The following is a 461373-nucleotide window of genomic DNA, read 5'->3' as shown; positions in this document are numbered from 1 at the left end:
CATGAATGGAGCGCCGAACAAACCGAGAACGTGGAAGAAGAACTTGTTGTGCTTGATGCAAATGGGAATCGTTTGGCAGAAGGTGACAGTGTAACAGTCATCAAAGATTTAAAAGTCAAAGGTGCTTCTGGTGCAATTAAGCAAGGAACAAAAGTCAAAAATATTCGTTTAGTTGAAGGCGACCACAATATTGATTGCAAAGTTGATGGCTTTGGTCCAATGAAGTTGAAATCTGAGTTCGTTAAGAAAAACTAAAAGCTTCAAAGTCTCTTCACATTTTTTTCTCTCTTCTCATGGTAGAATAAAGAAAATGAAAAGGAGTGAGCTTAAATGTACGGGATCTATAATCTACTTGATCCAACGTTTATCTTGGTCATCATCGGGTTAGCCATTTCAGGTATTGCTTCGGCATATGTCAATAGCACATTCAAGAAATATGATAAAATCCGTAGCAAAAATAATGTGACAGGAACACAAGCTGCCCAATATATTTTGAGCAGTCAAAACATCCAAAACGTAGGTGTCCAACCAATCGCTGGGAATCTAACAGATAATTATAATTCTGGAAATAAAATGCTAAGCTTATCACAAGCAACAGCGCAATCGACTTCAGTTGCTGCAATTGGTGTGGCAGCCCATGAATGCGGACACGCAGTCCAAGATGCTGTTGGTTATGCACCGTTAAAAATTCGTGCAGCATTGGTTCCAGTAGCTAATTTTGGCTCTGCAATTTCGTTGCCATTGATTATGGTCGGCGTTTTGTTTAGTTGGAATTACACGTTGATTAATATCGGGATTTTTGCTTTTTCATTGGCGTTGTTATTCCAATTAGTGACACTGCCAGTTGAATTCAATGCGTCAAGACGTGCGTTACAGATATTAAGTGAGGGCGGTTTGTTGACTGAAGATGAAGTGCCAATGGCGCGTCACGTCTTGTTTGCTGCAGCATTAACTTATGTCGCAGCAGCACTAGCAACTTTCCTACAATTACTCCGCTTGATTTTGTTGTTTGGCGGAAACAACCGTCGAGACTAAAGGATAAACAGCAAAGCAATAAGTAAGAATAAAAAGAAGCACCGGCTTTTGTCAGTTGATAAATGCCGGTGCTTCTTTTTGGTGATTGTTTGGCGCAGGTAACAAGTTTTGCGTCGTGTTGATCTGTGTTTTTTTGTCATAGAGTGTTTGGATAAGTAAGACAAGTTTTTGCCAACTGACTTCTTCATTTGTTAGATTCCAATAAAAAGAAGGGATGGCTTGTTGTGCTGCTTCAAACCAATCAGTAACGATCAAGTCCGCTTTTTCTGGTGAAAAGGTAAGAAGAACCGTTTCGTGATTGAATAACTTTTCCAAACGATTTTTCAGATGATAATTGCCAGTTAAGGTCTTCGTCATTTTTAAATGAATCAACAGTTGTGTATCTGTTTCAGAACGAATCAATTGATAGATCAGTGAACCCAAATAGTGAGCGACGTGAACTGAACGCAACTTGGCTGGGCAAAGAGCGTTGATCTCTGTGAGAATTAATTGCACTTGCGAGTCATCTGCCGACACCGTTTCTGTTACAGTGGGGAAATAGAGCGTATGAAATTCAATGATTGATTCCCCTAACAATGAAACAAAAGTGAACGCAAGCGTGATGAAGTAGTGATAGAAGGCAATTTTTTCAGTTGTATCAATGGTTGGAAAATGCTTGGCTAATTGAACAGTTAGTTTTTGTGTGAATTGACAAAAAACATGATCTGTTTGCATAAAACACTTACCAATGGTCAATTTCTGTTGGACGTGGACCCAACTTGGGAAGAAACAAAGAATCATAAAATTGAGCACAAACACTTCGTTCTCCGTATGTTTTTCGGGTAGCTCCACAGGCATGTTTTGTTTAAACGAACCGGTTAAATCACAGGTGTGAAAGAGTAGCTTCAGTAATTGCTGAATATCATTTTCGAGTGGTTCTAAGAAAGAAGCCTGCTTGATTCGAAGTTTAAACACCGCATAGAGTAAATAAATATTTTTTTGCTCTGTCTCGGAATGAAAGGGAAGCTGGAATGCATCTGACAGAGTAATTTCCTGCTTCACTGTTGCTAAATCAATTGTTGTAAATGGCCATTCAGGTCCTTGAAAGGCATCCGATAGAAATATGTATATATAGATTCGAATCAATAATTCATCTCCAGATAAGGTATAACAATTATTGGAAGAAATAATTTGTAGATTGAATTTTTTTAAATCCTTATTGATTCGCGTAGTTAATTTTTCTAAGTAAGAAGAAGAAATATATAATTTTTGGGTCAACTCTTCCTTGGCAACTGAAGCGTCAGGGCTGTCCATCAAAAGTAATAAGTAATTAAAACGCTGGGATTCGCGTAAAAAGATTAACTTCAAGTAATAGAATACCTGCATTTTTGTTTTTTCATAGTGTTCATTGATCTGAATCTCTCCTTTATGAGTCGAATAAATAAAAGAGTGAAATTCAAGTAACTGACTAATCGCTTGGTTAAGTTTTCGTATCAAGTCTTTCACCGTCCGTTTGGGAATCACGAGTTTATTTGAAAGATCTTGTAAGGAACAAGTATCGCTTTGGATAATCTCATACAGAACAAGTAGTTCCTTTTTTTTTGCATCAACTAACATTTCGAAACTCCTTTCCTCCTAAATATGTACAGGATAGGTCATAAAGTGTGAGTGGTAAGTGTTTTCATACTATGTTATTCTCACAGGGTATTAGACCTTTATAATATAACTTGTTATTTTAAAGTTATTATTTAGTTGTTTATTCTATTGTTTATGTCCAAGCGCGTTTTGTCAAGTTAGAAAAAAGTAATGAAATTTCTTTTAGACATACAAAATATAACAGTATAGCTAAGCTTGAGATGAATAATCCATTGGCTATGTGCGACCAAATCATTCCTAGTCACAGGTCTATTACGCAGGATATCAGCTACTATTTTATCGGATGATTGCTGTTATATTTATCATAAGAAATCATAACTTTTTCTATACGCTTTCCCCCTACATAAAGTTACGCAGGATATTGGCAAAGAATCGTTAGAGAAAAATATTACTGTGAATCATAAAATCAAATGAAGAGGGTGAAAGAAATGGGTAGAGTAACCAATTTTAGTAAAGAATATTTACTATTTAAAAGTATGGTCTATGCAGAAGAGTTTGGGTTGCATTCGATTACTGCTAGAAAATTAGCAGCTTATTGTGGCTGTTCGACATATCCGATTTATGCACATTTTGATTCCATTGGTGTGTTAAAAGAAACAATTATTGATGAAATCAAAAAGAGCTTTGAAAAATATTTAGACACGTATCAAATGACGGACTTTTTTAGTATCGTCCACTTATTGAAAGAATTTTTTGCAGTGAACGAAAGCGTTCGTGGAATCGTCTTCCAGTCTGATCTAGACTTAGCAGCTTTATTCAAGCTAAGTTTTAAGACTCATCTAAATGAACATACTAGAGTTAGTGAAGTTTATCTAGTTGAACTTTTGTGGCTGAATATTTTGGGGAGTTTAAATTCTGACGAAAATTCTCGTGAGTTTTATGAAACAATGACAGCAATCTGGAGTAAGTTGGCCGAACTAGATGAGGACTTACCAGAAGTTCTAACTGATATTCGCTTAGTTGCAGCTAAGTAATGGTGCTTCATGAGTCGAGTGAAATAGTTCGTTTATTTTTTTGTCTATGCTATGATAGAAGTAGATAAAAAGGAGCTGAAGACTTATGAAAACATCAACAAAAGTAACAATCGGTTTAGGTATCATGGCTGCTGCTGGTGTAGCAACTACAGCAGTTGTGTCAGGTAAAGTGGTGGAAAAAATTCGTCATATGTCTAATCGTTGCAAAGTCAAAAAATTTGTTAATGATAAGTTTGACGGAAATGAAAAGCTATTAGGATTAGTCGATGACTTATCGGATAGTGATTTGGACTCTTTGATGGGTGTTTTAGAAAAAATCAAAAAAGGCCGCAAGAAAATCTCTGTTTATGGTGACACGCTAAAAGATTCAACGGATGATTTGCGTGAGCGTTTGATGACTTTAGTTGATAAAATTATGTAATTTTTTGTGTTAAAAAAGCACAGCAAAAAAAGTGAGTGTTGGACTAGTCAGGCTAGTCGCAACGCTCACTTTTTTTAATTATTTTTTTTGGTAGGAGACATTTGGATGATTAGAAGATAACAAAAAAGAAGATCATTTGCTTGCTTTAAATTAAAGCCAGTTGCTTCCTGAAACTTTTCTATCCGATATTTCAACGTGTTACGATGAAGAAAAAGAGTTTTGGCAGCGGAGCTGATATTGCCCAAATGATTCCACAACGCTAAGATGATTTCTTCCATATCCATTTCTTCAAGCAAGAGCTGATAATTTTGGATAAGTAAATTCTCTTTGATCCCCTCTGTTGTAAAGTAGTGCAGGGCAACATCTTGTAGAGAAAACACAGCTTGACTGTTTTGTGGGGAGCGTTTTTCTGTAAGAAAAATTTTTCGTTCTTCAGCAAACAATGTTCCAAAATCTTGCGAAGGTGCATGAAAAGCGCCGACAAAAACATTTGTTGTAATTTCAAAGTCAATATCTAATGATTGAAAAATACCATTTAGTTCTGAAACTGGAAGAAAATTTTTCCCTTTAGGCTCAATCAGTAGTGCATCTTGTTGGCTATAGAAAAAGAAATCTGCAGGTTCATAAAACATCGCTAGTAACGTTTCTTGCCATTCCTTTTGCAAAAAGTCATCCTTTGCTGATACATGTAACTGGATGATTCGATAGGAACGATCCAATGTTAATGATTGTTGTTCGAATAAATAATGGTACCAAGGATGGTTTTTTGGATTGGTAGCCATTGGGAATAACGCTTTCAAAAGACTGATTTCAGATGGAGCTAACGATTTTTTTTCAAACCAAAGAAAGGCGTCACCAGTAGCTAAAGAAAGAATCGATGGTGATGCGGAAGGAAATTCTTTAAGTTGAGCATTTGGATATAATTCTAGTAATTGTGCTTGATTCATGTGCTTCACCTCACCGCTATTTTACCATAAAAAAACCTCATCAAAAGGACAAGCTAGTTACAAGTTTTTTTTTATATGGTAAAGTTATGCTGAAGAAAAATAATCGAGAAAAAAGTGAGGGAATTTGTTGAACGAAGAACAGTTATCGCAACAAGAAAAAGAAAAATGGATGCGCCTCGCTCTTGAAGAAGCTAAAAAAGCAGAACGGTTAGCTGAGGTCCCAATTGGTGCAGTGGTGATTTTAGATAATCAAGTAATTGGTAGGGGGCATAATCTACGAGAAACAACGCAAGATGCCACAACCCATGCAGAGATGCTTGCAATTAAAGAAGCTTGTGCAGCTGTTGGTAGCTGGCGTTTAGAAGAAGCACAGTTATTTGTAACACTAGAGCCTTGTCCAATGTGCAGTGGTGCGATGATTTTGTCACGTGTCAAAGAAGTTTATTTTGGTGCTTATGATCCAAAAGGTGGAACTGCTGGAACGTTGATGAATTTATTGACGGATGAACGCTTCAATCATCAAGCCACCGTTGAAGGGGGTATTTTGGAAGAGGAATGTGGAGGAATTTTGGCAACATTCTTCCGTCAGTTGCGTACGAAAAAAAAGAAATCGAAAAAAAGCTAGTCAGAATGGAAAAAATGCGGTATACTATTTCTTGCCGAAAGGCTAGGACAATGGTGGGCTTATGAAGCGTGTCAGATCCGGAAGGAAGCAGCACTAAGTAGGCTCCGCCATGTGTCTGAATATAAAAAATAGCTGATTGATGAACAGGAATGCTATACCTGTTTTTTTTTGCCCAAAAAATAAGTGAACCAACTAAATATTAGGAATGAATGTGTGCCAATAGCTTCTTTTGAAGTCAAAGGCACGCTTTTTTTGTCAACAAGACCAGCCTCAATAGAAAAAATGAGGCTGGCAAGGTTGGAGGTAAAGAATGAAAAAAATGAATGTTTTGGGAATGACTTAATAATAACTAGGTTAGCTTAAAGAAACCATAAATGATTTTTTTATTCTATTTTTTTGAAGTAAATAATACTCAGGATCATTATTGGAAGGAAAAAATAGCTCTGTGGTATGATGGTCGAGAAGAGAGGCGAGAAGATGGAAAAAATAATGTTATTACACACAAATGATCTCCATTCACATCTGGAAAACTGGCCCAGAATCAGACGCTTTTTAGAGCAACGAAAACGTGAAAGTGAAAAGAAAGTACAGACAACGACTGTTACAGTGGACCTAGGAGATTTCGTTGACCGTTGGCATCCCTTATCGGAAGCAACGAATGGTCAAGCCAATGTCTTACTGATGAATGAAATTGGTTACGATGCCGCAACGATTGGAAACAATGAAGGTGTTGGAAATTCAAAACATGATTTGAATCATCTATATGATGAAGCTAATTTTGATGTTTTATTAGCAAATTTATTTGACAAAAAAACATTGCAGCCACCAGCATGGGCGAAGCCATACAAGATTATCGAAACGAAGCAGCAGACAAAAATCGGTTTGCTGGCATTTACGGCACCTTTTCCTTTAACGTATAGTCCAAACGGTTGGGATATCCGAAATCCGTATGATATATTACCGGAAATGGTGGAAGAATTACGTCCGAAAGTCGATGTGTTAGTGTTGATGAGCCATCTGGGTATTCAAGATGATATCCAAATTGCAAAAGAATTACCAGCAATAGATGTTATCTTAGGTTCACATACACATCATCTATTTCCTAATGGCGAAGTGATCAACGGGGTTCAATTAGCCGCAGCTGGTCGTTATGGTCAGTATGTAGGAGAAGTTCAATTGACGTTAGATGAGAATAAAAAAATTGTGAAATATTCTGCACAAGCAATTCCCACTGAGTCATTGACAGTCTTTGCAGAAGATGCGCAAGAAATCGCTAGTTATTTGGCAGAAGGGCACGCACTTTTAAAAGCTAAAAAGGTCGCTGACCTACCATTTCCACTAACAATGGATGTTTTTGGTGAAGAACCCTTTATTCAACTAGCATTAGAAGCAATCAAAGAACGTGGCAAGACGAAGGCGGCAATTTTGAATAGTGGCTTGTTTTTGACGGATATCCCCGTCGGAATTATCGACCAAGATGAGCTTCACACTGCGTTACCACATCCAATGCACTTATTGAATGTAACCGTTAAAGGAGCAGATTTGATTCGATTAATTTTGGAAATGGAAAAAAATCGCAACTTCTTACGTAACTTTCCTATGAATGGGATGGGATTTCGAGGGAAAATATTTGGACAAATCGTTTACAATGGTATTACCTACGATGAAGTAAATCATCAAGTACTCTTTCAAAATCAACCAATCAATGAGAAAGAAAGATATTCGTTTACGACGGTTGACCATTTCATGTTTGTACCGTTTTTCCCGACGATTGAGATTGCCGGCGAAAATGAATTTCTGTTCCCAGAGTTTATTCGTAGTGTTGTGGGTGATTACTTGAAAGCTCACTACCCAATCAAATAAAAACAAGGTATAATGACTAGGAATAGGTGGTGAAAGTATGTCTGCAAAACCAAAAGAAAAGAAACAACAGCTAGTTGCAAACAAAGAAACGAAAGAAACAACCCTAGCAACAGCTGAAAGTGAAGCAACAAATCTTGTCACAGATGAACTAACGACTGCTTTAGAAGAAATCGTTGAAGAAAAGCCTAAAGCAGAAAAAATCAAAGGGGAACTTGTGACACCTTTAGATGATAGTAATTTTTTAGTTGGTGATCGACAATTTCGTCTAGTAGCCAATCACCGTGAAGGGTTTGACGCACAAAAACTTGGCGAGCGGTACAGTGATGTGTTGTCTCGTTATGATTATATCGTTGGGGACTGGGGCTATGAACAGCTTCGCCTGAAAGGATTTTTCCGTGCAGACAATCGACGTGCCCATCCGGATCAGCGGATTGATTCATTAGAAGATTATCTTTATGAATACTGCAATTTTGGTTGTGCTTATTTTGTTATCGAGCGCATTGGCGGGGGAGACAAAAAGGAAAAGCCAGCACAACGTCGCAAAAAGAAAAAAAATTACAATCAGACAGCGTACATTGATGAAAAGAAAGGTCCAGTGTCTTCTAGTCATAAGAAACCTGTCATTAAAAAACGTAAGGAGACGCCCAAAAAAGCGACTGCTGCTAAAGAATCAGTAGAGCAGCCAGCAAATGAAAAAGCGAACTTTACGATAAGAAAAAGAAAAGAGTCGTGAGCATGAGTTATAAAGGATATTTGATTGATTTAGACGGAACGATTTATCGTGGAACAGAAGCGATTCCTGCAGGGAAACGTTTTGTCGAAGAATTACAACAACGTGAGTTACCCTTTTTATTCGTTACTAATAATACGACGAAGAGCCCTGCTACAGTTGCAAAACGCTTGGCAGATGAATTCGATATTCATGTCGCAGCAGAAACAGTTTATACGGCAAGTTTAGCGACGATTGATTTTATGCAAACAGATGGAAAAGGTAAAAAAGTTTTTGTTATTGGGGAGTCAGGATTAATTGACCTGATTTTGGAAGCTGGATTTGAATGGGAAGAAGAAAACCCAGATTACGTTGTTGTTGGATTAGATAATTATTTAACCTACGAAAAAGTGGTGGCAGCAACGCTTGCAATTCAAAAAGGGGCAACGTTCATTGGAACAAACCCAGACAAGAATATTCCTACTGAACGCGGGTTGCTACCAGGTGCAGGTTCAGTGGTTTCCTTCGTTGAAACAGCTACTCAAACAACTCCAATCTATATTGGTAAGCCAGAAGCAATCATCATGGATAAGGCAGTAGAAATCTTAGGACTTCAAAAAGAGGAAGTAATCATGGTTGGTGATAACTATGAAACAGATATTCAAGCCGGTATCCAAAACGGAATTGACACGTTGCTCGTTCTATCCGGGTTTACCAAGGCAGAAGATGTACCTCATTTACCAGTCCCAGCTACATTTGTCAAAAATTCATTAGATGAGTGGCAGTTCTAAATGGGTAAGCGTAAGGGACAATGGCTTGAGTATTTGGGGTTGACTAGCTTATTTCTGACCTTGATTAGTCTAGCGATTGCCTTGACTATCAATTTTCGACCGCTCTATGTATTTGATATTGATTATTTGCATATTTTGCGGTACACGTCTCTGGATCAGCAAACGTTGCTTCAGAATTTTGATGAATTGATGAAATACTTGAATAATCCGTTTCAATCTGTACTGAGTTTGCCAGATTTTCCTGTTTCGGCCAGTGGCGCACACCATTTTCGTGAAGTTCGTGTTCTTTTTTTCATTGATTATGCTGTGTTATTAGTCACGTTGATACCAAGTAGCTTATTTGTTTATTCGTTATGGAAAAATAAACGTTTCTGGCGATTAATACGTCCGTTTCAGTTTGGGATGCTTGCGCCAGTGGTTATTGGATTTTTTATGCTAATCGGTTTTGATCGATTCTTCATTGTTTTTCACGAAACATTTTTCAACAATGACGATTGGTTATTCGATCCTCGAACTGATCCAATTATCAATGTGTTACCGGAAGAATTTTTTATGCATAGTTTTGTTCTCTTTTTTGTTTTACTTGAACTCTTTTTCGCTATTTTCCTGTTCCTTGGAAAGCATGAGTTAAGAAAGAAAAGATAACTTTTTCAACAAGAAACGCTCTCAAAGATAAACCAAATCTGGCTTATTTTTTGAGGGTGTTTCTTTTACTTTTAGTGGAGAAAAAGGAGGTGTGACAAAAGCCTTGTCACACCTCCTTCAGTAATCAATCAAATTTTCACAAAAATATGAGAAGTCATTTTCGAAAACGGCTTCTCATATTTCTTGGAGTTAATCATTTCTGTCACAGTACCATTCTGTTGGTGACAGCCAATATTGCACTGCTCACTTGTTACCGATTCATTTTATTGTGTCAAACGACTGCGTTTTTCAGGTTCAGCATGGGCTAAACGACTTGCTGCAGATGCGGCAATCGCACCAACGATATCATCTAAAAAAGTATGGACATGATCGCCATCATGTCGGTTCAATTGTTTTAAAATCCCTGGTTTCACTTTGTCAATGTAGCCGTAGTTGGTAAATCCAATCGTTCCGTAAACATTAACAATAGATAAGGCGAGGATTTCATCAATTCCATACAAGCCTTCATCGTCTTCGATAATATGTTGTAAAGGTTCCATTAACTGTTTTTGTTCAGCTAAAATATCTAACTGGATTCCCGTGATGATTGCATTATGGACTTCTCGTTTTGTTAGAACCGAGTCAACGCTTTCTGCGCAATCCGCTAAAGTTAAATCAGTAATATAATCTTTTTGTAAAAACATAACTAATTCTGCAATATCTTCAATTGTTACACCGCGTTCAAGTAAAAGAGCACGTGCTTTTTCTTCTAATGTTTCCTTTTTAATAACCATGGTATTCCTCCTTCAAATAGTCTATATATTCATGTTAGCTTAATCAAGTAAAAAAGCAAGAAGGATACCTTTGCATCTGAGGTTTATTACAAGTGGATGCTAGTCATCTTTCAGGACGAAGTCGTTTATCATACAAGCTGGTACTGTGTCCAGGTTGTGCCCGTTCTTTGGGATTGATGTAATGTAGTGCATTGTTAACCGCAGTGGGTGCTTCACCAAATCCTGTAGCAATCAATTTCACTTTGCCATCATAGGAACAAATATCGCCTGCAGCGTAAATTCCAGGAATCGAGGTCGACATATCGGAGTTTACCATGATTGATTGGCGAGAACTTTCCAGCCCCCACGAAGCAATCTGACCTAAATTAGAAGTAAACCCATAATTGATAATCAAAGAATCAATGCTTAAATCAATCGTTTCATCGCTTTTTACCTTTTTTAAACGAAGGTCGGTTAACTGGTTTGATTCCCCAGCTAAATCTTCAATCAAATAAGGTGTCAATAAATGAACAGATGAATTTTTTAATTGAGCAACACTGTGTTCATGGCCACGAAATTCGCTTCGACGATGGATTAGATAGACTTCGCTAGCAATTGGCTCAAGCATCAATGCCCAATCAATCGCAGAATCGCCACCACCAGCAATTGCTACTTTTTTGCCAGCGTATTTCATTAAATCATTGACATAATAATCTAAACCGTTGTTCTCAAAGGCGTCGGCACCTTCGATAGTTAATTTTCTTGGCTGAAAAGAGCCATTTCCGAGTGCTAAAATCACCGCTTTTGAATAATGGATACCTTTGTTTGTAATGATTTCGATCACATCTTCTTCGCGTGTAATGGAAAGAACTTCTTCTTCTAAATGAAATGTATGATTAAAAGTCGTCAATTGCTTTTCAAGATTGCCGACCAATTCGTTTGCTTTAATTGCAGGATACCCTGGGATATCGTAAATATATTTTTCTGGATACAAGGTTGCTAACTGACCACCAAGTTGGGGTAAACTGTCAATGATCTTTGTTTTTGCTTGTCGCATTCCTGCATAAAATGCGGCAAACATACCCACGGGTCCAGCACCGATAATGGTAATATCATAAATGTCCATAAAAACTCCTCCTCCAGACACACTATAGCAGAATTTAACTGAGAATGCTTCTCAAATAAATTAATTTTACTTGGAGTTTAAACTTTCTTTTTAGTAATCTGATCTAGTTTTTTGAATAGACATTCGGTATTATGTTATTATTTGGTAGTAAGAAAACATTAGGAGGAACCAAACATGGCATTTCCACAATTAGATTTAGCAAATGAAAAAGGCCCAAAAGCAACAATCAAAACAAATCGCGGAGACATCACAGTTCAATTATTTCCTGAATTAGCACCTAAAACTGTTCAAAATTTTATTGAATTAGCTAAAAAAGGGTACTACGATGGTGTCATTTTCCACCGTGTCATTCCTGATTTCATGATCCAAGGTGGCGACCCAACTGGAACAGGTATGGGAGGAGAAAGCATCTACGGTGAAAGCTTTGAAGATGAATTTAGCCGTGAATTATTTAACCTACGTGGTGCATTATCAATGGCGAATGCTGGTCCAAATACTAACGGAAGCCAATTCTTTATCGTAAATAATGAAAATGTTCCTGCTAATATGCTTGGACAACTTGAAGGTGCCGGTTTCCCCGCAGAAGTTATCGAAGCTTACAAGGGTGGAGGTACACCTTGGCTAGATTTCCGTCACACAGTTTTTGGTCATGTTGTTGAAGGAATGACTGTTGTTGATGAAATTGCAAATGTACAACGTGGACCACAAGACCGACCAGTCCATGATGTAGTAATCGAAACAATTGAGATTGCAGAATAACTATTAGAAAATGTACTGATAATGTAAAAGAGATTGTGGTCCAAAGCGTTGAACTTCAAGTAATAAGTAAAAATTTTTAAAAATTGTTCTTCAAATTTTGGCGAAGTTTCAGCTTACTGCAGCAGAAGTTGCTTTGAGAACATCTTTTATTCGTATAAAAGGGACTGTGACAAATTTTTTGTCACAGTCCCTTTTTGCTTTTTTATAAAAAATTAAATAGAAAATTACTTTTCAAAAGAGTGTTTGATTCGTTGTAATCCTTCTAATAAAGTCGCTTTAGGGCAGGCAACATTCAAACGCATATGACAATGTCCAGCTGGGCCAAAAGAAATTCCTGGGTTCAAGACAACTTTTCCTTTTTTAATGAAACAGTCTTGCAATTCTTGATCATTTGTTTCGTAAGCGGAAAAATCTAACCACATTAGGTAAGTCCCTTCAGGCTTCATAACACGAACATCTGGCATTTCTTCTTGAAAAAAGGAACAAACAAGTGAAACATTTTCTTCTAAATAAGGAAGCAACTCTGAAAGCCAAGTTTCACCAGTTTCGTAAGCTGCCTGTGTACCAATTAAGCCAAATGTATTGATTTCTTGTTGCTGATTAGTTAAGAGACGTTGTGTAAAAGCTGCTTTAAGTTTTTTATTTTTGATAAAAACCATCGAATGTTTAATTGCAGCTAAATTAAATGTTTTTGTGGCAGAAGTAAATGCGATCATTTGATCATGAAGTTTCGGATTGATTGTCAACATTGATGTGAACTGATTGCCAAACAGCATAAGGTCCTGATGAATTTCATCACTGAATATGAAAACCTGATAGTTTAAACACAGGTCTGCTAACTGAGTTAATTCAGCTTTTGACCACACACGACCGCCAGGATTATGAGGGTTACATAAAATGAGGGCTTTGATATTGTGTTGTTGTATCTTTTGTTCCATATCTGCAAAGTCCATCTCGAAATGATTGTTTTTTTCTATTAAAGAACTGCGAACCAACTTTCGCTGATTGTTTTCTACTATAGAAGAAAAAGGTGGATAAACAGGATCATGAATCATAATTGAATCGCCTATTTCAGTAAATGTTTGGATACCTACAGCTAGACTGGACAAAACACCACTTGAAAAGACAATCTCTTCTTTTTTTATGGTGACTTGATGCTGTTCCTTTTCCCATTGAATAATAGAGTTATATAATTCATTGGAAATCGTTGAGTAACCAAACAAACCGTTTTGAACATAGCTGCTTAAAGCCTGAGTGACACCTTTGGGAGAAAGAAAATCCATATCTGCTACCCAAAGCGGTAATAAATCAGATGCATGATATGTTTCAGTAATACCATCCCATTTTACGCTATGCGTATTTTTTCTCGTTATTTGTTGATCGAATTCTACCATTTCAAAGCCTCCGATTTCACTTGTTTATTTTCAAAACTTCTTTTTTTAAATCATATACAGTATAATGAAAGATGCGAAGAGAGGGAAGTAAATGACTTATAAAATTGGACAAATAATTGAAGGAAAAGTAACTGGAATACAACCTTATGGTGCGTTTGTTTCTCTTGACGAGGAAACGCAGGGATTAATCCATGTTTCAGAAGTACAATCAGGTTATACAAAAAATATTCATGCATTGCTAACAATTGGACAACCAATCAGAGTACAAATTATTGATATTGATGAGTACTCTCAAAAAATCAGTTTATCTTTAAGGACTTTGGAGAGCAACAGTCCAGTAGTTGCACACCGTAGAAAAAGGTATTTTACAAACAAAAATAGAAAAATTGGTTTTAAAACAATCGAAGAACAACTACCCATCTGGATCAAAGAAGCATTGACTGAATTGGAGAAAAAATAAAACAAGAAATAAAAAGTGTATTTTTTCTGAAAATATGCTAAAATTTTTTTGTAAGCCATAGAACAAGAACAAGTTGATCGAGGTGGAGATTTTGGCAAACAAAAGAGTCGCTGGTACAATTATGTTGCATTTGGAGGATGGATCAAAGAGATTTCTGGTTCATTCAATTGATGATACGCTAGAATTCGCGTTAGCAGATCTTTCTGAAGGAAAGACTGGTCTAGCCAATATGCTTAATTTTTTAAAGGAAATCGTTCATATTGATGTGAGTCAAATCAACTTAATGGAGTTGACCAACACCCATATCGGACATGAAAATGTTCCGTTGTTTGTTTTTGAAACAGAGCAGAAGAATCAGGATGGTGAGCTGGCAGAAGGCTATCTTTGGGAAGAATCAGGGCAGATGCGAGCTGTTCTTGGGACTTACGAAGTAGAGGGTGTTCCTCTTTTCTAATCAGAAAATACAAAAATAAAAAGAAGATTGAAAAAAATTCAATCTTCTTTTTTTTGCCGTTTTAAACAAAAAAACAAGTAGAATGTTCCGGTTTATAATGCTTTTATAGCCATTTTAAAGCTTAACCAGAGACTTTGTTCGTAAAACACGAAAATTAGGAAGAAAAACAGTCTGAGTACTGTTTGAAAAAGGTCGAGAATTCAGTTGACCAATCAAAAAAAGAATGATAAATTAGACAACGTTGAAGCGAAAGTAACATTCATGAAACTTTCGTAAATAACATGAAAAATAGTTGTTGACATGTGAATTATCACATGATAAGATAACTAAGTCGTTTAAAAAGGGCTGCTTATGAAGCTTGATTTCATCAAGAAAAAATTCAAAAAAGTTCTTGACAAATAACAAACGATGCGATATGATAAATGAGTTGCTGAAAGATTTCTCAAACGAAATCAAAAAAACTTTTTTAAAAAAGAGTTGACATTCAAACGTCACTCTGATATGATATAAAAGTTGCTACGGCAATTCAAGTAGACCTTTGAAAACTGAACAAAGTAAGACAAACCAAATGTGTAGGGCGTCTTGATTCAATTCAAGACAACAAACATTTTTAAACAGCAAGCAATATGCTAGCAAACAAATTGAGCTTAACAATCGAAAGATTGTTCTAACTTTTATTATGAGAGTTTGATCCTGGCTCAGGACGAACGCTGGCGGCGTGCCTAATACATGCAAGTCGTACGCTTTTTCTTTCACCGGAGCTTGCTCCACCGAAAGAAAAGGAGTGGCGAACGGGTGAGTAACACGTGGGTAACCTGCCCATCAGAAGGGGATAACACTTGGAAACAGGTGCTAATACCGTATAACAATCGAAACCGCATGGTTTTGATTTGAAAGGCGCTTTCGGGTGTCGCTGATGGATGGACCCGCGGTGCATTAGCTAGTTGGTGAGGTAACGGCTCACCAAGGCCACGATGCATAGCCGACCTGAGAGGGTGATCGGCCACATTGGGACTGAGACACGGCCCAAACTCCTACGGGAGGCAGCAGTAGGGAATCTTCGGCAATGGACGAAAGTCTGACCGAGCAACGCCGCGTGAGTGAAGAAGGTTTTCGGATCGTAAAACTCTGTTGTTAGAGAAGAACAAGGATGAGAGTAACTGTTCATCCCTTGACGGTATCTAACCAGAAAGCCACGGCTAACTACGTGCCAGCAGCCGCGGTAATACGTAGGTGGCAAGCGTTGTCCGGATTTATTGGGCGTAAAGCGAGCGCAGGCGGTTTCTTAAGTCTGATGTGAAAGCCCCCGGCTCAACCGGGGAGGGTCATTGGAAACTGGGAGACTTGAGTGCAGAAGAGGAGAGTGGAATTCCATGTGTAGCGGTGAAATGCGTAGATATATGGAGGAACACCAGTGGCGAAGGCGACTCTCTGGTCTGCAACTGACGCTGAGGCTCGAAAGCGTGGGGAGCAAACAGGATTAGATACCCTGGTAGTCCACGCCGTAAACGATGAGTGCTAAGTGTTGGAGGGTTTCCGCCCTTCAGTGCTGCAGCTAACGCATTAAGCACTCCGCCTGGGGAGTACGACCGCAAGGTTGAAACTCAAAGGAATTGACGGGGGCCCGCACAAGCGGTGGAGCATGTGGTTTAATTCGAAGCAACGCGAAGAACCTTACCAGGTCTTGACATCCTTTGACCACTCTAGAGATAGAGCTTCCCCTTCGGGGGCAAAGTGACAGGTGGTGCATGGTTGTCGTCAGCTCGTGTCGTGAGATGTTGGGTTAAGTCCCGCAACGAGCGCAACCCTTATTGTTAGTTGCCATCATTTAGTTGGGCACTCTAGCAAGACTGCCGGTGACAAACCGGAGGAAGGTGGGGATGACGTCAAATCATCATGCCCCTTATGACCTGGGCTACACACGTGCTACAATGGGAAGTACAACGAGTCGCGAAGTCGCGAGGCTAAGCTAATCTCTTAAAGCTTCTCTCAGTTCGGATTGTAGGCTGCAACTCGCCTACATGAAGCCGGAATCGCTAGTAATCGCGGATCAGCACGCCGCGGTGAATACGTTCCCGGGCCTTGTACACACCGCCCGTCACACCACGAAAGTTTGTAACACCCGAAGTCGGTGAGGTAACCTTTTTGGAGCCAGCCGCCTAAGGTGGGATAGATGATTGGGGTGAAGTCGTAACAAGGTAGCCGTATCGGAAGGTGCGGCTGGATCACCTCCTTTCTAAGGAATATTACGGAGACTACACACGTTTGTCATCATTACTTTGTTCAGTTTTGAGAGGTTTACTCTCAAAACACTTTGTTCATTGAAAACTGGATATTTGAAGTAAGATCAAAACAAACCGAGAACACCGCGTTGAATGAGTTTTTTAATAAGTTCAATTGCTTATTTTTCTTGACTAGTTTCTATCGCTAGAAATGATGTCAAAACCCAACCGTAAGGTTGATAAGGTTAAGTGAATAAGGGCGCACGGTGGATGCCTTGGCACTAGGAGCCGATGAAGGACGGGACTAACACCGATATGCTTTGGGGAGCTGTACGTAAGCTATGATCCAGAGATTTCCGAATGGGGGAACCCAGCATCTTTTATAGGATGTTACAAATATGTGAATACATAGCATATTTGAGGTAGACGCAGAGAACTGAAACATCTAAGTACCTGCAGGAAGAGAAAGAAAATTCGATTCCCCGAGTAGCGGCGAGCGAAACGGGAAAAGCCCAAACCAACAAGCTTGCTTGTTGGGGTTGTAGGACTCCAATATGGTAGTTTTTTCAGATAATCGAATGACTTGGAAAAGTCAGTCAAAGAGGGTAAAAACCCCGTAGATGAAATTTGGAAGACACCTAGGAGGATCCTGAGTACGGCGGAACACGAGGAATTCCGTCGGAATCCGGGAGGACCATCTCCCAAGGCTAAATACTCCCTAGTGACCGATAGTGAACCAGTACCGTGAGGGAAAGGTGAAAAGCACCCCGGAAGGGGAGTGAAATAGAACCTGAAACCGTGTGCCTACAACAAGTCAAAGCCCGTTAATGGGTGATGGCGTGCCTTTTGTAGAATGAACCGGCGAGTTACGATTGCATGCGAGGTTAAGTCGAAGAGACGGAGCCGTAGCGAAAGCGAGTCTGAATAGGGCGTTTGAGTATGTAGTCGTAGACCCGAAACCATGTGATCTACCCATGTCCAGGTTGAAGGTGCGGTAAAACGCACTGGAGGACCGAACCCACGTACGTTGAAAAGTGCGGGGATGAGGTGTGGGTAGCGGAGAAATTCCAAACGAACTTGGAGATAGCTGGTTCTCTCCGAAATAGCTTTAGGGCTAGCCTCGGAATTGAGAATGATGGAGGTAGAGCACTGTTTGGACTAGGGGCCCATCTCGGGTTACCGAATTCAGATAAACTCCGAATGCCATTCATTCATATCCGGGAGTCAGACTGTGAGTGATAAGATCCATAGTCGAAAGGGAAACAGCCCAGACCACCAGCTAAGGTCCCAAAATATATGTTAAGTGGAAAAGGATGTGGGGTTGCACAGACAACTAGGATGTTGGCTCAGAAGCAGCCACCATTTAAAGAGTGCGTAATAGCTCACTAGTCGAGTGACCCTGCGCCGAAAATGTACCGGGGCTAAACATATTACCGAAGCTGTGGATAACACCTATGGTGTTATGGTAGGAGAGCGTTCTAAGGGCGTTGAAGGTAGATCGTGAGGACTGCTGGAGCGCTTAGAAGTGAGAATGCCGGTATGAGTAGCGAAAGACAGGTGAGAATCCTGTCCACCGAATGACTAAGGTTTCCTGGGGAAGGCTCGTCCGCCCAGGGTTAGTCGGGACCTAAGCCGAGGCCGAAAGGCGTAGGCGATGGATAACAGGTTGATATTCCTGTACCCGTTGTTTTTGTTTGAGCAATGGAGGGACGCAGGAGGCTAAGGAATGCAGACGATTGGAAATGTCTGTCCAAGCAGTAAGTCTTAGGTTGAGTCAAATGCTTAATCTTTTAAGGACAAGCTGTGATGGGGAGGGAAATAATAGTACCGAAGTTCCTGATGTCACACTGCCAAGAAAAGCTTCTAGTGAGAAAACAACGGCCCGTACCGCAAACCGACACAGGTAGTCGAGGAGAGAATCCTAAGGTGAGCGAGAGAACTCTCGTTAAGGAACTCGGCAAAATGACCCCGTAACTTCGGGAGAAGGGGTGCTGATCGTCAGATCAGCCGCAGTGAATAGGCCCAAGCGACTGTTTATCAAAAACACAGGTCTCTGCAAAATCGTAAGATGAAGTATAGGGGCTGACGCCTGCCCGGTGCTGGAAGGTTAAGAGGAGTGCTTAGCGTAAGCGAAGGTACGAATTGAAGCCCCAGTAAACGGCGGCCGTAACTATAACGGTCCTAAGGTAGCGAAATTCCTTGTCGGGTAAGTTCCGACCCGCACGAAAGGCGTAACGATTTGGGCACTGTCTCAACGAGAGACTCGGTGAAATTTTAGTACCTGTGAAGATGCAGGTTACCCGCGACAGGACGGAAAGACCCCATGGAGCTTTACTGTAGTTTGATATTGAGTGTCTGTACCGCATGTACAGGATAGGTAGGAGCCGTAGAAATCGGAACGCTAGTTTCGATGGAGGCGCTGGTGGGATACTACCCCTGCGTTATGGCCACTCTAACCCGCACCACTAATCGTGGTGGGAGACAGTGTCAGATGGGCAGTTTGACTGGGGCGGTCGCCTCCTAAAAGGTAACGGAGGCGCCCAAAGGTTCCCTCAGAATGGTTGGAAATCATTCGAAGAGTGTAAAGGCAGAAGGGAGCTTGACTGCGAGACCAACAAGTCGAGCAGGGACGAAAGTCGGGCTTAGTGATCCGGTGGTTCCGCATGGAAGGGCCATCGCTCAACGGATAAAAGCTACCCTGGGGATAACAGGCTTATCTCCCCCAAGAGTCCACATCGACGGGGAGGTTTGGCACCTCGATGTCGGCTCGTCGCATCCTGGGGCTGTAGTCGGTCCCAAGGGTTGGGCTGTTCGCCCATTAAAGCGGCACGCGAGCTGGGTTCAGAACGTCGTGAGACAGTTCGGTCCCTATCCGTCGCGGGCGTTGGAAATTTGAGAGGAGCTGTCCTTAGTACGAGAGGACCGGGATGGACTTACCGCTGGTGTACCAGTTGTTCTGCCAAGGGCATTGCTGGGTAGCTATGTAGGGAAGGGATAAACGCTGAAAGCATCTAAGTGTGAAGCCCACCTCAAGATGAGATTTCCCATTTCTTTAAGAAAGTAAGATCCCTGAGAGATGATCAGGTAGATAGGTCAGAAGTGGAAGTACAGTGATGTATGGAGCGGACTGATACTAATCGATCGAGGACTTAACCAAGAATGGTAAAAGAAAAAAACTCGGTAGAGTTGAGATTACTTCAAATCCAGTTTTGAGTGAGCAAAAGCAAACTCAATAAGATAACACCACAGTGTGGTGGCGATAGCGAGAAGGATACACCTGTAACCATGCCGAACACAGAAGTTAAGCTTCTTAGCGCCGATTGTAGTGAGGGGTTGCCCCTTGTGAGAGTAGGACGTCGCCACGCTGGTATTATTCCGGCATAGCTCAGTTGGTAGTAGCGCATGACTGTTAATCATGATGTCGTAGGTTCGAGTCCTACTGCCGGAGTACTAAAAAGAAGGAAGAAATCTTAACGATTTCTTCCTTCTTTTTTTGTTGTGTCAGTCGATGAGGCAAGTGTCTCGCTATATTTATTAATATGTGTTAGCATTTTTTTGGAAGAATAAAGGAGGTTTTAAATAATGTATTTAAAAATTTCTACTGAAGCACAAGAACGATTACAAAAATATTTAGATGAAGAAGCAACTGTAATTCTTGATCTAGATGATGGCGTAGGTGTGTATTCTAAAATGGGTGTCTGCTCATTAGACACTAGCTTTCGTCTATTGATTTTAGACAAAACACAAAAAAGAGAAGACTATCAATTAGTTTTGGATAGTGATGTCGGCGAGCTTTATGTGAAAGACTACTCCAAAATGTACATGGATGAAGCGATGACTTTGTCACTTGATACACGACTAGGTGTATTCCAATTATCGAGTCCTAGTGGTATGTTAGACAGCCATGTTCAATTAGTGGATCTTCGCCCTAACAAAATTGTCTAATGCAACTCTTCAATTAAATAAGAAAAACGCTCTAATGTATAAATTTTTGATACATTAGAGCGTTTTTTTAGTTAAACAAACCACTGTCAATAAGAATATAGATTCCTAAGCCAATAAAGATGACTGGTATAATAAATACTTGATGCCGATGAAGTTCCTCCTGTATAAAGGAAAGATTGGCTAATTTGAAACTGAAATAACACCAGATAGCAATCATAATTATAAATATAAGAACAGTTATAATTAAATCAATGACAGAATACCTACTAAATAGGGGGACGTAAATTCCAATATTATTTGAGCCATTGCCAAGAGTTAAAAGAGTAACATTTAAAAAATGTGGTCGTAAGCCACTTGTTAATAGAGTTTCATCTGTGAGATCTGCTTTGTTAGCTGAGGAGTCTTTCTCGATCGAAACAGTTCTTTTTTTATTTTTCACAAAATCAAGCCAAGACTTAATTCCTAGAAAAATTGGAATGATGCCTAGCAAACCTAAATACTCCGTTTGAATTCGATTCAAACTGTGAGATGCCAAAATACTAAATAGAACTAAGAGCCCTACTCCTAAATATTGTCCAAGAACAATATCTTTTTTTGATAAATTTTTTCCAACTTGAGAAAATAAAATGGTTAATATAAAAATGTCATCAATGTTGGTGCTGATAAAAGAAATCAAACTAGTAGTAAGTGTTGTAAGCATTGAAATCCCTCCTCACATTTAAGGATAAATAAAATAATCTTATACTTAATTATAACGTTTTATTTAGTTAGTGTGTTAGTGAGAGAGTGGTCACTATAAAATCAGACGATGGTTTAATCGTTGCAAGAAGTTTTGAGTGAGGAGAGTTAAAAAAAAAAGAACAGTTCCAGGCTAAAAATTTAGTCACGAGTGTTGTACACCTTATTTTAGTTAAATAAGTCTAAGCAGTTCTTGAATCCTAATTCAATGAGCATTGGTTAAGAGAGCTGGAAAATAAATAATCAAAAAAAGACATCAGAATGGGTGTTTTTATAACACATTCTGACGCCTTTAAGGAAGCCACTTGACAGCTTTAGTAGCTATAACCACATAATAAAAACACACTTTTTATAGTATGTTTAAATTATACAAGAACAATATTTTTCATAGCTAAATTTTTTATTTCGTGGAATTTTTGTGGAAGTCATTACATAATATCTTTTAAAAATAATTGTATTTTTTGTTTATTTTTATCGTGATTTTCTTTTGTACTTGAAGCATATTGATATGATTGAGAAATATCTTTGTGCCCAATTTGCGATTGAATATAGATAGGGTCAGTTTCAGCAAGTATCATAGCATCAATTCTAGCATGTCTAAATGAGTGGGTAGAAATGCGATTTATTTTTGCTAATTCGCAAGTTTCCTTGATGTACTTATTAACAGCAGAATTACTTACAGGCCATCCGTCTTTGTAGTTACAAAAAATAATATTGTGCGGATTTTTGAGCTTTCCGCTTATCATATCTAAATTTTGCTGTTTTCTATACCTTTTCAGTTCGGTAAATAATGAATTTGGAGCATCAACACTTCTTATCCCAGCTTCAGATTTTGTAGATCCAAATCGTTTGATTCCTGCATCGTATTTAAAAGCTCTATTAATTTGAATAGTTTCGTCTTCTGGAATTAAATCTTCCCACTTTAACGCAGCAACTTCCTGATAACGGCATCCTGTGTACAGTTGAGTAAGAACAAAAAACTTACTTGGCGAATCATTTCTTTTTAGTAATGTTTCTCTAAATTTCTTTGTGTCCTCGTAGCTTATTGTTTTTTCAGATTTACGTTCAGGTTTTTGACCTACTATTTTAATATTCTTAGTAGGGTTAGAATGTATGTACTGCATATCTAACGCTTCTAAGAACATTGATTTTACGATATTATGCCGATTGCTAACAGTTTCCACAGACAAGCCTCTTTTATTCACAGTATTGGGAGTTCCTAACCAGTTTATCCACTTCTGATACTTTAATTTATCCACACCTCTGAGCGTTTGATTTTCCCCGAAAAAATCAAGTAAGTTTTGCCTTACTAAAGCAATTTTTTGCATTCTGCCTGCGGACACTTTTCCCTTTTTAAATGTATCTACCCACTGATCGTAGAAATCAAGTAACTTTATTTTTTTTACTACTTCGCCACGAGCAATTTTACCCAAGAAATCTATTTCCTTTTCTTTGACAGCTTTTTTAGTTTCCGCAGTCAAAGATTTTTCTTTCCATTCATTAGTGATGGGATCTTGATATCGTGTTCTTAGTCGCCATTTGCCATTTGTTAATTTTTTTGGAGTAGCCATTTATAAATCAGACCTTTCGTATTAGATATTTAATAATAAGAAAATAGAAGTTAACGTTGTTTAAATAAATAAATTAAATAGTAAAAAACGTATTTCCTACCATTTAATACGAACCTATGTTCTTTTTTTGTTTAAAAAGAAAAGCCCGGAGGCTAAACTATAAATCCAATAAACTTTTTTTCTTCATTTCAAATTCTTCTTGAGTGATTATTTCTAAATCAAGAAGTTCTTTATACTTTTTGATTTCGTCAGTAGCAGAAAAGTTTACTTTACTAGAAACTGAACCTTTATAGTCTTTTAATAGTTCAGTTGATTTTTCATAAACCTTTATACTGTCTTGTACTGTTTTTTTACTAAAAGCTCTAATAATCACAGAGTTTGGATCTTCAGATGCTTGACGTGTAGTTCCAATCAAACCAACTTTTTGATTTCGAGCAGTTTCGATATTTGTAATAAACTGAATGTAGCCGTTAGCCATCATAGTAGCCTTCTTAAATTCAATAGATTTAATATCACTGAAAAATATTTCTCTATCACCTTTGATTCCTTGAGTTACAAATCCCATAGCAGTTTTCCTAGATATTACAACTTTATCTGAAAAAACTTTTACTATCCCGTTCAGCCCTTTTACACTCGCAATAATTTCATTATCCATCAAATTTCACCCCGTGATTACATATATTTAAATTAAAAATCTATAAGCCGAAGTAGGAAGACCATATAGACGAGTTAAATCTTCAATTTTTCTCGGATACATTTGTGTATCTTCTTTATATAAATCAGCTATAAGATTAGCAGCAAAACAATTTGCTTCGCTTTCAGACTTGCTTCTTGAATTTCTTGTTGAGACATAATAGCTAGAGATTTCTTTGTGAAATAGGGCATGTCCAAGTTCGTGAGCACAAATATAAAATCTTTCCTGTGATTCTTTTAGCGATTCATTCAAAAGAATCACAGGATAGCCCAATAAATCTTGAAATTGACCTTTAGGATTTTCTAAAAAAGGGACATATTTAATTTCAATTCCCATTTTTTCTGAAATTCCAAATGGATCAGCAGTACCATATTCTTTTTTTAGATTTCCAACTAAATTGATGATATCCATTTCCATGAAATCACTTCTCTTTATCTCTTTTTCTAAATTCCCAGAACAAGCCCGTCATAACATCTTTAACACGTTGCTTTTCTTCAGGAGTAAGCGTTTCTCCGCCATATGCCATATTGACATTTGATTCTAGAAGTTTATCAAGCTCAACTAAATCATCTTCATTTGCCCAATCAGGTGTTTGATTTCTTCCTAATAAATAGTCAGTAGTTACACCGAATAAATCAGCTAACTTATTTAGTGCATCTGAATTGGGCTCTGCACGACCGACTTCCCAGCTACCAATAGTTTGTTGAGATACATTCATTTTTTTTGCAAGCTCAGATTGAGTTAAGCCATGTTGATTTCTAAGTTCTTTTATTTTCAGGTTAAGCATTTAAAGCCCTCCTCTTAAATAGAATTATATACTACAAACTGTAGTAGCAACAACGAATAATAGTTAATACTAAAAAAAGTAGTAAAAAATATTGACTTACTACTTTTTGTGGTATATTATTACTACATAAGGTAGTAAAAGAGAGGTGAGCAAATTGAATAATTTATTAAACGATATTCGTACTTCGCAAAAAGTTTCTCAAGAAAAATTAGCATTACTTCTAAATGTATCTCAAAAAACTGTTAGTTCATGGGAAATTGGCAGAACTACTCCGAAACCAGCGCAAATGCAACACTTAGAAGACATTTTCAAAGTACCAAAAGAAAAAATTTTTTTTGCAGCTTTTAACTACAAAAATGAGTTAAAACATAATGAGGAGATGGTCAAATGACACGCCAAGAAAAAATAAACATCGTTTTAGATGCAAGACCTCGAATGATCCATATCATCAAATGTGCGAATGACGATCAACTTGATCGTTTAGTTGAAGAAGTCAACAAAGACCTTCAATGTGAATTAGACAAAGCTCAATTCGCTTGATTCTAATTAAATTATAGCGATAAATCTTTCGTATTGAAATTACGTTGAGTAAGAAATGAGGGTGTAAAAAATGCTAAAACAATCAGTAATTATTGATGAATCGTTAACAGAGGTTATCAATAAGAACGGTGAAACAAAAAAGGAAATAGCGAGAAATATAAACGTTTCTCAACAGTCGATGAGTGACTGGACTTCAAAAAATGGAGCTAAACCCGTCACGTTGGAAAATGCACAAGTATTATCTGATTACTTTAGAGATTCAGATTTTACATTACAAATTATTCATGAGTTTTTTGGATTGTTCAAATCAATCGATAGCAACGTTTATCGAAGAGATCCGTCATCATTAGATAAATTGCAAATGATTGAATCTGATGAACGTATGCAAAAGAAAAAAGACGTTGAAAAGATTCTACTAAAGCAAGTCAATTACTTAACTAACGATGATAGACAACAAATAATTTCATATGCTTTTGAGTTTTTAGATGAAATTATGGTTGATGTCACTTTGATAAGTGCCTTGTGTGAAATTTTAGGAATTGACATTAGGAAATTAAGTGAAGAAAGGCTTTCATACTGGGTGCAACAAGGATACATGAAAGGATGATGTTCAATATGACTAAATCAGAAGAGCAAATGAAGCAAGTAGCCCGTAGGCTATCCAAAAACTTGTATTTGTTAATGGGGCAGAACAAGAGAATAAAAATAACTGAACTTTCTAAGAAGAGTGGGGTTTCAGTGGGAACCATCAGCAGAATAAAAAATGATTGGGAAGGTGAAGAAACACCAAAAATGGAAACAGTCGTCAAACTAGCTACTGCTTTGGAGATTGATCCAGTTGAACTAATCAAATGAAATGAGGTGAGATTATGAAAAAAGACTTTCGTATGAACGTAAAAGGTGCGTTGTTTCTAATGCTTGTTGAATTAGTTCTAGCAATCATCAATCCGAAATTTGCAGGATTTGTGTTTATGGAATTGTTAGTTCTTTACTTGATATTTCAAGCGTTCAAAGAAGAAAAACGATTTACAAGTCAACAAAAAAAGCCAACCAGCGACGGCCATCGCTAATCGGCAACTAAATAAAACATCTAAGGAGATTTTATCATATGAACGAAAAAATTGAAAATTTAATTGCGGAATTACAAAACGAATGTAAAAAAAATAGTGCAGGGGTTGTTTTAAGCTTTGTTGATTTAGAACATGGAAATAGCGCACTTATGCTTGCTGGCGCTATGTCACTACAATCAATAGCAGTAATGATGTTGAATGACGAATTCAAAGAAGCTATGAAAACAAACGATTGTGATTGCGCTATTTGTCGAGCAACGAAGGAGATGATGTTTCATGAATAATTTTGAACAAGCTTTAGACCAATATCTAACTGATCCCAACTGGGGCAAACCTTATCTTGATGAGGAGGAAGAAACAGATGAAGACTAGTGAAGAAACAGATGAAATTTATAAAGGTCTCTATTTGTTGAAAGGTAAATTGAAACAGCCTAAATTCGATGCCTCAGTCAAGTATTCAACAAAAAAAGGTGAAAATATGAACTTTGAGTACGCAACTCTCAAAGCTATTGAGCAGGCAATAAGAACTGCATCTCAAGAGGCTGAAAGTGGTATCGACTTTGGTCAAGATGTAACTACAAGTGATAATCGTGTTGATATAACTACATGTGTCTATCATTCAAGTGGTCAATATATTATTTATGGACCACTAGGGTTTCCGTGCAACACAAACAACCCTCAAGCCTTAGGAAGTGTCATTACTTATGCAAAAAGATATTCGTTAGCAAGCTCTTTTGGGATTGTTGCTGATGGAGATGACGACGCAGCAATTGGAGCTGATGAGAATGAAAACATTAAGAGTGAAGATAATCTCCAGTCTGATTTTAAACAGACTTTCGATGAATACGTTAATCAAATAGCTAGCTTAACGAATCTTACAGAAGATTCTGTTATAGCGACAACTCTAAAAAGTAATGGATTTACTGATTTTAAACAAATTGAAAAAAACTCTTACTCAAAAATTATTGGTTTTCTTAAACATCATGCGATGAAAGAAGAACAAAAACATCGAGAATCTATGAAAAATAAATTGTCTTGGGAGGACCTATAGATGACAACAGAATTATCAACAGAGCTACTGTTTGACGTAGCTTACACACCAAGCACGATTAGTATCGTGAACGAGGATCAATTATCTGTATTGATTGATGCGACAGTCAAAAAATATGACAACTTAATTTTCAAAGAATCAGATATTAAAGATGCAAAAAAAGCCCGTACAGAGCTAAACAATATTTTCACGTTGATTGATGATAAACGCAAAGAAGTAAAAAAAGAATTTAATGAACCATTAAAAAACTTTGAAGAAAAAATCAAAGAGTACAGTCAAGAAATCAAACAAGTATCAAGTAAAATTGATTCTCAAATCAAAGATTTTGAAAATAAGGAAAAAGAAAGTCGTAGAGAGATTGTTTTGGCTGAACTAACAGAGCAAGCAAATAATTACGGATTGGATCCATTAGAAATTTCATTAAATCCAAAATGGCTTAACGCAACAAACTTTACTACAAAAAATAATCTTACTAAAAAAGTTGAACAAGAAATTTTAGCAACTTGTATCGAACTGAAACAGAAAAAAGATGCAGTCGAACAAAATAAGAAATTAGTCGAAAGCTATGCTAAAGCGAATAAATTAGAACCTCGAGCGTGGATGACGTTAGTTGATGAAGGACTAACTGCGCCAGCAATATTCAAAAAAATTGATGCAACAGCTAAAGAAATACTTCAACAAGAACAAGAAGAGTTGAAAAATGCTGAGGTTGAAATTAAACAGGCAGTTGAACCAAAAACAGCAGTCGAAGTTCAAAAAGAATTGCATGAGAATATAAGCGAAAAGTCACTAGATGAACAGTTGTATTCATTCACTTTGAAAATTGAAGGAACAGCAAAACAAATTTCAATCATCAAAAAAACAATTGAAGATTTACATGTCGGCTACACAGTCGAAATGGAAGAATGAGATTTTTAGCAAAAGTTCTTGAAGTGAAAAATAACTGGTTACGAATACAATCAACAAAATTACTCAATCGTGATTTTTTAAATTTATTGTCAGACGGTCAAGAGCTTTATGTAGAAGTGAAAGTACATGACAATCGCAAGATGTCTTCAAAACAAAATGCACTTTCACATGCATTGATACGAGATATTGCAAGATATAGCGATGATGACCCACAGCAAACCGAAACATGGATGAAATACTATTACAAAGGCAAAACAGGAGAAATATTTTCTCATAGCTTAGCAACAAAACAGGAGGCAAATGAATGGATTCATTTCTTAATTGATTTTGTTTTAGAATCAAATGTTGAGCTACCTGGAGACTATATCTATCTACTGGAAGATAACTACTGGTTTTACTCATGTTTGAAACATCGAAAATGTTGTATTTGCGGAAAACATGCAGATATTGCCCACTTTCAATCAGTGGGCTCAGGTAAGAACAGAAATAAAACAGATCACCGCTTATTGTTGTTGATGGCACTATGTCGTGAACATCATCAACTACAGCATCAGCAAGGTGTGAACTATTTTGTGAAAACTAATCGAATTATACCAGTTCGGTTGGAAGAAGAAGACATTTTAAAACTCAAATTGACTTCTAAGAAGGCGTTAGACGAGTTTAAGCAGAACGAAGTGATAGAAGGTCATTTCAACTTAGAAATAGCATGATTTTTTAGGAGATGATGACGTGGCAAGACCTACAAAAGACGGTCTTGATTATTTTCCTCTCGATGTTCACATCTTTGAAGATGAAAAAATAGAAGCAATTGCTGGCGAATTTGGTATCAAAGGTGAGCTTGCAGTAATCAAACTGTTATGTGCGGTATATGAAAAAGGATACTTCGCTGTATGGGATGAGCTGACAAAAGCAAAACTTTTGAAACGAATACCAGGCGCCAGCAAGGAATTGCTTGACCAAGTTGTAAACCGCTTAGTTACGTGGGGATTCTTTAATGAAGACCTGTTTAACTCGGCTAAGGTATTAACTAGTCAATCAATCCAAGCCACCTATTTTGAAGCAACAAAAAGACGAAAATCACCAAAACCGACTAAGTACGTGATTATTGCTAACAATAACTCACAAGATAAGACAGTTAATGTTAACAATAACTCACAAAGTAAAGTAAATAAAACTAAAGTAAATCAAAGTAAATCAAATACTACTGAAAAAGAACAGTATTCAATCAGGATATATTCGTATCTGGAACAGAATGGTTTCGGTAGTCCTTACGGAAATACAATGGGTCAAAATATTGATTTTTGGTTCAAAGACCTTGAAGAAGCTGGTCTAACTACTGAACAAGCAGATGCTTGGCTGATTCATGGTGTAAATACTGCTATTGAAAGTAACATTCGCCAATGGAAGTATTTGGACGGCATATTAAAAAATCGTTTTAACCTTAAATTATTTAGCAAGTCAGCTATCGACGGTGCAGAGGAAAAGCGAAAGAACAAGCAACCCGCTGGTTATCAAAAAAATGTAAGGCGTGAAGAGCTTCCTGATTGGGTTGATAAGCCACAAGAAGACGAAAAGCTTGATCCGCAAAAACAAGCAGAAATTGAAGCTAGATTTGCAGAATATAGAGCTAAGAGGGCAGGTGTGACAGTTGAATAAGATAGATGTCCCACCTAAAAAGAGACCTCGGTACTCATTGAGTGATGAAACCATAGCTAAGCTTGAATGGCTTTACGAACAAGAAAAGAAAAAGTCTGGCAAACGTATTTATCAGTCAGACACGCTAACAAAAATTATTGATGATGCTTACACGGTGAAAAAAGCATTTAGAAATTGAGGTGTTTATTTTGTCAACAGTCACAAGACAAGAAAAGAAAAAAGCAAGAATGAAGTTGCTCCTTTTAATGGATAGTGATCCAAAGTGGGACAGAAAGCCAGAAAAACGTAAATTAAGAAACCAATTGATGTCGATTATTGACGGTAGCTTTGTACCAAGCGACAAAATTATTTTCAGCCCAGAAGAGCGAGCAGAGGAATATCTAAACAATCATCCAGAACTTGAAAATGAAGTTGTCGAAGCAATTAAAAACAACATGACGAAAAAACAAATAAAAGAATATCTTTCTTGCACTGATGTAATTATCAATGCAGTTAGACGTAGAAATGGTTTAGAAGAACATCGTTCTTCACATTTTAACGAAGACGAAAAGACTATTAAAAAGGTTTATCAAGAACAAGGGATTTCTGGTTTGAAAACTTGTTACGGAATTAGCACAACAACTGCTTACAAGTGGATAAACAAGTACAAGTTGCCTAAAAAAACTGACGAAAGAATCTATCGAGTTGTTTTTCCTGATGGCAGTTTAAAAGACTTTAGTAGCCAATCGGCGTTAGCGATGTTCGTAGGACTATCTAAGTCAACCGTTAAACAAAAAATAAAAGACAAAACTAGCGATAGCGAAGGTCGCAGATATGAGAAGGTAAATAAATGATGGAATATATTTCAATTTACGGTGAAACAATCAAAGGCAAAATAGTTAGCGAACTAGAAAATACAGTAGTCGTTGAAGATAAAAGAGGCGTTCGATACCTCGTTCATAAAAAGAGCATTGATCCAAAACGTAAGAAGCCGAACTTTGACTTGTTGGCTACTCAAAGTTTTGGCAAGTGTCCAGAAAATAAAGTTCAAAAAATCGGGTATTACTAGGAGGAACACGATGAATAAACAAGAATTGATTTATGGATTAACGATTTTAATTCAAAAAAATATTTAAATTAGGAGGCCGACAAATGATAAAATATTTGTTTTTATCTTTATTTCTTAATTTTATTTTTCAAGCGATAATCTTAAGAATATACAGCAAAAGTTTAGCTGATGAACTAAAGAAACACGACGAAATAATTGATAGAAAATTACTATTTTTGAAATACTATATTGACAAAATCACGCCCTAAATTTGTAAGATCAACTCTTCCTTTTTGTATTATTGGTTCTTGAAACATTATTCCCCCAACTTCTCGAGGTGGCATATTTCTCAGATTGGAAATAAACTCAGTATTTTCGAAAGAAGTATACATTGCCTCATGGTAGTCGCTTCCTAAAGATAGTTCTTGATCAATTTTTAACAAGCCAAACATCTCTAGGGTATCTAAAACAGTGCGGGAGTTAGTGTCAAAGCCCTCTACGGAGAGAACAGTATTTTTAAGAATCGGTAAACTTCTATAACCATTTACTTCATGTAAAGTTGCTTGGACTAAAGGCATAGCACCATGACTGTCATTGATTTTTTTTAGAAACAGTGCATCAGCGTTGGTTAAGTTAGATAAGATATGAGAAAAAGAAGGAAGAACTTTATTATTTTTTCTATCGTCAAGCGTAGAAACTAGTAAATTAGAGAATAATTCTCTCATGAGTTCTTCGTCTAATTGATATCGTGAGTCTTCAAGAGATTTAAAAGCTAATCCAACTTTTGAATCATCTCTATTTTCTTCAGGGATTGATTCAGTTTTTTCGTAGATTTTTTTTTGAAAATCCAAAAGGTCCTTTTCTTTTACTATGTTGTATCTTCTAAGTCCATCTAATGAGAAATGGAAGAAAGCATCAACTACAGTCTGTAAAGCATTTCCAGTAGATTTTGTAGCAGGATTTACTAAATTTTCTACAGTGCTTTGTGGTATAGGAATCTTTGTAAAATCGTTGTCAGTAATTTTGAACACCTCTTTAATTTGTCGGTTACTCACTAACGATTAAATTATATCAAAACAATAAATATTATGTTTAAGCAATTTCAATAATTTCTGAAAAGGAGGAATCAAAATGAACAACAAACACCGCAGAGTTGCGAGACTGAAAAAGCAATCGATATGGTGAATCAGTATTCGGACAAATAAAAAAAGGTAGCTGACCACTCGCTACCTAACAGAATATTGAAGAATGGAGTTGCCCGTTTTCCGTCAGGCAACTCCGCTTGTATATGGTATAACGAACATTCCAATTCGCTATTCGATGATTTTATCATGAAAGAGGTAAATGAAAAAAGCACTAAGCTTTCGCTCAGCACTTAATGTTATCTAGTCAATGACATTATAGCACAAAAAAGGAGCGATTTGACTTGATGCAGTTACTACGAGAGGTAGATTTCAGACAGACAAGATGCAATGCGAGAGATGTACTTAAAAACTTTAGACGTTTAGAAAGACTGGCTGGTCGCTCTTTGGTAGATGTTAAATCACCAATAATTACAGATATGCCGAAAAGTGGAAGTTATAGTAACAAAGCAGAGGACGCAGTTATTCAATTAGTAGATATAGAGAATGAACGCGACGCAATACTAACTGGACTTATGTCATTAAGCTTAAATAGTCGTCAAATACTGTACTGGAGCTACTGTGCGACTGATACTTATTCGAATTACAAAATTAGTCGTGAAATTGGTTATTCAGAAAGAAGTGTTCAACGTATGAAATCAGAAGCATTGATTGAATTTGCTGAGGCATACAAACATGGATCACTAATTGTATACCTGTGAATTTTGGCGGTTTTTTGGCGGAAACGTGGCGGTTTTGGTTCGTTTTACGGTGATATTATGATAGTGTCGAGAGATTGGTGATAGGTCTTCGACAAAATAAAATGTAAGGGAGGAAGTCTCCCTCATCGTTAAAGCTTCCATTTATTAAGCATTGATGCTTACTTGTATAAAAAAAGGAAGATCAGTAATTAACTGATCTTCCTTTTTTTTATCACAGATAAAATCAGCATAGTATAATAAATACCTTGCAATATTTTAACCATGATTGATAGTAGAACTAACATAATTAACTCCTACTAAATTGTCCTAGAACATTATACCATCTATCAATGATAGATGTCCATCTTATTTATGTGGCGGAATGTTTAACACTCATCTATGTATTAGATACAACTTACAAGGTTCGATTCCTTGTCAGCGACTTTATATTTTGCAACCTTCATAAATGATGGTCACAATTTATTAGGTGCATTTCCATTGCAATCGAGGCTGTGGTAGGGAGGAGAAGCGCGACGTCGGGCTTGTGTAGATTGCTAGTACATATGAGATCGCTCTTTGAGTGGTCTTTTTATTTTGTTTGAAAGGAGGATTGAACTCATGAAAGAATATACTACTAAAGATTTTGAGGAAATGAAGCAATTAAAAAATGACTTCGAAGAGGTTGGTCAAGGTCAAGCATTTACAATTGGAACTATTCAACGTAGATTGCGTTGTGGAAAGGAACGAGCTAACGCTCTTTACAATGACTTGATTTCAGATAGAGAGAAGGCCACGCGATGAGGAGTTACTGGTATGTATCACTATCAAACAAATATCCTCATCCAAATCACGATGATCCAATTCGTGATGTGCAATCAGTTCAAATCAAAAAGAAATACTCAGTCATCGAAATGACAAGAGAAGCTACTCCTTTCGAGCTAGATAGCTGTCGACTGGTTTATTGTGGGCACGGCTATTTCAACGAACAGAATATACAGGCTAACTTATCCAGGTATGTGTGATTTTTGTGGGTTTTCTTAACGAATCAATCATGGTCCTTAACACATGTTCTTCCCTGAGGAGGTAATATGTTAACAACAAAAGAATAAGGGAGAATGATAACAATGAACGCATTACAATTAGCCGAAAAAATTAAAAACAATGACGAATGGAGAAAAGCATATAATCGAATTATTAATGCGAAAACTCATGAAAGAAAAATGAAGGCATATGCAAATTTTGAAAAGAAATTTGGTATTAACTTAAATGATTCCATTGGCATTTACGTAAAAGGATTTTTATAAAAAGTCTCTTATAAGAGGCTTTTTATTTTGGAGGAAAATATGGAAATTATAAAAATGAAACTGCAAGACCTGAAACCTGCAGACTACAATCCACGAGTTGAGCTTGTTCCAGAAATGGAAGAGTATCAAAAACTAAAAAAGTCAATTCTTGAATTTGGTTTTGTGGATCCGCCGATTTTCAATAAGCAAACTGGAAATTTGGTTGGTGGGCATCAACGTGTAGCTGTGGCAAAAGATTTGGAATTGTTTGATGAAATAGAAGTGTCTGTTGTTGATTTACCATTAGAGAAAGAAAAATCTCTTAACATTGCCTTGAATAAGATTTCTGGTCAGTGGGATGAAGACAAACTCGCTATTTTATTAAAAGATCTAGATGATGATTCATTAGATTTATCTGGTTTTGCAGAAGATGAGATTCAAGATGTTATTGATCAATACGATATGAAGCTAGATATGGAAACTGAATCTGTTGATGATGATTTTGAGATTGAACTTCCTGAAAAACCTAAAGCAAAACTGGGAGATATTTATCAGCTGGGTCATCATCGATTGATGTGTGGTGATAGTACAGATGCCATCCAAATAGAAAGACTTATGGATGGAGAAAAGGCAGATATGCTAATCACTGATCCGCCGTATAACGTAAACTATGAAGGAAAAACAGAAGATGCATTAACTATACAAAACGATAACAAAACTTCTATTGAATTCTATGAGTTTCTAAAAAGTGCTTTTGATGCAGTGGCTAGCAATTTATCTAAAGGCGCATCTTTTTATGTATGGTATGCATCATCCGAGGTCGTGAATTTTGTTACAGCATTAGTTGATTCAGGTTTTTTAGTTAAACAAGAACTCATATGGTGTAAAAATGCTTTTGTGCTTGGTAGACAAGACTATCATTGGCAGCATGAACCATGTTTATATGGATGGAAGTCTGACGGAAGTCACAAGTGGCGTGGAGATAGAAAACAAACAACCATTTTAGAGTTTGATAAGCCGTTAGCCAACAAAGATCATCCAACAATGAAGCCAGTACCTCTATTTGATTATCAGATTAAGAATAGTTCTAAAAAGGGCGATAAAGTCTTAGACGCGTTTGGTGGAAGTGGTACAACTATGATTGCATGTGAACAAAACGAACGTCATGCGTATTTAATGGAGTTAGATCCTCGATATGTAGATGTCATTATTCGTAGATGGGAAGAATTTACAGGTGAACAAGCAATAAAACTAAACTGAAATAAAAGAAGCCGAGTGCGCTAACACTCGACTACTCAACGAGAACCAAAAGCCCTCGAAGACACAGAAGCTAGCACGCGTGCGTTTCAGACAGTTCTGTGTCTTTTAGCATCATATCAGATGTAGAGGTGCTTGCACAATGGAAAATGAAAACTTTGATTTAGACTATGAGATTAAAAAGGCTGTAGAGAAGGCAGAATCGATTGACGAATACAAAAAGATTATTCGTGTTGCCTTAGGAAAGTGGCTTAAAAATCTACAATCAGGTGAAATCAAGTTAGATAAAGTTTCCGATTTAAAAATATTGATTGAAGCTGACCTTATGTTGAAAGATATTGAGAAGTAAAAAATATTAGAGTATCTTTAATTTAACAACAAAAATAAAGGAAGTGTTTGTTAATGGGATACTTGGATTTAAAAGAAATGCTGACTGATGCTAAAAATATTGCTACAGGAGCGAATGATCTTCAATTAAAATCTATTTTATTAGATATTCAAGGTGCAGTTTATGACTTGCAAGAAGAAAATAGGAATTTAAGAAATAAAATTCATGAGTTAGAGAGTAATGAAATTTTAGACGCTGAACTGGAGTACAGGAATGGGGTATATACCAAAGGAAAAGATGTGTTTTGTTCAGTCTGTTGGGATAGAGATAAAAGATTATCTAGAGTTCGAAAAGTAAAAAAATCAGAAAAAGGAAATACTGCATATTCTTGCGATGTTTGTAAGCAATGGAGATTTTCAGATATTAAATGGGAATAAGAAAGTAGTTGAAAAAATAGCTTACTAAATGTTTGCATCTTGTAAAAATTAGAAAACAAAACTCAACCTAAAAAGATTGTGAGGTGGTGTGTATTGAATGGCAAGACAACGTGATCCAAGACGTGACGAAGCCAAGAAAATTTGGTTAGACTCGAATGGTGAAAAGAAATTAAAAGAAATTGCATCTGAACTCAATGTTTCAGATTCACAGGTTAGAAAATGGAAATCAGTTGATAAATGGAGTGCTGAATTGAAAGGTAATGTTACCAATGCAAAAGGTAACGTTACTAATCAAGGTGGCGCTCCATTTGGTAATCAGAATGCAAAAGGTAATAAGGGTAATAGTCGTGCATCTCCTCCGAAGAGAAACAAGAACGCACTCAAAACAGGTGAATATGAAACGATATTTGCTGATGTTTTATCAGATGAGGAGCGGATGATTTACTACAGTTTTGAAGACGACCCGCTTTATATCTTATCTGAAGAAGTTCGTCTATTAAAGATAAGGCAACTTAGAATGATGCAACGTATTAAAAAAGCTGAATCTGGTCTAAATGAAGAAGAGATTGAACGACTACAGCAATTGCGAAAGATTAAAACGCCAGTAGATGTAAATGGGAAAATGCTTGAAGTCAAAAGAGAAGTGATGCAAGATGTTCAAATTACTAGAAAGACTCATCGAAAGATAGATGATATTTTAGCCATCGAAGCTGGTTTAACTAGAATAAGCGCACAGTTAACTCGAGCAATTAAACAAATGACTGAATTAAATGTACAAAGCAAACGAGCAGACTTGATGACAGCGCAAATGGAAAAACTCAATGCTGAAATTCGAGAGCTGAATGGTGGCGATGATGTACCGGAATCAACGGTCATCGTTGATGATATTCCATTAGTCGAAAGTGAGGTTGATTCAAATGGCGATGATGGCCAAGAAGAAACAAACTCAAATTAAGCTAACTGGGATGATTAACCCACATTTTTATAAAGTTTGGCATACAAAGTGTCCTTATGTTTTGATGAAGGGCGGGCGTGGCTCTTTTAAGTCATCGGTTATTAGCTTGAAATTGGCTACTGAAATGAAGAAACACACACAAGCTAAGCATAAAGTGAATGTAGTATGTATGATGAGTCAACACAAGTACTTGCGTGATGCTGTTTATGAGCAGATAAAATGGGCTCTTTCTATGTTGGGTATATCTAAAGAATATAGATTTCGTACATCTCCACTGCGAATTATCCATAAAAAAACGAGTTCTGCTTTTTACTTCTATGGCGTTGACGACCCTTTAAAACTTAAGTCTAATGCAATCGGTGATGTTATCTCGTTGTGGTATGAAGAAGCTGCTAACTTTGAAAGTGCAGAAGTATTCGATCAAACGAACGCCACTTTCATTCGTCAACGTTCACATTGGGTGGATCAAGTGCAAGTCTACTATTCATGGAACCCGCCTAAAAATCCATATGATTGGGTAAACGAATGGGTAGAGAAATGTATGAGGTTAGATGACCATTTAGTGGACCACTCAACTTATTTAGATGATGAGCTTGGCTTTACTGATCCGCAACAATTAAAGCTCATTCAAACTTATCGTGAAAATGACGAAGATTATTATAAGTGGCTGTATCTAGGTGAAGTAATTGGGTTAGGTACGCTCATCTATAATATGGATCACTTCCATCCGATTGATGAGTTGCCAAACGATGACTATATTACACAAATAAGTTTCTCTATTGATAGTGGTCACCAGATTTCTGCTACTACATGCGGTTGCTACGCTATTACGAGGAAAGGCAATGTAATTCTATTAGACACTTATTACTATTCGCCAGAAGGAAAAGTGAATAAGAAAGCACCAGACGAACTAGCAAAAGACTTACATGAATTTATTGAGAAGTGCCAAACAAAATATAATAAATTCGCTTATAAGATTACAATTGACTCGGCTGAAGGAGCTTTAAAAAATCAATACTATAAAGATTACGGTACAGCTTTTCATGCAGTAGCTAAAGCAAAAAAAGTGGATATGATTGACTACGTTCAAAACTTACTGGCTCAAGGTAGGTTTTTTTATTTGGACACAAAGGCTAATCAAATCTTTATCAAAGAACATCGAGATTATCGATGGGACGAAGATACATTACAATCGGATGATCCTAAAGTTATTAAAATAGCTGATCACACATGTGACCAGTTCCAATATTTTGTGAAAGACAATCTCGGTGACTTGGGTCTGAAATGGTAGGTGAGAAAATGGGAGTGTTACAACGAATTAAAAACTTTTTTAGGAAAGGAGTGAAACGTGCAGGTATGCAAATTAACGGTAGAGAACTTGGAAAGATTACAGATCATCCTAAAATCGGAATTGATCCAAAGGAGTATGAGCGAATAGCAGAAGACTTTCGTTATTATGCTGCTGACTTTCCGCAAGTCAAATATATTGACTCTTACGGTGAACGTATGAACCGCCAATTCAATTCTTTGAATGTTGCTAAAACAGCTTCAAGGAGATTAGCAAGTATTATTTTTAATGAGAAATGTAAAGTAACGCTTAACACACCAGACACAAAGACAGAAAACACTATCAATTTAGATGAAGCAAATGCCTTCTTAGAAAAAACGCTATACGCGAATAACTTCTATAACTTATTTGAACTGAACCTTGAAAAAGGTATTGCGGCAGGTGGTTTTGCTATGCGTCCATATGTCGATAATGATGAAATTAAAATTTCATGGATTCGTGCAGATCAGTTTTATCCACTGCGATCAAACACAAATGAAGTTAGTGAATGTGCAATAGCAACACGTTCAATTCAATCAGAGGGCAATATAAACTATTATTACACATTGCTTGAATTTCACGAGTGGGTGAACGGTAATTACGTTATCACGAATGAACTATATAAATCAGAATTAGAAAGTTCAGTGGGAAAACAAGTACCACTCGAAACGATTTATCCTGATTTAGCAGAAACGGTAACGTTGGAAGGACTCAAACGCCCACTTTTTGTTTATTTCCGCACGCCTGGAGCAAATAACAAATCGCTAGAAAGCCCGCTTGGATTGGGTATTGTCGATAATGCTAGAGAAGTATTAGACACAATCAATTCTACTCACGATCAATTCACATGGGAAATTGACATGGGACAACGTCGAGTAGTAGTTCCTGCAGAATTCTTAAAAACAGATGAAGCACATCCTCCGATGTTCGATAGTGGACAGAACGTTTTCGTTGGTATGTACGGCGCTGAACGTGTAGGTGTACAAGACATTACAACGGCTATTCGTACTGTTCAATATAAAGATGCTATTAGCCATTTCATTAAAGAGTTTGAGGTTCAAGTGGGATTGTCAGTTGGTTCCATGAACTATGCTGATGATGGACTAAAAACAGCCACTGAAATTGTTTCTAATAATTCAATGACGTATCAAACTCGTTCAAGCTATTTGACGATGGTGGAAAAAGCTATCAATGAACTGATTCACTCTATTTTTGAATTGGCAGGATACAAAGAATTCTTTAGTATGCAAATGCCACTCATTGAATTAGAATACGAAAGTTATGTTGTTAACGTGAGTTTTGAAGATGGCGTTTTTGTCAATCAAGATAAACAGCAAGAAGATGACTTGAAAGCGGTGGTTGCTGGTGTCATGCCGAAAAAACAATTTTTAATTAGAAATTATAATCTGACTGAGGAAGAATTAGAGGAGTGGTTAAGTGATTTAACCAACGAAATGCCATCACAAGAGGCAGGAACTAACGACAGGCGTAACCAAGACGCCATGTTTGATGTAGGTGATTAGAGTGATTACTCCAGAAAAAATGCAAAAACAAGCTGATGCGATAACGAACGTTTACTCGTTATTAGAGGACAAAATCTTTAATTTAATCATTAAGACATTGCTTAAACGCGATATCAGTAAAGTTGATAAGAAAAATGTGATGCTTTGGCAAATTGAACAGCTTAATTTAATGGGTGTGTTGAATGATAAAGTCATTAAGTTGCTAGCACTTTATACAAAGTCATCGCAAAATCAAATTAAGAAATTGATTGTTGATAATGGAATTCAAATTGTGAATGAAATAGATAAAGAATTAGAACGTATGCTTAAAAAAAGTGTACCTGTCACGAAAGAAATAAATGAAATTCTTGATTCATTTCTAAATCAAACGTTTCTAGATTTGAACAATAATGTGAATCAAACGTTAATCACTTCAAATTATAGTCAAAATTCAACGATGAGAGCTTATCAAGCAATCATTAAGCAATCGACCCTAGAAACCCTAACTGGTCTAAAAACGCATGAACAGGCTGTAAGAGATAACGTGTATAAAATGGTCGATGAAGGACTTAAATCTGGTTTTAAAGACAAAGCTGGACGTGAGTGGTCGATGGAAGCTTATTCACGTACTGTAATTGAAAGCACTACACATCGAACATTTAACGATTTACGTTTAAAGCGAATGAAAGATTTCGATTGTGTCACTGCTTTAATGAGTAGTCATTCATCAGCAAGAAAAGCGTGCGCAGGGATACAAGGAGACTGGGTTCTTACAGTGCCAAAATCAAAGGCACCAAGAGAATTTCACCATATACCTTCAATCTACGATCACGGATATGGTGAGCCATGGGGAACACAAGGTACTAATTGTTCTCATATTCTTTACCCTGGAATACCAGGAGTAAATACAAATAACCAGCCTCAATATGATCCCAAAGAAGTACAAAAAAATGCTGAAATCAAACAAAAACAACGGAAATTAGAGCGTGATATTCGTTACCAGAAGAAACGCTTAGCATCTGCAAAAGCATTGAATGATGAAGTGGTGCAAAAGAAGTGCAAAGATATGATTCGCTATAAGCAAAGTCAAATAAGAGAACTGGTCAAAGAACATGACTTTTTAACTCGTGATTATAGCAGAGAACAAGTTTATTTAAGTTGAAAGGGCTGATACGTCATGAAAAAGTTGATTATCAAAAAGAAAAGTACAGCTCGAGGAGATAAGATGCACGTTGGAAACTATGACATTTTAGTTGATGGCGAGCCAATAGATGCTAGACATCTTAAAAATATCAGAATCGAGGGTGTAGCTGGTGAATATCCAACTGTAGTGCTTGAATATGCGCCTAGGCAATTAGAAATTGATGGGTTAGTAGTAAATATTTCTAAAGAGGAGGCTAAATAAGTGGAATTTAAAGAAGCAAAAAGAAGAAAAGAGCGTGGGCAAACAAATGAAGAGTTTCTGAAATGGGTAATTGCTGAAGCAAAGGACTTTGAACAAATATCAATTACAGTGCAGTTTCCTTCTGGTTTGATTGAAACTTATTTTAGCCAAGAAGGTAGTTTGCCACTTGTAGGAATGCTAGAAGTTGGAAAGCAACAAATATTAAATGATATGAACAACTAGAATTTATCGCCCTGAACACGGCGTTAAAAGGTTTATTTTTTATACTCTCGTGGTCGTTGCCACGTTAAATATTCGAAGGAGGAAACAAAATGAAACGTGAACAACTGAAAGAATTAGGGTTAACTGATGAACAGATTGGTTCTGTTATGGCTCTACATGGGACAACTGTTAATGAATTGAATAGTAATGTTGCAACTGCAGAGCAACAAGCAAATCAATACAAAGAGCAGTTAGATGCGAATCAATCTGAACTTGATGCTTTGAAAAAGTCGGCAAAAGGGAATGAAGAACTTACCACTCAACTGTCTGAACTTCAAGAAAAGTACAATCAGGCTAAATCTGATTCAGAAACCAAAATTGCAGAAATCAAAAAAACTTCTGCTGTTGAATTGGCTTTAACCCAAGCAGGCGCTCGAAATATTAAAGCTGCAAAAGCTTTGTTAGATAACGAAAAATTAGAGCTATCAGATGAAGGAATCAAAGGACTTGAAGAACAACTAACAGCACTCAAAGAAAGTGATGCTTATTTGTTTGAGCAGGACACATCTACTCCGCCACCAGCTGACAAAAAGGCGACTTTTGACGGTAACGCTTCTGGTACTGCTACACCTAGCCAAGACGACGCAACTGCACAAATGATTGCTGCAATGACGAACGATATTCCAAAATAAAGAAAGAGGGAAAATACACATGGAAACATTAAACAAAATGATTTTACCAATGAAGCTACAAATGTTCGCTGATAATGCTACTTTGAATTATGCAGAAGCATATCAACAAGGACTGCAAAAACGTTATTCAGAAAATGGGATTCTATATTCTCAAAAACTATGGAATTCTCCATCGAATGGTTTATTGAAATGGGTAGGAGCGAAAACCGTTAAAGTTCCTAAATTACTAATCAAAGGTGGACGTAAAGACCGCACACGTCGTTCCATCACAACTGCAGGAGCAAATTATGAAAACCAGTGGGAAACTTACGAATTGAAAAATGAACGTTACTGGGATACTTTGGTTGATCCATTAGATGTTGACGAAACGAATTTTGTTACTTCAATTGCTAATATTACTAAAACATACAATGATACAGAGAAAATTCCTGAAAAAGATAAACAAATGTTCTCGTCTCTTTATACTTTGAAAAAAGCAAAAGACGGTGGAAAAGGAATTACTGAACTTGAATTGACTACTGAAAATATCTTGACACAATTTGATGAAATGATGACAGCGATGGATGAAGCAGCAGTTCCAGCTGTAGGACGTTCATTATACGTTACACCGACTGTTAAAAAAATCTTGAAAAACGCTCAAGGGTTGCAACGTACTTTATCTGTTCAAAATAATAACGGTGTGATTGATCGTGCGGTAAATCGTTTAGATGAAGTAACGATTGAACCAGCCGTTCCATCAGCATACATGAAAACTCTTTATGATTTCACTGTAGGTGCAGTTGAAGACCCAACAGCTCAAACTATCCAAATGATGCTAATTCACATTCCATGCATGTGCGCACCAGAAAAATATTCATTCGCTGGTTTAGATAAACCTTCTGCTTCCACTTCGGGTAACTATTTATACTATGAACAATCATATGACGATGTAATTTTGTTTGAAACCAAAACAGATGGCATTTCGTTTGTTGTAACTCCTGCACAAACAAGCGGTGGAGGTGAATAAAAATGAAGGCAAAAAAAGGGAATCGAGTGATTGCTGTAGATGACACTGACAAAGATTTTTATAAAGCTCAAGGTTATGACATTGTCGAATTAGACGAATCTCAAACAGCTTATAAAGTTGTCGAATCAGCAACTGGCGGAAAAACATATACTGTTAAACAGTACAATGCATTGTTAGCTGAAAACGAAAAATTGAAGCAACGCATTGCAGAACTAGAGAACAGTAACGAACCAAATCGTGACGAGTTAAAACAAAAGTTAACAGAATTGGGTGTAGAGTTTGCGAATAACACTTCAACTCAAAAACTAACTGAATTGCTAAAAAATGCTGAAACAAAAGGAGAAGTTGAGTAACCTCTCCTTTTTGTTGTGAGGTGCTTAAATGAGCTATTTAACATTCGAAGAATACAAAAAACTTCGTTTCAATAAAATTCAAGATAAAAATAAGTTCGATGAACTTGAACCATACGCTGAACAGCATATTGATCGTTTAACATCTGACTATTACCTAATAAATAAATTAGAACTCGATACAAACAGCTATCGAGTTCTGAAATTTAAAACGGCAATGGCCATTCAAACGGAATACCTTTATTCAATTGGTGGTAAAACTTCTCTACAAGAGTTATTGAGCAGTTCACCGTCAAGTGTTAGTATTGGTCGGATGCGTGTTGAATCAGGAAACTCTAATTCTGCCACTTATGGTAGGACTTTGGTTTCATCTGAGGCATATGACGAATTGCTTCGGACAGGTCTTTTATACAGAGGAGTTGATTATAAATGATTCCACAGATGCCAAAAGAATTCTGTAATCAGTCAATTATTCTTCGTTTAAAAAAAGGAAGCGATAAATGGCAAAAACCGATTTTTGAAGATGACATTACTATCGAAAATATGATCTTCCAACCTCAAACGGTATATAGTGGTTCGAATAATAATAGGAAAGTGGTAGCAAATGCTATCGCTTTTTTATTTTCTAATGTTTCAAGTCCTATGCCTGAAATTTCAAAGGAGCATGTGGGTTCTGAGATTATTTTTGAGGGCAAAACTTATTCTTTAGTGACTATCGTAGATAATCGGAATCCATTTAGTAATGAAGTTTACTCATACGAGTTGGAGGTGCTGTGATGCTTCATGTAAAAATTGATAAAAATGGAGTAGAACGAAAGCTTTCGGTCGTTAATTTAGAAAAAGCTTCTTACTTTATGACTAACCAAGCGCACGCAGATATGAATCTATACGTGCCAAAAAAGGAAGGTCACTTAAGACGTGATTCTTATACTCGTGATAATCATATTATTTTCACGGCTCCATATGCTAAAACGCAGTTTCGAGGGCTAATTGTTACTAAAACAGGTCGATTAGTTCGTATCAAACGATACACAACTCCTGGAACAGGTAGACGTTGGGATTTACGTGCTAAGTCAAAACATATCAATGACTGGCGAAAGGCGTTCATTAAAGGGGGGCAACTATAGTGGATCTCTTAGAACGATTAGCCGATTCTATTGATTCTGTTAAAGGAATGCCGATGCCATGTTCAATTGGTTTCTTAAACGGTGAAGATACCTTGTGTGTTTATACACTTCCAGGAAGCCGAACAACAGAAGAATACTTTGACGGAACTAGAGAACGTGAAATGCTTTATGAAATTGGGTTTAATACGAAAGACCAAGAAAAAGCGAATAGGGCTCTGTGGCTAATATCAAATTATTTAGAAAAACTGACTTCGATTCAATCGGAAAATGATAGTTTTGAATTTATTGGAATTGAAATAAGCGATACTCCTTTCGTAAGTGAACAGGACAGCGAAGGGTTATCAACATACTTACTAGATGTAAAAATCATGATTCATCAATTTTAGGAGGAATTTACTAATGAAAAATATTTTACCAATGGACCTACAAACATTTGCTGACCCAGCTCCAAGCAAAGAGTTTTTACTAAACTTTAAAAATAAAGTAGAAATTGACGTAGCTGGCAATAAATCACTAGATGCAATCGAAAGTGCAGATTTTGCTTTACTTGCAGCAGGAATTAGCAATATCACACCTGCAGCAGCCGATACAACTGATGCTACTCCGTATTACGACGGAGAAGGATTTACTGAATCGGAAGTAACAGGTAAAAATATTACGTTTGCCATTTCTGGTCATCGAGTTTTCGGGGATAAAGCACAAGATTTTGTTGCAAAACATTTCTTGTCAATTGGTGATGAACTTCGCACACTCGCTCGTTGGACTGACGCGAAAGGAAATAAAGTTCAAGCAGTTGTCACTATGACGTCTATCGTGCCATTTGGTGGTGCTGCTAATGCTAAACAAACATTTAGTTTCACTCTTGCATTTAATGGAAAGCCGGTCTTAGAAGAAGCGGGGGAGTAATTAGCCCTACAAGCGTAACGCTGAACAAAACAACGTTATCGCTCGCTGTTGGGGCAAATGAGACGCTAGTAGCGACTATTCTACCTACAAACACAACAAATAAAAATGTGGCTTGGTCAGCTGTTGATTCTACCATTGCCACAGTTGATACAAAAGGTAAAGTAGTTGCTGTTAAAGCTGGTACAACAAAAATTACAGTAAAAACGGTAGATGGAAATAAAAACGCAGAATGTGCACTAACTGTCACCGCACTATAAAACTATTTTAGAGCAGATGAGCGATTGGCTTGTCTGCTCTTATATTTCAGGAGGAAAACATGGCTATTAACAATGTAATTGACTTAGATGCCAAATTATCGCTAACAAAATCTGTGAGAATTGCAGGAAAAGTATATGAAGTTCAAATTTCAGATGAAATTGACAAAGTCTTAACTGATTTAACGACTTTTGATATTCCAGACCAATTAAAAAATATGACTTCAAAACTTGAAAAAATGGATGAAAATGACAGTGAAACTAAAGAATTCAAAGAATTTACTCAATCCGAAATGGATGAATTAAAAAATAAAGCCGTAACTACGCTAGATGTGATTCTTGGAAATGGTGAAGGTAATCGCGTTTATAATTTTTACAACAAAAGCACAAAAGCCCTTTTCACAATCATCGGATTGCTTGAAAAAGAATTGGGAGAAGTTGTTTCTGAGCGTAGTAAAACAGCAAAAAAACATTACAAAAATAATCGTAAGAAGTGATTAGATGTTTGATCTAACGAGAAAACCAGAAACAACAGTGATTATTTCAGGTAATGAATATCAAATTGATTTGTCTTTTGACACAGTTATTCGATTCTATGAACTAATAGACGATAAAAATTTGGAATCTATAGAAAAAATAATTCTTGGCTTCAAATTGTTTTATATCGATTCGAAAAAAGCAGAAGATACATTCACTTTTGAAGAAATGCAACAAGCTATTAACGACATAGTTGACTATATTCAATCGAATCCGTATGGAAGCGTTGGAAGTGAAGGAGAAACGACTGGTCAGGATTCAAATATGAATTACTCGTACTCACAAGATGCTGGAGCTATTTACTCTTCGTTTATGGCAGATTACAAAATCGATTTGTTAAATGAGCAAGGTTCAATGCATTATCTAACTTTCAAAGCATTGATGTCTGGTTTAAGCGAAGATACTCAATTTCAACGGATATTAGCGATTCGGTCAAGAAGTATCGCTGGTTTAGAAGGGGAAGAGTTAAATAGCTTATTAGAACTGAAAAATTATTATGCTCTTGAGTCTGAAAAAACAGTTAACAGTCTTGATGACCAGTTGGGCGATATGTTTTCTATGTTAGCAGCACAAGCCAAATCATAAGGAGGTGAGTGTTTGAGCGCAGATGCAACAATTAATATTGACGTGATGCTGTCAAATTTACCTAAATTTAAAACAGACGTTAATTTCGTGGATGATGTATTAACAAAATTGGGAATGAACACAGGTTCAAAAATTGACGATTCATTTAAAGCTGAGACCGCAAAAGTTACAACAATTGCCAAATCAACAAAAAAAGATGTCGATCAAACTTTTGATAAACCAGTTAAGTTCACAATCAAGGCTGATAATTCGGATGCTGAAAAAGACGTCAAAGAAACAAAGGCTTTTTTAAAAGGCATACCGAAAAGCAAAATAACTGAATTAAAGGCGGACAATGACGGGGCATCACTGAAAATAAAAGCTACAAAAGAGGGTATAAGCAAGATACCTAACAAAAAAGAAACAGTACTTAACGCAGATGCTTCACAAGCAAAAAACGAAACAAAAGAGCTCGGTGATACTGCTGAAAAAACCGAATCTAAGTTTATCAGCTTGAAAGATAAATTATCAATTGGTGCGATTGCTGGTGCTTCTTCACAAGCGTTGCAGATTTTAACAGGTAGTTTTTCAGATTTGATCGGTGAAACTACTCAATCATCTGACGCAATGGATAAATTCAAATCTACGATGCAATTTGCTGGCTTTACAGAAAAAGAAACAAAAGAAGCTGCTAAATTTGTAAAAAAATATGCAGATGACACAGTATATGAATTGTCCGATATCTCGAATACTACTGCCCAGTTAGGAGCGAATGGAATTGCAAATTATCAAGAGCTAACAGAAGCAGCAGGAAATTTGAACGCTGTGGCAGGTGGTAATGCTGAAACATTTAAATCAGTAGCAATGATGCTTACGCAAACGGCTGGTGCAGGTAAACTAACTACAGAAAACTGGAATCAAATGGCTGATGCCATTCCCGGTGCATCAGGTAAAATGCAAGAAGCGATGAAAAACAACGGTGCTTTCACAGGGAACTTTCGTGACGCGATGGAAGAAGGTCAAATATCAGCTGAAGAATTTAGTAAAGCGATTGTTGACTTAGGTATGACTGATGTAGCTGAAGAAGCTGCAAAGTCTACTAAGACTTTTGAGGGCGCAATGGGTAACCTCCAAGCGAATATCGTTACTAAAATGAACGAGATTGTTGATGGCATCGGTAAAGATAAACTTACAGATATCATCAGCTTCATATCAGACAATACTACTAAATTATTTGATTCTATTTTGAAAGGCATAGATTATTTAAACGATAATCAGGATAAATTATCGAGTATCTTTGATAATTTGAAAAAGATTTCTAAAATATTTTTTGGTGCTGCGTGGGACACGGTTCTTGATATTATTGAAAAACTCACTGGCAATTTTAGTTTACTTTCAAAAGAAACTGGCAAAACGAAAGACCCATTACAACGATTTGATGATGTCTTAAGTGCGTTGTCAAAACACGAAAAAGGAATAGCTCTTTTAGGAAAAGCATTAACTACCTTATTTATTGCCAACAAAATTGTTGGTGTGGTTACAGCTTTTGGGAAACTGCTTGATATATTTGGTGGAACGGCGTTACTTGCTAGTCCAATTTTTCTTATACCTGCAGCAATTGCAGGAATTGGATTTGCGTTTTATAAAGCATATAAAACAAGCAAGCCATTTCGCGAGTTCATAGATGGAATTGTTGATGCAGTAAAAAACTTTGTAGAGGTATCTTTGAAGAAAATAAAATCATTTTTTAAAAATGTATCAGAAGGATTTGTTGAATTTAAAGAGTCGGTTACAGAGAAAGTTACTAGCATCAAAAAAAGTATCAAAAAGGTTTTTAATTCCATTATCGATTTCTTCAAAGAAGACTGGAAAGAAGTATTAACATTCATTCTAAATCCAATTGCAGGTACAGTTGCTCTATTGTACAAACACAATAAGAAGTTTAAAAAGTGGGTAGATGATTTACTTGATACTATCAAAGATGGATTGAAAGCTTTTAAAAAGAAAGTTCTTGATCCACCATACGATGCAATTACAGATTTGATTGATAAAATAGCTAAAACTTTTTCAAAATGGATGGGCAAAATAGAAAAAGCCCTAGAAAAAGCGGGGAAGAAACTTGGGAAAGCTGCAGAGGTAATTTTTTGGCTTATCTATGGTCCAATACGACTAGTCGGCAGAAAAATAAAAAAAGGGTTCGATGAAGTTGTTGAATGGGTAGAAGACAAACTTGAAAAAGCAGGAAAAATAGTTGGGAAGGTTGTCGATAAAATCTCTTCAACAATAAAAAAAATATTTAATTCTTTATCAAAATCAGTAAAAAAATCAATGGAATTATTTACTGAATATGTTATTGAGCCTGTGGATTCAGTTCGAAAAAAAGTCGTTAAAACAATTAGTAACTTAGTAGATAAAGTAGTCGATTTCTTTGTTGATTTAGTCAATATTACAAAGCACAAATGGAGAGAAATAAAATCCTCGATGGAAAAACCGGTTGACGATGCTAAAGAAAATGTCTCTAAAACCATCAGCAAATTAAAAGAAAAAATAGCTGAAATTTTTGACCGTATCAAATCAACAACTAAAAGCGCATGGAATACAATTAAGCGCTACACAGTGGAACCAATAGAGGACGCCTACAAAAAAGTAGTTAAAAAAGTAGGAGAGATTTATTCTGGTGTGACAAAATATTGGAATGATTTAAAGGACAAAACAAAAGAAAAATTCGATGAAATTGTTGACTATGTTAAAAAAGTCCCTGGTCGTATCGGCAAAGCTTTTAAAGATGGAAAAGAAGCAATCGGCGATGGTGTTAAAGCCGCAGCACAATACATGATAGATATTTTGAAAAAAGGTGTGAATGGTGTAATTGGTGGTATCAACTGGGTTTTAGAAAAAGTTGATGCACCAGATTCAGTTCGAATTGACGAATGGAAACCTAAGGATGTTGCAAAATTTGCTACAGGTGGTATTCACCAAGGTGGGTTGATGCTTGTTAACGATGGCGAAGGAGAGGAATTGGTTCGACATCCTGATGGAAGAATGGAAATTCCAAAAGGGAAAAATGTTTTGATGCATGCGGAAGCTGGTACTCAAGTATTGAATCATAGCCAAACAAAATCGTTTGCTGAAGCTTTTGGTATTCCAATGTACTCAAAAGGGAACGTAAGCAATCTAGGTGATTTCTTCAAGTCTGCGTGGAATGGAATAAAAGACATTGGTTCTGATATTTTAGATGCAGTTCAACATCCAGTGGAGTTTGTTAAAAAAGCTATTTCGGAACATGTGAATTTTGATGCTACTCATCCAGTATTTGATATTGCAACAGGTGGTGTCAAGAAAGTAACGAATGGCGTTATGGATTGGATCAAAGATAAAATAGCAAGTTTTGGCTCTATTGGTGGAAGTTTTGATGGAGCAATGGCTGATAATGTTTATAAATATTTAGTCGATATTGCAAATCAGACCGTAAGCAAATTTGGTATGAGTGGAATAACTTCGGGTTACCGACCAGGAGACCCTTACTACCATGGAAAACACCAAGCGATTGATATTGCTTATCCTGCTGGAATGAATGGTTCAAGCAAGTATTTTGACCCTGCAAACTGGGTGTTTGAACACTTTGCTGATAAGGTTGGCTATGTTATTACACAAGGGAAAGTTCGAGATAGAACAGGCCAATCAGGACAACCAGCCACAGGTGAATGGGAACCTTGGCCAGATAACGATCACTATGACCATTTACACATTACAGGTAAGCTTGGCTCAGGTGATATTTATAAAGCAGGCGAAGGTGGCGGAAAAGGTTCGCCTACAGGCTCTGGCGTTGCAAGGTGGACTAGCCAATTAAAAGAAGCCTTGCGAATGAACGGATTGCCAACTAATGCTTCGTATATCAATGCTTGGTTAAGGCAAATTGAAACTGAGTCGGGTGGTAATGAACGAGCCGTTCAAGGTGGGTACACCGATATTAACTCCATAAGTGGTGATCTAGCCAAGGGACTTTTACAAACTATTACAGCAACGTTCAATGCATTTAAATTTCCTGGTCACGGAAATATTTTCAATGGCTTTGATAATATGTTAGCTGCAATCAACTATGCTAAAACTCGATACGGATCATCTATGCTTTCGGTAATTGGTAACGGACACGGTTATTCAAATGGGGGAGAAGTATTTGGTCCAGAGTTAGCTATGTTTGGTGAAGACCCTGCTTATCCATATGAAATAAACATCAATCCTGCAAAACCAAGTGCAGACATGCTGATTCAAAAAGCGATTGTTGCAAGAGAAAGATACAAACCAGCTGTACAAGCGAATCAAGCAGTTTATTCAAATCAACATTCAAATGGCGGAAATGAGCACAAAACGTTGAGTAAAAAAGATATTGAAACAATCGTTCAAGCATTAAATGAAAGACCAGTGCGCGTCGAAAGTATTCTTGATGGTGAAAAAGTCAGCAAGAATTTCGATGAACGAGGTGGTAGTGAATTAACCAAAAAAATGTACATGGGAGGTGGGTTAAGTTTTGGAAAATAAAACACTCGTCTATTTACAATTTAGCGATGGATTATATAATCTTTTAGAAAACTATCAAATAAAAATTATCGATATCAAAGTGGGAATGCCAGTTCCTAAAAATGAATTTACCTCTTCATCTGGATCAAGAGGACAAAGATTGTCAACACACTCTTTTGATGCTTTTCCACTCACATTTGACTTCGATTTTTTTGCTAAAACATTAGATGATTTAATACTTGTTGAAACGGAATTGAGAGAATTGTTTTTTCGTGAGACCGAATATTATTTTATTTATTCGAAAGAGCCTGGAAAGAAATTTCTAGTCACCGTTGATAGCATTACCTCATCAAAAAAAGCATTCTACATGGGAAATTTTTCTATTTCATTTAATGTATATAAAGGTTGTTCAGAGTCGTTGAGCTCTACGTTATCCAACTTTGATTTGAGCGATGAATGGCAATTTTCTCAAGGACTATTAGCTGATGATTACAAATATCAGCATGATACGAGTCGATTTGACATTTTTAATGGAGGCAGTTTTGAAGTCAATCCGAGAGAGAGCTATTTACAAATAAAAATTGAAGGTGAATCTGAAGGGAATTTGACAGTTTTCAATCGAACCACAGGTGATAGATTCGTCTATTATCCTAGTCTATCTACCGATTTAGGCCAGACTTTGATTATTGAGGGAATCTATCCAAAATTAAACGGAGTTAATTGTGGAATTGATACGAATCATGGGCTGATTAACTTAGCTGAAGGGATAAATGAGATTGAAATTCAGAATATTACTCGTGTACGCTCGTCTTGGGATTTCAATTTCTTGTATAAGTAGGTGAGTCCATGAATGATATTTTAATCAGAAATTATGAAGAGACAAAAGAAGAAATCCTTATCGACTTTGATAAGGATTCTTTTGTTTCTAATTGGCAACAAAATGAAGCTTGGGAAGTTTCTTTTACAGTGCCGAAAACTTTGAGGAATAAGGCAACATTTGAGCTGATTGAATTTGAAAGTTATGTCATATTTGAAGGTGAAATGTACTCAATCAAGCAACTACGAAGATATGCAGTTGGTCAACAACTATTTAAAGCTGTGACAGCTACGCACATTTATTACACTATTCAAGATGGAAGACAATACAATGTTATTACAGGCACAAAATCAATTAGTGAGTTACTAACTCATATTTTTAAGGCAGGTAGCAGGGGATTTAGTTGGGAAGTTATCGATCCAAATAATGTGTTTCTAAAGAAAGAGCAGGAGAATTTTGGGAATGATAATTATTTGAATCTAATCAATCAAATATTAGCAGATTATGGTGCTGTTGTTATCCCTAACAACAAGCATCTTGTTTTTTATCCGTCATCAGAATTTGGTCAAGTTACTGAAGAACAAATTCGTTATAAATACAATACGGATGATGTTTCATTTGATATCGATACGTATGCTTTGAAGACTCAAATTCGTGGCTCAGGCAAGAAAAAAGAAGATGATACTTACTATTTCCCACCAGTCACTTATACAAGTCCTGTTTCAAACCAATTTGGGATTCGGATTCAAGATCCTGTTGAAGATGAACGTTATACCATTCAAGGCAACATGCTTGAATATTTAAAGCAATCAATTCATGACTATCCAGATATTTCGGGTTCAGTAAGTTTAAACTGGGCAATCTCTTTGGAAAAAGGAGATAAGGTTTCGTTTATTTACGAACCTTTAAATATCAATACATTAATTCAAGTGGTGGGTATTACAAAATATCCTGCGTTGCCTAATAAACCACCCGAGATCGTATTAAGTAATACGAAAAAAACAATGACTGCTATTCTGGCTAATTTAACTAGGAAAGGACTGATGTGATTTGGGACTATTAAAATTAGTCAAAAATAGAATTTCTAGCGAATGGAAAGAAATTTTTAATCAAAATGTTGATTATTTGAATGGCTTAGAAACGAAGGTTGACTCGCAAAACGAAGCAACTAATAGTCGAATAGACAACTTAGTGTTAAACGCTGGGGGAGATTCACCTAACGAAGTGGTGGACGCACGAGTCAACAGCAGAGGTGAAAAATTTGCTACATTACAAGGAAGACTGACTTACCATGAAGACTTAGCAGACCAAAAAATAGCTGACACTGAAAAAGAATTAGAGAGTCAGAAAGAGCAAATTGGTCAGTTAAACGAAGTAATCGCAGGCTTGTACGCAGGAAGCGGCTCAAACGTGGATATTTATGTTTCTACAAAAAACGGAAATGATAAAACTGGTGATGGAACTGAACAAAAACCATTTAAAACAATTCAAATTGCTATAAATCAAATACCACTAATTAACACATCAACGTCAACGATTTGGATTGACGATGGGGTATATTTAGAAGATGTATTTGTTCGAGGAATCAGCGCAGGAAAAATAATTATTCGAACGATACAAAGTCCAAGTACACTCGATGTGACAAAATCAGATATGCCTGTGAAAGTCAGATCTGTATCTTTCTTCTACTGTTCTGGTTATTTTCAAGCTCAAGGATTAGAACTTGTAGATCAAGCTAATGCGCCTATTTATGAAGGACGTAAGTACAGTTTTTGTTGCGAGCAGGGAGGGTATCTAGCTTTATACAAAGTTAGAGTAGCTGAAAATACTAAAAGCATGAGCGACCATACTGCAAGCTATGTTGGCGGTATGTCAAAAATGCATATATATGATTCATATTTTGCAAATCAAAATCAAATCAACGTTTCTCGATTGTTCGGTGAAACGAGAGCTTCAAGTACTGTCACTGGAGCTTCAAATAATATTGCGTTTGAGGCTGATAACGGAACCGTTCGCGACGGGACAACGTCAACGTTATCTGCAACAACAAAACATAAAGCAAGCGCTCAGGGATTGATCATTGCGAAAGGAACGGTGTTGAGCTGATGGTTTATAAATTGAATGAGTCTTTAATCAAAATTCAAGCAGAAGCAATCAATCCAATTCAGACAAATGTCGTTTTTTGGTCGCACGACAGAAGCACAGCAAAACTTCGCTTTAAGTTGATGAAGGACGGCGTTGCTCAAAGTTTGCCTGAGGGAACAATCGTTCCAATTCGATTGAAATTTCGTTCAGATACTGCTGAGGGCGGTTATGGAAGTCATGACTATTTAGCTACGATTGAAGATCGAGTAAACGGGATTGTGTCTATCGTGATTAAAGATAATCTGCTCGGATATGTTGGAAAAATCGAAGGTAGTATTTATGTGGAATTTCCTAACGATCAGTCATTAGATACGGCAGGTCGTTTTATTTTTGATATCAAGCGAAGTCCAATCGACGTAACAACGCAAGAAGTAGATGATTACTATTTTGAAGGATTTGAAGAAGTGATTGATCGTTTAGAAGCGATTAAAGCAGAAATGGATGCACTTGATTATAAATCATTTCAGAAACATAAATTAACTGTTGATGATGGAAGAGCGATGCGTTTAGCTGACTTAAATCCTCGTCCAACCACCATCGATGATTTGACGCGACCAGGCTTTTACTATATTACAAGTGCAGAATCAAATACCTTTATTCCTGCGGATCACTATATCCGACAAACTGGTATGGCTGGATCTGGTTGGATAACAATCTATCCTGGTGACACAGGTGGAGGAGTGGTTCAAGAATGGTATCGAAATACGGCAAATGCGGTCGTTAATACTCGACACTTATATCGTAAACAAGAATCAGTTTCTCCTGTTACGTGGAACCCTTGGTCAGAATATGCGCAGACAAACAGCACGATGCTATCGAGTAGCTATTATCAAGGTGCAGCACATCGAATTGCTGAAGCAACCACTACCGGAAAACAAGCAACTAGTTATCTTGAATTAAGCGAGAACACAGGAATTTATTATTTAACCACAAACGAAAGTAAAGCAATGTCTGATTTTACTCAATTACCGCCAGAATTTATTTATGGTGTTTTTGTAGAAAATATACCAAATGCAACAATTAACAATTTTTTACAACGAATTACCAGTAATGTTACTGATGGAGTATCACAACCACCGGTGACTTATTGGCGTGTCATTCAGAAAAAGGCTGATGGCTACACACCAACTAAATGGCGTAAAGTTGTTTCGCAAGACGATGCACAAATGCATAAACTGACAGGTGATGACGGCGCCGTCGTTCGTTTGAGTAGTTTAAGCCCTAAGCCAAAAAGTTACGAAGAATTCGCGCGTCTTTACACTGGTTGGTACTATTTATCGACAGCAGATAGTCAAACGATGGAAGACTATAGTCAGTTACCTCCAACATTGCAAAATGTCGGTGTTTTTATGCTGATTGGTGCAGGTATAGATGTAAATAATGCGACGCAAACATTAATTGCTAATACGACAGCTCAAACGATGGTTTATAGAATTGTTAGAAACGGTTCAGTACTTCCTTGGAAAACTGCAATGAATGATTCTAATACAGTTAATACTACAGAACCTCAGTCGGTTGGAGGCGTTAAAAATTTCTTAGAAGCACCAACGATCAAGGGGGTATCTATTCTTGCTGACAACGAACTACCTTTTGAAGCGTGGTATGTTCAAGCTGTCTCAATTAAAAAAATAGCTGACAAAGGTCGATTGCCTGTGGGAAAGGAAGCGACAACTGCTGGCAAGCAATATGGAAGAAAAATGAAAAGTAATCCTTTGAAATGGAATTCTGATCAAACGAAAGCGGAAGTTTTAAGAGATTGTAAGTTGTTTGTCGATGGAGTTGCAGTACTTGAGCTAGGAGGTTCGGCTGGGAAATGGGCGTACATTGATGTTTGGAACAATGAGGAGCAAACTCAATACATTGGCACAGGATATGGCGTGGGCGCAGCCACTGAGGGAACTCTTTGGTACAGACATAATGTTGCTTTTTCAAGATACATGGAAATCAAAGCAGGAACACAGATTTCTCTTGGTTTATCAATGGAAAGCGGTAAAGAATTAATCTCAGGACAAATTATTCATTTCCACGTCATGGAAATTATTTAGTGATAAGGGGGAAATAAGATGATAAGGGTTTGGCAATATGGTCGGACAGGTGGTAAAGAGTACGAAGTAGCAGACGATTTTCCAATCCAGGTGCCGTTTACGGATGTGCCACCACTTGAAGAAATCGAATTAGAAGATCAGTTTTTTATTCCATCAGAAGGGCGATGGAAAGAAATTATCAACGGATTGGATAAAGAGAAATTAGACAACTTAACAGCTCTTTATCCTGTGCTACAAAAAGAAAATGAAGAATTAAAAGAAAAAGCGGATAGTTTAAGTCAATTAAACGCGAAACTTATGCTAAATGATCTTGCAATCAAACAAGAGAATGCGGAACTTAAAGCAAAATCAGAAAGTCTAGCTCAAATCAATTCAAAAACAATGCTTGCTTCATTACAAAATAGCAAAGACATTGAGTTAATTAAGCAACAATTAAATCCGACCGAAGGAGGCGAGTAATATGTTTAGTTTTGATGATGTCAAGATGATGTATGATTGGGGCTGTTTTACAGATGAACAAGTACAAGAATTTGTTCCAACCTGCATTACTGAAGAAGAAGCGGAACAAATTATTAGCAAATAAAATGTAAGGGACGTGCTCAATTGAGTACGTCTTTTTCTTATGGGAGTTGGTGAGTAGGTGAAAGATGAAGCAGTACAAGATGTTGTCGAACGTTTGGTTCGTATTGAAACTAAACTTGACAACTACGAGGCTCTAAGAGAAAAAGCAGACAGTGCAAAAGATCAAGCTGAAAAAGCTTATTCTATTGCTTTGAACAATGCTGATGATATTAGAGAAATGAAGGCTAATAACAAGTGGTCATGGGGCTACATGATAGGTCTCGGTATCACTATTATTGGCTATTTTTTAACAAAATTATAGGAGGATAGTTTTATGATTTTACCAGACAAATATTACAACGTAATCAAGTGGGGCGTGCTGACGGTATTACCTGCAGCCTCTGTTTTAGTCGCAACATTGGGGAAAGCGTATGGCTGGCAAGGAGCCGACATGGCAGTTTTAACCATTAATGCGATTGCTACTTTCTTAGGTGTTGTTACTGGTGTTTCTGCATACAATTCGAATAAATAGGAGGTACTACATGAAAAAGAAATTTTTGTTTGGAGCTGTTACAGCTCTTTTTTTATTACCTGTAAACGCATTTGCTTACTCAATTAATAATGAGTTCAGTTTGTCAGCAAACGAAGGTAGTTCACAACTAGCAAACAATCGGTATATTTTGCTTCATGAAACGGCCAACGAAACTGCAACAGGTCGAAATGAAGCACAATATATGAAACGTTCTTGGTACAATGCTTACACAGCTTATATTGTGGGCGATGGTGGTATTGTTTACCAAGTTGGACAACCTGGTTATGTTCAATATGGAGCTGGTTCATATGCCAATGCAAATAGTCCAGTGCAAATCGAGTTGCAACATACTCACGACAAAAACACATTTGAAAAAAACTACAAGGCATATGTTGAACTAGCAAGAGATTCTGCTAAAAAATATGGAATTCCACTAACGTTGGATACACCTTATAATCAATCTGGAATTAAGTCTCATTTATGGGTAACTCAAAATATTTGGGGAGATCACAGTGATCCATACGGCTATCTTTCTGAGATGGGTGTCTCAAAAACTAAGCTAGCAAACGACCTTGTTCATGGATTTAGTTCAGAAAATGACAATCCTACAACATCACCTGCAGAACCAGTCATTGACCCAACAAGGGCGGGTGCAGGTAATAGCACGCTAACAGATGGAACAAACCATGCTCACATTGACCAGTTCGGTGAAATCGAAAATGCTAACTTGCATGTTGCAGGCTGGCACGTAGCTAATTACAAATACGAGTACATTTTTATTATGGACTACAACACAGGTAAAGAACTATCTCGTGTAAAAGCGAATGGCGTTTCACGTCCAGACGTAAACTCATCATATGGCACAAACGGAAACGTTGGCTATCATATTTCATTCAATATGCGTAGATTCCCAAATAAAAAAGTCTATGTTATGATGCGTGCAACCAACGATTCAAAAGGAAATACGCAAGGTGGAGCACAAGATTTTCACGATTCTCGCTGGTATTTGAATATTCCTAAACGATAAAAATAGCCCCTTATTGAGGGGCAGTACATACTAAAGTATAAAGTATAAAATTTAAAGTTTTATTTTGGGATAGCTTTCATTTATTGATATAAGTTGTTACAATTTATAATGATAAAATTTTTTTTGAAAGGAGTATTGCATCATGGTCGGAACAGTAATATCTTTTTTAAATATGAAAGGTGGCGTCGGTAAAACAGCTTTATGTAAAGAGATAGGTTATGCATTAGCAAAAAATGAGAAAAAAGTTTTATTTGTAGATATTGATCCACAATCGAACCTTACACAATCCATTTTTACTAAATGTAATTATATGACTGATGACTTATACAAGAATTTACCTGAAGCAGAAAAAAATAGAGACTCTAGAAAAAGAAAAAATAAGATAAAAAGAACTAGTAAATCAATAGGCAAGCTATTTGGAAATAATCCTACTAGGCCAACTTTAGATGATGTGATTTTAAAAATGGATGATTTTGATATTATTCCAGGCGAACTATCGACAATTTTTTTAGAGCGAGCTCTTGGAGGAGCAGCACAGGAAAATGCTTTAGATAACTTTTTTTTGGAGAATGCCATTACAAATCAGTATGACTATGTTTTTATAGATTGCCCTCCAACTTACTCTTTTTATACCACGGCAGCTCTAAATGCAAGCGACTATTATGTTGTTCCTGTTGGATTGGATGCTTATTCAGTTTTAGGGATTTCCTTACTTGAAGAGGTTGTTAAGAAAATTAAGGAAACGGATAAAAGAAAATTTCAATCTAAAACACTTGAGAATTTAGGAGTAATTTTCAACCCGTTTAACTTTTTTTCAGAGGAAGAAAACAGTAATATAATAAATTCTATTAAAAGCAATGATTCATTATCAAATTTTAATCTTTACTTTTTTAATGAAAAGTTTGAGTATAACCCTACTTTAAAGAAGAAGCCAAATTATTTTATTTTAGATAACCTTCACAAAAAAAGTATATCTAATTTAAATACTTTGGTTTCTGAATTTGAATATAGAGTTCATCAAATGAAAGGTGAGGAAAAATGATTCCAGAAAAATTACTAAAAAACGAGGTATTAAAATTAGATTCTCGTTTAGCCATTGATAAACAAAAATTGTTGCTATATGGAATTACTACAGCAATTATTCTTTCAAAAGAGATATTTCCAAACAATAAAGACATTCGGAATTTTACAGACTTTATTCATCTAACAATGTTAAAAGATTATTTATATAAAAGTAGAACAGCGCTATTAGCTAGAATGTGTAGAGAACTAGAAAAAATGACTGATGAACAAATAAAAAATACAACAGTACGAATTAGAGAATATTTTGATGTTAACGAAAAAAAATCTTTAAAAAATAGTTCTATGAATGACATGATAAACAGATTTGGTCGGAAATCTTAAATATGTCCAATAATAAACTTCATGTTGATTCTTATAAAAAATATATTTGTGATAATTTTCCTAATTCGTCAATAATAAAAAAATTTGATGATCAACATTTTTATGAATGTTATTATTCTACACAAAAAGTGATTCAGCATTGTGAATTATGTTTAGATTATTTGTCTGATGAGTATGAAAAAAAATTTCTTATAGAAATTAAAAATTCATTTTTTGAATTATTATATATTTTTGCACTACATGACGAATACATTACCTCTGCCATATTAAGAGGGATTTCTGAAGCAGTACTCAGGTTAATGGTTTATCATTGTTATAAAAAGAAATTAACCTATGAAATGGTGAAAGGCTTTTCGTATACAACTATAAAAGAATACTTTTGTAATGATGAAAGCAAAAAATTACTCAGCTTTCAACCTGCAGCGGGAATATATTTCGATATTTTTAAGATTAGGTCCACCAAGATTCATGACCCTATGAATTCAATTCAAAACAATCAGTATTTAAATGAATTTATGGAAACTTCTGCAGAAGATTATATTAAACATATGTCTAAAGATATGAAAAAAATATGGAAGTTTCATCTAGAGAAACTAACTTTATTTTTTGATCTAAATTCTAAGAATATATCCCTTCCCAATAAAATATGGATTGATAAAAATTTAAATGATAGGGAAAAAATTTTTTTACAATAATTAATTACTATCTTTATCATTAAGCGATATATTCACACTATAAAAACTCCTTTTACCAAGTAATATTAATTGCAGCGAAACACGTATTATATATGTATCCGGAGAAAAAAATATATATATATGAATAACGGTACAGTAAAATGGTTTAACTCAGATAAAGGTTTTAGATTTATCACTGGTGAAGATGGAAATGACGTATTTGCACACTTCTCAGCTATCCAAGGCGATGGATTCAAAACATTAGATGAAGGTCAAGCTGTTTCTTATGATATTGAAGAAGGACAACGTGGTCCTCAAGCAGTAAATATCGTAAAATAATATTGAACTTTAACCACCTCAATCGAGGTGGTTTTTATATAATGGCTCATAACCGTCCGGTCGTAGGTTCGAGTCCTACAGGGTACATAAAAGCCCTCAACCAATCAATTTTGGCTGAGGGCCTTTTTTATTTTTCTCCAACGTCGTATTCACCTTTGCGATAAGCAGCTAAATTATTAACTGTCCCCACAGAAACAGCCAATTTCTCGGCAACTTCTTGTGTCGTATAACCACTAGATAGCAACTCATTGATCTTAATGCTTTGTGGAGTAGAGTAGACACCTTCAGTTATCAAAATTTTTCGCACTTTCTGTCGTGACATATTATGATGAATAGCTGTTTCTCGGATAGAGCTACTATTCAAGTAAGTGCGAACAATATCGTCCGCATTTACCTGAACAGTTTTTTTGTATTTTTCTTCTAATTTATTTCTGTATTTACGAGCAGACTCTAAAGTTGTAAATCCTCTCTTTTGATAGTGTTTGCGATTGACGACTAAGTCTACTCGATATTTTTTTACTTCGTTTTGAAAGTAAGAGGTAATACCTGCAAATTCAGTTTTCATTTTGCAATCTCCTCAATCGGCATTTACATAGTAAACATAAACTTCTTTATCCATAAAATTAACAGTATATACGTCTAGTGTGTCGTTTAGTTTAAGGTCATCTGAAGAAATAATTACTTTTACGCGAGAATGCTTATGCCCAAAATCGTCTGATAATACTTCTACAGTTTCACCATTCATAATTTTTTTTGGATCAAATTCTTCTAAATCGCCGTGTCCAAAATCTTTTTCTGCGTAGTCGTTTTCGATAAACGTTTTTAATGATTCGTATTCTTCCATGACAAGTTCCTCTTTTCTATTTTTAAGTAATTGTTCCATTTCATTGATATCTTCCTTGTTAGTAATTTTCAAAAATCCACGTGCAGCAGATCGCTTTCTAATATAGTTCATTTGTTCTTTATTTTTTTCTTGCCATTTACGACTGGCTTTAATCTGTGCATCTGAAGTCTTTTTTTCTGTCATGCTGTTCACTCCTCAAAATAAGTTAGCTAACTTAACTACGATTGAAATAATCAAAATTATCATCACAATAATTAAAAATCCATTTAATAATTTTCTTTTCATTTAAATCAATCCTTTCATATATGATATAATAAAAGGGAAGGGAGGGCTTTTCAGCCCTTAACCCTACTTGAGTAGCTTGTTCAGCAAATCTATTAACTTATCAATCAGAGAAAGCACTGCGATTGCTAATCCGATTTTAGTTGTAAGTTGTTTTTGCTGTTCAAGCTTTTTTTCTTCCCTCTTATCTTTCCGACTCAATCGTTTATCACCTCCTTGACTATATATTTATTATATATCGGATATAGATATAGGTCAACACTTTTACATAATAAAAAGCAAAAAAACCTTACTTTTTAGTAAGGTTTTTTGTTTGGATAAATGCTCTTTTCAAATTCGACAACGATTTTTGGTTTGCTATTTAGCTTATATTTTTTTACGACAAATTGTTTTCTACTATTATAATATCCAAAAATAGTGATATTCATTTTTTCTTCGACATCGGCTAAGAAGTTCAAACTGTGATTAGCAATTAAGCAATTAACATCATTCAAACTAAAGCGGACGAGTGGGGTAGAACTGTATTGTACGATTTTAATTTTATCAATTGCTCCGTAAAGTCGTTCCATAGCAATCACTCCTTGTCTGGTTTGATGAAAGAATAACCCACGTAGTCATAGCGTTGGTGTTTTTTTCGAACGTCGGGGACATCTGTTTTCACATGAAATAAAAAATAAACTGACTTGCGATTTCTACTCTTGGATGCGGAAATCTTAATGTAATTTTTTTGACTATAATATAAATTGATTAGTAATCTATCTTCGATAGCTTCAAATATGATTTCAGTATTCCAAAACCTATACAAGTCGTTAACGAATTTGTGCGACGGATCATAATTGAACCACAAATAGAACCCATCGATTTCTAGCATAGTATCACCTCAAAAAACATTATACGAACAAATGTTCTTTTTGTAAACTTATAAAAGATATTAGACTAGTTTATACTTAACTACTATAAGAAGCGAATATTTTAAAATAAAAATGATTTTGTGGTATTTTCGTGGAATAAAATAAAAAAACAGCACAGATACGCTGTTTTAACAACGTATTGCGCTATTTAAGGAAGCCACTTGACGGGCTCGAACCGTCGACCCCCACCTTACCATGGTGGTGCTCTACCAGCTGAGCTAAAGCGGCATGAATATTTTTACAACTAATAGAATAGCGAAAATATTGAAATTTGTCAATCCTATTTATAGTGAAAAGTGAACATAATGGATTGGAAATAAGTGAGTTAGAGAATTATTTTGTATGGTATTTTATGAATGAGAAAGTAGTTTACCGCATTTGAAAATAACGGAAAGAGCAATGACCTTTTTCTAGCAAAAAAACCTTAAAAAAAACAAAAAAAGTATTGCACGTGATGGAATAAATTGCTATTATATTTATGTACTTGATTCCGGCATAGCTCAGTTGGTAGTAGCGCATGACTGTTAATCATGATGTCGTAGGTTCGAGTCCTACTGCCGGAGTAAGAATAAAAACACAACTTTTTGGAGTTGTGTTTTTTTGTTTTCCATTTGAATAGTTGTTCTCCTTGGGAAAGTCTATTTAGCAGATTGAAATTAGTAGAGTAGAAGAGTAGAATGATGGTTGTATCATGGATTTGGAAAGGATGATTGGATGTCAGCTATTACACCTGAGATGACAAAAAAATTTGAGGAACAATTTTTAGAAAACAATAAACAACAGGCGCTACAGCGTACCGTTGTGAAAAACGGAATTTCTGCATCAGCAGAGAATATTTCTGCTCATGTTGCAAATACACCCGTATTTTCAATTGATTTAGCAACAGGGAATGTCGCAAATCAAAAACAATCTGGACGCTGCTGGATGTTTGCAGCATTGAATACGTTCCGTCATAAAATGCTTACTCAATTTCAATTAAAAGATTTTGAATTATCACAGAATTATACTTTTTTCTGGGATAAGTATGAAAAAGCAAATTATTTCTATGAAAATGTTATTGCAACTGGTAAAGAGGATTTAACAAGCCGTAAAGTAGCCTTCTTGTTAGCAACACCACAACAAGATGGTGGCCAATGGGATATGATTGTTTCTTTATTCCAAAAATATGGAGTAGTTCCTAAATCTGTTATGCCAGAAAGTGCAAATAGTTCTAATTCTCGCGACTTAAATAATTATTTAAACAAAATTTTACGTAAAGATGCAGTTACTTTGCGCAAAATGGTTGCTGAAGGATTACCTGAAGCAGAAATTCAAGCTAAAAAAGAAGGAATGCTTAAAGAAGTGTATCAATTTTTGGCTATTTCATTAGGCACACCACCAGAATCTTTTGATTTTGAATACCGTGATGAAGACAAAAATTACCATATCGATCAAAATCTAACACCAAAAACGTTTTACGATAAGTATGTTGGTGTGAATTTGGACGACTATGTTAGCATCATTAATGCGCCAACTGAAGACAAGCCTTTTGATCGCTCATATACAGTTGAAATGTTAGGCAATGTCGTTGGTGGAAAAGAAGTTAAATATCTAAATGTTGATATGGAAACATTTAAAAAATTAGCGATTGCACAATTGGAACAAGGAGAATCTGTTTGGTTTGGCTGCGATGTAGGTCAATCTTCAACTAGAGATAGTGGAATCATGGCGCTAGACGCGTATGATATGAATGATTTATTCGATGTTGATTTTACAATGACTAAAGCTGAACGTTTAGATTTTGGTGAAAGCTTGATGACCCATGCAATGGTCTTAACGGGCGTTGATCTAGTGGACGATCAATCAACTAAATGGAAAGTTGAAAATAGTTGGGGAGAAAAAGTTGGAACAAAAGGTTTCTTTGTAATGAGTGATGAATGGATGGATGAGTATACTTATCAAATCGTTGTTCGAAAAGACTTATTAACTGAAGAACAACTTGCGGCATTTAACGCAGAACCAATTGTTTTAGCACCTTGGGATCCAATGGGCGCTTTAGCTTAATCGAAATAGTATGGGCTGTATGGCCTAAATAGTTGATTATTCGAAAGAAATCCAGTTTAGACAAATCATTGACTTGATTTGCTCTGAACTGGTTTTTTTAGTTTTGTTCTTCAATCGAGGAACAATGTTTTTTTAATCAGCTATGCTATAATTTTTAATAACAGAAAGGTTAAATAAGTGCTGTGGGTAATTGAGAAATGAAAGGGCTGAGTTATTTACATTAGGGGGGGAATAAGATGGAAATTCAATCGGTGCTAAAAGAATTAAATCTGACTGGTAAAGTTGTACCAGTTGTTGGTGGGGATGTCAATCAGGCATATCGAATCGAAGACCAAACGAGAACTTATTTTTTAAAGATTCACCCAAAAGTCAAACGTCGTTTTTTTGAAGTCGAAGTGAATGGTTTGAAAGAATTGTCACCTTATGTCAGAGTTCCTGAAACCTATTTATTAGGCGAAACAATCGAAGGAGCTTACTTGCTAATGGAATGGATTGAGCCTGGAAGTGGGGATCAAGCAGACTTAGGACGTGCCTTGGCAACAGTACATCAAGCAACGGCACCACAATTTGGTTTTTATGAAGATAATTATTTAGGTATTTTGGAACAAACGAATACTTTTGAAGAAAATTGGTGGACCTTTTTCTTTAAGAATCGACTAGAAAAGCAACTCATGATTGCAGAAGCGAATAATCATTGGAATCACTGGCGACAAGAAAAATTTTTTCGATTCAAAGAAGCTTTTTTACGAGATGTCGGGAAACAAAAGATTATCCCGAGCCTCTTGCATGGTGACCTGTGGAGTGGTAATGTTTTCTTTGACCAACAAGGACATCCAGTGTTGATTGACCCAGCTGTTTCATATGGTAATCGCGAGCAAGATATAGCCATGAGTCAGTTATTTGGCGGTTTTCGCCCTGAATTTTTAGTAGGCTATCAAGAACTAAATCCGCTGGATAAAGGCTGGGAAGAACGTTTACCTGTCTATCAGTTATATTATTTACTTGCTCACTTGAATATGTTTGGCGAAAGTTATGGTGCGCAAGTTGATCAATTATTAGCTAGGAAGTAAGAGGAGGATAATTTTTTGGCAAAGAAATATTCCAGAAAACATGAAGTAGCATATTACGAATGTGATATTAATCAAACGATGACTTTTCCAGCAATGCTAGGAATCGTGATTAAAACATCAGAGGATCAAAGTGATTCGCTGGGGAGAAGTAGTGACTTTATCAAAAATTTTGGGTTAACATGGGTGATAACTAATTATTCGATGGAAATTACACGACTTCCACGAGTGGGTGAAATCGTCAATGTGACAACCCAAGCAATGGAGTATAATAAATATTTTTGCTATCGAAACTTCTGGATTCATGATGAAGCAGGAAATGAATTAGTAAAGATTGATTCTGTGTTTGTTTTGATGGACTTTGTGAATCGAAAAATGAGTAGTGTGAATGAAGAAATCATCGCACCTTTTGAAAGTGAAAAAATCAAAAAAATTAAAAGACAACCTAAAATCGAGAAAATTGAAGCAGGTTTTATGTTGCCTTATCGCGTTCGATTTTATGACATTGATAGCAATCAGCATGTGAATAATGCAATGTATTTTAACTGGATGATTGATGTTTTGGGCCGTGAGTTCTTAACAACGCATGTACCAAAAAGTGTCGTGATTCGCTTTGATAAAGAGGTTGAGTATGGTCACGAAATCGAAAGTCATTTTGAACAAATTCCTGTGGAAAATGGTGTTAAAACTAGACATGAAATTCGAATGCAGGATCAAATTTACTGTGAAGCGAATATCATGTGGGAGCATAAATAATTAAAGAGAGGCTGGAATAGCTGTACATTTGGTACATTCCAACCTCTTTTTGTTTTGATTTCTTTAGTTATGAATAAATGTAACTAGTTCTTTCGCAGAAAGACCATAGTTGAGCGCAATTAACAATTTTAGTCGTGCTTTTTGACTATTGATGCTATCGCAGAAAATCACACCCATGTCTTCCAGTTCTTTACCGCCACCAGAATAATCATAGACTGGTTCAGCAATTCCATTAAAGCATCTTGAAACAAGAACTATTGGAATTTTTTGAATAAGTAGTTTTTTTAATGCAGCAAGTGTTTGTGGTGGAAGATTTCCTGCACCGAGGGCTTCAATAACTAAGCCATCTACTTTAGTGTGAGCTAGTGCTTCAATCAATTCTCCGTGCATTCCTGCATAGGCTTTTACAATTGGAATGACACCATCCACTGTTGCAATATCTAAGTGACGAGTAGGCAAGAGTTCTTGCATAAAAAGAATTCGATTTTTAGTAACTAAACCAATGGGACCTAAAGTTGGTGTTCGGAAAGTAGCTACGTTTGTGGTGTGTGTTTTCGTTACGTAACGTGCGGAATGAATCTCATCATTCATCACAATCAGGACACCTTTATCTTTTGCTTCAGCACAACTAGCTACTCGAATCGCACTTTCAAAATTATATAAGCCGTCACTACCAAGTTCATTACTAGAGCGCATCGCCCCTGTTAAGACAATCGGAAGTTGCTCGCCAATCGTTGTATCTAAAAAGAAAGCTGTTTCTTCTAATGTATCTGTACCATGTGTAATAACGACACCTGATACGCCAGCTTTGATCGCTTCTTGAATTCGATTCTTCAAAATCAGCATATGATTTGGCATGATATGTGGGGAGGGAAGATTAAAGATATCTTCAACTAATAGCTCCACATTTTCGGGAATTTGGATTTCTGCATCCATTAATGGATTGGCAACATCTGGACTGACGCCACCGGTTAAAACATTTTCTTTCATGGCGATTGTTCCGCCAGTGTGTAGTACAAGAATTTTTTTCATTCGACGACTTCCTTACCAATAATTTTGCATAGAGTTTCATGCTTATTGTATACTATATAAAAGAGTTTTGCTATCTATGAAAACAAGTGAGATTTGGTTGATTCTGTTGATAAAAAGACAAATAAAAGTCTATGCTTATGGAAGTATTTAGATAACTCAGCTTATTTTCCACTATCTTAGCGGAGAATGCAGTTGAGTTTTTCATTTTTAGAAAGCTCTTTGCTAAAACAAATTAGGAGGGAAGTAGATGATTCGTGTAGGTCTGACCTCATTTAAAGAACATGATAAATTAACCGGTAAAAAAAATAATACCTTGTTTGAATATGGCGCATTTTTACCGCTTGTTGAATTAGATACCGCTTATTATGGAATTCCCAGGAAAACATCTGTTGAAAAATGGATTCAAGAAGTTCCTGATTCTTTTCGTTTTGTTGTGAAAGCCTATCAAGGTATTAGTGGTCAGGGAAATTGGCAAGACTATTATCAGTCTGAGGAAGAAATGATTGATAAGTTTTTAGATGTGATGAAGCCGATGAGTGATGCTGGTAAGTTATTTTGCTTTTTGATTCAATTTCCTGCTTCGTTTAAATGTACAAAAGAAAGTGTCGCATATTTACGCAAATTACATGCTTGGTTTAAGGGCTTACCTGTCGCAATTGAATTACGTGACTATTCTTGGTACAGCGAAAACTATTTAGAAAGAACACATGATTTTATGCGTCGTGCGCAGTTTTCATTAGCAATTATTGATGAGCCGCAATTATTGAATGCAACGGTTCCTCGAGATTTGTTTATCACGAATGAGGCCTTCACTTTATTTCGTTTTCACGGTCGAAATGTGCAAGGCTGGCAAGCAAATGATGCAGATTGGCGCAAGAAACGAACACTTTACCGTTATTCGGAAGAAGAACTAGAAGAATTAGCGCAAGAAATCATCGCTTTACAAGACGAAACGCAAGAAATCGGAATTATTTTCAATAATAATTCTGGCGGAGATGCTGCTGAAAATGCGTTGGCATTACAACGTATTTTGGGGCTTAAGCCAGAGGGACTGAATCCAACCCAGATTGACTTATTCTAAGAAGGAGTCGGAGACATATGATTAAAGCAATCTTTTTTGATATCGATGGCACACTGGTTAATAGTCATTCAAAAGTGCTTGCGTCAACAAAAAAAGCAATCCAGGAAGCCCAAAAACAAGGAATCTTATGTGGGGTAGCTACAGGGCGAAGTCCTATACGATTAGAGGAAATGTTAGACGGGCTAGATCTTGATATGTATGTGGTCTACAATGGTCAACTTGTTTTTACAGCAGAAGAGACACTGGTTAGTCAGCCTTTTACACCAGCTGTTTTACAAAAAATCGTTGTATTTTCAGATGAAAATCATCGACAAATTTTATTTGGCGGAAGAGATCGTTTAGAAGGATCGTCTACAATGCTTCTTGCCCAGTCAACAAATATCAAACGTTTAGTTGCGTTATTACCAAAAAAATTTCCGGTCCGTTTATTAAAAAAAATGTTGCAACTTTTTAGTCCACACCGACAAAAAGAAAGGTATGAAACTTTGCCCATTCTGAAAGAGCCAGTTTATCAATGTATTTTGTTGAGCGCAGAGTCGGAACAACAAAAATTAAGTAAAACTTTCCCAGAGTGTACGTTTCAACGTTCGAATACCTATACCGTTGACATGATTCCTAAAGGGGGGTCCAAATTGTTAGGAATTCAGGCATTTGCCAAAGCAAAAGGCATTGAAATGTCCGAAATCATGGCGTTTGGCGATCATTTTAATGATGTAGAGATGTTGAAAGGTGTTGGTATTGGTGTCGCGATGGAAAATGGGCAGCCGAGCGTAAAAGCAGCCGCAGATTATATCACGAAAACAAACGACCAAGCCGGGATATTTGCAGCATTTCAACACTTTGGAATCGGAACATCAAAATAAACCAATTAAGGATTAATGGAAGGGAATAAACAAGATGTCAGACAAGACGCCTTTTGAGCAAGTGGAAGAATTTCATGCAGTATTTGATCCAAGAAAACCAGAGCAGCCCACTGCATTTTCAGAAAAAGAAGCGATTTATCGTGCTGGATTCAAAGCAGAAGAATTAGTCGAGCTGATTGCTGCAACGACTAATGGGCAAAAAGATCAGCTTCATCAGGCTGTCCAACAACTTCATGAAGCAATCGATCAAGCAGAACAAAAGATGCTAACCAAAGAACACTGGGGGCAACAGCCACTCGTTGAACAAGTTGATGCACTAACAGATATCTTGTACTTTACTTACGGATCATTTTCACTTTTAGGCGTTGATCCAACGAACATTTTTGATATTGTGCATCAAGCAAATATGGGAAAACTCTTTCCAGATCAACAACCACATTATCATCCTGTGACCAATAAAGTATTGAAACCTGAAAATTGGGAAAAAGACTACGCGCCTGAGCCACGAATTAAACAAGAAATTGCGAATCAAATTGCTCAAGCACAACAAAAAATCACAGAAAAAGAGTAATTGCTCCTTGATTAAATTCAAGTCTGAATGTAAATTAAATAACCAAAATTTCGTTATGTTTTGCTTAGATAAAAATGAAAGATTTTTTTCTAAGTTAGTGAATGCTCGAAAAGAGTGTGCTATAATCTAAGATAGATGTCTTTTTACACGAAAGATTACTATTGGTTTTTATGCGTGAAAGAATGTTATTTCGTGCGTAAAGAGATGCACATTGAAAACGGAGGAACCTTAAATGGGAAGTAATGTTATCATCGGAATCGTCACTGCAATTATTATTGTAGCCATCGTCGTTTTTCTGGTTGGTTATTTGCTAAAGAAAAAAAATCAAGACCGGTTGAATGCTTTGGAAAAACGCAAGGAAGAATTATTCGACTTGCCTGTGATAGAAGAAGTTGATGATGTAAAAAAGATGCATCTGGTTGGGCAAAGCCAAAATACTTTTCGTGAATGGAGTCAAAAATGGAACGACATATCTACCTCTTCATTTGCTGAGTTAGAAAGCCAAATTTTTGAAGTTGAGAACCTCAATGAAAGTTTTCGATTTTTAAAAGGCAAGAAAGCTGTCCTAGTTGCTGAAGCTACTATGGATAAAATGGAAAAAGAAGTTACTGAGATCCGTGATGGTTTAAAAGAATTGCGCGAAACAGAAGAACGTAACTCTTTAGCTGTCCAACAAGCTTTGGATGTCTATGAAGAATTGAAGAAAAAAGTCAATGAGGACGAAAACGAGTACGGTCCGGCAATCGCTGAGTTACGCAAACAAATTAAGACGATTGAAGATGAATTTACTAAATTTGTAACGTTAAATACCTCAGGTGATCCTGTCGAAGCCCGTGAAGTTTTGGATAATGCTGAAAAGCGTACGTATGAAGTTGAAGCTTGGATGAAAAAAGTACCACCTTTATTCGAAGACTTGAATACAACTTTCCCAGAACAAATCGAAGAGATCAACGACACTTATACAAAGCTTTTGAAGGAAGAATATGTTTTCCCAGAGGAAGATTTTGCGAACGATATTGAGCGTGTGAACAAACGAATTGAAAGTTCACTTGCGAATCTCGAAAAAACAGAAGTTGAAACGGTTGAAATCGAAAATCGTGAAACAGCTGATTTGATCGATTCGTTATACGATGTATTAGAAAGAGAAATGGAAGCCAAAGCATATGTGATGAAAAATCAAGCAACGATTGACGAGTATATCACACATGCAACAAAAAACAATCGTCAATTACTGATTGAATTGGATCATACTTCTCAAAGCTATGCACTAAATCATAACGAGATTGGTCGAGTACGTGGTTTCCAATCTGAAGTGGAAGAAATCGAGCGCCAAAATACACAGATGACACCACAAATTGAGAAACATGAGATTCCTTATTCTGAAGTACGGACTTTTTACAAGAATGTCTTCAAAGTCTTGGAAGATATCGAAACTCAGCAAATTGAAATCGATGACTCATTACATGAATTACGAAAAGGTGAAAAGATTGCGCAAGAAAAAATCGATGTGTTTGAATTTAAATTGCGTAGTCTAAAACGTTTTGTTGAAAAACAACGTTTGCCAGGCTTACCAAAAGACTATCTAGAGTTCTTCTACGTAGCAACTGACCGAATTGAAGAATTAAGTGTTGTTTTGAATAAAATCAGAATCAACATGGAAGAAGTCAATCGCTTAGTTGATCTTTGCGAAGAAGATTTGGAACTACTGGATAAGAAAACGCATGACTTAGTAGATGCTGCTGCATTGACTGAACAAATGTTGCAATATGCAAATCGTTATCGTCATACTCATGCAGAAATCAAAGAAGCAATTGATAAAAGTTTTTATTTATTTAATAAAGAAAATCAATATCAAGAAGCTTTGGATGAAATCGGCACAGCATTAGAACGTGTGGAACCAGGTGCATTTAAGCGAATTGAAGATTTTTACTTCAATAATCCTGACTTAGTTTAGTTAGCCAACGCTTAGTTTGCATAATCAACAATAAATAAAGAAAAGAAAGTGGGAAACTGATCCTACTTTCTTTTTTTGTCTGTTTAATGGAAGAAAGTAAGCTGTGGAAAATTTTTTTGGAGAGGTAGTGTTTTGTCAGTTGTTTGCTATCTTTTCGGAGCTGAACGTTTTGCGCCACAACCTTTTTCACGGTGTTCCCAAAGTAGCTTCTTCGGTAATAAGTCCTCTTTTCTTAAAAATATGGAAAGCTATTTTTAGAAAAGCTTTCTTATTGCTTGAAGCTAAGCACTTTGCGCCACAACCTCTTTCACGGTGTTCCCAAAACAACTCCTCCACATAGCTTTCAGTCATCTCAAAATATGAAAAACTATTTTGAATGCCTGCTCGCTATCTTTTCGGAGCTGAACGTTTTGCGCCACAACCTTATTTACGGTGTTCCCAAAGTAGCTTCTTCGGTAATAAGTCCTCTTTTCTTAAAAATATGGAAAGCTATTTTTAGAAAAGCTTTCTTATTGCTTGAAGCTAAGTACTTTGCGCCACAACCTTTTTCACGGTGTTCCCAAAACAACTCCTCCACATAGCTTTCAGTCATCTCAAAATATGAAAAACTATTTTGAATGCCTGCTCGCTATCTTTTCGGAGCTGAACGTTTTGCGCCACAACCTTATTTACGGTGTTCCCAAAGTAGCTTCTTCGGTAATAAGTCCTCTTTTCTTAAAAATATGGAAAACTATTTTTAGAAAAGCTTCCTTATTACTTGAAGCTAAGCACTTTGCGCCACAACCTTATTTACGGTGTTCCCAAAGTAGCTTCTTCGGTAATAAGTCCTCTTTTCTTAAAAATATGGAAAACTATTTTTAGAAAAGCTTCCTTATTACTTGAAGCTAAGCACTTTGCGCCACAACCTTTTGCAAAAAAAGAATTCTTGAAAGCATATAGGACAACCGTTATAATAGAAAAGAATTTCAAAAAAGAGGGGTTTCTTATGATATATTTTGACAATAGCGCGACAACCCCAATTTTTCCGCAAAGTTTAGATGCCTATGTGAAGACAAGTCAGCGGATTATTGGGAATCCATCAAGTTTACATGACTTGGGTAACCAAGCCAATCGTTTATTACAACAGGCAAGAAAGCAGATTGCTGAGCTTATTGGCGCAACTCCAGAAGAAATTTATTTTACCTCTGGTGGAACAGAAGGAGACAATTGGGTTCTAAAAGGCACAATGATCGAGAAACGTGAATATGGCAATCATTTGATTATTTCTGGAATCGAACATCCCGCAGTGAGTGAAACCGCCGAACAACTGAAAGAATTAGGAATGGAAGTTAGTATTGCGCCTGTGGATAAAAATGGTTTCGTGATTGTAGAAGAGCTTAAAAAACTAGTTCGCAAAGAAACCGTGCTGATTTCAATCATGGGTGTCAACAATGAAGTTGGATCCATTCAACCAATTCAAGAAATCAGTGAATTTTTAACAGACTATCCAAAAATTCACTTTCATGTTGATGCCGTACAAGCAATTGGAAAAGTTTCATTTGACCAATGGTTAACCGAACGTGTTGATTTTGCGACATTTTCTGCGCACAAATTTCATGGACCTCGTGGAATTGGTTTTATTTATTGGAAAAAAGGTCGTCGCTTAGCACCTTTACTAACTGGTGGAGGACAAGAAAACAATCAACGAAGCGGGACGGAGAATGTTCCTGCAGTCGTCGCAATGGCAAAAGCATTACGACTTTCTTTAGATACGAAAGCACGAAAACCTGAGCATACACAAAATCTTAAAACGGCATTAATCGGTGCGCTGAAAACGTATGACAAGGTGACGATTTTTTCTGAAGGAGAAAAGTATGCACCACATATTTTATGTTTTTCATTAAAAGGAATTCGTGGTGAAGTACTCGTACATGCGTTGGAAGAAAAACAAATCTTTATTTCAACAACGAGTGCTTGCTCTTCTCGTAAACACATGGCTAGTAGTACATTACATGCGATGCATGTTCCTCATGATTTGGCGACATCTGCTGTCCGAATTAGTTTGGATGAAAGCAATTCAATGGCTGAAGTAGAACAGTTTATGATTATTTTTAAACAACTTTATCAAAAGTTCTCAGCTATTAATTAAATGAAGGAGTGTTCCTGTGAAATATAGTGAAATTATGGTTCGCTACGGTGAACTATCAACAAAAGGGAAAAATCGCAAAACGTTTATTATGCAGTTGGCACAAAATGTGCGTCAAGCGTTAAAAGACTTCCCAGAAATCAAAATTCATGCAGATCGTGATCGCATGCATCTATTGTTAAATGGTGCAGATGGTCATTTGGTTATACCAAAACTTGCAAAAATTTTTGGTATTCAAAATTTTTCACCAAGTATTCGTGTAGAAAAAGATGTTCAAGTCTTAAAAGATAGTGTTCAAGCAATCATGAAAGAAATTTATACAGGTGAGCAAACATTTAAAATTGTTGCGAAACGTAGCGATCACGATTTTGAATTAACCAGTAATGAATTGAACCAAACACTGGGAAACGCTGTATTCGATATTTTCCCAGAAATCAACGTTCAAATGAAAAAACCAGATATTCCATTACGTGTGGAAATTCGTCGGGATGGCGCCTACCTGTCTTATGAAACAATCAAAGGTGCGGGGGGACTACCTGTCGGAACAAGTGGTAAAGGGATGTTAATGTTATCTGGCGGGATCGACTCACCTGTTGCGGGCTATTTTGCGATGAAACGTGGTGTCGAAATTGAAGCTGTTCATTTTGCTAGCCCACCTTATACAAGTGAGCAAGCCTTACAAAAGGCAAAAGACTTAACTGCTAAGTTAGCACCCTATGTGGGAACAATTCAGTTTATTGAAGTACCGTTTACAGAAATTCAAGAAGAAATTAAAAAATCAGTCCCACAAGGATACTGGATGACGATTACTCGTCGAATGATGTTACGATTAACGGATGAAATCCGTCGCATTCGCAATGGGTTGGTTATCTTAAATGGTGAATCATTAGGCCAAGTAGCTTCTCAAACATTGCAAAGTATGGTTGCAATCAATGAAGTAACAAATACACCAATTATTCGTCCTGTGGCAACAATGGACAAACTAGAAATTATCGAAGTTGCTGAAAAAATTGATACATTTGAGTTATCCATTCAGCCATTCGAGGACTGCTGTACTATATTTGCGCCGCCACAACCAAAAACGCGTCCAAACTTGGATAAAGTTCATCAGTATGAAGAGCGTTTAGCGATTGATGAAATGATTGAGCGTGCGCTGGCAGGGTTGAAAATCGAGGGTATTCGTGTGGAAGCTGTTCAGGAGCAAGAAGAGGAATTTGCTGATTTGTTGTAAAAGGTTGTGGCGCAAAATGTTCAGCTCCGAAAAGATAGCGAGCAGGCATTCAAAATAGTTTTTCATATTTTGAGATGACTGAAAGCTATGTGGAGGAGTTGTTTTGGGAACACCGTGAAAAAGGTTGTGGCGCAAAGTGCTTAGCTTCAAGTAATAAGAAAGATTTTCTAAAAATAGCTTTCCATATTTTTAAGAAAAGAGGACTTATTACCGAAGAAGCTACTTTGGGAACACCGTAAATAAGGTTGTGGCGCAAAACTTCCAGCTCCCAAAAATAATGAATAACTGACAAAAATAGTTTTTATATTTTTGAACAGTTATGAGTAATTTCGAGGGGTTACTTCGAAATCAAATAATAACAAGCAGGTATTTTTTTAAAAATAGCAAAGAACTAGATGATTAATGGATTGACTAACTAGAAAGCAAAGGATGATTTTTATTGTCCTTTGCTTTTTTCATTGGGATGAAAGCTTGTTCCAACGATTCAAACATGATACACTAAATATGTGAAAATATGAACAAGGAGCTTTGAACATGCGAGAGTTGAAAAAATCTGAAACGTTACCAAAAGCAACAGCAAAACGTTTACCGTTATACTTACGTTACTTAAAGATGTTGGATGATTCAGGAATTGTTCGCATCAAATCAAAAGAATTTAGTGAGATTACGCAAGTACCGCCTGCAACGATTCGAAGAGATTTTTCACATCTTGGCGAGTTGGGAAGAAGTGGTTATGGGTATGATGTTCCTTTCCTAATCGAAGTTTTTAATAGTATTTTAAATACCCGTGAAGAAAAAAGAATCGCGTTAGTTGGTTATGGAAATTTAGGAAAAGCTTTACGACATAATAACTTTCGTCGGAATGATAACTTAAATATCGTTTGTGTGTTTGACAATGATCCTGAACTAATTGGCCGAGAAATAGATGGCTTAACGATTTATCCAATCGAACGTTTTGCCGAAGTCTCAAAAGAAATGCAAGTCAGCGTAGCGATTACCACTGTGCCAAGCAAATACTCACAGTCAGCTATTGATGAAATTGTCAAAAGTGAAGTTACAGCTATCTTAAATTTTGCACCTGACCGGGTCGTTGTGCCGGAGCATATCAATATTCAGTACATTGACTTAACAACAGAACTGCAAACCCTGATTTATTTTGACGAAAATTATTCAACTGTTTTCTCTTAAATGTTAGCTAATAATAAAGTCTAGTTGACACATAAAAAAAAGGAATGTAGAATGAATCATGACGTTGAACAAGAGGAGTAACTAGTGATTTATTTTTAGAGAGAGAGCGAATAGCTGAAACGTTCTTAATAATAGCTGGTGAAGGTAGCTTGGAAGTCTTTGTCTTGAATCTCATTATGCTATTCAATGAGGGAGTAGAGATAAACGAGTCGTGATCGTTAACTCACTTGAGAGGTAGTAGCAAAACTTGCTAGTACAAATTAGGTGGTACCGCGTAAATTATACGTCCTAAAATACGAAAGTATTTTAGGACTTTTTTTATTTTAAAGGAGGAAACAGGATGACGGAAGAAAAAAACTTATCAACAAAATACAATCCGCAAGAAGTTGAAGCTGGTCGCTATCAAAACTGGTTAGATCAAGATTTATTCAAACCAAGTGGCGACAAGAAAGCGAAGCCTTATTCGATTGTTATTCCACCACCAAATGTAACAGGTAAATTACATTTGGGTCATGCTTGGGATACAACATTACAAGATATGTTGATTCGCCAAAAGAGAATGCAAGGTTTCGATACATTATGGTTACCAGGAATGGACCATGCAGGAATTGCAACGCAAGCAAAAGTAGAAGAAAAGCTTCGTGAGCAAGGAATCTCTCGTTATGATTTAGGGCGTGAAAAATTTATCGATCAAGTTTGGGATTGGAAGGAAGAATATGCTAGCCATATCCGGGAACAATGGGCAACAATGGGATTGTCTTTAGACTATAGTCGTGAACGTTTCACTTTGGATGATGGTTTGTCAGAAGCTGTCCGTAAAGTTTTCGTGACGTTATATGAAAAAGAGTTGATCTATCGTGGTGAGTACATTATCAACTGGGATCCACAAGCTAGAACGGCGTTATCTGATATTGAAGTAATCCACAAAGACATCGAAGGCGCATTTTACCATATGAGCTATGAACTAGCTGATGGCTCTGGTGTCGTTGAGATTGCAACAACGCGTCCGGAAACAATGCTTGGGGATACAGCAGTAGCCGTTCATCCCGATGACGAACGTTACCAAGAGTTGATTGGCAAAACAGTTATCTTACCATTAGTTAACAAAGAAATTCCGGTTGTTGCGGATACGTACGTTGATATGGAATTTGGAACAGGTGTTGTTAAAATTACACCAGCACATGATCCGAATGACTTTGAGGTTGGTAATCGTCATGATTTACCTCGTGTCAATGTAATGAATGAAGATGGCACAATGAACGAGTTAGCTGGAAAATATGCTGGTATGGATCGTTTTGAAGCAAGAAAAGCGGTTGTCAATGACTTAAAAGAAATTGGGCGTTTAATCAAAATCGAGACGATGACGCATAGTGTCGGTCACTCTGAACGTACAGGAGTTGTTGTTGAACCTCGCTTATCAACACAATGGTTTGTTAAAATGCAACCACTTGCTCAAAAAGCAATTGAAAACCAAGAAACAGATAATGCCGTAGAGTTTTTCCCACCACGTTTTGACCAGACGTTCTTACGTTGGATGGACAATGTGCATGACTGGGTTATCTCTCGTCAGTTATGGTGGGGACATCAAATTCCTGCTTGGTATCACAAAGAAACTGGCGAAATGTATGTTGGAATGGAAGCACCTGCAGATAGCGAAAACTGGGTACAAGATCCTGATGTTTTAGATACATGGTTCAGCTCTGCTTTATGGCCGTTTTCAACAATGGGCTGGCCCGATACAGAGAGTGAAGACTATCAACGTTATTTCCCAACAAGCACATTGGTGACTGGCTACGATATTATTTTCTTCTGGGTTAGCCGAATGATTTTCCAAAGTTTAGAGTTTACTGGGGAACGACCATTTAATAACGTCTTAATCCATGGATTGATTCGTGCAGAAGATGGTCGCAAGATGAGTAAATCACTGGGCAACGGAATTGATCCAATGGAAGTCATTGAAAAATATGGTGCTGATGCACTTCGTTGGTTCTTATCAAATGGTTCTGCGCCAGGACAAGATATGCGTTTCAGTTATGAAAAAATGGATGCTGCTTGGAACTTTATCAATAAAATTTGGAATGCTTCACGTTTTGTTATCATGAATGTGGAAGGCATGACAATTAACGACATTGATCTAACTGGTGAAAAATCAGTTGCTGATCGTTGGATTTTGACACGTCTAAATGAAACAGTTGCTAAAGTAACAGATTTATTTGACCACTTTGAATTTGGTGAAGCAGGTCGTCAATTGTACAACTTTATCTGGGATGACTTTTGTGATTGGTATATCGAAATGAGTAAAGAAGTTCTTTACGGGGATGATACTGATTCAAAACAAACAACACGTAGTATCTTAGTCCACACGTTAGATCAAATCTTGCGTCTGTTGCATCCAATCATGCCATTTGTAACGGAAGAAATTTGGCAACATATCCCACATGAAGGTACTTCATTGGTTGTTGCTAACTATCCTGTTGTTCGTCCTGAATTTGATGACGAAACAGCTTCAAAAGGAATGGAAGTTCTAAAAGAGTTGATTCGTGCAGTACGTAATATTCGTTCAGAAGTGAATACACCGTTATCAAAACCAATCACTCTATTGATTAAGACGACGGATCCCAAAATTGATCAATTCTTGGTTGAGAATACCAATTATATTGAACGTTTCTGTAATCCGGAAGAATTAGTTATTTCAAGTGAGATTACTGCACCAGATTTAGCAATGTCTGCTGTCCTAACAGGGGCTGAAATTTTCTTACCATTGGCTGGATTGATCAATATTGAAGAAGAAATCAAACGTCTTGAAAAAGAATTAGCTAAATGGACAGGTGAAGTGAAACGAGTTCAAGGAAAACTTGGTAATGAACGTTTTGTATCCAATGCGCCTGATGATGTTGTTGAGGCAGAACGTGCAAAAGAAAAAGATTATTTAGAAAAACAAGCCGCTGTTAAAGATCGTATTGAAAGTTTGCGTACGATTGGCTAAACAGTGAAAAAAGAACTACTTTCAACAAAATAATGCTTACAACTAAAGAAATTTAAGCATAAAGGGGAGGCCAGAATTTTTTGGTCTTCTCTTTTTTTGAAATGAAGACTAAGAAATTTTTTGTCTTTTTCTCAGAAGAAGACAAAATAAAAAAAGTGGAAAGCTGATTTTGAATGATTTTTCGGTTTTCTTTAAGCGGAACACTTCTTTCAGCCGTTCTTTTTGCTATAATGAAAGAGAAATGGGGGCATTGTTGATGACAATTGAAGAAGCAATTGCTTGGATCCATAGCCGATTACCTTTTGGCTCACGTCCAGGTTTAGATCGCGTGAATGCATTACTGGAAGTCGTTGATCACCCAGAAAAAAAAGTCAAAACGATTCATATTGCTGGGACCAATGGCAAGGGTTCAACTGTGACATATCTACGTTGTTTGTTAGAAGAAGCAGGGTTAACAGTAGGAACCTTTACCTCTCCTTACATTGAAACATTTAATGAACGAATTTCAATCAATGGGAAAGGAATTCCTGATGAAGAATTGATTCAATTAGTGGAAAAGTACCAGCCACTGGTTGAACATCTTGATAAATTTGAAGTAGTTGCTGGAATTACGGAGTTTGAAACTTTAACTGCAATGGCATTTGATTATTTTTTAGAAAAACAGGTCGATATCGCAATTATTGAAGTTGGCTTAGGTGGCTTATTGGACTCAACGAATGTTGCCCAGCCAATGCTGACAGCCATCACAACGATTGGGCTGGATCATACGGAGGTTCTTGGAAAAACACTAGAAGAAATTGCAGCACAAAAAGCGGGAATCATTAAGCAAGGTATACCCGTTGTGACAGGGAAAATTGAACCAAATGCATTAGCCGTGATTAATGAGACAGCTAAAAATAAAAATGCGAAACATTATTTATTTGGTGAAGAGTATCGAGTCATCTATCAACATCCAGCAAAAAATTGGGGTGAAGTTTTTGACTTTTATAATGAATCCGGAAAAATGGTCGGTCTAAGTACAAGTATGTTGGGCCAACATCAGGTAGAAAATGCAGGCGTTGCTATTGAATTGTATGCACTTTATTGCCAAATGGAAAAATTTCCGTTTCGCGAAAAAGAAGTCAAAAATGGCTTGAAACAAGCACACTGGCCTGGCAGAATGGAACGTTTAAGTGAAGAACCATTAGTTATTTTAGATGGTGCACATAACACCCATGCGATGAAGCGATTGGTTCAAAATATGAAAAAAGAATTTTCTGGTTATCGAATCAATATTTTGTTTTCGGCATTGACTACCAAAAATGTAAATAGTATGTTGCAACAATTACAAGATATTCCTAACGCCCATATTTATCTCACTACCTTTGAGTATCCAAAAGCAATTGAACTGGATCAAGTAGCAAATTTAGCCAATCAAAAAGTGTCAATCGTTTCACTTTGGCAATTTGGATTAGCGGAAATTTTAGAAAAAATGACAGACGAAGATGTATTACTGGTAACAGGTTCTCTTTACTTTATTTCAGAAGTTCGTAAACTATTAGTTGAATTAGGAGGAAATGATGAAGGTTAATGCAGTGATTTTTGACATGGATGGCTTATTGTTTGATACAGAAATGGTTTATTATGAAGCAACTCAGATGGTAGCCGATCAAATGGGTTTTCCGTACGATAAAGAATTTTATTTGCGCTTTCTCGGTGTTTCTGATGAAGAAGTCTGGGCAAATTATCATGAGATTTTTGCTGAGTATGGCCGAGAAACCGTTCAGCGATTTATTGACGAGTCTTTCCAGGAAACGCTTACTCGTTTTGCTTCCGGAAATGTTCAACTAAAGCCTGGTGTGATGGAACTACTAGATTTCTTGGAGGAACAAGATATTCCTAAAGTGGTGGCTTCTAGCAATCAACGAAAAGTGATCGAACTCTTATTAGAAAAAAATAATTTATTGACTCGTTTTGATATGATCGTTTCTGCTGAAAATGTAAAACGTGCCAAACCAGATCCAGAAATCTTTTTATTAGCGCAACAAAAGTTAGGAACAACTAAAGAAAATACCTTAATTTTAGAAGATTCACAAAATGGGATTTTAGCAGCAGAAGCAGCAGAAATACCTGTTATTATGGTACCAGATTTATTGGAGCCATCTGCTGAACTTGCAGATAAAACAGTTGCTGTGGTCTCTTCATTACATGAAATTCCAACATTTATTTGATAAAAAACACCTCTTTTTTCGTAAGTTATAGTGAACGGAATAGGAGGTTTTTTTATGGGGAAACGATTGATGAAAGAAGTACCGACGACATCACTTCCAAGAGAGCGAATGGAATCTTATGGTGTAGAGGCTTTGTCTGATCAAGAATTGCTAGCGATTTTACTACGTACAGGACAACACCCATATAATGTAATGGATATTGCAGGTGAGGTCTTGAAAAAATTTGCTAATTTAACTGCATTACGACAAGCTTCATTAACTGAGTTGCGGGAAATTCGTGGAATCGGTCGAGTCAAAGCATTAGAAATTTGTGCGTTGATTGAGTTAGGTCAACGCATTCAAGTGGAAGCCCGACCAGCAAGTGCACTGATACGCTCAAGCTATGACCTTGCGCAACAGCTGATTATGGAGATGCGTGATTTTCAACAAGAACATTTAGTATGTATTTATTTGGATACCCAGAATCAACTCATTTTGAAGAAAACGTTGTTTATTGGTTCTTTAAATCAGTCGATTGCTCATCCACGAGAAATTTTTCATTTCGCTGTGAGAGTTTCTGCAGCAAAAATCATCTTGGCGCATAATCATCCATCTGGTAATGTTCTCCCATCCAAACAAGATCTACATTTTACTAAACGGGTGAGAGAGTGTGGCGAGTTGATGGGAATCGAAGTATTAGATCATTTGATTATTGGTACGAAGCAATATTTGAGCTTAAGAGAAGAGGGATTACTGGAAGAGGAGTAAGTGACATTCTTGCAAAAAAAACTGAGCAAGTGTACAATTATAGTGTAATTTTGTTTGGGAATAGAAGTTAGACATTTGTTCACCTCTATCGTACACGAGCAATGTTACAAACAAATAAGTGCTCTTATGCACGAGGAGGCTATTATATAATGGAACATGGAACAGTTAAATGGTTTAATGCTGAAAAAGGATTTGGCTTCATTTCACGTGAAGACGGAAGCGACGTATTCGTTCACTTCTCAGCAATTCAAGGCGACGGATTCAAAACATTAGAAGAAGGCCAAGCTGTAACTTTTGATGTAGAAGATTCAGATCGTGGACCACAAGCTACAAACGTTGAGAAAGCTTAATTCACTCAATATTCAAAAGGCGGTAACTACAATTCATGTGGTTACTGTCTTTTTTTAGGTGAATATGTGGGAATAAGAGAAAAAACAAGTTACTTTTTTAGACAAAGAAAAACACCGCTACTTTCTTCATTATTAAAATGAAGGGAATAGAAGTGTTTTTTCGTTTATTCTCACTTATTTTGTGGGAGTAAGTTGCTAGTTATTCGCCCATATCGGGAGTCATAATCATTGGTAAAATCATTGGATGTCTTTCTGTTCGATCAAATAAGAAAGGTTGTAATGCACTAGTCATTGCTTCTTTTAATTTATGTTCTGAGCAATCAGGTGCGTTCAAACATTCTCGTAAGGCGTGGAATAAAATTCGCTGTGCCTCGTTGATCATTTCACCAGATTCACGCATATAAACAAAGCCGCGTGATAAGATATCTGGTCCAGCCAAGATTTCTTTTTTCTTGATGTCAACTGTAGCGACAGCTAACACAAGTCCTTCTTGAGATAAGGTGTGGCGATCACGCAAGACAACATTACCGATGTCACCAATTCCGCTACCATCAATATAGACATCGCCAGAAATAAAGTGACCGGCTGGTCGAGCAGAGTCCGCAGTTAATGCTAAGACATCCCCGTTTTCCATAATAAAGCAGTTTTCAGCAGGAACACCTACATCTTGTGCTAAGGAAGCATGGATTTTTAACATTCGAAATTCACCGTGAACGGGAATGAAATATTTTGGTTTCATTAAACGCAACATCAATTTTTGTTCTTCTTGGCCACCATGACCAGAAGTATGGATGTTGTTGATTTTTCCGTGAATAACTTCAGCACCAGCTTCAGATAACAAATTAATCAAGTGATTAACACTTGTTGTATTTCCTGGAATTGGTGAGCTTGAAAAAATCACAGTATCATCTGGTTGGATTTGAATTTGACGGTGAGTTCCATTAGCGATACGACTAAGAGCTGCCATTGGTTCACCTTGAGAACCAGTACATAAAATCATTGTTTCATTTGCAGGCAAACGATTAATCTCATGAGCATCGACAAATGTACCATCAGGAACATTGATGTAGCCTAGACGTTGTCCATTAACGATTGCATTTTCCATGCTTCGACCAAAGACTGCAATTTTTCGACCCGTTGCGACTGCTGCATCTGCGGCTTGCTGTAAACGGAAGATGTTTGAAGCAAAGCTGGCAAAAATAATGCGTCCTTCGATTTTTTCAAAGATTTTTAAAATGGATAAGCCAATGGTTTTTTCTGACTTTGTAAAGGTTGGAATTTCAGCGTTCGTACTATCGGATAGTAAACATAGAACACCTTCTTCTCCGATACGTGCCATTTTGTGTAAGTTAGCTGGTTCGCCAACGGGTGTGAAATCAAATTTGAAGTCACCTGTTGCAACGATGTTTCCAGATGGCGTTTTAACTACAACACCTAAAGCATCTGGAATACTATGAGTTGTACGGAAAAAGCTAACTGATGTTTTTCTAAAACGAATAATCGTATCTTCATTGATTTCGTGAAGCTCAGCATCACGAAGCAAGCCATGTTCATCCAATTTATTTGTAATCAAGGCTAATGCAAGAGGTCCAGCATAAATAGGAATGTTTGCTTGTTTCAAAAGATAAGGAATACCGCCGATATGATCTTCATGGCCATGAGTGATCACAAGAGCTTTCACCTTGTGCAAGTTTTGAACGATGTAGCTGTAGTCAGGAATCACATAGTCAATTCCAAGTAAATCATCTTCTGGGAATTTAATTCCAGCATCAATGATGATAATTTCATCTTGAAATTGTACCCCATACGTGTTTTTCCCAATTTCACCTAATCCACCAATTGCAAAGACACCTGTCTCATTATTTTTGATGGAAAGTTTCATCTTAAAACTCCACTAAAGTAAATTGAACGTTCTCTTTTTCGTATTCTAGGTGATTTCCTTCTAGAAGTTGAACGAACTCGATATTGTATGGGGTATTTTCTTCAACGCGTTGACGTGCTTCGACATCATCTTTCGCGTCAATGTAAAGCACTTGTGTTTCTTCCCGTTTAGGGTTACGGATTTTTGATTCTTGATAGTAAACTTTGTAAATCATTTATTTTGTCTCCTTTATCTGCATACGCAGGAATTTAGCTAGTTGATTTTTTAGACAACACAAAACGAGTGGGCAAGCCACCTGAATTTTGATATGCTTTGACTCAAATTAATTATTTGAATCAAAGAGACAAGCCTCGCTTTGCTTGTTCTGTTCGGAATTTTCTTCAACCGTACCTTTGTATAAAAAATTATACAATAATTACTTGTTATTCTAGCACAAATTGGGGAATAAGTATAGAAATCAACAGCAGAGTCCTAAAAAATCTTGAGGATTTATTTCCAGTAATTTTTTGAACGTGAAGTGTTCTAATAAGGTTTTTAGTGTGCTATCATGGGATTTAATGGCAAAAAAATGAAATTTTTAAAAGGGAGATGAGAAAGTGAAGTTAATGTGGCACTACACAATGAGGTACAAGAAATTCTTACTTTTGAATTTTATTTGTGTATTTGGTTTTATCCTCATTGAATTAGGTTTACCAACGATTTTGGCACGAATGATTGACTTTGGGATATTACAAGATGATTTTGATTACGTCAAACAACAAGGGATTGTCATGATTGTAATCACCGTTATCGGAATTATTTTAAATATTCTTTTAGGCTATTTTGGTTCAAGAATCACGACGAATATTGTTGCAGATATTCGTGATGATTTATTTGAAAAAATTCAAAGTTATTCGCATCAAGAGTATGAAAATTTAGGTGTTTCTTCTCTGATTACGCGTACGACGAATGATGCGTATCAGATTATGTTGTTTTTACAAAACATTTTGCGAATTGGTTTTATGACACCGATGATGTTTGCAGTCAGTCTATATATGGTTGTTCGGACAAGTGCGATATTAGGGTTGTATGTAGTCGGCGCACTCCCTTTCTTATTACTCGCAGTGATAGCGATTGCGAAAGTTTCTGAACCATTATCCAAAAAGCAACAAAAGAATTTAGATAAAATCAACAGTATACTAAGAGAAAATTTATCTGGTCTGCGTGTTATCCGCGCTTTTGTGAATGAAAAATTCGAAGAAAAACGTTTTGGCGAAGTCAATGAAAATTATGCATCAAGCTCAAAAAGTTTATTTCGTTTGATGGCAGTAGCACAACCAGGTTTTTACTTCCTGTTTAATATTGTAATGGTCTTGATTATTTGGAGCGGGACACTACAAATTGATGCTGGGTCACTAAAAGTAGGGGACTTGATTGCATTTATCGAATATATTTTCCACGCGCTCTTCTCGTTCATGCTTTTTGCAAGTGTCTTTATGATGTATCCACGGGCAGCTGTTTCTGCTTCGCGTATCCAAGAAGCTTTAGATGCTCAACCTGAGATTTCAGAAAATCCTGAAGGTGTTTCGGAAACGAAAACGAAAGGATTTGTTGAATTTAAGAATGTAACATTTGCTTACCCTGGTCATGCACAAGAACCAGTCATTCGTAATGTAAGTTTTACCGCTTCACCAGGTGAGACGGTTGCATTTATCGGAAGTACGGGGAGTGGCAAGTCAACCTTGATCCAGCTGATCCCGCGATTTTATGACGTGAGTGAAGGCGAAGTTCTGATTGACGGGGTAGATGTGCGAGACTATCGTTTAAGCACTTTACGTGACAAGATTGGTTTTATTCCGCAAAAAGCCTTGTTGTTTACTGGAACAATCGCAGAAAATCTCCGTTACGGAAAAGAAGATGCGACAGATGAAGAAATGAAAGAAGCAGCAGATATTGCACAAGCCACTGACTTTATTTCTCGTAAACCAGATGGATTCAATGAACATCTTTCAGAGGGAGGCGCAAACTTTTCTGGTGGACAAAAGCAACGGTTAGCCATTGCCCGCGCAATTATCCGCCGACCAGAAATTTACATTTTTGACGATAGTTTCTCTGCTTTGGATTACCAAACAGACGCGAAACTTCGTGCTCGCTTGAAGAAAGAAACAACGGAATCCACTGTTTTGATTGTGGCGCAACGTGTCGGAACGATTATGCACGCAGATAAAATTGTTGTGTTGAACGAAGGGGAAGTTGTTGGAATGGGTACGCACCGTGAATTACTGGAAAATTGCCCAATCTATTACGATATTGCTGCCTCTCAACTATCGAAGGAGGAATTAGCATGAAACAAACATTTTCTTCTTTAAAAAGACTGGCACATTATATTAATCCTTATAAAGCAACATTTATGCTAGTTCTTTTATTTACGGTCTTAACGGTTGCGTTCAATGCGGCTCTTCCTTATGTAACGGGGCTACCAACAACGGAAATCAGCCGAAATTTAGCAAACAATGAACCAATCAACTTTTCTTATATTATTCAATGTCTGATTTGGATCACGATTGTCGGGATCGGTTACTGTGTTTCGCAATTGTTATCAGGTGTGCTGATGACGAATGTGGTGCAAAGTGCGATGCAAGATTTACGTCGTGATATTGAAGAAAAGATCAATCGTTTGCCCGTATCTTATTTTGATAAAAACCAACAAGGTAATATTTTATCTCGGGTAACCAATGATGTGGATGCTGTGAGTGGTGCATTACAGCAAGCTTTTATCGGAATTGTCAATGCTGTACTTGCGATTGCAATGGCTGCAGTGATGATGTTTTATATCCAACCAATCATGGCACTTATCTCAATGATCATGATTCCAGCTTCCATTTGGATTTCTAAAAAAATCGTGAATGTTTCGCAAAAAGATTTCCAAAACATGCAAAATTCACTTGGTGATTTGAACGGATATGTCCAAGAAAATATGACAGGATTTACTGTTTTAAAAGTTTATGGACGTGAAAAACAAACATTAGATGGTTTTAAAGCTGTCAATCATCAACTAAAATACTTTGGGTTTAAAGCGGCCTTTATTTCTGGTTTAATGATGCCATTAGTTCAATTGACTGCTTATGCAACGTATATTGGTATGGCTGTTATGGGAAGTTTTTATGTTATTACTGGTGTAATCGTTGTGGGGCAACTTCAAGCGTTTATTCAATACATTTGGCAAATCAGTCAACCAATGGGGAATATCACTCAACTTTCTTCTGTATTGCAAAGTGCTTCTGCAGCAACAAAACGCGTATTCGAAATTCTTGATGAGCCAGAAGAACCATTAAATGAAGTTGATGCGATTTTACCTGAGGTTGTTGAAGGTGCAGTCAAGTTTGAACATGTTGACTTTGCATACGATCCAAGTAAGCCGTTGATTCAAGACTTGAATTTTGAAGTCAAAGCAGGACAGATGGTTGCTGTAGTTGGACCAACTGGTGCAGGGAAAACGACCTTGATTAATTTATTGATGCGCTTTTATGATGTGAATAGCGGTGCGATCAAAATTGACGGTATTGACACAAAATCCTTGAGTCGAAGTGATGTCCGTTCATTATTTGGAATGGTGTTGCAAGATGCTTGGTTATATGAAGGAACCATTGCGGATAATATTCGCTTTGGGAAATTAGATGCTACTGATTATGAAGTCGTTGATGCAGCGAAAACAGCGAATGTCGATCACTTTATTCGTACAATGCCAGACGGTTATGAAATGGAAATCAATGCTGAAGGTGACAATGTTTCTCTTGGACAGAAGCAGTTATTAACAATTGCCCGTGCTGTGATTTCTGATCCTAAGATTTTGATTTTGGATGAGGCAACAAGTTCAGTTGACACACGTCTTGAAGCTTTGATTCAAAAGGCAATGGATCGTGTCATGAAAGGGCGCACGAGCTTTGTGATTGCGCACCGATTGTCGACGATTCGTGATGCGGATTTGATTTTAGTAATGGATCAAGGATCAATTATCGAAAAAGGAACACATGAAAGTTTGCTTGCGCAAGGTGGTTTTTATGAGAAACTTTATAACAGCCAATTTGCAGAAGAAGTCGAGTAGTAGTGTTAACTTGTTAAATGAGACATTATTTTTCGATGCGAAATTTTTGTTTTTCCAAAAACTTGGTGATACAGTTAAAGTATCAAGAAGAAACGGAGATGGAAATAATGGAACAATTCCTAAACAAACAAATTGCTGAAGCAAAAAAAGAAATCGACCGTTTGACAACACGCCGAGAAGAAGAACTAGGCAATTCAATCAATTTTATCGAAAACGAAGTACAAATTGAACGTTTATTAGCACAAGTTGAAGCTTATGAAGCTGTTTTAGAACAACTATAAGATTCAAACGAAGTTTAAGGTTGTAACATGAAGTCGGTGGACTTTTGTTGCAACCTTTTTTCGTCTAGTTTTTCTAGTATTCACTGAAAAGTATTGCTATACTTTGAACAAATAACGAGTGAAGGAGGGGGACAAATGGAGAAACTCTTTATTGCACCAAATGCAACAGTAGTCGGTGATGTTACTTTAGCAAAGGATGTAACGATTTGGTATCAAGCCGTTTTGCGAGGAGATAGTAACTGGATTAAGGTAGGACAAGGAACCAATATTCAAGATGGAACAATCATCCATGTGGATCATGATGCGCCGACAGAAATTGCAGAAAATGTTACTGTTGGTCATCAATGTATGCTCCATGGGTGTAAAATAGAAAAAGGTGCGTTGATTGGAATGGGTTCAACAATTCTAAACCATGCTCAAATCGGAGAGAATAGTTTGATTGGGGCAGGATCTTTGGTAACCGAGGGCAAAGTGATTCCACCAAATGTTTTGGCATTTGGACGACCAGCTAGAGTGATCCGTCCGTTAACGGAGGAAGAAATTCAAAAAAATCAAGCAAATATCCAACACTATATTGAGTTAGGGCAAGAATATTTAGCAGGCAAATATTAAATGAAAAGGTTGTGGTTCCAAGCGGTCAGCTTCGAAAAAATAAAGAGCAACTGACAAAAATAGCTGTTCATGTTTTTAGACAGTTATGAATTATATTGAGGAGTTGCTTGGGGAACACCGTGGATAAAGTTGTGGTGCAAAATGCTGAGCTCTGACAATCTAGCGAGCAGGGATTAAAAATAGCATTTTATATTTTGAAGTAAATGCAAGCTATCAAGTTATATTGAGGAGTTGTTTTCGGAACACTGTTTATTCGTAAAAAAAGTTTGAGGCAAAATATCCTAAATAGAAAAACCGCCTAAAGTTCGTTTCCAAAAACGAACTTTAGGCGGTTTTAAAATTGAAAAAGGTGTTACGGAAGACTTGGTTTTCTAGTTTTGTCCCAGTCTTTTTATGCTTATTTTAAAGCAGAATTGTTTTCCATTACTTCGTCGATCAAGCCATAATCTTTTGCTTGTTGAGCAGTCATATAGTTGTCACGATCAGTATCTTTTTCGATGACTTCAAGTGGTTGACCTGTGCGTTCAGCCAAGATTTTATTTAAGCGTTCACGGGTTTGTAAAATATGGCGAGCAGCGATTTCAATCTCAGTTGCTTGGCCTTGCGCGCCACCAAGTGGTTGGTGAATCATGATTTCTGCGTTTGGTAAAGCAAAACGTTTCCCTTTTGTACCAGCAGTTAGTAAGAAGCTACCCATTGAAGCAGCCATCCCCATAACGATTGTTTGAACATCTGCTTTGACAAAGTTCATTGTGTCATAAATAGCCATACCTGCTGTCACAGATCCACCTGGAGAGTTGATGTAAAGATAAATATCTTTTTCAGAGTCTTGTGCATCAAGGAAAAGCAATTGTGCAATGATTGAATTTGCAAGATCATCTGTTACTTGGCCACTCAACATGATGATGCGGTCTTTTAATAGGCGAGAATAAATATCGTAGGCTCTTTCACCACGAGATGATTGTTCGATAACTGTAGGAATTAAATTCATTCTAAATTTCCTCCTTAAAATTCTTTCAAAGTTAGTGTAACATAAAGTATTCTTAATACCTAAGAAGAAGTATACCTTTTTGGTCAACAAAGGTCAAATGAAAAAACTTCGATAAATTAATCGAAGAAAGTCATCTTTATGTTATGATAAAAAGAGAATAGAAACAAGGGGGAGCAGTAGATTTGGAAGTGGGAATCATAGGATTTATTGGCGTTCTTTTGGGTGCGTTGGTTGTCTATCTTGGCATGGCAATCCAGATGCGTCATTTAGAAAATAAAGAAACACGTCGACGTGAACTAGAACTAAAGGTCAAAGAAATTGAAACGTTGAATCAATTGAATAAGAAGGTTAATGAGATTTTGCAAAAACGTTCGACTTTAATGGAAGAGTACGTCAGCTTTGATGCATTTGATGACTGTTACATCACGATTGATGACTTTGCTTATTTGCAATCATATGCGACACAAAACAATTTTTATTTACCTAATTACATTTTAGATGAATTATTCAAAACAATCGCTCATCGAAAAGTAATTCTTTCACCTGATGAAACGATGAAAGTAGGCGGGTACGCGTACAAAGGTGGTCGTGTCATTTTAGAAAACTTTAGCGATAATTTGACTGAGATGATTAACGAGAAAAAATTGCAATTAAAAAATCTGACGAAACAACCAATTGGCTTCTTTTCAAAAGACGACGTGTGGAGCTAACTAGCAAATCAACTAGCAATAGAACCGTGACGAGAGTCAGGGTTCTTTTTTGTTTTTGCGCAATGAATGTTTTTTAGTAACAAATTTACTCGTGAGCTTTTAAAGTAAGAAATCCAAAAAATGCGTAGCTATCTAAAAACAGGGAAAGTTCTTTGAACTGCTTATGTACTTGTTCAACTAGCTCAGTGCTTGAGCTGAAACTTCTTCCATATGTTACAATAGTACTCGATTGGAGTGAATGAATATGGTACAGATTTACGCACATCGTGGAAGTAGCGGAACACATCCTGAAAATACTTTGCCAGCATTTGCTGAAGCAGTTCGTGTTGGTTCAGATGGAATCGAGTTAGACGTTCATCTTAGTGCAGATGGCCAAATAGTTGTGATGCATGATGAGGAAGTCGATCGGACAACGAATGGTAAAGGATTGCTTCGCGAAAAAACGTTGGAAGAAATCAAAAAGTTGAACGCCGGTAGTTGGTTTAGCAAAGATTTTTCTGCGGCAAAAGTGCCAACGTTAAAAGAGGTACTGAACCTTTTGCTCCAAAAAAATTATCGCGGTGTATTAATGATTGAATTAAAGACAGACAAGTATGAGTATCCTCAAATCGAGGAAAAAGTGTCTGCTTTGTTGCAACAGTCTTGGCCGTTTGAACATGGGTATTGCAGTTTTAACCTGGCTTCTTTGGAGCGCATGGCGAAACTAGAACCCGATGTTCAATTAGATGTTTTGACAGGGACTTCAAAAAATAAAATCATGTATGCAAAGGAAAACAAATTTATCGAAGGCGTTCATCCTAAGAAAACTTGGTTGCAAGAACAGCCCGAACAATTAGGAATCTTTGACAAGCCTATTCGACCGTGGACAATCAATACAGAAGAAGAAATCAATTGGTGCTATGGACTTGGAGTGACAGGAATCATTACCGATTATCCAGAGAGAGCCATTCGCCTGAAACAATTTATGAAAAAGTAGGATGTTTATGGAAAAAGTATTAGTAATTGTTGGCCCAACGGCTGTTGGTAAAACAGCTTTGAGCATTGAATTAGCAAAAAAATTTAATGGAGAAATTATTAGCGGTGATTCTTTGCAAGTGTACCGAAAACTAGACATTGGAACAGCCAAGGTCACCTCAGAAGAAATGGCGGGCGTGCCACATCATTTAATTGATGTGATTGAGCCGACACAACGCTACTCAGCTGCTGATTTTCAGCGGTCTGCTAGACAATTGATTGCTGAAATCACGGCTCGAGGTCATTTGCCAATTATTGCAGGTGGTACGGGGTTATATATTCAGTCTTTACTTTATGATTATCAATTAGGCGCTGCAGACAAACAGCAAGAGGAAACAAAAATAGTTCGCCAAAAATACGAAGCATTTGCTGACGAGTATGGAAACGAAGCTTTATGGACGATGCTTAAGGAAAAAGATCCAGAAGCAGCAGAAAAAATCCATTGGAACAATCAACGAAAAGTTGTCCGGGCACTGGAAGTTTTAGAAATGACAGGCTTCAGTATTACTGCTCCCAAAGAACAGCCAAAACAATTCTATGATTATTACATGATTGGTTTGGATACGAACCGAGAAAAGCTTTACGAGCGAATCAATTTACGCGTGGATTTGATGCTAAAAGCTGGTTTGGAAGAGGAGGCACGTTTTGTTTATCAATTAGGTGACACACAAGCGAGTCAAGGAATTGGTTATAAAGAATTTTTCCCTTATTTTAATGGACAGAATTCTTTAGAAGAAGTCGCAGAACAAATCAAACAGAATTCCAGACGTTATGCAAAACGACAACTCACTTGGTTTAGAAATCGACTAACTGCCCAGTGGTTTGATTTGGTGGAGCAACCCGAAAAACAGCAAGTAATTGAAACGAAAATTCAAAAATGGCTGGAGGAATCACAATGATTGAAGAGAAAGAAAAAGTGGTGATCGTCGGGGTCGAAACGGAAAAAAATCAATCTTATTTTGCAGAATCAATGAAAGAATTGATTCAATTAACGAAAACCGCGGCGGGAGAAGTGGTTTTTTCGCTTACACAAAAAAGACCACAAGTTGATCGCCAAACATTGATTGGTAAAGGTAAATTAGAAGAATTAATCCAGCAAGCAACTGCTTATGAAGCTGATTTGATTATTTTTAACCACGAGCTAACGCCACGACAAAGCCAAATCATTTCGGATGCCGTAGGATTGCCGGTGATCGACCGAGTACAATTGATTTTAGATATTTTTGCGATGCGTGCGCGTTCAAGAGAAGGTAAATTGCAAGTTGAGTTGGCACAACTTGAATATTTGTTGCCGCGATTGGTGGGACAAGGGAAGACTTTATCTCGTTTAGGCGGGGGAATTGGGACAAGAGGACCTGGGGAAACAAAACTGGAAACGGATCGTCGGCATATTCGCAACAAAATCTATGCAGTCAAACGTGAACTGAAAGAAGTTGAGGCACATCGTGAGCGCAATCGACAACAACGAAAAAACAATGAGATTTTTCAAATTGGTCTAATTGGTTACACGAATGCTGGTAAATCAACGATTTTAAATCTGTTGACCCAAGCAGATACGTATTCAAAAGATCAGTTATTTGCAACACTTGATCCATTGACAAAAAAATGGCATTTTCCTGAAGGGTTTGAAGTAACGATGACGGATACTGTTGGTTTTATTCAAGATTTGCCAACACAACTGATTGATGCGTTCCATTCAACGTTAGAAGAAAGCCAAAACATGGATTTACTTCTACATGTCGTAGATGCTAGCGCGCCTGAACGAATTTTACAGGAACAAACGGTTTTGAAATTAATGGATGAACTTGAAATGAAAGATGTACCAATCTTGACTGTTTATAATAAAGCAGACCAAGTCAATCGTGGAGCTTTCACACCAACTTTATTTCCTAATCGTTTAATTTCAGCCAAAAGTGAATCGGGAAAACAAGAATTAACACGAGCAATCAAGCGAGAAATCATGGAACTACTAACCCCCTATACGCTTTTCTTACCAAGTGAGGCAGGGCAACAGTTAAGTGAAATCAAGCGGCAAACCTTGGTGTTAAGTGAGGAATTTATCGAAGAAAAGAATAGCTATGAAGTCAGAGGCTTTGCTAAAAGTACTTCGAAATGGATAAGGAGAATGACAGATGAGTTGGACAGCTGAGTTAGCGCCTGAACTAGTTGAAAAAATAGATGAAGTGGATCAAAAGATTGCTAAGCGATTAGCGGAGGTTCGAGAAGTAGCATTGACGAATCAAGCAAAAGTATTAACAGCGTTTCGAGAGCAACAAGTATCAGAAACTCACTTTTTACCATCAACTGGTTATGGAAATGACGATTTAGGGCGTGACGTTCTGGAAGCTGTGTATGCTCAAGTTTTCGGGGCGGAAGCTGCACTTGTTCGTCCACAAATTGTTTCGGGGACACATGCAATTGCGACAGCCCTTTTTGGTGTATTGCGCCCTGGGGATGATTTGCTTTATATTACAGGAACTCCATATGATACTTTATTAGAAGTCATCGGTGTTGCCGGAAACGGGATTGGTTCGTTTAAAGAGTACGGGATTGGCTACGATCATGTTGACTTGCAAACAAATGGAAAAGTAGACTTTGAACAAGTTAAAAAGAAGATGACAAGCAAAACAAAAGTGGTTGCGATTCAACGTTCACGAGGTTATGCTACACGTCCATCCTTTACGATTGAAAAAATAAAAGAAATGTGTACATTTGTGCATGAAATTGATCCAAATGTGGTCATTTTCGTTGATAATTGTTATGGAGAATTTGCTGAACTAATGGAACCCACTCAAATTGGTGCGGATCTCATTGCTGGGTCATTAATCAAGAATCCTGGTGGTGGAATTGCGAAAACGGGTGGTTACATTGCTGGAAAGAAAGAGTTTGTTGAGCGTGCGGCTTATCGTTTGACTACACCAGGCGTTGGTGCAGAAGGGGGCGCAATGTTAGGGAATGTTTATGATATGCTGCAAGGATTTTTCCTAGCGCCACATGTAGTTAGTCAAGCGATTCAAGGTGCAGTATTTACGGCAGCTTTATTAGAGAGTTATCAACTACGTTCGACACCACGTTGGGATGAGCCACGAACGGATTTGATTCAATTAGTTGAAATGGAAAATGCGGAAGCGATGGTCACGTTTTGCCAAGCAATCCAAAAGTTTTCACCAATTGATTCATTTGTTGCGCCGATTCCTTCTTATATGGCTGGATATGAAGATGATATTATTATGGCAGCAGGTACTTTTGTCCAAGGTGCGAGTATTGAACTAAGTGCAGACGGTCCTTTGAGAGAGCCCTATGCTCTTTATATTCAAGGTGGCTTGACCTTTGAACATGTAAAAATTGCGGTTTCTCACGCATTGAATGCTGTTTACCATCAATAAATAATCAATCTATCTATGAGCTTTTTCTAGCAAAGAAAGAGCTCATTTTTTTGTACGGAAAAATTTTTTATCTTTCATGTTAGAAAACCTAACATGAATCGTTGACAATTAAAAAATAAATTGGTACACTTTTCTCAACTTAGAAAACGAAAGGGGACATCTGATGGGAGAAAAGGAATTACGACGCTCAATGTCAGTTTTTCCAATTGGTACAGTTATGAAGTTGACTGATCTAACTGCGAGACAGATTCGTTATTATGAGGAGCAAGAGCTTGTTCATCCTGAACGTAGCGAAGGAAATCGTCGTATGTATTCGTTGAATGATATTGATACATTGTTGGAAATCAAAGATTATCTTTCGGATGGTCTGAATATGGCAGGAATCAAACGTGTCTATGAAATGGCGCAGGCGAAGAAAAAAGAAGCCAAGAAAAAACGACCATTGACCGATCATGATGTCCGTCAAATCTTTCGTGATGAAATGTTATCACAAGGTGGGCTAAGTAAAACTGGGCACTATCAGTCGCAAGGAATGCAACATCAATTCTATGACTGAATAAAATAAAAAAATAAAAATGAAAGAGAAAGAGGGATACCATGGTAAAGAAACAAATAACTGGCGAAGAAATCAAACGAATTATTGAGGAAGAAAACGTACGTTTTTTACGTTTAATGTTCACAGATATTTTAGGAACAATCAAAAATGTTGAAGTTCCAGTAAGTCAAATTGACAAGGTTTTAGAAAATAAAATGATGTTTGATGGTTCTTCAATCGAAGGATTTGTTCGAATTGAAGAAAGCGATATGTATTTGTATCCAGATCTTTCAACTTGGATGATTTTCCCATGGGAGAGTGCGCATGGAAAAGTTGCACGTTTAATTTGTGATATTTACAACCCAAATGGAACACCGTTTGCTGGCGACCCTCGTGGAAACTTAAAACGTGCGTTGTCAGACATGAGAGAACTTGGTTTTACCTCTTTCAACTTAGGCCCAGAACCTGAATTCTTCTTATTTAAACTTGATGAGGATGGCGGAATTACTACGACATTAAATGACAAGGGCGGTTACTTTGATTTTGCCCCAACAGATTTAGGGGAAAATTGTCGTCGTGATATCGTTTTAGAATTGGAGAGTTTAGGATTTGAAGTCGAAGCTTCTCACCATGAAGTTGCGCCAGGACAACATGAAATTGATTTTAAATATGCAGATGTAGTAGATGCTTGTGATAACATTCAAACGTTCAAGTTGGTTGTCAAAACAATTGCTAGAAAACATGGCCTACATGCAACCTTTATGCCAAAACCATTATATGGAATCAATGGATCAGGAATGCATTGTAATATGTCCTTGTTCAATGAAGACGGCAACGCTTTTTATGATAAAGATGGCGAATTAGAATTAAGTCAAACCGCTTATCATTTCTTAGGTGGGTTGTTGCATCATGCGCGTGCTTACACAGCTGTTTGCAATCCAACAGTGAACTCATACAAACGTTTAGTTCCTGGATATGAAGCACCTGTTTACGTTGCATGGAGTGGGCATAATCGTTCACCATTAGTTCGAGTTCCTGAATCACGTGGCGTATCCACTCGTTTAGAATTACGTTCAGTTGATCCATCTGCAAATCCTTACTTGGCAATGGCCGTATTATTGCAAGCTGGTTTAGATGGTATCCGTCGTGAATTAACACCGCCAGATGCGGTTGACCGTAATATTTATGTGATGAATGAAGAAGAACGTGAAGCAGCGCAAATTCAAGATTTACCTTCAACGATTCACAACGCAATTAAAGAATTGCGTAAAGATGAAGTGATGATCGATGCACTAGGTCAACACATCTTCTCAAACTTTGTTGAAGCGAAACGTTTGGAATGGGCAGCTTTCCGTCAAACAGTTTCTGAGTGGGAAAGAGAACAATATTTAGAACTTTATTAAGTCAAAAAAGTAGTAAACACAGAGGCAATCTTTTGTCTCTGTGTTTTTTTCATCCATTATGTTTTGTTTCCCACAGGTTTATTTTCCCATGATATAATAAGAAAAAACAATTGTTGAAGTACTCTAACTGAAGTTTTGCTATGGACGAGTAGTGCGATTACGAAATCTTGAATTTTTTTGCGAGGTTTTAGAGCTATGTTGTTTAGAATGCTTCCAAAACTACGTATATCAATATGTAACAATGAACGATGTTTTAGAGCTATGTTGTTTAGAATGCTTCCAAAACAAAAATGAAAGAGGTACTAAAATGATTATTGTTTTAGAGCTATGTTGTTTAGAATGCTTCCAAAACGTGTTCCGGCTGGGAACGTCACCTGTGAACGTTTTAGAGCTATGTTGTTTAGAATGCTTCCAAAACGTAGTATTCAAAAGCTCTTTCCCAATTTTCGTTTTAGAGCTATGTTGTTTAGAATGCTTCCAAAACAGATGTTGTATTAGATAATTGTATGGGTAGGTTTTAGAGCTACGTTGTTTAGAATACTTCCAACACCAACAAATTTTTTTGAAATCGCAATCATCAAATTGATGTCTTGACTTTCAATTCTGGAGCTTGTATTATACTCCTTGGGCACCCTTTTAAAGGGTCAGAAGTTTACAGAAATTTCAGCTCCCTATTCTTGTTAGAAGAATAGGGAGCTTTCTTTATTTTTTCTGGGACTTTTCCTGCAGATAAAACAAGAAGGAGTTTTTGAATTTATGACAAAATACATTTTTGTAACTGGCGGCGTTGTATCTTCGATTGGTAAAGGGATCGTAGCAGCTTCATTGGGTCGCTTGTTGAAAAATCGTGGCCTAAAGGTAACTATCCAAAAATTTGATCCGTATATCAATGTTGACCCAGGAACAATGAGTCCTTATCAACATGGAGAAGTATTTGTAACAGATGATGGTGCGGAAACAGACTTAGACTTAGGACACTATGAACGTTTTATCGACATCAATTTGAACAAATACTCCAATGTTACCACAGGAAAAATCTATTCTGAAGTATTGCGTAAAGAACGTAAAGGGGAATACTTAGGAGCAACTGTCCAAGTGATTCCACATATCACAAATGAAATCAAAGAAAAGATCATGCGTGCCGCAAAATTAACAGACTCTGATGTCATCATCACCGAAGTTGGCGGAACAGTGGGTGATATCGAATCATTACCATTCTTGGAGGCTTTGCGTCAAATGAAAGCTGATGTTGGTGCAGATAACGTAATGTACGTGCATACAACATTGATTCCTTATTTAAAAGCTGCTGGTGAAATGAAAACAAAACCAACACAACACAGTGTGAAAGAATTACGTGGCTTGGGAATCCAACCAAATATTTTAGTCGTTCGTACGGAACAACCTGTTTCACAAAACGTAAAAAATAAATTAGCACAATTTTGTGACGTTGAACCAGAAGCCGTGATTGAATCACCGGATGTGGATACATTATATTCCATTCCATTATTGCTACAAAAACAAGGGATGGACCGAATTGTTTGCGAACACTTGAAACTTGAAACACCAGAAGCAGACATGACGGAATGGAAAGAATTAGAAGAACGTGTCTTGAACTTGAAGAAAAAAGTCCGTATTGCTTTAGTTGGTAAATATGTTGAGTTACCTGATGCTTATATCTCAGTAGTAGAAGCTTTGAAACATTCAGGCTTTGCTTATGATGCAGATATTGAATTGGATTGGGTCAAAGCACAAGAATTAACGGAAGAAAATGTCGCAGAACGTTTGAAAGATGCTGACGGAATTTTGGTTCCTGGTGGATTTGGTGATCGAGGCGTTGAAGGTAAAATTGAAGCAATTCGTTTTGCCAGAGAAAATGATATTCCATTTTTAGGTATTTGTTTAGGTATGCAAATGGCTTGTGTTGAATTTGCACGCAATGTAGTGGGTCTTCCTGACGCAGCTTCAGCTGAAACAAATCCTGATGCTCAAAATAATATTATTGATTTGATGGCTGACCAAGAAAATGTTGAAAACCTTGGTGGCACACTTCGTTTGGGCTTATATCCATGTAAAATCAAAAAAGGAACGAAAACAGCAACAGCATACGAAGAGGCAGATGTCGTTCAAGAACGTCACCGTCATCGTTATGAATTCAACAACCAATACCGTGAAATGTTTGAAGAACAAGGATTGGTTTTCTCTGGTGTTTCACCAGACAATCGCTTGGTTGAAATCGTTGAAATTCCTGAAAAGAAATTCTTTGTTGGTTGTCAATTCCATCCAGAGTTGATTTCACGACCAAATCGTCCACAAAAATTAATCAAAGCATTTGTTGGTGCTTCGCTAGCAGATCGCGAAGCAAAATAAGAAATAGGTCAAACAGAGTAGTTTTCATAAACTGCTCTGTTTTTTTGCGGGAAGAGTCAAAAGCAGGAATTAAGTGAAATAAATGCGGGTTTATGAAAAAAGAATGATTTTTTCTATTTGTTTTTTTGTTATTAAATGAGAAGAAGAAACATAATAAAACAGTATTTTTATCTAATTGTGGTTCGTTATTGTGTTTCTTTTTTACAAAAAACTTGTTGAAAATTTTCATTTTCAATGATTTTAGTAGAAAAGTACCACAATGTTTGGTAAAATAAGGTCGTTGGTTAAGAATTGTCTTAACAAATTTAGTTTTTACAAAACTTAGGAGGAATTTTATTATGCCAGTAGTATCAGGAGCTGAATTTTTAAAAGCTGCTCGTAAAGGCGGTTACGCTGTCGGCGGATTCAACACAAACAACTTAGAATGGACTCAAGCTATTCTTGAAGCAGCTGAAGCTAAAAAAGCACCAGTACTTATCCAAACTTCAATGGGTGCAGCTAAATACATGGGTGGTTACAAAGTATGTAAAGATTTAATCACTGATTTAGTTGAAGCAATGAACATCACTGTTCCAGTTGCTATCCACTTAGACCATGGTGACTACGATGCAGCTTTAGAATGTATCGAAATCGGCTATACTTCAGTTATGTTCGATGGTTCTCATTTACCATTCGAAGAAAACTTGAAATTAGCTAAAGACGTTGTTGAAAGAGCTCACGCTAAAGGAATCTCTGTAGAATGTGAAGTTGGTTCAATCGGCGGAGAAGAAGACGGAATCATCGGTAACGGCGAATTAGCTGACATTGAAGAATGTAAACAAATGGTTGCTACAGGTATCGACTACTTAGCATGTGGTATCGGTAACATCCACGGTCAATACCCAGAAAACTGGAACGGATTAGCATTTGATCACTTACAAGCAATTGCTGATGCTGTAGGTCCAGACATGCCTTTAGTATTACACGGCGGATCAGGTATTCCTCAAGACCAAATCGAAAAAGCTATCTCAATGGGTATTTCAAAAGTTAATGTTAATACTGAATTCCAATTATCATTTGCTGCTGCTACTCGTGAATACATCGAAGCTGGTAAAGACCGCGAAGGTAAAGGATTTGACCCTCGTAAATTATTAGCACCAGGTAAAGCTGCAATCGTTAAAGATGCAGAATCTCATATTGACTGGTTCGGTTCAGCAAACAAAGCTTAATTTGCTTCCTTTGTTGACTGATGAAAAGGGTGGGACAAAACGGATTCGTTTTGTCTCACTTTTTTTGTTTACTAAAGATTTTCGTTTCTCTAAATTAAAAAAGAAGAGGTTGCTGACATGCACAACATGGAAGATGACGAGTTAATCTTAATTGAAGCCTCATTGATTTAATGGCGAAATAAAACGAGGCTTACATAAACATTTTTGTTCCTTTGTTCCTGAATTGTTTAACAAAAAATCTGAAAAATCTTATCGTGAACTATTTAAAAAATTATTCCTTACTTGATTTGCTAGCTATTATGAGTTATTTTGTTCTAGAATAAGCTTTGTAACCGTTTTTTCGCTACTTGAAAAAATAGAAATAAGTGAGAAAATTTGAATTTAGTTGCAACTAGGGGGAGAACAAATGAGTTTTTTTGGTAATATTGATTTTAATGCTTTGTCTGATACCGACCAAGCAATTTATCATTATATGAGTAGCAATGTGGATAAAGTTCCGTATATGCGCGTACGAGACATTGCACAAGAATCGCATACCTCGGCATCTTCCGTGATGCGTTTGATTCGTAAGCTAGGTTATGAAAGTTATACTGAATTTCGCAGTCAGTTTAGTACGAGTGTGGTAGAAGGAGAAGATTTTAACGCGGCTTTGACAATTTTGAGTCGGGATAGTTTTCGTAAAGATATTGAAAGTAAATTAAATCAAGTTGTGGAGAAAATCCAATATTGTGAGAATATCGTCTTTTTTGGTATGGGAGCATCAGGGGCGATTTGTGAGTATGCGGCACGTCGTTTTGCTTTGATGGGGTACAATAGTTATCCATTAATTGATCCGACTTATCCAATTAAATCGAAACTGCAAAATACGAGTGACAATGTGCTAGTGACCTTATCCGTTTCAGGAATGACAAATGAGGTGGTCGAAGTAGTGAATGGTTTCCGAAATCAAGACGATTGTTTGACGATTGCCATTACTTCAGATATCAATTCGACCTTGAGTCGAATGTCTGATTATGTGCTAGACTATCATGTGGATGTTCGCCGAGTAAAAAAACATGAAGATTTAACAAGTCAGATACCTTGTATTTTTTTGATTGAACAACTCGCGGATCGACTTCAACAACGCGACTAAAAAGATTATTACTTTTAGGTACATGGCGTTTTGGAAAACACTATTTTGGTACAGAATGTACCATGATGGTGTTTTTTTCTATTTACTGGATTTCATGCCAGAGTTTTGTACAGGCATTGAGTAAGTCAGATTTCCTAACTATACTAAGGGCATTAACTAATTGAGGTGACCAATAATGGCAAATAAATTTCCAAAAGATTTTTTATGGGGTGGCGCAGTAGCAGCTCATCAAATTGAAGGTGCTTGGAATGCTGACGGCAAAGGAATCAGTATTGCTGACGTAATGACAGCTGGTGCAAATGGGGTTGCACGAGAAATTACGAAAGGTGTGATCCCTGGTAAAAATTATCCCAACCATGAAGCAATCGACTTCTATCATCGTTACAAAGAAGATATTGCTTTGTTTAAAGAATTAGGCTTAAACGTGTTTCGAACATCAATCAACTGGGCAAGAATTTTTCCGAATGGAGATGAGGAAGAGCCAAATGAAGCAGGTTTGCAATTCTATGATAATTTATTTGATGAATTATTGAGAAATGGGATTGAACCGGTGATTACTTTATCACATTTTGAAATTCCTTATCATTTACATGAAGCATACGGTGGATTCAAAAACAAAAAGTTGATTGATTTCTTCGTTCATTACGCTGAAACAGTCATGACACGCTATCAGAAAAAAGTGAAATATTGGATGACCTTTAACGAAATCAATAATCAGGCAGACGGACAACATGAGCTACACACTTGGACCAATTCTGCCATGCTTTTTCAGGCGGGTGAAAATAAAGAAGAATTGACTTTTCAAGCAGGTTTAAATGAGTTGATTGCCAGTGCAAAAGTCGTTCGACTAGGACATAAAATCAATCCTGAGTTTCAAATTGGTTGCATGATGGCGTACGTACCAGTTTATCCATATTCTTGTAATCCAGAAGATTTAATGGCATCCGTCAAAGTAATGGATCGTCGCTTCTTTTATTCTGATATTCATGCTCGTGGTGTTATTCCTACTTATGCCAAAAAATATTGGGAAGAAAAAGGGTATCAAATCGAAATTACCGAAGACGAAACACAAGCTTTGAAAGAAGGAACAGTTGATTATATTGGTTTCAGTTATTATATGTCTGGTGCAGTAACGACTTTACCAGAGATTTCAGGGGAAAACATCACTGATTTTCCAGGTGCAAAAGTCGTTCGAAATCCTTATGTTCAAGCAAGTGATTGGGGTTGGCAAATTGATCCAGTCGGGTTGCGTTATACCTTGAATGTTGTCTATGAACGTTATAATCTACCTCTTTTTATTGTTGAAAATGGCTTTGGTGCCTACGACCGATTAGAAGATGGGCAAGTCCATGATACCTATCGGATTGACTATTTGCAAAAACACATTGAGCAAATGAATCTGGCTGTACATGTTGATGGTGTTGATTTGCTGGGCTATACACCTTGGGGGATCATTGATTTAGTTAGCTTTGGTTCCGGTGAAATGGAAAAACGCTACGGCATGATTTATGTTGATAAAGATAATGAAGGCAAGGGAAGTTTGGTTCGTTTGAAAAAAGATTCCTTTGCTTGGTATCAAAAATTGATTCAAGAAAATCAATAGCCTAAAGGAGCACATCATGGAAATTCGTGAACTAAAAAAAGTAATGGACAAGTTAAGTCTAGCTGAAAAAATTGGGCAATTAGCTCAAGTAACGCCTAATTTTTTTGGAAATCAAGGAGAAATTACTGGCCCAATGTCAGAGTGGTCAATGGGGATGGATCAGCTTTATCAAGTAGGATCTGTTTTAGGTACCCACCGAGGAACGGAAGTCAGAAAAATTCAAGAAGATTATTTAGCGCACAGTCAACATCAGATTCCTTTAATGTTTATGGCAGATGTTATTCATGGTTATGAAACGATTTTTCCGATTCCATTAGCGCTAGCTAGTAGTTTTGATCCTGAATTGATTGAAAAAGTAGCAAAGGCATCTGCCGCAGAAGCTGCCAGTGAGGGTATTCAAGTAACTTTTTCTCCGATGGCAGACTATGTCAAAGATCCTCGTTGGGGACGCGTATTAGAAAGTAATGGTGAAGACCCTAGACTTTCTCGCGCATTAACAGAAGCGTATGTCAAAGGCTATCAAGGAACAAATTTAGCAACAGAATCACATCGTGTAGCGGCTTGTGTGAAGCACTTTGTTGGTTACGGAGCTGCCGAGGGTGGTCGTGATTATAATACGGTAGATTTTTCTGATGTTGAGTTGTACCAAAACTATCTGCCTGCTTTTGAAGGAGCAATTGCGAATGGCGTAAAAATGGTTATGACGTCATTCAATAGTTTACATGGGGTACCAGTAACGGGAAATCGAAAGCTGATTAAAGGCATTTTGCGAGATGAATTGGGTTTTGACGGTGCCGTAATTTCAGATTGGGCAGCAATTGCTGAGTTGATGAATCACCGCGTAGCTGAAAACCCACGTGAAGCAGCAAAAAAAGCCTTCGAGGCAACCGTTGATATCGATATGATGACAGATTGCTATTTAAATGAGCTTGCAGAAATGATTGAAACAAAAGAGCAATTAAAAAAATTAGATGAAGCAGTTTGGCGTATCTTGACTTTGAAGAATGAGTTAGGCTTATTTGAAAATCCGTATCGTGGGCTGGACGTGACGGTTGATTTATCTGAACTCCAAGAATTAAGTTATCAAGCAGCTCTTAATTCTGCTGTACTTTTGAAAAATAATGCTGTTCTACCTTTAGAATCAACAGAAAAAATTTTATTGATCGGTACGAAAGCAACAACACAAGACGTACTTGGAGCATGGTCATGGATTGGCGATTCGAAAAAAGCCATTTCACTTGCTAGTGGGCTAAAACAGCAATTTTCTGAAGTCCAGCTTATTTCAGTGACTGACCAACTTGACAAAAAAGCAATTGAGCAAGCAATCCAAGTCGCTGATAAAGTTATCATCGCAGTTGGGGAGAAAAGCGAAGAAGCGGGCGAAGCTGCAAGTCGCGCAGAATTAAAATTAAAAGCGATCGAACTCGAATTGATTGATTTATTAGCGACAGATGAGATTGAAAAGATTTTAGTGACCTTTAGTGGACGGCCATTAGTTCTGACAGATGTCGTTGAGAAAGTAGATGCTATTGTTTCTGCTTGGTTTTTAGGTAGCCAAACAGGAGATGCTTTAGCGATGCTTTTGAGTGGTGCAGAAAATTTTACGGCACACTTACCGATGAGTTTTCCTCGTAGTGTTGGGCAACTGCCTTATTCTTATCAAGAGATGTCGACTGGACGGCCACAAACAAAAGAAAACTATCATGAAAAATATATTTCACGCTATATGGATGAAGAAAATCATCCATTGTACTGTTTCGGTCATGGATTGTCTTATAGCGAGTTTCAATATAAAAATTTTTCCCTCTCAAGTGATACGCTAACGAAAGAGGAAGAGTTGACAGTGAGTTTTGAAGTGAGGAATAACTCCAAGATTAAAGGGTGGGCGTTACCACAACTTTATTTCCAAGATGAGGTTACCAAAGTTATTCGACCAAAAATCGAACTTTTGAAGTGGACAAAAGTTGAACTAGCTGCAGGCGAAACAAAGAAAGTCGAGTTTGTAGTTTCGCCAGCTGAATTGGCCTATAGTCATATAGATTTAAAAAAGACGATTGAATCGGGCGGATTTCGTTTATTTTTAGGGGAAAGTGTAGCGAATATTGTGGCAGAAAGCCGATTTCTCCTAACATAATTTTCTTAGTGGTACAGCTTGTGCCACTATGACTTTTTTTTCAAAAGTGGGAAACGAAAACCATTAAGAGGACAAGTTATTGTTTTTGAAAACGTTTTTATTTATGATGTGAATGTAAAAAAGAATTCTTTACTTATTTAAGAAAAATAAAAACGTTTTTATTTGGAGGGAGTTATGAAAGAACGAATAACTATTCGTGAAGTTGCTCAAGAAGCGAATGTCTCAATTGCTACTGTTTCAAAAGCATTGAATAATGTTGATGTGGTAACACCAAAAACAAAAGAAAAAGTCCTGACTGCGGCTAAAAAACTGCATTATACACCGAATTTATTTGGTAAAAATCTAAAAGCAAAACACACCAATATGATTGGCTTTTATACGCATACGATTATCGGTCCTTACTTTAGTACCCTGATCGAAGCAATCGTGAAGGAAGCAGAACAGCATCACTATGGTGTGAACGTAATTATTTCTTCTGATAGAAAGGTGCTAAGCTCGCATCTATTAGGAAATATGGTTGATGGGTTTATCGGATTTGAAGATCTGATTGATGATGAAGCACTAGGTACGATTCAGTCAGAAGGAATCAAAGCTGTTTTTATGGATCGAGAAATTGAGGATCAAAGTATCAGTAGTGTGGTCTTTTCTTCTCGAAAGGCTGGAAAATTAGCGACACAGTATTTAATTGAAAAAGGACATCAAAAAATTGGGTTTTTACCCGGACATCCAGGTGTCTATGATAGTGATGAACGTTATTTAGGCTTTGAAGAGACTATGAAGGAAGCTGGATTGACAATTAACGAACAGTGGATTATCCCAGGATTATTTGAAGAAAAAGCTAGTTTTAACAATATGACACAGTACTTAAACATGCAAGAAAAGAACAGCTGGCCTACAGCGTGGATTGCTGGAAATGATTTAAGTGCAATCGGCGTTATCAAAGCAATCGAAGGGTTAGCAATGTCGGTACCAGAAGATTTTAGTGTGGTTGGGTTTGATGATATTGAATTACTTCGTTATTTCAAACCAAAGATATCGACGATTCGGAATCCGATTCGTGAGCAGGGACGTCAAGCAGTTATTGAGCTATTGCATTTGATTGATAATCAAAAAACTGGTGAGAATAAAAGTTTAGACTGCCAGTTGATTGCGGGAGAAACAGCGAAAGAGTTGCGTAACAAACACGAAAGTTAGCGTAATAGATTTAAAAGGAAAAACAACGAGGAGGAAGATCAGTTGGAAGCAAAAGTAAAACCAACACTAAACGTTCGTATCAAGAAGTGGTTTCGAAATTTTGGTCGCCAGTGGCAATTACAATCGATGGCGATTCCAGGTATTGTCTACATGATTATATTCAGCTTTATTCCCATCTATGGCTTAGTGATTGCTTTTAAAAATTATACAGTGATTGATACGATTGAAAGTGCACAATGGGTGGGACTGGAAAACTTTAAAATTATTATGGAAGATAAATATTTCTGGCAATCAGTGGTCAATACGTTAGGAATTAGTGGCTTAAAACTAGCTTTTGGTTTTGTCCTACCGATTATTATTGCGGTGATGATTTATGAATTAAGAGACAGCGTCTTTAAACGGACGATCCAAACGATTTCTTACTTACCACACTTCCTTTCTTGGATTATACTCGGTGGGATGTTGATTACTTGGTTTTCTTCTAACGGAATGATTAATGAACTTTTGAATTTCATTGGTATCCAAGCGAAGCAAAACCATATGTTGGATGCAGGAAAATATTGGTGGATTGCTTCTTTATCTGATGTGTGGAAAGAAGCCGGGTGGGGAACGATTTTGTACCTTGCGACGATGTCACGAATTGATCCCACGTATTATGAAGCAGCAAAAATGGATGGTGCCACTCGAATGCGTCAAATTTGGAGTATCACGATCCCGATGATTCGAAATATTATTTCTTTAAACTTGATCCTTAGTGTAAGCGGTTTATTTAATTCGAATTTAGATCAGACATTGGTTTTAATGAACTCACAAAATCAACCCAAGGCAGAAGTAATCAATTCATATGTTTATCGAGTTGGTTTAATGCAGGGAGATTTTTCTTACGCCACGGCTGTTGGATTAGGTATTTCAATCATTTCAGTTATCTTACTGGTTGCAACGAATATCGTAACTAAGAAATTAAACGATAATCAGTCCGTTTTATAAGAAAGGAGTAAAGACGATGGAAAAAAGAAAATTATCTTTATCAAAACCCAAGAGTAATGTTGTACAAGACAAAGACAGTAAGATCTTTAATTTTGTCAATGTCTTGCTCTTGCTAGTTTTCACAATCATGATTATCGTACCTGTTTGGAATATTGTTGCTTCCTCTTTTGCTTCAAGTGATGCTTTGGCAAAAGGAGATTTTGTCTTTTGGCCTTCGGAAATCTCGATGGATAACTATCGCAAAGTGCTTGGCGATTCCTCTATGTGGCAGGCATTGATTATCTCGATTGGAAAAACGGTTCTTGGTGTGTTAGCACATACGGCTTTTTGTGCAATTATGGCCTATGCTTTGTCTAAGCGCAATTTAAAAGGCCGCAATCTTTACTCGACAATGGGAATTATTACGATGTTTTTCTCAGGGGGAATGATCCCAACCTATTTATTAATCAAATCGTTAGGCCTGTTGAATACTTTTTGGGTTTATATTATCCCAGCGTTGTTGTCATACTATGATGTTATTATTTTAATGAATTTTTTCCGTGATGTACCGACTTCACTAGAAGAGTCAGCAAAAATTGATGGCGCAAGCGATTGGGGCGTTTTCTTAAAAATTTTTGTGCCATTATCAAAGCCAGCACTTGCAACAATTGCCCTCTTTCACGGTGTCTGGCAATGGAATGATTTCATGACAGCAAAACTGTATGTTACGGATAAAGCACTCTATCCATTACAAATGAAACTTTATGAAATCATTACACAATCTCAGGCAGCCTCACAGCAAGGATTGAATGCTGCTGTTGAAATCAGTACTACATCTAAAGGAGTACAGTTGGCAACGATCGTTGTTACGACCGTTCCAATTTTAATCATTTATCCATTGCTACAAAAACATTTTATCTCAGGCATGATGCTTGGGGCAGTCAAAGAATAGGAGGAATAATCAATGTTTGGAGTCTCAAAGAAAAAGGTCGTAGGTATGTTGGCATTAACGAGTACGGTGTTACTAGCTTTAGGTGCTTGTGGTAGCGGCAAAGAGGAAGCATCAGCAGATAAAACAGTAGAACTTCCCTCAATTGAAGATCGCTATACACCAGAGAAAGATACACCTGCTTGGAAGTTAGATAAAAAAGAAGAGGCAACGAAATTAACTTGGTATGTCAATGCCGACTGGTGGAATACTGAATTTGGGAAAGATATGGTGACAAAAAAAGTAAAAGAAGACTTGAATATTGATATTAAATTCATCACAGGTGATGACACAAAATTAAATACTTATTTTGCTGGTGGTGACATGCCAGATATCGTGACTGTCTTTGATTCAAATTCACAAGTAGCTAGAAAAGCCAACTCTTGGGCGCTTCCATTACAAGATCTAGCTGAAAAGTATGATCCATATTTCAATCAAGTGGCACGTCAAGAAACATTAAACTGGTACAAACTCTCAGATGGAAAATCTTATGGCTATCCAGATTATTCAAATGTTCAAGCAGATTTTGACAGTGGTGATATTTTTGCCCGTGATGCGTTCATTATTCGAAAAGATGTCTATGAAGCAATTGGCAAACCAGATTTCACTACACCAGATGGTTTTGTTGCTGGAATGAAGAAAATCAAAGAACAGTTTCCTGAATTGATTCCGTTTGGATTTAATGACTTTGCCAAAGATGGTTCATCCAATGGTTCAATGGATAGTGTGGTTCAAGATATGCTGGGTGTTCCTTATACAGATGGTGATGATTACTACGATCGTAATTTAGACGAAGATTATATCAAATGGGTCAAAGCATTCCGCCAAGTCCATGAAGATGGAAATATCTCGGATGACACGTTTACTGATGATGGTGATAAATTCAAAGAAAAATTACAAACTGGAAAATATGGCGCTGTAATGATTGGTTCATTTGTTAACCAAGGTATCCCGCTGCAAACATTTAAAGCTGCTAATCCTGATTCTGAATACATTGCAGTTGATGGAATTCAAAGCACCAAAGGAAATGATCCAACGTTAACACAGGCAGGTATCTCTGGTTGGATGATCAACTATATTGGTAAAAATTGTCAAGATCCTGCAAAAGCAATCCAATTATTTACTTATTTGCTAAGTGATGAAGGCGAAATGTTAACGAACTTTGGGATTGAAGGCGAAACTTATACCAAAGATGGTGATAAAGTACAATGGACAGATGAAGCAAGAAAAATTCAACAAGAAGATCCAGAAAAGTGGCAATTGGAGTATCGAATGGGTGAATTTATCCAGTTTGGTCATGACCGTTTTAAAGCAATGAACGATGATTCCTACGTTGATGCAGTTAAACAAATGCAACAATGGGGAGAAGGCAAACTAACTTCTCAATTCTTAACGGAAAATATTGGACCAGATGCTGGAAGTCAAGAAGCGCGTGCCTTAAGTGCCATCCAAACAAACTGGAGTACAACATTGGTTGGTATGTTACGTGCCAAAGATGAAAAAGAACTAGATGATTTATTAGCTAAGTACAAAACGTTCCAAGAAGAAAACAAAATCGATGATGTGAATAAAGTTCGTAATGAGAAAATTCAAGAGAATAAAGAAAAATTAGCGATGTAATCTTTAAAAATAAAAAAGAAGTCTTAAATAAAAAAGAGCTTCTCAAAAATGTACGCATCAATTTTCGAGAAGCTCGACTTCTTTTTGAAAAAGGAGTCTGTGAACACCTACGAAATAAACAGAGTTCGTTCAAATAAGCTAGCTGAATGACGGCTAAAAATGTTCAAAGAATCAAAATAAGTGCCATAGTTTTGAATTGAGGCGAAATGACTGAACTACCTTGTGACGAAAAGTTAAAACGCGAGCAACGAAACATTTCTAATCTGTGACCATCTTTTTGATTTGTATGAACAGGATTATTCAGGAGGGAAAAAAATGCAAAAAATTTTTAGTACAGAAGGTAAAATCTACGAAGGAATGCAACGAATTTATCAAGTGCTATTATTGACGATTATTTTTATACTTTCCTGTTTACCAGTACTCACAATTGGTGCGGCGATGGCTAGTGCTTATGGGACTGCTTATAAAATGGTCGATCATAGAGAAGGTGTCTTGTATAAAGAATATGTTCATCAGTTTAAACAAAATTTTGTTCTGGCAACGAAAATGTGGTTGCTGATTTTGGGTGTGAGTAGTGGTGTTTTTTTTCTGTTGCCTTTCATTCAACCGTTATTGATTGGAAATAAAATTGCCTATTATTTAGTAATGTTATTTGTCACATTACTTGTTTTGATGGGATTATATCTGTTTCCGTTAATTGCTCGTTTTGAAAATAATTTAACAGGAACATTGGTCAATGCTTGCATCTTATCACTAAAACATTTACCAAGTAGTATCCTGTTGTTTTTTATAACAATTGGTGGAGGGATAATGCTGCCTCTTTATTTGCCAAGTTTATTATTTGCATGGCTCTTTTTAGGAATCGGCACGATCATTTTTATCAAAGCAAAGTTATTGTTGGGCGTTTTTCATTCGTACGAGAATTTAGAAGAGGGAAGTTGATCATATGTATGTAGGATTTGATATTGGTGGAACGACTGTCAAATATGGTGTTCTAGATGAAGTTGGGAATATTTTAGAAAAATCTGCAATTCCAACAAATTATCAGTTGGCAGACTTTTTGGTTGAGCTAGATACAATCGTGAAAGATGCTCAAAAACGATATGAAAAAATTGAGGGGATTGGTATTAGTGCGCCAGGTATTATCCAAGAAGATGGATACATGCTTACTGCTGGTGCAATTAGACCTTTTTATGGAGCCAATATCAAAATAGAACTGGAACGACTAACTGGCTTGCCTGTTTCTATCGAAAATGATGCGAATGCCGCAGCGATTGCAGAACATTGGATTGGGAATGCACAAGGGCTAGAAAATTATTTATGCATTGTTTTAGGAACAGGTATTGGCGGAGGAATCGTGCTCAATGGGGAAGTTTTTCGAGGCGCTCATGGGATGGCTGGCGAATTTGGGTGGAGTATCATTGATCACTTACCAGCAGAAGGCGATATCGAAGAAGTTTCGTGGAACAAACGAGCAGCAACCGTTGGCGGTCTCTGTTATCAATATAATTTGAGCCAAAAAAAATTAGATGCAGCTGCACCAATGATTTTAGATGCTCGAGAAATTTTTCAAAGAGAGGCAGAAGGAGAAGTGCTGGCAATCAATATAGTAGAACAATTTTTAACAGATCTATCTGTGGGAATGTTGAATCTGATTAGTTTTTTTGATCCAGAACTGATTTTATTTGGTGGAGGAATCAGTTCCAACGAGGAATTTAATCAACGATTTCAAAAACGTTTGGAAGAAGTGATGAATCGTCACGAATCAATTCATTATCTTAAAAACAAAACGATTGCTGCTGTTCGCCCAGCTAAATTGCAAAATGATGCAGGCATGATTGGTGCTGTTTATCAAATTCATCGTCAAGTGACAAAGTGAATAAAGCACTTGATTATTCAAAGAATGTTTGAGAAAAAATAGTTCAAATTACTAAATAGAAAGTAGGCTGGAAAATTATTTTTCAGTCTCTTTTTTTTGTAAAAAAGTGGTCGAAAGGGACAATAAAAAGTTGTTTATGTGTAGATATGATCCCAAGCTTTTGAAAAATGACAGTCTATGGTAAAATTAGCGAGTATGAATAAATTAAGAATAGGTGGATTTTATGAAGAAAATCGTTATCAATGGTGGCCGTTCACTAACAGGTGAAGTAACGATTAGTGGGGCAAAAAATAGTGCTGTGGCATTGATTCCGGCGGCTATTTTAGCAAATTCCCCAGTGATTTTAGAAGGTGTCCCTGATATTCAGGATGTCCATTCATTAATTGAAATTTTAGAAATTATGGGTGCAAAGATTACTTTTTCAAATAACGTATTAGAAATTGATCCAACAGAAATCGTATCTGTGCCAATGCCAAATGGGAAAATCAATAGTTTACGTGCATCGTACTATTTTATGGGAACATTATTAGGAAAATTTGGTGAAGCTGTAGTTGGCTTGCCTGGTGGCTGTTATTTAGGTCCGCGACCAATTGATTTACATGTTAAAGGATTCGAGGCACTAGGCGCACAAGTTACAAATGAACATGGCGCAATGTATTTGCGAACTGAAAATGGCCAAATGCAAGGAAATCGAATTTTTATGGATGTTGTTTCTGTAGGTGCGACAATCAATGTCATGCTTGCGGCAGTAAAAGCAAAAGGCCAAACAATCATTGAAAACGCGGCTCGTGAGCCAGAAATTATTGACGTTGCAACATTATTGAACAACATGGGTGCAAACGTTCGTGGTGCAGGTACGGACATTATCCGTATCGACGGTGTTGATGAATTACATGGTTGTCGTCATTTCATGATTCCTGACCGAATTGAAGCGGGAACGTACTTAGCTCTTGCAGCAGCTGCAGGAGATGGAATAAAAGTAAAAAATGTTATTTATGAGCATCTTGAAAGCTTCATTGCTAAATTACAAGAAATTGGTGTCAAAATGAAAATCAGTGAGGACGAGATTGAAGTCTATCCGGCGACGGAGTTGAAAGCTGTGAATGTGATGACTTATCCATATCCAGGTTTTGCGACAGATTTGCAACAACCATTGACGCCATTATTGTTAATGACATCTGGCACCGCAGAAATCATTGATACGGTCTATGCCAAGCGTGTCAATCATGTACCTGAGCTAGCGCGAATGGGTGCAGACATTTCAGTTGAAGGAAACATGATTATTATAAATGGTCCAAGTAAGTTACATGGGGCAGAAGTTGTGGCATCTGATCTTCGTGCAGGAGCTTGTTTAGTTATTGCTGGGTTGCTAGCAGAAGGAACGACGACAATTTATAATGTCGAATATATTTTACGTGGCTATGATCATATTATTGAAAAGTTGACTGCTTTAGGTGCATCAATTGAAATGATTGAGGAAGTGGAGGCCGAATGAGCGATTATTTGACAATGGCGGAGCTGGAAAATAAAACGTTAAAAGAAATTTACAGTTACGCAAAGGATTTTAAAATTCCTTATTACAGTAAAATGAATAAAAAAGAACTCGCACTCTCTGTCATTCGTGCACAAGCAGAAAAACAAGGATTCTATTATATGGAAGGAATTTTAGATATCGTAGGACAAGATGGGTATGGATTTTTACGTCCAATTAATTATGGTCCCAGTGTAGAAGACATCTATATTTCTGCTTCACAAATTCGCCGTTTTGGTTTGAGAAATGGGGATAAAGTTGCCGGGAAAGCCCGCCCACCGAAAGAATCAGAACGTTATTATGGCTTGATGCATGTTGAAAGTGTCAATGGAAAAGACCCAGAAGAAGCGAAAGAGCGCCCTCATTTTCCAGCACTAACACCTCTTTATCCACAAGAACAGTTAACGTTAGAAACGACTACTAATCGATTATCCACACGAATGATTGACATTTTTTCTCCTGTTGGTTTTGGTCAACGTGGATTAATCGTTGCTCCACCTAAAGCAGGGAAAACAACGGTTTTAAAAGAAATTGCAAATGGTATCACTGAGAATTATCCTGATGTTGAATTGATTGTTTTATTAATTGATGAACGACCAGAAGAAGTGACCGATTTGGAGCGTAGCGTAAAAGGTGATGTGGTGTCTTCAACGTTTGATTTACAACCACAGAATCATACGCGTGTCGCGGAATTAGTTTTAGAACGTGCAATGCGTTTGGTTGAAGATAAGCGAGATGTTGTCATTTTAATGGACAGTATCACGCGACTTGCCAGAGCCTATAACTTAGTTGTTCCGCCAAGTGGTAGAACTTTAAGTGGAGGGATTGATCCAGCTGCGTTGTACAAACCAAAGAAATTTTTTGGAGCGGCACGTAATATCGAAGAAGGCGGGAGCTTAACGATTCTAGCAACTGCTTTAGTCGATACGGGTAGTCGAATGGACGATGTCATTTACGAAGAGTTCAAAGGAACGGGAAATCTTGAACTCCAATTGTCACGTGAATTGGCAGAAAGAAGAATTTTCCCAGCAATCGACATCAAAAAATCAGGAACTCGTAAAGAAGAGTTATTGATTCCAAGTGCGCAATTAGAAGAAATTTGGAAGCTACGGAAAAATATGATTGGTGATTCTTTGGAATACACTGAGCAATTGATTCGTTTCTTACGAAAAACGAAGAACAATCAACAATTTTTTGCGGAGTTTCAAGATGTTTCCTTTGGTAAGAAAAATCAAATGAGAAATCAAAAAAGATAATTGCAACCTTGAATGAAACATGATAAGATGTTACTGTTGTAAATCGACAAATCAACTCTGGTTCAGCAAATGAAGCAGGGCAAAGGAGCGAAAAAACTATGAAAGCAAACATTCATCCAGATTACCATCCAGTAGTATTCATGGATTCAACAACTGGTTTCAAATTCTTGTCAGGTTCAACAAAATCTTCACAAGAAACAGTTGAATGGGAAGACGGTAATACATACCCAGTAATCCGTGTCGAAGTAACTTCTGACTCACATCCATTCTACACTGGACGTCAAAAATTCACACAAGCAGACGGACGTGTGGACCGTTTCAACAAAAAATACGGTCTCAAAGATCAAAACGCTGCAGAATAATCAAATTATTGTTTATGCAATATTTGGCAGGCCTCATCTTCGGATGGGGTCTGTTTTTTTTTGCAGGTTTTTTATACTTGGTTCTCGACATAGCCGAATTAGTTCATTGAAAACAAAGAAAAAATCGCACATAATAAATTAGTTTGAATCTATATTTTGTATTCACATTTCTATAGTTTGTTCATGTACTTATCTCAAAGTAAGCGCTATCATTTTACTGGGATAAAAAAACTATAGGAGGAATCATGGATGAAGTGTTGGTTTAAAAGTGGAGTAGGGCTGTTGTTGGCAATTGGTGTAGTTGGTGTCTCAGGATGTGGCGTCAAAAATCAAGCAGAGTCAAATTCGATTGACTATCAAGAAACGGAAGAAGCAAAAGTTGATCGAGGGATGGCTAATCAGCCAGAATCTTCTTATTGGTTTCCAGAAGAGTTATTGCAATGGGACTTTTCAAAAGACGAAGATGCAAAATACAATGTTAGTGCTGTACCATTGGCACAACGGGTAGATAAAACAAAGTTGATTCCTTCAAATAAAACACAAAATACAGAGATGAAAGTAGTAGCTTTATCCATTATGAACAGTAGTACCAGCGGCAATGCACCACGAGGTGTGAACACTTTTGATGCCAATGTTTTTTCTAACTGGCAATATATCGATCAATTAGTTTACTGGGGGGGTTCATCTGGTGAAGGAATTATTGTTCCACCAAGTCCGGATGTGATTGATGCGGCTCATAAAAATGGTGTGCCAGTGTTAGGAACTGTGTTCTTTCCACAAACTGCGCATGGTGGAAAAATCGAATGGCTAGATACTTTCTTAGAAAAAGATGCTAATGGGACATTTCCTTTAGTCGACAAGCTGATTGAAGTTGCGCAAAGTTACGGGTTTGATGGCTGGTTCATTAACCAAGAAACAGATACAGTTGTGACTAGCTTTGATGAAGCTAAAGAAAACAAAAATGCTCAAATAGCAGATAAAGCTGATGGATTGAACAAAGAACATGCCGATTTAATGCAAGAATTTATCAAAGAATTTAAAGGGAAACAAGCTGATTTAGATATCATGTGGTATGATTCGATGACATCTGAAGGAAAAATGGATTGGCAAAATGCTTTGACCGATCAAAACCAAGCTTATTTAGTAGATGCAGACATGAATCCAGTAGCGGATAGCATGTTTTTGAATTTTTGGTGGAATACGGAGCAATTAGCAAGCAAGGAACTTTTGAAAGCATCTAAGAAAAAAGCAAATGAATTAGGCATTGATCCTTATGATTTATTTGCAGGAATCGATGTTCAAGAAAAAGGTTACGCTACCCCAGTTGATTGGGAGTTATTTGTGGATGATAAAGGTGTCCCTTATACTTCTTTGGGATTATACGTTCCTAGTTGGACGTACAGTTCTGCTAGTGATCCAGATGATTTTCAAAATCGAGAAGAACGTTTTTGGGTCAATGACAAGGGAGATCCAACTCAAAATATCGCCTTAAAAGGGCAAGATTGGCCGGGAGTTTCGACGTATGCGCTGGAGCAAACAGCAATCACTTCTTTGCCTTTTGTAACGAATTTCAATACAGGAAATGGGTATAATTATTTTATCAAAGGCCAAAAGGTATCAAGTCTAGATTGGAATAACCGAAGCATGCAAGATATCATGCCGACTTACCGTTGGATAATGGAGCATGAAAATAACAATGATTTATCAATTAGAATGGATTATGCAGATGCTTTCAATGGAGGTAATTCATTATTGTTTAGAGGAAATATGACAAAAAATGCGGTTAGCCAAGTGAAGCTTTATCGAATGGAAACAACGCTAACAAAAGATTCAGAGATAACTACAACCGCTAAAGCATCAGATGCTACCAAGCTGGAGATTGTCTTGACGTTTGAAGACGGAAGTACAGAAACAGTTGCATCAAGTCAAAAAGTAACAAATGATTGGACAACCTTGAAGTATTCATTAGAAAAATTTGCAGGAAAAACAGTCACATCACTTTCTTATAAAATAACTTCAGAAAAAACAAATGACACTTATGAATTACATTTAGGACAGCTAGCAATGACGGACTCACCTGCTACAGAAAAAATGGCTGTTGCAAATGCTGAAGTGGAAGATGTTGTTTTTGATGAAGAAGAAAGTAATTATGCAGGGATTCGCTTGACATGGGATAGTAAAGACAGTGAAGCAGAACATTATGAAATTTATCGAATAAATAAAGATAATACTCGTTCTTTCCTAGGTGCAACACCTGCGACGACACATTACATCAATGGACTGGAAAGACAAAAGAACGTGCAACAGACAAAATTGGAAATTGTTCCCGTTGATACTCTTGGAAATCGAGGCATGGCATCAGATCCAATCTCTTTTGAATGGCCAGATAATACATTACCAAAAGCAAGTTTTACGGCTTCTAAAACATTGGCGGCTCCCGGGGAACAAATTAGTTTCACAAATACATCTTCTTCCAATACGGACAAAGTAACTTGGGAATTTGAAGGTGGCGATATTGAAACAAGTACCGAAAATAAGCCTGTCGTTACTTATGATAAAGAGGGTGTGTATAAAGTAAAACTGACCGCAGAAAATGAAGAAGGAAAAACACCGATTGAGATGGAAGGTTTGATTACAATCAGTCAAAAAGTCCCTGCCGAATTGGTGTTGCTATCTTTAAATGCGAAAACAGAAGCCTCTTCGTTTACAAATGATTCGGAAGCGCCTGAATTTGCAGTTGATGGGAAACTTGAAACAAAATGGTGTGCAACGGGAACACCTCCCCATGAAATCATTGTCGATTTGGGTAATAGCCAAACAGTCAGTGAAGTTCGATTCGCACATGCAGAGGCTGGTGGCGAAAATGCAGATATGAATACAAAGGCTTATACAATCGAAGTAAGCCAAGATGGAAAAGAGTACAAGAAAGTTTCACGAACAATCAATAATACGGAAAAAAATAGCACCAATACCTTTGCCGTGGAACAAGCACGATATGTGAAAGTAAGTGTGGATAAACCTACACAAGGTTCAGACACAGCAGTGCGAATGTATGAACTGGGTGTTTATGGAATGAAAGATTTATTGAAATAAAAAATTGACAAGAAGATAGGTCAGCCCTATTGCAAAAAAGGAAACAAGTGAATAAAAATTTAGGAGCTGTGACAAAACTCGTGTCACAGCTCTTTCTTTTTCCTTTAATTAGACTTTTTTGTTAATCATCAAAAAAGTCTATCCTTTTTCGGATAATCCAGACAAAAAGTTGGCAGTTTGCCAGTTAAAAGGTACACTTAGAAATAGCGATTATCAAAAGAGTTGCTGACAATCATTAAGAGAAAAAAGGACGTGGTCTGAAATGAAAAAATATCGTGGAGCAATTGTTATCTCGGTAATCATTACCTTGTTACCACTTGTGGCAAGTGCCATTTTTTGGGAAGAAATTCCGAATCAAGTTGCGACACATTTTGATTTGAATTGGCAAGCGAATGGCTGGAGCTCAAAGGGATTTGCGTTGATTGGCTTACCATTTCTTCTGGCAGGCTTACAATTATTGGTTGCCTTTTTCGTGTTAAATGATCCAAAGCAAAAAGTGACAAAACGTTGGATTATCTACAGCGTTTTAGGAATCATTCCGCTGATTGCACTTTTTGTTCAAGCATTGACCATCAGTTATGCTTTAGGCAATCAGGCAACATGGTTGATGAAAATTAGTCCCGCTGCATTTATCGGAATCATCTTTATTGTTTCAGGAGTGATTCTGACCGCTGTTCCGCAAAATTATACAGTGGGTATTCGTTTACCTTGGACGTTGAGCAGTGAACAGAATTGGCTACAAACAAATAGACTGGGTGCCAAAACATTTATTGCAGGCGGTATTTTGATGTTACTCGCAAGTTTTGTTTCATGGGAATTTTTAATGATGCCAATTATCGTGATTGTTATTTTGATTCCAACGATTTATTCATTTTGGCTGCATCGAAAAGGAATTTGATAAAGTGAAAACTAGTAAAAATAGCAGAAAATAGGATGAAAATGAACTATTTTAGGAGATGAAGAAGGATGCATATTGAACATTTAGCTGTTTGGACGAAAGATTTGGAAAAAATGAGAACGTTTTACGAAAAATATTTTCAGGCAACAAGTAGTGAACGCTATCGTAATCCAAAAACACAATTTCAATCTTACTTTTTAAGTTTTGGTTCAGGGAGTCGCTTAGAATTGACAACGAAACCACATCTAGCAAATCGAGTCACAGATCATTTAGGCTATGCACACTTAGCGATGGCGGTAGGGACGAAAGAAGAAGTTGATCGTTTTGCTGATCGATTTGTCCAAGATGGCTATCCTTTACTGAGCGGACCGCGAACGACAGGTGATGGTTATTATGAGGCAGTAATCCAAGATCCAGAAGGAAACTTGATTGAATTAACGACAGATGCGATCGACTAATCAAAGATAAAAAAGGTGGTTAAAGCGAATGGCAAGAGATTTTGATTACGAGCAAATGCTAGCTGGTGAACTTTATAAGGCATCAGGTATTTTTCCAGAAAATCGCTCGATTAATGGACAAAAGCTAGCACAGAAAATCAATCAATTACCAATTGATGAAACGAAAAAAATTGTGGCACTGGAAAAAGAACTTTTTGGTAAAACGGGTGAACATATTTATGTCAATCCACCTCTTCATGTCGATTATGGTCGTCATGTGGAGATTGGCGAAAATTTTTATGCAAATATGGATTGCATCTTTCTAGACGTGAATAAAATAAAAATTGGGGATAATGTCATGGTGGGGCCAAGAGTCAGTTTCTTTACCGCAGGTCACCCAACAGATGCAGAAATCCGCATAACAGATTTAGAATTTGGCTTACCGATTACTGTTGGAAATAATGTTTGGATTGGTGGAAACAGTGTTCTACTACCTGGAATAACGGTTGGAAACAATTCGATTATTGCGGCGGGGTCAGTTGTTACAAAAGACGTACCTGATCATACGATTGTTGGCGGAAACCCAGCAAAAGTGATTCGTAAAGTCAATCAAGCTGATAAAGAAAAATGGCAAAAGCAAATGAAAAAATATCACTTGCGTAAGGAAGAACATCTCAATAAAATGAGTGAGTAAAATAGACAGTAAACCAACTAGACAAAAAACGAGACGAGGAAATGTTCTTTCCTAATCTCGTTTTTTTACTTTATTTAATTGAGCAGTGAGGACACTGGCACATTCTCAAAAATATTTTTCTGCCCCAATCCACATTCTTTTCTCAAACAGATATGAACGATTTTTTAGAAGCTGGATACTTCTTCTACCACTTTCTTTTTCCGTTTGTTTATGAAATAAAGGAAGGTACAAATCAATGGAATGATTCCAGAAACAATGTATAATCCTCTGAATGAAGTGAACGATTTCAAGGTTCCCATAATATAAGGACCAACGCCTAATCCTAAATCTAATCCGATGAAGTAAGTAGATAACGCAATACTGATTCGATGTTCACGAACGATTTTCAAACAAACTGCTTGTCCGTTAGACATAAAGGTTCCATAACCAAGTCCAACTAAGGCTCCTGAAACCAGTAACATGAAACTATTGGTTGTTGCACTAAGTAAAAACAAGCCAGCAGTTAAGAAAAGATAACTAGGATACATAACGTATTGTTCACCTTTTGTATCAAAAATTCGACCCGTCAATGGGCGAGTAAAAGTGATTACCAACGCGTAAACAACAAAGAAAAAAGAACCAGCGCTAACTAAATGAATCACTTGCGTATAAGAAGATAAGAAGGACAGAACACTTGAATAAGATAAGCCCATCAAAAAAGCGATTCCTGTAATAAATAAGGCTTTTTTCTCAATAAAACTATCAACTGTCCATGAAGTCAATTGTTCTTTTTGTTCAGCTGACAAAACAATGTTTTTGACAGGGAAGAACAGACAAGCGATAGTGACTAAGAAAACTAAGACAATCGTGAACCAAATGATGAAATGGAAATCAGTCATGTTTAACAAGATCATTCCTAAAAATGGTCCAATTGCAGCGGCTAAGCTAGTACTCAAACCATAATAATTGATTCCTTCACCTTTTTTATTCATTGGAATATATGCCGTCACGATTGCATTTGTTGCAGTTGAAACTGTTCCATAACCAAAACCATTTAAAAAGCGAACAAGGTAAAGAATTCCGATGGAAGGCATGTAAAGATAAGCGATGGTAGTCAATAGATAAAAAATTGCACCACCTTGTAACGTAATTTTTCGGCCAATCAATTCAAGTTGTTTCCCCATCAATAAACGAGCAAGCAAAGTACCAATAATATAAATGCCAGAAGCAAATCCTGCTTGACTTAAGCTAGCGTGTAAGCTGTCTTGGGCGATAACTGCGATGATGACCATTAATAAGTAATAAACGAGATAAACAATAAAGTTAATAAGTGTGATACCAATAAAATGTTTGTTGAATAATTTGTCTTCCATTTGTTTTGCTAATTCCCCTTAATGTACATATGAATATGCTTTTAGTTTTTCAATTTGAACTTCAACATCGTGATAATTTGATGGATAACGATCGACAAGTTGTTGGATAAATAGATCACGTGTTTCCATAAACAATTGTAAGAATTCTTGACACTCTTCATCTGGCGTTTCTTCAACAGATTTAATCAACTCAATTGAGTTTTGATAAGCATCATTTAGGAAAACTAATGATGCTTTCATATCAAATCTTGTGCGGTACGCTGTTTCTAATCGGTTAATAATAGTGTTCATCCAAAATTGCATTTTTTTGACCTCGATTCAGTAATTTTTTTTACATACGGAGTATAGCGAAGAAAAAAAATGAAGAAAATGAACTTGGTTATACAAAAAGGTACTTAACAAATGTTACTATCATTAGTAAAATACCTATGAACTTTAAAAATCTTGGAAATCTTGTATTATTTTTTTAGATAAATGTTTGGATGGGGGAGCATGATTGGATAATCGAGCACTAGCAGAATATGTAACAAGTAAAAATATTCCAATTATACGAAAGGGGTATCACAAGTATTTAACATTTGAAGGAGTCGAGGATTGTTACACTTACATCTTGAAAGAGGGAATCGTTAAAGCAAGCGTGATCTCAAACGACGGAAGAGAATTCAATCTAAGATATGTCAATGACTTAGAAGTGGTATCACTAATTAAAGATGAATACTCACAATTTATTGATTCACCTTATAATATTCGGGTGGAATCAGAATATGCGGAGTTTTATCGTGTCAATCGGGTGAAGTTCTGGGAGGACATCAATAATAATCCTGATTTGCAGCATCATGTAAAAGAATTTTACCGTTTTCGCTTATTAAGCGTCATGAAAAAAATGCAACAGATGCTATTAAATGGAAAATTGGGCGCAGTTTGTACGCAGTTGTATGAATTGTATGACATGTTTGGTGTGCGAACACCTGAAGGGTTGCTGATTGATTTTCCAATTACGAATGAAGAAATTGCTAAGTTTTGTGGTATTTCGACGGCAAGTAGTGTCAGTCGAATTTTGAAGCAACTAAAAGATAAGGGGATTATTACAGTTCAGGATCACCATTTGATCATTACGAATATGGAGCTGTTGGAAGATAATATTATTTTTTAAAAAAGGTTGTGGCGCAAAACGTTCAGCTCCGAACAGATAGCGAGCAGTCACTCAAAACAGTATCTCATGTTTTGAAGTGAATGAAAGCTATATGGAGGAGTTGTTTTGGGAACACCGAGAGAAAGGTTGTGGCGCCAAGCGTTCAGCTTCAAGCAATAAGGAATTTTTCTAAAAATAGCTACTCATGTTTTTATGAAAAAAAGACTTATTGCCGAAGAAGCTGCTTGGGGAACACCGAGAAAAAGGTTGTGGCGCCAAGCGTTCAGCTTCAAGCAATAAGGAATTTTTCTAAAAATAGCTACTCATGTTTTTATGAAAAAAAGACTTATTGCCGAAGAAGCTGCTTGGGGAACACCGAGAAAAAGGTTGTGGCGCCAAGCGTTCAGCTTCAAGCAATAAGGAATTTTTCTAAAAATAGCTACTCATGTTTTTATGAAAAAAAGACTTATTGCCGAAGAAGCTGCTTGGGGAACACCGAGAAAAAAGATTGAAGCACAAAACGTCTAGCTCTAACACGTTAGCAAGTAAGCAAGCACAACAGTTTGATCAATAGCAAAAGAGGGGAAGACAATACTGTCTTCCCCTCTTTTTAACGGATGTTAGTAACATAATTATTTAAACGACTTAGGATTTGCTTTCAACAACAGTTGTTGAAACTAATTCTTCAGTCTCAGTTTTTTCTTGTTCTAAGGCATGCTCTTTTGCTAATTCATTTTTGTCATAAATTTTAACAAATGGATAGTACATTACGACTGACAGAACAATCAACAGACAGTTTAAAACTGCTGCGCGCCAGTCGCCTCCAGTAGCTAAATACGCACCAATTGGTCCAGGTAGAGTCCAAGGAGCAGTGATTGTAACGGCACTGACAAAACCTAGTCTAGTTGCGAACCAAGCAATAGTTGCGCAAGCCATCGGAGTTAAAATGAAGGGAATAATCAATGTTGGGTTTAAAACAATTGGGACACCAAAAATAACTGGTTCATTGATATTGAAAATGGATGGTGTAATAATTGCTTTTCCTAGTTTTGAAGCGTATTTTGATTTGGCAGTGAAGGCTAGTAAGATAGCAAGGCCGATTGTACAACCAGATCCGCCAATCCAGATAAACCATTGATAAAAAGGCTCAGCTGCAATATTTGGTAAAGTTTCACCAGCAGCAGCAGCTGTAGTATTAGCTTCTAAGATTTGTAACCATAGTGGACGCGCCAGTGATCCAATAATTGAAACGCCGTGAATCCCAAATGCCCAGAAGAAAGTAATCATGAAAATCAGTAGCAATACACTTGGCAGCGTATCAGTTGCACTGATTAAAGGACTAACAATTTTTGAAACAGCTGAATGCCAGTCAAAACCAATATAATAGCTAATAGTAGAGATAACTAGAATGACGATTAACGTTGGTGTTAATGATTCAAAAGAACGAGCAACTGCAGGTGGTACTTGGTCGGGCATAGTGATTTTGAATTTTGATTTATCTGTTAAGCGATAGACTTCAACTGCAAAAATTGATGTGATGATGCCGACAAACATTCCTCCACCACCAAGGTTCGCCATTGGTAAGACAAAACCAGAAGTTCCAGCAGCATCAGCAGCTTCTAAAGGAATATTTACAGGTACAAAAGTCAACAGAAAAGCAATTGTAGACAGAATGCCGCCGGAAACAACATCTAAGTTGTACGTTTTTGAAAGGCTAGCCCCAATTCCGAATGTTGCATAAAGGGACATAATGTACATGGTCATACGATAAGGTAACAAGATTGTTGCGGCGTTAGAAGACAAAAACTGATAAATGCCCCATGATTGTGGTAGTGGTGGAAAGGCAATAATCAAAAAGAACGAACCAACAATAATTAACGGTAGCGTTGCAATGATTCCGTCACGAATCGCTCGTAAGTGTCGTTGATTGGCTATTTTTGCCATTGGTCCAGCTAAATGTAACTCAATAAAATTAGTGAAAGCTGTTAACATAGTTTACACTCCTTTAAATAAAATCAATTAAAAAATAATTCCTTGATAGATCCAAATGTACGCTAAAATTTCTAAAATAATCAGTGAGATGCCAAAAGTAATAAAAAAGCCCTTACAAAATCCTCTTTTTGTTTGGATGAAATATGGATTCACCGCTAAAACTGTCGCTAAGCTAATGGGTAAGAAAAGCATAACGCCAAGATTGATACTCCAGTTTGCCAAGTAAAATAAATAAGGAATAAAAATACCACCAAAAATGCAAGCAAGTAAAAGTAATCCAGCTGTTTTCACACCAAAGTGAATATGCAATGTTTCATTTGTTTCTCTTTGCATAAAATTACCTCCTTTCAACAATTAATTAAACGCTTACAAAAGATAACAATAAAAAAGAGCGCCTAGAGATCTCTTCTTTTTTAGTATACAGTTAAGAAATTAAAAATCAATATATTTTTTATTTTTTTGTAATTTTGTTTCTTAGTAGAATTGAAATTTCTTTATTTTTTTATATGTTTGAAAACGCATTTCTTAGATGGTATGATAAAGGCAATTAAGAAGGAGGAGGACAATGACAAAAATTTTATGGGGCGGGGCAACTGCTGCCAGTCAATATGAAGGCGGTTACACAAAGAGAGGGATAGACACACAAGACTGTCGACCTTATTTAGAAAAAACATCGAATGCGACAGTGGCTACACGATTGCTAACTAAAAAGACTGTTGAACAAGCGATGGAAGAAAATCAATTTTTTTATCCGTTCAGAAAAGGATCTAGCGGAGAGGAACGAACGGCTGAAGACTTAACATTGCTTAGTGAGCTAGGCTTAGATGTTTATCGTTTATCAATTAGTTGGTCACGCTTATTTCCAAATGGTGATGAAGAGATTCCTAATGAAGACGGAATGAAGTATTACGACGACATTTTTAAAGAGCTAACCAAACAAAAAATCAAAATCTTTTTGACAATCAATCACTATGCGTTGCCACTTCAATTAGTAACAGAACAAGGCGGATGGAAAAATCGTAAAACAATTGATAGTTATTTGAGATTAGTTACAGTTATTTTTAGTCATTGGGGCGAGTTGATTGATTATTATTTACCTTTCAATGAAATCAATGCTGGATACTTTAGTCCTTATAATGGTACGGGATTATTGAAGCCAGAAGATGATGCTTACGCGTACAATGACATCTTTTTAAGTTTGCATCATCAATTTATTGCTAGTGCACAAGCGATTGCTCTAGGGAAAAAAATGAAGGTCAAAGGACAATTTGGTGCAATGATTTCATGTTTTTGTTACTATCCTTTAACACCAAAACCTGAGGATAATTTACAGTTAGTTTTAGATGAACAAATCAATCAATGGTTCTGTATGGACGTCCTAGCAAGAGGAGAATATCCTTATTATATGGACAAATTTTTCTTGGAACACAATGTCGATTTTGAAATAAGTGAAGCAGATCGTCAGCTTTTAAAAGAAAATACTTGTGATTTTGTCTCCTTTTCTTATTATTCTTCAAGTATTAGTTCGGTAGAAGAAAGTCAACAGCAAACGGCTGGAAATTTAGTAGCGACGACAAAAAATCCTTATTTAAAAGCAAGTGAATGGGGCTGGCAAATTGATCCAGTTGGATTGAAGACAACACTGCTAAAGGTGTATGACCGTTATCAAAAACCAGTAATGATTGCTGAAAATGGATTGGGTGCAAGAGATTTGAAAGAGGCAGATGGTATCCATGATGTGTATCGTATCGAATACTTTAAGCAGCATTTTAAGCAAATTTTAGAAGCAGAGCAAGTAGGAGTAAATGTCCTAGCATACTTTGCTTGGGGGATTATTGACATTGTTTCGGCGGGAAGTTGTGAAATGGAAAAACGATATGGTGTTATTTTTGTTGAAGCAGATAACCAAGGAAATGGATCTTATAATCGTTATAAAAAAGATAGCTTTTATTGGTATCAAACATTTATTGCCGAGCAAAAAGCAGAAAGAAGAAAGTCACAAAAAGTGGAGTAGAGGAAGTTATGAAATATGTCATTGGAATTGATTGTGGAGGAACGAAAACACAGGCGATTGCGTATGATTTAGAAGAGAATGTTTTAGGAGAGGCAATTGAAGGCTTTGGCAATTTGTTGATTTCTTATGAACAAGCAAAGGCGAATATTTTTCGAGCAATTGACGACTTGCTAACTAAATTTGGAAGAGCTGACTGTCAATTGATTGCGTTAGGCATCGCTGGTATTGATGGTGGTGGTTTACGAGAGAAAATTCAGAACGAGTTAGCGTACTATGACTATCCTGTTTATTTATATAATGATGCACAATTTAGCTATTTAGCAAAGGTGGGGTTTCAACCAGGAATTTTAGCAATTGCTGGAACAGGTTCTGCATTTTTTGGTCTAAAAGAAAAACAGTGGTACCGCGTAGGTGGCTGGGGTCAGTTATTAGGTGATGAAGGTTCCGCTTATCATTTAGCAATTGCTGCTATCAAATTAGTTCTAGCAGAATTTGATGAAGGAAAAACATTGTCACCTTTTGCTCAAGACTTATTAGCTTTTTTTGGTGCGGAGGATGTGATGAGCTTGGTAAAGATAATTTATCAAAAAAACAAAGGCGAAATTGCTAGTGTAGCATCTTTTTGTTCAAGCTATGAACAAAAAGATGCGCGTGTGTCAGAACTGCTGAAACAAACGGGTGAATTACTAGCCAAGCAAGTCACTCAGTTAGCTAAAAAAATGAAGTTAACCACAGGATTTTATTTGGGGATTAATGGTAGCTTGCTGGAAAAACAGGCGACGGTGCGACAAGTTTTTCTCGAACAATTAAAAAGTTACGAAGTTGTGCTTACAACTGATACGGTTCAGAATGCGAAGGCTGCATTAGTTATTTGGAAGAATCAGTTGGCTGCACAAAGCATAAGTACTGCTAACTTTCGCTAAAAAAACTCCTCGAAATCAATCCGATTTTGAGGAGTTTTTCTTTGACAGATAATGGCTTAAAAGCTTCTTCCACCACCGCCAAAAGTTCCACCACCACTTGAGTGAGTAGTGCTTCCGCCACCACCGCCACTTCCTGGCGGCGGGCTTTTAGGAATTCGTCTAGTAGTGACAAAAGAGTTTGTTAAACGATCGGTTTTATCAGTTAACTTGATGCTTGAATTTTCACGATAAGGATATTTATATGAACCAAATTTTAGTTGATATTTAGAAACTGTTACAAAGTAAAAAACAAGGCTTAATACCAATGCAACGATGAGCGCAAGTACAATTTCAACAGTTGTTAAGACTTTGTAGCGAGTGATCTTTCCAGTTTCTTCATCCACTCGATAGTGCCCACCTGGAACACCTGCTTCGACGTAATCGGCAACCTTGGTAAGATAAGCAGTCGCAGCTTGGTAGTAATCTTGATTGGACATGCCATCATAGACTTCGTCAAGTGTTGATTCGATTCGATTGTCATCCAAGTAGTCAATCATGTTGCCCGAGGTTGAAATGTAAATTTCTCTTTGCCCCATATCTAACAATAAAACAGAACCATTTTCATTATTTCCAACGGCATCTCGCAAGTAATCATCTGCAAAATCACGTGGTTGATCAGAATTGTTTGTTGTTGTAACGATGAAGACTTCGCCTTTGATTTTTTCGTTGATAGGCTTAGCTTGGTTTTCTAATGCTTGAATTTGTTCGGTTGTAAACAAACCAGCTTCATCATTGACTGTCGGGGTTGCGGCATGAGCAACCAGCGGGAAAAAACAGCCAATTAAAACGAAAAAGAAAATCGAAAGTTGTTTTTTCATATCAAATACCCCACAATCATCAACAAGATAGCAGTAATGGTGAAGATACCAAGTGATGTGAGCCCCAATTTCTTTTTGCTGACAGGCAGAACACCACTTACTTTTCCTGTTTGTCCATTCATTGCATAATAGTAAACTTTTTTTGAGTCACGACTACGGTAAGTCACCAGCCAGACCGGAAGTAACAAATAATTATTTTTTTGATTGTTAATTGCAACGGAACTACGAACACCAGTTAAAGTGGTGTAACCAGAGGCTGTTTCGCGTAAAAGTTTTTCGGAATAGTCTTTTAATTCTGATTCGACTTCTGAACGAATCGCTTGATATTCAATATCCCGTTTTTCTGCCTGAAATCCAGCAAGGTATTGATTTTTAAAGTCGATTGCTTTATTCAACGGAAAAGGTTGGACACCTTCAACCATTTTTTGCTGAGTATTTTTAGATAGAGCATTCTTGACTAACTCTTTAAAAGAAAGTTTTCCCTCACGATAGACAGCAAATTGTTTTGTCTCGGTATATTCAATATCGCCAACACGCCAGACGCGCAAGACAGTTCCATTTGCTTGGAAATCTCCTTCTAATTCAGCATCGGTTGACCAATAGGGAAAATAAACGCCAGTTAGTTTGTCGATTTGTTCAGAATTAAAGAAGGCTTTTGGAATAAACCATTTTTTCTTTGTCCATGCTAAAAATTGTTTGATTGCTTCCTCTTTTTCAATTGCAAAAGGGAGGACCTTATTTGGTAAAAATTCACCACTTAATCGGCCCGACAAAACAACTGGATTATGGCAATAATAACAATACGTCGCAGCTGTTGTTGCATCAGTCACGATTTCGGCTCCACAACTTGGACAAAGAAATAGTTCCATGGTAGGCGCTTCATCATTTGTTTCTTGACCATTTGCTTCAGTGGCGCCCACGGCTTCATCATAAGCTTGACGTTCGGTGTCGTCCATTTTATCTAATTGTTCTTGTGCTGTGAAGGTAAAGTCACCAGTTGCATTTATTGATTCATCAGCTGTATCAGCTGATGAATCAATAGCGCGAGCTTCTTTTTGCTGTTGCTCATAGAGGCTCACTTCTTCTTCTGTAAATATGCTTAGGCAGTAGTCACAATGAAATTTTTGGTCTTTAGGATCAAAAGTTAAAGGACCGCCGCAGTTTGGACATTTATGTGTAATGACATCCATTGGCTACACCCCTTCTTTTTTAGTCCAAAGGTACTCCTTTAAATGGTTTGCCACAATGCGGGCAGAATTTTGGGATACCATTTGAAAGATCAACGACCTCACCACATTCACTGCATTTCATTTCTAGTTTTGGTTGTGCAGCGGGTGCAGGTCTAGCTGCTCCACAATTAGAACAGAATTTACCTGTGTTTTCCGTACCGCAAACGGGACAAGTCCAAGTATCAGCATTTCCAGTTGCAGCTTGTTGATTTTGTTTTTCTGCTTGTTGTTTCATTTGTTCTTGGTTATTTTGTGCAGCTTGAGCAAGGTAAGCACTGTTAGCATTCATTCCCATGCCAACACCCATGAAACCAGTCATTGCACCGCCTTCATTTTTTCCGGCGGCTTCCATTCCGCGAGCAATCGAGCCTTGAACATAGCCCTCACGAACACTTGGATCACCAAGCATGGCACCTTCATTTCGCATGTTGATTAGTTTGACAGAATCATCGGTGTAAGAAATACTTGCAACGGCTACAGAAACAATTTCCATCCCACGTAGTTCACGCCACGAATCATCTAAAGCAGAGGCCATATATTTACTTAATTCCAAACTTTTTGATGGGACATAAGAAATTCGTTGACCATCTGCTGACATTTGGTTGATTGCCGATTGCAAAGCAGTTAAAAACTCTGCTAAATATTGTTCATTGATGTCGGCAATTTCCACTTGTGTTTTATTTTTTGGAATAGCATTTGTATAAAATAAGATTGGATCTGTGATGTGGATTGAGTAAGCGCCATGCGCACGTAAAAATAATTCTGCATTATAAAAATTGTCAAAATAATTTAACGGTGAAGTTGTACCAAACTTGATTCCTTTTAATTCTTGTAAATTAATATAGAAGACTTGTTGTTTTTGTGGTGTGACGCCACCAAATTTAAAACGACTAAATGTTTCGCTGATTGCGTCTTTTAATGAGCCATTAAACATAGAAGGTGCAGCATCATTCTTGATGGTGTAGTAACCTTCTTCAGCTGTGTAATCAATGATTTTTCCACCGTCAACAAGGAGCATCATCATGTTTGGATAGACATGGACAACAGTTCCGTCTGTTAAAACATCTTCCGTCCCTTTACGATTTGAACCGCGTTTATCATCTTTACGAACTTTGACACCTTTTGTCATCACGGTCGTATCACTCATGTTATCTGGTTCAATGACCTCAAGCCATTGATCAGCTAATCCACCACCGACTGTACTTGTTGCAGCTTTAATTAATCCCATAAAAAATTCCTCCTTAGATAAATAGCCTAAAGAAACAGCTTAAATTATTTTCTTTATTATACCATAGGGGAATGAAAATGCTCTCAGCCAAAAGTCTTAAAGAGCTTTCGTGTGAATGAATGTTTCCTCTTGGAAAAAGCCAAGGAGTAGAGTAGTTTTTTTTAATAAAATCACGTATAATAAATAATAGTGAATTTTTTTAAGAGGGGGATCTATATGGCATACCAAGCACTTTACCGTGTCTGGCGTTCACAACGCTTCGATGACATTGTTGGACAAAAAGCTGTTACACAGACATTGAAAAATGCTATCGTTTCCCATAAAACATCTCATGCGTATTTATTTACTGGGCCTCGAGGAACTGGTAAGACAAGTGCAGCAAAAATTTTTGCTAAAGCAATCAACTGTCCAAACAGTCAAGATGGTGAACCTTGTAATGAATGTGAGATGTGTCGATCAATTACAGCTGGAACACAAGAAGATGTAATTGAAATCGATGCTGCAAGTAATAACGGAGTGGAAGAAATCCGTTTTATTCGTGATCGCGCCAATTATGCACCCACGAAGGCAACCTATAAAGTTTATATTATTGATGAAGTCCATATGCTTTCGACAGGGGCTTTTAATGCGTTACTAAAAACATTAGAAGAACCAAAAGAAAGTGTCATTTTTATTTTGGCAACGACAGAACCACACAAAATTCCAGCAACAATTATTTCTCGTACACAGCGATTTGATTTTAAACGAATCAATGCATCTGATATTGTTGAGCATTTGGAATTTATTTTAAATGAATCAAATATCTCATATGAAGAGCAAGCGCTAGGCGTCATCGCGCGCGCTGCTGAAGGCGGGATGCGGGATGCGCTGAGTATCTTAGACCAATCCATTTCTTTTAGTGAAGGAATGATTACGCTAAATGATGCAATGCAGGTAACCGGTAGCTTAACGTATGAAATGATGGACGACTATTTGAGTGCTTGTGTCGAACAGAATGTTGCACAAGCATTGAATGCGTTGGAACAGATGTTAGCCGCAGGAAAAGAAGCCCGTCGTTTTTTAGAAGACTTATTACAATATTGTCGTGATTTGCTGATGTATCAGCAAGCACCTCAATTAGTGACGGAGAAAACGAGTCAGCTAACTCCGACATTTGTGAAACTTTCACAAGAAATGAAAGCTGAACAGCTTTTTCAAATGATCAAGATATTAAGTGAAACACAAAATGAGATTCGTTTTACCAATAGTGCTACGATTTATTTGGAAGTCGCAACTGTCAAGCTAGCACAAAAAACATCATTGACAGGCCCGCAAGCACTGCCTCAAGGTGAACCAGCTGAAAGCCAAGCAGTGGAGAAGCTTCAGCAAGAAGTTTCCGAGCTGAAAAAAGAATTAAAAGCACTCAAAAGTAATCAGGGTACAGCCAATAACGCTAGTCAGCCTGCGCCACAAGTAGTGCATAAAAAACAAGCAAGCTCTTATCGCGTACCGACTGAGCGAGTGTACCAAGTGTTAAAAGAAGCGACTCGTCAAGATTTGAATCAGGTCAAAGAAGTTTGGGATGATTTATTGATGAGCCTGTCAGTGACACAACGAGCGATGTTGAAAGCAAGTGAACCAGTGGCAGCAGGACCAAAAAGTATGGTAATCGCTTTTGACTACGAAATCGTTTGTCAACGAGCAACAAATGACGATGAGTTGCAATTAGCGATTCACAATAACTTGAGTCGAATGATTCACGATTATGCACCAGATACTGTGTATATCACGCGAGAAAGCTGGCCAGAATTGCGTAAAAATTATTTGATTCAAAGTAAAGATAACGGACAATCCACTTCTTTTGTTCCAGAAACAGATGAAGAAGAAATCGAGTTGATTCCCCAAGAGCCAGAAACAGTAGAAACTGTGGTGGCAAAGGCAGAAGAGCTATTTGGAACAGACTCAGTAACTATTATTGATGATTAACATTTAAAGGAGAGAGATACAATGATGCGTGGAATGGGAAATATGCAAGGAATGATGAAACAAGTACAAAAAATGCAAAAAGAAATGGTTCAGGCACAAGATGCGTTGAATGAGAAAGAATTTACAGGGGCAGCAACCAATGATTTAGTAAAAGTAGCGTTCACTGGGGATCGTCGCATGAAAGACGTTGAGATCAAACCAGAAGTACTAGATCCAGAAGATCCAGAAATGTTGCAAGACTTGTTAGTTATGGCTGTCAATGATGCGTTAACAAAAATTGACACAGAAACTGAAAAAACAATGGGTAAATATACCAAAGGAATGCCTGGATTCTAATTTTTTCGTGAAGGAGTAATGATTATGCAATATCCAGAACCAATTGCCAAACTGATCGACAGCTATATGAAACTTCCTGGGATTGGTCAAAAAACGGCTACACGTTTAGCATTTTTTACAATCGATATGAAAGATGAAGTAGTTAATGAATTTGCCAAATCGTTGTTGAGTGTCAAGCGTGATTTGCACTTTTGTAGCATTTGCGGAAACATTACTGAAGAAGACCCTTGCGAAATTTGTAAAGATCCGTCACGCGACCGCAGTATTATTTTAGTAGTCGAGGAACCCAAAGATGTGATGGCAATGGAAAAAATGCGCGAGTACCATGGCTTATACCATGTTCTTCATGGCGTGTTATCGCCAACTGAAGGAACTGGACCAGAAGATATCAATATTTCCTCTTTATTGCAACGACTGCATAACGATGAGGTAAAAGAAGTCATCATAGCAACAAACGCAACAACGGAAGGTGAAGCAACTGCGATGTATCTATCTCGTTTAATCAAACCTGCTGGCATCAAAGTCACTCGACTAGCACATGGTTTATCTGTCGGTTCAGATATCGAGTATGCGGATGAAGTTACGTTGTTAAAAGCAGTTGAAGGACGGCGTGAGCTGTAATTTTTTGAAATAATTTGAATTTCAGCTACAATGAAGATGTAGTGCAAGAGATGGAGGCAAAAGTGTGAACGGACTATTTATCACAATTGAGGGGCCGGATGGTGCTGGAAAAACGAGCATCCTGAAGGAATTATTTCCTCTATTGAAAAAAGTCGCAAAAACAGAAATGATTCAAACAAGAGAACCTGGTGGTATTCCAATTGCGGAAGAAATTCGCCAAGTCATTCTTGATCCTAAAAACGAACGGATGGATGAACGAACAGAAGCACTTCTTTATGCAGCTGCTAGAAGACAACATTTAGTTGAAAAGATTTTGCCCGCATTAAAAGAAGGAAATATTGTTCTTTGTGATCGTTTTGTGGATAGTTCACTTGCCTATCAAGGTGCTGGACGACGTATTGGCATGCGTGAAATCGCTCGATTAAATGAGTTTGCAACGGAAGGATTGACGCCTGATTTTACTTTATATCTGGATGTTGATTCTGATACCGGGTTGCATCGTATCCAAAAAAATCGCCAGAATCAAATTGATCGCTTAGATTCTGAGGGACTTGAGTTTCATCAACGGGTTCGTCATGCGTATCTAAAACTTGCGGAAGAATACCCAGAACGTATTCATAAAATTGATGCAAGATTGAGTTTTGAAGAAGTTCTTCAGGCTAGTTATTATGCTATTATTGAGAAATATCCACAATTTTTTGAAAATTAGGAAGGTGACTGTGTATGAAAATTATTTTAGCTATTATCCAAGACAAAGATAGTAACCGTTTATCTAATGAATTGATTGATGCCAATATCCGAGCAACAAAATTATCTTCAACTGGTGGCTTTTTAAAAGCTGGCAATAGCACATTTATTGTAGGGATTGAAGATGACCGAGTAGATGAAGCGCTTGAAATTATCAAGAAGACTTGTGAATCTCGTAAACAATTTGTTTCAACACCAGTTACGTTAGATATTTCTATGGATGGCGGCGTTCCTTACCCAGTAGAGGTGGAAGTTGGCGGAGCAACAGTCTTTGTTTTACCTGTCGAAGGATTCCATCATTTTTAGGAGGAGCTATGAAACAAGAAGAGTTAGTAAAACTGGCTCAAATGCAACATTTCGTTTATCAACAGCTTCAACGAAGTTTTGAGCATGGGCGCCTCGCTCATGCTTATCTTTTTGAGGGCGAAAAAGGAACGGGTAAACATGAAATGGGTATTTGGTTGGCTCAGCATTTATTTTGTACACAATTAACAGATAACCAGCCTTGTGGTGTTTGCAATAACTGCCAGCGGATTCAAAATAACGAACATCCAGACGTATTAGTGGTCGAACCTGAAGGGCAAACAATCAAGGTAGATCAAATTCGTCGTTTACAAACAGAATTTAGTCGAAGTGGATATGAATCAAAAAAGAAAGTTTTCATAATCAAGGAAGCAGAGAAAATGAATGTGAGTGCGGCAAATAGTCTACTCAAGTTCTTAGAAGAGCCACCGGGTGATTTTCTAGCGATTTTAGAAACAGATGCGATTGGCCGAATTTTACCAACGATTCAATCACGTTGCCAAGTTTTGCATTTTCAAGAACTTTCAAAAGAAGTTTTAATCTACAAGCTACAAGAAGAACAAATTCCATTGGAAAAAGCGAAACTTTTGGCATTCTTAACCAACAGTTTACGAAAAGCAGTTGAAATCTCAGAAGATGAATGGTTTAATGAGGCTAAGGACTCGATTTATCAGTGGTTCACCTATCTACAAAAGCAAGACCCACAAGCATTTATCTATGTCCAAAAGAAATTGACCAAAGTATTTAAGGAAAAAAGTCAACAGTTTATGGCACTTTCAATTCTGTTATTTTATTTCCAAGAAGCACAAAAACAAGCAATTTTTGCTGAAGAATCAAACAAGACAAAAAAAGCCAATCAAATCATTGAACATATTTTAGTTGCTGAACAAAAACTACGCAGTAATGTGAGTTTTCAAGCAGTAGCTGAACAGTTCGTTTTACAAACGATTTTTTAATTATAGCTGAGTAACCAAGGAGGTTGGAAATGGTAGAAGTAGTAGGCGTCCGTTATAGAGATGCTGGGCATATCTATTATTTTGCGCCAGGGGATTCTGAATATTTTTATAATGATAAGGTGTTAGTCGAATCTCAACAAACCTTACATATTGCAACAGTTGCCATTCCCAAACGAGAACTTGATTCCCAAGATTTACCAGAAGAAGTCAAACCCATTTTGCATAAAGCCTCGGCTACCGAGTTAGCAAAAGAACAAAAAAATCAACAAGATGCTACCGAAGCGTTAAAAATCGCCAAACAAAAAGCGCGCGAACACGAATTAGAAATGAAAATCGTGAAGGTGGAGTACACGTTTGATCGAAGTAAAATGATTTTTTCTTTTACTGCTGATGGACGAATTGACTTTCGGGAATTGGTGAAAGAGTTAGCAAGTATTTTTCGGACTAGGATCGAGTTACGTCAAATTGGCGTTCGTGATGAAGCGAAAATTATTGGTGGAATAGGCCCCTGTGGTCGACCATTATGCTGTTCGACATTTTTAGGAGATTTTGTACCGGTTTCAATCAAAATGGCAAAAGATCAAGGGCTTTCTTTGAATCCAACAAAAATTTCTGGCTTATGTGGACGGTTGATGTGTTGTCTGCAATATGAGAGCGCAGAATATGAGGCGGCAAAAAAAGAACTCCCTGACTTTGGAAAAATGATTGAAACACCTGATGGTAAAGGGAAAGTCGTAGGATTAAACCTGCTTAGCCGAATTGTAAAAGTTCGGCTGACAGGACGAGAAAATCCAGTGGAGTATGAATGGGATGAATTAAAAGACTTCATTCAAGTAGGTGAGATGAATGGATAAGCGATCTTTATATGACGGCTTAAACCAGCTAGAATCAGAATTACGAAATACCTTAACTGAATTAGTAGAAATGAAGCACGCACTTCATGAAATCGTCGAAAAAAATACTACGCTTGAGATGGAAAACCAACGCCTGCGTGAACATTTGCGTGAGTTGAATCAAGTGGCAGAAGCACCTGCTGAAAGCGTCAAACAAGAACTGTCAAAATCCCGAATGAATTTAGAAAAAATTTACGAAGAAGGATTTCATGTTTGTTATGATCTCTATGGTTCACGTCGCGAAAATGATGAGCCTTGCGCGTTTTGTTTAGAAGTCATTTATCGTGAAAGTGGACGCTAATACTAAAAAGTTGTCTATGCTAGGGGCAAAGACGTGAGTCGTTCGACTTGTGTCTTCGCTCTTTTTTTATTAAGGAGGCAGGAAATGTATAATCAAAAAAGTTTTAAGGATCATTCAGGTATAGGAACTTTGTATCTTGTTCCTACGCCGATTGGTAACCTTGAAGATATGACTTACCGGAGTGTTCGTCTGTTACATGAAGCAGATTTGATTGCAAGTGAAGATACACGTAATACACAAAAATTATTAAACCATTTTGAAGTGGAGACACCACAAAAAAGTTTGCATGAACATAACTATAAAGAACGAATTCCGTACTTACTCGAGCAATTGAAAATAGGACAATCGATTGCCCAAGTGAGTGATGCGGGAATGCCTTCTATTAGCGATCCTGGTCACGAATTAGTCGTCGCATGTATCGAAGAAGGAATCCCAGTCGTTTCGGTACCCGGACCTACGGCAGGTATCACGGCTTTGATTGCTTCAGGTCTCGTACCACAACCATTTTTATTTTATGGATTTTTACCAAGGAAAAAGAAAGAACAAAAAGAAACTTTGGCGCAATTAAAGACCCAAACAGCAACACTTATTTTTTATGAATCACCATACCGTGTAAGTGCTACACTCGAAAACATACGCGTGGTATTTGGAAATCGCCAAGTGGTTCTATGTCGAGAACTAACGAAGATCCATGAAGAATATCTACGTGGAGACGTAGACGAACTATTAATGTATCTAAAAGAAAATCAAATCAAAGGTGAATGTTGCTTGATGGTTGCGGGCGATGATGGTCGCCTGATCGAAGCAGAGGAAGTCAATCAAGTTTCTTTGAAGGAGCAAGTAGAGGCGTTGATTACAGCTGGTGAGAAACCAAATGCTGCTATTAAAAAAGTGGCTGCAATGAATCATCTGAAAAAGCAAGAAGTCTATCGACAATTTCATGAATTAGATGAATGAGAACAAAATTTCAACGTAATAGACAAAAAGTCGGGAACAAAGCATGTGTTTTGTTCCCGACTTTTTGTCTAAAAGCTGATTTAATACATGTTACTCAAAATAAGTGGGAAGAGGAGTGTTGAATTTCAGAAATGTGTACGCTTGTTTATTAATGACTTTAGTCGGTTTCATCTGTTTTACGTGCGAAACAAAAGCTAGGTGTTTCTACATGTGTACGAAATAGTTTCAACGATAAAAAAGTCCTTTCCATAGACTAATAAAGGACTGTTAACCAAATTTTAGATTGAAAGTTTTTTCATATCTAATGATGATAAAAATTTAGCGTATACTATCTGGAATGGTGAGTAGTCTATCGTTTTTACTTCTTTTTTGCATGAAGCGAACCGAATGAATGATTTTGCACCGAGTAAATGGAACCATTTCATGATTAAGCAACAAAAAAAGTAACGCTCTTTATCAATAATCACGCATGTTTCAAAACATAAGATTTAAATCACAATTGCTTGATAGGGAACAAAAGTTCGACTATAATAACAAAGAGAGTAAGGTCGAGGTGAATAAATATGGAACTACAGTTTCCTTTACATAATGATACATCTAGAAAAATCATCCATATCGACATGGATGCTTTTTTCGCCTCGGTTGAAGAACGAGATCATCCAGAATTCAGAGGACATCCGTTGGTTATTGCTCGCCATCCAAGTGATACTGGTGGTCGGGGTGTCGTGACAACAGCAAATTATGAAGCCAGACAATATGGAATTCACTCAGCGATGAGTGCGCAAAAAGCATTTGAATTGTGTCCAACAGCTATTTTTAAACCTGGCGATCATCAAAAGTATTCTGAAGTATCCCAAATCGTTCGAGAAGTTTTTCACCGGTACACGGATATCGTTGAACCTGTCAGTATTGACGAAGCGTATCTGGATGTGACAGAAAACAAAGTGGGGTGTAAATCAGCAATTAAAATTGCTCGAATGATCCAAGCAGATATTTGGGAAGCTGTTCATTTAACTTGCTCGGCAGGAGTCAGCTACAATAAATTTTTGGCAAAACTGGCTTCTGATTATCAAAAGCCAAGAGGGATTACTGTGGTGACTCCTCAAGAAGCGGTGTCTTTTTTGAAAAAATTACCAATTGAAAAATTTCATGGTGTTGGTAAAAAAACAGTTCCTAAAATGAATGAGCTAGGAATTTTTACAGGTGCAGATTTATATGAAATGAGTGAAATGCAGCTGATTCAAAACTTTGGAAAAATGGGCTATTCACTTTATCGAAAAGTTCGCGGGATTCATGATTCTCCAGTCAACGTAACTCGAGAGCGAAAATCAGTTGGTAAAGAGCATACCTATGGTCAGCCATTGCAAACAGAAGAAGCTGTTTTGGCACAGCTTCGACAGTTGGCAGAAAAGGTAGAAGAAGCACTACGAAAAGTTCAAAAGCATGGAAAAACAGTCGTATTAAAAGTTCGCTATACGGACTATTCAACAATTACGAAGCGGGTAACGTTACCTGAATATATTTACAAAAAAGAAGCTCTATATTATCAAGCTAGTTTGATTTGGGAAGAAGTTTTGGGCGTAGAGAAGGGTGTTCGATTGTTAGGAATCACACTTACGAACTTAGATCCTATGACCTATGAAAATATTGTTTTACCTTTATGGGATTTGAAGGATTGATTAGGAGAGGTTGTAAAAGAAGTGCCTAGCTCCAATAAATAAGAATAAATTACCAGAAATCTTTCTCAAATTTTTGAGTAATTTAGACTTATTTTAAGGAAGTTACTTCTTGAACACCGTGGATAAGGCTGTGGCGCAAACTGCTTAGCTCCGAACAGATAGCGAGCAAGCACTCAAAATAGCTCTTTATATTTTGGAGTGAATGCAAGCTATCTCGAGGAGTTGGTTTGGGAACACCGTTTACTCTTAAAAAGAGGGTGTGGCAAGACTTATGCCACACCCTTTTTTGGGTTTTCTGATATATTAGTATTTGCTGTTTTTTTAATTATAAGATAAAAATAAATGAAATCGACGTATTGACAAAGCCTAAATGGGCGAATATAATGCAAGTATCAAAACAACTGATATATCAGTTTGGAGGGGATTTTGTGATTGACTTAAAAGATTGGCAAAAATCACTAACTGAGTTAAAACAGGCAGGAATTACTATTCCTAACTATGATGTTGCTTCAGTCAAGGAAAAGGGAAAAGAAGTACCTGTGTGGCTTCATTTTGGTGGTGGAAATTTATATCGTGGGTTTCACGCAGAGATTGCACAACGGTTAGCTGATAAAAAAGAATTAGCTGCTGGTATAGTTGTATGTGAAACTTTAGACAAAGAAATAATTGAGAAGGCTTACAAACCATTTCATAGTGATGTAGTGGAAGTAGTGATGCATGATGATGGAATGTTAGATAAAAAGCTTTTAGCTGCAACAGCAGATGCTTTCTTTTGTCATCCTAGTGAGAAAGAAAGTTTTGCACAAGTTGTTCATTATTTTGAAAATCCTAGCTTACAGTTTACCACCTTTACGATTACTGAAAAAGGGTATCACTTGAAAGACGCTGCTGGGAAATTTTTCCCAGTAGTAGAAGCAGATATTGAAAATGGTCTTGAAGCTCCTCAACATACGATGAGCATTGTGACCGCATTATTACACAAACGATTTTTAGCGGGAAAATTACCGATTGCCATGATTTCAACTGATAATTTTTCGCAAAATGGAAAGCGATTCCAAGATAGCGTACTGACAATTGCCAAATGCTGGCAAGAAAAAGGGTTTGTTTCCAATGAATTTCTTGATTATTTAACTGATTCAGAAAAAGTAACCTTTCCTTGGAGCATGATTGATCGCATTACACCAAACCCCGCAAAAATTGTACAGGCGGAACTTGAGAAGCTCGGTTTTGTTGATATGGAAATTATTCATACAGAAAAACGCACGAATATTGCACCATTTGTGAATACAGAGGTTATTCATTATTTGATTATCGAAGATCATTTTCCAAATGGGCGCCCTGCGTTGGAAAAGGCAGGTGTCGTCCTTACGAGCCAGGAAATTGTTGATAAAGCAGATGTGATGAAAGTAACAACATGTTTGAATCCACTTCATACGGCAATGGCAATTACTGGTTGTTTGCTTGGTTATCAATCGATTGCAGCTGAGATGGAAGACGAAGAGATTGTGGGATTGATTAAAGCAATTGGGTATCAAGAAGGCCTACCAGTAGTAGAAGATCCCCAAATAATTGATCCTAAACAATTCATTGATGAGGTGATTAAGAAACGATTGCCTAATCCCAACATACCTGATACACCGCAACGAATTGCGAGCGATACTTCGCAAAAAGTGGCAATTCGTTTTGGTGAAACCATTAAAAAATATACAGAAAAGTCAGCTGCGCAATCTCTCGTATTTATTCCAGTGGCAATTGCAGCTTGGTTACGTTACTTGTTGGCAGTTGATGATGAAGGAAATGAATTTGTACCAAGCCCTGATCCATTGTTAGCTGAATTACAGGAGCAGCTGGCAAGTCTTCATTTAGGTGAACAATCGCCAGAGGTAATTCATCAAAGTGTTGCAAGTATTTTAGCCAATGAAACAATTTTTGGTTCAAATTTATATGAAGTAGGCCTTGGCGAAAAAATTGAACAAATAGTAACAGAAATGTTAGTAGGTCCAGGAGCAGTTAGACAAACGATTCGTACCTACTTAACAAATTTCGGAGGAAAATAATCATGGAAATGACTTTTAGATGGTACGGTTCACAAGAAGAAAAGATTACTTTAGAAGAAATTCGACAAATTCCAGCGATGAAGGGGATTGTGGGAACACTTATGGATATCCCCGTTGGAGAAGTGTGGCCGAAAGAACGAATCAAATCACTGAAAGAAGAAATTGAAGCAGCAGGCTTAACGTTAAAAGTTATAGAAAGTGTTAACGTTCATGATGCTATCAAGATTGGCTTGCCAAGTAGGGACCGATATATTGCAAATTATCAACAAACGATTCGAAATTTGGCAGCATTTGGTATTGAAGTAATCTGTTATAATTTCATGCCTGTTTTTGACTGGGTAAAATCCGATCTCGATTATCGCTTGTCAGACGGTTCCTCAACATTAGCGTATATTGCAGCAGATATTCCGGAAGATCCAGAAGAGATTATTAAAAAAGTTGAAAATTCCAGCAATGACTTTGAGTTACCGGGCTGGGAACCAGAACGTTTGGCACAAGTAAAAGAATTACTTCAAGCCTATAAAGAGGTGGATGAAGCTAAGTTACGCGAAAACTTTGCTTATTTTCTGAAGGCGATTATTCCGACTTGTGAAGAAGTTGGTATAAAAATGGCGGTCCATCCAGATGATCCACCGTATTCGATTTTTGGCTTGCCACGAATCGTGAAAAATCGAGAAGACTTGGACTGGATTTGTCAAGTAGTTGATAGTCCTGCAAATGGAATTACGTTGTGTACAGGTAGCATTGCGGAAGACCCAGCAAATAATGTTTATGAAATCATGGCAGAATTTTGTCAACGAGATCGGATTCCGTTTGCCCATGTTCGTAACATCAAATTTATCCAAGAAAAAGATTTCTATGAAGCACCACACAAATCAGAATACGGATCATTAGATATGTATCGAATTTTAAAAGCAATGTATGACAATGGGTTTAATGGTTATATCCGTCCTGACCATGGACGAATGATCTGGGGGGAAACAGGACGCCCGGGTTATGGCTTATATGATCGCGCACTTGGGGCGGTGTATTTGAATGGTCTTTGGGAAGCATTAGAAAAAGAAAATCAAAAATAATTGAAAGGAATCATCTTTAACGTCAACAGAAAAGGAATGAGGCTGAGCAATTTTTAAGTTCAGCCTCTGAATAAAAATCAAAAAGAAGGAAGCGCTTAACTATGTTTTTAGATGAAAATTTTTTATTAACCAATGAAGTAGGACGCAAGTTATTCCATCAGTATGCCAAAGATGAACCAATTATTGATTACCACTGTCACTTAGAGCCAAAAGTCATTTTTGAAAATCAACAGTATGAGAACCTAACTCAAGTTTGGCTCAACAATCGCGGAGCAGGCGATCATTATAAATGGCGTTTGATGCGAGCTAATGGTATCGCTGAAGAACTAATTAGTGGCGATGGTGATGATTATGAAAAGTTTTTGGCCTTTGTTCGAACAATGGAAAAAGCTCCGGGAAATCCAATTTATGAATGGTCTCATTTAGAGTTGCGTCGTTACTTTGCTATTGATTTAATCATTAATCAAAAAAATGCACCAGAAATTTGGCGACAAGCCAATGAAAAAATTCAAACCGATGCGTATCGACCAAAAAAATTATTAGAAATGATGAAAGTTAAAGCAATCTGCACAACCGATGATCCTACTGATGACTTAGGGTATCATGCAGTATTAGCACAAGAACATAATTCCTTTAAAGTATTGCCAACTTTTCGTCCAGATAACACTTGGGCAATTACTACAGAAGAATATCGTGAATACTTAGAAAAACTAGGTGAGAGTGCACAACAATCAATTCAAACGTTTGCAGATTTAACAATTGCTTTATCAAATCGTGTAGCATTTTTCCACGAAATGGGGGGACGTTTAGCAGATCAAGGATTGAATACGTTTGTGTATGCGCCGGCAACCAATGAAGAATTAGATGCAATTTTAGCACGTGCACTAACTGGAGAAACGAACTTTACAACAACGGAAGTGGCTCAATTTACAACAGCAATCCAAAAGCATTTGATGGGAGAATATCATCAGCGTCAATGGACGATGCAGATGCACATGAACGCGTTTCGCAACGACTCAACGAAAATGAAACGAGAAATCGGAATCAATGTTGGTGGTGATTCAATGGGGGATCAAAGTGAACTGACAAAAAATATCGTAAACTTATTTGCTGAGGTAGAAGAGGCAAATCAGTTACCAAAAACAATCTTATATTCGTTGAATCCAAATGACTGGTTACCATTAGCAACAGCCATGCAAAGTTTTCAAGGAGAAATTGTTCAGAAACTTCAACTGGGTTGTGCGTGGTGGTTTAACGACACTTGTGAAGGAATGCGCAAGCAACTAACGATTATGGCACAACAAAGTTTGTTGGCTAACTTTACTGGGATGTTGACTGATTCTCGAAGTTTCTTGAGTTATCCACGTCATGAATATTTCCGTCGCGTATTATGTCAGCTCTTAGGTGAATGGGTCGATCAAGGCCGATTGCCTGAGGAAGATGAATATTTGGGACAGATCGTCAAAGATATTTGTTATGGCAATGCACATGAATATTTTGGCTTTTTTGAAAGTTGACGGAGGGTGGATGAAGAGAAATGGACAAAAATAAGCAGTGGGTTTATCAACCGAAAAAAATTACAATTGGTCGAGGAGTTGCCTATGGATTAACTGATTTAATGGGTGGTGGTTGGAATAATATCGTTTCAGGTGTTATTTTCGCTTTCGTGTTGAGTCAAGGAATCAATCCAGCGTTTGCCGGAGCAATCACAGGGATTGGTCGGATCATTGACGCCATGTTTTCGTTATTTTTTGGTGCGATTACGGATGGCTTTTATCGGACAAAATTAGGTCAACGTTTCGGACGTCGTCATTTCTTTATTTTATTAGGCGGAATTTTGTTTACGATTCTCTTTCCGTTGTTCTGGGTTCAGGCAGATAGTTGGATCTATTATCTAGTTATTTATGTAGCAATCGAACTTGCAATTGCCATGATTTTGATTCCGTGGGAAACTTTACCAACAGAAATGACCGATGATTATAATCTGCGTACGATTTTATCTAGCTCGCGTATGTTTATTTCTGCAACGGGGACAGCACTTGTTTTCTTAGTATTAGCAGCGTTGCAGCATATGGAAAACCAAAATGCTTATCTGATTACGGGCATTATTTGGACGGTGATTTTTGTTGTTGCGATTTTTATTTCTTACCGAACAACGTGGGAACGTCCGCTAACGCCTGAATTTTTAGCAGAGTTAGAAAGTCAACCCAAATTATCTTTAGGCGAATTTATGAAGAAAACAGTCCAAGATTATTTTTCAACCTTCAAAAATCGAGCATTTCGTCAACATTTAGGTATTTACTTATTATCATTTACTGGGAAAGATTTTTATTCTACGTTGTTACCAACTTTTATTATTTGTTGTATTCATGGCGTAAAAGAGGATACACCGTGGACACTTCAAGCACTTTCCATTTTTGGAATCATTGCAACATTGGTGGCTGCACGCCTGATGTTAACTCGTGGCCCTCGTTACTTATTTATGCTAAGCTACGTTACGATTATTGTTACGATGGTTGGGTACCTCTTAACTTGGGCACTGCACATCCAAAATGCTTTTTGGGTCTTAGTAATTATTTCCGTATTTTATCAATGTGCGCGTGCAATTTTAGAATTTACACCTTGGAATGTTTTTCCCTTTATTCCAGATGTTGACCGCATGATGACTCGAGGCGATCGTGCCGGAATTTATGCAGCAGTGATGACGTTCTTTAGAAAATCAACTGGTGCATTAGCTTCTTGGATTGCCGGGATTTTACTAGCAGCGATTGGTTTTGATTCAAAAACAATGACGAATTTTACGAATACCCCTCACCATATTCAAACGGGCATCGCCTTGATTTTCTTTATTGCACCCGTCGTTCTGATTTCTTGTGCTTTAGTGATGGCTCTGACGTTTAAATTGAATCGTGAAACGCATGAAGTGTTGAAACATGAAATTGATCGTTTGGAAGATGGTGGCTTGAAAGCAATGGTGACACCAGAAGCAAAAGATGTAGTAGAAGAATTAACCGGACATCCTTATCAAGAGGCGTGGCCAAAGCAACCGAATGTTTAAATAATAAATTTAAAATAGGAAAACAAACAACCAGCTACCAAAGTTGACTGAATAATCAACTCTGGTAGCTGGTTGTGCTTCTTGTCAAATCAAATCTTGTTTTTTGATTTGCTCGTATGTTTGAGTAGCGTCGAAACATTTTTCCCAGATAACGACTTTATTTTGTGCTAAAGATTTTTGAACATCGACAATTCGTTGGTTGCTGCTTCCACGAAATTGTAGTTTCAAATCACGTTTGGAAAGATCAAAACGACCATCAACTAAGATATCGATTTCTGCTAGTAAAGCTAGCTTATCTTCGGAGTCTTGTAACAATTCATCAAAAGTATAACCAGTCCACGACCAGATGTCTTTAGTATGACCAAACTCTTGACGGATTCGACGAACAACTTGCAAACAAACATCTGTATTCAAAAAGGGCTCCCCACCAAGTAAGGTCAAACCTTGAACATAATCATGGCGAAGGTCTTCGATTACTTGTTCCTCTAGTTCTTGAGTGAATGGTTTTCCATAGCGGAAATTTTGAGCTGCTTTATTGAAACAACCTTCGCAAGCAAACAGGCAACCACTGACGTATAAGCTATTGCGGACACCTTCGCCATCGACAAAATTAAATGCTTTATAGTCAGCAATATAATTTTGACTATAATCTTCAGCTAACCATTCTTTTGGTTTTGGATTTCTCATCAAAACACTTCTTTCTATAGTATAAGTTCTTGCAGTTTAGCTACCAAAGTAATCTAAATTAGTGGAAAAGTGCTTATCAAAAAAGTTGTGACAAAAAGCAATTTGATTTTTATCACAACTTTCAGTTTTACAATCGGGTAATGGACTATTTCATGTGTTTTACACGAGAAGAAATTTCTTTATGACGTCCATGAACCATTGGGCGAGCTTGTGGATTACCTAAATAACCACAAGTACGTTTAACAACGTCACAAGTTTTTGGATCGTGGTTGCCACATTCAGGACATTCAAAACCACGTTCTGTTGGAGTGAAATCACCTTCAAAACCACATTCATAGCAGTGGTCGATTGGTGTATTTGTTCCAAGGTAACCAACTTTGTCGTAAGCATAGTCCCAAACAGCTTCCAATGCTTTTGGATTCTGTTGCAACATTGGATACTCACAATAGTGGATGAAACCACCAGAACAATATTGTGGGTAATCTTTTTCAAAATCAAGTTTTTCAAAAGGTGTTGGATTTTTACGAACATCGTAATGGAAACTGTTTGTATAGTATTCTTTGTCTGTAATGTTATCAATGATGCCAAACTTTTCAGTATCTAAACGACAGAAACGATCAGTTAAACTTTCACTTGGTGTTGAATATACACTAAAGTGATAGCCATATTCATCACCCCAATTATCTGCATTGGCTTTTAATTTTTTAAGAATAGCTAAGGTAAATTCTTTTGCTTCCGGATCTGATTCCCACTCACCACCATAAAAAGCAGAGGCGACTTCGTATAAACCAATATAACCAAGAGAGACAGTTGCCCGACGGTTTTTGAATAATTCATCAACGGCATCTGTACGTGACAGACGTTTGCCAAAAGCACCATACATATATAGAATAGGCGCATTCGCAGGAATAGCTTCTTTACAACGTTCTACACGATAAACAAGTGCGTCTTTCATGATTTCAAGACGGTCAGATAATAATTGCCAAAACTTTTCTTGATTTCCTTTTGCTTCAATTGCAATTCGAGGCAAGTTTAGTGTGACAACACCTAGATTCATGCGTCCTACATTGATTTCTGTTCCATTTTCGTCTTTCCAGCCTTGTAAAAATGAGCGACAACCCATTGGGACTTTGAAGCTACCAGTTAGTTCAACGATTTTATCGTAATTTAAAATATCTGGATACATCCGTTTAGTTGCACATTCCAAAGCTAATTCTTTGATATCATAGTTTGGATCAGTTGGAGCAAGATTCACGCCAGCTTTGAGGGTAAAAATAAGTTTTGGAAAAATAGCTGTCCGCTTTTCGCTTCCAAGTCCGTTGATTCGAATTTGTAGAATGGCTTTTTGAATTTCACGTTCAAACCAATTTTCACCAAGACCAAAGCCAAGAGAAGTAAAAGGTGTTTGTCCGTTAGAGGTAAACAGCGTATTGATTTCATATTCTAAACTTTGCATCGCATCAAAAATATCTTTTTTCGTTTTTGATTTGGCATAAGCTTCTTGTCGCTCAGTTGTTTCGACCCATTCTTTTGCATCTTTTAAATGTTTTTGGTAATTTAATTCAGCAAATGGGGCAAGTAATTCATCTGTACGGTCTGCCGAGCAGCCACCATATTGGCTAGAAGCTACGTTGGCGATGATTTGTGAGATTTGGGCAGTTGCTGTTTGAATTGATTTTGGTGATTCAACTTCAGCATTTCCAATTTTAAACCCATTATTTAACATGCCTTTAAAGTCGATCAAACAGCAATTAGTCATTGGTGTATATGGATGATAGTCCAAATCGTGATAATGGATATCGCCTTTTTGATGTGCATTGGCAATATGAGGAGGTAACATCTTCAAGCCAATTGACTTACCAACGATTCCGGCAGTCAAATCACGTTGCGTGTTAAAAACATTGCTGTCTTTGTTCGCATTTTCATTGACGACTGTTTGATCCTTGTTAATCAATTTTTCGATGGAAAAGTTAATATCAGTTGCTTTGCTACGTTCAAAATCACGGCGTGTCCGATAATTGATATATTCTTCAGCAAGTTCATATTCATTTTTTTCAAGTAGAATGTGTTCAACGATATTTTGAACTTCATAGATTTTAACATTTTCAACAAAACGACTATTGATTTCAGTAACGACTAAATCAACGATTGTCTGAATACGTTCATAGGCAAGTGGAGATAAAGAGCCATGAACTTTCTTTTCAGCTTTCACTAGTGCTTCATTAATTTTTTGTTCATCAAAGTCGACGTGACGACCATCACGTTTGATGATTTTGATTGTTGATGCTTGTACTTCATTGGCTGGAATTTCTTTATAGTTTACCTTCATCTTCTCAACTCCTACTAAATTGTTCTTGTCTATCATAAAACAAATCAGTGAAACGGGCAACTATATGTAGTGGGTTTGTCGATGTATAAATAAGTGAATATACCATATATGGTGTATATTTCCTTGTGAAAAAAAGTGAAAACGTGAAAGTACAGGATTTATAAAATGAATAAAAAAAAATTAAAAAAATAAAAAAACATTTTTTTTGCTCCAAGTGACAAAAACTAAAGAGAAAAAAACAAAAGACTATGCTACGATGCAAGTATAATAAAAGTAGTGAGGAATATTTTAGGAGGGCAAACACATGGAACGAATGATTGAGGTGAAACATCTCAGTAAAATTTATGGAAATAAATTAGCACCCGTCAAAGTACTAGACAATCTTTCTTTCACTGTGGACGAAGGAGAATTCGTAGGAATCATGGGTCCAAGTGGTGCAGGGAAAACAACTTTGATGAATATTTTATCGACGATCAGTTTGCCAACTATGGGAAGTGTCACGATTGAAGGAAAAGAAATCACTAAAATGAAGAGTAGTCAGCTTAGTGATTTTAGACGAAAGCAATTAGGCTTTATTTTTCAGGAATTTAATTTAGTAGATACCTTGAATGCAAAAGATAATATTTTGTTGCCTTTAGCAGTGGAACGAATACCGAAAGAAGAAATGGAGCGTCGTGTCTTACATGTGGCACAGCTACTCGATATTGAAGAAATCATGAAACGCTACCCAGATGAATTATCGGTTGGACAACGCCAGCGAATTGCGGCGGCGCGTGCCTTGGTTGTTCATCCAAAAGTTATTTTTGCAGATGAACCAACAGGATCTCTTGATTCAAAATCAGCAACAGAATTATTAAATTATTTAACGTTGATGAATCAAAAAGAAAAAGCAACTGTTTTGATGGTGACCCATGATCCTTACACCGCAAGTTATTGTAATCGCATTTTATTTATCAAAGACGGTGTGATTTTTTCTGAAGTTGTTCGTCGTGGCTCGCGAAGTGAATTTTTTGAAAAAGTGATCGATATGCAAGCGACAATCGGGGGAGGTGGCAAAATCAATGCTTTATAAGTTGGCTGCCAGAAGTTTACTTAGACAGTCGCGAGGGTACTTGATTTATTTTTTTAGTCTGACCTTTTCAGTTATGATTTATTATTCCTTCAATTCGATGACGTACGATCAATCGTTAGTTCGCCGTGCCAGTCAAGATGGTTCTATTGACGGTGCACTCGGTTTTGGAACGTTCATGATTACCTTGGTATTACTGTTTTTTGTTTTTAGTGCGAATCGTTTTTTTCTAAACCGTCGTGAAAAAGAAATCGGTATCTATCAATTGTTTGGTGTAAGTAAGTTTCAGATTTCTTCTATCTATCTGATTGAAACGATGGTGATTGGCTTATTTTCTTGTATAACAGGAATTCTGTTAGGAATTATTTTTTCAAAACTCTTTCAAATGATTTTAGTCCGAATGATGCGAATGCAAATTACTAGTCCATTTTTTGTCTCTTGGTCGTCCATTGTCGATACGTTGGTTGCATTTTTTCTGATTATTTTGATTGTGTCGGTACACTCGACTTGGAAGATTTGGCGTTACCCGATGATTCAAAGCTTTGGTAATACAGAGCGAGTGGTTAGTAAAAAAATGCGTTTGCGAACCAGACATCGTTTGTTGGGTATTATCGGCTTATTTCTGCTGACAAGTGGTTATTTTGGGGCAATTCATTTTCGAGAGTACTTGACTTGGTTAGTTGAAAATGGTGCTCAATTTGGGTTGATTTTTAGTTATCCCTTCTTGATTTTTATCCTATGCGTGATTGGTACGTATCTGTTTTTCTGTTTTTCTTTACGCTTCTTGCTCAATAGTTTTAGTAAATGGAAAGTTAGTTACCGTGGAATTAATCTGTTGATGATTGGCAATACTCAGATCCATCTGATGAAAGGCTGGCGAACAAGTTCCTTGATTACGTTGATCTTAGGTGTTTCTTTAGCTACGATTGGTGGGGTGACTTCCTTATCTACCTTATTGACGCATACAACGGACATTGAAAACGCAACGGATTATCAATTAGATGCCCAAACAGCTGAGTTTATTGCACCGATTTTAGCTAAAGAAAAGCAAAAAATTACACAAGAAATGATATTGAACTATAAAGTAGTTGGAAGTGTACATGATTTTCGTCTTGGACAAGTAGAAGATGGGCAAGAGTTTCAACTGGTGAATTTAATTACAGAGAAAGAATATCAAGACTTCCGAAAAATGAATCCTCGATTGCCAAACATTCGATTGAAGTCGGATAAGCACACGGTATTGTTGGATGAAGTCCAGTCATTAGTGAGAAATATTTCGATTTATGGAAAGGGAATCTACCTGCCGAATCAAACAGCTTTGAAAATTCAATCCATCCATCCTGATGTCTTAGGTGAGAGCGCGATGCGTTACAGTGGCCCAACATTGATTGTCAGTGAGAAAATTTATCACGCAACACCAGGAGCGGCGTATCAAGTTGTTCATTGGAATGTAACTGGTGGAAATAATGAAGCTATTAATGAGATTTTGGATCGAAAAGTTGAAATCAACTGGAATCATTCTGTTGCGTATCAATATGAAATCAATCAGCAGCAATTGACTGGGAAAATCGTTGCAAAAGTTACAGAAGACGATGAGGCATTTGAAGATAGTTCAACGGAAGATTTTGCTGATACGAGTAAAGAAACAGGGCAGTCCGCACGCTTGAATTTTACAGCAAGGTATCCACAGATGCGTTCGGTTTATCGCCAAACGGGGAGTTACACGTTTGTTTCGTTATTCGTTGGGATGATTGTTGTCATTACGACGGGTAGTATCTTAATGGTACGGCAGTTAGCAGAAGCAGAAGAAGAAAAAGGAAATTATCATTTACTTACGAAACTAGGTATCCCACAAAGAAGAGTAAGTTTGATGATTTATGGGCAAAATGCGATTACCTTTTTCCCGTCAATGATTTTAGGTATTTTGCATGCCGTTTTTGCAATTAATGTCTTTGCTCAATACATTAAGACTGCTGATTACTGGCTTGCATACTTAGTCTGTGGACTACTTGTGGTTGTCTATGTGCTGCTTTATGTGATTACTTGTCGTTGGTACTATCGAATTATCAAAGAATAAATAAAATGAAACCCACAACACTTTTATCGATGGACAGTCGATAGGAGTGTTGTTTTTTTGTGCGTTGAATAGGAGAAAGTGAAGGAGTAATGCTTGCAGGGAGAATTACTAAAAATAGGTTGGAAAAAAGTTTAAATTTTTTTGAAGGAATTAGAAAAATTTCTGTTAATTTTTATTTTTATTTTTTGACATAATCCTTATTTCTCAACCTTGTGACAAAAGTGTTAGCCTGAAATCGCTTATCGTAAGCTAGATAGATGTCCCCTTAGACGAAAAATCGTTAAAATTTCTGTAGAAGTTTGATATGGAGGTGTTTTGATGAAGAAATGGTGGGCACAACCTCAAGTTAATTATTGGGGAAAATTTTTCATTCGCACCCTTTTTTATAGTTTGATATTCCTTGCGCTGATTTATTTGTATCACTATAAAAATATCCAGGGAGGATCCTTTATCTACAATGAGTTTTAGGAGGGACATCATGAAATTTAGCACAATCATTGAAGCAATCGATCGCTGGGGCGTAACTGAGCCAGAACGCGTGGCTTACCGCACGGCGAACGAAGAGTACACATATGGAAAATTGAAAGCAGCATCTGATGCTTTTGCCTATTATTTAGAATCAAATGTAGACGATAAAAAGCCAATCGTCGTATTTGGTAATTTAGAATTTGAAATGCTGGTTGCTTTTTTAGGAGCTGTCAAAGCGGGACACGCCTATTTGCCAATTGAAGAACAGACACCGCAAGAACGAATCGAAGCCATTTTAACGGTGGCGCAGCCAACCTTGATTGTGGGAGTGGGCGAATGGCCAGAAGCATTGAATCAGCAAACAGTTTTAACAAAAAAAGAATTCGTTTCTATTTTTGAAGAGAAAGTTTCATTTCAGCCTAGTCATCCAGTAAACAGGACGGAAAACTTTTATATTATTTTTACTTCGGGAACAACAGGACAACCAAAGGGCGTTCAAATTAGTCACGACAACTTAAAAAGTTTTGTGGAATGGACATTAACAGATTTTACTATCCATCCCGGCATGCGTTTTTTAGCACAGGCACCTTTTTCATTTGACTTATCGGTCTTCTCTATTTATCCAGCATTGGTTTCTGGTGGAATACTTGTTCCATTGGCAAAAGCAGTTATTCAAGATTTCAAGCAATTATTTCAGACTTTGCCACAGTTAAAATTGGAAACATGGGTTTCGACACCGTCCTTTATGGATATTTGTTTGATGGAACCAAACTTTAATGAACAGCATGTTCCTGAACTCGAACAATTTATTTTTTGTGGAGAAGAACTGACGAAAAAAACAGCACAAGAATTATTGAAACGATTTCCCAATGCGGCAATTTACAATACTTATGGTCCAACTGAAGCTACAGTTGCAATTTCTAGTGTTCAAGTTACGCAAGCTGTGTTAGATGCGTATGAACGAATTCCAATTGGTAAAGTGAAATCAGATACAAAAGTAACAATCTTTGCGGAAAATCAGCCTTGTGTAGCCGGTGAAACAGGCGAAATCATTATTTCAGGACCAAGTGTTTCAAAAGGTTATTTGAATAACCCAGAAAAAACGGAAGCAGCATTCTTTGATTATGAAAATCAGGCAAGCTACCGAACAGGTGATGCCGGAAGCTTGACTACAGATGGCATGCTTTTGTATGAAGGTCGTTTGGATTTTCAAGTCAAGTTACATGGTTATCGAATTGAGCTTGGCGACATCGAACATTATTTAGGGATGAATCCAAATGTTAAACAAGCAGTAGTGGTACCTAAATATCAAGGAGTGAAAGTTCAGCAATTGGTTGCGTTTATTGTCTTAGAACAAAAGGTCGAACCATCGTTTCAGTTAACGAAAGCAATTAAACAAGAGCTAGGACAATCAGTGATGGAGTACATGATTCCACAAAGAATCAACTATCTTGATCAATTACCACAAACACCAAACGATAAAATTGATCGTAAGAAATTACTGGCTGAGGTGAATCCAACATGACGATTCCTCATATGATTCCTTATGCGCAACCCTTGTACTTTCTGCTATTGTTGGTTGCGTTAGCACCTATCGTTTTTTCCTTACTCGTACGGAACAAGCGATTACCGATTTATCAGGCAATCGTCACTGTCTTTTTCTTATTCATTAGTTTTGGTGGGGCAGACTGGAAACAAGGAGTTGCTTTAATTGGCTATGTTATCTGGCAGGTAATCTTAGTTTGGCTTTATTTCAGTTATCGCCAGAGAAAGAACGAAACAGTTTGGTTTTACTTAGCAGTATTTTTGGCGATTGCACCTTTGACAATCACCAAGATTATGCCATTACTAACAGATAAGCCAATTTCATTCATCGGATTTCTAGGCATCTCATATCTGACCTTTAAATCCGTTCAGATGATTATGGAGATTCGCGATGGCATGATCAAAGCATATCATCCATTGCGTTATGTCCAATTTTTACTCTTTTTCCCAACCATTTCATCGGGACCAATCGACCGCTATCGTCGTTTTGAAAAGGACGAGTTGCAGCCGCCAAGTACTGAGAAATATGTTGAGTTATTGGGAAAAGGTGTCCAAAATATTTTTGTTGGTTTTCTTTACAAATTTATTATTGGGTATTATCTAGGGCAAGTTCTAGAACCAGCTTTGAAACATATGGTGGTTCATAATGGTGGCATTTCGTGGGCATTACTTGGTTATATGTATGTCTATAGTTTGTATCTATTCTTTGACTTTGCTGGCTATAGTTTGTTTGCGATTGGCACGAGCTATCTCATGGGTTATGAGACACCAATCAACTTTAACAAACCGTTTTTATCTTGGAACATCAAAGAATTCTGGAATCGTTGGCACATGACGTTATCTTTTTGGTTTAGAGATTATATTTATATGCGCCTGATGTTTTTCTTGATGAAGAATAAAGTTTTTAAAAGCAAAATCGTTGCCTCTAATGTTGGCTACTTTGTGTTATTTCTAATCATGGGTGTCTGGCATGGGTTAACTTGGTTTTACATTGTTTACGGGATTTACCACGCAACTTTGATTTGTCTGACCGATGCGTGGATTCGTTTCAAACGCAAGCACAAAGGTCAGTTACCTGCAAATAAGTTGACACACGCATTTGCAGTTTTCTTAACATTTCAGGCAATCTGTTTTGGTTTGTTGATCTTTTCAGGAATTTTAAATACCTTACTTTTTGCTTGATCTTTGATTCAACAAAAGAAAATTACATTTATTAAAAGGAGAGAATACACATGGGGGAACAAATTTTAACAATTTTAACAGAAATTACTGGAACGGATGAGGTTCGAAACAATCGCGATATGAACTTATTTGATGAAGGACTACTTGATTCACTTGCAACTGTTCAACTATTAGTAGAATTAGATGGCGAGTTAGGAATTCAAGTACCTGTTTCTGAATTTGAACGTGAAGAGTGGGCGACTCCAAATAAAATTATTGCACAAGCGGAAAACTTAAAGGATTAATGATGAAAAAGAAGCTTTTTGCCATATTTGGACCAGTTGTTTTGGCAATCGGATTATTAGTTTTCTTATTTATTTCGCCCTATCGTGTGAATGTAAATGATCCAAAAGTTATTCATGAAGCAGCTAGTTCAATGTCTGGTAATTTGTTGAAGGGGGACGCTATCAAAAACGAAGCGTTAGCCGAAGAAAAATATGTGCCCTTCTTTGGTTCAAGCGAACTAAGTCGAATCAGCCCTTTCCACCCTAGTGTTTTAGCAAAAAAATATCAGCGTGACTACGAACCTTTTTTATTAGGCGCACCAGGTACCCAATCGTTTAGTCAATTTATGTTGATGCAATCTGCTGGAAGTCATTTGAAAGATAAGAAAGCAGTCTTTATTATTTCCCCTCAGTGGTTTGTTAAGAAGGGGGTAAGTAAAGATTACTTCAATATGTATTATTCAGAGTTACAAACATATGATTGGCTCTTTGGATTGAAAAAAGTGACATCAGCTGACCGCTATGTAGCTCGCCGATTGCTTAGCTTTCCTAAAGTAACAGAAAACCAAACGCTGACTGAGTTGCTCCAACAAATCAAAGCTGGTCGGTTGCCAACTGAGAAAAGTCGTAAGAAACTCTATCCAGCGTGGCAGTTATTGAAAAGAGAAGATGAATTATTTAGTCAGATTGGACTAGTTGGGAAGCAAAAACGAATTGATCATGCAACTGGACAATTACCAGAAGTTTATCAAGATACACAATTGAAAAAACTAGCAAATAAAATTGGTGAAAAATCGACGAATAATAATCCATATGGACTAAAAAATGAATTTTATACGCATCGCGTACGTCCAGAAATTGAAAAATTAAAGCAGTCACAGACAAACTGGGACTATCGTTGCTCACCAGAGTTTTCAGATTTTCAGTTAGTTTTGGAACAATTTGCTAAACAAAAAATGCAAGTGATGTTCATCATTCCACCAGTGAATGAAAAATGGAGTGATTACACTGGATTGTCTCAAGAGATGTTGCAACAATTTGCGAAAAAAGTGAAATTCCAATTAACCAGTCAAGGCTTTGAACAAGTTGTTGATCTAACAAATCAAGCAAATACACCCTATTTTATGGAAGACACAATTCATTTAGGTTGGCAAGGTTGGTTAGCCGCCGATCAAAAAATTGCACCTTTTTTAGCAGAAAAGCAAGCACCTGTTCATTACAAGTTGGATAATGCTTTTTATAGTAAAGAGTGGCAACAAAAAGAGCCAGATAAGTTAAATTAACGATTAAGTAGGTCGAAAGTTGCGGCAACAAGTAAGCCATACGGGATTTCCCCTAAAAATAGCCACTCGTATTTGTAGAGGAAAAAGATTGATTGCCCAAGTGGCTGCTTGGGGAATACCATTTATTCTGAAAAAAAGAGGTATGACACGAATTTTGTCATACCTCTTTTTCTTTTTTTCATGATTTTCTTGAAAACCTTTTTCTCCATTCTTGCAGAGAAATGGTATAATTTAGTTTACTAAATAAGAAAAGAGGGAACGAGTTTGGATAAAAAGGAAGAAGAATTATTAATCAAATTAACATCTGCTAAAGGTGTACCTGGAAATGAAGAAGAAGTGCGCGAAGTTTTCAAAGAGTATGCGCAATCATTTGCGGATGATATTTTCTTTGATGGGTTAGGAAGCGTCATTGCAAAGCATGGTGCTGGCGGCGGACCAAAAGTTTTTATTTCTGGTCACATGGATGAAGTCGGTTTCATGGTTACAAAAATTACAGAAAAAGGTTTCTTAGAATTTCAAACACTTGGTGGCTGGTGGGGACAAGTAATGCTTGCACAACAAGTTGAAATCAAAACACAAGCGGGAGATGTGATCCATGGTGTGATTGGTTCAAAACCGCCTCACGTTTTAACGCCCGCAGTTAGAAATAAACCATATGATATCAAGGACATGTTTATTGATATTGGTGCAACGAGTGACAAGGAAGCTAAAGAGTGGGGCATTCGACCTGGAGATATGGTTACGCCTTATATTGAATATAAACGATTAAATGGTGGCAAATTTTTATTAGCCAAAGCTTGGGACAATCGAATTGGAACAGCCGTTTCTTTACGAGTTTTAGAAAACTTAGCCAAAGAAGGTCATCCGAATGTTTTATTTGCAGGTAGTGATGTTCAAGAAGAAGTTGGCTTACGTGGTGCACGAACAAGTACCCATTTGGTAAATCCAGATATTGCTTTTGCATTAGACACGGGAACAGCCGGTGATACACCAGGAATGACACCAAAAGAAGCAGATTCTGTTTTAGGAAAAGGTCCACAAATCTTGATTTTTGACGCTTCAATGATTCCGCATAAAAAATTATTGAACTTTGTGATTGATGTAGCAGAAGAACTGGAGATTCCTTTCCAATATACAGTCATTACTGGTGGAGGAACAGATGCAGGTCAAATGCATTTAACAAGAGATGGTGTTCCTTCAGTTGCAATCACTGTTCCGGTTCGTTACTTACATTCACATACATCGGTTATTCATGAAGATGACTATTTAAATACAGTCAAATTGGTGACGGAGTTAGTAAAACGTCTAGACCATGAAACTGTTGAAAAGATTCGGAGCTATTAATTGATGAATAAGACGGTAAGCATTTCAGACTATCGTGCGCAGGCGCGTACGGCGTTAAAGGAACAGTGGGGTATTAATGCTGGGCTAATCTTTTTAGCTGGCTTGATCTCGGGCATCATTGAGATGATTTTTGGAAATATGACCTCTTTTGCTCCAGATAGCACGCAAGAAAATATTCTCAACTTTTTGCTAGATAACTTTTTACTATTTGCATTTACTTATTCGCTAGTGTACATTGCTTTATTTGTAATGCGTGGTGGGAAGGCAAAAATGAATCTATTGCTAGTTGTTTTTCAAAAGGAATATTTTGTGCCATTATTGCTGATCCATTTGTTGAACACTGTAGTGAATTGGTTGATTAATTCATTGGTGTTTTTACCAGCAATCTTGATGTCTGGTGTTCGTTCATATGCCAGTTTGATTTTAAATTCATCTGGGACAGTGGCTGTCAGTGTGAGCGAGGGTGGTTTTCTTGATTTTGGTGTCATTTTTGGCATGTTATTGTTACTTTTTATCTCAGTTATCTTGATGAACATTGTGGGTGGTTTATTTCAGTTTGCTGTTTGGGCAAAGTTTGATTATCCAGAATTAACCGTAATGCAAGCACTTCGCTATGCTTGGTATTTGATGAAAGATCGTTGGTTCACTTATATTTTATTGCAGTTGTCATTTGTTGGCTGGTACATTTTAGGAGCGTTGGCTTTAGTCTTTGGTTTATTATGGGTTATTGCATATGTTAACGTGACTGCCGCTGGATTTTACGACCATGCAAGGAATGAAAAAGGCGCACCTGCAGAATATTTTGCACAAGTGTAAGCAGTTTATTCATCGAAAAGATTACTTTTGTGGTAGGATAAGTTTTTGAGGAGGAATGTACGATGAAATTAACGGTTTTAGGCTGTTTAGGTGCCTATCCTTATCAAAATCAAGGAACAACCGGTTATTTATTACAATCTGACAAGTTTCATTTACTAATTGATGCGGGAAGTGCAACGTTAGTTAAACTGGAGGAACATCTTGAACCACTGGATTTGGATGCGGTGATTTTGAGTCACTATCACCATGACCATATTGCGGATTTAGGTGTGTTGCAGTACTATTGGCAACTTCATCCTGAAAAAGACCCAGAGGCAGTATTACCGATTTATGGTCATACGGAAGATGCTTTTCATTTTGCTGAATTAAGTATGCCCGGTGTCTCAGAAGGAATTGCTTATTATGAACCAGAAGAACTAAAAGTGGGGCCGTTTCTCATTACTTTTATGAAGACGATCCATCCAGTTCCTTGCTATGCGATGCGAATCGTAGAAGAAGCTACTGGAAAAGTATTTGTGTTCACTGGTGACTCTGGTTATCTGGAAAGTTTTATTCCGTTTGCACGAGAAGCCGATTTATTTTTAGCAGACACTTATTTATTTGAAGGAAATGAACGCCATCGTGCGCATTTTACGTCAAAAGAGTCCGGTGAGTTGGCACAAGCTGCACAGGTGAAAAAACTTGTTTTGACGCATTTACCTCAATTTGGTGATTTGGAACAACTAAGAAACGAAGCACAAAAAGCTGCTGGTCCAGATGTGATTGTTGAATTGGCAGCTGTCGATAAAGTATTTGAAATCTAGGAGGACGACCATGATTTTTGTACCGAATGAAAACCACGACCCAAGAGTAAATTTAGCAATTGAACAATTTTTATTACAAGAAATGCCTTTAGATGAACCTATTCTACTTTTTTATATCAATGAGCCTTCGATTATTATCGGACGTAATCAAAATACGATTGAAGAAATCAATCGTGACTATGTTGAAGAGCAAGGAATCCATGTGGTTCGCCGACTAAGTGGTGGCGGAGCTGTCTATCACGATCTTGGTAATTTGAATTTCAGTTTTATCATGCCTGATGATGGAAATTCTTTCCGTGATTTTGCAAAAGTTACACAACCAATTATTCAAGCACTTCATGAATTAGGTGTTACAGGTGCCGAGTTAAAAGGTCGAAATGACTTAGTAATTGATGGAATGAAGTTTTCTGGGAATGCAATGTATGCGACAAGTGGCAGAATGTTTGCCCATGGGACAATCATGTTCGATTCCGATATCAATGAAGTTGTTAATGCTTTGAAGGTGAAAAAAGACAAGATTGAATCAAAAGGGATCAAGTCTATTCGTTCACGTGTGACAAATATCAAACCATTCTTGCCAGAAGATAAACAAGAGATGACAACGGAAGAGTTTCGTCAAGAAATCTTATTAAAAATCTTTGGTGTAGAATCAGAGGCTGATATTAAAGAATATCAATTAACTGAAGCTGATTGGGAAAAAATCAATCAAATTTCTGAAGATTATTACAGAAATTGGAATTGGAATTATGGAAAATCACCTGATTTCAATTTTTCTCGTCAAAAACGTTTTCCAATTGGCTCGATTGAAGTTCATTTAGATGTTGCTGATGGATTGATCGACGATGCAAAAATTTATGGTGATTTCTTTGGTTTAGGAAATATCGCTGATGTTGAACAAGCGTTGATTGGTCAAAAATATGAAAAAGCTTCATTAGAGAAAACGGTCGATACAATCGACGTTAAAAAATACTTTGGTGCAATCGAGTCGGAAGACTTACTGTCATTACTTTATTAAAAAGAGTGACCGATTAGTAACCAAAAAAGCTTCCGGGAAATTTTTCCGGAAGCTTTTTTAGTTTTTTAAATGCGAGAAAGTTGAATCGTAACACGATCAAAAATTTCATCTTTTTCTTGAGTTAATTTACCAGAATACTTATCAGTGACAAGCTTTATCATCATTAAATCAAAGTGTTCTTGACTATCTAATTCGGTCGTTATTCCACGGTCAAAAATATTTGTATCATAATGTGCATTGTGTTCACAATGAATAATGAAATCATCATCACTGACACGCATTGAAAGGAAAATTTTTCGCTGTAATGGGTTTTCAATTGCATGTGATTCTCTGAAAGAATGTTCCAAGATATGAATCAATAATTGGGTCAAGTCGTCATCGTGAACAAATAACGTTCCTGGAAGGTCGGCATTAAAATGAATTTCAATACTTTGCTTATTCGCAATTTCTTGATAACGTGCCAAAATCAAATTTGTCAATGAATGACCAGATAAAGAAGTCATAAGCTCAAAATTTTGTGCTTCATCAAGAAGTTCATTCAGATAGTTTTCTGCTTGCTCTGGTTGACTAGTTTGCAACATTGCTTGAATTGTTGTCATTCGATCTAAAAAGTCTAAACGAAGTGTGCTGATTTCCTTCATATGTGCACGTAAGGATTCATAATGCGCCTCAAGCAGCTCAGTTTTAGTTTTTAAAAAATTAGCTTCTCGAATATTTTGATCTACGGCATGGATATGTTCAGAAATACTATAAATGACAATTACTAGCAAAATAATCATATAAAGAATAGTTGACCAGTTGAGTGTGCTAGCGTAATTTCCTAGGGTGCTTTGGATAAACAAGTAGCAGTGGCTAATTGCAATCAGAATGATCCAAGGCGTACAGGAAACGAAAAAACGATTTCCATGATAGGCTTCACCAATACAGGCAAGGGAAGTCACCAGTGTACTGAAAACTCGAATGATACTAATCAATTGCATCATTTCAGGAAGCTCTTCTGGTGTGAAAAGAACATATAAAATGGGTAAGCAAGATAAGAAAACTTGAATAAGACACCAGATTCCAAAAAGCCGTCGATAACGTTCCATGCGTAACGCATAATAAGAAATTAGGAACAATGCACTTAAAACGGTAAAAAGATGCGACAGAGTAGAATGAACGATTGGATCAAATAACAATCCACTCAAAATATCTTCAGACATTGCGCTAAAGCCGACGATTAATGCAAAACAGCTTAAAAAAATCAATGAGAGATCCAGCCGTTGTTGTTTATACATAATATAGATTGCCATAATCAATGTTCCAACCGCTAATAGAATTGCGATAATCATAGTTAAAAACTGTGGTACTGATTTAGAGAAGATAAACGTGACCATTGAAGAGGCAGTGCCAATATAAACTTTTGGTGGGATCCCCGCAAAATTTATGTAAGGAGAGGCAACTTCAATTGATAATTTTTTTCCAACATAATTGTCAGGTAAATCAATGACTGCTAGTGATAACCCAGGATTTTTGGTATTTGCGTCACCTGTTCGTTCGTAAAGAATTTGTTGATCTAATCGAACTTTGATCCATTGATGATTTCCTTTCAACAAGATACTGGCTTGGTCAAGCTTTTTTGTTAAAGTGGTTTCCATCACGAAAGTTTCATTTTTTGAAACTTGGGGCACTTTTTCTAAATACTCACTGTTGTAGCGAGTCTCAGGATCATCCTTTGAATAAAAATCCCAAGCTTGTTGAATTTCTTTTGTTTCATCACTATCGACTGGAGAAAGGATAAAATAGAAGAAATAGCTAATGCCAAATAAAAATAACAAGGATAATGTTATTATAGAAAACCATTTCATTTTTGTTGAAAAAAAATCTTTTTTATTATATGTGTTATTTAAAGGAGTCATATGTAACGGTCCTTTCCAATTGGAGTACATTTAGGTTAAACTTTTTTTTATTTGTAGTCAATGCCTTTATAACACTTAATTAGCTATTTAATTAAGAAAATAAGGAGATTTTCCATTTTTAAATATCAGTTTTCTAATAAAAAAGAAATATAGATAAGAATTTGTGTTATTATATTGTTACTTTAGTAAATTAGGGGATTGAGGTGGAAAACGGTGCCTTTTAACAAAAAAATAACTCTTATTGGCTCGATTGTATTGATTCTATTTTTAGCCATTATCTTATGTATTGTTTTATTGCCACACTTGCTTGGCCTAACACCACAAATTGTTACTGATAAAGATATGGCTCCACTGTATTCAAACGGAAGTGTTGTTTATGTTCGACCACAAAAAGCGGAAGATATTTTAGTTGGTGACGTCATTACTTATTATGAAAATTCTGGTGAGCGAGTGAAAACCCGGCGTGTGGTCGCTGCAGGTGAGAACCAAGAATATTTTTATACGAAAGCAGATACGCAGACACAAGTTGAATCAGGCATGATAAAACCACGAAGTGTAATTGGAAAACCAGTTTTTCAAATTCCCTATGTAGGTGCGCTACTGGCTAAAGATAGCTTTTCGAAAATGAATATCTTGTTTTGGGGTATGGCATTTTGTTTAACTGCTGTCACGACGTGGAATACGGTAGATGAATTTCGGAAAAAGAAAAATTGTAGAATGATTTGATTAAATACTTAGTTCGACAGAATTTCTGTCGAACTTTTTTTGCTAAGAAAAACTTTTAGTAACTTGTACAATAAATTTGTTCTAAGTATAATGTTGGAAAGAGGAGGAGAAGTATGCGCAATGAAATGATGCATCGTCCAGTTATAAAGGAAGAATTACTGGATTTTATGCGAACACAACAAAAAAAATTACCTGGTGAGCTAGGGCTTCTTGAAGAAGAGGCGCATGAGGCAGGAGTTCCTGTCATTCCTCATGAAACGGCACTCTTTTTGAAATTTTTCCTTGGTCAAATGAAACCAGAAAATATATTAGAAATTGGCGCTGCCATAGGCTTCTCGTCTAGCTTGATGGCAACTTCAATTAGTGAGGTAGGCCACGTTACAACGATTGATCGTTTTGATGTAATGATTGAAAAAGCGAAAAAAAATTATGAACGTCTTGGTTTAACAGATAAAGTAACGTTACTTGAAGGACAAGCAGCTGAAATTTTGCCAACATTGATAGGCCCATACGATTTTATTTTTATGGATAGTGCGAAGTCAAAATATATTGAGTTTCTTCCAGAATGTTTGCGTTTATTAAGAAAAGGCGGGGTGCTGATGGTAGATGATATTTTTCAAGGCGGCACAATTTTATTACCAGATGAAGAAATTCCCAGAGGAAAACGAGCAATTCATCGTAAATTAAATGAATTTCTAAGAGTTGTTATGAATCATCCTGGACTAACATCAAGCATCTTGCCGTTGGGTGATGGCGTGATTATGATTACTAAAGAAGCTGATGATGTTTCATTAGCTGAAGTTCAATAAACAATCAGAACTAAGCAATCACTGATTCTAAAAAGAAAATAAAAATAGTTATCTGGCTGGGAAGGAGAGATCCCAGTCTTTTTTGTGAAATTAATTTAGTAAATTGTCTAATCTAAGCCTTCACAAAAAGATACGTAGAAAAAAGCTTTTATTTTGAATTCTATGATTTTGTTGAAAACTTTTTGCAATTAAATAACTAAATTCTTATTGACAGAATCTTTTTGTTTCTCTATAATTACCTTGTTGCGCTAATTCATGTGATAAACATGTGAGGTCATAGTAGCTCAGCTGGATAGAGCATCCGCCTTCTAAGCGGACGGTCGGGGGTTCGAATCCCTCCTGTGACGTATAAAAACCGTTAGAAACGTTCGTTTCTAACGGTTTTTTGTTTTTGTGTCAAACTTGTGGTAAAAGTTTTTACTCAGTTAAAGTTAGAAGCAGTTGGGTTAGCTAGGTCTTTTAAATGCGTCTATTTGACACTTCAAAATAGCTAGAATTTATCGGAAAATAGTTCGTATCATCAACAAATAACTAGATGCATTTGAGAAAATAGATACAAAAATAATCCATCCAGCACCAGAAAAATTTATTATTAAAGTTAGGGAGAAAGCATATGTTGACGCATAAAAAAGCTGTACTGGATGATTACCCTAAAGTACTAGAAGTTTGGGGGAAATCAGTTAAAGAAACACATAACTTTTTATCACAAAAAGATTTTGTGTTTTATCAAGAAGCTATACCAAACTACTTGAATGCTGTTGAACTCTTGTTATGGTACGATGATGAACAGTTGCTAGGATTTAGTGGTACACAGGATGAAGAGTTAGCAATGCTATTTCTTAACCCAGAGTTTATGGGAAAAAAATATGGCAGTAAAATTTTAGTTTGGTTATTAGAAAATAAAAACATTCAAAAAATAGATGTCAACGCGCAAAATAAAAACGCTAAAGCATTTTATTTGAAACATGGATTTACAATTGATTCAGAGGACCAAATAGATGGTTTTGGGAAAAATTATCCCATCCTTCATTTAGTTAAGCAGAGCGAGAACGAGAAAGAAGGAGTAGACAAATGAACTATATCTCATTTTTTCGGGGAATTAATGTTGGAAGTAAAAATCGCATTAAGATGGCTGATTTAAGAGTATTATTTAGTGATTTAGGTTATCAAAATGTCAAAACGTATATTCAAAGTGGGAATGTCATTTTTGAGTCAAATAGACCAGAAACAATGATTATGTCTGAACTTGCCAGAGCATTTGTTGAACGATTTGGTTTTGAGAGCAAAATTGTTTTACGAACAGCTGAGGAATTTGCAACTATCTTAGCTGAGTTTCCATTTACAGAAGCTGAAATCCAGAAAATGAATGATCATTTGCCAGAGGTCGAGCACGTGTATTTTTATCTCGGCAATCAAGAAATCGATGCGTCTGCTGTAGCAAAGCTGGCTGAAGAATTTGTAGGGCAAGACAAGGTTTTTGTTGGAAAAAGAGAAATTTATTTCTTGAGTGCGCAGAGTATTCGGAATTCTAAACTGGGAAATAAATTGACAAAACTCGATGATTCTTTTACTGTTCGCAATCGAAAAACCTTAAATAAAATCAGTGAATTATTGACTAGCTGACTTTTTTACGATAAAAAGCAAACAACTAAAGAAAAGAATAATTGAACACGACAAGAGGCAGATCAAGAAGAGATTTTTTTGGTCTACCTCTTGTTCTATTTATTTTAATATATTTTCTCACGTTTTTTAGTTCAGTAGTAGCAAAGCTGATTAATGATAACAGGACTTTGTGAATGTTCTTACTTTTAGACTAAAATTATGCTATCCTAATGATTGTGTATTTAAGAAATTCTCATGAAAAGGAGTTTGTAGGTTGTTCAAAAATTATCGTTTGTTGTTAAAAAAAGAATTTTCAGGGTATGATTTAGCAAAGTTTCAAAAAGATTTGTTGGCAGGTGTAACTGTTGCAGCAGTTGCTTTGCCTCTTGCGTTAGCGTTCGGGGTTTCAAGTGGTGCTGATGCGGCGGCAGGATTGATTACTGCTATTTTAGCTGGTGTCATTATTGGTGGTTTGTCAGGTGGTTTCTATCAAATTTCTGGACCAACTGGGGCAATGGCAGCAATCTTAATGTCCATTGTAGCAACGCAAGGAATCCATGGTGTGTTGCTGGCGACTTTCTTAGCTGGGATTTTCTTGTTGATTGCCGGAATTTTTCGGTTGGGAACATTAACCTCTTTTATTCCGGCGCCGGTAATTACCGGTTTTACGTCAGGAATCGCAATCATTATTGGTTTGGGCCAAGTGGATAATTTATTTGGTGTTCATTCACAAGGCGCGAATGTGATTGAAAAATTAAGCAGTTATCAGACGTTAGGGTTTACGGTTAATTGGAGCGCCTTGTTCATGGGAAGTTTAGTGATTCTGGGAATGGCTTTTTATCCGAAAAGCTGGGCACAAAAAATGCCAAGCTCGCTTTTAGCAATTATTCTTGCGACAGGTGCCATGTTGATTTTTCATTTGCCTGTGGCGACGGTAGGTAAAATTCCACAGACAATAATTAGTAGCAATCGTTTAGTTTTAAGTGATTTTCAGATTGCCGATTTACAACAAGTAGCAGTTCCGGCAGTCAGCATTGCACTTTTAGGAATGGTCGAGAGTTTATTATGCGGGGCGTCAGCTGGAAGAATGGCAAACAAACCATTAGATAGTAATCAAGAATTAGTGGCGCAAGGAATCGGTAACTTGTTATTACCTTTCTTTGGTGGGATTCCTGCGACAGCCGCAATTGCTCGAACGAGTGTTGCGATTAAATCAGGTGCTCAGACACGTCTAGCTGGAATCATTCATGCCGGTGTTCTATTCCTATCTATGCTCGTTTTCGCACCAGTGATGTCTCAAATTCCGATGCCTGCATTGGCGGGTGTTTTGATTGTTACTGCTTGGCGAATGAATGAGTGGGAAACCATCCGCGAGTTGTTTTCAAAAAAATATTGGACTTCTATTCTTCTATTTTTCCTAACAATGATTTGTACGGTTGTTTTTGATTTAAGTATTGCAATCGTCATCGGAATCATTGGCGGGTGCATTTTCTTTGTCATGAAAAGTGCGGCGATTACGATTTCGCTTGAAACAATTGATTGGAAACGAGTGGATTTACCTGAAACTGAAAAATTAAAAGACTGGACAGTTGTTTATATCAGTGGCCCTTTGTTTTTCATGTCATCAGAAAAATTAAAATCAAAATTAGCTGAATTGAGTGACCAAGATGGCATTATCTTTTCGATGCGTGGTGTTCCGAGTATTGACCTGACGGCGCTGTCTGTCTTTGACGAATTTCAAACGAATGCAGACGAAAGAGGCCAACTAGTTATCTATACTTCCCTCCAACCAGAAGTAGAAAAATATATGAAACACTTGTGGCAAGGAGAAAGCACGGAACAACATCAAACCGTAGCACATGCATTGTCTGCATTACATGCACGATATGAAACGAATGAATAAAAGAAATAACTAAACTAAAAAAAGGAAGCCTGAGATTATTCAGAGCTTCCTTTTCTTGTATCGTTGATGAGCGTATCCAGTATTTCCCAGTCTTGCTTAATAAGTGGAGCTAAAGAACGATTGTAAAAAATAGCAGCAGGATGAAACAGGGGAACAATGCGATAAGTTTTCTTTGACCATTCGTAGTGTGTTTTCTGTTTGTTCAATTCTAAAACGGGTCCCACATATAATTGCCCATGATTTTTTGAAACAGTGTGGTCTTTTCCTAGTAAACGTTGTAGGCCGATATTTCCTAAAGTAGCAATTAAATCAGGTTTGATTTTGGCAATTTCATAGTCGAGAATGGGGGCGTGTGCAAACACTTCAGCTTTAGTCGGGGTTCTGTTTGGATAAACGATTTCTTTTTCATGAGTTCGCTTATTTATTCGTTCAACGACACGATAAGGTCGACTGCGAACTGCACTAGTAATGTAGACATCTGCCCTGGTTAAATTCAGTCCTTCAAGGCAGGCCATCAATTCTTTCCCTGCTTGTCCGCTGAAAGGGATATGGTTTTCAACTTCGTTTTTTCCTGGAGCTTCACCAACAAACATTATTTTTGGTTCAAGAGAACCTTGCCCTGCGACAAAACCTTCGACAGGTCGATTATTCATTCGTTGTTTTACTTCTTTCACTAATGTAGTAGGGTAGTTCATGCGTTCATCTACTTTCATTTTTCGTTTGACTCTTTTTTAGTATAAAAGGATAGAGAAAAAAATGCGACTAAAGAGGTTAGAAAAATCAGAAATTTTAGTTGACGGATAGTGTTTATTTTGTTAAGCTAGTAACGTTGTAATTGTGGACTCCACAGCTACAACCGCACAGAATAAGTAGTAAGCACAGCCTGGCTGTCACTTAGGATGGCGAGTCTAAGTATAAAATAAGGAGGTGCTTTATAGCATGTACGCAATTATTAAAACTGGTGGTAAACAAGTAAAAGTTGAAGTTGGTCAAGCAATCTACATCGAAAAACTTGACGTTGAAGCAGGTGAAAAAGTTGTCTTTGACGAAGTTATTTTAGTAGGTGGCGAATCTACAAAAGTAGGCGCTCCAACAGTCAACGGTGCAACTGTTGAAGGAACTGTTGAAAAACACGGCAAACAAAAGAAAGTCGTTACTTTCAAATACAAACCTAAAAAACATTCACACCGCAAACAAGGTCACCGTCAACCATACACAAAAGTGGTTATCGACGCAATCAACGCTTAATTAGTGTTTGAGAAAGAAGGCCTGAATGATGATCAAAGGAACATTTAAGCGAAATGACGCAGGTCAAATCGTTTCATTTACTTTGACAGGGCATGCTGATGCGGGTCCTTATGGAAGTGACATTGTATGTGCAGGTGTTTCTGCATTAGCAATCAGCACAGTCAATGGGATTGCTTCATTAGCTGGTTTTGATCCGATTGTTGACGTGAATGAAGAAGACGGCGGGTATCTTTATACCGAAGTTAGCTCAATCATGACACAGGAACAAACGAATATTGCCGAAATTCTACTGGAAAATCTTTTATTAGGTTTACAATCCATAGAAGCTGAGAATTCAGAATATATCCAAATTAAAACAATTACTGATAAATAGGAGGTGCAGACCATGTTATTATCTATGAATCTTCAATTATTTGCCCACAAAAAAGGTGGCGGTTCTACATCTAACGGCCGTGACTCAGAATCAAAACGTTTAGGTGCTAAACGTGCTGATGGACAAACTGTTACAGGTGGATCAATTCTTTACCGTCAACGCGGTACAAAAATCTATCCAGGTGTAAACGTGGGTATTGGTGGAGACGACACTTTATTTGCTAAAGTTGATGGCGTAGTACGTTTCGAACGTAAAGGCCGCGACAAAAAACAAGTGTCTGTTTATCCAGTAGCTCAAGAAGCTTAATAAACAGTTAGCTCCATCCCTCGCTTGGCGAGGGATGGAGCTTTTTTGTTTTTAAGCAAGTTTGTACAATTTTTTGATGACCTATTAGCTAAGCAATTTTTAAATAAAAAGTACCTAAAGAATGTCGCTAATTTATTTTGCTTCTACTTCAATTTTTGTTTTGAAATATTTCCAATGTTTGTAACTAACGATATACTCCGCAACACTTTTATCTGGTAGGTAAGAATGTTTGACCTGTTTGACAGCAGGCTCTCTAAAACTTAGATTCAACAAACGAAGCAACTCGGGATCATCAGGAAAGACAATTTCATTTGTTTCAACAGATGCTAAGGAAAAAAGATCGATACCGAAATCTAAACGGATTCGTTCGTAGACACTTGTGTAAGTTGATAAGTCATCTGCAAGTGGTTGCTTCATTAGCTTTTTGGGTAAGTGAGTAAGGTGAACCAAGAAAGGCGTTTCATCAAAGTAACGAACGCGTTTGATTTTGTAATAGGTTTCATCGCTAGGTAATTTTAATTCATGCAAAATCGTGGCATCATTTTTTTCTTCGATGGATAATACAGTGACGTGTTCTTTATCAAATGAATTCCGTTCAAGATCTGAGAATTTGACAGTTTCTGCTACTTTTGATCGTGAAATAAAAGTGCCTTTTCCCTGTACTCGATAAAGGTAGCCGGCATTCGTTAGCTCATTGAGTGCTTTAACCGCTGTGATTGAGCTGACGGCATACTTTTGCTTAATCGCAGCTTCTGAATAAAATTTATCACCTGGAACAAATTTATTTGTTTTGATTTCAGTTAGTAAATCTTGTTTGATTTGTTCATACTTTGGAATCATAAAATCACCTTTTTCCGAAATGTTGGTGTAGTGTTATCAATTTTAAGAATAGCATGTTCATTTTTCTTTCGCAATAAAGGGAATAATAGAAAGAACAAATTTGCGGTTGTCAAAATAAAATGAAGAAAGAAGGGAAGTTAGAGCAAGTCATTCATCGTGTTGTGTAGTCTGGTTTACTGAAACAAGTGGTCTTTTTGTCCACAATTGACCGATTGAGAAAAGCGCATTATATAATTAGCAAAAAAGGATTTCATTATGAAGAAACTATATTATTTACGTAAGCAGCATCAGCTAACGATTCGAAAATTAGCTGAACATCTTCACTGTGATTATTCTGTCTATTCAAAATATGAGCGTGGTGAACGGGAAGTTCCGCTATATATTTTGATTGCACTCGCTGATTTTTTTGAGACAAATTTAGATTTTTTGTTAGGGCGCACGGATTTTTCAAAGAAGTTGCCAGAGCCAAGAAGGAAAAAATAATTGAAAGAACAGGTGGAAAGAAAGCGGAACTAAACAGTTTGTAAATTTTGTCTATGGTAAATATTTTAGATACATTGTATGGTGAAGGAAAGTTGGGGGAGTGAATAAGTCACAGGACAAAAGAAGGGCTTTTGATGAAGGTAAAATCAGTGAACCTAAATGGGCATCCGTTGCTTCAAGTATTGTTGTTTGTAGCTGAAGTTTTATTTGGGCTGGTTGCCTGCCTGTTGGTAAGTGTTTGGTTTGGGCGGTTGATGCAAGTGATTATTGGTTATTTTGCGGGTTGGTAAAACATTGTAATGTAAGATCTATGTTAAAAAATATTGTGTGTATGACAAGTATCATTGAATAAAAAGAAATTTGACAGACGTCAGGTTTCTCAGACTGTAGGACAAAGGAAAAATTCTTTGTCCTACAGTTTTTTGTTATAAACTAAGACGATGAAAGAGAAACGTTGCCAACGATTTTGATGAAAACATCATCAATTGAAGCCTTCTGTAGTTTGCGTTATGTATTCAGCTATTCTAAATGACAATTTTTGTTGTTTGTTCTTGCTGGGCACATGTTTATTCGCATCACTGATTGGTGAAAAAGTTCCAAGTGCGGTACTAAATAATACAAGTGAATTGACTGTAAAAAATGATAGTTTTAGTTACTTTTAAAGAAAGTTTTTTTAATGAAAAAAGAACAATAGTGTATAAAAGTAAATACTTGTTTAACAAATGTTTCGTTTATTTTGAAAAAGCATGAGGTAAATAGTTGACGAATCCTCTAGAAATCCATAGTATTATGTTTTGTAGTTAGCTATTTTTAGTTATGTTTGTTCTATAATAGTAAGGAAATAGTGTAGCAGGAAATTTGGAAACACAGGAAGGGGCGTATCAATTGACAAAGCGTATTGACCGAATTTATCTCTATGTCAAAGAAAAAACCGCTCATTTAACAAAAGTAGAAGCAGATCAAGGAGTAACTACTCAAGAAATTGCTGAAATATTAGGAATTCAACGAACAAATAGCAGTAAAGATTTAAACCAGCTAGTTCGTGAAGGAAAATTAGTCAAGTCCGATGGCAGACCAGTCCGTTACATATATCAAAAGGCAGACGAATATCAAAAACCTGTAAGCAAGCACGTGGTTAGTTACAAAGAAGATGTTCTACCAGTTGAAGAACCAATCGTTCATATTGATACAAAAGATATTTTTTCCAAAATTATCGGTGAAAATGGCAGTATGAAAAATGCTGTTGAACAGGCGAAAGCTGCTATTTTATATCCACCTAGAGGATTAAATTGTTTAATTACGGGACCAACTGGTTCTGGAAAAACCTACTTTGCACATGCAATGTTTCATTTTGCCAAAGCAAATCATGTCATTGATGAAGAAAATGAATTGATTGTGTTTAATTGTGCCGATTATGCGAATAATCCAGAATTATTGATGAGTCATCTTTTTGGTTATACCAAAGGAGCATTTACTGGTGCGGCTGAAGAAAAAATGGGGATTATCGACCAGGCAGATGGCGGGATGCTCTTTTTAGATGAAATTCATCGCTTACCACCAGAAGGACAAGAAATGATCTTTTATTTTATGGATCATGGAACTTATAGCCGATTGGGTGAGACGACAAAATCACATGAAGCAAATGTCCGGATCGTTGGCGCAACAACAGAAGACCCAGGTTCTTCTTTATTAGAAACTTTTGTGAGACGAATTCCAATCAACATTCAGTTGCCGTCTTTTGAAAAGCGACCTGCTAATGAAAAAGTCGATTTGGTAAAAATCATGATTGCTCACGAAGCGAATCGAATCCAACGAAAAATTTCTCTGACAGAAGATGTTGCCAAAGCCTTGATTGGTAGCGTTACTTATGGGAATATTGGACAATTGAAATCAAATATCCAATTGATTTGTGCGCGTGGATTCCTGAATCATATGAACTCACCCGAAATTTCGATTACGGTTAGTGATTTAACTGAAGGAATTCGAAGTGGTCTGATCCAATTAGCCAGCAACCGAGTAGCAATGGCAGAGCTATCAAAAATTTTAGAACCGAAGCTAACAATCGTACCAAACGATGATGTGATGAAAATTCAATCAGATTCGTATGAATTACCTTATAACTTATACGATATTATTGGAGATAAAGCGGCTTTGTTGAAATCTGATGGCTTAGATCAAGAAGCAATCAACCATTTTATTTCGACAGATATCAATATTCATTTGAAATCTTTCTATAAAGATCATGGTTTTTCTTTCAATGCTGACAATAAGTTAGCTGAATTTGTTGATCCTAAAGTAATCGAAGTGACACATCAAATTTATAGTATGGTTAAGAACTCTTTACCTTATGAATTTCAACAGAATTTTATTTATGCAATGAGTTTGCATATCAGTTCATTTTTGAAAAAAATCAATTTAGGTGAAGAACGACATACCAATGATAATATTCGAGAAATGACATTTGATTTTCCAGAAGAGTATGCTGTTGCAAAAGAAGTACGTAAATACATTGAAGAATATTTTCAAGTTCGTATTCCGGAAAGTGAAGATTATTATTTGACGGTCTTGTTAGTTTCTTTAAGAGCCAATCAAGCTACTGGCCGAATCGGAGTGGTCGTTGCAGCTCACGGGAATAGCACAGCTAGTAGCATGGTTCAAGTGGTGAAACAACTTTTAGATGTTGATAATGTTCGAGCAGTCGATATGCCGTTGGACATGGATCCTAAAACTGCGCTTAGTCGCATTGAACGAAATGTTCAAGAAGTTGATGAGGGAAGTGGGGTTGTGTTGTTGGTTGATATGGGGTCGTTGGCTTCATTCAATACCCAAATTCAACGAGATACAGGGGTTCCCATTCGAACAGTCGACATGGTGACGACCTCATTAGTCTTAGAAACTGTTCGAAAAGTTTCTGTCCTAGGCACAGACTTAGATACGCTTTATGACTCCTTAAAAAACTTTCGTGGTTACGCGGCCGTTTCTCCTGCACCAGTTATTGAGAAGCCAGTCCAAGAGCAAAAAGCAATTTTAGCTATTTGTGCTTCGGGTGAAGGTACGGCAAAAAGAATCAAAGAATTGATCGAACGTGCGGTAAGTAAGCGACAAGAAGCAGAACTGACGGTTTTAGCTTTGTCCATCGTTGAATTAGAAAAAGAACTACCACGTATTCAAGCAGATTATCAAGTGATTGCTACAACGGGAATCACTGATCCTAAAATTGCAGCGCCATTTATTCCACTAGAACGATTCATTGATCAAAATATCGAATTGATTTTAGATCAACTGTTGCTTGAAGCAGATTTAGAAGAAACACCAGATGTTTCTTTAACCGAGGAAACAGCGAAAGAAACCTGCGTGGAATTTATATCAGACAACTTTACGTTTATTAATGGAAGAAAGCTGATTGATCCTATTTGGGACTTTGCTGAGCATGTGACAGAAAGTATTGGACTGGCTAGTAGGGAATACGGTTTTAAAATCAATTTGGTCATGCACACCGCAGGAATGATCGAACGAATCGTATTAAATGAACCGCTAACTGCTGAGAAAGAAGAGCTGGATGAAACAGTACAAGACCCATTTTATAGGATGCTTCAAAATTTAATTGTTCCATTGGAAGAAAGAGTGAATCTCAAGATTCCTTTAGTTGAAAGCTATTATATTTTGCGCTTAATTCATAATCAGTTGGCCAAGGTGTAACACACTAAATAAACAATACACAAAAAGGATACACTTTTTTAGTGTATCCTTTTTGTGTATTGTTTAAAAAAGCTTAAAGAACCAGTAGTGTATTGTTTGAAAGTTGGCACGCTTCTTGCTTTTATATAAGTGTGCTAGGAATTGGTTGCTTTCACAGAAATGATAGGGGTTTCTGTGAAGTAGTTTGAAAAAAGGAGTTTTGAAGATGGATATTCGATTAGCGCGTATAGATGATCGTTTAATCCACGGACAAGTTGCGACGGCTTGGTCAAAATCGACTGGTGTTGAACGAATCATTGTGGTCAGCGATATGGTGGCAAAAGATGATTTGAGAAAGTTTCTGTTAAAAGAGGCTGCACCGCCAGGAATTCATGCGAACGTTATAACCGTTCAAAAGATGATTCAAGTTTATCAAAGTGGATTATTAGCAAATGCGAAAGTAATGCTGTTGTTCACCAACCCTCAGGATGTAGAAGCAATTGTTCGCTGTGGTGTACAGCTCAGCTCATTAAATATTGGCGGTATGAGTTTTACTGATGGTAAAACAATGATTACTAATTTTGTTTCAGTAAATCAGCGCGATATAGAAGCTTTTAACTATTTGGATAGTCAAAAAGTAGAGTTAGAGATTCGCAAAGTACCCGCAGACAGAAAAGTTCTTTTGATGGAGCTACTAGCAAAAGCAAAAAAGGCATAGTTGGATGTTGTGGTCGGTCAAACAATCTGTTGTAATGGTTAGCAATTATTTTTAATTTTGATTTTTGTTACAACAAAAAGAAATAGGAGGTATAAGTATGGTAGGAATTATCCTAGCAAGTCACGGACAGTTTGCTGAAGGAATCTTACAGTCTGGTTCAATGATCTTTGGCGAACAAGAAAACGTTAAAGCAGTTATTTTGAAACCAAGCGAAGGTCCAGATGACTTGAGAGCCAAGTTAGAAGAGGCTGTTGCTTCTTTTGACAATCAAGACGAAGTGTTATTCTTAGTTGATTTATGGGGTGGTACTCCATTCAATCAAGCAAATACATTGTTTGAAGAACACAAAGACAAATGGGCAATCGTCAGTGGTTTGAACTTGCCAATGTTAATTGAAGCATATGCTTCTCGTTTTTCAATGGAATCTGCGCAAGAAATTGCAGCACATATCATTGAAACTGCAAAAGAAGGTGTGAAGGTTAAACCTGAAGAGTTGGAACCAGAAGAAGCACCAAAAGCTGAAGTACAGCAATCTGCATCTGGAACTCCAGGTAAGTTTAGTTATGTTTTAGCTCGTGTTGATTCACGTTTACTTCATGGACAAGTTGCAACAGCTTGGACAAAGACAACAAACCCAACTCGTATTATTGTTGTTTCTGATGCAGTAGCTAAAGACGAACTTCGTAAAAAATTGATTCAACAAGCTGCTCCTCCAGGTGTAAAAGCTCATGTTGTTCCAATTGAACAAATGATCAAGTTAGCTAAAGATGACCAACACTTTGGTGGACAACGTGCTTTACTTTTATTCGAAAACCCACAAGATGTTTTAAGAGCGGTTGAAGGTGGCGTACCATTAGAAACAGTTAACGTTGGTTCTATGGCTCATTCACCAGGTAAAGTGCAACCAAATAAAGTATTGGCATTTAGTCAAGATGATATTGATACTTTCCGTAAACTTGAAGACGCTGGCGTCAAATTTGATGTACGTAAAGTACCAAATGATTCAAAAGGAAACATGGATGAAATCTTGAAAAAAGCACAAGAAGAACTAAACAAAAAATAATAAACAAGCATAGTTTTAACTATCAGAGAAAAATGGAGGCTTAACATCATGGAATTAAACTTTATTCAAATGATATTAGTCGTTATCGTAGCATTTTTGGCTGGTATGGAAGGAATTCTTGATGAATTTCATTTCCATCAACCAGTAATCGCATGTACGTTAATCGGCTTAGTTACTGGGAACTTAATACCTTGCCTTATTTTAGGTGGTACTTTACAAATGATCGCTCTTGGTTGGGCAAATATCGGCGCTGCTGTAGCTCCCGATGCTGCTTTAGCATCTGTTGCATCTGCAATTATTTTAGTATTAGGTGGTCAAGGAAGAGCTGGGGTTTCTTCAGCTATCGCGATCGCTGTACCTCTAGCTGTAGCTGGTCTATTATTAACAATTATCTGTCGTACAATCGCAACGGCTTTCGTTCACTTGATGGATGCTGCTGCTAAAGAAGGTAACTTCAGAAAAGTTGAATTATGGCATATTGTAGCAATTTGTATGCAAGGTATTCGTATTGCGATTCCAGCTGCTTTGATCTTGGCAATCGGTGAAGGTCCTGTGAAAGGCTTACTTGAATCTATGCCAGTTTGGTTAACAGACGGTTTAGCAATCGGTGGTGGTATGGTTGTAGCTGTAGGTTATGCAATGGTTATCAACATGATGGCTACAAAAGAAGTATGGCCATTCTTTGCAATTGGTTTCGTATTGGCAACTGTTTCTGAAATTACTCTTATCGGACTTGGTGCAATCGGTGTAGCTCTTGCTCTTATCTACTTAGCCCTTTCTAAACAAGGCGGCGGTTCAGGTAACGGCGGTGGCTCAAATACTGGTGACCCACTAGGCGATATCATAGATAACTACTAAAGGAGGCGTACACGAAAATGGCAGAAGAAAGAATTCAATTATCGAAAAAAGATCGTATTTCTGTTTGGTGGCGTTCAACTTTCATCCAAGGATCATGGAACTACGAACGTATGCAAAATGGTGGCTGGGCTTTCTCAATGATTCCAGCAATCAAAAAATTATATAAAACAAAAGAAGACCGTGCAGCTGCACTAGAACGTCACTTGGAGTTCTTTAATACTCACCCATATGTAGCTTCACCAATTCTAGGGGTTACATTGGCACTTGAAGAAGAACGTGCAAATGGTGCACCTGTTGACGATGTAACAATTCAAGGGGTTAAGGTTGGTATGATGGGACCTTTAGCTGGTATCGGAGATCCAGTTTTCTGGTTCACAGTGAAACCAATCCTTGGCGCATTAGCAGCTTCTCTTGCAATGAGTGGTAATATCTTAGGTCCAATCATCTATTTCTTAGGTTGGAATATTATTCGTATGGCTTTCATGTGGTACACACAGGAATTCGGCTACAAAGCTGGTTCAAAAATCACGGAAGATTTATCTGGTGGATTACTACAAGACATCACTAAAGGTGCTTCAATTCTGGGGATGTTTATCTTGGGTTCATTAGTTAACCGTTGGGTATCAATCAGCTTTGCGCCTACAGTATCTACAGTAAAACTTGATAAAGGTGCATACATCGAGTGGGACAAATTACCTGCTGGTGCTGAAGGAATTAAATCTGCTTTGGAACAACAAGCAGCAGGTTTATCTTTAACTTCTTCTAAAGTTACTACATTACAAGACAACTTAGACAGCTTGATCCCTGGTCTTGCTGCACTATGTTTAACATTGTTCTGTATGTGGTTACTTAAGAAAAAAGTATCACCTATCATCATTATCCTTGGATTATTCGTGGTTGGTATTGTCTTCCACTTAATCGGATTGATGTAAAAATTATAATCAGATAGTCTGAGCTCATTTTGAGCTTCAGACTATTTTTTTTAGGGAGGTAGCGTTGATATTTACGAAATTACTTTTGTAGATGAAATATGGATAATAAGAGTCCTGACCAACCCTCCTTTCAACTAGTAACGGAAAAAGAAATCAGTGAATTTTTAGATAATTTCACCAAATTTTTCTAGAAAAATTGATAAGTTAAGTGATTTCATCCTGCATTGCTTTATTTTTTAGAAATGTCTATAATTGTAATGATACTGACGAGCATTTTGTTCTGTTGGAACAGAGAATAACTTGAATGGAGTTAATATTAGCATGGTACAATCAATCAATACAAAAGTCGATTTAACAGTCAATGCTACTTCTTATTTAGGAATTACTGAATATGGGAAAATCATGATTGGTGATAAAGGGTTTGAATTTTATAATGAAAGAGATGCACGTAAGTTTGTTCAAATCCCTTGGGAAGAAGTTGATTACGTGATTGCTTCTGTAATGTTTAAGGGTAAATGGATACCTCGGTATGCTATTCAAACAAAAAGAAATGGTACGTACTCTTTTTCATCAAAAAAACCAAAAGTCGTTTTAAGAGCAGTCCGTAATTATGTTGATCCTGATCACATGGTCAAATCTTTGAGTCTCTTTGATGTTGTTAAGAGAGGCGTTCGCAATATCTTTAAACGTAAATAAAAAAGAACGAGTGATTTTTCTGTTAGGAAAAGTTACTCGTTCTTTTTCTGTTTTGTTCTTGGAGTAAAATTCAATCATTTGCTCGTAAGAAAATCATTATGATAAAATTATCTTGTAAAGAAGGGGGTTAGATTATGGGTTGGTTATGGACACTAATCGTTGGCGCAATTATTGGAGCAATTGCTGGCGCCATCACAAACAGAGGAAATTCAATGGGCTGCATTACAAATATCATCGCAGGATTGATTGGTTCAAGTATTGGTCAAGCGATTTTTGGCGACTGGGGACCAAGTGCTGCAGGCATGGCGATTGTGCCTTCAATTTTAGGCGCAGTTATTTTAGTTGCAGTTGTTTCATTTTTCTTTGGGAAAAAAGCATAAGTTTTTAAATAGAAAAAGCAATGATTCGATTGTTTTTTGTTGGAAAAGAATTTGTTTGGCGTTTGCTGAACAAATTCTTTTTTCTTTTTGCTGAGGAAAGAAAGTTAACAAATTTTTTTCATTCATATTCATACGAGAAACAACAATAATTTGCTATAATAGAAAAAAGAAAGTAAAGAAAGAAGGATTTTATTGATGATGGTACGTGTTGAAAAACTACGCAAAAAAATGCAAGAAGAAAATTTGGATTCATTTTTAGTTACAAGTCCCTATAACCTTCGTTACTTGACCAATTTCACAGGTACTACTGGTTTAGCAGTTATCACGTTGGACAAAGCATTCTTTATTACAGATTTCCGTTACACAGAACAAGCTGCTAATCAAGCACAAGGTTTTGAAATTATTAAAAACGTTGGCCCGATTTTTGATGAAGTAGCTGATTTAGTGAAAAGAGAAAACTTAAATGCTTTAGCGTTCGAAGAAACAACGGTATCCTTCTTAGAATATTCTGTGTTAGAAGAAATTATCAATGCAGAATTGATCCCAGTTAGTGGAATGATTGAAGAGTTACGCGAAGTAAAAGACGAAGAAGAAATCGCGATTATTGAAAAAGCATGTAGCATTGCTGATATGGCTTATGACCATATTCTAAAAATGATTCGACCAGGAATGACTGAAATCGAAGTAGCAAATCAGGTTGATTTCTACATGCGTTCGTTAGGTGCAACGAGCGTTTCGTTTGATACGATTGTTGCCAGTGGGTTACGTTCAGCCATGCCTCATGGTGTAGCGAGTGAAAAAGTAATCGAGCAAGGTGACTTGATTACGTTGGACTTTGGTTGTTATTATCAAGGATATGTTTCTGATATGACTCGGACGTTTGCTATTGGTGATCCTGGTGAAAAGTTAAAAGAAATCTATCAAATCGTGTTAGATGCACAGCTTGCTGTCTTAGATGCAGCAAAACCTGGGCTTACAGGTATTCAACTAGATGCGGTAGCACGTGACTATATTACAAAATATGGGTACGGTGAAGCGTTCGGTCATTCGACTGGACATGGTATCGGGTTAGAAATTCATGAAGGTCCAAATGTTTCTTCTCGTGCAGAAAAACAATTTGTTCCTGGAAATGTTATCACTGATGAGCCTGGAATTTACTTGCCAGGAATTGGTGGCGTTCGAATTGAAGATGATTTATTAATTACAAAAGAGGGAAATCGTGTGCTGACTCACTCACCAAAAGAATTGATTATTCTATAGTTTCACCCGATGTTTAAAAATTTCTTTTCCTGCTTGGCACACCGACTTTTGTTATAGAAAATAGCTAGATTTAGTGATACACTATAGAAGGACTTTTACGCATGTAGAAGATAGCAGAGCTGGGAGTTTTTCTCCGTAAAGAATTAGGAGGCTATTTATGATTTCTGTAAATGATTTCAAAACAGGACTAACAATTGAAGTGGATGGCGGGATTTGGCGAGTGATTGAATTCCAACATGTTAAGCCAGGAAAAGGTGCTGCATTTGTTCGTTCAAAATTAAAAAACTTGCGTACAGGCGGCGTACAGGAAAAAACTTTTCGTGCTGGAGAAAAAGTAGCAAAAGCTCAAATCAGTAATCGAAAAATGCAATATCTTTATGAAAGTGCAGGAAGCCATGTTTTCATGGATTTAGAAACCTATGAACAAATTGAAATTCCTGAAGAACAGATTAAAGATGAATTGAAGTATATTTTAGAAAACATGGAAGTTAACATTATCATGTATGACACAGAAATTTTAGGTCTTGAGTTACCCAATACAGTTATTCTCGAGGTTGCTGAAACGGATCCGAACATCAAAGGAGATACATCTTCTGGCGGAACGAAACCAGCAATTATGGAAACTGGGTTAACGGTTAATGTACCTTTCTTTGTGAACCAAGGAGATAAACTGATTGTTAATACCGGAGACGGTTCATATGTATCTCGTGCTTAGGTAAAAGGAGGAAGAAAAATGGCAGAAGAAAAAAATCTTGTCTTAAACGCAAATCAAGATTTAGGAGAAATTGTTATTGCTCCTGAAGTTATTGAAGTAATTATTGGAATTGCAGCTTCTAAAGTAGAAGGTGTATATGGCATGCGTGGTACTTTTGCTAGCAATGTAACTGAACTATTAGGTCGCGCAGCTCATGGTAAAGGTGTCTATCTTGCGAATGAAGAAGATGGCTTAAAAGTAGATATTTATTGCTATTTAGAATACGGAGTATCGGTTCCCAAAGTGGCAATGGAGATGCAAGAACGTGTTGTCCAACAAGTTTTATTTATGACAGACGTGGCTTTAGCTGAAGTGAATATTCACGTGGTAGCAGTGGTACCTGAAAAATTAGAACAACCCGCACTGGAAGAACTTTTTGAAGACGATGAGGACGAAAATGAATAAAGAAATATCAAGACATAAGATTCGTGAAATGGCGTTGCAAGCACTATTTCCACTAGATTTCAATGCAGATTTAACAAAAGAAGATGCAATCATGCATGCAATTGAGTTAGATCAGCGTGAATTGATTAATGAGGAAGAATCAGAATTTGTTCCGGTTTATCTGGACACACTAGTTGGTGGTGTGTGTGCGAAAAAAGATGAATTAGATCAAATGATTGAAAAACATTTAAAAAATAATTGGCGTATCAATCGAATTTCAAAAATGGATTTAGTTATCTTGCGCATTGCAATCTTTGAAATGAAATATGTGGCCGATGTTCCAGCTCCAGTTGCTTTAAATGAAGCAATCGAGTTAACGAAAACATTTAGTGATGATCGTTCACGCAAATTTGTGAACGGCGTATTATCCAATATTTTAAATGAAATGGAAGCTGGGGCATAGGCCCTAGCTTTTTTTTGAGAAATAAAAATCATTGTTATTGGGTAATCAAATTCTATGGTAGAATAAAAAGACAAAAAGTTCAGGGAGTGGTTCTATGGCAGTCACAATCAATGGAAAAGAATTAGCAGAAAAAATGCAAACAGAAATTGCTGAAAAAGTGCATGAACTCAATGAAGTTGGTATCCATCCTGGTCTAGTTGTTTTATTAGTAGGAGAAAACCAAGCAAGTCAAGTTTATGTTCGAAATAAAGAACGAGTTGCAAAAGAAATTGGTATCCACTCAAAAGTAGAACGTTATCCAGAAACCATTTCTGAAGAAGAATTACTTTTAGAAATTGAAAAATATAATCAAGATCCATTATTCCATGGAATCTTAGTACAATTACCTCTACCAAAACATATCAACGAAGAACAAGTGTTATTGGCAATCCGACCTGAAAAAGATGTCGATGGATTCCACCCAATGAATCTTGGTCGTTTATTTGCTGGTGATCCAGACATGATTCCTTGTACACCATATGGAATTATGAAAATGTTTGAAGCTTACTCGATTGATCCTGCTGGGAAGCGAGCCGTTGTAATTGGGCGTAGTAATATCGTTGGTAAGCCAATGGGACTGTTATTATTGATGGCAGATGCGACAGTTACCATTGCACATTCAAAAACAAAAGACTTACCAGCACTTGCGCGTGAGGCAGATATTTTAGTTGTTGCGATTGGACGCGGTCATTTTGTAACAAAAGAATTTATCAAACCAGGTGCAGTAGTAATTGATGTGGGAATGAATCGAAATGAAAAGGGCAAACTAATTGGGGATGTCAAGTTTGATGAAGTCGAGCCATTAGCAAGCTATATCACGCCAGTACCTCGAGGTGTTGGGCCAATGACCATTACAATGTTGATGTATCAAACAGTTAAGTCTGCTGAAGCTTTTGGAGCAGGTGAGTAAATGACGCAAGAATATTTAACAGTAACGTCGTTGACTAAATATCTAAAAAGAAAATTTGATTTAGATCCTTATTTGGAACGAGTGTATTTGACTGGAGAAATTTCTAACTTTCGCCTGCGGGCAAACGCGCATCAATATTTCAGCTTGAAAGACGATCATGCAAAAATCTCGGCAATTATGTTTAAAGGCGCGTTTCAAAAACTTAAATTCCAACCAAAAGAGGGAATGAAGGTTTTAGTCGTCGGTCGAATTTCACTTTATGAAGCTGGTGGTTCTTACCAAATCTATGTGGAGCATATGGAACCAGATGGTGTCGGTGCGCTGTATCAAGCGCTAGAAGAAAGAAAAGAAAAATTGATGAAAGAAGGTCTGTTTCAAGGACCTAAAAAACCGCTACCTCGTTTTCCTAAGCGAATTGCTGTCCTAACTAGTCCTAGCGGTGCAGTTATTCGGGATATTATTACGACGGTGAAAAGACGTTATCCAATTGCGCAGTTAGTATTGTTTCCGACTGTAGTTCAGGGCAATCAGGCGGCAGACGATGTTGTGAAAAATATTGAACGAGTGGAAGCGCTAGGCAATTTTGATACGATGATAATTGGTCGCGGTGGGGGATCAATTGAAGATCTTTGGCCTTTTAATGAAGAACGGGTAGCCAGGGCGATTTATGCGGCAAATACGCCGATTATCTCTTCTGTCGGGCATGAAACAGATACAACGATTGCTGATTTAGTTGCAGATGTGCGGGCTGCAACCCCAACGGCAGCAGCTGAATTAGCGGTGCCGGTTTTATCAGAAGTATTGTTGAAAATCAAAGAACGACAAGCCCGATTAGAGCAAGCTTTTTCGCGTCAAATTCAAACGAAACAACAGCGTTTTGAACATTCGAGACAGTCGTATGTTTTCAGACAACCAGAACGCCTGTATGAAGGACAAACAATCAAATTAGATCACTTCAAGCAACGTTTACAACAAGCCGCGCAACAAGTTTATTATGAAAAGGAAAAGCAAGTTATTTCTCTTAAACATCAGCTCGAACAAGTAGCTCCTGATTATCGTGTAAAAACAGCTAAGCAAGAAACCGATTATCTACAACAGCGTTTGAAAGAAAAAATGGAACAATATATGCAACAACAAAAAAGCCATTTTCAAACAGCTGTTCAATCCCTTGATTTACTAAGCCCGTTGAAAATCATGGGCCGAGGTTACAGCTATACGACATTACCTAATAATCAAGTAGCTAAAAGTGTGACAGAGATCCAACAAGGAGAACTACTGACTGTTCACTACCAAGATGGGCAAGTTATTACAAAAGTCCAAGAAATCGAAGAAGGAGAATAACCGATGGAAAATCCAACATTTGAAGAATCATTGCAAGAATTAGAAAAAATCGTTGTGCAATTAGAGCAAGGCGATGTACCTTTGGAAAAAGCATTAGACGCATTTAAACGCGGAATGGAACTAAGTAAACAATGTCAAGATACACTGACAAAAGCAGAAGAAACCTTGACTAAGATGATGACTGAAACAAACGAAGAAGTTGCTTTTGGTGAGAGCGAGGAAGCTTGATGCAATTAACCGAATTTTCAGCAACCAATTTACCGATGGTTGAACAAGAAATCACCCAATTTTTAATGGAATATACAACTGATGAAGCATTGAAGGAGAGTATGCTTTATTCGATTAATGCTGGTGGAAAACGAATTAGACCATTACTACTTTTAGCGACAGCAAGTTCCTTTGGTGAAACATTATCTACTCCCATATATCAAGTAGCAGGGGCTCTTGAAATGGTTCATACGTACTCATTAATCCATGATGATCTACCTGCAATGGACAATGATGATTTACGTAGAGGAAAACCGACAAACCATAAAGTTTTTGGTGAAGCAATTGCTATTTTGGCTGGAGATGGCCTGTTGACAGGGGCGTTTCAATTAATTAGTTTGACACAACTAGAACCCTTAAAAAAGTTATTGCTTATCCAACAATTGGCAAGTAATAGTGGGGCTCAAGGAATGGTAGCCGGGCAAACGGCAGATATTTTAGGTGAAAAACAAGAATTGACTATAGAAGAACTTGCCTTTGTCCATGAACGAAAAACGGGTCGCTTGATTCGCTATGCGTTGTTAGCAGGTGGTATTTTAGCTAATCAGCCAGAAGAAGTTTTGATGTGTTTACAAAAATTGGCTGGACATCTCGGACTTGCTTTTCAAATTCGGGATGATCTATTAGATGTGGTGAGTACAACCGAAAAATTAGGTAAGACAGCTGGTAAAGATGCGCAAGAAGGAAAAAATACGTATCCGCGTTTACTAGGAATTGAAAAAGCGTATGCAGCTTTAGCAAATGAAATCCAACAAGCCAATGAATTGGTTACACAGTTAGAAAAAGATGTTTTAGTATTTGATGGCGAGTTGCTACGTCAATTAATCAGACAATTTGATATGGAGAAATGAGGAAAAAGATGGAAAAAGAACGTGTAGACGTTTTGGCCGTTAAACAAGGACTTTTTGAAACAAGAGAACAAGCAAAACGCTCTGTCATGGCTGGGTTAATTTATAATGAAAAGAATGAACGCTTTGATAAACCGGGTGAAAAGATTCCTGTAACGAATGAATTGAAAATCAAAGGGAAAAAATTACCGTATGTTTCTCGTGGTGGTCTTAAACTAGAAAAAGCTTTAAAAGCTTTTGATCTAACTGTTCAAGATAAAATTTTATTAGATATTGGTGCTTCTACTGGAGGATTCACAGACGCGGCATTACAAAATGGTGCAAAAATGAGCTACGCCTTAGATGTTGGGTACAACCAACTTGCTTGGAAAATTCGTCAAGATCCACGAGTAGTCGTGATGGAGCGCGTCAACTTTCGTTACTCAAAACCAGAAGATTTTGAACAGGGCGTACCAGAAGTAGCAGTGATTGATGTTTCTTTTATTTCACTGAAATTAATGCTACCGCCTCTACATGCAATTCTGGCCGATCAGGGAGAAGTCGTTACGCTGATTAAGCCTCAATTTGAAGCTGGCAGAGAAGCCGTCGGGAAAAATGGAATTGTTCGAAATGCTCAAACGCACCAAAAAGTAATCGAAAACACATTAGTTTTTGCAATGGCGAGTGGTTACGATGTCTTAGAACTGAGTTTCTCACCAATTACAGGTGGCGAAGGAAACATCGAATTCTTGGCACATCTCCAAAAAGTTTCTGGTAAAGGAACAATGAGTCCGACAATTGATATTTCAGCAGTTGTCACTAAGGCACATGAACAATTTGAACAAAAGTAAGCGGTTTGCAGATTTCTTCTTTCTTAAGCCGGAAAAATAAGCTATCATTAACAAGAAGAATGAGCTAAGGAGCGAAAAGCAATGAGAAAAAAAGATCGACACCGTTTGATTACTCGATTATTGAGCGAACGTGATATCCGGAAACAAGAAGAGTTTGTCGAAATTTTGAAAAACAAAGGAATTTCTGTGACTCAAGCCACTATTTCTCGGGATATTAAAGAACTAAAGTTGATTAAAGTTCCCGCTTCTGATGGTGGTTATCGTTATAGTTTGCCGGCAGAAACAAGTGAAGATGTTCAAACAAAATTAGAAAAAATTTTAAAAGATGCTTTTGTTGCAGTGGATCAAATGGAAAAATTTGTCATTTTGAAAACATTACCTGGGAATGCTTCTGCAGCGGCGAACCTAATCGATAAGTGCTACAAGAAAGAACTATTTTCGATCATTAATGATGACGATAATGTTTTGATGATTACACGCACAGAAGAAGATGCAGTGTCATTAAAAAAAGATTTCTTACATTACTTGTAATTAAGGGGTGATTGCTGTGTTACAAGAAATTAGTATTACCAACTTTGCGATTATTCCCGAGTTGCAATTGTCTTTTCACGAAGGGATGACGGCACTAACTGGCGAAACTGGAGCTGGGAAATCAATCATCATTGATGCTTTGGGATTACTAGCAGGTGGTCGCGGCTCAAGTGATTATATTCGTCAAGGTGCAGATAAGTGTATTCTTGAAGGCCTTTTTGAGTTGCCTAAACAGCCGGGATTTTCTGATTTAATGGAAGAATTAGGAATTGAATCAGATGAAGATAACCTAATCGTTCGACGAGATATGGCTTTGACAGGTAAAAATATTTGTCGCGTCAATGGACACATTGTGACTTTGGCAAATTTACGACGAATTGGCGCTTTTTTAGTTGATATTCAAGGACAAAATGAACATCAAGAACTATTACAGCCTGAATCACATTTAATCTTACTAGATCGATTCGGTGATACGGCCTTCCAACAGAAGAAAAAAATGTATCAAAAATTATACGGACATTATCGAACGTTAGAAGCTAAAGTGCGAAAAGTTCAGCAAAATGAGAAGTCTTTTGTTCAGCGTATGGATATGCTTCATTTTCAGCAAGAAGAGATTGCGGCTGCGAAGCTTCAACTAGGTGAAGAAGAACGATTAGTTGAGGAACGCGATAAATTAAGTAATTATCAGAAAATCGTGGATAGCTTGAATGCTGGATATGGCGCGCTGGATAATGGTGAGCAGAGTAGCGTGGATGGAATTGGACGAGCGGTTTCAGAAATGCAGGGGATTGCACATTTAGATCCAGAGTATGAAGCGATTTTTGAGAACATTCAAAATGCGTACTACTTGTTACAAGATGCAGTTGGAGATATGAGTCGTCAAATTGATCATTTGGAACTTGATGATAATCGCTTGGAAGAGGTAAATCAGCGATTAGAAGTAATCCGTCAATTGAAACGAAAATATGGCGAGTCAATTGAAGCAATCTTAACTTACTATGAGGATATCACCAAAGAGTTAGGTGACTCTGATTTTTCTGAGGGTCAGTTAGAGAAAATGAAAAAAGAACTCGAAGAAAAGGCAACAGAACTTCATCAGCAAGCGATGATTTTGCGTGAGCAACGACAAAAAATTGCTAAGGAACTTGAGACGTCAATTTTACAAGAACTAAAAGGGTTGTACATGGAAAATACAGAGTTTGAAGTTCGTTTTGCTAAACAAGAAACAACCTTTGACCAAAATGGATTTGACCAAGTTGAATTTTACATAACGACAAATCCTGGTGAACCATTAAAACCTTTAGTGAAAGTTGCTTCTGGAGGAGAATTATCGCGAATGTTATTAGCGTTAAAAACGATTTTTTCTTCGGAACAAGGCGTGACAAGTATTATTTTTGATGAGGTAGATACTGGGGTAAGCGGTCGAGTGGCGCAAGCAATCGCAGACAAAATTGCGCAGATTTCAAAATATTCTCAAGTTTTGTGTATCACGCATCTTCCGCAAGTTGCAGCGGTTGCTGATTACCAATACTATATTGTGAAAGATGTTGTTGCAGGTCGAACACAAACTTCAGTTTCAGAACTTGCTGAACCACAAAGAATTGAAGAAATTGCTCGGATGCTAGCTGGAAGTGAAATTACGCCATTGACGATTGAGCATGCCAAAGAGTTATTGAAAATGGCAAAAAAAAATCATAATAAATAAAAAAGAGCACCAGCTCTCTCTTGAAAGCAAGAGAATAGCTGGTGCTTCTTTTTTTATAATACGCTCATTACAGCAGTTAGTACAACTGACCCAACAGTTAAAATCAGCATTGTCCAAATCACTACTTTTGTTACTTTAGAAAAAGTACTTGTTTGCTTTTTATTATTCATCGCGTTCATCCTTAAGTTAGATTCATTAGCAATAGTGTACAACCTTTTGTGTTTTTGTTCAAGTTACGAAGTAAATTTTTCGTTGGTAAAAATAAAATATTTAAGAATGACTTTTTAAAACGGTGGTTCACAGATGAAAATTATGATAAGCTCTTTTTTAGATGTTGTCTAATTAGTAACAGCTGTCAAGTTATTTACTAGTTTCTACTATAAAAATAATCTGACTGTAATAGACAAGAAACAAAAGTGATGGTCTGAAAATGATAATCACAATAAATTAAATAAAATGAAATAGTTGTGTAAAGTATTTGCAGTATACTTAGAGCAATTAGAAAGAAGGAGTTTTCATCACATGGGTACTTTTACACCAATTGTATTATTTTGGTATATCTTTCCGGCAATCGTTTTATTTGGTTGCCAATTTTTAGTGCGAATCTTTGCATTGAATCGCCGCTTTAATTTAAAGGCTCCTGATTTATCTGTCCCATTTCTGTGGGGAGGAATGCATGAACTCTCAAGAAATATGGGCACAATTTCAGTTTTACCCTTTTTTATTATTTCTGTACTACTTTTAGGAATTTGTATTGCAGTTTTTCAGGCATACTATTATGAAGAAATTGTTTATTCACGTTATCTGAAAATGACGTGGCGGTTAACTTTTTTGCTAACAATCATTTTGTATTTAGTGCTCATTGTGTTCAACATTGTGAGTTATTTATAACGTCAAAAAAGCTGTGGAAAGTCTTTTAAAAGATTTTTCGCAGCTTGATTTTTTAAAAAATAGTTAATGTAAAAAAAGTTCGTCTCAGATTTTCCAGAAAAGGTGGTAGAAAGTGGGGGATTGTGGTAGACTAATTTTAGTTAGTGGAGGAATGGGGGTAGTTTCAATGTTTATGGGCGAATATCGGCATAATATTGACACAAAAGGTCGTTTGATCGTGCCTTCAAAACTTCGTGATGAGCTTGGTGAAAAGTTCGTACTAACTCGTGGCTTAGATGGCTGTCTTTTTGGCTATCCAATGAGCGAGTGGGAAAACTTAGAAGATAAGCTTAGCGAAATGCCGTTAACCAAAAAAGATGCACGTACTTTTGTGCGGTTTTTTTATTCGGCTGCCACTGAATGCGAACTTGATAAACAAGGTCGTATCAACATTCCCAGCACTTTGAGAAGTCATGCAAGTCTAGAAAAAGAATGCGTAGTGATTGGTGTTTCAAATCGAATCGAAATTTGGGACGAATCACGTTGGCAAACATTTTCTGATGAAGCTGAGAGTAACTTCGATGAAATTGCTGAAAATATGATTGATTTTGGACTATAGAATAGGAAGAGGCTGACCAATGACTGAAACATTTCAACACTATACAGTCATGTTGAAGGAAACCGTAAATGGCTTAAACATTAAACCAAACGGGACTTATGTAGACTGTACTTTAGGCGGTGCCGGACATAGTGAATATTTACTAAGCCAATTGAACACCGATGGGCATCTTTATGCTTTTGATCAGGATCAAAAGGCAATTGACCATGCAAAACAACGGTTAGCGCCATATGTTGAAAAAGGAATGGTTACTTTTATCAAGGCTAATTTTAGGGAGTTAGAACTTCAGTTAGCTGAACGAGAAGTGACAGAAGTCGATGGGATTTTGTATGACTTAGGTGTTTCTTCACCTCAATTAGATGAGGCCGAACGTGGGTTTAGTTACCACCAGGATGCACCATTAGATATGCGGATGGATCAGTCAGCACCAATTTCTGCTTTTCATGTTATCAATGAATATTCTTATCAAGAACTGGTAAAAATTTTCTTTCGTTATGGCGAAGAAAAATTTTCGAAACAAATCGCTCGTGAAATTGAGCGTGTACGAAAAGAAAAGCCAATCGAAACAACTGGCGAATTAGTTGAAATCATCAAACGTGTGATTCCAGCCCCAGCTAGGAGAAAAGGTGGTCATCCTGCAAAAAGAATTTTCCAAGCAGTTCGAATTGCGGTAAATGATGAACTTGGAGCAGAAGAAACTTCTTTAGAACAAGCAATCAAATTATTGAAATTAAATGGTCGAATCAGTGCGATTACGTTCCATTCATTAGAAGATCGAATCGTTAAAAGTTTATTCAAAGAATACAGTACAGTTAGAGATCTACCACCAGGATTACCAGTTGTTCCTGAGGAGTTTCAACCGGAATTAAAAGTAATCACTAGAAAGCCAATCCTTCCATCAGAAGAAGAATTAGCAGAAAACAATCGTTCACGTAGTGCAAAACTGCGAATTGCGGAAAAAATACGAGTGACAGAGGAGTAGAATAATGGCAGAACTAAAAAGAGCACATGAATATCCATATGATTTCCCCGACATGGTGGATCAAGCTGAACAACTGCCAGATTCTAGTCAAGAAGTTGTTCTACCTCAATCACCTGCTAGACGATTGAAACGAATTTCTAATTTAGAAAAATTAGTTATCAGTGGTTTAATTGTTATGCTAATTTCTTTGTCCGTTTTGACAATTATGTTAAGAACCAACATTAGTGGTGCTGAACAAGCAATTACTTCGATCCAAACGGATATTACTGAAAAGAAAACAGAAAAAACAACTTTGGAACAAGAAAAGAATGAACTTTCGCGTACAGAACGCGTAAAACAAATCGCAGAAGAAAAAGGATTGTCAATTAATGACGACAATTTAAGGAAAGTGAAGTAAATGAGTCTTAAAAATAAATTTCGGCGGTTTATGGAAAAGAAAAATCAAAATCCGATGAACAATCGCAAAAAAGTAGGTATCATTTTATTTGCTACGAGTATTGGGTTGTTCTTTTTATTTGCCGTCCGTTTCTCGTACATTATAATAGGTGGTCACGTGGCTGGTACTTCGTTATCTGAAAAAACAGAGCAGCTTTACCGAGGAAGTGAAGTTGTGCAGGCGAAACGAGGCACAATCTATGACCGAAATGGTATTGCAATTGCTGAAGATGCGACCTCTTATTCCATCAAAGCAATTCTTTCAAAAACATATACGTCTGAAAATAAAAAACTTTATGCTCAAGAAAAAGATTTTAGTAAAATCGCAACAATTTTAAGTGATAATTTATCAATTAAGAAAAATGCCGCACTAAAAATCTTGCAAAATGGAGCGGATAATGAGTTATATCAAGTTGAATTTGGTAATTACGGACAGAATATCACGCAGGAAACAAAGCAGACGATTGAGTCACAAATGAAAAAGGCTGGTTTAGCTGGTCTTTATTTTGATTCTCACAAGTCTCGCATGTATCCAAATGGTGTGTTTTCTTCCCACTTTATTGGATTTGCAATTCCTAATAAGGAAGGCAATGGGCTAGTCGGTAGTTTGGGATTAGAATCCGCTTATAATGATATTTTAACTGGGAAAGATGGCAAGATTGTTTATCAAAAAGATAAATATCAAAATCCTTTACCAGGAACGGTTGCTGATGAAGTTGCTTCTAAAGATGGTCAGGATATCTATACCACTCTAGATAGTAGATTACAAAGTTATTTAGAAACTTTGATGGATCAAGTCAATCAAGAATATCAACCTGAAGAGCTGACTGCTGTTTTAATGGAAGCTAAAACTGGTGAAATCGTAGCAATGGGTCAACGCCCTACCTTTAACCCCGAAACAATGGAGGGGCTAAATGACGAAAATGCTGTTTGGCGTAATTTCTTAGTACAGGATCGGTATGAACCAGGTTCGACAATGAAAGTCTTTACGACTGCTGCGGCTATCGAAGAAGGCGAGTACAACGAAAACGAAACATTTGTTTCTGGTAAAATCGCTGTGGCTGATGCAACTATCAATGACCATGACTTTGGTGAAAAAGGTGTATTGACAATGCGTCAAGCACTATCTTGGTCAAGTAACGTGGGAATGGTTATTTTAGAACAAAGACTAGGTGGACGTTGGTACAACTACCTTCAAAAACTTGGCTTTGGTCAAAGTACTCACTCTGGACTAGACGACGAAAATGCAGGCACATTGCCAACAGAAAATATTGTTGACCGAGCAATGAGTGCATATGGTCAAGCAGTTGGTGTAACTAATTTTCAAATGATGAAGGCATTTTCTTCAATCGCTAACAATGGAACGATGCTTCAACCTAGATTCATCAGTAAAATCGTTGATCCACAAACTGGAGAAGAACGAACAACTCAGACAGAAGTATTAGGACAACCATATTCAAAAGAAACGACAGAAAAAGTACGTGAATATATGCGTGATGTTGTTGAAAGTGAAAATTACGGAAGTGCTTATGGTGTTTATTCTGTACCAGGGTATAACGTATCAGCAAAAACTGGTACAGCACAGATTGCTTCTGACTCTGGTGGTTATCAAGTTGGAGATACTTCTTATCTTTATTCAATCGTTGAAATGGTTCCTTCAGAAGATCCTGAATATGTTCTTTATCTAACGATGAAACATCCAAAAACATATGATCGAATGGCTTTAGCAAAAATTGCAAATCCATTAATGAAACGTGCGATGGACTTCAAAGAAACAGAAGGCGACACTAAAGAAACGACGGATCAAACAGAAAAAGTGGTGGTTGCTGATTACCGCAATTTGGAATCAGATATTGCTGCGGCTGATGCGCAAAAGAGCGGCTTACAGCCAGTAGTGATTGGTAACGGAAAGAAAGTTATCAAGCAATCAACTTCCAACGGCGACAAACTCATTCTGGGAGAAAAATTGATTCTACAAACGGGTGGCGATGAACTGATGCCTGATGTTACTGGTTGGTCAAAAGCCGATATTATGAAGTTAGGCAAAATTCTTGGCATTGAAGTCACTTTTGATGGTGATGGTTATTGTACCGAGCAAAGTCTCGCGCCGTATGAAAAAATTACCGATAAAAAATTACACTTTACTTTAAAAGAGTAAGAAAAGAAATAGGAGAGAAAAAAAGCATGGAATGGACACAAGCATTAATTCCCATTGTGAGTAGCTTTGCGATGACAGTTGCAGTAATGCCATTGTTTATTGGCTACTTTCAAATGAAAAAACAAGGACAGGCGATTCGTGAAGAAGGACCTAAATGGCATAACATCAAAGCCGGGACTCCGACGATGGGTGGCTTAGTGTTCCTAATTGCAGCAATCTTAACTGGCATCTGGGTGGGAGCATGGCAAAACCAGCTAACACCCATACTCTTTATTTTGTTATTTGTTTTAGCGTTATATGGTGCCATTGGTTTTTTAGATGATTTCATTAAAGTTTTTAAAAAAAGAAATATGGGATTAAATTCCATTCAAAAATTGATTGGTCAAATTGTTGGAGGAGTAGCTTTTTATCTCGTTTATCGTTCAGAAGGTTACCCAGGTATACTTAACTTTTTTGGATTAGAAATTAGCTTAGGAATTCTCTATGGGCTATTCGCAATTTTCTGGTTGGTTGGGTTCTCAAATGCAGTGAATTTGACGGATGGAATCGATGGCTTAGTTGCAGGACTAGGAACGATTTCTTTTGCAACTTATGCCCTTATTGCTTGGCATCAAAACCAACTAGATGTTTTGATTATTTGTTTAAGTGTCGTTGGTGGATTAATTGGTTTCTTTTCTTACAATCACAAACCTGCGAAAATTTTTATGGGTGATGTGGGTTCTTTGGCTTTAGGTGGTTTGTTAGCAGCAATCTCAATGATGCTAAATCAAGAATGGACGTTGTTATTAGTTGGTTTGATTTATGTTATGGAAACGGCAAGTGTAATGTTACAAGTAGCTTCATTTAAGTTAACTGGGAAACGAATTTTCAAAATGTCACCAATTCATCATCACTTTGAAATGAGTGGCTGGTCTGAATGGAAAATCGATATTGTTTTTTGGTTAGTTAGCTTAGGAACTTCACTTATTACATTATGGCTTGTTTGGTAGGAGATGACAGGAAATGAAAAAAATAACAACATATGAAAATAAAAAAGTCCTAGTCTTAGGACTTGCAAAAAGCGGATTTAGTGCGGCCAAATTGTTACATGAATTGGGCGCACTTGTCACCGTTAACGACGGAAAACCATTTGATGAGAACCCTGAGGCCCAAGATTTATTAGCTTTAGGAATCAAAGTAGTTACAGGTAGTCATCCAATTGAACTTTTGGATGAAGATTTTTCTGTAATGGTAAAGAATCCTGGTATTCCTTATAACCATCCATTGGTGGCGAAGGCACAAGAAATGGGTATTCCGGTAATTACGGAAGTAGAGTTAGCTTACGAGGTAGCGGAATGTCCAATTATTGGTATCACTGGAACGAATGGAAAAACGACAACGACAACAATGACGGGATTACTGTTAAATGCTGGAGAAAGCAAGGGAATGGCTCATTTAGCCGGAAATATTGGTTATCCAGCAAGTAGCGTAGCTCAGGAAGCACAAGCAGACGATAAAATTGTTATGGAATTGTCAAGTTTTCAACTAATGGGTATTACAGACTTTCATCCAAATGTAGCAGTTATCACAAATATCTATGAAGCACATATTGACTATCATGGAACACGTGAAGAGTATGTAAAAGCAAAATGGGAAATTCAAAAAAATATGACAACTGAAGATTATTTGATTTTGAATTGGAACCAGGAAGAACTACGAATGTTATCTCAAACGACGCAAGCACAGATCTTACCTTTCTCGACAACAGAAGTATTGGAAAAAGGTGCGTATTGCGTAGAGGGAATCATTTATTATAATCAAGAAAAAATCATGGATGCTTCAGATTTAGGCGTTCCTGGTGCGCACAATATTGAAAATGCTTTGGCGGCAATTACGGTTGCTAAATTATACGATATCTCGACGGAAGCAATTAAACAAACACTGCATTTATTCCATGGCGTTCCTCATCGCACTCAATATGTAGGAGAAATTCAGGGAAGAAAATTTTATAACGATTCTAAAGCAACCAATATCTTAGCAACGGAAATGGCACTAAGTGGTTTTGCTCCAGAAAAAATGATTTTATTAGCTGGTGGATTAGACAGAGGTAATAGTTTTGATGAACTAGTTCCGTCTCTTCAAAATGTGAAAGCGTTGATTGCGTTCGGCGAAACGAAACATAAACTAGTTGAAGCTGGTCAAAAGGCCGGTATTCAAGTAATTGAAATAACAGAAAATGTTGAAACAGCTGTACCACTAGCATTAGCGTTGAGTGATGAAGAAGATGTTATTTTGTTATCTCCAGCTAATGCAAGCTGGGATCAATATCCTAACTTCGAGATTCGTGGTACGCGCTTCATGGAAGCTGTCAATAAATTAAAATAGAAAAGAAACGAGCGATAAAAATGAAAATTTTGGTTACAGGCGGCGGAACAGGTGGTCATATCTATCCAGCATTAGCCTTTGTTAATTATGTGAAATCTCAAGATCAAGATGCTGAGTTTATGTATGTCGGGGCAAAACGAGGATTAGAAAATAAGATTGTTCCAGAGACTGGTATTCCTTTTCATACTTTAGAAATTCAAGGATTTAAACGGAAATTGTCATTTGACAATGTCAAAACAGTCCAACTATTTTTGAAAAGTATTCGCCAAGCAAAAAAAATCTTGAAAGATTTTCAGCCAGATGTGGTGATTGGAACAGGTGGATATGTATCAGGTGCTGTTGTATACGCTGCGGCAAAGTTGAATATTCCAACAATCATTCATGAACAAAATAGTGTTCCAGGAATTACCAATAAGTTTCTTAGTCGTTATGTTGACCATATTGCGCTTTCTTTCCAAGATGTAGCACAATTTTTTCCAGAAGAAAAATCAAGTCTGATTGGTAATCCTCGCGCACAGGAAGTCGCTGACACACCGAAATCGACTATTTTAGCTAATTTCGGATTAGCAACAGATAAAAAAACAGTTCTGATTTTTGGTGGAAGCCAAGGTGCGTTGAAGTTGAATGAAGCGGTAATGAATTTCCTAGATAGCTTTAATGATGATAGTTACCAAGTATTATACGCTTCAGGAGATCGCTACTATGAACAAATTAAAAGTCAAGTTGGTGCTATCAAGCTAAGCAATGTCAGTATTCAACCATATATTCGACAGATGGCTGAAGTGATGGCAAGTAGTGATTTGCTTGTAGGAAGAGCAGGTGCAACGTCCATTGCAGAATTTACAGCATTAGGATTACCAGCAATTTTGATCCCAAGTCCTTATGTTACTAATGATCATCAAACTAAAAATGCGCAAAGCTTAGTGAATGCGGGTGCTGCAAGAATGATCGCAGATGGCGAGTTAACAGGTGAAACTTTAGGAAGAGCAATCAATGAAATCATGACAGACGAAAAAGTGCAACAGCAAATGTCACAGGCTTCAAAAAAACAAGGGATGCCAGACGCATCTAAACGTTTATATGAATTGGTTCAAAGTGTTATTAAAAAGTAAAAGGTGGTGGTCTTAGTGAGTAAAAAGAAAGAACCAAATGATTTACCCAAATCATCTGATAACCAAGATGAACTAACTCCGTGGCAAAAGGCCAACCAAAAGTATTTAGCTGAACATCATAAAAAGGACGAGAAACTTCACGAAGATTCAGACGAATCTGTTACAAACCAAGAAGAACAGTCAAAAGATTCGTCCAACGAAGACGAAAAGGATGAACTTCCAGCGTTTCTGACTGAACCAGAAGAGTCAACCAAACAGACAGGTCCATATAATGGTTCTTTCTTAAATCGATTGCCTAATTTGAAAAATCAGCGTAACAAAGTCTTGATGCGTAGACTGTCATTAATTATAACAATCTTAGGGATTCCGTTGTTATTTTTGATTTATTATATTTCACCATATAGTAAGCTAGAAGCAGTTACTGTAACTGGAAATGAGCTCATTTCTAATCAGACAGTGATCGCTGAATCAAAGTTAAGAATTGGTGACAATTTGTGGACACAATATTGGGACAGAGATCAACATGTAAAAGAATTGAAAACTGAACAACCTCGAGTGAAGACAGCAGAAATTAGTTTTCATTCAATCAATCAATTTGAGCTAGCAATCACGGAATATAAAGATATTGCGTTAATTGCTACTGAAAACAAGTATTATCCTGTACTTGAAAATGGCATTGTTTTAGATCAAAAAGTAGATAACCCTACGAAAAATTTACCGATTCTTGAAGACTTCAAAAGTGATGCAAAAATTAAGGCCTTGGTAAAACAATACAATCAACTTTCTGCTGAGCTACAAAAAGCCATTTCAGAAATTAAATATGCACCCACAGAAAGTAATGAAAATTTACTTCAGATGAACATGAACGATGGTAATCAGGTATTAGTGAATATCACGAATTTGGCTAGTCAAATGAAATATTACCCACAAGTTGCTAAAGAGATGCAAGAAAATGGTGTGATTGACATGGAAGTTGGCATTTTTTCTTATCCTTACTCAAATAGTACAGAAGAGCAAACCGAAACTTCCGCTGACGAAGAAACAAATCAAAATGCTGTCACATCAACAGAAATAGAGTCTGGTGAGTCAACTGAAGCAGACCAACAAGCTGATGAGTCAACGCCATCTTCAAGTAGTTCAATCGAAAATCAATAAAACAACCTTAAAAAGTGATAATCTACTTTCTAAAAACTATTAATTTATGGTAGAATTGAAAGCAGTGAATATCTATAATATAGTATATTTAAAAACGAACGTTAGTTGTTCGCTTGTATATGGAATAGTAAGTAGGAGGGAATCCCATTCATGGCAAAAACAGGAATGTATGTAGGCCTTGATATTGGAACGACATCTGTCAAAGTTGTCGTGGCTGAATATATCGACAGCCAAATGAATATTATTGGAGTAGGAAACGCAAAATCAGAAGGGATTAACCGCGGCATTATCGTTGATATTGATAAAACAGTTCAAGCAATTCAACGTGCAGTACGACAAGCAGAAGAAAAAGCCGGCATTCAAATTAAGGGTGTCAGTGTGGGATTACCTGCAAATATGCTTGAAGTCGAAAATTGCCAAGGAATGATTGCAGTAAATGGGGATTCAAAAGAAATCACCGATGAAGATGTCAGAAATGTGGCTTCAGCTGCCCTTGTTCGTTCAATTCCTCCTGAACGTCAGATCGTGTCAATTTTGCCACAAGACTTTACTGTAGATGGTTTTGAAGGGATTAGAGATCCTCGAGGAATGATCGGTGTGCGCTTAGAAATGTTTGGTCTATTATTTACTGGACCAAAAACGATTGTTCACAATATCAGAAAGTGCGTCGAAAAAGCTGGCTTAATTGTCAATGAATTAGTAATTACACCGTTAGCTTTAACGGAAACGATTCTTTCTGACGGAGAAAAAGATTTTGGAACGATTGTTATTGACATGGGTGGTGGCCAAACTACAACGGCTGTTATGCATGACAAACAATTGAAATTTACAAACACAGATCAAGAAGGTGGCGAATTTGTCACTAAAGATATCTCAATCGTTTTGAATACTTCATTCAACAACGCAGAGGCATTAAAAATTAATTATGGTGATGCGTATCCAGAAAGAACATCAGAAAACGAAGAATTTCCTGTGGATGTAATTGGACAATCAGAACCTGTCAAGGTTGATGAACGTTATCTATCAGAAGTAATTTCAGCTCGTATGGAACAAATCTTTAATAAAGCAAAAGATGCTTTGGATCAAATCGAAGCGTTGGAATTACCTGGTGGTGTCATATTAACAGGTGGTGCGGCTAGCTTGCCAGGCGTAGTTGAACTAGCACAAGAAATTTTTGGTGTTAATGTAAAACTGTATGTTCCTAACCATATGGGACTAAGAAATCCAGTCTTTACAAACGTCATTAGTATTGTTGATTATTCAGCAAACTTAAGTGAAGTATATCAACTTGCTAAATCAGCAGTTACTGGCGAAACAGCTATTCAGCATGTATCAGTTACTGAACATGAAGCACCTTCTTATGACTCTTACGAATCAGCTGAAGAGGTAACTTATGAAGAACCAGAAGAAAAAAAATCTGGTGAAAACGTAACAAGTAAAATCAAAGGTTTCTTTACAAATATTTTTGATTAATTCATCCTGGGAGGAATAAAACATGGAATTCTCAATTGATAATAATATCAATGACGGCGCAGTTATCAAAGTCATCGGTGTCGGTGGCGGCGGTGGAAATGCTGTAAACCGTATGATTGAAGAAAACGTTAAAGGTGTTGAATTCATCACAGCCAACACAGACGTTCAAGCATTAAAAAATTCAAAGGCTGAAACTGTTATTCAATTAGGCCCTAAATATACACGTGGTCTTGGTGCTGGTTCTCAACCAGAAGTTGGCCAAAAAGCTGCTGAAGAAAGTGAACAATCATTGCGTGAAGCTTTAGATGGCGCAGATATGATTTTTATCACTGCTGGAATGGGTGGAGGTACTGGTACCGGTGCTGCACCAATCGTTGCAGGAATTGCAAAAGAATTAGGCGCTTTGACAGTGGGAGTTGTTACACGACCATTTACTTTTGAAGGTCCTAAACGTGGACGTTTCGCTGCTGAAGGTATTGCTCGATTGAAAGAAAATGTCGATACATTATTGATTATTTCAAACAATCGTTTACTTGAAGTTGTTGATAAGAAGACACCAATGCTTGAAGCATTCCGTGAAGCAGATAATGTTTTACGACAAGGTGTTCAAGGAATTTCTGATCTAATCACTGCACCAGGTTATGTAAATCTTGACTTTGCTGACGTTAAAACTGTGATGGAAAATCAAGGAACTGCATTAATGGGAATTGGTGTTGCCAGCGGTGAAGAACGTGTCATTGAAGCAACGAAGAAAGCTATTTCTTCTCCACTTCTTGAAACATCAATCGATGGAGCAGAGCAAGTATTGTTGAACATTACTGGTGGGCTAGACATGACATTATTTGAAGCACAAGATGCGTCTGATATTGTTGCCAATGCTGCTACAGGTGATGTAAACATTATCTTAGGTACATCAATTAACGAAGAATTGGGCGATGAAATCCGCGTAACGGTTATTGCAACAGGTATTGATGAGTCAAAAAAGGAGCGTAAGTCTAGCCGTCCAGCTAGACAACAAATGCAATCACAAGCTCAAAAACCAATCTTAGATATGGACCAAGCAAAACCAACTTCAACTGAAGATGAAAACAGCTTTGGTGACTGGGATATCAGACGTGAACAAAATGTCCGTCCTAAAGTTGAAGAATCAAACTTTGATAATGTTGAAAAAAAAGATTTTGATACATTCAGCCGCGAAGAAACAAAAGCGAATGACGATGACGAATTAAATACGCCACCGTTTTTCCGTCGCAAGCGATAAAGGAGAGGAAAGAGCACATGATTGCTGACAACTTGCAAGAAATTGAGCAAGAAATTCAGGATTCGTGTGCTCTTGTTCATCGAAATCCGAAAGAAGTTCAATTAGTTGCTGTAACAAAATCAGTTGATTCAGATACGACCAAACAACTTGTTGAAGCGGGTGTTCTGCATTGTGCAGAAAATCGTGTAGACAAATTATTACAGAAGAAGCAAGATTTAGTTGATTTTCCTGAAATAAAATGGCATTTGATTGGTAATTTACAGCGTAGGAAGGTAAAATTGATTGTAAATGAAATTGATTATTTTCATGCGCTGGATAGTTTGAAATTAGCAGAAGAAATCCAAAAGAGGGCTGAGAAAGAATTGGCTTGCTTTATTGAAGTAAATGTATCAGGTGAGGAATCCAAGCATGGAATTTCTCCAGATGAGTTGCTTTCATTTGTTGAATCTTTAGGTGATTATTCAAAAATCAAGGTAATTGGCTTGATGACTATGGCCCCCAAAGATGCTTCTGTTGAACAAATCCACAAAGTATTTGGAACACTTGAAGACTTACGTAACCTTGTCCATCAGCAAGGATTTGCTCATGCACCGTGTGAAGAATTAAGTATGGGAATGAGTCAAGATTTTCCGATTGCGATACAAGAAGGAGCAACATTTATCCGTGTAGGTACAGCGCTATTCAAGGACAAATAAGGGAGGAAGAGTCATGCCACTTTTAAATAGAGGAGCAATTGCTAATTTTTTCGGATTAGCCGATGAAGAAGAGTACGAATATCCAGATTTTCCTGAAACAAAAAAACAAACGGTGACTCAGTCACAAACACAAAAAACAGTAAAACCAACAGTTAATAAACCAACGCGTGAGGCAACTCAAACAGTTACCAATACTTCGCATTATGCGATACGTGAGGAAAAACCGACTGTTGAGCAGAAGAAAGTAATTGAGCTTCGTCAAGCTCCAACACGACCAGTGAAACAAGAAGAAAAGACTGCTCGTCAATCTTATGAACCGAAAACTAATTTGGCAAATAAAATCACAGTGATGGAACCACGTGCCTACTCAGAAGCAATGATGATTGCTAAAAAAATCATTGCTGGTGAAGCGACATTAGTGAACTTCCATTTAGTGGAAGAAAAACAAGCACGTCGCATTGTTGATTTCTTAACTGGAACAGTTTACGCATTGGATGGAGACATCAAAAGGGTTGGCGATGAAATGTTTCTTTGTACACCAACTGGTATGGAAATTGATAGTTCAACTGCTCAAACATTCGCAGATGCAAATATTTTTGATCTGTAAGAGGAGGAAGGACCATTTTAATTTATCGTTTGCTTAATCTACTTAATGATGCAGTTTATCTATATACTATTTTATTAGTTATTTATGCATTGTTGTCCTGGTTTCCTGGAGGGTATCAATCAGCTTTTGGAAAATTTTTATCCAGAATCTGTGAACCTTACCTTAGCTTGTTTGATCGATTAAATTTACGCTTTGGACCAATTGACCTTACAATCATGGTGGCAGTTATTATTTTGAATCTAGCTAGCCAAGGATTAACAATGATTATTGTTTCACTTTTATAGTTTTAGGAGGTGAGTAGTATGGATGAAAATATCTACCAACATTTCCGAACGGAAGAACGGACATTTATTGATTCGGTTGGCGATTGGATTGAGCAAGTACAAAGCCAATATGCACCGTACTTAACTGATTTCTTAGATCCAAGACAAGCTTATATTTTGGAAACTTTGATTCGCCAAGACAGTGAGCTGCGTTTTACGTTTTATGGTGGATATGAACAAGCGGAGAGAAAACGATGCTTGATTTATCCGGAGTATTACGAACCTACTGAAGACGATTTTGAAGTGAGCTTGTATGAGGTGCACTATCCTAGTAAATTTGCTAGCTTAAGTCATGGGAAAATATTAGGTACATTGGTAGGTACTGGCATTAAGCGTGCTTATTTTGGAGATATTATCTCAGATGGTGAACGATGGCAAATCTTTGTTGCAAGAGAGATTGAACACTTTGTTGTTGCTCAAATAACGAAAATTGGTAAAGTAACGGCTCGATTAGAACCAATTGCTTATACAGAAATGTTATTGCCAAAAGATAGTTGGACACAAGAAAGAGGAACAGTGACTTCGATGCGCCTTGATAGCGTCATTTCAGAAATCTATAATATTTCTAGGCAAAGGTCGAAACAATTGATTGAATCTGGTAAAGTGAAAGTGAACTGGACGGAAAACACACGACCAGATTTTATTCTTGAATTATTAGATATTGTTTCGATTCGTGGATATGGGCGAATCCAGATTCAAGAACTTGAGGGAAAAACGAAAAAAGAAAAATATAGGGTATTATTTGGTGTATTACGCAAATAAAACAAAGAGGTGGTTTATTCATGGCTTTAACTCCATTAGATATTCAAAATAAAACATTCCCAACAAAAATGCGTGGGTATAATCAAGATGAAGTAGATGATTTTTTAGATTTAGTTGTTCGTGACTATGAGGAAGCAACAACTAAAAATCGTGAATTAGAAAAAGCAATTAAACATTCTGAAGAAAAATTAGAGTACTTCAATGAATTAAAAGATGCATTGAACCAATCAATTATTGTTGCACAAGATACAGCAGATAAAGTAAAAACAAGTGCAAGCAAAGAATCAGAAGTTATTGTGACATCTGCTCAAAATAAAGCGGATGAATTAGTTGCTAATGCTGAAAAACGCGCACACCAACTAACAACTGATGCGGAAGAAAAAGCACGTCAAATCTTAACAGATGCGACTGAAAAAGCAAAACAACTTGCAACAGAAACGGAAGACTTGAAAAAACGGACACGTGTCTTCCACCAACGTATCAGCTTGATGTTAGAATCACAACTAGAACAAGTGAAGAGTCCTGAGTGGGATGAAATTTTACAACCATTCTCAAGTTATGTGAATGATAGCCATGAAGTGATTAAAGAAGTTTTGGCAAAACAGCTTGACAATGAAAATAATCCTGTTGTAAACTCAGAATCAGAAACGTTAGAGTCTCCAGCAGTTCAAACATTTGATACGAGAGAAATTGATCTCTCTGTTATTGCTGACGAAAACGAGTAGAACAGAAAAGCACTTTGAATTCTTTTAGCGAGCCAATGATAGTGTGAGTTTGGCAAGACCCTACAAAGTGAAAGATCCTCTACCTTAATTATTTCTGAAATAAAAGTAAGAAGTAACGGCTGACCTCGTTATTGGTCTCGAAGAAGTTACGTTTTTTGTAACTTAAATTTGGGTGGTACCACGGCATGTTCGTCCCTTTGGGATGCACGTGCCTTTTTTGCGTTTAGAAAAAATCAAAGGAGTGAAGTTCTTTTATGAAAATGAAAGAGACATTACAATTAGGAAAAACAAAATTTCCTATGCGTGGAAATTTGCCCAACCGTGAAGGTGAATGGCAAAAAGAATGGGAAGAAGTAGGCATCTACCAAAAAAGACAAGAATTAAATGAAGGCAAACCAAGTTTTATTCTACATGATGGACCTCCCTATGCGAACGGTAATATTCATTTAGGTCACTCTTTGAATAAAATTAGTAAAGATATTATCATTCGCTCAAAATCAATGTCTGGATTCCGTGCACCTTACGTTCCAGGTTGGGATACACATGGATTGCCAATCGAACAAGTATTAGCAAACAAAGGTATCAAACGTAAAGAAATGCCAATCACTGAGTATTTAGAAAAATGTCGTGAATATGCGCTTTCTCAAGTTGATAAGCAACGTGAAGATTTTAAGCGCTTAGGTGTTGCTGGAGATTGGGCACATCCTTATGTAACATTAGACCCATCGTACGAAGCGGCACAAATTCGTGTGTTTGGAAAAATGGCAGAAAAAGGTTACATCTATAAAGGATTAAAACCAATTTACTGGTCTCCATCAAGTGAATCTTCTCTTGCCGAAGCTGAAATTGAATATAAAGATGTAAAATCACCATCAATCTTTGTTGCTTTTAAAGTGAAAGATGGCAAAGGAGTCTTAGATGAAGATACGTCATTTGTTATTTGGACAACAACGCCATGGACTTTGCCAGCAAACCAAGGAATCGCTGTAAACGAAAACTTTGTTTATGTTCTAGTTGAAGCAGACGGACGCAAGTTTGTTGTAGCAAAAGATTTATTAGAAAAAGTTCAAGCTGAAATTGGTTGGGAAAATGTTACTGTACTGAAGGAAATCTCTGGTAAAGAGATGGAACTCATGACAGCACAACATCCTTTTTATGATCGTGAATCTGTAGTTATTTTAGGTGACCATGTAACATTAGAAGCAGGAACTGGTTTAGTTCACACTGCTCCTGGACACGGGGAAGATGACTACATTGCTGGGAATAAATATAAATTACCAGTTGTTTCACCAGTAGATTCTAAAGGTGTGTTTACTGATGAAGCACCAGGCTTTGAAGGCATTTTTTATGATAAAGCAAATCCAATGATTACAGAGTTGCTTGAAGAAAAAGGCGCGTTATTGAAAATTGAATTCTTTACACATAGCTATCCACATGACTGGCGTACAAAAAAACCAGTTATCTATCGTGCAACACCACAATGGTTTGCATCAATTGATGACTTCCGCCAAAACATTTTAGATGAAGTTGAAAATGTAGATTGGATTATCCCATGGGGCAAAACTCGTTTGTACAACATGATTCGTGATCGTGGGGACTGGGTTATCTCTCGCCAACGTGCATGGGGTGTACCATTACCAATTTTCTATGCGGAAAACGGTGAGGCAATCATTACACCAGAAACAATCGAGCACGTGGCAAAACTATTTGCAGAACATGGCTCAATCATTTGGTTTGAAAAAGAGGCGAAAGATCTTTTACCAGAAGGCTTTACACATCCTGGCTCACCAAATGGCGAATTTACTAAAGAAACTGATATCATGGATGTTTGGTTCGACTCTGGTTCTTCACATGAAGCTGTTTTACGTCAACGACCAGAATTATCATTCCCAGCAGATATGTATTTGGAAGGTTCTGACCAATATCGTGGCTGGTTCAACTCAAGTATTACAACGAGTGTAGCAATCAATGGTGTAGCGCCTTATCGCTCAGTTCTTTCTCAAGGTTTCACACTTGATGGTGAAGGACGCAAGATGAGTAAATCTTTAGGGAATACGATTGTTCCTGATAAAGTAATCAAACAATTCGGTGCAGATATTCTTCGTTTATGGGTGTCAAGTGTTGATTATGAAGCAGACGTTCGTGTTTCAATGGATATCTTAGGTCAAGTAGCAGAAGTATACCGCAAAATCAGAAATACAATGCGTTTCTTGATTGCTAATACGGAAGACTTTGATCCAAAACAAGATGCGGTTTCTTACAATGAATTACGTTCAGTTGATAAGTATATGACCGTTCGTTTGAACCAAGTGATTAAAGAAATCCGTGATGAAGGCTATGAAAAATATAATTTCATGCATATTTATCGTACAGTGATGAATTTCTTAACCGTTGATTTATCTGCATTCTATTTAGATTTTGCCAAAGACGTTGTTTATATCGAGTCAGAAAATGACTATCAACGTCGTTGTATGCAGACTGTCTTCTACCAAACTGCTGTTGCATTAACAAAATTATTAACACCAATCATTCCTCATACAACAGAAGAAATCTGGTCATTCTTAAAAGAAGAAGAAGACTATGTACAATTGAGTGAATTGCCTGGTTATGAAGAATTTTCAAATCAAGCTGAATTGATGGATACTTGGGAAGCATTTATGGATTTCCGTGACAAAGTGTTAAAAGCTTTGGAAGAAGCAAGAAACGCAAAATTGATTGGTAAATCTTTAGAAGCAAAAGTAACGGTTTATCCAAATGAACAAGTTCGTGAATTATTGACAGCAGTGGATGCTGATATTCCACAATTGTTGATTATTTCTCCTGACTATTTTGAAATTGCCTCTGCAGGAGAAGTTGCTCCAGCTGACGCAGTTGATTTTGAAGATGTAGCAATTTTAGTTGAAAAAGCAGACGGAGAAGTTTGTGATCGTTGTCGCCAAATCCGTAAAGATGTTGGTGTGGATGAAAAATTACCACACTTATGCGGACGTTGTGCCAAAATTGTTGAAGAAAACTATCCAGAAGCTGTTGCAGAAGGATTCGAATAAGAAAAGAACAAAAGAACAAAAGAAAGAACTATCTATTTAGTTGGATAGTTCTTTTTTATGTAAACTAACTAGACAAAAAAGAAGCACGTTTCTTATCAACTGTTGTTGATAAGAAACGTGCTTCTTTGAGTCACAAGAGTTGTTAATTTAATTTTCCACGTTCACGGTACCAATGGTCGGGTTGCCAGATCCATTCAAAACCATCTTTTTCTAGAAGTTCGAATGCTTCATCAGGCCCCATTGAACCAGCTTTATAATTGGGAAAATCAGGCTGGATTTGATCCCACGTTTTACGAATTACGTCAACGATATGCCAAGATTGAGCAACTTCTTCCCAATGTGAAAAGTTTGTTCCATCACCATTTAAGGAATCTAAAAGTAATTTTTCGTAAGCTTCAGGACTATTTTCAACCATTTCAGCACTATTTCGAAAGGCTAACTTGATTGGTTCAGTATCAAACCCTTGTCCAACTTCTTTCCCATTAAGTGAAAGAGAAAAACCTTCTGTTGGTTGAATGTAGATGGTCAAAACATTTGGTGGAAGGTTTTTTTCTTCGCAAGCTTCATCAACAGAAGTTTTAAAAACATTGACGGGCACTTGTTTGAAGACCACGTTGATTCGGGTTCCTTTTTCCGTCAAACGCTTACCAGTTCGGATATAAAAGGGAACACCGGACCATCGAAAATTATCGATAGTGAATTTTCCAGCGACAAATGTTTCTGTTTCAGAATGTTCATCTACTTTATCTTCATCACGATAAGCCTTGAAACGTTGTCCATCCAATTCTCCAGCTGCATATTGTCCACGAACAAAGTTTTCTTTGACCTCATCTTCGTTATAAATCCGAACAGCTTTTAAGGCTTTGATTTTTTCTGTACGAATTTCTTTTTCAGAAAAGGCAACAGGAGGTTCCATCGCTAATAAAGCGACAACTTGTAGAATGTGGTTTTGCACCATATCTTTTAGTGCACCACTGTGATCGTAATATCCACCACGATCTTCGACACCAAGACTTTCACCAAATGTGATTTGGATATTGTCAATGTAACGGTTGTTCCATTGTGATTCAAAGATATTGTTAGCAAAGCGAATAGCTGAAATATTTTGAATCATTTCTTTTCCTAGATAGTGGTCGATTCGAAAAATATCCTGTTCAGGAAAAACCTGTCGAATTTGTTGGTTCAAGTCAAAAGCAGATTGATAATCTGCGCCAAATGGTTTTTCGATAATCAAACGATTGAACCCAGTCTCGGTAACGATTTTTTCTGATTTCAAATGTGTAACGATCGTTCCAAAAAATTGTGGTGCCATTGCTAAATAGTACACGCGATTTCCGCTGATTTGGTATTTCTCATCCAATTCGTCCGCTAATTCTTTAAGGGTTTGGTAATGCGTAGAATCATTTACATCATGTGACTGATAGTAGAAATGGTCAGCAAAGCGTTCAGCTTCTTCAGCAGTTGGGTTCAATGATTGAATCGTCTCTTTGACTACTTCACGGTAGTGTTCATCTGACCAAGGACGGCGCGCGGTACCAATCACTGCAAAGTGTTCATTTAAATTCCCCTTTTTATAAAGGCGGAATAAGGAAGGGTACAGCTTGCGTTGTGCTAAATCGCCTGTACCGCCAAAAATCGTAAATAAAACATTTTTTTCATTTGACATGCAGATGTCCTCCTTTATAGTTTATCAACAAAAATGGTACTAGCCGCCTTGAAGCTGACGGAAATTTGTTTGGTTTCGTTCTTTATCGTAATCGGGCCTTCGTAAGCTGCGATATCAATGATTTCATATTCTTCATCAATATTTAGATCAATGGTTACAAGGTAGTCGAGTAGTTCTTTTTCATCTAGTACGCGAGCAATCCGAATGTGTGTGCCAAGTGGATAAGATTCTAATGTTTGGCGGCGCTCTTCATGAACAACTTGTTCTTTTTGTGGGATAATGCCGCCGTGAGGGCAATGCTTAGGATGATTCAAATAGTTTTCTAAACGATCTGCAAGTTGTTCTGACGTAACATGTTCTAAGACTTCAGCGTCATCATGTACTTCATTCCAACGATAATCTAAATGTTCAACTAAAAAAACTTCCCATAAACGATGTTTGCGAATCAAGCTACTAGCTTTATAAAGTCCCGCGGTCGTTAATTGTACGCCTTGGTAGGGTGAATGTTCAACTAATTGCTCTTTCACAAGTTTTGAAATCATTTCACTAACGGACGCCGGCGAGACATCCAGGCTGGATACGATTTGTTTATTGTTAACTTTGGTTGTATCGCCACCCAACTCTAAAATGATTTTTAAGTAATCCTCTCGATTTGGTGTCATGTTCGATCATCCTTTCATGGTAAAAACCATCAATAGTAAGTGTAACAAAAAAAAATGAAAATGACTATTTTTCTAAATGAAAAAATGAGGAATTTTTGTTCGCTCTTCACAAACAAAAACAGCTGACACAAATTGGTCAGCTGGATTATTTACCGGAATCAATTGAATTGTTTGAAGTGATTTTCTAGGTTATTTTTGTGACAAGAAAATTGAAATAAATTATTGCTCTTTTTTGCTCAAAACATATGAGATATCTTCAGCTTCATCATAAAATGTCATCGGCGATTGGTTCGTCAATACGAGATGGTAACCATATTGATCACGAACAACAAATTTTTGAGCATTTAATTCGATTAAGGTTGCTTGGATTGGTTGCTGATCTAAAACTAACGTGTATTCAGGAAGAACAGTTAGTTGATGCTTTTGCTGAAGGTGATCTTGAAAATACCAGGTGCGAACATAAGTTGTAACATCACTTGCTTTTTCTTGCTTTTTTTGTTGCCTTTTTTGAACAGCGACCCCACCGAGCAAGGTCAATAACGACATGCCAATCAGATACGAAATTCTTTTTTTCATCGAATCGCTCCTTCTTAACTAAATTAAACGGGGAAAGTTCGTAGTCATTTTTATGCTTACATTCATTCTACCGAAAAAAGGATAAAAATTCTCTAAGACTTTCGACTGGTTTTTCAAGTGTTTTTAGTAAAATTATGATAGGATACTAAATAGAAAGATAGGTGACAACAAGTGGATTATCAGCAAGTCGAGGTCGTCTCTTTTCTTGAACGACCCAATCGTTTTATTGCCTATTGTCAAAAAACAGACGGCGAGGTCATCACTGCTCATGTCAAGAATACAGGACGCGGAAGAGAAGTGTTTCTTCCAGGTGCGCAAGTTGCAGTGACTTACACGCCAAGTCCTAAAAGAAAAACAGATTATGATTTAATTGCAGTTAAGAAAAAAGACGCTTGGTTCAACATTGATAGCCAATTGCCTAATCAGTTAGCTGCTGAAGGAATTTTAAATGGGAAAATCCAGTTGCCTGAGCTGATGGGGGAAATTACTTTTTTGAAACGTGAAGTTGTGTATCATCATTCAAAATTTGATATCTATTTGGAAACTTCAACGAATCAAAAAATTTTTGTGGAAGTCAAAGGAATGACGTTAGAAAATTTAGCTGTCGGAGCATTTCCGGATGCGCCAACGACGCGAGGGCTAAAACATATTTTGGAATTAGTAGACGCACACAAAGAAGGGTACTTGACATATGTTTTGTTTATTGCTCAATTTGAACAATTAACAGTCTCTACGATTCATCAAGAGATGCAACCAGAATTTGCACTGGCTATTCGAGCAGCTCAAATAGAAGGCGTCCAAGTTCTTACGTATAATTGTTTGGTGAACGCGGATAGTGTACGATTAAAGCAAAGAATTCCTTTTGATCTGGATGCACCGTTTAAAAATCCAGTGAATGAAAATAATTAAAGAAAAGAGGACGAGAAAATGATTCATTTAGGTATTATTGGAACAAATTGGATCACACATCAATTTGTTGAAGCAGCTTTAAGTACAAAAAAATATGAACTAACAGCAGTTTATTCAAGAAAACTGGAAAAAGCGCAAGCATTTGGCGAAAAATACTCGGGTGATATTGAGTTTGCGACAGACTTAGTAACATTCTTTGGAATTGCCCATATGGATACCGTTTATATTGCTTCGCCAAACAGTCTTCATTTTGAACAGGCAAAACAAGCTATTTTAGCTGGTAAGAATGTAATCGTTGAAAAACCTGCATTCTCAACACCAAAAGAAATGGATGAAATCATTCATCTAGCGAATGAACAAAAAGTGTACTTCTTTGAAGCCGCTCGTAATATTCATGAAAAAGGCTTTAAAAAAGTTACAGATCACTTACCTTCAAAAGACGAAATCATTGGTGCGAACTTTAGTTATATGAAGTATTCTTCTCGATATGACCAAGTCCTAGATGGTGAAGAACCAAATATTTTCTCTCCTCATTTTTCTGGTGGGGCAATGATGGATTTAGGTGTTTATTTAGTTTATGCGGCAGTTGCTTGGTTTGGTATGCCAAAAGAAGTCCACTATTTTTCAAGAAAAATTTCGACTGGAGTCGATGGTCTTGGCTGGGGGATTTTACGCTATGATTCCTTTGATGTTGCAATTCAACCCGGAAAAATTGGCGATTCCTTTATGCCTTCTGAAATTTATTTTGATTCAGGAACCTTAGTTTTAAATGGGGTGAATGCGATTGAAAAGGCGGAGTTCCATGATCGAAATCAACAGGAAATCGTGGATTTAGCAATCCAAGTCGCAGAAAATCCAATGGTGGAAGAAGCGGCAGACTTTGCGAATGTACTCAATTATCGCGAAGATCGTGCATGGGGCTTATTGTATGAAGAATGGGTCGAATTAGCACGAAATGTGAACCAAGTCGTTTACGATTTAAGAAAAAATGGAGGCATCACTTTTGATGCAGATAATGAGGAAGAAATTTAATGAATGAATTTATACAAACATTTCCTGAAAAATGGCAAGAAAAATGGACGAGTCAAGGATTTGAAGAACCTTCTTTGATTCAGCAAGCTGTTTTTCAAAAATTACGTGAGAAAGAAAGCTTAGTAGCAATCTCCCCAACGGGTTCTGGCAAAACGTTAGCCTATCTTTGGCCGTTACTACTCAATGTTCAACCACAAGCTGGTAGCAGTTTACTGATTTTGACTTCATCGCAGGAACTGGCAATCCAAGTAACGGAAGTTGCTCGCACATGGGCAGCTTTAGTTGATTTAAAAGTTCAATCGTTACTTGGCGGTGCCAATGTGAAACGACAAGTCGAAGGGCTGAAGAAAAAACCAGAAATCTTGGTAGGAACACCCGGGCGCGTTTTAGAATTGATGAAGGGGAAGAAACTGAAAGCACACCAAATCCAAACAATGGTATTTGATGAAGCAGATCAGTTATTTGATGAAAGTAGTGTTCAATTAGTGAAACAAATCTTGCATCAAGCACCAGTTGATTATCAATTAGCTTTCTTTTCTGCTACGGCAGATCGTTTGTTGGAAATGTTTGAAGAGATTAGTGGGAAACAGCTCCAAGTGGTAGATGTTTCCAAAGAAGACGAGTCAAGAAAGGGACTGCAACATTACTTTTTACGTGTTCCCGCACGTAAAAAAGATGATTATTTGCGTCGTTTGATGCATGTAGCTGGTTTTCAAGGATTAGTGTTCTTTAACCAGCTAAGTGAATTGGGTCTGATGGAAGAAAAACTAACATTCCGTGGTGTAACGGTGGGAAGTTTGGCTTCAGATCAAAATAAACTACTTAGAAAAGCAGCATTGGATTATTTCAAGGCAGGTAAAACAACAGCCTTATTGACAACAGATGTGGCTGCTCGTGGCTTAGATATTGCTAAACTACCTTATGTTATCAACGCGGAAGTTCCCTTCAATGTCGAAACATATCTTCACCGTTCAGGTCGTACAGGTCGAATGGGAAATGCTGGTACAGTCATTACTTTGGTTCAAGACAATCAGCTAAGAGATATGAAGAAAATCGCGCGTGAAGCAAACATCACGATGACCGAAATCTATTTGTATGGTGGGATGTTGCATCATGAGCCTGCTGAAAAAGAAGAAAAAACAGAACGTCCACTAAAAAAGGTGAATCCAACAGTAGCAAAACACACAAAAATGCTTCCTGAAACAGAAAAAATCAACAAAAAAAACAAGAACAAGAAGAAAACAAAAAAGCAAAAAAATAAAGGAGCAAGGCGCAAATAAGCGCCTTTTTGTGTTATTATGTTGAAAACGGCATCAATGAAAACTCACTAAAGGAGGGTTTGTATGAATGCTCGCCAGAAAGAAATCATCCATTTATTAACAATCAATCAACACGGCTTAACTGCAAGTGACGTAGCCAAACATCTTCACATTGATCGAAGTAATGCAAGCCGTTATTTAAGTGATCTATATAAAGAGCGACAAATCATGAAAACCGCTGGTCGTCCGGTGGTTTATTCTATGTCCAAAGAAGCAAAAGAAGAAGTCCATGTTGATTCATCAACACAAGTAACCTTTGAAACATTAGTAGGAGAAAACGAATCGCTAAAAGTGAGTATCCAACAAGCAAAAGCAGCGATTCTCTATCCACCAAGAGGCTTACATACAATTATTTTTGGGGAAACAGGTACAGGGAAATCTATGTTTGCAGAATGTATGTATCATTTTGCGATGGACGCTGAAACTTTGGCACCTGATGCACCGTTTGTTTCATTTAACTGTGCTGATTATGCACAGAATCCTCAATTGCTGTTTGGACACATTTTTGGGATCAAAAAAGGCGCCTACACGGGAGCTGCAGAAGACAGCCCAGGGTTAATTGCAAAAGCAGATGGCGGAATTTTGTTCCTTGACGAAATCCATCGACTTCCACCTGAAGGTCAAGAAATGTTGTTTACTTTTATTGATAAAGGAATTTATCGACCATTAGGTGAAAGTGCGCAAGTTCATGAAGCAGCTGTGCAAATTATAGGTGCTACGACGGAGTCTTCTGAAAGTTTCTTGACGACGTTTAATCGTCGTATTCCGATGGCAATTACATTGCCAAACTTAGCTTCACGTTCATTGGATGAACGGTATGAAATTATTTCGCTCTTCATTAAACAAGAGGCTAATCGATTGAATCAACGCATCGATATTGAACGAGAAGCGATTTTAGCATTTATGCTCTATGATGCAGAAGGAAATATCGGTCAAGTGAAACGTGATTTAAAATTAGTTTGTGCCAAATCATTTCTGCATTACCGCACGCATAATGAACAAAAGTTGATTATTCGTAAAGAAGAACTTTCGTTACAAGTTCAAAAAGGCTTATTAAAAATCAAGGAACTTCCAGAGCGCTTAGATCATTTTATCGAAAGTAAAAGCCAATACTTGACCTTTGAGCCAGGATTGGCAGATGTTGTTTGGTCACAAGATCCTGAACGTAATATGCAAGTTTATAATGACATTGAAGAAAAAGTAGCTAGTTTGGCTGAAACTGGTGTGGAAAGTATCGATTTAGAAGCGCTGATTTCAAAAGATGTCGATGAATACTTTGAAACCTATGTCGAAGAGCTAACGCAAAGCAATATTCCTAAAGATTTGTTGCCAGATGATATCTGGCAGTTGACGAACCAATTATATGATGTGGCAGAAGAACGATTGGATCGGATTTATAATGAAAAAGCACGGTTTGCTTTTGCTTTACATTTACAAAGTACATTAGATCGCGTACGTGATGGACACATGATTGTTCATCCGGATTTGAATAATATCCGCAAGCACTTTAAGAAAGAATTTCAAGTCGCAATTGATTTATCTACTATTATTGAAGACGAGTGCGAAGTTGAGATTCCGTTTGATGAGATAGGCTTCATCAGTATGTTTTTATCAATTAATTTAGGTGAGAGCGAGCGGGTCAAAGAAAATAATGTCGATGTCCTTGTGTTGATGCATGGGCGCCAAACGGCTTCCAGTATGTTGGAGATGGCGCAGGAACTTCTTGGAACTAAAATCGGGGCAGCCTTTAACATGCCGCTTGCTATGGAAGTGCAAACGATGTATGAAGAAGTCTTAGCTTACGTGAAAGCTCGTCAAGCACAACTAAGCAATGGATTACTGTTATTAACTGATATGGGTTCCTTAAACACATTTAGTAATTTGATTTATGAAGAGACCGGTGTTCGGACAAAAGCAATTACGATGACAAGTACGATGATTGTGATTGAAGCAATCCGAATGGCGAATGTGGGAAGAAGTTTAGAAGATATTTATCAAAATATCCAGTTATCCTTTGAATCAATTGTTCGTGACCAATTCAAGTTGGGTGATGTGGCAGATAATCAACGTAAAAAAGCAGTTATCGTGACTTGCTTTACTGGTGAGGGCGTAGCCGCGAAGCTTTACCAACGGATTGCACCAGTTATCAATCAACAAAAAGTTGAGTTGATCCAAATGCAATTTTTAGAAAGAGAGTCCTTCAAAAAACATATTGATGCTCTTTTAGAAGAATACGAGATTAAAGCAATTGCTGGGACGGTGGATGTGGATTATCAAAATATCCCGTTCTTTTCAGCATATGATATTTTCAATGATGAGAAGTTGAACACATTGAAACGAATGGCTGACGATGAAATCCCAATTGATAAGATTGTCTATTCTTTAAAAGACTCGTTATCAGCCATTCCGGCAATCGATGAACTGATTTATTCCTTACAAAAGGTAGTTCAACAAGTTCAAACAGATATTTCAATCATCGTGGAGCCAGGAGTCGATGCAGGAATCTTGATTCATTTAGCATTTATGATTGACGCTCTTATCAAAAATGAAGAGAGCCGTGTCTTTAAACAACTGCCAGAATTTGCTAAGAAATATCGACTTGAGATGGATATGGTTCGTACAAATTTAATGCCGTTAGAAAGAAAGTATCAAATCAAAATCTCGGAAGATGAGATTGCGTATCTTACACAGATGTTTCTGGAAAATAAGATTAAAAATGAATAGAGTATACAGTACAGCACACTAATCGTTGTTTTGCACACAAAACCAATAGTGTGCGCACTGTTTTTGAAGGCTAAAAGGCGTGAAAACGCTATTTTAGCCTTTTTTTTTATTGGCACGCTTCTTGCATTATAATAAAGTGTAAAACAAATTAGAGGGAGTGGAGAAAATGGTGAAAAAAACGATCATGTTAGTTTGTTCCGCTGGAATGAGCACAAGCCTACTTGTAACAAAAATGCAAAAAGCAGCTGAAGAAAAAGGAATCGATGCAGATATCTTTGCAGTTTCAGCTTCAGATGCAGACAACAATTTAGAAGCAAAAAATGTAGACGTACTCTTATTAGGACCTCAAGTCCGCTTCATGAAATCCCAATTTGAACAAAAACTAGCGCCAAAAGGTATTCCTTTAGATGTAATCAACATGCAAGACTATGGCATGATGAATGGTGCAAAAGTACTTGAACAAGCAGAAAGTTTAATGAAATAACTGATTAAGAAATTTGGAGGAAGACAAACGTGGAAGATCAACAAAATTTAGAAGCCATCATGGGTTTGATTATGTATGGTGGTAACGCAAAAAGTGATGCGATGGAAGCAATCGCGGCAGCGAAACAAGGTGACTTTACCTTAGCAGATCAAAAAATCGCAGATGCTGAGGAATCACTAGTCCAAGCACATCATTCACAAACAGAAATGCTAACACAAGAAGCACAAGGAAATCATGTACAAGTGACTTTATTAACGGTTCATAGCCAAGATCACTTGATGACTTCGATTGCGTTTACAGATTTAGCAAAAGAAATTATTGATATTTATCGTCGCTTAGGAAATGAGTAATACTTCTTTTTTGAACGGGAGAAGTTATACGCCAACACCTTCTTTTTTGAACGGAAGAAGAAAAAAATTTTGAACGGATTTTTTAACTTGGTATAGGGAGGCAACTCTTTGTATAAATAAACTTATAGGAGGAACAATAAAATGAACGGATTAACAGCTTGGATGGAGAAACACATCCTACCGGTTGCCGCTAAAATTGGCGCGCAGAAGCACTTAGTTGCTTTACGTGACGCTTTTATCGGTACAATGCCTGCAACGATGGCAGGGTCTGTTGCTGTAATGATCAATGCAATCATTCGTGATTTGCCACAGCAATTTATTAGTACTTATGCAGATAGTTTAGCAGCAGACAAAGGTTTCTTTGCAGTATTAAATGTTATTATTGGTATCAACGGCTTTGTTTGGAACGGAACACTAGCTATCGCAGGTTTGATTTTTGCCTTTTCTTGGGGCTATAACTTAGCACGAGCTTATGGTGTAAATGACCTAGCAGGTGGTATCGTAGGTTTAGCAACGTTGATTCAAGGGATCGCGTTTGGTCCTTCTCTTTCAGCAGCGCTAAATGTGGATGTTCCAGCAAATGTAGCAGAAGCAATCAACAATAGTGGTGTTGGTGCGACTGTAGCAGATGGTACATTATCTGTTGGTTTATGGGGTTGGTTGAATTTAAATCACCTAAATGGAAATGCTTACTTCACTGTTATGATTATGGGTGCCATTTCTGTTATTATCTTCTGTAAATTGATGTTAGCTGACATTACAATCAAAATGCCTGATTCAGTACCACCGGCAGTTTCTAAAGCTTTCGCAGCTATTTTGCCAGCAACAATCGCTTTATATGTAATTGCAATTATTAACTATGTTGTCGGACGTTTCACTGATGGTCAATTGATTATTGACTTAGTTCAAAAATACATTGCTGAACCATTCCTTGGTTTATCACAAGGGATCGGCGCTGTATTGATCGTTACAGTCTTTGTGCAAATTTTCTGGTTCTTCGGGATTCATGGTCCAAACGTATTGGCACCAGTGCTAGAAGGTATCTGGGGACAAGCACAATTGATCAATATCGATATTTTCCAAAAAGGTTACAATGGAAAAACAGGTACACCAGCTGTTTTAGATGCTATTGAAGACGGCAAAGCTTACATGTGGGTTCGTGGTTCATTTGATGCGTTCGCTTGGTTTGGTGGTTCAGGTGGGACAATCGTTCTCTTGATTGCTATCTTGATTTTCTCAAAACGTGCGGATTATCTAACAGTTGCAAAACTGTCAATTGGACCTGGTCTTTTCAATATCAATGAACCAGTAATGTTTGGTTTACCAATCGTATTGAACGCAATCATGTTCATTCCTTTCTTGATTGCGCCAGTTGTTGCGACAGCAATTGGTTGGGTAGCAACTTACCTAGGTCTGGTCGCACCGGTATCGCAACAAGTAACATGGGTTGTACCGCCATTCTTACTATCATTCTTAGCAACAGGGGCAGACTGGCGTGCGCCAATCGTAACCTTAGTATGTATGGTCGTGACCTTCTTAATCTGGGCACCATTTGTTATTGCAGCAAACAAAATGGACCCTAATGCTGGGGAACAATAATTAACTAAAGATAGACTGCTGACGCTTCCAGTGAGGTGGAGGCAGTCTTTTTTGTAAATATTAGGAGGACAAATCAATGATTACAATCGCAAGTGCAATGCAGCAAGATGCTATTAAAGAACTTTTAGAAGGATTTAACGAAGATGGAATTAGCTTCCAATTTAAAGAAAAACAAGGGATTAAGCTAATGTTTGAAACAACAGCAAGTGATCCAGAAGTAGCCGCTAAAAAGGCAAAAGAACTAATCAAAGCGCAACCTTGGGGCACAGTTTTATATTTCCAAGCAACTGCAGTATAATAAAAGTGTTTGAAAGATAGGATGGTTTAAATGATAAAAAATGGCTTATTTTTATGTAGTATTGGCTCTTTAGTGTTATTGTATAGTCTAAACCCCAATACCCAAAGTTATGATTTATATAGTATGGTTACGGGCTTGTTTTTGTTAGGTTTAGGTATCTATTTCTTTAAAAAAGGAAAGAAAAAAGAAGTAAAGGAGAAAAATAACTAATGGAACTTACAAAAAAATTGAATATTCCGGCATCGTTCTTTTACGATAAAGTTATGGACTCTGTTCTTTTTGATGTGCGTAAAGCAACAGGGAAAAGCATCACACGTAAACAGCTAAATAACTTTGAATATGTAAAAGTATTTTCTAAATCAAGCCGTGCTCGAATCAAAATCGAGGAAGTTATCGAAAATCAATCTTATAAATTTCGGACATCAACGACCAAAAATGATTTTGTTGTTCACTATCAAATCAAACCAATCGATGATTCCTCATGTGAAATCCGTTATACGGAACAAATGACTTCGCATGGCGTATTGCAAAAATTGAATGATATGGTTTTGGGCACAATCTTGATGTATTTCAAACGTCGCCAATTCAAAAAAATGTTGACGATGATTGAAGAAACGTATTAGGTTATCATTACATGACAAAAAGAAAAAGCAAGTTGTAAATGAACTGATTGAGCGTGGATTGGAGTTTGCAGGTAACCAAACTTCAAGCGAGTTATCAATCAGTTTTTTGTGTAGGAGGAGTAGCAAGAATGAATAAAAAGGTCAAGGAATTAGGCAGTGCACAAATCGACGAGATGTTTGATTTAGCTGCTTACGCATTTAATTTTGAAGATACGTTTGAACGGCGGGAACGATTTCAAACCATCGCAGAACACTCATGGAATTATGGTTTTTTCAATGAAGAAGAACAATTGATGAGCCAAGTAATGGCTACACCGTTTCCGGTTGCTTTTCATGGGAAAGAACTGTTGATGGCTGGAATTGGTTATGTTGCTTCGTATCCGGAGGCAAGAGGGCAAGGCGGTATCAATCAAATCATGGAGCAAATCCTTACTGATTGTCGAGAAAGAGATGTGACATTGTCTTATTTAGCACCATTTTCTTATCCTTTTTATCGTCGTTATGGCTATGAACTGTTATTTGAAAAAGTTCATTATGAATTAGCTAGTCGTGATTTCCCCGCAGTCAAAAAAGTACCGGGAAAGATGGTTCGGACTTCGTTTGACCAGGCACAAGAAGCAATAGCAAAAATTTATCCTAAAATGGCTGACAATCAACGTGGTGCAGTTGCACGGGAAGCTTGGTGGATTGATTTTAAATTCCGCCAAAAGAAAGGACATCAGTTTGCATTGTATTATGATGAAGCTGGTGCAGTAGCAGGTTATTTAGTTTATCGTTTGGATACACCAACATTTACCATTGTAGAATGGGGCTATTTGACACACACTGCGTTTCAGGCGCTTGCTCGCTTTGTTGGTTCACACAGTGGGGCATTTGAAACATTTGCATTTGCTTGTGGCTACGCTGGCAATAATCTGAATACACTACTTGCCAATCCTTTTGCAAAAACAACAATCACACCAGATATGATGGCAAGAATCGTTGACTTAGCTAAATTTTTAGCTGCTTATCCATTTCCAAAAACACAAGTGGCTTTTGCTGTTGAAGTAACAGAAGATGCTTACGCAAGTTGGAATGAAGGTATCTTTGAAGTGGTCCTAGTTGACGGTGAAGTTCGTGTCAATCCCGTAACAGACTCTATGTTGCCAAGAGTTAGTGGGACAATCCAAAGTTTAACGCAATTATTTATGGGTTATAAAAAAGTTCAAGAATTGGTTTTCCAAGAAAAATTGATTTGTTCAGAAGCGTTAGTTGAAAAATTGGCGGAACTGATTCCAGATCAAAAACCTGTTTTAAACGATTATTTCTAAAAAAAGGGTCAGACAAAATGCGATGCACTTTGCCTGACTCTTTTTTTAAACGTTTATTTGTTCATAAAATTTTTTCGTCCGTGTTTTATCACGGACACAATCAGTTCCTACTGAGTGGGTTTTTTCTTAAACTTGAATTTTTTATTTGGCGGTTGAGGATGAGCTTCTTTATGTTCCTGGATAGCAGCTTTTGAAATTTTTTCCCGATCTTTCTTTGAGGCATCGAAACGTTCAGCATAGATTTTTTCTTTCGGCTTTTCTGTCATCAAATATTCCTCCTAAGCATAAGACTTATTCATACTCTAAGTGTAGCATCAGCGAGTAGAAGATTGCGAATAGTTTGCTTTGAGAAGAAAAAACGTAAGAAATACTTCGTTTTTTGTCAGGGGAAGGCTTGCAAGAAAAAAACAAAACAGCTACAATAATTCTGTTGGACTTAAATTGTTCAAAGTAGTTTTTATGTTTCTTTATGTTTCAATTAATTGTTAAAAAGTTCCCTTAGTTAAATGGATATAACAAATCCCTCCTAAGGATTAGTTGCTGGTTCGATTCCGGCAGGGAACGTAATGGCTTAAAAAGTTAGCCTCTAAAACTTACTTCTAAAAGTTAGTTTTAGAGGCTTTTTGTTTACTTTTGGTCCCCAATTTGTGCCAAACAAGTTTTTTATTTACTTCTCAACTCTTGCCAAATGATGTAGCAAGTAGTTGTTTGAATCAATTCTATTTAATACCAATCGTTGATCGAATGTAATTCTGATAAGTCAGGCTACTTGTTTTGGACTTTCACTGGCTCGGACGATATCGTTGTATGAGCAGACATGTTTTCAGGGCTTTGCGATACTTCTTCATAACCTGTATCAGTTGAGCTTTCATACTCTGTTTGAGGTGATTGAGAAGTGCTTTCACGTTCCGATTGAGATTTGCTAGAAGAGGCATAATCTTGCTGGACGGATTGTTCAGTATTTTTGTCGTTTGCATCGACAGCTACAGTCATTGAGTATGCTAAATATTCACTGATTATTTTTTGAGATTCAGTCGTGTATACGTCGGTCAATTTACTGGCCCAACTTTCATAAGTAGCGTAATTATCGGAAATCGAATAATGATAATTTGCCATTTGGTTCATTCCTTCAGTGGAAATCATCGCAAGTTTTTCAACCTTATTATTTGAAATAGCAGCTAATCCATCGACTCCGGACGTATTATTCGCCGCCTCGCTTCTAAATTCTTCTATTAGAGATGGAGTAGAGCTTTGTAAACTGGTCGTGTACTCATTTAGTATTGCTTGATAGTCGTTAGTAGTAGCTACAGTTGAAATTTCTGTAGTGCTCTCCTTTGTTGAAAAGGCAGTACTGGTGCTAGCCTTTGTAGTACTCGAAGATTTTTTATTACTACTGGAGCTAGTGCTTTTTGTAGATTTAATCGTTTTCCTTTTTGTATAGGGCTTTAGTATCAATTTTTCCTTGTTGTCCGACTTATTATTCTTGTCAGGTGCTAAAATAAGATCTTTTTTTTCTTTGCTAACGATATAGGTAGCATCGTTTTTTTTATCTTCATCATCTTTCCACACCATTTCATTATTTTTTAGCGTGTATTCAAATTTATAATTCATTTGTTCTACTAACGTTTTGGCAAATTCTTCACCTAAAGCTTCCCATTCGTTAGCTTTAGAGTCCATTTCACTGGTATCAATGCTAAATGAAACGACGTGGTCGGAAAATGAGGCTATTATATTTGGTTCACCTTCTTTAGTTGTTTCAATTAACCAATCATTTGCTTTTAAATCTTTTGTTGTGATGTTTTTTTCACAGCCCGTGAAAAAAAATAATAATACAAACAATGCCAAACTACCTAACACTTTTCTCATTTTTAGTTCCTCATCTCTGTGATATAATTTTGTTAGAGAATCTTAGAAATAAGGTTTTAGTCCACGTTGCCGCGTGGACTTTTTTAGTTTAAATTATATTCTTAACCGAGACATTAAACTCTTTTAGGTTGTTAACATAATAAAAATGGTTATCAATTTTTTGAATTGAATAAGTGATTATCAAAATCCTGACGGGGGTTTCCATGGTGGAAGTATAAGTACTACAGGAAGATAGTAAAAAATGAATAAATTAACAAAATCATTTTTCATGTTTGTACTGTCAGATCAGCGCCATTTTAAGTATAAACGAAAATTTAATATAACACACGAAAAGCGCTACCAATAGCTAGGATTTCTTGAGCATACAAAATGACTAAATGAATTTTGAAGCATGGGTGTTTCGAGATTGGTTAGTAAAGTATCTTTATAAAGCAAGTAAGGGTGTGGATTATCACAATGTATTTAAGATATGTAGAAGATATGTAGACTTTTCAATAAAAAGGATATCTTATGATTCATGCACTAGATGAAGCAAGTAGCTAACCAACCTATAATGATAGTCAAATTTAGATGTCTCCGTTGAAGTAAAAAAGAATCAGTACAACGTTTTGTCATTATCAAAGTTGTTTAAATGAAAGCAATTTTTTTGGTAGTTTATTTTCTTGATCTCCGTGTTAAGATACTGTGGCTAACGTAATAGTTTTAAAGCAATGTTGCTGTGACTGTTTTCAAAAAGAAAGACCTCAACCAGATACTATTATTGGTTGAGGTCTTTGTATTGAATAGCACATGTAATGTAAGAGCTATTACTGGAAAAAACTATGCCCAATCACCATTTCTAAAGATTGGAACAGTTGAACCATCTTCGCGAATACCGTCTATATCCATTTGATTAGAACCAACCATGAAGTCTACGTGGGTTTGGCTACGGTTCAAGCCGGCATCAGCTAGTTGTTCTTCGGTCATTTCTGTTCCGCCTTTCAAGCTGAATGCGTAAGCCGAACCAAGTGCCAAGTGATTTGAAGCATTTTCATCAAATAAGGTGTTGAAGAAAATAATACCAGATTGGGAAATGGGTGACGGATCTGGAACAAGAGCAACTTCACCTAAATGACGTGCGCCTTCATCTGTGTCTAATAGTTTTGCTAAAACTTCTTCGCCTTTTTCAGCAGAGAAGTCAATCACTTTTCCATCTTTGAAGGTAAATTTCATTCCTTCGATGATTGTTCCAGCATAGCTTAAAGGTTTCGTGCTAGAAATAAATCCATCTACACGACGACTGTCAGGAGCTGTGAAAACTTCTTCAGTAGGCATGTTTGCCATGAATTTTTCGTTGCGTGCGTTCAAGCTGCCAGCACCTTCCCATAAATGGTTTTTCGGTAGACCAATAATTAAGTCAGTTCCTGGTGCGATATAGTGTAAAGCAGTAAATTGTTCTTGATTTAATTCATTTGCTTTTTTCGCTAATTTTTCATCGTGATTTTTCCATGCGCGTACAGGATCTTCTTCATAAATGCGAGTAGTTTTGAAAATTTCGTCCCAAAGTGCATCGACTTGTTCGGACTCAGGTAAATCAGGAAACACTTTGGCTGCCCATTGTTTGCCAGCAGCAGCGACGACTGTCCAACTTACTTTGTTTGCTTGAGTTGCTTTACGTAAATTGATCATTGCTTTACCAACAGCGCTTTGATAACTTGCTACACGATCGCCATCAACACCAGCTAGAGAATCCGGGTCAGCAGAAACGACGCTAATTCGACTAGCCCCTTTTTCTACCCAGTCATTTGTTTGGTCGATTTTGTATTGTGGGACATTTTCGATACGGTCTGTTGCAGCATGAGTTAAAAATTCTTTTTGAATAGTATCGTCTGTCCATTGTACGATGACTTCCGCAGCCCCTAATTGGTAGGCTTCCTGTGTAATCAGACGTGCTAATGGTGCTTGGTCAACGCTGATTTGTAGAACAACGGTTTGTCCTGCTGAAACATTGACACCAGTTTCAGTGATTAGACGTGCATATTTCTCAAGGTATTTATTAAAATTTGCTAACATGTATATTACTCCCCCTCATTATTTGATTTAATAACCAGTAATATGATAACATTTATTAATAGTAGAAACAATTAGTAAATAAGGAATGGATATGTTGGATTTTATGATTTTTATAAAAACGGAAACCAAGAGTATTCCTGTGATAAAAGGGTGGACGAAGAGTAAAAAAACAAATTTTGCATATCAAAAAAAACGTGTTACAATTAAAATAACCAATAGGTGGAAGCGTTATAAATAATTTTTGAGGAGATTAAAAAATTATGGCAAGAAAAAAGACGATTACCAGAGAGCAGATTTTAGCTGCTGCGTATGAAGTGGTTGCTACAGAGGGTTTTTCAAGATTTACTGCAAGAAATATTGCCAGTAAAATGAAATGTTCGACACAGCCAATTTATTTGGAATTCAAAAATATGGATGATTTAAAAACAGAGTTATTTGAACAAATTTATAGTTATCTAAGCAATGAAGTTTTTCCAGTTGAACACACAGGGCATAAAATCATTGATTTAGCGTACAATTACATTCATTTTGCCAATCGTGAGAAAAAATTGTATCGTTCTTTATACTTGGAAGAGTATGGTGGAGGGGAAGAGATGCAAGAATTTTCTTATAATTATTTCACGAATGCAGTCAAACAAGATGCTGCATATGCAAATTTATCAAAAGAACAAATCGAATCACTTCATAATGGTACTTGGATCGTCGCAACTGGGATTGCTGCATTGATGTCTTCAGGAATTATTCACCCAACTGATGCTCAAATTGAAAAATTGATTCAAGATAGTATCGATGCAATTCTTGTACAGGAAGAACCAATCAAGGTAAATTATTAGTGTGACTTCATGCTGTACATTGTTTTTACATAAGCTAGTTGAATCATTTTTTGAAAAAGAGCTTGGACAAAAGAAGCCTAAACAGAAAAAAAGCCTAAAATTCGTTTTTTAAAACGCTGATTTTAGGCTTTTCTTAATTAAAAAATGTAGTAAGAATAGCTGAATTTTTGGTTTTGTCCCAGACTCTTTATTGTTTTTAGTGCGTAACGAGTAAGTAGAAAAAATCGGTAAATCTAAAAACCGCTAAAAATCAAACAGTGATTTTTAGCGGTTTTCTTACATATATTTGAGTAGTTGAAACTAGTTTGCTTTAGCGACAAGTGCTTTGGCAAAGGCTTCAAGATTTTCGATGTCTTCTTCTTCAGCGTTCAAGTCCACTTTGACATTTTCTGCTCCTTTTGTTGCCCCCGTTTTGGCAAAGACAGCATCAAAGTCATCTACAGATTTACAAAATTCATCATAAAATGTATCGCCAGAACCACAAACGCCATAAATTTTTCCTTCAAGGTCAACTTCTTGCAAGTCTTCGTAAAAATCAACAATCTCATCTGGTAGTTCACCATCACCATATGTATAGGTTGCGACAACACAAATGTCTGCGTCTTCAAATTCATCTGCATCTACTTGGGTACATTCATTGATTTCTACATCAATATCTAAATTTTCAAAAGCTTCTGCTACAATATCAGCAATTTCTTCAGTATTGCCGGTCATGCTTGCATAAACGATTTTTGCTAAAGTCATGATTTGCCTCCTAATTTATCAACGATTTTAACTTAATACGTAAGAATTATACCAAACCATGCGTAAAAAAGAAAATAGAACTCGATGAGATGATAACTGTGATTTGGCTAAACGTTGGTAACTATGGTAAAATGAGAACGATTTGTAAAAAGGAGACGAGAGAATGATTACATTAAAATCAGCACGTGAAATTGAAACAATGGCAGAGTCTGGCGCCTTATTAGCAGACGTGCATAAAAACTTACGCGATTTTATCAAGCCTGGTATTACAAGCTGGGATATTGAAGTTTTTGTCAGAAATTATATTGAAAGCCACGGTGGAATTGCTGCCCAAATCGGCTTTGAAGGTTACGAATATGCGACATGTATTAGTATTAACGATGAAATTTGTCATGGATTTCCTCGCAAAAAACCACTAGAAAGTGGCGATTTAGTTAAAGTTGATATGTGTATTGATTTAAAAGGTGGCATTTCTGATTCTTGTTGGGCGTATGTCGTTGGCGAATCAACACCTGAAATCGATCATTTAATGGAAGTAACAAAAAAAGCATTATACCTTGGGATTGAACAAGCGAAAGTCGGCAATCGCATTGGAGATATTGGTCATGCAATCCAAACCTATGTTGAATCTGAAAACTTATCTGTTGTCCGCGATTTCATCGGTCATGGCGTTGGTCCAACGATTCATGAAGAACCAGCTGTCCCTCATTATGGTGAAGCAGGTAAAGGACTTCGATTGAAAGAAGGCATGGTCATTACCATCGAACCAATGGTCAATACCGGAACTTGGAAGATGAAAATGGACCCAAATGGCTGGACTGCATATACGCGTGATGGTGGGTTATCTTGTCAGTATGAACATACTTTGGCGATTACGAAAGACGGTCCAAAAATTTTAACGTCACAAGGTGAAGAAGGCACATACTAATAACAAAAGTATAGGGGAAATAAATGGGGATTTGGCAGAAAATTAAAGAAAATAAGGATTTTATGCGATTTATCGAAACAACGCAAAAGCGAATGAATGATTCGGAAATTGGAACAACTTCTGTGGTTGTTGCTTATTACTTGTTGTTATCGTTGTTTCCGCTGATTATTGCATTTGGCAACGTATTGCCTTTTTTGAATATTGATCCAAATACAGTGTTAACTTATGTTCGAGAGGTTATGCCTGAAACGATTTACCAATTTATTGGCCCTGCAATCAAAGATCTACTGACGCAAAGCTCTGGCGGATTGCTTTCAATTTCTGCATTAGCTGCGCTTTGGTCAGCAAGTCAAAGTATCAACGCATTACAAATTGCAATGAATAAAGCCTATGGTGTGGACAATCGAAAGAACTTTTTGATTGTCCGCCTTGTTTCATTAGTGGTCATTGTCTTATTTATGGTTGCAATAGGTGGGGTGACAATCGTCTTAGGGCTAGGAAACTTGATTCTTGAAGCAATTCAACCGATTTTTCAGTTTCCGCTACATTTGATTGATCAGTTCCAAGCTTTGAAATGGCCTGTAACATTAGTTGCGCTATTTGTGATTTTATTTTTGATTTATTTGATTGTGCCTAATGCGCAATTGAAGTTAAAAACGATTTTGCCTGGAACAATCTTTGCCACGGTTGGCTGGATGTTGTTGTCGCAGGTCTTTGGGATCTATGCGAAGTATTTTGCTTCACGTGTCAGCGGTTATCAAATCATTGGAAGTTTCATCGTTTTGATGCTGTGGTTGAACTTTGCTGCCACGATTGTCATTCTTGGTGGAATCATTAATGCGGTTGTTCAAGAGTATGTATTGGGGAGTCAGGCGACACGTCGTAAAGGCCCGCTTAATCGTTGGGTTGAAAAAATAAAAAATAAAATTTCTAATAAAAAAACGTAAATTCTTACGTTCTTTTACTCGACTTATTGTAAACTATTAGTAGTGTTTTATAATAACGGGAAAACTCTCAAGTTAAAGTAGGTGTCCAGATGCTTGTTTCGTTTAGTATGGTCGTTAGGTTTTTTCTAACGATAGTATTATCGTTGATTTTAACACCAATATTTAAAATAATTTCTGTCCAAACAGGAATGGTCGATAAACCGAACGCGCGAAGAATCAATACAGTACCGATGCCAAGTGCCGGAGGGTTGCCAATTTTTATATCTTTTGTTATTTCAACGTTGATTTTGTTTCATGATATTATTCCAAGATTTTATATTGTACCAATTTTATTAGCAGCGTTGATTATTATCATTACAGGGGTATTAGATGATCGATTTGAGTTGACACCAAAACAAAAGAGTGTCGGGATCTTATTCGCTTCACTTGTTATCTACTTTTTAGCAGGTATTCATATCGACTCGTTTACTTTACCATTTTTTGGCCATTTTGAACTCGGATGGTTAAGCTTTCCAGTAACAATCTTTTGGATTTTCGGTATTACGAATGCCGTGAATTTGATTGATGGATTGGATGGGTTGGCTGCGGGAGTATCACTTATTGGGTTGACTACAATTGGAATCATTGGGTATTTCTTTTTGCATTCATCCACTGTGTATATTCCAATTGTTATTTTCTGTTTAGTAGCGAGTATCATCGGCTTCTTCCCGTATAATTTTTATCCTGCTAAGATTTATTTGGGGGATACAGGTGCATTATTTTTAGGGTTTATGTTGGCTGTTTTATCTTTACAAGGGTTAAAAAATGTAACGTTTGTTTCATCAATTTCTTTATTGATTGTTTTGGGTGTTCCAGTAACGGATACTTTTTTTGCAATCGTTCGTCGCAAGGCAAACCGAGTATCTTTTTCAACTGCGGATAAAAAGCATTTGCATCACCGCTTATTAAGCTTAGGCTTCACACACAAAGGAGCAGTTTTGGCGATTTATGCGATGGCATTAATGTTTTCTTTCACAGCAATGATCATGAATTATGCTGGTCAGGTCGGGACAATTGTTCTGGTACTAGTAATGTTATTTGCGATTATTTTGTTACTGGAGTTAATCGGGTTGATTGGTGAGAAACATCAATTTATTTTGAAAACTTTACGATTTTTGGGAAATAAAGAATATCGTACGCAAGTACTGCAGAAATATTTGAAGAAATGGGACCATCATTAGATGAATAAAAAATTAGAACAGCCGGTCCTAATCAGTATAGTGACCGCAAATAGTCAAAAGATTTTTCGTACATTAGATACCTTGATTGCAACCATTGGTGAAAAACCAGCAATTGAGATCATTATTTTTGATAATAACTCCTCGCCTGAATATCAGGCTAAATTGAAGGAGTATTTACACTATCCTTATCTACACATTAACTTTCATCAGGAAAACAGTGGTTTTGGTTACGGACATAATCAAAATCTGTTGAACAGCAAGTATCGCTATGCTGTTATTTTTAATCCGGATATTTTGGTAGACGAGCAAACAATTACCGAAGTTGTTGAGTTACTGGTTGACCACCCTGAATGTGCGATGCTAGCACCTAAGATTTTAAACGAGGATGGTTCTATTCAATATTTGATTCGTGAACGCCTAGATGTTTTTGATTATATGCTGCGTTTCATTCCCTTTAAATGGGTGAAAAAGTTGTTTGATAAACGATTGGCTAAGTTTGAGTGCAGGGATCTTCCGCTAAATCAAAATAGTTATGTTCGTATGATTTCTGGGAGTTTCATGGTCGTTGACACAGTGAAGTTTACTGAAGTTGCAGGATTTGATTCTCGCTATTTTATGTACTTTGAAGACAATGATTTGTGTTTGAAATTTGAACAAGCGGGTTACAAATTACTGTATACCCCAACGCACTCAGTCGTTCATTTATATGGAAAAGGTGCACATCGTAATTTTAAATTATTCCGAATTTTTATGTCTTCGATGGCAAAATTTTTCCATAAGTGGGGGTGGCGTTTTTTCTAATGAAACCAACTAATTTAGTTGTTGTCGTATTGTATCAGCAACCCATAGAAAAAACACCTTCTTTTGCTCTATTATCACAAGCTGTGGTGGATCAAAAAATCCAACTCGTTATTTTTGATAACAGTCCAACGGAGCAACACCATTCATTGTTTGAAAAAAAGTTCGTGAATTACTATCATGATGCGCAAAATCCGGGATTGGCAGTAGCATACAACTATGCACTGTCGCAAGCTCAACCCACGATTCAACGACTGATTACGTTGGATCAAGATACTGTCTTAAATGAAAGCTATTTGGAGCAAATCAGTCAGGTTGAATTTTCAGATGACTGTGTTGTTGCTGTACCGATGATTTTTGATCAAGGGCAACAAATTTCACCTGTTTATGCCGATCAGTATGTTAATCGTACCTATCGAGCAGTTTCTGAAGTAGGGCTGACGGAGCAACGAGTGATGGCAATCAATTCGGGAACAGTTTTTTCAATCTCATTTTTACAAACAATTGGCGGGTTTAATCCTGCTTTTTCTTTAGATTTTTTAGATCATTGGTTTTTTTGGAAAGTTTATCAACTTCACAAAAAAATTGAAATTTTACCAATCCGCTTGGAGCATGACTTATCTGTGCTCAATTATGAAAAAGTATCGACAACAAGATATGAATCGATTTTAGCTGCCGAAACAAAATTTTATCGCGAGTACGATCAAATTCATTGGAAAAAGCATCGTAAGCAGCTGCTGTTAAGAAGCATTAAACAATTTTTGACAGTGAAGAACCGAAAAATTTGGCGTTTAACCTTGCGAGTTTATGTTGAGATGGGGAAGGTGTAAGTTTTTGCGATCTGTTTGCATGGCCACATTTAATGGCGAAAAATATCTGAGAGAACAATTAAATAGCATTTTACGACAGCTTTCTACAACCGATGAGTTAGTTATCTCTGATGATGGTTCAGTTGACAGCACTTGGAATATTTTGCTGGAATACGCACAACAAGATTCACGTATTAAACTATTAAAAGGACCTCAACGTGGACTGATTCAAAATTTTGCTCATGCAATTGAACAAGCAAATGGGGAAATCATTTTTTTGGCTGACCAAGATGATGTTTGGTTAGACAATAAAGTGAAAAGGATAACGGCTGATTTTGCAGCCCATCCGAAAAGGCAAGTTGTTGTTTCGGACTTGGTGATTGTGGACGAGGATCTTAAAACCATTTATCCCTCTTATTTTACTTATCGGCATTCAAAAGAAGGATGGTTGAATAACTTTGTCCGTAGTCATTATATTGGAGCTGGTATGGCCTTTCGTTCGAGTCTGAAGCCTAAAATCTTACCAATTCCAGATGATGTACCTATGCACGATATGTGGATTGGTTTATTAGGTGGAAATCAGGTCGGATTTATTCGCGAACCGTTGACGTTGTATCGACGCCACGACTTGAACGCAAGTGAGATCCAAACGCATTCCAGTTTTCAACAAAAATTGGCGTGGCGATTTCATTTATTGGTGTCCTACCTAAAAAGAAAGTGGCAGCGACACTAAGTTTAATAAAAAAGTATTAAATGCCAAATAGCTCATGACAAATGTTTGGATTGATGAGATAATAACAAAGTGAAATTTGAAAAAAGGAGCGCTTAAAGCCATGAAGGGAATTATTCTTGCTGGGGGAAGCGGAACACGCTTGTACCCATTGACAAAGGCAACTTCAAAACAGTTGATGCCGATTTACGACAAACCAATGATTTATTATCCAATGTCAACATTGATGTTGGCTGGAATTAAAGAAATCTTGATTATTTCAACACCACAAGATACACCTCGTTTCGAAGAATTATTTGGGGACGGGCATGACTTGGGGATTCAAATTGAGTATGCAGTTCAAGAAAGTCCTGATGGTTTAGCACAAGCTTTTATCATTGGTGAAGAATTTATTGGCGATGACAGTGTCTGCTTAGTTTTAGGCGATAATATCTACTATGGTGGCGGTCTATCTAAAATGTTGCAGCGCGCTGCAGCAAAAGAAAGTGGCGCAACGGTGTTTGGGTATCATGTAAATGACCCTGAACGCTTTGGAGTTGTTGAATTTGATGAGAACATGAATGCTTTGTCAATCGAGGAAAAACCAACTCAACCAAAATCAAATTATGCTGTTACAGGTCTTTATTTCTACGATAACGATGTCATTTCAATTGCAAAAGACATTAAACCATCTGAACGTGGTGAATTAGAAATCACAGATGTCAATAAAGCATACCTAGAAAAAGGAACTTTATCTGTTGAATTGATGGGACGTGGGTTTGCTTGGTTAGATACTGGTACACACGAATCACTACTTGAAGCTTCAACATTTATTGAAACCATTGAAAAACGTCAAAATTTAAAAGTAGCTTGTTTAGAAGAAATTGCTTATCGCATGGGCTACATTACGAAAGAACAATTGTTTGCATTAGCGCAACCATTGAAAAAAAATCAATACGGTCAATATTTATTAGCTTTGGCCGCTGAATAGGGAGTCTGACAACATGAAAGTAACTGATACAAAATTAACAGATGTCAAGATTATCGAAATGGATGTTTTTGGTGATCACCGTGGCTTTTTTACTGAGAGCTATTCAAAAGCAAAATTTGAAGAACATGGGTTGACTTATGACTTTGTTCAAGATAATCACTCTTTATCTGCTGAAGCCGGCGTGCTACGTGGCTTACACTTTCAAAAAGGAGAATCTGCTCAAACAAAATTGATTCGTGTAGTCACTGGAGCAGTTTTAGATGTGGTCGTTGATATTCGTAAAGGCAGCCCAACTTATGGACAATGGGACGGCTTTATTTTATCCGAACATAACCACCGTCAACTACTTGTTCCTAAAGGATATGCGCATGGTTTCGTTACGCTGACACCAGATGTCAACTTCCTTTACAAATGCGATAACTATTATGACGCTGCTGCAGATGGCGGAATTGCTTTTGATGATCCTGAGTTAGCTATTGAGTGGCCAATTGACATCAGTAAAGCAATTATGTCAGAAAAGGATCATAACCATCCAACGTTAAAAGAATTTGAAGCAGAAAATCCATTCGTTTATGGCGAAATTTAAACTTTAAAGGAGAACCATTTTAATGAAAAATATCATTGTAACAGGTGGCGCTGGATTTATCGGTTCAAATTTTGTGCACTATGTCGTACAAAACCATCCGGAAGTTCATGTAACTGTTTTAGATAAATTAACTTATGCTGGAAACAAAGAAAATTTAGCGGGATTACCAAGTGATCGGGTAGAGCTTGTGGTGGGCGATATTGCTGATGCACCATTAGTTGATCGTCTAGTGAAAGACGCAGATGCAGTTGTTCATTATGCAGCTGAATCACATAACGATAATTCATTAAAAGATCCATTTCCATTTGTTCAAACCAATATTATTGGGACATATACTTTATTGGAAGCTTGTCGAAAATATGATGTGCGTTATCATCATGTTTCAACGGATGAAGTGTATGGCGATTTACCATTAAGAGAAGATTTACCAGGACATGGTGATGGTCCAGGCGAAAAATTTACAGCTGAAACACCATACAATCCTTCTAGTCCTTATTCTTCAACTAAAGCGGGATCAGATTTATTAGTGAAAGCCTGGGTACGTTCATTTGGCTTACGTGCAACAATTTCTAACTGCTCAAATAATTATGGACCTTATCAACACATTGAGAAATTTATCCCACGTCAAATCACTAACGTTTTAAGTGGTATTCGTCCTAAATTATATGGCGACGGCAAAAATGTGCGTGACTGGATTCACACAAACGATCATTCATCTGCTGTTTGGTTAATCTTGACAAAAGGTGAAATTGGCGAAACATATTTGATTGGTGCCGATGGCGAAGAAGACAATAAAGCAGTGATGGAATTGATTTTAGAGTTGATGGGTCAATCAAAAGATGCGTACGATCACGTAAAAGACCGTGCGGGTCACGATTTACGTTACGCAATTGATTCAACTAAATTACGTGAAGAACTTGGCTGGAAGCCAGAGTTCACGAATTTCCGTGATGGTTTAGCGAATACGATCAAGTGGTATGAAGAAAATGAAGACTGGTGGAAAAAAGAAAAAGAAGCCGTAGAAGCAGCATATGCCAAAAATGGTCAATAACAATTATTGATGAGATAAAAGTGTGAGGCAGGCGCTAGCCTGTCTCTTTTTTCAAACAAATTTAAAGGAGCGAAAAACAATGTTTTTATTAACTGGAGGAAATGGCCAATTAGGTACAGAATTGCGCCATCTATTAGATGAAAAAAATCTACCATATGTTTCGACAGATGCGAAAGAATTAGACATTACTGATGAAAAAGGAACCATGGAATATATCGCCGAATTGAAACCGGATGTTATCTTTCATTGTGCAGCCTACACTGCAGTTGATAAAGCAGAGGATGAAGGCAAAGAATTAGACGAGAAAATCAATGTCGACGGTACAAGAAATGTCGCACTTGCTGCGAAAGCGGTCAATGCTAAATTGGTTTACATTAGTACAGACTATGTATTCGATGGAAAGAAAGAACAAGCAGAATATGAAGTGGATGATTCAACTAATCCGTTGAACGAATATGGTCGAACAAAACTTTTAGGTGAACAAGCTGTCGAAGAAATTTTAGAAGATTATTATATTATCCGTACTTCTTGGGTATTTGGTATCTATGGCCATAATTTTGTATTTACAATGCAACGTCTGGCGGAAACACACGATCGTTTGACAGTTGTAAACGATCAATTTGGACGCCCAACATGGACACGTACACTAGCCGAGTTCATGGTATACGTCATTGAACAAAAAGCACCATATGGCATTTACCACTTATCAAACGAAAACAGTTGCTCTTGGTATGAATTCGCGAAAGAAATCTTAAAAGATACTGACGTGGAAGTAGCACCTGTGACATCAGCGGAATTTCCACAAAAAGCAGTACGTCCACAATATTCTGTGATGAGTCTTAAGAAAGCTGAAAAATTAGGTTTTTCTATTCCAACTTGGCAAGAAGCTTTGGCACAAATGCTGATTGCCGCTGAAGAAGCAAAAGCGTAATTCGTTTCTGCTAGTTTAGGAAACAAAAGAGAAATTGGGGAATTTTATGGAAAAACAAACGAGAAGTGTACGGCATAGCACTGAAAAAACAAATCGTGCGCCTCAGACAATTTTTGACTCATTGCTTAGGCTCCGTTATTTGTTTGGCTTACTAGCAATTGTCATAGTCGTCACATTTAATTTAAATGGCAGCTCAATTGGCATGTGGGATAAATACGTTTCTCAGCGAGATGACGGGAAAGAAACAGATGTTTTGTTTGGGAAAGATCGTGAAGTTCGCTCAGATGAATGGCTGGTACAGACGCCATTTTATCTTTCGCAAGCAGAAAATGATTATCCAGTAATCAACGAAGATTACTCCTTAAATGGTCAAAATATGATTATTGCTTATAATTCACCGGTTAAAGACATTACGGTTATCGGCAAGCCATTTAACTGGGGGTTTTTCTTCTTGGGACGTGATCGAGGGCTATCTTGGTACTGGGGAATGAAAATCGTCGGGATGCTCTTGTTGTCTTTTGAATTATTGATGATCATCACTAGAAAACGAAAGGGATTGTCATTGGTTGGTTCATTTGCACTGACCTTTGCGCCGGCTGTTCAATGGTGGTTCATGCAACATGTGGGAGATTTGATTTTCTTCACTGTCGGACTGATGGTGGCTTTCTATCATTATTTTTATCAACATGATCGCAAAGGGATACGAGCCCTGATGATGTTGCTGGTAGTTATTTTTGGCTTAGGCTTCATTTTAGTCATTTACCCAGCACATCAAGTAATGTTAGGTTATTTGCTCGTCTTTTATTTTGTTGGCCTGTTGATTCATTTCAGGAAAAAAGTAGTTTGGGATCTATTGGATGCTGTCCTGATTGTCGGAGCGATAGCGATAATCGGAGGAATCATGGTTCATTTTTGGCTAGTTTCGAAGGATGCCCTGATGGCTTCACTAGAAACGTTGTATCCAGGAAAACGAATCAGTACAGGTGGAGAATTCACTTTTGGTAAGTTCTTTTACTTTTTGACTAACTGGAAGATTCCATTTACAGACATCACGTTTTCAAATAATTCAGAAGTGGCCTTTTTCTATCATTTCTTCCCAACTGTGCTTTTGGCTAGCCCATTTGTATTATTTGGTAAGAAAAACAGTGAACAGAAATTATTAGGACGAATATTAATGGTTTTTTGTTTGTTTGCGATTTTTTGGATCACCGTTGGCTTACCAAAAGAATTAGCTGAAATTACGCTTCTTTCCTATGTACCAGCATCCCGTGCATTTACAACTTTTGGCTTTGCAGCTTGTCTGTTAACGATTTGGTTCATTGCCTATGTTTGGCGAGAAGATGTTATTCCAACCTGGTATAAAATTGTCTTATTAGTTGTTAATGCTGGAACGTTTGCTGTGTCAATCTTCACTTCTAGCATGATTAATTATTTTTCAGGGATTGAAATTACAGGGATCGTTGTACTAGGAACATTGTTGCTGGGGTTTGCTTTGTTTCACCAAAGACATTTGTTTTATGTTTCATTCGCAGCATTAATTGTTGCTTCTGGTTTTTTTGTCAATCCGGTTGTTGAAGGAACGGGTGCTATTTTTGAAAAGACTTTAGCGAAAGAAATTCAAAAAATCAATAACGAACATCCAGATCAATTATGGTTATCTGAAGATGAATTGTATAATTTTACACCAACACTTGGAGTAAAATCATTCAATACGGTTCGTTTTTATCCAGATATGAAAGCATGGAAAATCATTGATCCAGATGGAACCTATGAGAAATATTATAATCGTTATGCTCACACTCGTGCATTTATCGCGAAGGAAGACACAACGTTTATCCTTGATCGACCTGATATGTTCTCTGTGACATTGAATTTTGATGATGCCGAAAAACTTGGTATACGTTATGTCGTAAGTAAGCGACCTTTAGCAGACTACAATCAATTAAATGAGGCGCAGTTTACTCAATTATATGGCCCAGACAATGATGGCTATCGAATATTTGAAGTAGATTATCCGGCCAATGGACAAATCATTAGCCAGCAATAACAAAGTTATTCAGTTAAATAAAAGAGAGAAGCTAGTACAGGAGAGTGGGGAAATGCAGAAAATCCTACGAAAAATGATTAATGAAATGAGTGTTGCTTGGCTGCTTCTATTAGTAGGTTCATTGTATTTTATATGGACCGTTGGGCTAAGCAACAACACTGCACTATTTTTATATGAAAATAGTTCGCAATTAATTTTGGGCGGCATAGCCGTTTTGTTTTTATTGAATGTTTACAAAGCAAGAGGTATTGATTTTATTTTTATTGGGATTGGTTTCCTGTTCTTTTTCTTCTTTTCGTATTTCAGGGAAGTGAGAAGCGCTTCATTTTACACAGATATGATGATTCCGTTGATTATTGCTTTTGTATTGTCGATAAAATGGATTGAGTTTGGAAAAATAGATCGAGCTGTTTTCTTGCTGTTGTTTTCAGTTGTTCTGACAGTGACTGTCTATCGTGTTTTTACGGAAATTCCGATTCGTGAAGGACAAAGTATCTGGTCTCCAGGGAACAAGCTTTCTGATATTTGGATCAATACCAACACGATAGGCGCATCAGTGATGACACTGGCTTTCTTAATTAGTGGTTTTGCTAGCTCATTTGAAAAGTGGTACATTCGTCTGTTAAGTGTGCCAGCTGTTGTTGCAGCGTTTGCCACGATTTGGGTTTGTCAGTCAAGAGGTGCATTAGTTGCATTGATCGTTTTTATTCTTTTGGACTTGATTCCTAAGTCATTTATGCGAGTGACTCGCGCACCATTTATCATTTATACGGTGACCGCAGTTGCCGCTTTACCACTTTCATATTTTGCGGCAGCTTCAAAAGAAGTAAATCTTTTTACTGGAAGAGAAGAAATTTGGGCAGATTTTTATCAGACTTTGGCTGCTAAAACGCAACAAGTGTTGGTAGGAATGAAACCTTATTTTTACACGAAACGAGCAAATCAAATTTTGGGTAATCATAATAGTTATAATTCTTTCTTGAATCTTTATGGAGTGATTGGATTAGCCATCGTGGTTACTTTATTACTGATTTTTATTGGTCGAAGAACACTAAAAGGTGATTTATCGAACGGCCAATTAACTTTTATCTGGGCTTTCTTTGGCATAATGACACAATCTTTTATGGAAGATACTTTGACTTCTTTCGCTTGGCTTCCGATTATTTATCTATTACTAGGAATGAGTGTTCACCGCTTTGACCAGCCAGCAGAAATGCAAAAAGTACCGGATGAATTAGAAACAGCAGATGAGTCGTTCGAAAATTCAGAAGAGAATCACAATGAATTTTCACGGATGAAGAAGTATCATCATTAAGAAGTAATCAAAGAGAGGCTGAAACAGTTTTGTTTCACTCTCTTTTTTTATAAAAATAAGTATGCATCAGAAATGAAGTAATACCTTGCTTGATTGCAATTAGAAACTATCTTTTGTAGAATAGTAACGGTCGAGTATTTGTTACTTAATAGAAAAATTAAGAAATAAATAATATCGCAGTCAGCTAGTAAAAATATGGTAAAATGGCAGTTGATTGTAATTAACAGAAATCGCTTGGAGGAACACAAATGTTTAAAGATCTGTTTTTATTTATGAAAGATATTTATCAGAACAGAAAATTATTGATTCAGTTTTCATTAAATGACTTTAAATCACGTTATGCTGGTTCTTTTTTAGGAATCATGTGGGCATTCATCAACCCGATATTCACTGTGTTGATCTACTGGTTAGTCTTTGGCTTCGGCTTGAAAGCTGCAATGACTGATGGTAAATATCCATTCATTGTTTATCTGATTACGGGGATGGTTCCCTGGTTCTTCTTCTCAGATGCATTTACCTCAACGACATTAGTCTTTCGAGAGTACACGTATTTAGTCAAGAAGGTCGTTTTCAACATTCGTATCTTGCCAAGTACGAAAATTTTATCTAATTTATACACACACCTCTTTTTTATCGTGATTGGCTTAGTTGTGACAATTGGACATGGAATATTCCCAACCATTATGACACTACAACTGATTTATTATCTATTTTGTATGTGTGCATTTCTAACAGGGATTACTTGGTTGACAGCATCTATCCAACCGTTTTTACCAGATATCGTACAATTCATTACGATTTTGTTGCAATTGATTATGTGGACATTACCAATTCTTTGGAGTCCAAGTCAGTTTAACCCGACAATTGTTCAAATTTTGAAATTAAATCCACTTTATTACATCGTTCAAGGGTATCGTGAATCTTTCTTGAGCCAAGCGTGGTTCTTTGAACATGGCATGTATACTTTATACTTTTGGATAGTTACATTAGCATTCTTTGTGGTTGGTTCAGCTGTGTTCCGTAGACTGAAACCACATTTTTCAGATGTACTGTAAGGAGAATAGAAATGACAGAATATGCGATTAAATTAGAAAACATCACCAAATCATATAATATGTACGCAAAACCGAGTGATCGTTTTCGTGAGGCACTGAATCCTTTCAAAAAATCTTATCACGATGTCTTTTATGCATTGAAAAACGTTAATATTGAAATAAAAAAAGGCGAAATGATTGGTTTTGTTGGCGAAAATGGTTCAGGAAAATCGACGATGCTCAAAATCATTACCGGTGTGTTGACACCTTCTGCTGGTACAATGGAAATCGATGGAAAAATTTCTGCATTGCTTGAGTTAGGTTCTGGATTCAATCCAGAATATTCTGGCTATGAAAATATCTTTTTAAATGGTATGGTCTTAGGATTTTCACGAGATGAAATTGAAGGTATGGTCGATGACATCATTGATTTTGCCGATATTGGGGATCATATTTATCAACCAGTAAAAACTTATTCAAGCGGGATGTTTGTCCGTTTGGCATTTGCGGTAGCAATCAATGTGAATCCAGATATTTTGATTGTTGATGAAGCATTAGCAGTCGGTGATTTAGAGTTTCAATTGAAATGTATGGAAAAATTTACTGAAATCAAGAATTCTGGAAAAACGATTTTATTCGTATCCCATGATATTAGCTCAATTCGTCGTTTTTGCGACCGTAGTTATTGGTTGAAAAACGGTGAAGTCGTAGAATACGGGGACACGATGGACGTTACGACCAATTATGAAAACTTCTTGAAGAAAAAATCAGTGAAGACAGTTGACCGCAATAAGAATCAAGTTGAACGTCATGCCGCACCAGATATCGTTGATGTGCTAAGTGCCGAATTGCTTGATAAAGAGAAGAAACCGGTCGATATGATTGAACAAGGGGAGACACTCTTTGTGAAAGTTACCTATAATGTCAAAGACGAGTCAATCAAAAAGCCAGTCTTGGGGATTGCTTTACGAACGGTTGATAATTTTTATGTTTGTGGCTTGAACACATTATTGGATGACATAACGATTCCTTGGAAAAAAGGTGAAAATGTTTTTTATCTTGAATATGAAAAACTAGGCTTACTAGCTGGTGAGTATTATTTTGATGTGGCAGTTTTTGAAGAAAATGCTACAGTTCCGTTAGTTTATAAGACAAAATATATGAACTTATTTGTTAGTGGCTCATACATTGGTGAAGGTATTGTCATCTTGGATCACAAATGGGAAGAAGGTAGTCAAAAAGATGAAATATGATTTTGAAATGGATTTAGATGAGCAAAGTAGTGTTGGAAAAATCGCCGCTCAAATCAAACCAGGAAGCAAAGTGTTAGAATTTGGTCCGGGAAATGGCCGATTAACAAAACATTTGATTGGTGCGAAGCAATGTGAGGTTAGCATTGTCGAATTAGATAAAGAGCTATTTGATTTTGTGAGTGAATTTGCACAGGATGGCTTTTATGGGGACATTGAAAGTTTTGAATGGGCCACTTATTTTGAAGGTCAAACATTTGATTATGTTTTGTTTGCAGATGTCTTGGAGCATTTGGTTGATCCAGGCGCAACTTTGAAAAAAGTCAGTGAATTTTTGAGTGAAAATGGAGAAATTTTGATTACGTTCCCTAACTTAGCTCATAACTCTGTAATGATTGATTTATTTAATAATCAACTTCCATGGACTTCTTATGGCTTGTTAGATGAAACACACAATTCATTTTATACGCATGAGGGTTTTCAAAGAGTGTTTGAAAAAGCTGGCTTGATGATTAACATCGAAGACTATTTATACTTAGCAGTAGAAGACACCGAGCTTTCTTCTCGTTACGAAGATTTGCCAGAAGCGGTTCGATATGACTTCAAAATGCGTCCATTTGGAGAAGTTTATCAATACTTCTTCTCGTTAAAAAAACAGGCAGTACCCGAAATTGCACAGCCACAAAATTCAAATTACGTCAAAGTCTTTGATTTGGTTCAACAAACGGCTGAGGGAGAAACTAGTCAACAGATTCCTATTAACAATTACACTGGTGAAAACCAACGTTTGACATTTCCAATTGCTGAAAATATTGAAAACGTGTTATTCCGTTTTGAAAAACAGCCAAGTTTTATTGAATTTACTGCTGAAATTGCGGGAGAAAAAATTGATTTCATTCGTTCAAATGCTGCGCTAAAAACAAACAGGGATTGCTATCTATTTGATGGAAAAAGCGTACCAGAATTAGCAGTAAAAAATGTCGCTGGACATGAATTAACGGTGAATATCCATTATCGTTTTATTGGAGAGCTTACTCAAACTTTCTCAGAAGTCTTGGAAACTGTTCAACCAATGATGGCTGTTCATCAAGAATTGACAGGGAAAATAGCAGATTTAGAAAAAGATAATTATCAAATTAGAGAAGAAAATGCTAAGCTTGATCATTACTTGCAAACAACAACTACGCGTTATTGCTCACTTTTAGATAACGATGAATGGGCAATTAAATCAAAAAAAACTCGTCGAACAAAAGAAACTCCTAAAAAAGTTCAAGCAAAAGAGTTAGCTTTATGTATTGATGAAAAGCATTGGGATGAAGAAACCAAAGTTTTAACAATTATTGGTTGGGGCATCTCACAAGCAGATCGAAACGCATTGTCTTATCATTTATCAGTAGATCAATCACCGTTTTTCGATGCTAAACCGATTTATCGCAAAGAAGTGAATGAGGCTGAAAATCTTGCAGAAAATGTTTCTGCCGGTTTTGAATTGCAGATTCTTTGTGAACATGAACGTACATTTTTAATTGAAGTAACAGCAGAAAATGGTCAAACTTGGATTATTGAAATGTAATTCATTGGCCTACTTGATAAAGGAGTAACTGGACAGTGACAAAGAAAGAAATTGCTGTATTTATTGATACAATCACTCGGGAACGAGCTACTGGAGACTTACTTATTGTGGGTTGGGCAATTGATGAAGTAACTAAAGAAATCCCTTCAGTCACAGTAGAAAAAAGCCAAGTTTTGATTGAAACAACGCCTGTCGTTCGTTTGGACATCAATCATTTATACGAACTAGATGTCAAAACGCAAAGCGGATTTAAAATTCGACTTTCAGGAAAATTAAAAGGAAAAGCTATCTTAGATTTTCAGACAACTACTCACCAAAATGGAATTGCCGTGAAGCTAAATGGACGTTATCCTTTCGATGATGGATTTGAGACCTCTTGGCAAAAACAAATACGTTTGCTGAAAAAAGGTGTCAATTACGCAAGAACACATGGCTTAAAAAAAGCTGTTCGTCGCGTCAAGCTAGAATTGAAACCTGGTTCAGTTGACTATGCAGAGTGGATTACTCGTCACGAAAAAGTTGATTTAGAAGCACAGCGTAAAGCTGCTACTGCCTTAGAATATCGTCCATTGATTTCAATTGCTATGCCTGTTTACAATGTTGAAATTAAGTGGTTAGAAAAATGCATTGATTCTGTTCTAGGACAAACGTATGATCACTGGGAACTATGCATTAGTGATGATGCTTCAACAGATCCGGCTATTCGCAAATGTCTGGAAACTTACCAAGCAAAAGACGAGCGAATCAAAGTCGTCTTTCGACAAGAAAATGGACATATTAGCTTAGCAACTAATTCAGCTTTAGAATTAGCTTCGGGTGAATTTTTAGCTTTGTTGGACAATGATGACGAGTTGCCAGCTTCAGCGCTATATGAAGTAGCCAAGGTATTGAACGAACGACCTGAGCTGGATCTAATCTATAGCGACGAAGATAAAATCGATTCTGATGGGAATCGTTTTGACCCCCATTTTAAAGCTGATTGGTCACCAGACACACTAATGGGAAACAATTATATTTCTCATCTAGGTGTTTATCGCACAAGCATCGTGAAAGAATTAGGTGGATTTCGTAAGGGGTATGAGGGCTCACAAGATTATGATCTTGTTTTACGTGTGACAGAAAAAATCCCAGCAAATCACATTTATCATATTGATAAAGTTCTGTATCACTGGCGAACGATTCCAGGTTCTACAGCAAGTAGTGGCGAAGCGAAAAGTTATATTTATGATTCTGGTGTAAAAGCGTTGACTGATGCACTGAATCGTCGTGGAATCAAAGGGAAAGTACGTCCGGGAAGAATCTCGGGTTTTTATGAAGTGATGTATGACGTGATTAAAGAAGACTTAGTGAGTGTCATTATTCCAACTAAAAATGGGTATAAAGATTTAAAAGTCTGTGTTGATTCAATTATTGAGAAAACAACATATCCCAACTATGAAATTATTATTGCAGATAATGGAAGTACGGATCCAAAAATGCAAGAATTGTTTGCAAACTACAAAGAACGTTTAAACGATCGTTTCATTGTCGAGTTGATTGATATTCCGTTTAACTACTCACGGATCAATAATCTAGCAGCTGAAAAAGCAAGTGGAAAGTATTTCTTATTTTTGAACAATGATACTGAAGTTATTGCACCAGACTGGATGACGACAATGGTTTCTTATGCACAATTTGATCGAATTGGCTGTGTAGGTGCAAAATTGTATTATCCAGATGAAACAACCCAACATGCTGGTGTCCTTGTTGGAATTGGTGGCGTAGCAGGACATGCGCTAAATAATTATGATAAAACACACTGCGGTTATTTTGGTCGTTTGGTGATTGATGTTGATTATTTAGCAGTGACTGCAGCTTGTATGATGGTTAAAGCAAGGGACTTTCATGCTGTTTCCGGATTTGACGAGACATTAGAAGTTGCATTTAATGATGTTGATCTATGTTTGAAAGTCTATGAACTGGGACGTAACAATGTTTACGCACATCAAGTGGAACTTTATCATTTTGAATCAAAATCAAGAGGATATGAAGATACTCCAGAAAAACAAAAACGCTTTGCTGGTGAAATCAAAAAAATGCAAGACAAGTGGCCAAGCTACATTGCACACGATCCATTTTACAATGATAATTTGACTAAAGAAGGTATTGGCGATTTTTCTCTAAGACCAGACTAATCAAAAGCGATGAACGTATCGAACTTGGATACGTTCATCGCTTTTTGTTATTTATCACGCCTGTAAGAATGAAGACACCGAGTGTGGATTTTAGAAACAAAAATGAAAAGATAAAATAGTCTATTTTATTGCATATAATAGTTTAATTTCCTTTACATTTTGGTTACTCGCTAGGCTTTTAAGGCTTGCTATGGTAAGATGATAAAGGCATTATTCTGAGGTTAGGAGTGTATATATGAATAAAAATGGGGAGTGGAGCGCCGCTCGCAGAATATTTATTATTTTAATGGATGTGATTGTTTATAACGTTGCAGTCTATATAAGCTTTTTACTGAAGTTTCAAGGAGAAATACCAGTGCGTAACTTTGAAACTTTTGAGAATTCCGCAGTTTTTATTTCGATTATATTTATTGTTCTTAATATTTTGTTAGGGGCTTACGTCTTTTATAATCGAATGATCAGCGACATTATTTTTGTAACTGTTATTGGTCAAGTATTGATGACCTTTGGGATTATGATTGTAACTTTTGCTGGGCGTTGGTTTGCATTTCCGCGGCTAGTTATCTTACTTTCTTTTGTGATCGGAACGATTTTGGTCAGTACTTATCGCATTTTGGTGTATAAACTTTACTTGAAAATCAGCAGTGACAAAAAAGTGATTATTGTTGGTTTAGAAAAAGATGTTGCACCAGCAATTCAAAATTTCCAATCAAAGAAAAATAATAAACATAAAGTAGAAGCAGTTATCGTTGATCATTTTTATGAGCATACGAAACAACTGATTGATGGAATCGATATTGTGTACTTGGCTTCGGAAATTGAAGAACAAGAAAAAATTAAAATCTACCAGTTGGTTACCAAGAAAGAGAAAAAATTATTTTTAAATACAACATTTGAAAACTTGATCATGATCAATCCAAATATCATGAATTTTGAAGATGAAAGCATTATTGAATCATCTGGTTTTAGAATCCCTCCAGAAGATGAGCTTTTCAAACGATTATTTGATATTCTTGTTTCACTTGTTTTGTTGATCTTGGCTTCACCATTTATGTTATTAACAGCGATTTTAGTAAAAGTAACATCACCAGGTCCTGTTATCTATAAGCAAGTGCGTATCACAAAAAATCAAAAAGAATTTTCAATTTATAAATTCCGTTCAATGAGCGCAACAGCTGAATCAAAATCAGGCCCAGTCCTTGCTAAAAGCAATGACGCACGCGTAACGCCTGTTGGTAAATTTATTCGTGCCGTACGATTTGATGAATTACCACAAATCTTTAATGTCTTAAAAGGCGATATGTCAATCGTGGGTCCACGTCCAGAACGACCATTCTTTGTTGATCAATTTAATGAAGAAAATCCTTATTACTATTTACGTCATAATGTCCGTGCGGGTATTACTGGCTATGCGCAAGTCTATGGGAAATATGTCTCAGACTACAATAGTAAGTTGCGTTTTGATTTGTTATATATCAAAAAATATTCGTTGTTATTGGATTTGAAAATCTTATTGCAAACAATTAAAATTTTATTCGATAAAATGTCTTCACAAGGTGTGGATGAAGAAGCTGCTTGTTCTTTAGCAGAACTGCATTTCCCAGAAGATAAGATTTATGGATAAATAGAGATAATTTAAATCAATGCTGTAGCCTAAGCTTAGTAAGCTACACAAAAGATAAGTGGGGAAGAAATTGGAAAAAAATAAAATTAGTATGCTTCTTTCTTTATATGATAAAGAAAAACCAGAATATCTGAATGAAGCATTAACAAGTATTTTTAAACAGACAGTTATGCCAGATGAGATTGTTTTGGTATATGATGGACCAATTAATTCTGATTTAGAAGCAGTTGTACAGAAATTTCAGCAAGTAGCCCCTGATATATTCACACTTGTGAAATTTGAGAAAAATCAAGGATTAGGTGTTGCTCTAGCTAAAGGTTTAGAGCACACTAAATATCAGATAGTTGCTCGAATGGATACAGATGACATTATGGCTCCAGAACGATTGCAAAAGCAATTAGCTATTTTTGAAAGCAATCCTGATATTGCAATCGTTGGGAGTAATATCGAAGAGTTTGTTGACTCGACAGATCAAATTATTGGTCGTCGCCTAGTGCCAGAAACAAATCAGGAAATTTGTGCATTTTCTAAAAAAAGAAACCCGTTTAATCACATGACGGTGATGTTCGATAAGAAAGCGATATTAGCTGTTGGAAATTATCGTCCTTTAAAAGGTTTTGAAGACTATTATTTATGGGTAAGATTATTGAAGGCTGGTTATCAAGGCTACAACATTCAAGAACCGTTAGTTCACGCTCGTGCAGGTGCTGACATGTATGCTCGACGTGGTGGCTTAAATTATTTGTTGCCAGGAATCAAGGGGCGCTACCATATTTGGCGTGATGGACTGGGTTCTGTGACGGATTTTCTATTTGTTACTGGTGGACATGTAGTAATTAGTTTGTTGCCCAATAAACTGCGTGGTAAATTCTACGAAAAGCAGTTAAGAAATTAAGAATTAGGAATATGTAATCTTATTTTTAGATAAAACAGGAGGTTTTTTTTTGTATAGCACAGATGCTAAAATGCAAAAGGTCCAAAAAGTTACCTTGACTATGGCACAGAAAATTGTCGATTTTTGTGAAGAAAATCAATTATTATGCTATTTTTGCGGTGGAGGAGCAATCGGAGCAATCAGAGAAGGTGGCTTTATTCCATGGGATGATGATTTAGACTTTTTTATGCCAAGAAATGATTATGAACGTTTTTACGATTTATGGTCTCAAGCTCAAATCAATCAAACTCTTCCTGTACAGAAAGCTTCAGCAACTTACAATGATCATAATTCATTTATGACGATAAGAGACGAAGAAACAACGTTCATAAAAACATATCAAAAAGATTTAAATATTGTTCATGGTATTACGATTGATATCTTTCCATTGGATGTTGCACCAGATTCTAAAGTTAGCCGAAAAATTCAAAAGCTATGGGCTCTTGTATATGCCCTTTTTTGTTCACAAGTAGTTCCAGAAAATCATGGTGGTATATTAGCTTTTGGTAGTAATTTGTTACTGAATACTTTTAAATCTGATAATATTCGCTATAAAATTTGGTCATTTGCAGAAAAACAAATGACTAAGTATAATCAAAAGCCGACAGAAAATGTGACTGAACTATGCGTTGGACCAAAGTATATGGGAAATATTTACTCTGCTAAGGATTTTTCTGAGGCTGTTTGGGTTCCTTTTGAAGAGACCAAAATGCCAATTCCTGTGGGATATGACAATTATTTACGTGCTGCGTTTGGTGATTACATGCAACGTCCATCTTTAGAAAATCAAAAAACAATACATGATTCAATTTACATTGATCCAGATCATTCATACAAAAATTACCAAGGAAAATATTATTTAACTAAAGGAGCAAGCAACAGATGATTACAGCTATTATTATTGCCGGTGGTGTTGGTAAACGGATGGGACAAGATATCCCAAAACAGTTTATTAGTATCGATGGAAAACCAATCATTATTTACACACTTGAATCATTCCAGAAACATCCACAAATTGATCGCATTTTAGTGGTTTGTAAATCTGGATGGGAAGAAACGATGTGGGCTTACATTAAAGAATTTAATATAAGTAAAGTTCAATGGGTAATAACAGGTGGTTCAAAAGGACAAGAATCAATCAATAATGGCGTCCAATTTTTGAAAGACCATTCTGATGAAGATGATACGATCATTATTCATGATGGTATTCGTCCATTGGTTGATGAACTTGTTTTGTCTGATGTTATTGTGAAATGTAAGGAATATGGAAATGGCGTGACTTCATTACCTTATAATGAACAAATTTTTATTAAAAAAACGGAGGATACGACGGTTGAATACGTGGACCGTAATACTTTGCGAAGAGTATCAACTCCACAAGCCTATCAATATGGTAAACTGCTTGCAGCTTATAATCGCGCGGTAGCAGAAAACATTGGGATGACTGATTCTTCATACACAAATACAATGATGGTGGATCTGGGTGAGACGTTATATTTTGCAGCTGGTTCTGATAAAAATATCAAGTTGACTACAACGGATGACTTGGAATTGTTTAAAGCTTATTTAAAAATGAAAGATTAGGTGAGATAAAGATGACATTAGTTGAACAGCCCATGTATCAAGCTGATTTGGCGAAAGTAGTTGAGAGTCTACCTGAACTGGAAAAACTTGATGGTAAATCAATTTTAATGATTGGTGCTTCTGGAATGATTGGCTCATTTTTAATTGATACTTTGATGCTAGCAAACCAGCAATTGGGATTAAAAATCAAAGTATTTGCTATGGGGAGAAATAGGGAAAAACTTGAAACGCGTTTTTTAACATATCGAAACTTGTCAACTTTTGAGATTGTTGAAGGCGACGTGACAGAACCTTTACCGGAAGAGCTTTTGGTTGATTATATGATTCATGGAGCAAGCAACACACATCCTAAAGCCTATGCGACTGATCCAATTGGAACTATCATGACCAATTTAGCTGGGACAGATCAAGTGTTAAAACATGCAGCGGCAACCAATGTCCAACGAACATTATTTTTATCAACAGTTGAAATTTATGGTGAAAATCGTGGAGACGTTGAAAAATTTAACGAAGAATATTGTGGTTATATTGACTGTAATACGTTACGTGCTGGTTATCCAGAAGGCAAAAGAGTGAGCGAATCACTTTGTCAAGCATACATTGCGAAAAATGGGTTAGATATTGTTATTCCACGTCTATGCCGAACATTTGGGCCAACGATGTTAACTTCTGATACCAAAGCTTCTTCTCAATTTATTCTAAATGCTGTCAATCACGAAGATATCGTGTTAAAAAGTGAAGGTAACCAATACTTTTCTTATGTTTATGTTGCAGATGCAGTTTCTGCAATTTTGTATTTACTATTACATGGTGAAAGTGGTCAAGCTTACAATGTTTCAAACGAGCAATTTGATTTGCATTTGAAAGATTTGGCAAAAAAATTAGCAAACATCAGTGGTAAAAAAGTTATTTTTGAATTACCAGATGAAATTGAAAGTAAAGGATTTTCTAAAGCAAATACAGCTGTTTTGGACAATACAAAATTGACAGCAACGGGCTGGATGCCTTTATTTGATTTAGAGGAATCGTTAGAACATACAGTGAAAATTATTCAGGAAGTGAAGTAGATGCATAAAATAAGCGTGATTGTCCCAGTATACAATGTAGAAGATTATCTAGAAAGTTGCTTAGATTCAATCTCCAACCAAACGTACTCTAATCTTGAAATTATTGTTGTAGATGATGGGTCACCAGATAACAGTGGACAAATTGCTGACGAATACAAGAAAAAAGATAATAGGGTATCTGTTATTCATCAGCAAAACGGTGGATTGAGTGCAGCTAGAAATTCTGGCTTAGAACAAGCGACAGGAGATTTTGTCTGCTTTATTGATAGTGACGATTGGATTGAACCAGATTATTTAGAACTTCTATATGCCGGTGTTCAAACTTTTAATGCAGAAATATCAGTAATAAAACTGAAAAAGATAAATGATTTAAAAGAACTTAAAGAGTTAACGCCAACCAAGGAAGATTGGTTGGTACTGGATAAACATGAGGCGATGAAATCATTATTCACTAGTAATAATATCGGTTACTCTGCCAATAATAAATTGTTCAATATGAATTTATTTTCTGACTTAAGATTCCCTGTTGGAAAGTTAATGGAAGATAAAGCAACAACATATCTTTTAATTGATAAGTCAAATCGGATTGCTTTAAATTCATCTGAAAAATATCATTATTTCCAAAGTCCAAAAAGTATATTACGAGGTAGTTTTAATCCTAGAAAATTTGATACTTTTGATATACATGAAGAGATTATTATGTTTATTGACAAGTTCTATCCAGAAGTGTCATTAAATGTTCGCTCAAGATACGTCTATACAGCGGTAAGAATGATGATGTCTATGATTGAGAACAACTATTCAAATCAAAAAGATTATGACCGATCAATGGAGATTTTATCTCGCTTTGAGCAAGAAGCTCAAGCAGATCCAGACTTTTCACCAAAATTGAAAAAGTTAATAAAATTTTTATTGAAACATCCTAATCTCCCATATCATTTATCCAAAAGTAAAGTGACAGCTAGTGTCTTGAATAGAATAGAATCTATGAGGTAATTGTAAATATGAATAAAATAAAAAAATTATTTTCTAGATATGTTTTTCCAGTAATTTTTAAAATGTTTCCTTTAAAAGAAAATAGGATTGTTTTTTCTAGTTTCGGTGGTCGAAACTATTCTGGAAATCCACGTGTGATTTCTGAAACAATAGGTAATCAAAATTTGAATTACAAATGTATATGGCTCTTGAAAAAGGGAGTTCAGGTAAATGATTTGCCAAATGATGTAAAGAGAGTAGATACAGATTCTTTACTAAGTACTTATTATTTGTATACATCTAAATTCTGGATTGATGATAGTCGAAAAACGATTGTATATGGAAAACGTAAAAAACAGATTTATTTTCAAACGTGGCATGGGACACCATTGAAAAAAATTGAATTTGATGCAGAAGATAAATTATCAAGTCATTATTTGAAATATGCTAAAAAAGATAGTGAATCAATCACATATCTTTTATCGGGTAATCGCTATAGTTCAGAAAAATATTTATCTGCTTTTCGTGTTTCAAAGAATCAGCTATTAGAAATTGGTACGCCAAGAAATGATAAGCTTGTTTCAAAAGCAAATGTACAACAATCTGATTATTTAAATAAGAATGAAATTACAATATTGTTTGCTCCAACGTTCAGAAATAATATGGAAAATAATGGAATTCCTCAATTAGAAAAACTTGAAATCAACGTGCTGAAAGAATTTTTTGCGCTTCGAGGTCAAAAACTTAATTTTATGACAAAGTTTCACCCCAACGTAAATCAACGTTTAGCTAATGACAAAAAAAGTAGAGAGTATATGAAAAGACATGAAGTGGAACTTGTGGATGATGGTATTCCGCTAGAAAATTTATTTGAAAATATAGATGTCCTAATCACTGATTACTCCTCTATTTTTTTTGATTATGCTTTATTAAAAAAACCGCTTATTTTATTTAACTATGATGAAGATTCTTACAGCAAGGAACGTGGGTTTTATATTGAGTTAGGTTCATTGCCTGTACCTGTTGCTCAAGATGGAAAGATGTTGATTCAAATTTTTGAAGAACAAGCACAAGATTTGTTGAATAGTTCTGAACGTTTACTGAACTATGTGGGGAATTTTGAGGACGGAACTAGTACAGAAAAAGTAATCGAATTGATGAAGAAGGCAAGTAAATGAAAAAAACACTAAAAGATATTATTTATAATGCAATTTATCAGGTTTTCTTAATTGTTTTGCCGTTAATCACAATTCCAATTCTTAGCCGTAGAATTGGAGCTGACGGGCTAGGCGTTTATGGTTATGTATTTTCAATAGCGCAATTTTTAATGACTGTCATTGCTGTAGGAATGAATCCTTTTCGTATTCGTAATATTGCAAAAGCGCGAGATGACAAAAAAGAACTCTCGATGCAGTTTTGGAATATTTATTTCATGCAACTTTTAATTGGACTGGGTGCCTCAATTGTTTACATCATGTATATTTATCTATTTGATATCCAATACAAAAATTTGTACTTCATTCAGTTGATATTTATTTTGGGGTTAACACTGGATATCTCATGGTTTTTCCAAGGGATTGAGGAATTTGCAAAAGTTGTAATAAGGAATACGTTAATCAAAATTTCTTCAGTTTTTTTAATTGTCTTATTTGTAACTACCAAAGATGATTTGTGGATTTATGTTTTTATTACATCTATCACTAACTTTTTAGGAAGTCTGGTTTTTTGGCTAAATATCAAAGGTAAGGTATACAGACCTAAATTTAATTCAGCTCTTTTTAGAAAATTGTGGAAACCCGCTTTTATTATCTTAGTCCCACAATTGTTTATGCAAGTATATACGACATTAGATAAAACGGTCGTTGGTTATTTTGTTAATCCTACTGAATTATCTTATTATGATCAGTCGCAAAAGATAGCTAGAATTATCCTGGCTGTGCTTTCTTCTATTACAATTGTTATGCTTCCAAAAATCTCAAAAGCACAAGCTAATGGTGATAAGCGTAATATTCTAATTTACACAAAAAAATCTTTTGATTATACATTTATTATTGCGATGATTTTATTTAGCGTTGTTTTTGTCAATACGAAAGAATTTGTTCCATGGTTCTTTGGTGAAAAGTTTGAGCCAATGGTAATCAATATGTTACTCTCATGCTTACTCATTATCTTTAGCCCAATTGGAGGGGTATTTGCTAATCAATTTACGATTGCAATTGAGAAAGACAAAGAATTTGCTTATCCAATGATTATTGGAGCTTTGATCAGTATAGTTGGTAACATTTTATTAGTGCCTAAATATGGTGCGCTAGGGGCAACATTAGTACTCGTAATTGTAGAATTTTTGGTCTGCTTCTTCAGGATTTTCTTTATTAGAGATGAAATTCAGGTTGGTTATTTCTTTGATAAACGAATCAATTTATTCTTCGTCATGGGTATGGCTTTGTCGTTGTTGTTTTACTATTTTGTTCCTACGATATTAGACTCTAGCTTCTTAGATATGGCACTAAAATCTATCATTATTGTGCTAGTGTATCTACCAATTACTTATTTTAATTTTCCACATCTAAAAGAAGAAATTAGTAGAATGTTCAAATAAAACAAAACTCCTTCATTATTTTTTAAATAATGAAGGAGTTTTGTTTTATTTACTTGTCTTTTGAATTAAGATCTTTTTTTATTTGTGTCGTAGAAATTTCAGGAGTTCTAGGCAAGTAGATAACTTCTGCATCTGTTAGTTGTTCTAACTCATCAAAGTGTCCTGCCCAGTCATCGCCCATCACGAAGTAATCGACTTGAAATTCTTTAATATCTTTTGCTTTTTGATCCCAGCTTTTTTCAGGGATAACTAAGTCAACGTATCGAATAGCTTCAAGAAGTTGTTTTCTTTTCTCATAGCTAAAATAACATTTTTTTTGTTTCTCGTCCCAATTAAATTCATCTGTTGAAAGAGCAACAATTAAATAGTCACCATATTCTTTAGCACGTTTTAGCAAGTTGATGTGTCCGTAGTGTAACAAGTCAAAAGTACCATAGGTAATTACTCTTTTCATTTTTCACCTCTCGAAATTCATTAATATACATTGTTAGTCTAACATTTTTTTGATAGAATTGGAAGGTACAGGTTAATTTCAAAAAATACAACTAAGAGAATATTCAAAGAATGTTTTAAAAGAAGAAAGTTATTGATGGGGGGATTGTTAGTTAAGCAATAGCGCATTAACTATGACGGTGTTAGTGTTAGAAATAGGAAAAGAGTAAGCTTAATAGTTCGATGTATAATTCTGGAATCATCATGTATTTAGTATTGCGAAAGGCATAAATTTCTTTTTATATTTTGATATATAAATTTTATGGATTAGGAGAGTAAGGAATGAAATTTAAAGTAAATATTTCTTTTTATAAAAGAATGTTCAAAAAATATGGGGTTTTTGTTCTTGTAGTTACGGCTTTGTTTGGAATGCTACTTGCTGGAATCCAATATTTTGCAAACGATAGTTATACATCAGAATCAAAAATTATGGTAAGTTTGCCTCAAAATGAATCAACAACGAATGCTGATGCTATTGTGGCTAATCAAGAGATGATTGGTACTTATAGTGAAATTATAAAGAGTGATGAATTTTTGGAACCAATCGCTGATCAATTTGAAAATTTAGACTTAGAAGATTTAAAAAGCAATATAAAAGTTGAAAAAGCAGAAAATTCCTATGTTTTCAAAGTCAGCATGATTGGAAGTTCTGAATCTGAGGCTAAAAGTCTTGGTGAAAAAATTACTTCTGCTTTTGAAAAAAACATTGGACAATATATTTCTGTAGAAAAAGTAAAAATTCTTTCTTCTAACGTGTCTTCAAGTGATAGAGGTGGAGCTGTATCTATACTTCGCTCCTTATTAATTGGTGTTCTTACAGGATTTTGTTTATCAATAGGTATACTATTAGTTAGGGAATTTATTGTATTTGAATAGGAGAATTTTATGAGTATAGTATTTTGGTTCTTTTTAGTGAATCCCTTAATAGGGGTCCTACTGGTCCCAAAGTTTATTTTTGAAGAAAAGAAGAGAATTAAGGCATGGTCTTTTTTGCTAGGAACTTCATTTGGATATATGAGTTATTTTATCAACCCTTCGCCAACAATCGATTTAGCTAGATACTTCGAAAAAATAGAGATGTTAGCTAATTTTTCAATGAGTCAGTTTTTGAGCTACTACGATTTGAGTGCAAAGTTAGATTTGTCTAATTGGTTTTTCTTTTTAATTTCAAAGTTAAATGATGTCCATTTTATGCCTCTCATAGTAATAACGTTTGTATACACTATTATTTTTTATATGATTCTTGATAACAGTACAAGGAATGAGCTTAGCAATAAAATCGTCTTTTTACAGATTGCAATTGTCGTTTCATTTCTTTCCTTCCCAGGAGTTACGAGTAATATACGAAATATTTCTGCTTTCGTATTATTTATGTTTGGATTTTATCTAGAAGTCTATCACCAGAAAAAAAACACTCAAGTATGGGGAATATATGTTTTATCAGTGTTACTTCATAAAACGGCTGTAATTTTAATTGCATTCAGAATTTTAAGTTATGTTATTTCGAAATTAAAGAGTAAAAAAATATTACTATCTATCACTCTGATTTTTCTATTTTGTTCCTTAACAGTCAGCGTTATATATCATGTTGTTCATATGATACCATTTACTGTCCCATTAACATCCATAGTAGACAAAGCATATACTTATGCTACTGGTTTTGGCAGTGATAATAGTTATATGGCCTATATTCAAGGAAGCTTATTCATGAAGTTACAGAAAATCTTTTATTTATTAATCAATCTTCTATTTTTGTTTTTATTTTATAGAAATGATTATGTAAGTAAGATTTTTTCTTTTGTGAAAGATGACAAAAAGCAACAATTTATGTTATTTTACTTTCTTAATTTAGTTTTAACTATAGGTACGATCCCTATAATTTTACCAGTCTATTGGCGTTTTTCGTTTGTCTCAATTATTTTTTCTTGGTGTATAGTAACAGCTAAAGCGATGAGGGGACAACTATTGATAATAGTCACCATTTTTTTAATTTTGGGTGGAATTATTTACCAATTGCTGGTTTTAGGACAATATACAGATTTTATTGAGTTTATTGTAAACTTATTTACGAATAATTACTTTTCTATTTTTTTGCGCTGAACGGATAAAATCAGTAAATATATTATCGAAAGTCTGACTTGATGCCTGAAAAAATATGCAATACTATTAATGTGATAATTAAAAAAATGGAGTGAGATTTGTGGATAACATATTAATCACTGGCGGAGCTGGATTTATTGGCTCTACGCTAGCAAATTATTTAAGTAAAGAAAATAAAATCGTTGTTGTGGATGATTTATCCATGGGAAAACAGGAGAATTTAGTTGTATCAAGTAATCTTAAATTTGTAAAAGGTGATGTGACAGATGAAAGCCTAATGGAGAAATTGTTACGTGATCATTCATTTGACTATATTTTTCATTTAGCTGCGGTTGCGAGTGTTGCAGATTCTGTTGCGCGTCCAGTTGCAACACATCGGGTGAACTTTGAAAGTGTTTTGATGTTATTAGAATTGATTCGCCAATATCAACCCAAACTAAAGCGTTTAGTTTTCAGTTCTTCTGCAGCTGTCTATGGAGATGAATTGACTTTACCAAAACAAGAAGAGTCTGTGATTCGTCCGTTGACACCTTATGCAGTGGATAAATTTGCAGCAGAGCAATATGTTTTGGATTATTATCATTTGTATGATGTGCCAACTAGCGCCGTTCGTTTCTTTAATGTGTATGGGCCAAATCAAAATCCAAATTCACCTTATAGCGGTGTTATTTCGATTTTAATGGATCGCTACAAAAAACAATTGGCAGGTGAGGCAACTGTTTTCACTTTGTTTGGTGATGGCAGTCAATCAAGGGACTTCGTTTATATCGAAGACGTGATTCAAGCGTTGATGTTAGTGGCAACGAAGGAAGAAGCATTAGGCAAACAGTTTAATGTAGGCACCGGTGACGGTACAACGTTACTTGAATTGATTCAGGCAATTGATGAAATTTTACAGGTGAAGTTGAAACTGAAATTTGAAGAGGAACGTTCAGGGGACATTCACGACTCTTTGGCAAATATTTCAAAAATCAAAACATTAGGCTATCAGCCAAAATTTGATATTTTGGCTGGTATGAAATGTTATATTGAAAGTGAGCTTGTCAAGTAAAGAATTTACTTTGAAAAATAGCGGGGCGGTAATTTTACTTACCACCTCGCTATTTTTTTGTAGTTAAAATTATGAAGGAAGTTTTTTGCCTGTTAGAATTTCGTACAGTTGATTCCTGATAGCAACTGCCCCAGGTTTGATTTTTGTGTCAGATTGGATATTACTTTGCATAACGATTGCGTTTTTAGTATCTTTTGTCATAGCAACAACTGAGTGAAAACGATTGATGTTCCCTTGCGCTAAAATGTAATCTGCACCGCTGTAAACACCCCCGCTATAAGGATGTTTCAGTTGATTATTCTGCCAAAGTGAGAAGAGTAGTTTTTTGGGAATAAGTTGACCGGATAGTACTTTTGTAAAAAAAGCTGCCAAGTCATACGTATTCATACTGATATTTCCGGTTCCTAATTCGTTATGGATCGCAGTTTCGTTTTCATCTAACTCTTTCCAGTAGTCATCATCAGCTGACATTTGATAAGATTTTGCATGCTGAGGAGAATTTTTGACATTTTCATAAAAATCGGTGTGTTGCAATTGAAGAGGTTTGATTAACGAATCTGATAATAGCTCTTCATAGCTTTTATTAGTCAACTGCATTAGAATTCCCGCCAATAAAGTAAAGTTTAGTGGTTCATAATGATACGTCTGGTAATCAGTCCATTTTAAATGTTCTACAGTAAATTGAATAATGTCACGGTCAGTCAGTGGAACAGAAGGTTGCTCGGTCTTATGCAACCCTGATCGCATTGTCAACAAGTCGTGAATCGTGATTGATTGACTACCTGGAATTTGCGGATAGAAGGTTGCTAAAGGTGTTGTAAAGCTTATTTTTTTCTGTTCGATTTGTTTTAGAATGAGGAGTGCCGTCATCGCTTTTTGAATCGAACCAATCTGATAGTCGAGTGATAGAGAATTTGGCTGATTTGTTTCTTTGTCTGCATAGCCATAAGTTTTCTCTAAGATAATTCGATTGTTTTTTCGAACATAGATTGTGCCAATATATTTCGATTTTTTCAGCAATTGATCCATTTCCGTTGCTGCTTTTTTTTCGGAAGCTGTCAAGTTTACGACAGTTGCTGGTTCTTGATCTGCAACGGGCTTGATTGTGTCAGAAAGTAGGAGCAAATACCAACTCGTGGTTACGCCTAATCCCAGAAAAATTGTTAAGATAGCAAGAAGAACCGTCTTTTTCCTTGCTTGCCTTTTTTGATGTTTTTTATTGTGCATAGGATGACCCTTTCTGATATTTGTTAAAACATCTTCATTTTAATACGGATAGTAAGAAGATTCCTACTAACAATTTTGCAATAATATATTTTATGAAAAGAATTCACTCTGAAAGGAATTTCATGTATAATGGATGAAGTTATGAACTTGAGAGTAAGGAGGAGTTGTTTTGTCAGAAAACAAACAACATCCAGAAGAAAAAAATAAAATTGAACACACGACAACGCAAGAAGTGATGGTCAAACGTAAAAATTTGCGTAAAAAAGAAGATAAAATCGTTGGCAAGATCATTTTAGTGATCGTAATCACTTTATTAGCAATCGTTGGAGTATTTGGTTTTACTACCTATAAGTATGTTGAAAGTGGTTTAAAACCATTAGATAATTCGGATAGTCAATTGGTTCAAGTAGAGATTCCAAGTGGTTCTTCGAATAAACAAATTGGTGAAATCCTAGAAAACGATCATGTTATCAAAAGTGGTATCGTTTTTAATTATTATACGAAATTCAAAAATTTAACTGGTTTCCAAGCAGGATTTTATCAAATGGCTCCAAACATGACTTTAGATGAGATTGGTAAATTACTGCAAGAAGGTGGTACTGCTGAACCCAAAGAAGTTGCTGATGGGAAAATCACGATTCCTGAAGGTTATGATATCGATCAAATAGCAAGTCGGGTGGCTAAGATTACCGGGAAAGACAAGCAAGAATTTTTAGATTTGATAACAGATGATGCTTTCTTAAAAGAGTTGTATCAAAAATTCCCAGAATTGCTGGAAAGTTCATCTCAAGCTAAAGATGTAAAATATCATTTAGAAGGCTATTTGTTCCCAGCTACTTATGATTATTATAAGGATACTTCGTTGAAAGATTTAGTTATCCAAATGGTTGAAAAAACAGACTCAGTTATGCAAGATTACTATGCGACGATTAAGCAACAAAATCGCACTGTTCAAGAAGTATTGACATTGGCATCTTTAGTTGAAAAAGAAGGCGTCAAGGAAAATGATCGTAAGAATATTGCACGAGTTTTCTATAACCGAATTGAGTCAGATATGCCGCTACAAACGGATATTTCCGTTTTATACGCTCTTGGCGAACACAAAGAGACAGTAAGTTATGCTGATACTGCGGTTGATTCTCCATATAACTTATACACGAATCCTGGGTTTGGACCTGGACCATTTGATAGTCCTAGTGAGGAGTCCATCAAAGCAGTCTTATCTCCTGCAGATAATGATTATTACTATTTTGTGGCAGACATAAGTACAGGAAATGTTTACTTTGCCAAAACGTATGAAGAACACTTAGAATTAGTTGAAAAATATGTCAATAAATCATAAAATAAACTAGTGTTATTCATTCATTTTTAGAAAAACATTTACATTTTAGAAAAAGCATGGTAATCTTTTTTGGACTATAGTCCATAAAAGGTTACCTTTTGTGGTAGTTTATTGAGATGAAGGAGACGTTACGAATGGTAGAGAAAGTTTACCCAATGACGCTAGAAGGAAAAGAAAAACTAGAACAAGAATTGGAAGAATTAAAAACAGTTAAACGCGGAGAAATTATTGAGCGTATCAAAATTGCTCGGAGCTTTGGTGACTTGTCAGAAAACTCAGAGTATGAATCAGCAAAAGATGAACAAGCTTTTGTAGAAGGACGTATCACAACGATTGAAACAATGATTCGTTTTGCACAAATCATTGATAATAATGGCGTGGATTCTGACGAAGTTTCAATCGGAAAAACAGTTACATTTGTTGAACTTCCTGATGGTGATGAAGAAGAATATACTATCGTTGGTAGTGCTGAAGCTGATCCATTTTCCGGTAAGATTTCAAATGACTCTCCAATTGCACAAGCTTTGATTGGAAAAGTAAAAGGCGATGAAGTAACAATCACTACACCAGGTGGAGATATGTTAGTTAAAATCGTTAAAGTTGAACAGGCTTAATTTTTTGTTAACTAGAGACCTAGAGCATAATCAGATGATTAGTCTAGGTCTTTCTTTTTGGTTTATTTGATAAGAAAAATAGCTTTTTACAACCAGAGACCTATAGTAAAGCTTAGAAAAAATAGGTATGATGAAGAAAGTGAATAGGAAAGGAGCAAGCTGATGAATAGTTCTTTACGATTTTTTGTCGTAGTAGAAACCTTATTGCTATTATTTGCTGTTTGGCAAATTGTTAATAATACAGAAATTTTAATCTTCGTGGTCTTTGGCGCACTCAATATTTATTTGGCACTACGCAAACAACCACGCAAAAAATTCCAAAAATTTCAATTGATTCTAGGGAGCTTGATCCTTTTTTTCAGTTTAGTTAGCAGTCCAGCACTCTGGTTGATGCTGATTTTTGCTGTGTTGTTTATTGGACTAAAGGGTGTTGAAATTTCTGGCATTGATTTAACCAAGAATGCTTTTTGGCGCAAAAAGCAAATGATGATGATTCAGACAGAACAGTTGAAACCACATAACAACGAACGTACGAAACAACAATTGATTGGCAATCAGAGAATTGGTTCAGATGTGTATGAATGGGATGACATCAATATTGCGATTGCTACGGGTGATACAATCATTGATTTAGGCAATACTTTGTTGCCTAAAGATGATAATATTGTCATCGTTCGAAAAGGTGTTGGTCGAACAAGAATTCTTGTTCCATTAGGGATTGCTATCAGTTTAGAACATGCGACGATAGTTGGAAATGTTTACTTTGAAGAAGAACAATTTGCATTGAAAAATGAATCAATCAAAATTTACAGTAATGATTATGACGAGAATCCACGTCGATTGAAAATTATTACGAATACCTTGCTTGGTGATGTCGAGGTGATTCGTGTATGATTGGGAAAATTTCTCGACCAATGATTGCCTTTTATGCCTCTCTTAGCACATTTATGGTTATTTTATTCGCTATGTTTACCTATTTTTATGCAAGTAAACAGAAACATTGGTGGGCAGAATTACTGCAAGCAAGATTGCTTTATGTACCACTGATTTTTCACCTATTTGCGATTTCTTTAGGTGTAGGATTATTGACTTTTTTGATCGTATCAGTTGTTCAAAAAACAAGATATGGTAAAATCGAAGAAAAGTTACGAGCAATTTCTTCTGGTAACTATGATGCAAAAATTTTGGATCAACCGATTTTAGCAGCAGCTGATAACGAATATATCAAAGATATTGACCAAGAAATTATTAAAATTAAAGAAAAAATGATTGAAGTTTCTAGTGAACTTCAAATTTTGACAAGTCGTCCGCAATATGTAAATGGACAAACAAAAGAAGAAATTTTAGAATTAGAGCGTCATCGATTAGCGCGTGAATTGCATGACTCTGTTTCACAGCAGTTATTTGCAGCCATGATGATGATGTCTGCTTTGACTGAGCAGGCAGAAAAAAGTGATACACCAGAAGTTTTTCGGAAACAACTACGTATGGTCGCAGAGATCATCAACGCTTCTCAATCAGAGATGCGCGCGTTATTATTACATTTACGCCCAGTTAATCTGGAAGAGAAAAGTTTGAAACAAGGAATTGAGCAATTATTAAAAGAATTACAAAATAAAATTCAAATTTCATTGAAGTGGGAGATTGAAGATGTTCAATTATCCAGTTCAATCGAAGATCATCTTTTCCGAATTGTGCAAGAGTTGCTTTCAAATACATTACGCCATGCAAAAGCGAATGAATTAGAGGTTTATTTACACCGAATCGACAATAATTTATTGTTACGGGTCATTGATGACGGAACGGGATTCAATATGAACGAAACGAAAACGGGAAGTTACGGTTTAGGAAATATCAAAGAACGTGTTGCAGGAATTGGTGGCACAGTGAAAATTATTAGCTTTAAGGGACAGGGAACGAGTGTCGAGATCAAGGTTCCTTTAATTAAGGAGGTATAACGGCGGATGATAAAAGTAATGCTCGTAGATGACCACGAAATGGTGCGTTTAGGCGTTTCTTCTTACTTATCTATTCAAGAGGATATCGAAGTAGTCGGAGAGGCTGAGAATGGCTTAATTGGCTATGAGAAAGCAATGGAACTGAGACCAGATGTTATTCTAATGGATTTAGTGATGGAAGAAATGGATGGAATTGAGTCAACAAAAGCTATCTTAAAAGATTGGCCAGAGGCAAAAATTATTATTGTCACCAGTTTTATTGATGATGAAAAAGTATATCCTGCAATTGAGGCTGGTGCTGCAGGTTACTTATTAAAAACTTCGACTGCGCATGAAATCGCAGATGCAATTCGCGCGACGCAACGTGGCGAACGAGTACTGGAGCCAGAAGTAACAACCAAAATGATGGAAAAAATGAGCCGCCGAAACGAACCAATTCTGCATGAAGACTTGACGAAACGAGAAAATGAAATTCTGATGTTGATTTCTGAAGGAAAGAGTAATCAAGAAATCGCAGATGAGTTATTTATCACTTTGAAAACAGTCAAAACCCATGTTTCAAATATTTTGGCAAAACTTGAAGTTGAGGATCGTACACAAGCCGCAATTTATGCGTTCAAACATGGTTTGGTCAAATAACGAAAAAAAAAATAATTGATCATGAACAGCTGATTGAATTTAAAAAGACTGTGGGACAAAACAAATTTGTGTTTGTCCCGCTTTTTTATTTTTTTGAAGGAAAATCAGTCAATTTTTGAAGGAAAAAAGATTGGCTAAGTGATAGAAAAAAGGTTTCGTTTGATACAAGGAATAGTCAAAAAGTAAAGGAGGGGGTGTCCGAAATGAATAATCGTAATCCTAAAATATTTTCAACAATCTGTGAAGAATTTTATTTAAATAAAATTCAAATAAATCAGTCGTATGAGTATAAAAGAATTCATACGACTGATTTATGATGTTTTTGGTTAGTAATACATATATAGGAAATTATCAAACTTGAGCGATATAAATCTTATATAACTTTGCTTATTCTCTGAAATTTCTAGAAAATGAAAAATTCCTATATATATAGTATTCGATACTAGCTCACTAAAATGAAGTACTTCTTGGTAACCAAGGACTCTTTTTTCAATAAGTTTATCTTGTTACGTTCCCAGTTGTATCAATCGCAACAGAATCCAAAATAGCTTGAGTTTCCGCACTTAATACAACGATATTTAATCCTGTTCCGTTCCTCGAATAGTCAACATTATCAATTATGATTTGATTAAAAACGGTATTTTCTTCGTTAATACGCCCACTACGTATGTTAACTTGTTTTTTTCCTATATTAATTTTTTTCTGGCTAAATACTGGATTGCCTTCCAGAGGTAAATGATCTACGTTAGAACCTATGATAGCATCACCGTCTGTAAACACTAGATCATTTACTAAAAAATCAATATATTGACCAGACACATTGCTGTAAGTTCCTGAGAGAAGAACGATATATTTACTATTATTAATCTTACTAAAATATTTCTTTGCTTTAACAATATTCATCAATTCCGAAGAACCATTTTTATAAATAAGTTGCCAGTCTTTTTCACTAACAGATGCAACTGATTCTAAACCAAAGTAATTTGCTGTTGCACGATTTATTTGGGCTTTTTTATCTTTTCCAACATGGGACAAACGATTAGAGTATGCTGGATAATTACTAAGGTTCTCTTCATCAAAATTTGCAAAAACAGGATTTAAATTTCCTAGAGTCTTTTGTTGGACTAAATAATTATATCGTTCGTTTATCTTTTTATGAGATAGTGTAATGTCAATCGTTCCAAGTACGAATGAAAAAGTAAAAGAGACGATTAATATAGTAAAAGTACCACTATAAAATAATTGTTTTTTATCTATTTTATCTGGCCAACTTATTAGTAGCGCAATGACCAAATAAAGAGCACCACCGTAATATGATCGTCCCCAATTTAATCCAGTTGGCGAGAATGCTAATACATAAATAGTAGCAATTCCTGCAAAAATATAGCCTATACTTAAAATTAATTTTTCTGAGTTATTAAAAAGAATAAAGCCTATAACAGTAGCAAGCATGACTAACAAAATAAAATAAAATGCATTTTCTTGTAACGATTGAGTGATTTGAAATACACCTTCTACTAATTTTTTAGTAAAAGACCAATTACTTCGATTAAAATACGTTGATCGAATTGCATTTCCTGGAGCTTTAACCATAATGACTAGTCCAGTTACTGCACCAATTAGTCCTGAAATCATCCATTTTGGAATTGGTTGCTGTCGTAATTTATTATAGCCAATATAGCCTAGTGCTAATAAAACAGCACCACCAGAAGTGTTTTCATTACACCAACCGCTTAACAACCCTAAGAAGAATAAAGCAAAGATACTAACGCAATTGGCGGGATTAATCCACTTTACCTTTTGTGAAACTGTCTGTTTATGATAAATCGCTAAAAATGTTAAGATGATAGTACTTCCCCATAGGTAATTAGCTGCACCTGTTTCCCAAAGAAAGACTTCCCCAAATGCTGGTGTAAATAACCACAGAGAAAAAAGAATAACCAAATATTTAGAGATAGAGTATCTCTTTTTAGTAGATAAAATATAAATTAATAAAGTTACATAAATAAATGCTAATGGATTTAAGATATTGAAAAAAATTTTAGGCATTAATAAAAAAATACGAGCAATAATATGGACGATGGATCTTCCAGTCCATGTTTGATATTGTGTGTACTCATTATTTAAGATGGTGAAAAAACCTTCTGTTTTAGCCATGTATTGTAGATCGTCAGCAATTAAAGGGGTTAAAAAATTTAATAGCACCATGACGAGATACGTTAATATTACAATTGAAAAAAATATTTTTTTTTGTGTAGAATATTTTTGGTTCATTCTATACTCCTTTACTTTTTTAATATATACAACATATCATATTTTCCAATTGTTACGTATATCTTTAGTCCATTTTAAGTTAAATATGTATGGATTTTTTCATTTTTTTTTTTGATATTAATTAATCGATTTTTTTAAACAAAAGTGAAGTGAGGGGGGGAATCTAACACGATATAGAGTGTTCTTATTATAAAAATTGGTTCTAAATTAGCTTATGATTGATAGTCTAGGATAACGTAATGTTAATCTTAACAACATAAAATATTTATAAAGACTACACGATTTATTTGAAATGTATTTTTAGTTATTTTATTTTCAATGAAATGATAGGAAGATTATTTGTGACTCTTTTATGGAAAAGTTCAGAAATTACTGGAATATTTAAGTCCATTTGTGATGTTGAGGTATGAAATATTAATTTTAAAAAGTAAGAAAATTGTTGTAAAGAATCTTGGATTACAGGAAATACTTTATAACTGATTAAAGAAAAATAGTTTTTTGACTTTATAAATATGTTAATAATGATGATGGTTGTAGACACGAAACCCATCCTTTTACACTTTAGAAGATTTGAAAATAAACATGGTTAAGTCTCGCCCCTTTTGTTTTTGAAAAGGCTTTGCTATACTTGAAAAGAAATAAGGATGAAGAGGAGTAATGACTTGAAACAAAATTTTGCAATCATCGGTCTTGGTCGTTTCGGTGGCAGTATTTGTCGCACATTGATTGAATCAGGACAAGAAGTTTTGGCAATCGACAGCAATGAAGATCGCGTAAATGAATATATGAATATTGCTACGCATGCAGTGGTAGCAAATGCGCAAGATGAGATGACTTTGCGCTCGTTAGGAATTCGTAACTTTGACCATGTGATTGTGGCGATTGGTGAAGACATTCAAGCTAGCATTTTAGTAACGCTAATGGTCAAGGAAATGGGTGTACCTAACATACTAGTGAAGGCACAAAATGAATATCATGCACGCGTTTTAGAAAAAATTGGCGCAGATCGCGTAGTACATCCGGAAAGAGATATGGGTGTTCGAATTGCGCATAATTTAGTTTCAAAAAATATTTTAGATTACTTAGAACTGACGGATGCGTACTCATTAGCTGAAATTCGAGTAGCTAATCCTAAGTTTTTCAATAAAACACTTGGCGAACTAAATTTCCGTCAACGGTTTGATTTAACTGTTGTAGCGATTCGTCGAGTGGATCGAACAGTGGTTGTTTCTCCAGCAGCAGATGAGTTTGTCCGTCAAAATGATAATTTATTAGTAATTGGAGAAACGGAAGATGTAGAGATGCTTGACGATAAAATGAATCAATAATTATAGGGGTGAGTGATTTTGACGAAGTTAACAGTAACACCTGCAGCACAAGAATGGTTCAAAAAAGAAGTGAATCCACCTGAAAATCTTGGCATTCGCTTTTTCGGAAAAGTTTATGGTAAAACAGAGGTACACGAAGGCTTTTCGATTGGTTTATCAGTTGAAGAACCAGAAAATGTCATTGAAGAAGAATTGATTGATGGCATGAAGTTCTTTATTGAAGAAGCGGATGAATGGTTCTTCAAAGGATACGATTTAGTTGTCGATTACGACGCCAAAAAGGATGAACCAGCCTATCATTTTGAAAAAAATGATTAACAATAAAATAAAAACAACGGAGAAATCATTGATTGGTTTCTCCGTTATTTTTTGACTAATAACTCTAATCTGCTTCGTTCACAAAACAAAAAATTACGCGATTAATCGATTTTATTCAGTGAGCGAACCTTTATTTTAATAACCAGAAAGCAACTGTACTTGATTGACTACAAGAGTCTGTGTTGAAAGATAACTTTCAAGATTCTTGAGAAAAATATCCATAAATTTAGTTTGAAAATGGGGAGTCAAACCAGCAATGTGTGGAGTAATCAACACATTTTCCATTGACCAAAGTGGGCTGTTTTCTGGGAGTGGTTCCTCTTCAAAGACATCTAGCGCAGCAAAAGCTAGTTTCTTTTGCTTGAGCGCATCAATTAGTTCGTTGGTCTTGACAGATGGTCCACGACCAACATTGATGAAGAGCGCTGTTGGTGAAAAGAAAGTGAACAACTCTTGATTAAATAAACCGTTAGTTTGTTCGGTTAAGGGCAAGATATTGATTACAATATCCATGGTTGGTAAGACTTCTTTAAGTTTTGCTAACGGAAACGTTTCTTTAATATGCTCTACTGGCCGACCAGTCGTGTTGATACCATAGATTTCCATTCCAAAAACTTCTGCTCTTTGAGCAACCATTTTACCGATCCGTCCAGTACCAATAATCAGCAGTTTTTTATTCTGGATTGCTTGATAGTGAACAGATGAGCCAAGCCAATTTTGAGAAACTTGTGCTTTTTGTGCCTGAAAAAGACCACGTGAATATCCAAAGATAACGCCCATTAGATGTTCAGCAATTGATTCACTATGGATACCACTACCATTTGAAAGTAAAATGTCATGCTTTGAGAATTCTTCCAATGGTAATGTGTCAACACCCGCAGAAATGGATTGAACCCATTTCAAGTTATTACTTGCTAGTAGTTCAGACTGAAATTCACGATTCCAACCTAAACTAATCTCGACTTTTGAGAGTTCAGCAGGAGTTAGCTCTGTTTTGAATTGATAATTTGGTGCAAATGTCTGAATTTGTTTTATAAATTCGTCACGAAAAGGACGAGTGGAGTAAATGATTGGCTGTTTCATAGATTTGACCACCTTTCTTGTCTTAAGTTTAGCGCAAAGTATGAAAAGTTTGAAGTAAGTTGATGAGGAAGAGGTCAGCAAATAAAAAAAGAGCTATGACAGCTGTCATAGCTCAAATAGAATTATTGTTTTGGTAATTGAAATCTTGGCCAACCTTTACTTGCCTGAATGAAAATAAATAACCCAACTAATGTGATGAAGATACTTGTATCAAATGTTGGAACAAAAATTAAAAGCACAGTGGAAAGAAGTGTTGGTAAAGTAATCGCATAAATCATTGTTTTTAAACAATCAAGGAATGTTGCTCTAGTCAAACGCAAACGAGCATAGATATAACCGGCAAAGCTTGCAATAATTAATGTAATTAGTAAGTTAAGAAAACTTGGATAAATAGTGATAATAAAAGTCACTGCTTTAATCCAAAACGGAATCGTTGATTTTGCTAAGACTTCACGCATTTGTTTCCCATTCAAGTTAGCTAATGCTTCATTTGAATAACTCAAGGTCATTTCATTGCTACCCAACAAAGAAGTAGTTGTGCCAGAATTTGGTAAGGCAATAACCATTTGATCTTTCAGCATGCCAACACTGATAAAATTACCCATCAAATCAGTTGAGATGTCATGTTCAGAACGTTTTCCATCTGGATCAAAAGTAAAAATGATGGAATTTGTTTGATAAATGAAACCTTCAGCGCCATGGGCATCTAATTGCCCATCTTTGATTTCAAAATCAGGGATTTTTTTTGCAATTTGTTGTCCATCTGTCTTGATGTTATCCAAAACTTGAAAGACTTGGAATGAAATTGGCAAAGCCATGATTACACTTAGCGCTAAGAGATAAAGAATTGATTTCCAAAAAGGAGTTTGTCGTGCCTCTTTGAGATTTTTGAATTGTGTAAATGAACTGAATAATAATTGTTTTGTTGTCATAATAGCTCCTCTTTAGTATTGTCTTCAACAGCAATTCTAGCGAAGTATGGCTGGAAATACAAGGGAAGGAGCCAAAATTACACGATTGATTGGTTGTCAATCAGAAAAATGTTATTCTTAAAGAAATTAGTTGCTTGTTTTTTTATGGCTAAACGAAGCTGTTTACTAATTTTTTGATAATCTGGCTGAAAATTTTGCGAAAATAGCGTATGATAAATAAGAATTTTAATAAGGTAGGTTCAAAAATGAAAGCATATCTGCAAATCAAAGAATTTTTAGAAGAAAAAGGGTACTGGGAAATTTTTGTGTACATTTTTTTTGGCGGACTAGCAACAGTGGTAAACTTCGTGACCTTTGCGTTGGCATTACAAGTATTTGGTTTCAGCATGGTTGTTTCCAATACGATTTCCTGGATTTGTTCAGTGTTGTTCGCTTTTGTAACAAATAAAATTTGGGTTTTTCATTCTAAATCACCAAGTTTTTGGCACGTGCTGGAAGAATTTGGCAAGTTTCTTTTTTATCGAATTGTTTCCTATGGACTGGATATGGGCGCTATGATTTTACTAATTCAGGGGCTCCATAGTAACGAGTATGTGGCCAAAATCATTACACAAATTTTAGTTGTTTTGGCTAACTATGTATTCAGTAAGTTATTTATTTTCAAAAAAACTGAGGTAATCGATGAAATCAAAGAAACCAAATGATCAAATCAAAGAACAATAACAAAAATCGTAGGCATAACTTTTGAAGAAATCTCAACTCTTTGTTACTCTTTTGAGTGTAAAGACTAACAGAATTACTGAGGAGGAAGATTTTCAATGACTTACACATTACCTGATTTACCATACGCATATGATGCTTTAGAACCTTATATCGATGAAGAAACAATGCACCTTCATCATGACAAGCACCATAATACTTATGTTACGAATTTAAATGCAGCAATCGAAAAATATCCAGAACTTGGCGAAAAATCAGTAGAAGAATTAATTTCTGATATGGATGCTATTCCTGAAGATATTAAAACTGCAGTTCGCAATAACGGTGGAGGTCACGCAAACCATTCATTCTTCTGGAAAATTATGGCACCAAATGCCGGTGGCGAACCAACAGGAGCAATCAAAGAAGCAATTGATGCTGCTTTTGGTGATTTTGCTTCATTTAAAGCGGAATTTAAAACTGCTGCAACTGGTCGTTTTGGCTCTGGTTGGGCTTGGCTAGCTGTTGATAATGGCAAATTAGTTGTTACTTCAACTGCTAATCAAGATTCACCTTTGATGGAAGGTCAAATACCAGTGTTAGGCTTGGATGTGTGGGAACATGCATATTATTTGAACTATAAAAATGTACGTCCTGATTACATCGAAGCATTCTGGAACCTTGTGAATTGGGATGAAGTAAATAAACAGTTTGAACAAGCAAAATAACATGTTTATGTGTTAGCTCTCTCTTTGACTGATTCCGGAAAAAGTGAAAAACAGCCTTGCGAGCGTTTTCTAAATTCGGTATAATATTTTTGTAAGAAGAATTCTTACAAGAACATTTTTTGGAGGCTATACACTTATGGAACACGGAACAGTTAAATGGTTCAACAATGAAAAAGGATTTGGGTTTATTACAGTAGATGGCGGAGATGACGTATTCGTACACTTCTCAGCAATTCAAGGAGATGGCTTCAAGAGCTTAGAAGAAGGCCAAGAAGTTGAATTCACAATTGTTGAAGGTTCACGCGGACCTCAAGCTGCTGAAGTGACTAAATTATAATATTTGTTGAATAAAACGATCTTGTCAAAAACAAGTGACTTTGAAAAAGGTTGACTTCTTTTACAAGATCATGCAAAAAAGGAGTTGTGGCGTATGCCATGACTCCTTTTTTATTTATATTTATAGAAAAAATGGATTATGGAGTAAAACGTTCTTTAATGAAGTGAACCAGTGAATGGATTTGTTTTTCAATGTATTGGATGGAAATTGTAACAGCTGTTGGTTCTTCTTCAAATTTTGGCATGGTAAGTAACGTGTCTGTTGTTCGGATAATCAAATCTGGTTGAATCACAAGATCATTTGTCATAAAAACATTGATGTACGGACGTAAAGAATCATTGATTTTTTTCATTGTCGCTAACTCTAGTGAATGAGGAAGGTCACTTTCAAATTTGATATTGACCTGTTTATCAAAATAAGTTGGTGGAGCAATAATCAGGAATGCTTCCGTCAAAATCCAAGGTTGTAACCAATAGAGCGCTTGGTCTTGATCCTTGAACTCGGTACAGACACGCGTCATTTCCTCTAAGAGTTTTGGATGTTTTTCTTCTATATCAAAAATAAATTCTTTATTTAATGTTAAAAAGTTCGGAAATAAAATGGCGTGCATCGAGTTAGCTAGTAAGGTTGCGTTTAACAGCTTACGTTTTTTGATATGGTTAAGCTGATTTCGTTTCAATGTATTTAAATAGGAAAAAAACTTAATCAAAAATAATCTTGCTGAAGTTTGTTTTGCCAAATGAAGCTTTAGCGCTCTTTCCAAAAAATTTTCTGCTAAATAAAAATTTGTTTTTGACTGCATCCAGAGAAAAGAAAAACGTAATTCTGTTTCCGAAAATTTATCTCCAATTGCTTGCTGAAAGCTTTCCACTTCTTCCGAAAATTCTTTCCAGATTTGTGTGGTAAATGAAGGTAATGTCTTGTTATCGATTAAATGTCCTTGAGAGGATCGTAAGAGATTAATGGCAGAAATATAGCACCATTGCAGAGCTTTTATTTTATTTGGTTGCTGACCTACAGCTTCAAAAAGACCTTCTACATCAGATAATGTTTGTTCAAAGTCAATGGTTGAAAAAGGCCAGGTTACGCCCTGATAAGTCTCCCATAGAACTAAGTAACTAAAATAGCGAATTTGCGTTTCTTTTCCAGTTAGGTAAATGTCTCCTTTTTTAGTTTTGATTTGGATTTGATAAGGATCAAGTTTTTTATTTAATTGTGTCATATGTCTACGCAAAATAAATTCACTGATCTCAAGTGAATCCAAGAACTCGTTTATTTGAATTTTAGAAAGTAAAATTAACTGGTAAACTAGTTGGAAGATCGGTGATAGAGCTAAGATATCTGAACGTAGGAGCTGATACTCTTTTGCATCACCTGAGAAACGATAATAGGATGAAGTTTTGGAAAAATGAATCGCATTTGGTAATTCTTGGATTTTTTGACAATATTGAGCAGCTGATCGTTTGTCAGATGAGATTGAGTGAGCAAGTTTCTCTAAAGAATAAGACTTTTCTGAAAAGTAAAGTGTTTCAAGAATGGTCAACTGCATTTGTATCGGACGTTCTAAACTAAAAAATTGATTCATATAAGTTATTCCTCCAAAAATTATTTAAAATAGATAATATTAGTAAACTTCGTTAAAAATTCTCGTTTTTTGTAACTTGACAAACGCAAAAAATAAGAAAAAATAACGTAAAACTACAAAAAGATAAAATATCGTATGATATTTTATCTTTTTTGCGTGTTATAGATTTATTTGTTTTATAAGAGTTTTTATCTATTTATGGTGAATATTATAATACATTTTTTATTATTTTTTAATCTTAAAGTAACAATTTCGTTTAATGGTGGTTATTTTATTGACTAACGAGCAAAATAATAGATTTTATAATATACCCTTGATAAACTCCGAATAACTTAAGTTGCTAGTGAATGAAAATACCTAAAAAGGCGCCTTTTAGGTATAAAAATCGAATATAAAGGGGAGGTCGTTAGCTACTTCACATATTTATTCTTTTGTCGGAGGACAGGACAGTTAGGAGATGTGTTTCAAAAAGGAGGATAAACATGAAAAAGGACTACCGAAAATTAATGGACCAAAAAGCAAGTGCTAAGCGCCGCTCAAGAAAGTACTTGCTTGTAGGAACGTCGTTAGCAACAGGTATGTTGTTAGGGTTAGCCCCAATTTCAATTGCTACGCCACTTTTTACCCTTGAAACGAACGAAGTTTACGCAGATTTGATTAGCGGACAGCTATTCAGTAATTTAACTTCGTCTAACACAAGTGGAACCACCAGCTCTGCCCCTTATCCTTTAGAAAATACTAGTCGTGCTGTTGATTTTATCATATCAGCAGATAGTGGAATTGATTTAAGTGTTTTACCAGGAAATCGTCTAGCAGTTCTAGCAATTCCAGAAGAAATGCAAGGACTAGTAACGCCAAATGGTGATGGAACATTCTCAACCGAAATTCTGCTTCCTACGAATGCCTTAGATCCGTTACTAACAGTTGTAAATGGTGCGGTGACTACCTTAGTGAATGGAATAAACGCCGCACTAGCACTTAACCCGTTAGCAACAGTAGATTTATCACAAGTTTATACACAGTTAGACTTATTGAATAACCTAAGTAATTTAACGGCTGCTGATGTTGCCTTACAACTCGAAGCACAAGGTGATGAATACATCTATGCCGAACTCGAAGGCGTTCTTGAAGTAATCATTCGTGAATCACTAACGGATATTTTAACAGATTTGAATAACGCAGTGCAATCTATCCAAGCAGTTCCAACTTCTGGCTCAGGGATAGCAGGCACGATTGCGGCAAGTGCAGTTAATGGAACGTTAAATGCCACACTTAAACCAGCTTTTACACTCACTTACAATACGGCTTTAGCTCTAGTTAACGTAGGTTCTGCATTGATTGGTAATTTAGTAGATGGCAGTGTGCTTGGTGAAACAACCGTGACCATTCCAACTCTAATCCAAGATCCAACTTATCAAGACTTATTAACAGCGGGAGTAGACATCTCGAATCCCTATGAAGCAGGTTTTTTAGCAACGATGATTAAATCAAGTCTATTGGCGATTGACATTGCTTCAAATTATGACGGGTACACACCGGTTTTCTATGAGGCAAGTGATGTAACTGCTCCTTACAATGTTGAGGTGACTGGAAATGTAGCTGATGGCTATGAAGTCACGGGTATGGCTGATCCTGGTGCTACAGTAAGAATTTATAAAGATGGAGTATTGATTGGTGAAGGACCAGCGGATGAAGTAACAGGAAGCTTTACTATTCCAATTTCTTCAGAGGACGTTGATCCATTAGATGAAATTCAGTTGATTGCTTACGATGAGAATGAGATTCCAAGTTTACCAACGCAAGCATTTATTCCGGATGAAGACGACGATGATGCGGACGCGGATGCCGACGCGGATGCCGATGCCGATGCTGATGCCGATGCTGACGCCGATGCTGATGCGGACGCCGATGCCGACGCCGATGCGGATGCTGATGCCGATGCGGATGCTGATGCCGATGCTGATGCCGACGCCGATGCTGATGCCGACGCCGATGCGGATGCGGATGCCGATGCGGATGCTGACGCCGACGCGGATGCTGACGCCGATGCCGACGCGGATGCCGACGCCGACGCCGATGCTGACGCGGATGCCGATGCCGATGCTGATGCCGATGCTGATGCGGACGCCGATGCCGACGCGGATGCCGACGCCGATGCCGACGCGGATGCTGATGCCGACGCCGATGCTGACGCAGATGCCGATGCTGATGCCGATGCCGACGCCGACGCCGATGCCGACGCCGATGCTGACGCTGACGCCGACGCCGATGCCGATGCCGACGCGGATGCCGATGCTGATGCCGATGCCGACGCAGATGCTGATGCCGACGCAGATGCTGATGCTGACGATGATGATCCTACTCCAGTTAAGCAAACAGGACCGACACCAAAATTACCGCTTCAACTTGGTAATGACCGTTATCCACCAAGTAGTAAAGGTGGGACTGGAATTGGAGCGACATCGAAGACGAGTCCAAAAACTTATCCGAAAACATCTGATCAAACAAGTGCTTCAACCTCATTACTAGGAGCATTAACAGCGTTTATTTCTGGACTAGGGATTTGGAAACTTCGCAAAGGAAAAAAGAATAAATAAAGCTAAGTAGGAAAATAAAATAGATTGATGAAGGGAGCATTCTCTTCATCAGTCTTTCATGAGGTGAGGATATGTTTGTTCAGACGACCGAAAATAGTTTGGCTTCAATCAAAGAAATCATTGATCAAGTTGAAACGAGTGCGACTAATAAACTGCTGATTGTTAGCACCGGTGATTTTAGTGAACGCGGACGAGTCATTGAATTTTATGGCAACAATTTCAAGACAATCTGGAACAACTTTTTATCCGCATATAAAATCAATCAATTCAATCAAGCTCCTTATTTAAGAATTGATATTTTGACAAAAGAAACAAAAATCGATTTTACCCAGTTTTTAGCAGGTTTAAAAAAAGTTCGCCGAAATAACTACGTTGATTTTAATGTCAGGATCGATGGTTTACGAAAACGAAGCTTCTTAATGGAAGAACTTGTTGCTAATGCAATCTTGAAACCAAGTAAAGCACATAAAGTAGGAAAAAATCTTCCAGATTTACAAATTGATGAACAAAACTACCGTGGTTATGTCAAACGAAAATACGGGAGAAATGAACAAGATCTAAGTTACTTACAGCGCTCGGACTTTTATTTGTTTGAAACGAAGTCCTATTACTTTGAGGAGGGGCAACTTTTACCGATTAAGGACTATGGAAATGGGAATCGAATACGGGAAATTTCTCGAGAAAATTTAGCACAAATGACAGACTTGGTTATTGCTAAAGGGAGTAGTTATTTAGAAAATCAGTTAACTTCTACTGGAAAATTTATTTATGGCTATTATCCCTGCTATGATCAACCAATTAAAGGTTATAATTCAGTTCGACATTTTTCTTCCTTATATGCGTTGGCAGAAGCAGCCGAATACTTTTCCGATCAAAAGATGCTGGCATCAGTAAAAGATGGATTGCTCTGGGGGATGGAACACTTAACAGTTGAACTCGATGATTATCTCTTCATTAAAGAGCAACTAACAAAAGATGTGGAGTATAAGCTAGGCGCACAAGCAACGGCGATACTCGCTGTTTCCAAGTATGTTGAGCTAACTCAAGACGAACAGTTTCATTCCTTTTTACAAGAGCTGATTCGAGTAGTTGAAGATAAGTTTTTAACAGCAGAAAAGAAAACAATTCATGTGCTGGATGGTCAATTGCAAGTGAAAGAGCAATTCCGAATCGTTTACTATGACGGTGAAATTTTGTTTGCGTTGTTACGTGCTTATGAGATTTTGAAACAGCAAGAAATTTTGGCAATCTGCGAAGGTCTAATGGCACAGTTCGTTGCTAATAATTATCAAAAATATCACGACCATTGGTTAAGCTATGCGACAAATGAATTACTGAAATATCAACAGAAAAAGGAATATTATCAATTTGGGCTAAAAAACGCTCTGGAAAATATCAATTTCATTGATAAACGTGATACTGCTTATCCAACCATGTTGGAATTGTTAGTTGCAGCATCAAAAATGATGACTAAATTAGAAGTGAGTCCATTTAGAAAAGAAATCTTTCCATTAGATGAAGATTTTTTTCAAGCAAAATCTAGAATTAATCAGGTGATGGAAAAGAGAGCTTTACATGAAATAACAACAGGTGTGATGTTCCCAGAATTTGCGCAATTTTTTAAACAGCCGGCCGTTGTTTGTTATGGTTTTTTTGCCCGACATGACCGTTTTCGAATGCGAATTGACGATGCGGAGCACTTTCTGTCAGGCTTGATCAATTATCGAATGCATACCAATAAAGAGGAGGGATTCTAATGGTTGGAACGATTCGTTTTATTGCGTTATCTTTGATTGGTTTATCTTATTTTATTTTTAAGGTACGCCGGAAAAAAGAGCGGAAAGGTCAGCAGCCTCCAGCAGATCTAACTGGGTATGAGAAAGATGAAAATGGCTTGTATCCTTGGGAAAACGACCAGAATGATTCACCTGAAAGAATTAAAAAAACAGCAACCAGATACGTGAACCAGGCACGTCCAAGACGTGGTCGCTGGTAGCCGATAAATGAAGAAGGTGGGGTGAAAAAATGACGACCATTCGAACATTGCTAACGGAAATCGAAGGAAATTATTTCAGAGAGTATGAAAATTTGGATCAAGAAATAACAGATTTAGAATATTTCTCAGGACACTTAAAGAAACACCATGATTATTCTTCAACGATTTTTGTTTGTATCACGCCTGGAAGAAGAAATTATATCAATCGAAAACCAGTTAAATGGTTAGATGGCAATGAACAAATTGCTGGAAGAGAAAATGAGTTTGGCTTGATTGTAACGGAACATCCAATCACAGATGAGACAGTTCAGGTTCCACAGTTTATCGTTCCGAATAGTTGGGAATTTCTATTGAACTTGTCAGCTAAGCTGCGAGCAGATTTTACTAAACCAGTGATTGCCATTACAGGCTCTGCGGGAAAAACATCGACGCGAATGATGATTTCTCATTTATTTAAAGAAAAGAAAGTATTAGAAAACCGAGGAAATCACAATGTACGTTTTGCGGTCCCGCTGTATATGAGCAAGTTATTAACTGATCCAGAAGTTTTTAATTTAGAAGTTTCAGTAAATGCATTGAATTCCTATGATACTGGTTCTATGTCAAAGTTGATTGAACCAGATATTGCGTTGGTGACCTCAATTGGCGAAGCACATCTTAGCTCGTTGAAGGATACAAAAGGTGTAGCAATTCACAAAGCCAAGATTTTTGAAGGGTTAAAAAAAGGTGGAACGGCAATTATCAATAAAGATATGGGACGAGAAGAGTTCACTATTTTAGTTGATGGTGCCAGAAAAAGAGAGGCGAAAATCTACACTTATTCATTACAAGATTCACTAGCCGATGTCTATGTCAAACACTGGCAACAAAAAAGAGAATACTGTGAGTTAGTGATTTCTTTTTTAGGCGAAGAAATGGCTGTCAATCTAACAGTTTCTTCTGCTGGAATGATTTCCAATGCCTTAGCAACGTTACTAGTGGTTCATGAGGTGGAAGGGACGATCAAGCCGTACCTTAGAAAATTTGAGACATTTAGACCACTACACAAAATTTTAGAAAAATCATCAATAACGATTGCACCACAAAAAAAAGTTACGTTTATTGATGACACCCACAACGCTTCATTACCGGCTATGAGAAATGCGATTGGTTATTTTAATGATGTACGTCCTTATTATTTAGGAAAAAGTTTTCTGATTTTAGGACAAATTGCTGATTTAGGAGATGCAGCGAAATCTGTTCATCTTGCAATCAAAAAAGATATGGAAGATGCCGACGCTGATTATATCTTTGGCTATGGGGAACAGTTCAAAGAAATCTTTGCTTTGGAGCAACAAAACGATCCGAAGTTTCACTGGTTTGCTACGTTAAAAGAATTATCCAATCAATTGGAAGCGCTACTGAGTGATGATAGTTTGATTTTAGCTAAAGGCTCAGTAACAGGAAGCGATTTTCAGCAAATTGATCAGTATATCCGTAGTTTAGGGAGAAATTTCAATAGTCAAAAGGTTCATTGATTGAGTTCAAATTGATGCGAGGGAGGGGGTTAGATGTGTTTTTTTCAAAGAAAAAAAGTTTGGCAAATACTTGGAATGACTTTCTGCTTGGTTTGGATTATTTTAAGTCAGACTTATGTCGTTCATGCACTTTCTTTAGAACTATTTGGAACAACGACACTTTCAAATAACAGCCAAACCACGGTAGAAGAACCATTTTTGCATGTGGAAAATACGCCAGTTACTTTTGTGCTTACGGGAGAAGATGGCGTAGGTATTGGAGCGATTACAACGGGTGAAAAATACGGAATACTTGAAATTCCAACGGAGATGGTTGGTTATGTTCAAGTTAACGGGCCTGCAACTGTACAGACGACGGTGACTGTTCCTTTGAGCCAATCCCCTTTACAAGTATTGATGCCGACAATCAGTTCAGTAATTTCTCTGATCGTTAATTCGCCACTGGTCTCTGCAGCAAATAAAACGGCTGTGAACCAAGCATTAACGGAATTAACCTCGGAAAATTTTGGTAGTCAAAATTTGTCTCTTGCGATTACCCCAAGAACTAGCACACAATTTGAAGTAGCTATTAGTCAAGGGTTATTACCGATTTTGGCTACCACGTTAAAAAATCGTGTTCAAAATCTATTGACTGTTGTCACGGCAATTCCTCTAATTGGAACGGTTTTGGGAGTGTTATTAACCCCGTTTACAACGGCGTTGAATCAATTGATTAATAACTTGAATTCACCGACTTCTGCGGATAGTCGTGCGTTGGTAGCAGGCTCAATTTTGGGAAATATGCAAGCATCATTCCCTTTTTTAATTTCTTCGCCTGCGATTACAAGTGATTATGTTGCAAATTTTTCAGGAATGTTTATCCAGACAGATGAAACGTTGATCCAACTAGAAGAATCTGTTGCGCAGACAGCCATTTATTTTTCTGCAGGATCATTAGATATGGAAACGGCATTGCTTCCAAGTGATTTGGATTTTGGTGAACATACCATTCAAACGCAAATAGATGAGTTACTGATTGCTAAAGAAAATCAACAAGTAACGACAGGGGTTGTTCAAATTAGTGATACGCGATTGGTAGAAAAATTTTGGCAGTTAAAAGTGGAGCAGCTAACTTCATGGAACCAAGGTACGAATGAACTTTTGGCACAATTACAAATTAAAAATGCTGATCTGATTTCAACTTTTCCTGCAGGTTCAGTTAGTAGCACTGCCAATCAGACAGTTGGCTTAAATGTTGGCGTTCAACAAACTCTTGTCCAGTTAAATGGAACGACGCAACCAGGTAATGTTCTATTAAATCTGAGTGAATTTCAACTGTTTGTTCCAAAAGAAGCTGTGAAGTCGACGGGAACTTACCAAACCGTTTTGGAGTGGGTGTTGTCAGATACACCTAGTTAGATTGCTAAAGGAGGAGGAATTGTTATGAAAAAGAAAATTTTTACAAGCTTAGCGATGTTAGGGCTGTGCTTATTCTCTGGTCAATTTGTTTTGGCAGACTCACAGACACAAGGTGAAGTGAATTATATCCCTGGAGCATTGGAATTCGATTACACTAGTGAGATTCCGACTGATTTAAATTTTGGTGAACATCCAATTCAAACCGTCACACCGGAAAACTGGACTGCTACTACGACTGGTGAACAGACAGCGCCTGCAACAACTGGAGCAGTTGACGTTCGAGATAACCGAGGAGATCTTACAGGAACTTGGCTGGTGAAAGTAGCACAAGTCGAACAATTTCAAACGAGTGACGAAGTGGAATTGACAGATGCAGTGTTAAGTTTATCGTTTGGTTCAGTTACAAATAACTTATCTTTAAGCCCAACAAGCACTTATGAAAATGATGAATTAGCTATTCAGGTATTTAACCAAGAATTTACGGTATTAAGTGCAACTGCTGGGGAGAATTCTGGGGATACTTCTTTGGCAATTGACCAGTTTTCTTTAGCGGTACCAGCTAATACGAATAAAGTAGCAGCAGAGTATACGACAACCTTGAATTGGACATTTTCTTCAACACCCGAACCATAAAAACTTGAGTAGATGAAAAGAGGAGGGATAATTGTGAAATGGTTGATTGGAATACTCGGGATAGTAGGATTGAGTTTGGGATTTATAGTACCGGTTCAGGGAGAATCACTTCAAAGCTTTGATGCGCAAATTCAGTCGAATCAGGAAATACCTTCCCAAAATGATGCCTATTTTGATTTGCAATTAGCACCTGAACAAGAGGTTCAGTTAAAAGTAACCGTGACTAATTTAAAAGAGTCGCCAGTCACGATTATTCCTTCTTTTAATCGCGCAAGAACGAACCAACTTGGTGTCGTCGAGTATTCAGGGAAAAACCAGGATACAACACAAGCATTACCAGCCGATATTGAGAAAGTAGTTCAATTGTCACAAAAAGAATTTACTTTAAAAGAAAATGAACAAAAAATTCTTGAGTTAACTGTCACAATGCCAAATAAACCATTTGAAGGTGTGCTTGCTGGCGGAATTTATCTTCAAGAAAAGCCACGAGAAAAAGCACAAGGTAACATTCAAAATGTCTTTTCTCGAGAAATAGCTGTCTTGCTACAAAATGAACGAGAAAAAATTGAACCTGTTCTTGAAATGAAGGAAGCTTCCCCAACTCAAGTTAATGGCAGAAATGCTGTGAAGGTAGGTTTACAAAATACAAAGGCAACGTATTTATCGACAGCTGATATTCAGTATGAGTTATTTAACGGAAATGAAGAAACTCCTCAATTAAGTGGGAATCAAGCAATCGGATTTGCTCCGAATAGCGGGATGGCATACTTGATTTTTTTAGAAGGACAAAAGTTTGAGGAGGGAACGTATCGTTTAAAGATAACAGTTAGTAAAGAAAACTTTCATTGGAGTGATGAAACGTTATTCAAGGTGAGTAAGAAGACATCTGACTCTTACAATAGAAAAGATGCTTCAATCGAAGAACCTGAAAAGCCGTTTCCATGGTTGATATGGCTAGGGATTGGGACAATCGTGGGACTGGTTTTAGTCATTGTCTGGTTACTAAACAAATTCCGAAAAAATAACCAAAATGAATAAAGTTTGAACCGGAAAGCTGGGACAGTGTGGTGTTCCAGCTTTTTTGTGTGGTATATAGAAATTTTTTATCATAAAAGTGTTCTTGAATAGGATAGGTAAAAAGAGAACATATTTTTTAGAAAAGTGTTCTCATTGCTTGGAGATAACTACTTAGTGCCAAAACTTCCAGCATAAATTTTCATTTTCTGTCAATTTATCGCTCATTTATGCACAATTCTGACTTTTCTCAAAAGAAGTGCTATGGTATGATAATGAAGAATTTTGAAAATTTACATAATTTCCTCGCATTTTGTTCCTGTTTTTTAAAGTTTTATTATGATTAAAGTGGGGAATTGCTGAATAAATTGTTGTATGAGAAAATATTTTAGAAAATGTGAAACAGAGGTGTACTATGAAGCGGTGGCAAAAAGTAGTTTTAGCTTTTCTCGGAGTTTTTGTTCTTTTGATTGTCGGACTTTCGGCATATGGAATCAAATTTATGGGTGAAGCAAATCAAACAGTCAACAAAATTTCAAAGAATTTAAATCGAGTTTCAACTAAACGATCGGACAAAGTTAGTATTGACGATCGAGAACCATTTTCCGTTTTATTACTCGGACTAGACACTGGTGGATTGGGACGAACAGAACAAGGACGTTCAGACACCATGATGGTTGTGACAGTTAATCCAGAAAAGAAAACTTCAACAATTGTCAGCTTGGATCGTGATATTTATACGAACATCGTTGGCTATGGAACAGTGGACAAATTAAATCATGCCTACGCATTTGGCGGAGTTGAAATGGCAATGGATTCGATTGAACAGTTGTTGGACATACCACTTGATCACTATGTGACGATCAATTTGGATGGAATGAAAGATTTGATTGATGCAGTTGGTGGGATTGAAGTCAATAATAAAATCGACTTTACCCTAGATGGTGTTCACGTGCCAGTTGGCAAACAAAAGCTGGATGGTGAAACAGGATTAGCTTATGCCAGAATGCGCCACGAAGATCCAGAAGGGGACATTGGTCGTCAACGTCGTCAACGTGAAGTTGTAACAAAAATCGTCAACAAAGTACTAAGTCTAGATGGTGTGAGCAATTATCAAAAGATTTTAAAAGCAGTTGAAAACAACGTGAAGACAGACTTGGAGTGGGACGACATGTTAGATGTTGCAACGAATTACACTGCAGCATTCAGCAAAATCGATCAAGGACAACTGCAAGGAGAAAGCACGACAATTAACGAAATTTATTACCAAATTCTTGGTCAAAATGAGTTATTGAAAGTTCAAAACAAATTGAAAAAACAATTAGACTTGAAAACAAGTAGTACTTTGCCTAATTTAGAAAATGACAATGCGTATCAAATGTTTTATGATGATTCAGAAGATGGTACGGGTCTAACTTCGGGTAGCACTGTCACCGATGGAAATGGCTACTCAAATAATTATTCAAATGACTATTCCAACAGTTATTCAGACGATTATTCATCAACCTACTCAGATGGTAACGGTAATTATAACCAAGACTATAACAATCAAGACAATGGGTATGGTACTGAAAATAACTACGATCAAAACAACAATCAAGAAACATATGAGCAATATACACCAGAAGATACGAATCAATATAATTACAATGGAAATTATTAACTAAAAATGAATCGCCCTATTAAAAGTCGTTGAGTAACTTTTAATAGGGCGATTTTGGTTGATCGATCGGAAATGAAAACTTCTTTTTATCCGTTTATTTTTTTGTTAGCTTTACAACGACTTCACAGCGAGCAGTTTGTGGAAACATGTCGACAGATTGCAAGTAGTCGACTTGATAACAGTTTGTTAATTCAACTAAGTCGCGCGCCAAGGTTGAAACATTACAAGAGATATAAACCAATTTTTTGGCTGGATGTTTCAACAAAGCTTGAACTAATTTCGCATCCAAACCAGTTCGAGGTGGATCAACGATAATTCCATCTGGTTGGAACCCTTCTTCGAGCCACTTAGGTAAAAGTTCTTCTGCCGTTCCGACTTCATAGCGAGTGTTGTCGTAGCCTAAACGAGTGGCATTTTTTTTTGCATCATCAATTGCTTGAGGAACAATGTCCATTCCGCGAACTTCTTTGGCATATTTTGCAACAGTTAACCCGATTGTTCCAACACCACAATACGCATCCACAACTGTGTCATCTTTTTCGATTGCCAGTGCTTTGATTCCTTCTTGATAAAGAACTTTTGTTTGTTCTGGATTCAGTTGGAAAAAGGCGCGTGGCGATAGATCAAAAGTGACTTCATTGATTCGTTCTTCGATTGCTTCTTTTCCCCAAAGATGAATTGTTTCGTCACCCATTACTAAAGAAGTTTTTTGCGGTTGAACATTTTGCATAATGGAAACTACTTCGGGTAATCGCTCGTTGATTTCACGAATCAGTGCATTTTTTTGTGGGAACTTTTGGCTACGAGTAATGAAGACGACTTGTAGTTCCCCCGTTTGGATTCCCACACGAACCATGATTGTTCGAAAGATACCGCTATTTGTTCGTTCGTCATAAATGGGTAGATCATATTTATTTAACAAGCGAACGACCGTATTCATCACTTTTTGTGTTCGAGGTTCTTGGACTAAGCAATCAGTCAGCGGAACTAAGTTATGTGAATTCGCTTGATACAAACCAGCCTCGATTTGGTTTGTTTTTTTGTTTTTTCTTAGCTGAAATTGGGCTTTGTTACGATAACGCCAAGGGTCTTCCATGCCAATCGTTGGTAATAAAGAAAAATGACGAAAGCCAGCTGGTTTGAATTTTTCAAGTGCTTGTAAAAGCAAATCTTTTTTGAAATCGAGTTGTGCATGGTAGGCTAAATGTTGTAATTGACAACCACCACACTCGTAATAAACAGGACAGGGAGCGACAACACGTTGACTACTCGGCTTTTTCACTTTCACAAGTTCTGCTTCAGCGTAGCGAGGTGTCGCTTTGGTGATTTTTACCAGTACTTCTTCCTTTGGTAAAGCATAGGGAACAAAAATAATCAATCGTTTGAAGTAGCCAATGCCTTCACCATTGATACCAAGTCGTTTAATTTTTAAAGGAACTGTTTGTCCGGTTTTGACAATTGTTTCTGCCATAGGTATCTCCTTTTTTTCGTTTGATGTGGGTCTATTCTATCACAAAATCGCTGTCGGCGGGGAGTTTCTATGATATGATAGAGAATATATGTTCGAGGAGGAGTTTCATGATAACAGTGACGAGGATCAGTAAAGGCAAAGGCCCTTTTTACCAAGTCGATTTATCTGTTGGCGAGCCACTGCGCGTGTCAGAAGATGTTTTAATTCGTTATCGTTTATTAAAGGGACGAGAGTTAGATGAAGAATTAATCAAAGAAATCAAAAAAAGCAGTGGAGAAGACTTTGGTTTTCAACAAGCATTGAATTATTTGAGTTATCAATTACGTTCAGAAAAAGAAATTCGTACCTATTTAAAAGAAAAAGAAATTGTTCAAGAAGATCGAAATAAAATCGTTGCACGATTGAAAGAATTAGATTTGATTAATGATCTTGTTTACGGAGAAAGCTACGTCCGAACTCAGATGCGATTGAGTGACAAAGGTCCCAGAAAGTTGAGCCAGCAATTACAGCAAAAAGGGCTAAAACCAGAAATCATCGAGCAAGCATTGAGCCAATATCTTTTTGAAGACCAAGTGGAGGTTGCCAGTATCGCGGCACAAAAAGCATATAAAAAAAATCATGGAAAAAGTCAGAAAGAACTTTTACGAAAAATCCAACAAAATTTAATGACTAAAGGCTTTAACTCGGAAGTCATCCAGCAGGCGATTGCCCAATTACCACAAGAAGTTGATGAGGAAGCTGAGTATGAGTTGTTGGTAAGCCAAGGCGAAAAATTATGGCGAAAGAATGCACGTTTTGATTTAACAAAACGCAGAATGAAAGTCAAACAAAGTCTGTATCAAAAAGGATTCAATCTGGATTTGATTCAACGATTTATTTCAGAAAAGGAAGCAGAAATCAGTGAATAAAGAATGGCAAAACTGGTCAACAGAGCAGACAAAAGAATTTCAGGAAGAATTTGTTGAGTGGTATGAAAGAGAAAAAAGGAATTTACCTTGGCGCTATAATCACGACCCATACCGCATCTGGATCTCAGAAATTATGTTACAACAAACGCGCGTCGATACAGTTATCGACTATTTTTATCGGTTTATGGAGTGGTTTCCAACGATTGAGGAGTTAGCCAATGCACCAGAAGAAAAATTATTGAAGGCTTGGGAAGGGTTAGGTTATTACTCCCGCGCTCGAAATATTCAAGCAGCAGCGAAACAAATCATGAGTGAATTTGGTGGGGAAATGCCCCAAACAGTTGCTGAAATTAGTTCGTTGAAAGGAATCGGTCCTTATACGACGGGAGCGATTGCTAGCATTGCCTTTGATTTGCCTGAACCCGCAATTGATGGAAATGTGATGCGAGTTGTGAGTCGTTTGTTTTGCATTGAAGAAGACATTGCGAAAGCGTCTAGTAGGAAAGTTTTTGATGAAGCAGTTCGAAGCATTATTGACGAAGAACATCCGGGAGAATTCAATCAGGCATTCATGGATTTAGGTTCGGCTATTTGTACACCGACGTCACCCAAATGTGAGATTTGTCCCATTCAATCTTTTTGTTTAGCAAATAAACGGGGAATACAAGCCAACTTTCCTGTTAAAACAAAAAAAGCAAAGCCAAAAGATGTTTATTATGTGGCAGCAGCAATTCAAGATCAAGCAGGAAGCTTTTATTTGGAAAAACGAACCAGTCAAAAGTTATTGGCAGACATGTGGACGTTTCCGTTAGTTGAAGTCACACTTGAACGGTATCAGGAACTTCAGCAAGAATGGGCATCAGTTGTTGACAATCAACCGAATTTGTTTGATGAGTTACTGGTCGCAGAAAAACAGATAGATTTACCCTTTGCACACCAAGAGACAGTCGTTTGGCAAAAGCGTCATTTGGGCGAGGTAGTCCATGTGTTCAGTCATTTAAAATGGCATGTTCTTTTGTTTTACGGGCGAGCAACAAGCAGGACTAATCAGCTGTTACCGGAAACAGAAGCTGCTTTGTGGACTGATGAAGCAAAGTTTGCTCAATTTGTTTTTCCGAAAGTTCAAATGAAATTGGTGGAACAACTTGAGAAAAATAGAAACAATAGTAATCCTTCCTAGGCAAAGAGAAAGTTTATTGATATAATAATTACGATGTCGGTGTAATGAACACCCAAACACAAAGCACAAGATGCTGCTTAAGGAAGGGTTGCTATGGGAGTTCCAAAAGAAGGAGAGTTTGTCACGATCCAAAGTTACAAACACGACGGCAAATTGCATCGAACGTGGCGTGATACCATGGTATTAAAAACAAGCGAACACTCAATGATTGGCGTGAACGATCACACTTTAGTTACCGAGTCTGACGGTCGCCGCTGGGTAACGCGAGAACCAGCGATTGTGTATTTCCACAAAAAATACTGGTTTAATGTAATAGCAATGATTCGTGAAAAGGGGGTTTCCTATTATTGTAATCTAGCTTCACCTTTTTTATTAGACGATGAAGCCTTGAAGTATATCGACTATGATTTAGATATCAAGGTGTTTCCTGATGGAGAGAAACGATTGTTGGATGTTGATGAATATGAAATGCATAGTAAAATCATGCATTATCCTAATGACATCGACTTCATTTTAAAAGAGAATGTGAAGATTTTAGTTGACTGGATCAATAATGAACAAGGACCTTTTTCTGAAGGCTATATTGATGTTTGGTATGATCGTTATAAGCAATTGTCGCGAAAGTAAAACAAAAAAGAACAGCGAGCTTAAGAAATTTTTCTTAAGCTCGCTGTTCTTTTTTATGGTTGTGACATTTTTTTTCGCATATGTAGATGAGGCATTCCCGCATCTTCAAATGGTTCGCCATAAATTTCATAACCTAGTTTGGAATAAAAATTCACAGCAGTTTCTTGAGCACCTAAAAGAATGGTATTGTAGCCTTGATTTTTGGTGAATTCTTCCGCTTCTTTCACTAAATGATTTCCTAAACCTTGTTGACGGAAATTTTGAAGAATTGCCATTCGCTGCAATTTCATTTTGCCATTATCTAATGGTAGTAAACGAACAGTTCCGCAGGGTTCTTTTTTTTCTGAATAAAGGACAAAATGAATACATCTAGCTTCATCTTTATCAATTTCTCGTTCTAATGGAACGCCTTGCTCAACGACAAATACTTGATGTCGAATGCGAATAGCATCTAAATAAATCCCACTTAACGTATCTCTTGTTTGTACGATTTTCATTCTACAATCACCTCTCATTATTTTTTAGTATACTGGAAAGTTTGTGAAATGAAAAGCCGTGGCAATCCTAGTCGTTAGATAAAAAAAGAGAAGTTAGAGAAGAATTTTTAAACTAGATGCGCTATACTATAAAAAAGAGAAAAGGAGGAAATCGATTGTTTGAAAAACTGAGAAATTCCAAATTAATGTTTTGGTCTTTTGAATTATTGATCTTAGCCACATTGATTTTGGTTTCTTCAAAAATCAATTTTATATTTGAACCCATTGGGACATTTTTTTCAACCTTATTTGCACCAGTTTTAATTGCTGGATTCTTGTATTATATTTTGAATCCGATTGTTAAGTTGCTGATGCGAACAAAAATCAAACGAACTTGGGCAGTGGTTCTTGTATTGCTGATGTTATTAACGGCAATTATTTGGATTTTACTAAGCGTAATCCCAAATCTGGTACAACAAATTTCTTCATTGGCTTCAAACATGCCTGACTTCATAAAACAGGTCGAACGCTGGTTAAGAGAAATGGCAGAATTGCCGATTTTTAAAGAAGTGAATATCAGCAAATATTTAGACCAGCTAGATATTTCTTATGGGCGAATCATTCAACAATTTTTAAGCGGAATCTCTTCTAGCTTAGGTTCGATTGTTGGAACGATTGCTTCTGCGACAATCGTGATTGTGACGGCACCATTTATTTTGTTCTATATGCTAAAAGATGGTGAAAAGTTAGTACCGAATATTGAGCGCTTTTTCCCAGAAAAAAGAAGAAGTCAAATTGTCGAATTACTTGGCCAACTGAATCAAACATTAGCTAACTATATTAGTGGGCAAGCAATCGAATGTTTATTTGTCGGTACATTTACCTTCCTAGGATATTTTCTTCTAGGGGTTGATTATGCCTTTTTATTCGGCGTGATTGCAGGATTGACCAATTTGATTCCCTACTTAGGTCCTTATTTAGGGTTAGCTCCAGCCTTTTTAGTGACGGTTTTCAATGAGCCATTTAAAGCATTGCTTTGCTGTGTCGTTGTATTAGTCGTTCAACAACTAGATGGAAATATCATTTATCCAAATGTTATTGGGAAATCATTGAAAATCCATCCATTAACAATTATTATCGTCTTATTAGTTGCTGGAAATATTGCTGGACTATTAGGAATCTTCTTAGGTGTACCTTTTTATGCGATTTGTAAAACAATTGTTTCTTATGTTATCAAAATCGTTAAGGAAGATCAGCGAAACGAAAGTACGAAGAAAATCGCGACGACACCATAAGACGTGCACCGCTATTTTTATTGCAAAGAAAATCGCTTTGTGATACCATTTTAACGTGGCTACCTAGCCACGTTTTTTTCTATCGTAAACTAAAAAAATTTAACTTAACAAGGAGAGAATGCGATTATGAATGCTGACCCTGAGAGTCAGTCGCTGTTAGCGCAGATTTTATTATTGATCGTTTTGACATTGATCAATGCTTTTTTAGCTGCTTCAGAGATTGCGGTTGTGTCTATCAATAAAAACCGGGTTGAACAAAAAGCTGAAGAAGGAGATACAAAATCACAAAAACTTTTGAAAATATTGCAAGACCCTACCAACTTTTTATCTACGATTCAAGTTGGGATTACGTTGGTCAACATTTTATCTGGTGCTTCTTTGGCCAATACGTTGTCTGAGAAACTTGCTCCAGTGCTAGGTGGTAGTGCGGCAGCAAAAAATCTTGCTAGTGTGATTGTTTTAGCGATTTTAACTTATGTATCGATTGTTTTTGGTGAGCTTTATCCAAAACGAATCGCTTTGAATAAATCTGAAGAAGTTGCACAATTAACTTCTGGTTTTATCCGAGCAATTGGTGTGGTAGCAAAACCTTTCGTGTGGTTGTTGTCTGCCTCAACTAGTTTGTTAGCCCGAATCACTCCGATGACATTTGACGATGAGGACTCAAAGATGACTCGAGACGAAATGCGTTACATGTTGGAAACAGAAGGTGTCTTGGATAATGAAGAACTAGAAATGTTGCAAGGTGTTTTTTCTTTAGATACGAAAGTTGCGCGAGAAGTGATGGTACCTCGAACGGATGCTTTTATGATCGACATCAATGATTCCGTTGAAGATAATATCAATGAAGTTTTATCCGAAAACTATTCTCGAATACCTGTCTATAACGAAGATAAGGATAAAGTAATCGGGATTCTTCATACGAAAAACTTATTAAAAGCTGCTCACAAATTTGGCTTTGCTAACTTAGAAATTCGTAAAATCATGCAAGAACCATTGTTTGTTCCTGAAACAATTTTTATTGATGATTTGTTGTATGAATTGAAGAAAACACAAAATCAAATGGCCATTTTGCTTGACGAGTATGGTGGTGTAGTAGGTTTAGCAACTTTAGAAGATTTGCTAGAAGAAATCGTTGGTGAAATCGACGATGAATCTGATGAAGTTGAAAGCCTTTATGAAAAAGTAGCAGAACATGAATATATCATTCAAGGACGGATGCTGATCGACGAATTCAATGAAGCGTTTGACACAGATCTTCATATGAGCGATGTCGATACGATGGCTGGTTACTTGATTACAGCATTAGGATTGATTCCTGATGAAGGCGAAAAGCTTTCGTTTGATGTTGATAACGTGACATTGATTTCAGAAGAAATGGAAGGATCAAGAATTTTAAAAATTCGTGTCCAATTCCATGATCCAGAAGAAGTCGAAGTCGAGCCAGAAGAGGAACGTCGTTATTTTAGAAAAGAGTTCGAAGACGACGAACTTAGAAGATAAAACGAAGAGAAGCTGTGATGAAAATCATAGCTTCTTTTTTGAATTTATCCACTCACTGACTGTTTCATTCAAGAAATACATGATATACTAATCTAGTTGTAAGACGAGACTATTAGGTATTCGCGGAAACAGTAAATAAATGATGAAGAAACGGAGTTAATCTATGAACAAGGAATTAAAACAACAAGTTGATAATCGCCGCACATTTGCGATTATTTCCCATCCGGATGCGGGGAAAACAACGATTACTGAACAATTACTTTTGTTTGGTGGTGCAATTCGCCAAGCCGGTACGGTTAAAGGAAAAAAAACAGGGAATTTTGCTAAATCTGACTGGATGGAAATCGAAAAACAACGTGGAATCTCAGTTACCAGTTCAGTGATGCAATTGGATTACAAAGGAAAACGCGTCAATATTTTGGACACACCTGGACACGAAGACTTCTCTGAAGATACTTATCGAACATTGATGGCTGTCGACAGTGCAGTGATGGTGATTGATAGCGCGAAGGGGATCGAAGCACAAACGAAAAAATTATTTAAAGTTGTCAAAAAACGCGGTATCCCGATTTTTACTTTCATCAATAAACTAGATCGTGATGGTCGCGAACCACTTGAATTACTTGAAGAACTCGAAGAATTATTGGATATCGAGTCTTACCCAATGAACTGGCCAATTGGTATGGGAAAAGGGTTGGAAGGCTTATATGATATTTACCATAATCGTGTGGAATTTTACCGTCCTGAAAACTATAACGATGAACGTTTAGTTGAACTAGATGAAGATGGCTTGTTGCCTGACAATCATCCATTAACTCAAAATTCAATTTACTCACAAGTATTGGAAGAGGTTGAGTTAGTCAAAGAAGCCGGCGATGCTTTTAATGCGGAAAAAATTGCACGAGGTGAGCAAACACCTGTCTTCTTTGGTTCAGCGCTAACGAATTTTGGGGTGCAAACTTTCTTGGAAACTTTTGTAGACTTAGCGCCATCACCACATGGACATAAAACTCGGGATGAGCAAGTCATTAGTCCTTACGAAGAAGAATTTTCAGGCTTTGTCTTTAAAATTCAAGCAAATATGAATCCTGCACATCGTGACAGAATTGCCTTTGTGCGAATCTGTTCAGGAACATTTGAGCGCGGAATGGACGTTTCTTTGGAACGTACAAGCAAAAAATTGAAATTAAGTAATGTGACTCAATTTATGGCAGATGCTCGTGAAAATGTCGAAAATGCAGTTGCAGGTGATATTATTGGGGTCTATGATACCGGAAATTACCAAATTGGTGATACTTTATATGAAGGAAAATTAAAAGTTGCTTATGAAGAATTGCCTTCATTTACACCAGAATTGTTTATGAAAGTCACAGCAAAAAATGTGATGAAACAAAAATCTTTCCATAAAGGAATCCAACAATTGGTTCAAGAAGGTGCAATTCAGTTGTATAAAACTTATTTGACTGAAGAATACATTATTGGTGCTGTAGGACAACTCCAATTTGAAGTTTTCCAATACCGAATGATGAATGAATACAATTCAGAAGTCATTATGACGCCAATGGGGAATAAAATCGCGCGTTGGATCAATCCAGAAGACCTAGACGAAAAGATGAGTTCAAGTCGAAATATCTTAGCTCGTGACCGTTTCGATCAACCACTCTTCTTGTTTGAAAATCAATTCGCCATGCGCTGGTTTAGCGACAAGTATCCGGATGTTGAATTGAAAAGTTTGCTCTAAAAAGATTGCTCGTGAATCAGCTGTAAAAAATAAAAATCGTACACTTACAAAAGCTCTTTTTTGTCAAAATTTGATGGAAAAGGGCTTTTTTTGTTTGGAATGATCGAAACATTCCTATGCTATAATAAAGTACAGGATTAAGTATAAAAGAAATGGATTTTGATTGATTACATAGAAGAAAAAATGATGTGAGGAGGGCCCAGACATGTTTCGAAAAATAGATCAAATTCTTAAGAAATCACCATTTTATAGGATGATTGCAGTGGTTAGTTTAGTTGCAATAGGCGAAAGCTTTTTAAATCTCTTCAATCATCGCTTCCTATTTAGTAACATGCAAACAACCTATACGTTTCTATTTCTCTATGGGGCAATGTTGCTTCTTTCAAAACTGTCTTTGCCTAAATGGTTGCTATTCATCTTGGTTTATTTGATTTTTTTTACTATTGCTAGCGTTGAAATGTTTCTTGATCATAGTTATGTTGACTACACTTCCTTTATTGTTGTTGGTGGAGTCACTCTGTTGGTTGCAACAATTGTAACAATCGGTGCGGTGGAAATCAAAAGGCGAGGGTATCGTTAATACAAATGCTTGAGAAAACACTTGATGAATTAATAGAAAGAAATAACTAGCTAAAAGATAAAACAATAGCACAGAAGAGCCTATTTTTGATGGGCTTTTTTTTGTAATTGAAAAAGTCAAAAGGAATATTTTTCTAAAAATGGTAAGAAAACTGAACAGGTAAAAAAAAAGTATATCTCATGCTTCAACTTTTTTTGTTGACGACTAAATGAAATTTTAGTATCATCAATATGAACATTGTTCATGTTAGAGGAGGATGAGTGATGAATAATGCTGTTAGCTCAAAAGAAGAACTGATTAGCTATTGTAAAGAAATTGTGAAAGAGCAAGGGATTCAGGCGGTTAATATCCGTTCTTTAGCCAAAAAAAGCGGTATCTCTGTTGGGGCTGTTTATAATTATTTTCCTTCAAAAAGTCATTTGCTATCTGCAACAATTGGAAGTATTTGGGCAGAAATCTTTCATTTGTCTGAAACATCTTTCGACTTTAGCAACTTTCTTGACTGCTTAGCAGCTTTGCTAAGAAGCATTGAAAAAGGAAAAGAACTATATCCTAATTTTTTTACGGCGCATGCGTTAGTTATGCCTGCGGAAGATCAAGCAATGGGTTCAGAATTGATGGAAACTTATTGGAACCACATCAAGCAAGGAATGCTCAAGGCGTTACAAAAAGATTCACAAGTTCGAGAAAGTGTGTTTAATCAACAATTATCAATGGAAGAATATGTCGATTATATATTTGAGCTATTCTTGTACACAATAATTAGCGAAAAAAAACATGAAAATTTATTGCAACTCGTCCGTAACTCAATCTATTAGTAAAAATTTTAAAGCAAAATGAACATCGTTCACAAGGAGTGCTTATGGTAAAAAAAATCCAGTTATTATTAATTGCAAGTTTGGTTTGGCTGTTTGCAGGTTTTAATGTCATAAAGATTGGAATAGATGCATATCAAAATTATGTTGGAATATTGAACATATTTCTATCCATTTTCATTTTTTTACTCTTTTGGTTCATGGTATTTGGACCTTTGACAAAAAAACATACACAAAGAATCAGTGAACTTAACGAAGAAAAACAGTTCTTTTTAAAGTTTTTTGATGGCAAATCATTTAGTATCATGGCAATCATGATTCTTGGAGGTTTTAGTATTCGAAAGTTTCAACTATTACCTGAACAATTTATCGCCATTTTTTACAGTGGTCTAGGGTCTGCATTGTTTTTAGCAGGCATCGTTTTTGGGTATAACTACTTTAATTCAAATAGAAAGTGAGCGGAAAATATGAAAAAAGTGATGAATACAGCTATTGTTTATTTTGTTCTGGCAATGATTAGTGGCGTTTTTTATCGAGAAGCCACCAAGTTAAATGATTTTACGGGTCAGACGGTTTTGGCAGTTGTCCATACTCATTTATTTGCTTTAGGAACAGGACTCTTTTTATTGATAGCAGTTCTTTTTAAGGTGACACGCTTAGAAGAAAATAAACGATATAAAAAGTTTTATATACTGTATAACTTATCTTTTCCTTTGATGATTGTAATGATGGTTGTTAGAGGGCTAATCCAAATCCAACAACAAACGATTTCTACTGGTGTGGATGCCATGATTTCTGGGATTGCGGGTTTATCGCATATTGGAGTCACAGTGGCATTGTTGATGGTGTTATTAGCAATAAAAAAAGAAATGCTTAATGAAATGTAGGAAGAAGGAGAAGTGTAGATGTCAACTTTATTGATTGCAGCAATTAGTTGCATGGTTTTAGCTTTAACGTTTTATACAATTGGAGTATTTGCCGAAAGAAAAAAAGGTTTATTGTTGAACTGGCATGCATTGGTTTTCTGGTGTGGTTTTGTCTTTGATACTGCTGGAACAACGATCATGAGTAAAATTTCTGGTCGTGGTTTTACATTTAATTTGCACAGCGTAACGGGATTAGTTGCGTTACTATTAATGGCTTTTCATGCAATTTGGGCAACAATTATTTTGATTAAAAAAGACGACAAAGCCAAACAGACATTTCATCAATTTAGTTTATTTGTCTGGATTGCATGGCTAGTTCCTTTCGTTCTAGGGATTTTCATTGGCATGAATCAGTAGGAATTTTTGTCTAAAAAGTTTAAAAATAAAAAACAGTTTTAGAGGGTGAGATAAAACAAAATCTCATCCTCTTTTTCATCTCATTCTGAGAGTATAGTCCACATTTTAAGTTAGCAGGCGACAAATAGAACCGTTTTTTGTTATGATTTTATCAAGAATAAATTTCAGGGAGTGAGTGACAATGGCAAGACCGAAGACGAAGACTGATCTGATGTTCCTTGCAGAGGAACAATTTGTTGCGTTGATGGAGTTGGTAAATACGTTGACTGATGAGGAACAGAAGGCACCATTTACCTTTGATGAGGCGTTTTTGACCAAGAAAAAAGAAAAACACTGGCGTCGAGATAAAAATGTCCGAGATGTTTTCATTCATTTATATGAATGGCATCAATTACTTTTAACTTGGGTGAAAGAAAATCAAGCTGGTCAAGAAATTTCATTTCTGCCGTCACCTTATAACTGGCGAACATATGGAGAAATGAATGAAGTATTTGTTGAAAAGCACCAAACTACTTCTCTGGAGCAAGCAAAAAAATTGTTGGAGCAGAGCCATCACGAAGTAATGACTGTAATCAATTCTTTTACAAATGAAGAACTATTTGAAAAAAATCAACTAAGCTGGACGGGGCATTCGACGTTAGGCAGTTATTGTGTATCTTCGACTTCCAGTCACTATGAGTGGGTAATAAAAAAAATCAAGCAACAAATCAAAAGCAAAAAATAAACTTGCTATACAAAGAAACTAAACTGTTTTACTCCATTCATGTTATGAAAAATCGACTAAAGATGTCTAGCTAAAATCAAGTATAGTCACTGACAAAAGGATAACCTGTTAATGAAGTTAGGAGGAAAAGATGATTCAAAACTTAAACAAACTAATCGATTATATCGAAGAAAACTTAACAGGTGAACTTTCATTGACTGAAATTGCTCAACAAATGGGCATTTCTGACTATCATCTAAAGCGAACTTTTTCATTTGTTGCTGGTATGACTTTAACGGAATATGTTAAAAATCGAAGACTGGCATTAGCAAATCAAGACTTGATTTCAGGAAAAAAAGTTACCGAAGTCGCATTTAGCTATGGATATCAGACAGTTGAAGGTTTTTCAAGAGCTTTTCGAGAGTGGAGTGGATACCTACCTTCAGAGATTAGAAAAATAGGAATTCAAAAATCTTTTCCTAAACTTTCATTTTATATTGAAGTAAGAGGAGGAATTTCAATGGAATTCAAAATTGAAAAAAAAGCGCCATTTCGACTAGTAGGTGTGTCGAAGCGTGTACCAATCCAATTTGAGGGAGAAAATCAAAGAATTGTTGAACTGGCACAATCCATTACCGAAAAACAGCGGGAAGAAATGCATCAATTAGGTGACTTATATCCTCACCAAGTAGTAAATGCTTCTTATCATTTTGATGAGGGAAGATTAGCAGAAACAGGAAGCTTAACCCATATGATTGGTTTTTTAACTAGTAAAGAAAATATTTTTAGTGATTTGGAACAGATAACTGTTCCAGAACATACATGGGCTATTTTTCCTAACCGTGGAAAGTTTCCTGAAGTGTTACAAGAAACAATGGCACTGATTTTCTCTGAATGGTTACCTTCATCAGAATACCAATTAGTAGAGGCACCGGAAATTTCTTTTACTAGTTGGACAAAAGATCAAGAAAATTTGGCTAGTGAAATCTGGTTAGCTGTTACTAAAAAAGAAGGAATAACTGATGAAGGTTAAACTGATTTTAGAAAGTCGATAGATTACAAGGACGAGATAATTGTGTTTTGTTCTACGAGGCTGGGAGGAATTTAACTCCCAGCTTTTTTGTGATTGGTGCTAAACGGATGAAAAAGTACATACAAAAGTTTCTTAAGTTTTCCCGCTACGAGTATTTTTACGTTACTTGCGAAAAATAAATTTTTAAATAAAAAAAATATTCTTTTTTGCGTATATAAACTTAAAAAAGGAAAGTGAGGTGGGAAACGATGGAGACAGAATGGCAAAAACGAGAACGAAAATTGAGAAAAAAAGCGGAGATGCTAAGACTGTGCCGACTATTGGATATTGAAGACTGGGATCAAAATCAAGCAATCAGTAGTGAAATCAAAAAAATAGTTAGCGGAGTGACTCGAAAACCAGAAGTTAACAATAAAAATGTCATGAAGACCCAAAAAGAACAAAGAATCAGAGAAATAAAAAAATTAAGCAACGAACTAAGTGTCGCAAGAAGCAATGAGAACAACTAACTAAAATAGTTTACTAGCTACTGTATATATATGTACAGGTACGTGTAGCTGTATGCAGTGTAGTATAGAAAAAACATGATTATCTCAATATTAAGAAAGACAAAAATAAAATAAGCCTGACCAACAAGAATTGATGAACAATTCTTGTTGATTAGGCTTATTTTTAATTATATGCTAATTCTTGTCCTAGTGGTTGTTTTGGAATAGAAATTTCAACCATACCTTCAAGTTCAATAACTGTGATATCTTCTTTACGATAGTCTGCGTCATGGAGTTTCTTCAAGAAGTATTTTTGCACTTCTTGAATTTCATTTTGGCGGATATTTCGCTTATGATTCACTAGCAAAATCTCATTGTGTTCAGGTGCTTCAGTATAGACAACTGTGGTATTTCCCATGCTATAAACTTTGACCATATGTGCGTCAGTATTTTCTAATTGATTTAATACAAGGCGTGAATGGCTATTCGTCACGTTTACTAATTTCATGGCGCTCACCTCTCTTCTTTACGCATAAGTACATAAGTAACAGAATTATTTACCTAATTATAATTTTTTTCTCATAAAATGAACAGTAATTTGCATTGTCTTTTAAAAAAAACTAAGGAGAGAAAGAAAAGCCGAACTTTCTATAAAATTTGTAAAACAAATTGAAGAAAGCACGACTTATCTTTTTGATTCACACTGCGAACAGTTGTTAGTTGTCAATTATTCCACAGCTTCAGATTTTGATTCTTTTGCCAAACGTTCAGGTTTTGATGTAATAACGATTCGGTTTTCTTTATCTAGTTTTGCTTTCAAATCATGGATTGTTGGATGATCTAGATAGAATTCCGCAATCCCGTCTTCAATTTGTTCTTGGATTGTTCGACGAAGTGGACGTGCGCCCATTGATGGATCATATCCTAAATCAACTAATTTTTCTTTGACATTTTCAGGTACTTCAATATGAAGTTGTTGAGGTGCCAACATTTCATTCACGTCATTCAACATTAAAGTAACGATGGACATTAAATCTTCTTTTGACAAAGCACTGAATTCAATGATGCCATCAAAACGGTTCAAGAATTCTGGTGTGAAATAGTTGTTTAATTGATTCAAAACAGAGCGAGTAACGCCTTCTCTCGCTGCACCGAAACCAACATTTGCTTCAACTTTACCTGTACCAGCATTACTTGTCATAATGATGATCGTATCTTTGAAGCTGACTGTCCGACCTTGCGCATCTGTTAAACGACCATCATCCAAAATTTGCAAGAACATGTGCAAGACATCTGGATGTGCCTTTTCAACTTCATCAAGCAAGATTAGGCTATACGGATTACGTCGTACTTTTTCAGTTAATTGACCAGCTTCTTCATAACCAACATAGCCAGGAGGGGAACCAATCAATTTTGACACGCTGTGTTTTTCCATGTATTCAGACATGTCGAAACGAATCATTGAGTCTTCGGAACCAAATAACTCGAAAGCTAATTGTTTAGCAAGTTCTGTTTTCCCGACGCCAGTAGGTCCAACAAATAAGAATGAACCAATTGGGCGATCTTTTTTGCTTAATCCAACGCGGTTACGGCGGATGGCTTTGGCAACGCGTTCTACGGCGTTGTCTTGACCAATTACGTGCGCTTTCAAATCAGTTGCAAGATTTTTAAGCTGTGTTTGTTCTTTTTCTTTCAATTCACCAACAGGAATACCTGTGCGTTGTTCAACAATTTGTTCCATATCTTTTTCTGTGATGACTGGTGTTTCTTCATCGGTGATTTGTTTTTCCTTCATTTTTTGAAGTTTATTGATTTGGTCACGATAATAGGCTGCTTTTTCAAAGTCTTCTTCGTTAGAAGCTTGCGTTTTTTGTGTTTCAGCTTCTTGCAGTTTTTTATCAATCGTTTTTGGATCAACGATTTGGATCGTCAAATTTTTCTTTGAACCAGTTTCATCTAATAAATCAATTGCTTTATCAGGTAAAAAGCGGTCTTGGATGTAACGGTTAGACAGGACAGCTGCAGCTTTGATTGCTTCATCTGTATATTTCACATGATGGTAGTCCTCATAACGTTTTTGTAGACCTTTTAAAATACTAATTGTTTCATCGACAGTTGGCTCATCGACACGGACTGGCTGCATCCGACGTTCAAGAGCAGCATCTTTTTCAATAATTCGGTATTCGTTCAAAGTAGTAGCACCAACCATTTGAAGTTCACCACGAGCTAAAGCTGGTTTTAAGATATTTCCGGCGTCCATGTTTCCATCACCCGCAGCACCTGCACCAACGATTTCATGAACTTCATCAATGAATAAGATTACATTTTCTGCTTGTGTGATTTCTTCAATCAGTTTTTGCATCCGTTCTTCAAACTGACCACGAATCCCAGTTCCTTGAACTAAAGAAACAACATCTAGACGAATGACTTCTTTATCCATCAATTTTTGTGGAACATCGCCATCAACGATTTTTTGTGCCAAACCCTCAACGACTGCTGTTTTACCAACACCAGGTTCACCAATTAAAACAGGATTGTTTTTTGTTCGGCGGTTGAGGATTTCAACCACACGTTTGATTTCTTCATCACGACCGATAACTGGGTCGATATCACCTTGACGAGCTTGTTCAGTGATATTAATGCCATACTCACCAAGCAAACCTTCAGTATTTCCTTGTGGTGGTTGTCCACCGTTAAAGTTATTACCGCCACCGAATTGAGTAGGTGGTGTTTGTTCATAACCATTTCCTTGTTGTTGCATTTGATTAGACATTGAACGGAATAGATCGTCAAGACTACCAAATCCAAATGGATCATTTTGGGCCATATTTGTCAGACCTCCATTTTTTTGATTTTTCATTTTTTGATAACAGCTCTGGCAATAATCTAATTGCGCTCGATGTCCGTTAACTGTTGCGTATAAATGAATCGTTGCTTCATTTTTGCCACAATTTTGACAAAGCATGTGTAGTTCACGTCCTTTCACAAAATGGGTTGCATCTTTATTTTACAACGCATATTTCAAGAGGTAAAAAGAAAACCCTTATCTTTCTTCCATCATTCGTTAGTTGAGAAGGTAAAAAAAGTCTATTGACCATTTCTGACCTTTGAACTTATTATACTAAAAAAAAGAAGAGAATCAACTATTTTAACTCGAATCAATTTTGATTTTAAAATAGCGTAATAAAGGCGCATCTAATAGAAAGAATGTCTTAGACTACATAACAAAGCCTTGTCCTTTTTCTTAAGGAAGAGAGAAGAAAAAAATTCGTGTGATTTGTCCAAAAAAGAAGATAAAATAATAGAAGTTTATTGAAAACGGAATCAACGAATGAATGCGAAAGGATAAATCCAATAACGAAAAGAAAAGGAGTTTAAATAAAATACTTTTCATTGAATTTGAATGAAAACTGTTGTATCTGTCGACAAAAAATGGTAATCTTTACAAATGAAAGGGTAAAGCTTTATTAGAAATCTTCTGGATTGCTAAAAAAGAAAACCCTCACATAAAAACAACACTCACTTAAAGGAGACCGATCAATATGGAAAAGAAAGAATTTCACGTAGTAGCAGAAACTGGGATCCACGCACGTCCAGCTACATTATTAGTACAAACAGCAAGCAAATTTAACTCTGATGTAAACTTAGAGTATAAAGGTAAATCAGTAAACTTGAAATCTATCATGGGCGTTATGTCTTTAGGTGTAGGTCAAGGTTCTGACGTTACAATTACAGCTGAAGGTGCTGACGAAGCAGACGCTATGGCAGCTATCGTAGAAACAATGAAGAAAGAAGGCTTATCTGAATAATGGTTGAAATGCTAAAAGGGATTGCCGCTAGTGACGGTGTAGCCGTTGCAAAAGCTTACCTGCTAGTTCAACCGGATTTATCATTCAGTAAGACAACAGTAGAAGATACAGCTGCTGAAGAAACTCGTTTAGATGCTGCATTATTAAAATCTACTGAAGAATTGCAACAAATTCGTGAAAAAGCAGCGCAAAGCTTAGGTGAAGCAGAAGCGCAAGTATTTGATGCTCATTTGATGGTTCTATCAGACCCAGAAATGATTGGTCAAATCAAGCAAAATATTAAAGATAACAGTGTGAATGCTGAATCAGCTCTTAAAGAAGTAACTGATATGTATATTGGCATGTTTGAAGCTATGGATGACAACGCTTATATGCAAGAACGTGCTGCTGACATTCGTGACGTTGCAAAACGTATTTTAGCGCATCTATTAGGTGTGAACTTGCCAAATCCTTCAATGATTAACGAAGAAGTTGTCGTTGTTGCTCATGATTTGACACCAAGTGACACAGCTCAATTAGATCGTACATTTGTTAAAGCTTTTGTGACTGATATTGGCGGACGCACTTCTCACTCTGCAATTATGGCTCGTTCTTTAGAAATTCCAGCAATCGTTGGAACGAAAGAAATCACTGCTAAAGTAAAAGAAGGTCAAATGTTAGCTGTTAATGGTATCGAAGGTGATGTAATCATCGAACCAACAGAAGAACAAAAGGCTGAATTTATTAAAGCAGGAGAATCTTACGCTGCACAAAAAGCAGAATGGGAAAAATTAAAAAATGCTGAAACAGTTACGGCTGATGGCAAGCATTTTGAATTAGCCGCAAATATTGGAACACCAAAAGATTTAGTTGGTGTTCATAACAACGGCGGAGAAGCTGTTGGTCTTTATCGTACAGAATTTTTATACATGGATTCTCCGGACTTCCCTACAGAAGACGACCAATATAAAGCTTACAAAGCTGTCCTAGAAGGTATGGAAGGTAAACCTGTTGTTGTTCGTACAATGGACATCGGTGGGGACAAAGAATTGCCTTACTTACAATTACCACACGAAATGAACCCATTCTTGGGTTATCGTGCACTACGTATCAGCTTGTCTGAACAAGGTGATGACATGTTCCGCACACAAATGCGTGCATTGTTACGTGCCTCTGTTCATGGTAACTTGCGTATCATGTTCCCAATGGTAGCTACTTTGAAAGAATTCCGTGCAGCAAAAGGAATCTTTGAAGATGAAAAACAAAAATTAATTAATGAAGGCGTGGAAGTATCTGATACAATCCAAGTCGGAATTATGATTGAAATTCCTGCCGCAGCTGTCATTGCTGACAAGTTTGCTAAGGAAGTTGACTTCTTCTCAGTAGGTACAAACGACTTGATCCAATATACTATGGCTGCTGATCGTATGAATGAACGTGTTTCATATCTATATCAACCTTACAATCCATCAATCTTACGTCTAATTAAAAACGTGATTGACGCAGCACATGCTGAAGGCAAATGGGCTGGAATGTGTGGAGAAATGGCTGGGGATCAAACAGCTGTGCCTCTATTAGTTGGTATGGGCTTAGATGAGTTCTCAATGAGCGCAACATCTATTCTTAAAACACGTAGCTTGATGAAACGTTTAGATACAACGAAAATGGCTGAACTTGCAGATCGCGCATTGAAAGATTGCGATACAATGGAAGAAGTCGTTGAACTTGTAAATGAATACGTAAAATAAGCTTGACTATTGAGTGTTAGAAATTTTGCTAGCTTTAGCGAGATTTCTAACACTTTTTTTATTTTCTCGTAACATGTTTAGTTTTTTCAATTGAATCGCTTACTTTTTAAGTTGTTGAAAAATAGGGCTTAAGTTTGAGTGACAGTTTCTTGGCTATGTTATACTATATAGAAGAAGGGGGACGTAAGGTGAAAGTATTATTATATTTTGAAAGTGAAAAAATACTTGCAAAATCTGGGATTGGGCGTGCGCTTGATCATCAAAAGCGTGCTTTGTCAGATGTAGGGATTCCTTATACATTAGATACCAACGACGACTATGATATTTTGCACATTAATACTTATGGTATCAATAGTCATAATATGGTTAACAAAGCGCGAAGAGATGGCAAGAAAGTTGTTTATCATGCACATTCGACAGAAGAAGACTTTCGCAATTCGTTTATTGGCTCTAACCAATTATCTCCTGTCGTCAAAAAATATCTAGTGAGTTTGTATCAAAAGGCAGATTATTTGATTACGCCTACGCCATATTCTAAAAAGTTATTAGAAAGCTACGGAATCGAAGTACCTATTCGTGCAATTTCCAATGGAATTGATTTAGATAAATACCAACCTGATCTTACGAAAGAACAAAGGTTTAGAGAATATTTCAATTTGTCTTCAGATCAAAAAGTAGTGATTTGTGTTGGCTTGTTTTTTGAACGAAAGGGAATCATTGACTTCGTTGAAATTGCTAGAGAAATGCCTGAGTACACATTTGTTTGGTTTGGTCATGTACCGATGTACTCGATCCCTAAAAATATTCGAAAAATCGTTAAAGAAGACCATCCGGAAAATGTCATATTCCCTGGTTACATTCGTGGAGATGTCATTGAGGGTGCTTATTCAGGTGCAGATTTGTTTTTCTTTCCTTCATACGAAGAAACTGAAGGAATCGTTGTTTTAGAGGCGCTAGCAAGTCGACAAAATGTCTTAGTTAGAGATATTCCAGTGTATGAAGGCTGGTTAAAAGATGGCGAAAACTGTTATATGGGACGAACGAATCAAGAATTTATTGAAAAGATCAGACAAATAACTGAAAAAGAGGTTCCAAGTTTGGTGCAAGCTGGTTATCAAACAGCCGAAGAACGTAGCATCGAACGAATTGGGCGAGAACTTCAAGAAGTTTATGAAATGGTGTTAGAGGAACAAGAAACACCTTTAGAGGTAAGAAAAAGTAAATCAATGAAAAGGTAGTTTGGAGGCAAAAAAACATGAAAGTTGGCTTTTTTACCGATACCTATTTTCCGCAAGTTAGCGGGGTTTCTACATCAATAAAGACATTAAAAGATGAACTTGAAAAAAATGGTCATGAAGTCTATATTTTCACTACAACAGATCCGAATGCGGATAAATTAGAAAAAGATGTTATTAGGATGCCAAGTGTTCCGTTTGTTTCTTTCAAAGATCGGCGAATCGTTGTAAGAGGTATGTGGTATGCTTATTTAGTTGCCAAAGAGCTGGAGCTAGATTTGATTCATACACATACCGAATTTGGAGCGGGGATTCTGGGGAAAATGGTAGCCAAGAAATTGAAAATTCCAGTTATTCATACTTACCATACAATGTATGAGGATTATCTTCATTATATTGCAAATGGTAAGGTGATCAGACAGTCACACGTCAAATATTTTTCGCGTATTTTTGCTAACCATACGACAGGAGTGGTTTGTCCAAGTGAACGAGTGATTGACACGTTACGTGGGTATGGTGTAGTTGCACCGTTGCGAGTGATTCCAACGGGGATTGATATCGAGAAGTTTAAGCGATCAGATATTACCACTCAGGAAATCAGCGCCTTACGTACGTCATTAGGAATGACTGATGACCAATTGATGGTGCTTTCGCTTAGTCGGCTCTCGTATGAGAAAAACATTCAAGCAATTATTCAAGGTTTTCCAGAAGTCATTGCATCTTATCCAAATGCGCGCTTAGTGATTGTTGGAAAAGGACCTTATATGGAAGAATTACAAGAGTTAATAGAAGAATTAGACTTACAAGAAGTCGTTCAGTTTACTGGTGAAGTTGATAACAATGCAGTTGCTCTGTATTATAAAGCAGCTGATTATTTTGTCAGCGCGTCCACTTCCGAGACACAAGGGTTAACATATACAGAAGCTATGGCTGCTGGTACACCGTGTGTGGTTGAAGGTAACGCTTATTTAAATCGCCTATTTGATCACGCATCATTAGGAAAAACATTTGAAACAGACCAAGATTTTGCACCAGCACTTATTCAATATATAACAGATGAGATTCCTCGTGATGAAGCAGTTTTAGCTGCGAAGCTTTATGAAATTTCGTCTACTCATTTTGGTGAAGCAATGATTGAATTTTATCAAGACATGATTGTTTATCATGAAGAGGAAACGCGCAGAAAAGAAGAAGAAGCTTCCATCGAGCGAATTAAAATTAAATTAAATTCATTTAAACGATAAATAAAGCAATTTATTCTTAAAAAACCTTGATTCTAGCGTATACTAGAGTCAAGGTTTTTTTTTAGGAGGTTGAAAGATGAAACTCGGATTTATTGGAACAGGAGTAATGGGTAGCTCAATTGTTGAACACTTATTACGAGCAGGATACGAAGTGGTCGTTTATAATCGAACAAAAGCAAAAGCAGATCCTTTAGTTGCTAAGGGAGCTGTTTGGGCAGAGACACCACAACTAGTTGCTAGACAAAGCGAAGTGATTTTTACAATGGTTGGATACCCAACAGACGTTGAAGAAATCTATTATGGGCAAAATGGGATTTTTTCAGCAGATGTTTCGGGGAAAATTGTAGTTGACTTAACAACCAGTACGCCAACTTTGGCAGAAAAAATTGCTCAGACAGCTTCTGAAAAGGGAGCAGCTGCGTTGGATGCGCCAGTTTCTGGTGGCGACTTAGGAGCAAAGAACGCGACATTAACCATTATGGTTGGTGGACAATCAGATGTCTACGAAAAAGTTTTACCAATTTTTAGAGAGTTTGGCTCAACTTTTACATTACATGGTGATGCAGGAAAAGGTCAGCATACAAAAATGGCCAACCAAATCATGATTGCTGGTACAATGACAGGGATGACCGAAATGTTAGCTTACGCACAAAAAAATCAACTTGATTTGAAAAAGGTGATTGAAACGCTTTCTGGTGGTAGTGCAGCAAACTGGTCTTTGAGCAATTATGCGCCACGTATTTTACGCGAAGACTACTCTCCCGGATTTTTTGTTAAACATTTTATCAAAGATTTAAAAATTGCTTTAGATGAAGCTGAAAACCAATCACTTGAACTACCAGCTACAAAACAAGCACTTATCTTGTACGAACAGTTGGCTGGTAAAGGGTTTGAAAATGATGGGACACAAGCGTTGATTAAACTTTGGTGGCCGAATGGAAATGTTCCAGAAAAAAAATCATAAAAAACTGGTTTTTTTCGCGAAAATCAATGCAAGACAGCCATGACTTTGATACAATATAACAGAAATAAGAAAAGGAGGACCTCCTATGACACATTCACAATTAGTCGCAATTATTAAACGACTGGAGGCTATGGTCGAATCAGCAGACAACGAGTTGCAAGTTCGTCGCTTTGAAAAAGAAGGCGTTGAAAAATGTACAGTAACTTATGATAAAGCAACTACTACATTTGAATTAACTGAAACAGATACACACCAACAATACGAGTTTGATAATATTGATATCGTTGCGATGGAAATCTACGACTTAATCCAATAAGTTTTGCTCATTTAGCGTAAGCTTGTAAACAACATAAAAAGACCGAGATGATTATTCGTCTTGGTCTTTTTATGTTGTTCTGTTTGAGTGGCTATTAAGAGACGCTCGTAGGTTATTTATTGTGACTGTTCTTTGCTAAGCTTGCGTTGATAGCTGAGTAAAATTTGAACAGGATCAACTTCAGCTTTTGTTAGCTGTTGTTTTTTTGCTAAAGTATCATTTCCAACAGCAAAATGAAAATTAGGTGGGGTGTTACCAGCTATTTTAGTTGTCGCTACTAATTGACCGTAGCAAATCAAATAATATTTTGTCAATTCTTGATCTGCTGCAACGGGTAAAGACAAAATGAGACGAGGTGTTTGCAAAAAGGTCTTTTGGTTTTGGATTTGCTGGATGAAGTAAGTCATTAACTCAATTTCACTTTGAATACTACTTGCACGTTCGAAATTGAGAAGTTCAATAAAGTGTTCTTGTCGTTGTTTAAGATAAGTTAAAACTTTTTTATTTCGACCTTTTAAAAGACCTTCAATTTCTTTTTTCTTTTGTTGAAAGGAAAACTGAGCGATTGTTGGAAGTTGTGTTCGCAAAGCTAATAAACTAATTTCTTTCAGCCAAGGCATTTGGTAAGTCTCTTCTAAAATACGTAAGATAGTAGGTATTTTTTTGTAGGAACGAAAAGGACCGAAGCTTTGAGCAGTCGGCTCATCTGACAGGATAAAACCAGTATCAGTTAATTGAAGATAATTGTAATTGGTAAAATAGTTCATCTGTCGATTATAGAATGGATGATAGTGTTGAATCAATTCACATTCTAAAAGCAATGCATCTAATTCGGTATCTACCACCACAAAATCAAAATCGACAATTGTATGTACCATTCGTAGCACTTTAGTTGAATGTTGTTTGTTTTGCTGAAAGTAACTACTCACACGATTTTTTAATTGCTTGGCTTTACCAACATAAATCACTGAGCCATGTTTATCTTTCATTAAATAAACCCCGGGAAGAAGAGGCAAATGTTTCACTTTTTCTTTAAGCATAATTACTCCTTTTATCTTTCAATCAAAAAAACTATATCAAATTTGAAAAAAACAAACAAGAAAACTTGTTTTTTTAGAAAACTACTGGACAAAAAAGCTTTGATAATCAAAATATTTTTTTGAAATGAATTTTTAATCTATCTTTGTTAAATATTTGTTTTATCAGCATTTATAAATGAATTTTTTCTTAAAATAAACTGAGAATCGAAAAAAGTTGTTGATTATGGTTGATTTTTGAAAAAAGTTAAGATATAGTTTGAACATCAAAAGATTTGATAATCAAACTAATTAGTGGATGGTGGAACATGGAACCAGATTTGAAAACAGTTAATGATTATCTCGTAAGTGTGTTCAATGATATTTTGACGATCGAAGAGTCTGAGTTGAAAAAATCACAATTCAACGATCTATCAATTACTGAGATGCATACGATCGAGGCAATCGGGATGTATAAGAAAAAAACAACTTCAGAAGTAGCAAAGGAGTTATCGATCACTGTTGGGACCTTGACCACTGCCATCAACAAATTAGTGAAAAAAGGGTATGTTGAGCGTATTCGCAGTGAAGATGATCGGCGTGTGGTGAAACTGGGCTTGACGAAAAAAGGAAAGCTATTGTATCGCGTACATCAACATTTTCATCGAGAAATGGTCAAAAACATTCTGGATGGAATGGGCGACCAAGAACAACATGCTTTGCTAAATGCACTGAAAAACTTGCATGATTTCTTGCGAGAGTATAAGTGAGGAACGTTAATGGAACAATTTGGAACAATTACGGCAACTGCAAGTGTACTTCCTGAAAGAATCGTGACTAACGATGAGCTTTCACAAATGATGGAAACATCAGATGAATGGATTCGTTCACGAACTGGGATTAGAGAAAGACGTTGTGTAACGAATCAAACAACATCAGATCTTTGTTTCCTAGTTGCGCAAAAATTACTAGAAAAGCAAAAAATCCAACCCGAAGAACTGGATTTCATCGTAGTTGCTACGATTTCTCCGGATTATGCAATGCCGTCAGTGGCTGCGCAAGTCCAAGGTCGATTGGGCGCAACCAAAGCAATTGCTTTTGATTTGAGTGCTGCTTGTACTGGTTTTGTGTATGCACTAAGTATTGCTGAAAAACTGATTCGCTGTGGCTCGAAAAAAGGGCTTGTCATTGGTGGAGAAACGTTGTCTAAGTTACTTGACTGGACAGACCGCTCTACAGCTGTTTTATTCGGTGATGGAGCAGGTGGTGTGTTATTAGAAGCTGGCGCAACACAAAAATTATTAGTGGAGCATTTAGCAACGGATGGTACACGAGGTTCTTCGTTAACAGCAGGATATCATGAAAATAAAAGTCCATTTTATTCTGAAAAGTCAGAAGGTTCTTACTATTTGCAAATGGTTGGACGTGATATTTTTGACTTTGCAGTCCGAGATGTCGCGAAAAATCTAAAAGAAATAACGCAAGAAAATTCAGTTGATTATCTACTTTTGCATCAAGCAAATCAACGAATTATTGAAAAAATTGCTCGGAAGGTCAAAATTCCACAAGAGCAGTTTCTAGCAAACATGGATAAATATGGTAATACTTCTGCTGCAAGTATTCCTATTTTATTAGACGAGGCGGTTTCCGCTGGAACGCTTCAATTAGGCAGTAATCAAAAAGTGGTATTTACAGGTTATGGCGGAGGTTTAACATGGGGAAGTATCCTCATGGAGCTATAAACTGATAAATGATAAAAATAAAACTATAAAATTGTAAACAATATCGGAGGAATATATCGTATGGTATTCGAAAAAATTCAAGAAATTATTGCAGAAGAATTAGGTAAAGAAACAGAAGAAATTAAATTAACCACAGATATTCAAGAAGATTTAGAAGCTGATAGCTTGGACTTATTCCAAATCATCAACGAAATCGAAGATGAATTCGATGTGAAAATTGAAACAGAAGATGGCATTAAAACTGTACAAGATTTAGTTACTTACGTTGAAAAACAAACTGCATAATCATGTAATAAGGTTGGGGGCTGGGACATTTCCGATGTGAAATGTCTTAGCCTTTTTGAATAAATGGATACTTAGTCGTCTATCCTAAATTATTGGAGAATATAATGAAAACAGCATTTTTATTTAGTGGGCAAGGCGCTCAATACCAAGGCATGGGTCAAGATTTATACCATGAACCCGTAGTAAAACAAACATTTGATGAAGCAAGCCAAATTCTTGGTTATGACATGGCAGAATTGTGTTTTACTGAAAATCAGCAACTAGATCAGACCACTTACACACAACCGGCGATTTTAACGGTAAGTGTTGCCTATCATCGCTTATTACAAGAACAAGGAATTACTCCGGACGCAGCATTAGGGCTTAGCTTAGGAGAATATTCAGCATTGGTTGCAAGCGAAGCGCTATCGTTTGCAGAAGCAGTAGCATTAGTGGCTAAACGCGGTGCTTATATGACTGAGGCTGCGCCAACCGGAAGTGGCAAAATGGTCGCTGTGATGAATACGCCGATTGAATTGATTGAAGCTTGTTGTCAGGAAGCAAGTCAGTTTGGCATTGTTTCACCTGCAAATTACAATACACCACAGCAAATCGTTATTGGTGGGGAAGTGACAGCTGTTGACGCGGCGATGACTTTGTTACAAGAACAAGGCGCCAAACGAATGATTCCATTAAATGTTAGTGGACCATTTCATACAGCCATCCTAGCGCCAGCAGCGCAAAAGCTAGCGAAGGAATTAAAAACAATCTCATTTAACGAACCAAGGATCCCAGTGATTAGCAATACAACCACTGAGGTTATGACAAAAGAAGCAATTCCAAACTTATTAGAGCGTCAAGTGATGTCTCCTGTTCGTTTTTATGAAAGTATTGAAAAATTAAAATCATTGGGAATTGACCAAATGATTGAAGTCGGACCAGGGAAAGTCTTGAGTGGTTTCATGAAAAAAATCGATAAAACGATTCCTGTTTACCGTGTTGAGAATCAACAAACATTTGAAGAAACTTATCAACGATTATCGGGGAGGTAATTATGGACGTTAGAGGAAAAAACGTTTTTGTCACAGGAAGTACGAGAGGTATCGGGGAAGCAATTGCAATTGCGTTTGCTAAAGCGGGTGCCAATGTTGTCTTAAATGGTCGCAGCGCGATTTCTTCAGAAAAATTGGCTGAAATTTCAGCTTTAGGTGTTACCTGCATTGGGGTATCTGGTGATATCGCAGATTTTACTAAAGCAGGTGAAATGATCAAGGAAGCGCAAGAGCAGCTAGGTTCTGTTGATATTTTAGTCAATAACGCTGGAATCACAAATGACAAATTATTACTTCGGATGGACGCTGAAGACTTCAAAAAATGTTTGGATATCAATTTGACTGGTACATTCAACATGACCCAACATGTTCTAAAACAAATGATGAAAAAACGTGAAGGTGCAATCATCAATTTGGCAAGTGTTTCTGGTTTAATCGGGAATGTCGGACAAGCAAACTATGCAGCCAGTAAAGCCGGAGTTGTTGGCTTAACCAAATCAGTTGCTAGAGAAGTAGCGACGCGTGGAATTACATGTAACGCCATTGCGCCGGGCTTTATTGCAACAGACATGACGGATGTTCTATCAGAAAAAGTAAAAGAACAAGTCACAAAACAAATTCCATTGCAGCGCTTTGGTAACGTGGAAGATATTGCCAAGACTGCAGTTTTCTTAGCAGAAAATGCGTACATCACAGGTCAAGTGATTAATGTTGATGGCGGTTTGGTCATGCACGGATAATAGAAAGGAAGATGATTGATGAATCGAGTAGTAATTACAGGCTATGGTGTTACTTCGCCAATCGGAAACGATGGAGATAGCTTTTTAGATAGTTTAAAAAACGGAACGAACGGAATTGCACCAATTACGAAATTTGATGCAACTGAAACAGGGATTACGCTAGCTGGTGAAGTAAAAGATTTCCCTTATGATAAATATTTTATTAAAAAAGATAGCAAACGTATGGATATGTTTTCAATTTATGGAATCTATGCTGCTCTTGAAGCAATTGAAATGAGTGGATTAGAAAAAGAAAAAATTGATCAAGATCGTTTCGGTGTTATCGTTGGTTCAGGAATTGGTGGTTTACCAACAATTGAGAATCAAGTAATTCGCTTGCATGAAAAAGGCGCTAAACGAGTATCACCAATGTTTGTTCCTATGTCGATTGCCAACATGGCTGCTGGGAATATTGCTTTACGAGTAGGTGCTAAAGGCATTTGTACATCAATCGTTACAGCTTGTGCTAGTGGAACGAACTCCATTGGTGAAGCTTACCGTAACATTAAACATGGTTATTCAGATGTTATCCTAGCTGGCGGAACAGAAGCAACGATTTGTGAAATGGGAATCGCAGGTTTTGCTGCGTTGACAGCTTTATCAACTGCTACAGATCCAGACCGTGGTTCTATTCCATTCGATGAAGAACGTAATGGTTTTGTTATGGGAGAAGGCGCTGGAATCTTAGTGATCGAGTCCTTAGAACATGCAAAAGCACGCGGTGCGAAAATCTATGGTGAAATCGTAGGTTATGGATCAAATTGTGATGCATATCATATGACAGCACCAACGCCAGACGGATCAGGGGCTTCAAAAGCAATGAAATTGGCGATGGACGAAGCAGGCATCCAACCAGAAGAAGTGGGCTATATTAATGCGCATGGAACAAGCACACCTGCAAATGACCAAGCAGAAGCAAAAGCAATTCAGCTAGCACTTGGTGAAAACTTCCGAGACACTTATGTTAGCAGTACAAAATCAATGACAGGACATTTACTAGGTGCTGCTGGGGGAATCGAGGCTTTAGCAACATTATTAGCGTTAGAGCACCAATTTGTACCACCAACTATCAACGTAGTAAATCAAGATCCAGAAATTGATTTAACAGTCGTAAAAAATGAGAGCAAACCTGCTGAACTTACTTATGCCATGAGTAACTCACTAGGCTTTGGCGGACACAATGCGGTCCTTTGCATGAAACGCTGGGAGGAATAAGCTTGAACATCAGTGAAATTAAAGAACTAGTAACGCAATTCGATCAATCTTCTTTGACTGAATTTGATTTACGTGAAGGTCAATTTGAACTTTATATGAATAAAAACAATACCAGTCGTGGAGCAGTAACAGCACCTCAAATGATGGAAGCACCTGCAGTTCAACCTGTATCAGCGAAACCAGAAATCAAAGCAGATGAACCTGTTAAAGAACAGACTGTAGTAGCAGACACAAAGCAAGAAATTGAAGGCATTGAAGTAAAATCACCAATTGTTGGTGTTGTGTACTTGCAACCTTCACCGGATAAACCAGCTTACAAAAAAGTTGGTGACCAAGTAGCAAAAGGTGAAATCATCTGCATTATTGAAGCAATGAAGCTAATGAATGAGATCACCAGTGACTTTGACGGAGAAATTGTTGAAATTCTGGTTGAAAATGAAGAAGTTGTTGAATTTGGTCAACCACTCGTTAAAATTCAGCCAAAATAAGAAAGAGGTAGAAGATGAATATTCAAGAAATCAAAGAAATCATTCCACATCGTTACCCAATGCTGCTGATTGATCGAGTGGAAGAAATGGTTGCAGGTGAAAGTGTTATCGCTAAGAAAAATGTCACAATCAATGAACCCTTTTTTCAAGGTCATTTTCCAGAAGAACCGGTTATGCCCGGTGTGCTGATTGTTGAAGCAATGGCACAAGCTGGAGCCGTTGCCTTATTGTCTTTAGAACAATTTAAAGGAAAGACAGCTTATTTTGGCGGATTGGATAAAGCAAAATTCCGTCGCAAAGTGACACCAGGAGATACTTTGTATTTGGAAGTTGAAATTATCAAAGTAAAATCTTCCGCTGGAATCGGGAAGGGTGTCGCAAAAGTGGATGGCAAAAAAGTTGCCGAAGCTGAATTAACCTTTATGATTGGATAGGTGAAATATGTTTTCAAAAGTTTTGATAGCTAACCGCGGTGAAATTGCCGTGCGGATTATTCGTGCCTGTCGTGAATTAGGTATTCAAACAGTTGCTGTATATTCAGAAGCAGATGCTGATGCATTGCATACTCAATTAGCAGATGAAGCGATCTGTATTGGACCAGCTAAAGCTGTTGATTCTTATTTGAATGTGCAACAAGTTTTAAGTGCGGCAATTGTTACCAAGGCAGAAGCGATTCACCCAGGTTTTGGTTTTTTATCTGAAAATAGTCGTTTTGCATCAATGTGTGAAGAATGCAATATTGTTTTTATTGGACCTAAAAGTGAAACCATTGATGCGATGGGGAATAAAATCAATGCCCGCCGCTTGATGCAAGAAGCCAAAGTTCCGGTAATTCCGGGAAGTGAAGGTGTACTTTCGACTGTGGAAGAAGCTTTGTCAGTTGCAGATAAGATTGGCTACCCAGTTATGTTAAAAGCTGCTGCGGGTGGTGGTGGTAAAGGAATTCGAAAAGTAATGACCAAAGAAGAACTACCACAACACTTTGCTTCAGCGCAACAAGAAGCTGCTGCAGCGTTTGGAAATGACGAAATGTATTTGGAGAAAATTATTTATCCAGCAAGACATATTGAAGTTCAAATATTGGGCGATCATTATGGAAATGTCATTCATTTAGGTGAGCGTGATTGTTCGTTGCAAAGAAATAATCAAAAAGTTCTTGAAGAATCACCATCGGTTGTGATTTCTGCTGCAAAACGTGCAGATTTAGGCGCTGCGGCTGTTCGTGCAGCGAAAGCTGTAAATTACGAGAATGCTGGAACCATTGAATTTCTAATGGATGAATCTGGTGCCTTTTACTTTATGGAAATGAATACGCGAATTCAAGTGGAACATCCTGTAACAGAAATGGTAACAGGTGTTGACTTAGTGAAAAAACAAATTGAAATTGCAGCGGGTGAACCATTGGGCTTAGAACAAAATGACATCAAGTTTCAAGGCCATGCGATTGAATGTCGAATCAATGCAGAAAACCCAGCTTTTCATTTTGCTCCATCACCCGGAACCATTGAAAACTTATTACTTCCCGCTGGGGGCATGGGTTTACGTGTTGATAGCGCAGTTTATTCAGGCTATAAAATACCGCCATATTATGATTCAATGATTGCCAAAGTCATCGTTCATGGTGATACGCGTTTTGAAGCGTTGATGAAAATGCAACGTGCCTTGAGCGAAATCGTGACAGACGGTGTTGTGACAAATGCCGAATTTCAAATGGACTTGATTAGTCACCCAGCAGTGATTGCTGGTGATTATACAACGGCATTTTTACAAGAAGAATTTTTACCAAATTGGACACCTGAAACGGAGATTGGAGGCGAGTAGATGGCTCTGTTTAAAAAGAAAAAATATATTCGCATTAACCCAAATCGAGGAGCTCAACCTACAAGTCCACCAACTGTTCCTGACAATATGTGGGCAAAATGTCCGAATTGTAAACATATCATTTATACGAAAGATATTGGTGAAGAACGCGTTTGTCCCAATTGTGGTTACACGTTTCGTATCAGTGCTTGGCAACGATTAGCGTTAACGATTGATGAAAAAAGTTTTGAAGAGTGGGATACCGAATTAACGACAGAAGATCCTTTGAATTTCCCAGGGTACCAAGAAAAAATTGAAGTGATACAAGAAAAAACTGGTTTGCATGAAGCAGTTTTGACTGGTAAAGCAACAATCAATGATATTCCTTTAGCGATTGGTGTTATGGATTCAAATTTTATTATGGGAAGCATGGGGACGATTGTTGGTGAAAAAATAACTAGATTATTTGAACGAGCATTAACTGCTAAATTACCTGTGGTCTTGTTCACTGCCTCTGGTGGTGCCAGAATGCAAGAAGGCATTTTTTCTTTAATGCAAATGGCGAAAATTTCCGCGGCGGTGAAACGTCACAGCAACGCAGGGCTTTTTTACTTAACCGTTTTGACTGACCCTACAACTGGTGGTGTAACCGCCAGTTTTGCGATGGAAGGTGACGTGATTTTAGCTGAGCCGCAAAGTTTGATTGGTTTTGCTGGACGTCGGGTAATCGAACAAACGATTAAGCAAGAATTACCAGAAGACTTTCAAAAGGCAGAATTTTTGTTAGCTCATGGTTTTGTTGATCAGATTGTTCCGCGAACAGAATTGAAGAAAACGATTCATCATTTGCTCGAATTGCATACACAGAAAGGTTGGTTGGATCATGAATAAAACTGCTCATGAGGTTGTTCAACTGGCTAGAGCAAAAGAACGTTGGACGAGTTTAGATTTTTTTGAAGAAATTTTTGATGGGTTTCAGGAGTTTCATGGGGATCGTTTATTTGGTGACGACGAAGCAATCGTTGGTGGTGTTGCTAGCTTAGCTGGTAAACCAGTCACGGTGATTGGAATCCAAAAAGGTCGAGATCTACAGGAAAATATCCAACGAAACTTTGGTTCACCGCATCCGGAAGGGTATCGTAAAGCATTGCGATTGATGAAACAGGCAGAAAAATTTAAACGCCCAGTCATCACGTTGATCAATACTGCTGGGGCTTATTGTGGTGTGGGAGCGGAAGAACGCGGCGAAGGAGAAGCAATTGCTAAGAATCTTTTAGAAATGTCTGATCTAAACGTGCCAATTTTAGCAATCATCATTGGCGAAGGCGGCAGCGGTGGTGCACTTGCACTTGGCGTTGCAGATGAAGTTTGGATGCTTGAACAAACAATTTATGCGATTCTTTCGCCAGAAGGTTTTGCATCTATTTTATGGAAAGATGGTAGCCGAGCGGCGGAAGCGGCGGAGCTGATGAAAATTACCGCGCCTGAATTACATGAGCTAGGGATTGTGGACAAGGTGATTCCAGAAACTTTTAATGGGGAACCAATTCCCTGGGCTAAAATAGCATACATGATGAAAAAATCAATGATTGAAAAATTAACTGAATTATCGCAAACGGATGTAACATCTTTACTTGAAAAGCGTTATGAAAGATTCCGTAAGTATTAAGCGATTTGATGATGAGAGGTCGGGATAAATCCCGACCTTTTTTTGTATTGAAAAAACAAAACAGCTTGCGTCTCTTTCGTTCGATTGGATTTTACAACGGCTTGGAATCGTTTGATATGTGGGTGAATGGGAATGATTTTTTAGTTGGAAAAGAAGAAAAACGCACAATAAATGAAATTTGCGCATATTTTTTCAAAAAACACTCTTGAAATGAATAAAAAATCTGATATTATGTATAATAACTCATTAAGTTTATGTTGGGTGTATAAATATTAGAGGAGAGTAACGATGAAGAAAATAATTTGGCTTACGATGGTTTCAATGGTGGTTCTTTTAGGGGCGTGTAGCTCTGGTGGAAAAGAAACAAGTAACGATTCAAAAAAAGAGGGGATTCAAAGCATCCAGGATTCTGGAAAATTAGTAGTGGGAACTTCTGCAGATTTTGCTCCGTTTGAATTTCATACGATGATTGATGGGAAAGACCAGATTGTTGGCGTGGATATTGATTTGGCGAATGAAATTGCAAAAGAACTAGGTGTCAAAGTCGAAGTGATGGATATGGAATTCAACGCAGTGTTAGCAGCCTTACAACAAGGAAAAGTCAATTTAGCAATTTCTGGTATTTCGGCAACAGAAGAGCGTCAGCAAACATTTGATTTCTCAGATAATTATTTTGCTCCACCACAAAAAATGGTCATCAACAAAGAAAACGCAAATGAATTAACCAGTCTCAAAAGTTTTGCAAAGAAAAAAGTAGGAGCGCAAAAAGGATCAGTTCAAGAAGACGTTGTAAAAGAACAAGTTCCAGATGCACAATTAGTTTCTGTAGCTAAAGTGCCTAATTTGATTATTGAGTTAAAGCAAGGATCAATTGATGGATTAGTTTTAGAAGAAACCGTTGCAAACTCTTATATTGAAAATAATCCAGAGTTAATGTTAGCAGATGTTGACTTAGTCTCAAGCGATGAAGAAGCCTACGCAATTGCGTTACCAAAAGGCGAAGAAGATTTACAAAAGAAAGTCAATCAAGTCATCAAAGAATTACAAAGCTCAGGAAAAATGGATGAATTCATCAAAAAAAATACAGAGCTAGCTAAAAAAGCAGAAGAATAAAGGAGTTTGATTACGTGAATTTTTCATTTCTATCGGTATACTATCCCTATTTCCTGTCGGGTGCATTAATTACATTAATTATTTCCGTTATCACGATTGTTTTTGGAACAATAATTGGCGTCATTATGGCACTGTTGAAACTTTCAAAAATTCGACCATTACGGTGGTTTGCCAATGCTTATATTGAAGTCTTACGTGGGACACCGATGCTAATCCAAATTTTGATCGGTTTTGGCTTGTTACAAGGCGTGGTTCATGCGCCTACATTAACTCTGGGTGTATTAGATGTTGACTTTAGCCGGCTGATACCGGGGATGATTGTTTTATCAATGAATTCAGGTGCCTATGTCGCTGAAATCGTCCGTGGTGGAATCATGGCTGTCAATTTTGGTCAAGAAGAGGCGGCTAGCTCGTTGGGACTCAGACCAATGCAGACGATGCGATATGTGATTTTACCGCAAGCATTAAGAAATATCTTACCTCCAATGGGTAATGAATTTATCACGTTGATCAAGGATTCTTCCCTACTTTCAACGATTGGGATCTATGAGTTATTAAATAGTGCACAAATCGTTATCTCGAATTCGTATCTCCCTTTAGAGCCCCTCTATGTAGCTGCAATTATTTATTTTGTTCTAACATTTTTGATGTCGAGATTGCTACATGTTTGGGAAATAAAATTAGGTAAAGGATACCGATGAAAGGAAGGCTGTCAATGGAAGCACTTATTCAAGTGAATCACTTAACCAAAACGTTTGGACAAAAAGAAATTTTAAAAGGCATCACATTAGAGATTACTCAAGGAGAGGTCATGGTAGTGATTGGCCCGTCTGGCTCTGGGAAAAGTACATTTTTACGTTGCTTGAATTTGCTAGAAGAGCCGACCAGTGGGACGATCCTATTTGATGGTCAAGAAATCACCAACAAAAAAACAGATATTTATGAAATGAGAGAACAAATGGGCATGGTTTTTCAACAGTTCAATTTATTTCCAAATCTAACTGTTTTAGAAAATATTTTGTTGGCACCGACGAAAGTAAAAAAGATCAGTCGCGCAGAAGCAGAAGAAAAAGCGTTAGTATTACTTGATAAAGTTGGCTTGGTAACAAAAGCAGATGAATATCCTCAATCATTGTCAGGTGGACAACAACAAAGAATCGCAATTGCTAGAGCTCTTGCAATGGAACCCAAAGTCATGTTATTTGATGAACCAACGTCTGCGTTAGATCCAGAAATGGTCGGAGAAGTTCTATCTGTTATGCAGGAGTTAGCAAAAGAAGGTATGACAATGGTAATTGTGACCCATGAAATGGGTTTTGCGCGAGAAGTTGGTGATCGTGTTTTATTCATGGATGATGGAAAGATAATTGAAGAAGGAGCGCCAAAAGAACTTTTTGAAGAAACGAAGAAAGAACGAACACGACAGTTTCTGGAAAAAGTTTTATAAAAGAAAAACGATTGCCAAAGTGGTGATCGTTTTTCTTTTTGCAAAAGAGCAAGACAAAAGAAAGTAAATAAACAATTGTGAACGGATACAAAAATGTGTGGGATGGATTGAATGGTAAAGGTAGTTTTTTTTTAGATTATGCAGTATAATTAGGGGCTGAGGAGTACCTGGTGTGCTCCTTCATTTTTTGCAAATGAGGAGACAAGATGTTTTCAAATTATAAACCAACATGGATGGTAGAAGCCATCTATCAAATTACCCCTGCACAGTTGAAAAATTTAGGCATCAAAGCCGTGTTAACTGATTTGGATAACACTTTGATTGCTTGGAATAACCCAGATGGAACAGAAGAATTGTTAAATTGGATTTTAGAAATGAAAAATGCTGGTATTCCTGTTGTAGTTGTTTCGAATAATAACTCGAAGAGAATTGAGCGAGCAATCGAAAAATTTGATTTACTTTATATTGCTCGTGCGATGAAACCATTTGCTGTGGGAATCAATCAAGCAAAGAAAAAGTTGAACCTTGCTGATGAAGAACTTGTAATGATTGGCGATCAAATCATGACGGATATTCGTGGTGCAAATCGCGCAGGAATCCGAAGTATTTTGGTGAAACCAATTATTGAGACGGATAGCTGGAAAACACAAATTAATCGTTTTTTTGAAAAAAGAATCATGGCCCATTTATTAGTAAATAATCCTGATATGGGCTGGCGAGGTGGAATTGAATGAGTGAAGAATTACACTGTATCGGGTGCGGCTCGATTATTCAAACAGATAGACCAGGAGAACTAGGGTATACACCGCAATCTGCCTTAGAAAAAGGTTTAGAATCAGGTGAGGTCTATTGCCAACGCTGTTTCAGACTACGTCATTACAATGAGATCCAAGATGTTTCTTTAACAGATGATGATTTTTTACGTTTGTTAAATGAATTAGGTCAAAAAGACGCGTTGATTGTTAATGTTGTCGATATCTTTGATTTCAACGGTTCATTGATTCCGGGACTACATCGTTTTGTCGGTGATAATCCGGTATTATTAGTAGGTAATAAAGTCGATATCTTACCGAAATCACTGAAGAAACCTAAAATGATCCAATGGATGACTGAACGTGCGCATGAAGCAGGGCTAAGACCTGTCGAAGTGTTATTAACAAGTGCTAAAAAAGCACATGAAATGGAAGATCTACTAGCTAAAATCGAAGAATATCGCGAAGGTAGAGATGTCTATGTCGTTGGTGTAACGAATGTCGGTAAATCAACATTGATTAACCAGATCATTAAGAATACTGCGGGTGTTCAAGATGTGATTACTACCTCACAATTTCCCGGAACGACTTTAGATAAAATTGAAATTCCTTTAGATGATGGTCAAGCTTTAATTGACACACCGGGAATTATTCATCGTCATCAAATGGCACATTACTTAGGTAAAAAAGATTTGCGGATCATTGCACCAACAAAAGAAATTAAACCAAAAGTTTATCAATTGAATGACGGTCAAACGCTTTTCTTAGGCGGATTGGCTCGCTTTGATTTTGTAAGTGGTGAACGTGGCTCATTTATTGCTTATGTTTCAAATGATGTGAATATCCATCGAACAAAACTCGAAAAAGCAGATGAATTTTACGCAAAACATGTGGGTGGACTTTTACAGCCACCACGTCCTGACGAGGTAGAAGAGTTCCCTGAATTAGTTCGCTTTGAATTTTCAGTGAAAGAAAAAACAGATATTGTTTTTGCCGGTCTTGGATGGATCACTGTAGCACAGCCAGCAGTTGTTGCTGGGTGGGCGCCTAAGGGTGTTGATGTAATCAAGCGTAAAGCTTTAATTTAAGGAAGAAGGACGAAAATGGAATTAAGAGGAAAACAAAAACGTTTTTTACGTAGTCAAGCACATCACCTACAACCTATTTTTCAAATTGGAAAAGGTGGAATCAACTCAGCAATGCTTGTTCAAATCAATGAAGCATTAGAAAAACGTGAGTTGATCAAAGTTACTTTGCTACAAAATACAGATGAAATCGCGGAAGATGTTGCACGAATTTTAGAAGAAGAAGTTCAATGTGAGATTGTTCAAATCATTGGACGTGTATTGGTATTATATAAACCATCAAGTAAAGAAAAATACCAACGCATTTCACGAGAAGTAAAAGCAATCTAAGGAGTGGTCGTTAATGAGTACGCAGGCTAATCTATTTGTTCGTTCACAAGTTTTTCCGAAAGAAATGCCACAAGTTTTTGAAAAAAAACGACAAGTTGGAATCTTGGGAGGAACATTTAACCCTGTCCATCTGGCACATCTGGTTATGGCTGAACAAGTTGGACAAAATTTAGGACTGGATCGCGTATTTTTAATGCCATCCTATGAACCACCACATATTGATGAGAAAAAAACGATTCCGGCAGCGCATCGTTTGAATATGCTCGAGCTTGCAATCGAAGACAATCCATTTTTGGCAATTGAAACAGTTGAATTGAGCCGTGGTGGGAAAAGTTATACTTATGACACGATGAAAGCCTTGACGCAGAACAATCCAGATACAGATTATTATTTCATCATCGGCGGTGACATGGTTGAGTATCTTCCAAAATGGTACAAAATTGATGAATTAGTTCATCTTGTTCATTTTGTAGGTATCAAGCGTGCTGGTTATGGAGTCGAAACACCGTATCCGGTCATTTGGGTCGATGTACCTGAAATTGACATTAGTTCGACCAAGATTCGTCAAAAAGTTCGCCAAGGTTGCTCTATCCGCTACTTAGTTCCTGACAAAGTAGTTGATTATATTCAGAAAGAAGGCTTGTATCAACATGGATTATAGTAGTCATTATACTGCAGATACTCGCGAAACACTGATGCAAAAAGTCCAAATGCGAATGAGTGAACGTCGTTTTCAACATGTCTTAGGCGTGGAAAAAATGGCGGTAGCATTAGCTGAGAAATATGGTTGTTCACCAGAAAAAGCTAGTATTGCAGCGTTGACCCATGATTATGCAAAAGAACGTCCGGATGATGAGTTTATACTAGTCATCAAACGTGATGGATTTGATTCTGATTTGTTGAATTATGGCAATGCGATTTGGCATGGACTTGTGGGTGCTTCATTTGTTGAACGTGAATTGGGCATTACTGATCCCGAGATTTTAAATGCTATTCGAGTGCATACAACTGGAGCAGCAAAAATGACTTTACTGGATAAAATCATTTATGTTGCTGATTACATTGAACCAGGCAGAAATTTCCCTGGGGTAGAAGACGCGCGCGAAATTGCATTAGTCGACTTAGATGAAGCAGTTGCTTTTGAAACAAAGCACACATTAGCTCACTTAATTGAACAAGAACAACAAATTTATCCAAAAACAATCGAAACATACAATCATTGGGTGGCGAAAAAATAAATTTGTCACCAAATGTTAAGGAGGAAATTATCATAGATAGCAAAGAACAATTACAAATTGCGGTAAAAGCAGCAGATTCAAAACGTGCAGAAGATATTTTAGCACTTGACGTGAGAGAAGTTTCGTTATTGGCAGATTATTTTATGATTTGTTCAGCAAACAGTGAACGTCAAATGAACGCAATTACAGAAGAAATTATTGACAAAGAAGAAGAAAATAACTACGAAGTGAAACGCATTGAAGGAAAAGAAGGCGGAAAATGGATCTTGATTGACCTTGGTGACTTGATTGTCCATGTCTTCCACGCACCTGAAAGAGAATTTTATAATTTAGAAAAATTATGGTCAGATGCACCACTTGTAAACATTTCTGAATGGTTGGATTAATATGGCTTACGAAACATTCGCTTTTATTTATGATGAAGTAATGGATGAAGCGCTATATCAACAATGGTTAGCATTTTCAAAGAGACACTTACCTGAGCAAACAAAGAACATTTTAGAGCTTGCTTGTGGTACGGGTGCATTAGCTGTTGAATTTGCAAAAGCAGGTTATAATGTGACTGGACTTGATTTGTCGGAAGATATGTTAATGATGGCAAGTCAGCGCGCTTTTGAGCAAGAAACAGCCGTCCAATTTGTTGAAGGAAACATGTTAGATCTTTCAGAAGTAGGACAATACGAAGCAATTACTTGTTATTCAGATTCATTATGTTACATGGAAAATGGGCAAGAAGTTCAACAAGTTTTTGATGAAGTATATCAAGCTTTGGAAGAAAATGGCCGTTTTTTATTTGATGTACATTCTGTTTATCAAGTAGATACGGTTTTTCCAGAATATAGCTATCACTATCAAAGTGAAAAGTTTGCTTTTTTATGGGACAGTTATCCAGGAAAAGAACCACATAGTATTGAACATTTCTTAACCTTTTTTGTAGAGGATTTGGATCAGCCTGAAAAATTCATCCGTGAAGACGAGCTTCATCAAGAACGCACGTATTCAATGGAAAGCTATTTGCGCATGTTAGAAAATAGTGGTTTTTCAAAAGTAGAAGCTTATGGTGATTTTACAGATGAAACACCAACTGAAGAAACGAAACGCTGGTTCTTTGTAGCCTATAAAGAATGAATTTAAAAAGAGCCGTGACAAATGTCGCTGCTCTTTTTTCTTGTTTTCCTTAGAAAAAGAGTAATGGGGAGGGATCTGATGAGAAGTTGTGGCTTAATTGTAGAATATAATCCATTTCATAATGGTCATCGCTACCACGCAGAAATGGCAAGGAAACAGACAGATGCGGAAGTCGTCATTGCTGTGATGAGTGGTAATTTTTTGCAACGAGGTGAGCCGGCCATTCTTGATAAATGGCAGCGTGCAAATGAAGCATTACAAAATGGCGTTGATCTAGTTATCGAATTACCGGTTGAATGGGCAGTTCAATCTGCCGATTATTTTGCAAAAGGTGCAGTGAGATTGTTGCAAGATTTAGGCTGTGACTCATTATGTTTTGGAACAGAAAATACGACTCATTTTGACTACGAGTCATTTGGAAAATTTGTTCGGGACAACCAACGTGAAATTGATCAGGCATTTCAAAATTTAGCCGATCAAAAAATCAGCTATCCACAAAAAATGACAGAAGTTTTTCGCACACTACTGCAAGATGAACAGCTCGATTTTGCCTCACCTAACCATATTTTGGGCTTGAGTTATGCCAAAGAAAATGCAAGGTATGAACGACCGATGGCACTGCATCCGATTGAAAGGAAAAGTGCTGGTTATCATGAAAAAGAAATTGCTGATGAGACGATCGCAAGTGCCACTGCCATTCGAGAAGCTGTTGCTAGGCAAGCTGAGATTCAACACGTTGTTCCAGAAGTAACAGCTCACGATTTACTAACGAAACCAACTCAAACTTGGGATGAATTATGGCCATATCTGCGTTATAAATTATTATCGACGCATGTAACACAATTGAAGGAAATTTATCAAATGACGGAAGGCTTAGAAGTTCGCTTACAAGAAGCTGCGAAGCAATCTACAGACTTTCATTCTTTCGTATCTTTGGTTAAGACGAAACGTTATACTTGGACAAGAATCCAACGATTGGCGTGCTACGTGTTATTAAATATAACGGAATCTGAAATTTTCGCGCAGCAAGAAAAAAATTATCTTCACATATTAGGATTTACTGAAGCGGGGAGACAGTTTCTGAAAGAAAAAAAACAAGACATTAGTCATGTCTATTCACGAATAGGGAAAAAAGAAGCCACAGAAGCACAGTTATTAATTCGTAGCGATCAAATTTATTGTTTAGCGAACAGTCAGTTGATTGAACAAAATTTTGGCCGAATGCCAATTCTAATCAAGGGATAGAGAAAATAAATTGCTGATTTTTTGATAAAATGGGAATAATGAAAAAAAGCTTCACAGAATTAGGATTCACAAGTATAATGAAACAGGACGTTTTTGCGTTACGGAACTAGAAAAAGAGAAAGCGAAGTGAAAATATGGGTCGTAAATGGGCTAATATTGTGGCAAAGAAAACTGCTAAAGATGCAAACAACAGTCGAATTTATGCAAAATTCGGGATTGAAATTTATGCGGCAGCGAAATCAGGTGAACCTGACCCACACGCTAACCAAAAGTTACATTTCGTTATTGATCGTGCGAAAACCTATAATGTGCCTAAACATATTATTGACCGCGCCATTGAAAAAGCAAAAGGTTCAGGAGATGAAACATATTCTGAATTGCGCTATGAAGGATTTGGACCGAATGGCTCAATGGTGATTGTTGATACATTGACAAACAATGTGAACCGAACTGCAGCAGATGTTCGTGCAGCTTTTGGTAAGAACGGCGGAAACATGGGTGTCTCTGGTGCCGTTTCTTATATGTTTGATAACACAGCTATTTTTGGTTTTGCTGGCGACGATGCGGATGAAATTCTTGAATATTTAATGGAAAAAGATATCGATGTTCGTGATGTCATCGAAGAAGAAGGACAAATCATCGTTTATGGTGAAGTTCCTGATTTCCACGCTATCCAAGAAGCATTGAAAGAAAAAGGCATTACAGAATTTTCGATTGCAGAAATTCAAATGTTACCACAAACTGAAATCACTTTAACTGGTGATGATCTAGTACAATTTGAAAAAATGATCGATGCGTTAGATGAACTTGAAGATGTTCAAAATATTTTCCATAACGTTGAATTGGACGATTAGGCGTTTGCCTAGTTTATTCAAACTTTTTTCAAATCAAAGAAGTATGGCAGGTTGATGCCATGCTTCTTTTTTGATGAAGGAAAGATTTTACTAGTTGATTTTTGTTTTTTATTCCATTTCACCTGTGGTATCATAAGGTTACAGGTATTATTTTGAAATGATACAGAGTATATTGGAATTTGGGCGAGGAATAATGATGGAAGCAAAAATAATTTTGGAACCTTTCGATAGAATATTAAGCGGTTACGAAAAAGTAGAAGAATTAGCGGTAAATATTGCTGATTGCTCAAGTATCGCACATAAGTATGCAAGATTTGGTGTAGAAGGCTATCGTTTAGGAAATTATACTGGGATAGGTTATTTGAATCGTTATTTGGAATGTGCAATTGATCGAGTACCCATGCTCATTTATCAAAAGAATTATTTGATTCCACTCTTGTTTAAAAATGCTGAAACCTCTTTCCAGCTGTTTAACGAGGGGTATCGAATGGAAGCTTTCTTTTTGTTGTTAGAATGGAGTCTGAAACATCAACCAGAGAAGATTTTGATTGAACAAGATCCAACTGTTACTTCATCCAAAGAGAAAATCATCGACAGTGCCTATCTCGTGTTTCGCTTGACCGAAATTTTGGACAGCGGAGGATATCCAATCAGTCATTTTCAAACAATTGAACAATTTATTGACTGGAATCGAATTTATCGTTTGATCGACAATGGTGGAGTGGGGCGTCATAGTAAAATATTTGATCCCGAATTTCCAGAAAACATTGAAGAATTACGAATGATCGTGACTTTAGTTAGTTTGAAATATCCGGAAACAGGTTTGCAGATACCTGAATAATATAAAAATTTTCGGTGCAGATACTAATTTTTTGGTAATCGGTACAGCATAAACATATTAAGAGGGGAGGGGAACATCGGCTGACGCTGATGCTTCTCTCTTTTTTTACTTTAGATTATTGTAAGGTTGTGACAGAAATAGTCAGTTTCGAGAAATAAGGAGAAATTTTCAGAAATGATTTTTCAAATTTTTGTCAAATTTAGACTTATTTGAAAGAAGTTACTTATTGAATACGGTGAATGAGGTTGCAGCTCCAAGCAATAAGGATGCTTTATTTAAAATAGCTTTCCATAAGTTTGAAGTGGATGCAAACTATGCCGAGGAGTTGTTTTTGAATAACCTTTATTCGTATATTCAAAAAGGGGTACGACAAGCTTTTTGTCGTACCCCTTTTTTTGGTAAAATGCTTTAAATCACTTCTTTGTTATAAGTCAAAGAATCAATTGCCTTCAATAATGGACTCTTATTGAAGGACGTAAACAGTGTCAATTCGTGCATTGCGCGTGTACACATAGTATACAAAATTAGCTTGTCTTGTTCTGTGTGGAACTGCTCATCGTTAATATTCCATAAGAAGACGCGATCGAATTCAAGTCCTTTTGCCAAGAAGGCAGGTAACAGAATAATTGAACGTTTCATAAAGTCTTCCTCATCAAGAATCAATTGAACTTGTTGTTTCAAATTTTCAGGGAATTGTTCATATAACTGTTCACATTCCTCTTGTGTTTTAGCAATGATTGCTGTCCGCCAGTGTTTTGCTTTGGCTTGCGTTTGTTCAAGTGTTTCTTCAAACCAATGAAGTTGTTTTTCAGCAGTTGAAGCTTCGATGATGACTGGTTTATCACCTTTTCGAGCAGTTGTTTCGACACGATCTTCTTTGGATAAGAAATGATTTGCGAAGTCAGTGATTTCTTTAGTTGAACGGTAACTGGTTGTTAATTGGAAACGTGTGACCTCTTGATTGTCAAAAAGCTGTGAAAGAGAACCAACGATGGTTTCATTACCAAAGACATTTTGATTGAGATCGCCACAGAAAGTTAAGTTTGCTTTTGGATAAAGTGCTTGAAGCAGGGCAACCTGTGAAGGTGCGAAATCTTGCATTTCATCAATAAAAACATAACGAGCTTTCTGAGTGATTGTTACTGGAAATGTGCGACGCATTAGCAAGAAGAATAAAACAGCATCTTCTTGTTTCATTTGTTTTTGACGAAAATTTAGACGAATCTCAGCAATTTGTTTTGTCCATTGTTCTTTGGAAATCCCATGGGAAACCAGTGCTTTTTCTGGAACACTTTGTAAAAAGTGGAGATATTGTTTAGGCATATTCACAAATTGATAGCTGGTAATACCACGATGAACACGACGAAATTTTTTACGTACGATTTGATTTGCCAGTTTTTTGCGTAAAGATTTTTCTTTTTGCTCTGTGTACTCAAGGTTTGGATCAGTTGCGTATAATTCTTGCAATTGTTCTTCAGCCAAATCTTTCACCCATTGTTGACGCGTTTCATCTTTTTGTAAGCCACCTAATTTTTTAAGTAGCTTTGTTTGCAGCAGAGAAAGACGTTGATGCAATGGTAGCAAAGTATTTGTTTCTTGGTACCATTTTCGTATAGAATCTTTTGCGAGAATGGTTCGTCCATTGATTTTCATGTCACGGAATAAAGGTCCATAATTCGTAATTGCCTTCACATAATGATTGATATGGTTAACTAGTGTTAAGCCATTTTTTAAGTCGTGGATTGGATCATTTTTTCCAAATAAAAAACCATGTTCTTGTTGATCTTCTTCAACTAGCGAATAATCTTGTAGCAGTTCTTCTATATAGCTTCTAAATGTCTTGGTTGGGACACCACTTTCACCAAGAGAAGGTAAGACAGTTGAAATATAGTCTGAGAATAAATGGTTGGGTGAAAATAACAATACGTGTTCCGCATCTAACCATTTCCGATTATGGTACAGTAAAAAAGCAATTCGTTGAAGCAAAGCAGAAGTTTTTCCACTTCCTGCGATTCCTTCAATCAGCATTACTTTGCTAGTTGTATCGCGGATGATTGCATTTTGTGCTTTTTGGATTGTCGAAACGATATTTTTCATATGGGTACTTGAAGCTTCATCTAAAATCTCTAGTAAAAAATCATCGTTGATTACTTCAGAAGTGTCTACCATTGAGAGAATCTCGCCGTCTTGGATTTTGAATTGGCGTTTAAGTAACAACTCCACGGTCATACGTTCGACATCTGTTTCATAGTAAGCAGGTCCGATTTCACCTTCATAATAAAGATTGGCAATTGGTGCGCGCCAGTCGATGACAATTGTTTCTTCGGTCAAATCACGTAAAGAAGCAATCCCTAAATAAAGGGTTTCTGCTTCATTTTCTTCTTTAAAATCAATGCGGGCAAAATAGGGATTCCCTTGCATGACATCTAAAGTCTGTAAACGATGCTGTTGTGCATCGAGAGTATGATATTTTAACAGTAGTTCTTGTTCATGTTGGCGGTATTCAACAGCAGACTCGTAAAATGACTCATTAGAACCAGCACGGATACGGTGATTAGCTGTTTCCTTTGTTGAGGTATTCATTTCTTGGGTCAATTCTTGTTGCTTACTGTTTAATAATTTTTGTTCAAGCTGGATTAATTGAACGGTTTCGTCCACATGTGCTTGTTCCATTTGTCTTTCATTCATGGCTTATTTGCTCCTTCCGCCTTAAATAACGAACTAAAAGTATAGCACAATTATGGGAAAAAAGGTATTTTTTAAAAGTTAGTGAAAAAAAGTTTGGTAACAGCTTAGTCAAAGTAATGTGTGAAAAAGGAAAGAATAAACAAGAATGATAGTTGTTTTCATTTAGCACGTATTAGTTTAAAAACGAGAAAAAAACGCCTATGCTTGAAAGTGAAAGAAGGTTGAGAAAGATGACACATTTAAAAAAATTTCTTTTAACAGTATTGATTGGTGGGATAGCGTTAATCAGTGAATTTATTTTTCATCAGTCTCAACTGGCATTTTTCTTGATTGCAGTTACTGGTGGTATTCTTGCCTTTTTGATGTTCCTCGAAATGATCAAAACATTACGCTCAGGAAAATATGGCGTCGATATTTTAGCAATTACAGCGATTGTAGCAACGTTAATAGTGAAAGAATATTGGGCGAGCTTGATGATTTTGATTATGTTAACGGGTGGCGATAGTCTAGAAGATTATGCGAATCAAAAAGCTAGTAAAGAGTTACAAGCACTGCTTGATAATACACCTCAAACAGCACATAAGTGGATTGATGGAAATTGGCAAGAATTACCCGTCGAGCAAATCGAAGTCAACGATAAACTAGTTGTTAAACCGGGTGAAACAATCCCTGTTGATGGGCGAGTAATCAAAGGAAGCTCGGAAATAGATGAGTCTTCACTAACAGGTGAATCACAACCCATTACTAAGAATATTGGTGATATGTTATTGTCTGGTTCAATCAATGGTGATCGTTCATTAGAAATGCGGGTCGAAAAACGTGCTGCAGATAGCCAATATCAATTGATTCTTAATCTGGTTCAAGAATCGAAAGAAAAACCTGCAAAGTTTGTCCGAATGGCAGATCGCTATGCAGTCCCATTTACATTGGTAGCTTATTTCATTGGCGGAATCGCTTGGTGGCTTTCAGGTGATCCACATCGTTTTGTCGAAGTCTTAGTTGTTGCTTCACCTTGCCCCTTAATTTTGGCAGCGCCCGTCGCACTTGTTGCCGGAATGAGTCGTTCGAGTAAAAATGGAATCGTTGTTAAAAATGGCACCACGCTTGAAAAGCTAGCAGTGACTAAAACGATTGCTTTTGATAAAACCGGGACAATCACCAAGGGACAATTGGAGGTGACAGCAGTTCAACCAGCTGGTAAATTGTCAAAAGAAGAATTACTAATGTATGCAGCTAGTGCAGAACAAGAATCAAGCCATATTTTAGCTCGTTCATTAGTTAGTTACGCAAAAAATCAAAAACTGTTGCCAACTTCAGAATTAAAAGAAATTGTTGGTCAAGGAATAGAAGCAAGAATTGATAATCACTTTCTTCAAGTTGGCAGAGCCAAATGGCTGGGCGTACCCGAAATCGCTTCGGAGGAAACTATTATTTATGTTGCTTTTGATCGAGAATTTGTTGGCACAATCCACTTTGCAGATGTGATTCGTCCTGAGGCAACAAATGCCATCAAACAACTGAAAGATTTCCACTTGAAACAGGTGATGATGCTAACTGGGGACAATCAAACTGTGGCGCAAACAATCGCCAAAAAAGTCGGAATCACGACGGTTCATGCGCAATGTTTACCACAAGATAAATGGCAAATTTTAGCGGATGTCCCTGAGAAACAACGACCAGTAACGATGGTAGGTGATGGCGTGAACGACGCACCTGCGCTAAGTGCAGCAGATGTTGGTATTGCAATGGGGGCACATGGTGCAACAGCCGCTAGCGAAAGTGCAGACGTAGTCATTTTAAAAGATGATTTGACACGGGTTCCTGAAGCCGTTTTGATTGCCAAAGAAACGATGCGTATTGCACGCCAATCAGTCTTAATTGGCATTTTTATTTGTATTGCACTCATGTTGATCGCAAGTTTTGGAATAATCCCTGCACTCTTGGGAGCTATGTTACAAGAAGTAGTTGATACAGTCTCGATTTTAAGTGCGTTACGTGCAAAAAAATAGTTGCACTCAAATGAAGGCAGTAAACCTGGTTGTGAGAAGTGATTATTGATGATTCAGGCTATTTTTTAAGTGAGTAAGGGTTTCATTTTTAGGGATTGTCAACTTTGAAAATGGGTAGGAACAAGATAAGAAAATAAATGAGGATTAGTTAGGTGGTAGCCAACTAATCCTTTTTTCTTTTATTTAGCAAGTGTAGAGAATAAGGGGTGTTATAATTAGTGAAAAAGAGAAACCAACATATCAAACGAAAAAGTGGTTCTGTTTGTAGAAATGAATGGTGAGGAGGCTACAGTTGATGCAGTATAAGTTGGAACAGTTTATTGAGAACAGTGAATTTCCAGCTATCTTTATTATCCAAAAGGCCGAGGAAACACAAATTTTGCGTCATTGGCATAAAGAGATTGAGATAACTTATGTCGCTAAAGGAAAGGTTGATAGTTACTTTATCGAAGGAAAAAATTATACAGTTAATGAAGGTGAAGCAGTATTTGTCAATCCATTTGAAATACATGGTATACGAAATATCAAGGAAACTTCTTATCCGGATAGTGTACTTACAATTATTTTTCCAACACCGTGGATTGAAAAATATTTTCCGGATATAGCAAAATTTAGGATAAATCAATCAAAAATTTCTCAAGAGAGTGTTACCAAGAAACAGTATGCCATGTTTATTTCAGAACTTGATTCGCTGTTTGAGTTAGTCAAGAAACCAGTTGATAGAATAAACAATGTCATGATTACTGCCAGTTTATTGAAACTATTGGGAATGTATGTCAAAGAATTTGCTATTGAACAAGCAGAAAATTCAAGCCATCTGTTGGATGAAAAAATTTACAAAATATTAGACTATATACACAAAAATTCTGATCAACGCTTGAAAATTTCAATGATTGCTGATGAATTTTATTTATCAGAAGGGTACCTTTCTCGCTACTTTAACAGTAAAGTTGGTGTTTCAATCATTAGCTATTTAGAATTGATTAGGAGCTATCAGGCGATACAGTTGATTCGCGAAACAGATCGAACAATTGAAGAAATTGCTTTAGAAACAGGGTTTGCCAGTACAAAGTCTTTAAATAAAACACTAAAAAATATTATAATCAGACGGCAAAATTCTTTCGCTAAGCATCAAAAGGTCAGGATATGCCCTAATAGTAAGCAGGAAAGCCTCTTATTTTATTTAATCGCGTGAGCTAATATTCAAGTATAGAAAGCGCTATCTAAATAAATTGGAGGTTTTTTAGTATGAGTAAGAATAACCCATTATTCAAATTTGCTATTTTGTCGATATCCCTAATCTGTATGGTCGCGCCAGCTGTATCGGCGACTGTGCCAGATATCTTATCAGTGTTTCCAAACAGAAGTGCTGGTTCAATTGAACTATTAATGTCAGTCCCCAATTTTGGTATTTTTCTATTTGTTTTTATTGCTCCAATGATTACTCGGAAAATTGGTGACAAACCGACTGTATTGCTGGGGCTAACGATTGCCCTCTTAGCAGGAGTCACACCAGTTTTTACAACAAACTATACTCTTTTATTGGTTTCACGATTCTTGCTTGGTTGCGGAATAGGTTTATTCAATGCATTAGCATATTCTTTAATTACCAAATACTACAGTGGTGAGGAAAGGAATCGCTTATTGGGATACCAAGGAGCGTTAACAGCTTTAGGTAGTACCATTTTTAGCCTGATTGCAGGATGGTTATTACAATTCAACTGGCATTTAAGCTATCTTGTGTATTTCATTGCGATTATTCCAATCATTTTATTTGGATTTGTCGTACCGAATGGCCAACAAGACTTAGAAGAAAATGCATCAGATGAAAAAGTAACAATAGAAAGAGCAGTTATTTTTTATTCAGTTTATCTATTTTTTGTTTATGCTTTCTTTATGACTGCAATTTTCAAACTGGCTTCTTTATTCATCGAAATGGGGATTGGGACACCAGCACAAGCCAGCTTGAGTTTAGCCATTTTAACTGCATGTGGATTTTTTAGTGGAATTGTTTTTGGAAAAGTAAAACAAGGATTTAAGTCATTTACTGGTCCGGTTGCTGTTGCATGTCTTGGTGTTGCACTTGGAAGTCTCAGTTTAGTGAATCACTTGGTGCTAGTTACTTTGTTAGTGATTGCTATTGGATTTTTCCAAGGATTAATTAACCCAACGGTCTTTAGTGAAGTGGCAGAAGTCAGCAACGCTGCTTCTCAAAATATTGCTTCCACCTGTCTGTTAGTTGGAATTAATCTGGGCGTGTTTTTAAATCCTACAATTATATCAGGTTTCAGTAAATTGGCTGGAATCACTACGACATCAACAACCTTTTTGTTGTCAGGTGCTTTGTTGCTTATTAGTGCAGTAATCTATCAGCTATTTATTCAAGCACAAAATAAAAAAGTAAAGAAGGTAATGGAACAATGAACATTGAAAGAAAAAACTTAGTTGGAAAATTAACTTCTGGGAGTAGAGAGGAGCTAATGCCATCGTCAGGACAATCGAATACAGAAAGCACACCACAAACGATTGTTCAAATGAGAGATGGTATGGGGTGGTCAGCTAAAGACATCACAACGCATAGCCTGCTAATTGAGGACACGGTACTTAAGGGGCATATCCCCGTAAGAGTGTATCGCAAGGAAAAACTTAAAGGGAAAGTATTACCCGTTTTAGTTTATTATCATGGTGGAGGCTTCTTTGGGGGCTCAATCCAAAATGTAGAGCAAATTTGTAGAACATTTGCTGATAGAGCAGATTTGGCAGTAGTCTCTGTTGGCTATCGCTTAAGTCCAGAGAATCCTTTTCCAGCTGGATTGATGGATTGTTATAAAGTGGTTGAAGTTTTGGCAACGGAAGGTCATTTATTCCATATTTCATCAGACAAAATTTTTGTTGCTGGTGATTCAGCAGGCGGGAATTTAGCAATCAGCGTAGCTATTTTAGATGCGTCAATTATGACCACTGGTTATGTAAAAAAAATAGTTTCTTACTATCCTGTTGTTGACCTGACATCAAAAGGAAAAGGTGAATTTTGGGATACGCGTGCGATCAAAACGCAAAGCTAAGAAGAAAAAGAACTGGTTACGGAGTATATTAATGGGTTCTCGTCTTTGGAGGCACAGGTTGAAGATTGGTATTGTGGGGCTTCAATCAATCGTTCAAATGAGTTGATTTCACCACTATTCGCTTCGGATAAGATCTTGTCCCAATTACCACCGTTAAAAATCATCGTCGGTGAATTTGATCCGTTAAGACAGCAAGTAGAATCATTTGCTGAAAAGTTGCTAGCTGCAAAGACAGAAGGTTCAATGACCGTATATCCAGGAGTCATTCATGCATTTATGGATAAAATCGGTATTTATGATGAAGCAGAAGAGGGGATTTTGGAAGGAATTACTTTTTTGAAAGGGGATAATTAGGATGAAATGGAATAGACGTTCTAAAATAAGGTTGTGGCGCAAACTGCTTAGCTCCGAACAGATAGCGAGAAACTGACAAAAATAACTTTTCATATTTTTGGACAGTTGTGAATGATGTGGAGAGGAGTTGCGTTGGGAACATCGCTTATTCGGCAAAAGGAGGTATGACAAGATTTTTGTCATACCTCCTTTATTTAACAAGAAACTAATGACAGCAAATAACAGGATGATTATCACAAGCAAAGCAGAACTGAGTATGACATAATGGGATAGCTAAGCTTGGAGTTTTTTGCTGAAAATGAAAAACAAAAGGTTTTGCAGGAGAACAATCCAGAACGAGTAGTATTAAGCTAGAACGGAACAAAATAAAAGGAATAAAAATAAATGAGAAAAACGATCTATTCGACGACATCTGAAAGAAATTCCAAGAAAAGGCTCTATGTAGTTCAACTCATTTTTGTTTTATTGATGCTAGTTTGCTTATGGATAGAGCACTATTTTCTTACATGCAATTTTGGTATGATATCCAGTCTGTTTTATTTTTTTCAAAAGACAAACAGGCGTTAAGGAAAAATACTCCTTAATTTTTATTTTTTTGTATGTGATTATTCCGAAAAGTGAAACGCAAAATAAATTTACTTTGACTGCTTTTTTATTTTAGAAAGTTTTTTTTCTGTTTCATAAAAATGTCTTGAAACAAGTAAAATTGATCCTTATTTTTGTGCTAATATAAAGTACGGAAGAACAAGGTTCATTAGTTGAAAAACGAGTACTTGAGTTCAAATGAAAACGTAGATGATTTATATGCTGTATGTCATCCATTTTTATTTTTGTCTTAAGAAAGAAAAACTATCGCGAAAGGGGGTGAAGAAAATGCCGTTTGTTCATGTCGAATTAGTCGAAGGCCGTAGCCCAGAACAATTAGAAAATATGATGAAAGATATCACTGAGGCTGTTCATAAAAATACGGACGCACCAAAAGAGCATATCCATGTCATTATCAATGAAATGAAAAAAGGTACTTATGGTGTAAATGGAGAATGGAAAAAATAAGTCTGATTTCATACTTGCTTTTTCTAAATATTAGTGGTTAAATAAACACATAATTGATTGACGAGAAAGACAACTGAATTTGAGAGTCTTCTATTAGAGAGGAAAAGCTAGGCTGAAACTTTTCCAGAAGAAAACCAAAGGATGACCACTTTCGAAACCTTTGTTGAAACAAAGGCGGTCGGACCGTTAACACGCTCGAGGAACACATCTTTTGTGTTCAAAATTAGGTGGAACCACGAAATTTTCGTCCTAGTATCTGTTTAGATACTAGGGCTTTTTTTGTCGAATCGAGTCAATCAAAATTCAAAGGAGGAATTTCTATGTTAAAAATTACTTTTCCAGATGGCGCAGTCAAAGAGTTTGAGGTTGGCATCACAACCTTAGCAATTGCTGAAAGCATCTCAAAAAGTTTAGCTAAAAAAGCACTAGCAGGTAAAGTGAATGGCCAATTAGTTGATTTGGATCGTCCAATTGAAGAAGATGCAACAATTGAAATTGTGACACCAGATCACGAAGACGCACTTGGATTAGTTCGTCATTCTGCCGCCCATTTGATGGCTCAAGCAATGCGTCGTTTATATCCTAGTATTCATTTTGGTGTAGGCCCAGCGATTGAATCTGGGTTTTACTATGATACTGACAATGGCGAAAATCCTGTTACAGCGGAAGATTTGCCAGCCATTGAAGCTGAAATGATGAAAATCGTTAAAGAAAACTTGCCAATTGAACGTCGTGTGTTATCAAAACAAGAAGCACTAGAAGTTTTTGCAAGCGATCCTTACAAAGTAGAATTAATTACTGAATTGCCAGAAAATGAAGTAATTACTGCTTACCAACAAGGTGAATTCATTGATTTATGCCGTGGCCCACACGTTCCGTCAACTGGACGCATCCAAGTATTCAAACTATTATCAGTGGCAGGTGCTTACTGGCGCGGAAATTCAGATAACCATATGATGCAACGTGTCTATGGAACAGCATTCTTCAACAAAAAAGAGTTGAAAGAATTTATTCGCTTACGTGAAGAAGCAAAAGAAAGAGATCACCGTAAACTAGGAAAAGAACTTGGTTTATTCATGGTTTCACCTGAAGTTGGTTCAGGATTACCATTCTGGTTACCAAAAGGTGCAACAATCCGACGCACAATTGAGCGTTATATTGTAGATAAAGAAGTTAGCTTAGGTTATCAACATGTATACACTCCAATTATGGGTGATGTTGAACTGTACAAAACATCTGGACACTGGGACCACTATCAAGAAGATATGTTTCCACCAATGGATATGGGCGATGGCGAAATGTTAGTATTGCGCCCAATGAATTGCCCTCACCACATGATGGTTTATAAAAACAATATCCATTCTTATCGTGAATTACCAATTCGTATTGCTGAATTAGGAATGATGCACCGCTATGAAAAATCTGGGGCACTTTCAGGTTTACAACGCGTACGTGAAATGACTTTGAATGATGGACACACTTTTGTACGACCAGATCAAATCAAAGACGAATTCAAACGCACACTTGAATTGATGGTTGCTGTCTATGCAGACTTTAACGTCACAGACTATCGTTTCCGTCTAAGCTATCGCGATCCAAACAATACAGAGAAATATTTTGATGACGATGCAATGTGGGAAAAAGCCCAAACAATGTTAAAAGCTGCAATGGATGAATTAGAACTTGACTATTTTGAAGCAGAAGGTGAAGCTGCATTCTACGGACCAAAATTAGACGTTCAAGTAAAAACAGCTTTAGGAACAGAAGAAACATTGTCAACGATTCAATTAGACTTCTTGTTACCAGAACGTTTTGACTTAACATATGTAGGCGAAGATGGCGAAAATACACATCGTCCAGTAGTTATTCACCGTGGAATCGTTTCAACGATGGAACGTTTTGTTGCTTATTTAACAGAAGTATACAAAGGTGCATTCCCAACTTGGTTAGCACCAATCCAAGCAACAATTATCCCTGTTTCTGTCGAAGCACATGGTGATTACGCTTATGAAATCAAAGAACGTCTTCAAATGAAGGGCTTGCGTGTGGAAGTTGATGATCGTAATGAAAAAATGGGTTACAAGATTCGTGCTTCACAAACACAAAAAATTCCTTATCAATTAGTTGTTGGGGACAAAGAAATGGATGATGCAACTGTCAACGTTCGTCGTTATGGAAGTAAAGAAACTTCTGTTGAAGACTTAAATATTTTTGTTGATGCAATGGTTGCTGAAGTGAAAAACTACAGTCGTGAAGGCTAAACGATTTTTTTGCCAAGGTTAGGATGCGTAAGTGTCCTAGCCTTTTTTTTATTTTGGATTTTTCGAACAAATTAACCAATTTTTTCTTGGTGGAATCAAATGAAAAAATTTTTCGTATGTTATACTAAAGTGACTCTAATTAAATGGATGGTGACTTATGAGCGTAATTAGTCGTATCGAAAGTATGATGGAAGAATATTCTTCTGCGGAAAGAAAACTTGCCAATTATATTATCAATCATGTAGAAAAAATTCCGACAATGACTGCGAATGATTTAGCCGAAGCAGCTGGGTCAAGTGCACCGACAGTTGTTCGTTTTTCCAAAAAAATTGGCTTTCAAAGTCTAACGGATTTCAAAATTACCGTTTCAACGGAATTACAAACGGGATTAGTTGAAGGGTTTAGTGATATTGAACCAAATGAATCGTTTTATTCAATCAAAAATAAACTTGGAAATAATGCACAAGTGGCAATCAAAGAAACCGTTGATATTTTGGAGGAAGAAACCATCCGGACTGTTGTTCAAAGTTTAGAAGAAGCAGAAACGGTTTTCCTTTATGGTGTGGGCGCCTCGTCTTTAGTTGTTGAAGATATTTTGCAAAAGTGGTCGCGAGTGGGCAAACCGATTATTTTTGAAAAAGATATCCATGTGCTACTGCCTCAATTAGTCAGCAACGAACAAAAAAAAGTTCTTTGGCTCGTTTCGAATTCGGGAAAGAGTGCAGATGTCGTTGCTTTAGGAGAGTTAGCAAAATCATTGAATATCGAAGTAATCGTGTTAACTCAATTTGGAAACAATCCATTAAGTAAATTAGCAGATGTAACTGTACAAACTTCTCGCCCTAAAGAAATCACGAATCGAAGTGCGGCCACAAACTCACTATTGGCACAATTTGCGACAGTTGATATCATTTTTTATTTCTATATGGCAAAAAATGAGTACTTAAGCGAGAAAGTGGCTCAAACACGTGAAGCAATTCAGCAATATTTTAAATAATGAGCGTAAAAAAGCTGGATTTGATTCGTGAAAAAGAAAACTTGTGTGGAGAAAGTTTTCCACAAGGTTAAGTTTTTTGTAGATGTTTCACAGAAATGGGAAACGTTGTTTTCAAAAAAACACTTAAAATTATGAGTTTTCAGTCAAGCTTCCTTGACTGTGTTCCACCTAGTGTGAAACAAAAAAACTCTGGTATCTTGAATTTCGTTAAAGAATTTCATCATCTGATGATTTTTTCTTTGTTATTCATACTTTTTTGGGTATAATTTTTCGTGAATGTAAGTATGCGGGAAGGATAGGAAATAATGAAAGATTTTATGAAAAAAATAAAGAATAATTCTTGGTTTGACAAGTTAAAAAAGGGAACACAAGAACCGAGGAATAAACCCTATCGGCGTTCCCACGTTCCTTTTCGTTTAAATGTTCTCTTCTTTATTATATTTACGTTATTCGTAGCATTGATTGCTAGGTTAGGTTATTTACAAATCGTTGATGGTGAGACGATGGAAGCCAAAGTTAAATCATCTTCAACAATTACCGTTCAAGAAAGTTCACCTCGTGGGATGATTTACGATGCAACTGGAAAAGCTTTAGTAAAAAATCAAGCAAATCAGGCAATCACTTTTACAAGAGGCTCACAGATGACATCAACGGACCTATTGAAATTAACAAAAAAATTGAACGAACTAATTGATGTGCCAGCTGATGACTCATTAACAGCTCGTGATAAAAAGGATTTTTGGTTAGCAGATGCGGATCATTTAGCGGAAGCAACAAAACGTCTTTCTTCTACTGAAAAACAACTAGATAATAGCCAACAATACGCAGCAACAGTGGAGAAAGTAACGGACGAAGAAATCAACTTCGATGAAGAACAATTAAAGATGGCAACCATTTTCAAACGAATGAACAGCGCGTATGAATTAAATACGGTTTATATCAAAAATTCTGGTGTAACAGATCGTGAATTAGCAGTTGTTGCTGAAAATGCTTCAGAGTTACCAGGGGTTTCAACTGGTGTTGATTGGACCCGTGAGTATTTAGCTGCCGATTCGATGAAAAGTATTCTAGGTAGTGTAACAACCGAAAAACAAGGATTGCCTGCCGATGATATTGATGCTTATTTAGCAAAAGGATACTCACGAAATGATCGTGTTGGTCAAAGTTATTTGGAAAAACAATATGAAGATGTGCTACAAGGAACAAAAACACAATATGAAGTGAAATTAGATAACGAAGGAAATGTTTCAAGTCAAAAAGAAATTTTTGCTGGCGAAAAAGGTTCAAATTTAAAATTATCGATTGATGCAGAATTTCAAAATAAAGTGGATGAAATTTTAAAACGGAACTTCCAAGCTTTAGTTGATAGCGGCAAAGCCAAATATTCACCAGGTGCATACGCAGTTGCGATGAATCCACAAACTGGGGAAGTATTAGCATTAGCTGGTTTTAGCCATGAAGAAAGTTCAGGAGAAATCACGGAGAATGCTCTTGGAACAATCACCAACGCATTCACGCCAGGGTCAGTGGTCAAAGCTGGTACTTTGGCAGCTGGTTGGAAAACTGGTGTTATTAGTGGAAACCAGGTCTTGATTGACGAACCCATTCAATTACAAGGTTCTGCTGAAAAAAGTTCTGTCTTTAACAGAAGTGGTCAAATAGCACTAAATGCAGTGAAAGCACTCGAATTATCTTCGAATACGTATATGATCAAAGTAGCATTAAAAATGTTAGGATTAGAATATACACCTAACATGGGACTTCCTGGCCTTGATGAAGAAACAAAAGCTTACGATGAACTACGAAACTCTTTTAAAGAATTTGGGTTGGGAACGACTACAGGAATTGATTTACCTAATGAATCAGCTGGAATTTCTCGTTCAGTTGACTTTATGAAGAAATTTAACGCGGACAATGACGGTGAATGGTATACATCTGGTAACTTTACCGACTTAGCATTTGGTCAGTTTGATACGTATACACCAATTCAATTGGCTCAATACGCTTCAACTGTTGCCAATGGAGGAAAGAGAATTCAACCACATATCGTTTCTGGAATTTATGGAAATGATGAAAATGGTAACTTAGGTGAACAAAAGAAAAAAATCGAAACAACTGTTCAAAATGAAGTAAATATTTCGCCTGAAAATATGGCTATTCTTCGAGAAGGATTCTATCAAGTAGTCCATGGAACAGAAGGGTATACAACAGGTAAACCCTTAGCTGGTGCAAAAATGGATCTATCAGCAAAAACTGGTACAGCTGAAACGGTTGCAGAGGGTCATCCTGACATCACAACAGTGAACAGTAACGTGGTTGCTTATGGGCCAACGGATAATCCGGAAATTGCAATCAGTGTCGTTTTACCGAACTTAACGGATGAAAAAGACCATATGAATTTAACAATTGCCAAAGAAATCACAGATGCTTATTATGATATGTATTTAGCGAACTAATTTGTTCGGGCGATTTTAAGCCAAATCAAACCAGTTTTAAACTAGTTTGATTTGGCTTTTCCTTTTACAGCGTAAAACTTTTTTCAAGTGAAATTACTTGTCAAAATAAAAAAATAAACGAAATGAACTGGATTTTATCAATGAATGATGGTTGAAATAAAAAAACGTCAAGTAAAACTACTTAACGAATTGTCGGAAAAGGGTAGATTTCTCTCAACAATCATGGTAAAATTATCAAGTCTGAGAGTCATCTTAGAGGATTCTAGTAGTATGGGAGGGAAAATCATGCGCGTAAACATCACATTAGAATGTACTTCTTGTAAAGAACGTAACTACCTAACAAGCAAAAACAAACGTAACAATCCAGATCGTTTGGAAAAACAAAAATATTGCCCACGCGAACGCAAAGTTACTTTGCACCGCGAAACAAAATAAGTTTGATTAAAGAAGTTGCAAGAAACATTTCGATGTTTTTTGTAACTTTTTTTATGCACTTTTTTTGGAAACACTGGTATTGACGAAAGGTGAAAAATCATTGATAATACATAGATAGTTATCAATATGTAATTGAGTAGTATTTAAATGTGAGGCTTGTTAGCAAAGGAGAGGAAAGAATGGATCATGAGCAAATGGCAAAAATGTTTAAAGCATTAGCTGAGCCCAACCGTATTAAAATTATTGAACTACTTTCGACGAGACCAATGTGTGCCTGTGAAGTCCTAGATTATTTTGATTTTACACAGCCAACTCTTTCCCACCATATGAAAGTTCTAGAGTCTGTAGGAATCGTTTCAGTTGAGAAGGATCGTAAGTGGCATTATTATTTTTTGAAAAAAGAAGAGGCCTCAGAATTATTAAAAGCAATGTTAGATCTTTTTCCTAACTAACGCACAAATACAGGCGCGATCATGTCAGGAGAAAAATTATTTTGTTACCTAATTGTGCCTATGTGATTCAATGGATCTAAACAACCAACGAATCATATGAACTGCTTTGGAGATAAGAAAAATTCAATTTACAAGGAGAAAAATTCATGACTTATGCGTTAGAAATAAACGAACTAAAAAAAGTATATGCAACTGGTGTTGAGGCCTTAAGAGGTATCGATTTAGCTGTAGAAGAAGGAGACTTTTATGCACTGCTTGGACCAAATGGTGCTGGGAAGTCCACAACAATTGGTATTATTACTTCATTGGTCAATAAAACATCTGGAAAAGTGAGTGTTTTTGGTTATGACCTTGATACTGATTTGGTGCGTGCCAAACAACAAATCGGATTGGTTCCTCAAGAATTTAATTTCAACCCGTTTGAAACAGTGCAACAAATTGTTGTCAATCAAGCGGGCTACTATGGCGTTTCACGTCAGGAAGCTTTAAGACGAAGTGAAAAATATTTAAAGCAATCGAACTTATGGGAAAAACGAAATGTTCGCGCACGAATGCTTTCTGGAGGAATGAAACGACGATTGATGATTGCTCGTGCTTTGATGCATGAACCGCGTTTACTGATACTTGATGAGCCAACAGCTGGCGTTGATATTGAACTAAGAAGAGAAATGTGGACATTTTTGCGAGAATTAAATGAACATGGAACAACAATCATCTTGACGACTCATTATCTGGAAGAAGCAGAAATGCTTTGTCGAAATATTGGAATCATTCAAGCGGGTGAATTGATTGAAAATACTAGCATGAAGAGTTTACTGTCAAAATTACAATATGAAACATTTATTTTCGATTTAGAACCACATACTAAATCATTTTATTTACTGGGTTACAACCATCTTTGGGAAGATGAACAAACACTTGCAGTTGAGGTCGAGCGTAATCAAGGTGTGAATGGAATTTTTGAACAATTGACGGAAAAAGGAATCAAGGTACTCTCAATGCGTAATAAATCCAATCGTTTAGAAGAATTGTTCTTGAAGATTACAGAAGAAAATGGTCATGTGGAGGAAAGAAATGTTTAATTTATATGTAACGGCGCTTAAAAGTTTAGCAGTCAAAGAAACAAATCGCTATTTGCGAATCTGGGTTCAGACATTAGTACCACCAGTTATCACGACTTCTTTATATTTTATTATTTTTGGGAAAATGATTGGTGGACGAATTGGTGAGATGGGTGGATTTTCTTACATGGAATTCATTGTTCCAGGTTTAATCATGATGTCAGCGATCACTAGTTCTTATGCAAATGTTTCTTCCTCATTCTTTTCACAAAAATTCCAAAAAAATATTGAAGAATTATTAGTAGCACCTGTACCCACACATGTGATTATCTGGGGATTTGTCATTGGTGGTTTGGGTCGAAGTGTTTTAGTTGGGACACTGGTAACAATTATTTCGCTCTTTTTTGTTCCATTACACGTTTATTCATGGTCAATGGTCGTCCTCACGTTATTGATGACAGCCATTTTGTTTTCATTGGCTGGGTTACTTAATGGTATCTTTGCGAAGTCTTATGATGATGTTTCAATCGTACCGACGTTTGTGTTACAACCTTTGACTTATCTTGGCGGTGTCTTTTATTCGATTTCAATGTTACCACCTATTTGGCAAGCTGTTTCAAAAATCAATCCAATTGTGTATATGATATCGGGCTTTCGCTATGGATTTCTTGGGACGATTGATGTTCCTATTTTCTTCTCGATTTTTATTTTAGTTGTCTTCATTCTTGTCCTTTATAGTGTTTGCTGGTATTTGATCGAAAAGGGTCGAGGACTACGGAGTTAAAGAAAATAATTAACAAAACTTGACAGTTCTCTTCAAAAAATAAAAGGTCGCGCCAAGATGTTGGCGCGACCTTTTTTATTGGTTTTACTCTATAATAAAAGAGACAGATCTGTAAAGAGCTATCTCTCAGTGATGCAGACGATGGGATTTGAACCCACACGAGCTAACGCTCACAAGACCCTCAATCTTGCATGTCTGCCGTTCCATCACGTCTGCAAAATAAATAACAAAATAATCATAGCGATGATTGCTTCAGATGTCAAGATAGAAAGTAGTGAAAAGAACGATGAAAAAATATGATGGTGAATTTTCTGGATTAGGAATGATTGCCGGGCTTTTAATTGGTTTAGCAAAAGGAAATATTTTGTTTGGCTTGATGCTTGGTGTTGTTTGTGGTGTGGCAATGGATTGGGGCGCTAATTTATGGAATGACTATCAGCAAAATAGAAACGATGATAGTTAAAAAATAAGGTTGAAGAACTGGATTTAACGAAATATGCTGGTATATTTATACGGGATAGAGTATGATATTGGATAACTTAGTAAATAACTATCGATAATATAGTCAGAAGTTTCTAACTTTTTGAAATGAGGGATCGGAGAATATGAGAGAATTTGAAAAGTCCAACAAATTAGAAGGTGTTAGTTATGATGTACGTGGTCCGGTTCTTGAAGAAGCAGACCGCATGCAAGAAGAAGGAATTAGCATCATGAAATTGAATACGGGGAATCCTGCCCCGTTTGGCTTTGAAGCACCTAATGAAGTTATTCGTGATTTGATTATGAATGTGCGTGAGTCAGAAGGTTATTCTGATTCAAAAGGGATTTTTTCTGCAAGAAAAGCGATTCAGCAATACTGTCAATTAAAAAAATTTCCTAATGTTACAATCAACGACATTTATACAGGTAATGGTGTCAGTGAATTAATTTCAATGTGTATGCAAGGGTTGTTAGACAATGGTGATGAAGTTTTAGTCCCAATGCCAGATTATCCGTTATGGACAGCCTCCATTGCACTTGCAGGAGGAAACCCCGTTCACTATATTTGTGATGAAGAAGCGGAGTGGTATCCGGATATTGCAGACATCAAGGCTAAAATCACTAGTCGTACGAAAGCAATCGTGATTATTAATCCAAATAATCCAACAGGGGCTCTTTATCCTAAAGAGTTATTAGAAGAAATTGTTGAGGTTGCTCGTCAAAATGATTTAATCATTTATTCAGATGAAATTTATGATCGCCTAGTAATGGATGGCTTAGAGCATATCCCAATCGCAACTTTGGCACCAGATTTGTTTGTCGTGACTCTAAATGGTCTTTCAAAATCCCATCGAGTAGCAGGTTTCCGCGTAGGATGGATGGTACTTAGTGGAGATAAGTCACGAGTGCAAGGATATATTGAGGGCTTAAATATGTTATCTTCGATGCGTTTGTGCTCTAATGTTTTATCCCAGCAAATCGTACAAACCGCTTTAGGTGGTTATCAAAGCGTAGATGAGTTATTGCTACCTGGTGGCCGAATTTACGAACAAAGAGAATATGTTTATAATGCGATTAATGATATTCCAGGTTTATCAGCAGTGAAACCTAAAGCAGCATTTTATATTTTTCCAAAAATTGATACAAAACGTTTTAATATTTTTGATGATGAAAAGTTTGTACTTGATTTCTTGCATGAACACCATATTTTACTTGTTCACGGTGGCGGATTCAATTGGCATCAGCCAGACCATTTCCGAATCGTTTATTTACCAAAATTAGATGATTTGAAGGTCATGGCTGGAAAAATGCGAGAATTTTTGACGACTTATCAACAAAAATAACGACGATTCTTAAGGAATTGTTTTGCTAGCCAAACAGTTTAGAAATGTCTGTGGCATTAAAAATGTCACAGCTTTTTCTTTGTTGTTAAAAAAGTTAGCAAAAAGTAAGTGAGTAATTTTCTTTCCCAAGAAAAAGTGAAACAGCCCTTTTCTTGAAGTTTACTCATCCGTAAAGTAAAATACTGTTATCATGCGAGTACGCATATTTTGGGGAGGATACATAATGGAAACGTTTGTCGATTCCTTTGGGACAATTATCAAGACAATACGAAAAGAACGAAACATGACACAAAAAATGCTTTCTCAAGGTATTTGTTCTCAAAGTGTTTTAAGCAGAATTGAAAATAATGAAGAATTGCCAAATGTTCTGGTAATGGCACAAATTTGTCAACGGCTAGGTGTGACCATTGATCATGTGATGACCTTATCCAATGGGGATATTCGTAAAAATCTGCAACAGTTAGACTTGCTAGATTTTTATTTTCAAAGGCGCGACTATCGCAAATTAGCACAGCTTTTGAAAAATGATGAAGTCAAAAGTAGCCTGTACTCAGATGCAGATTACCAACGTTACTATTACTATTTAGGTGTATGTGAATTTTATCTAGCAAAAAACATTTCTCAAGCTGTTTGTTATTTAAAAGAAGCGCTGACTTATTCGAGTCATAGTGAGCATGTGCATGTTTCTGATACGGAAGTTCAGTTGATTAGTGCAATTGGTAAGATTTATGGAGTTGCAGGAAGACCAACGGAAGCACGCTATTATTTGAGTAAAAGTATTCAACTTTTTCAACAATCGATTGAAACACGTGTCAAAAGTGAGTTGTCACAAATCTTTTATAACTATGGAACATTCTTATTTCAGCAAGGAGAAATCGATACGGCACTTGAGCATGTCAATCGAGGGATTCGTTGGACGCAAGAAAAAAATAGTTATTACTTTTTAAATGACTTGTTTGCATTGAAAAGTTTGATTTATAAAAAGAAAAATGAACCGCAAAAAGCAGCTTTTTATGAAGAATTGGCGCAAGCTGTTCGAAAGATTTCAAAAAACTCATAAATGGTGTAGACCATTATTGACTTTTGATAGAAATAAGAGTACCTTAAGGGTAGAAAATCAAAGGAGCGAGTTAGAATGAGAACTTTTATTTATGCTGACAAATTCTTTTTATCGTCAGGTGTAAAAAATGCCGGTTACCTAGAAATTACCGATGGACTATTTGGTGTGTATTCACAAGAATTACCAGATGGAGAAGCAAAAGTGATTGATCAAAGTGGTAAATGGATTGCACCTGGTTTAGTTGATACACACATTCATGGTTACATGAATCACGACGTAATGGATAATGATGCTGAAGGTATCAAAGTTATGTCTGAAGGGTTATTATCTTGCGGGGTAACTTCTTTCTTACCAACAACATTGACTTCAAGTAAAGAACGCTTGAAAGATGTAGCAGAAACAATCGGAAAAATGTATCAAGAAGCTCCAGGGGCAAAAATCAAAGGAATTTACTTTGAAGGACCTTTCTTCACAGAAGAACATAAAGGCGCTCAAAACCCTAGCTATTTTGGTGATCCAGACTTGGATACTTTCCATGAATGGCAAGAAGCTTCAGGTGGATTAATTAAAAAAATTGCTTTAGCACCTGAACGTCATGGTGTAGAAGATTTCGTTAAACAAGTAACAGATGAAGGCGTTGTCGTGGCTCTTGGTCACAGTAACGCAACAATTGATGAAGCTCAAAAAGCTGTTGAAGCAGGAGCTAGTGTCTTTGTTCATGCCTACAACGGAATGCGTGGATTGAATCACCGTGAACCAGGTATGGTTGGTGCATTATTATCATTAGAACATGTTTTCTCAGAATTGATTTGTGACGGACACCATGTTCATCCAAATGCTGCTGAAATTTTGATGGAAAAAGCAGGCCATGACCATGTTGCTTTGATTACCGACTGTATGATGGCAGGTGGGATGCCAGACGGAAATTATAATTTAGGTGAATTCCCAGTAGTTGTAGCAGAAGGAACAGCTCGTTTAGAATCAGGTAACTTAGCAGGTAGTATCTTACGACTAAAAGAAGCAATCAAAAACGTTGTTGACTGGGGTATCGCAACACCAGAACAAGCAGTTATGATGGCAAGTTTAGTACCAGCAATCAGCTGTAAGATTGATGATTCTTGTGGTAAGATCGTTCAAGGACGCGATGCAGACTTTATCGTATTGAATCCTGATATGTCACTTGAAGCAACTTATTTAGATGGTGTGGAACGTTACCACGCATAGAAATCTTTTTAAGAAAAAATCAAAAGGTGAAACAAAACGTATTTATGTTTTGTTTCACCTTTTTTATTTTTAGTTTTTTATTTAAAAAAATCATTTTTTGAAAAAAGTTTCGATTGAATTTTTAGAATTCGCATACTTTATTATGAGGGAAGAAAACGTGTTGTAATAATACAAGAAATCTTCCTTGATATGAGAATGAGGAAGCATAACCACTTCATGTTCATTTGCTAAGAGATAATCCCCATCAATTGTGCGAGCAACTAATTCGTAATGATCGAACATCTGCAGATACTCAGTGACTGTTATTGTTAGCTCAGACGGCGTTGCGGCTAGACTTTTTTGCAGATAGTCTGTCGATGGGAAAAGCACTAATTCACCAATTATTTCGACTTTTTCTTCTTGAAGCCATGTGATCGTTTTAGTTAATGTTTGGTTATACAGGATTTCAAACATAGAACCACCTATTTCTTATTTGGAATTTCAACTTTGAAGTTGATCGTTGTGTTTGCATTCAGTCCTTGTGCTTCGAGGGTTACACTTTCTGGGATCAATTCATTTTTTGTGTAGTTTGGTGTAACACGATAGCGAACAGTTTCGCCTTTGTTGAGTGCTTGTCGAATTGCTAGTTCGTAATAATTCATGTACGGATCATTAACTGGGAATTGATAAAGCGTGACCAAGTTTTTTCTTTCATCACCACTGCCACCAAATTGTTTGGCAATCAAGTGACCTCTGGAATGATCATATTTTGGTCCAGAAACAAAACCTGGTGGACGAATTTCTCGATTGGCACTAGTACCAGTGTTGATCATTTTTTTCTTGATTAGTGCTTCTGCACCTGTCGGACGTTTCAATTGATCAAGAGAGTGGTAGGTAATCCAACCATTCTGATTGTCTTTTAACTCATCTGCTGAAAAAGTCGCGAGACCTACTTCCTTTGGCCCAGAATTATTTCCAGTAGGGGCTAGATCTTCTTTAGTTGGTAATCCGTTTTGTGTATGCTGTTGGGTCACCTGTTCATGAGTAGTAGAAGAAGGTGTTGATTTGTCATTTGAAGAATTTAAATCCAACCCCAGCCAGCTAGCAGCTCCCACAATCAATAAGGTAAGTAGCGTGCCTAAAAGTTTGTTCATGTTTTTCATTTTTTCACCTCGTTATCCAGTATAGGTGAAATAGATTATTTATAATAGTAAAATTTATTAATAACGACAACAAAAACTCATAAAGTGTTGTCTTGAAGTCATAAAATACTGATTTTCACTCATAAAATGTGGTGTACACGCTTATTGATAATTGGTATGATAGAAGATAAAAGGAGGCGCTTTATGTTTGGGGGGATCGCATTAGAAACGATTTATTGGTATACGTTACTTATTTGTGCTGGAATCGCAGTTCTTTTGGTTATTTTTGGCGATGTATTTGATTTTGACGGGCCGCTAGATCCAATGTTGTTAGTACCTTGGTTAGCATTTACAAGTCTGTTTGGCTACTTAGGAGAAAGTTTGACTGAATGGTCGTCAGTTTTGATTTTTGTGATTAGTGCTGCAATTTCAAGTGTATTGGTATTCTTGCTCAATTTTTATATTTTGATGCCAATGAAGAATGCAGAAGCAACACTATCTTCGTCTGAAAAAACATTAGAGGGACAAGTAGCGCAAGTCGTTACACCAATTCCAATCAAAGGAATGGGAGAAATACAACTTCAAAGTGTAACGGGATCGATCAATCGACCTGCTTGTTTTTATGCGGAACAGGAAACAATGGCTCAAAGAGGGACAAAAGTGTTGATTATCGAAGTAAAAGACAGAGTATGTTACGTCATCCCATATGACGGAATGCTAAAATCTTAAGGGAGTGTGTTGAATGGTTATATCAGGAGCTTTTTTATCAGTTGCAATTGTTATCTTTATTTTATTGATGCTTTTAATTGTTTTCGTATCAAAGTATCAAACAGCAAAACCCGATGAAGCGTTAATTATCAGTGGTAGTTATTTAGGAAAGAAAAATGTCCACACAGACGAAAGTAATAATAAAATCAAAATCGTCCGCGGTGGCGGTGCATTTGTTTTACCCGTTTTCCAACGTTCTAACCGAATCAGTTTACTTTCTAGTAAGTTAGATGTTTCTACGCCAGAAGTTTACACAGAGCAAGGTGTACCAGTTATGTGTGATGGAACATCGATCATTAAAATCGGTTCATCTGTGGAAGAAATTGCAACAGCGGCAGAACAATTTTTAGGAAAAACAACCGATGAATTAGAAAACGAAGCGAGAGAAGTTCTTGAAGGACATTTACGTTCAATCTTGGGCTCGATGACAGTGGAAGAAATTTATCAAAATCGTGATAAATTCAGCCAAAGTGTTCAAGAAGTTGCTTCTGTTGATTTAGCGAAGATGGGGCTGATTATTGTTTCATTTACGATCAAAGAAGTTCGTGATAAAAACGGCTATCTTGATTCATTAGGGAAACCAAGAATTGCTCAAGTGAAGCGAGATGCAGAAATTGCGGAAGCCGAAGCATTGAAAGAAACGCGAATCAAAAAAGCACAAGCTGAAAAAGAATCACAAGCTGCAGAATTACAACGACAAACAGAAATCGCTGAATCAGTAAAAGAAAAAGAATTGAAGTTAGCAACTTATAAACAAGAACAAGATGTTGCTAAAGCGAAGGCAGACCAAGCGTATAACTTAGAAAGTGCCCGTGCACAACAACAAGTTATTGAGCAAGAAATGCAAATGAAGGTCGTTGAAAGACAAAAGCAAATTGAATTAGAAGAAAAAGAAATCATCCGTCGAGAAAAGCAATATGATTCTGAAGTGAAGAAAAAAGCAGATGCTGACCGTTACGCGAAAGAACAAGAAGCACAAGCACAGAAAGTAAAAGAAGTAACTGAAGCCGAGGCAGAACGTTTTAGAGTAGAAGCTTTAGCTGAGGCACAAGCAAGCCAAACTCGTTTGGCTGGTCAAGCGGAAGCCGAAGCCATTTTAGCAAAAGGGAAAGCCGAAGCCGAAGCAAAACAAAAAATTGCTGATGCCTTTAAAGAATATGGTGAGGCGGCTGTGTTAAGCATGGTGATTGAAATGTTACCACAATTGATGCGTGAAGCAGCACAACCATTAGGAAACATTGAAAAAATTTCTGTTGTTGATACTGGAAATGGATCTGGTGAAAATGGTGGAGCGAATCGAGTAACCGGATATGCAACCAACTTATTAGCATCCACACAAGAAACTTTAAAAGCAACAACGGGTCTGGATTTAAAAGAAATTATTGAGAATCTTTCAACCAAAGGGACTTCAAGTCAAGTGAATTTGTACGAAGGCGACTCAAAACCAGCAAATAATGACGAGGTATAGTTAAAAATCAAAAAGACCACTGTAAAATGTTTAATCATTTTACAGTGGTCTTTTTGTGGGACAATGTTTATTTTTTTTGTTTTTCGATTTGTTTTTCAATTTCTACTAAACTTTTACGCAAAGTACGTTCTTTCTTTTGTAACTCGACTAAATCTTCAGCCAATTCTTTTTTCTTCTCATCTTCTGGTGGTCGTAACACAAAATTAATTCCTAGAGCAATGAATGTTCCAATGAAGGTATCGAAAACCCGCTGTAATGCGTAAAGAGTAGACTCACCTTGAGGAATACTCAAAGAAATCATTAGCAAAGTAGAAATGGCTGAAATGATTCCAGAATTGTTGTCGATGCCATCTGAAACTACGATGGTTATGATAACCAAAACAGGTAATAAAAATAGTTCAACTAAAAAATCATTGTGGAAGTAGTGCTTGATGAAGAAAAAGATAATGGCTAGAACACCGCCAATTGAATTTCCGATGATTCGAGAGCGACCAAAGGAAACAGTCGATGTTAAATCTTGGCGTAAAGAAAAAACGGCTGACAGCGCAGCAATCAATGGATTGCCTCGCTGAAAGAAGTGAAAGACTAACATACAGATAAAAACAGCTAGTGCACTTTTTATAGTCCGCATACCGAGGCGGAAACGACCGATTTGCATAACTTTTTCTCCTTTAATCCCTTTTTTTAATCATAACGAATCTTCGGCATGTTTGCTAGTTTTTAGCGTAGAGGTTTAGTATAATTGGATGAAAAAAGGGGGAAATGTATGCGGATTGGTATGCGAACGATAAAAACAGTAATTAGTGCAACATTTGCGATGCTGATCGCGAACAGCTTGCCTTTACTTTATTGGCCTTCAGCTGGGATTATTGCCGTTTTGAGTGTTGGTAATACGAGGAGGTCGACAATAAGGACGGGTGTCGATCGTTTTATTGCTTTCATTTTGGCGACAGTCGTTGCTTTCCTTAGCTTTAAGCTCCTTGGTTTTTCTCCGATTGGGTTTGGATTCTTTTTACTTCTTTTTATTCCGTTAGCAGTTCAATTTAAGTTAACAGAAGGAATCGTTGTGAACTCTGTTTTGGTTACACAGTATTTAGTTGAGCAAAGCATGGCTGTGTCACTAATTTTAAATGCATTAGGATTGATGGTTATTGGCGTAGGATTAGCTTTAGTAGCAAATATTTACATGCCTAATACCGAAAAGCGGCTACAAGAAAATCAATTAGTGATTGAGGTTGAATTTCGCCAGTTGTTACAAGAAATGGCTGATTCATTGTTAAAAGAGGAAAACGAGCGACTTATCGAAGAAGATTGCCAACAACTATTAGCGTTTATTCGTACAAGTCAGTTAGAAGCTCGAAATCATCATGAAAATGATTGGGTCAGACAAGAAGGGTATTATGAAACTTATTTTTCAATGAGACGGGCACAATTAAATGTGTTAAATAATATGATTCAAAACTTAGAGCGGATTGAGTCACCCAATCCATACAGTGAGCAAATTTACGGTTTGCTAATCTATACAGCAGAAACGTTTGCTGAAGAAAATGACGGTACACGTATTATGGAGCGAATTTATGAAGTTTATGCTGAATATCGGCAAATGCCCTTACCACAAAAGCGGTCTGAGTTTGAGAATCGTGCAGAACTGTTTCAGTTTTTACAATCATTTAAAAGTTTTATTGAAATCAAAGCAGAATTTGCACAGCAAAACCAACAGAGTAATTCATAAAAAAGTGTCTGGGACAGGAATCAAAATGATTATGTCCCAGACACTTTTTCACGATTAAATGTTTTCTCAAAAGTAGCTCTCTCGGAAAAAGAAGCTGAATAATTTTTAAAAAATAGATGAAGCGATTTTTAAATTGCCCTTCTTACTTTTGAAGCTAATTATTTTTTGATTTCTGTTTGTCTAATTGTTACGCTTTTTGCCAATATGTGTGCATTTGGTCCAGAATGTCAATGACATCTTTGGTTAAATAAAGTGAGCGATTAGGTAATTCACCTTCAATCATCTGTACCATGTTCGCAATTTCATAATTTAAAGCTTGTGAAGTGCTGCCGCTTTCGATGAATTCTTTTGTACCATCGACATAAGTAATCTCAGCACGATCTGCACGTGGGTAATCAGTAATTGTAATGTAGCCATTTTCATAAGCAACGATACCAACTTTAGGCATTTTTGCTCGGAAGGTTAGGCTAACAGTTGCTAATTCGTCCTGATCATTTCGTAAAATCGTAACCGATTGTTCATCAACGCCTGTTTCAAACGGAATCATCGTCGAAGCAACTACTTCTGGTTGAGCAGTTAGAAAGAAACGCGCAAATGAAACTGCGTAGGTACCAATATCAAGTAAAGCACCGCCAGCTAAATCTGGATTGAAAAAACGATTAGTAGGATCTGGTTCCTTTGCACTACCAAAAGGAGCCTGAATCATTTTTAATTTACCTAATTTCTTGCTGTCAACTAGTGAATGAAGTCGTTGATAAAGTGGCATGTTAAAGATGGTCATTGCTTCAGCAAGAATCAACCCTTTTTCCTCCGCTAGTTTCATTGCCTCAGCTAACTCAGCAGTATTCATTGTGATTGCTTTTTCGCATAAGACGTGTTTTCCTGCTTCTAATGCTGCCAAAATGTGTGAAAGATGTTGGCGATTTGGTACAGCTATATAAATGATATCAATCTCGTCATCTGCCAAAAGGTCTTGATAACTTCCATAAGCTTTTTCAATACCATAATCTGTTGCAAATGCCTGTGCTTTGGCTAGCGAACGAGAAGCAACTGCGGATAGTGTACTTGAATTTTGATTGAAATTTTCAGCGAATTCTTTCGCAATTGTTCCTAAACCGATAATTCCCCATTGATATTTTTTCATGAGAGATAGCTCCTTTTTAATCTTTAAAATAGATGCAGTTTACCTATTAAGTATAGCAAAGTTTGACTTGATTTTAAGAAAAAGTGCCTAAACGATAAAAAAACTTGAAGGCGCAATGAAAAAGATGATTTTTTTTCTGAATTTAAGTAAAATGAAAAGAGGAGGGGATTCGGATGCATCAAGTATATATTGATCTTATTATAAGTGTATTATTAGAACAATTTGAATCAGAGCAATTTTTCTTAGACGAGTACCTACTAATCAATAAAGAAGAATGGGACGCATGGAAAAAGGGTGAAAAAAATTTACCATCTGAAGCTATGCAGAAAGTAAAAAATCTTTTTACTGATTATGAATGGATGTTGACCCAAAAAATTCTAAGACAGACAATTATTTTTCCAGAAAAGAGAACGATTGCTGTTGCTGAATACAAACAAATCAAGACACGAATTGCCCAAAAATGGTTGCACAGTGGCGTCGCAGAGGTTGAATTGATTCCGTTAAAAAATGAACAACATCCTAGCAGATACCTTGACTTGAAAGTGAGTATTCACTATGATGAATGGGGCTATGACGATATTTTGAATTTCCGATTGCCAGCGGATATTCAGCAACAAATCGAAGGCGAAAAAGTGGAACTTTTAGACTGGGTGAATGAAAACCTTGAGGAAACCTATGTCCATGAAGTAAACGCTGAGCATTAAAGGGAATGAAAGGATTTTTTAAGTGAAGAAAATTTTAGGTTTTGCTTCAGTCATTATTATGATTGGCGCGATGGGCTACATTTTTATGTCAGACCATAATGCTGGCGAAGTCGAGGCGACAAGACAAACAGAAGTAAAGAAAGCTGCAAAAAGTCCTAAAAAGGGGCTTGCCAGTATTACCGATACGACTGAAAGTTCATCAACAAATAAGAAAAGTAAACAAAAAACAAAAACGACGTCAGAATTACCTGATGTTAGTACAGATGACTGGAAGCTAGTATTAGTTGGACCAGAAAATAAGTTGGAAACTGAAGTAGATGAGTCAAGTCAATTGACGGCTTTATCAAATGGTTATTTGATTGATAAGAGAATTGAACCTGATTATCAAGAATTTTCCCAAGCAGCACAAGAGGCTGGTTATCCACTTGTCATGGTTTCAGCGTTTCGTTCAGTCACGTCACAAGAGCAAGTATTCGCACAACATGTCCAAGAAGTAATGGCACAACAGGGAATTACTGAAGAAGCAGCAACGAAAATCACGAAACAAACGATTACCGAGCCAGGCTATAGTGAGCATCATACGGGTTTAGCCGTCGATGTAGTTGATGAAGATTGGTACAACAACTATCCTTCAACTGTTTTGGAAGCTAGCTATGGCGATCAACCAGGTGCAAAATGGATTGCAGAAAATTGTGCTAAATATGGTTTTATTGTTCGCTATCCAAAAAATCGTGAAGATATTACCAAAATCACTTATGAACCTTGGCACCTTCGCTACGTGGGAAAAGAAAGTGCTGAATATATCACAAAAAATCAGTTGACGTTAGAAGAGTATTTGAATGAATTAAAGGAAAAGTAGGAACATAGATGGCAATTAAAAAATTCAAAAGTCGTCGACGGAAAAAAATGCGTTTCATCGTTTTATGCGCAGGAAGCTTACTCATCCTATTTGCTTTTTTTGCTTCTTTAAGAGGATTGATGACACCACTTACCGATCATTCGGCAGAGCAAGAAGCACAATCTCATCAAGAATTTATCCAACAACTTGTTCCGCATGCACAAGAATTACAAAATGCTTATGGTATCTTGCCGAGCATTATTCTGGGACAAGCAATTCTTGAATCAAACTGGGGGAAAAGCACGTTAGCGAGTGAATATAAAAATTTATTTGGAATCAAAGCTTATGGTGATCAAGAAAAAGTAAGTCTTGAAACCAAAGAATATGTCAACGAAGCATGGATTACGATTCAAGGTGAGTTTCGCGTATACCATTCATGGGAAGAATCCATGGATGACCATACTCAACTATTTATTCAAGGCGTTGACTGGAATCCGGCTTTGTACGAAAGAGTAATCACAGCAAGTAATTACCAAGAAGCTTCGCAAGCACTACAAGATGCAGGGTATGCAACAGATCCCACATATGCACAAAAAATTATTCAAGTAATTGAAACCTATCACCTTGATCAATACGATCGTAGATAACGCGGAGAGGAAGTGGCAGGATGGCAGAGTTTGTTCCTGAAATCATGACAGAATTAAGAAAAGATATTGTTCGTGTACCAGAAGTTATTTCGCAAGCAAGTGGAATTAAAGTTTTTGGTAAAAAAATTCGATCAATTATTTTTACAACGGATATTGCGATTATTAGAAACACGAATGCGAATGCAGTAATCGCAGTTTATCCTTTTACACCGCACCCAGCAATTACCAAAAGTATAATTGAAGCTGCGGACATTCCGGTATTTTCTGGTGTGGGAGGCGGTTTAACTCAGGGCGCTCGTTCTGCTTATATGAGTATGTTTGCTGAAGCACAAGGTTCCTTAGGCGTTGTCTTAAATGGACCAACGCCGTTAGAAACAGTTCGAGAAGTTTGTCGGATTGTTGACATTCCTGTAGTTAGCACGGTGACCTCTAAATATACAGAACTTGATGAAAAGCTAGAAGCAGGTATTTCAATCATCAACATTAGTGCTGGTAAAGAAACTGCAGAAACTGTTCGTTATTTCCGAGAAAAGTATCCGGAACTACCAATTATTGCAACTGGTGGTCCAACAGAGGAAAGTATCTTGGAAACAATTGAAGCAGGAGCCAATGCTATCACCTATACACCGCCAACAAATGGTGAATTGTTCAGTGCGAAGATGGACAAGTATCGTCAACTTGAAAAAGAGAATCATCAAAATTAAAAGAGACCTTTTCAAACGCGAAGCAAGTTAATTTGCTTCGCGTTTTTCTTGTTTTTCAAGTAAAAATAGCTGAAAAAACGAACAAAACATGAAAATAATGAAAAAAGATTAGATTTTAGAAAATTTTTATTGAAAGTACATTGTCAGTTTCAGTAAGTAGTGTTAGACTATTTTCAATCTTTAATCAATCGAATTTTGTTTAGAAGGAAAAATTTTTAATGAAAAACGATCGATTTACCTGAGGATTCTGTTAAAAAAACAACTCCTCTGGCTTTAAACATCTTATCGAGTTATTGTATATTACTGACTTGTCAGTTCTACATACCTACTTATATATCGTCATAATATGGATGACAGTTTCTAGCCAATGCCGTAAAGATTGGACTATAAGTAAAAGAGTGGACAACACACCCTTTTTTGCTTATTTTAAAGTAGAAGGGTGTTTTTCTTTATCAGAAATTTTACGATAGAGTGTGGATGAAAAAGCTATTAATTGAACAAAAAATCAAGGAAAAGGGGCAAAGAAAGTGAAAGAATTAGTTGAACGCATCAAAAAAGATGGGCGTGTATTGGGTGAAGGTGTGCTAAAAGTTGATAGCTTTGTGACTCACCAAGTAGATCCAGTTTTGATGGAACAAATGGGTCAACGTTTTGCAGAAGTATTTAAAAACCAAGGAATTACCAAGGTGGTAACGATTGAAGCTTCTGGGATTGCGCCCGCTTTATATGCTGCAAAAGAATTGGGTGTGCCAATGATTTTTGCTAGAAAAGCAAAAAGTTTAACGATGGACGAAGAACTTTTAACAGCTTCTGTCTATTCTTTCACCAAACAAGTAACAAGCACGATTTCAATTTCACGAAAATTTTTATCAGAAAACGATAAAGTTTTGATTATTGATGATTTCTTGGCAAATGGTCAAGCTGCTAAAGGATTGATTGAGTTGTGTCAACAAGCTGGGGCAGAAGTTGAAGGAATCGGAATTGTCATTGAAAAATCTTTCCAAGATGGACGAGAATTACTTGAACAAATGGGACTACGTGTTGTTTCTTTAGCGCGTATCGCTTCCTTATCAAATGGTCAAGTTGAGTTTCTTGAGGAGGACGCATAACATTGGAAAAAGAAACGCAAAATGGAAAAGCAGCAGTCTTAGGGTTACAACATCTATTAGCAATGTATGCAGGTGCAGTTGCAGTGCCATTACTAATAGGAACAGGTCTTGGTTTTAATCAAGAACAAATGACTTACTTGATTTCAATTGATATTTTTATGTGCGGGTTAGCTACTTTACTACAACTGACTGTCAATCGTTTCTTTGGAATTGGTTTGCCTGTTGTTTTGGGTTGTGCAATCCAAGCAGTAGCTCCGTTGATTTTGATTGGTACAGATAAGGGTGTTGGTGCAATCTATGGTTCAATCATCGCATCTGGGATTTTTGTGGTATTAGCTGCAGGCTTCTTTTCTAAAATCAAAAAATTATTTCCACCGCTTGTAACAGGAACTGTTATTACAGTCATTGGCTTGACCTTAATCCCTGTGGCAATTGAAAAAATGGGTGGCGGTAGTGCTGCTGCAACAAATTTTGGTGACAAAACTAATCTATTGTTGGCTTTTGTAACGATTGGATTGATTGTTGGTGTCCAAATGCTTGGCAAAGGATTTATTCGTTCAATTGCTGTATTGATTGGTTTAGTTGGCGGGAGCGTATTAGCTGGCTTGATGGGAATGATTAACTTAGAGGCAATTGGTCAAGCGCCATTGTTCCATGTACCACAACCATTTTATTTTGGAAAACCAACATTTGATATCTGGTCTATTTTGCTAATGATTATTATTTCGATTGTTAGTATGGTTGAATCAACAGGTGTTTACTTTGCACTTGGCGATATTACTGGTAAAAAAGTTGGCGAAGAAGAGCTGAAAAAAGGTTATCGTGCGGAAGGGCTGGCAGTTATTCTTGGTGGTATTTTCAACACATTCCCTTATACTGGTTTTTCTCAAAATGTTGGGCTAGTTCAGTTATCCGGAATCAAAACAAGAAAACCAATTTACTTTTCGGCTGCATTCTTGATTATCTTAGGTCTATTTCCAAAAATTGGTGCTATTGCCCAAATCATTCCTGAACCCGTACTTGGTGGCGGAATGTTAGTGATGTTTGGAATGGTGGCTGTTCAAGGAATTCGTATGTTGTTAGATGTTGATTTTGATAATGATAAAAATTTATTGATTGTTGCTGTTTCAATTGGTTTTGGATTAGGTTTCAACATCATGCCGTCTTTATTTGGACAGCTTCCTGAAACAATTCAAATGTTCACTGGTAACGGAATTGTTATGAGCAGTATTACAGCTATTGTCTTGAATTTGGTTTTTAATGGAATCAAAGAGGATGAAGCAATTATTGAAGAGGCATTCGAAAAATAAAAGTGAAAATAAAAGTAGCAGAAAATATTTTTTGTTACTTTTATTTTTTTGTTCAAAAAAATAAACACGAACGTTATTGTTGTATCGTTAATTAATATTCGATTTTTGTTTGACGTTGGAAAATTCACTTGTTAAAATATGAGTGTATTGTAGCAGAGAGGGGAAAAAAATCGTGGAAGTTGCAGTCATTATGGGAAGTATTTCGGATTGGGAAACTATGAAATTTGCTTGTGACATGTTAGATGAATTTGGTGTTGCCTATGAAAAAAAAGTTGTGTCAGCGCATCGCACGCCAGATTTAATGTTTCAATTTGCGAAAGAAGCAAGAGAAAGAGGAATTAAAGTAATTATTGCAGGCGCAGGTGGTGCAGCCCATTTACCCGGAATGGTTGCTGCGCAGACAACACTACCAGTGATTGGTGTTCCTGTTCAATCACGAACATTAAATGGTTTAGACTCGTTATTATCGATTGTTCAAATGCCAGGTGGTGTGCCAGTAGCAACAACAGCAATTGGAAAAGCTGGCGCAATTAACGCCGGACTACTTGCGGTACAGATGCTTTCAATGTATGATTTAGAATTGGAAGCTAAATTGGCTGAAAGACGTTCAATGATGGCTGAAACTGTTATAGAAAGTAGTGATCAACTTGGTTAAACCATTACTGCCTGGATCAACGATTGGTATTGTCGGCGGCGGTCAATTAGGTCGGATGATGACAATTAGTGCAAAAGAAATGGGCTTTAAAGTAGGTGTATTAGATCCTGTTAGTGGTTGCCCAGCAGCTCAAGTGGCTGATTGGCATATCGAAAGTTCCTATGATGATACTTTTGCGTTAGAAGAACTTGCTAGACGAACAGATGTCATTACCTATGAATTTGAAAATGTAAGTGTGGAAGCACTTAATGCTATTTTACCAAAATCATTTATTCCACAAGGTACGGACTTGTTGGCAATTACGCAAGACCGCCTACTAGAAAAATCATTTTTAGAAACAAATAATATTGTGATTGCACCTTATGCAACAATTGTTAGTCCAACAGATATTCAAGATGCAATCGACGGAATTGGTTACCCTTGTGTTTTAAAAACGACACGCGGTGGGTATGATGGCAAAGGCCAATGTGTATTGTATGGCCGAGCTGACTTAGCACCAGCAATGGACTTATTACGTAAAGGAACTTGTGTGTTGGAAGCTTGGATTCCTTTTGAAAAAGAAATTTCTGTCATGGTGGCTGGCAACGGTCAAGGAGAGTACACAACATTTCCTGTGGTAGAAAATGTTCACCGAAATAATATTTTGCATGAAACAATTGCACCAGCTCGTGTACCTGCTGAAGTAGTCGAGGAAGCTGAGCGAATCGCAAAAGTAGTAGCAAAAGCAGTGAACCTCTCTGGTGTTTTAGGTGTCGAAATGTTTTTGACTAAGACAGGTGGTTTATATGTCAATGAGTTAGCACCAAGACCACATAATTCTGGACACTATTCAATTGAAGCTTGTTCAATGAGTCAATTCGATGCACACATTCGTGGTATTTGTGGTTGGCCTTTAAGTAAGATTCGGTTGCTAAGTGATGCTGTCATGGTCAATGTGTTAGGTGAACAGCTGCTAGAAAGCTATCGTTTAATTGAGAAAAAACCAGATTGGCAATTCCATTTCTACGGTAAGAGTCAAGCGCAAAAAGGGCGTAAAATGGGACATATCACTATTTTGACTGAAGATACGCATGAAACGCTAGAAGAAATCTATCAAACCAACATTTGGGACTAAAGGAGAAAGTTAAATGTTAGAACGTTATACACGACCTGAGATGGGAAATATCTGGACAGAAACAAATAAATATCAAGCTTGGTTGGAGGTTGAGATTTTAGCAGATGAAGCTTGGGCAGAACTTGGCGATATTCCTAAAGAAGATGTGAAAAAAATCCGGGAAAATGCTTCATTTGATATCAATCGAATTTTAGAGATTGAAAAATCAACACGCCACGATGTTGTAGCTTTCACGCGTGCAGTATCTGAAACACTTGGCGAAGAACGTAAGTGGGTACATTATGGGTTAACAAGTACAGATGTTGTTGATACTGCCTATGGTTATTTAATCAAACAAGCGAATGATATTTTGCGTGAAGACTTAAAACGATTCACAGAAATTATTGGTGAAAAAGCAAAAGAACATAAATATACAGTCATGATGGGGCGGACACACGGGGTTCATGCTGAACCAACGACATTTGGCTTGAAATTAGCTACTTGGTACTCTGAAATGAAACGGAATATTGAACGGTTTGAACATGCAGCTAAAGGTGTAGAAGCTGGAAAAATTTCTGGTGCAGTAGGAACATTTGCGAATATTCCACCATTCATTGAAGAATATGTTTGTGAAAATTTAGGCATTCGACCACAAGAAATCTCAACCCAAGTTTTACCGCGCGATTTACACGCTGAATACTTTGCAACAATGGCATTGATTGCAACGAGTATTGAACGATTTGCGACAGAAATTCGTGGGTTGCAAAAATCAGAAACGCGTGAAGTCGAAGAGTTTTTTGCTAAAGGGCAAAAGGGATCTTCTGCAATGCCACATAAACGCAATCCAATTGGGTCGGAGAACATGTCTGGTTTGGCGAGAGTGATTCGTGGACATATGGTTACTGCGTACGAAAATGTTTCTTTATGGCATGAAAGAGATATTTCTCATTCATCTGCTGAACGAATTATTTTACCTGATACAACGATCCTTTTGGATTATATGTTGAATCGTTTTGGAAATATCGTGAAGAATCTGACGGTCTTCCCAGAAAATATGAAACGTAATATGGATGCCACATTTGGCTTGATTTATAGTCAAAGAGTATTGTTAAAATTAATTGATAAAGGCATGACTCGTGAAGAAGCGTATGATTTAGTTCAACCAAAAACTGCGCAAGCGTGGGATGAGCAAACAGCTTTCCGTCCTTTATTGGAAAACGATACTAAAATCACTTCTGTGTTATCAGCAGAAGATATTGAAGATGCGTTTGACTATCACTACCATTTAAAAAATGTCGACGCAATTTTTGAACGTGTTGGCTTGGCATAAGTCGATGAAACGCTACAGCAAAAAATGCTGTAGCGTTTTTTTTTGTGTAAATAAATAAAGAGGTTTGCCACTGATCTGGCAGACCTCTTTTGTTTTTTCAGTTAGTAGAACATTCGCTGATTACTTACGCAAGTGCTTGCGTATTTGTAAAATGAAGCGAGTGAAGCAGATTGAGTAAATAATCAATGAAATCATAATTGTATTCTTGAGTGTTAAACACGATTTGGATACGATATTGATTTTTGAATACTTTTTGTTCATGAATTTGATTGATTAACAACTCATGATTGGAATTCGTTTGATAGTGTGCAGTTTTTTTCCGGCATTCAGCATGACGTTTCGTTGCACGGCGAATTTTTCGGAAAGTATAAAAGCTTGTATCTTTATTGCACAGATAAACATCTTTGATACCCAATAAATCGTTGTATAAGCGAGCACGTTCTTCTGGTGTTAGTTCAGAAAGGAATTGTTGTGCAGTATAAGTTGAATCTTCCATATGCTAGTGCCTCCTTGAATAAACATACATGGTAATCACACGTTTACTATACCATTAAGTTTTTCTGATGTAAACGCTTCGGTTAAGGGTGTTTTTACACATTGATTGTCTAAAAGCGAACATTAGATGATTCTAATGCTAATAATGTACAGTAGTTGGTTGATTTACCTAAAAAGTGTTGTTAAAATCAAAAGTGAAAAGACGAACAAAAACAACTGTTTGTCAATTAAATGTAAGTTTATAAGGAGAGAGACTTGTGGAGAAAGCGGAATTGTTATACGAAGGAAAAGCAAAAAAAATGTTTGCAACAGAGGACAAACAAGTGATTTGGGTTGAATATCTTGATCAAGCAACTGCATTGAATGGGGTCATGAAAGACCAAATTCAAGGAAAAGGTGAATTAAATAATCAGATCACTAGCCGAATTTTCCAATACTTAACAAAAAAAGGAATTGACAATCATTTCATTGATATTTTGTCAAAAACCGAACAATTAGTAAAAAAAGTCGAAGTGATTCCTTTGGAGGTAGTTGTCAGAAATTTTGCAGCGGGAAGCTTCTCCAAACGATTAGCGGTACCAGAAGGAACCTTGTTACCTGAACCAATCATCGAATTTTATTATAAAGATGATTCGTTAGATGATCCGTTTATCAATGAAGCACACATTGCATTCTTAGAACTTGCAACACCAGCTGAAATTCAAGAAATCAAGTTGATCGCCTTACAAGTCAACGAAGCTTTACAGGAATTATTTGCGGGTATCGGCTTACAGTTGATTGATTTTAAATTAGAGTTTGGTCGTTTAGCAGATGGAAAAATCTTACTTGCTGATGAGATTTCTCCTGATACTTGCCGTTTATGGGATAGTGACTCTCATGAGCATATGGATAAAGATGTGTATCGTCGAAAAATCGGTAATTTGGTTCCAGTTTATCAAGAAGTGTTGGCTCGGTTGAACAATTATTCATTCTAATAATCATTGCTACTTAAAAACTTACTTTTAAAGGAGAAAAACAAATGTATTTTGTAAAAGTTTATGTGACGTATAAAGATTCTGTATTAGATCCACAAGGAGAAGCAGTAAAACATGCAGTGCATCGAATGGGTTATGAAGAGATTACAGAAATTCGTATGGGAAAATACTTTGAAATTCAAGTTGCACCATCACAGGCATCGGTTGAAGAAACGATTGAACAAATTTGTGACAAATTATTAGCGAATGTCAACATGGAAACATATCGTTACGAAATTGAGGAAATGGAGGAAGTTTAGCATGAAGTTTGCAGTGATTGTTTTTCCTGGCTCAAACTGTGATGCAGATATGCTGTGGGCTGTGCAAGAAATTATGGGTGTGGAAGCAGCCTATGTTCGTTACGATGAAGATTCACTTTCTGGATTTGACGGTGTATTACTTCCTGGTGGTTTTTCTTACGGTGATTATCTTCGTTGTGGAGCAATTGCTCGCTTTTCGACAATTATGCAAGAAGTGATTCGTTTTGCTGAAGAAGGCAAACCAGTATTTGGAACGTGTAATGGATTCCAAATTTTAACTGAAGCAGGATTACTCCCTGGTGTTCTACGCAGAAATGAGTCGTTACAATTTATTTGCAAGACAGTTCCGTTAAGAGTTGCAAATAATCAAACGGCGTTTACCTCAGAATATCGTGAGGGTGAAGTGATTCAATTGCCAGTCGCTCATGGTGAAGGAAATTATTTTTGTGACGAAGAAACGTTACGTGAACTAAAGGAAAATAATCAAATCGTTTTTACGTATGAAGAAGAAAATATCAATGGCAGTGTGGAACGTATCGCAGGAATTACGAACCAAGCTGGAAATGTTCTGGGAATGATGCCTCATCCTGAACGTGCGATGGAGCAGTTATTAGGTTCAGAAGACGGAAAACGTTTCTTTCAATCAATGATCAAAAACTTCGGGAAGGTGACTGTTTAGATGAAAACAATGATGGAGCCAACAGCACAAGAAATCAAAGAGCAGAAAATCTACACTGAATGGGGTTTGTCTGATGAAGAATACCGCATGATTGAAGAAGATATATTGGGTAGAATGCCTAATTATACTGAAACAGGTCTGTTTTCTGTTATGTGGAGTGAACATTGTTCTTATAAGAATTCCAAACCTGTTCTACGAAAATTCCCGGTTATTGGACCGAACGTTTTGCAAGGACCTGGTGAAGGAGCTGGGATTGTGGATATCGGTGATGGGCAAGCAGTCGTTTTTAAGGCAGAAAGTCATAATCATCCTTCTGCTGTAGAACCTTATGAAGGTGCAGCAACTGGAGTTGGCGGGATTATTCGTGATATTTTCAGCATGGGTGCACGACCAATTGCGTTGCTTGACTCTTTACGTTTTGGTGAGCTGAATAATTCACGCACAAAATATTTACTTGATGAAGTAGTTGCGGGAATTGGTGGCTATGGTAATTGTATTGGTATCCCAACAGTTGGTGGCGAGATTGCTTTTGATGCTTGTTATGAAGGGAATCCATTAGTCAATGCGATGTGTGTTGGGTTGATTGACCATAAAGATATTCAAAAAGGTCAGGCATCAGGTGTCGGAAATTCTATTATGTATGTCGGAGCTAAAACAGGTCGTGACGGTATCCATGGTGCAACATTTGCTTCAGAGGAGTTTAGTCAAGAAGAAGAACAGCAACGCTCTGCTGTTCAAGTTGGTGATCCTTTCATGGAAAAATTGTTGTTGGAAGCCTGCCTTGAGTTGATTCTGAAACATGCAGAAATTTTAGTAGGTATCCAAGATATGGGTGCTGCGGGATTGGTATCATCCAGTTCAGAAATGGCTTCCAAAGCAGGATCAGGTTTGATTTTAACGCTAGATGATGTGCCCCAACGAGAAACAGGTATGTCTCCTTATGAAATGATGTTATCTGAATCTCAAGAACGTATGTTAATTTGCGTCAAAGCTGGTGCAGAGGAAGAAGTAAAAGCGTTATTCAAAAAATATGATTTAGATGCTGTAACAATTGGAAAGGTAACAGATGATGGCCAATATCGTTTATATCATCATGGAAATGAAGTGGCTAACTTACCAGTTGATGCTTTGGCAGAAGATGCGCCAGTTTACGACAAGCCAAGAAAAGAACCAGCGAGAATGGCGGAGTTTCGAACAATGCCAGCATATGTGCCTGTCATTGGCGACCCAAACGAAACACTCTTATCGTTATTAGCGCAACCAACAATTGCTTCAAAGAAGTCAATTTACGAAACGTACGACTCTCAAGTTCAAACAAATACCGTTGTTCGTCCGGGAAGTGATGCAGCTGTTTTACGAATCCGCGGAACGAAAAAAGCTTTAGCAATGACAACTGATTGTAATGCAAGATACCTTTATTTAAATCCAGAAATCGGTGGTCAGATTGCAGTTGCTGAAGCAGCACGAAATATTGTTGCTAGCGGTGGAAAACCTTTAGCAATTACAGATTGCTTGAACTATGGTTCACCGGATAAGCCTGAAGTTTTTTGGGAACTTTGGCACTCGGCAGATGGAATAGTAGAAGCTTGTCGTACCTTTGAAACACCAGTTATTTCTGGAAACGTGTCACTTTACAATGAAACAGATGGCAAGGCAATCTATCCAACTCCGATGATTGGTATGGTAGGTTTGATTGAATCGCATGAGCAGATTACTACGCAGGAATTTAAGCAAGCAGGAGATCAAATTTATGTTATTGGTCAAACAGGCAATGATTTTAATGGGAGCGAGATTCAAAAGCTTTTGACAGGAACGATTCAAGGTCAGTTAACTAATTTTGATTTAGCAGTTGAAAAGAAAAATCAAGACTTAATGTTAGCTGCTATTCAACAAGGCTTGGTAGCTAGTTCTCATGATTGTTCTGAAGGTGGCCTGGCGGTTGCCATTGCAGAAGCTGCTTTTGCGAATGGATTAGGTGTTAAAGTTCAAGTCGAGTTGACTGTTGCGGAACTTTTCTCGGAAACACAATCACGATTTGTGGTGTCAATCAATTCGGAAAATCAGACAGCTTTTGAACAATTAGCAGGAGAACAGGCTTACCATCTTGGTGAAGTAACAGCTGATTCTCAATTGCGAATGCAAGCAGTTGATGGCGAAATCAATCTAACAACTCAAATGGCTAAAGCAAGCTGGGAGGAAGCTATTCCATGTCTTATGAAGTAAAAAGTTTGAATGAGGAATGTGGGATTTTTGGTGTCTGGGGACATCAGGATGCAGCAAGTGTTACTTATTTTGGCTTGCATAGCCTACAACATCGTGGCCAAGAAGGTGCGGGGATTGTTTCGAATGATGAAGGCAAACTCCATGGGCATCGCGATCTTGGTTTATTATCAGAAGTATTCAAAGATCAACGAAAATTAACTCAATTAACAGGAAATGCAGCAATTGGTCATGTGCGCTACGCGACTGCGGGAAATGGAAGTGTCGATAATATCCAACCATTTTTATTCAAGTTTTATGATGTTTCAGTTGGCTTAGCCCACAATGGTAATTTGACTAATGCTCGCTCTTTGCGAAAAGAATTAGAGCAAGATGGAGCCATTTTTCATTCAAATTCGGATACAGAAATTTTAATGCATTTGATACGTCGAAGTGACGAAGAAACATTTTTAGCAAAATTAAAAGCATCTTTGAACAAAGTAAAAGGCGGTTTTGCGTATTTACTAATGACAGAAGACGCAATGATTGCGGCGCTTGATCCTAATGGGTTCCGTCCATTAGCAATTGGACAGATGAAAAATGGTGCTTATGTCGTTGCCTCTGAAACCTGTGCTTTAGAAGTAGTTGGTGCAGAATTTCTCCGTGATGTGCATCCCGGAGAAGTAGTGATAATCAACGATGAAGGACTAAGAATTGAAACGTACACACAAGATACACAGCTAGCAATCTGTTCAATGGAGTATATCTATTTTGCACGACCAGATTCGAATATCAATGGGGTCAATGTCCATACTGCTCGAAAAAATATGGGTAAAAATCTAGCGGAAGAAGCACCAATCGAGGCAGATATGGTGGTAGGTGTCCCCAATTCTTCTTTGTCAGCTGCCAGTGGGTATGCTGAAGCTAGTGGAATTCCTTATGAAATTGGTTTAGTAAAAAACCAATATATTGCGCGAACCTTCATTCAACCTACACCAGAGTTACGCGAACAAGGTGTGCGTATGAAACTATCAGCTGTTCGAGGAGTAGTAGAAGGTAAAAAAATCGTGATGGTAGACGACTCAATTGTACGTGGTACGACAAGTCGACGAATCGTCCGGCTATTAAAAGAAGCTGGGGCGAAAGAGGTCCATGTTCGAATTGCTTCTCCACCCCTAAAATATCCTTGTTTTTACGGAATCGACATTCAAACGAGGAAAGAATTGATTGCTGCTAATCATAGTATCGAAGAAATTCGGCAATGTATTGGTGCAGATTCTTTAGAATTCCTTAGTGAGGAAGGTTTGATTACTGCCATTGGGTTAAAAGAAGAAGCGCCTTATTCAGGATTATGTATGGCTTATTTTAATGGTGACTATCCAACTCCTTTATATGATTATGAGGAGAAATACCAAGCATCTCTAAAAGAAAAAGTTTCGTTTTTCTAATAATAAAGGAGTGAATCATCGCATGAAAAATGCATATGCAAAAGCTGGCGTGGATGTCGAAGCTGGTTATGAAGTTGTTGAACGAATAAAAAAACATGTCAAAAAAACGGAACGTCTTGGTGTAATGGGCGCGCTAGGCGGTTTTGGTGGTTGTTTTGATCTTTCGTTGTTTGATGTCAAAGAACCTGTTTTAGTTTCGGGAACGGATGGCGTTGGAACAAAATTAGCAGTAGCAATTGAAGCTGGTCAACATGATACGATTGGCATTGATTGTGTCGCAATGTGTGTGAATGATATTTTAGCCCAAGGGGCAGAGCCTCTTTATTTCTTAGATTACTTAGCTACTGGAAAGAACCAACCAGAAAAATTAGAGCAAGTGGTTGCAGGTGTAGCAAATGGTTGCGTTCAAGCAAATATGGCGCTGATTGGCGGAGAAACGGCTGAGATGCCAGGAATGTATCAAGGAGACGACTATGATTTAGCCGGTTTTGCCGTTGGGATTGCTGAAAAATCACAACTGATTACAGGAGCGTTGATTGAACCTGGAGATATTTTATTAGGATTACCTTCAAGTGGGATTCATTCAAATGGGTATTCGTTAGTACGGAAAATTTTCTTTGAAGAACATCAACTCACAACTGCTAGTATTTTGCCGGAATTAAATGAAACATTAGCTGATAGTTTATTAGTTCCAACAAGAATTTATGTTGCAAGTCTTTTGCCATTGATCAAAAAAAATCTATTGAAAGGCTGTGCGCACATTACCGGTGGTGGTTTTGTAGAGAACATTCCCCGAATGTTGCCAGCTGGAGTCAGCGCAAATATTCAACTAGGAAGCTGGCCGATTTTACCAATTTTTGATTGTTTACAAAGCTATGGAAAGCTGTCCTCGCCGGAAATGTATGAAATTTTTAATATGGGGATTGGAATGGTCGTTGCTGTTTCACCAGAAAAAGTAGCTGAGGTCACGGCTGCTTTTGCAGAGCAAGGAGAAACTTTTTACCAAATCGGTGAAATTGTCCCAGAAGACACACAGAAAATTATTTTCACTGGAGAAACGGCATGAAGTTAGCCATTTTTGCTTCGGGTAATGGAAGTAACTTTCAAGCTTTGGTAACGAATCTAAGAGAAAAAAAGCTAGCTGTCACGGTTGACTGGTTATTTTGTGACCAGCCAGAGGCGTATGTGCTACAAAGGGCAGAAGAATTGGGAGTTCCTGCTAGTCAGTTTTCGCCAAAAGATTTTGCAAATAAAGTAGCGTATGAACAGGAGATACTACGGCAGTTGCGTGAACGAAAAATTGATTTGGTTATTTTGGCTGGCTACATGCGAATTGTGGGGCCTACTTTGCTGACAGCATTTGAAAATAAAATTGTGAATATTCACCCCTCGTTATTGCCGAATTTTCCCGGATTGCACGGGATTCGTGATGCATATGAAGCAGGAGTGGCAACCACGGGTGTGACTGTTCATTTAATTGATGCAGGTGTCGATACAGGCCCAATCATTCGCCAAGAAAAAGTCGAGATTGAGCCAACAGATACCTTGGAAATTCTTGAACAAAAAATCCATGCAGTCGAGCATCGAATTTATCCAGAAATCGTCGAAGAAATGATCAAAAATGGAGGCTATTTAAAATGACAAGAGCGTTGATTAGTGTATCAGACAAAACAGGAATTGTTGACTTTGCAAAAGGCTTGATTGCTAATAATATCGAAATTATCTCAACAGGTGGAACGAAAAAAGCATTAGATCAAGCAGGTGTCAAAACAATTTCTATTGATGAGGTCACTGGTTTTCCAGAAATGATGGATGGCAGAGTGAAAACCTTGCATCCGAAGATTCACGGTGGACTTTTAGGGCGCCGAGATGTCGTTGAACATATGGAAGACATGGCGCGCGGTGAAATCCTGCCAATCGATTTTGTTTGTGTGAATCTTTATCCATTTAAGGAAACCATTTTAAAACCAGAAGTAACTGAACAAGAGGCGATTGAAAATATTGATATTGGTGGCCCAAGTATGTTGCGAAGTGGTGCTAAAAATCATGAATTTGTCACAGTAATCGTTGATCCGGCAGATTATTCATTGGTACTCCAAGAATTAAAAGCCCACGGGGAAACTCAGTTAGCCACTCGAAAACGTCTAGCAGCGAAAGTCTTTCGCCATACGGCTGCATACGATGCGTTAATTGCTCAGTATTTGACAGAGATGGTGGATGAAAAAGAACCAGAAAAATTAACGTTGACGTATGAGCGAAAACAAGATTTGCGTTACGGCGAAAATAGTCATCAAGAAGCAGCTTTTTATCAATCTGCTTTACCGGAAGAATATTCGATTGCTGCAGCAAAACAAGTACATGGCAAGGAACTCTCATTCAACAATATTCGTGATGCAGATGCAGCGCTAAGAATTGCCCGGGAGTATGATGAACCAACAGTTGTTGCGTTGAAACATATGAATCCGTGTGGCATTGGAACGGCACCAACGATTTTTGAAGCTTGGAATTACGCGTTTGAAGCAGACCCAGTCTCGATTTTTGGCGGAATTATTGTTTTGAATCGTGAGGTGGATGTAGCTACTGCGGAAAAAATGCATGAACTATTTTTAGAAATCATTATTGCCCCGGGATTCACTGATGCTGCACTAGAAGTTTTGAAGAAAAAGAAAAATCTGCGTATTTTAACAATCAGTTTTGAACAAAGAACAGCCAGCATAGTTGATGAAACAGTTTCTGTTTTAGGTGGTTTATTAGTTCAAAATCAAGATTTAGCAATGGAACATGAAGAAGACTGGACTGTAGTGACAGAAAAGAAACCCACAGTAGAACAAATGGAGGCATTAGCATTTGCTTGGAAAGCGGTGAAGCATGTTAAATCCAATGCTATCGTTGTTGCAAATGAACACCAAACTGTGGGGATAGGTGCAGGACAAATGAATCGTGTGGGTTCTGTCAAGATAGCGATTGAACAAGCAGGTGAAAAACTAGAAGGTGCAGTATTGGCTAGTGATGCGTTTTTCCCAATGGATGATTCTGTTGAATATGCTGCAACACATGGGATTAAGGCCATCATTCAGCCGGGTGGAAGTATCAAAGATCAGGCTTCAATTGATATGGCTAATCATTATGACATTGTGATGGTCTTTACTAATGTACGTCATTTTAGACATTAAAATTTAGTGGAAAAGGAGTAACTCATGAAAATTTTGATTATAGGTGCAGGCGGTCGCGAGCATGCGATTGGGAAAAAAATGGCGGATAGTCCGTTAGTTGAAACAGTCTACTGCGCCCCGGGAAATCCTGGAATGAAAAAGGATGGGATACAACCAGTCACAATTGCAGAAACAGATCATGATGCGCTCATCTCATTTGCAAAAGAAAAGCACATTTCTTGGACATTTGTTGGGCCAGAAGTTCCTTTGTTAAATGGAATTGTCGATGACTTTATGGCGGCAGATTTGAAAATTTTTGGACCAACAAAACGTGCAGCGTTGATTGAGGGATCTAAAAGTTTTGCTAAACAACTAATGAAAGAGTGTCAGATTCCGACAGCTGAATCCCAAACGTTTAATGATTATGAGCTGGCTATAGCTTATATCAAAGAAAAAGGCGTACCGATTGTTGTAAAAGCAGATGGTTTAGCTGCTGGTAAAGGTGTCGTTGTCGCGATGACGATGGAAGAAGCTGTACAAGCCGCAAAGGACATGTTGAAGAGTCATCGATTTGGTGAAAGCGGGAGTCAAATTGTGGTTGAAGAGTTTCTGGAAGGGGAAGAGTTCTCGCTTTTAGCGTTTGTTCGTGGCACAGAAGTTTATCCAATGGTAATTTCACAAGACCATAAACGAGCGTATGACTTAGACAAAGGACCAAATACTGGGGGAATGGGTGCTTATTCGCCAGTCCCACAAATTCCGGAAGAGATGATTAATGAAGCTATTGAAACGATTTTGAAACCAGCGGCGCAGGGCATGGTTGAACAAGGTCGTTCTTTCACGGGTATCTTGTACGCTGGTTTGATTGCAACCGTTGATGGACCGAAAGTGATTGAATTCAATGCTCGATTTGGTGATCCAGAAACACAAGTTGTTTTACCAAGACTAGTGAATGATTTTGCTCAAGTGATTGATGATCTACTAGAAAATCGTTCAATCGAATTAGAATGGTCGCAAGGTGATTTTCATGTGGGTGTTGTTGTCGCTGCTGAAGGTTACCCGGCAACGTATGAAACAGAGATGGTGTTGCCAGATTTTTCTGATGAACCGCATGTTCAGGTATATTATGCAGGTGTGGCAGAAAAAGAAGGACGTTTAGTTGGAAAGGGTGGAAGAATCTATTTAGTCGAAGCCAAAGCTGAAACGTTAGAGCAAGCACAAAAATTTATTTATGAAGCACTTCGAAGAAAAGAAACGACCAAAACATTTTATCGGCATGACATTGGAAACAAGGCATTAAAATTAGTCAAAGAGAAATCATCGGCTAAAAGATAAAAATATTTTTGATTTGATAAAGCCTTTTCATAGAAGTTGTGCTACACTTTTATTGTGTAAAAAAGGAGGAATTTTTTATGAAACAGGTTCAATTTGGAACAGTAAATCACGCAGTTTCAGCAGTAATTCTTGGTTGTATGCGTATCAATAGTGCGAAAGATCCAGCTAAGGCAATCGAGACTGCTTATGATAATGGAATCAATTTCTTTGATCATGCAGATATCTATGGAAATGGTGAATGTGAATCAATTTTTGCAGACGCATTGGCAAAAACTTCGTTGAAGCGTGAAGATTTATTTATCCAAACAAAATGTGGAATCGTTCCAGGAGTTATGTTTGATTTTTCAAAAGAACATATTATTGCCTCTGTCGAAGGCAGTTTACAACGCTTAAAAATGGATTATGTAGACGCTTTGTTGTTGCATCGACCAGATACATTAGTCGAACCTGATGAAGTCGCTGCAGCTTTTGATGAATTAGAAAAAGCGGGTAAAGTTCGCTATTTTGGTGTAAGTAATCAAAAACCAATGCAAATCGAGCTATTGAAAAAATCAGTACGTCAACCTTTAGTAGCTAACCAATTACAGTTTGGTTTAAAGCATTCAGAAATGGTTGATCAAGGAATTCATGTGAACATGACGGACGCTGCAAGTATCGATCATGATGGCAGTGTACTAGATTATTCAAGGTTGCATGATATGACAATTCAAGCATGGTCTCCTTATCAATATGGTTTTTTTGAAGGTGTCTTTATCGGTAATGAAAAATTCCCAGAATTAAATCAAAAATTAAACGAAATGGCTGAAAAATACAACACAACACCAACTGGTTTAGCTTCAGCCTGGATCTTGCGTCATCCAGCAAACATGCAAGTGATTGCTGGGACGATGAATCTTAGCCGAATTGAAGAAATTGCAAAAGCTTCTGAAATTATGTTAACAAGAGAAGATTGGTATGATCTATACATGGCTGCAGGAAATATTTTGCCATAGAACTTGGTGTGTAGTATTGGTTATCCGATAACTAAAAAAACAGGACTTGCTATTTTTTGTAGCAAGTCCTGTTTTTGTCTTTTTACCTTTTTTCCGAACATTACCCTGTTTAAAGGAACAGATTATTGAAAAAAGTCTAAGAAAACGCATTATTCGTAAAATGTTCATGTTTTTCGCTTGATTTTTTTATTTAGTTGAGTTAAATTACATAGGGCGCTAAAAAACGCCTGAATAAAACGAAGAATGTTCGTGTTTTACTGAACTGAACATTAGGAGGACAATTTGATGAAAGTATTTGATTACGAAGATATCCAACTAATTCCGAATAAATGTATCGTAAATAGCCGATCAGAGTGTGACACAACAGTGACTTTAGGTAAGCACTCATTTAAAATGCCAGTAGTACCTGCAAACATGCAAACAATTATTGATGAGTCAATTGCAGAATTTTTAGCAAAAAACGGCTATTTTTATATTATGCACCGTTTTGATGAAGAAGCGCGTATCCCATTTATAAAAAAAATGAAACAAGAAGGATATATCTCATCAATTAGTGTCGGTGTAAAAGAAAACGAATATGCTTTCGTTGAAGAATTAGCACAAAAAAATCTAGTACCAGATTACATCACAATTGACATTGCTCACGGGCATTCCAATTCAGTAATTAACATGATTCAACATATAAAAAAACATCTTCCTGAAACATTTGTGATTGCGGGAAATGTTGGGACACCTGAAGCAGTTCGTGAATTAGAAAATGCTGGCGCTGATGCAACAAAGGTTGGCATTGGACCAGGAAAAGTTTGCATCACGAAAATCAAAACAGGTTTTGGAACAGGTGGCTGGCAGTTAGCTGCGTTAAGATGGTGTGCAAAAGCTGCTCGTAAACCAATTATTGCAGATGGCGGGATTCGGACACATGGAGATGTGGCGAAATCAGTTCGTTTTGGTGCAACGATGGTTATGATCGGTTCACTATTTGCTGGACACGAAGAATCTCCGGGCGAAACAAAAGTTGAAAATGGAGTTGTTTATAAAGAGTATTTTGGCTCCGCTTCTGAATTTCAAAAAGGCGAAAAGAAAAACGTTGAAGGTAAGAAAATTTGGATTCAACACAAAGGTTCACTAAAAGATACGTTAGTTGAAATGCAACAAGATTTACAATCTTCAATTTCTTATGCAGGTGGACGTGACTTAGAAGCGATTCGCAAAGTGGATTATGTAATCGTGAAGAATTCTATTTTTAATGGAGATACAATTTAAAATAGAAAAATTTTTCAATCTTAAATAGTAGTAAGTAGAGTGTCAGATGAATCTTTGTCTGATGCTCTTTTTTTTGGATTGAGAAAATAGGTTACGCAAAAATTTGTTATTTTTATTTCTTTTTTTTCGAAAATTCAGCTACAATAGAAGATGGAAAGAAAAGGAGAATGGAAGTTATGAAAAAAGTAAAAGTATTATCTGTTTTTGGTACAAGACCAGAAGCGATTAAGATGGCGCCTTTAGTTAAAGCTCTTGCAAAAGATGAACGCTTTATTGGAAAAGTTGCCGTTACGGCGCAGCATCGGGAAATGCTTGATCAAGTGTTAGAAGTATTTGAAATTACTCCTGATTATGATTTGAATTTGATGAAAGGTGGACAAACTTTAGCAGGAATTACTTCAAGAATTCTTGATGATTTGACACCTGTGTTATTAGAAGAACAACCAGACATCGTTTTAGTTCATGGAGATACAACAACGACTTATGCGAGTGCGACAGCAGCGTTCTATCAACAAATCAAAGTTGGTCACGTGGAAGCGGGTTTGCGAACTTGGAATAAGTGGTCGCCATTCCCTGAAGAAATGAATCGTCAATTGACAGATGTCTTAAGTGATATTTATTTTGCACCAACAAGCCAAAGCAAAGAAAACTTAGAAAAAGAAAATCATCCAACAGATGCTATTTTTGTAACTGGGAATACTGCAATTGATGCAATGGGCTACACTGTTGATGATGAATATCAAAGTGAACATCTACCAGCATCAAAAGAGGATAAAATGGTCTTGGTGACAATGCATCGCCGCGAAAATATCGGTCAACCAATGCGTCAAGTATTCCAAGCAATTGCGCGTGTTGCCAATGAACATCCAGAAGTGAAATTTATTTTTCCGATGCATCGCAATCCAAAAGTACGTGAAGAAGCAATTGGCATTCTGGGGGATTTAGCTAATGTATCATTGATTGAGCCTTTAGACGTTGTCGATTTCCATAATTTTGCAGCACGAAGTTATTTGATTTTGACGGATTCTGGTGGTGTTCAAGAAGAAGCACCATCACTTGGCGTACCGGTACTTGTCTTGCGTGATACCACAGAGCGCCCAGAAGGTGTTGAGGCAGGTACTTTGAAAATGGTTGGAACAGATGAAGAAACTGTCTATGACGAAACAACTCGTTTGCTTGAAAGCAAAGAAGCACATCAAGAAATGGCGCATGCCTCCAATCCATATGGTGATGGCCAAGCAAGTCAACGTATTTTAGATGCAATGGCGTATTACTTTAATATAGAAGAAAACCGACCAACTGATTTTGAATAATGGTTATTTTTTCGTAAGTTTTATTCTTTTTTTAGAGATAAAAAGTAAGTGAGGAGATCTCATGTGGCAAAAAATTGATAAGGCACAAGGACCTGCATATCGACAAATGATGGATCAAATCATGCGGAAAATCGAACAAGGCGAATTAAATCCAGGAGAGCGACTTGCTTCGGAACGGAAGTTAGCAGAGGCTTTCGGGGTGAATCGTTCCACCGTGGTTCATGCATTGGAAGAGTTACGTGCGCTTGGAATTTTGACAAGTAAACAAGGTAGTGGACGTTACGTCAATCAAACGGAATGGGGCAAGTTTTCCATTCCGAGAATTGACTGGCGTCAACTGATTGCTCATCGATATGAGCAGTCAATTAATCATTATGAAGAAAAAATCAATCGTGGAAAAAAACAAACCAGTGAGTTTCTTGATTTGTATTCTAGTGAAATGCCGAATGAGTTATTACCTGATTTTCAATTTCCCTCTTATTCATTAGCAGATATATTAATGGAAGAAAAGAGAATGAATCGCTATGGCTACTTGCCTTTGAAAGAAAAAATCACGGGATATTTAAAAGAAGAACTTCAATTGACATTTGCTGCGGACCAACTTTTGGTCACGGGTGGCGGTCAGCAAGCTATTTTTTTGATTTTGCAAACCATTTTGTCGTCAGGAGATGCAATCGCGGTAGAATCACCGTCCTTTTTCTATCGTCTTCCTTTGTTTAAAGCAGCGGGGATTCGCCTTTTTGGTGTAGCGATGGATGAAGAAGGAATTGATTTGAAGCAGTTAGAAACATCAATTTTAAAAAATCAGGTAAAAGCTGTCTTAGTCAATCCTAATTTTCAAAATCCTACGGGAAAAGTCATGAGTCAGAAAAGACGCGAAGCGCTTGTGCAATTATGTCGTCGATACCAATTGCCTATTATTGAAGATGATGTTTTTACTGATTTTTCTTTTTCGGAGATGAATGAGGTCCAACCGCTACGGTTACTTGATCCAGATAATGTCTTATATATTGGTTCTTTGTCACGCGTTTTAGGTCGAACGACAAAAATCGGTTGGGTATTAGGTCCTGAAACATTAATCGCTCGCTTAGCAAATGCACAAGAAATGATGGAGTTTTCACTAAGTATCGTTTCACAAATGTTAGCAACGAGTGTTTTTGATGAAGCTTTTCTCTCGAAAATGTCATTAGTGCGGCAACAATTAGTTAAGCGAAGTCAACGATTGATTGATTGGTCGAAGGAGCAAACTTTTTTTGAGTTACATCCAATAAAAGGTGGTTACTATGCTTGGCTGACGTGGGAAGGTAAGCAATTATCAACGGAGATTGCGGATGAATTAATTGCGCAAGGGTTAGGGATTGCTCCAGCGCAATTATTTGGAGAAGAAGTGAACGGGTTGCGATTGAACTTCAGTCGGCTATCAGAAGAAGAGTTACCAAAATTTAGTGAATTAATGAACCAAGCAGCAGAAATGCTAAAAAAATAAAGAAAACTGTAACAGCATAGTGATTTTTCTATGCTGTTTTTTTGTTGATGAATTTTTTTACAGAAGTTCGGTATAACAGCTTCATTAGTTGTTTGTAAAGTTATGCACGATCCTAGAATGCGTCGAGAATAAACTTTTATAAAAGTTGTAACAACAAGGTTTGTAAATAGAAACAGTTCGATGTTTTGCTATTAAAATACGGAGGATTTTTTTAAGTAAAATGTAAACCGCTTTCTTGTTTGTGATTCAATTCACTATCGCTGATGTAGCAAGGATTATTTTTATAAAAAATTATCGTGAATTTATGGGCTTATAACTTGTATTTCTCCATGATACATGATAATTTATGTATGAAGCCGGTTAAATAGTGATACAGATTCTATTACTGTTTCAATCGTAGCTAGAAGAGAATTTCTTATAGACGAGAGAGGAATGTGTGACAAATGGCAAACAAAAAAGCACCAATCGACTTCCAGGCTTTACTTGATGAAGTCAATTCAGATTTTCCAGTTTATCAAGCACTTGATCAAGATGGAAAAGTTGTAAATGAAGATTTGATCCCTGATTTATCAGATGATGAATTAGTTGAGTTAATGACAAAAATGGTTTGGTCACGTGTCTTGGATCAACGTTCAACAGCATTGAACCGTCAAGGACGTCTTGGATTTTTTGCGCCTACAGCAGGCCAAGAAGCAAGCCAACTTGCGAGTGCATTTGCTTTTGACAAAGAAGACGTTTTATTACCTGGTTATCGTGATGTTCCCCAACTTGTTCAACACGGCTTACCATTAACGCAAGCGTTTTTATGGTCTCGTGGACATGTTGCTGGTAATTTATATCCGGAAGAATTGAAAGCTCTACCACCGCAAATTATTATTGGTGCACAGTACGTTCAAGCTGCTGGTGTAGCACTAGGCTTGAAAAAACGTAACAAGAAAAACGTTGTCTTCACTTATACTGGTGATGGCGGTTCTTCACAAGGAGATTTCTACGAAGCAATTAACTTTGCGGGTGCTTACCATGCAAATGCTGTTTTCTATATTCAAAATAACGGTTTTGCAATTTCAACACCTCGTGAAAAACAAACAGCTGCTAAAACATTAGCACAAAAAGCTGTTGCAGCTGGAATTCCTGGTATCCAAGTTGATGGAATGGATCCACTAGCTGTTTATACTGTTTCAAAAATGGCTCGTGATTGGGCAATTAGCGGAAAAGGTCCTGTGTTGATTGAAACATTGACTTATCGTTATGGTCCACATACTTTATCAGGTGATGATCCAACACGTTACCGTTCAAAAGAGATGGATGGCGAGTGGCAAAAGAAAGATCCATTGATTCGTTTCCGTAACTATCTAGTTGAAAAAGGATTATGGTCTGAAGAAAAAGAAGAACAAGTAATTGAACAAACAAAAGAAGAAATTAAAGAAGCAATTGCAGAAGCTGATAAAGTACCAAAACAAAAAGTTTCGGATTTCTTGAAGAATATGTTTGAAGAATCACCACAAACAATTAAAGAACAAATTGCAATCTATGAAGCGAAGGAGTCGAAATAATCATGGCACAAAAAACAATGATTCAAGCAATCACTGATGCTTTAGCACTTGAACTAGAACATGATGAAAATGTCGTCATTTTTGGTGAAGATGTTGGTAAAAACGGAGGGGTTTTCCGTGCAACAGAAGGATTGCAAGAAAAATTTGGTGAAGATCGTGTGTTCGATACACCTTTAGCAGAATCAGGGATTGCAGGTCTTGGGTTTGGTTTAGCTTTAGAAGGATTCCGTCCAGTTCCTGAAATTCAATTCTTTGGCTTTATTTTTGAAGCAATGGATGAAGTTGTTGCGCAAATGGCGCGTACGCGTTATCGCATGGGTGGAACAAGAAACTTACCAATCACGATTCGTTCACCGTTTGGTGGTGGTGTGCATACACCAGAATTGCACTCAGATAATTTAGAAGGATTGATTGCACAGTCACCTGGTATTCGTGTGGTGATTCCATCAAATCCTTATGATGCAAAAGGTTTATTAATTTCTTCAATCAGAAGTAATGATCCAGTTGTTTTCCTAGAACACATGAAACTGTATCGTTCTTTCCGTGAGGAAGTGCCAGATGAAGCGTATGAAGTGCCTTTGGATAAAGCAGCAGTAACTCGTGAAGGATCAGACGTTTCAATCATTACTTACGGTGCAATGGTTCGTGAAGCAATCAAGGCTGCGGATAAATTAGCGCAAGAAAATATTTCGGTTGAAATTATTGATTTACGAACAGTTGCTCCTCTTGATATTGAAACAATCATTCAATCTGTTGAAAAAACAGGCCGTGTAGTTGTTGTTCAAGAAGCACAAAGACAAGCAGGCGTTGCCGCACAAGTGGTTTCTGAAATTTCAGAACGCGCGATTCTTTCTTTAGAAGCACCAATCGGACGTGTTTCTGCACCTGATACTGTCTTCCCATTTGGACAAGCGGAAAATGCTTGGTTACCAAACGCTTCTGATATTGAAGCAAAAGTCAAAGAAATCGCAGAATTCTAAGAAAAGAAGGGGAAAATTCATGGCTTATCAATTTAAATTACCGGATATCGGTGAAGGGATTGCAGAAGGCGAAATCGTAAAATGGTTCGTTAAAGCAGGCGACACGATCAATGAAGACGATACATTGTTAGAAGTTCAAAACGACAAATCAGTTGAAGAAATTCCATCTCCTATTACAGGAACGGTTAAAAACGTATTAGTTCCAGAAGGCACTGTGGCAAATGTGGGTGATGTTTTAGTAGAAATCGATGCACCTGGTTATGAAGATAGCGAACCAGCTGCTCCCGCTCAAGAACAAACACCTGAATCTCCTGCTGCAACACCAACAGCTGAAGGTTCTAGTGAAGGCGTCTTTGAATTTAAATTACCGGATATCGGTGAAGGAATTGCAGAAGGCGAAATCGTAAAATGGTTTGTTAAAGCAGGCGACACAATCAACGAAGATGATACATTATTAGAAGTCCAAAATGACAAATCAGTTGAAGAAATTCCATCACCTGTTACTGGAACAGTCAAAAACGTATTAGTTCCAGAAGGTACTGTGGCAAATGTGGGTGATGTTTTGGTAGAAATCGATGCACCAGGACATAACACAAGTCAATCTTCAGCACCAAGTACCCAAGCACCAGCTGCGGCAGCTCCTCAAGAAACAAAAGCTGCGCCATCAACAGTTGTTGCTACAGCTGACGAATCAAAACGCATTCTTGCAATGCCTTCTGTTCGTCAATATGCTCGCGAAAAAGATGTAGATATCTCACAAGTAACTGCTACTGGAAAAGGTGGCCGTATCACAAAAGAAGATATCGATCAATTTGCTTCAGGTGGCGCACCTGTTCAAGCGACTGCACCAGAAGCAGCACCAACAGCTGCAAAAGCAACGCCAGAAGCACCGGCTGCTGCACCAAAAGCAGAACCAGCTGCATTCAAGTCTGGTCAAGCAGAGCGTGAAACTCGTGAAGCTTTAACACCAACACGTAAAGCAATTGCTAAAGCGATGGTTAATAGCAAACACACAGCACCACATGTAACTTTACATGATGATGTTGAGGTTTCAAAACTTTGGGATCACCGTAAGAAATTTAAAGATGTTGCTGCTGAAAATGGCACAAAATTAACTTTCTTACCATATGTTGTTAAAGCATTGACAGCAACTGCGAAGAAATTCCCAGTGTTGAATGCGTCAATTGATGACAAAACACAAGAAATTGTGTACAAACATTACTACAATATTGGTATTGCAACTGATACGGACCACGGGTTGTATGTACCAAATATCAAAGATGCAAACATGAAGAGTATGTTTGCGATTGCTGATGAAATCAATGAAAAAGCAGCATTAGCGCACGATGGTAAACTTTCTGCCCAAGATATGCGTGATGGCTCAATTACAATCAGTAATATTGGTTCTGTTGGTGGTGGTTGGTTTACACCAGTTATCAACTACCCTGAAGTTGCTATTTTAGGTGTGGGTACAATTGCACAACAACCAGTCGTGAATAGCGAGGGTGAAATCGTTGTTGGTCGCGTGATGAAATTATCATTAAGCTTTGATCATCGAATCGTTGACGGTGCAACTGCACAGAAAGCAATGAATAACATCAAACGTTTATTAGCAGATCCAGAATTATTATTGATGGAAGGATGAGTGGAAAATGGTAGTAGGAGATTTTGCCATTGAGTTAGATACAGTTGTAATCGGTGCTGGACCTGGCGGCTATGTAGCTGCCATCCGTGCCGCAGAAATGGGACAAAAAGTTGCCATTATTGAACGTGAGTATATCGGTGGAGTTTGTTTGAATGTAGGATGTATTCCTTCTAAAGCTTTGATTTCTGCCGGTCATCATTACCAAGAATCATTAGATTCAACTTTATTTGGTGTAACAAGTAAAGGTGTTGAGTTAGACTTTACTAAAACACAAGATTGGAAAGACAATCAAGTTGTTAAAAGTTTGACAAGTGGTGTTGGAATGTTGCTTAAAAAACATAAAGTAGAAATCATCGAAGGAGAAGCTTTCTTTGTAGATGACCACACATTACGTGTTATTCATCCTGATTCTGCTCAAACGTACTCATTTAACAACGCAATTGTTGCAACTGGTTCTCGTCCAATCGAAATTCCAGGATTTAAATTTGGTGGACGCGTGTTAGATTCAACTGGTGGTTTAAACTTGAAAGAAGTTCCTAAGAAATTTGTGATTATCGGTGGCGGTGTTATCGGTGCTGAATTAGGTGGTGCTTATGCAAACCTTGGATCAGAAGTTACAATTTTAGAAGGCTCACCTTCAATTTTACCAACGTATGAAAAAGACATGGTTAAACTAGTTACTGATGATTTCAAAAAGAAAAATGTTACAGTGGTCACTTCAGCAATGGCGAAAGAAGCAATTGACAATGGTGATAGCGTAACAGTGAAATATGAAGTAGACGGCAAAGAACAATCAGTTGAAGCTGACTTTGTTATGGTTACAGTTGGTCGTCGTCCAAATACGGATGATCTTGGTTTGGAACAAGCTGGTGTTGAAATCGGCGAGCGTGGATTGATCCCCGTTGACAAACAAGGCCGAACAAATGTGGCTAATATTTTTGCAATCGGTGATATTGTTCCTGGTGCGGCGCTTGCTCACAAAGCAAGTTATGAAGCAAAAATTGCTGCTGAAGCTATTTCTGGTAAAAAAGTTGCTGTTGATTACAAAGCAATGCCAGCTGTTGCATTTACTGATCCTGAACTAGCAAGTGTTGGGATGACGATTGCAGAAGCGAAAGAGGCTGGGATTGAAGCAAAATCGTTCAAATTCCCATTTGCAGGTAATGGACGTGCTATTTCATTAGGAAAAACAGAAGGATTCTTGCGTCTAGTAACAACAATTGAAGATCACGTGATTATTGGTGCGCAAATTGGTGGTGTTGGAGCAAGTGACATGGTTTCTGAACTTGCTTTGGCAATTGAATCAGGCATGAATGCTGAGGATATTGCTTTAACAATTCATCCACATCCATCTCTTGGTGAAATTACAATGGATACAGCTGAATTAGCTTTAGGGCTACCAATTCATATCTAAAAAATCAGTTTATGAATTTTAAGATGTGCGACAGTTGATGTCGTACATCTTTTTTTGTTAGCTAGAGAAGGAAATCAGGGAGTTTTGTTATACATAACACTTTTTTTATCGTAGAATGAAGAAAGATTATAGTAAACGGAGCGATTGAAATGTTGAAAGAAGAACGTTGGAATGCGATTGTAGCTTTAGTAGATCAAAAAGGAACGATTAAAGTGAGTGAAATTGTTGAACGTCTATCGGTTTCTGACATGACTGTTCGCCGAGATTTAACAGAGTTGGAAGAAGCAGGACGCCTGAAACGGGTTCATGGCGGCGCGCGAAGTCTAAATGTTTATCAACATGCCGAGCTTTCTCATCGTGACAAACAAATTATTAATAGCGAAGAGAAAAAGGAAATTGCGCAAAAGGCTGTGCAACTAATCAAAGAAGATGAAACAATTTTTCTGGGACCTGGGACGACCATTGAGTTATTGGCAGAAATTATGGAATTTGAACGTTTGCGCGTAGTAACTAATTGTTTGCCAGTATTCAAAACATTGAGTAAAAAACAAGGAAATTTAAAAGTGTACTTAGTTGGTGGTGAAATGCGTGAGCTGACAAAATCATTTTTTGGCGAAATTTCCAACAAAGCATTACAAGATATGCATTTTCATAAGGCATTCTTCAGCAGCAATGCAGTGAAGGATGATGAAGTGATGACTGCGACGATCGAAGAAGGACAAACACAAGCAATTGCTCTAGATAATTCAATCGAGCGCTATTTATTGATTGATTCATCCAAGGTGGGGAAACAAGATTTTTATTCTTATTATCGATTAAAAGATATTACAGCAGTTGTGATGAATAAGGACGATTATGATACTTACCAAAAACTGGAAAAAGAAGTTCAGGTGATCGTTTAGCTTTCTTTATAAAGTTTTTTATAAAAGAAAAGACCAAGACGCTGGTAAAAAAAGAGACTGGGACAAAACCCCAGTCGTTCTTAACACATTTTACAATTTAAAAAACGCCTAAAATCAACGTTTTCAAAAACGGATTTTAGGCGTTTTTTTCGAGTTAGGTTACTTCTGTTCCGGTCTCGTTTTTCGAATAAATGGTGTTCTCAAACCAAAATTTTGTTATAGCTTACGTTTGCTTCAAAAGACGTTTAGCTATTTTTGAAGTATCTGCTAACTATCTAGTCAGAGATGAATAGTTTGAGCTAAACACTTTGCGCCACAACGTTTTACACGGTGTTCCCAAAGCAACTCCTCGAAATAATTCGTAACTGTCTCAAAATATGAAAAGATATTTTTGTCAGTTGCTCATTATTTTGTCAGAGCTGACCGCTTTGCACCACAACCTTTTTTACATAGTAGCTTTTTCCGCAGCGTAAGCAGCATTTCTTTTTTTCATTTGACGAGCATACCAAACAAAAATCAATAGGTAAGCGACAAGTGCTAAAATCGCATACAGAATAAATTCAATTTGCCCTTGAGAAGCATGACCAACTAAATAGCCCAAGAATTTTTCGACTGGACCTTCCATTGTAGTGTGAGAAATCAAGGAGTCAGCATTTAGTCCTGCTGGGAATGCACCAACTTTTTTTGCAGTTTCTGTAACGAATGGAGCAATCAAGGTACCTGACCATAAGAATAACGGTAATTCGATTGCACCAATGACAATCATACGAATCAATTTACCGCGAGTCACAACTAATAGGGCGGGTGTAACACCCATAGCGATGATACCACCTAAAGGTAATAATTTATTTCCTGGTAAAACAATCGCTTCAAGAAGCATGATCGGTGCTAACACATTGGCAGCAGCCCAAATTTCTGCACGACCAGCAATGAAGGGCCAGTCTAAACCGATATTGATGGTCCGACCTTTTAATTTGTTTGAGGCAAAATCTGTAATTCCTTGTGATAAAGGCTCAACAGCAGCAATGAACCATGCGCCAATCAAAGAAAATAGCTCTAAACAGACAGCGGCAGTGAATGCGAGTGAGAAGATTTCGGTTGGTGTTTGACCAGCTAGTAGGCCAACAAAGATACCTAAGTAAATCCCGATAGCAAATTTTGATCCCCAAAAACCGATTTTGCTATTTAATTTGGCAGCGTCGAAGTCATATTTATCTAACCATGGGAAAATTTTATCAAAAATTTTATCGAAAACCATGATGATTGGATTCATCATATAGTTCATATGTGTGGTAGTCATTGGGTTTGAATCAGGTGCATTTAACAAATCGTTGAAAGTTGGCTTCATCAAGTCAGAATTGATGATTTTTAAGACACCGATAAAAATAACCAACAGTGTAGCAATCAATAGATTTGCTCCGCAGAAAATGGCGAATAGACCGACAATTGATAAATGCCAAATGTCAAAAATATCAACATCTAATGTGTTTGTTTTATTTAAGAACAACATAACAACGTTGACGATAACCATAATCAATAAGAAATACAACGTATAAGGGGAGCCCCAAGTGATTGTTGCTAGAGGAGCCCAGCCAACATCGGTGATATTTAATGAAATACCGGTACGTTCAACAAAATCGGTCATTGCGCCCGAAAATGCAGTCGTTAGAATACCAATAATTGCACCAATCCCTGTTAAGGCAATCCCTAATTTCAGCCCGCCTTCCAGTGCGCGAGTGGGCTTGACTTTAAAACAAAGCGCGATCAGTGTTAAAACAATAGTCATCAAAGGTGCAGCCCCTAAGTTGATTAGAGGCTGGAAAATCGTATTTGCGATATCAATAATTGCATTCATGCTCTTTTCTCCTTTATGTCAAGTTGAAAATCATTTTTTCTTATTTTTGAATCGATTGGATTGCTTGTTCCATTTGAGAATACACAGGTTCAGCCATTGCAGGGATGCGGTATAAGATCGCGCCAGCATCAACGATTGGAATGTTGACTGGGAAACCAAGATCGGTATTTGCGATTTGTGCAAAAATATCGTAGTGAGAAAGCATTTCTTGATTGATGTCTTTAATCATGACCGCGTCACAAGAAACTTGATACCCACGTTTACCTAGTTCATTTTCTAATGCAGATTTGATTTGGTGGCTTGAGTTAACGCCTGCACCACAAGCGGCTAAAATGTTAATCATTCGAAATTCCTCTTTTCTTATTTTTGAATTGATTGAATTGCTTGTTCCATTTGAGAATACACAGGTTCAGCCATTGCAGGGATGCGGTATAAGATCGCACCAGCATCAACGATTGGAATGTTGACTGGGAAACCAAGATCGGTATTTGCGATTTGCGCAAAAATATCGTAGTGAGAAAGCATTTCTTGATTGATGTCTTTAATCATGACCGCGTCACAAGAAACTTGATACCCGCGTTTACCTAGTTCATTTTCTAATGCAGATTTGATTTGGTGGCTTGAGTTAACACCCGCACCACAAGCAGCTAAAATTTTGATCATTTCAGAACACTCCTCTAATTAAAATTCTTTTCTAAAAATGTATAAATTTCCTTTGGGTCTTCATATGAGAAAAATCTTTGTAACTCCTTTTTGTCAACAGAATTGATAAAGTCCATGATGTCTGCCAACATACCCGCTTGTTCTGCACCATTTTCATTTAAAATCATAAATAAAAAGGAAGCATCCAAAGTGTCTGATGGCCGAATCATGTGATGAAATAAAATTGGGTGCGTTAATTTGATTGGAACGATTCGAGTCGTTTTGACGAACTCGCTTTCAGTATGGGGAATCGCAATATCTGGCAAAGATGAATCGATGGGCGATAAGTCTAACCCAGTTGGATAATTGGCCTCTCTTTCTAATAAATGATCGAAAAAGTCTTCAGTGACTAATTCTTTTTCTACTAAATCTAAATAAACTTCCTCAAACACCTCTGTTTGGGTTTGTTTATTTGAAACATAGACTGTTTCGGGGAAAAAGAATGTAGTAGTTGTTGACATATTTCCTCCTCCTTTGTTTGAAAATGTTTGTATATCTCAATTACACCTACAGTATAACCGCTTACATAAGAAAGTCAAGCATCTTTTCAAAAGAAAATAAACATATTTTTGCTTTTTGGTGTTGATATTTGTTTGCAAATGTTTTATTATGTCGTTGGAAAGGTGGTGCCTATGTTGAAAAGTGAACGGCAACGTTCTATTTTAGAATTGTGTGAGCAGTTTGGCGTTATTACGGTGAAAATGATTCAAAAAAATTTACCAGTGTCAGATATGACGATTCGTCGAGATTTAGATGAACTGGCTCAGCAAGGTAAAATCGAGCGTGTGCATGGTGGTGCACAGAGTAAGGGATATGCCGAATCTGCGATAACGATAAGAGAACAGCCACTGACAGGGGTTGAGTTATCTCATACTGAGAAAAAAGCCATCAGTATAGAAGAAAAAAAGTATATTGCAAAAAATGCTGCTAAAAAAATTTCAGCAGGAGATACGATTTTTTTAGGATCTGGAACAACCATCGAATTAATGACTCAATTTATTCAAGAAGGGCCGTTACGGATTGTGACGAACAGTTTGCCAGTTTTTAATTTGCTAGAAAAAAAGGAAGATCTCGAGCTGTATTTAGTAGGTGGTTCTTTTCGTAAGAAGACCGGTGCATTTGTTGGTTCTATGGCAAATGAGACGATTCAAAAACTAAGTATCGAAAAAGCATTTGTCGGCGTGAATGGTATTTTGGACGAGCACGTCTTCACCTTCAGCATTGAGGAAGGAAAGTTCCAGCAATTAGTCTTGGAAAAAGCACACAAAAAATATTTAGTAGGTGATGCGCATAAATTTGGCCATAGCGACTTTTACAATTTTTATTCACTTACTGAAATCAATGGTTTTTTTACGGATTACACAATCTCAGAGGAAATGAAAACTCAATACGAACAATATACTCAAATTTTTAATTGATTAGAGGAGGAGTACAGATGAAAATCGTCATTGGATCAGATGAACAAGGAATGAAATTGAAAGAACCGATCAAAGAATATTTACTTAAAAAGGGTTTTGAAGTGGTTGACAAAAGTGAAACCGCTTCGACTGATTTTATCGAATCAACATTAGCTGTAGCAACAGACGTTTTAGCTGAAGAAGGAAGTCTTGGAATTGCATTTGACGGATATGGTGCAGGAAGTTTCATGACAGCAACAAAAGTGAAAGGTATGGTAGCGGCGGAAGTATCTGATGAGCGTTCAGCTTATATGACTCGAGAACATAATAATGCGCGAATGATTACGATTGGCTCAGAAATCGTTGGTGAAGGATTAGCCAAAAATATCGTCAAAGAATTTTTAGCAGCTGATTATGATGGCGGGCGTCACCAAATTCGCGTAGATATGTTAAATAAAATGGCGTAAAAAGAAAAGGATGGTAAATATTCATGAAAATAGCTATTGGTTGTGACCATATTGTGACAGATGTAAAAATTGCTGTTTCAGATTTTTTGAAAGGCAAAGGATATGAAGTTATTGATATGGGGACATATGACTTTACACGAACACATTATCCTATTTATGGCAAAAAAGTAGGTGAAGCAGTTGTCAGTCATGAAGCAGATTTAGGCGTATGTATATGTGGAACTGGTGTAGGAATTAATAATGCAGTCAATAAAGTTCCTGGTGTCCGTTCTGCTTTAGTTCGCGATATGACAAGTGCGATTTATGCGAAAGAAGAATTGAATGCGAACGTGATTGGTTTTGGTGGGAAAATCACCGGAGAATTTTTGATTTGTGATATTATCGAGGCCTTTATTCAAGCGAAATACCAAGAAACACCTGAAAACAAACGTTTGATTGCAAAAATCGATCACGTTGAAAAAAATCATCCAGAGCAAGCAGATGAACATTTCTTTGATGAATTTTTAGAAAAATGGGACCGTGGCGAGTACCACGATTAAAATGGAGGTGAAAAAATGATTGTCACGATCACAATGAATCCTTCAGTTGACATCTCTTATCCGCTGGAACATTTTCAACTGGATACGGTCAATCGTGTTTCGAAAGTGAGGAAAACTGCTGGCGGTAAAGGATTAAATGTCACACGAGTCTTAGAACAGTTGGGTGCCGATGTTTTAGCAAGTGGCTTATTGGGTGGTGAACTGGGCGATGCCATCCAACATGAATTGACAAGTGCAGGGATTAAACATGCGTTTTCACCTATTAGTGGTAAGACGCGAAATTGCATTGCCATTTTGCATGAAGGGAAACAAACAGAAATTTTAGAACAAGGGCCGGTCATTTCAGCTTCAGAAGCGGAAGACTTTTTAGTTCATTTTGAACAGTTGGCAGAAGATGCAACGATTCTAAGTTTCTCTGGGAGTTTGCCGGCAGGATTACCTGTTGATTTTTATAGTGAAATGTTGGCGATTTGTCAGCAAAAGAAGAAACCAGTCGTACTAGATTGCTCAGGGAAAGCTTTGCAAGCCGTTTTGGAAAGTCAGGAAAAACCAACAGTAATCAAACCGAATCTGGAAGAGTTATCAGAACTATTAGCGTTTGAAGTGACCAATGAGTTGCCAGTTTTAAAAGAAGCATTAAGAAATGAACGTTTCGCTGGGATTGAATGGATCGTTGTTTCACTGGGAGCGCACGGCGCTTTTGCCAAGCATGGAAATACTTTTTATCAAGTAAACATTCCTAAAATCGACGTGGTGAATCCAGTTGGTTCAGGGGATGCGACAGTTGCCGGTATCACCTATGCGTTGGAACAAGGGAAAAGTGCAGAAGAATTATTGAAAATAGCCAATGTTTTAGGAATGTTAAATGCGCAAGAAGCAGTAACTGGTCAAGTAAACTTAATGAATTTCCCTCATTTATATAACCAAATCAAGGTTGCGAAAGTTTAACTAATTATTTGACAAAATACATCAAACATTGAAGTGATTGATGATGAAACTCAATAAGGACGGTGCAAAATCAATGATTGGAACTAAAGGAAAACAAGCATATATTGAGCAATTAACGGATGAAAATAAAATTATCAGTGCATTAGCCATTGACCAACGGGGCGCATTGAAAAAAATGATTGCGAAACATCAAGCAACCCCCGCAACAGATGGACAAATTGAAAACTTCAAAAAAATCGTTTCAGAAGAATTAACCCCGTATGCTTCAGCTATTTTGTTGGATCCTGAATATGGCTTGCCGGCAGCTCAAGCGCGTGCAGAGAGTGCTGGGTTACTTTTAGCTTATGAAAAAACAGGTTATGACGCTTCGACACCGGGACGATTACCCGACCTTTTAGCAGATTGGTCAGTGAAACGGTTAAAAGAACAAGGGGCGGATGCCTGTAAATTTTTATTGTACTACGATGTGGATGAAGCTACCGAAATCAATCAACGAAAACAAGCGTTTATTGAACGAATTGGATCAGAATGTGAAGCAGAAGAATTGCCATTTTTCTTAGAGCTAGTTTCTTATGACGCTGAGAATGCGGATAGCGCATCTTCAGCATATGCCAAAGTTAAACCACATAAGGTGATTGAGATGATGAAAGAATTTTCTCGCGAACGCTATCATGTTGATGTCTTGAAAGTAGAAGTCCCAGTCAATATGAATTATGTTGAAGGGTATGCAACTGATGAAGTTGTTTATACACAAGCTGAAGCTGCGGCTTATTTCAAAGAGCAGACAGAAGCAACTTCATTGCCTTTTATCTTTTTGAGTGCAGGAGTGTCTGCCGAGTTGTTTCAAGAAACATTGCGCTTTGCTAAAGCGGCAGGGTCAACATTTAATGGTGTCTTGTGTGGACGAGCAACGTGGGCAAATGGTGTGGAACCATTCATTGTTGAAGGGGAAGTAGCTGCACGCAAATGGTTAAACCAAACTGGTCGAGAAAATATCGAGGCATTGAACACGGTATTAAAGGAAACAGCAACGCCAGTTTCCTTATAGGTAACATTTAGCTAATAACGTAACTGAGCATTTTTAGCAAAAAAACTGTAGCGATGACGAATAAGTGATCGGCTACAGTTTTTTGTTTTGATTTTTTGAAGTAAAAGCTTTATGACAAAAATTTCCGTTATTTCGGAATCAAATTGTCCTTAATAAAAAGAAACCGTTTTTATATACTAAGTGAGTAGAAAGAAAGGTGGAAGAAAGATGAAAAAAATTGTTGCAATCACCTCTTGTCCAGTTGGAATTGCCCATACATACATGGCTGCTGAAAATTTAGAAAAAGCTGGGAAAGAACTTGGTGTCGAAGTGAAGGTCGAAACACATGGTTCGATTGGTGTAGAGAACGAGTTAACAGCCAGCGACATCAAAGAAGCAGCAGGTGTCATTATCGCGGCTGATACGAAAGTTGATAAATCACGCTTTGGTGGTAAACCACTAATCAATGTGGGTGTTCAAGATGGCATTCATCATGCGAATACATTAGTTGAAGATATCTTAACAGGAAAAGCGCCTGTTTTTGAAAGCGCTCTGACAGATGTTTCTGCTGAGAACAAGGGCGAAACAGAAGGACTAGGGAAAAAAGTTTATAAAAGTTTGATGAATGGTGTTTCTTATATGGTGCCGTTTGTTGTTACCGGTGGGTTGTTGATTGCAATTTCATTGACTTTAGGTGGGACAGCGACGCCAGAAGGAATCAAAATTCCTGAAGGCACGATCTGGGCAACGATGAACAGTATTGGCGGAATTGCTATGGGCTTGATGGTTCCTATTTTGTCAGCGTTTATTGCGCAAAGTATTGCGGATCGTCCGGGCTTAGTTCCAGGGTTTGTCGGTGGCATGTTGGCAGCTAACGGTGCTTTATATGGAAGTGATGCAAACGCTGGTTTCCTAGGTGGGATCATCACAGGGTTCCTGGCTGGATTTATTGCTTTGGGAATCAAAAAAATTCCTGTACCGAAAGCTTTGCAATCCATTATGCCGATTATCGTCATTCCGATTTTAGGTTCACTGGCAGTTGGCTTTGTCTTTATCTATGTTATTGGTGAACCTGTTGCACTTTTGTTTAATTCATTGACACAATTCTTAGCAGGTATGCAAGGTGGAAGTGAAGTTGTTTTAGCGATGATTCTTGGTGCGATGATTGCTTTTGATATGGGTGGACCATTTAATAAAGTTGCCTTTTTATTTGGATCAGGATTGATTGCTGAAGGAAATTACTCAATTATGGGGCCAATTGCAGTTGCAATTTGTATTCCTCCTTTAGCGTTAGGTTTAGCTTCATTGATCTTGAAAACGAAATTTACAAAAACTGAGCGAGAAGCAGGAAAAGCTTCGTTAGCGATGGGCTTGTTTGGGATTACAGAAGGTGCGATTCCATTTGCCTCAACTGACCCATTACGTGTTATTCCAAGTATTGTAGTTGGTGCGATGACTGGTAGTGTAATTGCGATGCTTTCAGGTGTAACTGACCACGTTGCACATGGTGGACCAATTGTAGCGGTGTTAGGTGCAGTTGATCATGTGGCAATGTTCTTTGCAGCAGTGATTGCTGGAATCGCAGTAACTGTTTTAATGTTAAGAATCTTGAAACCAACTTTACAAGTTACACCAGTTGTTGCGACACCAAACGGAGCAATGCACCTAGACGAAGTAGAAGACGCAGAAACTGAACCAACGATTGCTCCAGAAAATTTTGATTCAATCACAGAAATCATGACAGATGATACGATTGTTTTAGACACAACTGAAACAACAAAAGATACCGTTGTTGAAGATTTAGTACAACGTTTAGGGAAAACAGGTCACATTACAGATACAGCAGGGTTTAAAAAAGCAATCTATACTCGTGAAAATGAAAGTACAACTGGAATTGGGATGGGTATCGCAATCCCTCATGGTAAATCAGCCCATGTTACCAAGCCAACACTTGCTTTTGCGAGAAGTCAACAAGGAATTGATTGGCAATCACTCGATGGTGAACCGGCGCATTTGATTTTTATGATTGCTGTTCCAGAAAATAGCCAAGGAGATATGCACTTAAAAATTCTCCAACGTCTTTCACGCAAATTAATGGATGATGACTTCCGTCAAGCATTGATGGAAGCCCCAAATAAAGCGGCTGTTAATCAATTATTAAGCGAAATGTAACATAAGATGAAAAATCGACTGTGATGAGACATAATAGATGTGTTATCATAGTCGATTTTTTTATTCAGAAGGGAGCTTCTTTTCTTAATGAATCAACGCCAGCAATCTTTAATTTATCAATTAATAAAAAATAATAGTTATTTAACTACCAAAGAATTAGCAACGTGCTTCCAAGTTTCTGAGCGCACTATCCATAGTGATTTAAACAAAATCGAAGACTGGTTGAATGCGCACCAATTACCTTTAATTATTGAAAGAAAAAAAGGAACAGGTATTTTACTAGTTGGCTTACCTCATGAAAAAGATCAGGTCAAACGTCTGCTGAATGAAAAGACTGAAACGGAACTGGAGAAAAGCCAGTTAAGGCAATTGTTGATTTTTCATTTGTTAGTTGCAAAAGACGGTCTCAGTCTTGAAGAATTAGCAGAGAAATTATTTGTTGGTCGCCGAACAGTCAGAAAAGAATTAACAGATTTGCAAAGTTTTTTCCAACAACATCATTTAGTGTTAGTGTCAAAAACAAAACTGGGCACATTTATCACCGGTGACGAGCAAGAAAAAAGGCGACTGCTGGTGAAAACATTGCGTAATATGCAAAAGGCAGATCCACAAAGTCCATCCTTGAAGGAATTTTTTGCAAAAGACACACTAAAAGTAATTCAACATACGTTACGAGATGTCTTCTATGAGAATCAGCTAGAGGAACCAGCAGGCTTGTCTACTGTTGAGATTCATATTTATTTTATGTTAGAACGCATGAAGCAATTGCAAAAAGTCAAATTGAGTGAAGATGAAAATGAAGCAGTCAATCATACGCAAGCGCAAAAAATCAGTAGCCAAGTCTTAGCCAAGTTAGCAAACGTGTATCCAATTGAATTTTCACCGGATGAAATCAACTATTTAGCGTTAAGAATTGCTAACTTATTTTCTAAATCTCAGTCTGCTGCACGCTTTCAAGGTGAAGCAGATGAATTAGCCCTTCATTTGATTGATCAAGTTGAGCAATTCTTAGGTTATTCATTGAAAGAAGACCAGCTTTTGGCACAAAATTTAAGTTCTCATTTATCTTCCACTTATTTTCGTTTGAATTATGGATTAACGATTTCAAATCCGTTAACGAAAAATGTTTTTAGCACGTATACGCAATTATTTTTAGTTCTGCAATTGATTTTGGAGGATTATTTTGATAAAGAACCCTTTTATGTGCCGCAAGATGAGATTGCTTATTTGACGATCCATTTCCAAGCGGCAATCGAGCGCCACCAGCATCAAAAAAGTCGGAGATACCAAACGATTTTAGTTAGCGAATACTCAAAGGCAATGGCAACTTTTCTTGAAGCGAGACTTAATCGAGAACTTCCTGAATTGACAATTTTGGATTTAGTTGAGCATAGTTCTGAGCTGAATGCTGAAGAATTTCCACCGGTTGATTTTATTTTGACGACGCTCCCTTTTCAACATGAAAGCATTCCTGTAATCGAAATTTCACCGATGATTACGGAAACCGATTTATCGAGGTTGGCGAAATACATGCTAGAGCATGTGCCAAATAAACGAACAAAAACGTTTGATTTGGCAAATTTCACGAATCCATTCTTGATTTTCCCACATTTAGACTTAACAGACCCTACAGAAATCTTGTCTTTCATGGGAAATGTCTTAGTTGAAAATCAATATGTTCATCCGGAATTCATTGAATCTGTGTTAGAGCGAGATCGCCATTCGAGTACGCGGGTCGCATCACTAATCACGCTTCCCCATGGCAATCCATTTTATGTGAAGCATTCAACGATTTCGATTGCGACGATGAAGCAACCAATTACTTGGCACGGTGAGCAAATCTGTGTTGTTTTGTTGCTGGCGGTCAAGAAAAATGATTTGAAACATCCAGAATTCAAAAAATTATTCTCCGTCATTCATTATTTAGAGAAGCAGCCTGAACGTATGAACGAATTGTTGCAAACAGATCATCCGTTAGAAATTTTAACTTTGTTGTCTAGCTATGAGTAAAAGATATCCAAAGTTAAGAATAGTTGAACATATTTTTTTGGATAATAAATGTTTTTTTATATCTGACATTATTCCGTATAGGATGTTCAAATCCATTTTGCTACTTTATTAGCGAAATATTTGTATTATAAAAAAAGTATGGTATCATTAAGTTAGTTCAAATTATTAGATTTTCTTAAGGTAACACTGCCCGTTAGTGAAGTTTCAGGCAGTGTTACTTTTTTTGTTTATTTATGAAATAAAATTAGTTAAAATGTTATTATAAAAAAAACATTGTGTTTTTTTAGTAAAGAGTTCTTTTGTTAATTATGGCGATCATTTTGATGAAAGTAATATGTTAATTAAGTTTGGGTAGGACTGAACGTTATTGCGTACATAATAATAGGAGATAAAATTGGAAAAGTTAGGGAATATAGGTGAGCAAAATGAATCATTTAGTTGACGGGATGTTTGAAACCTTATTTTTTGAGTCAAACAGTCGAAACAAACTTCATTTATTTAAATATTTGATTGTGCAAGAACAAAAAGTTTCGTTAAAAAGTGTAGCAAAACAGTTTAATCTTTCCTATCAAGGAATACAAACATTGACGAAAGAAATTATTCAAGATGAGTTACAAGAACATGGTCAATCGCAATTTATCTTAAAAACGGGAAAGGTTCTTCGGGAGCAAGAAGTACAATTATTTACGATTGACAGTTATCGTTTATTTTTGCTAAAAAAAGAAAGTGTTACGTTTACCTATTTAGTTTATAAAGTGCGTCATCCTAATAAAAATGAACTCAGTTATGCGCAAAAACACTTGATTAGTATCTCAACTTTTCATCGAAAAATTCAATTGCTAAAAAATCTTCTAGCAGTTTATCAAATGAATCTAACACTTAAAACGACAAACGATCTTCAAGAAACGGCTTATCGGACCTTTCTTTACTTTTCATTGTGGTGGGGATATCGCGGGCAAGAAAATTTATTTACTTATCTAGGTAATGAAAAGAAATATCAGGTGATTGCGAATCAAGATATCTCATTTATCACAAAACAGCAGCTGGTTTTGCTATTAAATGTGTTGGAAAGTCGCTATTTATTAAAAAAATATTTAACGAATTTTGAGTTACAGGACGAATTACATACCCTCTTTTACGATTATGGAGCTCCTTATGCTGAATTATGGCATTACACACCGAAAAAGGTCAGAAGTGCAGAGAAAAAATTCTTGAGCACGTTTATCAATTTGTTTATCTTGAATGAGCGAATCACCACGGAACAAAAGAGAGTATTTGCCAGACAACAATTAAAACAAAACAAACAATTAGCCGAGTTTGTCAAAACGTATCTGAGATTACTTGAAAAAAATCAATTTGAAATCATCAGTGACAGTGAGTTTGTGTATGATGTCTTGCTTTTTTCAGGAATGGTCAACAACTTGATTGGGGAAGAAGCCAAAGAAATTATCCAGCTTATTCAACAATTGTTACCAGCTAGCTATCAAAAAACGTTAGTCGCATTGAAAGGAAAAGTGATTGAACAGGAGGAACTACAAGTCGCAACAAAAAGCAGACCTTTATTGGTGCTCTGTGTATTGTTGACACTTCACTACCGTAAGTATCGCGTGCCATCAGTGACCGTTGGTTTACCTAAAGAATTGGGAATCATATGTATCAAGGATTTGCAATCATTTTTGGGAAGCTTTGGCTTTGTCAAAGTCATTATTCTTGAGGATATTTCAACTAACTCCTGTGATTTACTTTTAATCAATTATTCGCTCATGAAACAAAAGGTGCCAAAAAAACAACGATATTATTATTGGGATCAAAGTAATTTTCCAGAAAATTACACCGCACTTGAAAGAAAAATTTTTGAAGAAAAAAATAGAAGAACTACTGAAAATCATTGAGTTTTCAGTAGTTTTTTTATTTTTTTAAAAGATAAGTAGAGACTGATTCCATGAAATTTGAAAAAGCGTCATTTATTTTTTGAATTTTGAAGAGGAAAGCATAAATTATGCTTGTTATACTAATTTTCGTTGGCTGACTTCTCAATATCTGAAAAAAATTTTTTAAAATAATGGGAAGTTGACTATCCAAGAGGGTGCTACTATTTAATAGAAGGACAGGAGGAATTTTAATTGTTTACGTTACCAAATTATTTATTTGAACCGCTATCTTGGATTTGTACAGCGTTGATTGTACTTGTTTTTGCAAATCTATTATTTTTTACAGCATTATCTGTTTTTGGTCTCATCACGCCAAAAAGAGATTATGAAATAGTTGCTCCGAAAAAGAAATTTTTATTTTTGATTCCTGCGCATAACGAAGCGGCAGTAATCAAAGAAACTGTCGAAGCGTTAGTTCATCAGGATTACGATCCTAACTTATTTGACATTGTGGTGATTGCTGATAACTGCACTGATAATACAGCAGAGATTGTACGGAGTATTGGCAAAGCAAAAGTGTTTGAAAACACATCGAAGCCTGATGAACCAAGAGGGAAACCACATGCAATTGCAAGCTTCATCAATAATGAAAGTTGGCAAGAGTATGATTATATTGCATTTATTGATGCGGATAATATTGTAGAACCTAACTACTTAACAGAAATGAATTCACAAAGTATTGCTCATCCGGAATTTGTAGTCATCCAAGGATATTTGGGTATGAAAAATGTGTTTACATCGATTACAGCATCTGGTTATTCTGCTGTGTACTTTATTACTAATCGTGCGGTTCAATTTGCCAATTATGTTTTAGGCTGGAATGCAGCGATTGGTGGCACAGGATTTATTTTAGACACAAAATATTTAATGGAACGTGGCTGGAATCCAAGAAGTTATACAGAAGATTTCGAGTTGCAAGTGGAGTTGTCAATGAATGGGTTAAGAAGTGGTTGGAATCAGTTTGCAGTTGTCCATGATGAAAAACCAAATAGCTTTTTAGCAAGCCATCATCAACGAACACGTTGGGCGCAAGGACACTGGTATGTAGCATTTTCAACAACTTTTAAACAAATTAAGTCGTTATTTAAATCAAAACACTTCAATGAACTAATGAGTAAGATTGAAACCTTATTTTATTCTTATTCAATGGTTCGTCCGGTAGCTTACTTAATTATTTTAGCATTAGGAATTATTGATATTCGTTTGTTGAAATACTTACCTAATTTGTTTTCTGTTATCACATTCTGGTTAACAATGGAAGCATTCAACTTTTTGATTATACCGACCGTTTACTTTATTGAAGAAGGTAAGGACTATTTCCAATTGAAAAACACTTGGTGGAAAAAAATCCTGTTTTTCATTCGCTTGGTTTACTGCTTTATTTATAATTCGTTAACGTATATGATTGCGCAAATCGTAGGCTTCTTTACGTGGTTCAAGCCACAAAACAAATGGAACAAAACAGTACATTCCGTACAATACAAAGATTTGGAAGGTGAACAATATGCAAGTACAAAATAATTTGAAGTTAGATCAAAAAACAAGTCGTCATCAGACGAAGAAAGAACATCGCGCAGGTTATTTCGGAAAAAATTTGGTTTATTTAGTGGTAATTGCAGGAATTTTAGCATTTTTCTTTATCAGTGCATAAGTCTTAACTAGCGTAATTAGCTTGTGAAAGTTTATTCATTCTTTGAAATTGAAAAATTTTTTTAAATATTAAAGAGGAAAAGGTTTTTTATGATTAGTACAATGGGTTTGTAAGTAAATAACAGCGAAATGTTATTTAGGTGCAATACATTTGAAGGGAGGTGAAAGAAGTGAAAAGTTCAGCATATAAGAAGTTTGTTTTATTAAGTAGCGTGTTTCTAACTTTATCAGTAACAAATGATCTTGTAACAATTGTTTATGCAGAAACAGCTGACCAAACAACTCTCTCATCGGAAGCAACAGAAACAACAACCACTCAAACCTCTGACAATTTAAGTGAGACAACAAATACTTCCGAAAAAGAGTCCAGTGAAAAAAATATTTCAAGTTCCATTATAACGGAAACTGAAACGAGTGCAACAGAAAAAGAAACAACAGCAGATGATGCAATCAAAAAAGATGTTCTCCCCGGAATAACTCCAAAAATTGCTACCGGCTCTGTTTCTTATAAAGCTAACTCTAGTGAATATACGTTAAATACAACTTATACAGGAACGATTACGTTGAGCAACAAAGATGGTGATTCGATTCCTGCAGGTACAACAATCGTTATTTCTATTCCGTCAGAAGCAATTGATTATAGCACGATTGATTTAACAGATGAAAACATTTCAAATTATTTTGATGTAACAATTGATGAAAGTGCGGGAACGCTCACGTTCGTGGTCAAAAAAGATATTGTTGGTAATACTACAATTTCGGCTGATTTTCATACAAAAGTAATTGGAACCCCTGGAACAACGTATAATGTGTCTGCAACGACGACATCAAACGGACAGGACATACCAACAATTGTTGGCACGCCTAAGTTAAAAGTAAATACCAATACACCGCCGATTTATAATTATGTTAACTCTTATTGGGGGATTTCAAATAGTAATCCTGGAAATTTTGTTGCAAGAGATGGCTCTGATATAGGTGGACTACCAACTGGTAATTTTAATCGTACGTTAGACGTGATTCAAAACTTTATTGAGGTAAACTATACTGGAGAAAACATTTTGCCTTCTGATTGCTTTTATCGTTTTGCTTGGTACATCGAACCAGTAGGAAACGGAAAAGTGACTATTACAGACGAAGACATAGCGAATATTGTTGTTCGAGATACGTTAACACAAGCAGTGATTCCTAAACAATATTACAAAGTGTATCGGGATTCTGGAAAGCCAGACAACAATGAAATTTGGATCGATTTACAGTCTGAAGACGTTTCGGGAGGCTATATCAAACGAGATGGTCGCTACGAAGCAAGTGTCAGCGCACATGCTAATAATGATAGTATCACTTACCCAAGTCAAGCTTATATCTATATGGCTACAGCTAATGGTGGGAATATCGGTGGTGGCGCACATTTTGATTTGAATAATCGGTTCTTGACGACTGGTGACAGTACCGTTTTTGCTAACTTAACTGTTGAAGATAAAACATTTTATGTTGGTGATCTAACAGACGAAAATATTAAAGAAAAATTATTAGAAAATATTACGGCTAGAGACACTGAAGATGGCGATATCAGTAAAGATGTGACAGTTGATTATAGTAGTGTTCAACCGAATACGCCAGACAAGTACCAAGTCACTTATTCTGTGACAAATTCTTCTGGACATCTCTCAACTAAGACGGCAACCGTTACGATTTTGGAAAAACAAGATGGTGCGCCAGTTACTGTGAAGTATGTTGATGAAGATCAAAATGAAATTGCTGAAGCAAAGGTTCTAAATGGAAAAGTTGGTGATCCTTATACTTCTCAAGCAGCAACAATCGATAACTATACTTTATTAGATGAACCTGATAATAAAGAGGGGCAATTTACAGATAAACCTCAAACAGTCACATATATTTATCAAGGCAAACTTCTCTTTGTTGATGCGCCAACTCAACTGCAATTTGGCGAGCACACCATTTCAGCAGGAGATGAAACTTACTCTTTAGAATCTTTGGATAAGAACTTACTCGTCCAAGATTTACGTAAAAATGGATCTACTTGGAGCTTAACTGCAAAATTGAATCAAGAATTCATTGGCACAACAACGAGCAAAAAATTAGGTGCTACACTGTATTACAATAATCCGACACAAGGTAAACAAGCAATCACAACAGACGAAAGTGTCGTTATCCATAATCAAACAACAAGCAACCATGATGAACAGAATGTGTCTCAAGACTGGCAGTCAAAACCCGACACTCTTCAATTATTCGTTCCTGGTGGAAAAGCTGTTGCAGATACGTACGATGCAACGATCGAATGGGATCTAAGTGATGTTGTAGCAAATGAATAAGGGGATAGAAAGCTATGAAAAAAAGAAACAAGCGATTCGCTGCATTACTATCCTTGATCTTATTCTTTGGTTTTGCTTCACAGGTTCAAGCAGAGCAAGTCGCTGATTCTGGTGGAAGTAAAGCAAGCGTTGGTTTTTACAAAACAGAGGATAGTAGTACAAGTGATTCACAAGAAGATTCAAACAATCAGATCATCAATAATAACGATCAAACAACAAATAATACAGTGAACAACGATACAAGACAACTTGTTCCTGATACGACACAATCAGGTTCTTACAAAATAAGCTCTGGCATCCTGCCCAAAACAGGTACTGTTAACTCAGACCCGATTACACTTCTTGGAGTTGCCATGATGATTATCGGGGTCATGTATTTATTAAAAAAACGAAAAGAGGAATTTTAAAATGAAAAAAGCAATTATGGGAATCGTATTATCTGCAACTTTATTATCTGCAACAGCTGGGGCAACTGTTTATGCTGCTGACATTGATCAAAAAGATACAACTGGTGAAGTTGGTTTTAAAGCACCAGATACTGGCGCTTTGACACTTGTAGAGGCTGCTGACCTAGACTTTGGTATGCATGAAATCTCAGCTACTGACCAAAACTATACAACTGAATCAGATACTTTCAGCAAAGTTCAAGATTTACGTGGTACTGAAGCTGGTTGGGCATTACAAGTTTCTGAAGCTGGTCAATTTAAAAATGATACACATGAATTAACAAATGCACAAATTACATTAGTTTCACCAACGATTGATGCAAGTTCAACAGCAGTTGCTCACGAAAAAGCAGGTGTTGTTTTGAAAACTACCAATGAAGCAGCAGTCATCATGGATGCTCAAACAGGTGAAGGTAATGGTTTAGCAATTGAAGATTTTGCTAAAGGTGCTGCATCTTTAAGCGTTCCTGGTGCAACAGTTAAAGTGGCTGGTCAATATACTACTACGCTTAACTGGGTATTGACAGATGGAGTTGCAAACAACTAACCATTCGTAAACGTGTAGGAATAGACAGTCATCCGGCTATCTATTCCTATTTTTTTGAAGGAGAAAAAAGATGAAAAACAAAGTCAAGGCTTTTTTATTATGTGCTATTTCAGTAGGTACGTTTTACTCATTTCAAAACGTGTCTGCTTCTGCGGTTGATTTTCAAGTAAATCCATTACCTTCTGAGAAACAGGTAGATAAGTCGTTATCGTATTACGATTTACAGCTGAAACCGAAAGAAGCAATAGAGTTAGTCGTTCAAGTGACGAATAATGCCAACCATCCAATTGTAGTCGATACAAATGTGGATCATGCATCAACAAATAGTAATGGTGTTGTGGAATATAAGAATAGTCAACAGTTTGAAGTAGCAAACTTAACAAATGATATGAAACAGTTGGTGAAAGTCCAAGTCGATAAAATTGCGCTAAAAGCCAATGAAACAAAAGAATTAACTTATACAATTACTGCACCAGAAAAAACGTTTGATGGAGTTGTAGCAGGCGGAATCAATTTGATAGAAGAGATTTCTAAAGAAACGCAAGACAGTGCTGCAAATAAGAGCAGTATGGCAGTCCAAAATCAATATGGATACACGATTGCACTTATTTTACATGGCGAAAAAGAAATCACAAAGCCGATTGTCGAAGCTGGCAAAATCAAGGTGGAACAAATTAACGGCCGAAATAGTATTAAATTCCCTCTAAAAAATACCAGTGCAATGTTTATCAATAAGTTAAATGTGAAGGGGGACATTCGCAAAGCCGATGAAGAAAAGGTGTTATACACCACGAAAATCGAAAACGGGCAACAAGCGCCAAACTCAGTGTATAACTTTGATATTCGAACCGATGGAAAAGAATTGAGTCCGGGTAAATACACGGCAACTCTGACTGCTGAATCAAAAGGAGAAAAATGGGAATTCAAACAAAATTTCACTATTTCGAAAAAAACAGCAGCTGATTTAAATAAAACGGCAATAACTAAGGAAGAAGATCACACGATGCTTTACCTGATTCTTCTAGTGTGTGGTATTTTATTACTTCTTTTTATTATTATCTTTATCTACATTCGTAAGAAAAATCAGAAAATCAAAAAATTAATGAATGAACTACAGAAAGAAGATAGCGCCAGCTAAATAGTAGCTATTTTAAAGAGGAATCGTATGAAGGAACTATTTGAAAAAGAGACGTTAGCAAAGCTGATGTTATTCTCATATATTGATAATTTAGACACTGACTCTTTTGCAGTCAAAGATATTGAAAAACAATTTGACTTAACTTATTTTCGGGCAAATAAACTTTTAGGTTTATTAATCGAAGACTTTAAAACGATGGAGCTGGATGATTACTTCTTTATCTCCAAAAATAAAAGTAAATATATTTATAAGAAAAACTGTTTGGATTCTATCAATCGTTTGATTTGGAAATATGGTAGAGAATCTTATTTATTTAGTCTTTTAGATTACTTCTTAAAAAATGGTATGAACACCAAAGAAATAATGGAGAACTATAGCTATTACCATTATGTAAGTGTTTCTTATTCCTATGTCATCAAAAATAAATTGGAAGCATTTTTGGAGATGCACCAAATGAATTTTTTGGTTGAAAATGTAAGTGAAAGCAAGTTACGCATTTTTTTAGCACAGATTTATTTTTATATTTTTAAAAATTATGAAAATCCTTTTTCAGCGGAAGAGTGGACAACTGCGCAAGCTTTTATTGAGGAATTACAAGAATTAAAAGTAATCGAGCCAATTGAAAAATTGAAAAAAACAAAACTTCTGTATTATTGTTTGGTTTCTTTTTTTAGGGTAGAAAACAAGCAAAATAGTGGCGATGAGGTATTGCTTGTATCAACTGATGAACGCTATATGGAACCAATTATCTTAAGTTATCGCAAATTTGCGGAAAATCGGGATGAAGTCAAAACTGAAGACGTCATCACGTTGATCAACTATTTGAGAGTCAACCATTATCTTTTTCAGGAAAAAGACAGTAGCTTAAAAAAAGAAAATGATCTTATGCAACTAACACGCAATTTGTTAACTACAGTAGGAATCGAACAACCAGATGAAAAGCTTAATAACCAGTTATACGAATTGTTGTTTAAATTTTCTTATTACAAAGATAGTCTATTAGACGGTCATTTTTATGTCATCTTAGATTTCTTTTTTGATGGTTTTGGTCAAGAAGCAGAGCGAATTTTACAATTTTTGCGTAATAAAGAAACGATTGCGGTGATTGGTAATCAAGCGGAAAGCCAACAACTATTATTAGAAACACTTTTACTTATCATCAACAGTCAAGCCTATCGAAATCAAAAACAAGCAATCACAATCACGATTGATTTCACTTTAGGAGAAGAATACAACAAGTACATTGCCAATAATATTGTGCATTTGCCGTTTGTTACCCTAAAAGTCGATAATCAGTACTCGGCTCAAACAGATATCTATCTATCAGATGTTCTATCCGAAGTAGTTGAGAGTGAATACTTAATTTGGAATAGTCCGCCAAGTTCAAAGGATTGGAAAGTCTTTGGGAATTTGGTATCAAAAATTTATGGAATGAGAAATAGCTTATGAAAAAATATTTAATCGTTTTTTTGTTTAGTTCGGTTATGATGATGAATGGTGAAAAAGCAAGTGTTCCTAAACTTTATCATGCAGAAGAAGATGTGGTACACGAAGAAGAGCATACCCGTGAAACAAGTGTTGGCTTCTATGAAAAAAAGTTGAGGAAGAAAAAATCAGCACAACCAGTTGTTGGTTTTGCACCAAGTAATGGGATTAGTAAGAAGAAAGTCGCGAATTTTGGAAGTAGCTCAATCCCGGTAACTAAATTGGGGAATGTTTTCGAAAGTCTGTCCGGTACGCTTATCTTTGGAGGAAAATCGAATGAAAAAGAATAAAAAAGTTTATTTTCTGCTGTTTTTCTACATTGCTTTAGCGTTGGTCGCTTATCGGTACATTGAAAATTCAATTTTTACACAGCACATAGTAACTGCCGAGTATACGGTGGGCGACAACGTAGCAAACTTACCAACGATTCCATTTGAAGAAGTGCAGTCTGCGACGATGAATGATGTGTTTACGTTGAAAAATGAGGAGTCAACGGCAATCGGTGCATTATCAATCCCTGAATTAACATTAGCTGTTCCGATTTTTCCTGGAATCAGTCAAAGTGCTATGCTTATCGGTGCAGCGTCTATGTATCCGAGCCGGAATCCATTGAAAGAAAATATGATTTTTCTAGGACATCATTTAAGCGAAAAAGGTTTATTGTTTGGAAAATTAGTAGATGCGAAAAAAGGACAGCATATTGATATGACGTATTTAGACAAAAGCTATCACTATGTAATAAGCGAGAAAAAGATAATTGATGAAAAAGAAGTCAATTACATCGAAGAAAATCCAGAAAAGACAGTAACGCTATTGACGTGTGATAAGGCAGCAGCAACAACAAAGCGCATTTTAGTTAAGGCAAAAATGATCGAGGATACACAAACAGCATTAACAAAAAAACAACTTTCAGCAAAAGAGCCACTTCAAATGATTGAACAGGTGAACAAAAAGGCAATGCATAAAGTTTATTTACAAATCGCCTTGTTTGGTTTGTTTGCAATCGTTGGAACAGGTGTCGTTTTATTTAGCAATAAGATTTGAGGTGTCACAATGAATTATTATGGAAAAATATCAAGTTATAAACAAAGATATTACTTGGAAAGAATTGCTAGCTTGAATCAAAAACTTCCGCGAATGGGTGCCTACAATTATCAAATAGAAACAATATTTTTAGAAAACTACTGTCCAGTTACATCTATTTCACTTTATCAAAAAAAGAAATGGATCAAAACTTGGCGAATCAGTGTTCAAAATGATGCCAATATCATTAGAAAAACAAAGGATGATTTTGTCATTGGCATTGATGGTCAATGGACGAATGCCAAAAATAAGATTTTAAATGATGCAAAATCGATTATTTTACAATCATAAATAACTTAAAAGTTGAAATACCCGATATGAATTGTATCAGGTATTTTTTTTATTGTTTCAAAGCGTTTTTTTAATATAAATCATTGATTTCTATGGTTTTTAGTTATTTTAATTATAATAATTATTTTTAAAGTATATTTTCACTCAAATAAAATAACTTTTATATTTTAATTTTTTGTTATATTTTAATGTTGATGTTTCTTTTTATAGGTGTTATATTAGTTCTTGTAAGCGGTTGTTACATAATTTGTTTATTTTTTGATATTATCGTTATAACTGTAATTACATAAAAATAAGTGTAGAGGTGTTTTGTTATGAAAAAATCATCAATTGTTTTATCGTTATCAGGAGTTCTTTTTTCAGTCGCGCTATTAGGTCAAGCGCAATCAGTTAAAGCCGAGACAAGCCAGCCAGCTATTGAGGTTAAACAAGTAGAAAATAACGTAGATGTGTCGACGTGGGAAGAGTTTAAAGAAGCAATTAATGATGACACAGTGACAGATATCAGCTTGTCTTCCGATATCGCAATGGCGACGACAGAATCAATTACGAACTTATCGAAAAATATTCATGGTAACGGACATACGATTGATGCCGACTTACATCAACTTTATTTTACGAAAGCCGATGCGGTTGGTTTGATGGAAAATGTGAAAATTATCAACACAGATATTTATGGACTACTTTGGAGTTCACATACAGCAAATATTACATATAAAAACGTTGAACATACAGGAAGACAAATGATTTATTTACCAGAAGGAAAGCTAACTTTAGATGGTAAAGTATCTAGTGTTTCTACAACAGAAGAAGTTTATCAAGGAAAAGAATTAGAAGTGAAACCAGGTGCCGTAATTAACTTTGAAAATGAATCAACTACCATTCCTGCTGTTCATATGATTTATTCAAAAGGCATCTTATCGGTTGGAAAAGATGCACAAGTAACAATCAAATCAAATACAACCTCAGTTTTAGGTGGGACAAACTTTTCTTTTGTGAATGAAGGGAATATCGTTGCGACTTCCGCTGATGATCGAGGAATCAATTTAGGAGCAAGCAGTACTTTAGAATTAAAAGAGGGTAGTCATTTGAAAATTCACACAGACGATACAGTTTATGAAAGTATTTTAGTTACTTCTGGTAATTTCTTCGTACGAAAAGGTGCGACTGTTGAAGCTGATTCAAATGGTAACCACAGTACAATCATCGCAGGAAAAGAAATCGTTTTCGAAAATGGGTCAAACTATTCAATTACCAATCATCACTCAGAGGGCCCTATTTTAGGTGGCTATGCAACAACAGCGCATGTAACTTTGGATTCACCAACAGGCTACAATCTTTGGTGGATTGACAGTGTAGAAGAAGCAACGCCTGAAGAAGTAATTGCGGGGCCGGTAAAATCGTCATTTAATATCTCGGGGTATACACATACAGGAATTAAGACCACGGATTTCTCATCAACTGATTCACATTTTGAAACGACACCATTTACAAATTACGGAAAAATTCAAGGGGGGTCATTTGTTGATGATGGCATCGTTATTGAGAAACCAGTTTTCAATGCAGTAACGGATCAAGACAAAGAGTTAACTGGAACAGGAACGCCGGGGGCGACAGTTAATGCGTATGTGAATGGTGACTTGATTGGAACAGGAACAGTGGATTCAGAAGGAAACTGGACAATCACAATTGATCCACAGGCAGAAGGAACGAAAGTTGATGTGAATCAAGTTGTTGATGGAAAAGAAAGTGAAATGGTTTCACAAGTAGTTACTCATGAAGAAAAAGTTGATGCGCCTGTTTTTAATGTTGTCAATGATAAAGACAAACAGTTAACAGGACTTGGCGTACCAGGTGCAACAATCAATGCTTATGTAGATGGCGTATTACTTGGAACGGGAACCGTAGAAGCGGATGGTCGTTGGACAATCACGATCGAACCACAAACTGAAGGAACAAAAATTGACGTGAATCAAGTCATTGATGGAAATGAAAGTGAGTTTGTTTCACAAATTGTTAGCCACTTAGATCAGACTGTTAACTTCTTCAAAACAGGTTATTGGCAAAGTTATGGGTTGATTTTAGAAGGATCAATGGATAACGGGAACTTAGATTTAACAAATCAAGATGCTGTGAAGAAAACGCTTCATTTGACAGCTGCAGACGGAACAGAGGTTGGTACGATTGCCTGTGCAAATCAAGATTGGTATAATCATGGTGTTTTCAATGGCTATCAAGGCATTATTGACAACACATTACTAGGTGGATTAGAACCCGGGGAATATAAACTTAGCGTAACGTTGCAAGTTGGCGACTTTGACGAAACACAAGATTTAAATGTAACAGGATCTGTACGTGATGATTATCAGCATGTGTTTACAGACATTGAAGAAACGACAGTTGGTAGTCATACGATTTCAACATTGGACAAAGATGGAATTGGTTATTTAGTTGTAAAATAAAGGAATAATCAAAAGAAGCATTTGGGACAACAGATAATGTTCCAGATGCTTCTTTTTTTTAGGTAACGACAGCTTTAAGCGTTGCACAGATAAAGAAAATTTTTTTGCTATAATTAATCTGTAGAGTTGGTTTCTTTTTGACGTAGTGTTCGAGTCAATGTGAGGGTTAAGATTTCTGTGTGGTAGTGATAGTCCATTTGCTTCAAAAGTTCGATTGCAGCTCGCGCTTTTTTTTCGCCGTTTGGGTGGTTGGTAAGAATCTGCCAAAGTCCTAAATAAAAATGATAATAATTTCGAAAAAACATCTGGTGCGCTTTATCTGAAAAATCATATAAAGTAGTTAGCAAGGCTGGAATGCCTTCTATATGGAAATCTTCAATTAACTCATGAATCGCGTTAACTAAGAGCACACAAATCACATTCCGTGCTTTTTCAAAATTTTTGTAGCGATCCATTGCTGGTAATATGGACTGAAAATAAAGTACACGATCAGTTGAGTCAAGTAAATCCAAGGTGTTAGCAAAAAATCGAAAATCTTCGATTGTCCAAGATTGGATACTACTTAACGTTTGTTTTATTTTTGTTGTTGTTTGTAAGCTGACGCTGTCTTTTGTTAGTTTATTGGTTTCTTGATAATAAACTAACTGATCTAAGCGAGCATCTAATTGGAGTTTCCAAGGATGATCGGCTGAATGCTCTGTATATGTCTTTAAATAATGTTCCTTTAAAGAGAATAAAGCTGTGCTATCTGTTTGGTTGCCGCGTTTGCTAAATTCTTCGTAGAACCACTCTGTTTCAGATTCTTGATAATTCTGATGAATATAGAGAAACTCATCAATCTCCATTGGAAAGCGTGCCAAAATTTTGAGCAATAAATAAAAAGAGATATCGTGTTTTCCTTGTTCCAATCGAATGGCATATGATTTCGATAAAATATCTTGGTAGAGTACTTTTTGAGGCATATTTTTTTTTAAGCGAATCGTACGAATTGTTTCACCATAATTTTTCATGATTGCTACCTCCCTAACATGGATTTTAGCATCTAGGTAGTAAATAAGGTACTTTTCAGCTTGAACTTTTTTTTGGCAGTATAATTATGCCATTCCATAGCTAGCAATGGCTAAATATTGTTCATCAGTACAATGTAGTTGTGGAAAGGATGAGAAGAATAGGAGGAACTAAGATGGATTACTTAGTTAACGTGAAAATTAAATGGCAGCAATTAATAATTGGTAGCGCACTTTTGATTATGGGGTTCGGTTTATTATCACTATTTGAATGGACTTGGTGGGCATTGTTTTTTACGAGTATTCTTGCGTGGGTCGTTGTATTTGGTCCTGCTAGCAAAGAGATTTTTACTTTTCCAAGAAAATTTTGGGTGATTCCTTGTGCGGCACTTTTTTACTTGATTTTCGGCGGGGTCATAAGTGCGCTAACAAAAAGTATTGGATTTGACTGGACCAGTAATCCAGCAACAGGTAATCTGATGCTTTTGATCTTTAAGTTACCTTTTATGTTAATGGGGGAGGAATTATTAGGAATTGGTGTTCTGGAAGTTGCACATAATAAAGGCTTTTCCCTAACGATTAGTAATTTAATAAGTGCACTAGTTTTTGGGTTGATGCATGTATTTGTGTATTGGGACGGATCCATCATTTCAACAGTAATCCATGTATTGTTGTTGCAAGGTGCCGCGCGATTAATTTTTAATTATGTCTATATCATTACTGGAAGAAGTATTTGGGGATCTTGGTGTACACATGTTTTAGTGGATTTAGTTGCATTAAGTCTGTAAACAAGTATACGAATGTTAAAAAGTTTATGAGATTACGCGGAGCCGTTTATTTCATAAACTTTTTATGTGTTTTTAAAAATTAGACTCTTACTTATAAGTTTGCTGGGAAAAGTTTAAAGCTTGTGAGATTCTGTTGTAAATGTCTTAGCTGTGATAAACTAAGGTGGAGTAGGAAAATGGAGGAATGAATGCATGCAAGATTACCAATATCCAATTGATTTAGATTGGACAACGGATGAAATGGTGACCGTAATGAATATGTGGGAAGCGTTAGAAAAAGCAAACGAAGCCGGCATTAATAATGAAAAATTTTTAGCTGCGTATCAGCAGTTTAAAACAGTGGTGAAATCTATTGGAGAAGAAAAGCGTTTAGGTCGAGAATTTGAAAAAGTTTCAGGCTATTCGCTGTATCGAACAGTTCAAATGGCGAAAAAAAATCAGAAAAAAACTTTGAAAATGAATGGGTGAACCAGATGGAACCAATAATTCACGAAATCAAAAGTTGGCTGCTTGAAGCGGGAGAACAAATCAAAGCAAGTGAGAGGCAACAACTAACTATCTTTGAAAAAACAAATCGAAAAGACTTAGTCACAAATATGGATCGAACAGTTCAACAATTCTTAGTTCAGAAGATTGCTGCATTCGATCCAGATGCAAGAATTCTAGCGGAAGAAGATGGTTATAATGAGTTAACTGACTTAACTGGACGAGTATTTATTATTGACCCCATCGACGGAACGCTCAATTTTGTGATGGAAGGCGAAAATTTTTGTATCATGCTGGCTATGTATGAAAACGGCGTAGGACAGTTAGGGTTTATTTATGATGTGATGCAAGAAGAACTTTACTGGGGCGGACGTGGAATAGGCGTCTATCAAAATGATTTGCAGCTTTCACAACCTGTGAATAAAACGTTAGAGGCTGGATTGTTAGGAATGAATGGCTATTTATTTGCGCATAATAAGTTTAATATCCGAACAATTGGTGAAAAAAGTATGGGGGTCAGAATCACTGGGTGTGCCGGCTTGGAAATGATTGCAATGCTAAAAGGAAATCATATTGGCTATTTGTCAAACTTGAGTCCATGGGATTATGCGGCTGGTTGTGTTTTGTTAACAGAATTCGGTTTCTTCTATAGTAATATGAATGGCGAGCAGTTAGCATTTCATGGGCGTGAATTATTTGTAGCAGCAACTCCGAAAGCGTTCCAGCAAATCCACTCATTCTTAGAAATCTGAGTAGGCAGGTACAAATGAAACTTAAAAAAGCTGTGAAACGGAATTTTTCGAGATGAAAATGAAAAAAAGTTGATAGTTTATTAAGTTTCGCGAAAAAATGAAAACATTTCACTATATTTCATGAAAAAAGTTTGCTATAATAAGCAGTCGAGTAAATTGCCCTGTCAGAAATAAACTGATAAAAGAAGGAGTTAGTTACATTGAATTATAGAAACGATATCCGTAACGTAGCAATTATTGCCCACGTCGATCACGGAAAAACAACATTAGTTGATGAGTTATTGAAACAATCAGATACATTAGACGCACATACACAATTACAAGAACGTGCGATGGACTCAAATGCATTAGAAAAAGAACGTGGAATCACAATCTTAGCTAAGAATACAGCTGTTGATTATAAAGGTATTCGCGTAAACATCATGGATACACCTGGACATGCGGACTTCGGTGGTGAAGTTGAACGTATCATGAAAATGGTTGATGGCGTAGTTTTAGTTGTTGATGCTTATGAAGGTACAATGCCTCAAACACGTTTTGTTTTGAAAAAAGCTTTAGAACAACACATTACACCTATCGTTGTTGTTAATAAAATTGACAAACCGTCTGCTCGCCCTGAACACGTTGTTGATGAAGTTCTTGAACTTTTCATCGAATTAGGAGCAGATGACGATCAATTAGATTTCCCAGTTATTTATGCTTCTGCATTGAACGGAACTTCAAGCTTATCTGATGATCCTGCAGATCAAGAAGCAACAATGGCACCAATTTTTGATACAATTATTGAAAAAATTCCTGCGCCAGTTGATAACAGTGACGAACCTTTACAATTCCAAGTTTCATTGCTTGATTACAATGATTACGTTGGACGTATCGGTATTGGTCGTGTGTTCCGCGGAACAATCAAAGTGGGCGATCAAGTTGCTTTGATGAAACTTGATGGAACAGTTAAAAAATTCCGTGTAACAAAATTATTTGGTTTCTTTGGTTTGAAACGTTTAGAAATCGAAGAAGCAAAAGCTGGAGATTTGATTGCTGTGTCTGGTATGGAAGATATCTTCGTTGGAGAAACTGTTACACCAGTCGATCATCAAGATGCTTTACCAATCCTACACATTGATGAACCAACTTTACAAATGACTTTCTTAGTTAATAATTCACCATTCGCAGGTCGCGAAGGTAAATATGTAACAGCTAGAAAAATCGAAGAACGTCTAATGGCTGAATTACAAACTGACGTGTCGTTACGTGTTGAACCAACAAATTCACCTGATGCTTGGACTGTTTCAGGCCGTGGGGAACTACATTTATCAATTTTGATCGAAACAATGCGTCGTGAAGGTTATGAATTACAAGTTTCACGTCCAGAAGTTATTGAAAAAGAAATTGATGGTGTAAAATGCGAACCTTTTGAACGTGTACAAATCGACACACCAGAAGAATACATGGGTAGTGTGATTGAATCACTAAGCTTGCGTAAAGGTGAAATGCAAGATATGGTTCATACTGGAAATGGCCAAATTCGTTTGACTTTCTTAACACCGGCGCGTGGCTTGATTGGTTACTCAACAGAGTTCCTTTCAATGACTCGTGGTTATGGTATCATGAACCACACATTCGACCAATATTTACCAATGCTAGCTGGTCAAATTGGTGGACGTCACCAAGGTGCATTAGTTTCTATTGATACTGGTAAAGCAACTACTTACTCAATCATGAGTATTGAAGAACGTGGAACAGTCTTTGTAGAACCAGGTACAGATGTTTATGAAGGTATGATCATTGGTGAAAACAGCCGTGATAATGACTTAACAGTTAACATTACAAAAGCAAAACAAATGACTAATGTTCGTTCTGCTAACAAGGATCAAACTTCTGTAATCAAAAAACCTAAGCAATTAACACTTGAAGAATCTCTTGAATTCTTGAATGATGATGAGTACTGTGAAGTAACTCCAGAATCAATTCGTTTGAGAAAACATATCTTAAACAAAAATGCTCGTGAAAAAGCATCTAAAAAGAAAAAATAATTCATTGATGAATGAATAATCTTAAGACCAGCTCGTTCAAAATGAGCTGGTCTTTTTTTACCTGTGGAGAAGTGAGAAAGAAAAGGAAGAAAAATCTCGTAAAAACAAATAAGGACTTTTAAAAGTTTTCTTAAAGTTTTAAAAAACCAGTGAAAATGTTTCATATTTTATATTTGTTTCACAAATGAAACGAGTACTTGTATTGCTCCAACTCTCGAAGTAAACTAAAAAAGAAAGGAGTCACAACATGTATGAAGTATTAAAAAAATATTTTGGCTATGAACAATTTCGTCCTGGACAGCAAGAAATCATTCAAAAAATTTTTGAACAACAGGATGTATTAGGAATCATGCCGACTGGTAGTGGGAAATCAATCTGTTATCAACTCCCGGCAATTATGATGGATGGACTAACAATTGTTGTGTCACCCTTAATTTCCTTGATGAAAGATCAAGTCGACGCTGCCAACCAACTAGGCATCCCTGCTACGTTTATCAACAGTTCGCTAACAGGAAAAGAAACAGCCGAAAGATTTCAGTTATTGAATCACGATCAGTGTAAATTACTTTATGTTGCACCAGAACGTTTTATTATGCCTGATTTTCAGCAGGCAATGAGCTATTGGAAAGTTGAATTGGTTGCAATCGATGAAGCACACTGTATTTCACAGTGGGGACATGACTTTCGTCCAAGCTATTTGCAAATGGCTGAAGTTTTAACTCAATTACCAAGTCGACCAGTAATTGTAGCGTTGACAGCGACGGCAACCATTCAAGTTGCTGCAGATATCAAAAGACTTTTAAAAATCCCTGATAGTAATCATATTCAAACTGGTTTTGCTCGGGAAAATTTGACCTTTCAAGTAATCAAAGATCAAAAAAAGGAACAATACTTAATTGAATATTTAAAAATCAACAAAAATCAATCTGGAATTATTTACGCGGCGACCCGAAAAGAAGTTGATCGTGTGTATCATTTGCTACAAAAGTTTGGGTTTTCAGTTGGACGCTATCATGGTGGACTAAATGAACGTGAGCGGACCGAAATGCAAGAAGCATTTTTGTTTGATCGTGTTCAGCTGATTGTAGCAACCAACGCATTTGGTATGGGAATCAACAAAAGTAACGTTCGCTTTGTCATCCATTATCAAATTCCTGGATCCTTAGAAGCTTACTATCAAGAAGCAGGTCGGGCTGGTCGAGATGGATTACCAAGTGAAGCAATTTTATTGTTTGCTGCTCAAGACATTCAAGTTCAAAAGTTTTTTATCCAACAATCACAGCGTGACGAAGGACAAAAGCAAAAAGAATATGAAAAATTAAAAGCAATGACTGAATATGCGTATATTGAGTCTTGTTTGCAGCAATATATCTTAAATTACTTTGGTGAAAAGAGTCTACCTTGCAATCGATGCGGAAACTGTTTAGACGATCGTGAGCTGATTGAAGTAACAACTGAAGCGCAAATGGTTTTGTCATGCCTTAAAAGAATGGGTGAAGCTTACGGAAAACAGCTTTTGATGAAAGTTTTGGCGGGTTCTAAAGAACAGAAAGTAAAAACGTTAGGATTTCAACAATTATCGACCTACGGGCTATTGAAGAAGCAATCTCAAAAAGATATTTTACAACTCATTGAGTATTTGATTTCAAGCGGTTATCTGTTATCTGTGACGGGTGAGTTTCCAGTACTCAAGGTGACTGATAAAGGAATCCAAGTGTTGAAAAATGAACAGAAGGTTTATCGAAAAGAAGCGAAGAAAGTTCGGCAATTGGCAGAAGATGATACTTTGTTTGAACAGCTTCGTGAGTTGCGAACTGACTTGGCTGCTGATGCAGGTGTGCCACCTTATGTGGTTTTCTCTGATTCAACATTGAAAGAATTGAGTCAGGTACGTCCAACAAATCGACTAGAAATGTTACAAATCAAAGGTGTAGGACAAAGTAAATTAGATAAATATGGCGAGGCATTTTTAAAAATTTTGAATGAAACAACTTAAAAAAATAACAAATAACTACTTGTTTTACAAAAGTGATTTTTTATTTTGTAGAAAAGTTTGTAACCTGAAAAAAATTTGTGTCTATGTAAGAAAAAAAGGATAAAAAAAGCGAGGAATCCCTTGATTTTACTGTTCGTTAAAAAATCAAGTATGTTATAATGAATAAATTAGAATAGGGGGTAGACATAGATGGATTCTCTAACCAAAGAATTCGCCGTTCATGTATTAAAGGAAGATGCAAATCGGATCAAACGATTGATTCGCAATCAAAAAAACAGTTTGTGTATTTCACAGTGCAAAGCATTTGAAGAAGTTGTTGATACGCAAATGTATGGTTTTTCTCAACAAGTTAGCTTTGCTATTCGTGTGGGAATCATTGGAAAAGACGAAGGACAGCTAATTTTGAGTGAACTAGAGCGTGAATTGAATCAGTTATATAATGATGTTTATCAGGAAAACTATGAAAAAAATGAAAGTGGCAAGGAGGAATAAACTTGCCTAAAAAAGTAAAAAAACGGCATTTAATGGACTATACGATTTTAATTCCCTATTTGATTTTGTGTGCACTAGGCTTGATTATGGTCTATAGTTCTACTTCATATTTATTATTAGAAAATGGTCAAAATCCCATGTCATCGGTGATCAATCAAAGTGTCTTTTGGGTATTGAGCTTAGTGGCAATCGCACTTTTATACAAGATGAAGACAGATGTTTTGAAAAATCAGCGACTCATTATGATTGCTTTTGTTGTCTTGGGACTCTTGTTGATAATCGTGCTATTTTTTGGGAAAGAAGTAAACGGAGCCAAAGGTTGGCTAACAATTGCAGGTTTTTCCATTCAGCCAGCTGAGTATTTAAAAATCATTGCCATCTGGTATTTGTCATTGACGTTGGCAAATCGTCAAAATGGTGTGCAGAAAGATTTTGTGGGTTCGATTAAACGACCCTTAGCATTGGTTCTCGGATTGACAGTTATCGTGGCTATCTTACCCGATTTTGGGAACGCAACAGTAATCTTCTTGATCGTTTTAGTTATGCTTTTAGCAAGTGGTGTAAACTACTACTACACTTGGATTGTCGGAATTGGTGGAGTTGGCTTAAGTATTTTTGTTATTTGGCTGATGAATGTTACGCATGGGAAAATTTTACCTGCACGTTTGCAGTACATTTATAGCCGCTTTTCGATTTTTCAAAATCCATTTGCTGATGAGCTGGATAAAGGACATCAAATGGTCAATGGTTATTATGCAATTTTCAACGGTGGTTTGTTTGGCCGCGGTTTAGGTAATAGTATTCAGAAAAAAGGATTTCTGCAAGAGGCACAAACAGACTTTATTTTCGCTATCGTTGTAGAAGAACTTGGGTTGATAATGGCAGTCTTGATTTTAGCTTTGCTATTTTTCATGATTGCTCGCATTATCTTAGTTGGAATTCGCTCAAGTGATCCATTTAATTCGTTGTTATGTATAGGAATTGGCGGAATGTTTTTGATCCAAGTGTTTATCAACTTGGGTGGGATTACTGGCGTTATTCCTTTAACTGGGATTACCTTTCCCTTTTTAAGTCAGGGAGGATCAAGTTTACTGATGCTCTCGGTGTGTGTCGGATTTGTACTTAATATTAGTGCAGATGAAAAACGGAAAAGTTTAGGATTATACTAAAAAAGATGTAGGAGTGGTTCGATGAAAAAGGTTTTAGTTGCTAACCGTGGAGAGATTGCCGTGCGAGTATTTCGTGCTTGTACAGAATTAGGAATTAAAACTGTTGGGATCTACGCACAAGAAGATGAATATTCTGTCCATCGCTTTAAAGCGGATGAAGCTTATTTGGTTGGTAAAGGGAAAAAACCAATTGATGCGTATCTTGATATTGAAGGAATCATTGAAATTGCGAAAGAATGCGGTGCGGATGCCATTCATCCTGGTTATGGATTGTTATCAGAAAATTTAAGCTTTGCTCGTCGTTGTGAGGAAGAGGGCATTATTTTTGTGGGACCTAAACTTCACCATTTAGATATTTTTGGTGATAAGATTAAAGCAAAAACTGCTGCAATTGAAGCTGGAATTGCTTCCATTCCTGGGACAGATGGACCAATCGCAACTGTCGAAGAGGCATTACAATTTGCTGATACTTACGGTTATCCAATCATGATCAAAGCTGCCCTTGGCGGTGGCGGCCGTGGGATGCGTGTTGCTTATGACGAAAAGAGCGCTCGTGAAGGGTATGAACGTGCTAAAAGTGAAGCAAAAGCTGCTTTTGGTAGCGATGAAGTCTATGCAGAAAAATATATTGGTAATCCCAAACATATTGAAGTCCAAATCTTAGGTGATACTCATGGGAATGTGATTCATCTTTTTGAACGTGATTGCTCTGTTCAACGCCGTCATCAAAAAGTCGTTGAAGTTGCACCATGTGTATCTTTAAGTGAAGAACAGCGCCAAAAAATTTGTGAAGCAGCTGTTCAGTTAATGAAACATGTTGGTTATGTGAATGCAGGAACTGTTGAATTTTTAGTGGAAGGGGAGAACTTCTACTTTATTGAAGTCAACCCACGTGTCCAAGTTGAACACACGATCACTGAAATGATCACTGACGTAGATATTGTAACTACCCAATTATTGATTGCCCAAGGAAAAGATCTCCATAAAGAGATTGGGTTGCCACAACAAAAAGATCTTCAATTGAATGGTTCAGCTATCCAGTGTCGAATTACAACGGAAGATCCATTGAACCACTTCTTGCCAGACACAGGGGAGATTGATACTTATCGTTCACCAGGTGGATTTGGTGTTCGTTTGGATGTGGGTAACGCCTATGCTGGTTATGTCGTTACACCTTATTTCGATTCATTGTTAGTAAAAGTGTGTACGCATGCGGCTGATTTTGATACAGCAATCCAAAAAATGGAACGTTGTCTGAAAGAATTTAGAATCCGTGGGGTCAAAACGAATATTCCATTTATGCTAAATGTGATTACTCACCCGGAATTTCAGTCTGGCCATGCCAAAACGACGTTTATTGATAATACACCTCAGTTATTTGAATTTCCACGTTTACGTGACAGAGGAAATAAAACAATGAAATATATTGGCGAAATCACGGTGAATGGATTCCCAGGAATCGAAAAAATGGAAAAACCATTTTATGATGAACCAAGAATTCCAACTTCATTGGAACTTCGTCAAGACTATGTGACAGCAAAAAATGTTTTAGATGATCAAGGTGCAGATGGTTTGGTTGATTGGATTACAAATCAAGAGAACCTTCTGTTAACAGATACGACATTTAGAGATGCACATCAAAGTCTGTTAGCTACGCGTGTAAGAACGCAAGAATTCAAGAAAATTGCTCGCTTAACTGGTGAGGCGTTACCTGAATTATTCTCAAGTGAGATGTGGGGTGGCGCAACCTTTGATGTTGCTTATCGTTTCCTAAATGAAGACCCATGGCAACGACTTAGAAAAATCCGTGCATTGATGCCTAATACATTACTACAAATGCTCTTTAGAGGATCAAATGCTGTTGGTTATTCTAATTACCCAGATAATGTTCTAGTTGAGTTCGTACAAGAAGCAGCGGCACAAGGAATTGATGTTTTCCGAATTTTTGATAGTTTGAACTGGACACCGCAAATGGAAAAAAGTATTCAAGCAGTTCGTGATGCAGGAAAAGTGGCTGAAGCAGCAATTTGTTATACTGGTGACATCAATGACCCAAGTCGTGCAAAATATAATGTGCAGTATTATAAAGATATGGCAAAAGAGCTGGAGCAATTAGGTGCTCATATCATTGCAATCAAAGATATGGCAGGTTTATTAAAACCACAAGCAGCTTATCGCTTGATTAGTGAATTAAAAGCAACAACAGACTTACCAATTCATTTGCATACACATGATACCAGTGGCAACGGGATCATTACTTACTCTGCTGCTTCAAAAGCAGGTGTTGATATCGTCGATGTGGCAATGAGTGCAATGAGTGGAAATACGAGTCAACCAAGCATGAGTAGTTTGTATTATGCTTTGGTAAACGGTCCACGTTTACCAGAAATCAATATTGAACATGCCCAAAAACTGAATCATTATTGGGAAGATGTCAGAATGTATTATAAGCCTTTTGAAAATGGCCTGAATGCTCCTGAAACAGAAGTGTATATGCATGAAATGCCTGGTGGACAATATTCGAATCTCCAACAACAAGCAAAAGCTGTTGGTCTTGGCCATCGTTGGGATGAAATCAAGAAAATGTATCATACAGTTAACCTGATGTTTGGGGATATCGTAAAGGTGACACCTTCTTCTAAAGTAGTAGGAGATATGGCGTTATTTATGGTTCAAAATGATTTAACAGAAGAAGCTATTTATGAAAATGGGGATAACTTGAGTTTCCCTGAGTCAGTCGTAACATTTTTCCAAGGAGAACTTGGTCAGCCTGTTGGTGGATTTCCAGAGAAACTGCAAGCAATCATCTTGAAAGATCGTCCAGCATTTACGAAACGTCCAGGATTATTAGCTGAACCAATTGATTTTGAAAAAGTAAAAGCAGAATTGGCAGAAAAAATTGGTTATACTCCTCGCAAAGATGAAGTGTTAAGCTATTTGATGTATCCACAAGTCTTTTTAGATTACCAAACGTCCTATAACCAATTTGGAGATGTTACGTTACTGGATACACCGACATTCTTCCAAGGAATTCGTTTGGGCGAAACAGTGAATGTTCAAATCGAGCGTGGGAAAATCTTGATTATTCGTTTAGATGAAATTGGGGAACCTGATATTGATGGAAACCGAGTATTATTCTTTAATTTGAATGGACAACGTCGTGAGATTCTCGTTAAAGACAATTCAATTATCAGCTCAGTTCAAACGAAACGTCGTGCTGAACCAACAAATAAAGAACAAATCGGGGCAACGATGTCTGGGTCTGTTTTAGAAGTATTAGTGAAAAAAGGTGACGTAGTCAAAAAAGGTGATACGTTATTGATTACAGAAGCAATGAAGATGGAAACAACGATCGAAGCACGTTTTGACGGAAAAGTCGAACATGTCTACGTGAGTGCTGGTGAAGTCATCAATTCAGGTGATTTGTTAATCGAAGTGACCGAACAATAAAATTTGATGAAGGGTGGAATTAAAAACGTGAAAAGAGTAGGATTGTTTACTGCCATCTTCTTTTTGGTAGTTGTGGCATTTTACATGGAACCTGTTTTCTTTCCACCTAAGACAGAAATCAAAAATGATCGAACTCAGCAAATAGAAGAAAATCAAATGACAACGTGGAAATATCAGGAGCTTCAAGCGACTGGTTTTTCCACGTACATAGACCAACCCGTTAGCAAGCTTGAAGCGGATTTTGGCAGTGCGCATGATCGATTAGCCAGTGGATTTGGATTTGAAATCAGATATTACCAAGATGCCGAAAAACAGCTTCTCTTAGAAGCAAATATTCAAGAGAACAAGGTGAAAGCCGTTAAGGTACTAAACAGTGCGAATGATCAGATTGCACCATTTTCTTTTGGCATGACGATGCAAGATTTAACAGCTTTTACAACGATTTATACGAATTTCACATTTGATTATCAAAAAGAAGAAATTGGAATCGAATTGATGGAAGAAGATATGAACTACCGTCCCTTGATTGCTTTTGATAACGATACTTTTGCAATTATGTTTTTTGATCAGACAACAAATGGTCTATTTGCAGTAACATATTTGGATAAAGAAAGCTTGCTGAAATTGCTTCCTTATCAAGTTTTTGGTGACAATCTGCCAACCTATCAACTAGATAAAGAAGCAGACTGGGATAAAATCAATCGGGTAAAAGAACAAAAAGGAACAGAACTACTTAATCAACTGAGAGAAGAAGATAGTTTACCTGCTTACCGACAGATGTTACTTTTTGAAGAAAAAACAAAACATGTTTTATCAAGCTTTTTGACTAAACCAGAAGATTACTTAACACCAGAACGAGTAGAAGAATGGCAAGCAGCAGTGACTTCTTCTAAAACAATGAAACGTTTCTCTCTGACTGGTGATGAGTTGATGGATATTCTTGAAAAAAATCAATTGAAGCAAACCACTGGCTTGTTTACGCACCCGATGATTGACCCAACCTTTTCTTTTTTACAGTGGTATAGTGATCCGTATACACACGAGCGTTTTATGAGTGAATCGGCTGATACATTAGCAATTGCCTTTTCAAAAGAAAATGTGTTAGTCTTATTGCAAGAAGAGCAGGAAGAAAGTAGTGATAGCAGTGATCATTAATGAAGAATTATTTTGCTTAGAAGATCAATGTCAACAAGTGGTTCAGCGTATTCGTGAAAGTGAAACATTTCGTGCATATCTGATAAGTAAAAGAGTCATGAATCACTCTGATGAAGTTGAAGAGCTAAAAAAAGATTTTTTAACGAAAAAAGCTAGCTTTGAGCAAATTGCCGATTATGGGAAGTATGCCCCTGATTTTCGAGAAAAACAACGTGCAGTCAGAGCTGCCAAAAGAAAACTAGACTTAACGGATGAAGTGTCAGAGTTTCGGGTAAATGAAACACAATTACAAGGAATTTTGGATGAGATAGGGCAACAACTTGCAAGCGGGATTTCCAGTGAAATCAAAATTGATGCAGGTAGTCCGTTTTTTGAAACAAGTAAACATGCTGGATGCGGAGGGAACTGTCATGCAAGTTGATAAAACTAACTTTGAAATAACGAAACGTCGTGGAATAATCGTTTGGGTATACAGCTTAAAACAATTAAAAAATCTAAAGAAATTTGGGTTACTCCACTATGTCTCAAGAAGAATGAAATATGTTGTTCTTTACTTAAATGAAGAGACATTTGAGCAAACACAAGAGAGAATCCAAAAGCTTCATTTCGTTCGGCGAGTAGAACCTTCTTATCGTCCTGACATTGAAATGAATTTTGCAGAAAAAATTGGTTCTAAAGATGCAATCAAAGATGATGGCTTTGAAATCGAAGAACTAAGCACAGAAATTCGTTTAGCTGAAAATATTTAAGTCATACTTTCATAGATAAAAAAGAGTGAGGACTGTAAGTTACTAAGAAATTGTTTGGTGACTTGCAGTCCTTTTTTTGTCAGGTTTTGGTATACTAGTAAAAGCGAGAAACAAGGAGTGAGCATATGCGAGTTATTTCCGGAGAATACGGCGGACGCCGATTAAAAAGTTTGCCTGGTGCAAATACGAGACCAACAACTGATAAAGTCAAAGAATCGATTTTTAACATGATTGGCCCTTACTTTGACGGTGAGCGAGTATTAGATTTGTTTGCAGGTAGTGGTGGATTAGCAATTGAAGCTATTTCACGAGGCTGTTCACACGCTGTTTGTGTGGATAAAAATTATCAGGCTTTAAAAATCATCAAAGAAAATATTGCAATCACCAAAGAACCAGAAAAATTCACTACATTGAAATTAGATGCTGATCGTGCAATCGAACAATTAGCAAACCAAAAGGAGCAATTTGATTTTCTTTTTTTAGATCCCCCCTACGCAAAACAAAAAATCGTGGATCAAATTGAGAAAATGCTAGAACTTCGTTTGCTCAAACCAGATGCGATTATTGTGTGTGAAACAGATAAAACAGTTGAGCTTCCTGAAACGATTGAAAGTTTGACACAAATCAGACAGCAAAATTATGGGATTGCTGCTGTAACTATTTATCGAAATGAGGCGAAAGCATGACACGTGCATTATTTCCTGGAAGTTTTGATCCTTTAACAATGGGGCATCTTGATACAATTGAACGAGGAGCAGAGTTATTTGATGAAGTCATCGTTGGCGTGTTCGTCAACACATCAAAGAAAAGTTTGTTTTCGGCAGAAGAACGAGTGGTGCTTATTACGAAAGCTGTTGCACATTTACCAAATGTTCGCGTGATTCACCAAGAGCATCAGCTAACTGTAGAAACAGCAAAAGAATTAGGTGTTAAAGCGTTGATTCGTGGGATTAGAAATGTGAAAGATTTTGAGTATGAACGAGGTATTGCTCAAATGAATCACCACTTAAATAGTGAATTAGAAACAGTTTTTCTTTTAGCAAAACCTGAGTACAGCCATATTAGTTCAAGTTTGTTAAAAGAAGTACTCTATTTTAATGGTGACGTAAGTATTTATTTACCACCAGTAATCAATGAAGCTTTAGCTAGAAAGCAGGATCAAAATGAAGCTTAAACCATGGATCAAAAGTGTTATTATCGTACTGATTGGGCTAGCGGTGGCAGCCTTTGTAATTGTTCCACTGCCATTTTATATTGAGGCACCAGGGGCAACAATCAATTTAAAAGAACTGATTACTGTTGATGGAAAAGCAGATGAGTCATCAGGTTCGTTTTCTTTGACCTCTGTAGGTATTCGTCAAGCAACAGGTTTATTAGCAGTTAAAGCAAAGTTCACCGATTTTGAAGATATTATTAGTAAAGAAGAATTGACAGGTGGAGCAACGAGTGAAGAATATAATCAGATGCAAAAGTATTATATGGAATCTTCACAAAATGCGGCTATCGAACAAGCGCTTAAATTAGCAAACCAATCGTACACAATGAAGTTCGAAGGCGTGTATGTGATGAGTGTTGAAAAAAATTCAAATTTTTATGGCAAACTGGCTGTGGGAGATACCGTAACAAAAGTCGATGGCAAAACATTTAAGAGTTCTGAAGAATTTATGAAGTACATCAAAAGCCAAGAAGTTGGGCAAAGTGTAACAGTGACATTCTTACATGCTGGAGAAGAAAAAGAAGCGACTGGCGACTTAATTAAGTTATCTACAGATAAAAAGCCAGGAATTGGGATTACTTTGACAGATCATACAGAGATTTCATCTGATACAAACGTAAAAATTAATGCTGGTTCCATTGGTGGTCCTTCAGCAGGATTAATGTTTACCTTAGAAATTTACGATCAAGTAACAGGAAGTAATCTTCGACAAGGAAAAGCGATTGCTGGAACGGGTACGATTAACAGTTCGGGAGAAGTTGGTCGAATTGGCGGAATCGATAAAAAGGTTGCAAGTGCAAATCAAGCAGGTATGGATATTTTCTTTGCACCAGATGATACGCTAGATCCTGCAATTAAGAAAAAATACCCAGAACTAAAATCAAATTACGAAGAAGCAAAAGCTGCTGCCGAAAAACTGGACAGTAAAATGAAAATCGTTCCGGTTAAAACGGTACAAGATGCGTTAAATTATCTAAAAAAGATGAGCTGATTTAAACACTAGACGAAAAGTTCGGACAACTTGTTCCGGATTTTTCGTTTATTTTTTTGAAAAACAAATGCATTAAGAGCGATGAGATTGTCAAAAAATTGCGAAATAAAAAAATAAAATCTCATTTCGACGTAACTAATTGTGAATGGGGAAGTACCAAATAACAAAATGGGAACAAAAAAAGTGGAGAGGAGCGATTTCCAAATGTTGGCAAAAGTAGTTGCATCGTTGAAAGCACAATTAGCCCAGATCTATCATAAATTTGTCGAATCACCTAAACTTGTGGTCAGTCTTTTTTTAGGATTAATATTACTTTGTCTGGGTGGAGGGATCTATTTTTTTCAAATAAATACAATGAAAAAACTTCCAGCGACAACGATAGACCAAACAATTTTAACGACTGAGACGACAGCCAAAGAGCAGAGGAGTAGCGCAGTCGAAGAAATATATGTGGATATCAAAGGAAGTGTTAAGTATCCTGGTGTTTATTCTGTGACGCAAAGCCAACGTATAAAAGATTTGCTAACTAAAGCTGGTGGATTGACCGAAGACGCAGATGCGAGTCAACTTAATTTTGCTGCGAAGCTGGTTGACCAACAATTGATTTATGTTCCGAAAATCGGAGAGATTCGTTCACATCCGCCACAGAGTCAAACATCAACAGCCACAGATTCAAAAATCAATATCAATACGGCTGATATTTCAGAATTGCAAGAATTATCAGGGATCGGGGCAAAGAAAGCGCAAGACATTATCAACTATCGTGAAGAGAATGGGCACTTTAAATCAGTAGAAGAACTACAGGAAATATCGGGAATCGGGGAAAAGACGGTTGAAAAACTAAAAAACTTAGTTACAATAACAATAGACTAACTCACAGAGGTGAAGAAAATGAGCAATGATCGAATTCCTTGGGACCAGTATTTTATGGCCCAATCTGTATTATTATCTTTACGTAGTACGTGTACACGATTAGAAGTCGGAGCGACTTTGGTTAGAGAAAAACGCATCATTGCTGGTGGATACAATGGCGCTGTAAGTGGCGATGTTCACTGTATTGATGAAGGATGTTACATTGTCGACGGTCATTGTCTGCGAACAATTCATGCGGAGATGAACGCTTTACTTCAATGTGCAAAGCTAGGAATCCCCACAGAAGGTTCAGAGATTTACGTGACCCATTTCCCATGTTTGGCTTGTACGAAAGCATTATTACAAGCTGGTATTACTAAAATCAATTATCTACATGATTATCGAAATGATGCGTATGCACTTTCGTTGATTGATCAAATGGGTGCATCAATCCATCAAGTATCACTAGATTCAGCCTACTTCTCTAAACTACAAAGAGAGCTATCTGGTGAACACGTTTAGTTTAAAACTTTGTCTTGTCCAAAATCGCTTGATTTTTCCTGCATTGATTTCTGGCTTGATTAGTTTAAGTTATTATACAGAAAGCTGGCAATATCGTTTGATTTTTGCCAGCCTTTTTTTCTGGATTTGTTTAAAAGAAGATCGTTCGATTTTGTTTTTAAGCTTAGTTGGTGGCGCTCTGGTATTTTCATCTTGTTTATTTTTAGAAAAACCAGCGATTCAACCAAAGGTGTCAACTTCCAGTAGCTTCATGATTAACACTGATACAATGCGTGAATCAGGTGATTTTATTACATTGATTGGAACACTGATAGATGAAAAACAGCAAAAAATTCAGTTGAGTTATCGAGTCCAGTCTGAAGAGGAACTGATTCAAATTAAAAATCTTCGAGGAACAGCTTTTATTTTATGGGCAAGCGGTGAGTTCGAAGAGCCTGAACGAGCGCGAAATCCTTATAATTTTGACCAAACCGCCTATTTTAAGAGCCAACGAATAATGGGGAAATTTACAATTCAAAAAGTAAAAAAAATTCAAGAGCATCATACTTGGCGTAATTTTTTACAACGAAAAAGAGCTGCTGGAATCATGCACGTCAAAAAACATCTACCAGATAAAGTAGGGGTGTATGTTAACGCTTTACTATTTGGTTACAAAGATGCGACTTTCACTGACTCCCAAGAAGTGTACCAAGATACGGGCTTGCTTCATTTATTCAGTTTGTCGGGACTACATATCCAGGTCTACTTAGGTTGGATCTATTATGTTTTTAGACGACTGGGAGGGACAGTGCAAGAAAATACTGGTTTCTTGCTGATTATCACACTATGTTATGTTGTACTATCCGGGGGATCTGTGTCTATTTTACGTGCGAGCTTCTTGTTTTTACTTCGTCTAGTAGGAAAGTGTTTTAAGTTACGATTGTCTGCAATGGATCGTTTCGCAGTTGTTATGTGGCTATTGTTGTTGCTGGAACCTTTGACACTTTATCAAACTGGAGGTCAATTAAGTCTTTGGTTTAGTTTTTTGTTTATTATTTTGCCGTTATCGGAAAGAAGGCAAGGCATATTTCAATATTTTATGAAGTTGGCTATCTTTAGCATAGTCATGATGCCATTAATCATTTGGCATTTTTTTCAATGGCCAATTTTTGGGATGTTCTTGACACTACTCTTTTTACCGTTATTTGAATACTTATTGTTGCCGCTTGTAGTTAGTATTTTCTTTTTACATAATTATCTACCAAGTAGTCTTTTATTTGCTTTAAATGAAGGATTAGGTTATTTGGAGCAATTGACGAAGCAACTGACATTTGGCAATTTGATCGTTGGGCGCCCAGATAGTTTACTCTTTTTGTTAACTATGGTATATCTGTTATCTCTTCACACTATTTCTTTTCGAAAAAATGATTTGTTTAAACGGATGATCCTTTCTTTTTTTGTTCCGTTCATTTTGTGTCATGGAACAAAGTTTGATTTGACAACCTCAGTGACTTTTATTGATGTTGGCCAAGGAGATAGTATTCTTTTAAAGGCACCTAATGGACGAGAAAACGTTTTGATCGATACAGGTGGTAAGTTATCCTTTAATAAAGAAAAGTGGCGAGAACGTCCAAAACGAGCATACTCTGATTATAATCTCGTTCCGTTTTTAAAAGGACAAGGAATCAGAACAATTCATCGATTGATTTTGACCCATGATGATACAGATCATGTAGGTGAACTTGCTAATTTAGCAAAACATTTTACCATTGAAACTATTTTTATCGGTAAAGGGTCTGGGAAAACGAAAGAGGTCAAGAACCAGCTGAATCAACTAAAGAAACAAGGGACAATTGTTCAAGAAATAGGTGCGGGGCAAGAAATCACTGGTTATTTTGGACTGCGCGTATTGGCACCTTTGAGTCAAGGAAAGGGGGAAAATGAGGACTCTGTTGTTCTTTTAGCAGAAGTCAACCAACGAAAATTTTTATTTTTGGGAGATTTAGACCAAACAACAGAGGAAAAAATAGCGAAGCGATACCCTCTGTTAAGAGCGGATATTGTCAAGTTAGGACACCATGGAAGCAGAAGTTCAACCAGCCCTTTATTGATGTCACAACTTCAAGCAAAATTAGCAATTATTTCCTGTGGAGCAAATAATTTATATGGTCACCCACATCAAGAAGTGTTAACTAGTTTAACGAAACAACACATTGCCTACCGTAGAACAGATGAGGAAGGAATGATTCGTTTTCTTTGGAAACCATTTGATGTAGCAGAGGAAATTCAAACGATGGAAGGCTGGTAATTCAATTCTTGAAATGGTAGGATAAGTTTTGAAAGTGGTGAATAATTTGAGCGTGCAAGCAGACTTACAAAAAATTCGCAAAGAAAAATTACAACCTTGTTACTTAGTTTTAGGAACTGAAAAATTTTTACAAGATCAAGTGCGAGAAGAAATTTTGAAAAAAATACAAGTTGATAGTAAAGATGACTTAAACTTTTTGAGTTTTGATATGGAAAATGCTAGTTTGGACGAAGTAGTCGCAGAGGCGGAAACTCTTCCATTTTTTGGAGAGCAACGATTAGTATTCGTAGAAAATCCTTATTTTTTAACTGGTGAGAAAGTTAATAATGGGATTGAGCAAAATACCGATTTATTAGTCGATTATTTAAAAGCGCCATTAGAGTCCACCGTGTTGGTTTTCTTTGCACCGTATGAGAAGCTAGATGAACGAAAAAAAGTAACAAAGCAGTTAAAAAAGACAGCAATCACAATTGATGTTAAGCAACTAAATGAAAAAGAAGTCCGTCAATATTTGATGAACACGCTAAATAACTCAGAAATTGAGATGGATCGTTACGCAATCGATTTATTTTTACGATTAACGGATCTAGATTTATCAAAATTGATGCGAGAGCTGCAAAAATTAATGCTTTTTGCACAAGACCAAAAGAAAATCACGACCAAAGAAGTGGAACAGCTTGTGCCTAAAACGCTGGAGCATAATCTTTTCGATATGACACAATATGTGTTAACTGGGAATACAGAACAGGCATTGCGACTATATGAAGATTTAGTCTTGCAAGGAGAAGAAACAATCAAAATCAATGCCATTTTATTGGCACAATTGCGCTTATTACTACAAACAAAATTTTTAATTAAAATTGGCTACCAGCAAGCAAATATTGCAGAAACATTAAAGGTCCATCCTTACCGGGTCAAGTTAGCGATGCAAGAAGTTCGTCGTTTTGACGAAGGATTATTGATACGACTATTTGATCGATTGGTGGAGTTGGATTACCAAATCAAAACAGGGCAGATTGATAAAGAATTAAGTTTCCAACTATTTGTTTTGCAAGCTGGACAATTAGTTAGGAAGTAGACAAAAACATAACTGAACATAGAATTCGTGACATAGGATTCGAGAAAAAAAGTGTATGAAACAATACGCAGTTATTTTTGTTTGGCGCGCTGATTTTGCTTAAATTTATAGACGTGTGTTTAATAAGTTAAAGAAAACAATCAAACAGGGGGTTAGGACAAAACATATTGGTTTTGTCCTAACCCCCTGTTTGATAATCAGCAAATAAAAAAATCGGCATCAGCCGATTCTTTTATTATTTAGCAATTTTTTTGCTTAAACGAGATTTGTCGCGGTTAGCTTTGTTTTTGTGGATTAGACCTTTTGACTCAGCCATGTCGATTGCTTTAACAGCTTCTTTATATAACGCATCTACGTTTTCAGCACCTGAAGCAACAGCGTCTTCAAATTTCTTGACAGCAGTACGCATAGCGCTTGTTTGAGATGAATTCTTTACATTAGCGTTTTCGCTTGTGCGAACGCGTTTAATTGCAGATTCAATGTTTGGCATTAGTTTCACCTCCGATAATTTAAGTTCTTACGCGAGTTACCGCATAATTCAACATTCATTATTATACCTAAAGGAAGCTAGCTTTGCAATATGAACATGACAAGTTTTTTTCCTTAACAGTAAAAGAACGCAATTTTTTTGGTTGTTTATCAATAAATGAATAAAATAAAGCACCTGACAGTGAGCTAGGGAAGTAGGCAACAAAAAAACGCTATTGTGGGAGACAATAGCGTTAACCAAACTAGATTAGATCTATAGTTTAAAACAAAATTTGAATGGGAATGTTTGGTACATGGATATTATATAACAAGTGCTACCGTTTGCAAAGTATTTTTTGAAAAGGGATTACATTCTTGATTTAATAAATGTTTATGATTGAAATCATTAGTTATTTTATAACTTTGAAAATATCATGAAAACAGTTACTCAGGCGTGCCGACGATTTTGATATATTCATCAATATTTTTGATGATCATCTTTTTGATAACTAATTGATTTCTACGGTTCCATTTTCCTGAAACTTCTAGGACATACTTGTTCAATGGTAAGCGTAAAATATATTTAGCTAAATAACGATCTTTTAACAAGCCGTTAATTACGCGATCTTCAAGCTGAAGATTGATGCCAGTTAGCATCATAGGTTGTTCTTGTAGTACATAAGTATCTATTAAAAGACCTTCAAAGGTTTCCATGAGCGTCTTCCTTTCTATTAATTGTAACAATCTGACATCATTTTCTGATGTTCTTAACATTTAGTATAGCAAAAAAAGTGCATTTGAGCCAAAAAAGAAAAGAGTTGTCACCAGAAGTCTTTCGGCTAGGCAGCAACTCTTAAACGAACAAAAGATTGAGAAAAATCAATCGTTGTGATTTAAAATTTAAATTGGAAAACATTTTGGATCAAGTCAGGAAAGAGAACATATGCTAAGCCTAAAATCAATAGAATAGCCAAGACAAACCAGCCAATAGTACCAAAGAAATATTTTATTTTTTCTAACATTGCATTCACCTCCCTATCAGTATACCATGGATTTTGCATAATCATTTATTAAGAAACAGCAAAATATCAATGTTCTTGTTGAAAACTAAGGTGCATTACACGAAAATATTCGTTACAATATGAGAGAAAAGGAGTGGTTTGATGTTTATTTGGTTTGTTCGTTTGTTGACAGCCGCTGTCATGGTTGTCACATTCATCCCAGATACTCCATTAGTTTTTTTACCAGTTAACACGTTTCTTGCGTATCTTCCTATAGAATTATCCTACCAGATTTTGCGAAATAAGACCAAAAAGAGTAGTAATGTATTGTTACCAATCTGGTTACTCTTTTTTCCTAATATCCCTTACTTATTAACTGACTTTGTTCACGTAAAGAGACTGCACATTTATGCGCCAGCCGAGTTAGCTGGGATACCAGATGTTAGACACTGGACGCTGTTCGTGATTTTAGCGTTATTGGTTTTTACGTATGTTTTATTAGGATTTACTTTAGCTGAAAAAATCATTGAAACGTTCCCGCTATTTGGGCAAACGAGAGCATTGAAAAATTGTTCATTGATGATTTTTTCATTTTTATCTTCGCTTGGAGTGTATGTAGGAAGATTTCCACCGAGGATTCATTCAATTTATTTGTTCAAAGAACCTTTGAGGGTCATTCAAATTGTCTTTTTTGAATGGAGCTTTGAAAAATTATTGATTATTTTGTTATTTACTGTTTTTCATCTTTGGTTATTTTTTATGTTTTGGCTTATAAAAAAAGTTGTCATGGAAGCAGAAGGTGTCAAATAAATAGAAAAAAAGCTTATCTTAGTGTGACTCAATCGTCGAGATTACGACTTGTTTTGGGCACACCAAAGATAAGCTTTTTTATTTTCCGATTGAAATGAGTTGTAAGATACAATAGGCGATGCCAGATGCAATAACAGGCCCAGCAGCAATTCCTTTTAGGAAAACAACTCCAAGAATTGTTCCAAAAACTAAAGCTACAGTAATCTGAGGATCAGAAGCAATCAGACCAACTCCCTTTGAAGAAAGGACCGCAACCAAACCACCACAAAAAATAGCAACCCAGCCCATTGGTGATTTAAAAGCTTCTAACAAGTCTTTTAAACCAATTTCGCCCGTAGCGATCGGAATCAAAATTGTTGCAGTAATGATGGTAACTCCGATATTGATCCCTTTTCCTTGAAGCCAAGGATAGATATTTTTTGAAAGGGGAATCAATTTAAGTAAGAGTACAAAACCTGTCGCAATCAGTAAGCTTTGGTTTTTTGCAATAAATGCAATCAATAAAATAAGACCAAGAAATAACCAGCTTTCCATTAAGAGACCTCCTTTATTTAGAAGTTAATCATACCATTTCAATTATCCAAACAAAAGTGGAGATGTGGTGAAGCAATGAGAGAATAGAAAAAAGTTCGTGGATTGAAACACAAAAAGGCTGTGAGGCTCGTTCGTGCTTTAAATAATCAGAAAAAAATTATTTCTTAAAGGCAAACGGGGGTTCACAACCTTTTTAATTTTAATGTGTAATTGCCGCTTGGTACAATGGACAAGGTGTGCATCGTTTAGAATCATCGTTTTTCAAAGGCGCTAATGGTTGTAACATTCGTAGTCCGTTGAGAATCACTAAAATAGTACTGCCTTCATGACCAATCACACCAAAAGGTAAATTTAAAAATTGAAGGAAGTTTGAAAGAATCAATAAAACAATTACACCAACAGAAAAGACGATGTTTTGCTTAATGATTCGTTTTAATTTCAAGGAGAGACGATGACTGTATACTAATTTGTCTAAGTCACTATTCATTAAAACGAGGTCGGCAACGTCAATCGCAATATCAGTTCCTTTTCCCATAGCAATACCAAGGGTCGCGGTAGCTAAAGCTGGTGCATCATTCACACCATCACCAACCATTGCATTTGTCTGATACTTTATTTGTTCTTGTTTGATGAGCGCTGTTTTTTCTTCAGGCGTACACCCGGCATGAAAAGCGGAAAGACCTACTTGGGTAGCAATTGCTTTGGCAGTCCCAAGGTTATCGCCAGTAATCATACTGGTATGAATAGCAGATTCGTTGAAATAATGAATAGCAGCTGCCGCATTTGTTTTGGGAACGTCTAACAGACCAAGAATCGCTAATAGTTCATTTTCTTTTGAGAAGAAAATAACAGTTTTGCCTTGCTTCTCTAGTTCTTCAACAAGACTCGCCAATTTTTCATCTTTTTTAATCTCAGCTAGTGAATAAGCATGCTTTCCGACATGCCACTGACTTCCTTGATAGTTGGTGGTAAGGCCAAAACCAGTGATTTCTTCAACAGTCAATTGTTGAAATTCTTTAGTTGATTGACTTCCAAAATGAGTTGTAATTGCTTCAGCCAATGGGTGTGTTGTTTGGCTTTCCATAGCAACTAAAACGTTTTTGCTGACTGGATCATCTGTTAAAAAGAAAGAATCCGTTACAATTGGTTTTCCACGAGTCAGTGTTCCAGTTTTGTCAAAAGCAACTGCCTTTAATTCAGCCAACTGTTCTAAGTGAATCCCACCTTTGATTAAAATCCCGTTTTTAGCAGCGTTTGATAACGCAGCTAAGGTTGCGGGTGTTGCAGAGGCGACGAGGGCACAAGGTGAAGCGACAACAAGTAAGACCATTCCTCGGTAAAAACTTTCTTCCCATGTCCATCCAGCCAAAAAGGGAGGGAGAAGAATCATCAGCGGAACGCTAAGCAGTACGAGTTTGACATAAGTGTTTTCGATTCGTTCGATGAAGGAAGCTGTTTTTGTTGGCGTATTTTGAGCTTCCTCAACAAGTTGGATAATTTTAGCAAAAACTGTATCCGAACTAAGTTTCGTCACGGTCATCGTAAAGGGGTTTCCTTGATTCAACGTTCCTGCGAAAACTGGATCTTGCTGTTGTTTTTCCACTGGTACGGATTCACCGCTGATTGCTGCTTCATCAATTGTTGCTACTGGGCTCGTTAATTGACCATCGATTGGAATTGCTGCACCTTTAGGAACAAAGACTTTATCGTTGATTGTTAACTCAGTTACATCGACTTCCTTTGTTTCGCCACTTTCAAAAAGTTTTAAGGCACGTTGTGGTTGCAAATTCATCAAAGCGGTAATTTCTTTTTGACTTTTATTTGTCGTATATTCTTCTAACGCGCCACTTAAACAAAAAATAAATGTCAGCATGGCACCTTCAAAATAATTTCCAATCAAACACGCACCAATAGCGGCGAGAGCCATGAGCAAATCGACATTTAATGTATGGTCGAAAAATAATTCAGTCAAACCTTCCTTTGTCTGCTTAAAGCCACCAATTCCAATTGCCAAGAGATACAAGAACGGTGCAAAGGGGAGGGCAAGTTTAGTAAAGATGAAGCCTAAACTCATGAATACAAAACAAAAAATCGTAGAAATAAATGCTTTTCTTTTAAAAAGTTCCATTGGGCATTCCTCCTTCTCAAAATTACTATAGCATAGTCAAAATCTAATTGATAATAAAATATGCTAATTGAGAACGATAATGGTTATCAGTTGTATTTGCAGATTCTATCTATTATTCAAATAATAATTATTATCAATAAAACAATAAAAAAAGAAGCTGGGGTCAAGAGAAACCCCAACTTCGTTTCTTATTTCCTACATACTAATAAACCAATAACCAATTAAAATAATTCCTAGAATAATTCGATACCAACCAAAAGCAGTAAAGTCATTTTTCTTCAAGTAACTTAATAAGAATTTGATTGCTAAAATAGAAACAATGAATGAAACAAGTGTACCGACTAGTAAAACGACGGTTTCTTCAGTTCCAAAAGTATTTCCTTCCATCAAATACTTCACGATTTTCAACCCGCTAGCTCCAAACATCACTGGAATGCCTAAAAAGAATGAAAATTCAGTTGCAACAAAACGTGAAGCACCAATAATGATTGCACCTAAAATTGTTGCGCCTGAACGAGAAGTCCCAGGAACAAGTGCCAACACTTGGAATAAACCAACCATCAAAGCTGCTTGATAAGTAAAATCGTTTAATGATTCCCAACGTGGTTTTCTTGTTTTGTTTCTTTTTTCAACGATGATAAATGCAATCCCATAAATAATCAAAACAATAGCGACTGACAAGAAGTTATGAAAATGTTCCTCCAACCAATCATCAAGTGGTAATCCAATAATTACAGCTGGTAGACAAGCAACCACCACTTTGAACCATAAAGACCAAGTATCTTTTTTCTCAATTGCTGTTTTACTAGGTGAGAACGGGTTTAACTTATGAAAATAAAGAACTACGACGGCTAGAATCGCACCTAATTGGATGACCACGTTGAACATTGACATGAATTGTGTGCTAGCATCCAGTTTGATGAATTCGTCAGCTAAAATCAAATGGCCAGTGCTACTAATAGGTAACCACTCGGTAATGCCTTCGATGATTCCCAAAATAACTGCTTTAATAACATTTGCAAAAAACATAAATTCCTTCCTTTCCAAACAAAATACATGTTATAGTATACCGTTCTTTTTTTTGAAAACCAAACTGTTTTAAAATATTAAGAAAAAATTTCTAAAGTTCCTTTCAACGCAAAAAAACAACTACGTCAAGAAAGTCAACGTAGTTGTTTTTTCGAGTATTTTTGATTATAGAAAAGAATCATGAGTAAGTTCTTTTCCTTTTTCAATATAGCTAACATCATTGATCCCTAAAATAGTAAATTTTCCATCTTGATAAGAAACCTTTGTCACGCTACCATTTTGCAAACCAGCACGTACAGGTTGTTTTCCATCAATCAAATTTAGTAAGAAGGCAATCGTTAAACCATGTGAAACGACTAGAACATTTCCGCCACCGTGTTTCTCGCAGTGATGTGCGATATCTTCGAAGCCATTCCAGACACGTTCTTTCAGTGTTTGATAAGTTTCAGCCCAGCCTGCAGTATCTAAATCATAGACAGCATTTGCAATCTGTTCAAAGGTCACATCAGTGGTAAACATTTCATCAGGTGTTTGAAAATTCAAGACACGAGGGATGACACCCCACATTTCTTTATCATAGCCACCTTCAAGTGAACCAAAACACCACTCGCGAATTCTTGGGTCGATTGAATATGGAATTTCTTTTCCTTTTAAATGCTCCCCTAAAATCGTACGAGCAGTTTCGATTGCGCGACCGCTATCACTTGAATGAGCAAAAGCGAATTCAATTTCTTTTAATCCACGTCCCAGATGACGTATACCTTCTTTTCCTTCACGTGTGAGTGGCGTATCACACCAACCTTGGACACGCTCGATCGTATTAAACATGGTCTTTCCATGTCTGACAATATAAAGAGTTGTTTCAGTCATTTGAACATTCCTCCTAAAATAGATTATGCATTGAAAAATGGATTTGTTTGTTTTTCATGTTCGATGGTAGTCGCGTCACCATGCCCGGGATAGACCGCGAATTCATTTGGTAAAATAAATAATTGCGTTTTGATACTATCTAGTAATTGTTCTAAATTACCAGTATACAAGTCTGTTCGTCCAATACTTCCCCGGAATAATGCATCACCAGAGACGACAAAGTCATCAAAAATAAAACTGACACTTCCAATTGAATGTCCGGGGGTAGGTACGACCCGAAAATGAATGTCACCGAGTGTATATTCTTTCATTTCAAATTCGTATTCAGCAGGGGCAACGATAATATTATTGATGTCATCGTGACGACCAAGCCCAGAAAGGTTAAGGATCGGATCGCCTAACCAAGATTGTTCTAGTGGGCTGACATAAACAGGGATGTCATAAAAATGACGTAGTTCTTCCACGGCACCGATATGATCATAATGCGTGTGTGTCAACAGAATAGCTACAGGTTGCTGAGTGGTTTTAGCGATTTGCTGACGAATCAAATCAGCGTCTTCTCCGGGATCGATAATTAGTAGTGCCTCGTCGTTATAAACTAAGTAACAATTTTCTTCGATAGGCCCAGTTTTTAGACGTTCAATGTGCATAAGAATTCCTCCAATATGTTTTCAAGCAAGTCGAATTACTTACTATAGTATAACGTATTCATCCTGATCAAACAAAAAAGCTCACTTATCTGAATTATCAGACTATATGAAAAGTATTTATAGATTTTAAACGGAAGGATAGTGAGTTTTCATCACATTTTAATTTGTCCTTGTTATATTTAACTCATCCAAAAATCCAAATTCTATATCCTATATCCCTGCCCATCCAGCAGGGTGTTTTTTTTTGCCAAAAAACGAAAAAAATGTTCGTTTATTGTATTTCATCCTTTGCGAATGAGTTTTTTTCAGGTAATCTTATAGACGAAAGAAGGAGGCGGATGTGGTGAAACAATCAAAAATCTCTGTGCGAAATCTTGTTGAATTTATTTTGAAAAGAGGAAGCATTGATAATCGCAAAAAGAGTAACCATACCGCATTAGAAGGTGCAAAAATTCACCGGAAGTTGCAAAAGCAAGGTGGAGATACTTATGAAAAAGAAGTATTTCTTAAGAAAACGGTGGATTTAGACGGTTACCAATTAACGATTGAAGGCAGAGCAGATGGAATTTTTCAAAAAGAAGGTATTTATTATATCGACGAAATCAAGACTTCTGAACCACGCTTTGAAGATTTGGAGAAAGAACAAGTTGAATTGTTCTTTCATCAAGCACGAGTGTATGCTTATATCTATAGTCATGAGCACGACTTGACAGAAATCAATTTACAATTAACTTATTTTCAAACAACGGAAGAAATTATTACTCGGAAAATCGAGCATCAAACGATTGAAGAGTTAGATACTTTTTTTACAAAATTAGTAGCGGACTATCAAGAATGGCTGATTTTTTCTGAGAATTGGCGGACTGTTCGGAATGCGTCGTTGATGGCATTGAAATTTCCTTATGAACAGTACCGAAAAGGACAACGTGAACTTGCAGTTGCGGCTTATAAAACGATCCGGACAAAACAAAAACTTTTTGTCGAAGCGCCCACAGGAACAGGAAAAACGATTTCAACGTTGTTTCCGAGTCTGAAAGCAATTGGCGAAGGTGAAGGAGAACGACTTTTTTATTTAACAGCCAAAACAATCACGCGGCAAGTGGCGGAAGATGCTTTAGTTGCCTTGAAAGATGTTGGAGCACAAGCAAAAAGTGTAACGATTACTGCAAAAGATAAAATTTGTTTTCTAACAGAAACAACGTGTAATCCAGACCAGTGTCCTTATGCCAATGGTTACTATAATCGGATCAATGAAGGTTTATGGGATCTACTGAATCACGAAAATCAGCTGACCAGAGAAGTGATTGAAAAATATGCAAAAAAACATACTCTGTGTCCGTTTGAATTGTCTTTGGATGCAAGTCTTTGGTGCGATGTGATTATTGGTGATTACAATTATTTGTTTGATCCAACTGTTTATTTGCGACGATTTTTTGAAGAAGAAAAAAATGAAGAGAACCTTTTTCTGATTGATGAAGCGCATAATCTGGTGGGGCGTTCAAGAGAAATGTATTCGGCAGAAATCTCTTATGCAAAAACAAAAAAAATAAAAAAAGAGATTCCAAAAGAATACGCAAAGTTACGACGACGTTTTACAAAAGTAGAAAAGGAATTCAAGCAAATTGAACAAGCGTTAGATACCAAAACATATCATCATCAAAAAGCTTCTGCAGATTCATTGGCCAATGCGTTGTATCAAGTCAGTGAACATATCAAAGAATGGCTAGCTGAATATCCAGAGCATCCAGTGCAAGAACAGTTATTATCCTATTATTTTGAGGTGTTGCATTTTTTGAAAATCAGTGAGTTTTATGACGATCATTATGAAACAACAGTTGAGAAGAGTTTGTATGATTTGGTAGTGAAAGAATTTTGTATCGATCCAAGTTATTTTCTTGAGCAGTCATTAGCGAAAGGACGAAGTAGCTTGTTGTTTTCTGCTAGTTTTTCTCCGTTATCTTACTATCAAGAAACATTGGGTGGAAAAGATAGTTTGGCATATCGTTTGCCAAGCCCATTTTCAGAAGAAAATCAGCAAGTGATTGTTGCAAGTTATCTTGAAACCACTTATCGAAAACGAGAAACAAGCTTGCCGGCATTAGTTGAAACGATTGCACATTTCACGCAGGGAAAAACAGGAAACTATTTTGTTTTCTTTCCTTCTTATAGCTATCTAGATCAAGTAGTAACGGTTTTTAAAGAACAGTATCCTGAGGTGGAAGTACTAATTCAAGAAACAAAGATGGATGAGAACGAGCGCGAAACATTTTTATTGAATTTTCAGGAAAATCCTCAGGAAACCTTGATTGCATTTTGTGTATTGGGTGGTATTTTCTCAGAAGGCATTGATTTAAAAGGAACGCGCCTGATTGGTAGTATGATTGTTGGCGTTGGGTTACCTCAAATGAATCACGAACAAGAATTGATTAAAGAATACTATGACGAAAAAGAGCAGTTGGGATTTGCTTACGCGTATCAATTACCAGGGATGAATAAAGTATTGCAAGCTGCTGGTCGAGTGATTCGAGAGATGACCGATCAAGGAATTATTTTATTAGCAGATCGGCGTTTTGCTAGCCCACAGTATAGTCAACTGTTTCCTAAACATTGGCAAAATGCTGCAAAGGTCCAAACTTTAAGCGGGCTTGATGAAACGGTAAACCAATTTTGGCAACGAACGACAAAATAAACATCAAAGAAGGATCTCAGGACAAAACGGCAGTCGTTCTTAACACATTTTTCAATTAAAAAAAGCCTAAAATCAACGTTTTCAAAAACGAATTTTAGGCTTTTTCTTTATTTAGGCTACTTTTGTTCCAGCCTCTTTTTTGTTAGTGAAGAAAATCAATCTTTGCGTTAGTTCATCGAAAGGAAGTGAAGCTAAGCTTCTGTGGCAACTCTTGCAAGTAACTCAAAATATGTGTTTGCAAGGGTTGTTTTTTATTTGTTGACGCTAGGCGCTTTGCGACATGATCTAATACGCGATGTTCCCCAAGCAACTCCTTGAAATAATTCATAACTGACCAAAAATATGAAAAGCAATTTTTGTTAGTTGCTCATTATTTTTTCGGAGTTGACCGCTTGGAGCCACAACCTTTAACGATAGTTAGTAAATTGCAACTCAATCGGCAAATCAAGTTTTCTTAATAAAGAAATTACTTCTTGCAAATCATCACGGCTTTTACCCGTCACACGAATTTGATCTTCTTGAATTTGTGCTTTTACTTTTAACTTGGCATTTTTAATTGCGGTAGTAATTTTCTTAGCATTTTCACGGTCAATTCCACTAACTAAATCAGCATTTTGCTTAGCTTTTCCACCAAGTGCGTGTTCAGAATCAGAAAAATGAATGTTTTTAATTGGAACACCACGCTTAATCAATTTACTTAATAAAACATCTTTGATCTGTTCTAATTTAAAATCGTCATCACCTAAAACAACTAAACGATTTTGCTCTAATTTGATTTCAACAGTTGAACCTTTAAAATCAAAACGATTAGTTAATTCTTTGGTTGTTTGTTGAATGGCATTTTTTACTTCTTCCATATTGACCTCGGAAACGATATCGAAACTAGCATCTTTTGCCATGGATAATCCTCCTTATTGCTACAATTAGTTTTCTTCATTGTAGCATAGTACCGCATTTATAAAGTAGCCTTTGTTAAAATTCTTCTCATTTATCTAACAGGTGTTTTATTTTAATTAAGAAACTGTTATTCTTACATTTGAAATAAGGTGTAGAGGAGAGGTGCTCGTGAGCAAAGTGATGACTGTCTATCAAAAAAATGAAATGCTGAAGAAATTAGTGGTGATTTTGATAACCGGAGTAACAGCAGCTGTTGCTTTGAACTATTTTTTGATCCCAGCAAATGTTTTTTCTGCGGGGATGAATGGGATTGCACAAATCATCGCTTCTTTGTTGTATGAGTGGTTTCATATCCAAGCTGATACCGGAATCTTTATCTTCATACTAAATATTCCTGTGTTTATTTTAGGTTTTTTAAAAGTTGGTAAAGGATCTACGATTTTAAGTTTTATCAATGTTCTCGGTGTGTCGTTGATGACAACCATTATGCCAGTGGGACACGTAACAGATAATATTTTGATGAATGCTTTAGTTGGAGGCGTTTTGCTTGGGGTTGGCGCAGGACTTTCTCTTAAAATGGGGTTTACGACTGGTGGAATGGATATCATTTCTTTAGTTCTATCGCAAACAACGGGGAAGACTGTTGGTAATTATATGTTTATCTTAAATGGTATCATTGTTGTCATTGCTGGCTTCTTTTTCAATTGGGAGAGTGCGTTATATACAATTATTTCAATTTATGCTTTGACACAAGTCGTTGACGCGATTCACACAAGTCACCAGAAAGTAACGGCGATGATTGTAACGGTCAAACCAGACCAAGTAACCGAAGAGTTAATGAAAAATATGGTACGCGGACTCACTTTATTACCATCAGTTGGCGGTTATTCAAAAAAAGATGGCAAAATGATTATGATGGTAATTACACGTTATGAGTTATACGATTTAGATCAAATCGTTCATGAGGTCGATGAAGAGGCCTTTATTAATATTTTGCCAACACAATCTGTTTTTGGTCGTTTTGCAAACGAGCAAGAACAAAAGACGTATCGTTCAACCGGTGTCTTGCCGGAACCTAAAAAGAAACAAAATCGTAAAAAAAGATAAGTAGTTAATAATAACTTTAATATAATAACTTGGTAATTAAAAAAATTCTTAGCTAAACGAGAACATAGCATCACAATTCTCATTTACAAATAATTAAAAAGAGAGTATGATAAACGAAAATCAGATGAAGGAGTGTCGACTATGACAGAAGCAAACCAAGACTGGTCTGCACAAGAAACAGAAGCAATCAAGGAACGAATTCTTTCTGCACTAGAAACGGTTATCGACCCTGAATTGGGAATCGACATCGTGAACCTAGGCTTAATTTATGATATTGAATTCAACCCAGAAGATGGCGACACAGTAATTAAAATGACGTTAACAACGATGGGCTGCCCGCTAGCAGATATCCTAACAGACTCCATTCACGATGCTTTGCGTGAAGTCGAAGAAGTAAAAAAAGTCGAAGTGAAACTTGTTTGGTATCCCGCTTGGACGACCGATAAAATGAGTCGTTACGCACGGATTGCTTTGGGGATTCGTTAAGGATTTGTGTTGATTTAACAGCGTTTCTCACTCATTTAGTATGTAGTCTGAGCCGTTTTTTCGGACTTCGGATACCAGATAAAATGAGGGTATTTTCGATACGGATACCATACCTAATGAGGAAACAATTTCTGAACTCTTTTATTAACTTTTAGAAAAAGTTGGTAAAGGAGTTTTTTGTTTTGCAAAATTTCAGGTTAGAGGAACTATTAGAAGAAATGTTATTCAATGAAAAAGCTAGAGGAATCTCACAAAAGACAATAAAGAAGCATCAGAAGTTTTTGAAACTGTTTTTTGAATTTTTGAAAAAAGAGCAGATATACTTTATTGAAGACGTGACACCAAAAAGCATTCGGCAATTCATGTTGATGAAATTAGAAGAGGGATGTGCTGAAACATATGTGAATAGCCATCTAAGAAGCATCAGAGCGTATTTTAAGTATTGCGTAGATGAAGATTATATCCGATACGATAGAAACCCCTGTATGCGTGTTAAGTGGGTAAAAGAGCGTAAGGTAATTATTCAGACATTTAATGATATGGAAATCAAAGAGATGTTGAAAGTAGCAAAGAAGTTAACTTTTTTCAAACCTCAGAAAATGGATAAGCAACACACTGGCTATCAAACAAAATTCACGAATCAAAGAGATTATTTGCTCTTACTAATTCTTGTAGATACAGGACTTAGGATTAATGAGGTAATGAACTTAAAAGATTTTCACATCACTAATAAAGAGTTATTCGTTGAAAATGGGAAAGGGAAAAAAGATAGGATTGTTCATTGCTCACCGTTGATTTACAAAGAATATATAAAATACAAGCGAGTAGCAAATTCCTTTTTTGAATATAATGAAATAAAGAATATAAACGATTATGTATTTTTGACAAGAGAGGGCAAACAATACAACTATATTTTAGCTGAACGAGCAATCATAAAAATTGGGAGTCAATGCAAGATTAGAAAATCTATTCGGATAAGTCCACACAGTTTTCGGCATTATTTTGCCCAAAAATTAGTTCGGAATGGAACTGATATTTATAGAATTCAGAAACTACTAGGACATGCTTCAATAAAAACGACTGAGGTGTATTTAAGAAGTTTAAATATTGAAGATGAAATCAGTGAAACGGTAAATTTTTCACCATTGCAAACATTATAGAAGTCCAATTTTTAATAAAACTTGGTATACTAAATTTATAGAATTTGAAAGGTGATTTAAAGAATGAAAAATAATTGGATTAAGTTTTATGGCGAAAATGATTTATCAACTGGATTAGATTTAAGTAATGTAGAAACTTTTATCAATGACTTTATTTTAAACCCTATAATCAATACTCTTAATGAAGCAATTGAGATATATAATGTGTTAAAGTTTTTGGATTTGAATTATTTTAAGGAAATGTCATCAGAAAAAATTTCTGAATGTAGAAAAAGTTCTCATCGACTATTAAACGAATATTTCGGTAAAGGAGAATTGTCAGAATACATAACAGAATATAGTGATTTACACTTTCAATATCAATCAGATTTTTGGGATATATTTGTTAGGTTCAAGGTAATAAAGAGGACAGAATATGTTGACTTCGAGAAAATTATTGATGAATATAAAATACCTATTCACTTATTATTAGAATATCAAAAAATATGTGAAAAGTATAAATTGTTTTTTAAGAAGAAACTATTGTCAAATCCTGTTTACTTTGAGTTTTTTCTTGATAAGTATGATTCTCCTAATATTAAAAACATTTATTTACCAGATAACTTATCTGATGAAGAAATAAATGACTGGGCTAGAAGATATTGTGAACTTGATGAAGCGAATATTAACTACTTAGAGCGAATTTCATATTGGAGCTTACATCATGAATATAAACTTGATTCAAGAATAATTTCAAAAGCAAGAAAGAAAAAAATAGAACAAACTGAAAAGACGATGTCCTTAAAAAATGGAGTATCTTGGAAAATGGCAGTAGGTCTTAAAGAAGGCTTAAAAACAGACTTTGAATTTGTGCAAGAAAGTTCTAGAGATTTGCAATTTTTGTTATCTAAAGATTGGATTGATGAGGAACATGATTACCCTACAATTTTGAATAATTTTATTTATTTTTTTGGTTTTTTTAACCATTTCTTTCAATTTTCTATGATTGATTCACCATATGAACATGGCGGTTTGTTAGAGATATTTCAAACTAAATCAAATTATGCGTATAATCAAACACTCATATCTGAATACCAAAACAATTTTTATAAGCTTTCTTTATTAGCATACTTTGATTATTTAACTTTCTTAAAAATTGATTTGGAAGAAGTTTTCGCTTTTTACTACAATGAACATTTAAAATCTGAGTATGGTTTTCCTGATTTTTTCTTTAATGCAAGTTCGAAAAGCTATACTTATTATGAAAGATGTAAACTGTTAATTCCAGAACTGGATAGTTTATTAAAACAATTTGATTTTGTTCAGAGATATGGTGAAATTGATTCTGATGTTTTCGAATTGGATTCAAAAATTACTAACTATCAGGAAATTAAATCATTGAGTGAAAAAAAATTTGTCTACTTTGATTCAAAAGAAAAGCTAAATTTTTGTAAATTAATCTTTAACAGCCAATCGAATTTATCATTCCCAGAAAAGAAAAAAGGTAGAAAGAATTTTTATGAGTATGTTCAATATGGAATTTCGATTAATGACTTCTATGAGTATCAGAAGAAAGTGATAGATTCTCTTATAAAGGATAAAGTTTTGTATATTAATTTGGCTAACCAAATAAGATTTACAAATCCTACAAGTATAAGTTTTTATTATTTGTTGTGGGAGAAAGGTTATTTATCTACTCTATACCTATCAGAATCAGATTTAAAAGTTATTGAGGAAGAAAATGTGAAAGGAAATGTTAAATATAGTAATACTTTATTTTCTAAACAAGAGAGTGATTATATTTCATATATAATGGATAATAAAAAATTTAGCAATGCATTGGCAATTCGAAACAAGATTACTCATGGTAGCTATGGAAAAAAACAAGACAGTGATTATAAGAGTTATTATTTGGAACTGCTTATGATTCTGATAATATTTACTGTTAGAATAAATGAAGAATTGGACTGTTACAAGAGTAATTAATCTTAGAATTATAGAATGACATTAGAAATTTATAAGTTGTATTTTAAATGGTCTTCAAATTTGCCTTCTTATATTGATGATGCTATAAAGGTCCTTGAAAGGGATACTTTTGTAATTTCTATCCATCACAAATCCTATTCTATCAATGGCTAGGATTGTGATTTAGTAAAGATGGATAGATTTATATTATGAGAGATAGAAAGTATCCATAAATCATTTATCATGGAGGGAGGAAAATGGTACAAAAAATTATTAATGTAAAACCGATTAAGGATAAAGAAGTCTTGAACCAGTTTGCTTCAGAATTACTAAAAAATAAACATGGACAAAGAGATTATACGATATTTGTCTTTGGAATTTTTACAGGACTGCGTATTTCAGATATTCTTAATCTGAAAGTTAGTGATGTGAAAGGAAAGTTAAAAACTGATATTGTAGAGCAAAAAACTGGGAAGAAACGAACACTGAATCTAATGCAATTAACGAATCAAATCATTAAATACCTAGATGAAGAGCATGATGGAGAAAGCGAGTGGTTATTTCCAAGTCCAAGAGATTCAAACAAACCTTTATCGACACACCAATATTATAAAATCATGCAAAAAACAGCTGAAATGCTCGATTTAGATTATATTGGAACCCATAGCTTGCGAAAAACATTTGGATATAGTTATTATAAAAAAACAAAGGATTTATCGAGCCTAATGAAGATTTTGAATCATAGTTCTCAAAGTGTAACTCTTCGATACATAGGAATTGAAGAAGAAGAACTTCAATCTAGTTTAGATAATTTTAATCCACTTCAATAATAAATATAGAAGCACAATCAACTAAGACTGTGCTTCTTTTTTTGCATTCTTTTTACCTATCGTATTGTATTGTTTTCTATTTTTACTACTTTTTACATATAGGGTTTCTAAGGTTTTATATTTTTCTTCATCATTTGAAAAATTAATTTGTTTAGAAGATTTAAAATAATTAGATAAGTAAAAAATGAATTCAAATAAACTATCAACTTTATACAAAATCCATTGGCGTTGTTCATTTTTACTATAGAAAAAGAAGCAATCTTTACTTTGAATATAGAGTAAGATATCATCTCTTATAAATGTGGTGTTGTTCTTCACTCGATACCTACTAAAATCTTCCAATCTCTTTTTGATAGCAGGTAATTGTTGCATAGTAGGAATTGCAATAACATCTAAAGCATCTAAAGAATACGTATGAATTGGTAGATTCTTATCATAAATACTAGAAAAGTGAATAGGCACTTCAACATGATGATGATTTATAAATTTCGAGAACAACTCTTTGTTTTCATTAGATAAGCATTGATTAAACAATTGAAAAGCTTGGGGCTTTTGACTAAAATTTTTATGGTTGTATATTTTTTTGACTGCACTATGAAAAGAAGCAACTATTTGTTTTTTCTGATTCGTAGTGATTGATACGCTACTTGTTCTGAAGCCCAATGTTAACATTTTTTGTAAGGCATCAGCTTGCAAATCTAGTTGATTTAAATTGTCTAAATCAAACTTTTTAGCGAAATAGAAGTGTTTAGATAGCTTCCTTTTAGAAATCCACTTATGCTTTTCAAGTGTTTTTAAACGAGCTTCTAGGCTAGTTCTGTTGCATTGTAGTAAGTTTTGTAGTGTGGATTCATAAATTCCATCAGATGCGATAATTAGTTGTAGTAATTCATCATTATCTATTGCTCTTTTGTTGACAATATATTTTTTCAAATTCACTCCCTCCAATAATTTTTTACATATTTTTTTCAATAATTTTCATTCTCAAAAGTATCCATTTTTATATAGCCCTAATAGGTTGAAATACTCCAATTTTATGTCCCCTAGACGATGGGTAATCTCTTGTTTAAATTTCAGTCCAATTTTCAGATAGCTGCTGTTTTGAAAAATTCACGGAGGTTTCCATTCAAAATTTCTAAAATTTCATCAAAAATGACTGAGTTTTAAAAAAGTTCGCATGAAAGTTCTCAAAAAGTTCTCGTTTACAATATTAAAAAAGTACCTTATGTAGGGTTGCTGTAGGGGGTATGTAGGGTATAAAAATTTACAATGTAGGGATAATGTAAGGATAGAAAATCAAGAGAAAAAATCGAGAAATTTCTCTTAAGTATCCATCTCGTAATTATCCATTTTCAATTTACTCCATATCTAAATTATAGCATCCTAAAAACAAGGATGGAAATTTGAATGTTGTGTATAAAATTTGTAGACAAATAAACTTCCATCTAAAGATAATAGATGGAAGTTTATTTTCAGGCATTATTTCCGTTGTAAAAAACACCGTTTGCTAACTTAATTGCATTTGTATCGATTCCTTCTCCACCAAATAAGATATCTCCAATTTCTAAATTACCTTTGTCTACAGTAGTTATTTTACTGTTCATAAAAGCATACCGATTAATAAGTCTGGTATGGGAAACATCTAAGTGACCACTAAAATTTGATTTGCTAAAAGCACTATATCCAATATCTTTTAATGAATCAGGTAGAGAAAGATTGCCAGTAAATGTAGCTTTGCTAAATGCAGAAGAACCAATGAATTCTAGTCTATCTGATAAGACAATTGTACCAGTAAAAGAAGAGTCGTAAAAAGCTCCTGAACCAATTGATTGCAAATAGTAAGGTAATCTAATTTCTCCATCAAATTTTGCACCTTTAAAAGGAGCAGATTTATCAATTTGGTTTCCAGTCAATTTGCCCTTGCCTATACTTATAATTTTTCTTCTATTTATACTATCAGGTATAGTTAAGCTTCCAGTCATTAGTGTGCTACCTGAACCATAGTTACTATCTGTCGTAGATGATGAAGTAATAACGAGTGTTCCATCAGATTGTTTGTCAGCTCTAATCCAAATTTCCGTTTCGTTTTTACTTGGATTTGCTTCACGTATTTTTGCATAGATAAATTGTTCGTCTTCTCGTTCAGCTTCAACATCAGTAGGGCAGTAATTTTTTAAAGAACAGAGACCTTGTTCCAAGCCATCAGTAAAAATTCCACCTAAACTTGGTTTTAGAGTATCTCTAAAGAGTAGATAGCTAATGAATATAAATATACCGAAAATAATGATTGCAACGACTACAAATAGTCCTTGATTTGTTCCATTTGTCATGATAAATGACCTCCTTTCTATATATATTTGTTATTTAAAATTATACCAAGAAATAGTCTTTTTACAAATTTATAGCAGATAATATTTTTCTTGTATTGTTGATAAATCAACGATTATCGCTATGTTTTTAAGGGGATAATAGAAAAGTAAAGGGTGATTGATTTACTCGACAATTATTTATTTGGATGTAATAATATAACTATACCTTGATGAACACCGTTTGAAGTCACCTCCATATATTTGATTAAATTTCACCTTCCCTGACTTCATTGATAAGTCGGGGTATTTTTATATCACAAAATATATGATTAGACTATAAAGAGAAAGGAGCGTAATCGGAATGAAAAATAAGACTATTGGTTATATTCGTACTAGTAAAAATACACAAGATTTGGGGTTAGAAGTCCAACGAAAAGCGTTGGAAAAGTTTGAACCTGATGAATTATTTTCTGAACAGATTAGTGGGAGAAAAGAACATCGAACAGAACTTGTTAAAGCATTGGAACAATTAAAAAAAGGAGATACGTTACTTATTTATAATTTAGCAAGATTAAGTAGGTCATCTAGACAATTAGTAAATCTGATGTCTGAACTGAATGAGAAAGAGATATATCTGAAAAGTATTCAAGAATCCATTGATACCCGAACAGCAAGTGGACGACTATTCTTCACTGTTTTAGCTGGAATAGCAGAATTTGAAGCAGAAAGTATTAGTTTACGAACAAAAGAAGCATTGGCTAACTCGGATAAACGACTAGGTAGACCGCCGATTAAGAAAAGTAAATGCAAAAAAATTATTATTTTGTATCAAGAAAATCAGTTATCGCTAAAAGAAATCGCCAAAAAATGTGGTGTATCTGAGAAAACGGTTTACAATATTGCTAAACGAGAAGGATTATCTCGAAAATGAGACTTGATATTTCAATGGACAAACGGTAAGATTTAGTAGTATAAGTTGTTTATTGACCGGCAATAAATCAACGTTTTTTACCGATACCAAATGAAAAAATAATTTACATAAAAAAGACGATTGTATCAACATTTCAGAAGTTGATTCGATGGTCTTATTTTTGTGCTGAAAAAACGTTGAATTTTTACATCAAACAATAGTTAGAAAGGATTGAAATAATGGCGTTAAAGGGTGGAAGAATTTTTTTAAAACGGATTGAAGTCCCTAACATTGTGATTAGTTTATTTAAAAAAAATAATGGAAGAGGTGAATAAAATGAAAAAATGGGTAGCGATAACAACTATTGGCTTGTTATCACTTGGTGTATTAAGTGCTTGTGGGAAAGAACAAAATAATAAGGCTAGTGAAGCGGAAATCCAATCGTCAACGCTTGAATTAACAGCACATACTGAAGAAAAAGAATCAATTATTCAATCAAAAACAGCTACAGATTATGATAGCATTTACGTTCAAAATGGTTTAGTTATTGCACAAACTGGGGATAATAGTTCATATAATTGGACGGTTTATGATACATTATTAAATGAAAAAAATTCTATTTTAAATGCTGATATGAAACGAGATGAATTAGCACATTCCTTAAAAACAGGGTATTCTAAAAAAGTGAATGGAACAGCAGTAATAGAACAGGATGTTCATGAAGATGAAGTGTATTCCACTTATTTAGATGGAAATGCTGAATTGGCAAAGACTAGTTTAGGAGAACGAACAGTTGATAATCCTATTTCTCTTAATACATTAACTTCTGGGAAACATGAAATTATTCCTTATCGTGATTGGTCAGGAGTTACAATTAATTATTTAGCAAATGATTATAGAGAAAAAAGATTTTCAACAGCACATGGTAGTATGTCAGGCGATATAAATAAAAATGGCTATTTCACACTTCTTGACCAAATGAATGATAGCAAGACAGTTAATGATACTTCTGTTCAGATTTATGATGCAAAATTAACTGATATTGGTGATAACCGTAGTGGTGAAAAAGATATAGCCACTAAAACAATCAATACAGTCAAATTAGATACAGCAACAAATATAAACGATAAAAACCGCCTATTTATCAGGCAGTATACAACTGGTTTAGTTGATGACCCTGCGATTTGGACGTTTTATGACTTGAATTCTGGTACGAGTTACAATTATCCATCAAATATAGAAATTGTTAAATTTGTTGACTATGGCATTGATAAACCAATTGGTGATGGTGAGTTTTTTGGAGATATTGGTGAAGCAGAAAACTATATTTTTGAAGATTTGAACGAAAAAGTAACACCTGATGGCTCGACCCCATCTAGTATTGATTTTACACCAAGAAAAAAAGGGATTATTTCATCCGATGGAACAGTAATAAAAGAACCGTTTGCCTTTGAAATTAAGAAACCGAACATCAATGGAATTGCTCCTTATAAACTAGAAAAAGAGGACAAGTATGGACTAATAAACGTAAATACTGGTGAAATTATCAAAGAACCATTTGCCCATACTATTCAACAATATAACGACAGTGGATTATCAGCGATGACAGTATCTGAAGATGGGAAATATAGTATTATTGATGAGCGAGGGAATGTATTAGAAGAAACAGAATATATTTATATATCCCCCCTAACGAATGACAATCTAGCCAGTTATCGAGAAAAGGCAAATGAAAGTTTAGGCGTGTTGAAAGTCAATGGATAAATTAGTTCAGAAAAAATATGTTCAACATAGGATAAAGCGAACTTTTGTCAATGCAAATGTGACGATACCTAAAATTGTGATAAATAAATTGTCAAATGAACTTTATGTTGAATTTGAAAAATTATCAGAGCTTGACCAAGAGCAAGTAATATTTTCTGATGATTTAGTTGTAGAATTGTGGAATAAGCATATGGGTAAAATGAATACAGAATTGTTAGAAGAGATATGAGTAAAATCATGTCTCTTTTTTATTAGAAATTTTTTCCAAAATATTGTCAAAAACCACTTAAAAAACGACCCCTTTAAAACCTTGATTTTGTAGGGGTTTTTATATTGTTGACAAAATTAATAGATTGTTGTTATATCAAGTTTTTAAAGAGTTATTTTTGAAAAAACACTTTAAATTGAACGTGAAAAAAATTTTATGGGGAATTATCCACTACATGTTCAATTTAAGGTGTTTTTTTGTATATAGAAATGAGAAGAAGTAAATAAAACGTTGATAAACAAAGGATTTTAATAAATTTTATTACTTCTAAAATAATTTAGATAAAAGAATAGTTTTTTATATAAAAATAAACGATAGATTTTCTTTACTTCAGTTTTAAATGATGGTATGGTCCATCCGTGATTAATAAATTAATTTTATACGGAGGAATATTATTTGGAAAAAGAAATAGCTAAAAATGAAAATTTAGAGCAGGTACAAGAAAAAATAAAAGAATGGTTGATGGTGTTAGATAAAGTTTATTATGTAAAAATGACAATGGTTGCGAAAGCAATAGGCATTCATGCCCAAAATCTACATAATTTTAGAAAAAACAAAAGAGGATTGAGTGAAGAAAAGACGTTTTTGTTGGAAAAGTATCTGGTGCTAAAATATGGAAAATTATTGGATTTAGGGGAGATAGACTATGCGATTTTATTTAAGTAGTATTAAAAATACTGAAAAACCTAAAACTATTCTTGTTAAAGCCATTTCAGCAACTATTTTAGAAGAATTAGTGGATATTTCTATGGAAGAATTCGCTGAAGAGTTAACAAAGCATGGAAAAACAGCAGTGTTAGCAGAATTGACAGAACCTAAATTATCTAAACAAACAGCAATTATCGGACAAGAATTAGTTATGCTTGATTTTGATAATAAAGATATGAATAATATCTATACGATTGAAGATTTAGAAGCAGATGAATTTATGTTAGACAATGCCTGCTTTATCTATCGAACATTTAGTGATGAAAATTCAGAAGTCGATAAATTTAGAGTGGTTTTTCAGTTAGATAAATTGGTGACTGAGAACCAAGAGATAGAACAGATTTATCAAGCTTTATTTAAAAAATATCCGCAAGCAGACAGCAGTGTTGGGCAAACCAGTAGACTATTTTTTGGGAGTAATAGTGGTTATGAAGTAATTGATTGGGAGAATAAATTAGATACTACAAAATTAGTAGAGGTAAGAAATACAGATATTTCTAAAGCGGTCAAAGCTATAAGCGGTGAAATGATTGATGATTCCATACCAAATTATGAATTATTAAAAATAGGTAGATATGATATTGTTGCAGAAAAACTAGGGAATAATTTTTCTGGTGAATTTTCCGACCCAATAGTTGCAGGAAACTTTTTCAAAACTATAGATATGGTAGAATTATTGGAACTTCCAGATACTAATCCATTTTTAGATATTTTCCATGAAGAAACAAATCCTAGTGCAAGTGTCTACCTAAATGAAGAATACGATATTTATTTATATAAATGTTTCAGTGAACAATCTCGTTTCCAAGGAGATATTATAAGAGTTATAAGAAAGTTACTAAATATAAAATCGTATACAAAAGTTATTGAAGTTCTAGTAACGATTACAAATAGTGAAATAAATTGGAAGAGCGAAATTGGAGAAGCAAGATATAATGCAATGGAACTACAAAAAGCATTGAAACGTAATACTTTAAGGTTGAACTATCCTGATTTAAATAAATATTTGTATAATTACAGACAAGAAATAGATTTACTTTTAGACTTAATTTTTGATTATACGTATATGGATAAAGAAACTAGGGAAGTGAAATACATGAATTTCATTTCTTTAAAAACGTATGCTAAGTTAGTAAAAGAAAATTTGGCGTATAAAATATCTGAAGGTAAAATGTGGAATATTTTAAATGTGGTGACCGTTACAGAACTGATTCGTAAAGCAGAATCAAAATCCATACCTTTAGACCTGAAGGAAAAGTTGATTTTAAATCAACAAGAGAATTCTGGGCAAATAAGAACAAGTAATGTATATTACCCAGTGGTAGATATTGAAAACTCTCAAATATTAGCTAAGGAGATGGCACAAAATAATGTGACGATTTCAGGATTAGGCTATAACTTGGTTTATAGATTGTTTGGAGAGGAAAAAGCAAATCAAGACTTTCCACAAGCATATAAACCCTTGGAAGACAGAGGTTTAGTGAGCATGAGCAAAAGAGATAGAAATTTAACTAAGGCTAGTGTGGCATTAGAAAAATCAGCTGTAAAAATTCTTATGACCCAGATTGAAGAACAAGGGTATATGTATGAATCAGATTTAATATCTAAACTTGCTAGAGTGAGAAAAACAAAGAAGAGTATTACTCAAAATAACTTTCAGAAAATTAGAGCTGATATTTATAATAATTATGGAATTAAAAGAGAACGATTAACGAAGGAATTACATTATGAATTGGGTATGAAAGAGAATTATTCACCTAAAGTTGTTCTTTATAAATAGTAAGTGATTAAACAGGTAGAATTATATACCTGTTTTTTCTATGATTTATATATCTATTGTCAGATATATCTTTATTGTAAATAGGTTTTAGTGTAAATAATAGTGTGAATATGTATAGAAAGTTCCCATAAATACTGTCTTTTTTCAACCAATTCATTTTACAATAATATAATTAATATATTCTAACTCTATTAGTGTAAAACGAATTGGTTTGAAAACGTCAATAAAATTAAGGGTTTTTCGTGGGTATTTTCAAAAGATTTGTTCCATTTTTTCATACTACCTCTATTATTATAAAACGTTTAGGTTCATAAAAGTCAATTAAACTAGGGGGAAACTATCTGTTTTCACACATATAAATACGCAAAAACTTATTTACACTTGATAATAGTGTGATGTAAATAGCTGTGAAACGTTGATATATCAGTGTTTGTATTTTTGAGTTCAAGCAAGATTACATCTTTCTTACTTAATAGATGTGCTTGTGTTTAGTAAAATAGCTAAAATTTGCTCTCTATCAGTGATTATTTATTTTTATATATAACGAAATTTTATGTTTATCTCTTTTTAATTCACTAAACAAAAGTACTTGGAAAATCTATATGAACCTCTATCTAACAAGGATATACATAATAGTATATAAAATGAAGTAATGAAGTTTCTAGACAATAAAATAACTCGTGATGTGGTTTAAACAGCCTGTGTTATCTCTAAATAGCATTGGGGGTTATTTTCGATAAATTATACGTAAAACTTTAAAACGTCTTAAAACGCAAAATAAGCAGCATAGAATCGATTGTAGAAATCTATAAAATATTTTTGAACTTTCAAATGCTAAAATGACTCTGTGGATATTATCTTAAATCATAGTCTGATGGAAAGATAAAAATTTTATTTGTACCAGTTTTATAATTTAAAAAAAATATATGTAAACATTGATATATAAACGTTTAAGTATGGTTTAGGGAAATCTTCGATACAAAAAACATCTCTCTGATGGAAGTTAGTGGATAATTCCCCACAATTATTTCTTCGTTTCATTTGAGAGGTGTTTTTTGAAAAATAGATATAAAAATCGTTGATGTTATAGTAATTTGTGATTTCTGTCAACAAGTAGAAAACCCTTGATTTTGTTTGGGTTTTAAAGGGTCATTTTTTAAGTGTGATTTGGCGATAAATTATAGTAAAATAAATTATTTTTTTATCTTAAAGTCGAAGAAAAAATAATATATGGTACAATGGCAATAAAATATTTATCCTTCGGAAGGAGTTCTTATGAAGAATAGTCCTTTTACGATTCAAACTTATTTTCCAAGTGGTGACACTAGAAGTATTCAAATCAGTCATATTCCAACCAGAACAGTTCAATCTATCCTGATTCCTCGTGATGAAATAAAAAAAGCAATATCATTTCGAGAAGAATTAAATTATAATGGATTATATTTTTTATTTGAAGAAGAAGAAGGATATCTTCAAGCAAATGGGGAGAGTAGTGTCTATATAGGAGAAAGTGAAGATATATCTGAACGTTTAAACAATCATTTGAAGAATAAGGAAAATTGGTCAGTAGCTATCATTTTTACAACAAACAGTGAAGCAAACCAATTAAATAAAGCAGATATAAAATACTTGGAAAATTATTGTTATCAAAAAGCGTTAGAGTCAGAAAGATATAAATTGCCTCAAAATATTCCTAAACAATCATATGTTTCAGAAGCAAGAAAAGCTGATTTAGAAGATATTTTCCATTCGATTTCCACATTATTAACATTTTCAGGATATCCATTATTTATTCCCGTTGTCTCTAGTAGCAATTTATCTGAGCAAGAAGAAGTGTTTTATTTAAATGCTCGTGGTTCAGACGCTAAGGCAATATATTCTAAAGATGGAATGACTGTTTTAAAGGGTTCACAAATAACACCATTAGAACCGAATAAAGGATTTAGGAGACAAAACTTATTAAATCAATTGATTTTATCTGGGATTATTGATGAAAATGGTAAATTTCTAAAAGATTATACATTTACTGCTCCATCTACTGGGGCGGATATTATAGGGAAAGGGTCGTATAATGGTTGGAAAGTATGGAAGAATAATCTAGGGAAAACACTTGATGAAGTAGTAGAGAGATAGATTTTCTCGGGCAGTATTAATCTGAATTTACTGTACTAAAGTCCTAATTATAGGGCTTTTTTATTTTTTCATGACTTATAGTACGCTGCTTGATATAATGAAATAGACAAAAATAAATTTAGGAGCTGAAAAATGGATACTCGATTAATGCAACAAATTAAAGATATTTTAAAAGAGTTCCCGCAATATTGGAACGGTGAAGAGCTACAAAGACCAATCGTTATTGATGATTTGAAAAATTATGATGCACTTTTAATTTCAGCATTATTGAAAAATCAAAAGATTAGAGAAAACTATTCGGCAAAAGCTGGAGATGTTGTTATTTTTAAAGTGCAAGAATTTATTGATATTTTACGATACAAAGACTATTGGGCAGATAGCTATACTAAATATTCAAATACGATTGGACTATCAAGTGAGGGGAAATATCTTCAATATAATACAGATGTGGTGTTAGATTTTCCATACAAAGACTGCATTTTAGAAGGTGGTATGACCAAAGAAGATACTGGGAAAGAAGAAGTTTTTTATAATGAAGTCATTGCAAGAGATGAAATAGATACCCTTTTAGCACCGAAGGCATTTGTAAATGTAAAAAAACATGATGCTGAAGGAGAACATACAGTTGATTCTTTTGGTAATGAAGATAATTTAATTATTAAAGGTAATAATTTACTAGCATTACATTCTTTGAAGGAAAGATATGCAGGAAAAGTGAAACAAATTATTATTGACCCACCATATTATTTTTCTAAAGAAAAGGGGAGTGATTCATTTAATTACAATTCCAATTTCAAGTTATCTACTTGGTTAACATTTATGAAAAATAGGTTAGGAATAGCTTCAACACTAATGAGTGACGATGGAATGGCATTTATTATTACTGGTGAAGAAGGATATGCGTACTTAAAAATAATCTGTGATGAAATATTTGGATTAAACAAATATGTAGGTACAATTTCATGGAGAAAATCAGATAATCAAGCAAATATTGGAGAATTTGCAAAAGTAACTGATTACATTCTAATATATAAGAAAGGAAATGGAACGCTATCAAAATTACCTTTAACAGAAAAAGCAAAAAAAGAATATCGGTATTCTGATGATAAGGGAAAATTTAGAAGAGCAATTTTACTCCATAAAACAAGAGGGAGACACATTTATGATTTAGAAACTCCCAGTGGAAAAGTATTAAAGGGACCTTGGATGAAGTCAAAAGCGGATATATTGGATGCTGATAAAAGAGGTGAGATTTATTGGACAAAAGGCGGTGATGAACAACCTTATGGTAAAATATACTTGCATAACTCGAAAGGGCAAATAGCAAATGATTTTTGGGATACTAGTTTTGGAAGTAATCAAAGAGGCTCTGAAGAAATGATGCAATTATTTAATGGGAGAAAATTCGATTTTCCTAAACCAGAATTATTAATAAAAAATCTTATTTCATTAGGTTCAAATGAAAATGATATAGTTTTAGACTTTTTTATGGGTTCAGCAACTACTCAAGCTGTTGCTATGAAAATGAATAGAAGGTTTATTGGTATTGAACAGATGGATTATATCAATACGGTTTCTGTTCCAAGGCTTCAAAAAGTAATTGAAGGCGAACAAGGCGGAATTTCTAAAGATGTAAATTGGCAAGGTGGAGATTCATTTATTTATGCTGAATTGATGCAATTAAATCAATTATATATGAATAAAATTGACCAAGCATCAACTAAAGAAGAATTAGCTGAATTATGGGATGAATTAGATAACAATGCTGATTTAAATTTCCAATTAGATAAAGAAAAATTAACTAATGAATTGTTAAAAGAACGTGATGAAGAAGAAGGCTCTATTACTTTTAATGACTTAACTTTTGATGAACAAAAAGAAATTTTCAAGAAAGCATTAGACAAAAATCAATTATATGTTTCTTATTCTGAAATTGAAGATAAGAATGTTATCATTTCTGATAATGACCGAGCCTTTAATCATAATTTTTACAACAATGAGGAGGGATAGTTATGGTAAAAGAACGGCTATATGAGTGGTTAGATAGAGAAATGAGAACCATTACTTATGCTATGAATCCTCATGAAATTCCTGAATATATAAAAGCAAATTTAAAAGATGAACTTCGTCATTATCAAGAAGAAGCTTTCAGGCGTTTTCAGTTTATGCAAGATGATAATTTTCTTGCAGGTATTAGTAATGCAGGATTTCAAAGAAAACATTTGCTTTTTAATATGGCAACAGGCTCAGGGAAAACGATGGTCATGGCTAGTTTGATGTTGTATTTATATAAAGAATTCAATTATCAGAACTTTATTTTCCTTGTAAATACTGATGCGATTATAAAGAAAACGCAAGAAAATATGTTAAATACACAATCAAATAAGTATTTGTTTAATTCTAATGGTATTTTTATTGATGGCGAGCAAATTATCATTCAAGCAGTGGACAATTTTCCAGCTGTTAAAGATAAAAATACTATTTATTTAAAATTGACAACGATTCAAAAAATTCATGGAGAATTAATTAAACCTAGAGAGAATGGTATCTCTTTAGAAAGTTTGGAAGAGGAAGATATTATCATTTTAGGTGATGAAGCTCATCATTTTAATGCTTCCACTAAAGATGAGAAAAAGAAGAAAGAGTCATGGGAAAAAACTATTGTTGATAAAATGTTATATTTGAGAAGTAGTAATAAGCTTTTAGAGTTTTCCGCGACTATTAACATGGATGATAAAAACATTTTTCAAAAATATAGCGATAAAATTCTTTACAAATATGATTTGCGAGAATTCATGATAGATGGTTATTCTAAAAATGTAATGAGACTACAATCCTCAAATAATGATGATGAGAAAATGAAGGATGCTCTTTTATTAAGCCAATATAGGAAATTAATAGCTAGAGAGAATGGTATTTCTTATTTCAAACCTATCATTATGTTTAAGTCTAATACTATCAAGATTTCTAAACAGAAAAGATTAGATTTTAATGATATCGTGGATAATTTATCTGTGGAAAGTTTATCTAAGTATATTAGTCAGAGAAAAACAACAGTATCATCGAATTCCACACTTTATAAAGTCTTTTCTTATTTTTTAGAACAGGATTTAGATAGTGTTATTCGAGAAATTCAAGAGGATTTTGAAGAAAGAACTATCTTAGATGCAAATGAAAAGAACATGTTGAGTGTAGATAATGCAGTATCATTAAATAGTTTAGAAAACATTAATAATCCCATTAGAGTTGTTTTTGCTGTTGCTAAATTAAATGAAGGTTGGGATGTTTTAAATCTGTATGATATTGTTAGAATTTCTGAAGGAGCAGGAGTAACTAGAACTGCTACAGATAGTGAAGCACAATTGGTTGGTAGAGGAGCAAGATATTTTCCTTTTGAATATGAAGGAGAAAAAAGCTTTAAAAGAAGATTTGATA

Annotated in this window: 452 protein-coding genes, 6 tRNA genes, 3 rRNA genes, 1 other RNA gene, 3 pseudogenes, 1 CRISPR repeat array, 1 riboswitch and 3 other annotated features (2 of these 470 only partly in view); of the genes and pseudogenes, 390 read left to right on the top strand and 75 right to left on the bottom strand. The window is 36.5% G+C overall.

The window, feature by feature from the left end:
- A protein-coding gene (locus IGJ93_RS09970) for a zinc ribbon domain-containing protein YjdM (protein WP_067482479.1) crosses the window boundary here: on the top strand, positions 1-255 show its 3' portion. Its footprint begins 81 nt before the window's first position; only the last 255 of its 336 coding nucleotides appear in the window; its start codon lies beyond the left edge, outside the window; it ends in the stop codon at positions 253-255.
- 75 nt (positions 256-330) lie between these two features.
- A complete protein-coding gene (locus IGJ93_RS09965; protein ID WP_067482477.1) occupies positions 331-1035 on the top strand; it encodes a zinc metallopeptidase in 705 nt (234 codons plus the stop codon).
- 51 nt (positions 1036-1086) lie between these two features.
- Here IGJ93_RS09965 and IGJ93_RS09960 read toward each other — a convergent pair whose 3' ends face one another.
- Positions 1087-2631: a helix-turn-helix domain-containing protein gene (locus tag IGJ93_RS09960; protein WP_095803768.1), complete on the bottom strand. Its 1545-nt coding sequence runs from the start codon at positions 2629-2631 to the stop codon at positions 1087-1089.
- Positions 2632-3098: 467 nt separating this feature from the next.
- Between IGJ93_RS09960 and IGJ93_RS09955 the strand changes: the two genes are divergently transcribed.
- Together IGJ93_RS09955 and IGJ93_RS09950 are read left to right on the top strand one after the other, a co-directional pair.
- A complete protein-coding gene (locus IGJ93_RS09955) occupies positions 3099-3644 on the top strand; it encodes a TetR/AcrR family transcriptional regulator (protein ID WP_067482473.1) in 546 nt (181 codons plus the stop codon).
- 85 nt (positions 3645-3729) lie between these two features.
- Entirely contained in the window at positions 3730-4065 is a 336-nt protein-coding gene (locus IGJ93_RS09950) for a hypothetical protein (RefSeq protein WP_067482472.1), read from the top strand.
- A 74-nt stretch (positions 4066-4139) separates the two neighbouring features.
- Here the strand turns inward: IGJ93_RS09950 and IGJ93_RS09945 are convergent, their stop codons facing one another.
- Entirely contained in the window at positions 4140-5012 is an 873-nt protein-coding gene (locus tag IGJ93_RS09945; protein WP_071868889.1) for a helix-turn-helix domain-containing protein, read from the bottom strand.
- Positions 5013-5136: 124 nt separating this feature from the next.
- Here IGJ93_RS09945 and tadA point away from each other — a divergent pair, with 124 nt between their 5' ends.
- The 6 genes from tadA to IGJ93_RS09915 all read left to right on the top strand — a co-directional run bounded on the left by tadA (position 5137) and on the right by IGJ93_RS09915 (position 9645).
- The gene (tadA, locus tag IGJ93_RS09940) at positions 5137-5637 is read left to right on the top strand and encodes a tRNA adenosine(34) deaminase TadA (protein WP_430596932.1); all 501 of its coding nucleotides are present in this window, start codon (positions 5137-5139) and stop codon (positions 5635-5637) included.
- Positions 5638-5677: 40 nt separating this feature from the next.
- An RNA gene (gene ffs, locus IGJ93_RS09935) (signal recognition particle sRNA small type) lies at positions 5678-5762 on the top strand.
- Between the two features lie 352 nt (positions 5763-6114).
- Positions 6115-7500 carry a bifunctional metallophosphatase/5'-nucleotidase gene (locus IGJ93_RS09930; protein WP_075491293.1) on the top strand — a complete coding sequence of 462 codons (1386 nt, stop codon included), beginning with the start codon at positions 6115-6117 and terminating at the stop codon, positions 7498-7500.
- A gap of 37 nt (positions 7501-7537) precedes the next feature.
- Entirely contained in the window at positions 7538-8233 is a 696-nt protein-coding gene (locus tag IGJ93_RS09925) for a YutD family protein (protein WP_075491292.1), read from the top strand.
- 2 nt (positions 8234-8235) lie between these two features.
- A complete protein-coding gene (locus IGJ93_RS09920) occupies positions 8236-9000 on the top strand; it encodes a TIGR01457 family HAD-type hydrolase (protein ID WP_067482464.1) in 765 nt (254 codons plus the stop codon).
- Positions 9001-9645: a TIGR01906 family membrane protein gene (locus IGJ93_RS09915; protein ID WP_067482462.1), complete on the top strand. Its 645-nt coding sequence runs from the start codon at positions 9001-9003 to the stop codon at positions 9643-9645. It abuts the gene before it with no gap.
- 263 nt (positions 9646-9908) lie between these two features.
- Here IGJ93_RS09915 and IGJ93_RS09910 read toward each other — a convergent pair whose 3' ends face one another.
- Complete coding sequence (locus tag IGJ93_RS09910) at positions 9909-10418, bottom strand: phosphatidylglycerophosphatase A family protein (RefSeq protein ID WP_067482460.1); 510 nt, start codon at positions 10416-10418, stop codon at positions 9909-9911.
- A 103-nt stretch (positions 10419-10521) separates the two neighbouring features.
- Positions 10522-11523: an NAD(P)/FAD-dependent oxidoreductase gene (locus tag IGJ93_RS09905; RefSeq protein WP_071868892.1), complete on the bottom strand. Its 1002-nt coding sequence runs from the start codon at positions 11521-11523 to the stop codon at positions 10522-10524.
- 174 nt (positions 11524-11697) lie between these two features.
- On the opposite strand from IGJ93_RS09905, the gene IGJ93_RS09900 reads away from it, so the two are divergent.
- Positions 11698-12282: a peptidylprolyl isomerase gene (locus IGJ93_RS09900; protein WP_067482457.1), complete on the top strand. Its 585-nt coding sequence runs from the start codon at positions 11698-11700 to the stop codon at positions 12280-12282.
- Between the two features lie 224 nt (positions 12283-12506).
- Here IGJ93_RS09900 and IGJ93_RS09895 read toward each other — a convergent pair whose 3' ends face one another.
- Positions 12507-13676, bottom strand: coding sequence for a MalY/PatB family protein (locus IGJ93_RS09895; protein WP_095803765.1), 1170 nt, complete (start codon positions 13674-13676; stop codon positions 12507-12509).
- Between the two features lie 91 nt (positions 13677-13767).
- Here IGJ93_RS09895 and IGJ93_RS09890 point away from each other — a divergent pair, with 91 nt between their 5' ends.
- The 7 genes from IGJ93_RS09890 (at position 13768) to IGJ93_RS09860 (ending at position 20757) form a co-directional block, all read left to right on the top strand.
- Complete coding sequence (locus IGJ93_RS09890) at positions 13768-14136, top strand: CvfD/Ygs/GSP13 family RNA-binding post-transcriptional regulator (protein WP_067482453.1); 369 nt, start codon at positions 13768-13770, stop codon at positions 14134-14136.
- Between the two features lie 91 nt (positions 14137-14227).
- Positions 14228-14590, top strand: a complete 363-nt coding sequence (locus tag IGJ93_RS09885; RefSeq protein WP_067482451.1) for a hypothetical protein — start codon at positions 14228-14230, stop codon at positions 14588-14590.
- Positions 14591-15265: 675 nt separating this feature from the next.
- Positions 15266-16826 (top strand): 16S ribosomal RNA (locus IGJ93_RS09880).
- A gap of 229 nt (positions 16827-17055) precedes the next feature.
- Positions 17056-19969, top strand: a 23S ribosomal RNA gene (locus IGJ93_RS09875).
- A gap of 92 nt (positions 19970-20061) precedes the next feature.
- Positions 20062-20177, top strand: a 5S ribosomal RNA gene (gene rrf / locus IGJ93_RS09870).
- Together the 16S, 23S and 5S rRNA genes with 1 tRNA gene alongside form the textbook arrangement of a ribosomal RNA operon.
- Positions 20178-20186: 9 nt before the next feature.
- Positions 20187-20260 (top strand) — tRNA-Asn (locus tag IGJ93_RS09865).
- A 134-nt stretch (positions 20261-20394) separates the two neighbouring features.
- Complete coding sequence (locus IGJ93_RS09860) at positions 20395-20757, top strand: iron-sulfur cluster biosynthesis family protein (RefSeq protein ID WP_067480199.1); 363 nt, start codon at positions 20395-20397, stop codon at positions 20755-20757.
- A gap of 67 nt (positions 20758-20824) precedes the next feature.
- On the opposite strand, the gene IGJ93_RS09855 is transcribed toward IGJ93_RS09860, so the two are convergent.
- The 5 genes from IGJ93_RS09855 to IGJ93_RS09835 form a co-directional block, all read right to left on the bottom strand.
- The gene (locus IGJ93_RS09855; RefSeq protein ID WP_071869444.1) at positions 20825-21457 is read right to left on the bottom strand and encodes a cadmium resistance transporter; all 633 of its coding nucleotides are present in this window, start codon (positions 21455-21457) and stop codon (positions 20825-20827) included.
- 466 nt (positions 21458-21923) lie between these two features.
- A complete protein-coding gene (locus tag IGJ93_RS09850; protein WP_270608787.1) occupies positions 21924-23066 on the bottom strand; it encodes a tyrosine-type recombinase/integrase in 1143 nt (380 codons plus the stop codon).
- 157 nt (positions 23067-23223) lie between these two features.
- Entirely contained in the window at positions 23224-23721 is a 498-nt protein-coding gene (locus IGJ93_RS09845) for an SHOCT domain-containing protein (protein ID WP_311823894.1), read from the bottom strand.
- A gap of 27 nt (positions 23722-23748) precedes the next feature.
- The gene (locus IGJ93_RS09840; protein ID WP_430596598.1) at positions 23749-24177 is read right to left on the bottom strand and encodes an ImmA/IrrE family metallo-endopeptidase; all 429 of its coding nucleotides are present in this window, start codon (positions 24175-24177) and stop codon (positions 23749-23751) included.
- Positions 24178-24181: 4 nt separating this feature from the next.
- A complete protein-coding gene (locus IGJ93_RS09835) occupies positions 24182-24547 on the bottom strand; it encodes a helix-turn-helix transcriptional regulator (RefSeq protein WP_311823896.1) in 366 nt (121 codons plus the stop codon).
- A 154-nt stretch (positions 24548-24701) separates the two neighbouring features.
- Here IGJ93_RS09835 and IGJ93_RS09830 point away from each other — a divergent pair, with 154 nt between their 5' ends.
- From IGJ93_RS09830 to IGJ93_RS09770, 13 genes are all read left to right on the top strand, one after another.
- The gene (locus IGJ93_RS09830; RefSeq protein ID WP_271015666.1) at positions 24702-24938 is read left to right on the top strand and encodes a helix-turn-helix transcriptional regulator; all 237 of its coding nucleotides are present in this window, start codon (positions 24702-24704) and stop codon (positions 24936-24938) included.
- Positions 24935-25087, top strand: a complete 153-nt coding sequence (locus IGJ93_RS09825) for a hypothetical protein (protein WP_311831636.1) — start codon at positions 24935-24937, stop codon at positions 25085-25087. The genes IGJ93_RS09830 and IGJ93_RS09825 overlap by 4 nt, the downstream gene beginning before the upstream one ends.
- Before the next feature lie 70 nt (positions 25088-25157).
- A complete protein-coding gene (locus tag IGJ93_RS09820; RefSeq protein ID WP_270346587.1) occupies positions 25158-25694 on the top strand; it encodes a helix-turn-helix domain-containing protein in 537 nt (178 codons plus the stop codon).
- An 8-nt stretch (positions 25695-25702) separates the two neighbouring features.
- A complete protein-coding gene (locus IGJ93_RS09815) occupies positions 25703-25942 on the top strand; it encodes a helix-turn-helix domain-containing protein (protein ID WP_270346589.1) in 240 nt (79 codons plus the stop codon).
- A gap of 14 nt (positions 25943-25956) precedes the next feature.
- Positions 25957-26157, top strand: coding sequence for a hypothetical protein (locus IGJ93_RS09810; RefSeq protein ID WP_270346591.1), 201 nt, complete (start codon positions 25957-25959; stop codon positions 26155-26157).
- A 38-nt stretch (positions 26158-26195) separates the two neighbouring features.
- On the top strand, positions 26196-26441 hold the full coding sequence (locus tag IGJ93_RS09805) for a hypothetical protein (protein WP_311798410.1): 246 nt from the start codon (positions 26196-26198) through the stop codon (positions 26439-26441).
- Between the two features lie 77 nt (positions 26442-26518).
- Positions 26519-27208, top strand: a complete 690-nt coding sequence (locus IGJ93_RS09800) for an ERF family protein (RefSeq protein WP_311798409.1) — start codon at positions 26519-26521, stop codon at positions 27206-27208.
- Positions 27209-28117 carry a DUF1351 domain-containing protein gene (locus tag IGJ93_RS09795; RefSeq protein WP_430596597.1) on the top strand — a complete coding sequence of 303 codons (909 nt, stop codon included), beginning with the start codon at positions 27209-27211 and terminating at the stop codon, positions 28115-28117.
- Positions 28114-28827 (top strand): putative HNHc nuclease, encoded by a 714-nt coding sequence (locus IGJ93_RS09790; RefSeq protein WP_311798407.1) that lies wholly within the window; start codon positions 28114-28116, stop codon positions 28825-28827. Before IGJ93_RS09795 ends, IGJ93_RS09790 begins: the two co-directional genes overlap by 4 nt.
- A 19-nt stretch (positions 28828-28846) precedes the next feature.
- Positions 28847-29773, top strand: a complete 927-nt coding sequence (locus IGJ93_RS09785; RefSeq protein WP_311798406.1) for a DUF4373 domain-containing protein — start codon at positions 28847-28849, stop codon at positions 29771-29773.
- Positions 29766-29951 carry a hypothetical protein gene (locus tag IGJ93_RS09780; RefSeq protein ID WP_270608815.1) on the top strand — a complete coding sequence of 62 codons (186 nt, stop codon included), beginning with the start codon at positions 29766-29768 and terminating at the stop codon, positions 29949-29951. Before IGJ93_RS09785 ends, IGJ93_RS09780 begins: the two co-directional genes overlap by 8 nt.
- Positions 29952-29961: 10 nt before the next feature.
- On the top strand, positions 29962-30606 hold the full coding sequence (locus IGJ93_RS09775) for a hypothetical protein (protein ID WP_430596596.1): 645 nt from the start codon (positions 29962-29964) through the stop codon (positions 30604-30606).
- Positions 30603-30821, top strand: a complete 219-nt coding sequence (locus IGJ93_RS09770) for a hypothetical protein (RefSeq protein ID WP_430596595.1) — start codon at positions 30603-30605, stop codon at positions 30819-30821. Before IGJ93_RS09775 ends, IGJ93_RS09770 begins: the two co-directional genes overlap by 4 nt.
- Before the next feature lie 209 nt (positions 30822-31030).
- Here the strand turns inward: IGJ93_RS09770 and IGJ93_RS09765 are convergent, their stop codons facing one another.
- Positions 31031-31855 (bottom strand): DUF4393 domain-containing protein, encoded by an 825-nt coding sequence (locus tag IGJ93_RS09765; protein WP_430596594.1) that lies wholly within the window; start codon positions 31853-31855, stop codon positions 31031-31033.
- A gap of 374 nt (positions 31856-32229) precedes the next feature.
- On the opposite strand from IGJ93_RS09765, the gene IGJ93_RS09760 reads away from it, so the two are divergent.
- The 38 genes from IGJ93_RS09760 to IGJ93_RS09575 all read left to right on the top strand — a co-directional run bounded on the left by IGJ93_RS09760 (position 32230) and on the right by IGJ93_RS09575 (position 60815).
- Positions 32230-32643 (top strand): ArpU family phage packaging/lysis transcriptional regulator, encoded by a 414-nt coding sequence (locus IGJ93_RS09760; protein WP_430596931.1) that lies wholly within the window; start codon positions 32230-32232, stop codon positions 32641-32643.
- A gap of 597 nt (positions 32644-33240) precedes the next feature.
- The gene (locus tag IGJ93_RS09755; RefSeq protein ID WP_430596592.1) at positions 33241-33423 is read left to right on the top strand and encodes a hypothetical protein; all 183 of its coding nucleotides are present in this window, start codon (positions 33241-33243) and stop codon (positions 33421-33423) included.
- On the top strand, positions 33420-33644 hold the full coding sequence (locus tag IGJ93_RS09750) for a hypothetical protein (RefSeq protein WP_430596591.1): 225 nt from the start codon (positions 33420-33422) through the stop codon (positions 33642-33644). The genes IGJ93_RS09755 and IGJ93_RS09750 overlap by 4 nt, the downstream gene beginning before the upstream one ends.
- A gap of 102 nt (positions 33645-33746) precedes the next feature.
- On the top strand, positions 33747-33926 hold the full coding sequence (locus IGJ93_RS09745; protein WP_181914412.1) for a hypothetical protein: 180 nt from the start codon (positions 33747-33749) through the stop codon (positions 33924-33926).
- Between the two features lie 39 nt (positions 33927-33965).
- Positions 33966-35165, top strand: a complete 1200-nt coding sequence (locus IGJ93_RS09740; protein ID WP_430596590.1) for a site-specific DNA-methyltransferase — start codon at positions 33966-33968, stop codon at positions 35163-35165.
- A gap of 139 nt (positions 35166-35304) precedes the next feature.
- A complete protein-coding gene (locus IGJ93_RS09735; protein WP_430596589.1) occupies positions 35305-35511 on the top strand; it encodes a hypothetical protein in 207 nt (68 codons plus the stop codon).
- 53 nt (positions 35512-35564) lie between these two features.
- Positions 35565-35927, top strand: coding sequence for a hypothetical protein (locus IGJ93_RS09730; RefSeq protein WP_430596588.1), 363 nt, complete (start codon positions 35565-35567; stop codon positions 35925-35927).
- A gap of 97 nt (positions 35928-36024) precedes the next feature.
- Complete coding sequence (gene terS, locus IGJ93_RS09725) at positions 36025-36882, top strand: phage terminase small subunit (protein WP_430596587.1); 858 nt, start codon at positions 36025-36027, stop codon at positions 36880-36882.
- Positions 36845-38173: a PBSX family phage terminase large subunit gene (locus IGJ93_RS09720; RefSeq protein WP_430596930.1), complete on the top strand. Its 1329-nt coding sequence runs from the start codon at positions 36845-36847 to the stop codon at positions 38171-38173. Before terS ends, IGJ93_RS09720 begins: the two co-directional genes overlap by 38 nt.
- On the top strand, positions 38167-39732 hold the full coding sequence (locus IGJ93_RS09715) for a phage portal protein (RefSeq protein ID WP_311823826.1): 1566 nt from the start codon (positions 38167-38169) through the stop codon (positions 39730-39732). The genes IGJ93_RS09720 and IGJ93_RS09715 overlap by 7 nt, the downstream gene beginning before the upstream one ends.
- 1 nt (position 39733) lies before the next feature.
- Positions 39734-40873 carry a phage minor capsid protein gene (locus IGJ93_RS09710; RefSeq protein WP_311798376.1) on the top strand — a complete coding sequence of 380 codons (1140 nt, stop codon included), beginning with the start codon at positions 39734-39736 and terminating at the stop codon, positions 40871-40873.
- 15 nt (positions 40874-40888) lie between these two features.
- Positions 40889-41116 carry a hypothetical protein gene (locus IGJ93_RS09705; RefSeq protein ID WP_311798375.1) on the top strand — a complete coding sequence of 76 codons (228 nt, stop codon included), beginning with the start codon at positions 40889-40891 and terminating at the stop codon, positions 41114-41116.
- On the top strand, positions 41117-41338 hold the full coding sequence (locus tag IGJ93_RS09700) for a hypothetical protein (RefSeq protein ID WP_311798374.1): 222 nt from the start codon (positions 41117-41119) through the stop codon (positions 41336-41338). It abuts the gene before it with no gap.
- Positions 41339-41427: 89 nt separating this feature from the next.
- Entirely contained in the window at positions 41428-42009 is a 582-nt protein-coding gene (locus IGJ93_RS09695; protein ID WP_270376109.1) for a phage scaffolding protein, read from the top strand.
- 19 nt (positions 42010-42028) lie between these two features.
- A complete protein-coding gene (locus IGJ93_RS09690) occupies positions 42029-43015 on the top strand; it encodes a capsid protein (protein ID WP_349703241.1) in 987 nt (328 codons plus the stop codon).
- A 2-nt stretch (positions 43016-43017) separates the two neighbouring features.
- Positions 43018-43368: a hypothetical protein gene (locus IGJ93_RS09685; RefSeq protein ID WP_270608847.1), complete on the top strand. Its 351-nt coding sequence runs from the start codon at positions 43018-43020 to the stop codon at positions 43366-43368.
- 28 nt (positions 43369-43396) lie between these two features.
- The gene (locus IGJ93_RS09680; RefSeq protein ID WP_430596585.1) at positions 43397-43798 is read left to right on the top strand and encodes a hypothetical protein; all 402 of its coding nucleotides are present in this window, start codon (positions 43397-43399) and stop codon (positions 43796-43798) included.
- Positions 43795-44142, top strand: a complete 348-nt coding sequence (locus IGJ93_RS09675; protein ID WP_270346619.1) for a putative minor capsid protein — start codon at positions 43795-43797, stop codon at positions 44140-44142. Before IGJ93_RS09680 ends, IGJ93_RS09675 begins: the two co-directional genes overlap by 4 nt.
- Positions 44142-44492 carry a minor capsid protein gene (locus IGJ93_RS09670; RefSeq protein WP_195339407.1) on the top strand — a complete coding sequence of 117 codons (351 nt, stop codon included), beginning with the start codon at positions 44142-44144 and terminating at the stop codon, positions 44490-44492. Before IGJ93_RS09675 ends, IGJ93_RS09670 begins: the two co-directional genes overlap by 1 nt.
- A complete protein-coding gene (locus tag IGJ93_RS09665) occupies positions 44492-44878 on the top strand; it encodes a phage tail terminator protein (RefSeq protein WP_430596584.1) in 387 nt (128 codons plus the stop codon). Before IGJ93_RS09670 ends, IGJ93_RS09665 begins: the two co-directional genes overlap by 1 nt.
- Positions 44879-44891: 13 nt before the next feature.
- The gene (locus IGJ93_RS09660) at positions 44892-45398 is read left to right on the top strand and encodes a phage tail tube protein (RefSeq protein WP_430596583.1); all 507 of its coding nucleotides are present in this window, start codon (positions 44892-44894) and stop codon (positions 45396-45398) included.
- Positions 45398-45655, top strand: coding sequence for an Ig-like domain-containing protein (locus tag IGJ93_RS09655; protein ID WP_430596846.1), 258 nt, complete (start codon positions 45398-45400; stop codon positions 45653-45655). Before IGJ93_RS09660 ends, IGJ93_RS09655 begins: the two co-directional genes overlap by 1 nt.
- A 59-nt stretch (positions 45656-45714) precedes the next feature.
- On the top strand, positions 45715-46149 hold the full coding sequence (locus IGJ93_RS09650; RefSeq protein WP_270608853.1) for a hypothetical protein: 435 nt from the start codon (positions 45715-45717) through the stop codon (positions 46147-46149).
- 4 nt (positions 46150-46153) lie between these two features.
- Positions 46154-46774, top strand: a complete 621-nt coding sequence (locus tag IGJ93_RS09645; protein WP_047929148.1) for a Gp15 family bacteriophage protein — start codon at positions 46154-46156, stop codon at positions 46772-46774.
- 12 nt (positions 46775-46786) lie between these two features.
- Positions 46787-51292 carry a tape measure protein gene (locus IGJ93_RS09640; protein ID WP_430596929.1) on the top strand — a complete coding sequence of 1502 codons (4506 nt, stop codon included), beginning with the start codon at positions 46787-46789 and terminating at the stop codon, positions 51290-51292.
- A complete protein-coding gene (locus IGJ93_RS09635) occupies positions 51282-52109 on the top strand; it encodes a phage tail domain-containing protein (RefSeq protein WP_420673580.1) in 828 nt (275 codons plus the stop codon). Before IGJ93_RS09640 ends, IGJ93_RS09635 begins: the two co-directional genes overlap by 11 nt.
- A gap of 8 nt (positions 52110-52117) precedes the next feature.
- Complete coding sequence (locus IGJ93_RS09630; protein ID WP_420673581.1) at positions 52118-53137, top strand: phage tail protein; 1020 nt, start codon at positions 52118-52120, stop codon at positions 53135-53137.
- 1 nt (position 53138) lies between these two features.
- On the top strand, positions 53139-54194 hold the full coding sequence (locus IGJ93_RS09625; RefSeq protein ID WP_430596928.1) for a hypothetical protein: 1056 nt from the start codon (positions 53139-53141) through the stop codon (positions 54192-54194).
- The gene (locus IGJ93_RS09620) at positions 54194-56278 is read left to right on the top strand and encodes a BppU family phage baseplate upper protein (RefSeq protein WP_430596927.1); all 2085 of its coding nucleotides are present in this window, start codon (positions 54194-54196) and stop codon (positions 56276-56278) included. The genes IGJ93_RS09625 and IGJ93_RS09620 overlap by 1 nt, the downstream gene beginning before the upstream one ends.
- An 18-nt stretch (positions 56279-56296) precedes the next feature.
- On the top strand, positions 56297-56737 hold the full coding sequence (locus IGJ93_RS09615; RefSeq protein ID WP_067481087.1) for a hypothetical protein: 441 nt from the start codon (positions 56297-56299) through the stop codon (positions 56735-56737).
- A 1-nt stretch (position 56738) separates the two neighbouring features.
- Positions 56739-56861 (top strand): XkdX family protein, encoded by a 123-nt coding sequence (locus IGJ93_RS09610; protein WP_071868296.1) that lies wholly within the window; start codon positions 56739-56741, stop codon positions 56859-56861.
- Between the two features lie 57 nt (positions 56862-56918).
- A complete protein-coding gene (locus tag IGJ93_RS09605) occupies positions 56919-57161 on the top strand; it encodes a hemolysin XhlA family protein (RefSeq protein WP_430596926.1) in 243 nt (80 codons plus the stop codon).
- A gap of 12 nt (positions 57162-57173) precedes the next feature.
- Positions 57174-57371, top strand: a complete 198-nt coding sequence (locus IGJ93_RS09600) for a phage holin (protein ID WP_270346637.1) — start codon at positions 57174-57176, stop codon at positions 57369-57371.
- 10 nt (positions 57372-57381) lie between these two features.
- Positions 57382-58398 (top strand): peptidoglycan recognition protein family protein, encoded by a 1017-nt coding sequence (locus tag IGJ93_RS09595; protein ID WP_430596925.1) that lies wholly within the window; start codon positions 57382-57384, stop codon positions 58396-58398.
- A gap of 142 nt (positions 58399-58540) precedes the next feature.
- Positions 58541-59440, top strand: a complete 900-nt coding sequence (locus IGJ93_RS09590; RefSeq protein WP_142972318.1) for a ParA family protein — start codon at positions 58541-58543, stop codon at positions 59438-59440.
- Positions 59437-59802 carry a hypothetical protein gene (locus IGJ93_RS09585; RefSeq protein ID WP_047936549.1) on the top strand — a complete coding sequence of 122 codons (366 nt, stop codon included), beginning with the start codon at positions 59437-59439 and terminating at the stop codon, positions 59800-59802. The genes IGJ93_RS09590 and IGJ93_RS09585 overlap by 4 nt, the downstream gene beginning before the upstream one ends.
- A gap of 2 nt (positions 59803-59804) precedes the next feature.
- Positions 59805-60497 (top strand): hypothetical protein, encoded by a 693-nt coding sequence (locus IGJ93_RS09580; RefSeq protein ID WP_047936550.1) that lies wholly within the window; start codon positions 59805-59807, stop codon positions 60495-60497.
- Between the two features lie 120 nt (positions 60498-60617).
- The gene (locus IGJ93_RS09575) at positions 60618-60815 is read left to right on the top strand and encodes a cold-shock protein (protein ID WP_047936551.1); all 198 of its coding nucleotides are present in this window, start codon (positions 60618-60620) and stop codon (positions 60813-60815) included.
- Between the two features lie 127 nt (positions 60816-60942).
- On the opposite strand, the gene IGJ93_RS09570 is transcribed toward IGJ93_RS09575, so the two are convergent.
- From IGJ93_RS09570 to IGJ93_RS09545, 6 genes are all read right to left on the bottom strand, one after another.
- A complete protein-coding gene (locus IGJ93_RS09570) occupies positions 60943-61380 on the bottom strand; it encodes a helix-turn-helix transcriptional regulator (RefSeq protein WP_430596924.1) in 438 nt (145 codons plus the stop codon).
- Between the two features lie 12 nt (positions 61381-61392).
- Positions 61393-61842 (bottom strand): hypothetical protein, encoded by a 450-nt coding sequence (locus tag IGJ93_RS09565; protein WP_430596923.1) that lies wholly within the window; start codon positions 61840-61842, stop codon positions 61393-61395.
- A 165-nt stretch (positions 61843-62007) separates the two neighbouring features.
- Positions 62008-62142 (bottom strand): hypothetical protein, encoded by a 135-nt coding sequence (locus tag IGJ93_RS09560; RefSeq protein ID WP_261768399.1) that lies wholly within the window; start codon positions 62140-62142, stop codon positions 62008-62010.
- A gap of 95 nt (positions 62143-62237) precedes the next feature.
- Positions 62238-62510: a hypothetical protein gene (locus tag IGJ93_RS09555; RefSeq protein WP_311798166.1), complete on the bottom strand. Its 273-nt coding sequence runs from the start codon at positions 62508-62510 to the stop codon at positions 62238-62240.
- Positions 62511-62515: 5 nt separating this feature from the next.
- The gene (locus IGJ93_RS09550) at positions 62516-62812 is read right to left on the bottom strand and encodes a DUF5960 family protein (protein ID WP_311798167.1); all 297 of its coding nucleotides are present in this window, start codon (positions 62810-62812) and stop codon (positions 62516-62518) included.
- A 195-nt stretch (positions 62813-63007) separates the two neighbouring features.
- A tRNA-Thr gene (locus IGJ93_RS09545) sits at positions 63008-63080 on the bottom strand.
- A 261-nt stretch (positions 63081-63341) separates the two neighbouring features.
- On the opposite strand from IGJ93_RS09545, the gene IGJ93_RS09540 reads away from it, so the two are divergent.
- The 4 genes from IGJ93_RS09540 (at position 63342) to IGJ93_RS09525 (ending at position 66718) form a co-directional block, all read left to right on the top strand.
- Positions 63342-63415, top strand: a tRNA-Asn gene (locus IGJ93_RS09540).
- A 151-nt stretch (positions 63416-63566) separates the two neighbouring features.
- Positions 63567-64895, top strand: coding sequence for an aminopeptidase C (locus IGJ93_RS09535; protein ID WP_067481320.1), 1329 nt, complete (start codon positions 63567-63569; stop codon positions 64893-64895).
- Between the two features lie 236 nt (positions 64896-65131).
- Entirely contained in the window at positions 65132-65965 is an 834-nt protein-coding gene (locus IGJ93_RS09530; protein WP_071869408.1) for a fructosamine kinase family protein, read from the top strand.
- Positions 65966-65980: 15 nt separating this feature from the next.
- Positions 65981-66718, top strand: coding sequence for an acyl-ACP thioesterase domain-containing protein (locus IGJ93_RS09525; protein ID WP_067480208.1), 738 nt, complete (start codon positions 65981-65983; stop codon positions 66716-66718).
- Positions 66719-66781: 63 nt separating this feature from the next.
- Here IGJ93_RS09525 and IGJ93_RS09520 read toward each other — a convergent pair whose 3' ends face one another.
- Positions 66782-67750, bottom strand: coding sequence for an asparaginase (locus IGJ93_RS09520; RefSeq protein ID WP_071869409.1), 969 nt, complete (start codon positions 67748-67750; stop codon positions 66782-66784).
- 247 nt (positions 67751-67997) lie between these two features.
- Between IGJ93_RS09520 and IGJ93_RS09515 the strand changes: the two genes are divergently transcribed.
- From IGJ93_RS09515 to IGJ93_RS09460, 12 genes are all read left to right on the top strand, one after another.
- Positions 67998-68831, top strand: coding sequence for a DUF72 domain-containing protein (locus IGJ93_RS09515; protein ID WP_075491911.1), 834 nt, complete (start codon positions 67998-68000; stop codon positions 68829-68831).
- Between the two features lie 17 nt (positions 68832-68848).
- Positions 68849-69694 carry a Cof-type HAD-IIB family hydrolase gene (locus IGJ93_RS09510; RefSeq protein WP_067480214.1) on the top strand — a complete coding sequence of 282 codons (846 nt, stop codon included), beginning with the start codon at positions 68849-68851 and terminating at the stop codon, positions 69692-69694.
- A 34-nt stretch (positions 69695-69728) separates the two neighbouring features.
- Positions 69729-70265, top strand: a complete 537-nt coding sequence (locus IGJ93_RS09505; RefSeq protein ID WP_067480217.1) for an HAD family hydrolase — start codon at positions 69729-69731, stop codon at positions 70263-70265.
- A 232-nt stretch (positions 70266-70497) separates the two neighbouring features.
- Entirely contained in the window at positions 70498-72219 is a 1722-nt protein-coding gene (locus IGJ93_RS09500; RefSeq protein WP_075491913.1) for a septation ring formation regulator EzrA, read from the top strand.
- 985 nt (positions 72220-73204) lie between these two features.
- The gene (locus IGJ93_RS09495; protein WP_067480227.1) at positions 73205-74347 is read left to right on the top strand and encodes a cysteine desulfurase family protein; all 1143 of its coding nucleotides are present in this window, start codon (positions 73205-73207) and stop codon (positions 74345-74347) included.
- 16 nt (positions 74348-74363) lie between these two features.
- Positions 74364-75575: a tRNA uracil 4-sulfurtransferase ThiI gene (gene thiI / locus IGJ93_RS09490; RefSeq protein WP_376175453.1), complete on the top strand. Its 1212-nt coding sequence runs from the start codon at positions 74364-74366 to the stop codon at positions 75573-75575.
- A 534-nt stretch (positions 75576-76109) separates the two neighbouring features.
- The gene (locus IGJ93_RS09485; RefSeq protein ID WP_067480232.1) at positions 76110-76763 is read left to right on the top strand and encodes a redox-sensing transcriptional repressor Rex; all 654 of its coding nucleotides are present in this window, start codon (positions 76110-76112) and stop codon (positions 76761-76763) included.
- Positions 76764-76818: 55 nt separating this feature from the next.
- Positions 76819-77057: a binding site (T-box leader), on the top strand.
- Positions 77058-77103: 46 nt separating this feature from the next.
- Positions 77104-79749 carry a valine--tRNA ligase gene (locus IGJ93_RS09480; protein ID WP_067480235.1) on the top strand — a complete coding sequence of 882 codons (2646 nt, stop codon included), beginning with the start codon at positions 77104-77106 and terminating at the stop codon, positions 79747-79749.
- Positions 79750-80005: 256 nt separating this feature from the next.
- Positions 80006-81319 carry a bifunctional folylpolyglutamate synthase/dihydrofolate synthase gene (locus tag IGJ93_RS09475; RefSeq protein WP_430596922.1) on the top strand — a complete coding sequence of 438 codons (1314 nt, stop codon included), beginning with the start codon at positions 80006-80008 and terminating at the stop codon, positions 81317-81319.
- Positions 81309-81959 carry an HAD family hydrolase gene (locus tag IGJ93_RS09470; RefSeq protein ID WP_067480242.1) on the top strand — a complete coding sequence of 217 codons (651 nt, stop codon included), beginning with the start codon at positions 81309-81311 and terminating at the stop codon, positions 81957-81959. Before IGJ93_RS09475 ends, IGJ93_RS09470 begins: the two co-directional genes overlap by 11 nt.
- Before the next feature lie 54 nt (positions 81960-82013).
- The gene (gene radC, locus IGJ93_RS09465) at positions 82014-82706 is read left to right on the top strand and encodes a RadC family protein (RefSeq protein WP_067480245.1); all 693 of its coding nucleotides are present in this window, start codon (positions 82014-82016) and stop codon (positions 82704-82706) included.
- 149 nt (positions 82707-82855) lie between these two features.
- A complete protein-coding gene (locus IGJ93_RS09460; protein WP_067480248.1) occupies positions 82856-83056 on the top strand; it encodes a cold-shock protein in 201 nt (66 codons plus the stop codon).
- Positions 83057-83255: 199 nt separating this feature from the next.
- Here IGJ93_RS09460 and rnjA read toward each other — a convergent pair whose 3' ends face one another.
- Together rnjA and IGJ93_RS09450 are read right to left on the bottom strand one after the other, a co-directional pair.
- On the bottom strand, positions 83256-84938 hold the full coding sequence (rnjA, locus tag IGJ93_RS09455; RefSeq protein ID WP_067480251.1) for a ribonuclease J1: 1683 nt from the start codon (positions 84936-84938) through the stop codon (positions 83256-83258).
- 1 nt (position 84939) lies between these two features.
- Positions 84940-85152 carry a DNA-directed RNA polymerase subunit epsilon gene (locus IGJ93_RS09450; protein WP_067480254.1) on the bottom strand — a complete coding sequence of 71 codons (213 nt, stop codon included), beginning with the start codon at positions 85150-85152 and terminating at the stop codon, positions 84940-84942.
- 382 nt (positions 85153-85534) lie between these two features.
- On the opposite strand from IGJ93_RS09450, the gene efrA reads away from it, so the two are divergent.
- The 4 genes from efrA (at position 85535) to IGJ93_RS09430 (ending at position 89915) form a co-directional block, all read left to right on the top strand.
- Positions 85535-87265, top strand: a complete 1731-nt coding sequence (gene efrA, locus IGJ93_RS09445; RefSeq protein ID WP_067480257.1) for a multidrug efflux ABC transporter subunit EfrA — start codon at positions 85535-85537, stop codon at positions 87263-87265.
- On the top strand, positions 87262-89022 hold the full coding sequence (efrB, locus tag IGJ93_RS09440) for a multidrug efflux ABC transporter subunit EfrB (RefSeq protein ID WP_067480260.1): 1761 nt from the start codon (positions 87262-87264) through the stop codon (positions 89020-89022). The genes efrA and efrB overlap by 4 nt, the downstream gene beginning before the upstream one ends.
- 107 nt (positions 89023-89129) lie before the next feature.
- Positions 89130-89303: a hypothetical protein gene (locus IGJ93_RS09435; protein WP_370629887.1), complete on the top strand. Its 174-nt coding sequence runs from the start codon at positions 89130-89132 to the stop codon at positions 89301-89303.
- Positions 89304-89438: 135 nt separating this feature from the next.
- Positions 89439-89915 carry a gamma carbonic anhydrase family protein gene (locus tag IGJ93_RS09430; protein WP_071869274.1) on the top strand — a complete coding sequence of 159 codons (477 nt, stop codon included), beginning with the start codon at positions 89439-89441 and terminating at the stop codon, positions 89913-89915.
- Positions 89916-90312: 397 nt separating this feature from the next.
- On the opposite strand, the gene clpP is transcribed toward IGJ93_RS09430, so the two are convergent.
- Complete coding sequence (gene clpP, locus IGJ93_RS09425; protein ID WP_067480270.1) at positions 90313-90906, bottom strand: ATP-dependent Clp endopeptidase proteolytic subunit ClpP; 594 nt, start codon at positions 90904-90906, stop codon at positions 90313-90315.
- Between the two features lie 182 nt (positions 90907-91088).
- Between clpP and IGJ93_RS09420 the strand changes: the two genes are divergently transcribed.
- From IGJ93_RS09420 to IGJ93_RS09300, 25 genes are all read left to right on the top strand, one after another.
- Positions 91089-91616, top strand: a complete 528-nt coding sequence (locus IGJ93_RS09420) for a hypothetical protein (RefSeq protein WP_071869273.1) — start codon at positions 91089-91091, stop codon at positions 91614-91616.
- A 244-nt stretch (positions 91617-91860) separates the two neighbouring features.
- Entirely contained in the window at positions 91861-92592 is a 732-nt protein-coding gene (locus tag IGJ93_RS09415; protein WP_067480276.1) for a glycerophosphodiester phosphodiesterase, read from the top strand.
- Between the two features lie 7 nt (positions 92593-92599).
- Positions 92600-93529, top strand: coding sequence for a tRNA (adenosine(37)-N6)-dimethylallyltransferase MiaA (miaA, locus tag IGJ93_RS09410; RefSeq protein WP_067480279.1), 930 nt, complete (start codon positions 92600-92602; stop codon positions 93527-93529).
- Positions 93526-94779 (top strand): GTPase HflX, encoded by a 1254-nt coding sequence (gene hflX / locus IGJ93_RS09405; protein ID WP_067480282.1) that lies wholly within the window; start codon positions 93526-93528, stop codon positions 94777-94779. The genes miaA and hflX overlap by 4 nt, the downstream gene beginning before the upstream one ends.
- Entirely contained in the window at positions 94763-96016 is a 1254-nt protein-coding gene (locus IGJ93_RS09400) for an aminotransferase class I/II-fold pyridoxal phosphate-dependent enzyme (RefSeq protein ID WP_086270768.1), read from the top strand. The genes hflX and IGJ93_RS09400 overlap by 17 nt, the downstream gene beginning before the upstream one ends.
- Before the next feature lie 163 nt (positions 96017-96179).
- Positions 96180-96572, top strand: a complete 393-nt coding sequence (locus tag IGJ93_RS09395; protein ID WP_067480287.1) for a MerR family transcriptional regulator — start codon at positions 96180-96182, stop codon at positions 96570-96572.
- Positions 96573-96613: 41 nt separating this feature from the next.
- Positions 96614-97954, top strand: coding sequence for a type I glutamate--ammonia ligase (gene glnA / locus IGJ93_RS09390; RefSeq protein ID WP_067480290.1), 1341 nt, complete (start codon positions 96614-96616; stop codon positions 97952-97954).
- Between the two features lie 184 nt (positions 97955-98138).
- Positions 98139-98504: a CRISPR direct-repeat array (repeat unit 36 nt; unit sequence GTTTTAGAGCTATGTTGTTTAGAATGCTTCCAAAAC).
- Between the two features lie 206 nt (positions 98505-98710).
- On the top strand, positions 98711-100321 hold the full coding sequence (locus IGJ93_RS09385) for a CTP synthase (RefSeq protein ID WP_067480293.1): 1611 nt from the start codon (positions 98711-98713) through the stop codon (positions 100319-100321).
- Positions 100322-100659: 338 nt separating this feature from the next.
- Complete coding sequence (locus IGJ93_RS09380; protein ID WP_067480296.1) at positions 100660-101529, top strand: class II fructose-bisphosphate aldolase; 870 nt, start codon at positions 100660-100662, stop codon at positions 101527-101529.
- A 406-nt stretch (positions 101530-101935) separates the two neighbouring features.
- On the top strand, positions 101936-102661 hold the full coding sequence (locus tag IGJ93_RS09375; protein ID WP_071869271.1) for a MurR/RpiR family transcriptional regulator: 726 nt from the start codon (positions 101936-101938) through the stop codon (positions 102659-102661).
- A gap of 175 nt (positions 102662-102836) precedes the next feature.
- Positions 102837-104264, top strand: a complete 1428-nt coding sequence (locus IGJ93_RS09370; protein ID WP_284591110.1) for a 6-phospho-beta-glucosidase — start codon at positions 102837-102839, stop codon at positions 104262-104264.
- 16 nt (positions 104265-104280) lie between these two features.
- The gene (locus tag IGJ93_RS09365) at positions 104281-106398 is read left to right on the top strand and encodes a glycoside hydrolase family 3 N-terminal domain-containing protein (protein ID WP_284591111.1); all 2118 of its coding nucleotides are present in this window, start codon (positions 104281-104283) and stop codon (positions 106396-106398) included.
- A 174-nt stretch (positions 106399-106572) separates the two neighbouring features.
- Entirely contained in the window at positions 106573-107592 is a 1020-nt protein-coding gene (locus IGJ93_RS09360) for a LacI family DNA-binding transcriptional regulator (protein WP_311801685.1), read from the top strand.
- A 126-nt stretch (positions 107593-107718) separates the two neighbouring features.
- Positions 107719-108579 carry an ABC transporter permease gene (locus IGJ93_RS09355; protein ID WP_197485188.1) on the top strand — a complete coding sequence of 287 codons (861 nt, stop codon included), beginning with the start codon at positions 107719-107721 and terminating at the stop codon, positions 108577-108579.
- Between the two features lie 16 nt (positions 108580-108595).
- On the top strand, positions 108596-109510 hold the full coding sequence (locus tag IGJ93_RS09350; RefSeq protein ID WP_067480314.1) for a carbohydrate ABC transporter permease: 915 nt from the start codon (positions 108596-108598) through the stop codon (positions 109508-109510).
- A 12-nt stretch (positions 109511-109522) separates the two neighbouring features.
- Positions 109523-111166 (top strand): sugar ABC transporter substrate-binding protein, encoded by a 1644-nt coding sequence (locus IGJ93_RS09345; protein WP_067480317.1) that lies wholly within the window; start codon positions 109523-109525, stop codon positions 111164-111166.
- Positions 111167-111481: 315 nt separating this feature from the next.
- A complete protein-coding gene (locus IGJ93_RS09340) occupies positions 111482-112108 on the top strand; it encodes a YesL family protein (RefSeq protein WP_071869267.1) in 627 nt (208 codons plus the stop codon).
- Positions 112109-112112: 4 nt separating this feature from the next.
- A complete protein-coding gene (locus IGJ93_RS09335; protein ID WP_067480322.1) occupies positions 112113-113045 on the top strand; it encodes an ROK family protein in 933 nt (310 codons plus the stop codon).
- 223 nt (positions 113046-113268) lie between these two features.
- Positions 113269-114540: a UDP-N-acetylglucosamine 1-carboxyvinyltransferase gene (locus IGJ93_RS09330; RefSeq protein ID WP_086270773.1), complete on the top strand. Its 1272-nt coding sequence runs from the start codon at positions 113269-113271 to the stop codon at positions 114538-114540.
- Positions 114537-115832, top strand: a complete 1296-nt coding sequence (gene rho, locus IGJ93_RS09325) for a transcription termination factor Rho (RefSeq protein WP_067480328.1) — start codon at positions 114537-114539, stop codon at positions 115830-115832. The genes IGJ93_RS09330 and rho overlap by 4 nt, the downstream gene beginning before the upstream one ends.
- A 98-nt stretch (positions 115833-115930) precedes the next feature.
- Positions 115931-116194, top strand: coding sequence for a type B 50S ribosomal protein L31 (locus tag IGJ93_RS09320; RefSeq protein WP_067480331.1), 264 nt, complete (start codon positions 115931-115933; stop codon positions 116192-116194).
- Positions 116195-116443: 249 nt separating this feature from the next.
- A complete protein-coding gene (locus tag IGJ93_RS09315) occupies positions 116444-119287 on the top strand; it encodes an endo-beta-N-acetylglucosaminidase (protein ID WP_071868174.1) in 2844 nt (947 codons plus the stop codon).
- A gap of 262 nt (positions 119288-119549) precedes the next feature.
- Complete coding sequence (locus tag IGJ93_RS09310) at positions 119550-120185, top strand: SdpI family protein (RefSeq protein ID WP_067480337.1); 636 nt, start codon at positions 119550-119552, stop codon at positions 120183-120185.
- A 68-nt stretch (positions 120186-120253) separates the two neighbouring features.
- Positions 120254-120643, top strand: a complete 390-nt coding sequence (locus tag IGJ93_RS09305) for a VOC family protein (RefSeq protein ID WP_067480340.1) — start codon at positions 120254-120256, stop codon at positions 120641-120643.
- Positions 120644-120671: 28 nt separating this feature from the next.
- Positions 120672-121316, top strand: coding sequence for a sugar O-acetyltransferase (locus IGJ93_RS09300; RefSeq protein WP_071868176.1), 645 nt, complete (start codon positions 120672-120674; stop codon positions 121314-121316).
- A gap of 164 nt (positions 121317-121480) precedes the next feature.
- On the opposite strand, the gene IGJ93_RS09295 is transcribed toward IGJ93_RS09300, so the two are convergent.
- A complete protein-coding gene (locus IGJ93_RS09295) occupies positions 121481-122668 on the bottom strand; it encodes an MFS transporter (RefSeq protein ID WP_071868177.1) in 1188 nt (395 codons plus the stop codon).
- Positions 122669-122686: 18 nt separating this feature from the next.
- Entirely contained in the window at positions 122687-122971 is a 285-nt protein-coding gene (locus IGJ93_RS09290) for a hypothetical protein (RefSeq protein WP_067480348.1), read from the bottom strand.
- A gap of 193 nt (positions 122972-123164) precedes the next feature.
- On the opposite strand from IGJ93_RS09290, the gene IGJ93_RS09285 reads away from it, so the two are divergent.
- Positions 123165-123821, top strand: a complete 657-nt coding sequence (locus tag IGJ93_RS09285) for a Crp/Fnr family transcriptional regulator (RefSeq protein WP_071868178.1) — start codon at positions 123165-123167, stop codon at positions 123819-123821.
- A 624-nt stretch (positions 123822-124445) separates the two neighbouring features.
- Here IGJ93_RS09285 and IGJ93_RS09280 read toward each other — a convergent pair.
- Both IGJ93_RS09280 and IGJ93_RS09275 read right to left on the bottom strand, forming a co-directional pair.
- Positions 124446-125792: a PTS sugar transporter subunit IIC gene (locus tag IGJ93_RS09280; protein ID WP_067480357.1), complete on the bottom strand. Its 1347-nt coding sequence runs from the start codon at positions 125790-125792 to the stop codon at positions 124446-124448.
- A gap of 27 nt (positions 125793-125819) precedes the next feature.
- Positions 125820-126125 (bottom strand): hypothetical protein, encoded by a 306-nt coding sequence (locus tag IGJ93_RS09275; RefSeq protein ID WP_067480359.1) that lies wholly within the window; start codon positions 126123-126125, stop codon positions 125820-125822.
- Positions 126126-126357: 232 nt separating this feature from the next.
- On the opposite strand from IGJ93_RS09275, the gene IGJ93_RS09270 reads away from it, so the two are divergent.
- Positions 126358-127806 carry a glycoside hydrolase family 1 protein gene (locus tag IGJ93_RS09270; protein ID WP_075491642.1) on the top strand — a complete coding sequence of 483 codons (1449 nt, stop codon included), beginning with the start codon at positions 126358-126360 and terminating at the stop codon, positions 127804-127806.
- Between the two features lie 8 nt (positions 127807-127814).
- Entirely contained in the window at positions 127815-128729 is a 915-nt protein-coding gene (locus IGJ93_RS09265) for an N-acetylglucosamine kinase (protein ID WP_095803755.1), read from the top strand.
- 56 nt (positions 128730-128785) lie between these two features.
- On the opposite strand, the gene IGJ93_RS09260 is transcribed toward IGJ93_RS09265, so the two are convergent.
- The 3 genes from IGJ93_RS09260 to IGJ93_RS09250 are packed head-to-tail and all read right to left on the bottom strand — an operon-like array spanning position 128786 to position 132043.
- Positions 128786-129586, bottom strand: a complete 801-nt coding sequence (locus IGJ93_RS09260) for a TPM domain-containing protein (protein WP_311798176.1) — start codon at positions 129584-129586, stop codon at positions 128786-128788.
- Positions 129583-130776 (bottom strand): TFIIB-type zinc ribbon-containing protein, encoded by a 1194-nt coding sequence (locus IGJ93_RS09255; RefSeq protein ID WP_271026864.1) that lies wholly within the window; start codon positions 130774-130776, stop codon positions 129583-129585. Before IGJ93_RS09255 ends, IGJ93_RS09260 begins: the two co-directional genes overlap by 4 nt.
- A 19-nt stretch (positions 130777-130795) precedes the next feature.
- On the bottom strand, positions 130796-132043 hold the full coding sequence (locus IGJ93_RS09250; RefSeq protein WP_067480373.1) for an SPFH domain-containing protein: 1248 nt from the start codon (positions 132041-132043) through the stop codon (positions 130796-130798).
- A 216-nt stretch (positions 132044-132259) separates the two neighbouring features.
- Here IGJ93_RS09250 and dnaX point away from each other — a divergent pair, with 216 nt between their 5' ends.
- The 14 genes from dnaX to IGJ93_RS09180 all read left to right on the top strand — a co-directional run bounded on the left by dnaX (position 132260) and on the right by IGJ93_RS09180 (position 146992).
- Positions 132260-134008 (top strand): DNA polymerase III subunit gamma/tau, encoded by a 1749-nt coding sequence (gene dnaX, locus IGJ93_RS09245; RefSeq protein ID WP_311801686.1) that lies wholly within the window; start codon positions 132260-132262, stop codon positions 134006-134008.
- A 21-nt stretch (positions 134009-134029) separates the two neighbouring features.
- A complete protein-coding gene (locus IGJ93_RS09240; protein WP_067480379.1) occupies positions 134030-134344 on the top strand; it encodes a YbaB/EbfC family nucleoid-associated protein in 315 nt (104 codons plus the stop codon).
- A 24-nt stretch (positions 134345-134368) separates the two neighbouring features.
- Entirely contained in the window at positions 134369-134965 is a 597-nt protein-coding gene (gene recR, locus IGJ93_RS09235; protein ID WP_067480382.1) for a recombination mediator RecR, read from the top strand.
- A 64-nt stretch (positions 134966-135029) separates the two neighbouring features.
- Entirely contained in the window at positions 135030-135674 is a 645-nt protein-coding gene (tmk, locus tag IGJ93_RS09230; protein ID WP_067480385.1) for a dTMP kinase, read from the top strand.
- A gap of 14 nt (positions 135675-135688) precedes the next feature.
- The gene (locus tag IGJ93_RS09225; RefSeq protein WP_422718728.1) at positions 135689-136018 is read left to right on the top strand and encodes a cyclic-di-AMP receptor; all 330 of its coding nucleotides are present in this window, start codon (positions 135689-135691) and stop codon (positions 136016-136018) included.
- A gap of 8 nt (positions 136019-136026) precedes the next feature.
- Positions 136027-136971 (top strand): DNA polymerase III subunit delta', encoded by a 945-nt coding sequence (holB, locus tag IGJ93_RS09220; protein ID WP_071868184.1) that lies wholly within the window; start codon positions 136027-136029, stop codon positions 136969-136971.
- Positions 136972-137000: 29 nt separating this feature from the next.
- Entirely contained in the window at positions 137001-137825 is an 825-nt protein-coding gene (locus IGJ93_RS09215; protein ID WP_067480397.1) for a PSP1 domain-containing protein, read from the top strand.
- Positions 137818-138165 carry a DNA replication initiation control protein YabA gene (locus IGJ93_RS09210; RefSeq protein WP_067480400.1) on the top strand — a complete coding sequence of 116 codons (348 nt, stop codon included), beginning with the start codon at positions 137818-137820 and terminating at the stop codon, positions 138163-138165. The genes IGJ93_RS09215 and IGJ93_RS09210 overlap by 8 nt, the downstream gene beginning before the upstream one ends.
- 84 nt (positions 138166-138249) lie before the next feature.
- Positions 138250-139122 (top strand): 16S rRNA (cytidine(1402)-2'-O)-methyltransferase, encoded by an 873-nt coding sequence (gene rsmI / locus IGJ93_RS09205; protein WP_270659599.1) that lies wholly within the window; start codon positions 138250-138252, stop codon positions 139120-139122.
- A 563-nt stretch (positions 139123-139685) separates the two neighbouring features.
- A complete protein-coding gene (dinB, locus tag IGJ93_RS09200) occupies positions 139686-140801 on the top strand; it encodes a DNA polymerase IV (protein WP_071868185.1) in 1116 nt (371 codons plus the stop codon).
- 428 nt (positions 140802-141229) lie between these two features.
- Positions 141230-142858 carry a mannitol dehydrogenase family protein gene (locus IGJ93_RS09195; RefSeq protein WP_270344778.1) on the top strand — a complete coding sequence of 543 codons (1629 nt, stop codon included), beginning with the start codon at positions 141230-141232 and terminating at the stop codon, positions 142856-142858.
- Positions 142859-142860: 2 nt separating this feature from the next.
- Positions 142861-143934, top strand: a complete 1074-nt coding sequence (uxuA, locus tag IGJ93_RS09190) for a mannonate dehydratase (RefSeq protein WP_067480411.1) — start codon at positions 142861-142863, stop codon at positions 143932-143934.
- A 101-nt stretch (positions 143935-144035) separates the two neighbouring features.
- Complete coding sequence (gene uxaC / locus IGJ93_RS09185; protein WP_270492374.1) at positions 144036-145451, top strand: glucuronate isomerase; 1416 nt, start codon at positions 144036-144038, stop codon at positions 145449-145451.
- 20 nt (positions 145452-145471) lie between these two features.
- Positions 145472-146992, top strand: a complete 1521-nt coding sequence (locus tag IGJ93_RS09180) for an MFS transporter (protein ID WP_430596921.1) — start codon at positions 145472-145474, stop codon at positions 146990-146992.
- A gap of 84 nt (positions 146993-147076) precedes the next feature.
- Here the strand turns inward: IGJ93_RS09180 and nrdG are convergent, their stop codons facing one another.
- Positions 147077-147679 (bottom strand): anaerobic ribonucleoside-triphosphate reductase activating protein, encoded by a 603-nt coding sequence (gene nrdG, locus IGJ93_RS09175; protein ID WP_067480419.1) that lies wholly within the window; start codon positions 147677-147679, stop codon positions 147077-147079.
- A gap of 145 nt (positions 147680-147824) precedes the next feature.
- Positions 147825-150008, bottom strand: a complete 2184-nt coding sequence (nrdD, locus tag IGJ93_RS09170) for an anaerobic ribonucleoside-triphosphate reductase (protein WP_067480422.1) — start codon at positions 150006-150008, stop codon at positions 147825-147827.
- Positions 150009-150312: 304 nt separating this feature from the next.
- Between nrdD and IGJ93_RS09165 the strand changes: the two genes are divergently transcribed.
- The 11 genes from IGJ93_RS09165 (at position 150313) to IGJ93_RS09115 (ending at position 161873) form a co-directional block, all read left to right on the top strand.
- On the top strand, positions 150313-151080 hold the full coding sequence (locus IGJ93_RS09165) for an ABC transporter ATP-binding protein (protein ID WP_071868189.1): 768 nt from the start codon (positions 150313-150315) through the stop codon (positions 151078-151080).
- Positions 151070-153154: an ABC transporter permease gene (locus IGJ93_RS09160; protein ID WP_075491624.1), complete on the top strand. Its 2085-nt coding sequence runs from the start codon at positions 151070-151072 to the stop codon at positions 153152-153154. Before IGJ93_RS09165 ends, IGJ93_RS09160 begins: the two co-directional genes overlap by 11 nt.
- Positions 153155-153472: 318 nt before the next feature.
- Entirely contained in the window at positions 153473-153622 is a 150-nt protein-coding gene (locus tag IGJ93_RS09155) for a teichoic acid D-Ala incorporation-associated protein DltX (RefSeq protein ID WP_067480430.1), read from the top strand.
- A 10-nt stretch (positions 153623-153632) separates the two neighbouring features.
- A complete protein-coding gene (gene dltA, locus IGJ93_RS09150) occupies positions 153633-155147 on the top strand; it encodes a D-alanine--poly(phosphoribitol) ligase subunit DltA (RefSeq protein WP_075491622.1) in 1515 nt (504 codons plus the stop codon).
- Positions 155144-156349 carry a D-alanyl-lipoteichoic acid biosynthesis protein DltB gene (gene dltB / locus IGJ93_RS09145; RefSeq protein WP_270344775.1) on the top strand — a complete coding sequence of 402 codons (1206 nt, stop codon included), beginning with the start codon at positions 155144-155146 and terminating at the stop codon, positions 156347-156349. The genes dltA and dltB overlap by 4 nt, the downstream gene beginning before the upstream one ends.
- A 50-nt stretch (positions 156350-156399) precedes the next feature.
- A complete protein-coding gene (dltC, locus tag IGJ93_RS09140; protein WP_067480435.1) occupies positions 156400-156633 on the top strand; it encodes a D-alanine--poly(phosphoribitol) ligase subunit DltC in 234 nt (77 codons plus the stop codon).
- A 2-nt stretch (positions 156634-156635) separates the two neighbouring features.
- Entirely contained in the window at positions 156636-157895 is a 1260-nt protein-coding gene (gene dltD, locus IGJ93_RS09135; protein WP_218657891.1) for a D-alanyl-lipoteichoic acid biosynthesis protein DltD, read from the top strand.
- A 264-nt stretch (positions 157896-158159) separates the two neighbouring features.
- Positions 158160-159239 (top strand): M42 family metallopeptidase, encoded by a 1080-nt coding sequence (locus IGJ93_RS09130; protein WP_067480439.1) that lies wholly within the window; start codon positions 158160-158162, stop codon positions 159237-159239.
- Positions 159240-159242: 3 nt separating this feature from the next.
- The gene (locus IGJ93_RS09125; protein WP_067480442.1) at positions 159243-160055 is read left to right on the top strand and encodes a DUF975 family protein; all 813 of its coding nucleotides are present in this window, start codon (positions 159243-159245) and stop codon (positions 160053-160055) included.
- A 62-nt stretch (positions 160056-160117) separates the two neighbouring features.
- On the top strand, positions 160118-160858 hold the full coding sequence (locus IGJ93_RS09120; protein WP_067480445.1) for an MBL fold metallo-hydrolase: 741 nt from the start codon (positions 160118-160120) through the stop codon (positions 160856-160858).
- Between the two features lie 10 nt (positions 160859-160868).
- Positions 160869-161873, top strand: a complete 1005-nt coding sequence (locus IGJ93_RS09115; RefSeq protein WP_067480448.1) for a lipoate--protein ligase — start codon at positions 160869-160871, stop codon at positions 161871-161873.
- Positions 161874-161938: 65 nt separating this feature from the next.
- Here IGJ93_RS09115 and IGJ93_RS09110 read toward each other — a convergent pair whose 3' ends face one another.
- On the bottom strand, positions 161939-163771 hold the full coding sequence (locus IGJ93_RS09110) for a hypothetical protein (RefSeq protein WP_067480451.1): 1833 nt from the start codon (positions 163769-163771) through the stop codon (positions 161939-161941).
- A 213-nt stretch (positions 163772-163984) separates the two neighbouring features.
- Here IGJ93_RS09110 and IGJ93_RS09105 point away from each other — a divergent pair, with 213 nt between their 5' ends.
- From IGJ93_RS09105 to IGJ93_RS09080, 6 genes are all read left to right on the top strand, one after another.
- On the top strand, positions 163985-164497 hold the full coding sequence (locus IGJ93_RS09105) for a signal peptidase I (RefSeq protein WP_067480455.1): 513 nt from the start codon (positions 163985-163987) through the stop codon (positions 164495-164497).
- Between the two features lie 113 nt (positions 164498-164610).
- Positions 164611-165306: an O-methyltransferase gene (locus IGJ93_RS09100; RefSeq protein ID WP_067480457.1), complete on the top strand. Its 696-nt coding sequence runs from the start codon at positions 164611-164613 to the stop codon at positions 165304-165306.
- Between the two features lie 273 nt (positions 165307-165579).
- Positions 165580-165653: transfer RNA gene (locus tag IGJ93_RS09095), tRNA-Arg, on the top strand.
- A 266-nt stretch (positions 165654-165919) separates the two neighbouring features.
- On the top strand, positions 165920-166381 hold the full coding sequence (locus IGJ93_RS09090) for a GNAT family N-acetyltransferase (RefSeq protein ID WP_067480460.1): 462 nt from the start codon (positions 165920-165922) through the stop codon (positions 166379-166381).
- Positions 166378-166929: a DUF1697 domain-containing protein gene (locus IGJ93_RS09085; RefSeq protein ID WP_067480463.1), complete on the top strand. Its 552-nt coding sequence runs from the start codon at positions 166378-166380 to the stop codon at positions 166927-166929. The genes IGJ93_RS09090 and IGJ93_RS09085 overlap by 4 nt, the downstream gene beginning before the upstream one ends.
- A 253-nt stretch (positions 166930-167182) precedes the next feature.
- The gene (locus tag IGJ93_RS09080; protein WP_270344774.1) at positions 167183-168811 is read left to right on the top strand and encodes a SulP family inorganic anion transporter; all 1629 of its coding nucleotides are present in this window, start codon (positions 167183-167185) and stop codon (positions 168809-168811) included.
- A 35-nt stretch (positions 168812-168846) separates the two neighbouring features.
- Here IGJ93_RS09080 and IGJ93_RS09075 read toward each other — a convergent pair whose 3' ends face one another.
- Positions 168847-169506: a uracil-DNA glycosylase gene (locus tag IGJ93_RS09075; RefSeq protein ID WP_270344788.1), complete on the bottom strand. Its 660-nt coding sequence runs from the start codon at positions 169504-169506 to the stop codon at positions 168847-168849.
- 149 nt (positions 169507-169655) lie between these two features.
- Positions 169656-169731, top strand: a sequence feature (ribosomal protein L21 leader region).
- A 19-nt stretch (positions 169732-169750) separates the two neighbouring features.
- Between IGJ93_RS09075 and rplU the strand changes: the two genes are divergently transcribed.
- Genes rplU through rpmA form a run of 3 tightly spaced genes read left to right on the top strand, consistent with a single transcriptional unit; the run spans position 169751 to position 170738 of the window.
- Positions 169751-170059 carry a 50S ribosomal protein L21 gene (gene rplU, locus IGJ93_RS09070; protein ID WP_067480469.1) on the top strand — a complete coding sequence of 103 codons (309 nt, stop codon included), beginning with the start codon at positions 169751-169753 and terminating at the stop codon, positions 170057-170059.
- Between the two features lie 28 nt (positions 170060-170087).
- Positions 170088-170432, top strand: coding sequence for a ribosomal-processing cysteine protease Prp (locus IGJ93_RS09065; protein ID WP_067480472.1), 345 nt, complete (start codon positions 170088-170090; stop codon positions 170430-170432).
- Positions 170433-170444: 12 nt separating this feature from the next.
- A complete protein-coding gene (rpmA, locus tag IGJ93_RS09060; RefSeq protein WP_010751514.1) occupies positions 170445-170738 on the top strand; it encodes a 50S ribosomal protein L27 in 294 nt (97 codons plus the stop codon).
- A 132-nt stretch (positions 170739-170870) separates the two neighbouring features.
- Here the strand turns inward: rpmA and IGJ93_RS09055 are convergent, their stop codons facing one another.
- Positions 170871-171578: a GntR family transcriptional regulator gene (locus IGJ93_RS09055; RefSeq protein WP_071868197.1), complete on the bottom strand. Its 708-nt coding sequence runs from the start codon at positions 171576-171578 to the stop codon at positions 170871-170873.
- 255 nt (positions 171579-171833) lie between these two features.
- Here IGJ93_RS09055 and IGJ93_RS09050 point away from each other — a divergent pair, with 255 nt between their 5' ends.
- From IGJ93_RS09050 to recN, 20 genes are all read left to right on the top strand, one after another.
- Positions 171834-172061: a helix-turn-helix domain-containing protein gene (locus tag IGJ93_RS09050; protein WP_067480478.1), complete on the top strand. Its 228-nt coding sequence runs from the start codon at positions 171834-171836 to the stop codon at positions 172059-172061.
- Between the two features lie 134 nt (positions 172062-172195).
- Entirely contained in the window at positions 172196-172351 is a 156-nt protein-coding gene (locus IGJ93_RS09045; RefSeq protein WP_157495812.1) for a hypothetical protein, read from the top strand.
- 595 nt (positions 172352-172946) lie between these two features.
- Entirely contained in the window at positions 172947-175760 is a 2814-nt protein-coding gene (locus IGJ93_RS09040) for a sigma 54-interacting transcriptional regulator (protein WP_067481324.1), read from the top strand.
- A gap of 205 nt (positions 175761-175965) precedes the next feature.
- Complete coding sequence (locus IGJ93_RS09035) at positions 175966-176457, top strand: mannose/fructose/sorbose PTS transporter subunit IIB (RefSeq protein WP_067480482.1); 492 nt, start codon at positions 175966-175968, stop codon at positions 176455-176457.
- A 97-nt stretch (positions 176458-176554) separates the two neighbouring features.
- Positions 176555-177520 carry a mannose/fructose/sorbose PTS transporter subunit IIA gene (locus tag IGJ93_RS09030; RefSeq protein ID WP_067480484.1) on the top strand — a complete coding sequence of 322 codons (966 nt, stop codon included), beginning with the start codon at positions 176555-176557 and terminating at the stop codon, positions 177518-177520.
- Positions 177521-177568: 48 nt separating this feature from the next.
- The gene (locus IGJ93_RS09025) at positions 177569-178378 is read left to right on the top strand and encodes a PTS mannose/fructose/sorbose transporter subunit IIC (protein ID WP_067480487.1); all 810 of its coding nucleotides are present in this window, start codon (positions 177569-177571) and stop codon (positions 178376-178378) included.
- 17 nt (positions 178379-178395) lie between these two features.
- Positions 178396-179310, top strand: a complete 915-nt coding sequence (locus tag IGJ93_RS09020) for a PTS system mannose/fructose/sorbose family transporter subunit IID (protein WP_067480490.1) — start codon at positions 178396-178398, stop codon at positions 179308-179310.
- A 321-nt stretch (positions 179311-179631) separates the two neighbouring features.
- A complete protein-coding gene (locus IGJ93_RS09015; RefSeq protein ID WP_067480493.1) occupies positions 179632-180006 on the top strand; it encodes a DUF956 family protein in 375 nt (124 codons plus the stop codon).
- 134 nt (positions 180007-180140) lie between these two features.
- Positions 180141-180386, top strand: coding sequence for a GlsB/YeaQ/YmgE family stress response membrane protein (locus tag IGJ93_RS09010; protein WP_067480496.1), 246 nt, complete (start codon positions 180141-180143; stop codon positions 180384-180386).
- Between the two features lie 195 nt (positions 180387-180581).
- Entirely contained in the window at positions 180582-181646 is a 1065-nt protein-coding gene (locus tag IGJ93_RS09005) for a M24 family metallopeptidase (protein ID WP_071868203.1), read from the top strand.
- Between the two features lie 157 nt (positions 181647-181803).
- Positions 181804-182361, top strand: coding sequence for an elongation factor P (gene efp, locus IGJ93_RS09000; protein ID WP_067480502.1), 558 nt, complete (start codon positions 181804-181806; stop codon positions 182359-182361).
- 18 nt (positions 182362-182379) lie between these two features.
- Positions 182380-182805, top strand: a complete 426-nt coding sequence (locus IGJ93_RS08995; RefSeq protein WP_071868204.1) for an Asp23/Gls24 family envelope stress response protein — start codon at positions 182380-182382, stop codon at positions 182803-182805.
- Entirely contained in the window at positions 182798-183247 is a 450-nt protein-coding gene (nusB, locus tag IGJ93_RS08990; protein ID WP_067480507.1) for a transcription antitermination factor NusB, read from the top strand. Before IGJ93_RS08995 ends, nusB begins: the two co-directional genes overlap by 8 nt.
- A gap of 94 nt (positions 183248-183341) precedes the next feature.
- The gene (locus IGJ93_RS08985) at positions 183342-184196 is read left to right on the top strand and encodes a bifunctional methylenetetrahydrofolate dehydrogenase/methenyltetrahydrofolate cyclohydrolase (protein WP_430596920.1); all 855 of its coding nucleotides are present in this window, start codon (positions 183342-183344) and stop codon (positions 184194-184196) included.
- A complete protein-coding gene (gene xseA, locus IGJ93_RS08980) occupies positions 184197-185537 on the top strand; it encodes an exodeoxyribonuclease VII large subunit (RefSeq protein ID WP_067480513.1) in 1341 nt (446 codons plus the stop codon). It abuts the gene before it with no gap.
- 3 nt (positions 185538-185540) lie between these two features.
- Positions 185541-185765 (top strand): exodeoxyribonuclease VII small subunit, encoded by a 225-nt coding sequence (locus IGJ93_RS08975; RefSeq protein WP_067480516.1) that lies wholly within the window; start codon positions 185541-185543, stop codon positions 185763-185765.
- A complete protein-coding gene (locus IGJ93_RS08970) occupies positions 185765-186655 on the top strand; it encodes a polyprenyl synthetase family protein (protein WP_067480520.1) in 891 nt (296 codons plus the stop codon). The genes IGJ93_RS08975 and IGJ93_RS08970 overlap by 1 nt, the downstream gene beginning before the upstream one ends.
- An 8-nt stretch (positions 186656-186663) precedes the next feature.
- Complete coding sequence (locus IGJ93_RS08965) at positions 186664-187482, top strand: TlyA family RNA methyltransferase (RefSeq protein WP_067480523.1); 819 nt, start codon at positions 186664-186666, stop codon at positions 187480-187482.
- An 81-nt stretch (positions 187483-187563) separates the two neighbouring features.
- Entirely contained in the window at positions 187564-188013 is a 450-nt protein-coding gene (gene argR / locus IGJ93_RS08960) for an arginine repressor (protein ID WP_067480526.1), read from the top strand.
- 16 nt (positions 188014-188029) lie between these two features.
- A complete protein-coding gene (gene recN, locus IGJ93_RS08955) occupies positions 188030-189718 on the top strand; it encodes a DNA repair protein RecN (RefSeq protein WP_067480529.1) in 1689 nt (562 codons plus the stop codon).
- Positions 189719-189771: 53 nt separating this feature from the next.
- Here the strand turns inward: recN and IGJ93_RS08950 are convergent, their stop codons facing one another.
- Positions 189772-189888 carry a DUF4044 domain-containing protein gene (locus IGJ93_RS08950; RefSeq protein ID WP_067480532.1) on the bottom strand — a complete coding sequence of 39 codons (117 nt, stop codon included), beginning with the start codon at positions 189886-189888 and terminating at the stop codon, positions 189772-189774.
- 352 nt (positions 189889-190240) lie between these two features.
- Between IGJ93_RS08950 and IGJ93_RS08945 the strand changes: the two genes are divergently transcribed.
- The 18 genes and pseudogenes from IGJ93_RS08945 (at position 190241) to ileS (ending at position 208306) form a co-directional block, all read left to right on the top strand.
- Positions 190241-190609: a DUF3397 domain-containing protein gene (locus tag IGJ93_RS08945; protein WP_067480535.1), complete on the top strand. Its 369-nt coding sequence runs from the start codon at positions 190241-190243 to the stop codon at positions 190607-190609.
- A gap of 166 nt (positions 190610-190775) precedes the next feature.
- A complete protein-coding gene (gene mraZ / locus IGJ93_RS08940; protein WP_067481326.1) occupies positions 190776-191207 on the top strand; it encodes a division/cell wall cluster transcriptional repressor MraZ in 432 nt (143 codons plus the stop codon).
- A gap of 19 nt (positions 191208-191226) precedes the next feature.
- Positions 191227-192189, top strand: coding sequence for a 16S rRNA (cytosine(1402)-N(4))-methyltransferase RsmH (rsmH, locus tag IGJ93_RS08935; RefSeq protein WP_067480538.1), 963 nt, complete (start codon positions 191227-191229; stop codon positions 192187-192189).
- A gap of 4 nt (positions 192190-192193) precedes the next feature.
- Positions 192194-192586 carry a cell division protein FtsL gene (ftsL, locus tag IGJ93_RS08930; protein ID WP_067480541.1) on the top strand — a complete coding sequence of 131 codons (393 nt, stop codon included), beginning with the start codon at positions 192194-192196 and terminating at the stop codon, positions 192584-192586.
- Positions 192587-194782 (top strand): penicillin-binding transpeptidase domain-containing protein, encoded by a 2196-nt coding sequence (locus IGJ93_RS08925; RefSeq protein WP_067480544.1) that lies wholly within the window; start codon positions 192587-192589, stop codon positions 194780-194782. It abuts the gene before it with no gap.
- 26 nt (positions 194783-194808) lie between these two features.
- The gene (gene mraY, locus IGJ93_RS08920) at positions 194809-195771 is read left to right on the top strand and encodes a phospho-N-acetylmuramoyl-pentapeptide-transferase (RefSeq protein WP_071868210.1); all 963 of its coding nucleotides are present in this window, start codon (positions 194809-194811) and stop codon (positions 195769-195771) included.
- A gap of 13 nt (positions 195772-195784) precedes the next feature.
- A complete protein-coding gene (gene murD, locus IGJ93_RS08915; protein WP_285700591.1) occupies positions 195785-197146 on the top strand; it encodes a UDP-N-acetylmuramoyl-L-alanine--D-glutamate ligase in 1362 nt (453 codons plus the stop codon).
- A gap of 20 nt (positions 197147-197166) precedes the next feature.
- A complete protein-coding gene (gene murG / locus IGJ93_RS08910) occupies positions 197167-198258 on the top strand; it encodes an undecaprenyldiphospho-muramoylpentapeptide beta-N-acetylglucosaminyltransferase (protein ID WP_285700590.1) in 1092 nt (363 codons plus the stop codon).
- Between the two features lie 15 nt (positions 198259-198273).
- On the top strand, positions 198274-199413 hold the full coding sequence (locus tag IGJ93_RS08905) for a cell division protein FtsQ/DivIB (protein WP_270659610.1): 1140 nt from the start codon (positions 198274-198276) through the stop codon (positions 199411-199413).
- A gap of 150 nt (positions 199414-199563) precedes the next feature.
- Positions 199564-200886 (top strand): cell division protein FtsA, encoded by a 1323-nt coding sequence (gene ftsA, locus IGJ93_RS08900; RefSeq protein WP_067480559.1) that lies wholly within the window; start codon positions 199564-199566, stop codon positions 200884-200886.
- A gap of 22 nt (positions 200887-200908) precedes the next feature.
- Positions 200909-202147, top strand: coding sequence for a cell division protein FtsZ (gene ftsZ / locus IGJ93_RS08895; protein WP_067480562.1), 1239 nt, complete (start codon positions 200909-200911; stop codon positions 202145-202147).
- A 17-nt stretch (positions 202148-202164) separates the two neighbouring features.
- Positions 202165-202842 (top strand): YggS family pyridoxal phosphate-dependent enzyme, encoded by a 678-nt coding sequence (locus IGJ93_RS08890; RefSeq protein ID WP_067480565.1) that lies wholly within the window; start codon positions 202165-202167, stop codon positions 202840-202842.
- 13 nt (positions 202843-202855) lie between these two features.
- Positions 202856-202952, top strand: a pseudogene (locus tag IGJ93_RS08885) (cell division protein SepF); the annotation flags it as partial.
- Positions 202953-203074: 122 nt separating this feature from the next.
- A pseudogene (locus IGJ93_RS08880) lies at positions 203075-203449 on the top strand (cell division protein SepF); the annotation flags it as partial.
- 14 nt (positions 203450-203463) lie between these two features.
- Positions 203464-203733, top strand: a complete 270-nt coding sequence (locus tag IGJ93_RS08875) for a YggT family protein (RefSeq protein WP_082294048.1) — start codon at positions 203464-203466, stop codon at positions 203731-203733.
- Between the two features lie 18 nt (positions 203734-203751).
- Positions 203752-204534 (top strand): RNA-binding protein, encoded by a 783-nt coding sequence (locus IGJ93_RS08870; protein ID WP_067480574.1) that lies wholly within the window; start codon positions 203752-203754, stop codon positions 204532-204534.
- A 20-nt stretch (positions 204535-204554) separates the two neighbouring features.
- Entirely contained in the window at positions 204555-205259 is a 705-nt protein-coding gene (locus IGJ93_RS08865) for a DivIVA domain-containing protein (protein WP_067480576.1), read from the top strand.
- A 254-nt stretch (positions 205260-205513) separates the two neighbouring features.
- A complete protein-coding gene (gene ileS / locus IGJ93_RS08860; RefSeq protein ID WP_218657885.1) occupies positions 205514-208306 on the top strand; it encodes an isoleucine--tRNA ligase in 2793 nt (930 codons plus the stop codon).
- 142 nt (positions 208307-208448) lie between these two features.
- Here ileS and zwf read toward each other — a convergent pair whose 3' ends face one another.
- The 3 genes from zwf to IGJ93_RS08845 all read right to left on the bottom strand — a co-directional run bounded on the left by zwf (position 208449) and on the right by IGJ93_RS08845 (position 211210).
- Complete coding sequence (gene zwf / locus IGJ93_RS08855; RefSeq protein WP_218657884.1) at positions 208449-209972, bottom strand: glucose-6-phosphate dehydrogenase; 1524 nt, start codon at positions 209970-209972, stop codon at positions 208449-208451.
- A 14-nt stretch (positions 209973-209986) separates the two neighbouring features.
- Positions 209987-210634 carry a metal-dependent transcriptional regulator gene (locus tag IGJ93_RS08850; protein WP_067480584.1) on the bottom strand — a complete coding sequence of 216 codons (648 nt, stop codon included), beginning with the start codon at positions 210632-210634 and terminating at the stop codon, positions 209987-209989.
- Positions 210635-210853: 219 nt separating this feature from the next.
- Positions 210854-211210, bottom strand: a complete 357-nt coding sequence (locus IGJ93_RS08845) for a DUF4828 domain-containing protein (RefSeq protein WP_218657883.1) — start codon at positions 211208-211210, stop codon at positions 210854-210856.
- Between the two features lie 171 nt (positions 211211-211381).
- Here IGJ93_RS08845 and sfsA point away from each other — a divergent pair, with 171 nt between their 5' ends.
- From sfsA to IGJ93_RS08790, 11 genes are all read left to right on the top strand, one after another.
- Positions 211382-212119 carry a DNA/RNA nuclease SfsA gene (gene sfsA / locus IGJ93_RS08840; RefSeq protein WP_218657882.1) on the top strand — a complete coding sequence of 246 codons (738 nt, stop codon included), beginning with the start codon at positions 211382-211384 and terminating at the stop codon, positions 212117-212119.
- A gap of 18 nt (positions 212120-212137) precedes the next feature.
- The gene (locus IGJ93_RS08835; protein ID WP_071868218.1) at positions 212138-213151 is read left to right on the top strand and encodes a Gfo/Idh/MocA family protein; all 1014 of its coding nucleotides are present in this window, start codon (positions 212138-212140) and stop codon (positions 213149-213151) included.
- A complete protein-coding gene (locus IGJ93_RS08830; RefSeq protein ID WP_067480596.1) occupies positions 213151-214431 on the top strand; it encodes a DEAD/DEAH box helicase in 1281 nt (426 codons plus the stop codon). Before IGJ93_RS08835 ends, IGJ93_RS08830 begins: the two co-directional genes overlap by 1 nt.
- A gap of 63 nt (positions 214432-214494) precedes the next feature.
- Positions 214495-217194, top strand: coding sequence for a sigma 54-interacting transcriptional regulator (locus IGJ93_RS08825; RefSeq protein ID WP_075491578.1), 2700 nt, complete (start codon positions 214495-214497; stop codon positions 217192-217194).
- A gap of 166 nt (positions 217195-217360) precedes the next feature.
- Positions 217361-217678, top strand: a complete 318-nt coding sequence (locus IGJ93_RS08820) for a PTS sugar transporter subunit IIB (RefSeq protein ID WP_067480601.1) — start codon at positions 217361-217363, stop codon at positions 217676-217678.
- A gap of 29 nt (positions 217679-217707) precedes the next feature.
- Positions 217708-218028 carry a PTS lactose/cellobiose transporter subunit IIA gene (locus tag IGJ93_RS08815; RefSeq protein ID WP_067480603.1) on the top strand — a complete coding sequence of 107 codons (321 nt, stop codon included), beginning with the start codon at positions 217708-217710 and terminating at the stop codon, positions 218026-218028.
- Positions 218029-218169: 141 nt separating this feature from the next.
- The gene (locus IGJ93_RS08810; protein ID WP_067480606.1) at positions 218170-219627 is read left to right on the top strand and encodes a PTS sugar transporter subunit IIC; all 1458 of its coding nucleotides are present in this window, start codon (positions 218170-218172) and stop codon (positions 219625-219627) included.
- A 76-nt stretch (positions 219628-219703) separates the two neighbouring features.
- Positions 219704-219925: a hypothetical protein gene (locus IGJ93_RS08805; RefSeq protein WP_067480609.1), complete on the top strand. Its 222-nt coding sequence runs from the start codon at positions 219704-219706 to the stop codon at positions 219923-219925.
- Between the two features lie 30 nt (positions 219926-219955).
- Positions 219956-220135 carry a DUF3188 domain-containing protein gene (locus tag IGJ93_RS08800; protein WP_067480612.1) on the top strand — a complete coding sequence of 60 codons (180 nt, stop codon included), beginning with the start codon at positions 219956-219958 and terminating at the stop codon, positions 220133-220135.
- On the top strand, positions 220135-220548 hold the full coding sequence (locus IGJ93_RS08795; RefSeq protein WP_067480615.1) for a DUF3284 domain-containing protein: 414 nt from the start codon (positions 220135-220137) through the stop codon (positions 220546-220548). The genes IGJ93_RS08800 and IGJ93_RS08795 overlap by 1 nt, the downstream gene beginning before the upstream one ends.
- A gap of 128 nt (positions 220549-220676) precedes the next feature.
- Entirely contained in the window at positions 220677-221858 is a 1182-nt protein-coding gene (locus tag IGJ93_RS08790) for a GNAT family N-acetyltransferase (RefSeq protein WP_067480618.1), read from the top strand.
- 107 nt (positions 221859-221965) lie between these two features.
- On the opposite strand, the gene IGJ93_RS08785 is transcribed toward IGJ93_RS08790, so the two are convergent.
- Entirely contained in the window at positions 221966-222124 is a 159-nt protein-coding gene (locus IGJ93_RS08785) for a hypothetical protein (RefSeq protein WP_172843729.1), read from the bottom strand.
- A gap of 226 nt (positions 222125-222350) precedes the next feature.
- Here IGJ93_RS08785 and IGJ93_RS08780 point away from each other — a divergent pair.
- Positions 222351-222422, top strand: a tRNA-Arg gene (locus IGJ93_RS08780).
- A gap of 201 nt (positions 222423-222623) precedes the next feature.
- Here IGJ93_RS08780 and IGJ93_RS08775 read toward each other — a convergent pair.
- Both IGJ93_RS08775 and IGJ93_RS08770 read right to left on the bottom strand, forming a co-directional pair.
- The gene (locus tag IGJ93_RS08775) at positions 222624-223724 is read right to left on the bottom strand and encodes a hypothetical protein (protein WP_067480621.1); all 1101 of its coding nucleotides are present in this window, start codon (positions 223722-223724) and stop codon (positions 222624-222626) included.
- 819 nt (positions 223725-224543) lie between these two features.
- Positions 224544-225776 carry an aminopeptidase gene (locus tag IGJ93_RS08770; protein ID WP_067480624.1) on the bottom strand — a complete coding sequence of 411 codons (1233 nt, stop codon included), beginning with the start codon at positions 225774-225776 and terminating at the stop codon, positions 224544-224546.
- Between the two features lie 260 nt (positions 225777-226036).
- Between IGJ93_RS08770 and IGJ93_RS08765 the strand changes: the two genes are divergently transcribed.
- The gene (locus tag IGJ93_RS08765) at positions 226037-226609 is read left to right on the top strand and encodes a TetR/AcrR family transcriptional regulator (protein WP_075491563.1); all 573 of its coding nucleotides are present in this window, start codon (positions 226037-226039) and stop codon (positions 226607-226609) included.
- 300 nt (positions 226610-226909) lie between these two features.
- On the opposite strand, the gene IGJ93_RS08760 is transcribed toward IGJ93_RS08765, so the two are convergent.
- The gene (locus tag IGJ93_RS08760) at positions 226910-227353 is read right to left on the bottom strand and encodes a flavodoxin (RefSeq protein ID WP_075491562.1); all 444 of its coding nucleotides are present in this window, start codon (positions 227351-227353) and stop codon (positions 226910-226912) included.
- Positions 227354-227516: 163 nt separating this feature from the next.
- Here IGJ93_RS08760 and map point away from each other — a divergent pair, with 163 nt between their 5' ends.
- The 24 genes from map (at position 227517) to IGJ93_RS08640 (ending at position 254499) form a co-directional block, all read left to right on the top strand.
- Positions 227517-228281 (top strand): type I methionyl aminopeptidase, encoded by a 765-nt coding sequence (map, locus tag IGJ93_RS08755; protein WP_067480633.1) that lies wholly within the window; start codon positions 227517-227519, stop codon positions 228279-228281.
- A 23-nt stretch (positions 228282-228304) separates the two neighbouring features.
- Positions 228305-229228 carry a YihY/virulence factor BrkB family protein gene (locus tag IGJ93_RS08750; protein WP_067480635.1) on the top strand — a complete coding sequence of 308 codons (924 nt, stop codon included), beginning with the start codon at positions 228305-228307 and terminating at the stop codon, positions 229226-229228.
- Positions 229229-229317: 89 nt separating this feature from the next.
- On the top strand, positions 229318-230448 hold the full coding sequence (locus IGJ93_RS08745; RefSeq protein WP_067480639.1) for a glycosyltransferase family 4 protein: 1131 nt from the start codon (positions 229318-229320) through the stop codon (positions 230446-230448).
- Entirely contained in the window at positions 230449-231249 is an 801-nt protein-coding gene (locus tag IGJ93_RS08740; RefSeq protein WP_067480642.1) for a glycosyltransferase family 2 protein, read from the top strand. It abuts the gene before it with no gap.
- A complete protein-coding gene (locus IGJ93_RS08735) occupies positions 231249-232076 on the top strand; it encodes a glycosyltransferase (protein WP_067480645.1) in 828 nt (275 codons plus the stop codon). The genes IGJ93_RS08740 and IGJ93_RS08735 overlap by 1 nt, the downstream gene beginning before the upstream one ends.
- Positions 232077-232080: 4 nt before the next feature.
- Positions 232081-232788: a glycosyltransferase family 2 protein gene (locus IGJ93_RS08730; protein WP_071868222.1), complete on the top strand. Its 708-nt coding sequence runs from the start codon at positions 232081-232083 to the stop codon at positions 232786-232788.
- A 100-nt stretch (positions 232789-232888) separates the two neighbouring features.
- Positions 232889-233755 (top strand): glucose-1-phosphate thymidylyltransferase RfbA, encoded by an 867-nt coding sequence (rfbA, locus tag IGJ93_RS08725; RefSeq protein WP_067480649.1) that lies wholly within the window; start codon positions 232889-232891, stop codon positions 233753-233755.
- A 13-nt stretch (positions 233756-233768) separates the two neighbouring features.
- On the top strand, positions 233769-234341 hold the full coding sequence (gene rfbC / locus IGJ93_RS08720; RefSeq protein ID WP_067480653.1) for a dTDP-4-dehydrorhamnose 3,5-epimerase: 573 nt from the start codon (positions 233769-233771) through the stop codon (positions 234339-234341).
- Positions 234342-234363: 22 nt separating this feature from the next.
- Entirely contained in the window at positions 234364-235392 is a 1029-nt protein-coding gene (gene rfbB, locus IGJ93_RS08715; protein WP_071868223.1) for a dTDP-glucose 4,6-dehydratase, read from the top strand.
- Positions 235393-235471: 79 nt separating this feature from the next.
- A complete protein-coding gene (gene rfbD, locus IGJ93_RS08710; protein ID WP_067480659.1) occupies positions 235472-236323 on the top strand; it encodes a dTDP-4-dehydrorhamnose reductase in 852 nt (283 codons plus the stop codon).
- Positions 236324-236369: 46 nt separating this feature from the next.
- Positions 236370-238370: a DUF7657 domain-containing protein gene (locus IGJ93_RS08705; protein WP_218657881.1), complete on the top strand. Its 2001-nt coding sequence runs from the start codon at positions 236370-236372 to the stop codon at positions 238368-238370.
- 52 nt (positions 238371-238422) lie between these two features.
- On the top strand, positions 238423-239685 hold the full coding sequence (locus IGJ93_RS08700) for an EpaQ family protein (protein ID WP_095803741.1): 1263 nt from the start codon (positions 238423-238425) through the stop codon (positions 239683-239685).
- Between the two features lie 248 nt (positions 239686-239933).
- Complete coding sequence (locus IGJ93_RS08695) at positions 239934-240740, top strand: ABC transporter permease (RefSeq protein WP_071868225.1); 807 nt, start codon at positions 239934-239936, stop codon at positions 240738-240740.
- Between the two features lie 11 nt (positions 240741-240751).
- On the top strand, positions 240752-241972 hold the full coding sequence (locus tag IGJ93_RS08690) for an ABC transporter ATP-binding protein (protein WP_067480667.1): 1221 nt from the start codon (positions 240752-240754) through the stop codon (positions 241970-241972).
- Positions 241962-243542 carry a class I SAM-dependent methyltransferase gene (locus tag IGJ93_RS08685; protein ID WP_071868226.1) on the top strand — a complete coding sequence of 527 codons (1581 nt, stop codon included), beginning with the start codon at positions 241962-241964 and terminating at the stop codon, positions 243540-243542. The genes IGJ93_RS08690 and IGJ93_RS08685 overlap by 11 nt, the downstream gene beginning before the upstream one ends.
- A 35-nt stretch (positions 243543-243577) precedes the next feature.
- Positions 243578-245716, top strand: coding sequence for a glycosyltransferase family 2 protein (locus IGJ93_RS08680; RefSeq protein WP_430596919.1), 2139 nt, complete (start codon positions 243578-243580; stop codon positions 245714-245716).
- Between the two features lie 235 nt (positions 245717-245951).
- The gene (locus IGJ93_RS08675; protein ID WP_067480678.1) at positions 245952-247340 is read left to right on the top strand and encodes a sugar transferase; all 1389 of its coding nucleotides are present in this window, start codon (positions 245952-245954) and stop codon (positions 247338-247340) included.
- 91 nt (positions 247341-247431) lie between these two features.
- Positions 247432-248235, top strand: coding sequence for a glycosyltransferase (locus IGJ93_RS08670; RefSeq protein ID WP_082294050.1), 804 nt, complete (start codon positions 247432-247434; stop codon positions 248233-248235).
- Positions 248236-248305: 70 nt separating this feature from the next.
- Positions 248306-249160, top strand: a complete 855-nt coding sequence (locus IGJ93_RS08665; RefSeq protein ID WP_082294049.1) for a LicD family protein — start codon at positions 248306-248308, stop codon at positions 249158-249160.
- The gene (locus IGJ93_RS08660; RefSeq protein ID WP_067480686.1) at positions 249157-249858 is read left to right on the top strand and encodes an IspD/TarI family cytidylyltransferase; all 702 of its coding nucleotides are present in this window, start codon (positions 249157-249159) and stop codon (positions 249856-249858) included. The genes IGJ93_RS08665 and IGJ93_RS08660 overlap by 4 nt, the downstream gene beginning before the upstream one ends.
- A gap of 11 nt (positions 249859-249869) precedes the next feature.
- Positions 249870-250925 carry an NAD-dependent epimerase/dehydratase family protein gene (locus IGJ93_RS08655; RefSeq protein ID WP_067480689.1) on the top strand — a complete coding sequence of 352 codons (1056 nt, stop codon included), beginning with the start codon at positions 249870-249872 and terminating at the stop codon, positions 250923-250925.
- Positions 250926-251921, top strand: coding sequence for a glycosyltransferase family 2 protein (locus IGJ93_RS08650; protein WP_067480692.1), 996 nt, complete (start codon positions 250926-250928; stop codon positions 251919-251921).
- Positions 251922-251929: 8 nt separating this feature from the next.
- Positions 251930-253078: a CDP-glycerol glycerophosphotransferase family protein gene (locus tag IGJ93_RS08645; RefSeq protein ID WP_422718726.1), complete on the top strand. Its 1149-nt coding sequence runs from the start codon at positions 251930-251932 to the stop codon at positions 253076-253078.
- Positions 253075-254499, top strand: coding sequence for a flippase (locus tag IGJ93_RS08640; RefSeq protein ID WP_368026939.1), 1425 nt, complete (start codon positions 253075-253077; stop codon positions 254497-254499). The genes IGJ93_RS08645 and IGJ93_RS08640 overlap by 4 nt, the downstream gene beginning before the upstream one ends.
- Positions 254500-254548: 49 nt before the next feature.
- On the opposite strand, the gene tagD is transcribed toward IGJ93_RS08640, so the two are convergent.
- Positions 254549-254953, bottom strand: coding sequence for a glycerol-3-phosphate cytidylyltransferase (tagD, locus tag IGJ93_RS08635; protein WP_067480702.1), 405 nt, complete (start codon positions 254951-254953; stop codon positions 254549-254551).
- A gap of 320 nt (positions 254954-255273) precedes the next feature.
- Between tagD and IGJ93_RS08630 the strand changes: the two genes are divergently transcribed.
- The 3 genes from IGJ93_RS08630 (at position 255274) to IGJ93_RS08620 (ending at position 258142) form a co-directional block, all read left to right on the top strand.
- Positions 255274-255867, top strand: coding sequence for a YveK family protein (locus IGJ93_RS08630; RefSeq protein WP_067480705.1), 594 nt, complete (start codon positions 255274-255276; stop codon positions 255865-255867).
- Between the two features lie 9 nt (positions 255868-255876).
- Positions 255877-257091, top strand: coding sequence for a hypothetical protein (locus IGJ93_RS08625; protein WP_067480708.1), 1215 nt, complete (start codon positions 255877-255879; stop codon positions 257089-257091).
- Between the two features lie 100 nt (positions 257092-257191).
- Positions 257192-258142 (top strand): NAD-dependent epimerase/dehydratase family protein, encoded by a 951-nt coding sequence (locus IGJ93_RS08620; RefSeq protein ID WP_067480712.1) that lies wholly within the window; start codon positions 257192-257194, stop codon positions 258140-258142.
- A gap of 69 nt (positions 258143-258211) precedes the next feature.
- On the opposite strand, the gene IGJ93_RS08615 is transcribed toward IGJ93_RS08620, so the two are convergent.
- Complete coding sequence (locus IGJ93_RS08615) at positions 258212-259369, bottom strand: serine hydrolase domain-containing protein (protein ID WP_430596918.1); 1158 nt, start codon at positions 259367-259369, stop codon at positions 258212-258214.
- Between the two features lie 169 nt (positions 259370-259538).
- Between IGJ93_RS08615 and mltG the strand changes: the two genes are divergently transcribed.
- The 5 genes from mltG to IGJ93_RS08590 all read left to right on the top strand — a co-directional run bounded on the left by mltG (position 259539) and on the right by IGJ93_RS08590 (position 263922).
- A complete protein-coding gene (mltG, locus tag IGJ93_RS08610) occupies positions 259539-260711 on the top strand; it encodes an endolytic transglycosylase MltG (RefSeq protein WP_270344705.1) in 1173 nt (390 codons plus the stop codon).
- A 134-nt stretch (positions 260712-260845) separates the two neighbouring features.
- Entirely contained in the window at positions 260846-261325 is a 480-nt protein-coding gene (greA, locus tag IGJ93_RS08605; protein WP_067480720.1) for a transcription elongation factor GreA, read from the top strand.
- 162 nt (positions 261326-261487) lie between these two features.
- A complete protein-coding gene (liaF, locus tag IGJ93_RS08600) occupies positions 261488-262219 on the top strand; it encodes a cell wall-active antibiotics response protein LiaF (protein ID WP_067480723.1) in 732 nt (243 codons plus the stop codon).
- The gene (gene liaS / locus IGJ93_RS08595) at positions 262216-263283 is read left to right on the top strand and encodes a two-component system sensor histidine kinase LiaS (protein ID WP_075492152.1); all 1068 of its coding nucleotides are present in this window, start codon (positions 262216-262218) and stop codon (positions 263281-263283) included. Before liaF ends, liaS begins: the two co-directional genes overlap by 4 nt.
- A gap of 6 nt (positions 263284-263289) precedes the next feature.
- Positions 263290-263922: a response regulator transcription factor gene (locus IGJ93_RS08590; protein ID WP_067480731.1), complete on the top strand. Its 633-nt coding sequence runs from the start codon at positions 263290-263292 to the stop codon at positions 263920-263922.
- 498 nt (positions 263923-264420) lie between these two features.
- Here IGJ93_RS08590 and IGJ93_RS08585 read toward each other — a convergent pair whose 3' ends face one another.
- Positions 264421-266196 (bottom strand): DUF3329 domain-containing protein, encoded by a 1776-nt coding sequence (locus IGJ93_RS08585; RefSeq protein WP_430596917.1) that lies wholly within the window; start codon positions 266194-266196, stop codon positions 264421-264423.
- Between the two features lie 662 nt (positions 266197-266858).
- On the opposite strand from IGJ93_RS08585, the gene IGJ93_RS08580 reads away from it, so the two are divergent.
- Both IGJ93_RS08580 and IGJ93_RS08575 read left to right on the top strand, forming a co-directional pair.
- On the top strand, positions 266859-267524 hold the full coding sequence (locus IGJ93_RS08580; RefSeq protein ID WP_067480737.1) for a potassium channel family protein: 666 nt from the start codon (positions 266859-266861) through the stop codon (positions 267522-267524).
- An 18-nt stretch (positions 267525-267542) separates the two neighbouring features.
- Positions 267543-267842: a HesB/YadR/YfhF family protein gene (locus tag IGJ93_RS08575; RefSeq protein WP_067480740.1), complete on the top strand. Its 300-nt coding sequence runs from the start codon at positions 267543-267545 to the stop codon at positions 267840-267842.
- 135 nt (positions 267843-267977) lie between these two features.
- Here the strand turns inward: IGJ93_RS08575 and IGJ93_RS08570 are convergent, their stop codons facing one another.
- Complete coding sequence (locus IGJ93_RS08570; protein ID WP_071868228.1) at positions 267978-268925, bottom strand: phosphoglycerate dehydrogenase; 948 nt, start codon at positions 268923-268925, stop codon at positions 267978-267980.
- Between the two features lie 122 nt (positions 268926-269047).
- A complete protein-coding gene (locus IGJ93_RS08565) occupies positions 269048-269857 on the bottom strand; it encodes a DUF1189 domain-containing protein (protein ID WP_067480746.1) in 810 nt (269 codons plus the stop codon).
- 245 nt (positions 269858-270102) lie between these two features.
- Here IGJ93_RS08565 and IGJ93_RS08560 point away from each other — a divergent pair, with 245 nt between their 5' ends.
- The 3 genes from IGJ93_RS08560 (at position 270103) to IGJ93_RS08550 (ending at position 271621) form a co-directional block, all read left to right on the top strand.
- On the top strand, positions 270103-270561 hold the full coding sequence (locus IGJ93_RS08560; RefSeq protein WP_067480749.1) for a GtrA family protein: 459 nt from the start codon (positions 270103-270105) through the stop codon (positions 270559-270561).
- Between the two features lie 114 nt (positions 270562-270675).
- Positions 270676-271284, top strand: a complete 609-nt coding sequence (locus IGJ93_RS08555; RefSeq protein WP_067480752.1) for a superoxide dismutase — start codon at positions 270676-270678, stop codon at positions 271282-271284.
- A gap of 136 nt (positions 271285-271420) precedes the next feature.
- Positions 271421-271621 carry a cold-shock protein gene (locus IGJ93_RS08550; protein WP_067480755.1) on the top strand — a complete coding sequence of 67 codons (201 nt, stop codon included), beginning with the start codon at positions 271421-271423 and terminating at the stop codon, positions 271619-271621.
- 136 nt (positions 271622-271757) lie between these two features.
- Here IGJ93_RS08550 and IGJ93_RS08545 read toward each other — a convergent pair whose 3' ends face one another.
- Entirely contained in the window at positions 271758-273206 is a 1449-nt protein-coding gene (locus IGJ93_RS08545; RefSeq protein ID WP_086270799.1) for a helix-turn-helix domain-containing protein, read from the bottom strand.
- A 482-nt stretch (positions 273207-273688) separates the two neighbouring features.
- Between IGJ93_RS08545 and IGJ93_RS08540 the strand changes: the two genes are divergently transcribed.
- The 8 genes from IGJ93_RS08540 to IGJ93_RS08505 all read left to right on the top strand — a co-directional run bounded on the left by IGJ93_RS08540 (position 273689) and on the right by IGJ93_RS08505 (position 284024).
- On the top strand, positions 273689-275803 hold the full coding sequence (locus tag IGJ93_RS08540) for an adhesive domain-containing protein (RefSeq protein ID WP_430596916.1): 2115 nt from the start codon (positions 273689-273691) through the stop codon (positions 275801-275803).
- 71 nt (positions 275804-275874) lie between these two features.
- The gene (locus IGJ93_RS08535; RefSeq protein ID WP_067480761.1) at positions 275875-277560 is read left to right on the top strand and encodes a hypothetical protein; all 1686 of its coding nucleotides are present in this window, start codon (positions 275875-275877) and stop codon (positions 277558-277560) included.
- Positions 277560-277799 carry a hypothetical protein gene (locus tag IGJ93_RS08530; RefSeq protein WP_067480764.1) on the top strand — a complete coding sequence of 80 codons (240 nt, stop codon included), beginning with the start codon at positions 277560-277562 and terminating at the stop codon, positions 277797-277799. The genes IGJ93_RS08535 and IGJ93_RS08530 overlap by 1 nt, the downstream gene beginning before the upstream one ends.
- Positions 277800-277828: 29 nt before the next feature.
- Entirely contained in the window at positions 277829-279316 is a 1488-nt protein-coding gene (locus IGJ93_RS08525; RefSeq protein ID WP_067480769.1) for a Mur ligase family protein, read from the top strand.
- 33 nt (positions 279317-279349) lie between these two features.
- Positions 279350-280714, top strand: coding sequence for an adhesive domain-containing protein (locus IGJ93_RS08520; protein WP_311801694.1), 1365 nt, complete (start codon positions 279350-279352; stop codon positions 280712-280714).
- Positions 280715-280738: 24 nt separating this feature from the next.
- Positions 280739-281347: a WxL domain-containing protein gene (locus IGJ93_RS08515; protein WP_430596915.1), complete on the top strand. Its 609-nt coding sequence runs from the start codon at positions 280739-280741 to the stop codon at positions 281345-281347.
- Between the two features lie 33 nt (positions 281348-281380).
- The gene (locus IGJ93_RS08510; protein WP_256869137.1) at positions 281381-282385 is read left to right on the top strand and encodes a DUF916 and DUF3324 domain-containing protein; all 1005 of its coding nucleotides are present in this window, start codon (positions 281381-281383) and stop codon (positions 282383-282385) included.
- 391 nt (positions 282386-282776) lie between these two features.
- On the top strand, positions 282777-284024 hold the full coding sequence (locus IGJ93_RS08505; protein WP_067480781.1) for an LCP family protein: 1248 nt from the start codon (positions 282777-282779) through the stop codon (positions 284022-284024).
- A 94-nt stretch (positions 284025-284118) separates the two neighbouring features.
- Here the strand turns inward: IGJ93_RS08505 and rlmD are convergent, their stop codons facing one another.
- Positions 284119-285495, bottom strand: a complete 1377-nt coding sequence (gene rlmD, locus IGJ93_RS08500) for a 23S rRNA (uracil(1939)-C(5))-methyltransferase RlmD (RefSeq protein ID WP_086270804.1) — start codon at positions 285493-285495, stop codon at positions 284119-284121.
- A gap of 107 nt (positions 285496-285602) precedes the next feature.
- Between rlmD and recX the strand changes: the two genes are divergently transcribed.
- From recX to ntdP, 3 genes are all read left to right on the top strand, one after another.
- The gene (recX, locus tag IGJ93_RS08495; protein ID WP_067480787.1) at positions 285603-286403 is read left to right on the top strand and encodes a recombination regulator RecX; all 801 of its coding nucleotides are present in this window, start codon (positions 285603-285605) and stop codon (positions 286401-286403) included.
- Entirely contained in the window at positions 286396-287583 is a 1188-nt protein-coding gene (gene mutY, locus IGJ93_RS08490) for an A/G-specific adenine glycosylase (RefSeq protein WP_218657872.1), read from the top strand. The genes recX and mutY overlap by 8 nt, the downstream gene beginning before the upstream one ends.
- A 93-nt stretch (positions 287584-287676) precedes the next feature.
- A complete protein-coding gene (gene ntdP, locus IGJ93_RS08485; RefSeq protein WP_067480792.1) occupies positions 287677-288210 on the top strand; it encodes a nucleoside tri-diphosphate phosphatase in 534 nt (177 codons plus the stop codon).
- Positions 288211-288263: 53 nt separating this feature from the next.
- On the opposite strand, the gene IGJ93_RS08480 is transcribed toward ntdP, so the two are convergent.
- Positions 288264-288707 carry a GNAT family N-acetyltransferase gene (locus IGJ93_RS08480; protein ID WP_067480796.1) on the bottom strand — a complete coding sequence of 148 codons (444 nt, stop codon included), beginning with the start codon at positions 288705-288707 and terminating at the stop codon, positions 288264-288266.
- A 155-nt stretch (positions 288708-288862) separates the two neighbouring features.
- Here IGJ93_RS08480 and IGJ93_RS08475 point away from each other — a divergent pair, with 155 nt between their 5' ends.
- The 11 genes from IGJ93_RS08475 to IGJ93_RS08425 all read left to right on the top strand — a co-directional run bounded on the left by IGJ93_RS08475 (position 288863) and on the right by IGJ93_RS08425 (position 298148).
- Positions 288863-289981 (top strand): AI-2E family transporter, encoded by a 1119-nt coding sequence (locus IGJ93_RS08475; RefSeq protein ID WP_067480800.1) that lies wholly within the window; start codon positions 288863-288865, stop codon positions 289979-289981.
- Positions 289982-290107: 126 nt separating this feature from the next.
- Entirely contained in the window at positions 290108-291484 is a 1377-nt protein-coding gene (locus tag IGJ93_RS08470) for a hemolysin family protein (protein ID WP_067480803.1), read from the top strand.
- A 163-nt stretch (positions 291485-291647) separates the two neighbouring features.
- Entirely contained in the window at positions 291648-293225 is a 1578-nt protein-coding gene (locus tag IGJ93_RS08465) for a peptide chain release factor 3 (RefSeq protein ID WP_067480807.1), read from the top strand.
- A gap of 205 nt (positions 293226-293430) precedes the next feature.
- On the top strand, positions 293431-293805 hold the full coding sequence (locus IGJ93_RS08460) for a hypothetical protein (RefSeq protein WP_071868237.1): 375 nt from the start codon (positions 293431-293433) through the stop codon (positions 293803-293805).
- 263 nt (positions 293806-294068) lie between these two features.
- Complete coding sequence (locus tag IGJ93_RS08455) at positions 294069-294623, top strand: TetR/AcrR family transcriptional regulator (protein ID WP_067480814.1); 555 nt, start codon at positions 294069-294071, stop codon at positions 294621-294623.
- A 44-nt stretch (positions 294624-294667) separates the two neighbouring features.
- Positions 294668-295078 carry a hypothetical protein gene (locus IGJ93_RS08450; protein ID WP_067480816.1) on the top strand — a complete coding sequence of 137 codons (411 nt, stop codon included), beginning with the start codon at positions 294668-294670 and terminating at the stop codon, positions 295076-295078.
- Positions 295079-295087: 9 nt separating this feature from the next.
- Entirely contained in the window at positions 295088-295507 is a 420-nt protein-coding gene (locus tag IGJ93_RS08445) for a DUF2871 domain-containing protein (protein WP_071868238.1), read from the top strand.
- 18 nt (positions 295508-295525) lie between these two features.
- Positions 295526-295903 (top strand): HsmA family protein, encoded by a 378-nt coding sequence (locus tag IGJ93_RS08440; RefSeq protein WP_067480822.1) that lies wholly within the window; start codon positions 295526-295528, stop codon positions 295901-295903.
- Between the two features lie 181 nt (positions 295904-296084).
- Entirely contained in the window at positions 296085-296627 is a 543-nt protein-coding gene (locus tag IGJ93_RS08435) for a ClbS/DfsB family four-helix bundle protein (protein WP_071868239.1), read from the top strand.
- A gap of 130 nt (positions 296628-296757) precedes the next feature.
- A complete protein-coding gene (locus IGJ93_RS08430) occupies positions 296758-297639 on the top strand; it encodes an AraC family transcriptional regulator (protein WP_071868240.1) in 882 nt (293 codons plus the stop codon).
- A gap of 248 nt (positions 297640-297887) precedes the next feature.
- Entirely contained in the window at positions 297888-298148 is a 261-nt protein-coding gene (locus IGJ93_RS08425) for a hypothetical protein (protein WP_067480831.1), read from the top strand.
- Between the two features lie 163 nt (positions 298149-298311).
- Here the strand turns inward: IGJ93_RS08425 and IGJ93_RS08420 are convergent, their stop codons facing one another.
- Positions 298312-298635, bottom strand: coding sequence for a DUF1827 family protein (locus tag IGJ93_RS08420; protein ID WP_067480834.1), 324 nt, complete (start codon positions 298633-298635; stop codon positions 298312-298314).
- A 219-nt stretch (positions 298636-298854) separates the two neighbouring features.
- Entirely contained in the window at positions 298855-301092 is a 2238-nt protein-coding gene (locus IGJ93_RS08415) for an ATP-dependent Clp protease ATP-binding subunit (protein ID WP_067480837.1), read from the bottom strand.
- A 577-nt stretch (positions 301093-301669) separates the two neighbouring features.
- Here IGJ93_RS08415 and IGJ93_RS08410 point away from each other — a divergent pair.
- From IGJ93_RS08410 to IGJ93_RS08385, 6 genes are all read left to right on the top strand, one after another.
- Positions 301670-301936: a phosphocarrier protein HPr gene (locus IGJ93_RS08410; protein WP_002287602.1), complete on the top strand. Its 267-nt coding sequence runs from the start codon at positions 301670-301672 to the stop codon at positions 301934-301936.
- Positions 301936-303663, top strand: coding sequence for a phosphoenolpyruvate--protein phosphotransferase (gene ptsP / locus IGJ93_RS08405; protein WP_067480840.1), 1728 nt, complete (start codon positions 301936-301938; stop codon positions 303661-303663). The genes IGJ93_RS08410 and ptsP overlap by 1 nt, the downstream gene beginning before the upstream one ends.
- Positions 303664-303851: 188 nt before the next feature.
- Positions 303852-304901, top strand: a complete 1050-nt coding sequence (locus IGJ93_RS08400; RefSeq protein WP_285700574.1) for a glycosyltransferase — start codon at positions 303852-303854, stop codon at positions 304899-304901.
- 17 nt (positions 304902-304918) lie between these two features.
- Positions 304919-306142 carry a glycosyltransferase family 4 protein gene (locus IGJ93_RS08395; RefSeq protein ID WP_075491335.1) on the top strand — a complete coding sequence of 408 codons (1224 nt, stop codon included), beginning with the start codon at positions 304919-304921 and terminating at the stop codon, positions 306140-306142.
- Between the two features lie 76 nt (positions 306143-306218).
- The gene (locus IGJ93_RS08390; protein ID WP_075491336.1) at positions 306219-307106 is read left to right on the top strand and encodes an NAD(P)-dependent oxidoreductase; all 888 of its coding nucleotides are present in this window, start codon (positions 306219-306221) and stop codon (positions 307104-307106) included.
- Between the two features lie 85 nt (positions 307107-307191).
- Positions 307192-307422, top strand: coding sequence for a YkuJ family protein (locus IGJ93_RS08385; RefSeq protein ID WP_067480849.1), 231 nt, complete (start codon positions 307192-307194; stop codon positions 307420-307422).
- A gap of 116 nt (positions 307423-307538) precedes the next feature.
- Here IGJ93_RS08385 and IGJ93_RS08380 read toward each other — a convergent pair whose 3' ends face one another.
- Positions 307539-308462 carry a GIY-YIG nuclease family protein gene (locus IGJ93_RS08380; RefSeq protein ID WP_285700572.1) on the bottom strand — a complete coding sequence of 308 codons (924 nt, stop codon included), beginning with the start codon at positions 308460-308462 and terminating at the stop codon, positions 307539-307541.
- 305 nt (positions 308463-308767) lie between these two features.
- Here IGJ93_RS08380 and fabT point away from each other — a divergent pair, with 305 nt between their 5' ends.
- The 25 genes from fabT (at position 308768) to IGJ93_RS08255 (ending at position 327892) form a co-directional block, all read left to right on the top strand.
- Positions 308768-309208, top strand: a complete 441-nt coding sequence (gene fabT, locus IGJ93_RS08375; protein WP_067480856.1) for a fatty acid biosynthesis transcriptional regulator FabT — start codon at positions 308768-308770, stop codon at positions 309206-309208.
- A 9-nt stretch (positions 309209-309217) separates the two neighbouring features.
- On the top strand, positions 309218-310180 hold the full coding sequence (locus IGJ93_RS08370) for a beta-ketoacyl-ACP synthase III (protein WP_067480860.1): 963 nt from the start codon (positions 309218-309220) through the stop codon (positions 310178-310180).
- A 60-nt stretch (positions 310181-310240) separates the two neighbouring features.
- Positions 310241-310465 carry an acyl carrier protein gene (locus tag IGJ93_RS08365; protein WP_002287614.1) on the top strand — a complete coding sequence of 75 codons (225 nt, stop codon included), beginning with the start codon at positions 310241-310243 and terminating at the stop codon, positions 310463-310465.
- Between the two features lie 104 nt (positions 310466-310569).
- The gene (fabD, locus tag IGJ93_RS08360; protein WP_071868243.1) at positions 310570-311496 is read left to right on the top strand and encodes an ACP S-malonyltransferase; all 927 of its coding nucleotides are present in this window, start codon (positions 310570-310572) and stop codon (positions 311494-311496) included.
- Positions 311497-311498: 2 nt separating this feature from the next.
- On the top strand, positions 311499-312236 hold the full coding sequence (gene fabG, locus IGJ93_RS08355; RefSeq protein WP_067480868.1) for a 3-oxoacyl-[acyl-carrier-protein] reductase: 738 nt from the start codon (positions 311499-311501) through the stop codon (positions 312234-312236).
- A gap of 18 nt (positions 312237-312254) precedes the next feature.
- Positions 312255-313490 (top strand): beta-ketoacyl-ACP synthase II, encoded by a 1236-nt coding sequence (gene fabF, locus IGJ93_RS08350; protein ID WP_067480871.1) that lies wholly within the window; start codon positions 312255-312257, stop codon positions 313488-313490.
- A 2-nt stretch (positions 313491-313492) separates the two neighbouring features.
- Positions 313493-313978, top strand: coding sequence for an acetyl-CoA carboxylase biotin carboxyl carrier protein (gene accB, locus IGJ93_RS08345; RefSeq protein WP_071868244.1), 486 nt, complete (start codon positions 313493-313495; stop codon positions 313976-313978).
- Positions 313979-313992: 14 nt separating this feature from the next.
- The gene (gene fabZ, locus IGJ93_RS08340) at positions 313993-314412 is read left to right on the top strand and encodes a 3-hydroxyacyl-ACP dehydratase FabZ (RefSeq protein WP_067480877.1); all 420 of its coding nucleotides are present in this window, start codon (positions 313993-313995) and stop codon (positions 314410-314412) included.
- Positions 314413-314419: 7 nt separating this feature from the next.
- Positions 314420-315799, top strand: coding sequence for an acetyl-CoA carboxylase biotin carboxylase subunit (locus IGJ93_RS08335; protein ID WP_067480880.1), 1380 nt, complete (start codon positions 314420-314422; stop codon positions 315797-315799).
- Positions 315800-316669, top strand: a complete 870-nt coding sequence (accD, locus tag IGJ93_RS08330; protein ID WP_071868245.1) for an acetyl-CoA carboxylase, carboxyltransferase subunit beta — start codon at positions 315800-315802, stop codon at positions 316667-316669. It begins immediately after the preceding gene.
- On the top strand, positions 316662-317447 hold the full coding sequence (locus tag IGJ93_RS08325) for an acetyl-CoA carboxylase carboxyl transferase subunit alpha (RefSeq protein WP_270346093.1): 786 nt from the start codon (positions 316662-316664) through the stop codon (positions 317445-317447). The genes accD and IGJ93_RS08325 overlap by 8 nt, the downstream gene beginning before the upstream one ends.
- 288 nt (positions 317448-317735) lie before the next feature.
- Positions 317736-318560, top strand: coding sequence for a transporter substrate-binding domain-containing protein (locus IGJ93_RS08320; RefSeq protein WP_067480889.1), 825 nt, complete (start codon positions 317736-317738; stop codon positions 318558-318560).
- A 14-nt stretch (positions 318561-318574) separates the two neighbouring features.
- Positions 318575-319261, top strand: coding sequence for an amino acid ABC transporter permease (locus IGJ93_RS08315; RefSeq protein ID WP_067480892.1), 687 nt, complete (start codon positions 318575-318577; stop codon positions 319259-319261).
- 14 nt (positions 319262-319275) lie between these two features.
- The gene (locus IGJ93_RS08310; protein WP_067480895.1) at positions 319276-320007 is read left to right on the top strand and encodes an amino acid ABC transporter ATP-binding protein; all 732 of its coding nucleotides are present in this window, start codon (positions 319276-319278) and stop codon (positions 320005-320007) included.
- A 206-nt stretch (positions 320008-320213) separates the two neighbouring features.
- Positions 320214-320741: a YqeG family HAD IIIA-type phosphatase gene (locus tag IGJ93_RS08305; protein WP_067480898.1), complete on the top strand. Its 528-nt coding sequence runs from the start codon at positions 320214-320216 to the stop codon at positions 320739-320741.
- A complete protein-coding gene (gene yqeH, locus IGJ93_RS08300) occupies positions 320738-321847 on the top strand; it encodes a ribosome biogenesis GTPase YqeH (protein ID WP_075491339.1) in 1110 nt (369 codons plus the stop codon). Before IGJ93_RS08305 ends, yqeH begins: the two co-directional genes overlap by 4 nt.
- Before the next feature lie 15 nt (positions 321848-321862).
- Positions 321863-322174: a ribosome assembly RNA-binding protein YhbY gene (yhbY, locus tag IGJ93_RS08295; RefSeq protein WP_067480904.1), complete on the top strand. Its 312-nt coding sequence runs from the start codon at positions 321863-321865 to the stop codon at positions 322172-322174.
- Positions 322175-322187: 13 nt separating this feature from the next.
- A complete protein-coding gene (locus tag IGJ93_RS08290) occupies positions 322188-322835 on the top strand; it encodes a nicotinate-nucleotide adenylyltransferase (protein ID WP_067480907.1) in 648 nt (215 codons plus the stop codon).
- Positions 322825-323412 carry a bis(5'-nucleosyl)-tetraphosphatase (symmetrical) YqeK gene (yqeK, locus tag IGJ93_RS08285; protein ID WP_067480910.1) on the top strand — a complete coding sequence of 196 codons (588 nt, stop codon included), beginning with the start codon at positions 322825-322827 and terminating at the stop codon, positions 323410-323412. Before IGJ93_RS08290 ends, yqeK begins: the two co-directional genes overlap by 11 nt.
- 2 nt (positions 323413-323414) lie before the next feature.
- Positions 323415-323798, top strand: a complete 384-nt coding sequence (gene rsfS / locus IGJ93_RS08280) for a ribosome silencing factor (RefSeq protein ID WP_231885363.1) — start codon at positions 323415-323417, stop codon at positions 323796-323798.
- A 1-nt stretch (position 323799) separates the two neighbouring features.
- Entirely contained in the window at positions 323800-324540 is a 741-nt protein-coding gene (locus IGJ93_RS08275) for a class I SAM-dependent DNA methyltransferase (protein ID WP_075491340.1), read from the top strand.
- Positions 324541-324618: 78 nt separating this feature from the next.
- Entirely contained in the window at positions 324619-325785 is a 1167-nt protein-coding gene (locus IGJ93_RS08270) for a nucleotidyltransferase (RefSeq protein ID WP_086270814.1), read from the top strand.
- A gap of 134 nt (positions 325786-325919) precedes the next feature.
- Entirely contained in the window at positions 325920-326639 is a 720-nt protein-coding gene (locus IGJ93_RS08265; protein WP_067480918.1) for a YebC/PmpR family DNA-binding transcriptional regulator, read from the top strand.
- 196 nt (positions 326640-326835) lie between these two features.
- Positions 326836-327480, top strand: coding sequence for a hypothetical protein (locus IGJ93_RS08260; RefSeq protein ID WP_430596914.1), 645 nt, complete (start codon positions 326836-326838; stop codon positions 327478-327480).
- A 226-nt stretch (positions 327481-327706) separates the two neighbouring features.
- A complete protein-coding gene (locus IGJ93_RS08255; RefSeq protein WP_140444147.1) occupies positions 327707-327892 on the top strand; it encodes a hypothetical protein in 186 nt (61 codons plus the stop codon).
- Here the strand turns inward: IGJ93_RS08255 and helD are convergent.
- On the bottom strand, positions 327889-330168 hold the full coding sequence (gene helD / locus IGJ93_RS08250; protein ID WP_311801697.1) for an RNA polymerase recycling motor HelD: 2280 nt from the start codon (positions 330166-330168) through the stop codon (positions 327889-327891). The genes IGJ93_RS08255 and helD overlap by 4 nt on opposite strands.
- Before the next feature lie 230 nt (positions 330169-330398).
- Here helD and IGJ93_RS08245 point away from each other — a divergent pair, with 230 nt between their 5' ends.
- From IGJ93_RS08245 to IGJ93_RS08190, 12 genes and pseudogenes are all read left to right on the top strand, one after another.
- Positions 330399-332177 carry a heavy metal translocating P-type ATPase gene (locus tag IGJ93_RS08245; RefSeq protein ID WP_067480931.1) on the top strand — a complete coding sequence of 593 codons (1779 nt, stop codon included), beginning with the start codon at positions 330399-330401 and terminating at the stop codon, positions 332175-332177.
- A gap of 295 nt (positions 332178-332472) precedes the next feature.
- Complete coding sequence (locus IGJ93_RS08240; RefSeq protein ID WP_285700563.1) at positions 332473-333372, top strand: helix-turn-helix domain-containing protein; 900 nt, start codon at positions 332473-332475, stop codon at positions 333370-333372.
- Positions 333373-333425: 53 nt separating this feature from the next.
- Complete coding sequence (locus IGJ93_RS08235) at positions 333426-334601, top strand: MFS transporter (protein ID WP_270608032.1); 1176 nt, start codon at positions 333426-333428, stop codon at positions 334599-334601.
- A pseudogene (locus IGJ93_RS08230) lies at positions 334598-335596 on the top strand (alpha/beta hydrolase). Before IGJ93_RS08235 ends, IGJ93_RS08230 begins: the two are co-directional and overlap by 4 nt.
- An 873-nt stretch (positions 335597-336469) precedes the next feature.
- A complete protein-coding gene (locus IGJ93_RS08225) occupies positions 336470-336649 on the top strand; it encodes a 2-hydroxymuconate tautomerase (RefSeq protein ID WP_067480942.1) in 180 nt (59 codons plus the stop codon).
- Between the two features lie 51 nt (positions 336650-336700).
- Positions 336701-336904: a binding site (T-box leader), on the top strand.
- 65 nt (positions 336905-336969) lie between these two features.
- Positions 336970-338910, top strand: a complete 1941-nt coding sequence (gene thrS, locus IGJ93_RS08220; protein WP_071868253.1) for a threonine--tRNA ligase — start codon at positions 336970-336972, stop codon at positions 338908-338910.
- A gap of 157 nt (positions 338911-339067) precedes the next feature.
- Positions 339068-339907 carry a MurR/RpiR family transcriptional regulator gene (locus IGJ93_RS08215; protein ID WP_067480948.1) on the top strand — a complete coding sequence of 280 codons (840 nt, stop codon included), beginning with the start codon at positions 339068-339070 and terminating at the stop codon, positions 339905-339907.
- A gap of 302 nt (positions 339908-340209) precedes the next feature.
- Positions 340210-342363: a peptidoglycan D,D-transpeptidase FtsI family protein gene (locus tag IGJ93_RS08210; RefSeq protein ID WP_285700662.1), complete on the top strand. Its 2154-nt coding sequence runs from the start codon at positions 340210-340212 to the stop codon at positions 342361-342363.
- 270 nt (positions 342364-342633) lie between these two features.
- A complete protein-coding gene (gene rpmG, locus IGJ93_RS08205) occupies positions 342634-342798 on the top strand; it encodes a 50S ribosomal protein L33 (RefSeq protein ID WP_002293909.1) in 165 nt (54 codons plus the stop codon).
- A 179-nt stretch (positions 342799-342977) separates the two neighbouring features.
- Positions 342978-343250 (top strand): ArsR/SmtB family transcription factor, encoded by a 273-nt coding sequence (locus IGJ93_RS08200; protein ID WP_067480954.1) that lies wholly within the window; start codon positions 342978-342980, stop codon positions 343248-343250.
- 146 nt (positions 343251-343396) lie between these two features.
- Positions 343397-344332: an ABC transporter ATP-binding protein gene (locus tag IGJ93_RS08195; RefSeq protein ID WP_067480957.1), complete on the top strand. Its 936-nt coding sequence runs from the start codon at positions 343397-343399 to the stop codon at positions 344330-344332.
- Positions 344325-345095 (top strand): ABC transporter permease, encoded by a 771-nt coding sequence (locus tag IGJ93_RS08190; RefSeq protein ID WP_067480960.1) that lies wholly within the window; start codon positions 344325-344327, stop codon positions 345093-345095. The genes IGJ93_RS08195 and IGJ93_RS08190 overlap by 8 nt, the downstream gene beginning before the upstream one ends.
- 133 nt (positions 345096-345228) lie before the next feature.
- On the opposite strand, the gene IGJ93_RS08185 is transcribed toward IGJ93_RS08190, so the two are convergent.
- Positions 345229-345311 (bottom strand) — tRNA-Leu (locus tag IGJ93_RS08185).
- Positions 345312-345381: 70 nt separating this feature from the next.
- Here IGJ93_RS08185 and IGJ93_RS08180 point away from each other — a divergent pair.
- The 4 genes from IGJ93_RS08180 to nagA all read left to right on the top strand — a co-directional run bounded on the left by IGJ93_RS08180 (position 345382) and on the right by nagA (position 349202).
- A complete protein-coding gene (locus IGJ93_RS08180; protein ID WP_169819340.1) occupies positions 345382-345558 on the top strand; it encodes a hypothetical protein in 177 nt (58 codons plus the stop codon).
- 142 nt (positions 345559-345700) lie between these two features.
- The gene (locus IGJ93_RS08175) at positions 345701-346918 is read left to right on the top strand and encodes a pyridoxal phosphate-dependent aminotransferase (protein ID WP_067481116.1); all 1218 of its coding nucleotides are present in this window, start codon (positions 345701-345703) and stop codon (positions 346916-346918) included.
- A 223-nt stretch (positions 346919-347141) separates the two neighbouring features.
- The gene (locus tag IGJ93_RS08170; RefSeq protein WP_067481119.1) at positions 347142-347978 is read left to right on the top strand and encodes a helix-turn-helix domain-containing protein; all 837 of its coding nucleotides are present in this window, start codon (positions 347142-347144) and stop codon (positions 347976-347978) included.
- A 75-nt stretch (positions 347979-348053) separates the two neighbouring features.
- The gene (gene nagA, locus IGJ93_RS08165) at positions 348054-349202 is read left to right on the top strand and encodes an N-acetylglucosamine-6-phosphate deacetylase (RefSeq protein ID WP_285701465.1); all 1149 of its coding nucleotides are present in this window, start codon (positions 348054-348056) and stop codon (positions 349200-349202) included.
- Positions 349203-349292: 90 nt separating this feature from the next.
- Here the strand turns inward: nagA and IGJ93_RS08160 are convergent, their stop codons facing one another.
- Both IGJ93_RS08160 and IGJ93_RS08155 read right to left on the bottom strand, forming a co-directional pair.
- Positions 349293-349655 (bottom strand): hypothetical protein, encoded by a 363-nt coding sequence (locus tag IGJ93_RS08160; RefSeq protein WP_285701463.1) that lies wholly within the window; start codon positions 349653-349655, stop codon positions 349293-349295.
- A gap of 8 nt (positions 349656-349663) precedes the next feature.
- The gene (locus IGJ93_RS08155; RefSeq protein WP_071869293.1) at positions 349664-350344 is read right to left on the bottom strand and encodes a DNA/RNA non-specific endonuclease; all 681 of its coding nucleotides are present in this window, start codon (positions 350342-350344) and stop codon (positions 349664-349666) included.
- A gap of 183 nt (positions 350345-350527) precedes the next feature.
- Between IGJ93_RS08155 and IGJ93_RS08150 the strand changes: the two genes are divergently transcribed.
- On the top strand, positions 350528-351052 hold the full coding sequence (locus tag IGJ93_RS08150) for an NfeD family protein (RefSeq protein WP_067481131.1): 525 nt from the start codon (positions 350528-350530) through the stop codon (positions 351050-351052).
- 13 nt (positions 351053-351065) lie between these two features.
- Positions 351066-352559 carry a flotillin family protein gene (locus IGJ93_RS08145; RefSeq protein WP_071869292.1) on the top strand — a complete coding sequence of 498 codons (1494 nt, stop codon included), beginning with the start codon at positions 351066-351068 and terminating at the stop codon, positions 352557-352559.
- A 67-nt stretch (positions 352560-352626) separates the two neighbouring features.
- Here IGJ93_RS08145 and IGJ93_RS08140 read toward each other — a convergent pair whose 3' ends face one another.
- Positions 352627-353217 carry an FUSC family protein gene (locus IGJ93_RS08140; protein WP_071869291.1) on the bottom strand — a complete coding sequence of 197 codons (591 nt, stop codon included), beginning with the start codon at positions 353215-353217 and terminating at the stop codon, positions 352627-352629.
- 108 nt (positions 353218-353325) lie between these two features.
- Between IGJ93_RS08140 and IGJ93_RS08135 the strand changes: the two genes are divergently transcribed.
- Positions 353326-354291, top strand: a complete 966-nt coding sequence (locus IGJ93_RS08135; RefSeq protein WP_075491351.1) for an aromatic acid exporter family protein — start codon at positions 353326-353328, stop codon at positions 354289-354291.
- 187 nt (positions 354292-354478) lie between these two features.
- Here IGJ93_RS08135 and IGJ93_RS08130 read toward each other — a convergent pair whose 3' ends face one another.
- Positions 354479-355435, bottom strand: a complete 957-nt coding sequence (locus IGJ93_RS08130; protein ID WP_075491352.1) for a Gfo/Idh/MocA family protein — start codon at positions 355433-355435, stop codon at positions 354479-354481.
- Positions 355436-355608: 173 nt separating this feature from the next.
- Between IGJ93_RS08130 and IGJ93_RS08125 the strand changes: the two genes are divergently transcribed.
- The 9 genes from IGJ93_RS08125 to purB all read left to right on the top strand — a co-directional run bounded on the left by IGJ93_RS08125 (position 355609) and on the right by purB (position 363825).
- On the top strand, positions 355609-356139 hold the full coding sequence (locus IGJ93_RS08125; protein ID WP_067481146.1) for a hypothetical protein: 531 nt from the start codon (positions 355609-355611) through the stop codon (positions 356137-356139).
- A gap of 22 nt (positions 356140-356161) precedes the next feature.
- Positions 356162-356998, top strand: a complete 837-nt coding sequence (locus IGJ93_RS08120; RefSeq protein WP_270492433.1) for a M15 family metallopeptidase — start codon at positions 356162-356164, stop codon at positions 356996-356998.
- 8 nt (positions 356999-357006) lie between these two features.
- Complete coding sequence (locus IGJ93_RS08115; RefSeq protein WP_067481152.1) at positions 357007-357624, top strand: glycoside hydrolase family 73 protein; 618 nt, start codon at positions 357007-357009, stop codon at positions 357622-357624.
- A 20-nt stretch (positions 357625-357644) separates the two neighbouring features.
- On the top strand, positions 357645-358328 hold the full coding sequence (locus tag IGJ93_RS08110) for a hydrolase (RefSeq protein WP_067481155.1): 684 nt from the start codon (positions 357645-357647) through the stop codon (positions 358326-358328).
- 309 nt (positions 358329-358637) lie between these two features.
- Positions 358638-358735, top strand: a riboswitch (purine riboswitch).
- Between the two features lie 120 nt (positions 358736-358855).
- Positions 358856-359437: a xanthine phosphoribosyltransferase gene (locus tag IGJ93_RS08105; RefSeq protein WP_071869288.1), complete on the top strand. Its 582-nt coding sequence runs from the start codon at positions 358856-358858 to the stop codon at positions 359435-359437.
- Between the two features lie 2 nt (positions 359438-359439).
- On the top strand, positions 359440-360747 hold the full coding sequence (locus tag IGJ93_RS08100; RefSeq protein ID WP_071869287.1) for a nucleobase:cation symporter-2 family protein: 1308 nt from the start codon (positions 359440-359442) through the stop codon (positions 360745-360747).
- A 172-nt stretch (positions 360748-360919) separates the two neighbouring features.
- Positions 360920-361402, top strand: coding sequence for a 5-(carboxyamino)imidazole ribonucleotide mutase (gene purE / locus IGJ93_RS08095; protein ID WP_256869131.1), 483 nt, complete (start codon positions 360920-360922; stop codon positions 361400-361402).
- A complete protein-coding gene (gene purK, locus IGJ93_RS08090) occupies positions 361395-362516 on the top strand; it encodes a 5-(carboxyamino)imidazole ribonucleotide synthase (protein WP_172843728.1) in 1122 nt (373 codons plus the stop codon). Before purE ends, purK begins: the two co-directional genes overlap by 8 nt.
- Positions 362517-362529: 13 nt before the next feature.
- Positions 362530-363825, top strand: coding sequence for an adenylosuccinate lyase (purB, locus tag IGJ93_RS08085; protein WP_067481167.1), 1296 nt, complete (start codon positions 362530-362532; stop codon positions 363823-363825).
- Positions 363826-363949: 124 nt separating this feature from the next.
- On the opposite strand, the gene IGJ93_RS08080 is transcribed toward purB, so the two are convergent.
- Complete coding sequence (locus tag IGJ93_RS08080) at positions 363950-364321, bottom strand: hypothetical protein (RefSeq protein ID WP_067481170.1); 372 nt, start codon at positions 364319-364321, stop codon at positions 363950-363952.
- A 256-nt stretch (positions 364322-364577) separates the two neighbouring features.
- Here IGJ93_RS08080 and purC point away from each other — a divergent pair, with 256 nt between their 5' ends.
- From purC to IGJ93_RS07990, 18 genes are all read left to right on the top strand, one after another.
- Complete coding sequence (gene purC, locus IGJ93_RS08075; RefSeq protein WP_270344805.1) at positions 364578-365294, top strand: phosphoribosylaminoimidazolesuccinocarboxamide synthase; 717 nt, start codon at positions 364578-364580, stop codon at positions 365292-365294.
- A 44-nt stretch (positions 365295-365338) separates the two neighbouring features.
- The gene (purS, locus tag IGJ93_RS08070; protein WP_067481176.1) at positions 365339-365593 is read left to right on the top strand and encodes a phosphoribosylformylglycinamidine synthase subunit PurS; all 255 of its coding nucleotides are present in this window, start codon (positions 365339-365341) and stop codon (positions 365591-365593) included.
- A gap of 1 nt (position 365594) precedes the next feature.
- The gene (purQ, locus tag IGJ93_RS08065) at positions 365595-366272 is read left to right on the top strand and encodes a phosphoribosylformylglycinamidine synthase subunit PurQ (protein ID WP_067481179.1); all 678 of its coding nucleotides are present in this window, start codon (positions 365595-365597) and stop codon (positions 366270-366272) included.
- Positions 366273-368495: a phosphoribosylformylglycinamidine synthase subunit PurL gene (gene purL / locus IGJ93_RS08060; protein ID WP_430596913.1), complete on the top strand. Its 2223-nt coding sequence runs from the start codon at positions 366273-366275 to the stop codon at positions 368493-368495.
- Positions 368480-369919 carry an amidophosphoribosyltransferase gene (gene purF, locus IGJ93_RS08055; protein ID WP_071869283.1) on the top strand — a complete coding sequence of 480 codons (1440 nt, stop codon included), beginning with the start codon at positions 368480-368482 and terminating at the stop codon, positions 369917-369919. The genes purL and purF overlap by 16 nt, the downstream gene beginning before the upstream one ends.
- A 22-nt stretch (positions 369920-369941) precedes the next feature.
- Positions 369942-370985: a phosphoribosylformylglycinamidine cyclo-ligase gene (gene purM, locus IGJ93_RS08050; protein ID WP_270344807.1), complete on the top strand. Its 1044-nt coding sequence runs from the start codon at positions 369942-369944 to the stop codon at positions 370983-370985.
- The gene (purN, locus tag IGJ93_RS08045) at positions 370982-371560 is read left to right on the top strand and encodes a phosphoribosylglycinamide formyltransferase (RefSeq protein WP_270344808.1); all 579 of its coding nucleotides are present in this window, start codon (positions 370982-370984) and stop codon (positions 371558-371560) included. Before purM ends, purN begins: the two co-directional genes overlap by 4 nt.
- The gene (purH, locus tag IGJ93_RS08040; protein WP_218657858.1) at positions 371557-373092 is read left to right on the top strand and encodes a bifunctional phosphoribosylaminoimidazolecarboxamide formyltransferase/IMP cyclohydrolase; all 1536 of its coding nucleotides are present in this window, start codon (positions 371557-371559) and stop codon (positions 373090-373092) included. Before purN ends, purH begins: the two co-directional genes overlap by 4 nt.
- 24 nt (positions 373093-373116) lie before the next feature.
- On the top strand, positions 373117-374406 hold the full coding sequence (purD, locus tag IGJ93_RS08035; RefSeq protein ID WP_067481195.1) for a phosphoribosylamine--glycine ligase: 1290 nt from the start codon (positions 373117-373119) through the stop codon (positions 374404-374406).
- Between the two features lie 77 nt (positions 374407-374483).
- Entirely contained in the window at positions 374484-375398 is a 915-nt protein-coding gene (locus IGJ93_RS08030) for an aldo/keto reductase (protein ID WP_071869280.1), read from the top strand.
- A 285-nt stretch (positions 375399-375683) separates the two neighbouring features.
- The gene (guaC, locus tag IGJ93_RS08025) at positions 375684-376661 is read left to right on the top strand and encodes a GMP reductase (RefSeq protein ID WP_067481199.1); all 978 of its coding nucleotides are present in this window, start codon (positions 375684-375686) and stop codon (positions 376659-376661) included.
- Between the two features lie 176 nt (positions 376662-376837).
- Complete coding sequence (wecB, locus tag IGJ93_RS08020; RefSeq protein WP_218657856.1) at positions 376838-377974, top strand: non-hydrolyzing UDP-N-acetylglucosamine 2-epimerase; 1137 nt, start codon at positions 376838-376840, stop codon at positions 377972-377974.
- Between the two features lie 61 nt (positions 377975-378035).
- Complete coding sequence (locus IGJ93_RS08015; RefSeq protein ID WP_270344812.1) at positions 378036-379460, top strand: PLP-dependent aminotransferase family protein; 1425 nt, start codon at positions 378036-378038, stop codon at positions 379458-379460.
- Between the two features lie 443 nt (positions 379461-379903).
- Entirely contained in the window at positions 379904-381013 is a 1110-nt protein-coding gene (pdhA, locus tag IGJ93_RS08010; protein ID WP_067481205.1) for a pyruvate dehydrogenase (acetyl-transferring) E1 component subunit alpha, read from the top strand.
- Between the two features lie 2 nt (positions 381014-381015).
- Positions 381016-381993, top strand: a complete 978-nt coding sequence (locus IGJ93_RS08005; protein ID WP_071869279.1) for an alpha-ketoacid dehydrogenase subunit beta — start codon at positions 381016-381018, stop codon at positions 381991-381993.
- A gap of 19 nt (positions 381994-382012) precedes the next feature.
- Entirely contained in the window at positions 382013-383638 is a 1626-nt protein-coding gene (locus IGJ93_RS08000) for a dihydrolipoyllysine-residue acetyltransferase (protein ID WP_071869278.1), read from the top strand.
- Between the two features lie 7 nt (positions 383639-383645).
- A complete protein-coding gene (gene lpdA, locus IGJ93_RS07995; protein ID WP_067481212.1) occupies positions 383646-385052 on the top strand; it encodes a dihydrolipoyl dehydrogenase in 1407 nt (468 codons plus the stop codon).
- A gap of 149 nt (positions 385053-385201) precedes the next feature.
- Complete coding sequence (locus IGJ93_RS07990; RefSeq protein WP_075491360.1) at positions 385202-385954, top strand: DeoR/GlpR family DNA-binding transcription regulator; 753 nt, start codon at positions 385202-385204, stop codon at positions 385952-385954.
- Positions 385955-386399: 445 nt separating this feature from the next.
- Here IGJ93_RS07990 and IGJ93_RS07985 read toward each other — a convergent pair whose 3' ends face one another.
- Genes IGJ93_RS07985 through IGJ93_RS07970 form a run of 4 tightly spaced genes read right to left on the bottom strand, consistent with a single transcriptional unit; the run spans position 386400 to position 388972 of the window.
- Complete coding sequence (locus tag IGJ93_RS07985) at positions 386400-387809, bottom strand: PTS galactitol transporter subunit IIC (protein ID WP_071869277.1); 1410 nt, start codon at positions 387807-387809, stop codon at positions 386400-386402.
- A 40-nt stretch (positions 387810-387849) separates the two neighbouring features.
- On the bottom strand, positions 387850-388152 hold the full coding sequence (locus IGJ93_RS07980; protein ID WP_075491361.1) for a PTS sugar transporter subunit IIB: 303 nt from the start codon (positions 388150-388152) through the stop codon (positions 387850-387852).
- A gap of 17 nt (positions 388153-388169) precedes the next feature.
- Complete coding sequence (locus IGJ93_RS07975) at positions 388170-388472, bottom strand: PTS sugar transporter subunit IIB (protein ID WP_067481217.1); 303 nt, start codon at positions 388470-388472, stop codon at positions 388170-388172.
- Positions 388473-388486: 14 nt separating this feature from the next.
- Entirely contained in the window at positions 388487-388972 is a 486-nt protein-coding gene (locus IGJ93_RS07970) for a PTS sugar transporter subunit IIA (RefSeq protein ID WP_067481219.1), read from the bottom strand.
- Between the two features lie 171 nt (positions 388973-389143).
- On the opposite strand from IGJ93_RS07970, the gene IGJ93_RS07965 reads away from it, so the two are divergent.
- From IGJ93_RS07965 to IGJ93_RS07875, 19 genes are all read left to right on the top strand, one after another.
- Positions 389144-389929 carry a DeoR/GlpR family DNA-binding transcription regulator gene (locus IGJ93_RS07965; protein ID WP_067481221.1) on the top strand — a complete coding sequence of 262 codons (786 nt, stop codon included), beginning with the start codon at positions 389144-389146 and terminating at the stop codon, positions 389927-389929.
- A gap of 17 nt (positions 389930-389946) precedes the next feature.
- Positions 389947-390375 carry a galactose-6-phosphate isomerase subunit LacA gene (gene lacA / locus IGJ93_RS07960; protein WP_067481223.1) on the top strand — a complete coding sequence of 143 codons (429 nt, stop codon included), beginning with the start codon at positions 389947-389949 and terminating at the stop codon, positions 390373-390375.
- A gap of 23 nt (positions 390376-390398) precedes the next feature.
- Entirely contained in the window at positions 390399-390914 is a 516-nt protein-coding gene (gene lacB / locus IGJ93_RS07955) for a galactose-6-phosphate isomerase subunit LacB (RefSeq protein WP_067481225.1), read from the top strand.
- A gap of 15 nt (positions 390915-390929) precedes the next feature.
- A complete protein-coding gene (lacC, locus tag IGJ93_RS07950; RefSeq protein ID WP_067481227.1) occupies positions 390930-391862 on the top strand; it encodes a tagatose-6-phosphate kinase in 933 nt (310 codons plus the stop codon).
- Positions 391863-391905: 43 nt separating this feature from the next.
- Entirely contained in the window at positions 391906-392910 is a 1005-nt protein-coding gene (gene lacD, locus IGJ93_RS07945) for a tagatose-bisphosphate aldolase (RefSeq protein ID WP_376014896.1), read from the top strand.
- A gap of 207 nt (positions 392911-393117) precedes the next feature.
- Complete coding sequence (locus IGJ93_RS07940; protein ID WP_067481229.1) at positions 393118-395061, top strand: PTS fructose transporter subunit IIABC; 1944 nt, start codon at positions 393118-393120, stop codon at positions 395059-395061.
- 87 nt (positions 395062-395148) lie between these two features.
- A complete protein-coding gene (locus IGJ93_RS07935; protein ID WP_067481230.1) occupies positions 395149-397071 on the top strand; it encodes a BglG family transcription antiterminator in 1923 nt (640 codons plus the stop codon).
- 425 nt (positions 397072-397496) lie between these two features.
- On the top strand, positions 397497-398963 hold the full coding sequence (locus IGJ93_RS07930; protein WP_285701447.1) for a helix-turn-helix domain-containing protein: 1467 nt from the start codon (positions 397497-397499) through the stop codon (positions 398961-398963).
- 231 nt (positions 398964-399194) lie between these two features.
- Positions 399195-400523, top strand: coding sequence for a glycosyltransferase family 2 protein (locus IGJ93_RS07925; RefSeq protein ID WP_067481235.1), 1329 nt, complete (start codon positions 399195-399197; stop codon positions 400521-400523).
- Positions 400507-400653: a hypothetical protein gene (locus tag IGJ93_RS07920; RefSeq protein WP_271026780.1), complete on the top strand. Its 147-nt coding sequence runs from the start codon at positions 400507-400509 to the stop codon at positions 400651-400653. Before IGJ93_RS07925 ends, IGJ93_RS07920 begins: the two co-directional genes overlap by 17 nt.
- A 169-nt stretch (positions 400654-400822) precedes the next feature.
- A complete protein-coding gene (locus IGJ93_RS07915) occupies positions 400823-402991 on the top strand; it encodes a MucBP domain-containing protein (protein WP_311801699.1) in 2169 nt (722 codons plus the stop codon).
- Between the two features lie 14 nt (positions 402992-403005).
- Positions 403006-403398 carry an LPXTG cell wall anchor domain-containing protein gene (locus IGJ93_RS07910; protein WP_095803706.1) on the top strand — a complete coding sequence of 131 codons (393 nt, stop codon included), beginning with the start codon at positions 403006-403008 and terminating at the stop codon, positions 403396-403398.
- A 1-nt stretch (position 403399) separates the two neighbouring features.
- Positions 403400-403984 (top strand): WxL domain-containing protein, encoded by a 585-nt coding sequence (locus IGJ93_RS07905; RefSeq protein WP_095803705.1) that lies wholly within the window; start codon positions 403400-403402, stop codon positions 403982-403984.
- 70 nt (positions 403985-404054) lie between these two features.
- Entirely contained in the window at positions 404055-405122 is a 1068-nt protein-coding gene (locus IGJ93_RS07900; RefSeq protein WP_095803704.1) for a DUF916 and DUF3324 domain-containing protein, read from the top strand.
- 27 nt (positions 405123-405149) lie between these two features.
- A complete protein-coding gene (locus IGJ93_RS07895; protein WP_071869199.1) occupies positions 405150-406571 on the top strand; it encodes a hypothetical protein in 1422 nt (473 codons plus the stop codon).
- Positions 406568-406897, top strand: a complete 330-nt coding sequence (locus tag IGJ93_RS07890; RefSeq protein ID WP_071869200.1) for a hypothetical protein — start codon at positions 406568-406570, stop codon at positions 406895-406897. Before IGJ93_RS07895 ends, IGJ93_RS07890 begins: the two co-directional genes overlap by 4 nt.
- Positions 406884-407651: a class A sortase gene (locus tag IGJ93_RS07885; RefSeq protein WP_285701437.1), complete on the top strand. Its 768-nt coding sequence runs from the start codon at positions 406884-406886 to the stop codon at positions 407649-407651. The genes IGJ93_RS07890 and IGJ93_RS07885 overlap by 14 nt, the downstream gene beginning before the upstream one ends.
- Before the next feature lie 9 nt (positions 407652-407660).
- Entirely contained in the window at positions 407661-407981 is a 321-nt protein-coding gene (locus IGJ93_RS07880; RefSeq protein WP_067481249.1) for a hypothetical protein, read from the top strand.
- A 314-nt stretch (positions 407982-408295) separates the two neighbouring features.
- Positions 408296-410443: a pectate lyase-like adhesive domain-containing protein gene (locus IGJ93_RS07875; RefSeq protein ID WP_270344824.1), complete on the top strand. Its 2148-nt coding sequence runs from the start codon at positions 408296-408298 to the stop codon at positions 410441-410443.
- Positions 410444-410556: 113 nt separating this feature from the next.
- Here IGJ93_RS07875 and IGJ93_RS07870 read toward each other — a convergent pair whose 3' ends face one another.
- The gene (locus IGJ93_RS07870; RefSeq protein ID WP_067481254.1) at positions 410557-411453 is read right to left on the bottom strand and encodes a helix-turn-helix domain-containing protein; all 897 of its coding nucleotides are present in this window, start codon (positions 411451-411453) and stop codon (positions 410557-410559) included.
- Between the two features lie 173 nt (positions 411454-411626).
- Between IGJ93_RS07870 and IGJ93_RS07865 the strand changes: the two genes are divergently transcribed.
- The 18 genes from IGJ93_RS07865 to holA all read left to right on the top strand — a co-directional run bounded on the left by IGJ93_RS07865 (position 411627) and on the right by holA (position 431463).
- On the top strand, positions 411627-412238 hold the full coding sequence (locus tag IGJ93_RS07865; RefSeq protein ID WP_067481256.1) for a CPBP family glutamic-type intramembrane protease: 612 nt from the start codon (positions 411627-411629) through the stop codon (positions 412236-412238).
- A gap of 192 nt (positions 412239-412430) precedes the next feature.
- A complete protein-coding gene (locus IGJ93_RS07860) occupies positions 412431-412706 on the top strand; it encodes a UPF0223 family protein (RefSeq protein ID WP_067481258.1) in 276 nt (91 codons plus the stop codon).
- Positions 412707-412711: 5 nt separating this feature from the next.
- Positions 412712-413476 (top strand): inositol monophosphatase family protein, encoded by a 765-nt coding sequence (locus IGJ93_RS07855; protein WP_067481260.1) that lies wholly within the window; start codon positions 412712-412714, stop codon positions 413474-413476.
- A gap of 200 nt (positions 413477-413676) precedes the next feature.
- A complete protein-coding gene (gene typA, locus IGJ93_RS07850; RefSeq protein ID WP_067481262.1) occupies positions 413677-415506 on the top strand; it encodes a translational GTPase TypA in 1830 nt (609 codons plus the stop codon).
- A 247-nt stretch (positions 415507-415753) separates the two neighbouring features.
- On the top strand, positions 415754-417502 hold the full coding sequence (gene recQ, locus IGJ93_RS07845) for a DNA helicase RecQ (protein ID WP_430596912.1): 1749 nt from the start codon (positions 415754-415756) through the stop codon (positions 417500-417502).
- Between the two features lie 189 nt (positions 417503-417691).
- Complete coding sequence (locus IGJ93_RS07840; RefSeq protein WP_086270880.1) at positions 417692-417994, top strand: YlaN family protein; 303 nt, start codon at positions 417692-417694, stop codon at positions 417992-417994.
- A 2-nt stretch (positions 417995-417996) separates the two neighbouring features.
- The gene (locus IGJ93_RS07835; RefSeq protein WP_067481268.1) at positions 417997-419163 is read left to right on the top strand and encodes an FtsW/RodA/SpoVE family cell cycle protein; all 1167 of its coding nucleotides are present in this window, start codon (positions 417997-417999) and stop codon (positions 419161-419163) included.
- A 21-nt stretch (positions 419164-419184) separates the two neighbouring features.
- Entirely contained in the window at positions 419185-422613 is a 3429-nt protein-coding gene (locus IGJ93_RS07830) for a pyruvate carboxylase (RefSeq protein ID WP_430596911.1), read from the top strand.
- Between the two features lie 27 nt (positions 422614-422640).
- On the top strand, positions 422641-423768 hold the full coding sequence (locus tag IGJ93_RS07825; RefSeq protein ID WP_285701669.1) for a CAP-associated domain-containing protein: 1128 nt from the start codon (positions 422641-422643) through the stop codon (positions 423766-423768).
- Positions 423758-424189 (top strand): YlbF family regulator, encoded by a 432-nt coding sequence (locus tag IGJ93_RS07820; protein WP_271015680.1) that lies wholly within the window; start codon positions 423758-423760, stop codon positions 424187-424189. Before IGJ93_RS07825 ends, IGJ93_RS07820 begins: the two co-directional genes overlap by 11 nt.
- Positions 424179-424517 (top strand): YlbG family protein, encoded by a 339-nt coding sequence (locus IGJ93_RS07815; RefSeq protein WP_067481272.1) that lies wholly within the window; start codon positions 424179-424181, stop codon positions 424515-424517. The genes IGJ93_RS07820 and IGJ93_RS07815 overlap by 11 nt, the downstream gene beginning before the upstream one ends.
- 125 nt (positions 424518-424642) lie before the next feature.
- The gene (gene rsmD, locus IGJ93_RS07810; protein WP_285701671.1) at positions 424643-425203 is read left to right on the top strand and encodes a 16S rRNA (guanine(966)-N(2))-methyltransferase RsmD; all 561 of its coding nucleotides are present in this window, start codon (positions 424643-424645) and stop codon (positions 425201-425203) included.
- Positions 425200-425691: a pantetheine-phosphate adenylyltransferase gene (gene coaD / locus IGJ93_RS07805; protein ID WP_067481276.1), complete on the top strand. Its 492-nt coding sequence runs from the start codon at positions 425200-425202 to the stop codon at positions 425689-425691. Before rsmD ends, coaD begins: the two co-directional genes overlap by 4 nt.
- Entirely contained in the window at positions 425681-426724 is a 1044-nt protein-coding gene (locus IGJ93_RS07800) for a SepM family pheromone-processing serine protease (RefSeq protein WP_284590426.1), read from the top strand. Before coaD ends, IGJ93_RS07800 begins: the two co-directional genes overlap by 11 nt.
- Before the next feature lie 204 nt (positions 426725-426928).
- Complete coding sequence (locus IGJ93_RS07795; RefSeq protein ID WP_285701674.1) at positions 426929-427597, top strand: helix-hairpin-helix domain-containing protein; 669 nt, start codon at positions 426929-426931, stop codon at positions 427595-427597.
- Positions 427598-427615: 18 nt separating this feature from the next.
- Positions 427616-428098, top strand: a complete 483-nt coding sequence (locus IGJ93_RS07790; RefSeq protein ID WP_067481282.1) for a ComE operon protein 2 — start codon at positions 427616-427618, stop codon at positions 428096-428098.
- On the top strand, positions 428085-430385 hold the full coding sequence (locus IGJ93_RS07785) for a DNA internalization-related competence protein ComEC/Rec2 (protein WP_285701676.1): 2301 nt from the start codon (positions 428085-428087) through the stop codon (positions 430383-430385). Before IGJ93_RS07790 ends, IGJ93_RS07785 begins: the two co-directional genes overlap by 14 nt.
- A gap of 34 nt (positions 430386-430419) precedes the next feature.
- Complete coding sequence (holA, locus tag IGJ93_RS07780) at positions 430420-431463, top strand: DNA polymerase III subunit delta (protein WP_067481287.1); 1044 nt, start codon at positions 430420-430422, stop codon at positions 431461-431463.
- 235 nt (positions 431464-431698) lie between these two features.
- Here holA and rpsT read toward each other — a convergent pair whose 3' ends face one another.
- The 3 genes from rpsT to IGJ93_RS07765 form a co-directional block, all read right to left on the bottom strand.
- Positions 431699-431953 (bottom strand): 30S ribosomal protein S20, encoded by a 255-nt coding sequence (gene rpsT / locus IGJ93_RS07775; RefSeq protein ID WP_067481289.1) that lies wholly within the window; start codon positions 431951-431953, stop codon positions 431699-431701.
- Positions 431954-432375: 422 nt separating this feature from the next.
- A complete protein-coding gene (locus tag IGJ93_RS07770; RefSeq protein WP_067481291.1) occupies positions 432376-432645 on the bottom strand; it encodes a hypothetical protein in 270 nt (89 codons plus the stop codon).
- Positions 432646-432824: 179 nt separating this feature from the next.
- The gene (locus IGJ93_RS07765) at positions 432825-432953 is read right to left on the bottom strand and encodes a hypothetical protein (protein WP_256869128.1); all 129 of its coding nucleotides are present in this window, start codon (positions 432951-432953) and stop codon (positions 432825-432827) included.
- 141 nt (positions 432954-433094) lie between these two features.
- On the opposite strand from IGJ93_RS07765, the gene IGJ93_RS07760 reads away from it, so the two are divergent.
- Complete coding sequence (locus IGJ93_RS07760; RefSeq protein WP_082294061.1) at positions 433095-433742, top strand: DUF1361 domain-containing protein; 648 nt, start codon at positions 433095-433097, stop codon at positions 433740-433742.
- A 78-nt stretch (positions 433743-433820) separates the two neighbouring features.
- Here the strand turns inward: IGJ93_RS07760 and IGJ93_RS07755 are convergent, their stop codons facing one another.
- The 5 genes from IGJ93_RS07755 to IGJ93_RS07735 all read right to left on the bottom strand — a co-directional run bounded on the left by IGJ93_RS07755 (position 433821) and on the right by IGJ93_RS07735 (position 438953).
- Entirely contained in the window at positions 433821-434276 is a 456-nt protein-coding gene (locus IGJ93_RS07755; RefSeq protein WP_067481293.1) for a DUF441 domain-containing protein, read from the bottom strand.
- A gap of 199 nt (positions 434277-434475) precedes the next feature.
- On the bottom strand, positions 434476-436404 hold the full coding sequence (locus tag IGJ93_RS07750) for a heavy metal translocating P-type ATPase (RefSeq protein ID WP_067481294.1): 1929 nt from the start codon (positions 436402-436404) through the stop codon (positions 434476-434478).
- A gap of 195 nt (positions 436405-436599) precedes the next feature.
- Entirely contained in the window at positions 436600-437433 is an 834-nt protein-coding gene (locus IGJ93_RS07745) for an undecaprenyl-diphosphate phosphatase (protein ID WP_067481296.1), read from the bottom strand.
- Positions 437434-437598: 165 nt separating this feature from the next.
- Entirely contained in the window at positions 437599-438303 is a 705-nt protein-coding gene (locus IGJ93_RS07740) for a histidine phosphatase family protein (protein WP_071869210.1), read from the bottom strand.
- Positions 438304-438326: 23 nt separating this feature from the next.
- Positions 438327-438953: an MBL fold metallo-hydrolase gene (locus IGJ93_RS07735; RefSeq protein WP_067481300.1), complete on the bottom strand. Its 627-nt coding sequence runs from the start codon at positions 438951-438953 to the stop codon at positions 438327-438329.
- A gap of 340 nt (positions 438954-439293) precedes the next feature.
- Here IGJ93_RS07735 and IGJ93_RS07730 point away from each other — a divergent pair, with 340 nt between their 5' ends.
- A complete protein-coding gene (locus IGJ93_RS07730; protein ID WP_430596910.1) occupies positions 439294-441642 on the top strand; it encodes a helicase C-terminal domain-containing protein in 2349 nt (782 codons plus the stop codon).
- A gap of 407 nt (positions 441643-442049) precedes the next feature.
- Here the strand turns inward: IGJ93_RS07730 and IGJ93_RS07725 are convergent, their stop codons facing one another.
- Entirely contained in the window at positions 442050-442541 is a 492-nt protein-coding gene (locus IGJ93_RS07725) for a YajQ family cyclic di-GMP-binding protein (RefSeq protein ID WP_071869212.1), read from the bottom strand.
- A 178-nt stretch (positions 442542-442719) separates the two neighbouring features.
- Between IGJ93_RS07725 and IGJ93_RS07720 the strand changes: the two genes are divergently transcribed.
- The 5 genes from IGJ93_RS07720 to IGJ93_RS07700 all read left to right on the top strand — a co-directional run bounded on the left by IGJ93_RS07720 (position 442720) and on the right by IGJ93_RS07700 (position 448066).
- Positions 442720-443646: a YitT family protein gene (locus IGJ93_RS07720; protein WP_071869218.1), complete on the top strand. Its 927-nt coding sequence runs from the start codon at positions 442720-442722 to the stop codon at positions 443644-443646.
- Positions 443647-443787: 141 nt separating this feature from the next.
- Complete coding sequence (locus IGJ93_RS07715) at positions 443788-444132, top strand: metal-sulfur cluster assembly factor (RefSeq protein ID WP_067481306.1); 345 nt, start codon at positions 443788-443790, stop codon at positions 444130-444132.
- Between the two features lie 182 nt (positions 444133-444314).
- A complete protein-coding gene (locus IGJ93_RS07710) occupies positions 444315-445292 on the top strand; it encodes a tyrosine-type recombinase/integrase (protein WP_096081489.1) in 978 nt (325 codons plus the stop codon).
- Between the two features lie 63 nt (positions 445293-445355).
- Positions 445356-447257, top strand: coding sequence for a hypothetical protein (locus IGJ93_RS07705; RefSeq protein WP_430596909.1), 1902 nt, complete (start codon positions 445356-445358; stop codon positions 447255-447257).
- 236 nt (positions 447258-447493) lie between these two features.
- Positions 447494-448066, top strand: coding sequence for a site-specific integrase (locus IGJ93_RS07700; protein ID WP_430596908.1), 573 nt, complete (start codon positions 447494-447496; stop codon positions 448064-448066).
- A 21-nt stretch (positions 448067-448087) separates the two neighbouring features.
- Here the strand turns inward: IGJ93_RS07700 and IGJ93_RS07695 are convergent, their stop codons facing one another.
- A complete protein-coding gene (locus IGJ93_RS07695; protein WP_430596907.1) occupies positions 448088-448999 on the bottom strand; it encodes a hypothetical protein in 912 nt (303 codons plus the stop codon).
- Positions 449000-449538: 539 nt separating this feature from the next.
- Positions 449539-450048, bottom strand: a complete 510-nt coding sequence (locus IGJ93_RS07690; protein WP_430597049.1) for a leucine-rich repeat protein — start codon at positions 450046-450048, stop codon at positions 449539-449541.
- 688 nt (positions 450049-450736) lie between these two features.
- On the opposite strand from IGJ93_RS07690, the gene IGJ93_RS07685 reads away from it, so the two are divergent.
- The 8 genes from IGJ93_RS07685 to IGJ93_RS07650 form a co-directional block, all read left to right on the top strand.
- Positions 450737-451306, top strand: a complete 570-nt coding sequence (locus IGJ93_RS07685) for a recombinase family protein (protein WP_430596906.1) — start codon at positions 450737-450739, stop codon at positions 451304-451306.
- A gap of 315 nt (positions 451307-451621) precedes the next feature.
- The gene (locus tag IGJ93_RS07680; protein WP_430596905.1) at positions 451622-453049 is read left to right on the top strand and encodes a hypothetical protein; all 1428 of its coding nucleotides are present in this window, start codon (positions 451622-451624) and stop codon (positions 453047-453049) included.
- Complete coding sequence (locus tag IGJ93_RS07675) at positions 453042-453278, top strand: hypothetical protein (RefSeq protein ID WP_430596904.1); 237 nt, start codon at positions 453042-453044, stop codon at positions 453276-453278. The genes IGJ93_RS07680 and IGJ93_RS07675 overlap by 8 nt, the downstream gene beginning before the upstream one ends.
- Before the next feature lie 435 nt (positions 453279-453713).
- Positions 453714-453983, top strand: a complete 270-nt coding sequence (locus IGJ93_RS07670) for a hypothetical protein (protein ID WP_430596903.1) — start codon at positions 453714-453716, stop codon at positions 453981-453983.
- A complete protein-coding gene (locus tag IGJ93_RS07665; RefSeq protein ID WP_430596902.1) occupies positions 453964-455805 on the top strand; it encodes a hypothetical protein in 1842 nt (613 codons plus the stop codon). The genes IGJ93_RS07670 and IGJ93_RS07665 overlap by 20 nt, the downstream gene beginning before the upstream one ends.
- Before the next feature lie 1275 nt (positions 455806-457080).
- A complete protein-coding gene (locus IGJ93_RS07660) occupies positions 457081-457938 on the top strand; it encodes a GIY-YIG nuclease family protein (RefSeq protein ID WP_430596901.1) in 858 nt (285 codons plus the stop codon).
- A gap of 132 nt (positions 457939-458070) precedes the next feature.
- Positions 458071-459948, top strand: coding sequence for a DNA methyltransferase (locus IGJ93_RS07655; protein WP_430596900.1), 1878 nt, complete (start codon positions 458071-458073; stop codon positions 459946-459948).
- Positions 459949-459950: 2 nt separating this feature from the next.
- Positions 459951-461373 carry the 5' portion of a DEAD/DEAH box helicase family protein gene (locus IGJ93_RS07650; RefSeq protein ID WP_430596899.1) on the top strand. 1208 nt of this gene lie beyond the right edge of the window, so only the first 1423 of its 2631 coding nucleotides appear in the window; it begins with the start codon at positions 459951-459953; its stop codon lies beyond the right edge, outside the window.

Source organism: Enterococcus sp. DIV0174, assembly GCF_050529065.1.
GTDB lineage: Bacteria > Bacillota > Bacilli > Lactobacillales > Enterococcaceae > Enterococcus_B > Enterococcus_B thailandicus.
The sequence above is the reverse complement of the archived record's forward strand: the minus strand, read 5'-3'. Positions and strand labels throughout refer to the sequence as shown.

Bases quoted from the DNA above. Each gene is read 5' to 3' on its own strand.
- IGJ93_RS09720 (WP_430596930.1), top strand. From the start codon at position 36,845: ATGGCGATGATGGCCAAGAAGAAACAAACTCAAATTAAGCTAACTGGG.
- IGJ93_RS09165 (WP_071868189.1), top strand. From the start codon at position 150,313: ATGGAACGAATGATTGAGGTGAAACATCTCAGTAAAATTTATGGAAAT.
- IGJ93_RS08080 (WP_067481170.1), bottom strand. From the start codon at position 364,321: ATGGAAGATTCAACTTATACTGCACAACAATTCCTTTCTGAACTAACA.
- IGJ93_RS08390 (WP_075491336.1), top strand. From the start codon at position 306,219: ATGAAACTCGGATTTATTGGAACAGGAGTAATGGGTAGCTCAATTGTT.
- ntdP (WP_067480792.1), top strand. From the start codon at position 287,677: ATGGGAGTTCCAAAAGAAGGAGAGTTTGTCACGATCCAAAGTTACAAA.
- IGJ93_RS09430 (WP_071869274.1), top strand. From the start codon at position 89,439: ATGGAGAAACTCTTTATTGCACCAAATGCAACAGTAGTCGGTGATGTT.
- IGJ93_RS09475 (WP_430596922.1), top strand. From the start codon at position 80,006: ATGACAATTGAAGAAGCAATTGCTTGGATCCATAGCCGATTACCTTTT.
- IGJ93_RS08585 (WP_430596917.1), bottom strand. From the start codon at position 266,196: ATGAACCAAAAATATTCTACACAAAAAAAAATATTTTTTTCAATTGTA.
- IGJ93_RS07865 (WP_067481256.1), top strand. From the start codon at position 411,627: ATGGATTACTTAGTTAACGTGAAAATTAAATGGCAGCAATTAATAATT.
- IGJ93_RS08395 (WP_075491335.1), top strand. From the start codon at position 304,919: ATGAAAGTTGGCTTTTTTACCGATACCTATTTTCCGCAAGTTAGCGGG.
- IGJ93_RS07830 (WP_430596911.1), top strand. From the start codon at position 419,185: ATGAAAAAGGTTTTAGTTGCTAACCGTGGAGAGATTGCCGTGCGAGTA.
- IGJ93_RS09575 (WP_047936551.1), top strand. From the start codon at position 60,618: ATGAATAACGGTACAGTAAAATGGTTTAACTCAGATAAAGGTTTTAGA.
- IGJ93_RS08995 (WP_071868204.1), top strand. From the start codon at position 182,380: ATGGCAGAAGAAAAAAATCTTGTCTTAAACGCAAATCAAGATTTAGGA.
- IGJ93_RS09555 (WP_311798166.1), bottom strand. From the start codon at position 62,510: ATGGAACGACTTTACGGAGCAATTGATAAAATTAAAATCGTACAATAC.
- IGJ93_RS07660 (WP_430596901.1), top strand. From the start codon at position 457,081: ATGAAGAATAGTCCTTTTACGATTCAAACTTATTTTCCAAGTGGTGAC.
- IGJ93_RS08270 (WP_086270814.1), top strand. From the start codon at position 324,619: ATGAGAAGTTGTGGCTTAATTGTAGAATATAATCCATTTCATAATGGT.
- IGJ93_RS09035 (WP_067480482.1), top strand. From the start codon at position 175,966: ATGGATATTCGATTAGCGCGTATAGATGATCGTTTAATCCACGGACAA.
- holB (WP_071868184.1), top strand. From the start codon at position 136,027: ATGAAACAAGAAGAGTTAGTAAAACTGGCTCAAATGCAACATTTCGTT.
- IGJ93_RS07665 (WP_430596902.1), top strand. From the start codon at position 453,964: ATGCGATTTTATTTAAGTAGTATTAAAAATACTGAAAAACCTAAAACT.
- IGJ93_RS08625 (WP_067480708.1), top strand. From the start codon at position 255,877: ATGAGTATAGTATTTTGGTTCTTTTTAGTGAATCCCTTAATAGGGGTC.
- IGJ93_RS08240 (WP_285700563.1), top strand. From the start codon at position 332,473: ATGCAGTATAAGTTGGAACAGTTTATTGAGAACAGTGAATTTCCAGCT.
- IGJ93_RS08385 (WP_067480849.1), top strand. From the start codon at position 307,192: ATGACACATTCACAATTAGTCGCAATTATTAAACGACTGGAGGCTATG.
- IGJ93_RS08590 (WP_067480731.1), top strand. From the start codon at position 263,290: ATGATAAAAGTAATGCTCGTAGATGACCACGAAATGGTGCGTTTAGGC.
- IGJ93_RS08310 (WP_067480895.1), top strand. From the start codon at position 319,276: ATGGAAGCACTTATTCAAGTGAATCACTTAACCAAAACGTTTGGACAA.
- rsmI (WP_270659599.1), top strand. From the start codon at position 138,250: ATGTATAATCAAAAAAGTTTTAAGGATCATTCAGGTATAGGAACTTTG.
- IGJ93_RS08180 (WP_169819340.1), top strand. From the start codon at position 345,382: ATGAAAAAATATGATGGTGAATTTTCTGGATTAGGAATGATTGCCGGG.
- IGJ93_RS09500 (WP_075491913.1), top strand. From the start codon at position 70,498: ATGGGAAGTAATGTTATCATCGGAATCGTCACTGCAATTATTATTGTA.
- IGJ93_RS09255 (WP_271026864.1), bottom strand. From the start codon at position 130,776: ATGGATGTCATTACACATAAATGTCCAAACTGCGGCGGTCCTTTAACT.
- IGJ93_RS08735 (WP_067480645.1), top strand. From the start codon at position 231,249: ATGAAACCAACTAATTTAGTTGTTGTCGTATTGTATCAGCAACCCATA.
- dinB (WP_071868185.1), top strand. From the start codon at position 139,686: ATGGAACTACAGTTTCCTTTACATAATGATACATCTAGAAAAATCATC.
- nagA (WP_285701465.1), top strand. From the start codon at position 348,054: ATGAGAACTTTTATTTATGCTGACAAATTCTTTTTATCGTCAGGTGTA.
- IGJ93_RS08565 (WP_067480746.1), bottom strand. From the start codon at position 269,857: ATGACAACAAAACAATTATTATTCAGTTCATTTACACAATTCAAAAAT.
- rsmH (WP_067480538.1), top strand. From the start codon at position 191,227: ATGACTGAAACATTTCAACACTATACAGTCATGTTGAAGGAAACCGTA.
- purQ (WP_067481179.1), top strand. From the start codon at position 365,595: ATGAAGTTTGCAGTGATTGTTTTTCCTGGCTCAAACTGTGATGCAGAT.
- IGJ93_RS08820 (WP_067480601.1), top strand. From the start codon at position 217,361: ATGGTGAAAAAAACGATCATGTTAGTTTGTTCCGCTGGAATGAGCACA.
- IGJ93_RS08480 (WP_067480796.1), bottom strand. From the start codon at position 288,707: ATGAAAATCGTACAAACAAGAGATACGTTAAGTGGGATTTATTTAGAT.
- thrS (WP_071868253.1), top strand. From the start codon at position 336,970: ATGTTAAAAATTACTTTTCCAGATGGCGCAGTCAAAGAGTTTGAGGTT.
- argR (WP_067480526.1), top strand. From the start codon at position 187,564: ATGAGAAAAAAAGATCGACACCGTTTGATTACTCGATTATTGAGCGAA.
- IGJ93_RS08460 (WP_071868237.1), top strand. From the start codon at position 293,431: ATGTTTCGAAAAATAGATCAAATTCTTAAGAAATCACCATTTTATAGG.
- IGJ93_RS07895 (WP_071869199.1), top strand. From the start codon at position 405,150: ATGAAGGAACTATTTGAAAAAGAGACGTTAGCAAAGCTGATGTTATTC.
- IGJ93_RS09850 (WP_270608787.1), bottom strand. From the start codon at position 23,066: ATGGCTACTCCAAAAAAATTAACAAATGGCAAATGGCGACTAAGAACA.
- IGJ93_RS07790 (WP_067481282.1), top strand. From the start codon at position 427,616: ATGAGCAATGATCGAATTCCTTGGGACCAGTATTTTATGGCCCAATCT.
- IGJ93_RS08650 (WP_067480692.1), top strand. From the start codon at position 250,926: ATGCATAAAATAAGCGTGATTGTCCCAGTATACAATGTAGAAGATTAT.
- IGJ93_RS09530 (WP_071869408.1), top strand. From the start codon at position 65,132: ATGGAAATTCAATCGGTGCTAAAAGAATTAAATCTGACTGGTAAAGTT.
- recX (WP_067480787.1), top strand. From the start codon at position 285,603: ATGATAACAGTGACGAGGATCAGTAAAGGCAAAGGCCCTTTTTACCAA.
- rplU (WP_067480469.1), top strand. From the start codon at position 169,751: ATGTACGCAATTATTAAAACTGGTGGTAAACAAGTAAAAGTTGAAGTT.
- IGJ93_RS07935 (WP_067481230.1), top strand. From the start codon at position 395,149: ATGAATCAACGCCAGCAATCTTTAATTTATCAATTAATAAAAAATAAT.
- IGJ93_RS08685 (WP_071868226.1), top strand. From the start codon at position 241,962: ATGAAATATGATTTTGAAATGGATTTAGATGAGCAAAGTAGTGTTGGA.
- purN (WP_270344808.1), top strand. From the start codon at position 370,982: ATGAAGTTAGCCATTTTTGCTTCGGGTAATGGAAGTAACTTTCAAGCT.
- IGJ93_RS07990 (WP_075491360.1), top strand. From the start codon at position 385,202: ATGTTGAAAGAAGAACGTTGGAATGCGATTGTAGCTTTAGTAGATCAA.
- IGJ93_RS09815 (WP_270346589.1), top strand. From the start codon at position 25,703: ATGACTAAATCAGAAGAGCAAATGAAGCAAGTAGCCCGTAGGCTATCC.
- IGJ93_RS09715 (WP_311823826.1), top strand. From the start codon at position 38,167: ATGGTAGGTGAGAAAATGGGAGTGTTACAACGAATTAAAAACTTTTTT.
- IGJ93_RS09100 (WP_067480457.1), top strand. From the start codon at position 164,611: ATGCGCAATGAAATGATGCATCGTCCAGTTATAAAGGAAGAATTACTG.
- murD (WP_285700591.1), top strand. From the start codon at position 195,785: ATGAAAAAAATAACAACATATGAAAATAAAAAAGTCCTAGTCTTAGGA.
- IGJ93_RS08005 (WP_071869279.1), top strand. From the start codon at position 381,016: ATGGCACAAAAAACAATGATTCAAGCAATCACTGATGCTTTAGCACTT.
- IGJ93_RS09480 (WP_067480235.1), top strand. From the start codon at position 77,104: ATGACGGAAGAAAAAAACTTATCAACAAAATACAATCCGCAAGAAGTT.
- hflX (WP_067480282.1), top strand. From the start codon at position 93,526: ATGATTGAAGAGAAAGAAAAAGTGGTGATCGTCGGGGTCGAAACGGAA.
- IGJ93_RS09730 (WP_430596588.1), top strand. From the start codon at position 35,565: ATGGGATACTTGGATTTAAAAGAAATGCTGACTGATGCTAAAAATATT.
- IGJ93_RS08740 (WP_067480642.1), top strand. From the start codon at position 230,449: ATGAATAAAAAATTAGAACAGCCGGTCCTAATCAGTATAGTGACCGCA.
- greA (WP_067480720.1), top strand. From the start codon at position 260,846: ATGGTAGAGAAAGTTTACCCAATGACGCTAGAAGGAAAAGAAAAACTA.
- IGJ93_RS09415 (WP_067480276.1), top strand. From the start codon at position 91,861: ATGGTACAGATTTACGCACATCGTGGAAGTAGCGGAACACATCCTGAA.
- IGJ93_RS08925 (WP_067480544.1), top strand. From the start codon at position 192,587: ATGAGTCTTAAAAATAAATTTCGGCGGTTTATGGAAAAGAAAAATCAA.
- IGJ93_RS09110 (WP_067480451.1), bottom strand. From the start codon at position 163,771: ATGACTCCTTTAAATAACACATATAATAAAAAAGATTTTTTTTCAACA.
- IGJ93_RS09400 (WP_086270768.1), top strand. From the start codon at position 94,763: ATGAGTTGGACAGCTGAGTTAGCGCCTGAACTAGTTGAAAAAATAGAT.
- IGJ93_RS09375 (WP_071869271.1), top strand. From the start codon at position 101,936: ATGAGTTTTTTTGGTAATATTGATTTTAATGCTTTGTCTGATACCGAC.
- IGJ93_RS07840 (WP_086270880.1), top strand. From the start codon at position 417,692: ATGGATTCTCTAACCAAAGAATTCGCCGTTCATGTATTAAAGGAAGAT.
- IGJ93_RS08125 (WP_067481146.1), top strand. From the start codon at position 355,609: ATGCATCAAGTATATATTGATCTTATTATAAGTGTATTATTAGAACAA.
- IGJ93_RS07900 (WP_095803704.1), top strand. From the start codon at position 404,055: ATGAAAAACAAAGTCAAGGCTTTTTTATTATGTGCTATTTCAGTAGGT.
- IGJ93_RS09180 (WP_430596921.1), top strand. From the start codon at position 145,472: ATGGACAAAAATAAGCAGTGGGTTTATCAACCGAAAAAAATTACAATT.
- ptsP (WP_067480840.1), top strand. From the start codon at position 301,936: ATGGTTGAAATGCTAAAAGGGATTGCCGCTAGTGACGGTGTAGCCGTT.
- IGJ93_RS09820 (WP_270346587.1), top strand. From the start codon at position 25,158: ATGCTAAAACAATCAGTAATTATTGATGAATCGTTAACAGAGGTTATC.
- IGJ93_RS08370 (WP_067480860.1), top strand. From the start codon at position 309,218: ATGGAACAATTTGGAACAATTACGGCAACTGCAAGTGTACTTCCTGAA.
- IGJ93_RS07705 (WP_430596909.1), top strand. From the start codon at position 445,356: ATGAAAAATAATTGGATTAAGTTTTATGGCGAAAATGATTTATCAACT.
- IGJ93_RS09845 (WP_311823894.1), bottom strand. From the start codon at position 23,721: ATGGATAATGAAATTATTGCGAGTGTAAAAGGGCTGAACGGGATAGTA.
- IGJ93_RS09160 (WP_075491624.1), top strand. From the start codon at position 151,070: ATGCTTTATAAGTTGGCTGCCAGAAGTTTACTTAGACAGTCGCGAGGG.
- IGJ93_RS07855 (WP_067481260.1), top strand. From the start codon at position 412,712: ATGGAACCAATAATTCACGAAATCAAAAGTTGGCTGCTTGAAGCGGGA.
- IGJ93_RS08175 (WP_067481116.1), top strand. From the start codon at position 345,701: ATGAGAGAATTTGAAAAGTCCAACAAATTAGAAGGTGTTAGTTATGAT.
- helD (WP_311801697.1), bottom strand. From the start codon at position 330,168: ATGAATGAAAGACAAATGGAACAAGCACATGTGGACGAAACCGTTCAA.
- IGJ93_RS07680 (WP_430596905.1), top strand. From the start codon at position 451,622: ATGAAAAAATGGGTAGCGATAACAACTATTGGCTTGTTATCACTTGGT.
- IGJ93_RS09280 (WP_067480357.1), bottom strand. From the start codon at position 125,792: ATGTTAACAGCTTTCACTAATTTTATTGAGTTACATTTAGCTGGACCA.
- IGJ93_RS08770 (WP_067480624.1), bottom strand. From the start codon at position 225,776: ATGTTAGCAAATTTTAATAAATACCTTGAGAAATATGCACGTCTAATC.
- IGJ93_RS08115 (WP_067481152.1), top strand. From the start codon at position 357,007: ATGGCAATTAAAAAATTCAAAAGTCGTCGACGGAAAAAAATGCGTTTC.
- efrB (WP_067480260.1), top strand. From the start codon at position 87,262: ATGAAACAAACATTTTCTTCTTTAAAAAGACTGGCACATTATATTAAT.
- IGJ93_RS09295 (WP_071868177.1), bottom strand. From the start codon at position 122,668: ATGGAAGACAAATTATTCAACAAACATTTTATTGGTATCACACTTATT.
- IGJ93_RS09380 (WP_067480296.1), top strand. From the start codon at position 100,660: ATGCCAGTAGTATCAGGAGCTGAATTTTTAAAAGCTGCTCGTAAAGGC.
- IGJ93_RS08145 (WP_071869292.1), top strand. From the start codon at position 351,066: ATGGTTATATCAGGAGCTTTTTTATCAGTTGCAATTGTTATCTTTATT.
- guaC (WP_067481199.1), top strand. From the start codon at position 375,684: ATGAAAGTATTTGATTACGAAGATATCCAACTAATTCCGAATAAATGT.
- IGJ93_RS09600 (WP_270346637.1), top strand. From the start codon at position 57,174: ATGATTTTACCAGACAAATATTACAACGTAATCAAGTGGGGCGTGCTG.
- IGJ93_RS08455 (WP_067480814.1), top strand. From the start codon at position 294,069: ATGAATAATGCTGTTAGCTCAAAAGAAGAACTGATTAGCTATTGTAAA.
- IGJ93_RS09795 (WP_430596597.1), top strand. From the start codon at position 27,209: ATGACAACAGAATTATCAACAGAGCTACTGTTTGACGTAGCTTACACA.
- IGJ93_RS07970 (WP_067481219.1), bottom strand. From the start codon at position 388,972: ATGTCAACAACTACTACATTCTTTTTCCCCGAAACAGTCTATGTTTCA.
- IGJ93_RS09945 (WP_071868889.1), bottom strand. From the start codon at position 5,012: ATGAATCAAGCACAATTACTAGAATTATATCCAAATGCTCAACTTAAA.
- IGJ93_RS09705 (WP_311798375.1), top strand. From the start codon at position 40,889: ATGAAAAAGTTGATTATCAAAAAGAAAAGTACAGCTCGAGGAGATAAG.
- mraZ (WP_067481326.1), top strand. From the start codon at position 190,776: ATGTTTATGGGCGAATATCGGCATAATATTGACACAAAAGGTCGTTTG.
- IGJ93_RS08810 (WP_067480606.1), top strand. From the start codon at position 218,170: ATGAACGGATTAACAGCTTGGATGGAGAAACACATCCTACCGGTTGCC.
- IGJ93_RS09300 (WP_071868176.1), top strand. From the start codon at position 120,672: ATGGCAAGAGATTTTGATTACGAGCAAATGCTAGCTGGTGAACTTTAT.
- IGJ93_RS08260 (WP_430596914.1), top strand. From the start codon at position 326,836: ATGGAAGCAAAAATAATTTTGGAACCTTTCGATAGAATATTAAGCGGT.
- IGJ93_RS09955 (WP_067482473.1), top strand. From the start codon at position 3,099: ATGGGTAGAGTAACCAATTTTAGTAAAGAATATTTACTATTTAAAAGT.
- ftsL (WP_067480541.1), top strand. From the start codon at position 192,194: ATGGCAGAACTAAAAAGAGCACATGAATATCCATATGATTTCCCCGAC.
- IGJ93_RS09660 (WP_430596583.1), top strand. From the start codon at position 44,892: ATGAAAAATATTTTACCAATGGACCTACAAACATTTGCTGACCCAGCT.
- IGJ93_RS07720 (WP_071869218.1), top strand. From the start codon at position 442,720: ATGACTGTCTATCAAAAAAATGAAATGCTGAAGAAATTAGTGGTGATT.
- IGJ93_RS09250 (WP_067480373.1), bottom strand. From the start codon at position 132,043: ATGGGATTAATTAAAGCTGCAACAAGTACAGTCGGTGGTGGATTAGCT.
- IGJ93_RS08110 (WP_067481155.1), top strand. From the start codon at position 357,645: ATGGCAGAGTTTGTTCCTGAAATCATGACAGAATTAAGAAAAGATATT.
- IGJ93_RS09215 (WP_067480397.1), top strand. From the start codon at position 137,001: ATGGTAGAAGTAGTAGGCGTCCGTTATAGAGATGCTGGGCATATCTAT.
- IGJ93_RS08530 (WP_067480764.1), top strand. From the start codon at position 277,560: ATGGTTGGAACGATTCGTTTTATTGCGTTATCTTTGATTGGTTTATCT.
- purL (WP_430596913.1), top strand. From the start codon at position 366,273: ATGAAAACAATGATGGAGCCAACAGCACAAGAAATCAAAGAGCAGAAA.
- murG (WP_285700590.1), top strand. From the start codon at position 197,167: ATGAAAATTTTGGTTACAGGCGGCGGAACAGGTGGTCATATCTATCCA.
- dltA (WP_075491622.1), top strand. From the start codon at position 153,633: ATGAAATTTAGCACAATCATTGAAGCAATCGATCGCTGGGGCGTAACT.
- IGJ93_RS07760 (WP_082294061.1), top strand. From the start codon at position 433,095: ATGTTTATTTGGTTTGTTCGTTTGTTGACAGCCGCTGTCATGGTTGTC.
- IGJ93_RS09810 (WP_270346591.1), top strand. From the start codon at position 25,957: ATGAAAAAAGACTTTCGTATGAACGTAAAAGGTGCGTTGTTTCTAATG.
- IGJ93_RS09610 (WP_071868296.1), top strand. From the start codon at position 56,739: ATGTTTAGTTTTGATGATGTCAAGATGATGTATGATTGGGGCTGTTTT.
- IGJ93_RS08195 (WP_067480957.1), top strand. From the start codon at position 343,397: ATGACTTATGCGTTAGAAATAAACGAACTAAAAAAAGTATATGCAACT.
- IGJ93_RS08265 (WP_067480918.1), top strand. From the start codon at position 325,920: ATGGGTCGTAAATGGGCTAATATTGTGGCAAAGAAAACTGCTAAAGAT.
- IGJ93_RS09750 (WP_430596591.1), top strand. From the start codon at position 33,420: ATGAGGAGTTACTGGTATGTATCACTATCAAACAAATATCCTCATCCA.
- yhbY (WP_067480904.1), top strand. From the start codon at position 321,863: ATGGAATTAAGAGGAAAACAAAAACGTTTTTTACGTAGTCAAGCACAT.
- IGJ93_RS08865 (WP_067480576.1), top strand. From the start codon at position 204,555: ATGGCTTTAACTCCATTAGATATTCAAAATAAAACATTCCCAACAAAA.
- IGJ93_RS08410 (WP_002287602.1), top strand. From the start codon at position 301,670: ATGGAAAAGAAAGAATTTCACGTAGTAGCAGAAACTGGGATCCACGCA.
- IGJ93_RS08305 (WP_067480898.1), top strand. From the start codon at position 320,214: ATGTTTTCAAATTATAAACCAACATGGATGGTAGAAGCCATCTATCAA.
- nrdD (WP_067480422.1), bottom strand. From the start codon at position 150,008: ATGAAGGTAAACTATAAAGAAATTCCAGCCAATGAAGTACAAGCATCA.
- IGJ93_RS08555 (WP_067480752.1), top strand. From the start codon at position 270,676: ATGACTTACACATTACCTGATTTACCATACGCATATGATGCTTTAGAA.
- IGJ93_RS08545 (WP_086270799.1), bottom strand. From the start codon at position 273,206: ATGAATCAATTTTTTAGTTTAGAACGTCCGATACAAATGCAGTTGACC.
- IGJ93_RS08150 (WP_067481131.1), top strand. From the start codon at position 350,528: ATGTTTGGGGGGATCGCATTAGAAACGATTTATTGGTATACGTTACTT.
- IGJ93_RS09920 (WP_067482464.1), top strand. From the start codon at position 8,236: ATGAGTTATAAAGGATATTTGATTGATTTAGACGGAACGATTTATCGT.
- IGJ93_RS09520 (WP_071869409.1), bottom strand. From the start codon at position 67,750: ATGAAAAAAATTCTTGTACTACACACTGGCGGAACAATCGCCATGAAA.
- IGJ93_RS08830 (WP_067480596.1), top strand. From the start codon at position 213,151: ATGAATGAATTTATACAAACATTTCCTGAAAAATGGCAAGAAAAATGG.
- IGJ93_RS07750 (WP_067481294.1), bottom strand. From the start codon at position 436,404: ATGGAACTTTTTAAAAGAAAAGCATTTATTTCTACGATTTTTTGTTTT.
- IGJ93_RS09895 (WP_095803765.1), bottom strand. From the start codon at position 13,676: ATGGTAGAATTCGATCAACAAATAACGAGAAAAAATACGCATAGCGTA.
- terS (WP_430596587.1), top strand. From the start codon at position 36,025: ATGGCAAGACAACGTGATCCAAGACGTGACGAAGCCAAGAAAATTTGG.
- liaF (WP_067480723.1), top strand. From the start codon at position 261,488: ATGAATAGTTCTTTACGATTTTTTGTCGTAGTAGAAACCTTATTGCTA.
- IGJ93_RS09335 (WP_067480322.1), top strand. From the start codon at position 112,113: ATGTATGTAGGATTTGATATTGGTGGAACGACTGTCAAATATGGTGTT.
- IGJ93_RS07975 (WP_067481217.1), bottom strand. From the start codon at position 388,472: ATGATCAAAATTTTAGCTGCTTGTGGTGCGGGTGTTAACTCAAGCCAC.
- IGJ93_RS09225 (WP_422718728.1), top strand. From the start codon at position 135,689: ATGAAAATTATTTTAGCTATTATCCAAGACAAAGATAGTAACCGTTTA.
- tagD (WP_067480702.1), bottom strand. From the start codon at position 254,953: ATGAAAAGAGTAATTACCTATGGTACTTTTGACTTGTTACACTACGGA.
- IGJ93_RS09790 (WP_311798407.1), top strand. From the start codon at position 28,114: ATGAGATTTTTAGCAAAAGTTCTTGAAGTGAAAAATAACTGGTTACGA.
- IGJ93_RS08675 (WP_067480678.1), top strand. From the start codon at position 245,952: ATGAATAAAAATGGGGAGTGGAGCGCCGCTCGCAGAATATTTATTATT.
- nusB (WP_067480507.1), top strand. From the start codon at position 182,798: ATGAATAAAGAAATATCAAGACATAAGATTCGTGAAATGGCGTTGCAA.
- IGJ93_RS09585 (WP_047936549.1), top strand. From the start codon at position 59,437: ATGATTCCAGAAAAATTACTAAAAAACGAGGTATTAAAATTAGATTCT.
- IGJ93_RS09435 (WP_370629887.1), top strand. From the start codon at position 89,130: ATGGAACAATTCCTAAACAAACAAATTGCTGAAGCAAAAAAAGAAATC.
- IGJ93_RS09900 (WP_067482457.1), top strand. From the start codon at position 11,698: ATGGCATTTCCACAATTAGATTTAGCAAATGAAAAAGGCCCAAAAGCA.
- lacA (WP_067481223.1), top strand. From the start codon at position 389,947: ATGAAAATCGTCATTGGATCAGATGAACAAGGAATGAAATTGAAAGAA.
- IGJ93_RS09615 (WP_067481087.1), top strand. From the start codon at position 56,297: ATGATAAGGGTTTGGCAATATGGTCGGACAGGTGGTAAAGAGTACGAA.
- IGJ93_RS09740 (WP_430596590.1), top strand. From the start codon at position 33,966: ATGGAAATTATAAAAATGAAACTGCAAGACCTGAAACCTGCAGACTAC.
- IGJ93_RS09510 (WP_067480214.1), top strand. From the start codon at position 68,849: ATGATTAAAGCAATCTTTTTTGATATCGATGGCACACTGGTTAATAGT.
- rfbA (WP_067480649.1), top strand. From the start codon at position 232,889: ATGAAGGGAATTATTCTTGCTGGGGGAAGCGGAACACGCTTGTACCCA.
- IGJ93_RS08415 (WP_067480837.1), bottom strand. From the start codon at position 301,092: ATGCTTTGTCAAAATTGTGGCAAAAATGAAGCAACGATTCATTTATAC.
- IGJ93_RS09595 (WP_430596925.1), top strand. From the start codon at position 57,382: ATGAAAAAGAAATTTTTGTTTGGAGCTGTTACAGCTCTTTTTTTATTA.
- IGJ93_RS08700 (WP_095803741.1), top strand. From the start codon at position 238,423: ATGCAGAAAATCCTACGAAAAATGATTAATGAAATGAGTGTTGCTTGG.
- IGJ93_RS07870 (WP_067481254.1), bottom strand. From the start codon at position 411,453: ATGAAAAATTATGGTGAAACAATTCGTACGATTCGCTTAAAAAAAAAT.
- map (WP_067480633.1), top strand. From the start codon at position 227,517: ATGATTACATTAAAATCAGCACGTGAAATTGAAACAATGGCAGAGTCT.
- IGJ93_RS08665 (WP_082294049.1), top strand. From the start codon at position 248,306: ATGCAAAAGGTCCAAAAAGTTACCTTGACTATGGCACAGAAAATTGTC.
- rnjA (WP_067480251.1), bottom strand. From the start codon at position 84,938: ATGAAACTTTCCATCAAAAATAATGAGACAGGTGTCTTTGCAATTGGT.
- ftsA (WP_067480559.1), top strand. From the start codon at position 199,564: ATGGCAAAAACAGGAATGTATGTAGGCCTTGATATTGGAACGACATCT.
- rsmD (WP_285701671.1), top strand. From the start codon at position 424,643: ATGCGAGTTATTTCCGGAGAATACGGCGGACGCCGATTAAAAAGTTTG.
- IGJ93_RS09015 (WP_067480493.1), top strand. From the start codon at position 179,632: ATGGTACAATCAATCAATACAAAAGTCGATTTAACAGTCAATGCTACT.
- xseA (WP_067480513.1), top strand. From the start codon at position 184,197: ATGACGCAAGAATATTTAACAGTAACGTCGTTGACTAAATATCTAAAA.
- IGJ93_RS09805 (WP_311798410.1), top strand. From the start codon at position 26,196: ATGAACGAAAAAATTGAAAATTTAATTGCGGAATTACAAAACGAATGT.
- IGJ93_RS09620 (WP_430596927.1), top strand. From the start codon at position 54,194: ATGGTTTATAAATTGAATGAGTCTTTAATCAAAATTCAAGCAGAAGCA.
- IGJ93_RS09800 (WP_311798409.1), top strand. From the start codon at position 26,519: ATGAAGACTAGTGAAGAAACAGATGAAATTTATAAAGGTCTCTATTTG.
- IGJ93_RS09915 (WP_067482462.1), top strand. From the start codon at position 9,001: ATGGGTAAGCGTAAGGGACAATGGCTTGAGTATTTGGGGTTGACTAGC.
- IGJ93_RS08140 (WP_071869291.1), bottom strand. From the start codon at position 353,217: ATGCAAATCGGTCGTTTCCGCCTCGGTATGCGGACTATAAAAAGTGCA.
- IGJ93_RS09290 (WP_067480348.1), bottom strand. From the start codon at position 122,971: ATGCAATTTTGGATGAACACTATTATTAACCGATTAGAAACAGCGTAC.
- IGJ93_RS08745 (WP_067480639.1), top strand. From the start codon at position 229,318: ATGCTTGTTTCGTTTAGTATGGTCGTTAGGTTTTTTCTAACGATAGTA.
- IGJ93_RS08215 (WP_067480948.1), top strand. From the start codon at position 339,068: ATGAGCGTAATTAGTCGTATCGAAAGTATGATGGAAGAATATTCTTCT.
- purF (WP_071869283.1), top strand. From the start codon at position 368,480: ATGTCTTATGAAGTAAAAAGTTTGAATGAGGAATGTGGGATTTTTGGT.
- fabG (WP_067480868.1), top strand. From the start codon at position 311,499: ATGGACGTTAGAGGAAAAAACGTTTTTGTCACAGGAAGTACGAGAGGT.
- IGJ93_RS09760 (WP_430596931.1), top strand. From the start codon at position 32,230: ATGCAGTTACTACGAGAGGTAGATTTCAGACAGACAAGATGCAATGCG.
- dnaX (WP_311801686.1), top strand. From the start codon at position 132,260: ATGGCATACCAAGCACTTTACCGTGTCTGGCGTTCACAACGCTTCGAT.
- IGJ93_RS07905 (WP_095803705.1), top strand. From the start codon at position 403,400: ATGAAAAAAGCAATTATGGGAATCGTATTATCTGCAACTTTATTATCT.
- IGJ93_RS08645 (WP_422718726.1), top strand. From the start codon at position 251,930: ATGAATAAAATAAAAAAATTATTTTCTAGATATGTTTTTCCAGTAATT.
- IGJ93_RS08775 (WP_067480621.1), bottom strand. From the start codon at position 223,724: ATGAGAAAAGTGTTAGGTAGTTTGGCATTGTTTGTATTATTATTTTTT.
- IGJ93_RS09675 (WP_270346619.1), top strand. From the start codon at position 43,795: ATGATTCCACAGATGCCAAAAGAATTCTGTAATCAGTCAATTATTCTT.
- IGJ93_RS07755 (WP_067481293.1), bottom strand. From the start codon at position 434,276: ATGGAAAGCTGGTTATTTCTTGGTCTTATTTTATTGATTGCATTTATT.
- IGJ93_RS08420 (WP_067480834.1), bottom strand. From the start codon at position 298,635: ATGAAATTAGTAAACGTGACGAATAGCCATTCACGCCTTGTATTAAAT.
- rho (WP_067480328.1), top strand. From the start codon at position 114,537: ATGAGCGATTATTTGACAATGGCGGAGCTGGAAAATAAAACGTTAAAA.
- IGJ93_RS08760 (WP_075491562.1), bottom strand. From the start codon at position 227,353: ATGACTTTAGCAAAAATCGTTTATGCAAGCATGACCGGCAATACTGAA.
- IGJ93_RS07800 (WP_284590426.1), top strand. From the start codon at position 425,681: ATGAAGCTTAAACCATGGATCAAAAGTGTTATTATCGTACTGATTGGG.
- efp (WP_067480502.1), top strand. From the start codon at position 181,804: ATGATTTCTGTAAATGATTTCAAAACAGGACTAACAATTGAAGTGGAT.
- IGJ93_RS08430 (WP_071868240.1), top strand. From the start codon at position 296,758: ATGATTCAAAACTTAAACAAACTAATCGATTATATCGAAGAAAACTTA.
- recR (WP_067480382.1), top strand. From the start codon at position 134,369: ATGCAATATCCAGAACCAATTGCCAAACTGATCGACAGCTATATGAAA.
- IGJ93_RS07980 (WP_075491361.1), bottom strand. From the start codon at position 388,152: ATGATTAACATTTTAGCCGCTTGTGGTGCAGGCGTTAACTCAAGCCAC.
- IGJ93_RS07745 (WP_067481296.1), bottom strand. From the start codon at position 437,433: ATGTTTTTTGCAAATGTTATTAAAGCAGTTATTTTGGGAATCATCGAA.
- wecB (WP_218657856.1), top strand. From the start codon at position 376,838: ATGAAAAAAGTAAAAGTATTATCTGTTTTTGGTACAAGACCAGAAGCG.
- yqeK (WP_067480910.1), top strand. From the start codon at position 322,825: ATGGATTATAGTAGTCATTATACTGCAGATACTCGCGAAACACTGATG.
- IGJ93_RS07685 (WP_430596906.1), top strand. From the start codon at position 450,737: ATGAAAAATAAGACTATTGGTTATATTCGTACTAGTAAAAATACACAA.
- IGJ93_RS09965 (WP_067482477.1), top strand. From the start codon at position 331: ATGTACGGGATCTATAATCTACTTGATCCAACGTTTATCTTGGTCATC.
- IGJ93_RS09090 (WP_067480460.1), top strand. From the start codon at position 165,920: ATGTTGACGCATAAAAAAGCTGTACTGGATGATTACCCTAAAGTACTA.
- lacB (WP_067481225.1), top strand. From the start codon at position 390,399: ATGAAAATAGCTATTGGTTGTGACCATATTGTGACAGATGTAAAAATT.
- rlmD (WP_086270804.1), bottom strand. From the start codon at position 285,495: ATGGCAGAAACAATTGTCAAAACCGGACAAACAGTTCCTTTAAAAATT.
- IGJ93_RS07725 (WP_071869212.1), bottom strand. From the start codon at position 442,541: ATGGCAAAAGATGCTAGTTTCGATATCGTTTCCGAGGTCAATATGGAA.
- purM (WP_270344807.1), top strand. From the start codon at position 369,942: ATGAAAAATGCATATGCAAAAGCTGGCGTGGATGTCGAAGCTGGTTAT.
- IGJ93_RS09550 (WP_311798167.1), bottom strand. From the start codon at position 62,812: ATGCTAGAAATCGATGGGTTCTATTTGTGGTTCAATTATGATCCGTCG.
- IGJ93_RS09695 (WP_270376109.1), top strand. From the start codon at position 41,428: ATGAAACGTGAACAACTGAAAGAATTAGGGTTAACTGATGAACAGATT.
- IGJ93_RS09470 (WP_067480242.1), top strand. From the start codon at position 81,309: ATGAAGGTTAATGCAGTGATTTTTGACATGGATGGCTTATTGTTTGAT.
- IGJ93_RS08785 (WP_172843729.1), bottom strand. From the start codon at position 222,124: ATGACAGAAAAGCCGAAAGAAAAAATCTATGCTGAACGTTTCGATGCC.
- IGJ93_RS07690 (WP_430597049.1), bottom strand. From the start codon at position 450,048: ATGACTGGAAGCTTAACTATACCTGATAGTATAAATAGAAGAAAAATT.
- purB (WP_067481167.1), top strand. From the start codon at position 362,530: ATGTTAGAACGTTATACACGACCTGAGATGGGAAATATCTGGACAGAA.
- IGJ93_RS08630 (WP_067480705.1), top strand. From the start codon at position 255,274: ATGAAATTTAAAGTAAATATTTCTTTTTATAAAAGAATGTTCAAAAAA.
- IGJ93_RS09320 (WP_067480331.1), top strand. From the start codon at position 115,931: ATGAAAGCAAACATTCATCCAGATTACCATCCAGTAGTATTCATGGAT.
- IGJ93_RS07920 (WP_271026780.1), top strand. From the start codon at position 400,507: ATGCAAGTACAAAATAATTTGAAGTTAGATCAAAAAACAAGTCGTCAT.
- IGJ93_RS08030 (WP_071869280.1), top strand. From the start codon at position 374,484: ATGAAACAGGTTCAATTTGGAACAGTAAATCACGCAGTTTCAGCAGTA.
- lacD (WP_376014896.1), top strand. From the start codon at position 391,906: ATGAAACTCAATAAGGACGGTGCAAAATCAATGATTGGAACTAAAGGA.
- IGJ93_RS07770 (WP_067481291.1), bottom strand. From the start codon at position 432,645: ATGGAAACCTTTGAAGGTCTTTTAATAGATACTTATGTACTACAAGAA.
- IGJ93_RS08320 (WP_067480889.1), top strand. From the start codon at position 317,736: ATGAAGAAAATAATTTGGCTTACGATGGTTTCAATGGTGGTTCTTTTA.
- IGJ93_RS09735 (WP_430596589.1), top strand. From the start codon at position 35,305: ATGGAAAATGAAAACTTTGATTTAGACTATGAGATTAAAAAGGCTGTA.
- IGJ93_RS09495 (WP_067480227.1), top strand. From the start codon at position 73,205: ATGATATATTTTGACAATAGCGCGACAACCCCAATTTTTCCGCAAAGT.
- IGJ93_RS09745 (WP_181914412.1), top strand. From the start codon at position 33,747: ATGAACGCATTACAATTAGCCGAAAAAATTAAAAACAATGACGAATGG.
- IGJ93_RS08435 (WP_071868239.1), top strand. From the start codon at position 296,085: ATGGCAAGACCGAAGACGAAGACTGATCTGATGTTCCTTGCAGAGGAA.
- IGJ93_RS09330 (WP_086270773.1), top strand. From the start codon at position 113,269: ATGAAGAAAATCGTTATCAATGGTGGCCGTTCACTAACAGGTGAAGTA.
- IGJ93_RS07965 (WP_067481221.1), top strand. From the start codon at position 389,144: ATGTTGAAAAGTGAACGGCAACGTTCTATTTTAGAATTGTGTGAGCAG.
- IGJ93_RS08235 (WP_270608032.1), top strand. From the start codon at position 333,426: ATGAGTAAGAATAACCCATTATTCAAATTTGCTATTTTGTCGATATCC.
- IGJ93_RS08520 (WP_311801694.1), top strand. From the start codon at position 279,350: ATGTGTTTTTTTCAAAGAAAAAAAGTTTGGCAAATACTTGGAATGACT.
- IGJ93_RS09345 (WP_067480317.1), top strand. From the start codon at position 109,523: ATGTTTGGAGTCTCAAAGAAAAAGGTCGTAGGTATGTTGGCATTAACG.
- dltC (WP_067480435.1), top strand. From the start codon at position 156,400: ATGGGGGAACAAATTTTAACAATTTTAACAGAAATTACTGGAACGGAT.
- purH (WP_218657858.1), top strand. From the start codon at position 371,557: ATGACAAGAGCGTTGATTAGTGTATCAGACAAAACAGGAATTGTTGAC.
- IGJ93_RS09485 (WP_067480232.1), top strand. From the start codon at position 76,110: ATGCGAGAGTTGAAAAAATCTGAAACGTTACCAAAAGCAACAGCAAAA.
- IGJ93_RS08535 (WP_067480761.1), top strand. From the start codon at position 275,875: ATGTTTGTTCAGACGACCGAAAATAGTTTGGCTTCAATCAAAGAAATC.
- IGJ93_RS08515 (WP_430596915.1), top strand. From the start codon at position 280,739: ATGAAAAAGAAAATTTTTACAAGCTTAGCGATGTTAGGGCTGTGCTTA.
- miaA (WP_067480279.1), top strand. From the start codon at position 92,600: ATGGAAAAAGTATTAGTAATTGTTGGCCCAACGGCTGTTGGTAAAACA.
- IGJ93_RS09395 (WP_067480287.1), top strand. From the start codon at position 96,180: ATGGGAGAAAAGGAATTACGACGCTCAATGTCAGTTTTTCCAATTGGT.
- IGJ93_RS09565 (WP_430596923.1), bottom strand. From the start codon at position 61,842: ATGACAGAAAAAAAGACTTCAGATGCACAGATTAAAGCCAGTCGTAAA.
- IGJ93_RS09855 (WP_071869444.1), bottom strand. From the start codon at position 21,457: ATGCTTACAACACTTACTACTAGTTTGATTTCTTTTATCAGCACCAAC.
- IGJ93_RS08135 (WP_075491351.1), top strand. From the start codon at position 353,326: ATGCGGATTGGTATGCGAACGATAAAAACAGTAATTAGTGCAACATTT.
- IGJ93_RS09210 (WP_067480400.1), top strand. From the start codon at position 137,818: ATGGATAAGCGATCTTTATATGACGGCTTAAACCAGCTAGAATCAGAA.
- IGJ93_RS08690 (WP_067480667.1), top strand. From the start codon at position 240,752: ATGACAGAATATGCGATTAAATTAGAAAACATCACCAAATCATATAAT.
- IGJ93_RS09005 (WP_071868203.1), top strand. From the start codon at position 180,582: ATGATGGTACGTGTTGAAAAACTACGCAAAAAAATGCAAGAAGAAAAT.
- IGJ93_RS09835 (WP_311823896.1), bottom strand. From the start codon at position 24,547: ATGCTTAACCTGAAAATAAAAGAACTTAGAAATCAACATGGCTTAACT.
- IGJ93_RS08130 (WP_075491352.1), bottom strand. From the start codon at position 355,435: ATGAAAAAATATCAATGGGGAATTATCGGTTTAGGAACAATTGCGAAA.
- IGJ93_RS09275 (WP_067480359.1), bottom strand. From the start codon at position 126,125: ATGCAAAGAGAAACAAATGAAACATTGCATATTCACTTTGGTGTGAAA.
- IGJ93_RS08170 (WP_067481119.1), top strand. From the start codon at position 347,142: ATGGAAACGTTTGTCGATTCCTTTGGGACAATTATCAAGACAATACGA.
- IGJ93_RS08890 (WP_067480565.1), top strand. From the start codon at position 202,165: ATGATTGCTGACAACTTGCAAGAAATTGAGCAAGAAATTCAGGATTCG.
- IGJ93_RS09045 (WP_157495812.1), top strand. From the start codon at position 172,196: ATGAAGGTAAAATCAGTGAACCTAAATGGGCATCCGTTGCTTCAAGTA.
- rfbB (WP_071868223.1), top strand. From the start codon at position 234,364: ATGAAAAATATCATTGTAACAGGTGGCGCTGGATTTATCGGTTCAAAT.
- IGJ93_RS08525 (WP_067480769.1), top strand. From the start codon at position 277,829: ATGACGACCATTCGAACATTGCTAACGGAAATCGAAGGAAATTATTTC.
- IGJ93_RS08805 (WP_067480609.1), top strand. From the start codon at position 219,704: ATGATTACAATCGCAAGTGCAATGCAGCAAGATGCTATTAAAGAACTT.
- IGJ93_RS08870 (WP_067480574.1), top strand. From the start codon at position 203,752: ATGGATGAAAATATCTACCAACATTTCCGAACGGAAGAACGGACATTT.
- IGJ93_RS09860 (WP_067480199.1), top strand. From the start codon at position 20,395: ATGTATTTAAAAATTTCTACTGAAGCACAAGAACGATTACAAAAATAT.
- IGJ93_RS07700 (WP_430596908.1), top strand. From the start codon at position 447,494: ATGGTACAAAAAATTATTAATGTAAAACCGATTAAGGATAAAGAAGTC.
- IGJ93_RS09505 (WP_067480217.1), top strand. From the start codon at position 69,729: ATGTCAGACAAGACGCCTTTTGAGCAAGTGGAAGAATTTCATGCAGTA.
- accD (WP_071868245.1), top strand. From the start codon at position 315,800: ATGGCTCTGTTTAAAAAGAAAAAATATATTCGCATTAACCCAAATCGA.
- IGJ93_RS09385 (WP_067480293.1), top strand. From the start codon at position 98,711: ATGACAAAATACATTTTTGTAACTGGCGGCGTTGTATCTTCGATTGGT.
- IGJ93_RS08155 (WP_071869293.1), bottom strand. From the start codon at position 350,344: ATGAAAAACATGAACAAACTTTTAGGCACGCTACTTACCTTATTGATT.
- IGJ93_RS09840 (WP_430596598.1), bottom strand. From the start codon at position 24,177: ATGGAAATGGATATCATCAATTTAGTTGGAAATCTAAAAAAAGAATAT.
- IGJ93_RS09260 (WP_311798176.1), bottom strand. From the start codon at position 129,586: ATGAAAAAACAACTTTCGATTTTCTTTTTCGTTTTAATTGGCTGTTTT.
- IGJ93_RS09085 (WP_067480463.1), top strand. From the start codon at position 166,378: ATGAACTATATCTCATTTTTTCGGGGAATTAATGTTGGAAGTAAAAAT.
- IGJ93_RS08470 (WP_067480803.1), top strand. From the start codon at position 290,108: ATGAATGCTGACCCTGAGAGTCAGTCGCTGTTAGCGCAGATTTTATTA.
- IGJ93_RS08365 (WP_002287614.1), top strand. From the start codon at position 310,241: ATGGTATTCGAAAAAATTCAAGAAATTATTGCAGAAGAATTAGGTAAA.
- IGJ93_RS08465 (WP_067480807.1), top strand. From the start codon at position 291,648: ATGAACAAGGAATTAAAACAACAAGTTGATAATCGCCGCACATTTGCG.
- IGJ93_RS07860 (WP_067481258.1), top strand. From the start codon at position 412,431: ATGCAAGATTACCAATATCCAATTGATTTAGATTGGACAACGGATGAA.
- rfbC (WP_067480653.1), top strand. From the start codon at position 233,769: ATGAAAGTAACTGATACAAAATTAACAGATGTCAAGATTATCGAAATG.
- IGJ93_RS07765 (WP_256869128.1), bottom strand. From the start codon at position 432,953: ATGTTAGAAAAAATAAAATATTTCTTTGGTACTATTGGCTGGTTTGTC.
- IGJ93_RS07815 (WP_067481272.1), top strand. From the start codon at position 424,179: ATGCAAGTTGATAAAACTAACTTTGAAATAACGAAACGTCGTGGAATA.
- IGJ93_RS08765 (WP_075491563.1), top strand. From the start codon at position 226,037: ATGGCAAGAAAAAAGACGATTACCAGAGAGCAGATTTTAGCTGCTGCG.
- IGJ93_RS09360 (WP_311801685.1), top strand. From the start codon at position 106,573: ATGAAAGAACGAATAACTATTCGTGAAGTTGCTCAAGAAGCGAATGTC.
- IGJ93_RS09925 (WP_075491292.1), top strand. From the start codon at position 7,538: ATGTCTGCAAAACCAAAAGAAAAGAAACAACAGCTAGTTGCAAACAAA.
- IGJ93_RS08705 (WP_218657881.1), top strand. From the start codon at position 236,370: ATGGAAAAACAAACGAGAAGTGTACGGCATAGCACTGAAAAAACAAAT.
- IGJ93_RS07740 (WP_071869210.1), bottom strand. From the start codon at position 438,303: ATGACTGAAACAACTCTTTATATTGTCAGACATGGAAAGACCATGTTT.
- IGJ93_RS09020 (WP_067480490.1), top strand. From the start codon at position 178,396: ATGGCAGAAGAAAGAATTCAATTATCGAAAAAAGATCGTATTTCTGTT.
- IGJ93_RS07715 (WP_067481306.1), top strand. From the start codon at position 443,788: ATGACAGAAGCAAACCAAGACTGGTCTGCACAAGAAACAGAAGCAATC.
- IGJ93_RS07675 (WP_430596904.1), top strand. From the start codon at position 453,042: ATGGATAAATTAGTTCAGAAAAAATATGTTCAACATAGGATAAAGCGA.
- nrdG (WP_067480419.1), bottom strand. From the start codon at position 147,679: ATGAGAAATCCAAAACCAAAAGAATGGTTAGCTGAAGATTATAGTCAA.
- rpmA (WP_010751514.1), top strand. From the start codon at position 170,445: ATGTTATTATCTATGAATCTTCAATTATTTGCCCACAAAAAAGGTGGC.
- IGJ93_RS08425 (WP_067480831.1), top strand. From the start codon at position 297,888: ATGGAGACAGAATGGCAAAAACGAGAACGAAAATTGAGAAAAAAAGCG.
- IGJ93_RS08660 (WP_067480686.1), top strand. From the start codon at position 249,157: ATGATTACAGCTATTATTATTGCCGGTGGTGTTGGTAAACGGATGGGA.
- IGJ93_RS09240 (WP_067480379.1), top strand. From the start codon at position 134,030: ATGATGCGTGGAATGGGAAATATGCAAGGAATGATGAAACAAGTACAA.
- purD (WP_067481195.1), top strand. From the start codon at position 373,117: ATGAAAATTTTGATTATAGGTGCAGGCGGTCGCGAGCATGCGATTGGG.
- IGJ93_RS09670 (WP_195339407.1), top strand. From the start codon at position 44,142: ATGCTTCATGTAAAAATTGATAAAAATGGAGTAGAACGAAAGCTTTCG.
- IGJ93_RS08450 (WP_067480816.1), top strand. From the start codon at position 294,668: ATGGTAAAAAAAATCCAGTTATTATTAATTGCAAGTTTGGTTTGGCTG.
- mraY (WP_071868210.1), top strand. From the start codon at position 194,809: ATGGAATGGACACAAGCATTAATTCCCATTGTGAGTAGCTTTGCGATG.
- clpP (WP_067480270.1), bottom strand. From the start codon at position 90,906: ATGAATTTAATTCCTACAGTTATCGAACAATCATCTCGTGGTGAAAGA.
- IGJ93_RS09355 (WP_197485188.1), top strand. From the start codon at position 107,719: ATGGCGATTCCAGGTATTGTCTACATGATTATATTCAGCTTTATTCCC.
- IGJ93_RS09570 (WP_430596924.1), bottom strand. From the start codon at position 61,380: ATGAAAACTGAATTTGCAGGTATTACCTCTTACTTTCAAAACGAAGTA.
- IGJ93_RS08800 (WP_067480612.1), top strand. From the start codon at position 219,956: ATGATAAAAAATGGCTTATTTTTATGTAGTATTGGCTCTTTAGTGTTA.
- IGJ93_RS09315 (WP_071868174.1), top strand. From the start codon at position 116,444: ATGAAGTGTTGGTTTAAAAGTGGAGTAGGGCTGTTGTTGGCAATTGGT.
- IGJ93_RS09270 (WP_075491642.1), top strand. From the start codon at position 126,358: ATGACAAAAATTTTATGGGGCGGGGCAACTGCTGCCAGTCAATATGAA.
- IGJ93_RS07880 (WP_067481249.1), top strand. From the start codon at position 407,661: ATGAATTATTATGGAAAAATATCAAGTTATAAACAAAGATATTACTTG.
- IGJ93_RS08560 (WP_067480749.1), top strand. From the start codon at position 270,103: ATGAAAGCATATCTGCAAATCAAAGAATTTTTAGAAGAAAAAGGGTAC.
- IGJ93_RS07940 (WP_067481229.1), top strand. From the start codon at position 393,118: ATGAAAAAAATTGTTGCAATCACCTCTTGTCCAGTTGGAATTGCCCAT.
- IGJ93_RS08825 (WP_075491578.1), top strand. From the start codon at position 214,495: ATGAATGCTCGCCAGAAAGAAATCATCCATTTATTAACAATCAATCAA.
- IGJ93_RS09265 (WP_095803755.1), top strand. From the start codon at position 127,815: ATGAAATATGTCATTGGAATTGATTGTGGAGGAACGAAAACACAGGCG.
- glnA (WP_067480290.1), top strand. From the start codon at position 96,614: ATGGTAAAGAAACAAATAACTGGCGAAGAAATCAAACGAATTATTGAG.
- IGJ93_RS08845 (WP_218657883.1), bottom strand. From the start codon at position 211,210: ATGAAAAAAAGAATTTCGTATCTGATTGGCATGTCGTTATTGACCTTG.
- IGJ93_RS09645 (WP_047929148.1), top strand. From the start codon at position 46,154: ATGTTTGATCTAACGAGAAAACCAGAAACAACAGTGATTATTTCAGGT.
- IGJ93_RS09460 (WP_067480248.1), top strand. From the start codon at position 82,856: ATGGAACATGGAACAGTTAAATGGTTTAATGCTGAAAAAGGATTTGGC.
- liaS (WP_075492152.1), top strand. From the start codon at position 262,216: ATGATTGGGAAAATTTCTCGACCAATGATTGCCTTTTATGCCTCTCTT.
- IGJ93_RS08945 (WP_067480535.1), top strand. From the start codon at position 190,241: ATGGGTACTTTTACACCAATTGTATTATTTTGGTATATCTTTCCGGCA.
- recQ (WP_430596912.1), top strand. From the start codon at position 415,754: ATGTATGAAGTATTAAAAAAATATTTTGGCTATGAACAATTTCGTCCT.
- yqeH (WP_075491339.1), top strand. From the start codon at position 320,738: ATGAGTGAAGAATTACACTGTATCGGGTGCGGCTCGATTATTCAAACA.
- purS (WP_067481176.1), top strand. From the start codon at position 365,339: ATGTATTTTGTAAAAGTTTATGTGACGTATAAAGATTCTGTATTAGAT.
- radC (WP_067480245.1), top strand. From the start codon at position 82,014: ATGGGGAAACGATTGATGAAAGAAGTACCGACGACATCACTTCCAAGA.
- IGJ93_RS09630 (WP_420673581.1), top strand. From the start codon at position 52,118: ATGAATGATATTTTAATCAGAAATTATGAAGAGACAAAAGAAGAAATC.
- IGJ93_RS08950 (WP_067480532.1), bottom strand. From the start codon at position 189,888: ATGAATAATAAAAAGCAAACAAGTACTTTTTCTAAAGTAACAAAAGTA.
- ftsZ (WP_067480562.1), top strand. From the start codon at position 200,909: ATGGAATTCTCAATTGATAATAATATCAATGACGGCGCAGTTATCAAA.
- IGJ93_RS09890 (WP_067482453.1), top strand. From the start codon at position 13,768: ATGACTTATAAAATTGGACAAATAATTGAAGGAAAAGTAACTGGAATA.
- IGJ93_RS09030 (WP_067480484.1), top strand. From the start codon at position 176,555: ATGGTAGGAATTATCCTAGCAAGTCACGGACAGTTTGCTGAAGGAATC.
- dltB (WP_270344775.1), top strand. From the start codon at position 155,144: ATGACGATTCCTCATATGATTCCTTATGCGCAACCCTTGTACTTTCTG.
- IGJ93_RS08160 (WP_285701463.1), bottom strand. From the start codon at position 349,655: ATGTTTGAAATCCTGTATAACCAAACATTAACTAAAACGATCACATGG.
- IGJ93_RS08570 (WP_071868228.1), bottom strand. From the start codon at position 268,925: ATGAAACAGCCAATCATTTACTCCACTCGTCCTTTTCGTGACGAATTT.
- IGJ93_RS08440 (WP_067480822.1), top strand. From the start codon at position 295,526: ATGTCAACTTTATTGATTGCAGCAATTAGTTGCATGGTTTTAGCTTTA.
- IGJ93_RS08445 (WP_071868238.1), top strand. From the start codon at position 295,088: ATGAAAAAAGTGATGAATACAGCTATTGTTTATTTTGTTCTGGCAATG.
- IGJ93_RS09115 (WP_067480448.1), top strand. From the start codon at position 160,869: ATGATTTTTGTACCGAATGAAAACCACGACCCAAGAGTAAATTTAGCA.
- rpmG (WP_002293909.1), top strand. From the start codon at position 342,634: ATGGGAGGGAAAATCATGCGCGTAAACATCACATTAGAATGTACTTCT.
- IGJ93_RS08795 (WP_067480615.1), top strand. From the start codon at position 220,135: ATGGAACTTACAAAAAAATTGAATATTCCGGCATCGTTCTTTTACGAT.
- uxaC (WP_270492374.1), top strand. From the start codon at position 144,036: ATGTTTTTAGATGAAAATTTTTTATTAACCAATGAAGTAGGACGCAAG.
- IGJ93_RS08695 (WP_071868225.1), top strand. From the start codon at position 239,934: ATGTTTAAAGATCTGTTTTTATTTATGAAAGATATTTATCAGAACAGA.
- IGJ93_RS09075 (WP_270344788.1), bottom strand. From the start codon at position 169,506: ATGAACTACCCTACTACATTAGTGAAAGAAGTAAAACAACGAATGAAT.
- ileS (WP_218657885.1), top strand. From the start codon at position 205,514: ATGAAAATGAAAGAGACATTACAATTAGGAAAAACAAAATTTCCTATG.
- IGJ93_RS08670 (WP_082294050.1), top strand. From the start codon at position 247,432: ATGCTTCTTTCTTTATATGATAAAGAAAAACCAGAATATCTGAATGAA.
- IGJ93_RS08985 (WP_430596920.1), top strand. From the start codon at position 183,342: ATGGCAGTCACAATCAATGGAAAAGAATTAGCAGAAAAAATGCAAACA.
- IGJ93_RS07735 (WP_067481300.1), bottom strand. From the start codon at position 438,953: ATGCACATTGAACGTCTAAAAACTGGGCCTATCGAAGAAAATTGTTAC.
- IGJ93_RS08275 (WP_075491340.1), top strand. From the start codon at position 323,800: ATGGCTTACGAAACATTCGCTTTTATTTATGATGAAGTAATGGATGAA.
- IGJ93_RS08200 (WP_067480954.1), top strand. From the start codon at position 342,978: ATGGATCATGAGCAAATGGCAAAAATGTTTAAAGCATTAGCTGAGCCC.
- IGJ93_RS09515 (WP_075491911.1), top strand. From the start codon at position 67,998: ATGATTCGTGTAGGTCTGACCTCATTTAAAGAACATGATAAATTAACC.
- zwf (WP_218657884.1), bottom strand. From the start codon at position 209,972: ATGTCAAATGAAAAAAATGTTTTATTTACGATTTTTGGCGGTACAGGC.
- IGJ93_RS08540 (WP_430596916.1), top strand. From the start codon at position 273,689: ATGAAAAAGGACTACCGAAAATTAATGGACCAAAAAGCAAGTGCTAAG.
- IGJ93_RS08550 (WP_067480755.1), top strand. From the start codon at position 271,421: ATGGAACACGGAACAGTTAAATGGTTCAACAATGAAAAAGGATTTGGG.
- IGJ93_RS09120 (WP_067480445.1), top strand. From the start codon at position 160,118: ATGAAATTAACGGTTTTAGGCTGTTTAGGTGCCTATCCTTATCAAAAT.
- IGJ93_RS07655 (WP_430596900.1), top strand. From the start codon at position 458,071: ATGGATACTCGATTAATGCAACAAATTAAAGATATTTTAAAAGAGTTC.
- IGJ93_RS09580 (WP_047936550.1), top strand. From the start codon at position 59,805: ATGTCCAATAATAAACTTCATGTTGATTCTTATAAAAAATATATTTGT.
- IGJ93_RS09155 (WP_067480430.1), top strand. From the start codon at position 153,473: ATGAAGAAATGGTGGGCACAACCTCAAGTTAATTATTGGGGAAAATTT.
- IGJ93_RS09755 (WP_430596592.1), top strand. From the start codon at position 33,241: ATGAAAGAATATACTACTAAAGATTTTGAGGAAATGAAGCAATTAAAA.
- fabZ (WP_067480877.1), top strand. From the start codon at position 313,993: ATGAATATTCAAGAAATCAAAGAAATCATTCCACATCGTTACCCAATG.
- IGJ93_RS09350 (WP_067480314.1), top strand. From the start codon at position 108,596: ATGGAAAAAAGAAAATTATCTTTATCAAAACCCAAGAGTAATGTTGTA.
- IGJ93_RS09590 (WP_142972318.1), top strand. From the start codon at position 58,541: ATGGTCGGAACAGTAATATCTTTTTTAAATATGAAAGGTGGCGTCGGT.
- IGJ93_RS08850 (WP_067480584.1), bottom strand. From the start codon at position 210,634: ATGACACCAAATCGAGAGGATTACTTAAAAATCATTTTAGAGTTGGGT.
- IGJ93_RS08505 (WP_067480781.1), top strand. From the start codon at position 282,777: ATGAAGCGGTGGCAAAAAGTAGTTTTAGCTTTTCTCGGAGTTTTTGTT.
- IGJ93_RS09310 (WP_067480337.1), top strand. From the start codon at position 119,550: ATGAAAAAATATCGTGGAGCAATTGTTATCTCGGTAATCATTACCTTG.
- IGJ93_RS08835 (WP_071868218.1), top strand. From the start codon at position 212,138: ATGATTCATTTAGGTATTATTGGAACAAATTGGATCACACATCAATTT.
- rfbD (WP_067480659.1), top strand. From the start codon at position 235,472: ATGTTTTTATTAACTGGAGGAAATGGCCAATTAGGTACAGAATTGCGC.
- IGJ93_RS08015 (WP_270344812.1), top strand. From the start codon at position 378,036: ATGTGGCAAAAAATTGATAAGGCACAAGGACCTGCATATCGACAAATG.
- IGJ93_RS08640 (WP_368026939.1), top strand. From the start codon at position 253,075: ATGAAAAAAACACTAAAAGATATTATTTATAATGCAATTTATCAGGTT.
- IGJ93_RS09770 (WP_430596595.1), top strand. From the start codon at position 30,603: ATGATGGAATATATTTCAATTTACGGTGAAACAATCAAAGGCAAAATA.
- IGJ93_RS08380 (WP_285700572.1), bottom strand. From the start codon at position 308,462: ATGCTTAAAGAAAAAGTGAAACATTTGCCTCTTCTTCCCGGGGTTTAT.
- coaD (WP_067481276.1), top strand. From the start codon at position 425,200: ATGACACGTGCATTATTTCCTGGAAGTTTTGATCCTTTAACAATGGGG.
- lacC (WP_067481227.1), top strand. From the start codon at position 390,930: ATGATTGTCACGATCACAATGAATCCTTCAGTTGACATCTCTTATCCG.
- IGJ93_RS08975 (WP_067480516.1), top strand. From the start codon at position 185,541: ATGGAAAATCCAACATTTGAAGAATCATTGCAAGAATTAGAAAAAATC.
- IGJ93_RS09685 (WP_270608847.1), top strand. From the start codon at position 43,018: ATGAAGGCAAAAAAAGGGAATCGAGTGATTGCTGTAGATGACACTGAC.
- IGJ93_RS09650 (WP_270608853.1), top strand. From the start codon at position 45,715: ATGGCTATTAACAATGTAATTGACTTAGATGCCAAATTATCGCTAACA.
- fabF (WP_067480871.1), top strand. From the start codon at position 312,255: ATGAATCGAGTAGTAATTACAGGCTATGGTGTTACTTCGCCAATCGGA.
- IGJ93_RS09960 (WP_095803768.1), bottom strand. From the start codon at position 2,631: ATGTTAGTTGATGCAAAAAAAAAGGAACTACTTGTTCTGTATGAGATT.
- IGJ93_RS09365 (WP_284591111.1), top strand. From the start codon at position 104,281: ATGGAAATTCGTGAACTAAAAAAAGTAATGGACAAGTTAAGTCTAGCT.
- IGJ93_RS08750 (WP_067480635.1), top strand. From the start codon at position 228,305: ATGGGGATTTGGCAGAAAATTAAAGAAAATAAGGATTTTATGCGATTT.
- rpsT (WP_067481289.1), bottom strand. From the start codon at position 431,953: ATGCCAAACATTGAATCTGCAATTAAACGCGTTCGCACAAGCGAAAAC.
- dltD (WP_218657891.1), top strand. From the start codon at position 156,636: ATGAAAAAGAAGCTTTTTGCCATATTTGGACCAGTTGTTTTGGCAATC.
- IGJ93_RS09825 (WP_311831636.1), top strand. From the start codon at position 24,935: ATGACACGCCAAGAAAAAATAAACATCGTTTTAGATGCAAGACCTCGA.
- IGJ93_RS08225 (WP_067480942.1), top strand. From the start codon at position 336,470: ATGCCGTTTGTTCATGTCGAATTAGTCGAAGGCCGTAGCCCAGAACAA.
- IGJ93_RS09930 (WP_075491293.1), top strand. From the start codon at position 6,115: ATGGAAAAAATAATGTTATTACACACAAATGATCTCCATTCACATCTG.
- IGJ93_RS07890 (WP_071869200.1), top strand. From the start codon at position 406,568: ATGAAAAAATATTTAATCGTTTTTTTGTTTAGTTCGGTTATGATGATG.
- IGJ93_RS08790 (WP_067480618.1), top strand. From the start codon at position 220,677: ATGAATAAAAAGGTCAAGGAATTAGGCAGTGCACAAATCGACGAGATG.
- IGJ93_RS09690 (WP_349703241.1), top strand. From the start codon at position 42,029: ATGGAAACATTAAACAAAATGATTTTACCAATGAAGCTACAAATGTTC.
- IGJ93_RS09535 (WP_067481320.1), top strand. From the start codon at position 63,567: ATGTCAGCTATTACACCTGAGATGACAAAAAAATTTGAGGAACAATTT.
- IGJ93_RS07930 (WP_285701447.1), top strand. From the start codon at position 397,497: ATGAATCATTTAGTTGACGGGATGTTTGAAACCTTATTTTTTGAGTCA.
- IGJ93_RS08655 (WP_067480689.1), top strand. From the start codon at position 249,870: ATGACATTAGTTGAACAGCCCATGTATCAAGCTGATTTGGCGAAAGTA.
- IGJ93_RS09065 (WP_067480472.1), top strand. From the start codon at position 170,088: ATGATCAAAGGAACATTTAAGCGAAATGACGCAGGTCAAATCGTTTCA.
- IGJ93_RS08615 (WP_430596918.1), bottom strand. From the start codon at position 259,369: ATGCACAATAAAAAACATCAAAAAAGGCAAGCAAGGAAAAAGACGGTT.
- IGJ93_RS07910 (WP_095803706.1), top strand. From the start codon at position 403,006: ATGAAAAAAAGAAACAAGCGATTCGCTGCATTACTATCCTTGATCTTA.
- IGJ93_RS07875 (WP_270344824.1), top strand. From the start codon at position 408,296: ATGAAAAAATCATCAATTGTTTTATCGTTATCAGGAGTTCTTTTTTCA.
- IGJ93_RS09340 (WP_071869267.1), top strand. From the start codon at position 111,482: ATGCAAAAAATTTTTAGTACAGAAGGTAAAATCTACGAAGGAATGCAA.
- IGJ93_RS08325 (WP_270346093.1), top strand. From the start codon at position 316,662: ATGAATAAAACTGCTCATGAGGTTGTTCAACTGGCTAGAGCAAAAGAA.
- IGJ93_RS07985 (WP_071869277.1), bottom strand. From the start codon at position 387,809: ATGAATGCAATTATTGATATCGCAAATACGATTTTCCAGCCTCTAATC.
- IGJ93_RS09905 (WP_071868892.1), bottom strand. From the start codon at position 11,523: ATGGACATTTATGATATTACCATTATCGGTGCTGGACCCGTGGGTATG.
- IGJ93_RS09050 (WP_067480478.1), top strand. From the start codon at position 171,834: ATGAAGAAACTATATTATTTACGTAAGCAGCATCAGCTAACGATTCGA.
- fabD (WP_071868243.1), top strand. From the start codon at position 310,570: ATGAAAACAGCATTTTTATTTAGTGGGCAAGGCGCTCAATACCAAGGC.
- lpdA (WP_067481212.1), top strand. From the start codon at position 383,646: ATGGTAGTAGGAGATTTTGCCATTGAGTTAGATACAGTTGTAATCGGT.
- fabT (WP_067480856.1), top strand. From the start codon at position 308,768: ATGGAACCAGATTTGAAAACAGTTAATGATTATCTCGTAAGTGTGTTC.
- IGJ93_RS08000 (WP_071869278.1), top strand. From the start codon at position 382,013: ATGGCTTATCAATTTAAATTACCGGATATCGGTGAAGGGATTGCAGAA.
- IGJ93_RS09370 (WP_284591110.1), top strand. From the start codon at position 102,837: ATGGCAAATAAATTTCCAAAAGATTTTTTATGGGGTGGCGCAGTAGCA.
- IGJ93_RS09680 (WP_430596585.1), top strand. From the start codon at position 43,397: ATGAGCTATTTAACATTCGAAGAATACAAAAAACTTCGTTTCAATAAA.
- IGJ93_RS07795 (WP_285701674.1), top strand. From the start codon at position 426,929: ATGTTGGCAAAAGTAGTTGCATCGTTGAAAGCACAATTAGCCCAGATC.
- IGJ93_RS09950 (WP_067482472.1), top strand. From the start codon at position 3,730: ATGAAAACATCAACAAAAGTAACAATCGGTTTAGGTATCATGGCTGCT.
- IGJ93_RS09450 (WP_067480254.1), bottom strand. From the start codon at position 85,152: ATGATTTACAAAGTTTACTATCAAGAATCAAAAATCCGTAACCCTAAA.
- pdhA (WP_067481205.1), top strand. From the start codon at position 379,904: ATGGCAAACAAAAAAGCACCAATCGACTTCCAGGCTTTACTTGATGAA.
- IGJ93_RS08190 (WP_067480960.1), top strand. From the start codon at position 344,325: ATGTTTAATTTATATGTAACGGCGCTTAAAAGTTTAGCAGTCAAAGAA.
- IGJ93_RS09305 (WP_067480340.1), top strand. From the start codon at position 120,254: ATGCATATTGAACATTTAGCTGTTTGGACGAAAGATTTGGAAAAAATG.
- IGJ93_RS08970 (WP_067480520.1), top strand. From the start codon at position 185,765: ATGCAATTAACCGAATTTTCAGCAACCAATTTACCGATGGTTGAACAA.
- uxuA (WP_067480411.1), top strand. From the start codon at position 142,861: ATGGAAATGACTTTTAGATGGTACGGTTCACAAGAAGAAAAGATTACT.
- IGJ93_RS08965 (WP_067480523.1), top strand. From the start codon at position 186,664: ATGGAAAAAGAACGTGTAGACGTTTTGGCCGTTAAACAAGGACTTTTT.
- IGJ93_RS08335 (WP_067480880.1), top strand. From the start codon at position 314,420: ATGTTTTCAAAAGTTTTGATAGCTAACCGCGGTGAAATTGCCGTGCGG.
- IGJ93_RS07885 (WP_285701437.1), top strand. From the start codon at position 406,884: ATGAAAAAGAATAAAAAAGTTTATTTTCTGCTGTTTTTCTACATTGCT.
- IGJ93_RS09055 (WP_071868197.1), bottom strand. From the start codon at position 171,578: ATGATTCCAAAGTATGAACAAATCAAACAAGATTTACTAACTGAAATC.
- IGJ93_RS09125 (WP_067480442.1), top strand. From the start codon at position 159,243: ATGAATAAGACGGTAAGCATTTCAGACTATCGTGCGCAGGCGCGTACG.
- IGJ93_RS09025 (WP_067480487.1), top strand. From the start codon at position 177,569: ATGGAATTAAACTTTATTCAAATGATATTAGTCGTTATCGTAGCATTT.
- IGJ93_RS08245 (WP_067480931.1), top strand. From the start codon at position 330,399: ATGACACATTTAAAAAAATTTCTTTTAACAGTATTGATTGGTGGGATA.
- IGJ93_RS09010 (WP_067480496.1), top strand. From the start codon at position 180,141: ATGGGTTGGTTATGGACACTAATCGTTGGCGCAATTATTGGAGCAATT.
- IGJ93_RS09910 (WP_067482460.1), bottom strand. From the start codon at position 10,418: ATGGTTATTAAAAAGGAAACATTAGAAGAAAAAGCACGTGCTCTTTTA.
- IGJ93_RS08290 (WP_067480907.1), top strand. From the start codon at position 322,188: ATGAGTACGCAGGCTAATCTATTTGTTCGTTCACAAGTTTTTCCGAAA.